Origin of the sequence: Nocardia puris (assembly GCF_003315035.1) — a bacterium.
Lineage (GTDB): Bacteria > Actinomycetota > Actinomycetes > Mycobacteriales > Mycobacteriaceae > Nocardia > Nocardia puris.
The window spans coordinates 154895-616267 of sequence record NZ_QNRE01000001.1; the positions used below are offsets into that span (position 1 = coordinate 154895).

Below are 461373 nucleotides of genomic sequence, written 5' to 3' on the forward strand. Positions count from 1 at the left end.
TCGACGTAGTGCACGTAGGCGCCCTCGTCGACGATGATCAGGGTCCGCTCGAACTGGCCCATGTTCTCGGTGTTGATGCGGAAGTAGGCCTGCAGCGGGATGTCGACGTGCACGCCCGGCGGCACGTAGATGAACGAACCGCCCGACCACACGGCCGTGTTCAGCGCGGAGAACTTGTTGTCACCGGCGGGGATCACCGAGCCGAAGTACTCGCGGAAGATCTCCGGGTGCTCCTTGAGCGCGGTGTCGGTGTCGAGGAAGATGACGCCCTGCTGCTCCAGGTCCTCACGGATCTGGTGATAGACGACTTCGCTCTCGTACTGCGCGGCGACGCCCGAGACCAAGCGCTGCTTCTCCGCCTCCGGGATGCCGAGCTTGTCGTAGGTGTTCTTGATGTCCTCGGGCAGGTCCTCCCAGCTCTCGGCCTGCTTCTCGGTCGAGCGCACGAAGTACTTGATGTTGTCGAAGTCGATGCCCTCGAGGTTGGAGCCCCAGTTCGGCATCGGCTTGCGGTCGAAGATCCGCAGCGCCTTGAGCCGGATGTCGAGCATCCACTCGGGCTCGCTCTTCTTCGCCGAGATGTCGCGGACGACCGCCTCGGACAATCCGCGCTGGGCACTGGCGCCTGCGACATCCGAATCGGCCCAGCCGTAACCGTAATTGCCCAGCGAGGCGATCGTCTCTTCCTGGGTGAGCGGCTGCACCTGGTCGGTGGTCGTCGTCATTCGGCACTCCTTCCGGAGTCGTTCGTTCGGTCCGCCGCGGGCTGTGCGGCGGGGAGAGATGAAGTTGTCGACCGGTCGCCCGCGGCGATCGGCAGGGTCAGCAGCGGCACGTGCGTGGTGCACGCGCAGTCGCCGTTGGCGATGGTGGCCAGTCGTTGCACGTGGGTGCCGAGCAGTTCGCGGAACGCCTCCAGCTCGGCCTGGCACAGTTGCGGGAACTCCTCGGCCACGTGCGAGACCGGGCAGTGGTGCTGGCAGATCTGCACGCCCGCGCCCACCTTGCGGGTGGTCGCGGCGAAACCGGCGTCGGTGAAGGCGTCGGCGATCTCGTCGGCCTTGGCGGCCGTGCGCTCCGGCGTGTGCTCGGTCACCGGCTCGATCCCGGCCACGATAGTGCGTGCCCGTTTGCGCGCGAACTCAGTGATGGCCTGCTGGCCGCCGATCTCGCCGAGCTGGCGGATCGCCGCCCCGGCCAGATCGTCGTAGGCGTGGCCCAGCGTTCCGCGGCCGGCGGCGGTGAGCTGATACTGCTTGGCGGGCCTGCCACGGCCCTTCTGCTGCCACGGCGCCGAGCGGCCCGCCCTGGCCTGACCGGAGTCGATGAGCGCGTCGAGATGCCTGCGTACACCGGCCGGGGCCAGTCCGAGTTTGGTGCCGATGGCGGTCGCGGTGATCGGGCCTTCCTCCAGCAGCAGCTGGACGATGGCGGCCCGGGTGTGGCCCTCGGTCCCCGCCGCGGGCGCAGCCGAGGACGCGGCACCGGCCCGTCGGCCGGTCCTCTCGTCGCTCTTCCGCAAACCCACTGTTTTCACAACACCAGTGTGTCGGAATTCGTTCCCGAAATCTAATAAGGGTGCCCTGACTTGCGGCGATACCGAGCCCGGCCGGATGCCGTTCCGGACGGGCATGCGCGCCCTCAACGGGTGCCGCGGGTTCGCGAGGCCGTCGGCCGCGGTGCGTCTCACGGCGGCATCACGGCGACCGAAATCCTTGCGAACCTGCCCTGACATGTGGTTATGCGCTAGAAACCGCCTGCGGCGGTGCGGCCGTCCGCCGTTCGCCGGAATTTCTCCGGCGCGAGCCACTCACCCCGGTGCGACTTTCGCCACAGGCGGGCACGGGCACCGGGTGTTCCGCGCGGGCGGTCCTGCGGGACCGGTACCGATCACGCGCCCACTAGGCTTCCTGCCGTGGCGGTTGTAGACAGTGCGCGGCTCGTGGAGGTGCGGCGCAAGGCGAGGAGATTCGGGCGCCGGGCGCTGGGGCTCGACGCGCCCGCCGCCGATCATTCGGTCGCCGTCCTGCACCGCGACGAGTCGGAGGTCCCCGCACTGGACCAGCGGGAGTTGCAGCAGTTCAACCGCATCCGGCTGCTGGGCGCCACCGGCGCGGTGCTGATGGTGATCAGCGCGCTGGGGGTCGGCGCGCAGCCGGTGTTGCAGAACCCGGTCTCCGGGATGCGGATCGTGGCGATCTTCGGGCGGGCCCACACCGGCTCGCTGGCGGTGTGCATGGTCGGCACGGCGCTGGTGGTACTGGCCTGGCTGCTGCTCGGGCGGTTCGCCGTCGGCGGGCTGGGCGGTTCGCCGCGCCACCGCATCACCCGGTCGCAGATGGACCGCACCCTGCTGCTGTGGATCCTGCCGCTGTGCGTGGCGCCGCCCATGTTCAGCAACGACGTCTACTCCTACCTCGCGCAGAGCGAGATCGCCGCGCGCGGCATCGACCCGTACTCCGAGGGGCCGAGCCAGGCCCTCGGCAACGACAACGTCCTCACCCGCAACGTGCCCAACATCTGGCGCGAGACCCCCGCCCCGTACGGTCCACTGTTCCTGTGGGTCGGCCGCTGGATCGCCGAATTGACCGGCGACAACATCATTTTCGGCGTCTGGATGCACCGCCTGCTGGCCCTGGCCGGCGTCGCGCTCATCGTGTGGGCGCTGCCGCGGCTCTCGGTGCGCTGCGGTGTGGCGCCGGTGAGCGCGCTGTGGCTGGGCGCGGCCAACCCGCTGGTGCTGTTCCACCTGGTCGGCGGCGTGCACAACGACGCGCTGATGCTCGGCCTGATGCTCGCGGGCCTCGAGCTGTGCCTGCGCGCCGTGCACGACACCCGCCCGTTCGACGGCCGCGCCTACGCGCTGCTCATCGCCGGGGCGGTGGTCATCACCTTGTCCTCGTCGGTGAAGGTCACCTCGATGGTGGCCATGGGCTTCGTGTGGATGGCGCTGGTCCGCAGAGCCGGCGGCGGCTTGCGGGCGATCATCGTGTGGGCGGCGTTCCTGGGGGCGATAGCGCTGGGCACCACCGCGCTGATCAGTTCGCTGAGCGGGCTCGGCTTCGGCTGGATGTTCACCCTCAGCGTCGCCAGCGTGGTGCGCAGCTGGATGTCGCTGCCCACCGCGATCGGCGTCGTCACCGGATTCGGCGGCGTCCTGCTGGGCCTGGGCGACCACACCACCGCGATGCTCAGCATCACCCGGCCCATCGCCATGGTGGCGGCCGCGTTCGTCACGGTGCGCATGCTCGTCGCCACCGGCACCGGGCGCCTGCACCCCGTCGGCGCGCTGGGCGTCTCGCTGGGCGCGATCGTGCTGCTGTTCCCCGTGGTGCAGCCCTGGTATCTGCTGTGGGCGATCGTGCCGCTGGCCGCGTGGGCGACCCGGCCGATCTTCCGCGTGCCAGCGGTGGCGATGTCGGCGTTCGTGAGCCTGTTGCAGATGCCGCGCGGCGGTGAGTTCGAGGTGTTCCAGATCGTCGGGTCCGCGATCGCGACCGTCATCGTGTGTGTGCTGTTCATCGTCCTCACCCGCAATGCGCTCCCGTGGCGGGCGCAGCCGGGGGTGTCGGCTTCGTCACAACAGCCCACGTCCTACGGTGTTTCCTCGTGAACGCAGCCTCCGGACCCGCCGTTAGCGTCGACGGCGTCGTCAAGCGGTACGGCGAGACCACCGCCGTCGAGGGCCTGTCCTTCGAGATCGAACGCGCGCAGGTCCTGGCGCTGCTCGGCCCCAACGGCGCGGGCAAGACCACCACCGTCGAGATGTGCGAGGGCTTCGTCCGACCCGACGCGGGCCGCGTGCGGGTGCTCGGCCTGGACCCGGTCGCCGATTCGGACCGGCTGCGTCCCCGCATCGGCGTCATGCTCCAGGGCGGCGGCGCCTACCCCGGCGCACGGGCCGGCGAGATGCTGGACCTGGTCGCCGCCTACTCGGCCGACCCGCTCGACCCCGACTGGCTGCTGCGCACCCTGGGCCTCCAGGACACCCGGCGCACCCCCTACCGGCGGCTGTCGGGCGGTCAGCAGCAGCGGCTGGCGCTGGCGTGCGCGCTGGTGGGGCGGCCCGAGATCGTCTTCCTGGACGAGCCGACCGCCGGGCTCGACGCCCAGGCCCGGATCATGGTGTGGGAGCTGATCGACGCGCTGCGCCGCGACGGCGTGACCGTGCTGCTCACCACGCACATGATGGACGAGGCCGAACAACTGGCCGATCAGCTCGTCATCATCGACCACGGCCGCGTGGTCGCCTCCGGCACGCCCGCCGAGGTCACCGCGCACGGCGCCGCGGGCCAGCTGCGCTTCTCCGCGCCGCCCAAGCTGGACCTGGACCTGCTGAGAACGGCGCTGCCGGAAGGATTCTCGCCGCGCGAGACGAGTCCCGGCTCGTATCTGATCGAGGGCGAGATCGACCCGCAGGTCCTGGCCACCGTGACCGCGTGGTGCGCGCGGGTGAACGTGCTGGCCACCGACATCCGGATCGACCAGCGCCGCCTCGAGGACGTCTTCCTGGAACTGACCGGACGGGACCTGCGCGGATGATGACCCAGCCTGAACGCACCACCAACCGCTTCGCGCCGGGCACCTTCGCACCCGATCCGCGGCCGGCCGGCTTCCCGGCGATGCTGGCCGCGCAGACCCGGCTCGAGCTGATCCTGTTGCTGCGCAACGGCGAACAGCTGCTGCTCACCATGTTCATCCCGATCACGCTGCTGGTCGGGCTCACGCTGCTGCCGTTCGGCGACCTGGGCACCGAACGGGTCGCGACCATCGTGCCCGCCGTGATGATGGTGGCGGTGATGTCGACCGCGTTCACCGGCCAGGCCATCGCCGTCGGCTTCGACCGCCGCTACGGCGCGCTCAAACGCCTGGGTGCGACGCCGCTGCCGCGCTGGGGCATCATCGCGGGCAAGAGCGCCGCGGTGTTGATAGTCGTTGTGCTGCAAGCGGTTCTGCTCGGCGCGATCGGGGTGGCGCTGGGCTGGCGGCCGGGGCTGGGCGGGCTGGCGCTGGGCGCACTCGTGATCGCGCTGGGCACCGCGACGTTCGCCGCCATGGGCCTGCTACTGGGCGGCACGCTCAAGGCCGAGATCGTGCTCGCGCTGGCCAATGTCCTGTGGTTCGTCATGCTCGGCATCGCGAGCGTGGTGTTCGCCTCCGACGACCTGCCCGCGGCCGTGGAGATCGCGGCGCGACTGGTGCCCTCGGGGGCGCTGGCGGTAACGCTGGAGGAGGCGCTGCACGGCGTCGTCGACTGGTTCGGGATCGCGGTGCTGGCGATCTGGGGTGCGGTGACGGGGTTGCTCGCCGCGCGCTGGTTCCGCTTCGAGTGACCGCGCCGACGGCGTGAACGACGTCACGTAGTAGACCGCCTGCGGGCGGCTCGGGGGCGCTCGCTACCATCGTCGGGTGCTGTATCGCGCCTTTCTGCGGCTGGTCGACAAGCTCCCGCTCCCCTCGCTGCGGGCGCAGCGACTGATCGCGCTCGCGGTCCTGCTGACCCAGGCGGGCATCTCCGTCACCGGCGCCATAGTCCGCGTGACGGCGTCGGGCCTGGGCTGCCCCACCTGGCCCCAGTGTTTCCCCGGCAGCTTCACCCCCGTCGGCGTGTCCGAGGTGGCGGTGCTGCACCAGGCCGTCGAGTTCGGCAACCGCCTGCTCACCTTCGTGGTGACGCTGTTCGCGGGTCTCATCGTGCTGGCGGTCACCAGGGCGCGGCGGCGGCGCGAGGTGCTGACCTACGCGTGGCTGATGCCGGCCGGCACCGTGGTGCAGGCGATCATCGGCGGCATCACCGTGCTCACCGGGCTGCTGTGGTGGACGGTCGCGATCCACCTGCTCGCCTCGATGGTGATGGTGTGGCTGGCCGCGGTGCTCTACACGCGGATCGGCGAACCCGACGACGGCGTGGAAGTCGTGCAGGCGCCCGCTCCCCTGCGCTGGCTGACGGCGCTGAGCGGGGTGGCGCTGGCGGGCGTGCTGATCGCGGGCACGCTGGTGACGGCGGCAGGCCCGCACGCCGGCGACAAGAGCATCGACCGGCCGGTGGCGCGGCTCGAGGTCGAGATCGTCACGCTGGTGCACCTGCACTCGCAGCTGCTCGTCGGCTATCTGGCGCTGCTCGTGGGCCTGGCGTTCGGCCTCTACGCGGTCGGCATCACGCGCGTGATCAAGCACCGGCTGTTCCTGGTCCTCGGGCTCGTGGTCTCCCAGTCGCTGGTCGGCGTCGTGCAGTACTTCACCGACGTGCCCGCCGCGCTGGTCGCCGTCCATGTGGGTGGCGCGGCCGCCTGCACCGCCGCCACGGCGGCCCTGTGGGCCGTGCTGCGCACCCGCGAGCCGGTCCCGGCCGTCGCGCCGGAACCGGCCGCCACCCGCGCCGCATCCTGATCCGGGCCTCACCGCGCGACCGGGTGGTAGCGCAGGTTTCACCTCCGCCGGTGCTGATGACGCGGCCCGGGTTCCCGGCACCGCGTGGCAAGATCGGATTCGTCGTGACTCCGAATCGGCCCGTTGCCCTGGTGACGGGAAGTTCGCGCGGTCTGGGTAGTGCGATCGCGCGGCGGCTCGCCGCCGACGGTGCGGCCGTGGTGGTCAACGGGTTTCGCGACGACGAGCGGGCGGAAGCGGTCGCCGCGTCCGTTCACACGGAAGGCGTTGTGGCCGAGGCGATCACCGCCGATGTCACCGATGAACGGCAGGTCGCCGATCTGATCGCCGCGGTCACCCGCACCCTGGGACCGTTGGACGTGCTGGTGCTCAACGCGACCGGTCCGCAACCGGAGGCACCGCTCACCGAGGTCGGGTGGGCGGATCACCTCGCCCGGCTCGACTTCTTCGTCAAGAGCCCGGTCCTGCTCGGGCGCGCGGTGATCCCGGGATGCGCGAGCGCCGGTTCGGGCGCATCGTGCACAACGATTCCGAGGTCGCCGACCGCCCGCCGCCCGGCCGCTCCGCCTACGGCGCGGCGAAGAACGCCCAGATCGGGCTCACCCGCGCCTGGGCCCGGGAACTCGCGCCCTTCGGCATCACCGTGAATACCGTTGCCCCCGGCTTCATTCCGGTCGAACGCCACGACGGGGTGCCCGAAGCCACCCGCGAGAGCTACCGGAGCACGGTGCCCGCGGGCCATCTCGGCGCCCCCGCCGACGTGGCCCACGCCGTCAGCTTCTTCGCCTCGCCACGCTCCGGCTTCCTCACCGGCCAGCGCCTGCTCGTCGACGGCGGCCGCGCCCGGCACGTCTGAGCGCGCCCCTCGATCACACCACCGACGGTCGATCCAGGCTCGACCAGAGCGGATCACCTTGGGCGACGAGCAGTTCGGCGATCTCGGCGCGGGCCTGCTCGACACCGCGGTCGCCGTCGACGCAATAGCCGGACTCGGCGACGGTCAGCAACTTCACGTTCACCATGCGGAAGCGGGACAGCGGGCCGTCGACGGTGCGCGGGAAAACGTCGTCCTCCAGGCCGAGCAGCGCGGTGACGTGACCGTTCTCGTCCACGTAACGTCCGCGCGCGGAGTCCGGGAAGTCCAGCCCGCCCAGTCCCATCGACAGGGTGCCGTAGTGGGCGAGGTTGTCGGCGAAGCGGAACCCGTGCTGCGACACCGTCGAGGAGATCGCGGCGACCAGCTGCCCGAGCCACGAGGTCATGACGTCGCCGAAGCTCGCGTCGGCCGGCAGATCGCGGGAGGCCGCGTACACCTCCACCTCCACCCCGTTGGTCGGGTCCGCGTCCGACCACTCTGCGGGGAACGACAGACCCAGGCTGGTCACCACCGTCCCGTGCGCGTTGCGCACCACCCGGTGACTGGGTTGCCGGATGGTCGGCGGCGCGGGTTCGTTCACGCCCATCTGCGCCCACAGCTCCGCCGGGATGAACTTCGATTGATAGCGCGGGGCCGAAATTCCCTGATCGATCCGCCCCCACGCATTCCAGACGTCGTTGTGCAGGTCCCACATCCGGGCCTCGTAGCGCTCGTAGACATCCGTTTCGTCCGTATCGGTCACGGACATGACGTTAGCCGAGCCCTCCGACACCCCGGAAACACCGCTCGGCCAGGGTCGTTGGTCCTCATATCCGGTGCCGCGCGGCAGACGTATCGCCACGGGATCAGCTGCCAGGATGGAGGTGTCGACAACGAAGGGATCGTGATGAGCACTCTCGCCAATCAGCAATCGATCGTCGTCGGGGTGGACGGCAGCGCGGCCGCGCTCGCCGCCGCGCGCTGGGCCGCAGCGATCGCGGCCCGCCGCGCGGTGCGGCTGGAGGTCGTCTCGGTGGTGCCCACCTTCGACTACAGCCTCACGGCGGCCCAGGTCGCCGACGCCGACCTGCTGCCCACCCTGCGCATGCTCGCGAAGAAACATGCCGATGCCGCGGTCACCGCCGTGCGCGCCGACCAGCCCGACCTCGAGATCACCCAGGCCAACCCGGAGGGCGTGCCCGCCGACGAACTCGTGGCCGCGGGCGAGGGCGCCCGGCTGGTGGTGGTCGCCGCGAACACCGATTCCCGGCTCACCACGCTGCTGCTCGGCTCCACCGCGCTGCGTGTGGCGAACCAGTCCGCGTGCCCGGTCGCGGTGTGGCGCGGCGATTTCGGCACACCGCTGCCGGACACCAGGCCGGTGCTGGTCGGTGTGGACGGCAGCCCCGACAGCAACGCCGCCATCGGTGAGGCGTTCGAACTGGCCGCGCTGCTCGGGGCCGGTGTGCTCGCCGTGCACGCGTGGGCCTACCAGGATCTGTCGCAGTGGTCGCCGCGGCCGGAGAGCTGGGACGCCCTCGCCGAACAGGAGCACACCCTGCTCGGGGAGCGGCTCGCGGGCTGGTGCGACAAGTTCCCCGACGTGGAGGTGACCAGGCTGGTGGTGCGCGACTCGCCCACCAAGGCGCTGCTCCAGCAGGCCGGCGAGGCCCAGGCCGTGGTGACGGGCAGCCACGGGCACAACCGCGTCACCGGCTTGCTGCTCGGCTCGACCAGTCAGAACCTGCTGCACCACGCGCCGTGCCCGGTGCTGGTCACCAGGGCGTGAACGTCACTTCTCGTTGCGCGCCTTGGGGAATCGCTTCTGGCGGGCCACCCAGCCCGCCATCTTCGCCCAGTGGCCACGCTCCGGGGTGACGATCGAGGTGAGTTCGCGGTCCCACTCGTCGGCCTCGGCGAGGCCCTCGATGGTCTCCACCAGGTGCTTCGCGGTGGGCATATCGGCGACGACGCGGTCACCGAGGACGCCGTCGGCGCCGACGAGGGTGACCCGCACGCCGATGCGGCCGATCTGCTGGAGCACGGCGGTGGCGGAACCGCCGTGCTCGGCGACGAATCCCTTCACCGAGTCCACCAGGGCGCCGGACAGTTTCTCGGGGGCCGGGGCGGCGGCGGTATCAACGCTCATGCTCCCGGAGTTTACCGGCCGGTAGGTCCGAGTCCACCCCCGGCGGGTGTAGAACTGGATGTCATGCGCGCCATACAGGTTGCCGAACACGGCGGTCCCGAGGTCCTGCGATACACCGAGGTGCCGGAGCCGCAGATCGGCCCGGATCAGCTGCTGGTGGACACCCAGGCGGTCGGTGTGAACTTCATCGACACCTACATCCGCACGGGCACCTATCCGCATCCGGTGCCGTACGTGCCCGGTGCGGAGGGCAGCGGTGTGGTCGCGGCGGTCGGCTCTGACGTCACCGGGTTCGCCGTGGGCGACCGGGTGGCCTGGGCCGCCGCGCCGGGCAGCTATGCCGACCGGGTCGCGGTGCCCGCCGCGGTCGCGATCCCGGTGCCCGACGGCGTGGACCCGCCGGTCGCCGCCTCGGCGCTGCTGCAAGGGATGACCGCGCACTACCTGATCGAGTCGATCTACAAGCCCGAGCCGGGCGAGACGGTGCTGGTGCACGCGGGCGCGGGTGGCGTGGGCCTGATCCTCACGCAGCTCGCGACCGCGCGCGGCGTGCGGGTGATCACGACGGTGTCCTCCGACGAGAAGGCGGCGCTCTCGCGCGAGGCCGGGGCCGCCGAAGTGCTGCGCTACACCGACGATCTCGCCGACCAGGTGCGCGAGCTCACCGACGGCGTGGGCGTCGCGGCGGTCTACGACGGCGTCGGCAAGGCGACGTTCGACGCCAGCCTCGCCGCGCTGCGCATCCGGGGCACGCTCGCCCTGTTCGGCGCGGCCAGCGGCCCGGTCCCCCCGGTCGACCCGCAGCGCCTCAACGCCGGCGGCTCGCTGTTCCTGACCCGCCCCACATTGGCCCACTACACCCGTGACCGCGAGGAACTGCTCTGGCGCGCGGGCGACATCCTCGCCGCCCTCGCCGACGGCACCCTCACCCTTCGCATCGGCGCCACCTATCCCCTCGCCGAGGCCGAACAGGCGCACCGCGACCTGGAGGCCCGCAAGACCACCGGCTCGATCGTCCTGATCCCCTGAACGATCCCGCGCCGAAGGGCCGACGCACCGCGAGTGCGTCGGCCTTCGTGTTCGGGGGGTTTCGGCGGGAAGGTCAGCCGAAGAAGCTGCCGATCGTGTCCCAGCCCAGCACCGAATCCACGGCCAGGCCGCAGAACACCACCGCCAGGTAGTTGTTCGACTGGAGGAACAGCCGCAGCGGCTTCACCGACTCGCCCCGGCGCACACCGGAGTAGAGCTGGTGGGCCATGAGCAGGAACCAGGCGCCGGCCACCAGCGCCACCGCGGCGTAGATCACGCCGGTCGCGGGCACCAGGGCCAGCGTGGTGAGCACGGTGAGCCAGGTGTAGACGACGATCTGCTTGGTGACCGTCTCCTCGGTGGCGACCACCGGCAGCATGGGCACGCCCGCCGCGCGGTAGTCCTCCTTGTAGCGCATGGCCAGCGCCCAGGTGTGCGGCGGCGTCCAGAAGAAGATGACGCCGAACAGCGCCAGCGCGGGCCAGCCGATGGTGCCCGTCACCGCCGACCAGCCGACCAGCGCGGGCATGCAACCGGCCGCGCCGCCCCACACCACGTTCTGCGAGGTGCGCCGCTTGAGGCCGAGCGTGTAGACGAAGACGTAGAACAGGATGGTCGCGACCACCAGCGCGCCGCTGAGCAGGTTCGCCTGCCACCACAGCCACGCGAACGACGCGATGCCGAGCACGACGCCGAACACGAACGCGTTGCGCGTGGGCACCGCCTCGCGCGCCAGCGGCCGCTTGGCGGTGCGCTTCATCACCTTGTCGATATCGGCGTCGGCGACGCAGTTGAGGGTGTTGGCGCTGGCCGCGCCCATCCAGCCGCCGAACAGCGTGGCCAGGATGAGGCCGATGTCGATGTGGCCGCGGTCGGCCAGCAGCATCGTCGGGATGGTCGCCACCAGCAGCAGTTCGATGACGCGCGGCTTGGTCAGCGCGATGTAGGCGAGCACCCGCCGCATCAGTCTGGACGGCAGGCCGGCACCGGTGAACCGGTCGGCGAGCACCGTCGCGGAGGAGCCGTGCGCGCCATTGCCACCCGGCTGTTGCCCAATCCGCACTGTCTCTCCTCGCACGCTGTGCTCCGCATCCGGCAATGGAACGAGCAGCGCGCTCGTTTCCCGCTGTCACGGATACACAGCCTGTGCGGCGCGGCTACTACTACAGAGGATGGTAGACCCTCGCCGGCAGCGCTCCGACGCTCACCCCGGCCCCGACGGGCCCACCGCCCGGTCGGCAGGAGGTCACGATCGGTTCACCGCGCGGTCCGCGCCGGGTTGCGAAACGCGACACTACGCGCCGGTACGACGGGTTCCCGACATGCCGCTCAGGGGGCACATCTAGGGTGGTTGGGTACACCCGGTCGGCCCCGCGGCCGCCGCGCGTTCACGCCGCCCACCCACCCGCCGTCGACGAGACCAATGTCAGGAGAACCTCGGTCGTGTCAGTGACAGACGACATCCGCGCCCTCACTCAGCCGAACCACCCGGACGACTGGACGGATCTGGACACCAAGGCCGTCGACACCGTCCGTGTCCTCGCCGCCGACGCGGTGCAGAACGCCGGGAACGGTCACCCCGGCACCGCCATGAGCCTGGCCCCGCTGGCCTACACCCTCTACCAGCGGGTGCTGCGCCACGACCCGAGCGACCCGAGCTGGGTCGGCCGCGACCGCTTCGTGCTCTCGTGCGGGCATTCCAGCCTCACCCAGTACATCCAGCTGTACCTGGCCGGTTTCGGCCTGGAGCTCGACGATCTGGTCAACCTGCGCAAGTGGGGTTCGCGCACCCCCGGCCACCCGGAGTTCCGCCACACCGACGGCGTCGAGATCACCACCGGCCCGCTGGGCCAGGGCCTGGCCTCCGCGGTCGGCATGGCGATGGCGGCCCGCCGCGAGCGCGGCCTGTTCGACCCCGACGCCGCGCCGGGCACCTCGCCGTTCGACCACTTCGTCTACGTCGTCGCCTCCGACGGTGACCTGGAGGAGGGCGTCACCTCCGAGGCGTCCTCGCTCGCGGGCACCCAGCAGCTGGGCAACCTCGTGGTGATCTACGACGACAACAAGATCTCCATCGAGGACGACACCACCATCGCCTTCACCGAGGACGTGGCCCAGCGCTACGAGGCCTACGGCTGGCACGTGCAGACCGTGCTCGGCGGCGAGGACGTGGTCGCCATCGAGAACGCGATCGCCGCGGCCAAGGCGGAGACCGCCAAGCCCTCGATCATCGTGCTGCGCACCGTGATCGGCTACCCGGCGCCGAACAAGATGAACACCGGCGCCTCGCACGGCGCCGCCCTGGGCGCCGACGAGGTGGCCGCGACCAAGAAGATCCTGGGCTTCGACCCCGAGAAGACCTTCCAGGTGGACGAAGAGGTCATCGCCCACACCCGCAAGGCCGTCGAGCGCGGCCAGGCCGCGAAGGCCGCGTGGCAGAAGGAGTTCGACTCCTGGGCCGCCGCCAACCCGGAGCGCAAGGCGCTGTTCGACCGGCTGGCCAACCGCGATCTGCCCGAGGGCTGGACCGAGCAGCTGCCGATCCACGCGCCCGACCCCAAGGGCATGGCCACCCGCAAGGCGTCGGGCAAGGTGCTCGCCGCGCTGGCCGACGTGCTGCCCGAGCTGTGGGGCGGTTCGGCCGACCTCGCCGAATCCAATAACACCACCATGCCGGGCCAGCCCAGCTTCGGCCCCGAGTCGATCTCGACCGGCATGTGGAAGGCGAACCCGTACGGGCGCACCCTGCACTTCGGTGTGCGCGAGCACGCGATGGGCGCGATCCTCAACGGCATCGCGCTGCACGGGCCGACCCGCCCGTACGGCGGCACCTTCCTGGTGTTCAGCGACTACATGCGCCCGGCCGTGCGCCTGGCCGCGCTCATGCGGGTGCCCGCGATCTACGTGTGGACCCACGACTCCATCGGCCTGGGCGAGGACGGCCCCACCCACCAGCCGATCGAGCACCTGGCCGCGCTGCGCGCCATCCCGGGCCTGAACGTGGTGCGCCCCGGCGACGCCAACGAGACCACCTACGCCTGGCGCACCATCCTGGAGCGCGACTCCAGCGAGCACACCTCGCACTTCTCGGTGTCGGAGCCGCCGCACCAGGACGGCCCGTCGGCGCTGGCGCTGACCCGTCAGGACCTGCCGATCCTGGAGGGCACCAGCTACGAGGGCGTGGCCAAGGGCGGCTACATCCTGGCCGAATCGTCCACCGCCACCCCGCAGGTGATCCTCATCGCCACCGGCTCCGAGCTCCACCTCGCGGTGGCCGCGCGCACTACGCTGGAAGCGCAGGGCATCGGCACCCGCGTGGTCTCGATGCCGTGTGTGGAGTGGTTCGACGCGCAGGACAAGGCTTACCGGGACCAGGTGCTCCCACCGGCGGTCCGGGCGCGCGTCTCGGTCGAGGCCGGTATCGCCATGCCGTGGCACCGGTTCACCGGCGACGCGGGCGAGACCGTCTCCATCGAGCACTTCGGCGCCTCGGCCGATCACAAGACCCTGTTCCGCGAGTTCGGCTTCACCGAAGAGGCGGTCGTCGCGGCGGCGCGGCGCTCGCTGGACAACGTGAAGGGATAAGCGCATGGCACAGAACGAGAACCTCGCGGCCCTGTCCGCCGCCGGTGTATCGGTGTGGCTGGACGATCTGTCGCGCGACCGGATCAACTCGGGCAACCTGGCCGAGCTGATCGCCACGCGCAGCGTCGTCGGCGTCACCACCAACCCCACCATCTTCCAGGGTGCGCTCAGCCAGGGTCACGCCTACGACGCGCAGGTGAAAGACCTTGCGGCACAAGGGGCCGACGCCGACGCGGCGATCCGCACCATCACCACCGACGACGTGCGCTCCGCCTGCGACGTGCTGGCCGGGGTGTACGAGGCCAGCCGCGGCGTGGACGGCCGGGTCTCCATCGAGGTCGACCCCCGCTTCGCGTTCGACGCGGACAAGACCGTCGCGCAGGCCATCGACCTGTGGAAGACGGTGGACCGGCCCAACCTGTTCATCAAGATCCCGGCCACCGAGGCGGGCCTGCCCGCCATCACCTCGGTGATCGGGGAGGGCATCAGCGTGAACGTCACGCTGATCTTCTCGGTGGCCCGCTACCGCTCGGTCATGGGCGCCTACCTGGACGGCCTGCGCAGGGCCAAGGCGGGCGGCCACGACCTGGCCAAGATCCATTCCGTCGCCTCGTTCTTCGTGTCCCGCGTGGACACCGAGATCGACAAGCGGCTCGAGGCCATCGGCACCGAGGCGGCGCTCGCGCTGCGCGGTAAGGCGGGCGTGGCCAACGCGCGCCTGGCCTACGCCGAGTACCAGGACGTCTTCGACGGCGGCGCGCACACCTCGACCTATCAGCATCTGGCCGCGATGGGCGGCAACCGGCAGCGCCCGCTGTGGGCGTCGACGGGCGTGAAGAACCCGGACTACTCCGACACCCTCTACGTCACCGAGCTGGTCGCCCCGAACACAGTCAACACGCTGCCGGAGAAGACGCTCGAGGCCGTCGCCGACCACGGCGAGATCCGCGGCGACACCATCAGCGGCACCGCCGACGAGGCGCGGCAGGTGTTCGACGCGCTGGCCGAGGTCGGCATCGACCTGGACGATGTGTTCGCGCTGCTCGAGCGCGAAGGCGTGGAGAAGTTCGAGAAGTCCTGGGAGGAACTGCTGACGGCCACCACCGCCGAACTCGGCGCCGCGTCCGGGGGCAACTGACCCCATGGCAGGCACAGCCACTCGCCCGTCGACCGGATGGCAGAACCCACTGCGCGACGAGCGGGACAAGCGGGTACCGCGGATCGCGGGCCCGTGCAGCCTGGTGATCTTCGGCGTCACCGGCGACCTGTCCCGCAAGAAACTGATGCCCGCCATCTACGACCTGGCGAACCGGGGGCTGCTGCCCCCCGGTTTCGCCCTGGTCGGCTTCGCCCGGCGTGACTACGCCGACGAGGACTTCGCGCAAGTCGTGCTCGACGCGGTGAAGTCCCACGCCCGCACGCCCTTCCGCCAGGAGGTCTGGGACCACCTGGCGGAGGGGATCCGGTTCGTGCAGGGCACCTTCGACGACGACGCGGCCTTCGCGACCCTCGCCGACACCTTGGCCCGGCTCGACGCCGAACGCGGCACGGGCGGCAATCACGCCTTCTACCTGTCGATTCCGCCGGACATGTTCCCGGTGGTGCTGGACCAGCTCTCCGAGCACAAGCTCGCCGAGCCCTCCACCACCGACGCGGCGGGCCGCAAACCGTGGCGGCGGGTGGTGATCGAGAAGCCGTTCGGGCACGACCTGGACAGCGCGGTGGAGCTGAACGCGCTGGTCAACCGGGTGTTCCCGGAGGAGACGGTGTTCCGCATCGACCACTATCTCGGCAAGGAGACGGTGCAGAACGTGCTGGCGCTGCGGTTCGCCAACCAGCTGTTCGACCCGATCTGGAACGCCAACTACGTCGACCACGTGCAGATCACCATGGCCGAGGACATCGGCCTGGGCGGGCGCGCCGGCTACTACGACGGCATCGGCGCGGCGCGCGACGTCATCCAGAACCACCTGTTGCAGCTGCTCGCGCTCACCGCCATGGAGGAGCCGATCAGCTTCGAGCCCAAGCAATTGCAGACCGAGAAGATCAAGGTGCTCTCCGCCACCAAACTGGTGGAGCCGCTGGACGAGACCACCGCGCGCGGCCAGTACGCCGAGGGCTGGCAGGGCGGCGAGCACGTGGTGGGCCTGCTCGACGAAGAGGGTTTCGACCCGAACTCGCGCACCGAGACCTACGCGGCCATCACCCTCGAGGTCGACACCCGCCGCTGGGCCGGGGTGCCGTTCTACCTGCGCACCGGAAAACGCCTGGGGCGCCGGGTGACCGAGATCGCGGTGGTGTTCAAGCGCGCGCCGCACCTGCCCTTCGACCAGACCATGACCGAGGAACTCGGCCAGAACGCGCTGGTGATCCGGGTGCAGCCCGACGAGGGCATCACCATGCGGTTCGGCTCCAAGGTGCCCGGATCGGGCATGGAGGTCCGCGACGTCAACATGGACTTCAGCTACGGCGAGGCGTTCACCGAATCCTCCCCCGAGGCCTACGAGCGCCTGATCCTGGACGTGCTGCTGGGCGTGCCCTCGCTGTTCCCGGTGAACGCCGAGGTCGAATTGTCCTGGCGCATCCTGGATCCCGTGCTCGAGCACTGGGCGGCCGACGGCAGGCCCGAACCGTACGAGGCGGGCACCTGGGGCCCGGACTCGGCCGACGAGATGCTGGCCCGCACCGGCCGGGAATGGCGGCGACCGTGATCATCGACCTGCCCGACACCACGACCGGCGCGGTGACCAAGCGCCTCATCCAGCTGCGCGAGACCAACGGCGTCATCACCATGGGCCGGGTGCTCACCCTGGTGGTGTGCACGCTGGACAGCTCCGAGGCCGAGGACGCCATCGATGCGGCCAACGACGCCAGTCGCGAACACCCTTGCCGCGTGGTGGTTCTCGCGCGCGGCGACCGGGACGCCGAGACCAAATTGGACGCGCAGATCCGCGTCGGCGGCGACGCGGGCGCGGCCGAGGTGATCGTGCTGCGGTTGCAGGGACAGCTGGTGAATCACGAGAGCAGCGTGGTGATCCCGTTCCTGCTGCCCGACACGCCCGTGGTGGCGTGGTGGCCGCGGGGCGCGCCGGAGTTCCCGTCCCGGGATTCGGTGGGCAAGCTGGCCACCCGGCGCATCACCGACGCCACCTTCGCCCGCGATCCGCAGGCCACCATCAAGAACCGCCTGAACTCCTACGCTCCCGGCGATACCGATCTGGCGTGGAGCCGGATCACGTACTGGCGGGCGCTGCTGGCGGCCTCGCTCGACGAGCCGCCGTTCGAGCCGGTCGACTCGGTCACGGTGTCGGGCCTGCGCGAGGAGCCGGCGCTGGACATCCTGGCGGGCTGGTTGGCGGCGCGGCTGAACTGCCCGGTGCACCGGCGCACGGGACCGCTGCGGGTGGAGGTGCACCGGCCCACGGTGTCCATCGCCATCGAGCGGCCGCAGACCGGGCGCACCGCCACGCTCACCAGGACCGGCGATCCCGATCAGCGGATCGCGTTGGCGCGCAGGGAGACCCGCGACTGCCTGGCCGAGGAACTGCGCAGGCTCGACGCCGACGACATCTACGTCGAGGCCCTCGCCGGAATCGAGAAGGTGACCTATGAGTGAGACCCCCGCTCAGCAGTACGCCGATCAGGATCGGCGCATCGACAGCGGTTTCCCCGCGAACACCGTCGAAGTGCATCCGGGCAACGCCGAGTTGATCGCCGCGGCGGCGGCGCGTTTCGTGCAGGTGGTGGTCGCCGCGCAGGCCGCGCGCGGATCGGCGTCGGTGGTGCTCACCGGCGGCGGGTCCGGTGTCGCGCTGCTGGAGAAGGTGCGCCAGGCGCCCGGCGACATCGACTGGGCGAAGCTCGATCTCTTCTGGGGCGACGAGCGTTTCGTCCCGGCGGGCGACGCGGAGCGCAACGAATTGCAGGCCAGGCAGGCGCTGCTGGATCACGTGCCGGTCGATCACGCGCGCGTCCACCCGGTCGCCACGTCCGACGGCGAGTACCCCGATCCGGTCGAGGCGGCCGCCGAGTACTCCACCGCCGTGCACGCGTATCTGGCCGAGCACGGGGCGTTCGATCTGCATCTGCTCGGCATGGGCGGTGAGGGACACGTGAATTCGCTGTTCCCGCACACCGACGCGGTGCGCGAGGAGCACGAACTCGTTGTCGCGGTGACGGATTCGCCGAAGCCGCCACCGGTGCGGGTCACCCTCACGCTGCCGGCGGTGCGCCGCTCCCGCCACGTGGTGCTCGTGGTGGGCGGCGCGGCCAAGGCGGAGGCGGTCGCCGCCGCGCTCGGCGGCGCGGACCCGGTCGACATTCCGGCCGCCGGGGCGCGCGGCAGCGAGTCCACGACGTGGCTGCTGGATCAGGACGCCGCGGCGGGTCTGAGCTGAGGCCCGGCCGCGTGCGCAGCCGTGCGGCGTCCGGGGCCGGCACGTGAGCGCCGACGCGGGCCGGACGCTCGACGAGCTCTTCCGAGCCGAGATCACCGAACTCCCCACCGCGCCCGCCGCGAACTCCGAGCTCGACGCGGCGCAGTTGTGGGAGCTGTTCGAAGCCCAGGCCACCAGTAGGCATCTCGACTTCGCCGCGCGCGCACTGGGTGTCGCGCGGCGCGGGTACTACAGCATCGGGTCGTCGGGGCACGAGGGCAACGCCGCGGTGTCGGCGGCGCTGCGGGTCACCGATCCCGCTCTGCTGCACTATCGTTCGGGCGCGTTCTTCGTGCACCGGGCGCGGCGGGTGCCGGGTCTCGACCCGATCCGGGACGTGCTGCTCGGGGTGGTGGCCGCGGCGGTCGACCCCATCTCCGGCGGCAGGCACAAGGTGTTCGGCAGCAAAGCCGCGCACGTGATCCCGCAGACCTCGACCATCGCCTCGCATCTGCCGCGCGCGGTGGGGCTGGCGTTCGGGATCGAGCGCGCGGCGCGGCTGGGCCGGGCGACGGAGTGGCCTGCCGACGCGGTGGTGCTGTGCACGTTCGGCGACGCGTCGGCCAACCACTCCACCGCTACCGGGGCCATCAACACCGCGATTCATACGGCACACCAAGGGATTCCGGTGCCGATCCTGTTCGTGTGCGAGGACAACGGGATCGGCATCAGCGTGCCCACTCCCCCGGACTGGATCGAGCACGCCTACGGCGCGCGGCCCGGCCTGACCTACTTCACCGCCGACGGATGCGATCCGCTCGACGCGCTCGCCACCGCCCGCCGGGCCGCCGACTGGGTGCGCGAACACCGCGCACCCGCATTCCTGCGGCTGCGCACGGTGCGTCTGCTCGGGCACGCGGGGTCCGACGTGGAGTCCGCCTATCGCCGCGCCGCCGATATCGCCGCCGATCTGCGCCGCGATCCCGTGCTGGCGACCGGGCGCCTGCTGGTCACCTCGGGGATCACGAAACCGTCCGAGGTGCTGGCCCGCTACGACGACATCGCCCACCGCGTGGCGACGATGGCCGAATTGGTCTGGCGCGAGCCGAAACTCACCACGGCGGCCGCGGTGACGGCACCGCTCGCGCCGCTGCGGCCCGACGCCGTCCGCGCCGACGTCATCACCTCGGCGGTCCTCCCGGCATCGCGTTCGGGGGCGGATCATTCGCGCTTCGGCGGCTCCGAGCCCGACGTCACGAACGGGAGCGTAGCGGAGCGGTCCGGCACGCAGCTCGATTCCACATTCGCAATCACCACGCCCACAACCCGTTCCGAACCACTCACGCTCGCCCAGGCCGTCAACCGCACCCTCGCCGACCTACTCGCCCGCGACTCGGATGTGCTGGTCTTCGGCGAGGACGTCGGGCGCAAGGGTGGCGTCTACGGCGTCACCAAGGGGTTGCAGAAACAGTTCGGCGCGCGGCGGGTATTCGACACGCTGCTGGACGAGCAGAGCGTGCTCGGCACCGCCCTCGGTACGGCGCTGGCGGGTTTCGTGCCGATCCCGGAGATCCAGTACCTCGCCTACCTGCACAACGCCGCGGACCAAGTGCGCGGCGAGGCGGCGACTTTGCAGTTCTTCTCGCACGGCCGCTACCGCAATCCGATGGTGGTGCGCATCGCCGGGCTGGCGTATCAGAAGGGGTTCGGCGGGCACTTCCACAACGACAATTCCCTTGCGGCGCTGCGGGATATCCCGGGCGTGATCCTCGCGGTGCCGTCGCGCGCCGACGACGCCGACGCCCTGTTGCGCACGTGTGTGTCCGCCGCGCGGGTCGACGGGCGGGTGTGCGTGTTCATCGAGCCGATCGCGCTGTACCACACCAAGGACCTGTATCCCGGCGACGGCGCGTGGCTCGCGCCGCCCGCCGCCGAGCATGTTCCGGTGGGTCGCGCCCGCGTCCACGGGGACGGCGCCGATCTGACCATCGTCACCTTCGGCAACGGCGTCCCGATGAGCCTGCGCGCGACGCACACGCTCGCCGCACGCGGTGCGCACGCGCGTGTTCTCGACCTGCGCTGGCTCGCGCCGCTGCCCGTCGAGGATCTGCTCACCCACGCCCGCACCACCGGGCGGGTGCTGGTTGCCGACGAGACGCGACGCTCCGGCGGGGTGTCCGAGTCCGTTTGCGCCGCGCTGCTGGACGGCGGGTTCACCGGCCGCGTCGCGCGGGTCACCAGCGCCGACAGCTTCGTCCCGCTCGGCCCCGCCGCCGACGCCGTGCTGCTGGACGAGGCCGGGATCGTCGCCGCCGCAGCGGAACTACTCGCGGATCGGCACTGATCCGCGAGTTACGGAATCGAGGCGGGGATCGTCGGCGCCACAGCCGAACTACACGTGGATCGCGACCGATCCGCGAGTTCCGGATTCGGCGCGCGGTTACGGGAAATACCCTGGAGCAGACGACGAAGTCCGCGGCGAAAGGGTAGGGCCATGACGATGTCCATCCTCGGTGAGGTGCGACCCGAGCACGATCCCGGCGCCGGCGACGACCGCGTCCTGCTGCACTACCTGCGCTCGTACCGCCAGCCCGTCCTCGAGGTCTGGTCGGCGTGCACCGCGCCCGCCCAGCTCGAACGCTGGCTGGGCAAGGTGTCCGGCGGTGGCGGCAACTTCACCATCGAACTGCTGGACGGCCCCATCCCCGGCCCGGTCGCGGTGCGCGTGGACCACTGCGCGGCCCCGCACGAACTGGTGATCCACATCGACGGCTGCATCCTCGAACTCCATCTCGGCCGCGTCGGCGTGCTCACCAACCTCGAACTCACCCGCCGCCACCTCTGCCACGCCGACGCCCCCGCCGTCGGCCCCCGCTGGCAGTACCTCCTCGACCGCCTCACCGCCTACCTCGACTACAAACCCCTCCCCACCTGGTCGGACTACCCACCCCTCACCGAGGAGTACCGCTAGCGCAGGAAGCGGTACCAGTCGCCGTCGAAGTGGGTGAACCGGTAGGCGACACTGTCGCCGGGGGACGGCACGGGCGGTTCGTGCTCGAAGTGCGCGAACCCGGCGGTGCCGATCAGCGAACTGCTGTTGTGGAACAGGCATCCGCCGGAATACCGGTCCACCCGCGTGATGGTGTACACCCCGAACCGGGACTGATCGTTCGTCGGCACACATTCGGCGGCCGCCGAGTTCATGGCGCCCTCGGACAGCCACCAGCCGAGACGCTCGGGCCCGCCCGACCACAGCAGCGACCACGACGCGAGCACCACCGCCGGCGCCACGAGGCTCAGCAGATTGCCGCGCCTGCGCAGAAACATCCCGCTCAACGTGCAGAACAACCACGACAGCCCCGCCAGCACCAGACCACCACCGGCGAGGAGCGTGTACGTCGCGTCACCGTCGACCAGTTGCCGCCAGATCGCCAACCCGCAGCAGAGCACCGCGACGGACCCCGTCGTCAGCGCCCACACCATCCACCACGCCGGCATCCCGCCGGCCCGCTCTTCACCCCCATCACGCATCACGCCACCGTACCGGCCGGGAATCAGGTGTCGTCGGTGGCCGGAAGGGCGACGGCGTACACCGCCTCGGCGAGTGCTGTCACTTGGGTGGCCATGCCCGGCTTGCGCAGGTGCGGGGTGCGAGCGAGGTCGTCGACCAGTGCGATCACGACCTCGGTCAGCAGGGTCGCCGCCAAAGGCGAGAGCTCCGGGCGGTGTTCGGCGAGGACGGCGGCCCATTCGGCGACCAGCTCGTTGCGCACGCGGCGGGCGGTGTCGGCGGCCGGGTCGCCCAGGTACAGGCGTTCGGTCACGGCGATGCCCGCCAGGTCCGGGAACCGGATGGCGAAGGACACGTAGTACTCGGTCATCCGCGCCAGGGCGTCGGCGGGGCGCGTGGCGGCACCCTTGGCGGTGAACAAGCCCAGCGTCATCCACTCGTTCACCCGGTTGATCAGGGCGCCGAGCACCAGTTCCTTGCTCGGAAAGTAGTGGTACACACTGGGTCCCAGAATGCCGGCCGCCTCGCCGATGTCCTCCACCGACACCGCCGGGTACCCGCGTTCGGCGAACAGCCGCGCCGAGTGCTCGAGGATCTGCTCGCGCCGGGAGGTGAGAGGCACGACCGCGGGGGCCGCCCCGGCCGGTTCGGGCGGATCCAGCAATGCGATCGCCTCGGCCGCCGCCAGCAGAATCCGGTCGGACTCCGGTCGCGGCAATGTCCGCGTGTGGTGACCGGTGCTGGCCACCACCGACAGCACCGCCCACGCGAGCAGTTCGACCGTGGGCGAACCGGCGCCGTCGGGCCCGCCGCGATAGTCCGCGATGAGATCGGCGATGCGGCGCGCGATCGCGGTGAGCCGGGTGCGGACGACCGCGCGTTCCTCCGGCCGCAGGTGCCGGGCCTCCCGTTGCCAGAGCACCGCGTGGGACCGGCCGTCGAGGGTGACCTCGACCAGCGCCGCGATCGCCGAGCGGAACCGCGCGCGCGGTGTGGACTGCGCCGCCGCCTCGTCCAGCGCGACGTTGTAGGGGTCCTGGGACGCCAGCGCCACCGCGTACAGCAGCTCGTTCTTGTTGCGGTAGTGCCGGTACAGGGCTCGGGCGGTCACCCCGACCGACCGGGCGATGTCCTCCATCCGCACCGCGGCGAACCCCCGCGCCGCGAACATGTCCGCCGCTTCCTTCGCCACGGACAGCCTGCGGTCGCGCGGCCTGCGCCCTGATGCGGCGTCGCCGGCGGTCGCGGTCATCGATCTCCGGCGGCGGTCACCGCGGAGAGTTGTTCGCGCAGCACGTGTTTGAGCACCTTTCCAGCCGCCGACAGCGGCAGTTCGTCGGCGAAACTGACCGATCGCGGCACCTTGTACCCGGCGATCATCTGCTTGGTGAACGCGCGGATGTCCTCGACGCCGGGCCGCGTCCCCGCGCGCGGCACCACCACCGCGTGCACGCGTTCGCCGTACCGGTCGTCGGGCACGCCGACCACCGCGCACGCGGCCACGTCAGGGTGACCGGTCACCGCGTTCTCCACTTCGATGGAATACACGTTCTCCCCTCCCGTGATGATCATGTCCTTGATCCGGTCGACCAGGAAAAGATAGCCGTCCGCGTCGAGATAGCCGCCGTCGCCGGTGTGCATCCAGCCGCCGCGCAGCGCCTCGGCGGTGGTGTCGGGCAGGTTCCAGTAGCCCCGCATCACGCCGTCCCCGCGAACCACCACCTCGCCGACGACGCCGGCACCGACCGGACGCTCCTCGCGGTCGACCACGCGCAGCTCGCAGTGCACGGCGGGCCGCCCGACCGACCGCAGCCGATCCGATCCGGGCCGGTGGTCGGCCGGGGTGAGCATGGTCGCCACCGGGGAGAGTTCGGTCATGCCGTAGGTCTGCACGCACTCGAGGCTCGGCACCTTCGCGAGCACACGCTCGAGCACGGTCGTCGGGATCGGCGCGGCCCCGTAGACGAGGCGCCGCAGACTGCTCAGATCGGTGTCGTCGCAGTCCGGGTGCTCGAACACCATGCGCACCATGGTGGCCACCAGCAGCAGGTCGGTGACTCCGTGCGCGGCCACGGCCCGCAGCACCTCGCCCGGCTCGAACCTGGGGATCACCACCTGGGTGTTGCCGAGCGTCGTGTGCGCGACCCACCCCGCCAGGTCACCGAGGTGGAACATGGGCGCGGCGTGCAGCATCGACCCGCCGGGGGTGGCGAACCCGCAGGTGGCCATGGCGCCGAGCGCGGAGGTCATCAGGTTGTCGTGGCTGAGCATCACGCCCTTGGCGCGGCCGGTGGTGCCCCCGGTGTAGAACAGGGCGGCGAGACTGTCTCCGCCACGCCTGCTGTCCTCGACCGGATCTGCGCCCGCGATCAATTCCTCGACCGGCAGCATGCCCTCGGGCGCGGGTCCGTCGCCGCACCAGACGAGCTCGGCCAGGCCCGGACACCGCGCGCGGACCGCAGCGGCCGTCTCGGCGAATTCGTCTCCGACACAGAGGATCTTGGTGTCGCAGTCGTTCAGCGACGCGGCGATCTCCGGCACGCTCCACCGGATGTTGACGGTGTTGAGCACGCCGTCGGCCCAGCAGGTGGCGAGCAGATAGTCGAGGTAGCGGTCGGAATTGAGGGAGAGCATGCCGACCCGGTCGTCGGCGCGCAGGCCGAGCGCGCGCAATCCGCCGGCGAAACGGCGCACGCGCTCGGCCTGTTCGGCGAACGTGCGGGTGCGGTCGCCGTAGACGGAGGCGACGCGGTCGGGGTGGGCGGCCAGTGCCCGGTGCAGTCCCTGCGTGAGATACATGACGCTGTCCTGGTTCTCGTGGCGGTTCGCGGTCAGGTGGTCAGCAGGACGCACGCCGCCACGCCGGGTGCGCCGTAGACCTGGGTGTAGCCGACCCGCGGCGTGCCGGGCACCTGCCGCGCCCCGGCCTGTCCGCGCAACTGCACGCAGATCTCGTGGATCTGGCGCAGCCCGGACGCGCCGATGGGTTCGCCGTTGCAGAGCAGCCCGCCGTCGGTGTTGATCGCGAGGCGGCCGTCGAGGGCGGTGGCGCCGGACCGGACGAGCCGCTCCTGTTCGCCGTCGGCGCAGAATCCGTTCTCCGCCATATGCATCAGCTCGGCGCCCGCCTCGGAATCCTGGAGCTGAGCCACCCGCACTTCGTCGGGCCCGATGCCCGCCATGTCGAAGCAGGCGGCCGCGGCGGCGACCGTCGGGGCGGGGGCACGCTCGGCGGGCAGCGAGGTCGAGAAGACCTCGAACGAGCTGAACTGCCTGGTGCGCACCGAGATTCCGCGGATGTAGACCGGAGTGTCGGTGTAGCGGTGGGCGTGCTCGGCCGGGCACACCACCAGCGCGGCCGCACCCTCGCTGGGCGCGCAGAACATGTACTTGGTGAGCGGGTGGTTCAGCATGGGCGCGGCGGCGATCTGTTCGGCGGTGAACGGCTCCCGGCGCCACGCGGTCGGGGTCCGCGCACCGTTGCGGTAGCTCTTGGCCGCGATCTCGGCGAGCAGGAACGGATCGATGCCGTGGTCGTGCAGGTAGCGGTTGATCTTCATGGCGAAGAACTGGGTGGTGAGCATGAGACCCGTGTCGCCGTACCAGGATTCGAGCCCGAACAGGGCGGGGTTCACGTCGAAGGCGCCGCGCGCGTGTTTGTCGAATCCGACGACCAGTCCCAGGCCGCCCTGCCCGGCGGCGACGGCGTTGCAGGCCATCGCCACCGCGCTGCCCGCCGTGGCGCATCCGTTGGACACGTTCACGAACGGCAGGCCGGTCAATCCCATCCACCGCACCAGGGAGTCGGCCGTCGTGCCCTCGCCCGCGGCGGTGTTGGCGCCGTAGGACCCGCCGAAAGCGAAATCTATGTCACGCCACTCGACTCCCGCGTCGCGCAGTGCGGCACGCGCCGCCAGCGCGCCCATCGCCACCGCGGACACCCCCGGATGCCTGCCGAACGGATACAGCCCGATGCCGACGATCGCGGTGTCCATGCGGTCACCCCCCGTCCTCGGCCAGGGGGCGGAAACAGTGGATCGACCGCGCGCCGCCCGCACTCTCGAACGCGCACAACCGCACCCGCATCGGCATTCCGATCGCCAGCGACTCCGGGTCCGCGCAGTCGATCCGGCCTTCGACCAACCCCTGACCCGCGAACTCGACGTATCCCACGGCGTAGGGGATGAATTCGCCCACCCCCGCGTACGGCGGTGATTTCGGCGGGAAGTTCTGGATCGTGAAAGTCCACAGCGTGCCGGTCTCGCGATACTCCGTCTCGAGCAGATCGCCGCGACCGCAGCGCGGGCAGGTCGACTGAACGGGGAAGGTCGTGACATCGCAAGGCGCGCAACGGCTGCCGAGCAGGCGCGGCGCGTCCGGCTCGCCGGTGAACAGGTGCGCGGCGAGGGGAGCGAGAACGTCCGGCATCAGCCCTCCGCGCCGATGAGTGCGTAGGCGAGCACGAGGGTTTCGTCGCCGTCGTTGAACCACCCGTGCGGTGTGCCGTTCTGCACCAGGCAATCCCCCGGGGCGACGGCGACTTCCACGCCGGGGCCGCGCATCGTGCCGTGCCCGCTGAGCACGACGACGTAGTCGACGGTCCGGGTGGTGTGCTCGCCCGCCCGTTCGGTGGAGAAGGTCTCGGCCGCGCCGGGCAGCGCCGCCTCCATCTCCGCGGCGGCCGCCGCCAGGTCGGCACCGGGCGGCGGAATGTAGTCGATTCCCGGTGGGATACACAGGAATCCGAACCGAACCCCGGGCGGGGCGGGATAGAACGGGGCCTTGCGGTCACCGTCGGACGCGGCGGCGACCGGCAGCGCGGGCTTGTCCGTCTCCCAGACGCGGTAGATCTCCACGCCGGGCAGCAGGGTCGCGGTCACCGGTTCGACGGGGCCGTCGTCGAGCACGACGGTGTCTCCGTTCGCGGCGGTACCGAGGACGATCCGGCGATTCTTCATGGGGGTGAACCTCTTTCGACAGGGTGCGGTCAGTGCGGGAAGGCGGCGGCGAACGCTTCGAGTTCGCGCGGGATGTCCGGCCCGGCCGGCTGGTAGACGATCTCGGTGGTGCCCGCCTCGGCGAGTTCGGCCAGCCGGTCCCGCCAGCGGGCCGGGTCGAGGGCGACGCCGGTGGCCGCCATCAGCTCGGCGGTGACGAACGGCCGGTCCCGGTCGTTCACCGAGTGCAGGTGCCCCTCGTGCAGGGCGAGGTGGCGTTCGCGTTCGGGGACGTCGCGATACGCGGTCTCGGCCCACTCGCGTGCGCCCGGGATCAGGTCGAACATGCCGAATTCGCTGGCCACGTGCAGCAATACGCTCGCGCCGTGTCCGGCGGCCGCGATCGCGCGCTCGGAGCCCGGGTCCTCGCCGTCGTCGAGGACGGTGCCGAACACGACCTGGGAGCTCCACGCGAAGCCGGGGATCGGTTTGGTCACGGCGAGCACACCGTCGGCGTGCTTGCGCGCCACCTCGATCCCTTTCGGCCCCTCGGCGGCCACCACCCACGGCACAGTGACGGGGCGGGCCGGGGCGAACGGCGCCTCGTGCAGCATCCGCATCGGCGCGCCCTCCCACTCGACCTGCTCACCGGCCAGCAGGGCTTTGACGGCTTCGATGTAGCCGGCGACATCGCGCCAGCGCGACGGTCGCTGCCCCATGCTGACCCGGCCGGTGAATCCGGTCCCGACGCCGACCGCGACGCGATCGGCGCCGGCGAGGGACACCAGTTCGGCGATCGCCGCGGCGGTCACCATCGGGTGTCGTAGCGAGGGGACGAGCACGCCGGGCCCCAGTCCGATGCGCTCGGTGCGCTCGGCGGCGCGGCACAGCTGGACCCAGACGTCGGCGTAGAGGGCGGGCGAATCGTAGAACCAGGCGCGCGCGTAGCCGAGTCGTTCGGCCACCCGCGCGTGTTCGTGGCTGGCCAGCGAACTGGTCAGCGAACACGACAGGGTGAGTGTCATCGGGGATCTCCCAAGGCGCGGTCTGCGGACTCGCCGAGCAGCGAAGTCCATGAAGACTAGATATGTCGTAGGTCATACCGTAGCACCGACTCCCCGCGGTGGGCAATGGTTGCTAGGTCGACTTGAAGAGCCGAATCCGCAGGGATCACCGCACTTACTGGCGCATGAGCTGGAAAGCGGGGCTGGACAACTAGCGTCCCAGGGGTGAAAGTCAATGATGACTAGAATGACTACAACCGCGCTTCGGAGAGCGTCGACCACACCCGACAGGCTGGAGGTTCACCATGCAGCACCGTTCGCCCTGGGTGGACGACGAAGTCGCCGCGCTCGCGGAGATGGCCCGGCGTTTCATCACCCGCGAGGCGCTGCCGCATCGGCAGCGCTGGCTCGACCAGGGCCACGTCGACCGCGAATTCTGGCAGCGCGCGGGCGCGGCCGGGCTGCTGTGCGCGTCGATTCCGGAGGAGTACGGCGGTGGCGGCGGCACCCTCGCCCACGACCTGGCGGTGTTCCGCGCGCCCCTGCAACTGACCGAAACGGGATTCGGCATCGGCAACGCGGTGCACAGCGGCGTCGTGGCGCACTACCTGCTGGCCTACGGCAACGAGGAACAGAAACGACGCTGGTTGCCGGGTATGGCGGCCGGCACCGCGATCGGCGCGATCGCGATGACCGAACCGGACGGCGGCTCGGATCTCCAGCGGCTGCGCACCCGCGCGGTCCGCGACGGCGACCACTTCCTCGTGGACGGCGCGAAGACGTTCATCAGCAACGGAACCCAGGCCGACCTGGTGATCGTGCTGGCCAAGACCCGGCAGGGCGCGGGCGCGAAGGGCATCTCGCTGCTGCTGGTCGAGACCGGGAGCACCGCGGGATTCCGGGTCGGCCGCCGCCTCGACAAGATCGGCTTGCACGCCCAGGACACGGCGGAGCTGTTCTTCGACGCGATGCGGGTGCCCGCCGCGAATCTGCTCGGCGAACCCGATCGCGGCTTCGGCTACGTCATGACCCAGCTCGCCAGGGAACGGCTGCTGCTCGCCGACAGCGCGCTCGCGGTGGCCGAGGAGGCGCTCACCCTCACCGTCCGCTACACCAAGGAACGCCACATCTTCGGCGCGCCGCTGTTCGCGATGCAGAACACCCGCTTCGAGCTGGCGCGCTGCGCGACGCTCACCCGCACCACCCGTGCCTTCGTCGACGCCTGCGTCATGGACTGGTTGCGCGGCGAGCTCGACACCGCCTCGGCGTCGATGGCGAAGGCGCACGCCACCGAAGTGCAGGGTGAGGTCCTGGACCGCTGCCTGCAACTGTTCGGCGGCTACGGGTTCACGCTCGAGTATCCGATCGCGCGGATGTACGCCGACGCCCGCGCCCAGCGGATCTACGGCGGCGCCAACGAGGTGATGAAGGAACTGATCGCGCGGTCGCTGTAGCCCGCCGTCAGGCGGTCCGGTCGGCGACCGGGACGAGGTCGGCGAGGTGGGTGCGGAGGAGGTGGTTCACCTCGTCGGTGCGTTCCAGTTGGACGAGGTGGCCCGCGTCGGCGATCTTGGTGACCGCGCGCAGGCCGGGGACGTGGGCGCGGAGGGTGCCGAGGGGGTCGCGGCCGCTGAAGCCTTCCATGTCGGGGTCGCGGTCGCCGTAGAGGAAGTAGGTGGGGACGGTGATCTTCGCGTCGGCGAAGTCGGCGGTGAGTTCCCAGTTGCGGTCCAGGTTGCGATACCAGTTCAGGCCGCCGGTGAAGCCGGTGCGTTCGAATTCGGTGGCCAGCGTGTCGAATTCGGACTCCGAGAGCCAGCGCCACGGTAGCGCGGGCGCGTCCGGCAGCACGTCGAGGTAGCCGGTGCCCTCGGCGGGAAACCGCCAGGTATCGAGGTAGTGGTAGTCGGCGCTCAGCGAATGGTAGACCCGGGCGAGGAACTCCCGAGGCCGCGCACCGAGCTCCGCATCCGCCACGCCCGGACGCTGGAAATAGTCGAGGTGCAGGAAGTGGCGCTGCGCCGCCTTCGCCCACAACTGCGACGGCGCGCGGGGCGGGCGCGGCGCGTACGGGTTGTTCAGCACGATCAGGCCCGCGACCCGCTCGGGCGCGCGCAGCGCCAGCTCCCACACCAGGGCCGCGCCGAAATCCAGCCCCACGAACACCGCGCGCGGCTCCCCCAGGTCGTCCAGCAGGCCGAGCAGGTCACCGATGACGGCGGCGTTGGTGAACGCCGACACGTCGTCGGGGCATTCGGTGCGACCATATCCGCGCAGATCGGGGGCCAGCGCGCGGTACCCGGCGGCCGCGACGGCGGCGAGTTGGCGGTGCCACATGAACCAGGTGTGCGGGAACCCGTGGCAGAAAACCACCGGATGCCCCGTGCCCTGCTCCGCCACGTGCAGCCGGATGCCGTTGGTCTCCACGATCCGATGCGTCAGTTCCACCGGTGCCTCCAAATCTAGAACCTGTTCTACATTCACGGTAGTGTCCCGGAGTTGTGAGCGGAATACCTGGGAATCTGCACGGCCGGGTCGCGGTCGTCACCGGCGCGAGCCGCGGCATCGGCAAGGGCATCGCGCTGGAACTGGGCGCGGCGGGCGCCACGGTGTACGTCACCGGCCGGTCCGCCGCCGCCGGACGGCTGCCGGGCACGGTGCACGCGACGGCGGAGGAGATCGACGCGCTGGGCGGCACCGGGGTGCCGTTCGTCTGCGACCACCGCGACGACGACGCGGTCCAACGCCTGTTCGAGCGCGTGCGCGAGGAGCGCGGCCGCCTCGACGTACTGGTGAACAACGTCTACAACTCCCCCGCCGCCGCGCGCTGGCTCGGCAAGCCGTTCTGGGAGGTGCCGCCCTCGGCGTGGGACGAGACCTTCGACGTGGGCGTCCGATCCCATTACGCGGCAGCGTGTTTCGCCGCGCCACTGCTGATCGCCTCGCGCGGGCTGCTGGTGAACATCTCCTCCCCCGGTTCGCAGCGCTATATGCACAACGCCGTCTACGGCGTCGCCAAGACCGCGCTGGACCGGCTCACGGCCGACCTCGCCCACGACCTCACCGGCACCGGCGTCACCGCCGTCTCCCTGTGGCCCGGCATCGTGAACACCGAACTGCTGCAAATGGTTCCGGCCGACGCGCAGGGACGCCGACTGGTCACACTGCCCGGCGAGGGCACCTTCGATCTGGCCGCCGCCGAGTCCCCGCACTTCCCGGGGCGCGCGGTCGCCGCGTTGGCGGCCGACCCGGATCGACTATCCCGCACCGGAAAGGCTTGGCGCGTCGCCGATCTCGCCGACACCTACGGATTCACCGACGTGGACGGGCGAATCCCGCGCTCCGGCTGAGCTATCCGGCGCAGACGGCGTCGACCACGCCGAGGAAATCCCGGACCGGCCGGGGCGGTTCGGGTTTCGCGCGCCAGGCGAGCAGGACGCGCGACGGCGGCGCGTCGGGAATCTCGCGGTAGACGACGCCCGGATGCGGCGCGCGGACGCGGGCGAGTTCGGGCACCACGCCGATGCCGCGCCCGGCGGCGACCAGCTCCAGCCATTCGTCGAAGTTGGTGCAGGTGACGACCTCGCGCACGGGGTCGGACTCGGGCCAGGACGCGGCGTCGGTGGTGCCGGAGACCGTGTTGACCACCAGCGGCCAGTGGGCCAGACCGGCCCACGTGCGGGGTTCGCCGGTCGCCAGCGCGGAAGACGCCGAGACCGCGAGCACCCGGCGTTCGGTCGCGATCACCCGCGAGGCGAACCGGCTCGGCAACCGAATATGCCTGCGGTACACCGCGATATCGATGGTGCGGGCGTCCAGCGCGGCGATCGGGTCCTCCACCCGGCGCGGGCGCAGCCGCCCGCCGCGCGCCTCGTACCGTTCGCGCACCGCCGCGAACCAGGCGTCGGGCAGCAGCCAGGCGAAACCGATCTCCACCGCCGAGCGGCGCAGCAGTTCGGCGCGCACCGCATCGATGTCGGCGACGATGCGCCGGGCGTGCTCGAGCAGCGTGGCCCCTTCGTCGGTGAGGCCGAAGCGGCGCGAAGTGCGTTCGACCAGACGGCATTCCACGAGCCGTTCGAGCTGCTGGACGGTCCTGGTGAGCGCGGGCTGGCTCATGTGCAGGCGAGCGGCGGCCCTCGTGTAGTTCGCCTCCTCGCACAGCACGAGGAACGCGCGCAGATGCCGCAGCTCGATATCCATGCATTCAGCGTATACATGGTGCGCAAGAGGCATTTCCTGGAGGGGGTGGCCGGGCTGCCCAGCCGCCCCCTCCGGGCAGCCGTTACCGCGCGAATGCGCTCACTTCCGTGGGAACGGACTGTTGATCGTGGTGAAATACTGGGCGGCTGCCATGATCGCGACGGGCGCGGTGACCAGAATCTGCCCCGCGACGGTGCCCAGAGCGCCTACGGCGAGAACGCCCCCCAGGCAGCCGACAGCAGCCGCGGGAATGAACGGCCCGAACAGGCCGACGATAGTGGCCGAGGCGACGGTAGCGCCGACGATGCCGCCGAGCACGCATCCCACGGCGGCGCCCCCGAGCCCGCCGACGAGTGTGCCGACCGCCGCCCCCATGGAGATGGTGGACGTCAGGCGACTCCACGCGGCCTGCTCACGTTCGTATTCCGACTTCCACGGCGCCTGGTCCTCGTACGGCAGAGCCACCGGGTGGTACCGCGCGTGCGCCACGCCGAACTCCGGCGTCAGGGTCGCGGTCCGCCCGCTGATGTCCGCGGCGATCGGAAATACGAAGTCGTCTACGCGGAAGGACAATTCGGCGCCCGCCAGCACAGTCCCGTCGTCCGCGAGGACTTTGAACGTGCCGTCCTCGACGATCAGCGAGCCTGCATCGGTGGTGATCACGGTCGCACCCTCCGCGGCCGACGCGGTGAACGCGACGCCCTCGGGCTCCGGCGCGGCGCCCGCCGCGCCCGCTCCCACGCCGAGCGCTGTGACCAGCAGTGCGCAGGTCGCGGCCAGACTTCTTCTCATTTCGGTACTCCTCATCCCTACCGGCCGGTGCGGATCCACCGGCCTCGGCGAGAAGACCGTCGCGAAGATCTCCGCGGTCGGCGCGTCGGCACGGCCTTTGTCTGTCGCACGATCGACAACGCCTATCGCCACGCCGCGATTACCCGTCGCTCCCCGAAACTCGACTCGACGAACAAGCGAGGAGGACGCGGATGGCGCGGCTGCGGATCGACGCGGTGTCGAAGCGATACGGCGAGGCCGAGGTGGTGTCGGGGGTGTCGCTCGACGTCGCCGACGGCGAGTTCCTGGTGCTGCTGGGCCCGAGCGGCTGCGGCAAATCGACACTGCTGCGGCTGGTCGCCGGACTGGAGACGCCCACCTCGGGCCGAGTTCTCCTGGACGACAACGACATCACCGAGACCGCGCCGCAGCGCCGCGACCTCGCCATGGTGTTCCAGAGCTACGCCCTCTACCCGCACCTGACGGTCGAACGCAATATCGCCTTCCCGTTGCGCGCCCGGCGCCACTCCCGCGCGGAGATCGCCGACCGCGTCGCCCGTGCGGCCGATGCGCTCGACCTCACCCCGCTGCTGCGCCGCAGGCCCGCGCAGCTGTCAGGCGGCCAGCGGCAGCGCGTGGCGCTGGCGCGCGCCATGGTGCGCGAACCCGGCGCGTTCCTCATGGACGAGCCGCTGTCGAACCTGGACGCGAAGCTGCGGGGCGCGACGCGCGCCGGTCTCATCGACCTGCACGACCGCCTCGGCGCGACCTTCCTCTACGTCACGCACGACCAGGTGGAGGCCATGACGATGGCGAACCGCATCGCCCTGCTCGACGCCGGGCGCCTCGCCCAGATCGGTTCGCCCACCGAGCTGTACGACCGTCCGCGATCCACTTTCGTGGCCGGTTTCCTCGGCGCGCCACCGATGAACCTGCTGGCCGCCACTGTCGTGGAACGCGACGGTGAACTGCGCGCTGTCGCGGACGGATTCGACGCCGCCCTCGGCATCACGGGCGCGCAGCGGGCGAGAACCGTCACCGTGGGCGTGCGCCCCGAGCGGCTGCGCCTGGTCGCGGCGGGCGCGTTGCGCGGACGGGTGACGCTGGTGGAGAACCTCGGCAGCGAGGAACTGCTGCACGTGGATCTCGGCGGCGGACGCCGGATCTGCGCACGCGCACCGCGTCCCGCGGGCCCGCGCGCGGGCGACCTCGTCCAGCTCGACGCCGAGCCCGCCGACCTGCACCTGTTCGATCCCGGATCCGGGCTGCGCCTGGAGTGGATCGACACCGAATCCCCGGCCCTGTCCGTGGCCTGAACCTTCACTGCCCCAAGTTTTTCCGACACCGAGGAGATACCTTCCCGTGAAACGTCCAGCCTCCCTCGCGGGCCTGGCCCTGGCGACCGCGCTGCTGGTGGGCGCCTGCGGCGGATTCGGCGCCACCGCGGGCGAATCCGCCGACGCGACGGCCCCGATCCCCGAACTCGCACCGGACCAGCAGGTTTCGATCGTCTTCGAGTCCTACAACTACGGCATGGCCGGCGCGTGGACCGACACCTTCGACGCCCTGATCGACGAATTCCACGCCGCGCACCCGAATATCACGGTGACGCCGCGGAAACCGCAGGGCAACAGCCCCAATCCGGCCACCGACACCATCTCCAGCATCCAGAGCCAGATCGTCGCGGGCGCACCGCCCGACGTCGCGCAGCTCGGGTTCAGCGATCTCGACTTCACCGTGAACCAGTTGCGCGCCAAGCCCTTGGACACGCTGTTCGGCACCGAGGCCGTGCAGCGCAACTTCGACGGCGCACGCCACCCCTACGCCGACACCGCCCGCACGCTGGCGGATTGGGACGGCAAGACCTACGGTGTGCCGTTCGTGTTCTCGACGCCGGTGCTGTACTACAACGCCACGCTGTTCGCCGAGGCCGGCCTCGATCCGTCCCGCCCGCCCGCGACCTGGCAGGAGGTGGCCGACGCGGCCGCAGCGATCGCCGCGGGCACCGGCAAGGACGGCGTCTACATCGACTGCCTCACCAAGGCGGCCAAGGATTGGTGCTTCCAGTCGCTGGTGCGCTCCAACGGCGGACGCGTGATCTCCGAGGACCGCACCACCCTCACCTACGCCGACGACGCCGCCGTCGAAGTCGCCGCCATGGCACAGGATCTCGTGCGTTCCGGCGCGATGCCCGCGCTCAACCAGAAGCAGGGCTACGAGGCGTTCGGGCGCGGTGAGATCGGCATGATCCTCGAAACCAGCGCCGTCCAGGGTCAATTCGTCACCGGGGCGAAGGACCGCTGGGATCTGCGGTCCGCGCCGATGCCGAGCTTCGGCGGCAAGCCGACGGTGCCCACCAATTCCGGTGCGTCGCTGTATGTCCTGGCGGAGGACGCGGCCAAGCAACGCGCGGCGTGGGAACTGATCACGTTCCTCACCAGTGAGCGGGCGTACGTGCGGATCTCGCAGGGCATCGGGTACCTGCCGCTGCGCACCGGGTTGCTCGACGACCCCGAGGGACTGCGGGACTGGGCGGCGCGCAACCCGCTGCTGGCCCCGAATGTCGCGCAGCTGGCGACCATGGAGCCGTGGATCTCCATGCCGGGCAACAACTATCTCCAGATCCGGGACGGCATGATGGAGGCCGTCGAAGCGGTCGTCTTCCAGGGCGCCGATCCGAAGTCCACGCTGACCGCCGCCCAGGTGCGGGGCGCGACACTGCTGCCGGCCGCATGAACGCCGTCACGGTCGTCCAGCTCACCGACACGCACCTGCGCCGCGAGGGCGAACTGGTGCACGGCGCGGTCGACACCCACGCCACCCTGCGGCGCGTCCTGCACCGCCTGGTGGCCGCCCGCAGACCCGTGGACGCGCTGGTGCTCTCGGGCGATCTGGCCGACGACGGCGCACCCGAGGCGTATCGGCGGCTGCGCGCGCTGATCGAGCCCGCCGCCGCCGAACTCGGCGCGAAGGTCCTCTACGCCATGGGAAATCACGACGAGCGGGTCGCGTTCGCGGCGGAACTGCTGGACCGCGAAACCCACACCGACTCCCCGATCGACAGCGTGGCGGAGGTCCGCGGCCTGCGGATCATCGTGCTGGACAGCACGATTCCCGGCCTGCACCACGGGCGGTTGCTCCCCGGACAGCTCGCGCGGCTCGCCGCCGAACTGCGCGTCCCGGCACCGCGCGGCACGCTGCTGGTGCTGCACCACCCGCCGATCCCCTCGCCGATCACCGGGCCCGACCTGCTGCGCCTGCGCGATCCCGAGGGCCTCGGCGGGGTGCTCGCGGGCTCGGATGTGCGGCTGATCGTGTGCGGGCACAACCACGCCACCGCCACCGGAGCGCTGGCCGGTGTTCCCGTGTGGGTCGGTCCGGCGCTGTCCTACGGCATCGACACCTTCGCGCCCGCCGGACGGCACCGGGGTTTCGCGGCGAGCGGTTTCAGCCGCATCGACGTGACGGAAGAGGCCGCGGTGGTGACGGCGGTCGACGCCACGCCCGCCCGCGCCGTCTACGACCGCGACGAGCGCGTCGTTCTCGACCAACTCGCCGCGCTCGGTTCCGGGCGGGAGTGAGCCGGTGTTCGTCCTCGAAGCACCACCGGCGCAGCCGGATTCACCGAGCGCCACACCGGCGTCGCGGCCTCGGCTGCGGCGCGCGGGCCGGGCGGCCGTGCCCTACCTCTACCTGCTGCCCGCGCTCGCCTTCCTGGTGGTGTGGACCTACCGGCCGCTGGTGCAGGCGGTCGAGCTGTCGATGTATTCGTGGAACCTGCTGCCCACCTCACCCGCCGAACCCGTCGGCACGGCGAATTACCGTCGGCTGCTGGAGCTTCCGTCGTTCCGCGACTCGCTGGTTCGCACGGCCGTCCTGATCGGCGGGCTGCTGCCGTTCACCGTGCTGCTCCCCCTCGCGCTCGCGCTGCTCGGGCGGCGCGTCGGTGCCCGCGCCCGAACCGTCTATCAGGCGCTGATCTTCACGCCGTTCCTCGTCGCGCCGGTCGCCGCGGCGGCCGTGTGGCGGTGGCTGCTGCATCCCGGCGGCGGCGCTGTCGACCGGCTGCTGGGCTCCGGGCGCAACTGGGTGTACGACGCCACCACCGCGCACCCGGTCATCATCGCGATCACCGGGTGGCAACTGCTGGGCTTCGCCACGCTCGTCGTCGCGGCCGGATTGGCCGGGATCAACCCGGATTACGACGAGGCCGCCCGCGTCGACGGGGCGAGTTCCGGACAGATCCGGCGCTGGATCACGCTGCCGCTGCTCACCCCCACGCTGCTGTTCCTGGTGCTCACCACCGTGCTGCTCACCCCGACGCTCACCTTCCCGCTCATCGATGCGATGACCCAGGGCGGCCCCGCGCAGGCGACCACGAACGTCTACTACCTGTTGTGGGACTATGCCTTCCACAGCTTCGACGCCGGGCTCGGCGCGGCGGCGGGTGTTCTGCTCTTCGGCGGATTCGCCGTGATCGCCGGGGTGCTCGTCCGGCTCTCGGAAAAGGTGTCGTTCCATGACGATTGAGCGAATCGGCGCGTTCGCGGCGCGGTTCGGCAGCCACCTGGTCCTCGGGATCATCGCGCTGATCTGCGTGTTTCCCGTGTACTGGTTGTTCGCGACGGCGTTGCGGCGGCCCGAAGACGTGATGTCGCTGTCGCCGGTGCCCTGGCCGCTCTCGGTGGCGAACTTCGCCGACGCGGCTCGGAAGGTCGATCTGGCACAGCTTTTCGTGAACACCACCGTCGTGGCGTCGGTCTCGGCGGCGGCGCAACTGCTGGTCGCGCTGCTCGCGGCCTACGCGTTCGCCGTCTACACCTTCCCGCTGCGGCGGGTGCTGTTCCTGGCGTTCGTGGGCGCGTGGCTGGTGCCGTTCCAGGTGACGATGCTGCCGAACTACGTGCTGCTCAACCAGTTCGGGCTCATCGACACCTTGCTGGGCGTGATCCTGCCGACGGTGTGCTCCGCACTGGCGGTGCTGCTGTTGCGCCAGCACATGGCCGCGTTCCCCCGCGAGCTGATCGACGCCGCGCGCCTCGACGGCCGCTCGTCGTGGTCGATCCTGTGGACCGTGGTGGTGCCCAACCTGCGGCCCGCGCTCGCGGCACTGAGCATCCTGCTGTTCGTGAACGCGTGGAACGAGTACTTCTGGCCCGCCGTGGTGCTGCGCCGGTCCAACGGCGTGCTGCAACTCGGCTTGCGCAGCTTCATGGGCACCGAGGGCGACGACTGGGGGCCGATGATGGCGGTGGCCGGGCTGGCGTGCCTGCCGGTGCTACTGCTGTATCTGGTGCTCCAGCGCCAGATCGTCCACGCGTTCGTGCGCTCGGGGTTGAAGTGACGGCGCCGCGTCGACGCGGGTGGCGGTGATCGCGTCGAGGAACAGCTCGACCGCCGGATTGTGCTCCTCGGCGCGCCACACGGCGAACAGGTCCAGCGTCGGCACGGGGTCGAGCAGTTTGACCGCCACCGCCCCGCTGTCGGGCGCGCCCATATTCATCGACCGGGCGCGGGGCAGGGAGGCGAAGCCGACGAACGGGCGCACCGACACCATGTGCGCGGTCGCGCCGGGATCGTCGGCGGTCTGGGCGACGTCGAGGCCGATGCGGTTGTCGGCGGCCGCGCGGAAGATCGAGTCGTACATGGCCGGGCACTGGTCGCGGGCGAACAGCACGCACCGCTGCTCGGCCAGTTCGGCGAACCGCACCCCGGTGCGCCCGGCCCAGCGATGCGTCCGGCCCACCACCGCGACCAGCGGGATGCGGCGCAGCAGCGGGCGGTAGCGGAACGCGGCGGTGCTGGGGTGCCCGTAGACCAGGGCGAGGTCGAGGGTGCCGTCGGCGAGTGCCGCCAGCTGCGGACCGGTCCGCTTCTCCCACAGCGACACGGTGATGTGCGGATGCTCGCGCGCCAGGTGGGCGAGCACGTCCGGGAGCACGTGCTTGCTCGCGGGCAGGTTGTAGCCGACGCTCAGGCTGCCGGAGTGCCCCGCCGCCGCGAGCTTCGTGACGGCCGCGGCGCGGTCGAGCTGGGCGACGATGGCGCGGGCCTGGCCCTCGAACTCCCGCCCGGCGGCGGTGAGCCGCACCTCGTGGGAGTTGCGGACCACCAGCTGGACGCCGAGAGACCGCTCCAGTTTCTGCAACTGGGCGCTCAGGCTGGGCTGGGTGAGGTGCAGGCGCCCGGCGGCGCGGCCGAAATGCAACTCCTCGGCCAGGGCGAGAAACGAAACGAGATGCCGCAGCTCCATGCCGACTCCTTCCCGTGCCCGTCACCGTAGCGGTGTCGAGTAACCGGGAATGAATCGCGAGCGAACATCGGCGACAGCCCGGGTGGCCGGGCCGTGGCCGCTCAGGAGAACTTGATCTCGAGTCCGATGCCGAGGATGGCGATCAGCCAGATGACGCCGACGAAGATGGTGACGCGGTCCAGGTTCTTCTCCGCCACGGTGGAGCCGGACAGGCTCGACTGCACACCGCCACCGAACAGGCTGGACAGACCTCCGCCCTTGGCGCGGTGCAGCAGCACCAGCAGCACCAGCAGCACGCTGGTGATGATCAGGAGGATATCCAGGAACATCCGCATGCGGGCAAGTCTATGGGGTGGGTCGCGCATCCGGCGAAACGGGGGCGCACGCCCTGGGCGAACAGGCGTTCACAGCCGCTGCACGGCGACCAGGTGGGTGATCCGGTCCTCCCCCGCCGAGAACTCCACGACCGCGCGTTCGCGCAGCTGATCCTGGGCTGTGAGCCGCACCTGATGTTGCTGCATGTGCTCGGCCCAGGAGCGCACCACGAACGCCTCCACGTAGCGGTCGACCACGCCCACGTCACGGTAGAGCCGCCATTCCATCGCGCCGGTGCGCTGGCGGGAGCGGCCGACGAACACCATCGCGGCCAGGAACTCCTCCACCCGGTCGGCCGGGACATCGTAGTCGCGCAGCACGAGGACGGGACCGTCGTCGGGCGCGGGTTCCTCGACCAACTGCGGTTCCGGCCAGAACGCGGAGGGCGTGAGGTCGAGGATCTCGGCGTCGTCGCGGATCGGCAACCACACGCTGCTCAGCGCGCTCGCCGCCAGCAGCGCCGCCGCGATGAGCAGCGCACCGACCGCGCCGATCGCGCCCGCGACCAGGCCCCACACCAGCGACCCGATGGCCTGGCCGCCCATGAACACCAGCATGTACACCGACAGGCCGCGCGCCCGCACCCACGCGGGCAACAGCAATTGCATGGTCGCGTTCATGGTCGACATGGCCAGCAGCCAGGCCAGGCCGGCGCCGAGCAGCAGGATCAGCACCACCGCCGCGTTCGGCACCAGTGCCGCGCCCGCCGATCCCAGCCCGAACAGCACCGCCGCCACGGTGAGCCGCTGGGTGGGGGTGAGCAGGGTGCGGATGCGGGTCAGGCTCACCGCGCCCAGCACCGCGCCGAGGCCCAGCGCGCCGAGCAGCAGGCCGTAACCGGAGGCGGACATGTCGAGCGAATCGCGGGCGATCACCGGCAGCAACGCCCACAGCGCGCTCGCGGGGGCGATGAACAGAATCGAGCGGAGCAGGACGCGCCGGATCGCCGGTGCCGCGCGGATGAACCGGGTGCCCGCTTGCAGGGCGGCCAGCGGGCGTTCCGACGGCAGGGTGCTGCCGTTCACGGGGCGCCGCCAGAACGCCAGAACCGCGACGATCCCGCCGAAGGACAGCGCGTTCAGCGCGAAGACCAGCGTCGGCCCGGACAGCGAGACCAGCACGCCCGCCACCGCCGGACCCACTGCGCGCCCGATATTGATGTTCATGCTGCCCAGCGCCGCCGCCGACGGGATCTGTTCGCGCGGAACGAGTTCCGGCTGGACCGCCTGCCACGCGGGCGCGGTGAGCGCCTGCCCGCAGCCGAGCAAGAACAGCAGGGTCAGCAGCACGGCGGGCGTCGTGTTGCCGAGCGCGGTCGAAACCGCCAGCACCGCCGCTATCACCGCCATGGTCGCCTGCGCGCCGAGCAGCAGCCGCCGCCGGTCCACCAGATCCGCCAGCACACCCGACGGGATCGACAGCAACATCACCGGCAACGTGATCGCCGTCTGCACCAGCGACACCAGCGTCGCCGCGTTCGGCTCGTCCACCAGCAACCACTGCGCACCCACCGTCTGCATCCACGTCCCGAGATTCGAGACGAGCTGCGCCACCCACAGCGCCCGATAGATCGGCGACCGCAAGGGGGCCCACGTGGACAGCGGAGTCGTCGCGTCGGCGGTGGTCATTCGGTCGAGCATAGTTCGACCCGCGCTCTAGTCGCGCCCAGCAACGAACCGGTTTCCCGCACTGCGGGGAAGCCGCAGGATTCGCGTGGCCGTCATCCGAGATAGCCGATCCGTCGATCCGCTCTCCGCGCCACGCCGCCACGACGGGCGACGACGACCGATTCTTCTTCGTATGCGGCGACTCCGAATTCCCCCGTACTTCACCGTTTCGGCACGGTCGCGAGCCGAACCTCTCCGCGCTCGATGAAAGGGCGGGGGCCGGTTCCGACCGCATCAGGGGAACCGACAACGGACGCCCGATCATCGTCGGACACGCAACCAACGACCGAGCCGCTGGGCGACCGGCGAGCGAGGTGATTCCGCGTGGCGAGCACGTCCACAGCCGTCGTGCTGGGGCCGATGCGTGCAGGTGCTATCCGACCGACCCTAGCGGTGGGGAGTGAGTGCGGCTGGGCCTTGCTCGGGCCGGATCGTGTTTCCGCTGTATGGTTCGGGGTCTCGGCAGTCGGGGAGGTTGATTCATGGTGCGGCCCGGTGGGGTGTTCGCCGGATTCCAGGTGGAGCGGGTGCTCGGCCAGGGCGGGATGGGCGTGGTGTATCTGGCGCGGCATCCGCGACTGCCGCGTCTCGTAGCGTTGAAGGTGCTCGCGGCGGGGATGGGGGCGGATTCGGAGGAACGCGCGCGGTTCGAGCGGGAAGGCGAGGTGGTCGCGCGGCTCGATCACCCGAACATCGTCGCCGTGTACGACCGGGGCGTCGAGGACGATCGGCTGTGGATCGCGATGCGGTACGTGGACGGTGTCGACCTGTCGCAGATCCCGCCGCTCAGCCTCACCCCGCAGCAGTCGGTCCTCGTCGTCACCGAGACGGCGCGGGCGCTGGACTACGCGCACGCCGTGGGCGTCCTGCACCGCGACGTGAAACCGGGCAACATCCTGATGGCGCGCCCCGAACCGGGCCACGGGGAACGAATCCTGCTCACCGACTTCGGGATCGCCCGCCTGCGCGACGACACCAAAAACCTCACCCGCACCGGAACCTTCCACGCCACGCTCACCTACGCCTCGCCGGAACAGCTTTCGGCGCTGCCGCTGGACGCCAAGTCCGACCAGTACTCGCTCGCCTGCACGCTCTACACCCTCCTCACCGGCGCGCCGCCGTTCGACGCCGACAGCGCGACAGCCGTCATCGCCGGGCACCTGCACCACCAGCCCCCGCCGCTGAGTAGTCGTCGCCCCGACCTACCGCCCGCGCTGGACGCCGTGCTGGCCCGGGCGCTGGCGAAAGAGCCCGGGGACCGCTTCACCACCTGCGCGGAGTTCGCCGACGCGGCCAGGGACGCGCTCGCCGGTGCGCCCCAGGTGGGGCACGCGCCGCCCACCGCGCTGGGCTACTTTCCGGCGGGTGCGGCGTCCGGGTTCGGCGGACCGGTGTCGGGATCCGCTGCGGCAGGCTCGGAAAGCGTTCCGGCGCAAGACACCCCGCTGTCGCTCGGGAAAGGTCCCGGTGCGGAATCGACTTCGACGCCGCCGGAGTTCCAGCGGTCCGGACCCGACTGGGGTTTCTCGGGCGCCCCGCCGACCGTGTCCGGCGGGCGAGCCGCCGATTCCGGTGCGCCCCATTACGACTCCCATGACTCGCACCCCGAATCCGCGGACTCACGACCCGAATCCGCTGGCGCGCACCCCGGACGCCTCGGCTCCCAACCCGGACTCCCCAGCGCACAACCGGACTCCCCCGGCAGGCACCCACGACTCCCCGGCTCGCAACCCGGATTCCCGGGCCCGCAGAGCGGATTCCCTGGCGCGCCCGGCGCCGACTGGAACGCCTACGGGCAACCCGTCAGCCCTCCGAATTCCTCACCTGCCAAAAGGAATTCGACCGTCACCGCCCTCACCGTGGGCGCGGCGGCGATCGTACTGATCGCCGTCGTCGCGGCGGTCGCCTATACCGTATCCCGTTCGTCGGATCCGGGCACCCCGGCCGCCGGAACCACCAGCACGCCCACGACCGCGAACGCCAACCCCGTCTCCGGTGACGAACCCCGCCCCGGAACACCGAAATCCGGTGCGGTGGAATGCTCTTACCCCGCCTCGAACAGTCCCGCCGCGAAACCGGTGCGCCCACCCGAAAGCCGGTACACGGCGGGTCCGACGGTCACGGCGGACCTGAACACCTCGCAAGGCCCGCTGCGACTCACTCTGGCCTCCGCCCAATCCCCGTGCACGGTAAACAATTTCGTCAGCTTGGTCGAACAGGGCTACTACGACGACACCTCCTGCCACCGCATCACCACCAACGAGAATCTGCGCGTGCTGCAATGCGGCGACCCCAGTGGCATCGGAACCGGCGGCCCCGGTTACAGCTTCGACGACGAGTACCCTATCGACGAGTACGCGGGCGACACGTCCGCCATGGTCACCTACGCGCGCGGCACGGTCGCGATGGCCAACGCCGGGCCCGGCACCAACGGCAGCCAGTTCTTCCTCGTCTGGGGCGATTCGGCGCTGCCCCCGAGCTACACCATCTTCGGCACCCTGTCCGACGAGAGCCTGTCCACCCTGGACAAGATCGCGGCGGTGGGCACCGACGGCACCAACGGACCCGACGACGGGCGTCCGGTCACACCGGTGATCATCGAACAGGCGACCGTCAGCTGAACGGGCGCGGGCCGATCAGCTTCCGGCCGATTCGAAACCTCCTGACTACGAGTGGTTCTCGACCCAGGTCGGCGCGTCGAGGGCGAGTACGCGCACCCAGCTCGGCTCGCACCCACCTCGGCGCGGGTCACACCGGTTCGGCGGGGCGAGGACCGCTCGACCGGGTCGACCGCCGGCGCTGCGTAATCCGCAGCCTCTCGGCGGCCGAGGACCATCCCACCGCGCGGCCGAGGGCGCCCGCCGCGAACATCACCGCGCCCGCGATCTTGCCGAACCAGCTCTCGTTGGCGACGAAGTGCGCGACCGTCAGCGCCGCGAACAGGAAGGTGCCGAACCGGTAGGCGCCGGGCGTGCGACTGCCCTTGCCGCGACCGGCGGCGCGAATCCTTTCACGGTGCCGCACGGCGGCCAGCCGCTCTTCGCGAGTGGGATCGCCAGCACCCGAAAGGCCTTGCCGCTCGGCTTACGTGTATCGAGAACGCCAGCGTTCGTCCTGACACCCAGCACGCCACGAGCGAACTCACCCAACTCGACGCAGTCCGCGCCGCACTCGGATGGCACGTGCGGGCGACGTCAACGCATCATCGTCCCCTCATACGTAGTCGCGCAGAGCGGGGTCGGCGGCGATGCGGGCGGCGATGTCCGGGCTCGGCGCATACCGCCGGGAGTCGACGATCCATTCGCGCCGAAGCTCGGGGATGACGATCTGGTGGCCGTCGTGATCGTGGGTCGGTGCGCCCGACCAGTCCATCGGGGCGTCGGCCGCGTCGAAGGCCGGGCCGTCGGTGCGGCCGTCCTGCGCCAGCAACGCCATCGTGACGCCGAGGTAGTCGTTCCACTCCGCGTACGACGTCGTGAGGGTGAGCGCGCGAGGTACGGAGAGGCGAACCAGGCACACGCCGCGCGCCCATTCATGGTCGCCGAGCAGTAGCTCGGCTGTCATGCGCACCGGCCCCCGCCGCCAGGCCCGGCCCGGCCAGCACCACACCGGCGGTGCGCCGTGGCAGGCGATGCTCCGGCGCTCCATCTCCGCGACCATCGCCCGATAGGCGGGCCGCCAATTCACCGTCACGCGATCCCAAGACGCGCGGTAGATCCCGTTCTCCGCCACAGCCGCAACAACTTTCGGAGATTGCAGCGTCCACAGTCGCACTGCCCCACCCTTCGACCCGCACGGCTGCTCGCCGCACTCCACGCGTCAACCTCTCACGACTACGCGCCCCACGCCACCTAATATCGCCGCGCCCGGATCGCCACCGGTCGATCAACCCGCTCTCAGCCGAGTCCGCGAGCGACTCAGCGGCATCGCCCAGGCCAGACGGCGCCGACCCGAATCGAACTCGGTAGGGATGCCGCCCGCGCCGTGCGCCGGCTGACGGACAAGTGCTCAGATCGCCGACGGAACACCATACCCAGCAACGGCATCCCATCGATCGACCACGCCAACCGCCGAACCAAGGCACACGACCCGCAACCACCGGGCACACCGAACCCCCGCACGACGAACCCATCACACGCCCGGACCTGCGCGTTCGTCAGCTCCGGCGCCGCGCGTCGGTAGCATCGCCGGTATGCCACGTTCACTCGTCCGATTCGCCCCGCTGTTGCTGCTCGTGTTCGGCGCCGCCGCCTGCTCGGGTGGTGGGGACGACACGGGTGAACCCGCCGCCACCACGCCCCCGCACGACCGCACCTTCCTGTCCACCGAGGTGGAGGGTGCGCCGATTCCCGGTGGCGGACCGCTGACGTTGACGTTCGGCACCGACCGGATCAGCGCCAATGCCGGATGCAACACCGCGTCGGGCACGGTGACGTTCGAGGGCGATGTGATGCGGGTCGGTCAGCTGGCCAGCACCCTGATGGGCTGTACCGGCGATACGGCGGGCGCCGACCAGTGGGTGGACACCCTCCTGAGTGCGAACCCCACCTGGCGGCTCGACGGCGACACGCTCACGCTGACCAGCGCCGACCAGACCGTCACCCTGCTCGACAAGAAGGTCGCCGACCCCGACCGACCCATCCAGGGCACCACCTGGGTCGTCACGGGCCTCAGCACCCCCGACGCGCACATCCGCTCCCAGGCGCTCGACGACGCGAAACCCACGCTCACCATCGCCGAGGACGGCGGCCTCACCGGCACGGCGGGCTGCAACCGCGTCATGGGCACGGCCACCGTGGAGCCCGGCCCCGACTCGACCGTGATCACCTTCCGCGCGGGCACCACCAAGATGATGTGCGCACCGGAGGTCATGGAGGTCGAAACCGCCGTGCTGCGAGCCCTCGACGGCCGCACCACCGCCACCGTCGACGCGAACCAGCTCACCCTCCGCAACGACAACGGTCACGGGCTGACACTCACCGCGCAGTAACCGAACCCCCGAACGCAAAAGCCCGCCGGGATCGAAACCCCGGCGGGCCCAGCGACTTCCGCGAGACCTACAGCATCGGTCCGCCCGCGGCGATCGCGGACAGGGTGGCGAACTCGTCACCCTTGAGCGACGCACCACCGACGAGCGCGCCGTCGACATCGGCCTGTCCGACCAGTTCGCCGACGTTCTTGGCGTTCACCGAACCGCCGTAGAGCACCCGCACGGTCTGGGCGACCTCCGGGGAGGCCAGTTCGCCCAGCTCGGCGCGGATCGCGCCGCACACCTCCTGCGCGTCGGCCGGGGTGGCGACCTTGCCGGTGCCGATGGCCCACACAGGCTCGTAGGCGATGACGACCTTCGAGATCTCCTCGGCCGTCAGGCCTTTCAGCGAACCGCGCAGCTGCTCGAGGTTGTACTCGACGTGCGTGCCGGCCTCGCGGACGTTGAGCCCTTCGCCGATGCACACGATCGGGGTGATCCCGTGCCCGAGCGCCTGCTTGGCCTTGGCCAGCACGGTGGCGTCGTCCTCGCCGTGGTACTGCCGCCGCTCGGAGTGGCCGACCACCACGAAAGCGCAGCCCAGCTTGGCGAGCATGGCGCCGCTGATCTCACCGGTGTAGGCGCCCGCGTCGTGGGTGGACACGTCCTGCGCACCGTAGGTGAGCAGGAGCTTGTCGCCCTCGATGAGGGTCTGCACGCTGCGGATGTCGGTGAACGGCGGGATGACCGCCACGTCCACCTTCTCGAAGTACTTCTCCGGCAGCGCGAACGCGATCTTCTGCACCAGGGCGATGGCCTCGAGGTGGTTGAGGTTCATCTTCCAGTTGCCCGCGATGAGCGGTTTGCGTGCCATGGTTCAGTCCTCCAACACCGCGATACCGGGCAGTTCCTTGCCCTCCAGGTACTCCAGCGACGCGCCGCCGCCGGTGGAGATGTGCGAGAAACCGTCCTCGGGCAGCCCGAGCGCGCGCACGGCCGCGGCCGAGTCGCCGCCGCCGACCACGGTGAACGCCCCCTTGCCGGTGGCGGTCACGATGGCCTCGGCCACCCCGCGGGTGCCCGAGGCGAACTTCTCGAACTCGAACACGCCCATCGGGCCGTTCCAGAACACCGTCTTCGCCTCGGTGAGCAGCGCCGTGAACCGGTCCACGGACTCCGGACCGATGTCCAGGCCCAGCCAGCCCTCGGGAATCTCGTTGGCGGGCACCACCTTCGACTCGGCATCGGCCGCGAACTTGTCGGCGACGACGATGTCGTAGGGCAGGTGAATGACGTCGGCATAGCGCTCGAGCAGACCCTTGCAGGTCTCGATCATCTCGTCCTGGAGCAGCGAGGCGCCCACGGACAGGCCCTGCGCGGCGAGGAAGGTGAAGCACATGCCGCCGCCGATCACCAGGGTGTCGACCTTGGGGGCCAGCGCCTCGATGACGGCCAGCTTGTCGGACACCTTCGACCCGCCGAGCACCACCGCGTACGGCCGCTCGGACGTCTCGGTCAGCTTGGCCAGCACGTCGACCTCGGCGGCGACCAGCGTGCCCGCGTAGTGCGGCAGCAGCTTCGCCACGTCGTACACCGACGCCTGCTTGCGGTGCACCACACCGAAGCCGTCGGAGACGAACGCGCCGTCCTCGCCCACCAGCTCCACCAGGGCGGCGGCCAGCTTGCCGCGCTCGGCGTCGTCCTTGCTGGTCTCGCGCGCGTCGAAACGCACGTTCTCCAGCAGCAGCACATCGCCGTCGGTGAGGCCCTCCGAGCGCGAGAGCGCGTCGTAGCCCACCACGTCACCGGCCAGCTGCACGTTGCGGCCGAGCAGTTCGGCCAGCTTCGCCGCCACCGGCGCGAGGGAGAACTTCGGGTCCGGCTCGCCCTTGGGGCGGCCCAGGTGCGCGGTGACGACCACCTTCGCGCCGGCTTCCACCAGCGCGTTGATGGTCGGCACGGACGCGATGATGCGCCCCGGGTCGGTGATCTCGCCGTTGTCGTCGAGGGGGACGTTCAGGTCGGAGCGCACCAGCACGCCCCGGCCCTCGACTCCGTCGTCCAGCAGATCCTGGAGTGTCTTGACGGTCATGCGGCTCAGAGGGACTTGCCGACGATGCCGATGAGGTCGGCGAGGCGGTTGGAGTAGCCCCACTCGTTGTCGTACCAGGACACGACCTTCACCTGGTTGTCGATGACCTTGGTCAGCGGCGCGTCGTAGATCGAGGAGTGCGGGTCGGTGACGATGTCGCTGGAGACGATCGGGTCGACGTTGTACTTCAGGATGCCCTGCAGCGGGCCCTCGGCGGCGGCCTTGAACGCGGCGTTGATCTCGTCGATCGAGGCGGACTTGGCCAGCGTGGCGGTGAGGTCGGTGACCGAGCCCGTGGGGACCGGCACGCGCAGCGCGTAGCCGTCCAGCTTGCCCTGCAGTTCGGGCAGCACCAGGCCGATGGCCTTGGCGGCGCCGGTGCCGGTGGGCACGATGTTCAGGGCGGCGGCGCGGGCGCGGCGCAGATCCTTGTGCGGCGCGTCCTGCAGGTTCTGGTCCTGGGTGTACGCGTGGATGGTGGTCATCAGGCCGCGCTCGATGCCGAACTCGTCGTTGAGCACCTTGGCCAGCGGGCCGAGGCAGTTCGTGGTGCACGAGGCGTTGGAGATGATGTTCTGGCTGCCGTCGTACTTGTCGTCGTTGACGCCGACCACGATGGTGATGTCCTCGCCGGAGGCCGGCGCGGAGATGATGACCTTCTTGGCGCCCGCGGCCAGGTGGCCCTTGGCCTTGGCGGCGTCGGTGAAGATGCCGGTGGACTCGACGACGACGTCCACGCCCAGGTCGCCCCACGGCAGGGCCGCCGGGCCCTCCTTGATGGCCAGCGCCTTGATCCGCTGGTCGCCGACCACGATGGTGTCACCGTCCACGGACACGTCCTGGGGCAGCCGGCCCAGGATCGAGTCGTACTTCAGCAGCGTCGCCAGGGTGTTGATGTCGGTGAGGTCGTTGACCGCGACGATCTCGATGTCGGTGGTGCCCAGCGCCTTCTGCGCCTCCACCGCCCGGAAGAAGTTACGTCCGATACGACCGAAGCCGTTGATGCCTACCCGGACAGTCACGTTATCGCTCCTCAGCTTTCAAGCGGATTCATTCCGATGCCTTCTTCACACTAATGCTTCGCCGCTACCTCACCGACACGTACCTCTGGATAGTGCGGACGCCGCGCCCACCGCGACCGGCCCGCGCGGTCCACCGCCGCCCACCTGGGCAACCGTCCGTGGGCAGGCCCGCGACGGCCCCGGCGAAATCCCAGCGCGAACCGACCGGCCCGGCGCCAATGGCGATTGACGGAATCCGGGCGAACCGCCCTTCACGAACGGTGGCCTGCCGCAAAATCATTGGCGAGCGATGGCCGCGCGGGCCACACTCGACCGGTGCCCGACTTCGCCGCCTACGACACCCGCCACTACCGCACGGTCGACGTGGTCACCGGTTACGACAGCTGGTCGGACACCTACGAGGACTCGGTGCCGGACGCGATGGACCTCGCGGTGCTCGACCGTCTCCTGCCGCCGGACCCGCTCGCACCACCCCACCCGGCCGCGGCCCGCCGCGTGGCCGACCTGGGCTGCGGAACCGGACGTACCGCCGCGTGGTTGCGCGCGCGGGGCGTGACCGGCGAGATCGACGGCGTCGACCTGAGCCCCGGCATGCTGGCGCGGGCGAGCGAACGGGGCGCGCACACCACGCTCACCGAAGGCGATGTGCGCGACACCGGCCTGCCCACCGGGGTCTACGACCTGGTGGTCTCCTCGCTCATCGACGAGCACCTGCCCGATCTGGGACCGTTCTACGCCGAGGCCCGCAGGCTGGTCCGGCCGGGCGGGACGTTCCTGCTGGCGTCCTATCACCCGCACTTCGCGATGGCCTCGGGCATGCCGACGCACTACACCGACGACTCGGGCGAATCCGTCGCGATCACCACCCACGTGCATCCGGTCGGCGACCAGATCCGCGCGGGACTGGCCAACGGCTGGACCCTCACCGACATGGTCGAAAGCCTCGTCGACGACCACTGGATCACGGCCAAACCGAAGTGGGAACGCTTCCGCGGCCACCCCGTCTCCGCCGCTTACGTCTGGCGCGCAGCGTGATTCGGCCCCGCCGCGCGAGCGCGACGGGGCCGGGGACGCTCAGGCGTCGTCGAGGAGTTCGGCGGTGACGGCGGATTCGGTGTCGGGGACACCGAGTTCCTTGGCGCGCCGGTCGGCCATCGAGAGCAGGCGCCGGATGCGGCCCGCCACAGCGTCTTTCGTCATCGGCGGTTCGGCCAGCTGGCCGAGTTCCTCCAGAGAGGCCTGGCGGTGCTGCACGCGCAGCTTGCCCGCCGCGGCCAAATGATCGGGCACCTCGTCGGCCAGGATCTCGAGGGCGCGCTCCACACGGGCGGCCGCGGCCACCGCGGCGCGCGCCGAACGGCGCAGGTTGGCGTCGTCGAAGTTGGCGAGCCGGTTGGCGGTGGCGCGCACCTCGCGCCGCATCCGGCGCTCCTCCCAGGTCAGGCGCGTGTCCTGCGCGCCCATCCGGGTGAGCAGCGCGCCGATGGCCTCGCCGTCGCGCACCACCACGCGGTCGGTGCCGCGCACCTCGCGCGCCTTGGCGGTGATGCCGAGCCGCCGCGCCGCGCCGACCAGCGCCAGCGCCGCCTCGGGGCCGGGGCAGCTCACTTCGAGCGCCGAGGACCGGCCCGGTTCGGTGAGCGAGCCGTGCGCGAGAAACGCTCCGCGCCAAGCGGCTTCGGCGTCGGCGATGCTGCCGCCGACCACCTGGGCCGGCAGTCCGCGCACCGGGCGGCCGCGCACGTCGAGCAGTCCGGTCTGGCGCGCCAGCGCCTCGCCCTCCTTCGACACCCGCACGACATACCGGGAGGTCTTGCGCAATCCGCCCGCGCCGAGCACGTGCACATCGGAGCCGTATCCGTAGAGCTCGAAGATCTCGCGGCGCAGCCTGCGGGCGATGGATCCCATGTCCACCTCGGCCTCGACGATCACCCGCCCCCCGACGATGTGCAGGCCGCCCGCGAAACGCAGCAGAGCCGACAGCTCCGCCTTGCGGGAACTCACCTGCGACACCGTGAGCCTGCTCAGCTCGTCCTTCACTTCGGATGTCATCGCCACGAGACGCGCTCCTTTCCACCCAACCCGGACCGCACATCCGCGCCCATGTGCCGTCCCTCGACTCGAAGCCCTGCCATGTGCGCCCGAGGCTGCCGGATCAGCTGATCCAGTGCGGCGGCGAGCTTTCCGGGGTGATGCCGGTCCGTCCCCGCTTCGGCGACATCGGAGAAGGTTACCCGTGCCCGCAACTGTTCGGCAGCCCTGGCCACATGTTCGCGCTCCCGGCCTTCCGGCACCGACCCCGAATCGACGAGAACCTCGTCGACGACGAATTCCGGTGCGTGCTGGGACAATACATGCAGATGGCGTTCCGCGGAGAACCCGGCCGTCTCGCCGGGCTCGGCCGCGAGGTTGAGCACCAGGATCTTCCTGGCCCTGGTGTACACCAGGGCGTCGCGCAGCTCGGGCACGAGGACGTGCGGAATCACGCTGGTGAACCACGATCCCGGACCGAGCACCACCACGTCGGCATGCTCGATGGCGGAGGTGGCCTCGGGGCTGGCGGGCGGATCGGAGGGGATCAGCCGCACCCGGCGCACCTTGCCCGGCGTGGTGGCCACCGCCACCTGCCCGCGGATGCACCGGCTCACCCGGGGATCGGCCTCCAAGCCGGACACGTCGGCCTCGATATCGAGCGCGATGGGCGACATCGGCAACACCCGTCCGGTGGTCCGCAACATTCTGGCGACCTCGTCCAGCGCCGCGACCGGGTCGCCGAGGACCTCGGTCAGCCCGGCGAGGATCAGATTCCCGACCGAATGCCCCGCCAGCGCGCCGGTGCCGCCGAAGCGGTGCTGCACCGTGCGCGCCCACACGCCCTCGGGATCGGCCGAGAGCGCCGCCAGCGCCATGCGCAGATCGCCCGGCGGGGGCACCCCCAGTTCCGCGCGCAGCCTGCCCGAGGAGCCGCCGTCGTCGGCGACGGTCACCACCGCGCAGATCTTCCTGGTCAGCCGCCGCACCGCGGTCAGCGTCGCGTACAGGCCGTGCCCACCACCCAGAGCGACGATGGCGGGATTCGATTCCCACCCCGTCATTCGCGCCCCAGGTCCCGGTGGACGACGCGCACGACGTCGGCGGAGCCGTCGGACTCCGCCCCGATGAGTTCGCCGATCGCCTCGGCGATCGCCACGCTGCGGTGCTTGCCCCCCGTGCAGCCCACTGCCACCGTCATGTATCGCTTCCCCTCTTGGCGGTAACCGTTCGTCGTCAGATCGACCAGGTGGCGGCACGTGTGCAGGTAGTCGTCGGCGCCGGGGCGCGACAGCACGTACTCGCTGACCACGGCCTCCTGCCCCGTGTGTTCCCGCAATTCCGGTATCCAATGTGGATTGGGTAGAAAACGCACATCCAACACCATGTCGGCGTCCAGTGGAACCCCGTACTTGAAGCCGAACGACTGCACGGTCAGTTGCAGGGCGGCCGGCGCGCCCACACCGTAGGCCTCCTCCAGCTTGCGGTGCAGCTGGTGGATGGACAGTTCGGTCGTGTCGATCACCAGGTCGGCGGCCGCCTTCACCGCGCCCAGCGCCACCCGTTCGGCGGCGATGCCCGCCGACAGCGTGCCGTCGGCGCTCTCGCTCTGCAAGGGGTGGCGGCGGCGCGCGAAGCCGAACCGGCGGATCAGCACGTCGTCGGACGCCTCGAGGAACAACACGCGGGTGCGCACGCCGAGGTCGCGCAGTTGCTCGGTGACCACCGACAGGTCACCGGTGAAGAACCGGCTGCGCACGTCCATCACCAGAGCGAGCCTGCGGATCGGCGGCTGCGCCGAGGCGCCCAGCTCCACCAGCCGCCCGATCAGCTCGGGCGGCAAATTGTCGGCGACATACCAGCCGAGGTCCTCCAGCACGCGCGCGGCGGTGCCGCGGCCCGCCCCGGAGAGCCCGGTCACGATGACGACCTCGACCTGCTGCCGCAGCAGGCCGCCCGCATTGTTGTTCGTATCGACGCGTGTCATGTCCTACCGGAGTCCGTGTCCAGTTACCTCTCGATCATCCCGCACCGGCCTCGGTGCCGGGCGCAGACACTCAACGTACGCGAATCCGGCGCGCCGGGTGCGCGCCCGCGCGGGCGCTACTCCTCCCGCAGGGCCGCGAGCACCGCTTTCGCGGTGGCCACGCCGATGCCGGGGACCTCGGTGATCTCCTCCACGGTGGCCTGTTTGAGTTTGGCGACCGACCCGAAATGAGTGACCAGCGCCGTCCGGCGCGCCGCGCCCAGCCCGCGCACCGAATCCAGCGCCGAGGCCGTCATCCGGCGCGACCGCTTGCTGCGGTGGAAGGTGATGGCGAAGCGGTGCGCCTCGTCGCGCACCCGTTGCAGCAGGAACAGGGCCTCGCTGTTGCGGGGCATGATCACCGGATCGGATTCGCCCGGCACCCACACCTCCTCGAGGCGTTTGGCCAGGCCGATCACCGCCACGTCGGTGATGCCGAGTTCGTCCAGCACCTCCGCGGCGGCCGCGACCTGCGGCGCGCCGCCGTCCACCACGTACAGGTTCGGCGGGTAGGCGAACTTGCGCGGACGGCCGGTGCGCGGATCGATCCCGGGACGCGAACCCAGGTCCTCGTCCTCCGCGTCGACCAGCGGCTCCCCCGCGGGCACCGGGCCGCCGAGTTCGGCCGACTCCACCTCGTCGCGTTCGCGCCGCAGCCGGGCGAACCGGCGCCGGGTGACCTCGGCAATGCTGCCCACGTCGTCGGAGCGGCCCTCCCCCGCGGCCTCCTTGATGGCGTAGTGCCGGTACTCGGACTTGCGCGGCAGTCCGTCTTCGAACACCACCAGCGAGGCCACCACGTCGGTGCCCTGCACGTGGCTGATGTCGACGCATTCGATGCGCAGCGGCGCCGAATCCAGATCGAGCGCGTCCTGGATGTCCTGCAGCGCCGCCGAGCGCGAGGTGAGATCGCCCGCGCGCTTGAGCTTGTGCTGGGCCAGCGCCTCGAGCGCGTTGCGCTGCACGGTCTCTGCGAGGGCCTTCTTGTCCCCGCGCTGGGGCACCCGCAGCCGCACCGCCGAGCCGCGCAGCGTGCTCAGCCACTCCTGGATCTGCTCGTGGTCGGCGGGCAGTTCGGGGACGAGCACTTCGCGCGGCACCACCCCGGCGGGCTGCTCCTCGGGACTCTGATCGGCGTAGGCGGCCTGTTCGCCGTAGAACTGAGTGAGGAACTGCTCCACCAGCGCGCGCATCTCGCCGCCGGATTCGACGGTGTCGATCGCGTCGCCGGATTTGTCGACCACCCAGCCGCGCTGGCCGCGCACCCGTCCGTCGCGGACGTGGAAGATCTGCACGGCCACCTCCAACGGGTCGGTGGCGAAGGCGATCACGTCGGCGTCGGTGCCGGTGCCCAGCACCACGGCCTGCTTCTCCAGCGCGCGGCGCAACGCCTGCACGTCGTCGCGCAGGCGGGCGGCGGTCTCGAAGTCGAGGTCCTCGGCGGCCGCGTGCATGCGGCGTTCCAGTTCGCGGACCATGCGGTCGGTGCGGCCCGCGAGAAAATCGCAGAAGTCCTCGACGATGCGGCGGTGTTCGTCGGCGCTGACCCGCCCGACGCAGGGCGCGGAGCACTTGTCGATGTAGCCGAGCAGGCAGGGGCGCCCGATCTGGTTGTGCCGCTTGAAGACTCCCGCCGAACAGGTGCGGGCGGGGAACACGCGCAGCAGCAGGTCCAGGGTCTCGCGGATGGCCCAGGCGTGCGCGTACGGGCCGAAGTAGCGCACCCCCTTGCGCCGTGCGCCCCGGTACACGAACAGGCGCGGATACTCCTCGTTCAGCGTGACCGCGAGCACCGGGTAGGACTTGTCGTCCCGGTAGCGGACGTTGAAGCGCGGATCGAACTCCTTGATCCAGTTGTATTCCAGTTGCAGCGCCTCCACCTCGGTGGAGACGACGGTCCACTCGACGCTCGCCGCCGTGGTGACCATCTGCTTGGTGCGCGGATGCAGCGACGCCACATCGGCGAAGTACGAATTGAGGCGGCTGCGCAGGCTCTTGGCCTTGCCGACGTAGATGACCCGGCCGTGTGCGTCCCGGAACTTGTAGACCCCTGGTTCGACGGGGATCGTGCCCGGCGCGGGCCGGTACGTCGCTGGATCTGCCACCCGATCAGCCTAACGACGGCGTCCGACAAGCTCGCCGGTCAGGCGGGGTTCACCTGGGCACGGCCAGCCCGTGCGCGCGCAGGGCGTCGATCAGGGCGTCCGGGCGTTCCTCGGTGGGCAGCGGCGCGACCTGCGCGAACCGCGCGCCGATGGTCAGCGCGCCGCCGTCGGCCTCGGCGCTGTCGCCGATCATCAGGGCCGCGCCGGGCGCGACGCCCAGCTTGTCGAGGGCGGCGTGGAAGATCTTCGCGTCGGGTTTGATGGCGCCCACCTCGTAGGAGAGGGCGACCGCGTCGATCAGCCGGTCCCAGCCGCGCGCGGCGAGGGCGGGCCGCAGGTCGAACGCGATATTGCTCACGATGCCGACCGGAATGCCCTGCGCGGCAAGGAACTCCAGCACGGCGCCGGTGTCGGGGTAGGGCGTCCAGGCGAGCGGGTCGATGAGCCTGCCGTAGAGTCGCACGGCCTGTTCCTCGCTGGGCACACCCGAGTGCCGCAGCACCTCGAGGTAGGCGTGGCGGTGCAGCGCCGGGTCGAGATCCCGGTTGTCCCAGGCGTGCTGGCCCTGCGCGTCGAAGGTCATGAACTGCTCGACGGGCGCCGTCATGCGGCGCAGGATCTCCGCCTTGGCCTCCACGCCGAACGCCGCGCCGTCGGCGCCGACCAGCTCGTCACCCCAGGACTCGTCCTCCTCCAGCCGGAATATCGTGCCGGAGAAGTCGAACAACACCGCTTCGATCTGCACGCGGCCCAGCCTACCGATCCCCGCCACCGGGTTCGCCGACAGCGAACACGACCTCGCTCCACGTGCGCCCGGCATCGTGCGTGGCGAGCAGGGCGCGATGCCGCCGGCCCGACCGGTCGTACCCGTTCGACAGGGAGACGGTCGTGCGGAGCACGAATCCGTCGATCGGCGTGAGGAATCCGGGCTCCGCGGTGTAGGACAGGACCGACTGTCCCTCGGGCCGGCGCACACTCGAGTCCGTCCAGGTCCACGCACCGTCGCCGGAGTGGACCAGCTGCCCATCCAGATCACCGACGGTCTCAGACGGCGTCGTCGCGACGATGTGGGGCGGACGAGCCCGCGCCGCGTCGTGCACGGCGGTGAACCCGGTGCCGCCGTCGTCGGAGACGAACTGCCGGTGCCGGGTGACCACCGTCTCGCCGGGTGCGCGTCCGGGCGCCTCCGTCACGCAGGCCACGAAGACGCGAGTGTCCGACGCCGCCGCGATCGCCGACGGGTACTCCCCGGGGCCCGTGCACGGCGTTCGCCACGGGACCAGCCGATCGCCGACGAGCATCGCGCCGGTGGCTGTCGCGGTGGTGTCGGCGTCCTCGCGCGACGGCGTTCCCGGGGCGCGCCGGCGATCCACGACCGCGATCCACGCCGTATCACCGTGCGAGTCCATCACGATCCGGCGCCGCGATTCGACGATGTTCTCGCTGTCCACGGCGAAGGTCGCCCGGACGGGCCAGGCTCCCGCCGAATCGGGCTCGTCGTAGACGGCGAGATCGCCCTCGGGACCGGTCGCGACCAGACGGACGGCATCCCCGCCGATGATCAGGCGCTCGCAAGGACGCTCCCCTCCCGGCGCGGCACGCTCCGTCCACGTCACCCCGCCGTCCCGCGTCGTCCAGAGTTCCCGGCCGTCGGAACACATCCACCCGACCGCGGGGCTCACGTAGCGCAGTGCCGAGGCGTTCTCCGGCACCGTGACAGACTGCGCGACCACCCACGTCCGCCCACCGTCCTCGGTCTGCAGGACCCGCGCACACGCACCCTCCGCGGGGCACGGGTCGAGCAGGCCCAGTGCCCACCCCCGCTCGGGTGCCACGAAAGTGACCGAGAGCGGAGCGAATTCGACCGGGTCAGAGGGGCGCGGCTCGTCGACCACGATGACGATCATCCAGAACAGCGCGCCCACCGCGACAACCACGGCGGGCAGTTGCCACGTCGTATCCCTCAACCAGCCCACGTGCCCCCCGATCGATCCAGCGCGAACCGTACCGCTCAGGGTAGCGGAGGCCGGAATCCGCGTGCCAGGTGCGAACGGCTGGACAATCAGCAGAAGCCGTTGCGCGCCCGACGATTTCCACCGGGGTGCCGTGCCGGCTCGACCCGGGGTCCCGGCGACAGCGGGGCAGGTGACGAGAAAGCCCGGTGGGTGTCGTCCGTGCGGGTTACAGTCCTGGGATGACGCGCGCGCGACACTTCTGGAGCGGAGCCGCGGCCACGCTGCTCACGGTCGGCTTGCTGACCGGCTGCTCCGGCACCGACGACGACACCGCTTCCGCCGACTGTGCGAGCCCGCCCAACGGGACACCGATCACGGCCGCGCCCACCACCGAACCCGGTGCGGCCACCACCCAGAACCTGTCCACCAACCCGGAGATCGCCTCCGGCTACCGCGACGGCATGACCGCGGTGCGCACCGAGACCTACGCCGTCTCCACCGCGAACCCGATCGCCACCGAAGCGGCCTGCGAGGTGCTGCGCGACGGCGGCACGGCCGCGGACGCGTTGATCACCGCGCAGGCGGTGCTCGGCCTGGTGGAGCCGCAGGCCTCGGGCATCGGCGGCGGCGCGTTCCTGCTCTACTACGACGCGACCGCCAAGACCATCGAGGCCTACGACGGCCGCGAGACCGCGCCGGCCGCCGCCACCGAGAACTACCTGCGCTGGATCAGCGACACCGACCGCGCCGAACCGCAACCCGACGCGCGGGCCAGCGGCCGCTCCATCGGCGTGCCCGGCGTGGTGCGCATGCTGGAACTCGCGCATCAGGAGCACGGCAAGACCGGGTGGCGGGAACTGTTCGATCCCGCCGTCGCGCTGGCCGACGAAGGCTTCGCCATCAGCCCGCGCCTGGCGGGCCAGATCGCCGACTCCGCCGCCCAGCTCGCGGGCGACGAGGCCGCCAAGGCGTACTTCCTGGAGCCCGACGGGTCCCCGAAGCGCGAAGGCACGGTGCTGACCAACCCCGCCATGGCCAAGACGCTCGGCGCGATCGCGTCCGACGGCGCCGACGCCTTCTACACCGGCGCGATCGCGGAGAACATCGTCGCGGCCGCCACCGCCGGGACCGGCGGGCGCACCCCGAGCCTGATCACCGCCGACGATCTGGCCGGCTACCAGCCGAAGAAGCGCACCGCACTGTGCACGGTGTACCGCGAGAACGAGATCTGCGGGATGCCGGGCCCGTCGTCGGGCGGCAGCACCGTCGCGGCCACGCTGGGCATCCTCGCCAACTTCGACCTCGCCGCGCTGGCCCCCACCGACGTGGACCGCAACGGCGGTAAGCCGCGCCCGGAGGCGGTGCACCTGATCTCCGAGGCGCAGCGCCTCGCCTACGCCGACCGCGACAAGTACATGGCGGACCCGGATTTCGTGCCGCCGCCGGGTGATTCGCCGCAGACGCTGGTGAATCCTGAGTACCTGGCGATGCGCTCGGCGCTGATCGACCCGGCCCGCAGCATGGGCACCGCGCAGCCCGGCGAGTTCGGTCCCGCGCCGGTCGGCGTCGGCCCGCAGCCGCCCGAGCACGGCACCAGCCACATCTCGGTGGTCGACAGCTACGGCAACGCCGCGGCGATGACCACCACGGTGGAGTCGGCATTCGGGTCGTTCCACATGGTCGACGGCTTCCTGCTGAACAACCAGCTCACCGATTTCGCCGCCGACCCGCTCGGCACCGACGGCGCGCCCGTCGCGAACCGGCTGGAACCGGGCAAGCGGCCCCGCAGCTCGATGGCGCCGACCCTGGTGTTCGACCGCACCCCCGACGGCGCGCGCGGCGACCTCACGCTGGTCACCGGATCGCCCGGCGGGTCGGTGATCATCCAGTTCGTCGTGAAAACCCTGATCGGCGTGCTGGATTGGGGCCTGGACCCGCAGCAGGCGGTGTCGGCGGTCTCGTTCGGCGCGGCCAATACGCCGACCACGGGCGTGGGCGGTGAGCATCCGGCGATCGACGCCGCGAACAGCGGCGACAACGACCCGCTGGTCCAGCGGTTGCGCGAACTCGGCCACCAGGTTTCGGTCGCGCCGCAGTCCAGCGGGTTGAGCGCGCTGGAACGCGACGGCACCGGCTGGATCGGCGGCGCGGACCCCCGCCGTGAAGGGGCGGTACTCGGCGATACGAAGTAGGTCCTCGGCGTCGCCGCCGATGTTCGGCGCGAGTGGGTCGAGGATGTCCCTCAGGCGGTCCGGCGCATCGGATACAGCACCGGACCGCCGGGGATCGCCAGGTCCGCGTCACGCCGGAAGCCGAGGCGTTCGTAGAACGGCACGTTGGCGAAGTCGGTGGCGACCAGGAACGCGAGATCGGCCTCGGCGAGCCGGGGTTCGAGCAGCTGTCGCGCGTAGCCCTGGCCGCGCACGTCGGGCCGAGTGCCGATCACCGCGAGATACAGGTGATCCGCCGACGGCCGGGTCGCGTCCACCCGATGCGAGGCCGACAGTGCGCGGGGCAGCGCCGTGCCGAGGGCGCGGATCAACGAGTAGGGCCGCGCGATCGGTGCGGAAGTCACCCCTTCGGGTTCCCACAGGGCCACGGCCGCGATGTCGCCCGACGGATCGCGCGCCACATCCACCAGCCCGTGCCGCTCGCGCGACGCTATGCGCGAGGCCCAGAACCCGGGTAGGGCCTTGCGCCGCCGCGCCGGATCGGGCCAGAAATAACTGATGAACGGGTCGTCGGCGAAGGCGGCGGCGAGGACGTGCGAGGCCTGGGTCACACGGCGACGCTAGCGGCCGCGAGTCGCGCCGGGAAGCTTACGATCCCCGCTGATTCGTATCCGTCGCGCCGGTGTACTTCGCGCCCAGTTCACGGAGCCGGTCCATGGCGCGGGCAGCGTGTTCCTTGTCGTTCGAGCGGATCGCGAGCATGGGGACGTAGTCGTCGTTCGTCAGTTCCAGCCGGGCCCAGGACTTCCGGTCCGGGAACGCCACACCGACGATGTTCCGCCACGCGAATTCGTTGTCGCCCAGGATGTTCCGCACCGACACGCCGCGTGGACCCACCCGTACGCGAGGGCGGGTGAGCATGAGCACGCCACCCGCGAGCAGCAGGCCGATGCCCACCATCGCGAACTGGTCCACGAAGCGGAAGTTCACGCCCGTCGAGCCGCTGCGCAGCCAGATGCCGCCGATGGCGAACACGATCACCAGCACCACCGCGACGATGCTCGCGGTGATCCGCGCGCGGCGCGGCCGCACCTCGAAGTCCCACTCCTCGGCGACCTCGGGTGTCTCGGCGCGGCGCCAGATGCGAACGACCGGCATGGCTTACGCGGACTGCCGCAGCGCGCGCAGGGTGAGCGCGGCGTCGAGCGCGGCCGCGGCCGCCTGCTCGCCCTTGTCCTCGGCCGAACCGGGCAGCCCGGCGCGGTCGCGCGCCTGTTCCTCGGTGTTGGTGGTGAGCACGCCGTTGGTGACCGGCGTGGCGGCGTCCAGCGACACCCGCGTCAGACCGGCCGTCACCGCGTCGCAGACGTATTCGAAATGCGGTGTGCCACCGCGGATCACCACACCCAGCGCGACCACCGCGTCATGGGTGCGCGCCAATTCCTGCGCCACGACCGGCAATTCCATCGCGCCGGCGCAGCGCACCACCGTGACCTCGCGCACCCCGGCCTCCTTCGCGACGCGCTCGGCGTTGGCCACCAGCGTGTCGCAGATCTCGGTGTGCCACCGCGAGGCGACGATCCCGAGTTTCAGGTCCTTGGCATCCGCCAGCGCGAAACTGGGTACGCCGGTGCCGCTCATCGCATTCCGTCCTTTCGCGGGAGGTGGCTCACTGCGCGGTCTCGCCGAGGTCGAGGTCGTCCAGCCCGATCAGGTCGTGGCCCATCCGGTCCCGCTTGGTGCGCAGGTAGCGCAGGTTCTCGGCGTTGGCGCGCAACGGCATCGGCACCCGGTCGGTGATGCGCAGACCGTAGCCGTCGAGGCCGACGCGCTTGGCCGGGTTGTTCGTCAGCAACCGCATGGAGCGCACGCCGAGGTCCACGAGAATCTGCGCGCCGGTGCCGTAGTCGCGCGCGTCGGCGGGCAGGCCCAGCTCGAGGTTCGCGTCGACGGTGTCGTGCCCGGAGTCCTGCAACTGGTAGGCCTGCAACTTGTGCATGAGGCCGATACCGCGCCCCTCGTGCCCGCGCATGTACAGCACGATGCCGCGGCCTTCCTGGTCCACCATCTCCAGCGCCGCGTCCAGCTGCGGGCCGCAGTCGCAGCGCAGCGAGCCGAAGACGTCGCCGGTGAGACATTCGGAGTGCACGCGCACCAGCACGTCCTCGCCGTCGGTGATGTCGCCGCGCACCAGCGCGACGTGCTCCACCTCGTCGTAGATGCTCTGGTAGCCGACGGCGGTGAAATCGCCGTGCGCGGTGGGGATGCGCGCCTCGGCGACCCGCACCACCTGCTTCTCGTGCTTGCGCCGCCAGGCGATCATGTCGGCGATGGAGATCAGCGCCAGCTCGTGCTCGTCGGCGAAGACCCGCAGCTCCTCGGTGCGGGCCATGTGGCCCTCGTCCTTCTGGCTGACGATCTCGCAGATCACGCCCGCCGGACGCAGCCCGGCCATGCGCGACAGGTCCACCGCGGCCTCGGTGTGGCCGGGCCGGCGCAGCACGCCGCCGTCTTTCGCGCGCAGCGGCACCACGTGCCCGGGGCGGGTCAGGTCGTCGGCCTTGGCGTCGGGGTCGGCGAGCAGCCGCATGGTGGTGGCGCGGTCGGCGGCGGAGATGCCGGTGGTGATGCCCTCGCGCGCATCCACCGAGACGGTGTAGGCGGTGCCGTGCTTGTCCTGGTTGGTCGCGAACATCGGCGGCAGGCCGAGGCGGTCGCAGTCGTCGCCGGTGAGCGGCACGCAGATGTAGCCGGAGGTGTAGCGGATCATGAACGCGACCAGCTCGGGGGTGGCCTTCTCCGCCGCGAAGATGAGGTCGCCCTCGTTCTCGCGGTCCTCGTCGTCGACGACCACGACCGCCTTACCGGCGGCGATGTCGGCGACGGCGCGCTCGATGCTGTCGAACCTCGTCACTCTGCTGTGCTCCATCTCGAATTAGGTGCCTCACTACAGTAAGGCCTGGCCCGTGCGCTCTCGGCGGCGCACCCGCGCGAGGGTCAGCCGCGCTGCTGGAGGCGTTCGACGTACTTGGCGATCACGTCGACCTCGAGGTTCACGGTGGTGCCCACGCCCGCCGCGCCGAGATTGGTCAGCGAGAGCGTGGTGGGGATGAGCGAGACCTCGAACCAGTCGCGGGTGCCGTCGGCTGCGGGTTCGTCGGCGCGGCCGAGGCCGGAGACGGTGAGCGAGATGCCGTCGACGGTGATCGAGCCCTTCTCCACCACGTAGCGGGCGATCGCGTCGGGCAGCGAGATCCGCACGACCTCCCAGTTCTCCGAGGGGGTGCGCGCCAGCACGGTGCCGGTGCCGTCGACGTGGCCCTGCACCAGATGCCCGCCGAGGCGGCTGTTGAGCGCGGCGGCGCGCTCCAGGTTCACCCGGTCGCCGGAGCCGAGCCCGCCGATGCTGGAGCGGTCCAGAGTCTCCTGCATCACGTCGACGGTGAAGGAGTCGCCGTCCACGACCTCGACGACGGTGAGGCAGACGCCGTTGACGGCGATCGAATCGCCGTGGCCCGCATCGGAGGTCACGAGCTTGCCCCGGATCGTGAGGCGGGCGGCGTCGGCCAACTGCTCGGTGGCGACGATCTCGCCCAACTCCTCGACGATGCCAGTGAACATGCGTGACTCCCTGTCGCGTGTACGTACGGTTGACCGAACAGCCGGGACCCCGGCCGCTATTCCCGGTGCCCGGAGCCGCCCTCAGCCTAATGGGCGGGCGGCGACGGCGGTTGTCCAGCGTCGGCGCGTGGCGAGCGGCGGTCCGGTCGTTGGTGCGGTGTCGTCGCGCGGCCGGTGTGAGCCGCCACGGCCCGGTCGAGTCGGCGGCTCACGGGGGCCGGTCGCCCAGAATTCGGAATCCGTGCCCGCGACCCACCGGGAAATCCGACCGCTCGGCTCTTTCCGGCACCGCTTCAGGACGTTCGGGCCGATCGGGTGGAAAATTCCGTCCGGTCTTTCTGTAATTTCGCTGTTCCCGGCCCGCAGGAACCGGTTCAGCCGGATTTCCGGTCGCCGGCCTCGGAAATTCACCGGTCCGGCGTAGTGTCGAGCGCGCCGGGCCGACAGACCCTGATACCCAGCGGAAACACGCTTACACCACCTTCTTGCGCAAGAGTCGAAATGGACGCAATATTGTTATGTAGCCGATTCCTGGCGTTCAACTTCCGACACCGATGACCGCCTTTTCGAGATCACCACGCCGACCGAAGAATTCCATCACTCGAGGAAGCAGGACCGACATCGTGGGTCCACACGAGTTCGACACAGTTGGGGGTGCCGCGTGACCACTCTGCTCGATTCCACGCTGGAGGTGCGCTGCGTGCAGTACCGGCGCGAGTTCCACATGCCCGCGTCGATCGATCCCACGTCACGCCGCATCCTCCTGCACATCGGCACCCACTACGGTGCCATCACGATGCCCGCCGATCTCGGCGAGCGCGTCCGGCAGAAGCTCGCGCAGGCCCGCATCGCCGCACCCGTCGTGCACCACCCGCGCGCCCGGCGCTGGACCTTCATCACCGGCCCGTGCCGGCCCGACACCCTCACCACCGCGGTCTCGGCCGAACTGTTCCGGCTCTACGCCACCGTCGCGTGCACCGGCAGCCAGGTGGTGCTCCCCTCCCCCGACGACGAGCGCACCGGCTACCGCACCTGGATCGAACCGCCGCAGAACGCGACGGCCCTCCCGCCGCTCGGCACGGTCGTCGAGGCCACGCGGGCGATCGGATCGCCGAAAGCGCGCCTGCTGTAAGAGGATTCGCGCCTCCTGACGGGTCGGCCAACGAGCGCCGACCCGTTCCGGCGTGCGCGATTCAAACCCGGACGGCGGCCGCTCGCCTGCGCAGCGCTTCGACGGTCGCGCCCGGGTCGGCGGTGTTGTAGACGGCCGAACCCGCGACGAAGCAGTCGATCCCGGCCTCGGCGGCCTGCTCGATGGTGTCGGCGTTGATCCCGCCGTCGATCTCCACCACCAGGCGCAGCTCGCCCGAGTCCACCAGCCTGCGGACGACGCGCGCCTTCTCCAGCACCTGCGGGATGAACGACTGTCCACCGAAACCCGGCTCGACGCTCATCACCAGCAGGGTGTCGAAATCGCGCAGGATCTCCAGATAGGGCTCGATCGGGGTGTTGGGCTTCACCGAGAGCCCCGCCTTCGCGCCGGCCGCGCGGATGTCGCGAGCCACCGCCACCGGATCGTCGGTGGCCTCGGCGTGGAAGGTCACGTTGTAGGCGCCCGCCTCCGCGTACGGCGGCGCCCAGCGACCCGGATCCTCGATCATCAGGTGGCAATCCAGCGGGATGTCGGTGGCCTTCAGCAGGCTCTCCACCACCGGCAGGCCGAGGGTCAGGTTGGGCACGAAATGGGCGTCCATCACATCGACGTGCAACCAGTCCGAGCCCTCCACACGGCGGGCCTCGGCGGCCAGATTCGCGAAGTCGGCGGACAGGATGGACGGGGCGATCATCGGCTGGGCCGGGCGGGTGAACGTCACAACGCGGGAGTGTACCGAGCCCGGCGCGCGCCCCGCCGGGGGCAATCGGTGATTGTCCACGTCCGTCAATGGGTAGCCTGTGCAGAGTGATCAACATTTCGGCGGAACAGGGGCTCTTCAGCACCCCGGTGGAGATTCGGGTGGCCGCGTCGGTCACACAGCTGCCCATTGTGCGCGGGCTCGCCGAAACCCTGGTGCTACTCAGCGATTTCACCCTGGACGAGGTGGCCGACATCCGGTTGGCCGTCGACGAGGTCTGCTCGACGCTCATCGCGCTCGCCGCGCCCGGCACCAGCCTGGACTGCAAGTTCACCATCGGCGAGACCGAATTGGTGGTGCGGGTCACCGGCATCGCGGCGGCCGAGGGACTCCCCGATCAGCGCAGTTTCGGCTGGCACGTGCTGCGCACCCTGACCGACACGGTGGAGGCCACGCAGGACGCCTTCGACGCCGCGGCATCCGGATATCCGACAGCGGTCGAGTTCCGTCGGGTCCGGGGGAAGGCGTAGTGGCGGACGAGGACGCCGTGTTCGACCCCCGGCGCGCGAAGGCACCCGCCGACGCCACCGAGCACGCCGTCACCGTGGCGGAGGAGGACGCCGAACTCGTCGCCGAAGCGCGCAAATCCTCCGGATACGACGATGTCGGCGCGCTGTTCGAGAAACTCTCCGCCCGTGAGCCCGGCACCCCCGAGCACGCGGCGGTGCGCGACGAGCTGATCAGCCGCTGCATCCCGCTGGCCGACCACATCGCCCGCAAGTTCAGCGGCCGCGGCGAACCGTTCGACGATCTGACGCAGGTGGCGCGCGTCGGCTTGGTACACGCGGTGGACCGGTTCGACGTGAGCCGCGGCTCCAACTTCCTGTCCTTCGCGGTGCCGACCATCATGGGTGAGGTCCGCCGCTACTTCCGCGACAACACCTGGGCGATGCGCGTGCCGCGCCGCGTCAAGGAAACGCACCTGCGCATCGGTTCGGCCATCGACACGCTCTCCCAGACCCTCGGCCGCTCCCCCACGGCCAAGGAGATCGCCGCCGAACTCGACGTCGATCCCGACGAGGTGACCCAGGCCGTCATCGCGGGCAACGCCTACCAGCCGAGTTCCATCGACGCGGCCGCGCTGGGCCGCGACACCGACGCGTCGCTGCTGGACACCCTCGGCGAGGAGGAGTCGCAGTTCGACCGGGTGGAGGAATACGTGGCGATCCGTCCGCTGCTGGCGGGGCTGCCCGAGCGCGAGCGGCGGATTCTCACCATGCGGTTCTTCGAATCCATGACCCAGACGCAGATCGCCCAGCAGATGGGGATCTCGCAGATGCACGTGTCCCGGATTCTCGCCAAAACCCTTGCGCGGCTGCGGGAACTGTCCAGTAGGGACTAGACCGCCCGCTCCCGTTGCTTGCGGATCTTCGCGGGTGCGGCGAGCCACCAGGCCGCGTCGATCAGTTCGCGCAGCTGGTCGGGCGCGACCCGGTCCAGGTCGATGAGGATGTACGGGTAGCCGTCGTAGTGGGGTGTGGTGTAGAACGCGGGATCCCCCGAGGAGAGCAGCGCCTCCTTCTCGGCCATCTCGCACTGCAACACCAGCCCGCCCTCGGCCTCCGACCGCAACCGCGCGAACCCCTTCCCGCCCACTTTCAGCGCGGGGCTGCGCCACCAGGTCGACTCCTCGACCGCGGGAAGTTCGGTCGCCATCCCCACCACGTCCTGCCACGTCAAGGTCATGGATTCAGTCTGAGCGCTCGGCCGCGGCCGCGCTTGGACGAATGGAACGACACGCCTCCCGGGCCGGAGCCGTCCGGTCTTCTCGCTATCGCGTGGCGGGGCACTCCGTCGGCAGCGTCCACTCCGAAAGGGCCGCCGAGAGCACCTCGGCGAGCGCCACCGGTTGCTCACGGGCCACGAGGTGGCCGGCATCCTCGATCGTGGTCACCGCGGCGTGCGGCACCGCGCGCAGGAATCGGGCGGTATCCCCGTCCGTGAGCGGTGAGGCACCGCCCGCGCGGATGAGCAGGACGGGCAGGTCCAGCTCCACGGCGGTCGCCCGCAGTCGCGGCAGCTGTGCGAAGATATCGTCGACGATCTCGCGGTATCGGCCGTATCCCCTTGCCTCGCTGAGGAATTCGCGGACCCGGTCGGGGTCGGCATCGGGGACCACATCCACCAGTGCGAGGCCCGCCACCCGGGCTCGCACGGCCGGGTCTCGGAGCGCGGCAATCGTGGCGAGACCGCCCAGCGAAGCGCCGACGAGCACGCAGCCCGCCGGCTCGGCCGCCACCATGGCGGCGACATCGCCGGCACACGGCGCGAGCGCACGTGCCGCACCGCCGCTGTCGCCGTGACCGCGCTGATCGTAAGCGACACAACGGAATCCGGCCGCAGTAAGCACATCGATCACCGGCCGCCAGACCGAACGGCGCTCGCCACCCGCGTGGAGCAGCAGAACCGTGGGGCCCGCGCCGGCTTCCTCGCCCCGGAGCATCGCGCCGGGGCGGTCGAGACACCGGTCGCCCATGGGTGACACCGCCTCTCCTACCTTGACCAATCAAAGCAAAGGGTAGTGCTGATACTTTGAGTGGTCAAGGTAGAGTGCGCCGCGTGACCACTTCGCGAGTGCGGCGCACGCCGGAAGACGCACGGCGTCTCATTCTCGACACCGCCGAACGACTGCTGATCGAGGGCGGCGTGGCCGCCGTCCAGGTCCGGGCCGTCGCGGCCCGAGCCGGTATGACCGACGCGGGGGTGAACCATCACTTCGGCGGTCGCGACCGCCTCCTCGAAGCCTTGCTGCGCCACGGCGGCCGCAAGCTCCGCGCCGGCGTGGCCGCGGTACTGGACTCCTGGCTCGGCCGAGCGACCGACCTCGGCGAACTGGTCGAGACGCTGGCCGCCTTCTACCGGCAGGGCTACGGCGAGTTGGCCGTCGCGCTGCACGCCGCCGGATGGCGCGACGAGGGCGCGGGGATGCTCGACCCGATCGTGGCGGCGATCCACGCGCGCCGCGCCGACCCCGGGGCGACCGTCGAGGACACGCGGCTGGCGGTCGCCGCCCTGCACCAGGCCATCGCCACCGATCCTGTCTACGGCTCGGTGTTCCGCCGCAGCGCGGGGCTCTCCGACGAGACCACATCCGACGCCCAAATCGACTGGTGGACAAACTATCTCAGCAGTGCGCTCGGATTGAAATAGCAGGCTTCATCGAGCCCCTGGTGCTCAGTCCCACCAGAGGCGCCAGACCGGCTGGAGGAGGCGGTGGGCGAGGGCGTCGAGGGTGTCGTGGTCCTGGTAGACGCTGTCGGAGCAGTAGGCGAAGGCTTCCAGGGCGGCGGTGAGGGCCTCGTCGCGGGTGGTGATCGCGCGGCCGGTGCGCAACCACATGGTGCCGAGCTCGAGGGCGACGAGTTCGGTGTCCCAGTGGAACGTCCAGCGGCGCAGGACGGCGGCGTGCGCGCCCGCGTCGATGTCGTGATTGCAGGCGCCGTCCCAGGCCAGGCGGCCGGGCACGTCCCAGGGGTAGCGGACCGGGACGAGGGCGAGCTGGTCGAGCTCGTCGCCGACGATGCTCCACACGTCGGACCAGTCGAATCCGAGGTGGCGGTCGGGGGTCAGGTCGTCCGCGGAGAAGGTGACGCGGTCGTCGCGCGGGATCGGGTCGTCATCGTCTTCCTCGGCCTCGGCGTGCCGGGCGTCGAGTTCGGCGGCGAGCCAGCGCTGCGCGTCCACGTCGGCGAGCGCGGGTGGGCCGGCGAGCGCGCAGGTACTCCAGGTGTAGGAATTGGTCAGGACCGGCCACAATCCGGTGCTCGCGTACCGCTGCCGGAACGTCGTCCACAGGTCGGCGGCCCGATATCCGGGCTCGACCGGCGTGACCCACACCCGCGTACCATCCAGATCCAGATCCAGATCCGGCTGCGGCGCGAAACGCACCGTGCCGGCGGCACTTTCGACATCGGCGACGAGGACCGCCGGGTCCTCCCCCACCCAAGGCTCCACCGGCTCCCACGCCCCGATCCGGTCGGGCGCGATGGCCGGAACCTCGAATTCCACTCCCACGGTTGGTATTCCCTCGTTCGGTCCGTCGATGACGCACGGAGCGTACCGGTGCGGTCCGACAGGGAGGTGTCCGTTGCGGCGCCGCCGACCCGACGCGGCACGTCTACCCCTCGACCGGTTTGCGCAAGGCCGCCATGAACATGGCGTCGGTGCCGTGGCGGTGCGGCCACAGTTGGGCGCCGGGGCCGTCGCCGATATCGGTGACGCCCGGTAGGAGGGGGTGGGTGTCGAGTTCGACGGCGCCGGTGCGGCGGACGTGGTCGGCGACGACGGCGACGGTCTCGGCCAGGTGCGGGGAGCACGTGGAGTAGACGACGACACCGCCCGGACGCACCAGATCCCATGCGGCAGCAAGCAATTCGCGTTGCAGGGCGACGAGCTCACGGACGTCGGCGGGAGTGCGGCGCCAGCGCGATTCGGGGCGGCGGCGCAGCGCGCCGAGTCCGGTGCACGGCGCGTCGACCAGCACGCGGTCGTAGCCGGGGGTGAGCCCGCTCGTGCGGCCGTCGACCACGTGCACCTCGACCGGCAGGTCGCGGGTGGCCTTGCGGACCAGTTCGGCGCGGTGCTCGGCCGGTTCCACCGCGTCCACGTGGAAGCGGTCGATGGCGGCGAGCGCGCCGAGCAGCGCGGCCTTGCCGCCGGGGCCCGCGCACAGATCGAGCCAGCGGCCGCCGTCGGGGCCGACGAGTTCGGCGCGGCTGAGGCTCAGCGCGACCAGCTGACTGCCCTCGTCCTGCACGGCCGCCATGCCCTCGCGCACGGGCTCGAGCTTGCCGGGATCGCCGCCCTCCAGGTACACCGCGTAGGGCGACCAGCGCCCTTCTTCGCCGCCGGTGACCAGGGCCAGTTCTTCGGCGGTGATTTCGCCGGGCCGCGCGACCAGGTGCACGATCGGGCGTTCGTCGTCGGCGGCGAGCAGGTCGCGCAGTTCGCCCGCGTGCGCGCCGAGCGCGTCGGCGAAGGCCTGGGCGATCCAGGTGGGGTGCGCGTACTCGAACGCGAGCCGACCCACCGGATCGGCAGGCGCCAGCGCCTCGACCCACTCCTCGGCGGTGCGCTCGCCCGCCCGGCGCAGCACGGCGTTCACGAATCCCGAACGGCCCTGGCCGAATTCGGCCCTGGCGAGTTCGACGGAGGTGTCCACGGCCGCGTGCGCGCCGATCCGGGTGCGCAGCAGCTGGTAGACGCCCAGGCGCAGGATGTCGAGCAGCGGGCCGTCGATCTCGGCGACCGGCCTGCCCGCGCATTCGGCGATCACCGCGTCCAGCAGCCCCTGGGTGCGGCACGCGCCGTAGGTGAGTTCCGTGGCGAGCGCGGCGTCGCGTCCGTCGATGCGGCGCTCGCGCAGAAGTGCGGGCAGCACGAGGTTGGCGTACGCGTCGCGCTCGCGGACGGCGCGCAGGACTTCGAGCGCCGCCTCACGCGGCGGATCGACTCGGCCGGCACCGCGCCGACCGGAACCCCGATCACCTTCAGCCGCACCACGTTTCGGACCGGATGAACGATCGTTTCCTCGGGCGGACTTCCCGCCGCGGAACGACTCGGCGTCACCGGAGCGGCGATCCGCGGACTCCGCCCCGCTCCGACCGCGTGCCGAACCAGTGCGTGTGGACTCACCGCGATCACTCCGCGCACTGGAGCCTCCACCGAACTTCCCCCCGCGAGAATCGGTTCCACTCCTCGACCGGCCACCTTCCCGCCGACCGGGCCGGCCGTCTCCGAATCCCCCACTCGGGGAACGGGAGTCGCCCGATCGGCGCGAATCCGACTCCCAGCCGGACCGTCCCGCGTCACGCCCACCGGACCGTGCCGCACCACGTCCGCTCGACCGTGCGTCGTCCCGACCGCCGGATCGTCCCTCGTCACGACCGCCGAACCGCTCGTCACCACGCGCGCCCGGCTGATCGCCACGGCCACCGGACTGCTCCGCGTTACGGCCGCCCGCGCGCCACGTTTCGCGGCTACCCCCGCTGCCGCCCCCACCCGGCCGCTCGTCACCACGACCGCCTGACCACCCGGCATCACGCCCACCAGGCCGTTCGCCGCCACGTCCGCCGGCCTGTCCCGCGCCACGCCCACCGGACCAGGCGTCATCGCGTCCACTCGAACGCCCGGCATCGCGCCCACCGAACCGCGCCTCACCACGCCCACTCGACCACCCGGCCGACCGTGCGTCCCCTTGTCCACCGGTTCGCTGCGCACCACGCCCACCGAACCGCCCCGCATCGGAGTCGCGACTCCCGCGCGACCCCCACCGCTCACCCTGCGGCTTCTTCCGTTGTGCCCCAGCATCTTCCCCGCCGGATTTCCCACCCGGCTTGCCCCGATCCTTCCGCGATTCGCTCTCGCGAGCGGCCCGCTTGGCCCATCCGCCGTCGACGTCCCGCTCGCTCATACCCGCACCTCACCAACCATTCGGCGTCCGCGCGCCCCTCGGCGCACCGTCGACGCAACGCTCACAACCCCCACCGCACTTCGCCGCGACGCACCCGGTCGCGACCAGGAACGCCGGACGGAGCGTCCGGCGCCACGACAGCATCCCGCACTCATCCGACCACCGCGCCCGGCGCGAGCCGGGCGCCGCGGGCCCAATCGAGCGCGGCCATCATCCGCTTCCCCTGCGGCTGCACCTGATTCAGGCGCACCGCGGTGGTCGCGGTACCGACGTACACGCCGGTCTTGCGCACCTCGATGGCGCGTTCGGGCAGCGATTCCTCGACCATCTCCACCGGCCCGATCTTGAGGCGGGTGCCGTCGACCTCGGTCCACGCGCCGGGCGCGGGGGTGACGGCGCGCACGCGCCTGCTGATGGCGAGCGCGGGCTGATCCCAGCGGATGTGCGCGTCCTCGGCGGTCACCTTGTGCGCGTAGGAGACACCGTCGGTGGGCTGCGGAACCGCTTGCAGCACACCGTCTTCGATGCCGTCCATGGTCGACGCCAGCAGGCGCGCACCGGTTTCGGCGAGCCGCGCCAGCAGTTCACCCGCGGTGTCGGCGACCGATATCCGCTCGGTGACCACCCCGAACACCGGCCCGGTATCGAGCCCTTCCTCGATGAGAAACGTGGACGCGCCCGTGATCTCGTCCCCCGCGTCGATCGCCGCCTGCACCGGCGCCGCACCGCGCCAGGCGGGCAGCAGCGAGAAGTGCAGGTTGACCCACCCGTGGCGCGGCACGTCGAGCGCCGCGCGCGGCAGCAGCGCGCCGTAGGCGACGACAGGACAGCAGTCCGGCGCGAAATCGGCCAGCTGCGCGAGGAATTCGGGTTCGGACGGTTTGCGCGGCGTGAGCACCGGGATGCCGTGCTCGTCGGCGAGCAGTGCCACCGGCGACCGGCTCACCTTGCGCCCGCGCCCCGCGACGGCGTCGGGACGGGTGACGACCGCGACCACCTCGTGGCGCGCCGACTCGATCAGCGCGCGCAGCGACGGCACGGCCGGTTCGGGCGTACCCGCGAAGGCGAGGCGCATCAGCGGCTCCGCCCGAACGGCCCCGGCTGGCCCGAGCCGCGCGATTCGCGCACCGTGATGCCCGCGGTGAACCAGTCCGAGGTGCGGATGGTGCGCATCGCCTCCTTGCGCGACGCCGGGTCGAGCCGGTCGATGAACAGCACCCCGTCGAGGTGGTCGGTCTCGTGCTGCACGCAGCGCGCGAGCAGCCCTTCGGCCGCGAATTCCACGGGCGCGCCGTGCATGTCGACGCCCGAGGCGCGCACCCGCAGCGCCCGGCGCGTGTCGTAGTGCACGCCGGGGATGGACAGGCACCCCTCGGTCCCGACCTGTTCCTCGTCGCCCACCACGGTGTAGACCGGGTTCACCAGGTGCCCGGCCGCGTCACCGGTGTCGTAGACGAACACCCGCAACCCCACACCGATCTGCGGGGCGGCCATCCCGACCCCGCCGTCGTCGTGCATGGTGTCGACGAGGTCGGCGACCAGCTGGCGCAGCTCACGATCGAATTCGGTGACCTCCGCGGCGCGGGCGCGCAGAATCGGATCGCCGAACAGGCGAACTGGCTGAATGGTCACGGCGGCTCCCCGGGGGCGAACGGAATCACGGTCGACTCATTCTAGTGAGCGACCCCGGTCACCCCCGCACCGCGCGCGACCCCTCAGGAATTGCCCGCGATGATCACCTGCGGAATACCGGTCCCGAGCGGCACCGCCGCGCACACCGGCGCGGGCGCGTGCTCGGGATCGAGCACCTGCCGCAGCAGTTGCTGCACGAACGGGTCGTACACCATGTGGAAGTGGCCGGTCAGGTTTCCGGGGCACAGGTCCTGCACGGTGAGGTTCTCCGCGCCCGGCCCGCGCAACGGAATATTGGCGAACGGCTGGATCATCTCGTCCACCCGACTGCCGATCGTCACGTAGCGCACGCCGGGCACGGTGTCGCCGCCCGCGTTGAGCTCGGTCATGATCGGCGACCCCTGCGCCTGCTGCACCGCCGCGAGCGAGGTGACGCGGGCGAAGACCTCGAGCGCGCCCGGGATCGCCTGCGCGACGGGCACCAGCCCGTACATGACCCCGCCGTAGCTGGGCGAGGCCAGGCCGACCCAGGTGCCCACCTTCGGGGCGCCGCCCATCTTGTTGACGTAGAGCCGGGTCACGTTCGCGCCCTGCGAGAATCCGACGAGGTCCACCTGTTCTGCGCCGGTCTCGGCCAGCACTCGATCGACGAACCAGCCGATCTGGCGGGCGCTGTCGCGCAGGTCCTCGGTGCCGTAGGTGTCGGCGCCGGGCGCGCCGCCGTAGTTGAGCGCGAAGACGCAGAACCCGGCCGCCGCGAGTTGCGGGCCGATCGCCGACCAGTCGGAGTAGGCGGTCGAATCGGTGCCGTGCGCGAGCACGACGGGCCGGGGGTGCGCCGCGCTCGGGCGGCAGCCGAAATCGTTGGTGCCCACCGGGGCCGCGTCGCGGTGGGTCTTCAGATACTGTGCGGCGGCGAGATGGTCGGGCTGCGGCGGCGCCGTGTGGGTCGGCACGGCGGGCGGACGGATCGGCTCCGCTTCGGCGACCTCTGCGGGCTCCGCGCCGGCGGGACCCCCACCGCCGGCGAGCGAACCGACCACGACTCCCGCGACCAGCGCGAATGCCGCGACGAGCCGCAGCATTCGTGAAATTCCCCAACCCCACGCACCAGATGGCTGTTCCATCTCACAATCATGGCCTGAGATGGCTCAAATGCGCACTCCCCCGGAGGGTTTCGTGATGGTTACTTTTGGGTGGCGGAGTCGTCCTCGGCGAGGATCCGGTACAGCGCGCGCCGCGCGTCGGTGAGCACCTCGGCCGCCTTGGCCGCCTGCTCGGGGGTGCCGACCGCGGCCACCTGGGCGACGGCGCCCATCAGCTGGCCGGCCAGTTCGCGCAGGTCGATGGCCTGCGTGCCGACGTCCTCCTTGACCTGGGCCCACGGGTCACCGAGTTCTTCGCGGTGTTCCTCGACGTAGGCGGTGCCCGTGTCGGTGAGCTTCGCCGTCTTGCGGCCGGCGACCTTCTCGATGAGCACCAGTCCCTCGTCCTCGAGCTGCGCGAGCGCCGGGTAGATCGAGCCGGGGCTGGGGCGCCAGATGTCGTCGCTGCGCTCGCGGATCTGCTGGATGAGTTCGTAGCCGTGCATCGGGCGTTCGGTGAGTAGCAGCAGGACGGCGGCGCGCACGTCACCGCGCCTGCCGCGGCCGCCGCGGCCACGGCCGCGGCCGAAGGGCGGTCCGCCGAATCCCGGACCGAAACCGGGGCCGAACCCCGGCCCGAACTCCGGGCCGAATCCGTGCCGCCCGCCGCGGCGGTGTTCCTGGCCCCGCACGGGACCGTGCTCGGGGTCGAAACCACCCCAGCGGCCGCCGCGCCGCGCGAACTCGCGATGCCTGTGTTCCTTGTTCTCCATGATGAGCCTCCTCGGGCTTGGATGTTCTTAGTTGTTATCGACGATATATCGACAATGCATCCAACGCAAGCAGTCCTCGTCACATTCCCGCCCCGGAAACACGAAGGGCGCATCCGCGCATCGTTCGATGCCCGGACGCGCCCGCTGCCGGTTCGCTACATCGCCTCGATCCACCCGACCAGTCGGCGCCCCTCCGCGACCATCAGTTCCGGATCGCGAAAAGTGTTGGTGAGCATGGCGATTCCCTGATAGGCCGCGATGAGCGCGACCGCGAGTTCGCGCGCGTCGGCGCGGCCGGGCACGGCGAACTGCCGCTGCGCCCAGTCGATCAGCACCCCCATCACCTCGGCCGCGCGGCCGTCGAGGGGGTCGTCGCGCTTGTGCAGTTCGGCGGTGAGCGAACCGAACGGGCAGCCGTGGCGGGCCGCCATCTCGCGCTCCCCCACCCAGCCCTCGACGAGCGCGATCAACCGTTCGCGGGGCGTCGGCAGCGCGTCGAGCGAGGCGAGGAGTTCGCCCAGCCCGCGCGCGTGCACGCCGATCGCGGCCTCGATCAGCTGATCCTTGGTCTTGAACTAGTAGTAGACGTTGCCGACGGGCACGTCGGCCACCTTGGCGATGTCGGCGATCGAGGTCTTCTCCACGCCCCGCTCGTAGAAACGCGGACCGCGGCGTCGGCGAGCCGTTCCCACTCGGCGCTGGCCGCCGCTCTCGGCGAACCGATCCGCTTCGTGGAGCAGACGCGCGCGGAGGCGAAAGCGCAGTTGCTCGCGGTCATGCCGGAACCCGTCGCCGAGACCACCCTCGACATCCTCGGGGCGCCGACCGAGGACGAACGCCGGGTCAGCCCGGACATCGCGAACGTCCTCGGACGGGCCGCGCGGCCCTTCGAGGAGTGGGCGCACGCGCACATCGCCGCCTTCGGCTGAGGGCCGGCCGGTGCTGTGCTGGCATGCCATGACCCGATATCGGTACCCGCGCAATGGGATTCGTCCGGATTCGAACCACCGAGTGCGGTACCGAAGCAGCCTCGTCGGTAGCGCCGGCGTTCCGGATTCCCCCGCCGCCGACGTGAACTGGGCGACCGTCGGCAGCGAGCCGCTATCGGGTGGGAAGTCGAGCACCCGCTGGGGCAGGAAGGCTGTCGGACGTCGGGCGATGTCGGCCTGGTGCAGCAGGCCAGTGGTCCGCCCATGCCCGGCTGGCTGCGCAAGCACAGCGAGCCGATCGGTCGTCGCCGGCTGTCGGCCCGCTCGCATCCGCGGCGGCTGCGGCGGTCGCGCCCGCTGCGGCTGCCGTGGCGCGGGTCGTTTCCCGCTCAGCCGATGTCGACCGGGTCGATCTGGACGCGGAGGGGGGCGTCGGTGCGGTGGGTGCTGCGCACGGCTTGCGCGGCGGTGAGGGAGCGGGCGAGGGCTAGGCCGTCGCGGCGGGGGACGCGCAGGATCATGCGTTCGACCTCGGCGGGTGAATCGCCGGCGAACGGTTTGCGGGCGCCCGGGGGAAGTGGGACCGGGCCGAGCACTTGGGCGGTATCGGGAAGCTTTGCGGCGGCCAGCAATTCGGTGATCGCGTCGGAGGCCCCGTCGACGGCGGCCATGCGGACCGCGGGCGGGAAGCCGACTTCGGCGCGCGCCTCCACTTCGGCGCGGGCGTGGCCGATCGGATCCCAGCGGACCAGCGCCTGCACCGTCGGCAAGGACGGTTCGGCCATCACGATGACGCGGCCGTGCGCGCGGACCAGGGCGGCGGCGGCCATCCAGCGGCGCAGCGCGTCCTCGCTCGCGCGCAGGTCGGCGCGGCCGAGCAGCGCCCACCCGTCCAGCAGCAGCGCCACGCCGTAGCCGCCGCGCACGATCGGTTCCGCCCCGACGGTCGCCACCACCACCTGCGGGCCGGGCTCCACCGAATCGAGGACCCCTCCCCCACCGGACCCGCGGATCGGCACGCCGGGAAACGCGCGGCCCAGTTCCTCGGCGGTGCGCGCCGCGCCGATCACGACGGCGCGCAGCGCGCGGGACCCGCACGTCGCGCACCGGAACGCGGGTTCGGTGATGCCGCACCACCGGCAGCTCGGGCTGTGCGCCTCGTTGTCGCCGGGGCGTTCGACGGGTAGTGCCAGCGGCCCGTTGCAGCGGCGGCAGCGCGCGGGCGTGCGGCATTTCGCGCAGGCCAGCGCTGGGACGTAACCGCGACGCGGCACCTGAACCAGCACGGACGCGCCCTCTTTCAGCGCCGCACGAGCCGCTTCGAAGGCGACGCCCGGGATGCGCACCGCCCGCGCGACCGGATCGCGCGCCAGCGCGTGGTCGCTGTCGCCGGGCGCGCTGATGCGGGGGGCCGCCGCGCGCAGCACCGCACGGTCGGCGACGAGGTCGTGCGCCCAGCCCGAGTCGACCACCGCCTGGATCTCGGCGGTGCGGGCGAATCCGGCCGCCACGAACGCGGCGCCGGTCTCGTGGGCGCGCAGCATGGCGACCTCCCGCGCGTGCGGGTAGGGGGCGCGGGGTTCGGCGTAGGTGTCGTCGCCGTCGTCCCAGAGGACGAGCAGGCCCAGATCGTGGGCGGGCGCGAACACCGCGCTGCGGGTGCCGACCACCACCCGCGCCGTCCCCCGCAGCACCGCGAGCCAGCGCCGGTACCGGGCGGCGGGCCCCAACCCGGCGGCCAGACCGACGGCCGAATCCCCCACCAGCCGAGTGCATTCCGCCAGCACGCGGTCGAGATCGCGCTGATCGGGCACCATCAGGATCGCGCTGCGCCCGGCCGCGACCACCGTCGCCGCCAGCTCCGCCAACCGCCGCGCCCAATCCTCCCCGGGCAATGCCTGCCACGCCGCCCGCACCCCCTTCCCCTGCCGCAAGGCCGAGAGGAACGCACTCCCGTGCACGTATCGCTCCCAGGGCGCCGGATCGAATGGGAGATCGGTCTCACCCGAGGACCCGGCCTCCCCTCCCGAGCTGGAATCGCCTGCGCCCTCGTCGTTTACGTCATCGGCCGAGCCGGACGCCGACCGGCGCGGCTCGCTCGCTTCGGCCTCGCTTCCCCCGGACTCGGTCTCGTCCCCGGCGGCCTGATCACTCCGACGCGACGCGTCCACCTGGCCGTCACTCGCACCGCGGCCGATGCCTCCGTCCGCAGATTCGGGGTCGCCCACCGCCACTGCCTGGTCCCGACCGGTCGAACTCGGGGAACCGGCCGGGGCCGTTCGGCTGCCAGAGGGCGGCGTACCGGTCTCCGCCTCGATCGCGCCTCCACTGGACTCACCCCCGCCGGGCGTCGCGGACTCGAACTCCGGCACCTGGCCACCAGATGCGTCGAACGACCCGCCACCGGTCACATCCACGCCGAGGGGCTCGACCCGTTCGACACGGTTGTCCGCGAGAACCGCTGGATCACCATCCCCAGCAGCGGAATCGGAACCCCCTGCCGCCGTGGATGTTTCACCACCCTTCTTCCCCCCGTTCTCCGTCCGCGCGTGACGGGGTGGGATCGCCAGGCGAAGAACATCAGCGCGGGTGCCCGCGTACCGGGCGGCCACGGCCGTGACGAGATCCAGCACCTCGGGGGTGAGCACCCGTTCGGCCGACACCACCCGATCCAGTTCGGCCAGTTTCCCGCTGTGGTCGCTGCGTTCGAGCCGCGCCAGCAGGTACCCGTCGACCAACCGCCCCGAGAACCGCACGCGCACGCGCACACCGGGCTGGGCGATCTCGTCCAACGCCGGGGGCACGAGGTAGTCGAAGTCGCGGTCGAGGTGGGCCGGCGTCAACAAGGGGAGCACCCGGGCTACCGGGCGCTCCCCTGTCGTCGTCTCGCTAGAGGCCACGGACCCATCTTCCGTGGCGGTGGCGGGAGTATCCGCCCCGGGTCGGCTCACTCCCGCCCCGGCCGGACTACAGTCCGGCGGCCGCGCGCAACTTCTCGGCGCGGTCGGTGCGCTCCCACGGCAGGTCGATGTCGGTGCGGCCGAAGTGGCCGTACGCGGCGGTCGGCGCGTAGATGGGACGCAACAGGTCCAGGTCGCGGATGATCGCGCCGGGACGCAGGTCGAACACCTCGGTGATGGCCGAGGAGATGCGGGCCGGGTCCACCTTCTCGGTGCCGAAGGTCTCCACGAACAGGCCGACCGGGGCCGCCTTGCCGATGGCGTAGGCGACCTGCACCTCGACGCGGTCCGACAGGCCGGCCGCGACCACGTTCTTGGCGACCCAGCGCATGGCGTAGGCGGCGGAGCGGTCCACCTTCGACGGGTCCTTGCCGGAGAAGGCGCCGCCGCCGTGGCGGGCCATGCCGCCGTAGGTGTCGACGATGATCTTGCGGCCGGTGAGGCCCGCGTCGCCCATCGGGCCGCCGAGCACGAACTTGCCGGTGGGGTTGACCAGCAGGCGGATGTCGGAGGTGTCCAGCGTGGGCAGGTTCAGCTCGCCGACCACGGCCTCCACGACCTTCTCGCGGATGTCGGGGGCCAGCAGGTTGTCCAGGTCGATATCGGCGGCGTGCTGGGTGGAGACGACCACCGTGTCCAGCCGCACCGGGCGGTCGCCCTCGTATTCGATGGTGACCTGGGTCTTGCCGTCCGGGCGCAGGTAGGGCAGCACGCCGGTCTTGCGCACCTCGGTGAGGCGGCGCGAGAGGCGGTGCGCCAGCGCGATCGGCAGCGGCATGAGCTCGGGGGTGTCGGTGGTGGCGTAGCCGAACATCAGGCCCTGGTCGCCCGCGCCCTGCTTGGCGATCTCGTCGTCCTCGCCGCCGACGCGCGCCTCGTGCGAGGTGTCCACGCCCTGGGCGATATCGGGCGACTGGGCGCCGATCGCGATGTTCACACCGCAGGAGTTGCCGTCGAAACCCTTTGCGGACGAGTCGTATCCGATCTCGAGCACCTTCTCGCGGACGATGCGCGGGATGTCGGCGTAGGCGGAGGTGGTCACCTCACCGGCGACGTGCACCTGTCCGGTGGTGACCAGGGTCTCCACCGCGACCCGGCTGCGCGGGTCCTCCGTCAGCAACGCGTCGAGGATGGAATCGCTGATGGCGTCACAGATCTTGTCCGGATGACCCTCGGTCACGGACTCACTGGTGAATAGGCGGCTGCCAGTCGTGCGCACAGTTGTTCCCTCTCCCTCAACGGGTTTCTCGTATCGGATGGCCACAGCGACAGTAACGCCATGTCGCGGTCGCGCAACCCTTCATCTCAGACTATTCCAAACGCTGGACGCGGCGCGGCCGCTGCTCCCCGCCGCCCAGCCTATCCCGGCGGATGGCCGCGGTGGCGCGGTTCGGCGCATCGTGTCGGACGCGCCGATGATCCGGCGTCGCAACGCAATTCACCGGGCGGGCACGCTACCGGTCGCGCAGCAGCGGGCCGAGCGCGTCGAGCACCCGGCTGGCCAGCAGGGCCTTCGACCCGTGGTCGAGGGCCTGTTCGGTGCCGTCGGCGCCGAGCAGCCAGCCGTCGTTGGTGTCCACCTCGAACGCCTTGCCCTCGCCGACCGCGTTCACGACCAGCAGATCGCAGCCCTTGCGGGCCAGTTTGGCGCGGGCGTGGGTGAGCACGTCGCCGTGCTCGTCCCCGGTCTCGGCGGCGAAACCGACGATCGCGGTGCCGGTGAGCTGCCCGTCGCGTCGCGCCTGCACCAACCCGGCCAGGATGTCGGGGTTCTTGGTGAGCGCGATGGAGTCGGGCTCACCGGCGCCCTTCTTGATCTTGGTGGCGGCCATGGTGGAGGGCCGGAAATCGGCGACGGCCGCGGCCATGATCACCGCGTCGGCGCCGACGGCGTGCTTCTCGACGGCGGTCTCGAGCTGTTCGGCGGTGGTGATGTGCACCAGGTCGACGGCGGCGGGCGCGGCCATCTCGATGGTGTTGCCCGCGATCAGCGTGACCTGCGCGCCGCGCTGGGCGGCGACCCTGGCCAGCGCGTACCCCTGCTTGCCGGAGCTGCGATTGCCGAGGAAGCGCACCGGATCCAGCGGTTCCCGCGTGCCGCCCGCCGTGATCACCAGGCGGCGGCCCTCGAGATCGCGCGGGATGGCGTCGGCGCGTTCGAGCAGCAGCGAGGCCAGACCGAAGATCTCCTCGGGCTCGGGCAGCCGGCCGGGGCCGGTGTCGGTGCCGGTGAGGCGGCCGTGCGCGGGTTCCATGACGGTCGCGCCGTGCGCGCGCAGCGTCTCGACGTTCGCGACGGTGGCGGGGTGCTCCCACATCTCGGTGTGCATCGCGGGCGCGAACAGTACGGGACATCGCGCCGTCAGCAGGGTGGCGGTGAGCAGGTCGTCGGCGCGGCCCTGCGCGGCGCGGGCCATCAGGTCGGCGGTGGCCGGGGCGATGACCACCAGATCGGCTTCCTGCCCCAGCCGCACGTGCGGCACCTCCGGCACATCGGTGAAGACGTCGGTGTGCACGGGATTGCCGGACAGCGCCTCGAAGGTGGCCTTGCCGACGAACTCCAGCGCCGAGGCCGTCGGGATGACCCGGACGTGGTGCCCGGTCTCGGTGAAACGCCGCACGAGAGCGCAGGCCTTGTAGGCGGCGATCCCGCCGCCCACGCCGACGACGATGCGAGTGGTCACTGCGCCTCCGTGTGGGGCTGGTCCCCGCGCACGGGGGGAGTTCTGGGGTGCGGCTTCACGCGACGGGCACGCCGTGCGGCGTTATTCGCCTTCGGAGTGCTCGAGCAGATCGGAGTGGATCTCGCGCATGGCCACCGACAGCGGCTTCTCCTGCAGACCCGGCTCGACCAGCGGGCCGACGTACTCGAGGATGCCGTCGCCGAGCTGGTTGTAGTAGTCGTTGATCTGGCGCGCCCGCTTGGCCGCGTAGATGACCAGCGCGTACTTGGACGACGTGCGCTCGAGCAGCTCGTCGATCGGCGGGTTGGTGAGGCCGATCGGGGTGTCGTACGCGGGCGCGGTCTGGGTGTCGCTCACTGGTGAGGCTCCTGCGGGTTGTCGTGGAAGGATCGGCGGATCGGGGCCGCCGCGGCGCGAGCGGAGCCCCGGCCTGCGGGCCGGGCCTCCACGATACGGCGGCTACCTCGAATTTGTGCTAACGAACAACGATACCAACTGCTCGCAGGCGCTGGTCACCTCGTCGTTCACGATGACGATGTCGAACTCGTCACAGGCCGCCAATTCGACCCGCGCGGTCGCGAGCCTGCGCTCGATGACCTCGGGGGATTCGGTGCCGCGGGACCGGAGCCGGGTGACCAGCTCATCCCAGCTGGGCGGGGCCAGGAAGACCAGGAGGGCCTCCGGGATGGCCCGGCGCACGGACCGCGCGCCCTCGAGGTCGACCTCGACCAGCACGGGCTTGCCCGCGGCCATCGCCGCACGCACCGGTGCGGCGGGGGTGCCCGAACGCTGCAGGCCGCCGTGGATGTCGGCCCATTCGAGCAGTTCGTCCGCCGCGATCATGGCGTCGAACTGCTCACGGGTGACGAACCGGTAGTCGCGGCCGTCGACCTCGCCGGGCCGGGGGGCCCTGGTGGTCGCCGACACGCTGAAGACCAGTTCCGGCAGGCGTTCCCGCACACATCGAACGACCGTGGACTTGCCCACGGCCGAGGGGCCGACCAGTACTACCAGCCGACCCTTCCGCGTGTGTTCGACCACCCTCGTCGTCAGGCGTCGAAGTCGAACCGGGCCAGCAGCGCCTTGCGCTGCCGATCGCCGAGTCCGCGCAGGCGGCGGGTGGGGGCGATCTCCAGCTCGCTCATGATCTCGGCCGCCTTGACCTTGCCGACCTTGGGCAGGGCCTCCAGCAGCGCCGAAACCTTCATCTTGCCGAGGATCTCATCGGTCTCGGCATCGGCGAGGACGCTCTTCAGGTCGGTGCCGCCACGCTTCAAGCGCTCCTTGAGCTCCGCCCGAGCGCGGCGAGCGGCAGCCGCCTTCTCCAAAGCAGCGGCGCGCTGCTCGTCAGTCAGCTGGGGAAGGGCCACGGTTCCTCCGTCTCATCGTTCATTGCATCAATCACCGCCGGTAAACCCGGTGGTCTCAGCGACCGTACCCACGACGCCCGCCGATTGCGAACCCACCCCCCAGGTCAGCGCATGATTCGCCGATGCCGTAAGGGCGGGCGCGCCCGGATGCGCGGCGCGCGGCGCCCCTGCCGGTGATGGTACCGCCGAATTCGGTAAACGCGCTGCTACCAGCGGGTTTTCCGGCCGAATCGGCGTTAGCCGGATAGTTGCGGTGGCGGCTCGCGATCGCCTGGCAACCCCGCGAGCGTCCGACCAGGAACTTTCTGGAAATTTCCCGCGTGTCGCGGCATCTGCCCGCGTGTCGGATCGAACATCTGTGCCCGTTCCCCGGCACGACGACGAGCCCCCGGCGCGGGTGCGCCGGGGGCTGGCGGTGTGGTCGGCACGCGCGCGTCGTCGGGCGCGCGGAGCCGCTGTACGCCCGTCTGCGGGCGCGCGCACCCGAACCCATGTTCGGATGCGTCGGTCGCGCGCACGGGCGGCAGGACCGCGTCCACCGGTGGCTTCGGGCACCGCCACGGCGGGCGAACCTCGAGCGGTCGCGTGCAGAGGGACGATCGCGAATCGTTTCAGTGACGCAGGAAGGCGAAATCCTCCTGGAGTGCGCTCACCTTGGCGCGCAGCGCGGAGACCGACGGCCCCTCGGCCAGCACCTCGCGCGAGACGTTCGGCACGGCCGCGTGGTACGCGGACTCGGGCAGCAGCGCGCGCACCGACGCCGGTCCCCCGCCCTGCGCGCCGACGCCGGGCAGCAGGATCGGCCCGTTCAGCGCGGCGAGGTCGGGGCCCTCGGTGAGGGTGGCGCCGATCACCACACCCACCGACCCGAGGTGCGCGCCCACGTTGTGCGCCGCGGCCTCGTCCACCATCGCCTGCGCGACGGTGCGCCCGTCGGCGGTCGCGGCCCGCTGCACCTGCGCCCCTTCGGGATTCGAGGTGGCCGCGAGCACGAACACGCCGCGGTGGTTGGCGTGCGCCAGCTCCAGAGCCGGTGCGAGCGAACCGAATCCGAGGTACGGCGACACCGTCACCGCGTCCGAGCCCAGCGGGCCGTCACCGAGCCAGCTGTGCGCGTACGCGTCCATCGTGGAGCCGATGTCGCCGCGTTTGGCGTCGGCCAGCACCAGCGTGCCCGAGGCGCGCAGCACCTCGATGGTGCGCTCCAGCACCGCGATTCCGGCCGACCCGTAGGTCTCGAAGAACGCGACCTGCGGCTTCACCAGCGCCACGGTGCCGTCGAAGGCCTCCACGCAGATCTCGGCGAACTGCTCGACGCCCTCGGCGTCGCGCGGCAGGCCCCACGCCTCCAGCAGGCCCGGATGCGGATCGATGCCCACGCACACCGGCCCGAAATGGTGCATCGCGTGCCGCAGCCGCGCCCCGAACGTCTTCATCCGCGGAGGGAGGAGTGCAGTTCCTGCAAAGAGCGCACGCCGATGCCGCCGTTGATGCTGGCCTCGATGCCCTGCACGGCCGCGGCCGCGCCCTGCACCGTGGTGATGCACGGGATGTTCACACCCACCGCGGCGGTGCGGATCTCGTAGCCGTCCACGCGCGGGCCCGAATTGCCGTACGGGGTGTTGAACACCATGTCGACCTCGCCGTCGCGGATCTGCTCCACGATGGTGGGCTCGTCGGCGGGACCGTCCTCGGAGTGCTTGCGCACCCGCTCGCACGGAATGCCGTTGCGGCGCAACATCTCCGCGGTGCCCTCGGTGGCCAGGATGCGGAAGCCCAGGTCGTGCAGGCGCTTGACCGGGAACACCATGGCGCGCTTGTCGCGGTTGGCGATCGAGACGAACACGGTGCCCTCGGTGGGCAGCGAACCGTAGGCCGCGGACTGGCTCTTGGCGAACGCGGTGCCGAAATCGGCGTCGATGCCCATCACCTCGCCGGTGGACTTCATCTCCGGCGAGAGCAGCGAATCCACACCGCTGCCGTCGGCGCGACGGAACCGGTGGAAGGGCAGCACGGCCTCTTTCACCGCGACCGGCGCGTCCAGCGGCACGTGCCCGCCGTCGCCCTCGGCCGGGAGCATGCCCTCCTTGCGCAGCTCGGCGATGGTGGCGCCCAGCATGACCCGCGCGCAGGCCTTCGCCAGCGGCACCGCCGTGGCCTTGGACACGAACGGAACCGTCCGGCTCGCACGGGGATTGGCCTCGAGCACGTAGAGCACGTCGTCCTTGAGCGCGTACTGCACGTTGAGCAGGCCCTTGACGCCGATGCCCTTGGCCAGCGCGATGGTGGAGCGCCGCACGGCCTCGATATCGCTGCGGCCCAGCGTGATCGGGGGCAGCGCGCAGGCCGAGTCGCCGGAGTGGATACCGGCCTCCTCGATGTGTTCCATCACGCCGCCGAGGTAGACCTCTTCGCCGTCGCACAGCGCGTCGACGTCGATCTCGATCGCGTCCTCCAGGAACCGGTCCACCAGCACCGGGTGCTCGGGGTTGAGTTCGGTGGCGCGGGAGATGTAGCCCTCCAGGGACTTCTCGTCGTAGACGATCTCCATGCCGCGCCCGCCGAGCACGTAGGACGGGCGCACCAGCACCGGGTAGCCGATGCCCGCCGCGATCTTCTTGGCCTGCTCGACGGTGGTGGCGGTGCCGTACTTCGGCGCGGGCAGCCCCGCGGCCACCAGCACATCGCCGAATTCGCCGCGGTCCTCGGCCAGGTCGATGGCGGCGGCGCTGGTGCCGACGACGGGCACGCCCGCGTCGGTGAGCCGCTTGGCCAGGCCCAGCGGCGTCTGCCCGCCCAGCTGCACGATGACGCCCGCGACGGTGCCCGACTCGGTTTCGGCGTGATACACCTCGAGCACGTCCTCGAAGGTGAGCGGCTCGAAGTAGAGGCGGTCGGCGGTGTCGTAGTCGGTGGAGACGGTTTCCGGGTTGCAGTTGACCATCACCGTCTCGTACCCGGCCTGCGACAGCGTCTGCGCCGCGTGCACGCACGAGTAGTCGAACTCGATGCCCTGGCCGATGCGGTTCGGGCCGGAGCCGAGGATGATCACCTTCGCGCGCTCGCGCTGCGGCGCCACCTCCGACTCGGCGGCCGGGTCCAGCTCGTAGGCCGAGTAGTGGTAGGGCGTCTTGGCCTCGAATTCGGCGGCGCAGGTGTCGACGGTCTTGAACACCGGGCGGATGCCGAGCCGGTGGCGCAGCGCGCGCACCCCCGACTCGCCGGCCAGCTCGGGCCGCAGCGCGGCGAGCTGACGGTCGGACAGGCCGTAGTGCTTGGCGCGGCGCAGCAGCGGCTCGTCCAGCACGGGCGCGTCCAAGATCTCCCGGCGCAGCTCGACCAGTCCGGCGACCTCGGCCACGAACCACGGATCGACGCCGGAGGCCTCGGCCACCTCCTCGATGCTCGCGCCGAAGCGCAGCGCCCGTTCCACCTGGTAGATGCGTCCCTCGGTGGGGGTGCGCAGGTCCTCGAGGATGCGCTCGATCGCGCCGCGCACATCACCGTCGACCGGCGCCCAGGGCCCGTCCTCGGTGGTCCAGAAACCGGTCGACTTGGTCTCCAGCGAACGCAGCACCTTGCCGAGGGCCTCGGAGAAGTTGCGGCCCAGCGACATCGCCTCGCCCACCGACTTCATGGTGGTGGTCAGCGTGGGGTCGGCGCCGGGGAACTTCTCGAACGCGAAGCGCGGAGCCTTGACCACGACGTAGTCGAGCGTCGGCTCGAAACAGGCCGGCGTCTCCTTGGTGATGTCGTTGACGATCTCGTCGAGGGTGTAGCCGATGGCCAGCTTGGCCGCGATCTTGGCGATCGGGAAACCGGTGGCCTTCGACGCCAGCGCCGAGGACCGCGACACGCGCGGGTTCATCTCGATGACGATCAGGCGACCGTCGCGCGGGTTCACCGCGAACTGGATATTGCAGCCGCCGGTGTCGACGCCGACCTCGCGCAGGATCGCGATGCCCAGATCGCGCAGCTTCTGGTACTCGCGGTCGGTGAGCGTCATGGCGGGCGCGACCGTCATGGAGTCGCCGGTGTGCACGCCCATCGGGTCCACGTTCTCGATCGAGCAGACCACCACGACGTTGTCGCGGCCGTCGCGCATGAGCTCGAGCTCGTATTCCTTCCAGCCGAGGATCGACTCCTCGATGAGGACGTTCGCGGTGGGCGAGGCGGCCAGGCCGCCGCCGGCGATGCGATCGAGATCCTCGTCGTTGTAGGCCATGCCGGAGCCGAGGCCGCCCATCGTGAACGACGGCCGCACGACCACGGGGAAGCCGAGCTCGGCGACCGTGTCGCGGACCTCGTCCATGGTGAAGCAGACCCGCGAGCGGGCGCTCTCGCCGCCGACCTTGGCGACGATGTCCTTGAACTTCTGCCGGTCCTCACCGCGCTGGATGGCATCGAAGTCGGCGCCGATCAGCTCCACGTCGTACTTCTCCAGCACGCCGCGCTCGTGCAGGGCGACCGCGGTGTTCAGCGCGGTCTGCCCGCCGAGGGTGGCCAGGATGGCGTCGGGACGTTCCTTGGCGATGACCTTCTCGACGAACTCCGGGGTGATCGGCTCCACGTAGGTGGAGTCGGCGAACTCGGGGTCGGTCATGATGGTCGCCGGGTTCGAGTTGACCAGCGACACGCGCAGGCCCTCGGACCGCAGCACCCGGCACGCCTGGGTGCCGGAATAGTCGAATTCGCACGCCTGGCCGATGACGATCGGGCCCGAGCCGATCACCAGGATGTGCTTCAGATCCTCGCGGCGAGGCATCAGGCTCCTTCCATGAGACCGGCGAAACGGTCGAACAGGTACGCGGCGTCGTGGGGTCCGGCGGCGGCCTCCGGGTGGTACTGGACGGAGAACGCGCGGCCGTTCACCAGGCGCACGCCCTCGACGGTGCCGTCGTTGGCGCAGACGTGGCTCACCTCGGCCTTGCCGAAGGGGGTGTCGAACTGCTCCCCCGCCTCACCCTCCAGGGCGAAACCGTGGTTCTGGGCGGTGATCGCGACGCGCCCGGTCTCGTGTTCGACGACCGGGATGTTGATGCCGCGGTGGCCGAACTTCATCTTGTAGGTGGAGCGCCCGAACGCCCGGCCCAGGATCTGGTTGCCGAAGCAGATGCCGAACAGCGGCAGCCCCTTCTCCAGCACGCCCTGGGTGAGCGCGACCGCGCCGTTCTGGGTGGCCGGGTCGCCGGGGCCGTTGGAGAGGAACACGCCGTCGGGGTTCAGCTCCAGAACCTGGTCCAGGGTGACGGTGGAGGGCACCACGTGCACCCGCATGCCGCGCTCGGCGAACATGCGCGGGGTGTTGGTCTTGATGCCGAGATCCACCGCGACCACGGTGAACCGGTGCTCGCCCGTGGGCTCGATGGTGTAGAGCGAATCGGTGCTCACCTGTTCGGCCAGGTCGGCGCCCAGCATCGAGGGCTGACCGGTGACCCGGGCCAGCAACTCCTCGGCGTCGGCCAGTGCCGCACCGGAGAAGATGCCCGCCTTCATGGACCCGCGGGTGCGCAGGTGGCGCACCAGCGCGCGGGTGTCCACGCCCGCGATGCCGACGATGTGCTGGCGCTCCAGCGCGTCGGGCAGGGTGGTGGTGGCGCGCCAGTTGGAGGCGCGGCGCGCGGGGTCGCGCACCACGTAGCCGGCGACCCAGATCTTGGCCGACTCGTCGTCCTCGTCGTTCCAGCCGGTGTTGCCGATCTGCGGCGCCGCCGCCACCACGATCTGGCGGTGGTAGCTGGGATCGGTCAGGGTCTCCTGATACCCGGTCATCGCGGTGCAGAACACCGCCTCACCGAGCGTTTCGCCGACGGCGCCGTACGCCGTGCCGCGGAACACCCGGCCGTCTTCGAGCACCAGCGCAGCCGCCTCGCTCATTTCGTTTCATCTCCCGTCATCGTCCTGGCCCACGCCGGGTACACCGTCTTGTCGTCACCTCGGAAACCGGTATCGATCTCGGTTCCGGTCGGCAGCTTCCAGCGAATTACCAGCACACCATCTTCCGTCATCACCTTGCCCGCGTGGCCCCGTTCGGTCCGCACGGCCGTGATCGATTCCTGCGGAATCCAGATCACCGTGGCGCCGCTGCGCTCGAGCAGGATGCCCCGCTCGAACCGCGTGAGTTCCGCCGTGGCCCGGAAGCCGAGGTCGCCGACCGCGATCCGGTCCTGCCAGCTCGGGGCGATCGTGCTCCCGAGATACAGCCCGGTCGTCGGCTCGAGCACCTGGGCGCCCAGCTCGGCGGGCACCGCGGGCAGTTCCCCGATCCGCTCGGCCTGCCGCGCCGCGCGGTTGCGCCAGCCCCGGTACATCAGCCAGACACCCAGCGCGAACAGCGCGAGCGCCCCGATCACCCACAGCGTTCTTTCCACTTACGGACCTCCTGTGTCCTGCGGGACCCGCACCAGGGGCAGCCGAGCGGTGCACCCGCTCAACTACACCTCGGCACGCGTGCCCACCGCCCTGCCCTCGCGGGCGGTCACCCGGCCCCGCAACACCGTCGCGGTCACCTTGGCCGGGAACGTCATGGCCTCGAACGGGGTGTTGTTCGAGATGCTGGCCAGCTCCGTGGCGCGCACCGTCCAGGTGGCGTCCGGGTCGACCAGCGTGAGGTTGGCGGGCTCGCCCACCTCGAGCGGGCGCCCGTGATCGTCGAGGCCGACGATCCGCGCGGGGTTCTCGCTCATCACCTTCGCCACGCCGCGCCAGTCCAGCAGGCCGGGGCGCACCATGGTCTCCACCACGATCGACAGCGCCGTCTCCAGGCCCAGCATGCCGGGGCGCGCGGCGGAGAACTCGCAGCACTTGTCCTGTTCGGCGTGCGGGGCGTGGTCGGTGGCGACGCAGTCGATGACACCCTCGGCCAGCGCCCGCCGCAACGCCTGCGCGTCGGAGGCCTCGCGCAGCGGCGGGTTGACCTTGTTGACCGCGTCGTAGGTCTCCAGGCGCGAGTCATCGAGCAGCAGGTGGTGCGGCGTGACCTCGGCCGTGATCGAGATGCCTTGGGACTTGGCCCATTTCACCAATTCCACGGTGCCCGCGGTGGAGGCGTGGCAGATGTGCACGCGGGCGTTGGCGTCGCGGGCCAGCAGCGCGTCGCGGGCCACGATCGACTCCTCGGCCGCGCGCGGCCACCCCGCCAAGCCCAGGCGGGCCGCGTTCGGACCCTCGTGCGCGACAGCGCCTTTGGTGAGTCGCGGCTCCTCCGCGTGCTGCGCGATGAGCACGCCGAGGGAGTTGGCGTACTCCAGCGCGCGGCGCATGATCAGCGGGTCGTAGACGCAATGCCCGTCGTCGGAGAACATCCGCACCGCCCCGGCGCCCGCGGCCATGGTGCCCATCTCGGCGAGCTGCTTGCCCTCGAGCCCCACCGTGACCGCGCCGACCGGGAACACGTCCACCAGGCCGACTTCCTGCCCGCGCCGCCACACGTGGTCGGTGACGACCACCGAATCGGCGACGGGGTTGGTGTTGGCCATCGCGAACACGGCGGTGTATCCGCCGAGAGCGGCCGCGGCGGAACCGGTTTCGATGGTCTCGGTGTCCTCGCGGCCCGGCTCGCGCAGGTGGGTGTGCAGGTCCACGAAGCCCGGCAGCAGGATCTGGCCGTTCGCCTCGATGATCTCCGCGTCCACGATCCCCAGGTCGGTGCCGATCTGGCGGATCTCCCCGTCGGTGACGAACACGTCGACCGGTTCACCCTCGCCGTAGATCAAGGCCCCCTTGATCAACAGCCCACTCATGCCGTCGCCGCCTTTCGGTTCGTGTTCGTTGTCATGCGACCGCCTCCTGCGTGCCGACCAGCAGCCGGAACAGCACCGCCATGCGCAGGTGCACGCCGTTGGTGACCTGTTGCAGGATCGCGGCCTTCGGCGAATCCGCCACGGAGTAGGCGATCTCCATCCCGCGTAGCATCGGGCCGGGGTGCAGGACCACCGCGTGCTCGTCGAGCAGCGCGAGCCTGCGCTCGGACAGTCCGTAGTTCACCGCGTACTCACGCGCCGACGGGAAGAACCCGCCGTTCATCCGCTCGGCCTGCACGCGCAGCATCAGCACCGCGTCGGCGCCGGGCAGTTCGGCGTCCAGCGAGTGCGCGATGCGGGCGGGCCAGCTGTCCACGCCGATCGGCAGCAGCGTGCGCGGTGCGACGAGCACCACTTCCGCGCCGAGCGTGTTCAGCAGGAAGACGTTCGAGCGCGCCACCCGGCTGTGCAGGATGTCGCCGACGATCACCACACGCTTGCCCTCGATGTCGCCGAGGCGCTGGCGCAGGGTCAAGGCGTCCAGCAGCGCCTGCGTGGGGTGCTGGTGGGTGCCGTCGCCCGCGTTGATCACGGCCGGGCCGGGGCGGCCCGACTCGCGCGCCCACCCGTCCATCCAGCGGGCGATCTGGTGCGCCGCGCCCGAGGCCGGGTGCCGCACGATCAGCGCGTCGGCGCCGGCGGCGTGCAGGGTCAGCGCGGTGTCGCGCAGCGATTCGCCCTTGGAGACCGACGAACTGCTCGCGCTGACGTTGATCACGTCGGCGCTCATCCACTTGCCCGCGACCTCGAAGGACACCCGGGTGCGGGTGGAGTTCTCGTAGAACACGGTCATCACGGTGCGGCCGCGCAGGGTCGGCAGCTTGTGCACCTCGCGCCCGAGCAGCGCCTGCTCGAAGCGCTCGGCTTCGTCCAGCAGACCGGTCGCGGCGGCGCGGTCCAGATCGGTGACGCTCAGCAGATGCCTCACGCGCGCGCCTCCCGCCTCGGGCGGGTCACCGGAGCCCGGCCCATCTACGCCTCCTCCTGGTGCAGGTACACGCCGTCGCGGCCGTCGTGTTCGGTGAGCAGTACGGAAATGTCCTCCGAGCGCGAGGTGGGCACGTTCTTGCCCACGTAGTCGGCGCGGATGGGGAGTTCGCGGTGGCCGCGGTCGATGAGCACCGCCAGCTGCACGGCGCGCGGGCGGCCCAGATCGCGCAGGCCGTCCAGCGCGGAGCGCACGGTGCGACCGGAGAACAGCACGTCGTCGACGAGCACCACCAGCGCGTCCTCGATCCCGCCGTCGGGCACCGAGGTGCGTTCCAGCGGGCGGTGCGGCCTGCTGCGCAGATCGTCGCGATAGAGCGTGATGTCGAGGGAGCCGAGCGCCGGGCGGACGCCGGAGAACTCCTCGATCTTGTCGGTGAGCCGCGCCGCCAGGGTGGTGCCCCGGGTGGGGATCCCGATCAGCACCACGCGGGGCGCGCCGGCTTCACCCGCGTCCAGGGCGGTCTTCTCGATGATCTGGTGCGCGATGCGCGCGATGGTGCGTCCGACATCGGAAGCCGACAACAGCTCCCGCCCCGCCGACACCCATTCGGGTGTGTGCCGCTGAGAATGCGTCTTCTCGGCAGCGCCGGACTCGGCGGCCCGATCTCCGGGCACAGCCATGCCGACCTCCTTCCCCGCCTCACGGGACGGTCCGTTAAAGGATGTCTTACGGGTAGCAGCGTAACAGCGCCGCGCGGGGCGTTCTCACCAGGTCTCGGGGCTGTGAGCTGGGGCACCGTGGGGGTGTGAAGGGGGCCACGGGGGTGGGAGTGTGAGGTGGAGCGGCGGGGGGCGAACCCGTCTCAGGGAGCGTCGGAACTCTCGAGCAGCTGGGTGAGTGCGTCGTGGCGGCGGGTCAGTTCCTCGATCTCGGCGCGGATGTCGCGAATCTCGTTGCGCAACAGGTCATCCACCTCCGCGCACAGCTCCACGCCCGGGTCGTCGCCGTGGATGCAGGGCAGCAGCTTGCGGATGGTGTCGGAGTTGAGGCCGGAGTCGAGCAGCCGCCGGATCCGGACCACCACGGTCGCCGCGTCCGGCGAGTAGGTGCGGTAGCCGTTGGCCTTGCGCGTGACGTCCAGCAGACCCTGCTCCTCGTAGTACCGCAGCGCGCGCGGCGACACCCCTGTGCGCCGGGAAAGCTCTCCGATCAGCATTTTTCGTTCCTTCCGATGCGCGGGCTTGACCTTCACGCCGACGTCAAGGTTTACGTTGGCCGCCATGAGCACAACGACCGCGCCCACCACCACCTTCCCCACTCTGCTCGACGGGCAGCCCGCCCGCGAACCGATCGACGCCCTCGCGTTCGCCGGCTTCGCCCACTTCACCGCCATGCAGGTGCGCGGCGGCCGCGTGCGCGGGCTGGACCTGCACCTGGAGCGCCTGGTCACAGCGTCGCGGCGGCTCTTCGGCGCGAGCCCGTCACCGGAGCGGTTCCGCGACGATCTGCGCGCCGCGTTGCACGACGCGCCCGCCGACCTGTCGCTGACCCTCACCGTCTTCGATGCCGACGGCGAGTTCACCAACGAGCCCGGCGAACGCACCCTGCGCACCCTGATCAGAACCGCATCCCCTGCGACTGGCCCGGCCGGCCCGCTGGCATTGGACATCGTCGGGCACGAGCGGTTCCTGCCCGAGATCAAGCACGTCGGCGAGGGCGCGAAGACCTACTACATGCGCCGGGCGCGCGCCGCGGGCTTCGACGACGCGGCCTTCATGGATCGGCAGGGGCGGCTGAGCGAAGCGTCCATCTGGAACCTCGCCTTCTGGGACGGGGAGCAGGTCGTGTGGCCCGAGGCCGAGATCCTCACCGGCACGACGATGGGCATCGTGCGGCGCAGGCTCGACGGGATTCCACAGCGCACCGAGCCCGTGCGGCCCGCCGATCTCGGGCGCTTCCGCGGTGCGGTGGTGATGAATTCGTGGACGCCGGGGATCGCGGTGCCCCGGATCGGGGACGTGGAGTTCGACGCGTCCGAGGAGCTGGTGCGTGTCGCGCACGCCGCGTTCGAGCGGGAGCCGTGGGTGGTGCCGTGATCGGCGGAGCGCTGGCGGCGGGATGTCCGATCCCCTGGGGTTCCGGTGGCCGCAGTGCCCTCATCGGCTCGCGGTCCGGTCGTTGGACGCCCCGATCACGTCCGGCAAGTCGCGTTCGGCACGTCGGCGATCACGTTTCGCACGGCGACGGCTCCGGTTGGTATGGAGGCGGGTCGGGTTCGAGACAGCGGCGATGGTCCCGGCCACACCGATCGGCCGTCAGCTCTTCGTCAGGTCCTCGGCGAACATCACGAGTATGCCGCTGGGACCGCGGAGGTACGTGAGCTTGTAGACGTCCTCGTAGGTCGCCACGCCGCGCAGCGGATGGCAGCCGTGCCGCGCGGCGATCGCGAGGGCCTCGTCGATGTCGTCGACCGAGAACGCGACGCGGTGCATGCCGATCTCGTTGGGGCGCACGGGTTCCGGCTCGATCGCGTCGGGATGGATGTACTCGAACAACTCCAGCCGCCCCTGGCCGTCGGGCGTCTGGAGTATCGCGATGTGCGCGTGGTTGCCGTCGAGGCCGACCGCGGTGTCGGCCCACTCACCGCTGACCGTGGCGCGGGCGGCGACCGTGAGGCCGAGGTCGGTGAAGAACGCGATCGTCGCGTCGAGATCGCGGACGGTGATGCCGACGTTCTCGAACTTGATGGGCATGCGCCTCACGCTACCCATCGGACGGTCGATGAGCCGGGAATCCGAGAGATCAATCCTTTTGGACATCCGGGAACTATCTCGTCGGCCACTTCCCTACCGGGTAGGTATGTTCGGCGGGCGGTGGCGGCGTGACTCGATCGCGCTGGTGCGAAGTGCGTGCCGTATAGGCCGGCGGTCCGGGACGGGCCGACGTGGGCGCGGCGAGCGGCCCGGCCGACGGATCGGGACCGGCCGGCGCGAGCGGCTGGGCTCGACGACGGACGGTCCACACGATCGCGGCGATGACGAACGGCACCATCGCCACGCAGTAGACGAGCGTCGACACCGTGACCGACATGCTCGCGCCGGTGAGGTCGTCCAACCCGAACGACACCACCAGATTCCCACCGCCGTGCACGATCGTCGCCGGCCACACCGACCGGCTCTGCCCCCAGACGAACCCGATCAGGAACTCCAGCAGCACCGACAGCGGAATCCACAGCAACATCCCGACGAACGCGTCCCAGAACTCCACGCCCGCACCGAAATACCCGACCCACGGCAGCGGCCAGTGCCACACGCCCCAGATGAATCCGGTCGCGAACGTGGTCGCCACCGGACGGCCAGGAAGCAGGCGATCGCGCAGATACGCCGTCCACCCGAACTCCTCACCCCAGAAGATCGGCATCGCCACGATCGGGATCACCGGGATGAGCAGCAGGAACAGCGCGTGATCCGCCCACACTGTCGCGGCGGGATCCCAGTAGCCCGCCGCCCATGCCAGCAACAGGCAGACCCCGAGCATCCCCGGCGGCAATGCCAGCGCCACCAGGTAGGTCCGCCAACTCTGCCGGAGCCTCGGCGCCATCCCGGCGTCGGCGAATCCTTCCCGAGTTATCCACGCGCGCACCACGATCGCCGCGAGCGCGGGCCCGAACGCGGCGGTCGCCAACTGGGTGGCGGGATCGTCCATACTGCCGCCCACCACCCCGACCCCGATCCACGCCGCCCACGCGGGCACGAACGCCAGGACCAGAAACCACCAGATGCCGCGCACACGTGACGAACGCTGCGGGAGAACGGATTCCGAATGCATGTTCCCTAGTCCACCAGCGCGGGTGGCGCCGGACGACCGAGCGAACACCCGTTTCGAGGGTGGTGCTGGCACCACCTCGCTGGACCGCGCCGGGCGCACATCGCGAACGATGCGCTCAGCGTCCACCGCGCGTTCGGCCCACTCGGCCGCTCACAACCCGGCAAGCCGCCGTACAAGCGATTGAGCCCGTGGTGGCGGCGCGATCACAGATCACGCTACGCGAGTTCGACCTCGTCGAAACTCACGGTCAGGCTGTGGTGCCGAGCCCGCAACACCCCGCCCTCGCGGTGCGCGACGCCTTCGGCGAAATCCACGCGCATCCTGCCGCGACCGCTGTCGACTTCCCGCACCACACCACACACCCCCAGGAACGGCCCCTCCGGGAAATGGACAACATCGCCAGGCCAATACTCGGTGAATCCCACGCCGCTACAGTAATCCAGATCACCACGGCGCCGCCGTAAGCGAGACCCGCGCGCCCGCTCTCGTCAGCCGGTGGCGACCTTCCACAAGTAACCATCCGGATCACTGAAATATCCGGAGTACCCCCAGTCCTGCGCAACCGCCGCCCGAACCTCCGATCCACCCGCCGCGATCGCCTTCCCCATGACCTCATCCACTTCCTCGGTGGTCTCGGTCAGATAGTGCAGCGACACACCCCCGAAACCCCGCCCCCTCCCCCGGCACCCCAGCGTCCTCAGCCGCTGCTTCCCACTCGGTCAACGCCAATTCCGAACCCGTCCCGAGTTTGCACCGGACGAAACCCGGAAAGCCTTGGGTCACTTCAGCTCCCAGCGCTGAATAGAACTTTCTCGCGCGATCCACATCCGCGACACCGAGCATGATCACACTCACCTGAATCGCCATATCGCTGCCCTCGCTTCGTGGTTGATCGATTCGTTCGCGACTCCGGATTCGCGCCGGTCTCGATTTTTCCCGCACGGCCATCAACCATGCTTCTCGATTCCTGACCGATCGCGCCCCCGACGCACGCAGACGAGACAGCCGCATATCGACCCAGGGCGTCGACCTGCCTCATCTATCGCTGCCCGGTGTTCGCGTCGCACCGCATGCCCACGCAGCCGCGCATCACTCGACGGCCGACTGAGCCCGTCCCAGGAGTGGTCGAAAAAGTGGTTACCAGCCGGTAGACTGCCTGGTCAGGAAGTGTGCTCCCCACGCACGTGGGGATGATCCGCTCGCGCGGTCGGCCCACGTGACCTGGAGGATGTGCTCCCCACGCACGTGGGGATGATCCGTGTTGACCGCGTCGGAGAAGTCGAGCGAGGGTGTGCTCCCCACGCACGTGGGGATGATCCCTGGTCCCAGCCCATCCGTTCGATCGCGCACCGTGCTCCCCACGCACGTGGGGATGATCCGTCGCGGATGAAGTGACCGACGACGACCGCGTGGTGCTCCCCACGCACGTGGGGATGATCCGGACCGGGTCGACCTCGCTGGGGTTGCTGGTGTGCTCCCCACGCACGTGGGGATGATCCGTCAGGTGCGACGGTCACGGTGAGCCTGACGACGTGCTCCCCACGCACGTGGGGATGATCCTCGAGCATCGTTGATCAATCCTCGGGCGGGCTCGTGCTCCCCACGCACGTGGGGATGGTCCGTGCCTAGTCGATGAACGCCGCAGCCGCGGCACACCCAGACCGCAGCATCCGCGGCCGACACCGCCGTAGCGGATGACCACCTGTTGAGTGGGCGCACGATCATGGCGAATACGGCTTGTCCGCATCAGGTTTCAAACCTGCACAAGTTAATTTCGCTGGGCTCGCCCGTCGAAACTGCCGGATGAATCGAATGACACGAGCTCGAACACGACCGAACCATCCACAATCCGATCATCGAAGTCACCGCAACGAAGCCTGGCTCAGCACACGGCGGGCCAATTCCGCTGCGGTTCCCGTAGTCGTATCGACGACCGCGTCATAGGGGTATCCATGATCGTGCACTATGTCGAAATACCCACGCGCCAAACCGATTTCAGTGCGACGACGGGCCAACTCTCGTTGCTCGGCGACAGCGAGGGGACAGTTGACGCAGACCAAGTGAACGCCCAGACCGGCCAGCGCCTCCATCCACATCGGCATAAGATCCGGCGTCAACAGCATCTCGTCGATCACCAGATGATCACCGCCGCGCGCGAACGCGGCGGCCGCCGCACAACCGGACCGCAGCATCCGCCTTCCCACATCGCCATAACGGATGACGACCCGTGGCCGACCATCCTCGTCGCGGCTGGTGCGGTCGTACCAGAATCCGTCGCGACTGAGCGGACCGTCCCGTCCACCACCCCAAGTCGGCGGCACCAACCCGAACAGCGTGTCGATCCCCCAGTAGACGAACGGGACTTCGCTTTCGTCCTGAATCGCACGGGCCAATGTCGTCTTGCCGGCGCTGGACGTCCCGTTGAGGAAGATCACCTGGGGAGGAAGCTCCGCACTGCGCACCCCCGCCACGGTATCCAGTCACGAGCAAGTCCGGCATCAGAAGCTGCCGACGAGAGACGTTAGCGAACATACGTTCGAACTCGAGGTACGCTGGTCGGCGTGACGGCATGGTTGCAGGGATCGCTGCTCGACCAATTCGATGAGCCGAGCCTCGGCTCGCTCGACGACATCCGCCGGACGCACCTCGGCGACGGCGCCTGGGTCGACCTCCGCCCGGCTTGGCTCGCGGGCGCGGACACCCTGTTCGATCGCCTCGCGCGCGACGTTCCGTGGCAGGCCGAGCGACGCCCGATGTATGACCGTGTAGTCGACGTCCCACGTCTCCTCCGCTTCTACGACGAGCACACTCCCCTACCGGACCCAGTCCTCACCGAAGCCCGCGACACCCTGTCCCGTTATTACGCAACAGAACTCGGCGAACCGTTCACCACCGCAGGCCTCTGCTACTACCGCGACGGCCGCGACAGCGTCGCCTGGCACGGCGACACCTTCGGCCGCGGCGCCACCCACGACACCATGGTCGCCATCCTCTCCGTCGGCGCACCCCGCACCCTCGCCCTCCGCCCCCGAGGCGGCGGCCCCAGCCTCCGCTTCCCCGTCGGCCACGGCGACCTCCTCGTCATGGGCGGCTCCTGTCAACGCACCTGGGAACACGCGGTACCGAAGACGCGTCGGGCGACTGGGCCACGGATCAGCGTTCAGTTCCGGCCGCGAAACGTCAGGTGAAGCCTCCAGGGCCCGTACAGTTGACGTATGGCGCTCGGCTACGACCGGGCACACTCCGCTATCGGACATCACAACGCGAGCCGGAGTGGTCGAAAAACTGGTTACCCGCCGGTAGAGTGCCTGGTCAGGAAGTGTGCTCCCCACGCACGTGGGGATGGTCCCTCGCCAAGCTGCGTCGGGGGCTCGGTAAACAGGTGCTCCCCACGCACGTGGGGATGATCCGGCGTGAGTGTGCACCAGCCATCGCGCCGCCTCGCGCTCCCCACGCATGTGGGGATGGCCCGGGCTATCCGATCGGCACCGGCTGGTCGGATCAGTGCTCCCTACGCACGTAGGGAGGATCCCAACTTCCCGCGTCCAAGCAGGTCTCAACGAACCCACCGCATCGACGCGGTTCGTTCTACGCCGATTTCGGACGAGCGCATGGACTCTCGGGAGCGAGCAGACGAACATGCAGCACTGTGCTCGTGCCAGTGCTCGGATGCCGATAGGTTGATCAACATGACGCACGCGCTGACTGTCATGCCGCTGCACACCATCACCCAGGTGTTCGGCGAGGATGGCCTGCGCGAGAGGTTCCTTCTCGAAATCGAGGACCTGCCGGATCGTGACCGCCTCACTGACGCTCTGGCCCTCGCCACCGAGCTACACCGCAACGACGGCTACGGCGACGAGCCATACATCAACCACCTCTTGCGCGTCGCGATCCGCATCGCCTCGCACTACGAGGTGCGCGACCCGGACATCGTGATCGCCGGCCTCCTGCACGACTCCGTCGAGGACCACCCCACTGAACTCGCAGGCACCTGCCAGGGCTCACCTACCGAGACCGCGCTCGCCGAACTCGGCGAACGATTCGGCCCCAGAGTGGCCGAACTCGTTGCCGCCGTGACGAACCCAGCTCCGCTACCAGCGGTCGACCGCCATGCCCAGTACCGCCGTCATGTCGCCGCCGAACTCGAAAACTCCCCGTGGGCCCGCATTGTGAAGTTGTCAGACTTCACCGACAACGGCGTCGGCATCCTCTACGCCGAAGCCCCCACCATGACCAAACTCGCCGCCAAGTACCGCCCTCTCATGGCGGTGTACCGCGACCTGGTGAAGCGCCCCGACACCCCACTCTCCGACGCCGTCAAACAACACCTCCTCACCCAACTCGACAGCGCCGCTCGGCGTTTCGACGCCATCCTCGCGAACGATTGATCCGACGCGGATACAGTCCGACGTTCGAACACCGCCATCGCCAACGCCGAGAAGCAAGGAATGTCACCGATCGGTCAGCTCCCGGCTCCACTGACCATCACAGCACACAGTACTGACCGAATTCGGTTACCGGCCGGTAGAGTGCCTGGTCAGGAAGTGTGCTCCCCACGTACGTGGGGATGGTCCCCCGACCCCACGGCGGCGCAGGTTGGCGGCGATGTGCTCCCCACGCACGGGGATGGTCCCGATGCCGCCGACGCCGCGAACGGGCCGAGATCGTGCTCCCCACACAAACGAGGCATCCCTCGTCGACCTCGCCGCCACTCCGAGCAGTTGGGCATTCAGGCGGCAACCAGGTTCGGTTCGCGCGCGGGGGTTTCACAAGTGTGCGGGCGCTGCCCGGAGTGCGGAGGTCGCGCGAAGATCGGGTTTCCGGCCAGCGGCGGGCAGTGTATCGGGCTGCCGACGTCTGACGTTCGGTGACCGCTGTCATATCGCGCCTCCCGAAGTGCGCCATGACCTCGCTGCTTACCTCTGCGTTGGTTACTCCAAGGCGAAGTAGGTACTTGTCGGCGAACCGGCGTCAGCGGAAGGTTTGTGTCGATGCGCGAGACCGTGAATCTCGTGGGTGCCGATGATGATTGGAACTTCGATGTCTAACCAGAAGCCGCCGGTGACCGTGCTCGGTGCCGGGTCGATGGGGTCCGCGATCGTGGGTGCGCTGCTTGCGGCAGGGCATCCGACGACGGTGTGGAACCGCAGTCCGGAACGGGTGGTGCCGCTGGTGAGGATAGGTGCGCGACAGGAGATGTCGGTCGCCGATGCGGTGGCGGCGAGCCCGGTGACAATCGGGATTCTGACGACGTTCCGGGCAACTCGCGAAAGCCTGGAGGGGGCGGATCTGAACGGGCGCGAAGTTATCACCCTGAACAGCGGAACACCCTTCGAGGCAAGGGAATTCGCACAGTGGACGACCCAGCGGGGTGCACGCTTTCTCGGTGGGGCGATCAAGAATGTGCCCTCGGCCATGGGGAGCCCGGACACGCTGTTGTACTTCGGTGGTGAGCGAGCGGTCTTCGACAAGCACGCCGAAACGCTGCGGGTGCTGGGTGGGGATCTCGTCCACTTGGGCGATGATCCAGATTTGGCCGCGCTGTACGAATCCGCCGTCGGCGCAACGCTTCTGCCCACGCTCCTCGGGTTCCTCGAGGGCGCTGCCGTGCTCCGTGCGCGCGGGATCGATGCCGCCTCGATGGTGCCGTACTCGACGAAGTGGTTGCAGATGATCGAATCGCTGCTTCCGGTTTTGGCCGGGGAGATCGATGATCGCGATTACACGCGGCTCGGTTCGTCGGTCGCGCTGTTCGAGACCGCCGCCGGAGACGACGCGCAGTTGGCGAAGGAGTCCGGGGTCGACTTGTCATGGCACGCTCCGATGCACGACCTGCTGCGTCGAGCAGTCGCGGAAGGGCTTGGGGAGCAGAGCATTACGGCGCTGATCGAGTTACTGGCCACTTCTCTGGATCGAGAGTCGACTGCACAACTCACCAGTCAGTGAAGTCCGAGATGTCCGCCCGGTGCGGCAGAATGCGCGCTATTGCCGGCGGGGATCCGCGACGTCGAAACCTGTCTGCGTCAGTGCGGCGGATCGACCGGTCGAGCATTCAGCGGTCAGGCGATTAGTCACGGAGGTCGTCCATGTGCGTATCAGTTGCTCGGCCGGGCGAACAGTCAGGATCCCGCAGGCGATCTCGGCTGCCGGTTCGCTAGGACAGGGGCAAGAAGTCGCGCGGACTATCGCCCCACCGTCGCCGTTCACCTACCTCGGCGCTGTCGCACGGCACGCCTCCTCCTCGCCGCACTCAGTGGTCGAAAATCTGGTTACCGACCGGTAGAATGCCTGGTCAGGAAGTGTGCTCCCCACGCACGTGGGGATGGCCCCCCTGGTGTGCCGATCTCGCACGCGAAGTCCGCGTGCTCCCCACGCACGTGGGGATGGTCCGCGCAGGTCGCGAACATCCGCGGCCAACTGTCCGTGCTCCCCACGCACGTGGGGATGGTCCGAGCCTGTGCCCGCCGGTCATCTCCAGTGGACAGTGCTCCCCACGCACGTGGGGATGGTCCGCGGTCACTTGCTCGGCGGTATCACAATCGACCGTGCTCCCCACGCACGTGGGGATGGTCCGGCTTGTCACCACCCGCGACTACGCCGAGGTGCGTGCTCCCCACGCACGTGGGGATGGTCCGCTGACACCGAACTCTCCTGTGATCATTCGTGTGTGCTCCCCACGCACGTGGGGATGGTCCGTTCGCGAACTGGCGCAGCGTCATCGACGTGAAGTGCTCCCCACGCACGTGGGGATGGTCCGTGGACAATGCGGCCGATACTGGGCTGGGGCATGTGCTCCCCACGCACGTGGGGATGGTCCCGCGAGGACGGGTTCCCCTACCGCAAGCACGCCGTGCTCCCCACGCACGTGGGGATGGTCCCATGACGCACCCTGTCGTGTCGGTGGCGGCGGGGTGCTCCCCACGCACGTGGGGATGGTCCGCGGTCCAAGGCCACGAAATGGCCGGGGTGATCGTGCTCCCCGCGCACGTGGGGATGGTGTCCTTCCCGGAGCAGGCCGGGCACGAGGTGGGTCGACCCCCGAATCGTGGGATGACCGTGGTTACAGATGATCAGGCCCAGCCGTCGAGACACTCCCACCGGTGAGAGATGTCAGGCTTGTTGCAGCACAAAGAAATACGGCTCCGCCAGACCTCTCAGGTCCATGACTCCCAGCAGTGTCGCCCCGTCCACCCTGCGGAAATGGTCGATGATCGGCAAGTGATCGTAAACCATTGCGGCACTGACAATTCCCCGGTACTCGATGTTCCGGAGACGCGCCGTCGGCCTGTCGGTGCGCAGCGCTGGGCGCAGGACAGGGAGGAGTTTTCGACCGGCTTGGACGGCGGGTAGCGGAATACGCCCTGCCAGGCTCAGAGGTACGCGTCGGGGATCGACCGGAAACAGGTTGCCCGCGTCGTCGGCGAAGACAAGCGGGTGCACGAAATCGGCGCTGTCGAAACGCTTTCCATACCAGCCACTCGCGGTCAGCACGCCGTCGAGGGGGTGGCCGGTGGCGAGTTCCGATCCCTTCCAGAGACCAGTGACGATGTCCTCGACCCGCACTCCCGGCAAACTGTCGAACAACGCGCTCGCCTCGTCGATGGTGGAGCCGGCACGCAGACTCTCCAGTCGCGCGGTCGCGGGTGAACCTTCGGTGGACATCCCAACCTCCTCGTCACGATGATGCGAGAATCAACCTAATTCTCTCTCACTGAATCCGATCGGGAGTTTTGGCCACCGTCACGGCCGTTCCGGTGGGGCCCCAACAGTCGTACAACAAAGTTCGGCCAACCGCGTGGAGGACCACGCCCGCATCGCAGGACCACGACCGGGCTCGGACCCGTACAGCGACGGTGCGCAATCGCTCGGCGAGCACAGCATCGGCAGGCGAGGTCACCCTCAACGGCCGCGTCCTGCCCATCGGCGGCGTCAGGAAGAAGCTTCTCGCCGCCCAGCGCGCCGGACTGCACTTCGGCCGACCGGGCCGCCGGGAAGTTCGAGTGGCACCACTCACACCCCCCTTGACCTCAACAGCACTCGAGGTTCCAAGATCATTCCGTGCTCGCGGCGAAAACCGGGAGCACCGCTAGATCCGGGGATCACCCCGGGCGCGCTCCCGCCGGTTCCCCGTACACCCACCGGCGGGAGCGCTCACGCCGAGACGGTGATCTCCCACTCGTAGACGGTGAGTTCCGAAGCGCCGGTGGTGTGCAGCGGATCGGCGAAGGCGAGGGCGCGCGCGGACTCCAGATCCTCGGCCAGCACCACGTAGGCGCCGCCGGTGCCGTCGGTGAACCGTCCGCTCTCCACCAGCCGCCCCTGCGCGAGCAACTCGTCGAGGTACCGCTTGTGCGGTTCGACCACGGACGAATCGAAGCGCGGCGTGCGCATCGCCATCACGAGGTACTTGGTCACGCCTCGGGCTCCGGACGCGGGGCGCGAGTGGCGGCCGCGGCGGCGCGCACCTGCGGCGCGACCTGCACGACCTGGCCGAGCACGCCGTTCACGAACGACGGCGAATCGTCGGTCGACAGTTCCTTGGCCAGTTCCACGGCCTCGTCCACCGCGACGACGGGCGGAACATCGTTGGCGTGGAACAACTCCCACACCGCGATGCGCAGGATGGCGCGGTCCACGGCGGGCAGGCGCTCGAGCGTCCAGTCCTGGAGGTAGGACTCGATGGTGCCGTCCACGCGGTCCAGGTCGTCGGCGACGCCTTCGACCAGCGTGCGGGTGTAGGCGTGCACGGGCGCGACGGACTGGTCCTTGGTGGACAGCTCGACGCGTTCGTCGATCAGGTCGCCGGCGTCGACATCGCGTGCCTCGGCCTCGAACAGCAGGTCCACGGCGCGGCGGCGCGCCTTGTGCCGGGCGCCCAGCTTCTTGTACGCGGATTTCTTGTCTGCGGGCTGTTCCGCCACGGTCACATCATCCCCGTCGTTGGAGTTCCGGTGCGGCGGACGGGTCGGCCCACCCGCCGCGAGCGACCGGCGATCAGGCGTTGACCCGGCCGAGGTAGCTGCCGTCGCGCGAGTCGATGCGCAGCTTGTCGCCGGTGTTGATGAACAGCGGCACCTGGACCTCGGCGCCGGTCTCCAGGGTGGCGGGCTTGGTGCCACCGGTGGAGCGGTCGCCCTGCAGGCCGATATCGGTGTGGGTGACCTCGAGCTCGACCGAGACGGGGAGCTCGACGTAGAGGGGCTCGCCCTCATGGGTGGCGACCTGCACGGTCATGTTCTCCAGCAGGAAGCGAGCGCCCGCGCCGATGGTGCCCTCGGAGATGGAGAGCTGGTCGAAGGTCTCGCCGTCCATGAAGACGTAGTCGGTGCCGTCGTGGTACAGGTAGGTCATGTCGCGGCGGTCGACGTTCGCGGTCTCGACCTTGACACCGGCGTTGAAGGTCTTGTCTACGACCTTGCCGGACACGACGTTCTTCAGCTTGGTCCGCACGAACGCGGGGCCCTTACCCGGCTTCACGTGCTGGAATTCGACGATCTGCTGGAGCTGACCGTCGATCTTCAGCACGAGGCCGTTCTTGAAGTCGCTGGTGTCCGCCACTGTCTTCGGATCTCCTGTCTCAGGTAACCGGCGTCATTCGACGACGGTCAGGTCTTTGCCGGTGTGGGTGAGCAGCTCGGGACCCCCTTCGCGCACCACGAGCGTGTCCTCGATCCGGACGCCGCCGCGGCCGGGGAAGTACACACCTGGTTCGACGGTCACCGCCACGCCGGGTAGCAGTGTACCGGTTCCGTTTTTCGCGACTCCCGGCGCTTCGTGGATGCGCAGCCCGACGCCGTGGCCGAGGCTGTGCACGAACAGGCTCCCGTGCCCGGCGGCCTCGATCACCGCGCGGGCCGCAGCGTCCACGTCGCCCGTCTTCGCGCCCGGCCGCAGCGCCTTGCATCCGGCCCGCTGCGACTCCTGGACCAGCGCGTATACCTCGCGCTGCCACTCTCTGGGCGGGCCGAGTACGAATGTGCGCGTCATATCGGAGTGGTAGCCGCCCACCACCGCGCCGAAATCGAGCTTCACGAAATCTCCGGCGGCGAGCACGGCGCCGGTCGGACGGTGGTGCGGGATCGCGGAATTGGCGCCGGTGGCGACGATGGTCTCGAAGGAGACCGCCTCCGAACCGTGCTCGAACATCGCCCATTCGAGATCCCGGGCGACTTCGCGTTCGGTGCGGCCGGGTCGCAGCGCGCCGCGTTCGAGGAGCGCGGCCAGGCCGGCGTCGCCCGCCTTGCAGGCCCGGCGCAGCTGCTCGACCTCGTAAGCGTCCTTGACCATGCGCAACTGCTCCACCAGGCCGGGCGCCGCGACCAGTTCGAGCCCGGTGCGCTGCTCGGCGTAGAGGCGGTGCTCGACGACGGTCACCACGTGACTCTCGTAGCCGAGCCGGCCGAACTGCCACTCCCCCGCCAGCGCCACGATGCGCAGCGCGGTGGCGCGTGCGATCTCGGACCGCAGATCGGGGACCTGTTCGGCGACCTGACTGCGGTAGCGGCCGTCGGTGCCGATGACCGTGCGGTCCTCGGCGTTGCGCGAGTCCCACGCGTGCACGAGCAGCACGGCGTTGGAACCGGTGAAACCGGTCAGGTACCGGATATTGACCAGGTCGGTGACCAGCAGTCCGTCGATCTCGTTCTCCACGAGCAAACTCCGCAGGGCGCCGCGCCGGCCCGCGTAGTCGGGTGCCACCTCAACAGCAGACATGGGTCAAAGCTACCGCCGAGCGGGCCGCCCTCTACCTGTGATCCCAATTTGGGAGTACACTCCGATTTCACATTTCACTCCCATTTGATAGGAGACTGTCATGTCGGTCCTGCTCCACCGGCTCGGACGCTGGTGTTTCCGGCGCAGAGGCCTCACGGTGTTCGGCTGGCTGGCCGTGATCGCGCTAGCCGGCGTGGCGGCGGCCACCCTCTCCGGCCCGACCTCGGATTCGTTCACCGTGCCCGGCACGGAGGCGCAGGAAGCCGTCGATCTGGCCGCCGAGCGATTCCCCGAACTGTCGGCGGGCGGGGCGACCGCGACGGTGGTGCTGGCGGCGCCCGAGGGCGCGCGACTGACCGAGAGCGAACATCGCGCGACCGTCGAGCGGGTGCGCGAACGCCTGGCGTCCGAACCGTCGATCGTGGACGTGGGCGACCCGTTCACCTCGGCGGTGACGCCCGATGAGCGCATGGGTCTGGTGACCGTCTCCTATCGGGACGGCCCGACCGAACTGACCGATGGCGACCGCAAGGCGCTGACCGACGCGCTCACCCTGGCGCGCGACGCGGGACTCACCGCGGAAGTGGGCGGCCCGGCGGTGGCGGCGCCCGAGGAGGGCGTGGGCGAGGTCCTGGGCATCGTGGTCGCGGCGGTGGTGCTGCTGATCACGCTCGGCTCGCTGGTGGCGGCCGGTATGCCGCTCGTGGTGGCGGGCGGCGCGCTCGCCGTCGCACTGTCCGGTATCGCCGCGGCCAGCGGATTCACCGAAATGGCGGGCGATTCCAGCATGCTGGCGCTGATGCTCGGCACCGCCGTGGCGATCGACTACTCGCTGTTCATCATCCTGCGCTACCGCCAGCTCGCGGCCGATGGCTACGCGCCGGAGGAAGCCGCGGGCCAGGCGATGGGGCGGGCGGGCACGGCGGTGTTCTTCGCCGGCATGACCGTGGTGGTCGCGCTGGCGGGACTCACGGTGGTCGGCATCCCGGCGCTCACCCAGGTGGGGTTGGCGGCGGCCTTCGCCGTGGCGATGGCGGTGCCCGCCGCGTTGACCCTGCTCCCCGCGCTGCTCGGATTCGCCGGCGCGCGGGTGCTGCGCGGTGTTAATCGCCGGACGGTGACCAGGGCGCCCGGTCGGCGGTGGGCGGAATGGATTCTCTCCCATCGCATTCCGGTGCTGGTGGGCGGCGCGCTGGTGCTGCTGCTCGCGGCGCTGCCCGCCCTGGACCTGCGCCTCGGCTTCCCCGACGACGGGACCGCGCCGGCCGACACCACCCAGCGCCGCGCCTACGACCTGATCTCCGACAGCTTCGGCCCCGGCCACAACGGACCGCTGACCATCCTGGTGGACGCACCCGGCGGTGACGCGGAAGCCGCCGCCGCGCGTGCCACCGAACTGATCCACGCGGCCGGTCCCGTCGCGGGCGTCGCGCCGCCCGTGCTGGACGCGTCGGGACGCACCGCGCTGCTCGGCGTGATCCCGGAGACCGGTCCGACGACCACCGACACCGAGGCGTTGATCCACGACATCCGCGCCGCCGCCGCGAGCCTGCCCGGGATGAAGGTGCTGGTGACGGGCCAGACCGCCCTCGACATCGACGCCTCGGACAAGCTGGGAGCGGCGATGATCCCGTATCTCGCAGTGGTCGGCGGGTTGGCGTTCGTGCTGCTGGTGCTCGTGTTCCGGTCGCTGCTGGTGCCGCTGGTCGCCGCAGTGGGCTTCCTGCTCAGTGTCGCGGCCACGTTCGGCGTGGTGGTCGCGGTGTTCCAGTGGGGGTGGTTCGGTGCGGTGCTTGGGCTGGAATCGTCCGGGATCATCGTCAATCTGTTGCCGGTGGTGCTGATCGGCCTGGTGTTCGGGCTGGCGATGGACTACCAGGTGTTCCTGGTGACGCGGATGCGCGAGGAGCACCAGCGCGGCGCGAGCACCGACGCCGCGGTGGTCGAGGGTTTCGCGGTCAGCGCGCGGGTGGTGACCGCGGCGGCGCTGATCATGATCAGCGTGTTCGCCGGATTCCTGCTCTCGCCGACGCCGATGGTGCAGTCGGTCGGTTTCGCGCTGGCCGCGGCGGTGTTCTTCGACGCGTTCATCGTGCGGATGACGCTGGTGCCCGCGGCGATGTCGCTGCTGGGGAAGGCCGGCTGGTGGCTGCCGGGCTGGTTGGACCGGATCCTGCCGGAGGTCGATGTGGAAGGCAGCAAGCTCGACGACCGCGCCGAGGTGGCCGCGGGCGGTGCGGCAGAATCGGAGATGTCGCCGATCAGGAGCTGACGGGAAGGGGCGCAACGTGACTTCGGCCGCGCAACGGCAGCAGGCTTCGTCCGGGGGCCTGCGCCAGCTGAAGAAGGCCAGGACGACGGCCGCCATCCAGCGCCACGCGATGCGCCTCTTCCACGAGAACGGGTACGGCGCCACCACCGTCGAAGCGGTCGCGGCCGCGGCGGAGGTGGCGCCGAGCACCGTCTACCGGTACTTCCCGACCAAAGAGGACCTGGTCGTCAACGACGAGTACGACTACGTCTTCGTCGAGCGGTTCCGGGAGCGGCCCGCCGACGAGCCCGTGATCGACGCCTTGCTGGCGGCGATGCGCGAGGTGGTCGCGCTGGTGCCGCCGGAGGACCTGACGCTGGGCGTGCAGCGCACCCGGTTGATGCTCACCGAGCCCGCGCTGCGCGGCGCGATGCTGACCAGCCTGTTGACCATCGAGGACGTGCTGGCCGGGTGCGTGGCCGAGCGCACCGGGCGCACCGCCGACGACGCCGACGTGCGGTGGTTCACCAGCGTGCTGATCGGGATCGTGCTGTTGACCATGCGGCGGTGCATCGAGGAGTCGGATGTGAGTGCGGCGGTGGGGATGGTCGAGTATTCGCTGAATCAGTTGAAGGTGGGGATGCCGTTCTGAGTTCGTGCGGGTCGCCGCACGTCCCGGTGATCCCGCGGTTCGACGATGACATCGCCCGGACAGGAAGTACGAGGCCGTGGGCAGCGGTCGCTCGGCGCGCACCTGGTCTCAGCACGAGCTGCGGCCGCAACCAGGATCGGTTGAGGACCGCCTGATCTGCGGCGCCGCGGCCGGATCGGTGTTGAGGCCCGTCGCCCGAGGCCTCTCCCTCGCAGCAGCCCCGAACGCGAAGAGGCGCCGACGCCCCGGCCAACGACCCGAATCGCAACGCCCGAGCTGTCGGCACCGACCAGATCAATGGCCGGCTGACCGATGAGGGGTAGCGGTAGCGCCTCCACCTGGATCGGCCAGGCTGCGATCCATCGCGGTCGGGCGGATTGGATCAATGCTTCCGACCGCCGCACCTCCGCTGTAACGGCCGGCCAACGGCCCGCATACGAACTCGACACTTGGTCGTGAGGTCATCGGCGGTTTTCCACAGGGGCGGAGTTCTCCACATTCTCGTCGCACGGACCCCGGAGCGGGGCGTCGATCGCGAGGCTGGAGTCATGACCGTCCCAGCCTTCGTTCTGCTCGCCGTGTGGTGCGCCGCGCTCTCCGTCATCGATATCCGGGAGCAGCGGCTCCCCAATCTCCTCACCGGGTGCGGCGCGGTGGCGATCTTCGGATACGCCCTGCTCACAACGGAATTCATCGCCGCGACGATCGGCGCCGTCGTCTTGGTACTCCCCTACCTGGTGCTGCACCTTCTCGCACCGGCCGCTTTGGGGGCGGGTGATGTGAAGCTGGCCGCTGGGCTCGGAGCGGCCGGCGCGCTGGACGGCGCCCAGACCTGGGTGTGGGCGGCGCTCGGCGCGCCGATCCTCACGGGCGCGCTCGGATTGATCTGCGTCGCGGCACGGAGATTCGGCCGTGATGCGTGGCGCGTGACCGTGCCACATGGGCCGTCGATGTGTGCTGCGACGCTGGTGGCGATGGTGGTGCCGGACGGGTGAACGCGAGTGGCCGCGATGCACGCACGAGCCGTCCACGTGTGCTCGTGGCCTCAGAAGCTGGGCCGGGGTGCGGCGAGTGAGGTCCGCTGGAGAGCCGGTGGGCAGCGAGACGCGAACGTGTCGAGGGCCGGCACGTCACCGGAGGCGACTCGGCCCAGCAGCCTGCTCTGTTCCGGCGCGTAGCCCATGGTCTCGACCTGCCGCCGCACGGGCAGCGGGTTGTGCGGAGTGGGTGTCGCCCGAGAACTGACAGTGGGCGGGGGCACACGCTGTGTCTGGGCGGTGGCTCTAGCGATTGTCGGGATGGCTCGGGTGGGTTCTGCGCGGGAGAGACCTGATGCGGGGCGAGGGTCGGCAATCGGTTGGGGCAACTGATTAGTGCGCGACGGATGCGCCGGGCTCCGCAACCGGTAGGCGACCGGTGGGGTGGGGTGTGCCGGGGTGGGTTCGGGGGTGGCGACGTGCCGGTGATCACTGGCGACCGGATGCTGAGGTCGAGGCCTCGACATGGAAGGATAGGAATCGTGCTGCGCTGGATAACTGCCGGAGAATCCCATGGTCCCGCCCTCGTCGCGATCCTCGAGGGGATGGTCGCGGGTGTCGAAGTGACGTCCGAGGACATCTCCGCCCAGCTCGCGCGCCGCCGGCTCGGCTACGGGCGCGGTGCGCGGATGAAGTTCGAGGCCGACAAGGTCACGATGATCGGCGGCGTCCGCCACGGTCGCACCATGGGCGGGCCGGTCGCCATCGAGGTGGCCAACTCCGAGTGGCCCAAGTGGACGACGGTCATGTCCGCCGACCCGGTCGACGAGGCCGAACTGGCCGATCTCGCGCGCAACGCGCCGCTCACCCGCCCCCGCCCCGGCCACGCCGACTACTCCGGCATGCTCAAGTACGGGTTCGACGACGCCCGCAACGTGCTCGAGCGCGCCAGCGCCCGCGAGACCGCCGCGCGCGTGGCGGCGGGCACCGTGGCGCGCAACTTCCTGCGCCAGGCGTTCGGTGTGGAGGTCGTCTCGCACGTGGTCTCCATCGGCACCGCCGCCAACACCACCGGGCACATCCCCACCGCCGCCGATCTGGCCGCTATCGACGCCAGCCCCGTGCGCGCGTTCGACGCCGAGGCCGAGGCCGCGATGATCGCCGAGATCGAGGCCGCCAAGAAGGACGGCGACACCCTCGGCGGCGTCGTCGAGGTCGTGGTCGACGGCCTGCCGGTCGGGCTCGGCTCGTTCATCAGCGGCGCCGACCGCCTCGACTCGCGCCTCGCGGGTGCGCTCATGGGCATCCAGGCCATCAAGGGCGTCGAGGTGGGCGACGGTTTCGAGACCGCGCGACGCCGCGGCAGCCAGGCGCACGACGAGATGCGCCCCGGCCCCGACGGCGTGCTGCGCTCCACCAACCGCGCGGGCGGCCTCGAGGGCGGCATGACCAACGGCGAGCCGCTGCGCGTGCGTGCCGCGATGAAGCCGATCTCCACGGTGCCGCGCGCGCTGTCCACCGTCGACATGAGCACCGGCGAGGAGGCCGTGGCCATCCACCAGCGCTCCGACGTGTGCGCGGTGCCCGCCGCGGGCGTCGTCGCCGAGGCCATGGTGGCGCTGGTGGTGGCCCAAGCCGCGCTGGAGAAGTTCGGCGGTGATTCGCTGGACGAGACGATCGGCAATATCACCGGTTACGTCAAGCGGATCGGCGTCCGCCCGCACGTCCCGGCGGACAGTCGGCCGCAATGATCGTGCAGACCGATCCGCGCGCCCCGCGCGTGGTGCTGGTCGGACCGCCGGGAGCGGGGAAGTCGACGATCGGCCGCAAGCTCGCCAAGGAGCTCGGCGTCGACCTGTACGACACGGACGCGGGTATCGAACGCGAGACCGGGCGCACCATCCCGGAGATCTTCGCCGCCGACGGCGAACCGGAGTTCCGCCGCATCGAGGAGCGGGTGGTGCGGCGCGCCATCCTCGCCGAACGCGGCGTCGTCTCGCTCGGCGGCGGCGCCGTGCTCTCGGAGAACACGCGGGCGTTGCTGCGCGGACGCACGGTCGTGTACTTGGAGATCAGCGTGGGCGAAGGGCTGCGCCGCACCGGCTCCAGCAACCAGCGCCCGCTGCTGACCGGCGACGACCCCGGCGCCAAATACCGGGAACTCATGCGCAAACGGCGGCCGCTGTACCGCGAGGTCGCGTCGGTGCGGGTGCGCACCGACGGACGTAGTCCGGGCCGGGTCGTCAAGATGATCCTCGACAAGCTCGGCGTCGAACCCGTCGCGCCCGAACCCACGGCACAGCCCGCCCCGGAGTCGACGCCGAACCCGCAGGGCAGCAGCCGATCTCGCGCGCGCCGCCGCGCCCGAGCCCGCGCCGCCGCCCGCCGCGCCGCCGCGGCCAACGGGGAAATCGTCACGCCCCCCGAACAACCCGCACCCGCCCCGGCCTCGACGACTGCGGGGACGCGCCGCCGCCGGTCCCGACGCAGGCGCTCGTCGAGCGCCACCGTGAGCGCCGGCCTTCCGGAATCCGCTACGCCCCCTTCGGATTCCGCAGTCGATCGGCAGAAGTCCACCACGTCGGCCGAGGCCCACGGCTCGCCACAAGTCGCACACACCGAGCACCCGACCGCTACCCCCGCACCGGAATCCGGCGAACGGTCGGCTGTGTCCCCTTCGTCCACCGGCCCATCCAAGCGGCGGGGCCGCCGACGTGCGGCCCGGAGTGTCGGCGCACCCACTTCGACGCAAACAAGCAGCGCCGCAACAGAATCCGCCGGACAGAGCGCGACGTCAGCGGCTGAGCCAGTGGACATCTCGATCGCCAACGGCACCCTCGAGCCGGACACAGCACACGCGCAACACTCTCGACTTGCGAATGTCGCCCCCTCCGGGAACAGGCACAGCCCGGCCGATGAACCCCGCACCTCACCGCCACGGACCACCGGTGCACCAGCCGGATCTCACCCGGACGCCCGAGCCGTATCGGCCGAAGTACCGCGCGACACCGCGGACCTGCCCGCTGCTCCCGGCGGCCTGCCCGCACCGATCGGTAGCGCACGCGCCGAAACGCACCCGGACGCGGCACCCTCGGCTGGCGTCCCGCGCGGCACCGCAGACCAGTCCGGCAACCTGCCGACACGGATCGGTGACGCGCAGAACGGAACTCCCCCGGGGGCCACATCGGCCCAACCGGGCGGCCCCGCTGACACGCTGAACGGTTCCGCGCCTGGCGCACAAGAACATTCGGGCGCCGCACCCGAATCCACCACGGGGGAATCCGGAAAGGCCGTCGGGTGGGCGACGGCGGAACAGGTCGCCGGCCGCAGCCGGCGCAGGCGCGCACGCCGACCGCGGGGGCGCGCACTCGAGCAGACGGCACGAACAGAATCGGAGCAGCAGTGACAGAGCCGACGCGTATCCAGGTCCGCACCGCCGACCCGTATCCGGTGATCATCGGGCGCGGGTTGCTCGGCGAACTCGTCGAGTCGGTCACCGGCGCGACCACCGGTGTGCGTACCGTCGCGATCTTCCATCAGCCGCCGCTGGCCGAGACCGCCGAGGTGGTGCGCAAAGCGCTCGCCGACACCGGCATCGACGCGCATCGAGTCGAGATCCCCGACGCCGAGGCGGGCAAGGACCTCGCGGTCGCCGGCTTCTGCTGGGAGGTGCTCGGCCGTATCGGCCTGACCCGCAACGACGTCGTGGTGAGCCTCGGCGGCGGTGCGGCGACCGACCTCGCCGGGTTCGTCGCCGCGACCTGGATGCGCGGCGTGCGGATCGTGCACGTGCCGACCACGCTGCTGGCCATGGTGGACGCCGCCGTCGGCGGCAAGACCGGCATCAACACCGAGGCGGGCAAGAACCTCGTCGGTTCCTTCCACGAGCCCACCGCCGTGCTGGTGGACCTGGCGACGCTGGAGACGGTGCCGCGCAACGAGATCGTCGCGGGCATGGCCGAGATCATCAAGGCCGGTTTCATCGCCGACCCGGTGATCCTCGACCTGGTGGAACGCGACCCGGAGGCCGCGCTCGACCCGACGGGCGAGGTGCTGCCGGAACTCATCCGCCGCGCCATCCAGGTGAAGGCCGACGTGGTCGCCGCCGACCTCAAAGAGTCGAGCCTGCGCGAGATCCTCAACTACGGCCACACCCTGGGCCACGCCATCGAGCGCCGCGAGCGCTACCGGTGGCGCCACGGCGCGGCGGTCTCCGTCGGCCTGGTGTTCGCCGCCGAGCTGGGCCGCCTCGCGGGCCGGCTCGACGACGAGACCGCCGACCGGCATCGCGCGATCCTGTCCAGCATCGGCCTGCCGGTGGGCTACGACGCCGACGCGCTGCCACAGCTGCTCGACGCCATGCAGACCGACAAGAAGACCCGCTCCGGCGTGCTCCGCTTCGTCGTGCTCGACGGACTCGCCAAGCCCGGCCGCCTCGAGGGCCCCGACCCCAGCCTCCTCGCCGCCGCCTACTCGGCCATCGCCCGCGAGGAGAACCAGGGCGGCGGCGCGATCTTGCTCTGAGCTCTGGGCCGGGTGGCCACGGGACGCCCGGCCTCGGTCTCGCGGCGGACGGCTTCCTTCCGGGCGCGTCGACTGCTGCCCGCTCCGCATCGGACCGCCGGACATGCCGACGGCGGCGACCCATCCGCACCGACGCGTCCTCGCCCAGGACCGTCGCGGCCGAGTCGACCGCGACCCTACGTCGAGATACGTACGGAAGTCGCGCGTCTCGGCGGACGCGCGGCACCCACCTGCGGAAATACCGTCGTTCCCATGAGACGGCAATGGTTTTCGCTCGGGGTACCGGGCCTGTACGTGTGGATCGCGATGGTGGCGTTCGGCGGGATCGCAGTGGAGACGATCGTCATCTACCCCAACGTCTTTCACGATGTGCCCGCTTCGCTCGCCGAGGCTTCGGCGTTCTTCGAGATCACCGGTCCCGCCGACTTCTTCCCGCCGATGGGGGCGGCGACGGTGCTGGCGGCCGTGGTGAGCACCGTGCTGGTGTGGCGGACGCCGGCGCGGTGGTGGGTCGCGGGCAGTCTCGGGACGCTGGTGCTCGGGGAGTTCCTGTTCTCGGTGCTGTACTTCTGGCCGCGCAACGAGATCATGTTCGATGAAGGGGCGGCGGTCCATTCGACGGAGACGCTGCGCCGGACCGCGACCGAATTCGAGACCGGGCACTGGGGGCGGCTGGCGATGAGCGCGGTGACGGCGACGCTCGCATTCCTCGGGTTTCTGCGGCTGTACCGGGACCGGGTGGGTGTGCGATGAATCCCGCACGGAGGCTCGGAGTTTCGCCGGCGGTGGTCGGCATCCTGGCATCGCTCGGGGTGCCGCGCGTGATCGCGCACGATCTCGACCTGGTCGGTCCGGCGGTCAACGCCGTGCTCGTGTTCGCGCCGATCGCGGTGTGGATCGGATACGTGCTGTGGCGGCGCGTGCCCAACCCGTTCCTCACCCTGCTCGCGGTCGGCGTCGTCTACGGCACACTGCTCGCGCTCACGCACCAGATCCTGTGGGACGCCGCATTCGAGGATCCGCCCAGGCTCGGCGGGAATCTCGAAGGGCGGCTTTCCCCGGGCGCGGAAGAGGTTGCGCTGCGGGTATTTTCCGTCGGGAGCAGCCTGGTCACCGGGTTACTGCTCGGTGCGATCACCGGGGCGTTCGCGTGGGGACTCGCCCGCGTCACCCGCGGCAGCACGGCGACCGAGCAGGGACGTGGCAGTGTCGAGTAGCGGGTCCGCAGGTCACCGGGTGACGCCGAACTCGGCGCAGCACCGCCCCACCGCGCCCTCCGACCGCGACGCGCTCGCCCCGGCCATAGACGCGGACATGACCACGTTCAAGGTCGACTTCGTGCACTTCGTGGCACCGTGGTCGTGGTGGAACCTCACGCTCGCGGCGCTGTCGGCGTGTCGCCCCCTCTCCCTGTCTACGAGTCCGGCGAGCATCACAACCGACACGCGGCAGATGTCTTCGTGGTGCAGCGCATCGGGGTGCGGCGATCGTTCGGCGTCGACGCCGGACAACGTGCGCCGAACCTCGGCAGCGACGCCGCGTCAACACATCCCGCACCCGCACTCTCCGAACGGGCGTGTGGCAGAGCCGGAGTGTGCGACAAGCCGACGACGCGGGCTGCCCGCCGAGTGAACAGCCCGCCGACTCATCCGGCTGTCGGCGGAAGTTCCGAGGGTGGGGCCGACGGATGCCAGGGCACAGCGCAGCCCCTCGGGCGCCAGAACACGGCCGCAGCCCGACCGAAGCGCCGGTCGTGGTATTCGAACGCTGCCAGAATCAGCACATCCGACGATGCGCCCGAGGATGCGACCGGCACGCGCCTACGCCCCGAGAGCGCGACCGCCACACCCACGGCGACCACGTGTCCCGGGGAACACAGCGAACCGGGCACCACGCAGACCTTCCCGAATCGGAGGGACCGACCGTGAGCGACACCGAACCCATGCGGCGCAATCAAGCCGTCGACCTCGCCCTGGCGATGACCACGCTTGTGGTGGTGGGCACCGCGATCACCGCGAATGTCGGTGCGGGCGAGGTGAATCCGACCGCCTACCTGTTCGGGGCGCTGTTCGGCGGGCTGATGCTGGTGCGGCGGCGGTGGCCGGTGGGGACGCTGCTGGTGTCGGGGGTGGCGCTGCTGGGCTACTACATGCTCGACTACCCGCCGATCGGGCTGGCCCTGCCGGTCGCTGCCGCCTTGTTCTCGGCGGCCGAGCGCGGGCGGCTGTCGTGGGCCATCGGCACCGCGCTCGCGCTGCTGGGTATCTCGACGGCGGTCCGCGTCGGGCAGGGCGACAATCTGGGGTTCGTGCTCGGGTTGGAGTTGCCGACTTCGGCCGGGCTGATGGCCGCCATGATCGCGCTCGGCGACAGCGTGCGCGCGCGCCGGGGTTGGCGCGCCGAGAGCGCGGCGCGGGAGCGGGCCGTCACCGCCGAACACGAACTCGAGCTGGCCGGGCGGCTCGAACAGGAGCGCCTGCGGGTGGCGCGGGATCTGCACGATCTGCTCGCGCACACGGTCTCGGTGATCGCGCTGCACACCGACGTGGCGCGGGAATCCCTCCGAGAAGATCCCGCGACGGCGGAACGCTCCCTCACCGCCGCCCGCACCGCCTGCCGGGACGCCGGGCGCGAACTGCGCGCCACCGTCGACGCCCTGCGCGCCTCCGGCGCCACCGCCCCGCCCGCACCGGACCTGCGCCGCCTCGCGGAGTTGGTCGCCCCCGCCGAAACGGCGGGCCGCACCGTGACGATCGAACGTTCCCCGTCGACCACCGAACTGCCCGCGATCGTCGACCTCACCGCCTACCGGGTGATTCAGGAGTCGCTGAGCAACATTCTCCGGCATTCGGACGCGGGCACGGTGCACCTCGAAATCGACCGGGACGACACCGATCTCGTCGTGCGAGTGACCGACGACGGCACCGTTTCCCCGGGTTCCGCCGACCAACCTCACGCCACCGACCGCAACACCTCCCCGAATCCCGGCGCCGGATGGGGGATCATCGGCATGCGTGAACGGGTGACGTTGCTGGGCGGAACCTTGGACGCGGGACACCGGCGAGAGGGAGGGTTCCGAGTGGAGGCGCGAATTCCCCTGCGGGGCAGGCGATGATCCGTGTGGTGCTGGTCGACGATCAGCCGCTGGTCCGGGAGGGGCTGCGCGCGTTGCTCCAGCGCGCCGAGGACATCGAGGTGGTCGGCGACGCGGGCGGTGGGGCGGCCGCCGTCGCGCTCGTCGGCCGCCTGCGACCCGATGTGGTGCTGATGGATATCCGGATGCCGGGCGGCGACGGGATCGAGGCGACGAAACGCATTGTCGCGCACGAGGATCTGCGACACGTGCAGGTGGTGGTGCTCACCACCTTCGACACCGACGACAACGTCCTGGCGGCGATGCGCGCGGGCGCGGCGGGATTTCTGCTCAAGGACACCGATCCCGACGACCTGCGCGCCGCCGTGCGGATCGTCGCGGGCGGTGACGCGCTGCTCTCCCCCGCCGTGACCCGCCGGGTGATGCGCGCGGCCGCCACCGCACCGAACCCCCGCTCCGCGCACCTCCTCGACCGGCTGACCGGCCGCGAACGCGAAGTCCTCGCCGAAGTCGGCGCCGGGCACTCCAACGCCGAGATAGCGGCCACCCTGTCGATCAGCCCGGCCACCGCCCGCACCCACGTCGGCCGCCTGCTGACGAAACTCGACGCCCGCGACCGCGCCCAACTCGTGCGCCTCGCCTACGAAACCGGATTGATCACTCCGGGCGGCCGATAATCCGCCGAGTCGCTGATCACGCGGCCGACCGAGGAGGCAACACGCGTACTCCGGCACCTGGGAACCGAATCCCTACGCCGCGACCGGCTCCGACACCTTCTTCCCCGCGTTCCGCCCCGCGAGGTAGCGCCCCAGCGCGATACCCAGCAGCCCGCCGAGAAAGACCAGCAGGACGATGAACGAGGCGCCGGCGGTGAGTTCGAACAGCGGTCCGTTGTCGCCGAGGTCGAAGCGCGGGAGGAAGTCGAGGAGCCAGGCGGCGGCGCCGCTGCCGACGCCCGCGGCGACGGCGACCTGCAACCACAGGACGGTGAGGTCGGAGCCGCGTTCCGGGTCGGCGTGGGCCTCGCGGTCGCGGCGACCGTCCAGCACACCCCAGCTCACGATGGCGGCCAGGAGGACGAGCAGGCACAGCGCCCGCCACCACACGCCCTGCGTCGGCCAGTACACCATCGTGAAGCCGAGCAGGGTGCGCAGTGCGACGACCAGCGCACCGAGCAGCACGGCCCGCACTACCCAAGCGTTCATGGCTCACACCTTAACCCGCTGGTCCGCGGAACAGAACTAGAACCGGTATCAGAAATTGGGCAGAGTTCCCGACGCACTCACGCGTCCAGCGCGGCGGCCATCTCCGCCCGCGGCGCCGGACGGCCGGTGAACTGCTCGACCTGCCCGTACGCCTGGTTCAGCAGCATCTGCAGCCCGCTCACCACCGTGTGCCCGGCCCGCCCCACGGCTTCGGCGAGCGGGGTCGGCCACGGGTTGTAGATCGCGTCCAGCACGACGGGTGCGGCCGCGACCGCCTCCGCGACAAGAGCCGCCGCGTCGGACGGAATCGTGCTCACCACCGCATCCGCCCGCGCGCACACCTCGCGCACGGCGTCGGCGTCGAACCCCGACACCGTCGCCTCGAGGCCGAGTCGCTGCGCCAGTTCCAGCGCGCTGCGCGCCCGTCCGGCGTCGCGCGCGACCACCGTCACCGCGCTGGCCCCGAGCTCGGCGAAGGCCAACAGGGCGGGCCGGGCGGTACCGCCCGCACCGAGCACCACCGCCTCCTCGACGCGGTCCACTCCCCCGCCGCTCAGCGCGCCGAGCACGCCGTCCACGTCGGTGCAGTCGGCCCGCCACCCGGTCTCGGTGCGCACCAACGTGTTCGCCGAGCCCACCAGCACGGCGCGGTCGGTTCGCTCGTCCGCGTAGGCGAGCGCCGCCTCCTTGCCGGGCATGGTGACCGACAGGCCGACCCATTCGGGCCCCAAACCGTCGACCAGACCGGGCAATTCGTCGGCGGCGCATTCGATGCGCTCGTAGATCCAGTCCAGCCCGAGCGCGCGGTAGGCCGCCAGGTGCAGTTGCGGTGAGCGGGAGTGCGCGATGGGCTTGCCGAGCACCGCCGCCCTGCGGACCGCGCTCACCTCACCGCCCACTGTTGAGAATCCCGCTCTCCATGGCCTTTTCGATATTGCGCAGGTGCTGGGAGTAGGAGTCGGTGAACAGGGTGGTGCCCTTCATGTCGATCGTCACGAAGTACAACCAGTTGCCCGGTTCCGGATTCTCCATCGCCTTCAGCGCCGCGATCGACGGCGAGGCGATGGGGTTGGCGGGCAGGCCGGGCATGGCGTAGGTGTTCCACGGCGTGCGCTTGGCGCGGTCGGCGTCGGTGGTGGCGACCTCGGTGGTGTCGAGGGCGTAGTTGACCGTCGAATCGAACTGCAACGGCTGCTCCACCTCGAGGCGGTTCACGATCACCCGCGCCACCTTCGGCATGTCCTGCGGCAGCGCTTCACGTTCCACCAGGGAGGCCGCGATCAGCGTCTCGTACGGGGTGAGCCCGTTATTGGCGCCGGAGGTCAGCAGACCGGTCTCCTCGTAGCGTGCGGCGCTCGTGGTGATCAGCTGCCGCAGGATCTCCTGCGCGCTGCCACTCGGATCGAAATCCAAGGTGCCCGCGGCGATCAGGCCATCGAGCTGGCGCACCCGGTCGGGGGCGGCGCGCACCTCCTCCTGCGCCCAGGACGGCACGCCCAGCGCCGCCAGGTCGGTGCCCGCGCCCGCCGCGGAGAGTTCCTCGTAGGTGACGCACTTCTTCGCGCCCTCGGCGCCGACGCAACTGGCGGCGGCGATCTTCGTGTAGATGCCCTCCGTGGGCGCGCCGGTGTTCACGTCGTGCTGGTCGTGGAGTTGACGCCCCTCGGAGATGACGACGTTGCCGACCCGCGAACCGGGTGTCAGCAGCGCGGCGACCGCGTCCTCGGCCGGGCTCTGGCTGGGAATCTGATAGAAGCCGGGCTGCACCGCGTTCATGCCCGAATTGCGCACCGCCGCCTCGTAGAACGCGCCGGTGCTGGCCACCACGTCCTTGTCGCGCATCTCCTGCGCGATCTGGGTGGCGGTGTCACCGGGGTGCACCTGCACCACGACCGGAGGCCCGGCCGGGCCCGCGTAGTCGGCGGGCGGCTCGAACTGCGTGGTGAGCTTCTTGACCGCGAAGGCCACGGCGGCGACCAGCACGATCGCCAGCACGCCGCCGACGATCAGCATGGTGCGCCGCTTGCGCTTGCGTTCGGCGGCCTTGCGCGAGGCGACCCGCGACCGCTTGCCCTTGCCGCGCGGCGGGCGCTGCCCCCCACCGCGCCCCTTCGCGGCCGCTTTGGCCTGACCGCGGGCGGGCCGCTGCGCGCGCGGCGGCGACGCGGGCTCGGACGGCTCCTCGTCGTAGTCGTCGGCGGCGGCGTACATCGGCGGGCCGTCGTAGAGCGGCTCGTCGTCGGTGTAGCGCGGGATGACGGTGGTGTCGTCGTCGTAGTCGTCCCACTCGTCGTCCTGGCCCGGCGCGCGGCCATCCCTGCCCCACGCGCTGTCGTCGCGGCGGTAGCGCCGATCGGCCTCCCGCTGTCGGTAACGTTCCTCGGCCCGCGCCCATCGGTCGGTCATGCATCGCCCCCGGACGACGCGTCGCGCGCCGCTTCCGCTGACTTCAACACAGCACTCCGTTCGTCCAACCATCCTTGCAGGATCGACACGGCCGCCGCCTGATCGATCACCTGCCGCCGGCCACGCGCGCGAACTCCGCTGTCCCGCAATGCACGTGCAGCAGACACCGTAGTCAAACGTTCGTCGGAAAGGCGGATCGGCACCGGGGCGATTTGCGCTTGCAAACGTTCAGCGAACGCGATGGCGGCCTCGGCAGAACTGCCCTTTTCCCCGCGTAACGTGCGTGGCAGGCCGACGACGACCTCCACGGCTTCGTACTCCCGCACAATCTCGGCAATTCTGGCGATGTCGGTGGCGGGGCCCTTTCGGGCCGCGCGCGCCACCGTTTCGACCGGCGTGGCGAGGATGCCGTCGGGGTCGCTGGTGGCGACGCCGATGCGGACGCTACCGACGTCGATGCCCAGGCGCCTGCCCCGTCCGGGGTCGGCCGCCGGATCGGGACGGTCCGCGGTGTGCGGCCGTCCCGTCACGGGCGAACTCTCCGAGTCGCGCATCACCCGGCGATTTCGGCCACCCGCGCGCGGACCGCGGCCAGACCGGCCGCGATACCCGAGGGATCGCTGCCGGCGCCCTGCGCCATCTCGGGCTTGCCGCCGCCGCGGCCGGAGATGCTCGGGCCGAAGCTGCCGACCAGGTCACCGGCCTTGAAGCCGAGCTCCTGGGCGCCCTTGTTCACTGTGACGACGAACGGCACCTTGCCGTCGGCGTTGCCGAGCAGCACCACCACGGCGGGTTCGCTGCCGAAACGGCCGCGGATGTCGGTGGCCAGCGTGCGCAGATCACCCGCCGACACGCCCTCGGGCGCGGCGGCCGCGACCAGCAGCACCCCGCCGACCCGTTCGGCCTGCTCGACGAACGTGCCCGCCGAGGAGAGCACGGCGGCGATCTTGGTGCGCTCGAGTTCCTTCTCGGCCACCTTCAGCCGCTCCACCAGCTGCTCGACGCGCGCGGGCACCTCCTCCGAGGGCACCTTCAGCGACGACGCGACACCGGCCAGCAGCGCGCGCTCCTTCGCCAGGTACTTGTAGGAGTCCAGGCCGACGAACGCCTCGACGCGCCGGATACCCGACCCCACCGACGACTCGCCGAGCACGGTGATGGGGCCGATCTGCGAGGAGTGCTGCACGTGCGTGCCACCGCACAGCTCCATCGAGAACGGGCCCCCGATCTCGACCACGCGCACCTCGTCGCCATAGTTCTCGCCGAACAGCGCCAGGGCGCCCATCTGCTTGGCCTTCGGCAGATCGGTGACGAACGTGTTGACCGGGAAGTCGGCGCCCACCGCGTCGTTGGACACGGCCTCGATATCGGCCTTCTGCTGCTCGCTGAGCTGGCCCTGCCAGTTGAAGTCGAAGCGCAGGTAGCCGGGCTTGTTCAGCGAACCCGCCTGCACGGCGTTGGGGCCGAGCACCTGCCGCAGCGCGGCGTGCACCATGTGCGTGCCGGAGTGGCCCTGGGTGGCGCCGCGCCGCCAGGCCGGATCGGCCTGGGCGAGCACCACGTCGCCCTCGGTGATCTGGCCCTGTTCGACGGTGGTCTTGTGCACCCACAGCTTCTTGGCGATCTTCTGCACGTCGTTGACGCGCAGCTTCACACCCGACGCGGTGATGGACCCGCGGTCGGCGATCTGGCCGCCCGACTCGGCGTAGAGGGGGCTGCGGTCGAGGATCACCTCGACGTCCTGGCCCGCGGTGGCGGCCGGGACGCGCACGCCGTCGGCGATGAGGGCGAGCACGTGCGCCTCGGAGGTGAGCTCGTCGAAGCCGGTGAACTCGGTGGCGCCGCGGTCGACCAGCTCCTTGTAGATGCTCAGGTCGGCGTGGGCGTGCTTGCGGGCGGCCGCGTCCTCCTTGGCGCGCTGGCGCTGTTCGGCCATCAGCGAGCGGAAGCCGTCCTCGTCCACCGACAGGCCCGCCTCGGCGGCCATCTCCAGGGTGAGGTCGATCGGGAAGCCGTAGGTGTCGTGCAGGGTGAACGCGTCCGACCCGGCGATCGTCTTGCCGCCCTTGGCCTTCACGGCCGCGGCGGTGTTGTCGAACAGGGTGGAGCCGGTGTTCAGCGTCTTGAGGAAGGCCGTCTCCTCGCCCACCGCGACGGTCTCGATGCGGCGGAAATCGGTGGCCAGCTCCGGATAGGAGGGCGCCATCAGGTCGCTGACGACCTTGATCAGCTCGGCCATCACCGGCTTCTCGGCGCCGAGCAGGCGGGCCGAGCGCACGATGCGGCGCAGCAGGCGGCGCAGCACGTACCCGCGGCCGTCGTTGCCGGGGTTGACGCCGTCGGAGATGAGCATGGCGGCGGTGCGGGCGTGGTCGGCGATCACGCGGAAGCGCACGTCGTCGGCGTGCTCGACGCCGTAGGAGCGGCCGGTGAGCTCCTCGGCCTTGTCGATGATCGGGCGCATGAGATCGGTCTCGTAGACGTTGTCCACGCCTTGGAGCAGCAGCGCGACGCGCTCCACGCCCATGCCGGTGTCGATGTTCTTCTTCGGCAGCGACCCGACCGGCGGGTGGCCCTGCTTGGGGCTCAGCTCGCCGCGGATGTCCTGCATGAAGACGAGATTCCAGATCTCGAGGTAGCGGTCCTCGTCGGCGACGGGCCCGCCCTCCTTGCCGTATTCGGGGCCGCGGTCGTAGTAGATCTCCGAGCACGGGCCGCCGGGACCGGGCACGCCCATGTCCCAGTAGTTGTCCTTGCCGTCGCGGAACTGGATGCGCTCCTTGGGAATTCCCGCGACGCGGTGCCAGATCTCGGCCGCCTCGGGATCGGATTCGTAAGCGGTGACCCAGATCCGCTCCGGATCGAACCCGTAGCCGCCGTCCTCCTGCGACTTGGTGATCAGCTCCCACGCGAAGGTGATGGCGCCTTCCTTGAAGTAGTCGCCGAAGGAGAAGTTGCCCGCCATCTGGAAGAAGGTGTTGTGCCGGGTGGTGACGCCGACCTCTTCGATGTCACCGGTGCGCACGCACTTCTGCACGCTGGTCGCGCGCGGGTACGGCGGCGCCTCCTGCCCCAGGAAGTACGGCTTGAACTGGACCATGCCCGCGTTGACGAACAGCAGGTTGGGGTCGGCCAGGATCAGCGAGGCGCTGGGCACCTCGGTGTGTCCGGCACGGACGAAATGGTCCAGGAAACGCCGTCGAATCTCGTGGGTCTGCACAGGTATCCAGCCTACCGGTGCGGCGCACCCGGTTTTTCATCGCCCGCCCCGACGCGTCACTTCCCGCGCACGATGCGCCGCAGCCGGTCCACGCGTGGCCCGACCTCGCGTTCGTAGCCGTGGTCGGTGGGCCGGTAGTAATCCGCGCCGACCAGTTCGTCGGGCGGGTACTGCTGGGCCAGCACGCCGTCGGGATCGTCGTGCGGGTACTTGTAGCCCTGCGCGTTGCCGAGTTTCGCCGCGCCGGCGTAGTGACCGTCGCGCAGGTGCGCGGGCACCGCGCCCGCCTTGCCCGCCGAGATGTCGGCCATGGCCGCGCCGAGCGCGGCCGGGACCGCGCCCGATTTGGGGGCGGTGGCCAGGTGGATGGTGGCGTGAGTGAGGGTGAGCTGCGCCTCCGGCATGCCGATGAGCTGCACGGTGTGGGCGGCCGCGACGGCGGTCTGCAACGCCATCGGATCGGCCAAGCCGATGTCCTCGCTGGCCGAGATGACGAGCCTGCGGGCGATGAATCGCGGATCCTCCCCCGCGCTCAGCATGCGGGCCAGGTAGTGCAGGGCGGCGTCGACATCGGAGCCGCGGATCGACTTGATGAACGCGCTCACCACGTCGTAGTGCTGGTCGCCCGCGCGGTCGTAGCGCACGGCGGCGCGGTCCACGCTCGCCTCGACCAGCGCGAGGTCGACGGTGCCGTCCAGGGAGGACTCGGCCGAGGCCTCCAGCGCGGTGAGGGCGCGGCGCGCGTCGCCGCCCGCGATGCGGACGAGGTGCGCCATCGCCTCCTCCGTGACGGTGCAGGCGCCGTCGTAACCGCGCGGGTCGGTGAGCGCGCGGCCGAGCACCTCGCGGATGTCGTCGTCGGTCAGCGATTGCAGTTGCAGCACCAGCGAGCGCGACAGCAGCGGCGAGACCACCGAGAACGACGGGTTCTCCGTGGTGGCGCCGACGAGCAGCACGATGCGGTTCTCCACGGCGGCCAGCAGCGCGTCCTGCTGGGTCTTGGAGAAGCGGTGCACCTCGTCGATGAACAGGACCGTGCGTTCACCGTGCGTGAGGCGCCTGCGGGCCAGGTCGATGACCGCGCGCACCTCTTTGACGCCCGCCGAGAGCGCCGAGAGCGCCTCGAAGCGGCGGCCGGTGGCGCGCGAGATGAGCGAGGCGAGGGTGGTCTTGCCGGTGCCGGGCGGCCCGTACAGCAGCACCGAGGCGGCGCCCGAGCCCTCGATCAGCCGTCGCAGCGGGGAACCGGGCCCGAGCAGGTGGCGCTGGCCGACGACCTCGTCCAGCGAGGCGGGACGCATGCGCACGGCAAGCGGCGCGGCGTCGCCGGGGCCGCGGAAATCGACGCTCGCGCTCGACGGTTCCGGGTCGGCCCCGGCGACCTCGAACAGTCCGTCGGTCATCGGCGGGCCTCGCCGCGCCGCACCGAACCCTCGCCCGGAGGGGTGCGCTCACCACAGGGATTCATCGTTTCCGACCGTACCGCGCCCGTCCGACAAGCCCGCGCGGGTCACGGATCGGGTACGAGTGCCGCGTCGATTTGCCAGCCCCGCGCGGTGGTGCTGAGATCATCTCCCGTGGCTGCAAACGAGGTCGTTTCAGATGCCGTCCGCGCCGAATCGATCGGCAGGCGCGCCCTGTTGAAGGGCGGCGCCGCGGCGGCGACGGCGACCGCGCTGCTCACGGCGGGCGCGCCCGCGCGGGCCTCGGGTCCGGTGTTCCGGCACGGGGTGGCCTCGGGTGATCCGCTGCCGACCGGCATCGTGCTCTGGACGCGCGTGACCGTATCCGACGAGGCCGCACCCGGCTCCGGGCTCGGCGCACCCGCGGCGGTCCACTGGGAGATCGCGGCCGACGCGGAGTTCGAGGATGTCGCGGCGTCGGGCACGGTGACCACGTCGGCCGACTCGGATCACACCGTCAAGATCGACGTCACCGGGTTGCATCCCGGCCGCGAGTACCGGTATCGGTTCACCGCGTTCGGCCAGGATTCGCCGGTCGGGCGCACCCGCACCGCGCCCGCGCCCGGCGACTCCCCCGACCGCCTGCGCTTCGGCGTGGTGTCCTGCTCCAACTGGGAGGCCGGGTATTTCGGTGCCTACCGGCATCTCGCGGCGCGCGGGGATCTGGACGCGGTCATCCACCTGGGCGACTACATCTACGAGTACGGGCGCGGCGAGTACGGCGGGCGCACCGGCACCGTCCGGCCGCACGATCCGCCGCACGAGATCGTCAGCCTGGCCGACTACCGCATCCGGCACGCCCAGTACAAGACCGATCCCGATCTGGCGGCCCTGCACGCGCTGGTGCCGTTCATCTGCACCTGGGACGATCACGAATCCGCCGACAACTCCTGGTCGGGTGGGTCGAAGTACCACGACCCGGCGGCGCGAGGCAGCTGGGCGGATCGCCGCGCCGCCTCGGCCCGCGCCTACCTGGAGTGGATGCCGGTGCGCGCGGCGGGTTCGGGCGCCGACGTGCGGATCTACCGGCGGCTGCGGTTCGGCACGCTCGCGGAACTGTCCATGCTGGATCTGCGCAGCTACCGCGACGAGGAGGTCGCGCCGGGCGCGCACTGGCGCGAGATCGACGATCCGGACCGCACGCTGACAGGCAAGGCGCAGATGGAGTGGCTGACCGCCGGCCTGGAGTCCGCGCCGGTGCGATGGAAGCTGGTGGGCAATTCGGTGATGATCGCGCCGCTGGTGTTCCCGCCGCTCGAGCCGGCGACCACCGCCGCGCTCACCGGGGTGCTCGGCGTACCGCAGGCGGGCGCGCCCGCCAACGCCGACCAGTGGGACGGGTACACCGCCGACCGGCAGCGCCTGTTCCGCGCGATCACCGACGGGCAGGTCGGCGACGTGGTGTTCCTGACCGGCGACATCCACTCCTCATGGGCGGCGGACCTGCCGGTCAACCCCGCGAACTACCCGGGCGGACCCACCGTGGGCGCGGAGTTCGTGGTCCCCTCGATCACCTCGGCCAGCATCGGCGAACTTCTGAAGGCCCCGCCCCGCACGGCCGCGGTGCCCGTCGAGGAGTCCATCAAGGCGTTCAACCACCACTTGCGCTACGTGGAGGTGGAGTCCCACGGCTACGGCGTGCTCGAGGTGACCGAGGCCGAGACCCGCATGGACTGGTTCTACGTGCTCGACGTGGAGGACCCGAACACCGGTGTGCGCCACGGTGCGGCGTTCGCGGTGCGCAGCGGCGGACGCCTGGAACCCCGCCCACCCGCCTGATCCGGGGCTCGACGATCGCGTCGGCGGACCGTGCGGGCGCGGCTTCTAGGTCCGCGATGGCGAGCGTGGATGCGCGGACGCATCTCACGCGCCCGGGTCTCGTCCTCCAGTTCGGCGCGGTATCGACCCACACCGACTGCCTGCTCGCCCGCCGTCGCCGGCCCGGCGACGGCGGGCACGGCGCGACTACTCCGCCCAGCGCTCCTCGAGCAGCGCCGACACCTGTTCGGCGAAATCGCCGATGGCGTCGTCGCCGGTGCAGCGGGCGTCCTCGCCGAGGGCGGCCCAGCGGTTGATGAGGGCGGCCGAGCGCGGGACCGAGAGGCCGTGTTCGCGGGCGGCGGCGATGCGGGCGTGGTCGGCGGGCAGGAACCAGTAGGTCGACAGCCAGACCCAGATGAGCCGCGCCTCGAGGATGCGTTCGGCGAGCACGTCGTCGTCGGCCAGCGCCGGGAACACCCCGACCACCTCGGAGCGCCACGCCTCCACCATCTGCTTGGCGCGCTCGCGCGAGAGCTCCATATCGCACAGGCAGCCCGGGAACGAGACCAGCGCGTAGGCGATGTCGAGGGTGGCGTCGCGGAAACCGCCCCACTCGTAGTCGAGGAAGCGGGCGCCCTCCTCGTTGAGGATGACATTGTCGGGGCACAGATCCGACGGGCTGAAGGCGCGGAAGCGGCCCGAGGCGAACAGCCGGTTGCCGCGCACGATGCGCTCGGCGATCTCACCGGGCACCTCGATGCCCAGCTCGCGCCGCAACAGGCCCGGCACCTCGGCGATGGCGGTCTCGGCCTGCTGGGCGATGCCGTCGACCCGGTGCACCACCTCCACCCGGCGCAGCAGGGCGACGAAATCGGCCTCGCGACCCACGGTGGCGGCGTGCATGCGGCCCATCGCCTGCGCGAACGCCATCAGCGCGTGGCGGGTGGCGGGTTCCGCGCCGGAGCTCAGCACGTCGGTCATCCGGGTGTTCTCGCCGAGGTCGGAGAGGATCAGCAGGCGCTCGGGCAGGCTGTAGGCGATGAGGTACGCACCGGGCCGCTGCTCGCGGCTGAGCGCGGTGGTGAACTGGTAGGAGACCGCCTCGCGCAGGAACGCCGAGTCGATGCTGGCGACGCCCGGCGCCGGGCCGGCCTCGCGGCGGTCCTTGTCGGCCCCGCGGACCTGCTTCACGATCAGGGTGCGCGGTAGCGAGAAGGCGTTCTCCGCGACACGGACACGCAGGACTGTCGTCCTACCACTACCGCTGAGTTCCATCGGATCGCTCAGCTTCACCGGAGCACCCATTCGCTTTGTGAGCAACTGTTGTGCTGCGGACACGACTTCGGCGGCGCGTTCGGCCAATAGTGCGGTCATCGCCTCTCAAGCTACTCGCATCTGGTCACTTCTAGCGAGCGGTTGCACAACCTTTCCGCTTCGCTCGGCGTGTCTCGTCCCGTGGTGGCGGACGGCGCCCGGCTCGCTTGACACCATTGCACCCGTCCGGTTTTCTCATCGTGAACTGCTGTGCGCCACTTCGCAAACCAGTCGCGTCGAAAGGTCTTCACACTGTGACCGACACACCGTCTCCCACGCCGAAAGACCCCTCCGGCGGCGCACCGCAGCAGGGCGGTGGGGAGCCATTTGCAGCCCCGCCCGGGCAGCACCAGTACCCGGGGCCCGGCGGGCAGCAATCGCCCCAGCAACAGCCCCCCGCGTCGGGTCCGCAGAGCGGTGATCCGTACCCGGCGCCCGCCCCTTACCCCGGCCCCGAGCCGCAGCCCGGCGGCCACGGCAGGCACGAGATGCCCGGCGGCGCGGGGTACCCGCAATTCGAGGGTCCCGGTGCGGCGCAGTACGGCAACGAGCCCGTCGAGCCACCGCCGCCGCTCGGACAGCAGCAGCCGGTGTACGGACCGCCCGGTACGGGTCCCGGTGCGCCACAGGGCCAGCCGGTGTACGGCTACCAGGCGGCGGCCGTGCCCGACCATCTCGACGTGGGCAACGCGATCAGCTGGGGACTGGAAAAGTTCCGTACGAATGTTGGTTCGTGGCTAGGAGTTACGGCGACAGGCGTCGTGATCTACCTGGTCTTCTTGGCGATCGTGCAGATCTTCGAACCGAATTCGCTGCTGCCGCTGCTGTTGCTGTTCCTGCTGGTGATGACCGGGGTGTGGTTGCTGCAAGCGGCCATGGTGCGCGGCGCGCTGTACCAAACCGACGGTGTGCGACCGCATTTCGGCTCGTTCTTCCGTATCCCCAACGCGGGCAACGTGCTGCTGACGGCGCTGCTGGCCGCGTTCGGCACCTGGCTCGGGCTGGCCCTGTGCGTGCTGCCGGGTCTCGCGGTCGGCGTGCTGTGCATGTTCGCGCTGCACTTCGTCGTCGATCAGGACATGGGCCCGATCGACGCGATCCGCTCCAGCGCGACGCTGGTGATCAACAATGTCGTGCCCACCCTGCTGCTCGCACTCTCGGTCGCGATCCTGACCTTCTTCGGCCTGCTGCTCTGCGGGATCGGCTTGCTGGTGGCGGGCCCGGTGTCCGTGCTGGCCGTCTCCTACGGCTACCGCGTCCTGACGGGCCGCCCGGTCGCCCCCTGACCGGTCCGGTCCTACACGGGTTCCGGTCCGGTGCGCGCACCGGACCGGAACCGTGCGATCAGTCGGCCTTCTTCGCCTCGTCCGGCTTGACGTCCAGTCCGGCTTCCTTGCGCTGCTGCGCGGTGATCGGGGCCGGGGCGTCGGTGAGCGGGTCGGCGCCGCCGCCGGTCTTCGGGAACGCGATGACCTCGCGGATCGAGTCCAGCCCGGCCAGCAGCGCGGTGACGCGGTCCCAGCCGAAGGCGATGCCGCCGTGCGGGGGCGCGCCGTAGGCGAACGCGTCGAGCAGGAAGCCGAACTTCTCCTGCGCCTCCTCGTGGCTGATGCCCATCACCTTGAACACCCGCTCCTGCACGTCGCGGCGGTGGATACGGATCGAGCCGCCGCCGATCTCGTTGCCGTTGCACACGATGTCGTAGGCGTAGGCCAGCGCCGAGCCCGGGTCGGTGTCGAAGGTGTCCAGCGATTCCGGCTTGGGCGAGGTGAACGCGTGGTGCACCGCCGTCCACGCCGAATGCCCCAGCGCCACATCGCCGCTGGCGGTGGCGTCATCGGCGGGCTCGAACAGCGGCGCGTCCACGATCCACACGAACGACCAGGCGTTCTCGTCGATCAGGCCGACCTTGCGGGCGATCTCGCCGCGCGCCGCGCCCAGCAGCGCGCGCTGCGCCTTGGCCGGGCCCGCCGCGAAGAACACGCAGTCGCCGGGCACCGCGCCCACGTGCTTGGCCAGGCCCTCACGCTCGGCGTCGCTGAGGTTCTTGGCGACCGGACCGCCGAGCGTGCCGTCCTCGCCGATCAGCACGTAGGCCAGGCCCTTCGCGCCGCGCTGCTTGGCCCACTCCTGCCAGGCGTCGAGCTGGCGGCGGGGCTGGCTCGCGCCGCCCGGCATCACGACCGCGCCCACGTACGGCGCCTGGAACACGCGGAACGGCGTGTCCTCGAAGTACTCGGTGCACTCGGTGATCTCGACGCCGAACCGCAGGTCGGGCTTGTCGGAGCCGAAGCGGCGCATGGCCTCGGCGTAGGTCATGTGCGGGATCGGGGTGGGGATGTCGTGGCCGATGAGCTTCCACAGCGCGACCAGGATCTCCTCGGCCAGCAGGATCACGTCCTCCTGGCGCACGAAGCTCATCTCGATGTCGAGCTGGGTGAACTCGGGCTGGCGGTCGGCGCGGAAGTCCTCGTCGCGGTAGCAGCGCGCGATCTGGTAGTACCGCTCGATACCGCCGACCATGAGCAGCTGCTTGAACAGCTGCGGACTCTGCGGCAGCGCGTAGAAGCTGCCCGGCTGCAGGCGGGCGGGCACCAGGAAGTCGCGCGCGCCCTCGGGGGTGGAGCGGGTCAGCGTGGGGGTCTCGACCTCGACGAACTCGTGGCGGGCCAGCACCTCGCGGGCGGCGGCGTTGACCTTGGACCGCAGGCGGATGGCGTGACCGGGCACGTCGCGGCGCAGGTCCAGGTACCGGTACTTGAGGCGGGCTTCCTCGCCGGGCTGCTCGTCGAGCTGGAACGGCAGCGGCGCGCTCTCGTTCAGCACCTCGAGCGAGGTGACGTTCACCTCGATCTGCCCGGTCGGCAGCTCGGGGTTCTCGTTGCCGTCGGGCCGCTGCTCCACCACGCCGGTGACGAGCACGCAGTACTCCGCGCGCAGGCGGTGCGCCTGTTCGGCGGCCGCGCCCTCGCGGAACACCACCTGCGCCACCCCGGACGCGTCGCGCAGATCGATGAAGATCACGCCACCGTGGTCGCGCCTCCGGGCCACCCATCCGGAGAGGGTGACGGTCTGACCGGCGTGCTCGCTTCGCAGCGAACCAGCCAAGTGGGTGCGCAGCACGGGATTCCTTTCGACGACGCTTCACACCGGGGAGGGTGTGCGACCAGGTGCGGCAACCATCGTAGTTAGACACGTTCGGCAAGTGGAAACCGATATCCGTCCCGCCGTGTCAAGCTGTAGCCGACAGTTAGCGAGGCGCCGCGACGCCGGTCAATGGGAGCACCATGACGTTCAACGAGGGGATGCAGATCGATCCGAACCGGGCCTCGTCCGGTGGCGGGCCGGGGATGGGCGGCAAGCTGGCGCTCGGCGGCGGCGCGACGGGCCTGATCGTGCTGGTCCTGACGCTGCTGCTGGGCGGCGATCCGGGTTCGGTGCTGGGGCAGTTCACCGGCGCGCAGAGCACCGAGCAGTCCCAGCCCGGCACCCAGGGCACGCCCGAACACTGCAAGACGGGCGCCGACGCCAACCGGTACGTCGACTGCCGGGTCGTCCTCACCGCGCAGAGCCTCGACGCGGTGTGGGCCACGGAACTGCCGAAGCAGACCGGTGAGCGCTACATCCAGCCCAAGGTGCGGTTGTTCTCGGGCGCGGTCGCCACCGGGTGCGGGCAGGCGTCCAGCGCCGTGGGCCCGTTCTACTGCCCCGCCGACCAGACCGCCTACTTCGACGCGAGCTTCTTCCAGGAGCTGGTAGACCGGTTCGGCGCCAGCGCGGGCCCGCTGGCGCAGGAGTACGTGGTGGCGCACGAGGTCGGCCACCATCTGCAGAACCAGCTCGGCGATCTCGGTCGCTCGCAACGGGATCCGCGCGGACCCGAGTCGGGCGCGGTGCGCACCGAACTCCAGGCCGACTGCTACGCCGGGATCTGGGCGTACTACGCCGACAAGATGCCCGCGCCCGGCTCGGATCAGCCGTTCCTGAAGAAGTTGTCCGACAACGACATTCGCGACGCGCTGTCGGCGGCGGCCGCGGTGGGCGACGACCGCATCCAGCGCGCCGCGCAGGGCCGGGTGAACCCGGAGGCGTGGACCCACGGCAGCTCCGAGCAGCGGCAGAAGTGGTTCCTGGCCGGCTACCGGACGGGTCAGGTGAGCGCGTGCGACACCTTCTCCGCCCAGGACCTCGACAACCCGCCCGCCCTGCGCTGACACCACCCGCGCGGCCGCCCTCGACGGGCGGCCGCGCGCTGTCGTGTCCGCCCGTCGTGGCGTAATGTGCTGGCCGGGTGGGCGTTCGGCCACCGCTCTCGAGTAAGGAAGCTGCCATGCGAAGAACTGCGTCGGCTCTGCTGGTCGTGGCGTTCGCGCTGGTGACGGGTTCGGGTCTGACCGCGGCCGAACCCCCGCGCACCACGCCCGAGGACAAGGGACTCGCGCTGGTCACGCTGACGACGCTGCCCGACGGCTGGGACGGCCGCACCGATCTGCGCCCCCAGCTCGAGGTCTTCGGCGATGCCAGCGCCCACCGTTACCCGGATGCCGTTGCGCCCGAACGCGATCCGGACACTCCGGCGAAGCAGGTGCGCGGGTCGGTCCCGAAAGAAGCGCTCGACGAGGCGATCACCGAGATCCGCGCGCTCGCCGAGGTGGACCTCGGCATCCCGACCTCGGCCGACAACAACTCGGGCTCCCAGATCATCGACGTCATGCCCGAGAATCCCGGCGAGGACGTTCACCTGATCCTGTACTCGCCCGGCAACGACGAGGGCCTCACCGACGACCACAAGGCCGCCCGCGAGCGCTTCGCCGACGTCTACCGCGAACTCATCGACGCGTTCAAGGCGGAGTAGGGGCGCCGCCGTCGGGCGACGAACCCTGGCACTGCGGGTGGCGTGAGCCGCCTTTTTGAGGCCGAGTAGGGGCACCGTCGGCGGCGGCCCCCTGTCGACACGGGTGGCGTGAGCCTCCGTCACGGCGCTGGTGCAGGAGCGCGGCTCCGAAATGACAGGTCGCAACCGGTTCCGCTGGCGACGACCGGATCCGCCCTCCCGCAGCGAGGGACAGCCAAAGGGTCCCCCCGGGCGAGAATCCTGCGATGCCAACCGGTTTCGCGACACATCCGAGAAACGACGGTGCCCGTCACCCCGAAGGGCGACGGGCACCGAGTGCGTTTCCCCCGCTAGAACTGGTCCTGCTCGTAATCGGAGCTGAGCAGTTCGTCGGTGTGGGTGGCGCCGATGACGTCGGGGGTCGACTCGCCGAGCGGGCCCGTGAGATCGTCGTTGCCCGTGCGGCTCTGGTAGGGCTGCACGTTGCGGCCGTGCTCGTCGTCGTCGTTCTGCCGACCCGCGCCTGCCGCGCCGGGGCCGCCCATGAACGAGCTACCAGCGCCCGCCGGCGTGGTGGACCCGCCGAGACCGGGAATGGTCGCGCCGGGCAGGCCCATCGGGCGCGCCGACGGGATCGCCACACCGGGCAGACCGGTGACCGGGCGCGCGCCCGAACCGGGGCCGGGGCCGCCGGGGCCGGGACCCGGACGGCCGGGCGTACCGATCAGACCGGGCGAACCCGGGCCCGGGGAGCCGGGGGTGTTGAGCGAGGACGGCAGCGTCGACGTGGACGGCGAGCCGGTGTTGAGTCCGCTCGGGTTGGTGCTCGCGGCCTGCGTCGCGGTCTCCTGCGCCTGCGCGAGCAGCGGCTCGCCGATGTTCTGCACGGCGGCCTGGGCGACCTCCTGCGGCGCGGGCAGCCCGCTCTGGCCCAGCAGCTGCGACACCACGCCGTTGAGTTCGGCGGTCTTGCCCGCCAGATCCCCGCGGGTGGTGTTCACGATCGTCACGGCCTGGCCGAGGTGTTCGGTCGCCGTCGCGATGATCGCGGCCTGGCCGGGCGGGGTGAGGATCACCGGCGCCATGGCGGTGGCCTGCGCGGCGAACGAGCCAGCGACGGTCAGCAACTGCGCGTTGCCCTGCTGCACCACCGCAGCCGCGCGCTGGGTGAGCTCGGAGATGTCGAAGCCGCGCTGGCTGGTCTCCTGTCCCTGCGCCTGCGCCTCCTGGCCCGCGATCTGCGCCTGGCGCGAGGCCTGGCCCTCCCACAGCTGCTCGACGGTGGCGAGGCTGCCCTTGCCGACCTGCATGGCCATCTCGATGACCTGCGAGGACTGGTTGAGGATCGCGGTCGGGTCCAATGCGCCGAGCACGCCGGTGCCGAAGCTCTGCAGCAGTTCCAGGATCGGCTGGAACAGCAGGTCGACGCCGGGCAGCGCCGGCACCTGCAGCCCGCTCATCAGCGCGCCGATCGGATCGGCGGGCAGTTCGGGCAGCGTCGGCAGCGGCGAGGATTCGCCCGCGGTGGGGCTCGCGGTGGCCGAATCACCGCCGCCACCCCCACCCAGCAGGCCGCTGGCCGGGGCGATGAGGTTCTGCGCGGCGTCCTGCGCCTGTTCGGCCGCGTGGCTGATGGCGTTGTTCGCGCCGGCCAGCAGATTGTCGACGTCGGCGGAAACGCCGCCGAGGATGTCCTGCGGGTCGGGAGCGGAACCGCCGCCCAACCCGCCGAGGCCGCCCAGGCCCGCGGGCGTGGTGGCCAGGCCCGGCGAATCCTCGCCGACCTTGCGCGACAGCAGGAATTCGGGCGCCTCGACCGGCGGGATGTCCTCGGGCAGCTGGGTCAGCGGCACGTCGACGATCGCCTGATCGGTCGGGATGGCGGTGCTCTGCGGCGCGGCGGGGGCGTGCGAGGCCGCGGTCGCGTGGTCGAGCGATTCGGCGCCGGGCTCGGACGGCGGCGCGATGAGTCCGGTGGGCGAACTGTCCAGTGGTTTCATCACGCCCCTCAGATCTGCGTCGCCTGGACGTTCAGCGCGCCCGCGTTGTCACCGTCGGTGGTCTCGTACAGCGAGGCGGCGTTGAACGCCTTGTAGGACAGGTCGGAGTACTTCGCGGACAGGTCGTGGATGTCCCTGGCCTGGAGTACCTGCGCGGCGGCGAAGCTCAGCAGGTAGTCGGCGCCGATCAGGCCGAAGACCGGCGTGAGCGCCGAAACGCTGCCGACCAGGTCCATATTGGCGGCGCCCGAGATCTGCGCGGCGATCCCGGCGTTCTGTGCGGCGAACTCCCGTACGCCATCGGTCTGTACTGAGACTTCGGTCATCACATGCCCCCCATTCGTCGTGTGCGTGTACGTCTTGTCGAAACGTCAGAAACGACTGTGCCGTCGGGCAGTTGGGACCGCCCGAGGAGGCGACGTCGCCCCGGTGTGGTCAATATAGCCGACCCTTCGGACAGTTTTCGAGCCGATCCGCGGGCTCCGACAGAACTAGAACTTGTTGCAAATTAGAACAAGTTCTATATTCTTGCGCCATGAAGGTCGCAGTGACCGGCGCCGCCGGCTACCTCGGTACCAATCTGCTCCGCCGGCTCGCGGACCTCGGACACGAGGTCACCGCGATCGACCGCGCCGTCCCCGGGCACATCGTCCACCCGAACGTCACCTGGGTCACCGGCGACGTGCTGGACGCGGCATCGATGCGGTCGGTGCTCGACGGCGCGGAGATCGTCTACCACCTGGTGGCGGTGATCACCCTGGCCGAACAGAACGATCTGGCGTGGCGCGTCAACACCGAGGGCGTGCGCGTCGTCGCCGAGGCCGCGCTCGAGGTCGGCGCGCGCCGCCTGGTGCACGCCAGCTCCATCCACGCGTTCGATCAGTACAGCTGTGGCGGGCGCATCGACGAGACCTCGGCGCGCTCCACCGATCCCGGGCTGCCCGTCTACGACCGGTCCAAGTGGGCCGGCGAGATCGCGCTGCGCTCGGTGATCGACAAGGGCCTGGACGCGGTGCTGTGCAATCCCACCGGCGTGTTCGGCCCGGTCGATCGCAGCACGCCGCTGTCGCGGATCAACCGCACGCTGCGCGACGCCGCCCACGGCAGGCTGCCCGCGATGATCGGCGGCGGCTTCGACCTGGTCGACGTGCGCGATGTGGCGGGCGGACTGCTGCTGGCCGCCGAGAAGGGCCGCACCGGCGAGAACTACCTGCTCGGCGGGCAGATGATCGCAATGGTCGATCTGTGCCGCCGCACCGCCGCGTACGGCGGCAAGAAGGGGCCCCGCTTCACCATCCCGCCGAAGCTGGTCGGCGGGCTGATCCCGGTGCTCGCGCCGATCGGCAAGATGCTCGACACCGACATCCTGTCCAAGGCCGCGCTGGGCGCGCTGGTCTCGGCGCCGCTGGTCGACCACGGCAAGGCCGAACGCGAACTCGGCTACCGGCCGCGCCCGATCGACGAGACACTGCGCGACCTGGTCGCCTTCTACGCCGACCCGGAGGGTTTCGCGGCCGCCGCCGCTTGACAGTCATTAGAACGCATGTTCGACTGACGGGGTGCGCTGGCAGAACCAGACCCTGGACGCCGACGACGGCGCCCTGCCCGGCCTGACGCGGGCGGGGCTCGTCCGGACCGTCCGCACCCCGGAGTTCGAGGGCATCACGTTCCACGAGGTGCTCTGCAAGAGCGCGCTGAACAAGATCCCCGCCGAGTCGTCGCTGCCGTTCAAATGGACGGTGAACCCGATGCGCGGCTGTTCACACGCCTGCCGCTACTGCTTCGCGCGGCCCACGCACGAGTACCTGGACCTGGACGCGGGCCGCGATTTCGACGCCCAGCTGGTGATCAAGACGAACGTGGCGGCGGTGCTGCGCCGCGAGCTGGCCCGCCGCTCGTGGCGGCGCGAGCCCGTCGCGCTGGGCACCAACACCGACCCGTACCAGCGGGCCGAGGGCCGATACCGGTTGATGCCGGGCATCATTCGCGCGCTCACCGACGCGGGCACGCCGTTCTCCGTGCTCACCAAGGGCACGCTGCTGCGGCGCGATCTGCCGCTGCTCACCCTCGCCGCCCGCGAGGTGCCGGTGCACCTGGCCGTCTCGATCGCCATCCTGGACCCGGCGCTGCACGAGGGGCTCGAATCCGGCACGCCGTCGCCCCGCGCGCGGCTGGACCTGGTGCGCGCGCTCACCGACGCGGGGTTCGACGTGCATGTGATGGTCGCGCCCGTGATCCCCTACCTCACCGACGGCCGCGCCCACCTGGACGCGCTGCTGGCCGCGATCGCCGGGGCCGGCGGCGCCTCGGTGACGATCCTGCCGATGCACCTGCGCGGCAGCACGCGCGGCTGGTTTCTCGGCTGGCTGGCCGAACACCACCCGGCGCTGCTGCGCCGGTATCGGGGGCTCTACGGCCGCGGCGCCTACGTCTCACCGGAGTATTCGGCGTGGCTGCGCGAGCGGGTGGCTCCGCTGCTGGTCCGGCACGGCCTCGCGCGCGAGAGCGACGCGCCCCGGCCCATGGCCGCGCCCGCACCGGCTCCCGCGCCCGACACGCAGCTGGCCTTGTTCGGCTGACCGTCCCGCCGAATGCTAGTAGGTTGGCGGGAGGCACCCTTCTTCGACGAGGAAGTCGAGCAGGCAGATGGTTGCGCATCGCGAGGATTCCGCGGCGGCCCCACTGGACAAGGTCGTCATCCGATTCGCCGGCGACTCCGGCGACGGCATGCAGCTGACCGGCGACCGCTTCACCCACGAGGCGGCCGCGTTCGGCAACGACCTGGCCACCCAGCCGAACTTCCCCGCCGAGATCCGCGCGCCGCAGGGCACGCTGCCCGGTGTGTCGTCGTTCCAGATCCAGATCGCCGACTACGACATCCTCACCGCGGGCGATCAGCCCGATGTGCTGGTCGCGATGAATCCGGCCGCGCTGAAGGCGAACATCGACGACCTGCCGCGCGGCGCGACCGTCATCGCGAACACCGACGAGTTCACCAAGCGCGCCCTGGCCAAGGTCGGCTATACCGCCGACCCGCTCGAGGACGGCTCGCTCACCGATTTCGTGGTGCACCGCGTGCCGATGACCACGCTGACGCTCACCGCCGCCGAACCGTCCGGCATCGGCAAGAAGGACGGCAGGCGCGCGAAGAACATGTTCGCGCTCGGCCTGCTGTCGTGGATGTACGGGCGGCCGCTCGGCGGCACCGAGCGCTTCCTACGGGAGAAGTTCGCGGCGTTCCCGGAGCTCGCGGAGGCGAACATCCTCGCGTTCCGCGCGGGCTGGAACTACGGCGAGACCACCGAAACCTTCGCCACCACCTACGAAATCGCGCCCGCCGCGCTGCCGCCGGGCACCTATCGCCAGATCACCGGCAACACCGCGCTCGCTTACGGTCTGGTGACGGCGGGACAGCTGTCGGGCCTGCCGGTCTTCCTGGGCACCTATCCGATCACCCCGGCGTCGGACATCTTGCACGAGCTGAGCAAGCACAAGCGGTTCGGCGTCACCACTTTTCAGGCCGAGGACGAGATCGCGGGCATCGGCGCGGCGCTCGGGGCGTCGCTGGGCGGTTCGCTCGGCGTCACCAGCACGTCGGGGCCGGGGCTGGCGCTGAAGAGCGAGACCATCGGCCTGGCCGTCATGACCGAGCTGCCGCTGCTGGTCATCGACGTCCAGCGCGGCGGGCCCTCCACCGGGTTGCCGACCAAGACCGAACAGGCCGATCTCCTGCAAGCGCTCTACGGCCGCAACGGGGAATCGCCCGTGCCGGTGCTCGCGCCGCGCTCCCCCGCCGACTGCTTCGCCACCGCCGTCGAGGCGGCCCGCATCGCGCTCACCTATCGCACGCCGGTCCTGCTGCTCTCCGACGGCGCGATCGCGAACGGTTCGGAGCCGTGGGCGATTCCGGATGTGCGCGACTTGCCGCCCATCGACCCGGGATTCGAGCCCGACGCCGAGGACGCGTCCGAATTCCTGCCCTACGCGCGGGATCCCGAAACGCTGGCGCGACCGCTCGCCGTGCCGGGCACGCGGGGCCGCGCGCACCGCATCGGCGGGCTGGAGAAGTCCGACGGCACCGGCGACATCTCCTACGATCCGGCCAATCACGAACTCATGGTGCGGTTGCGGCGGGCCAAGATCGACGGCATCGCCGTCCCCGACCTGGTGGTGGACGATCCCGACGGGCGCGCCGAACTGCTGCTCATCGGCTGGGGCAGCTCGTACGGGCCGATCGGCGAGGCCTGCCGCCGCGCGCGCCGCCGGGGCGTGCCGGTGGCGCAGGCGCATCTGCGGCATCTCAATCCGCTGCCGCCGAATCTCGGTGCGGCACTGGGCCGTTACCGCACGATCGTGGCGCCGGAGATGAACGGCGGGCAGCTCGCCTTGCTGTTGCGCGCGCGCTACCTCGCCGACGTGCGGCCCTGGACCAAGGTCGCGGGCACCGCGTTCTCCGCGCAGGAGCTCGTCGGCGTCATCGATGCCGCGCTGGACGGTTCGCTCGAGGAGCTGGAGCGCGCCAAGACCGAGGCCGCGCGGGCGTCGGCCACCTACCTCCACCACGGCGCACAGACCGGGGGCCGCTGATGACCATCATCGAAACATCGCTCGTGGGAACGGATCTGGGGATCACCGGCACGTCGGGCGTCCCGGCTGCGGACGCGCCGCAGAAGGCCGCCGACTTCGCCTCCGATCAGGAGGTGCGCTGGTGCCCCGGCTGCGGCGACTACGTGATCCTGGCGACGGTGCGCGGCTTCCTCGCCGAACTCGGGCTGCGCCGGGAGAACCTGATGTTCGTGTCCGGGATCGGCTGCTCCAGCCGTTTCCCGTACTACCTGGACGCCTACGGCATCCACTCCATCCACGGCCGCGCGCCCGCCCTCGCCACCGGCCTGGCCGTGACGCGCCCGGACCTGTCGGTGTGGGTGGTGACCGGCGACGGTGACGCGCTGTCCATCGGCGGCAACCACCTCGTGCACGCGTTGCGCCGCAACGTGAACATGACGATCCTGCTGTTCAACAACCGCATCTACGGGCTCACCAAGGGCCAGTACTCCCCCACCTCCGAAGAGGGCAAGATCACCAAGTCCACCCCCATGGGCTCGGTGGACCACCCGTTCAACACACTGTCGATCGCGCTGGGCGCGGAGGCCACGTTCGCCGCGCGCGCCCTGGACTCCGATCGCGCCGGGCTCACCGAGGTACTGCGGGCCGCGGCCCAGCACCGCGGCACCTCGTTCGTGGAGATCCTGCAGGACTGCCCGATCTTCAACGACAGCTCGTTCGATCCGCTGCGCCGCGAGCACGCCGCCGACCACCTCATTCCGCTGCGCCAGGGCGAGCCGATCGTCTTCGGCGCGGACGGCGAATTCGCCGTTGTGCGTAGCGGTTTCGGCCTCGACGTGGTCGCGACGGCGGAGGTCGACCCGGCCGAGATCGTCGTGCACGACGCCTACGCCGACGACCCCGGCTACGCGTACGCGCTCTCGCGCCTGTCGGACCAGAACCTGACGCACGTGGTGACCGGCGTGTTCCGCAGCGTCGCGCGGCCGACCTACGACGACAGCGTCCGCGCCCAGGCCGCCACGGCACGCGAACGCAACCCCGTCACACCCGAATCGCTGCAAGAGCTGCTGACCGGCCCGGAGACCTGGACCGTCGACCGAGCACGGTGACGTAACCCGCCACCACTCTCGACGCCCTCTTCTCGAAGCGGACGAATTCACCTCACCCGCAACGGCATTCGTCCGACCCCGCCGAACCGGCCGCGCTCGCCGAACGGTCCCCCACACATCCCACGTGCACTTTCGCCCGAGTTAATGTACAAACGTACATGTACATATGTACGGAAGGAGGGCTGCCATGGCCAACCCCGCGCGACGCAAACGCGATCCCGAGGGCCGGCGCGCCCTCCTCATCGCGACGGCCGCCGAGCTGATCGTCGAGGTCGGCGCCGACGCGCTCACCCACCGGCTCGTCGCGGCGCGCGCCGGCGTCCCGCTCGGCTCCACCACCCAGTACTTCGCCACCCTCGACGACCTACGCCAGGCCGCGTTGCACCACCTGGCCACCGATATCGACGGCGGTCTCGCACGGTTCCGCGACGCGCTCGCCGCCGAGGGCGACCCGCTCGCCGCCGTCGCCGAGGCCGTGCACGCCGCGGTGCGCGACTCCAAGGTCCTCGCCGCCGACGTCGCCGTCACCACCGCCGCCATGACCGATCCGGAGCTGCGCGCGCTGTCGCTGCGCTGGTTCGACGAGCTGGTGGCCCTGCTGACCCCGCGCATCGGCGCCCGCCGGGCGGTGGCCGTGGCCGTCTACATGGACGGCGCCACCTGGCACGCCGTGCTGCACGAGGAGCCGCTGACGCTCGCCGACATCACCGACACCCTCGCCGCGCTCTTCGCCGGCGCCACCCCCGACGAGGAGCCGCGCCCGTGAATACCTCCGCCACCGCGGCCCCCGCCGGTTCGGCCACCCGCCGCTGGGCCGCCGTCGCCGTCCTGTCCGCCAGCCTGCTGGTCATCACGATGGACATGACGATCCTCAATATCGCCATCCCGGACATGGCCGCCGACCTGCGGCCCGCCTCCGATCAGCTGCTGTGGATCGTGGACAGCTATTCGCTGGTGCTGGCCGGCCTGCTGGTGACGATGAGTTCGATCGGCGACCGCTGGGGCCGCAAACGCCTGCTGCTGACCGGGTACGCGGTCTTCGGCGGCGCGTCGGTGCTGGTGCTGTTCGCGCACTCGCCCGAGGCGGTGATCGCGGTGCGGGCGCTGCTCGGCGTGGGCGGCGCGATGATCATGCCCACCACGCTGTCGATGATCCGCACCGTGTTCACCGATCCCGCCGAACGCGCGACCGCGCTGGGGATCTGGGCGGCGGTGTCGGGCGTCGGCGCGGCGGTGGGCCCGATCGTGGGCGGCCTGCTGCTCGAATTCTTCTCGTGGCGAGCGGCGTTCCTGGTGAACGCGCCGCTGATGGCGATCGCGTTCGTCGCGGGCGCGCTGATCCTGCCCGAGGCGCGCCACCCGAACCCGGGCCGCTGGGACCTGGTGGGCGCGGGGCTCTCGCTGGCGGGCATGGTCGGGTTGGTGTGGTCGTTCAAGCATTTCGCCAAGCAGGAGACGCTCGCCGACGCCGACGGCTGGATCGTGCTGCTGACCGCGCTCGCCCTGCTCACGCTGTTCGTGCTGCGCTGCCTGCGCCGCCCCGATCCGCTGCTGGACGTGCGATTGTTCTCGAGCAGGCCGTTCACGGCGGCCGTGGTGGCGGCGCTCGGCGCGACGTTCGCGCTCGGCGCGGCGCTGCTGCTGCTCGCGCAGTGGATGCAGCTGGTGGAGGGCGCGTCCCCGATCCGCACGGGCGTGCTGCTACTGCCCGTCGCGGTGGCGGCGACGGTGGCCTCGGTGCTCGCGCCGCTGCTGGCGCGCGCGATCGGCGCGCGCAGCGTGCTGGCCGGGGGCTTGGCGGTCGCGGGCGTGGGCATGCTGGCGCTGTTCGTCCCGTCGAGCCCGGTCTACGGCCACGTGCTGGTCGCGCTGTGCCTGGTGGGCGCGGGCATGGGGTCGCTCGCGATCGGCTCGGCGATGATCATGTCGGGCAGCCCGCAGGAGAAGGCGGGCAGCGCCGCCGCCATCGAGGAGACGGCCTACGACCTGGGCAGCGTGCTCGGCGTCGCCACCCTCGGCAGCGCGGCGGCGGTGCTCTACCGTTCGCGCCTGGACGCCGACCACCTGCTCGACAGCCTCGACCCCGCACTGGCCGATGCCGCCCGCGAGTCGCTGGGGTCCGCGATCGCCGTCGCCGACCAGCTCGGCCTGCCGCTGCTGGCGAGCGAAGCCTCGGCGGCGTTCACCGAATCCATGCAGGTGACCAGCCTGATCGGTGGACTCGTGATGCTCGCGGCGGCCGCCGTCGTGTTCGTCACCACCCCGAAGGGCACCGACATCACCAGGCAGTCGCACTGACCTCGACTACGCGGGGCCGGCGAAACCGAGATCGGTGACCGCCTTGCGCTCCGCTTCGAGTTCCATGACGGTCGCGAACAACCGCGCCCTGGCGTCGTCGTCGAACGTCAGGTCCGAGACGATCGAATACTCTCCGCCGGCGCACACCACCGGGAACGAGCAGATCAGCCCCTTCGGGATGTCGTAGGAACCGTCCGACGGCACCGCCATCGAGGTCCAGTCGCCGGGCGCCGTGCCCAGCGCCCAGTCGTGGACGTGGTCGATCGCCGCGCTGGCCGCGCTCGCGGCCGACGACGCGCCGCGCGCCTCGATGATGGCGGTGCCGCGTTGCTGCACGGTCGGGATGAACACCTCCCGGATCCACGCCTCGTCCACCAGTTCGGTCGCGGGGCGCCCGCCGACCGTGGCGTGCGCGATAGCGGGCAGCTGGGTGGCGGAGTGGTTGCCCCACACCGCGACTCGCGCGATCTCTGCCGCGGGCGCGCCCGTCTTCTTGGCCAGCTGCGCGATCGCGCGGTTGTGGTCCAGACGCGTCATGGCGGTGAAGCGTTCGGCGGGGATGTCGGGCGCGTTGCTCATGGCGATGTAGGCGTTGGTGTTGGCCGGGTTGCCCACCACCAGCACCTTCACATCGTCGGCCGCCGCGGCGTTGAGCGCGCGGCCCTGCTCGGTGAAGATGGGCCCGTTGGCGGCCAGCAGATCCGAGCGCTCCATGCCCGCCGTGCGGGGGCGCGCGCCGACCAGCAACGCCACGTTGGCGCCCTCGAAGCCGACGCGCGGATCGTCGGCGATATCAATGGATTCCAGCAGCGGGAACGCGCCGTCCTCCAGTTCCATCGCGACGCCCTCCAGCGCGGCGCACGCGGCCGGGATCTCGAGCAGCCGCAGCCGCACCGGGGTGTCGGGGCCGAGCAGCGCGCCGGAGGCGATGCGGAACAGCAGGCCGTAGGCGATCTGGCCTGCCCCACCGGTCACGGCGACAGTTACGGGGTGATTGCGAGCGACGGTGCTCAACACGAACTCCTCGGCGTCTCGTCGGATGTTCCGTCCCCGAGCCTAATAACCCGCACCGCACGCGGAACCCGGTGGTGAGCAACGCCTCAGCACGCGGTTTTCAGCCGAGTTCGGCGACCTCGCGATCGGTGAGCACCACCGGCGACACGTAGTCCTTGGCCCGCACCAGGCGCACCGCGCGATAGAGCGGACGCTCCTCGAGCCCGGCGTCGCGGGCCTCGGCACGCAACTGCGACACCAGCATCGAGGACACGGCGACCGCCGCGGCCAGCTCGCTGGTGGCCAGCGCGTCGGCCAGTTTGCGCAGGCCCAGCAGGTGCAGTTCCCGGCCGCTGCCCGCGTCGGTGTACATGGCCAGCGGGATCAGCTGGCGCTCCGGCCCGGCCGTCAGCCGCAGCGCCACCCGGCTCAGGCGCGCCGGATAGACCAGCAGCTCCACGCCGTTCGCGCGCGACACCTCGAGGTGGCGTTCGCCGAACAGCCGCCGCACGTGCAGGGTGGTCCCGGTCATCCAGATCCGGCGGCGCCGCAGCGCGACGGTGTACAGCGCCGTCGGCGCGCCCACCACCACGCCGATGGCCACCGCGAGCGGCCAGCTCACCAGCAGCGCGGCCAGCAGGCCCGCGCCCACGCCGATGCCCACCGAGGCCAGCGACAACCTGCGCAGCATCGGCGCGTACATCTCCGGGGCCACCAGATCCAGCCCGACCGGCTCCGGCTGAACGGGTTTCGCGTCCACAGTCCACCTCTCCCGCGAGCCACCGCACCCGTGGCGCGCAGCCACGGTACCCCGCGCCGCGCGCCCGCGGGGGCGGGTCGCCGCCGCGCTACCCGGCGGCCAGCGCCTCGCGCAGCACACCGACCACCTCGTCCAGCGGCACCTGCCGCTGCTCGCCGGTGGACATGTCCTTCACGCCGACGCTGTTCTCGGCCAGATCGCGATCGCCGAGCACCAGCGTGTACCGGGCGCCGGAACGGTCGGCCGCCTTCATCGCGCCCTTCATCCCGCGCCCGCCGTAGGCCAGATCCACGCGCACACCCGCCGCGCGCAACTGCGCCGCGACCACCACCAGGCGCTGCTTGGCGGCATCGCCCAGCGGCGCGCCGAACACGTCGCAGCGCGCCGGATCGCCCGCGGGCTTGCCCTCCTCGCGCAGCGCGAGCACGGTGCGGTCCACGCCGATGCCGAACCCGATGCCCGAGAGCGGCTGCCCGCCGAGTTCGGCCATCAGGCCGTCGTAGCGGCCGCCGCCGCCGATACCGGACTGCGCGCCCAGCCCGTCGTGCACGAATTCGAAGGTGGTCTTGGTGTAGTAGTCCAGGCCGCGCACCATGCGCGGGTTCACCGTGTACGGCACGCCCAGCGCGTCGAGGTGGCCGAGCACCTGCTCGAAGTGCGCCTTCGCCGACTCCGAGAGGTGGTCGATCATGAGCGGCGCGTTCGCGGTGAGCTCGCGCACCTCTGGCCGCTTGTCGTCGAGCACGCGCAGCGGGTTGATCGCCGCGCGGCGCTTGGTCTCCTCGTCCAGCGGGAGCCCGAACAGGAAGTCCTGCAACAGTTCCCGGTACTGCGGGCGGCAGGTGTCATCGCCCAGCGAGGTGATGTCGAGCCGGAACCCGGTGAGCCCGAGCGCGCGGAAACCGGCGTCGGCGATGGCGATGACCTCGGCGTCGAGCGCGGGGTCGTCCACGCCGATGGCCTCCACGCCCACCTGCTGGAGCTGGCGGTAGCGCCCCGCCTGCGGGTTCTCGTAGCGGAAGAAGGGGCCCGCGTAGCAGAGCTTGATCGGCAGCTGGCCGCTCTTGTCCAGGCCGTGCTGGATGACCGCGCGCATCACGCCCGCCGTGCCCTCCGGGCGCAGCGTGAAGCTCTCGCCGTTGCGGTCGGCGAAGGTCCACATCTCCTTGCTGACCACGTCGGTCGATTCGCCGACGCCGCGGGCGAACAGGGCGGTCTGCTCGAAGACCGGCAGCTCGATGTGCCCGTAGCCGGCCAGCCGGGCCGCGTGCACCAGCCCGTCGCGCACGGCGACGAACTCCGACGAGGCGGGGGGCAGGTAGTCCGGTACACCCTTCGGGGCGGTGAAGCTGCTGGTCTTGGTCACGATGGTCCAGTTTCCACCACCGTGGGCCACCAAGTCCAACCGGTTCCGTAGCGTGCGGGGCTCGCCGCACCCCGGAGCGGTCTCAGGAAGGGATGGCACACTCTTACCTCGGATGCAAGCCGATACGGGAGGAACGTGGGAGTGCCGACCAACGAACAGCGACGAGCTACGGCCAAGCGCAAGCTGGAACGTCAGCTGGAGAACCGCGCCGCGCGAGCGCGCAAGCGCAAGCAGATGACCATCGCCGGATCGGTGCTCGGCGTCGTCGTCGTGGTCGCGGCGGTCACGGGTGTCTACTTCCTCACCAAGGGCGAGGACGGCGAGAACAACGCCGCCGAGCCGACCCCGGAGGCCTCGCTGTCGGCGGCGCCGCCGCCCGCGGCCCAGCCCAAGCCGGAGCTGGTGAACTGCGCCTACAACGACGGCGCGCCCGCCGCGAAGCCGGTGCAGAAGCCCGCCAGGACCGAGGGCATCCCCACCACCGGCGGCGACGCGACGGTGAGCGTGAGCGTGGAGACCAGCCAGGGCCCGATCGGCCTGACCCTGAACAACGCCGAATCCCCCTGCACCGTCAACAGTTTCGTGAGCCTGGCGAGCCAGGGCTTCTTCGACGGCGTGGCCTGCCACCGCATGACGGCCGACGAGTACCTGAAGGTGCTCCAGTGCGGCGATCCGACCGGCCAGGGCAACGGCGGTCCGGGGTACACCTTCGCCGACGAGTACCCCACCGATCAGTACGCGCCGAACGCCCCCGAATTGCAGCAGCCGATCAGCTACGCGCGCGGCACGCTGGCCATGGCCAACGCGGGCCCGGCCACCAACGGCAGCCAGTTCTTCCTCGTGTACGGAGACTCGCAGTTGCCGCCGAACTACACCATCTTCGGCACCGTCGACGAGAACTCGCTGTCCACGTTGGACAAGATCGCCGAGATCGGCCAGGACAACGCCAACGGCCCCGGCGACGGCGCACCGAACCAGCCGGTCGTGCTGGAATCGGTACGGCTGGACTGAGTTCGCGCACCCCGCGCCGTCGGGCCCGGCACCGGATTCGGTGCCGGGCCCGACCCGTTCCCGGCGACGGGCGCGATCCCCGCCGTTCCTCCGGTAAGGGTGCCCTCATGCCGGAGATCCTCCGGCGCGTCCGAGCGCGTGTCGGAAATGCGCGTTATATGCTGGTTGCGGCACGCCCGGCCGGTCGTGCCAGGCGTTTCTCGGGTAATCTCGATACACGGAGTTTCCGTGCCGAAGCCGTCCCCGCACGAGGGCGATCCCCGACCGGATGGGAACGCGCGACACGGGTGCTCCGGGTGTCCGCGTTTGCAGGCGGGGCGCCACCGGCGGATCACCGTTCGCCCGGCGGCGTCCGTGACGAAGCACCACAATCATCCATAGTGATCACTGCAGCATCGGGGAGCAGCCATGTCCGAGGAACTGGACGACATCGGTCAGCAGACCGCGGCCATCATGAAGACCATGTTGCAGCTGGCGACCCTGGTCGCGCTGCGCACCCGGGAACGTGGTCAGAAGGAAGCCGAGGCCCGGGCCAAGATCACCGAGGCCCGCCTGAAGGAAGCCCGCGAACTCCAGATCCGCGAGGCCCGCGACAACAAGTCGAAGGACCCGCGCAACCTCGAGCTCGCGCGCCTGGTCGAGAGGGCCGTCCCCACGGTGGAGAAGGCGGCGCCGGGGGTCGAGAAGATCGCGCCGGGCGTCCAGAAAAGCGGTGGCAGCAAGGGTGTTTCGCTGTACAAGGACCGCTACCTCTCGCAGGCCGATACGGCCCACACCGCCATGGCCACCACCGCGACAACCGCCGCCACGGCCGCGAGCCAGCCGCTGATGCGCTACGACTCGACCGAGCGCCGCATGGCCATCGCCGCGCATCTCGCCCGCATCGGCGTCGCCCCCGAACTCGCCGCGGTCCGCATGCTCGTGGAGGTCGGGCAGGGCCAGGCGCTCGAGGACGCGGTGCGCGCCAAGCCCGACGCGCAACGCGCCGTCGGCACCCGCGCCAGGGAGATCGAGGCGCGCGGACTGGAACGCGTACGGCAGTAAGCGTTCTCACGCAACAGCGTTCCCACGGAACTGCGAAAGGTGCCCGCTGCCTCGGCAGCGGGCACTTTCACGTGCGCCTACTGGCGGAAGTTGCCCGCAGTCGGATCGGTCCACATCCCGTCGGTGGGCGTCTTCAACGGCAGCGGACTCAGCATGTCCTTGTGCCCGTTGCGCACACTGCAGTATTTGAACGGGCCGCGCGGATCGAACAGCTTGGCCATGTGCGGGTCGGCGTGGTCGAGGAACCACACGCTCAATCCGGTGCTGCCGTCCCGACGCAGGTGTTCCCACGCCCGCCAGACCGCGTCCAGCCGCGCCGCCGCCTCGGCGTGCTGCCACCATTCGGGGCACCACACGGTGTCGCTGATATCGGTGACCTGACGGCGGTAGACCAGGCTCAAGTAGTTCTCGACGAACTCGACAACGCTGGTGTAGATGGTCGGCGGCTCCGCAGCCGCGGGCGGTTCCTGGCCGGCGGGCGGCTGCTGTTCCTCACTCATGACCGCACCTCACGATCCTCGCACACGGCACTCGACGCTGATTGCCTCACAGTGGCCGAACCTCCTCGACTTGACCGTATTCCTGGGGCGGCTCGGCCTTGGTCAGCGACGGCGAGCCGAACAGGTCCGTGATCTCGGTCTTGCGTTGCGGATCGTGCTGCGCGATCGACTTCTTCACGTCCGCAGAGTACTCGCCCTCCCACCACGGAACGGTGCGCAACAGCACCGCGGGTTGCCCGGAGGTGAACACGATCGCCCGGCCGCGCGGCAGCGTGGTGAGCGCGTTGACGCTGAACGTCTTCGACGACGACAGTGACCGCGAATAGCTCTTGCCGCCTTTGGATTCCGACACCGACTGGGAGATCGCATCGTATTCGCCGATGGCTTCGGACCGGTCGCGCAGGAAGTTCATATCGTCCACGCCGGGACCCAGCACCTTGATATTGGCGGCCGACCACAGCGCCGACATGCCCGCCTCGCCCCAGCAGCGCGCGCCCTGGGCCCAGGACTGCAACACCGTCATCACGACGATGCCGCGCGAGCCGAAGTGGCTGTACTGCTTGGGCAGATCCTTCCAGCGCACCACGTTGGCGGCCTCGTCCAGCACCGCGAGCAGCGGGATCGGCAGCCGCCCGCCGCGCGAGCGGGACGCCTTGCGCATGGCGACGTCGATGACGGCCTCGGTCAGCGCGCTCACCAGCGGGGCGGCCGAGCCGCGGCCCTCCAGCGAGAGGCAGTACAGGGTGCCGTTGCGTTCGATGAACTCGAGTTCGTCGAACTGCCTGCGCGTTTGACCGGTCGCCGGATCGGAGCCCGGCAGGATCCAGTTGTGCACGTTCGACAGTTGCAGGCAGCGCACCATCTTCTTGGCGGTGCCGAAGATGCCGCTGCGGGTGCGCGGGTCGGCGTTGTACTGCATCGCCAGACCCGAGGCGATGAAGTCGTGGCGGACGCCGCGCAACAGCTCGATCGGTTCGGTGTCGACCGGATTGGTCACCCAGCCCCAGACCTGCGTGATGGGTCGCTGGGCCACCGCCGCGGCGAGGAACAGCGCGGCGAGCAGGTCCTCGGCTTCCGGATCGAAGAAGTTGTCGTCGGATTTGCCGCTCTCGCCGCCATTGTCGGCGTCGGCGAAGTGACCGGCCAGGCGCTGGGCCCGCATCTCGCACCCCTCGCGCCCGGCGTCCACCCAGGCCAGCGGATTCCAGTACCAGCTGGGACTCTCGTCGGCGACGCCCTGCGGGTCGAACACGAAGGTGGGGCTGCCCTTGGACTCACGCACGTCGCGCGTCGCGTCCACCACGTCGCGCTTGTTCGAGGTGGCCAGCACCGGCCCGATGGCCGACAGGATCGCCGGGATCACCCGCGAGGTGGACTTGCCCTGGCGCGGACCCCAGATGTCGAGGTGCAGATCCTCGTACGAGCCGTAGAGCATCACGCCGTCGGCGACGCCGATGCCCAGCGGCACGCCCGGCGCGTCGTCGTAGCCGAGCCGCATGCCCAACTGCTCGGCCTTCTCGCGCACCCCGGCCTCGGTGAGGCCGTAGATCGCGCCGCCCGAGCCCATGTACTGGGCCTTCTCGTCCACCGGCAGCGCGCCCTTGCCCTGTCGTTTGCGCAACTGCCTGCGCACCAGGATGATCGCCACCACGGTCAGCAGCACCAGCAGCACGATGACCGTGGACGCGGTCGGCCAGGTGAAGCGCCCGCGCGCCAGGCCCGCGACGATCTCGATCGGGTTGATCGGGAAGTCCTGCGGCGTCGCCGACATCCGGTTGCCGAGTTGCAGTGCGATCCACAGGGTTCCGAGCACACCGAAACCGGCGTAGACGGCGTAGAGGCCGAGATCGGGTCCCGGGTCGGCGGGATCCGTGACCTTTTTCTTCTTCGCCATGTCTGCCTCCTCGAATGGCCTTGCGGGGTAATGCCTGTCGTCAGCGGAACGCGTCGAGCCGCCAGCCCTCGGGCGTCTGCACCACCGTGGCGATCACGGTGGCGGGCGGCAGCTGTTCGCGGCGCCCGTCGGCGCGCACCACGGTCTGCTCGATGCCGATCTTGTACTGCCGCACCGCGGGATCGGCGCCCTCGGGCGGCCGCTCCCCCGACGCGAACGTGAACGCCTCCACGGTGACGCCCGCCTGCGCCCACTCCGCCCACTGCAGTGAGGGTCTCGGCGCCTCGGCACCGGTGGGCTCGGTGTCCAGCATTCGTATCATGCTGGGGCCCAGCCACTTCCGCGCGCGGTCCACGGAGTCTCCCGGTTCCTCGGTGGCGGGGTACCAGGTGAAGATCTCCTGCAGCGCCGCGACGGCGACACCGTCGGGGGTCACCGGGTCGGGCGCGGGCACCTCCTCGAGCAACCGCGTGGTCGACGTGGCGGCACCCGGCGCACCGGACTCCGGATCGCCGTCGTCGCTGCCGCAGGCCGCACCCACCATCGCCACGCTCAGCACCAGCATCACCACCAGTTTCGCGCGCGCGTTCACCCTGTCCACCCAGGCTAACCGGCGGGACCCGTACCGCGCCCGCCCATTCGGCTCCCGAGTTCCGGCGTGTTCGCGCGCGACACCCTCACGACCGCATCCGCCGGCACACCCCCGGCCGATGCCGCGACCGGAAGCGAGATCGCGCGCCACCCCGGGCGGGCGCGCGCCCGCACCGGATCGGCGACCCGCCGCAACGGCTCGCGCGTCGCGGCCCGGCCCTGCGGTTCCCGCACGTCTCCCGTTCACAGCACCCTCCGCACCCGCGCGTCACCCGGAACCGCCACCTCGCGCACACCGCCACCGGCACCGGCGCCCGCCGCCGGCACGGACTGGATCATCCGCCCGTCCCCGGCGTATACGCCCACCTGGGCGGGCCCGCGCGGTCCGAACGAGTGGAAGACCAGATCGCCCGGTTCGGCGCGGCTCATCGACACCTCGCGGCCCGCTTCCCACTGCTGTTCGGCGGTGCGCGGCAACGTCACCGCACCGCCCGAGGCCGCGAACACCGCGGCCGCCGTGAGTCCCGGTCCGTCCAGGCCGCCGTCGCTGGGCCCCTGCGGGCCGCCGCCGCCCCACACGTACGGGGTGCCGAGCCAGTCGTGCGCGGCTTCCACCACTTGTTCGCCCGGCGAACCCTCGCCCGGACTGAACCGCCCGGTGGAGCCGGGCGCACGGTACTGCGCCTCCATCGCCAGGATGTTCGCCACGTACGGCCTCGTCTCCGACCAGTGCGCCGCGTACTGGTTGGGCATGCCGCCCGAGGCCAGTACCGCGCCCTCGCCGGCGTTGTAGGCGGCCAGCGTGAGCGAGGTCAGATCGCCCTGCACCCGGCCCTCGGCCTGCCACTGCTTGATCTTGCCCGCGATGGCGCACATGTAGCGGCCCTGGCCGATGATCGCGTCGCCGTCGTCCCACACGCTGGCCACGCCGTTGCCGTCGGCGTCGATGACATACGGGCGCCCGTCGTCCGGGTTGGTGCTCGTAGCGGTGCCGGGGAGGAACTGCGCCAGGCCCTGCGCGCCCGCGGGCGAGGTGAGACCGCGCCGGAAACCCGACTCCTGACGTCCCTGCGCCGCCAGCAGCGAGGGCGTGATCTCCGGGCACAGCGACCCCGCCCGGCGGTACCAGATCTCCAGTTCCGGCGGCACCTTGCCCGCCGCCAGCGCGCCGCCCGCGGTGCCGAACCCGAGCTGGCAGCGCGGGTCGGCCGAATACCACTGCGCGCCACCGAGATCCGGTGTCGGCGCGCCGTCCAGCCACGGCATCGGGTCGATCTGGCGGCCGCCGGTGAAGCGCCCGCCCGGCACGATCTCGAAATGCAGGTGCGGGCCGGTGGATTCGCCCGCCGAACCGACCAGGCCGATCTGCTGGCCCGCACGCACCGTGTCGCCGACGCGCACCAGCACGCCGTGATCCCACATGTGCCCGTAGACCGCCGAATAGCCGCGCCCGTTGGTGTCGATCGAGTCGACCACGATCCAGTTGCCGAAGCCCGAGGCCGGTCCGGCCGCCACCACGCGGCCGTCGGACACCGAGAAGATCGGCGTGCCGTCGGCCGCGGCCATATCGACGCCGCGGTGCCCGCCGCCGCGCGAACCGAACACGTCGGAGACGGTGTAGGTGCCCGCCGCCATCGGCATCGTGCGCCGGATCGGACCGACACCCGCCGCCAGCGACGGCGTCGCGGTCGCGGTCGGATTCGCCTGCGCGTCCGTGGATTCCGCCGCCACGCGCTGATCCCCCGGCGCGACACCGCCCAGCGGGGGCAGGTCGGTGCCCGACGGGCCGAGGACGGACTGGCCCTCGCACGGGTCCTCCACGGCGGGCAGCACGACGACAAGTACGAGTGCCATGAGCCCGACGACCACGCTCATGACGCCCCAGAGGATCCCCTTGGCGCTCACGGTGCCCTCACCTCGACGGGAGCGGTCACGTGCGCCGTTGCGCTTCGTTCAAGGTGTCGGCGAGGGTGCGGTTCATCTCGGCCGCCGCGGCCAATTGCTGTTGCAGCAGCGCCACTTTGCGGCGCAGCGCGACGGCGTCCATCCGCTCCAGGCCGGGGCCCTCCGCCGCGCGCACCCAGTTGCGGACCGAATTGGTGTGCACGCCGATCTGATCGGCCACCACCCGGCACGCCTCGGATTCGCTGCTCAGCGTGCCGGTGAGCGCGAGGACCTGCTCCACGGCGGCCTTGCGCACCTCCGGCGAGACCCTGCGATACGAACGATGCGGCATCATGCGGCACCCCTTCCACCGAACGCCACCGCCCGTTGCGACGCCCGGATCCTCTCGCCGAGTGCCGCAGCCCGATGCGGCGCCCGGTTCCACACGCCGGACGCCCGTTGGGGCGCTCGGCTTTTCGCTCCCGTCCGACAGCGCTGTGCAGCTTCGCCTACCGGACGGTATCTCATGCCGCACTTCCGTTCGGGGATTCGCCGCCGGTGCCGCCGGATCGGCCGGTACCGCCGGTGAATTCGCTGAACCGCTGGTTGGTGTCGTGGATACCGCTCTCCTTCTCCGAGAGCGTGAACTCCATGTGGAACGGAATGCCGGGCCTGCGGTCCTCACCGATCTTCAGCAGGAACTTGCCGGTGCCCGGCGGCGAGGGCCGCTGCTGTCCCGGTTTGAGCGCCTCACCCGTAAGTGCCTGCGGCGCCGACCATCCCGTCACCATCTCCTCCTCGGCGGAGGTGAACGGGACGGTGCTGTCGAGTCGTTTGACCTCCTCGGCGGGCAGCGCGCCGAAGATCTTGGCGCGCGCGCGTTCCAGGAAGCCGAGCGCCTTGGCGATGGCGGCCTCCGAACCGAGCGACTGGAGATCCTTGATGGTGTGGCTGATCATGATCAGCGCCGTGGCCAGGCCGCGCTGCAGACGGGTGAGTTCGTCGACGCGGTCGACCATGAAGTCGCCGAGCCCGAGCACCTGCCACAGCTCGTCCATCACCACCTGGAAGTAGCGCTGCGGGCCCAGATTCGCGTCGGCCAGCACGTGCGCGGCCTCCACGGAGGCGAAACCGTCGGCCCAGCAGGCCAGCATGACGGCGGCCTTGAGCTTCTTGTCGCCGGTCGGGATGTGCGAGACGTCGATGCACACCGCGACGGCGTCGGTGTCGATCGGCACGGAGGTCTGCCCGTTGAACACCGCGCCGAACGGGCCCTGGGTGAGCGCGCGCAGCGAGCGGCGCAGTTCCTTGATCGCGATCTGGTATTCGCCGGGATCGTCGGCGCCCGCGTCCAATTGGAGTTCCTCGCCGCCCGCGACGATCACCTCGAGCAGGTTCTCCATGATCGGCGGCCGGTCGGGGGTGTAGCCGCTGCCCTCCTGGTAGAGGATGCGCAGCGCGGTGGCGATGAGGGTCTCCTCGTAGTCGCGCACGCGCGCGCCGCGCACCAGCTCCACCAGGCCCGCGATGAGCGTGACCTGGCGGGCGCGCAGATCCTGCAGCACCTGCAGGCGCAGCGCGGGGAACTCGTCCAGGAGCGGCACCACCGAGCCGAGTACGCCCGCCGCCAGCGGGTTGAGTTTGCCGTGACCGTAGCCGAGGTCGATGACCTGGCCGCCGACCAGTTCCACCATCCGGCGGTAGTCGGGTTTCACGTCGGCCAGGATCAGCGGCGTGATGCCCTGCGCGATGCCGCCCAGCACGATCCGGCGCACCAGCGAGGACTTGCCGAAACCGTTGAGCCCCAGCACGAAAAGGCTCGGCGCGGTGATGAAGCTGCCGCGCATGAACCAGTTCATGGGGTCGAAGCAGACCGGCGCGCCGGTGTGCAGGTGCGAGCCGAGCGGTGTGCCGATCAGCGGCGCGCCCGCGCCCACCGACCACGGCCACAATCCGGCGACCTGCGCCGTGGTGGCGCGGTATTCGACGGGGCGGCCCACCACGTTCATCCGTCCGCCGCCCGGCCCGGCGTAGCCGCGGGCGGTGAGTTGCGCTGTGCTGCGGTCGAATCCGTCCTCGACGGTGAGCTCGGCGCGCGCGGCGTAGTTGCGGCGGCGGATATCGTCGGTGCGCACCCGGAAGGCGGCCCACGCGGCGCGCAGGCCGGAGCCCTCGCGCGCGGTCTCCTCGAGCCGCGCCCGCGTGACATCGTCGAGCAGCGGCGGCCCGGACTGTTTCTTCTTCTCCGCCCTGGCTTTCGCGCGCTGCGCCGCCTTGTCGGACACGCCCATCGCGCGGTCGGCGGCATCGTCGGCGCGCGGGCGGGCGGGCCGCTTGCCGCGCCGGGCCGGCTCCTCGCGGGGCGGCCTGCCGCGCCCGGCGCTCGCCCTGGCGCGCTCGGCGGCGGCGCGTTCGGCCCTGGCGCGGTCGCCGAGCGAACGCTCCCCGTGCGGGCGTTCGACATACCCGCGCTCGCCGTGCGGACGTTCGGCACGGGCCCCGTCGGGGCGGGGACGCGGCCTGCGTTCCCCGTCCCGTGGCGCGCGGCGTTCGTCGACGCCGATGCGCTCGTCGCCGCTCATACGCGGCGCGCCCCGACCCGAGCGGCGTTGCGGCGCTTCGTCGTAGCCCGCGTGGTAGCCCTCCGGCTCCCGGCGTGCCCGGCGTGCCGCCTCGTCGCGCTCCCGTACCGGAGGCTCGTGGTCCCGTGCCATGAATCGCTCACCCCGCCAATGCCTTCGGAATGGTCGCGTGTTCCGGCAGGATCACCCCGCACCCGAGCGAGGCCGCGAAGGCCGCCGCCTGGTACCGGTAGCACCGCCGGATCTTGAGTCGCGCCTGGGTGGACAGGTCGCGCGTGATGGCCTCGATGCGCGGCAGGTCACCGCGCATCGGCTCGGTGATCGTGACCAGCGCGCCGAAGCGGGTCACGCCGTGGCCCCTGGCCTGCTCTTCGCGGGCCTGCTGGGTGGCGCCGACGCGCAGCGTGGCGGCGGCCGAGACCACGCCGCGCTCGCTCTGCTGGGCCACCAGCGCGTTCTTGAAGTCGTCGTCGACGATCTCGGCGGCGTCGGCGGCCGAATGCGGACGGTAGACGATGGCGATGCGCTTGCGCGGCACCTCCGGATTCGGCGCGAGCAACCGCTGCAGCACCCGTTCGTCCACCGCGCCCTCGGGAGCGGCGTCCATCTCCCAGGTCACCGAGCGGCCGCCGTCGTGCACGAAGTGATCCCACTTCTCATCGTGCGAGATCGGGCCCGCGTCGGCCCAATCCAGGCCGTGCCCTTCGGGTTCGGAGGCGGCGACCTCGAGATCGGCCTGCGAGGCCGGATCGTAGCTGCGCCGGATGAAGGAGATCACCTCGTCGGCCGACATGGGCTGGGCGCGCACGCCCGCCTCGGCCAGCGCCGCGCAGATGCCCGGCAGGCGGCGGCCGATCTCGACGGCCTCCTCGGCGGGGTTCTTGCGCCGCTCGGCGGTGGTGGCCTTGAACGTGATCGCCACGCGCGGCAGCAGCTGCACCCGCTCCTGCGGCAGTTCGGTGGCCAGCTCGTACATCACCTGCTGAGCCAGGTCCGGCGCGTCGGGCCGGGTGATCGCGGAAACCTCGGTGAGCAAACGGTTTCCGGTCTCGGGCACGGTGTCGATCACCGGCACCACGGCGACGATGTCGCTGGTCTGGCCCATCGAGGCGAGGAAGGTGCCCCACGCCGAGACCCAGCGGTCGATCACCGGCTGGTCCACCGCCTCGTGGCCCTGCGGCCAGGCGCGCAGCACCACCGTGTACTGCGCGAACTGCGGCAGGTGAATCATGCCGAAGCTGTAGCCGCCCGCGTCGATGCCCTCGTAGAGCTTCGAGGGCGCCAGCAGGCCCGGCAGCCGGGTCACTCCGCCCGGGATGCGGGAGAAGCGGCCGCCCCGGTACACGTGCTCGCCGCGATTACGCGAGCGCATCCAGTTGAACATCATCAATCCCGTCTCGTAGCCCGAACGGCCCCCGGTGCGCCACACCAGGGGCACCATGATCAACGCGCCGGTGCCGCCGACGATCAGACCCCATTTGAAGCCGCCGAACATCGCGCAGAGCAGCGCCGTGATCACGACGACGAAGCCGATGACGGTCTCCTCCCAGCGCAGGCCGAAAAGGCCCGCGCTGCGCGGCTTCTGCCACAGACCGTAGGAACGGCGCTCGTAGGTGTCGGTCGTCATCGCGGAATGGTGCTCCTCCCGAGGTCGGGCGAACGGTTCGCCCAGCGGTCGCCCGCCACGTCACCCATGGACTGGTCGGCGTTGCGCAGCGGTGTCGTCGCGGCCTGGGCCGCGCCCGCCCGGCCCGCCGCGCGCGAGGCACCGGACGGTACCCCGGCCGCGGCCTGTTGCGGCGTCTGACCCGCCGCTCCCCCGCCGCCACCGCCGCCGCGCGGAGGCGGCGCCGGGCGCGGTGAGCCACCGCGGCCCGCGCCACCCGGCGGGCGCGGGCCCGAACCGCTGCCGCTCACATAGCCGGCCTGGCCGGGGCCCGCGGCCGCCTTCACGCCGACGGCCTTGGTGCCCATCGCGCCGAGCGCCAGCGCGCCGACCACGGCGCCGCCGGTCCAGGCCAGACCCGAACCGCCAGAACCGACGGTCGCGACGGCCGGGGTCACCAGGCGCATCAGGGCGGGCAGCACGAACGCCACGCTGCACAGCAGCACGATCGCGACCAACATGCGCTGGGCCTCCTCGCCGTCGGGCAGCCCCGTGGTGGAGGTGAGTCCGTCGACGTGGCCCGCGGTGGTGAACGCGATCATGTACACGATCGCCGCCACCGGTTTGAACAGCATGAACGCGATGATCCAGCCGATCAGCTTCTGATACGACTGTTTACCGACGTTCATCCCCGACGCGGCCGCCGCCAGGGGCAGCGCGCCCGCCGCGATGATCAGCAGGCCTTGGCGCACGATGGCGAACACGATCTGGGCGAGCGCGCCGAGCAGGCCGACGATCGCGATGATCAGCACCAGGCCGGGCGAGAAGGCTTGGAGCTTACTGGTTTTCACCATCAGCTCGGCCATGTTCTTGGCGTTGCCGTCGGTGGAGTCGTTGATGATCCACTCGGCGAACCGGTCCGAGGCCACCGTGCCCGCCACGATCACCGCGCCCAGCATCCAGGAACTGAACACCACCCTGGCGAACATGCGGAACGATTCGGCCGCCTCGCTCACCGCCGCTCCGCGTCTGGCCTCGGCCAGTCTCGCGCCGGTGAGGATCACCGAGGCGATCAGCAGCAGGATCTGCAATTGATAGGTGTAGTCCTGGATCTTGGTGAACAGCGAACCGCCGTCGCTGGCCGCCTCGTTGGGCACGTTCATCCAGAACGTGAGCGCCAGGATGATGGCCTCGCCGAGACCGTTCATCAGCGAGTCGACCACCTTGCCGAAGGTGGAGTCCCACGCGGCGTCCTTCACCGTGGTGGCCGCGTCGCCCGGATGCGAGGCGGCGTTGCCCGCCTTGCACACCGCGGAGGCGGCGTCACCCAGCGAGATGCCGGGCAGGCCGACGTCGTCGAGGGTGTCGTGGATCTCGTTGCAGGTCTCGTCGAAGCCGTAGGTCTGACCGTAGGCGACGGTCGGCGTCGCGATCATCACCGTGCAGATGACCGCGAAGATCGTCAGGAGCTTCTTCACCATGCTGTCCACCCCTCGCTTGGTCGCAGGGACTCGATCCGGACTGGCAACTGGCACCCGGGCCTTTCTCACGAGCTGGACGGTGGGGTGTTGCTGAGGTTGCTGGGTTTCCTCGGTTTGCGTCGCGCTCACCATCGCGTCCACCCCTCGAGCGATTCGATCAGTTCGGTCTGAGCGCCGTTGCTCGTCGCGGGTTTGAGCCGCCAGTCGCCCGCGTCCCACACCATCACCAGGCGCAGGGCGGCCCACAGCTGTCTGCCGTCGACCACCGGCCCGCGCGAGGCGAACCGGACGATGGCGAGATCGTCGGCGTAGTTCTCCACCTTGAACGCGTCGGGGGCGACGAAGTATCTGGTCACCTTCTCCGGCTGCTGCTCGGGCAGGCGGTCCTCCTCCAGCGCGCGATCGTAGGCGGCGATCTGCTGCGCGGAGACGCGCACCTGGCGCACGTACAGGTCGCGGTCGGCCGGGCGGGCGTTGAGGCGGTAGGTGATCTGGGCGGCGGCCAGCGCCGCGCCCTGCGGGGTGTGCGCGTACCCGACCGCCAAGCCGTCCTCGATGCGGCTCGGGCCGTCGGAGGTCGAGAACGGCACCGACGCGCCGTAGACCCGTTGCCAGCCGCGCGGTTCGGTGGTCCCCACGGGCGCGCCGGTGAGCCAGTCGGGATCGCCGGAGTGGCGCTGCAGCGACGGATCCTGCGGAAGCGGTTGTCCCGCAGGGTTGTTCGGGACGTCGACGCGCCTGCCGAAGATGTCGACCTCGGGGGTGGCGAAGCCCTCGCCCGTGGTGGCGGTGAGTTCGGCGTCGCCGGTGTCGGGTGTCGCCTCGTCGCGGTTGAGGTACACCACCGCGCCCACGATGACGATGAGCGCGAGCAGCGCGGCGGAGGCGACCCCGCCGAAGGAGACGCGGTCGCGCGCGTACGACCCCTTCTCGCTCACTGCGGCGCCTCCAAAGTCACGATGTCGGTGGGTAGTTCGTCGATGGCGTCGACCGGCCGTGCGGTCGACTCCGATTCGGGCAGTCGTAATCTCCAGTCCTCGGCGTACCACTCCACGACGGTGTGGTTCACGGCGCGGGAGCCATCGGAGTATTCGGTGTAGACGTCCACCGCGGATCGCTGCTCGGTGTATTCGGTGATCCGGTAGCCGAGCAAACGCGGGGCGTACTCCGGATCGGCGGGTCCGGTGATGGACAGCTGCACCCGCGCCACCGACCACTCGTCGCGCGCTGTGCTCGGAATCACTTCCGCCGCAACCACCTTCGGCCACTGGCTGTCGCTGGCGACGGACAGGCGCACCGTGTGGGTGATGGCGGCGACCGCCGCGCCGGGCGGGGTGCGGTCGAATCCCGTTGCCGCACCGCCGTCCTCGGTCTTCGGCCCCTGGTCGGTGTGCGGCAGCGCGACGCCCTGGAAGCTCTGCCAGCGCACGCCGCTCGGCGGTTCGGACAGGTCGGGGCCCGCGGCCTCGTCACCGCCGCCGCAGCCCACGGCCGCGGCCAGCAGCACCGCGCCGACCACACCCGCGGCCGGTCGGCGGGCACCGCGCCGTCCGCGCGCCGGAATGGGGCGTGCCGACGGGTGGGTGTGTACCCGCGCCGTGGCGCTCATGAGCGGCTGTGCCACCACGTCGGTGAGCGACCGCACCCCGGCACCCGTGCGCGGCTGGGCCGCTGCCGGATTCCTGCGCGCCGACGCAGCCGTGTCCGCGTGCGACAGCGCCGTCGTGCCGAGGCACGCCGACGCCGACGTAAGTGAGAACGGCTGCGCCACTGTGCGGTTCATCGAGCCGCTCCCCTCCGGTCCCGGCCGGCTCACGTCGGAAGGAACGCCAACGCGATCCCCGAGGCGGTGCTGGCGACCGTCGCGCCGATGAGGCTCATCAGCACACCGTGCGAGGCGTCGTTGGCCGCCAGGTCGGTGCGGAACGCGATCCACAGGCGGCCCGCGGACAGGATCATCCACGCCAGGCACACCAGCAGCACGAACCACAGCAGCCAGTTGAGCAGCTGCATGATGGGTTCGAGTACCTCGGAGGGCATCTGCTTGTAGGCGGACAGTTCCAGGGACGGTCGCGGCGTCGGCATGGCGCTCCCTCTAGGTGCCGATGACGGCGTTCATGATGGTGCCCGCGCTGGTGGCGACCACGCCGCCGATCATCGCGCCCGCCACCATCTTCGGCGATTCCAGGCCGCCGCCGGTCCACTTCTCCCACGCGAACCGGCCGCCGGCGTAGATGATGCCGCAGACGCCCGACAGCAGCACGAACCAGGTGAGGTAGCGCACCAGCTGCAGGATCTTGTCGGATCCGGGGGGCGCCTCCGGCGTCGGGTTGCCCACCTGGGCCAGCACGGCGCCGTACGCGTCCTGCGCGGCTAGCAGATACATGCTCATCGGATGCCTTTCTCGAGATGTGTTCCGGCGACGCGAACGATCACAGGTGCGCCTCCTGCTCGTCGTCGAAATCCGCTGCGCCGTCGAGCTTCTCACGAACGGTCGCGACGATGTCGGCGCCCAGTTCGCGGACCTCGGGCGGCACCTCGGTGAGCGGGTCGACGCGGCGTTTGCGCTCGGGGACCGGATCGCCCGGCGTCCACACCGGCAGCTGTTCCGGCTCGACCAGCGTCCATTCCTCGTACCAGGGCACCTGCCACAGCGGACCCGCCAGCGAGCCGACCACCTCGCGGTAGCGGCGGATCTCGGCGGGCATCTTGCCGGGCCGGGCGGCCACGGTGATCAGGCCGAGCACTTCCGAGGGGCCGCCGAAGCCGAAGTGGTGCTGGCGCAACAGGTCGTGCGCGCGGGTGAGCCCGGCGATGGTCTCCCGGGCGACGAGGACGACGAAGGGCGATTCGCGCTCGAAGACGCCGGGCCAGCGGCGGCTCGAATCCGCCGCGGGCGCAAGCACATGCGCGAGCGTAGTGGCTCCGGAACCGCCGTGCACACCCAGCAGCCACAGCAGCGGCGCGCGGCCGATGCCGGGCACCGGACGGTCCCACACCGGGGCACGGCGCGACTCCGGCGGGGCGACGACGCCCGCCGGGCGCGGGGCGAGTTTGCGGCGAATCCTCATGGCGGCCGTCATGATGCCACTCCGGCGAGCAGTCGCCCATAAGCCCTGCGTGTCTCGGGCGCGAGCGCGGTGTGCCGGACGAGTTCACCGCGCGCCAGGTGCGGGTCGTAGGGCACCTCGGCGATATCGCGGACCCAGCCCGACAGGTGTTCGCGCAAATGGTCGGCAACCCGGGAATCGCCGCCCGGCTGCTGGTGCGAGACGACGATGGTGGCATCGCCGACGATGCCGTTGCCCTGCCCCTCGCTCGACTCGCCGAACTGGTCGTCGAGCCACTCCAGCGTGACGCGCAGCCGGTTCGCCGCGTCGGGGCGCGACGGGATCGCGAGGATGAGCGCGACATCGGCGTCGTCGAGCAGCGGGCGCAACTGGCGGCCCGCGATCGGGCTGCCGCCGTCGTATACGGCGGTGAAGCCCGCGACCTCCACGGCGCGCGCGACCGTGAGGTAGGTGGCGCGCCTGCGCAGCGGCGTCTCGTCGCGCCACAGCAGGCCGATGCCCGAGGTGGCGCGCGACAGGCATTCCTTGAGCGGCGCCGGTTCGTCGTCGCCGCGCCCGTACAGCCAGGATTGCAGGCTGATCGGGTGCAGGTGCTCGTCGGCGCCGCGCAGCGCCAGATCGCTGCCCGCGGCCGTCGCGTCCACCGCCACGGTCGGCGTGCCCGCCGCGCCCAGTTCCCCCGCGATGCCCAGCGCCGTGGTGGTGGTGCCCGCGCCGCCGCAGCCGCCCACCACCAGGATCGGGCGCTGCCCTGGATCGCCGTCCCCGCCGTCCCCGCCGTCGTCGCCGCGCTTGCCGCGCCGCAGTCGTACCACCGGAGCCTTGGCGCGCGCCTGGCGTCCCGGCGGGGCGCCCTCGGCGGCCTCGTCGAGCCAGCGGCTCCAGTCCTCTCCCATCGTTCTCAGCTCTCTTTCATCCGGCCGTGATGCCCGTGATCAGGGTGCGGCCGCCGATCACCGCGGTGGTGACCGTCTGCTTGTTGTACGTGGCCGGCGCGCCGCCCGGCCGGTACTCGGTGACCTCCACCGAGTACGTGTGCTCGCCCACCGTCGCGATGCGCACGCAGTGCGTGGTGCCCGCGGGGACGCTGTCGATGCCGCGCTGGATGAGCGGCGCGGGCGAGATGGGCGCGTCCGGCGCGACCACCGCCCTGGCCCGCTCGCCGGAACGCTCGACGTAGTAGGCGTACTGGAAGGCCAGGATGGCGTCGGGGCCGGAGTGGGTGCCGCCGGATTCGGCGCTGCGCACGATCCGGTCCCTCCGCTCCGCCTGGCAGCCGGAGGTGATGCCCGCCTGCGCGCTGCCCGCGGTGAACTGCATCGGCGGCGTCATGGGCGCGGTGGCCGCCCGCTGGCCCGAGGACTGCACCAGGTACAGCGCGCCCGCGGCGGCCAGGGCCAGCAGCACGATCGCGACGATCAGCACGACCACCACGCGCCCGCGCCGCGAGGCGGGATGCTCACGCAGCGACCGGGGCTGCGGCTCGCGCTCGCGCAGGGGTTCGTCGTCGTAGTCGTCGTCCTCCGGCCACGGGAAGTGCACGACCGCGCCGTCGCGCGGGGTGTAGTCGTCGTCGGGGCCGGGCGCGCGGTCGGCGACCCAGTCCGACCAGCCGCCGGTGAACTCGCTGCGCCGGGTGGGCAGATCCGCGGGGATCTCGTTGCGGGCGCGGGCTTCCTCGGGGTCGACCTCGGTCTCGCGAATGTAGTGCGGATACCGTGCCGGGCCCTCGTCCTCGGGGTCGTCCAGGCGCGCCTGATCCTGCTGCGGTGCGGTCGGCGCGCCCGTGTCGGGCTCGAGGGCGTCGTACCATCGCGACAGGTTTTTGTACGACTTCAACATTCCCCCATTCCCGCAGAGAGCACGTGATATCGCATCGTCGGACCTCTCGGCGATCAGTTCGTGGAGAACGGGTAGGCGTTGGCGTCGGTGCCGGGTCGCTCGGTGGGCGGAATCGAGGTCACGCCCCCGGATGAGGCGCCATCGGCTCCTGTCCCGAACGGAAATTGTCCCGTACCGGACGAATTCGGCGTAGCCGACGCGCCGGAACCGCCCCCTGAGAATCCGGTGGGCGGCGCGGGGAGCCGCCCCTGCGGTGCGGCGCCGCCGCCGAAGCGGTCGGCCAGGTCGCGGGCCAGTGCCGCGAACCAATCGGCCACGAAGCGGGTCGGCGCGTCTCCGTTGGCGGCCACCGCCGCGGTGCTGTACGCGCCGTGGCGCTGCACCGTGTCCCAGTACCGCACCCAGGTGGTGAGGTCCAGGAGTTCGCGATTGTCGGTGATGTTCTGTACCACGGCCTGGTACGCCTGGTTCACCAGGCGGGACACCGTGGTGGGGGGCACGAGCTGCGTCGTGGCGTCGATGAGCCGCGCGCCGAGCAGGAACAGTCCCGCGGCCGGGTTGGTCAGGCCCGCGGTGGCCAGCTCCGAGATGGCCGCCGGGTTGAGGACCGAGCGCACCACCGTGGTGACCGCGTTGAGCCCGATCACCCCGACTTTGAGCACGGCGCGGAAGGCGGCGTTCAGGTCCAGCGGGGTGCGCGGATCGGAGGCCTCGGCGAGGCGCTGCGAGATCGACTTCTGCGGCGAGAGCGACAGATTCGCGATCGTGGAGCCCTGCACGTCGTTGTTCACGACGGCGCTCGCGGTCTTGATCGAGGTGTACGCCAGCGCCTGCGCGATGGAGGTGAGCGAGGCGATCGGATCGCCGCCGCTGACCTTCGCCTGGCCCGCGACGCCGGCCACGGCCTTGAGGATGGGCGCGCCTTCCGGTGCGTCGCACGCGAGATCGCCCGCGGCGCAGAAGCTCGCGACGCGGCCGGTGAGCGCGGCGAAGTTGGGCGCGACATCGCGGTCGGGGGCGATGCCGCCGCCGCTGACCGGCGTCTGCGGCAGCGCCGCGATGGTGGCGACGCGCTCGCCCGCCGTGCCCGGCGCGGGATCGGGGGTGTGCTTTCCGGGCGAACCGGGGAACAGGGGCGCTCCGGGGTTGCGGGTGGGATCGGCGAACAAGGCGACGGCCGCGACCTTCTCGGCGGGCAGCACGCCGCGGCCCTGGCCGATCTCCTGCGCGAACAGGGACGCCACGTGCGCGCCCTGCGAGTAGCCGACGATCGCGAACCGGGTGTCGGCGCAGCGGGCGGCGACGTCGCGCGCCATGTCCCGCAGCCTGGTCAACCCGCCTTGCACGGACTCCGCGTAGGGCACCGGGGCGCCGCCGGTGAAGCCGCCGAATCCGGATTCGTAGGGCACGTACGCGCGCGCCACCAGGCTCGGGTCGGCGGCCCTGGCCAGCAGCGGCATGAAGACGGTGGAGAGCATGCCGGTGTCGGTGGTGGGCGCCGCGTCGGGCGAGGATTCCCCCGTGCCCTGAATACCCAAGGCGTACAGGGCGGGACAGCCGGCGACCGGCAGGGTCGGGCTCGCGGAATCCGGCGGATCGGCGTACGCGGAACCGGCCGTCGCGGTGGCGACGGCGACGGTGGTCGCTGCCACCAGTCCCGCGAGTCGTACCGAATGATCAGTCATAGCGATCCGCAATCAGTTCCCGTTGCCGCGACTACCCTCAACGCCATGAAACGCAATAGACCGTAACAGATTCCGGCTATTACTGTCGCACCTGCGAAAACTTTCCGCGAAAGGTGGCAGCCTACCCGATATATCCGGGCGTGACCCGGAACTCGACCCGGCAAGTTTCCGATCGGCGCACGCGAGAGTGCCACGGGGAGACCGAAATTCGCCAAATATTTGCCAGAGTGGCCGGAGTGTGGTCGGCAAACCTGCGGCCCGCCGGCGACTCGACCGGTGGGCACCCGACCCGGAAGCACCTTGCGATGGTAGACCCGATCGCACACGGATGAGACCGCTATCCCACGATGTGGACGTACTGACATGGTCCCGGACAACTGACCGCACGATAGGAAGTCAGCCGCGTCAGGCGACGCTGTCCGGGTTCGTCACACCAGGCCGCGAGACACCCCGAATCGACGGTGGCACAACACCATCGGGGCCCGCGATGCCGAGACGCGCACGGCGGGAACGTGACCGGCGCGCTCACCCCGCGAGCCGCACCGGGCGGGCATTGCGCGCCCGGATCAGGTAGCCGACGTCACGCGGTAGACGTCGTACACGCCCTCCACGTTGCGCACCACGTTCAGCAGGTGCCCGAGGTGCTTCGGATCGCCCATCTCGAAGGTGAATTTGCTGATCGCCACGCGGTCGCCGTGCGTGGTGACCGACGCGGACAGGATGTTCACCTTCTCGTCGGCCAGCACCTTGGTCACGTCGGACAGCAACCTGGTGCGGTCCAGCGCCTCGATCTGGATGGCCACCAGGAACACCGACGAGGGTGAGGGCGCCCACTCCACGTCGATGATCCGCTCGGCCTGTTCCTGCAACGACCCGGCGTTGGTGCAGTCGGTGCGGTGCACGCTCACCGCGCCGCCGCGGGTCACGAAGCCCAGGATCTCGTCGCCCGGCACCGGGGTGCAGCACTTGGCCAGCTTGGCCACCGTGCCCGGCGCGCCGGGAATGAGCACGCCCGCGTCGCCCGTGACGCGCTGACGGCTCGGCGTGGTGGACGGCGTGGACCGCTCGGCGAGCTCGTTCTCCACGTCGCCGATGCCGCCGAGCTGGGCCATGAGCCGCTGCACCACGTGGTGCGCGGAGACCTGGTGCTCGCCGACGGCGGTGTAGAGCGTGGAGATGTCGGAGTAGTGCAGTTCGTGCGCGACCGCCGTCATCGCGTCCACGCTCATCAGGCGTTGCAGCGGCAGCCCGACGCGGCGGACCTCCTTGGAGATCTGCTCCTTGCCGCTCTCGAGCGCCTCCTCGCGGCGCTCCTTGGCGAACCACTGCCGGATCTTGGCCTTGGCGCGCGGGGAGACGACGAAGTTCTGCCAGTCGCGGCTGGGGCCCGCGTTCTGCGCCTTGGAGGTGAAAACCTCGACCACTTCACCGTTTTCGAGCTGGCGCTCCAGCGCGACCAACCGGCCGTTCACGCGCGCGCCGATGCAGCGGTGGCCCACCTCGGTGTGCACGGCGTAGGCGAAGTCGACCGGCGTGGACTTCTGCGGCAGCGTGATCACATCGCCCTTCGGCGTGAACACGAAGATCTCCGGCGACTTCAGGTCGAAGCGCAGCGACTCCAGGAACTCGGCCGGATCGGCGGCCTCCCGCTGCCAGTCGAGCAGCTGGCGCATCCAGGCCATGTCGTCGACCTCGGCGGAGTCGCCGGAGTGCCTGCCCTTGGTCTCCTTGTAGCGCCAGTGCGCGGCGATGCCGAACTCCGCCGTCCGGTGCATATCCTGGGTGCGGATCTGCACTTCCAGCGGCTTGCCGTCGGGCCCGACGACGGTGGTGTGCAGCGACTGGTAGACGCCGTAGCGCGGCTGGGCGATGTAGTCCTTGAACCGGCCCGCCATCGGCTGCCACAGCGAGTGCACCACGCCGACCGCGGCGTAGCAGTCGCGCACCTCGTCGCACAGGATGCGGATGCCGACCAGGTCGTGGATGTCGTCGAAGTCCTTACCTTTGACGATCATCTTCTGGTAGATCGACCAGTAGTGCTTCGGGCGGCCCTCGACGATCGCGTTGATGCGGGACGCGGCCAGCGTGTTGACGATCTCGGCGCGCACCTTGGCCAGGTAGGTGTCGCGCGAGGGCGCGCGGTCGGCCACCAGGCGCACGATCTCGTCGTACTTCTTGGGGTGCAGGATCGCGAACGCGAGGTCCTCGAGCTCCCATTTGACCGTGGCCATGCCGAGGCGGTGGGCCAGCGGGGCGATGACCTCGAGGGTTTCCTTGGCCTTCTTGGCCTGCTTCTCCGGCGGCAGGAAGCGCATGGTGCGCATGTTGTGCAGGCGGTCGGCCACCTTGATCACCAGCACGCGCGGATCGCGGGCCATCGCGATGATCATCTTGCGGATGGTCTCGGCCTCGGCGGCGGCGCCCAGGTTGACCTTGTCCAGCTTGGTGACGCCGTCGACCAGGTGGGCGACCTCTTCGCCGAAGTCGGCGGTGAGCTGCTCCACGGAGTAGCCGGTGTCCTCGACGGTGTCGTGCAGCAGGGCGGCCACCAGCGTGGTGGTGTCCATACCGAGTTCGGCGAGGATGTTCGCGACGGCCAGCGGGTGGGTGATGTAGGGGTCGCCCGACTTGCGGAACTGGTGGGCGTGGCGCTCGTCGGCCACGTCGAAGGCCCGCTGGAGCAGGTTCAGGTTGGCCTTCGGGTACAGCTCACGGTGCACGGTGGCCAGCGGCTCGAGCACCGGCTTGACCGCCGCGATGCCGCGCTGACCGGTCATCCGGCGGGCCAGGCGGGCGCGCACGCGGCGCGAGGCCGAGGTGGGCACGGCCGCCGTGGCGCCGGGCTGGCGCTGCGGCATGGTGTTCGGCGTCACCTTGGGCGCGGGCGAACTCACCGAGGTGGGCGCCGTGCCGTTCGCCTTCGAGGCGGTACCCGCCGATTGCTCGACATTCGCCTCGACCGAGTGCTGAGTCATGCCACCACCTCTCCACGCCGCGATCGGAACACCCTAACCGACCGCTGCAACCGCCCAGACCACAACTTTAGTCCCCCGGGCGACACGCCGTCCGACGCGCGGAAGAAGCGGGCCGAACCGTGCCCGTCCCGTGGCCGGCGCGGGAGTGCGCAGCGGCCTCGACGATGCGGATGCCGGACGCCCTCACCTCGGCGGGGATATCGGGGCCGGGTCCGAGAACCGCTCCCTGAGGCGAGCGCACAGGCGCTCGAGCGCATCCGTATCGAAGGGCGGGGCGTCGGCCCACAAGTCCGGCGAGTGCCACGGCACGTCGTCCGGGGTGTCGTGGTCCCGGGCGAAAACGTGCTGGTGGAAGTGCTCCCAGGTGATGCCGGTGATCTTGGAGAACACGTACCGGGGCGCGAGTTCGCGGCGCAGGACGCGCGCGGCGCGCGCCGCCGCCTGCCCGATCGCGGCGCCCTCGGCATCGGTCAGATCGGGGAAGCCGCCGGTGGTGTGCCGACGGGGTTCCACGAACAGATAGCCGGGCAGCCGGCCCTCCGACAGCGGACGGTGCGTGACGACCACGAGGTCGTCCTCGAACAGCACCGGCCCCACCAGTGGACCCTCACCCCGATGCTTGGCGCAGATATCGCATGGTCTCCCCACCGCTCGAGAATAGAGCGGCGCGCCCCGTCGGACCCACCCATTCACTTCGGACGAGTCGAACGCGCCGGACGGGCCTCGCCTCGGGCGCGGACCACGTCGAGACCGGACAGCGAGGTCGGTCGCTCAGGGGCACAGCCGAAGAGGTGACGCGAGCACTCGGCGGCAGGTGTGTGCCTACTCTCCCGGCTCGAACGCCCAGACGGCGGCGGGACGGCCGGTGGCCCGGGTACGGCGGCGCTCTTCGGTGCGGTGCAGGCCGGGCACGGCGGCGAGGGTGCGGTTCAGGTTGGCGGGGTCGGGGCGCGTGCCGAGCAGCGAGGCGGCCAGGTCGACGGCGCGGGTGGCGGGGAATTCGGGTCCGAGCAGGGCGCGGGTGAAGGCCACGTCCTTCCACAGCAGCCGGGCCAGCAAGCCGCGGGCGACCTCGAGGATGCGGTTGTGGTCGAACGCCAGCGCGGGCACCTCGTCGAACGGCACCCAGTCGGCGGGACCCTCGTGCGGGGCGACGACCGCCCACATCGCGAGGGAGAGGGTGGGGCCGCGGGGATCGCGGTTGGGTTCGTCGAAGGTGATCAGCTGACCGACCGCGCCGATCGCCGCCTCCGGCACCCCGAGTTTCGTGTGCACGGCGCGGCGAGCGGCCACCGCCAGCCGCTCGCCGCGCCCGAGCAGCACGCCGGGCAGGGCGAGTTCGCCGGTGAAGGGTTCGTGGGCGCGGGGCGCGACGCCGAGGGTGACGCCGGCGTCGTCCGCCCAGAACCGCAGCGCCACCACGTCGACCGAGACAACGGATTGATCCACGACCGCCCATCCTCCTCAGGCGGCGGCCTCCGCGCGAGCCGGGGTGCGATCCGCGCGGTCGGGACCGCCGGCGGTGAGCACCACCGGCGCGCCGAGCGTGCGCTCGAACCACGAGATCCGGTCGGCCGGTAGTTCGGTGAGCACCGGCTCGGCGGTGGACAGCAGCTCGGTCAGCCGGCGCTGATGGTCGAGATCCTGCCACCGGCTGAGCGGCAGGTCCGTCACCACACCGCCGTCGGTCAGGTAACCGCTTGCCGCCCAGCCTGTTCCGGCGGCGTCGAGGTGGTTGACGGCCAACCCGTCGATCCCGCCGCACGCCGCGACGGCGTAGCGCAACAGGATCGGGTCCAGGTGCCCGAGCCGGAACCCGCCCTGGTAGCGCCCGAACGTGTTGTGCGGCTCGGGAATATCCAGCGCGGCGTCCTCGGTGGGCAGCGGGCCCGCGCCGTGGCGGGTCTGGTAGGTCCTGGTCACGCCGAGCGTGTACGCGGTGGCGCCGATCTCGGCCAGCATCGCCCGCGCGTGGCGCGGCTCGACCGTCGACCAGGTGGTGTGCGGGTGGAATCCTCGCCACTCGTCCAGCAGGGCGCCCTGCGCGCCCTCGAACACCAACCGCCCGCGCCGCGCGAGCACCGCCAACTCCCCCTCGCCCACGATCCGCACCGCCGCGGCGAACTCGCGATACATGTCGACCAGGTCGTCGATCGGCTCGTACCGGTGCTCACTCGGCGCGATCAGCGCACCGTAATGCGCCGCCAGCGAACGCAATTTCGCCCGCAGCACTCTCGGATTCCGGCAGTCGCCCACGGTGGGCGCGTCCAATTCCAAGGCGTACGAGGCGGTTTCCCCGATTCCCCGTCCGCACGACCCGTGCCTGCGGTCCCCGCGCGCGTCCTCGCGCGCCCGGTTGGCCGCGATGTGGATCGGTGTGGTGAGCAACGCCCGCTCGTCGATTCGTATCAGCGACAACGGATCACGCACGCCACGTGCGGCCAAGCGCTCCGCCTCCGAGGCCAGCGCGATCGGTTCCACCAGCATGTGCCGCGACAGCAGGGTCGGCACGCCCGCGAAGGTCCCCGACCCGAACTGTGAAAACGTATGGTGCCGACCGCCGGTCACGACGTTGTGCGCGGCCTGCGCACCTCCGTTGAAGCGGACGACGGCGGACACCCCGCGTTCCGTGCGCCGCGCGCACAGCCAGTCCACCGTCGCCCCCTTCCCCGCGTCACCGAAACCCAGATCGACCACGATGATGTGCGGTTCGCTCATCGCTCAGCTCGATCCCCTGGGCAGGGCCCGGCGCGGGCCGAGCGCCTTGCGCACCGAGGTCATCTCGGCGACCGAGCCGACGTCGCGCAGGTCGGCCAGCCCACCGTCGAGGTCCACGCGCCCCTCCCCCAGCCCGATGGTGAGCGCGATGAGCTCGCACACGGCCGCCGGATCGTCCAGCTTCAGGAAGTTCTGGCCGAGCAGCGCGGTCCAGTGCCGCTCGATTTCCGGATCGTCGTAGTAGCTGGACTGCTTCGGCAGGATGTAGTGCACGTGCCAGCGCTGCTGGAGTTCCCGGTAGATCGACTCCACCCGCACGTCCTGGCGCACGTGATCGCCGATGATGCCGCGGATGTGGCGCGAGGCCAGACGGGGCTTGTTCAGCTCGTCGCCGATGAGGAACAGGTAGCCGCGCTTCCCGCGCTGCTCCCACGCGTCGGTGACGACATGGGTGGCCATGAAATACGCCGCCAGCTCGTAGCTTTCGGACTTCTGCCCGCCACCGCCGCCCTCCAGCAGGATGTTGCGCAGCTGCTCGTCCATCCGGTTGTCCGATTCGAACTGCCCGACCTGCAACGGCACCCGGTCGGTGTCGGCGTCGCCGACCGCGCCGAACAGGATCTGCGGATCGTCGGCGTACTTCTTGCGCTGCAACAGCCCGTGCAGTTTGCCGAGCTTGTCCTGCATGACGATCGGCACCTGCCGCATCGAGCCGGTCACATCGAACAGCACCGCGATCGGCAGCGACGCCCCGTGCTCGGCGGAGTCGCGGCATTCGCGCGTGACGCCGAGCGGATCCAGGTCCGGATGCGCCGTCCAGCTCGCGTACGGCTGCGCCCGCATATCGGCCGTGTAGCCGAAGTCGTCGATCCCCCGGCTGGCCCGGTAGGTCTTGCCCGCCCGGTACGCCGAATCGTCCCAATGTCCGTATCCCATATCGGATCTCCTCCCGTGATGTGTTTTAGTTTAAATGACCAAAATTGTTTTGGTCAAGTAGTCCACAACAAGTGCGACGGGCGGACCGGCCGCACCGCGCGAGTCAGGGTTGGACGGCACGTCGCCTGGTGCACGCCACGGCGACGCCGTTAGTTCATCCGGCGATTGGACGATCTCGGAACGGGAAACCGGACTCGCCGGACGCGCGGTGCCGCGTCCCCCGGGACGCGACCGTGAAAGCGCGCGTCACGGGGGAAGCCGACACGGTCGTCGGCTACCAGGCTGCGGCACCGGGGCAGGGTGTGCCGCGACGCAGGCAGGGAGTGGTAGCACCGATGGGGAGACGAGAGAAGCCGATCGATGCCGGATCGGGTCCGGTCGCCGCGTTCGCGAGCGATCTACGCAAACTCCGCGCGGCCGCGGGCAATCCGTCCTATCGGCAACTGGCGAGTGCGGCCCTGTACTCCCCGTCGGTCCTGTCGGACGCGGCGGGCGGCCATCGGCTGCCGACCTTGCCCGTCACGCTGGCCTTCGCGCGGGCGTGCGGCGGCGATCCCGACGAGTGGGAGCAGCGCTGGCGCGTGGCGCGCGGCGACGGCGCGCCCACCGAACCGCTGCCCGTACTGCCGGGCGAGGAGGCCGGCGAGTCCGGCAGGCCGCGGCCCGCGCAACTGCCGATCGGCCCGCACGACTTCGTCGGGCGCACGGCCGAATTCGAGAGCGCGCTCTCGGCGACGGCGGGCATGGCCGACTCCCGCGTCCCGGTCGTGGTGCGCGGCCCGATCGGCATCGGCAAGACCGCGTTCGCGCTGCGGTTCGCGCACCGGCTCACCAGCGACTTCCCGGACGGGCAGCTGTTCGCGGACCTGTCCGCCCGGCGCGGCGAGATGGCCGAGCCGATGGAGGTGATGGCCGGATTCCTGCACGCGCTGGGCGTGCCGCCCGATCAGGTGCCCGGCGACGATATGCACCGGATCGGCCTGTACCGGTCCATGCTGGCCGAGCGGCGCGTGGTGGTGCTGCTGGACAACGTGCGCGACGAACCGCAGGTGCGTCCACTGCTGGCGCGCTCGCTCAACAGCCAGATCGTGATCACCAGCCGGGCCCGTCTGCTCGGCCTCGACGGTGTGCGCCGGATCGCGTTGGGCCCCTTGCCCGCCGGGGCGTCGGAGGATCTGCTGCGCCTGCTCATCGGCGAGGACCGGGTGCGGGCCGAATCGGCCGCCGCCGGGCGGATCGCCCGGTTCTGCGAGCATCTGCCGCTGGCGCTCACCATCGCCGGACGCAAGATCGCCGCGCAGCCGGGGCGCAGGCTGTCCGAGATCGCGGCGCGCCTGGGCGAGGGTGTGAACGTGGCCGACTGGTTGCGCATCGGCGACGTGGGCCTGGCCGACGCGGTGCTGCCCGCCTACCTCGCGCGCCCGCCGCTGGCCAAGCACGTGCTGCACATGCTGGCCGGCGGCGCCGGCGAGGTCACCCCGGCCACGCTCGCGCGGACGCTGCACCTGTCGATCGAGTCGGCGGAGTACGCGATGGACAGCCTCATCGACGGCGGCCTGCTGCACGTGCTGACCGAACCGGAGCGGTACGTGATGCCGCCGCTGCTGGGCCGGTTGCTCGCGCAGGAGGCCGACCGCTTCGCGTTGCGGCGCGGCCCCGACGACGAGTCCGATCCGCTGCGCGCCGCCATCGGCTTCGACGACCGCGGTTATCGCCGGTGAGCCCGAAGATGTTGTCCGGCTTTGACGTTCGATTGTCCGCACCCGGCGCCGACGGGGCGCCGGAGGCGGCGCGCGGGGTTAGGTTCGTCGCGTTCGACCAGTTACGTGCACAGATCCGGGATTCGACTCAGGAGGAGCCGACGTGGCGCAGGACAACCAGCAGGACCGGGCCGAGGCATTGCGGGCGTGGCACGCGGAGGGCACCTTCGTGCTGCCCAACGCCTGGGACCCGATCAGCGCGGCGGTGATCGCGCAGGCCGGGGCGGTCGCGATCGCCACCACCAGCGCGGCCGTGTCGTGGGCGCTGGGCCGCACCGACGGCCAGCGGCTGAGCAGGGACGAGGCGGCGGGCCAGGTGGCCAGGATCGCCGCGGCGGTGGACGTGCCCGTCACGGCCGATATCGAGGGCGGTTACGGACCGACTCCCCAGGACGTGGCCGCCACGGTCTCGGCCGTGATCGCGGCGGGCGCGGTGGGGATCAACCTCGAGGATTCCACCGCCCCCGGCGGGCCGCTGTTCGAGCCCGGCGACCAGGCCGCGCGCCTGCGCGCCGCGCGCGACGCCGCTGCGGCCGCGGGGCTGCCCGCGCTGGTGATCAACGCGCGCACCGACGTCTACCTGTTCGGCATCGGCGAGCCCGCGGGCCGCTTCGACGACGTGCTGGCCAGGGCCGCCGCCTACGCCGAGGCGGGCGCGGACAGCCTGTTCGTGCCGGGCCTGCTCGACCTGGACACCCTCGCCGATCTGGTGGGCAAATCGCCGCTGCCGGTGAACGTGATGGTCGGCCCCGGCGCGCCCGCCGTGCCCGAGCTGGCGGCGATCGGGGTGCGCCGGGTCAGCCTCGGCCCGGCACTCGCGCAGGCCGCCTACGGCCAGGCCGCGGCCGCCGCGCGGGAACTGCTCGGCGCGGGCACCTACACGGCGCTGGACGGCGCGCTCGATTTCGGCGCCGTCGAAGCGCTGCTGCGCTGAGACCGAAGGATTCCCGCGATGAACGCCACGAAAACCGACGAGCGCGACGGGGTGCTCGCCATCCTGCGACAGACGCCGCGCCCGGTGCTGTTCCTGCTGGCGGGCGTGCTGATCAACCAGCTCGGCGCCTTCGTCCAGACCTTCCTGGTCCTCTACCTGATCCACCGCGACTTCTCCGTCGGGCAGGCGGGTCTCACGCTCACCGCCTACAGCGCGGGCGCCATCTTCGGCACCATGCTCGGCGGCGAGCTGGCCCACCGGCTGGGTCCGCGCGCGACGATCATCACGGCCATGACCGGGTCGGGACTGCTGCTCACGGCGATCCCGTTCCTGGCCACGCCGGGCCTGTTCGCGCCCCTGCTGGTCGCGGTGGCCGCGACCGGTCTGGTGACGCAGGCCTACCGCCCCGCGGCCGCGCTGATGCTCGGCGATCTGATGCCCGAAGAGCACCGGGTCATGGGCTTCTCCATGATGCGGATCGCGCTCAACGCCGGTGCGGCGCTGGCCCCGCTGCTGGCGGCGGGCATCATCCTCATCGACTGGAACCTGCTGCTGTGGCTGGACGCCGCCACCGCCTTCGCCTACGCCGCGCTGGTGCTGCTGCTGGTGCCGAACGTCACCGCCGTGCGCGATACCGACGACGAGCCCGAGACCACGGGCGCGGGCTACGGGGTGATCCTGCGCGACCGCCGCTACCTGTTCTTCCTGGCCTCGTGCCTGCTCGGTTCGGTGATCTACGTGCAGTACATCGTCGCGCTGCCGCTGAACCTGTCGGCCGAGGGCTTCTCCACCGGCCTGTACAGCGCCGTGCTGGTCACCGCGTCGGTGGTGCTGATCCTGTGCGAGCTGAAGATCACCGCCTACGTCAAGCACCTGAGGGCGCCGCTGGTGGCGGCCGTGGGCACCGCGATCATGGGGCTCGGTGTCGCGGGCTACGCCTTCGCCGGGTTCGGCGCAGCGCCCGTGCTGCTGGCCACGGTGGTGTTCGTGTTCGGTGTGATGGTGAACGGGCCCACCATGTTCGCGCATCCGTCGTCGTTCCCCGCCGCCGTGCGCGCCCGCTACATCGGCACACACCAGGCCACGTTCGGACTCGGCATGGCGCTGGGCCCGACGCTGGGCGTGCTGGCGTGGGAGTGGCTCGGCACCGGGATCTGGCCGCTGCTGGGCGGGCTCGGGCTGGCCGCCGCCTGGTTCGCCTACGCGGGGATGCGCGAGAACGACAGCGCCACTTGATCATCCGGCACGCTCGACCCGTCCGCCCGGCACGCGCACCGTGCCGGGCGGACGGCGTTCGCGTGTCACTCCCCCACACCCACTCCCCGAGGACGATCATGACCCTGCTTTCGCGCCTGCCCGAAGACCGCCGCGCCCACGTGGAGGCCCGGCTGCACAGCAACCTCATCGCCTGGCTCACCACCGTGCGCCCCGACGGGAGCCCGGCCAGCGTGCCGGTGTGGTTCCTGGCCCGCGAGGACGGCACCTTCCTGCTCTACAGCCAGCCCGGCAAGCGGAAACTGCGCAATATCGAGGCGAATCCGCGCGTGAGCCTCGCGCTCGACGTCACCGATATCGGCCGCGACATCGTGCGGGTCGAGGGCACCGCCGCCCGCGCCGAGGGCGTGCCGCCCGCCCACGAGGAGCCGCGCTACGCCGCCAAGTACGCCGAGCGGATCGGCGCCATGTTCGGCACACCGGAGGCGTTCGGCACCCTGTTCACCGAGGCGGTGATCATCACGCCGCACCGCCTGCACGTCAGCGGCGGCGTCACTTCGCTCGACTGACGGCACGCGAAAGGCGGTGACATCCCTTGGACGCCAACGCCTTCCGGCCCGGGTCATCTCACGCCAGGCGCACCGCGAACAGGTCCAGTTGCAGCAACTGCGAGACGGCCACATCGGTGATCCGGGTGGACCACCCGGACTGCACCTTCTGGAACCACAGCGGGATCGCCGGCATATCGGCCAGGATCAGGCGCTCGGCCTGCTGATACCGCGCCCAGCCTTCCCGTTCGGTGGGTGCGGCGTCGGCGGCCGCCAGCAGCGCGTCGACCTCCGGATTCGAGTAGCCGGTACCGTTCACGCCCGCGCCGGTGCGGAACACCGGGTTCAGGAAGTTCTCGATGGACGGGTAGTCCGCCACCCAGCCGGACCGGAACACCGTGGTCATCGTCCGCTCGTTGATGCGCGCCCGGAACTCGCCGAAGGTGGGCACGGGCGCGTAGCGGCACTCCCGGCCCAGCGCGGCCGTGATGGTCTCGCAGGTCGCGTCGATCCAGACCTGGTTGGCCGAGTCGTCGTTGGAGCTCAGCTCGATCGGACCTCGGAATCCCGTGGCCTCGAACAGTTCCCGCGCCCGCGCGGGATCGTGGACGCACAGGTCACCGCACTGGTTAGCGACATGGCCGGGCACCTTGGCGGGCACCAGCCCGTCGGCCAGGATCTTGTCACCGTCGAAGGCCTTGTCCACCACGTACTTCCGGTCGATCGCCATCGAGATCGCCTGTCGCAGGCGCGGATCGGCGTAGCGGGAGTCATAGACCGGGAACGACAGCGACTGCACACCCAGGTAGGTGTGGGACAGGTTGCGCCCCGGCAGTTCCGCCTTGTACCGGCCGCCCGCCAGCGCGTCGGCGGGAACGAAGTCGAGGTAGTCCAGCGCGCCGGCCACCACGTCGGCGTAGGCGTCCTCGAGCGCCGCGTAGAACCGGAACTCGACGCCCTCCACCTGCGGCTTGCGCGCGCCGCCGTACTCGTCGTACCGGTGCACGACGATGTTCGCGCCTGGCTCGTGCGACGCGAAACGGAAGGGGCCGTTGCCGATCGGGTGGCGCGCGGACCCGTCCGGATCGGCGAAGAACGACGCGGGCAGCGGGAAGTACGCCGCGTACCCCAATTGGGTGGGGAACGCCGACAGCGGTGCCGACAGCGTCACCTCGAACGTGCGGTCGTCGACCACGCGCAGGCCGGACATCTCGGTCGCGGCACCCGCGTGCACCTCGGAGTAGCCGGCGATGTTCGACAGGTACGGCCCACCCTGCAAGGCATTGGGGCCGTAGGCCGTGTGGTTCCACGCATCCACGAAACTCGTTGCGGTGACGGGGCTTCCGTCGTGGAAGGTCCAGCCCGGTCGCAGGGTGATCGTGTAGACGCGCGAGTCGGCGGTGGTGATCGACTCGGCGACGGCGTTGCGCGGTTCGGCCGTGTCGGTGTCGTATTCGACCAACCCGGTGAACAGGGCGCCCACGATCTTCACGGTGTCGCGATCGGTCGCGTCGCCCGGGACGAGCGGGCGCTGCGGTTCGGTGCCGTTGTAGCTGATGATGCCGCGGTCGCCGGTCTCCTGCTCCTCGGAACAGGCGACGGTGAGCAGCGCGAGAGACGAGAGCGCCAGCGCGCCCGCCACGACGCGCCGCGCGAGTGACCGGATCCGTACCGGCGGCCCGCCGGTGGCGTGGTGTGTGCTCATCTGGCCAGCTCAGCAGAGCGCGGCGTTGACCGGTGGGGTCGCAGGGCAAGAACCGTCAATCGGCGGACGAGCCGCCGGAGCGGGCGTCGCGGGCCGGGCTGTCGGCCGGTTGTCGTGCGGACGGGCCGATCGCTGTCGGACAACCACCGCACGGCATTGACTGGGCCGGAGCAAGAGCTTCCCATCGAGACTCAGGTGGAATTGTGACCGATCACGAAGTCGACGTCCTGGCCATCGGCGCCGGTCCGGCCAATCTGGCGCTGGCCGTCGCGCTCGAGGAGTCCACTGCGCCGCACCTGGCGCAGCGGACCCTGCTGCTCGAACAGCACCCCGACGTGAAGTGGCAGCGCAACCTGCTGCTCCCCTGGGCGCGCAGCCAGGTGTCGTTCCTGAAAGACCTTGTCACCCTGCGTAACCCGCGCAGCCGGTTCTCCTTCCTGAACTTCCTGCACGAGCGCCGCCGCCTGGACGAGTTCGTCAACCTGTCGACCTTCAACCCCTACCGGTGGGAGCTGTCGGAGTACCAGCAGTGGGTGGCGCAGTCGCTGGAGCGGGTGCGCGTGCGCTACAACGCGCGCTGTGTGGCCCTCGCGCCGCGGCGCACCGGCGACGGCCGCGTCATCGGCTGGACCGTCACCCTCGCCGACGGCGACACCGTCACCTGCCGCGACCTGGTGGTGGGCACCGGGCGCGACCCGCATGTCCCCGAGGTGTTCCGCGGCCTGCCGGCCGACCGGGTGGCGCACAGCGCCGAATACACCTCGCGCGTCGCGGAATTGCCCACCGACCGGCCGAGCAGGCCCGTCGTGATCGGCGGCGCGCAGAGCGCGGCGGAGATGTTCATGGCGCTGCACTCCGACCTGCCGCACAGCACGCCCGCGCTGCTCATGCGCTCCATCGGCCTGCAGAACTACCAGACCAGCAAGTTCGTCAACGAGCTGTTCTTTCCCTCGTTCGTGGACGACTTCTACCACTCCGACGCCGAGGTGCGCGCCCGCATCCTCGACGAGGTCCACCTCACCAACTACGCGGGCCTGGCCCCGCCGTTCCTGGACGAGATCTACGCGATGCTCTACCAGCAGCGCATGCTGGGGCGGCGGCGCTCGACCGTGCGCGCCATGACCGAGGTGACCGGCGCGCGGATGGACGGCGGCGAGGTGGTGCTCGAGCTGCGCGACCGCCGCACCGGCAAGATCGAGCCGTTGCGCTGCGACCACGTCTTCCTCGGCACCGGCTACGAGCAGCGGATGCCCGCCCTGGTCGGCGCGTTGCTGACCGACCTGGGCATCACCGAGCCCGCGGTGAGCCGCCGCTACCGCCTGGATCTCGGCGAATCCGCCTGGGGCGCGGTGTATCTGCAGGGCGTCAACGAGGCGACGCACGGCATCTCCGACACCCTCATCAGCGTGCTCGCGCACCGCTCGCAGGACATCGTCGACGATATGCTCGACCGCCGCCACGTCACCGCGGGCGCCTTCCCGGAAAGCCGGACGGCATGATCGAGATCCGCAGCCTGGACCGGGCCGGGCTCACCGAAGCGTACGGCGTCGCCTCCGAGCGGCTGCTGCCGTGGCCCGCGCTCAACGCGCCGTTCGAAGGCGCGTGGTGCGTGCTGGGGCCGGGGCAGGTCTCGGCCGCGCACGCCCATCACGAGTACGAACTGTTCATCGCCCTGACCGGGCGCGCCGAACTGGACGTCGACGGCGAGCGGCGCGCGTTCGTCGCGGGCGATGTGGCGCACCTGATTCCCGGTACCACCCACCACGTCCGCAATGTCGGCGACACCGATTTCGAGTGGTACGCGGTGTGGTGGGACACCGACATGTCGTCGGCGTTCCTGCGCAGGCACGCGGCGGACCCGAAAGGCGTTGCCGCCGAGAATGATGCGGTGTCGCCGTGACCGGGCCGACCATCGTCCTCTCGCCCGCGCCGACGGCGAACGGCGACCTGCACCTCGGCCACATCGCCGGCCCGTTCCTGGCCGCCGACGTCTACACCCGCTACGCGCGCGCCGCCGGCCGCGAGGTGCTGTTCGGCACCGGCGTCCAGGACACCTCCACCTACGTCACCACCACCGCCCACCGACTCGGGTTGTCCCCGCAAGCGCTGGTGGAACGCTCCGCGAAGGAGGTGGAGTCCACGCTCACCGCGCTCGGCATCACCGTCGACGCGTTCACCGGGTGGGAGCGCCGCTTCACCTCCTACGTCGCCAGGATCGTCACCGACCTGCGGGACAAGGGCGCACTCCGCTTGCGGCCCATGCCCTTTCCCTACGCTCCCGGCACCGGCGAGTATCTGGTGGACGGGCACGTGGCCGGCACCTGCCCGGTCTGCCTGGCCGACACCGGCGGCGGTCTGTGCGAGAGCTGCGGTCACGCGGTGACGGCGGGGGAACTGCTGGACCCGCGCTCGACACGAAACCCCGAGGAGCGCTTGGAGATCCGCGAAGTCGAAGTGCTCGTGCTCCCGCTGGAGGAGTACCGGGAGCGGCTGCGCGCCCACTTCGCCGACGCCGCCGGACTGCTTCGCCCCCACGCCGCGCAGGTGGTCGCCGAACTGCTGTCCCGCCCACTGCTGGATTTTCCCGTCACCTACCCGATCTCGTGGGGCATCCCCGCGCCGGGCCTGCCCGGCCAGGTGGTGAACCCCAACGCCGAACCGGTGGCGTGGACGACGTATTGCGCCCTGCTCGCGGCCGAGAACCGCGGCCTGGAACCGGATTCCGAGGACTCGCTGTGGCGGCCGGAGGCCGGCGCCACCGTCGTCTACTTCCTCGGTATCGACAATATCCACCCGTTCGGCATCTCGGGGCTGGCGATGCTGCTCGCGCTCGGCGACTACGCGCTGCCGAAACTGTTCCTCACCAACGAGTTCTACGAACTGCGGCACGAGAAGTTCTCCACCAGCCGCGGGCACCTGGTGTGGGGGCGCGATCTGGCCGCCCGGGTGCCGCGCGACCTGATCCGCTTCCACCTGGCCGCCAACAGCCCCGAGTTCCAGCGCACCAGCTTCAGCCACGACGAACTGGTGGCACTGACCAGGACCCGCCTGGTCGAGCCGTGGAACCGAGTGGCCGCCAAGGCCGACGCGTGGGTATGGCGCGGCGAACTGCCCGTCTCCCCGCGCGGGCGCGACGACGCGCGGCGGATGGTCGCGCGGTTCCGCGCCGCCTACGAACTGCCGGGATTCAGCCTGAACCGGGCCGCCGAGACCCTCACCCAGCAGGTGGCGCGGCTGGATCGCACCCCGGCGACCGACGGCGGCGACTACTGCCACCAGGTCGACGTGCTGGTGCGCTGCGCCGCGCCGATCCTGGTGGACCTGGCCGCGGCCGCGCTGGCCGGTTCGGACATGCTGCCGGGCAGCGCGCTCGACGACGTGGTCGCGCGCCGCGCGATCGAACCCGTCCGCATGCCCCGCCTGCCGCAGGTGAGGGCCTGAGATGACCGCCGTCGTGATCGCGGGCGCCGGGGTGACCGGCCTGATCACGGCCGTGCGGTGCGCGCGGGCCGGGCACCGGGTCACGGTGGTGGACCGCGGACCCATCCCCAACCCGGCGTCGGGCTCGTTCGACCACCACCGCGCCGTGCGCGCGCTGGCGCCCGGCGATCCCGGGGCCACCCGCACGGCCGCCGCCCTGCACCGCCGTTGGCTGCGGCTGCAAGCGCTGCTCGGCGGGCAGTTCTACCGCCGGATCGGGGTGGTCACCGGCTACCCCGCCGACGCGGTCGAAGCCGCCACCGACGCCGCCGCCCAGGCCGGGCTCACCGTCCGGGTGCTCGCACCACAGGCGTTGCCGCACATCATCTTTCCACACGGGCACCACGCGTTGCTGGAGCTCGACGCCGGTGTGCTGCTCGCCGAACGCGTGCTGCACGCCGCAGCGGCCTGGTTGCGCGCGCAGCCCGCCGTCACGCTGCTGCCGTGGCGGCGGGTGGTCGAGGTCGACGCCGGTGCCGCGCGACTGCGGCTCGACGACGGCAGCCGCCTCACCGGCGATCTCGTGTTGCTCGCCACCGGCGCGTGGACGTCCGAACTGGTCGACAGCCCGGCCGTGCTGCACCGCCAGACCACCGTCTACCTGCGCCCGCCCGCGGCGCTGGCCGGCTGGTGGCACACCGCGCCCAGCGCCGGGCGCGTCGGCGCCGACGGGACGGGCTGGTTGATGCCGCCGGGCGCGGGCACGCTGCTCAAGCTCAGCTCGTCGGGGTTGTGCCGCACCGTCACCTCGCTCACCGAACCCGGTGAAACCCCCGACACCGCAAGGGCATACGTGGCACAGATCCTCACCGACGCCCACCGCTACCGGATCGCCGCCATCAAACACTGCCACTACACCGTCGGCGCCACCGCGCTCACACAACCGGGCCCCGCGGTGTGGGCCCGCGCCGCCACCGGCGGCGACGGTTTCCGCACCGCGCCACTGGTCGCCGACCACCTAGTCGAACTCGCGGCCGGTCGTCCGGCCGCCTGACGCGCGAAGGAATTCCCATGACCTCCAACGACATCCTGCTCGTCATCGGCAGCGGGCTGCGGCTCTACCGCGAGTACCTGGTGCGCTCGGTCACCGCCCGCGCCCGCGCCGCCGGCCTGGACCTGGTGCTGCTCAACAACCTCGAACCCACCTGGCAGGACGCGTATTTCGACGAGATCGTCGTGGCGAACGTCTTCGATCACGACATCCTCGCCGCGCGGGCACGCGAGATCGCCGCCCGCAGGCGCGTGGCCGGTGTGCTGTGCTGGGACGAACCGCTCGTGCAGCCCGCCGCCGACCTGGCCGAGGAATTCGGCGTGCCCGGCCTCTCCGCGACCGGTGTGCGCGGCTGCCGCGACAAGAACCGCACCCGCGCCGTGCTCACCGACGCCGGTCTGGTGCAGCCGCTCTTCGAACTCACCACCACGCCGGAGCAGGCCGGGGCCGCCGCCGAGCGCATCGGCTACCCGGTCGTGGTGAAACCCCAGGCGCTCGGGGCGAGCATGGGCGTGGTGCTGGCCCGTGACCACGCCGAACTCGATACCGCGTTCACCACCGCCACCGGCGCGAGCACCATCGGCGACGCCCCGTTCCGCGGCACCGCGATCGTTGAGGAATACGCCGTCGGCCCGGAGATCAGCGTGGACGCCGCCGTGTACAAGGGCGAGTACCTGCCGATGTTCCTGGCGCGCAAGCGAACCGGGCTCGAACCGTACTTCGAGGAGCTGGGCCACCTCGTGGACGGGGCCGACCCGTTGCTCGCGGACGAGACCCTGCTGACCACCCTCGCCGCCGCGCACCGCGCCCTCGGCGTCGAGAACGGCATCACCCACACCGAAGTGCGGCTCACCGCGCGCGGACCGCTCATCATCGAGGTCAACGGCAGGCTGGGCGGCGACCTCATCCCGTTCCTGGGCAAGATCGCCACCGGCATCGACCCCGGCGAGGTGCTGGTGGACGTCGCCACCGGTCACCGGCCCGCCACCACACCCACCCGGCGCGCCGCCGCGGGCATCCGGTTCGGCTACCCGGAACACGACCTCACCGTGCGGTCGGTCACCGTGCCCGAGCACGCGCCGGGACTCGTCACGGCGGCCGCGATGGTGGAGCCGGGCGCCGAATTACGTTTGCCCCCTGGCGGTTACATCGCGCGGCACTCGTTCGTGGTGTGCGAGGCCGCCGATGCGCCGCGCTGCGCCGACCTGCTCCGGTCCGCCGCCGACGCCGTCGAGGTGACCGGCGACCCGCTGGAACCGCTCGCCGCGGGCACGACCTTCACCCTGCCCGCCGGACTGCTGGACGCCGACAAATGATCAACTACGACGGGCGGCGCTTCCGCAACCCCGACAGCGACGACGGCGTCGTCGCCCGCTACCACCAGCGCGGCGACCTGGTGTGGGCCTCGTTCGCCGGCGGCAAGGTACGCCGCGGCGCGCTCAACGGCCTCTGCGACGAGGACGGCGTGCTGCACCTGGCCTACACGATGGTGCTGCACGGCGGCGACATCATCTCGGGCTTCACGCGGTCCGAACCCGAACGAACCCCTGACGGACTGATCCGGCTGCGCGAGGAGTGGGAACGGTACGGCGCGGGCGGTAGCAGCGGGGTCTCGTATCTGGAGGAGATCCGGTGAACCGGTTGCTGCGTGAATTCGGGGCGTGGGAGTGGAATGCGCCCACCGAGCGCCGCCGGCTGGGCACGGAAGACGCTGCGGCGCATGATGCCTCACGGATGTCGGCGGCCGATCGGCGTTGGGCCACGATCGGCCGTGGCACAACGGAATTGAGGGCGTTCGACGGCGTGCGGCGCACCTGTCCCGGGGAGGATCGGTGAACACACGCTTCGAGACCCTGGCCGCCCTCGACGCCGGAATCGTGCGCTATCCCCGCGATTTCGGTTTCGCTGCGGCCGGGACGCCGTTCAACAAGCGGTACGCCGACATCACCCCGGCCGCCGTGCTCTCGGTGCGCGACACCACCGACGTGGCGCGCGCGATCACGTGGGCGCGGGAGGAGGGCGTGCCGCTTGTCGCGCGCGGCGGCGGGCACAGCTACGCGGGCCATTCCGTCGGCCCGGGGTTGGTGCTGGATCTGCGCGGACTCTCCGACATTCGGGTCGACGCCGAACGCGGGCTGATCACCGTCGGCGGCGGCACACCCAACGGACTCGTCTATGAGGCGCTGGAGCGGCACGAACTCGCTGTGCCGCTGGGCAATTCGGATCAGGTCGGCATCGGCGGGCTCACCCTCGGCGGCGGTGTCGCGGCGGTCTCGCGGGCGTTCGGCCTCACCGCCGACGCGCTCGTGTCCACCGAGATCGTGCTCGCCGACGGCAGTACCCGCGTGTGTTCGGCCACCGAGAACGCCGACCTGTTCTGGGCGTGCCGGGGTGGGGGTGGCGGGAACCTGGGCGTCAACACATCGTTCACGTTCCAGGCGCGCGACACCGTGCCCAGCTCCACCTGCCTGCTGCTGTGGGAGTGGCCCCACGCCAGGCACGCGCTCACCGTGATGCAGGAGATCATGGCGGGCGCGCCCGACGAATTCGCCGCGCGCATCGGCGCGAGCCGGGCCGGTGACGCGCCGGGCGCCGTCTCGGTGATCGGCCAATATCTCGGCCCCGCCGGCGAACTGCGCGAAATCCTCGCACCGGCGTTCGCCGCGGCCACCCCGTTCCGGGCCGACATCGAGGACCGGACCTATTGGGAGGCAAAGGACTACCTGCACCACGAGACCTCCGGCGACCCGTTCGCGGTGCGCACCCGTTGCACGCCGAAGCCCCTCGCCGAATCCGGCGTCGACGCGGTGATCGACGCGATCGACCGCTGGCCCGGCAGCGGCAACCCCGACGGCGCGGGCGTCGCCCTGTTCACCTGGGGCGGGGCGATCAACCGGATTCCCGTGGGCGACAGCGCCTTCCCACACCGCGACACGCTGTTCCTGGTGTCCATGGACACCTCGTGGAGCACGACCGATACCGCGCGCACCATGTGGTGCAACCTCGAATGGCTCGACACCCTCTACGAGGAGATGGGCGACTACGCCACCGGCGCCGCCTACGTGAACTTCACCGACCCCGCGCTCACCGACCTCTCGGCCTACTACGGGCCCAATCACGACCGCCTGGCGCGGATCAAGCACCGGTACGACCCGGACGGCTTCTTCCGCTTCCCGCAGGCCATCACCCCTCTCAGCAAGGAGAACGTCCGATGACCGTCGTCGCCGAGCCCCACACCGATTCCGGTGAGATCCTCGCCCGCGCACAGGAACTCGCACCGCTGCTGCGCGAGCGCGCCGAGGAGATCGAGCGCGCCCGCAGGCTGCCCGCCGATATCGTGGACCTGCTGCGCGACGCGGGCGTCTTCCGCATGGGATTCGCCCGCGAGTGGGGCGGGCCGGAACTGACCTCCGTCGAGCAGACCGAGGTGGTGGAGGCGCTCTCCTACGGTGACGCCTCTGTCGGCTGGTGCGCCATGATCGGCTCCGACACCGGCCTCTACGCGCGATTCCTCGAGGAGAGCGTCGCCAAGGAGATGTTCGGCAGTCTCGACATGGTCACGGCCGGGCTGCTGTTCCCGACCGGCCGGGCCGAGCGCACCGCGGGCGGGTTCCGGCTCAGCGGGCGGTGGCAGTTCGGCAGCGGGATCACCCACGCCGACTGGGTCGTGTCGGGCGCGTTCCTGTACCGCGACGGCGATGCCGAGCGCGACGCCACCGGCGCACCCGATTCGCGGCTGTTCATGGTGCCCCGCGCGCAGGTCGAGATCATCGACACCTGGCACACCACCGGGCTCGCGGGCAGCGGCAGTTGCGACTACCGCATCGCCGACGTGTTCGTCCCCGAGGAGCACACACTCGAATTCTCCAGCGTCCGACACGGTTTCGGTGCGCTCGGCCAGCCCGAGGTGCACATGCGCACCATGCCGGGCGTCCCACTGGGCGTGATGCGGGCCGCGCTGGACTTCGCCCGCGCCGAATCCGCCGCCAAATCCGACGATTACCGCACGCAGGTGACGATCGGAGAATGCGAGGCGGACTTCCACGCCGCCCGCGCCGGCGTGTACACCGCGATGCACCGTCAGTGGGAAATCCTCAGCGCCGGAGGCACTCTCGACGACCTCTCCCCCGACGAACGCGCCGCTCTGCCCCTCTCGCGCCTGCACGCCTTCCGCACGGCCCGCCGCGTCGTCTCCCGCCTCTACGACCTGCGCCAGACCGCCGCCATCTATCGCCCCTCCCCGCTGGACCGCTGGTTGCGCGACACCACCACCATGTGCCAGCACATCGTCGCCCAGGACCGCATCCTCCAGTCCGCCGGCGCGTATCTGCTCGGCGGCACGCCGTCGTTCAAGCTGAGCTTGGGGCTGGTCTGATCCGCTGCCGGGTCCGTACCGTCCGCCTAGACTGCGCGGTATGGACCCGCTGGCGCGGACTCGGAAGATCTGCCTGGCGCTCCCGGAGGCGAGTGAACGACTGAGCCACGGGACGCCGACATTTTTCGTGCGCGCGAAGACTGTCTTCACGATGTACACCGAGGACGCGTACGACGAACCTGGGCCGGCGCTATGGGTGCCCGCCCCGGACGGGGTGCAGGGCGAGTTGATCGACGCAGAACCTGACCGCTTCTTCCGACCGCCCTACGTGGGGCATCGCGGGTGGATCGGGGTGCGGCTCGATGTGGAGCCGGATTGGGGGGAGATCGGGGAGATCATCCGGGACGGGTACCGGAAAGTGGCGCCGAAGAGGCTGAGTGCGTTACTCACAGACTGAGTTGAACAGTCCGGTTCGCGGACATCGGGACTGCCGGAAACCGTAGCCATTGGCTGGGGAATCGGTCGGCGTGCAGAACCGCCGATCGACTCATCTCCGCACGCGCGGGGAGTGCAGCCGCGGTCCGATACCTGGGCGTGTTCGGGGGCTCCTCCCCACATGCGCGGGGAGCATACGGTTGCACGACTGGCTGGCGGCGGAGCGCCGGGGCTCATCCCCGCGTGCGCGGGAAGCATACTTCTTGACCTGGGCGTTCCCGATCATAATGCCCGATTCTCATTCACTTTGCCCACCCGACTCATCCACACTCGCCCCCTCCATTCCAGCCTCGACCACCCCCTCCTCCGTCAGCTCCAACCGGCGGGTGACGCCGATGTCGTCCAGGAAGCGCGGGTCGTGGCTGACGACGATCAGCGCACCCTCGAATCCCGCGAGCGCTTCGGCCAGGTGGCGGAGGCCGGACATGTCCAGATTGTTCGTCGGCTCATCGAGCAGGAGGAGCCGGGGCGCCGGATCGGCCAGCAAGACCGTGGCCACTGCGGCACGCAGACGTTCTCCACCGGAAAGCGCCGCCGCGGGAACGTCGGCGTCCGACCCGCGAAAGAGGAAGCGCGCCAATCGAGTCCGGATTTCGTGGGGAGTCGCGTGCGGAGCGCGGTCGGCGACGTTCTCGAAAACGGTCCGGTCCTCATCGAACACGTCGAGCCGCTGGGGCAGCAACGCGAACGGCACCTTCGGCGGGGCGTCCGCGATCTGCCGAAGCAGCGTGGACTTGCCGACACCGTTGCGCCCGGTCAGCGCGATCCGTTCCGGACCCGAAACCCGCAGCGTCACAGTGGGTCCGCACCGCAGCCGGACGTCCTCCACCTCGAGCACGTCCTGCCCCGGATACAACCGGGTGTCGGGCAGGTCGATGCGAATCACCTTGTCGTCGCGCACCAGTTCCTCGGCCCGATCGAGCTTCTCCTTCGCCTCCTCCAGCTTCTCGATGTGCGTGCCGCGCAGCTTGCCCGCCGACTCCTGGGCGGCCCGCTTCCGCGCTCCCGCCAGGATTTTCGGCATGTTGTCGGCCTGCTTCTTCCCGTAGCGCTGCCTGCGATCCAGTTTGATCCGCGTCTCGACCAACTCCTGCGACTGCTTGCGCACATCCCCGCGCGCCTCGCGCACCGCCGCCCGCGCCGCCTCCTGTTCGGCCGCCACGATCCGCTCGTATTCGCTGTAAGGCCCGCCGAAGAATCGCAGCTCCCCTTGCCGCAGTTCGGCGATCACGTCCATCCGCTCGAGCAGTTCCCGATCGTGACCGACGGTCAATACCGTTCCGGAGAACTGCTCGACCACATCGTAAAGCCGTTCCCGCGCAACATGATCCAGATTGTTCGTCGGCTCGTCGAGCAACAAGACCTGCGGCTCGGCCAGCAGCTGCGCCACCAACCCGAGCAACACCGTCTCTCCGCCCGACAACGTATCCAGTCGCCGATCCAACCCTTCGGCCGAATCTGCCACATACTTCAGCCCGAGCCGCCCGAGCAACGCAAGCGCACGCTCCTCCACATCCCAAGCGGCACCGACGGTTTCGAAGTCCTCCTCGCTCCCCTCGCCCGCCTCTATCCGATGCAGCGCCGCTCGCACTTCGGCGATCCCGAGCACCTCATCCACCCGCAGCCCGTCCCCGAGCCCCAGATCCTGCCGCAGATACCCGAGCCGCCCCGCCACGGTCACCGACCCCCGAGCAGGCCGCAGTTCCCCCGCGATCAACCGCAATAACGTCGACTTCCCGGCCCCATTGGCCCCCACCAACCCGACATGCCCTTCGGGCACCACAGCCCCGAGCCCATCGAACACGACAGACCCATCCGGCCAGGAAAAAGAAAGATCAGAAAAAGACAGTGCACCCATGCGCCACTCCTGAGGTTGCGAAGAAGAACCACGGCCCGCACCCCGCGAACCGCCGAAACCGCTACCTCAAGAAATCAACGCGCACTCCCACCGCCGACAACAAAGACGGCACCCAGGATAAGCACACCCCACCACCCCGCGCCACCCCTATTTCCGACATCACACCCCGACCAGCCTGCCGGCCCCTTCCGGACCGACCTATGCGCTGTCGCCAGACCTCGCTCGTACCCCGAGCCCGGCGTTCGGTGGCGCCTCTCCCGAACTCGGCAACGTCCAGAGATCGTCGCTCAGCGCACCTGGTCACCAGCCCACGAACGGTCCCCGCACTCTGTCCAGACCCAGCGGTCCGGCAGCAGAAGCGCACCATGGGCGATCAGCGTCCGCGATCAAGTCGGCTGATTCGCGACAACCGGCCGTCACAACTCGCCGACGTCGTCCAGCGCTCGAAGTGCCTGGGAAACTTCGGCTTCGTGGAATCCGGTGCGATAACGCGTCTCCAACGCACCCAGAGCATCGAACACCCCTCGCATCAGCTCCGGCCACACCTGCGCGACCGACTCGGGCACGAATCTCACGATCTCGTCTTCCGAAGCAGACCCCCCTTCGGCAACGGGTCGACCTGGCTGGGAAGGATCGTCGATCTCCTCACCGGTAACCACGATCCTGACCCTGGTCGGTGCTGCCGCCTGCGACGGTATCGAGCGAGCGAGCTTCTTCAGAAACTCGCCGTTCTCCGGAGTCCAACCCAACTCGACCATCGGCTCGCGGGGCACATTCGCCAGTTCGAAAGTCAGCCGCCGAACAATCTGGAAATCGTCGGCACCGATGACATGTTCCCGATCATGACCGTCCTTCGACAGCGACATTCGCCAAGCCCTTCCCGCCATCCACGACATTCTCACAGGTCGTCGAAGTATTCTCGACCTTCCTTGGGAGTGAAAACGGTTCCACCATCTCCGTCTTCGATGACAACACTACCTTTCTCCGGGTCCCAATACGCAACTCGCCCTCGGGGAAGGTGCTTCACCTCGGTCTTGATCTCGCCGTCCAGCACCCTGCGAACGTACTCGGGGAGTTCAGCTGCTCCGACACCGGGAACATAGTGTGATCCGTCTCCTTGCTGAGCGCGGCCATTTGCGTGCTCCGCAATCTTCTTCGCGATCTCTTTGGTTATCGGATCGTCGCCACCCAGCACCGGTATCGTGGTAGGGCTGTTGTCATCGATGAATACTTTCATGGCGATGAGAGCGGCGAGATTTGCGAGGGAAGAAGTGAGGTCAGGAACTTTTCCGAAAGCATCGATGACGCCGACGGTAACGGTCGCGGCAAGCGTGAGCTTGAGTATCTCGAACAGGCGTTTGGTCGTATATAGGCCGCGAATGGTCGCTATAGTATCGCTGACCGCTATCGCCACGCCGCCGCCTGCTGCGACCACGCTTCCGCCGAAGCTGAATATTGCCCCGACAATCGCGCCGGTCACAAGCAGCCCGACCGCCCAGGCAAATGCGTTCATCGCCGATTTGATAGCGTCGCCAACCTCGACTGTCGAACTGTGGTACTCGGCGACTGGAGATGCGATATTGCTGGACGCAGAGGCCAACAAATCAGCACCGGACTTCAATGTGCCGAAATGTTCCTGGATTTTCGCGCGATTCTCGGGGGCGTCCATGTCGTCGAACAAGGCGGAGATCGCGCTGATCTTGGCAGGCGCACCGGTTATGGTCTCGTGGTTGGCAAATTTCTTCCAGACATCGGCAGCCTTGGACAGCTTGTCGACGTCGCCGTTGGGAAGTTTCTCGAAGTTGTCCAAGACCTTCGCGGTGAGCTCACTGAAGAACTCCTCTGCGCCGCCGTTGTGCTTCACCCCGTCCCCATTATCGTGCACGACGGTTGGGATAGTTACCTTGTACTCAGAAACCTGATTCAGAACAGGGCGCTGAGGGCGGGCATTATCCGCGATTGCGTATTTGTAACCATTCGCATAAAGAACGTTCCCGAAGTTTGTCAGGGCATCGGCCAGATGTGTGCAGGTCTGCAACGTGTCACGCGCGTAGCGATCGTACGCTTCACCCCATTGTTTACATCCGGGAGCATTCCCAGCCATACCCGCACACTCGCCTTTGACGGAATCGTGCACGGGCTTGTCCGCGCGACGCAACTCGATCGCAAGATCATGGCATCGCTTGCCCGCGTCAAAGTAGGTCTGCCAATTGACACGCACCGCTCATGCCCCTCGGAGCATCTTCAGATTCGCTTCGACCGCGCTGACATATCCTGCGTGGGCCTTACGGGCCGCTTCGCTGATATCGCGGACCCCCTCCGCGAATTCCCTTGCGCCCAGCGCCCATTCCCGATGTGCGTCGGAATATGCTTGGGCCGCTACGCCTTCCCAGCCGGTGCCCGCCAACGTCGCGACCTTGTCATCGATCGTGTCGAGGTGCTCCGCGATGACACTGGCAAGCGCGGACAAGCGCGCCACGACCTCATCCAGGTGATCCAAATCGACCTGAAACTCTTCCGCACTCATGGCAGGTCCAAGCTCGACGTGCTCGCGTTGTACAGCACGGCAGCGTTGCTGCCATCGAGGTTTACGTAGGTCGACGCCGTGACCCCGAGCTTTTCGGCCATCCCCGCCAGAGCGGTCATGATCTGAACGCCGCCATCGCGTATGTCATTCCAGCCGTCGGCGAACTCATCGGCCAGGTTTCCCTTCCAGGTGCCGTTCACCAGCGTCTCGACATCCTTGGCCGCGGAGTCCAGAGCTGTTCGCAGTGCTGTCGACAACTCGTACACTTGCTCGCCGACCTCACGAACCTTCTCGGGTACCACCGAGAGGTTCTGCGCCGACGGCATCCCCCCGTTGCTCATGATCGGCAGCCTAATCGTAGTTCGGGCGCCCTGTCGAGGTGGCGGACTTCCCACCCGGTCGGTCGTTCCACCCGACTCCTGAGCTTCGCATGTACGGCCCTACGGCAGCGGAACCGTCGAGGGCAGGTTGATGTAGCTCGGGTTGTCCGGGTCCAACGCCAAATACTGGGGTTTCAACTCGGTGTTGTTCAACATCGGCCGGAACGGGACGCCTTTCGGGGAGTTCGCCGCGTAGATGTCCAGGCGGAGCCGGTGGCCCGGCTTCAGCACCGCTTGGGTGGGGATGACGGCGATGTCGAGAGGGGTTGGGGTGCCGGGGGTTACGGGGAGCATGCTGTCGAGGGTGATGGGGTTGTAGGGGGCGGTGTAGTCGCCGGAGGGGGAACGGGTGCTCTGGGATTCGTCGACGGCGCGCATGGAGGTGGTGAGCTGGCCGGTGGTGAGGACGGTGGAGGTGCCGTCGGGGGAGACGTCGTTGACGGTGACGGTCCAGTAGCCGTCCGTGGCGTCGTGAATCGTGTTGAGGTGCACCGAGATCGGGCCGGACACCACGGTGGGGGTGGTGACGGGGGCGGTGGTGAAGGTGAGTGCGTTGGTCTCCGCGATGCGGGAGTCCTTGGCGCACATGTCGAGGAACGCGGTGAGCCCCGCCGACCCCTGCGCGGTGTCGCGGGAGCAGATGGTGGTGAGACCCGGTGCGACGGTGAGGTTTTCGGCGTCGGAGGGCCGGTGCTGCACCAGGGAGCCGTCGTGCAGACTGTCGGAGGTGCTGCCGCTCGGGTCGGCGGAGAGGTACACGCGGCGGTGCACGGCGTCGGACCGGGGGAACTCGGGCAGCGTCACCCAGTCACCACCCTGCTCCCACACCACGATCGGCCCGTAGTCGTCGACACCGTTCTCGATGTCCTTGAGCCACTTGTCGAACCACGCGCGCTGCAACACGTCGAGCCGGGGTGGCGCGCCGGGTGAGCCGGTGCCCGCGCCGGGGTTGGCGTGGTAGGTGTTGCCGATGACGAGCTTCTTCTGCGTCTCGGGCAGGGGCATGGCGTCGTAGAGCTTGGTGGCGCTGTTGGCGAAGATGTCGTGCCAGCCGCCGTACACGAAGGTGGGCACGCTCACCTGCTGCGGGCTGCCCAGAATCCCTCGGCGGAACGGGCTTCCCTCGTCCAGCGCGTCGGCGAGAGCGGGCGGCACGTCCTCGAGCGACGGCGTGAGCAACGCCTGGGCGAGCAGGTCGAAGTTGGTGTTCGGGTCGCGCAGCCGCTCGTCGAACCACTTCCAGTCGAACGTGCCGTTCAGCATGGAGGCCACGTCGGGAATCAGCTTCATCTGATTCACATTGCTCAACCACAGCGGCAGGAAGGTGGTGCCGATGCCGCCGCCGGGCGCCACCACGTCGCGCATCAGGTCGCTGCCGGGCTCGACCGGGAAGATCGCTTTCAGCGGCGCGGGCGCGTTCTCGGCGGCGCGCAGCTGGTTGATGCCCGCGTAGGAGCCGCCGCTCATGGCGATCTCGCCGTTGGACCACGGTTGCGCGGCCGCCCAGTCGATCACCTCTCGGGTGTCGAGTTGTTCGCGGGCGCCGAGGGTGTCCCAGCCGCCCTGGGAGAATCCGGTGCCGCGCACGTCGACCACCACGAGGTTGTAGCCGCCGCGGAGGAGTTTGCGGTCGATGCCGAGCACGGTCTGCACGGTGCCGCCGTCGAGCGCGTGCAGCAGGTCCTCGAAACCGCTGAACTCGGTGCCGGACAGGTTGATCCGGCCCACCAGGTCCATCACGGTCGGCTGCAACCCGGGCACCGCCAGCGCCGAATCCACCAGGTTGGTCAGCAGTTTCGTGTACGGGGTGAGGTTGACGATGGTCGGCAGCGGCTCGGTGGCGGGCCCCTGACCGGTGTGCGAGGGGCGGTAGACGTTGGCCTTGAGGACGACGCCGTCGCTCATCGTGATCGGCACGTCCCAGGTGATGTCGACATCCGAGTACGGCTGCGGCCCGTCGTGCAGGGCGGTCCACTGCTGCGCCAGCGCGGTGAGATCGGGCGTCTCCGGACGCGGCGGCGTCGACGTCCACCACGCGGCCACGATGGTCACGGCGACCACCAGCGCCACCACCGCCGAACGAACGACCACCCCCGACAGCGCCCTCGACCGGATCGTCCTCGACACCCCTGTCCTCTCCGTCGCCGATCACCGATCACATGACTGTGACCGAGACCATAGCAATCGGCTACCGGGGAATCGGGGAGGTACGGACCGGTCGGCACGTCGCGCCGGTGCGTAGCCAGGAGCACGCCTCAGCACCGCCACGACACCGGACGCGCCGGACAACACGCGAACGCCGGGCTGCGGACGGACGCACCGAGCAGTGCGGGATGCCGCAGGTGCGTCCCCTACACCTTCACGATCGACGTGAGCGGATAATCCCCCTGGCGGGACCGCCCGTCCAGGAACCCGAGCTCCAGCACCACGGCCGCCGCCACCACCTCGGCGCCCACCGACGCGAACAGCTCGGCCGCCGCCGACAGGGTGCCGCCGGTGGCGAGCACGTCGTCGAGCAACAGCACCCGGCGCCCCGACAGCTCCACGCTGTCGCCGGGGATTTCCAGTGCGGCCGAACCGTATTCGAGGCGGTACTCGCGGGTGTGCACGGGCGGCGGCAGCTTGCCCGCCTTGCGGACGGCGAGCACGCCGGTGCCCAGCGTGGCGGCGACGCCCGCGCCGAGCAGGAAGCCGCGCGCGTCGACGCCGGCGACGAGGTCGGCGTCGGGGGCACAGGCGGCCAGGCAGTCGATGACCGCGCGGAAACCCTCGGGATCGGCGAACACCGGGGTGAGGTCGGCGAAGCGGACGCCGGGTTCGGGGAAGTCGTCCCGCCACCGGGTGAGGCGTTCGACCTGTCCGGCCGCCTTGGCGGTCCGCTCGGCGACTATCTCGTCGGATTCGACCGCCGCGTGCTTACTCATCGACACCTCTCCATGGTCACGCACCCACCAACACCTGTCACCGCCGCAACACCCAGCGGTCCATGTTCCAGCCGGTGCCACCCTGGGTGGGACCGGCCACACCGTTGTGCAGACCGGCGCCGAAGGCGATGGTGCGCGGGGTGGCGAACAACGGAATGCTCGGCATCTCCGCCCACAGCAGGTTCTCGGCCTCGGTCCGCAGGCCCAGCTGCGCGGCCGAGTTGTCGTCGGCCGCAAGCTGATCGGTGATCGCATCGTAACGGCCGTTCCCGAATCGCCCGAAATCGAGGCCGTTGACCGGGCGCAACGCGCTGGTCGCGAACACCCCGGTCATCGAACCGGCGGGGCCGGGAGCCGAGGCGGTGCCGGCGAGCACGGCGTCGACGGAACCCTCGGTGAGGGCGGTGGGGCGGAAGTCGGGCGCGCCCGCGTCCACGACGGTGATGCCGGCCGCGCGGCAGGCCTCGGTGATCTTGGCGACAGTTTTCGCGCGCCGGTCGTCGGGGGTGAGGTAGCCGATCCGGACGGTCGGATTCGGGGTGCCCGCGGCGGCCAGCGCGGCCGTCGCGCCCGGCACGTCGCTGCCGCGGTAGCGCTCGGCGGCACCGATGGTGGCGCCGTAGAACAGCGAATCCTGCTGGGTGATCAGGGAATTCAGCGGCCCCTCGCCGAGGCCGGTGCCCGGCAGGTCGGCCGCCTTGCCCAGTTCGTCGTAGAGCGCCTGGCGCGGCACGCACAGCGCGAACGCGCGGCGCGCCTCCGCCGAGGCGAACACTCCCCCGGTCGAGAGCACCAGTTGCTCGGCGCCGCGCCCCGGCACGTTGGCGACGGTGAACCCGTCCAGATTCAGTTCGGGCACCGAGTTCATGCCGATGTCGACCACGCCGACGGCGTTGTCCGACACCTTCTGCTTCAGATCCGAGGTCTTGTCGAAGACCACGATCCGCCCGGTCTCGGCGGCATTCCCCCACCAGCGCTCGTTCGCGACGAGTACGAGACCTTCTTCGGCGCTGAAGGATTCGACGCGATAGGGCCCCGAGGAGGGGAACCGGGTGAGGTCGATGTCGCCGGATCCGAAGTTCCACCCGGTGTTCCAGAAATCGGCGAGCCGCGCGATGGCATCGGGTTCGGCGTTCTGCACCGCCGACACCGCGTTCGGCACGTCGGCCACGCGCGCGGCGACGTGCGCGGGCATCAACTCACCGGCCGCGAACAGGGTGCGCCACGGCTGATACCAGCGGCCCGGCCGGAACACGACGGTGGCGTCCTTGGACCCCGGCTGGCAGTCGACCCGCTCGATGTCGGCGTAGCCCGCGGTGCTGGCGGAGTCGAATTGCGGTGTGCCGTCGGGCCGTTGGAACCGGCCGCTGCGCGCCGCCCAGGTCAGCACCAGATCGTCGCAGGACGTGGGCACGCCGTCGGAGTACACACCGTCGGGGTTGAGCCGGTACTGGATGGTCTGGGACTCGCCCGGCACTTCCTTGGCGGTGCCGACATCGGTGTCGGCGACCGGCTGCCCCTCGGGTCCGGTGTAGAAGAACCCGGTGAGCACGCGCGAGAAGAGCGCGGCCGACCCGCTGCTCGCGCCGACGGCCGTACCGCCGTTGTAGCTGGTGACGACCGCGTCGACGGCGTAGCCGATGGAGGGCACCTGGCTCTGCCCCGAACACCCGGCCACCGCACCGGCGGCCAGGGCGCCCACGGCGACCGCTCCGATCAGACGCACCGCAGCACCGCGTGGCTGTCGCATGGAACGCACTCCTGACGTCGGGGGGTCAGTGCCGCCTCTTGTGCCGCTTTCCGGACGGACGGGCGCCGGCGCGGGGACCGGTCGCCTCGCGCGGCCTGCGCACGGGCGTCTCGGGCCGTTCGCGACCGGTGGCCGCGACCGCGCGCCGCTCGGCTTCCGCGCCCGCCCTGGTCTTCGCCGCACCGGACCGCTTGGCCTGCACCTTCTTGGTGTGGGCCGCGATCGGGCCCCACCGCTCCTTGATCGACACCAGCAGCGGGGTGCCGAGGAAGATCGAGGAGAAGGTGCCGACCATCAGGCCCACCAGCTGCACCAGCGCCAAGTCCTTGAGGGTGCCGACGCCGAGCATCCACACCGCGATCACCATCAGGCCCACGATCGGCAGCACACCGATGACGGTGGTGTTGATCGAGCGCATGAAGGTCTGGTTGACGGCGAGGTTGGCCTGTTCGGCGTAGGTGCGCCGGTTCAGGTGCTCGATGCCGCGCGTGTTCTCCTCCACCTTGTCGAACACGATGACCGAGTCGTACAGCGAGAAGCCGAGGATGGTCAGGATGCCGATCACGGTGGCCGGGGTGACCTCGAAGCCGACGAGCGAGTACACGCCCGCCGTGACCACGACGTCGAAGAACAGCGACGCCATCGCGGCGATGGCCATGTCCCGCTCGAAGCGGACGGCGATGTACAGCGCGGCGAGGACCAGGAACACCACCAGCGCGATCAACGCCTTGCGGGTCACCTGATCGCCCCACGTCTCGCTGACATCGGAAGTGCTGATCGCGGCCACGCTGGGGTTGCCGTCGCGGTCCAGCGGCTGGAAAGCCTCGAACAGCGCGGCGTTGAGCCGCTCGACCTGCGACTGATCCAGTGCCTCGGAACGGATCAGCATCGTGGCGGTGGAACCGCTGCCCACCGACTGCACGGTGACCGGGTCGGTGCCCAGCGCGTCGTGGTAGACCGTCTCGACCTGCTCGGTGGTCGCGGTACCGGCCGGGAACTGGATGCGCGATCCGCCCTCGAAGTCGATGCCGAAGCTGAACCCGCGGAACACGATGCTGCCCAACGAGATCAAGACCATGACGGCGCACACGGTATACCAGAAGCGGCGGCGGCCGATGACGTCGATCGCACCGGTGCCCGTGTAGAGACGGTTGAAGAAACCGTGCTCCGGCGCACGGCCAGGTCCCGACGGCGACTGGGCGTCTTCGACCATCGACGGAGTGGTCTGGCTGTTGCTCATCGCGTCCTCACGCTCTCGGAGACCGATCCCTGGGCGGCGCGGCGCTCACGCGCGACTTCCTGGATCGCGCCCAGACCGTTCATCGACGGCCGCGCCCAGAACTCGCGGCGCGAGGCCAGCAGCACCAGCGGCCAGGTCACCAGGAACACCACGACGACGTCGAGGATGGTGGTCAGGCCGAGGGTGAACGCGAAGCCCTTCACCTGGCCGACCGCGAGCACGTACAGCACGGCGGCGGCCAGGAAGCTGACCGCGTTACCGGTCAGGATGGTGCGCCGGGCGCGCTGCCAGCCCCGCGGCACCGCCGAGCGGAAGCTGCGGCCCTCGCGCATCTCGTCCTTGATTCGTTCGAAGAACACCACGAACGAGTCGGCCGTCATACCGATACCGATGATCAGGCCCGCGATGCCCGCGAGATCGAGGGTGAAGCCGATCCAACGGCCGAGCAGAACCATCAACCCGTACACCCCGAGGCCGGACAACAGCAGGGACAGGCCGGTGAGGAAGCCCAGCATGCGGTAGTAGACCAAGCAGTACAGCAGGGTGATCGCGAGACCGACCGCACCGGCGATCAGGCCCGCGCGCAGCGAGGACAGGCCCAGTGTCGCCGACACCGTCTCCGCCTCGGAGGTCTGGAACGACAGCGGAAGCGAACCGTACTTCAGCGTGTTCGCCAGCTCCCGCGCCGAGGAGGCGCTGAACGAGCCGGAGATCTGGGTGGTGCCGCCGAGCTGCGGGCCCTGCTGCACCTGCGGCGCGCTCACCACCTGCGAATCCAGCGTGAACGCCACGCGGCGCTGCACGTATTCGCCGGTCAGATCGGCCCAGGCGTCGCTGCCGGTGGACTTGAACTCCAGGTCGACCACCCAGCGCGACTGCTGGGTGTCCAGGTTGGAGGTCGCGTTGGCGATCTCCTGGCCGTCGATGCGGCTCTTGTCGAGCAGGAACACCTCGGTGCCGTCCTGCGAGCAGGTCACCAGCGGCAGGTTCGGGTCGTCGTTGCCCGCGAGCGGGTCGGGCTTGGTGCAGTCCAGCGCCGCCATCGCGGCCAGCTGCGTCGCCTGATCGGTGCTCTGCCTGCTGGCGCGGGCCTCGGCGATCTCGCGCTGGGTCTGCTCCTGCGGCGTGAGCGACGGTTCCGCGGGCTCGTCGGTGGGCGCCTGCGCGGGGAACACCCGCTGCTGCGGTTCCGACGGCTGCTCGGCGGGCGCCGGGGCCGGTTCGGGCGCGGGTGTGGTGGCGCCGGGCGTGGTCTGCTGCGCGGGCGGGGTCTGCTGGGCGCCCGCGATCGGCGGGGAGGCCTGCAACACCGGGCGGATGTAGAGCTTGGCGGTGGTGGCGAGCGCGCGGGCCTGCTGGCCGTCGTCGCCCGGCACGGTGATGACGATGTTCTCGCCCTCGATGGCCACCTCGGAGCCGGAGACGCCGAGACCGTTGACGCGGTTCTCGATGATCTCCTGCGCCTTCTTCAGGCTGTCCTGGCTGGGGCTGCTGCCGTCGGGCGTGCGCGCGGTCAGCGTGACCCGCGTACCGCCCTGCAAGTCGATGCCGAGCTTGGGTGTCGGGTCCTTGTCACCGGTGAAGAACACCAACGCATAGATCACGGCAAGCAGCGCGGCGTAGACGCCGAGCAACCTGAGCGGATGCGCCGATCCCTGAGAAGGTGGCACAGTACGTATCTCCTAGGCGGGAAGTCGAGGATGGATCCAGGCGCACACGGCGGACCGCCGCCGGAGGCAGGTGCGTCCGGCGCGCGGTCGGGGGCGCCGCGGCGGTCAGTCCTTGGTCAGCCGGGTCTCGGTCTGCTCGGGCGTCTCCTCGGCCGGGTCGGCCGGGGTGTCGTCCACGGTCTCGTCCGCGATCTCGTCGGCGGGCTCGCGGACCTCGCGGATCGCCAGGCGCAGCCACGTGGTGACCACGTCCTCGGCGATCTCCAGGTCGACGGTGTCCTCGTCGAGCTCTACCACGGTGCCCCACAGACCGGACGTGGTGACCACCTGGTCGCCGATCTTCAGGCTGTCCTGCATCGTCGCCGTCTTCTCGGCTTCACGCTTCTGGCGGCGCAGGCCGAGCAGGATCGGGATGAACAGGGCAACGAGTATCAGCAGAAACAGAAAATCCATCGTCGGAGTCAGTCCCTGTCTTGTGGGTGGGATGGACAAGTACCCACACAGTCTGCCAGTTGCCGCCCGAGCCGCCACACCCGCACACCCTCGACGAGCGGCGGGGGTGTCCACCGGCAGGTCGGAGGAGGGTTTCGCCGAACGCGAAATGCCCCGCGACCGGTGATCGCGAGGCATTTCCCGAGCTGGGCTCGGTCAGGCTGTAGCGGATTCGCCTGACCCGCTCAGGCGGTAGCCGATCGGCCTGATCGGGGGCCCTGCGTGGTGACGCTGCGCTACCTCCTCCGGGCCTGACCCGCTCAGGCGGGCACCGACCCGTAGGCGTAGTCGTCGAGCGGGAAGCTCACCGCGTGGCGATGGGTGCTGACCGTGCTGTTCGGGCGCAGCAGCGCGGCCTCGCCGTGCTGGTTGAAGTAGTAGCTGCGCGAACTCGCGCAGTCGCCGCCGTAGAACACCGACGAGCCGAGCTTGTCGGTGACGGTGTCGAGGAAGCGCTCGTTGGCCGCCTCGGTGACCTCGAAGGTGGTCTCCCCGCGCCGGAACAGCTCGCCGAGCAGCCGGGCCATGTGCTTCATCTGCGCCTCGATGGTGGTGAAGTACGACAGGCCGCTGTAGGAGTACGGGCTGTTGAGGCTCAGGAAGTTGGGGAACTTCGGCACGGTGATGCCCTCGTAGGCCTGGAAACGGTTGTCGCGCCAGAACTTTCCGAGGTTCACCCCGTCGCGCCCGATGATCTCGATGGCGGGGAAGTTCACGTCCCACAGGTTGAAGCCGGTGGCCAGGATCAGGGTGTCGATCTCGGTCTTGTGCCCGTCGGCGGTGACGATGCCGTCGGGCGTGACGTGATCGATGGAGTTGGTCTCCAGACGCACGTGCGGCCGGTTGAACGTCTTGAAGTACTCGTTGGAGAAGGTGGGCCGTTTGCAGCCGAAGTCGTAGTGCGGGGTGAGCTGTTCGCGGGTCTTCTTGTCGCGCACCTGGGCGCGCAGGTGCGCCTTCGCCAGCAGCGCCGCCGCCTTGTTCAGCGGCTTGGCCTGGTCGTAGTGCAGCACGCCGACCACCATCAGGGCTTCCAGCATCGACGTGTTGACCAGCCGGGCGGCCTTCTGCGTGACGGGCACCTTGGCGAAGAGGCGCTGCACCGGCGCGGGGATCGGCGCGTCCACTTTGGGCACCACCCAGATGGGCGTGCGCTGAAAGACGGTCAGCGCGGCCGCCTTCTTCGCGACCTCGGGCACCAGCTGCACGGCGGTGGCGCCGGTGCCGATGATGGCGGCGCGCCGGCCGGTGAGGTCGAAGTCCTCGTCCCACGCCGTGGTGTGGATGATCTTGCCCTCGAAGGTGTCGATCCCGGGGAACGGCGGGGTGTAGGGCTGGGAGAGGAAGCCCGTGGCCGTGAGCAGGAACCGGCCGGTGAGCGTTTCCCCGCCCTCGATCGAGACGACCCAGTGCTGGTGTTCTTCGTCCCAGCGCGCGCCGTCCACCACGGTGTCGAAGCGCATGCGGCGGCGCAGGCCGTACTTGTCGGCGACGTGCGCCGCGTACTTCTTGAGCTCCGCACCCGGCGCGAACAGCCGCGTCCAGTACGGGTTGGGCTCGAAGGAGTACGAGTAGGTGACCGACGCGATGTCGACCGCCAGCCCCGGGTAGTGGTTGACGTGCCAGGTGCCGCCGAGATCGCTCTCGCGCTCCAGGATCACGTAATTGCTCAGGCCGAGGCGATCGAGCTCGATGCCCGCCCCCATACCACCGAAACCCGCACCGACCACGATCGCGTCGTACCGAGGCGCCACGTCGAACCTCCCAGATGTGAATGACTTATCACAGAATGACACATCATTCCGTTTGTGACGACAGTATCATCACAGGGGTGACGCAGCCATCGCCGACCCGGGCGCAACGACGCAGAGCCGAACTGCGGCAGGAGATCATCGATACGGCGTTCGTATGCTTCGCCGAACGCGGCTATCACGCCACCGGCATCGCCGACATCGCGGGCGCGCTGGGCATCGGCCACGGCACCTTCTACCGGTACTTCGCCAACAAGCGCGACATCATCGACCACGTCATCGATGACCTCTCCGCGCGCATCATCGACGCGCTGGGCACCCGCAACGCCCCCGACGCGGCCACCTCGCTGGACGACTACCGCGCCCAGCTCGAGCGCATCGGCACCGAGCTGAGCCGGATCCTCATCGAGGACCGGCGGGTGCCGCAGCTACTCATGTTCCACGCCACCGGCATCGACGACGAACTCACCGCCCGCCTCTACGGGCTGCTCGACACCGCCGACGCGCTCACCGCGGGCTACCTCGAGCACGGCGTCGAGGCCGGGTACCTGCGCGCCGATCTCGATACCGTCAACACCGCGCGCGCGGTGACCGGGATGCTCATCGCGGCGATCCTGCACGGGATGCGCGATCCCGATCCGGCCGCCGTGGAGGGCCTGGAGACCGCCATCCGCCGCCTGCTCATCGACGGCGTGCGCAAAGACTGAACCCGCCGTCGCGCGGGCCGCCCGGCCGCTACAGTGTGGGACACAGATCACACCTGTTCGCATGGGGGCGCACGTTGTTCTCGAAAGACCGGACCACGCGGCGCAGCGGCGCAGCGGCCGATCACCCGTCCGGAGGGCCTGACACAATGTCGCGCGTGATGACCCCCGACGACGTGAGTCGCGTCCATTTCCCCATGCCCCAGCTGGGGCATCGCGGCTATCACGCCGAGGAGGTCGACGCCTTCCTGGAACTGGTCGCCGCCACCCTGGGCGGCCAGGGCGCGCTGACCGCCGACGACGTGCGTCACGTCGCGTTCGACCCGCCCCGGTTCGGCGGGCGCGGCTACCAGGCCGACCAGGTGGACGAGTTCCTGGACCGGGTGCGCGTCGAACTCGAATACCGTCAGCGCGGCACCCGCCCCGCGCCGTGGGGCGGCAACGGCGCCACCGCGGCCCTGCTCACCCCCGACGACGTGCACCGGATGCGCTTCACGCAGTCGGCCGTGGGGCGGCGCGGCTATCACGAGGAAGAGGTCGACGCGTTCCTCGACCTGGTCGCCGCCACCCTCGCGCACGGCGGGCCGGGCAGCCTCACCGTGGACGATGTGCGCGCCGTCCGGTTCACCGACGCCCGCCTCGGCACCCGCGGCTACCAGCGCGACGAGGTGGACGCGTTCCTGGATCTGGTGGTCACGGCGCTGGAGCGAAGCGACCACCACTGACCGCTCTACCCCTGGATGCTGTGCAGTTCGGCCTGGTGCTTGTCGTCGGGGAAGACGAAGCGGCGCAGCGCCCAGAAGCGGAACGCCATGGCCAGCAGCACGCCGAGGATCTGGCCGGTGATGAAGTTCGAGACGGCCTGGGTGACCGGCCCGACGTGCGGCACCCGCAGATCCAGCACGTACAGCGAGATGGCCTGCGGGATCATGGTGACGCCGATGGCGAGCGCGCTGACCGCGAAGAACAGGGCCGCCTCGTGGTGGCGCTGGTGGCCGCCCCTGGTGCGGAACGACCACTCGCGGTTGAGGATGTAGGAGGCGATGGTCGCGATGAGCACGCCCAGCAGGCGCGCGGTGAGCGGCTTGTCGCCCAGGACCGTCAGTTTGGTCGCGTACACGACGCCGGTGTCGATGAACCACGTGATGGCGCCGACCGTGGCGAACTTCAGCAGCTCGCGGTGCTCGATCGCCTTGCTGCGGTACGGCTCCGGGATATGGTCGAGCACTTGTTGGACCACGGTCATGACCCGACTCTAACCGGCGCCGCCGAGCGGCGTCCGCCGACGGCGATCATGAACGGGGTTCAGTCGAACAGGTCCAGCGTCGGTTGCGGTTCGCGGCCGCGCACCTCGATCGACCCGAAGACCAGGTCGGGCGGCGGTACCAGGCCGAGGTGCTCCCAGGCCGCGGCGGTGGCGACCCGCCCGCGCGGCGTGCGCGCGACCAGTCCGGCGCGGACCAGGAACGGCTCGCACACCTCCTCCACCGTGGCGGCTTCCTCGCCGACGGCGACGGCCAGCGTGGAGACGCCGACCGGGCCGCCGTGGAAGCTGCGCACCAGCGCGCCCAGCACAGCGCGGTCCAGCCGGTCCAGGCCGAGGACGTCCACGTCGTACACCTCGAGCGCGGAGCGGGCGATCGGCTTGGTGACGAGTCCGTCGGCGCGCACCTCGGCGTAGTCGCGCACGCGGCGCAGCAGCCGGTTGGCGATGCGGGGCGTGCCGCGGGAGCGGCCCGCGATCTCGGCGGCGGCGTCGTCCTCGATGTGCACGCCGAGGATCTGGGCCGAGCGGGTGAGGATGAGCCGCAGTTCCTCGGGATCGTAGAAATCCATGTGCCCGGTGAAGCCGAAGCGGTCGCGCAGCGGGCCGGTGAGCGCGCCGGAGCGGGTGGTGGCGCCGACCAGCGTGAACGGCGCGATATCGAGCGGGATCGAGGTGGCGCCGGGACCTTTGCCGACCACCACGTCGACGCGGAAGTCTTCCATCGCGAGGTACAGCATCTCCTCGGCGGGGCGGGCCATGCGGTGGATCTCGTCGATGAACAGCACGTCGCCCTCGACCAGATTGCTGAGCATCGCGGCCAGATCACCCGCGCGTTCCAGCGCCGGACCCGAGGTGATGCGCAGGGCGGTGCCGAGTTCGGCGGCGATGATCATCGCCATGCTGGTCTTGCCGAGACCGGGCGGGCCCGACAGCAGCACGTGATCGGGTGTGCCGCCGCGCTGGCGGGCGCCGCGCAGCACGAGGGTGAGCTGTTCGCGCACGCGCGGCTGGCCGATGAAGTCGTCCAGCGACTTCGGGCGCAGGCTGGCCTCGATCTCGCCGTCGGAGCGCAGGTAGCTCGCGGTGACGGCGGATTCGTCCTCGTCGTGCTCCATCGCGTCCTACCGGTTCTTGCCGAGGGTGGACAGGGCGGCGCGCAGCGCGGTGGCGGTGTCGGCGGCGGGCTGTTCGGCCAGGACGGCGTCCACCGACGGCTCGGCCTGTTTGGCGGGAAAGCCCAGTCCGACGAGCGCCTCCACGACCTGGTCGCGCACGGGCGTGAGCACGGGCGCCTGCGCGCTGCCGGGCGGACCCGCCTGCACCGGAACGAGATCCACCTTGTCGCGCAACTCCACCACCATGCGCTCGGCGCCGCGCTTGCCGATGCCGGGAACCCTCGTCAGCGCGGCGACATTGCTCTCGGCGAGCGCCTTGCGCAGGGCTTCGGGTTCGAGCACGGCGAGCACCGCCATGGCCAGCCGGGGGCCGACGCCGGAGACGGTTTGCAGCAGGCCGAACAGGTCGCGGGCCTCGGTGTCGGCGAAACCGTAGAGGGTCATGGAGTCCTCGCGCACGATCATCGCCGTGTAGAGGCGCACCTCCGCGCCTCGGGTGAGTGTGGCCAGCGTGGCGGGGGTGGCGTTGAGCCGGTAGCCGACGCCGGCGGCCTCCACCACCGCGTGGTCGAGCGCGATCTCCAGCACCTCGCCGCGTACCGACGCGATCACCCGCGCACCGCCTTCCGTTGTTCGGCCAGTCGTTCGGTGTAGCGCCGCCGCGCCTCGGCGGCCTTCGCCTCGGCGGCGGCCATCCGCGCCAGCAGCGGCGCCCGCCAACAATGACAGATGGCCAGGGCCAGCGCATCCGCCGCGTCGGCGGGTTTCGGCGCGACCTTCAGGCCGAGCAGCCGGGTGACCATCGCGGTCACCTGCGCCTTGTCGGCGCTGCCGTTGCCGGTGACGGCGGCCTTCACCTCGCTCGGGGTGTGGAAGGCCACCGGGATGCCGCGGCGCGCGGCGGCCAGCGCGATGACGCCGCCCGCCTGCGCGGTGCCCATGGCGGTGCGCACGTTGTGCTGAGCGAACACCCGCTCGATCGCGACGGCCGACGGGCGGTGGGTGTCCATCCACTCCTCGGCGGCGTCGGCGACACGCAGCAGCCGGTGTGCGAGGTCCAGATCGGGCGGGGTGCGCACCACGTCGACGGCGATCGCGGTGACGGTGCGCCCCTGTCCGCCCTCCACGAGGCTGAGGCCGCACCGGGTGAGCCCGGGGTCGACGCCCATCACCCGCACGAAAACCCCTCTCGCAGACACGAACAACTGTTCGAGAGTTTAGCGGAGGGTGCGGTGCGCGGTCACCAGCGACACGGCCGCTACGCCCGGACCGCCGCGTCGAAGGCGTGGTAGGCGCGGGCGTCGAAGAGCACGAACCGCACAGTGTCGACGGCCGAGCCCGCCGCGCGGACGGTTTCGATCGCGATGCGCGCGCCGTCGTCGATGGGCCAGCGGTAGATGCCCGTGGAGATGGCGGGGAACGCGACGGTGAGCGCGCCGAGTTCGTCTGCCACGCGCAGGGATTCGCGATAGCACGAGGCGAGCAGGTCCGAGCGGTCCTCCCGCTCCGACCAGACGGGTCCGACGGTGTGGATCACCCAGCGCGCGGGCAGTTCCCCGGCGGTGGTCGCGACGGCCTGACCGGTCGGCAGCCCGCGACCGTAGTGGGAGGCCCGCAGATCGCGGCATTCGGCCAGGATGCGCGGGCCGCCCACACGGTGGATCGCGCCGTCCACTCCCCCACCGCCGAGCAGCGACGAGTTCGCGGCGTTGACGATCGCGTCGACCGCCTGCCGCGTGATGTCACCCCGGACGAGTTCCACGGTGGTCATGCCCCGGATTCTGCCCCGCCCGATCGTCGGCCGCCAGCACCTTCCGACCGGACCACGAGCCCTCGACCCTCGACAATGCGTAACCAATTGGTTACGCTTTACTCGTGGACGAGGTAGCCGCCGCCATCGCGGATCCGATTCGCCGCGCGATCCTGGAGATGCTGCGGGACGGGCGGCTCACCGCGGGCGAGATCGCGGGACGGTTCGACGTCAGCCGGCCCGCGATCAGCAGGCATCTGCGCGTGCTGCGCGAAAGCGGGCTCGTCCGTGACGAACTCAGCGGCAGGCGGCGTTACTACGAGCTCGACGCCGCGCCGCTCGGCGAACTCGCCGGCTGGATCGCGCGCTTCGGCGTGGCGGGCGTTTGGGAGCAGCGATTGGACGCGCTGGCCACCGAGGTGCACCGCACCAAGCGCGACCGCGTGCGCGGCACCCCGCGCGCGGATGACCAGCCTCGCGCGGGCAGCGCGCAATCCGCCGACAGCCCGGCGAATCCGACCGCCCCCGGTGTCCAGGGAACTCGGGCGAAACCGGCAGGCCCGAAGCACGACTCCGGCCGACCGGCCACCCCCAGGAAAAACACCGCATAACCACGCCCAGACGACTCGCGTCGCGAAACTGACTTCCCCCGAAAGGATTTCGCATGACACCCACCCCCACCGGCCGCCTGATCCCCACCGAACAAGGCCACGATCTCGTCCTCACCAGGACCTATCGCGCCCCGATCGAGGACGTGTGGGCGAGCGTCACCGAATCCGAGCGCACCGCGCGCTGGTACGGCTCCTGGGAGGGCGAGGCGGGGCCGGGCCGCGAGGTCGCGGTGCGCCTGCTGTTCGAAGAAGGGCAGCCGACCGTCACCATGACGATCGACGCGTGCGCACCGCCGCGCCACCTGGCCCTCTCCAGCGCCGACGAGTCCGGCAACTGGCGGCTGGAACTCACGCTCACCGAGCACGGCGACCGGACCGAGCTGAGGTTCGTGCATCACTTGGACGCCGACACCGCGAAACAGGCGGGCGAGGTGGGCCCCGGCTGGGAGTACTACCTCGACGCACTCACCGCCGCGCGGGAAGGCGGGACACTGCCCGTGTTCGAGGACTACTACCCGGCCCAGTCCGAGCACTTCCGAGCCCAGCTCGACGCCTGACCGGAAGACGCCGCGAGCCCCGGCCCTGTGCGGACCGGGGCTCGCGAGCGGAAACGCTCAGTCCTCGAGCTGGGCGAGGACGTCGTCGGGGATGTCGACGTTGGTGTAGACGTTCTGCACGTCGTCGCTGTCCTCGAGTGCGTCGATCAGCTTGATCACCTTGCGCGCGCCGTCCACGTCCACCGCGACCGACACCGACGGCTGGAAGCCGGACTCGGCCGAGTCGTAGTCGATGCCCGCGGCCTGCAACGCCGACCGCACGGCGACCAGATCACCGGGCTCGCTGATGATCTCGAACGACTCGCCCAGGTCGTTGACCTCTTCGGCGCCCGCGTCCAGCACCGCGAGCAGCACGTCGTCCTCGGACAGGCCGTTCTTGTCCAGGGTGACTACGCCCTTGCGGGTGAACAGGTAGGCCACCGAACCCGGATCGGCCATGTTGCCGCCGTTGCGGGTCATCGCGACGCGCACCTCGCCCGCGGCGCGGTTGCGGTTGTCGGTGAGGCACTCGATCAGCACGGCGACACCGTTGGGGCCGTAGCCCTCGTACATGATGGTCTGCCAGTCGGCGCCGCCCGCTTCCTCACCGCCGCCGCGCTTGCGCGCGCGCTCGATATTGTCATTGGGCACCGACGACTTCTTGGCCTTCTGGATGGCGTCGTACAGCGTCGGGTTGCCATCCGGATCACCGCCACCCGTGCGGGCCGCCACCTCGATGTTCTTGATCAGCTTCGCGAAGAGCTTGCCCCGCTTGGCATCGATCGCGGCCTTCTTGTGCTTGGTGGTGGCCCATTTGGAGTGGCCGCTCATTCCCTACTTCCTTCGAGGTCGGTGGCTGAAGAATTCCACCAGCCTAGTGGACGCCCCGGGCCGGCCCGCGTCGCCTCACAGCGAAACCACGTACGCCTCCGGGAAGAAGGCGTCCCGGATGTACTTCGGGGAGGCGTAGGCGAAGCCCTCGTCGCCCCAGGCGGTGCCCCAGCTGTTGCGGATGACGAAGTGCCCGCTGGCCAGGTAGCCGACGATCGCGACGGCGTGCCCGCCGCGCGCGGTGCCGTGCGCGAACTCCTCCAGGAAGCCGCCCGCCGCGGTCGCGCCGTCCCAGGTGTCGTCCACGAGGAAGCCGGCCAGGATGGGTTTGCCGTCGGCGAGCACGGCGCGCCAGTGCGAGAGGTTGACGCCCACATTGAAGTAGGAGGCGATACGCTTGCCCGCCGCGTGCGCCCAGAAGGTGTTCTCCTGCCCCCGGTACATCTTGGTGGCGATATGGAACGGCAGCAAGCTCTCCTCGACCACGCCATAGCGCTTGCACACCTCCACGGCGGCCTTCAATTCGGTGCCCGCGCCCTCGATGAACGTCTCCGGGCGCTGCGAGAAGCCGTCGGTCTCCTTCGATGCCATCCACACGAACCGCGGCGAGATGCGCGTCCTGGGGCACCCGGCCCGCGGTGACCAGGTGGTAGCGCAGCAGTCCGTCGCCGGTGGCCCAGCCGACGCAGGAGCCGGTGTCCTCCTGGTCGCCGATGGTCCACCAGTCGCGGCGCAGGTCGACGCTGTCGGGCAGCGCCGCGACGGCGCCGAGCGCGCCGACGGTCAGGGCGTCGGCGAACGTCCAGTCCCGGGCGGTGTCACGGGAGGGGACCAGATTGCAGATCCGCGCCTCGGCGGGCACGGGTTCGTCCGCACGGGGTGCGGTGATGACGTCGGTCATGATGGGGTTCCTTCACGTCCGGGTCGGTCGGGATCGCCCGGATGAGAAGTGATGATGCGCCGCCGCCACGCCCCGGACGCGAGTACTCGCGTACCCGTTCCGCCGCCGGGATCGCGGGCGAACGCGCAGGTGGGGCGCGGGACTACGCGCCGCGCACGATATCGACGAACAGGCCGTGCACCCGCAGGTCGCCGGTGACCTCGGGGTGGAACGCGGTGGCCACCACCGCGCCCTGCCGCACCGCCACGATGCGCCCGGCGAACGGCCCGGACGGCACGGTGGCCAGCACCTGCACGTCGTCGCCCGCGCGCTCCACCCAGGGGGCGCGGATGAAGACGGCGCGCACCGGCCCGCCCTCGACGCCGTCGAAGTCCAGATCGACCTCGAAGGAGTCGACCTGGCGGCCGAACGCGTTGCGGCGCACCGTCATATCGATGCCCGACAGGTGCTCGGCGTCGGGCCGGGTGTCGAGCACCTCGGAGGCGAGCAGGATCATGCCCGCGCACGAACCGTAGGCGGGCATGCCCGCGCGCAGGCGGGCGCGCAGCGGTTCGAGCAGGTCGAACGCGACCAGCAGATTGCTGATGGCGGTGGACTCCCCGCCGGGGATGACCAGTCCGTCGACGGCGGCCAGCTCCTCGGGGCGGCGCACCAGCACCGGCTCGGCACCGCAGTGCGCCAGCGCCGCGACGTGTTCACGCACGTCGCCCTGCAGTGCCAGCACACCGATGGTGGGGCGCGACGCGGGCCGCGCGTCGGCGGCGGGGGTGGCGACCGGGGATGCGTTCACCCCGACGAGCTTACGAGTCCCGGCGGTGTGGGCCCGCTCACGCTTCGCTCACTGGCGGGGCGTGCGGATGAGCCCTTCCTGCACGACGGCCGCGACGAGGTCGCCCGCCCGGTTGAAGATGCGGCCGCCGGTGAGCGCGCGCCCGAAGCCCGCGGCCGGGGAGGACTGGTCGTAGAGCAGCCAGTCGTCGGCGCGGAACGGGCGCAGGAACCACATGGCGTGGTCGAGCGAGGCGTCCTGGGTGGGTTCACCGGGGTGGATGACCTTGGACGAGCCGAGCAGCGTCATATCGCTCATGTACGCGAGCGTGCAGACGTGGAACAGCGGATCGTCGGGCAGCGGGTGGCGGTACCGGAACCACACCTGCTGCTGGGCGACCGAACCGTCGCGCCGCGCCACCGACTCCTGCGGCACGATGCGGATGTCCCAGTGCTCCCATTCGCGCATGGCCCACAGCCGCTCGGGGCTCAGCGAGGTCTGCGCGTCGGGCAGGTCGTCCGGCGCGGGCACCTCGGGCATCACGTCCTGGTGGACCGGCCCGTCGTCGCCGACGTGGAACGAGGCCGACATCATGAAGATCGCCGCGCCGTCCTGCACGCCGGTGACGCGGCGGGTGCAGAAGGACCGGCCGTCGCGGATGCGCTCGACCAGGTAGACGGTGCGCTCCTGCGGATTGCCCGGCCGCAGGAAGTAGCCGTGCAGTGAATGCACCTGGAAACGCGGCTCCACCGTGCGCACCGCCGACACCAGGGCCTGACCGGCGACCTGACCGCCGAAGGTGCGCGCGAGCTGGGTCTTCGGGGACGCGCCCCGGAAGATGTCCCGCTCCAGGCGCTCGATCTCCAATGCCTCTTCGATTGTCGCCATGCGCTGAGGTTAACCCGCGGCATCCGATTCGCCCCGTTCGCCCACCTGTTGCCCCGGCGTAGGGGTCTGTTCCGCGATCGGAGACGCGGTGGGGCGGTCTGCTGTGATGGAGGCGTGCCGCATTTCGCACCCATCACCCCGCGCGGGCTCGCCGACCTGCTGATCGTCCGCCTCCACGACTTGCCGGGGCGGCGCGTTGTCGCGATCGACGGGGCCGACGCCGCCCGACCCGCCGACTTCGCGCACGAGGCCGCGCGGGCCGTGCGCGACACCGGCCGCACCGCCGAGGTGGTCTCGACACACGACTACGTGCGCCCGGCCTCGCTGCGCATGGAGTACGGGCGCGAGGACGAATTCTCCTACCGCACAGCATGGTTCGACTACGACGCGCTGCGCCGCGAAGTGCTCGACGCGCTGCGCGCGCACGGCCGCTGGCTGCCCGCCCTCTGGGACGAGTCCACCGACCGCTCCGCCCGCGTCGCCGTGCGCACCGCCCCCACCGACACGGTCCTCTTCCTCGCGGGCCCGATGCTCCTGGGCCGCTCCCTCCCCTTCGACTTGACCGTCCACCTCGACCTCGGCCCGGCGGCGCTGCGGCGCAACACCCCGGACAGCGAACAGTGGACCATCCCCGCGCTGGGCGCGCACGCGGACGAAAACCCGGAGGTACCAGACTATTTCGTGCGCTGGGACCACCCGGACCGGGCGGCGCTGCGACGTGAGTGAGGCCGGGTTTCGGCCGTGCGGCGCTCTCAGGAGGTGTGTGGGCCCGCGGTCGCGTCGGCGACCAGGTCGCGTAGTTCGACGAGCGCGCTGATCAATTGGTCGATGCCGGGGCGCTTCACCGGGAAGTGGCCCGCGCCTTCGAGTTCGATGAAGCGGGTTGGGGCGGTGATGCGGTCGAAGAACGCGCGGCTGACGGCGGTCGAGGTCCAGCGGTCGGCGCCGGGGTGGGTGAGCCGGACCGGGCAGGCTCCGTGGAGCCGGAGGATTGCACCCAGGGCGTCGAAGCCCAGGTCCACGGAGTTGTTCTCGACCCACCGCCCGGCAGCAGCGTGGAAGACTGCGTCGAGACGATGATCCGGCTGTGGACCGCGGCGCTTCGCGAAAGCTCCACCGGGGCAACCGACTCCGACGAGTCCTCGACGAATGGTACGGACCCACCTCCGACCTGACCGTGGATGCCGCTGCGACTCTTCGGGGATGGGCACGAGGTGAGCGAGCGGCGATCTCGGCGCGACAACCGGGTGCCGCCCGAGGCATCCGGCTCCACCCTCCATCCCACGCCCGGCAGAGCGCGCCGACCTCACCGCTCGAATATTGCCGCCACCTCGTCGGCGGGCCATTGCCCCGTCCTCCTCCGATCCCACGGCGTAACCGTCATGACTCGCTTCCCCTGTCCTGTGCGATCTATGCGGCGATCTCGCGCGGATCGATGCGATCGGTGCGCCCCGCCCCGCACTCCGAGTGCACGAGTTCGGTGACCATATTCGGCGTGAATTCCTTGTGTCCCAGCACTTCCCGCAGTCCGATAACCAATTCGACAGTGCTGTAGTCGAAGAGGGACAGTTCCCGGCCGAGCAGCAGCTTGATGTGATGCTCGAAGTAGAACCGCTCCCCCAGCGCGAATCCCGCGGCGTCGGTGCGCGGCACACCGGCCGCCCACGGTGTCGCCTCGATCTTCACCCGCGTCACGCCGAAACCGGCCGCCACCACGCCTTCCGCGAAATCTCGCACCGAATCACGCACGGCCACAAGGGAACCCGAGCGCCGAAGGGTGAACATCGGCTGCACGGGCACCCGACCTCCGGCCAAGGCGATGTGGACGAACTTCGCACCGTGCGCCGCCGCGTGCCGCTCCAGCGCGTCGGCCGGGTCGTCGACGCGCACGGTAACATGCGCCTCGAAATCACCGTGAAAATGGGGAAGCTCCGCTGTCACCCGACCATGCTCGCAGGCGGTGCGGGCGGTGTCGTCCGAATATCCCCCGAACGGCACGGAACCCGGCCACGCACGACCGGGTTCGTTGGAGCGCTTGGTTATTCGGCTCGCATCAGGCGGTGCAGGCCACCGACTGCTGACCGAACGCGGTGAGCATCTGGCAAGCCCAGTCCTTCTGGACCTTCCACTTGCCGTCCTCGGCGACGAAGGGGACATCCACGATGTTCTCCTGGCCGTTGAGGACGACCTTCGCCTTCGCGTTGACCACATTTCCGTACGCCGTGACGTCGGTGACCTCGATGGTGGCGCCGGTGTCGGTGTATGCCTGCGCCAAGCGACCCGGCAGTTCCGGATCCGCCTCGACGCCCTGCACCATGTCGAGCTTCTCCTCGTTGGGCACGGCCGGGTCGAGCGCGCGCTGCAACTGCGCGTTCAGATCCGCCACCGACGGCACCGCCGGCGTGTTCTCCGCCTGCGTGGTGGTGGCCTGGGCGGTCGCCGACGTGGTCGTGGTGGTGGGTGTGTCGTCGCCCCCGTCGTCGCTGCCGCACGCGGCCAGGCTCAGCGCCGCCACGGCCGCCAGGCCTGCGATCGCGATCTTTCCGGTCCTGCGAAACATCAACTGTCGTCCTTTGCGTTCGAATCGGGTCGCGTCGCCCCGGCTGCGTCATCGCGCCGTGTCGCGCCCGCGCGGGGCCAGCGGACGTCATCGGCACCGCGCCCGACGCTATCCGGCGGCTCTGTGGAAACTCTGAGACCGCCGTGTGACCGGCCCAAGAGTCGAACCCGGACACGCGAACGCCCGGCCGCGGAAACCTCCGTGACCGGGCGTCGAAACCTGTTCACCAACCGCGCTCGGCGAGCCGGTGCGGCTGCGCGATCTCCTCCACGTTGATGCCCACCATGGCCTCGCCCAGCCCGCGCGACACCTTCGCCAGCACGTCGGGGTCGTCGTGGAAGGTGGTGGCCTTCACGATCGCGGCCGCGCGCTGTTCCGGGTTGCCCGACTTGAAGATGCCGGAGCCCACGAACACGCCCTCAGCGCCGAGCTGCATCATCATCGCCGCGTCGGCGGGGGTGGCGATACCGCCGGCGGTGAACAACACCACGGGCAGCTTGCCGGTCTCGGCGACCTCGCGGACCAGCTCGTAGGGGGCCTGCAGTTCCTTGGCCGCCACGTACAGCTCGTCGGCGGGCAGCGCGGCCAGCTTGCGGATCTCCTGGCGGATCTGGCGCATGTGGGTGGTCGCGTTGGACACGTCACCGGTGCCGGCCTCGCCCTTGGAGCGGATCATGGCCGCGCCTTCGGTGATGCGGCGAAGCGCCTCGCCCAGGTTGGTCGCGCCACAGACGAAGGGAACGGTGAAGTTCCACTTGTCGATGTGGTTGGTGTAGTCGGCGGGGGTGAGCACCTCGGACTCGTCGATGTAGTCGACGCCGAGGCTCTGCAGGATCTGCGCCTCCACGAAGTGACCGATGCGGGCCTTGGCCATCACCGGGATGGACACGGCGTTGATGATGCCGTCGATCATGTCCGGATCGCTCATCCGGGACACGCCGCCCTGGGCGCGGATGTCGGCGGGGACCCGCTCGAGCGCCATGACCGCGACCGCGCCGGCGTCCTCGGCGATCTTGGCCTGCTCCGGGGTGACGACGTCCATGATCACCCCGCCCTTGAGCATTTCGGCCATGCCGCGCTTGACGCGGGCGGTGCCGACGGTGGTGGTGGGCTCGGGCGTGGTCACGGCAAACTCCTGTGTCATGGGCGCCTATCGGGTCGCGCGGATCGAGGAACGAGCCAATTCTAGGCCCGCCCGAAATGCCACTTGATAGCCAGTTGGAGACCACTGGACTGGTCCCCCGGCGCACCCGCTCGGTCCACCGCTCCCGTTCGCCGCATCCGCCGCCGTCGACGGCGGATCACCGGAATCAGACCGGATCGATCACCAGCAGCTGCGCCCAATACTCGGCGGCGGCCGGACCCAGGATCGGCAACAGGAAATCGAACAGCAGGTACGACATGAACTACATCCCTCCACACCAGCGAAACGGACCGCTCCACGTCGACGGGGAGCAGCGGCTCCGGTACCACCGCGCCGCCCGCAGCTGGGCTACCCGCGGCGGCGCGATCCAGTCCCGAAGCTATCACGAAGTGAAGCGGATCACAGGGCGGCGCGGAGCGCTCAGCGGATGGAGCGGACCTCGGGATCGTCGTTGCCCGACGCGACGGCGGCGGCCTCGGGCAGGAGTTCGTCCAGGTGGTACGGGTAGACGGTCTCGCCGGTGGCGTCGATGGCCCGGATCTCCTCGGGCGTGCACCAGCGGTGCCCGGTGATGCACCGGCGCTCGACGTGGGTGAGGTTGCCCGGCTCCGGATCGAACTGGCGCACGCGCAGCGCGAAGAACAGCTCCTCGGCGCGGATCAGTTCGCCGTCGAACGGGAAGACGGCGACCCGCCGCCAGATCGGGCCGCGCAGGCTCACCGGATCGGCGCGGTGCCCGGTCTCCTCCCACAGCTCCCGCACGGCGGCCGCGCGCAGGCTCTCCCCCGGCTCCACGCCGCCGCCGATGGTGAACCAGAACGACACGTCGGGCGTCTTGGGGTCGTGGCCGCGCATCAGCAGCACGCGGTCCTGCTCGTCGAGGAGCACGACGCGCGCCGACGTGCGGATCGTGTCGACCTCGAGCCCGGTGGACGCGGCGGGGGTGGCGCGTTCGGTGATCTCGAAGTAGGTGGGCAGCGGCGCGGTGCCGCCCAGGTGCAGCCAGCGCACCGGGCGCCGGGTGCGCAGGGCGAGCGTGTCGCGGACGGCGTCGTTGTGGAATCGGCGGGCGATCAGGACCCTGGCCTCGGCATCGGCCAGTTCGGCCACCAGCTGGGGCCGCAACTGCGCGATATCGACCCCCGACAGCGCGGCGGACAGCTGGTTCTCGACGGTCTCGCGTTCGGCCCGGTCGGCGCGTTCGGCCCGGTCGGCCAGCCCGGACAGGTGCTTGGCCTGTTCGGCCAGCGCCGGATCCGACACCGGCCCGGCGATCGCCATGGCCACCGAGCGCGCGACCACCGCGCGCCGGGCCAGCGCCGATTCCAGCGCGTGCCAGGACTGGTCGGAGCGCACGTGCAGCCGGTCGAGCCGGTTGGCCGTGGAGTAGGCCCACAGGCCGATCGCCACGACGACGGCCGCGATCAGCGCGAGAACGAGGACCGTGGTGGCGGAGAAGGTGATCATCCGGCGGCCCGGACCCTCGTGTCGCCGACGGTGACCGTCTCGTAGACGCGCAGGATCTGTTCGGCCACCACGGGCCAATCGTATTCGCCGACCACCTGATTCGCGGTGCGGACAAGGCGCTCGCGCCGGGCGGTGTCGGTGAGCACCCCGTCGATCGCGGTGGCCAGCGCGGGCGCGTCGCCCACCGGGACCAGTACACCCGCCGCGCCGTCGCGCAGCACGCGGCGGAAGGCGTCGAGCTCGCTGGCCACCACGGCGGTGCCCGCCGCCATCGCCTCGATCAGGATGATGCCGAAGCTCTCGCCGCCCAGGTTGGGCGCGACGTACACATCGGCGCTGCGCATGGCCGAGGCCTTCTCCTCGTCGGAGACCTGCCCGAGGAAGCGCAGGTGGCGCGCGTGCGGACCGGCCTCGCGGCGCAGGCGCTCCTCGTCACCGCGCCCGACGATGAGGATCTCCAGCTCCGGGTGGCGGCGCACCAGCTCGGGCAGTGCGCCGAGCAGCACCTCCATGCCTTTGCGCGGCTCGTCGTAGCGGCCGAGGAACAGCACCGTGCCGCCCGCGCGCGGGTAGCCCTCCAGCATGGGGGCACGGGCGAACGCCGCCACGTCGACGCCGTTGGGGATCTCCACCGCGTCGGAGCCCAGCGCCTCCACCTGCCAGCGGCGGGCCAGCTCCGACACCGCGATCCGACCGCTGATCTTCTCGTGGTACGGCCGCAGCACGCCCTGAAAAGTACTGAGCACCAAGGACTTCGTGGTGGAGGTGTGGAAGGTGGCCACGATCGGCCCCTCGGCGATCTTCAGCGCCAGCATGGACAGGCTCGGCGCGTTGGGCTCGTGGATGTGCAGCACGTCGAAGTCGTTGCCGTCGATCCAGCGCCGGATGCGGGTGTAGGCCATGGGGCCGAAGGAGAGTCGCGCGACCGAGCCGTTGTACGGAATGGCGACCGCGCGCCCCGCCGACACCACGAACTCCGGCAGCGGCGTCTCCTCCGAGGCCGGCGCGAGCACGCTGACCTTGTGGCCGCGCTCGATGAGGACCCGGGCCAGCTCCACGACGTGCGCCTGCACGCCGCCGGGGACGTCGAAGGAGTACGGGCACACCATCCCGATCTTCACGACGCCTCGTCTCCCGCCGTGTGGCGCCCGAGTTCGGCCTGCGCGGCCGCGATCCTGGCCAGCCGCTCGGGCGACAGATCGCCCTCCCAGAGCGGTTGCAGCATGTGCCAGTCAGCCGGATGTTCGGCGATGTTGGCCGCGAACCGGTCGGCCAGCGCCTGCGTCGCGGCGGCGACGCCACCCGAGACGTCCACCGGCGCTTCGGTTTTCAGCCCCCACGCCTCCGTGCCGTCGTCGGTGACCCGGTACCAGGCGTGCACCGGCAATAACGCGGCGCCCGTCTCGATGGCCAGTTTCGCCGCACCGGCCGGCATCCAGGTGCGCTCGCCGAAGAAGGTGACCGGCACGCCCTTGCCGGTGAGGTCGCGCTCGCCCATCAGGCAGACGATCTTGTTCTGGCGCAGCCGCTCGGCGAGCACCGCGAAAGGCGGCTGCTCACCGCCGGTCAGCGGGAACACCTCGAAGCCGAGGCTCTCCCGGTAGGCGACGAACCGCTCGAACAGCGACTCCGGCTTCAGGCGTTCCGCCACGGTGGTGAGCCCGCCGTAGTTCTGCACCAGCCACAACCCGGCCATATCCCAGTTCCCGGAGTGCGGGAGCACGAAGACCACGCCGCGGCCGCGTTCCAGCGCCGCGTCCAGATGCTCGAGCCCGCCGACCGGGTGCAGCGGGGAGGAACCCAGCGCCGCGTGGTCCATGGTGGGCAGCCGGAACGCCTCGCGCCAGTACCGCGCGTAGGAGCGCAGGCTCGCGCGCATCAAGTCGTCGGGGACCTCGGCGGGCGCGACGCCGAGGACGCGGGCGAGGTTGCGCCGCAACTGATCCGGGCCGCCGTCGCGCGCCGCGCGTTCACCGCCCCAGTCGAAGAGTTTGCGCGCGGCACGCTCCGGGAGCGCGCGCACCAGGCGCCAACCCGCCGCGTATCCGGCGTCGCTCAGCCGTTCTCCGAAACTCACCGTGCCCCCTGTGCCACAACTCCGACAGTACGTCCGCTATGACCGATTCGCCCGGCGCGAGCGCTCACCGCGCCTCCTGCGCTGCGGCGGGCGGGATCACGTCGCGCGCGCCCGGCGAATTCCGCACGGCCAGCACCCGCTGGAACACGGTGATGATGCTCAGCACCGCGAGAATCCACATCGCGACGTGCACGGCGTAGGTCAGCCACTCGATGTCCCAGTGGCCGCCGATGCCGGTGAAACCCGCGCCGACCAGCACGATGATCAACCGGTCGGGACGCTCGATGAGGCCGCCGTCGGCCGAGAGCCCGCTCGCCTCGGCGCGCGCCTTGGCGTAGGAGATGACCTGCGAGGTCACCAGCACCACCAGCGTCGCCGCGAACAGCCACCTGTTGTTCTCGTGGTAGACCGCCCACCAGGCCAGGCCGCCGAAGATCGCGCCGTCGGCGACCCGGTCACAGGTGGCGTCCAGCACCGCACCGTATCTGGTGCCACCGCCGCGCGCCCGCGCCATCGCGCCGTCGAGCATGTCGAACATGACGAACAGCCAGATCACCATGGTGCCCCAGAACAGGTGACCCGTCGGGAACAGCGTGACCGCGGCCGCGATCGACGCGGCGGTCCCGATCAGGGTGACCGCGTCGGGGGTCAGTCCGGTGCTCACCAGCGCCTTGCCCAGCGGGGCGGTCGCCTTGGCGAACGTGTCGCGGCCGAAGAAGCTGAGCACGGCTAGTCCGTTTCCTTCCACGCGGCGGCCAGCAGCGCCCTGGTCTCCCGGAGCAGCTGCGGCATCACCTTCACGCCGCCCACCACGGTGATGAAGTTCGCGTCGCCGCCCCAGCGCGGCACGATGTGCTGGTGCAGGTGGTCGGCCAGCGACCCGCCCGCGACGCCGCCCAGGTTGAGGCCCACGTTGAAGCCGTGCGGGCGGGACACGCTCTTCATCACCCGGATGGCACGCTGGGTGAACGCCATCAGCTCGGCGGCCTCGGCGTCGGTGAGGTCCTCCAGGTCGGCGACCCGGCGATAGGGCACCACCATCATGTGACCGGGGTTGTACGGGTACAGGTTCAGCACCGCGTACACCAGATCGCCGCGCGCGACGATCAGGCCGTCCTCGTCCGACATCTTCGGGATGTCGGTGAACGGGTGCCCGGTCGCGTCCTTGGGGCGCGAGCCGGCGGCCTCGGTGATGTAGGACATCCGGTACGGAGTCCAGAGTCGTTGCAGCCGATCGGGTTCGCCCGTGCCGATGTCCACGATGTTCCCCTCCGTGTCATCCACGGCGTCCGGGATACTCATGCGCCCGCCGCCGAGACGATCTCGAAACCCTCCGCCGTCGGCGAGGCGTTCTCCCGGCGCGCGATCCAGTCGGCCACGGTGGCGACCGCGTCGTCGACCGGGACGCCGTTGACCTGGGTGCCGTCGCGGAACCGGAAGCTCACCGCGCCCGCGTTCACGTCCCGCTCGCCGGCCAGCAGCATGAACGGGACCTTCTGCGCGGTGTTATTGAAGATCTTCTTCTGCATCCGGTCGTCGCTGCGGTCCACGTGGGCGCGCACGCCGCGCTCGTGCAGCAGCTCGATCACCTTGTCCAGGTGCGGGGCGAAGGCCTCGGCGACCGGGATGCCCACCACCTGCACCGGGGACAACCAGGCCGGGAAGGCGCCCGCGTAGTGCTCGGTGAGCACGCCGAAGAACCGTTCGATCGAGCCGAACAGCGCGCGGTGGATCATCACCGGACGCTGCTTGGTGCCGTCGGAGGCGGTGTACTCCAGATCGAACCGCTCCGGCAGGTTGAAGTCGAGCTGGATGGTCGACATCTGCCAGGTGCGGCCCAGCGCGTCCTTGGCCTGCACCGAGATCTTGGGGCCGTAGAACGCCGCGCCGCCCGGATCGGGCACCAGTTCCAGACCGGAGGCCGCGGCCACCTTCGACAGGGTCTCGGTGGCTTCCTCCCAGATCTCGTCGGAGCCGACGAACTTCTCCGGGTCCTTGGTGGACAGCTCCAGGTAGAAGTCGTCGAGGCCGTAGTCCTTCAGCAGGTCGAGCACGAACCGCAGGGTGTCGGTGAGCTCGGCGTGCATCTGCTCCTTGGTGCAGTAGATGTGCGCGTCGTCCTGGGTCATGCCGCGCACCCTGGTCAGGCCGTGCACCACGCCGGACTTCTCGTACCGGTACACCGACCCGAACTCGAACAGCCGCAGCGGCAGTTCGCGGTAGGACCGGCCGCGCGCGCGGAAGATCAGGTTGTGCATCGGGCAGTTCATCGGCTTGACGTAGTAGTCCTGGCCGGGCTTGCGGACGGTGCCGTCCTCGTTCAGCTCCGCGTCCAGGTGCATGGCCGGGAACATGCCGTCGCGGTACCAGTCCAGGTGGCCCGACACCTCGAACAGGTGGCCCTTGGTGATGTGCGGGGTGTTGACGAACTCGTAGCCCGCCGCCACGTGCCGCCTGCGCGAGTACTCCTCGAGCTCCTTGCGGATGATGCCGCCCTTGGGGTGGAACACCGGCAGGCCCGAGCCGAGCTCGTCGGGGAAGCTGAACAGGTCCAGCTCCAGGCCCAGCTTGCGGTGGTCGCGGCGCTCGGCCTCGGCGAGCAGGTGCAGGTACTCGTCCATGGCCTCCTGGGATTCCCAGGCGGTGCCGTAGACGCGCTGCAGGTCCTCGCGGTTCTGGTCGCCCCGCCAGTAGGCGGCCGAGCTGCGGGTGAGCTTGAAGGCGGGGATGAACTTGGTGGTGGGGATGTGCGGGCCCCGGCACAGGTCGCCCCAGATCCGTTCGCCGCTGCGGGGGTCCAGGTTGTCGTAGATGGTCAGCTCTTTGCCGCCGACCTCCATCACCTCGGGGTCGTCGATGCCGGACTTGTCGCTGATCAGCTCGAGCTTGAACGGCTCGCCCGCCAGTTCCGCGCGGGCCTCCTCGACCTCGACCACCCGGCGCGAGAAGCGTTGCGCGCCTTTGATGATCTTCTTCATCCGGGTCTCCAGCTTGGCCAGATCCTCGGGGGTGAAGGGCCGGTCGACGCGGAAGTCGTAGTAGAAGCCGTCCTTGATGGGCGGGCCGATGCCGAGCTTGGCCTCGGGAAACTCCTGCTGCACCGCCTGGGCCAGCACGTGCGCGGCCGAGTGCCGGATGACGCTGCGGCCGTCCTCGGTGTCGGCGGCGACGGGCTCGACCTCGACATCGGTGTCGGGCACCCAGGACAGATCACGCAGCGCGCCCTCGGCGTCGCGCACCACGACGACGGTCTGCGGGCCCTTGGTGGGCAGTCCGGCCTCGCGCACCGCGGCGCCCGCCGTCGTCCCGGCCTGCACCCGGACGAGGGCGGCGGGGGTGCTGGCGGCGGTGGTGGTCACGGCGGCGCTCTCCTTGACGTGTTCTGGGTGCGGGCGGGTTCCCGCGCGTCGGCGCCGGGGCGGTCGTTCGCTCCGGGCGTTCTCATGCTAGCCAGCCAGCATCCTCGCACCTGCCCCCAGGCCACCACGAATCCACAACGCACGCACCTGTGCACGACTTCGCGCGATGGGGCCTCGGGCACCCTTCGTCGCCCACCGCACGGGCATCGCCATCGCCATGGGCGGCCCCCGACTGACTTCCGGGCCTCGTTTCCCCCACCACGCGGGCGGCGACGTTGCGTCTCGCGATCCGCCCTCGGCGTGCCGCGACTTCCAACCACAGGGTGGCGACCTCGGCGGGCAGCGGTGTCAGGCGCGGGAGCCGGGTTTTCGAGTACCCGCGCGATCCGCCGCGGACGGCACGCGCGCGGGGAATCGTGCCGGAGTATCCGCGGCACTCCATCGAACGGTCCACCGCTGTGACGGGCGGCACCTGGCGACCCCAGCCCTCCACGACCCGCGAGCCAGGCGCGCCGCCCCGTTCACCCCCGCGCGGCGCGCTCGAGCAAGGCCGTGCGTTCGGCGGCGGGACGCTTCGGGCAGCTGGTGCACATCTGGCAGCCGTCGACCTCGTAGACCAGACAGCACGACGTCCGGCGCAGGAAGGTCCGGCCGCCCACCTCGACGAAGCGCGGCACCGGCAATCGCCCGCCGACCTGTTCGGCCAGCCGGGCGCCCGCACTTCCGTCCCCCGCGTCGAGGGCGCGGTTACCCATGGCGTCGGCGGCCACGGCCCACAGCGAGGGCACTCCGGCCCCCGACACGGCCGCCACGACGGGGATGACGGCGGCCAAGGTCTCGCGCAGGACGGCCGCGGCGCGCGCGGGATCCGGCGCGTCGACCGGCGGGATGCGCACCCGCTCCACGCCGCCGTCGGGCCGCACCTCGCAGTCGAGCCGGTCCAGCGCGGGTTCGGGCGGCAGCTGCCCGGTGGCGTAGGCCCTGGCCAGTGGCTCCACCAGTGCGGACGCGACCATGCACCACCACAGGGTGCCCGCCACGCGCGGGACGGCGGTGCCCCAGGCCTCCCCCATCTCGGTGATCCTGGCGCTCAGCCACGTAGGCTCGGTGAGCATGCCGCCGGGGACGGTGTTCACCACGTCAGGGGACTGCGCAACCATTCCGCTTCGACTCCGATCCAGCCGCCGACCATTCCGAATGTTCCGAGGACCCACAGCGTCGCGAGGACGAGCAATACAGTAGCTATCGCTCCGAGGGCCCGCAGGAACAGTCCCTGGGAGACATACCAGTTCATGAGCTGCCAGTAGCGCTCCCGCACCGCGGCCAGCGCCTTCTTCGCCCAGCCGAATTCGGTGGCGAGGATGCCGAGTCCGGCGAACACGATGGCCCAGCCCGGCCCCGGATACGGGATCGCGACGATGCCCACGGCCAGCACCGCGACGCCGACCACGCCCACACCGATGCGGTACGCGCGGTTCAGCGTAGGGCGCGCCGCGACACGCGCGCGAAAGCCACGCCATCCGCTCGGCGTTTCGGGGCTGTCCTTCTCCAACTCCACGCTCACATTCGCCAGGGTACGAGCTGTCCGGCCGTCCGACCGGTCCCGGTGACGAAGAACCCGCGGCGACCGGCAGGTCACCGCGGGTTCCCCGGCATCGTGCGGATCAGACCAGTTCGGGCACCGGACGGTCGGTGGCGCCCTCGATGTGGGCCAGGCCGTCCACCGTCACCTCGACCACGCGTGCGCCCGCGATGTCGAAGAACAGCCCCGACACCCGCACCCCGCGTTCGGCGACCGCGCGCCGCACCACCGGATGCCGGTGCAGCGTCTCCAGCTGCACGGCGACGTTCACCATGCTCAGCTGGTCGACCTCGCCGAAGCCCGCCGCGCGGGCCGCCATCACGACCGGGTGCCCGTGCCGGAAGCGCCGCAGGCTCGGCTTCGCGTGCGCGAGCCACGGGCCGATGGACGGGCCGGTCGCGGTGCCGGTGTGCAGCGCGTGCATGGCCCCGCAGGAGGAATGCCCGCACACCACCACCGAGCGCACGTTCAGTTCCTCGAGCGCGAACACCAGGGCCGCCTCCACCGACGCGTCACCGGATTCGGGCACCAGGTTGCCCACGTTGCGCACGGTGAACAGGTCGCCGGGCCCGCTGTTGGTGATGACGTTCGGCACGATCCGCGAGTCCGAGCAGGTCAGGAAGAACGAGTGCGGGTCCTGCCGGTCGGCCAGGCCGCCCAGGTGCGGGCGCACCACGTGCGCGTGACTGCGGTGGAACGCGGCCACGCCCTCGGCCACCGGATCGGCCTTGCGGTCGTCGCGCTGCCACGGGCCCAGGATCTCGTCCCACACCGCCCGCCCGAACCCGCGCGCGGGCGGGCCGGAGAGCGCATCGGCCATGCGCACGGTGCCGATCTCGACGAATTCGACGCTGCCGCCGCCGTGTTCCTGCTGGCGCACCCACTCCTCGATGGCCTCGAAGGCGGCGTGGTCGAGGAAGTCGACGGTCATCTCCACGGTCACATCGGTGCCCGGCGGCACCTTCGCCAGTTCCGCCGAGAGGCGCGGCAGCGCCAGGAAGGTGCAGGAACCGTCGATGGTCACCAGCCAGCGCTGCGACTGCGGGATCTGGCGGGCGTCGATCGCGACCCGCACCACCCGCCACAGCAGCAGCGCGAAGGCGAGCAGCAGGCCGATGAGCACGCCCTCGAGCAGGTTCAGGAACACCACGCCGAGCACGGTCACCGCGTAGACGAGCAAGTCGCCGGTGCGCCGGGCGAGCTTGATGTGGGCCAGCTTCACCAGCTGGATGCCGATCACGATGAGCAGACCGGCCAGCGCGGCCGTCGGGATCTGCTGCACCACCGAGACCAGCGCCACCGAGAACAGCAGGATCCACACGCCGTGCAGCACCGCGGAGGCGCGGCTGCGCGCACCCGCCGCCACGTTCGCCGAGCTGCGCACGATCACACCGGTGACCGGCAGGCCGCCGAGCATGCCCGACACCACGTTGGCCGATCCCTGACCGACCAGCTCACGATCGAAGTTGGTGCGCTTGCCCGAGTGCATCTTGTCGACCGCGACGGCCGAGAGCAGGCTCTCGACGCTGGCGATCAGCGCGATGGTGAGCACCATGAGCGCCACCGCGCCCCAGCCGCCGTCGGGGATCTGCGGCAGGCCGATGGCGTCGAACAGCGAGCCGTTGAGCACGATCCGCTCGACGTGGGTGGGCAGCACCAGCGAGAGCAGCGTGCCCGCCAGCACCGCCACCAGCGGTCCCGGCACCACCCTGATCTTCTCGGGTGCGTAGCGCCACCCGAGCATGATCGCGATGACCACCGTGCCCACCACGGCGTCGCCGGCGTCCAGTGACGCCAGCCGGCCGGGCAACGCGCTGATATTGCTCCACGCCGAGCTCTCCGACGAGCCGCCGAGCAGCACGTGGATCTGTTGCAGCGCGATGGTGATGCCGATGCCCGCGAGCATGGCGTGCACCACGACGGGCGCCACGGCCAGCGCGGCGCGCGCGATCCGGCTGAGCCCGAACAGGATCTGTAACAACCCGGCCGCGACGACGATGAAACACGTGACGCGCCAACCGAATTGGTTGATGGATTCGGCGACGACGACGGTCAGGCCCGCGGCGGGGCCGCTGACCTGGAGCACGGAGCCGCCGAGGACACCGGCGACGATGCCGCCGACGACGGCGGCGATGAGTCCGGCCGCGACGGGCGCGCCGGAGGCGAGCGCGATGCCGAGCGAGAGCGGCAGCGCGACGAGGAAGACCACGATCGACGCGGGAACATCATGGCGCACAACGGATGCCAGCCATTCGGACAGGGCCCGTGCGCGCGGCGTGGTCGGGGGTGGGGCGAGATCACTCTCGACAGCCATGGCTTCTCCTTCGCCGACTCGGCGCGCACGGCGCCGACGTCGGTTGACGATCAACTTTGTCCAACAGGGCAAAAGACCGCGAACCGGCATCTCGCGGTGAAGCTGTCCCGACACAGCGACGGGTCGAGAAGGTAAAGCTGGAACGAGGCTATTAGTAAAGGCTTAGCAAAGCCTGAGAGGGAAGAGCTTCGTGGCGGCTCACATATCTCCCCGCCGGTGTGTTGTCCGGCACACCAGGGTCGAATCGTGCAGCGGGAGCGCCCGTTCCACGTCCGTCGCGCACGCCGGTCAGGCGGGCGGCACACGGCCGTCCACCCCGTCGCGCGCCGTCGCGGGAACGAGGATTCTCAGGTTCGCGCGAGGCCCTCGCGCCTGCCGGATCCCGGTCGGATCGTCCGGGCCGACCGCGCCGTAACCGCGCGTCCTGGCGACTCTGCGCACCGGACGGCCGCGCGTACGGCCTGACGAACCGCCCGCGGACGGGCTCGCGACACGGGGGCGAGCACCGCGCGAAGCGGCGGCATGATCGATCGAAAATACAAGGGCCGCAGTGACCTCCGCGTCGGTGCGGGGTGTGCGGGACGACCGCGACGTCCGTGGTGCGGGATCGGTGTCGGTGGACATATCTCTCCTTCGCCGGCGCGGCGTGCGGCCGTTCCGGTTCATCGGTCAACATGTACTGGCATCGAAAGCGAGCGGCGGGCGAAGCGTGGTGGAGCACAAGATGTTTCACGCGAGCGGCGGCCCCTCCGGCACCGGGGCCATTGTCAATAGTAAAGACTTCGCAAAGCGCACGGAAAGCTTTCCGGGCGGAAACATCGAACCGCTATCAAAACGTGATACGCGTCACAAGTACGGCACGGTCTGGCCGGGTCACCGCGAAGGGACTCAGGGCCCTCCGAAACGGGTAGAAGTCCCCTGTTTGCGCACCCCGGGGGGCCGAAGACTGGGGACATGATCGACAGCGAGACCTCTCATCCCCGCCACCGCGCTCCCCGCGCGGCGGGTCTCGCGCTGTCCGCTCGCCGCGCCGACCGGGTCGCCGCTCTCCAGTTCGTCGCGAATCCCGGCGCCGTTTCGCGGGACCCGGGATGAACGCCGTGGCCGCCCCGGATCGCCGCGCCGCCGGCACGGACCTGTCCGTGCTGGCGGTCCCGGCCCGCATCCTCGGCGCCGTCCTGTTGGCCCTCGCCGCGGCCGCCTCGTTCGCGCTGGCCGGGTGGGCCGCCGATTTCGGCGGGCTGGTCTACGTGACGTTCGCGATGTACGTCGGAGCCTCCGCGTGGCTCCTGCGCTGGGGAATCACGCTGGGGCGCAACGGCACCCGGCGCCCGTCCACATCCCGTCGCCGCCGCGGCGACTGAACCCTCCGGAGGCCGCCATGTCCCGCTCCTCGGATCCGCACCACCTCGCCACCGCCGCCGTCGTGGTCGGCGTCGACGGCTCCCTCTCCTCCGATCGCGCCGTGCGCTGGGCCGCGAGCACCGCAGCGGGCCGCAATCGTGCGCTGCGCCTCGTGCACGGGTACGACCTCACCGCGGTGACGGCGATCTACGGCGCCTACGACGCGATGGTTCCCGGTGTCGCCGACGCGTTGCGCGAGCGCGCCGAACGCGTGGTGGCCGCCGCACGAGAGGTCGCGCTCGCGGCCGCGCCGGACTGCGAGGTGCGCACCGAGGTCTCGCCGGAGCACCCCTCGAAACTGCTCATCGACGCCTCGGCGACCGCGCACCTGGTGGTGATGGGCGCGGGTTCGGGCGGGCCGCTCTCCCCCATCGGCTCCACCGTGTACGCGGTCGGCGCGCACGGGCACGGCTCGATCGTGGTGGTGCGCGGCGACGACCACCCTGCCGACCGGCCCGTGGTGGTGGGCGTCGACGGCAGCCGGGTCGGTGAGCCCGCCGTGGCCGCCGCCTTCGCCGAAGCCGCGTTCCGCGACGCGCCGCTGATCGTGGTGCACGCCGTCAACGACATCACCGTCGACGCCTTCCGAGTGTTCACCGGCGTCCTCCCCGACGGCGGGGTCGAAGCGGCCGCCGCGGAGATGCTGTCCGAGCGCCTCGCGGGCTGGCAGGCGAAGTACCCGGAAGTCCACGTCGAATTCGACATCCACCCCGCCGGCTCCCGCAAACACCTGCTGCGCCACTCCGAGACCGCCCAACTCGTCGTGGTCGGCAGCCGGGGGCGCGGCGGTTTTCTCGGCCTGCTCCTCGGTTCGACGAGCAACGCCCTCCTCCACCGGGCGGCGTGCCCGGTGCTCGTCGCGCATCCGGACTAGCGGACGCAACCGGGCCGCCCACCCGGACCAGCGCAGGCGGCTGGACGCGGACGATTCGGGCGGCGGCACGTGAGCGACGACCAAGCCCCTGATACCGATCGCCGCCTACACCAGTCCGGCTGGACTACCGCGCTGCCACCCCGCCGAGGAACTGCCGGAGTGAGAGGCGGCAGACCCGGCGAACCCCGAGGCGCGCACGACGATTCAGAAGTGTCTCGGCCGCGCACACGCCCGAGGAAGCACGGCGGCGCCCGCGCGGGGGCGATCGCCCGCATCACCCGCATCTCCTGTCGATCGCCCGTGCCGACGGCCGGCGCGGCCCTACGACTTCCAGGACAAAGACGTTGCTCCGAACGACTGCCGCCTCGGAACCGGTGGCGATCCCGCTTCTGTGCATATCCGCTGCGCGGGGTGGCCAATCGACCGGCCGAGACCTCGCAGAGCAACGAAAAATCCCCCCGACCTGGCATTTCAGTCGAGGGGATTGCTGTGGTCCCAGCTGGGATCGAACCAGCGACCTTCCGCGTGTGAGGCGGACGCTCTCCCGCTGAGCTATGAGACCGGGACTGCGGTCCGGAGGGTGTTCCCTCCGAACGAGATGGAACATTAGCACGCACCACCGGTCGGTCACCAAATCGCCACCTGGACAGGGTTGATCGGGGGTGCGGGAGGGGTCGGGCGCGCGTGAATCGGTGACACATGAGCCCCAGTGGTCGATCCGCGCACCGCGCACCACACCAGACCCCCGCGCCCCTGACGCAACTCGGCCGTTTCCAACCGTTCTACCAGCGGATTTGTACCTTTCACCGAGCGTCGGCTAATGTTCTGTCTCGCACCACGGAGGCCGGAACGAAAGCCCCCGAGATGCGAATGCGGATGTAGCGCAGCTGGTAGCGCATCACCTTGCCAAGGTGAGGGTCGCGGGTTCGAATCCCGTCATCCGCTCGAGAGGTAGGGCCAGGCAGTGAAAACAGCCGTCCCCCTTTGCGCGGTGGAGTGGCCGAGTGGTGAGGCAACGGCCTGCAAAGCCGTGCACACGGGTTCGATTCCCGTCTCCACCTCGCGCGATTAGCTCAGCGGGAGAGCGCTTCCCTGACACGGAAGAGGTCACTGGTTCAATCCCAGTATCGCGCACCACCGTAGTACCAGGTCAGCCCCGGTTTTCACCGGGGCTTTACTTGTGTTCGTGCCACTTACGCGCGCTTCCGCGTCACCTCCGACCCACCCGGCCCGCGCTGCGGGCCCACTCGTGCTGGTTCGAGGCGTGACCGACACTCCTCGAACAAGCGGTGCGGCGACCGCCGACCCGGACCGACGTCCGGAGAGTTCCCTTGCGGGACAATTCAACTCCGCGCCCGGACACGGACAGAATCGCCTCACATCGAAATATCACCCAGGCGAACCCCGGTCGCGGCCGTGCCGGGGAGTCCAGGCGCCGCGAACCCGAGCTCACTCGAACCGTTTCAACCACAACCGCTCGTCGAATCCCCCGCGCCGCGCGTGTTTGTGGGCGGCGGCGCGGACGAGGTCGTCGAGGGCGAAGCCGTTCAGGCCGGCGACGGTGAGCAGGACCTCGAGGACGTCGGCGGCTTCCTCGAGGCGGTCGGCGGGGTCCTGGGCGGCGCGGAGTTCGGCCGCTTCCTCGAGGAGTTTGTCGTGCAGGGCGATCTCGTAGGCGGCCGTGCTCAGGACGTGCACGTTGGGGGTGCCGCCTTCCGCGCGGATGATCTCGGGAATCCGGTCCCGCACCAGCTTGCCCATCGCTCCCCTTTTCGACGTCGATGCCGTCACCCAGTTGTACTCCCCGGCCGCCGCACCGTCGTCCGGGGAGTGCGCCGGGCTCAGCGCGCCAGCTGCAGCGCCAGGGTCGCCGCGGCGGGAATCAGGTAGAGCAGCGGGAAGACCGACGTCCCGTAGGAGTGGGCGCGGATCGCGGTGGCCGACGCGCCGAGGAAGTAGACGATGAGGCAGACGGCGGCCGCGACGCCGATCGGGGGCAGCGCGAAACCTTCACCGGGACGACGACGCGGGCGGCCGGGGTGTGACAGCCCGGATCTGTCGGTGCGCGCGGTTAGGCTGCGCTGCGTGGGTGACGAGGCGTCCGGGGACGGTGTGGCGGAGGTGTCGTTCGCCGACGACATCGCCGGCGAGGTGACGTTCGATCTGGAGGAGATCGACGAGGTGATCGGCGGCCTGGTCGCGCGGCACGCCGACCGGCAGAAGCGCGACGCGGAGATCGTCGCGCGCAGGCTCGGCGTCGACGGCGAACCCCCGGAGTCGTTCGCGCGCATCGGCGAGCGCTTCGATCTGGCGCGAGACCGGGTGCGCCAGTTGCACACCCGCGCCACCGGGCAGATCCTGCGGGAGGCGGCGTTCACCGGGCACCCGATCGCCGAGGTCTTCGCGCGCCGCTACCCGCTCGACGCGCGCGACTCCCAGCTCGTGCGCACCCTCCTGCGCGACACCTACGCCACCGGCACCGATCCCGCCGCCGCCGAACTCTCGTACCTGAAGATCCGGCTGGCGGGCCACCCGCCCGAGGACGCCAAACGCGTCTCGGGGTACGTCATGCAGCGAATCATGGCGTGGCGGATGAAGACCAACCGCCGCCTGGCCAAACTGCGCGACACCGAACCCGCCGCGGCGGGCGATCTGACCGCTCTGCTCGCGGGCGCCGACTGGCCCACCGGCTCTCCCGCCCCGCTGCCCACCACCTCGACGGCCGACAGCGACGAAGGCGGCCGGTTCTACTTCGACAAGGCGGGCCGCGACATCGGCTTCGATTCCGCGCTGGAGGCGGGCCTGCTGCGCACCGTGAACACCGCGACCGTGGTCGAGGGTTTCCGCGAGCGCCCGCTCGCCGTGCCGTACGAGATCGACGGCGACGCGCGCGTCCACCACCCGACGCTGGCCGCCAACCTCGGCGACGGCCGGGTCGTCCTCATCGACGTGCAACCGCTCGGGCACATCGCCTTCCACGTCAACCGCGTCAAATCCGCGGCCGCGCGGGCCGCCGCGCACGCGCGGGGCTGGGGGTGGCTCGTGTGGACCGGCAGCACGCTGGGCGTCCCGGATCTCCTCGCCCGCCCGGTGGCCGACGCGGTCGCCGACGCGATCCCTCCGGGCACGACGTCGTGGACCGCGCTCACGGCACTGCGCGGCGAGACCGGCTTCGACCTCCTCGACCTGGCCGCCCTCACCCTGCGTCACGAATGGCGCTGGGACCGCTCCCCTTTCCGCCTCACCACCTGAGCAGGCGGCTCAGAGCAGCACGAACGCCGAGGTGAGGAACGTGATGATCACCAGCATCGCGAAGCAGGTGATCAGCTGCCAATGCCCGACGGTCTGTTGCAGGGTCCGGATGGTGGCGCGCAGGGTGGCGTCCACCCGGTAGTGCTCGGTGAGTTTGCGCTGCATCTCCGCCAGCGCCGCCGCCTGGTCGTCGGCGTCGTGGGCGGCGCGGTCCAGCCGCGCGGCGAGCTTGACGACCTGTTTCTCCGTGTCGCGCACCGATTTCCGCGACAGCGCCAGCGCGGTGCGCTGATCGCGCAGTTCCTCGCGCTGGCGGGCGATGACCGTCGCCTGCGTCTTGGTGTGGCGCTCCCAATCCGTCACGGTGGCCCATCCTCCGGTCTTCTCGTCCCGATATCCCCACGCGATCTCGCCCGACACCCAGCCGCGCAGGAACTCCCGCAGCTCGATCGGCTCGCGGCTGGGGGCCACGAGATCGCTGTACTCGGTGTCGACCACCCCGCTCACCGCGACGTAGTCGCACGCGGGCGGCGCGTAGTCGGAGATGCCGAGCGCGGGCAGGTGCGAGACCCAGTAGCCGGGCTGACACAGCCACAGCACGCCGTCACATCCCGCGTCGCGCAGCAGCGACGTGTGTTCCAGCGCCAAGGTGCGATCGAGCGCGCCGCCGCGCACTTCGATGGCATAGGTCTTGCCGTCGCGGCGCCACAGGATGTCGACGCGCACGCCGTTGACGCGCTGATCCACCTCGGCCTCGTCGGCGCCGAAGGCGACCAGCCGGGAGCAGATCCAGTACTTGAGACGCTGGATATCCCATTGCGCCGCCGCGCATCCCGGGCAGCGGCAGCTGTAGCGGGACCGGCCCGCCGCGATGGCGCGGGTGCCGTCGACCTCGCCGAGTCCCAATTCCGCGAGCATCGTCCGGCGTCCGCAAGCCTGCTCCGCGCGCTGTTTCGTCCTCACGCGATCACTCCCCTGCCCGAACACCACCGGTCTCGCGACCAAACTCCACCTACCAGAGTGCTCCCGAACCCTAGTTCCCCGCCAGTCCCCTTTACCCCGCACTCGGGTGAGCCGTGGCCGTACCGAGACCCATCGGAGGCTGACGTGTGATGTGTCGCAAAGGATTTCGCTGTTCGGCGCGCCGGAGCGGCGATCGGACCTTAACCGAATTGATAGTTACCGCCAATCCCGCCCACCGGCGCGGCGCGTCACCCGGCCCGCGCGCCGCCCCGGTGCTCGCCCCGCAACGGCCGGGGGCGGCGGATAGAATCGCCGGGCCGCGCGCAGTTTCGGCATCGACGGGGAAGAAGGTAGAGCACGCATGGAGCACGGCCAGCAGGGCGCCGAATCGGTGGGCGCGATCTTGTCCGGCATCGCGGAGCTCCTGCGCGACGTGAGCGGCAGGCTCGACGCCGTCGCGGCCCAGGTGGCCGACGACAACGGTATCGAGACGCGCTTGAAGAAGCTGGAGGCGTGGGCCTTCCGCACCGAACAGGACGTGTCCGCGCTCGGCGCGCGCCTCGAGGGCGCGGACCCGGCGGCCGAGACCGCGCGCCACCACCTGCCGCGGGCCGAGTCCGTGTCGAGGTTGGTCGAGGGGGCCCGTTTCGAGGTGCCCGAGACCGCGGGAGAGATCGCCGGTGATTCCGGAGTGCCGGGTTCACGCGCCGGGCGGACGCGTGCGCGGGCTGAGGGCTCGCGCACGGTGGCGGTTGGGGATTCGGGCGCCGGGCACGCCGACGGACGCCGGGGGGATCCAACCGGGGACACGCTCTCCGGGCACACCCAAGGGCGCCTTGGGGATTCCGCCGGGAGTTCCTTCCCCGGGCGCACCCGGGGGCGCCGCGCGGATTCGGCCGAGGGTGCACCGGTCGGCGCGGAAGGACACCGGGCCGAGTCCACTGACGGCTCGGTGGGGCCGGTTGACAGCCTCCCTGCCGAGTCCACGGAGCGTTCACGCGCCGAGCAAGCCTCGGGTGGTGGCTCCGCAACGTCGAACGCGTCGCGCGTCGAGCAGGTCGGCACGCCGAACGCGCCGGGGCGCGAACACTCGCCCGGCCGGTGGCACGACTCCGGCCGCGAGACCACACCGGCACGGCCGAACGACGCCAACGCCTTCCAGCCGTTCGACATCGCCTCGGGCCAAGGCCTCGATGCCGTGGCGAGCGGGCAGGCCGACACCGGGTCGGCCCGGCGGCTCGACAGCGCGCAGGCCCAGTTCGAGAACGCGTCCGGCGTGCGGTCCGAGGCCGCAGATAACCGGCAGCTCGACAGTGCGTCCGCGCGGCACACGACCGCCGGGCACGAGAACATCTCCGGTCGGCCCCTCGACACGTCGCCGCAGCACGAAAGCTCCGGGCGGCGGGATTCCGCGACCGGACGGCAACTCGACACCGGAGCGGCCCTCGCCTCCGGCCCGCGACACGAGACGAACACCGGTCTCCGGCCCTCTGATTCACCCGCCCGACCCGAGACCACGCCCGCCGAACCCCACGACGCCGCCCCGCAACAGCGGGCCGCCCCCACCCAGTGGCGCGAGTTCACGCCCGCGCAGAACCCGCAACGGGACCAGCGGCCGGACGCCGCGCACCGGCACGAGTTCGCGCCGGCGCAGCAGGAGACCACGCCCGTCCAGCGGCACGGCGACGCCACCGAGTTCACGCACCCGGACGCTCCCCCTCCCGACGCCGCCCGCGTCGACAGCCCCGGCCTCACGCGTTCCGCACCACCGCTCGCGGACGGAGCGCGGACCGCCGCCGAACACGCCGGTACGTCCGACGCGGCGCGCCCCACCCGCGCCGAGCGCCTGCGCCCGTCGACTCCCGCCGACGCCGCGCCGGCCGCGACGTCGAGACTCACCGACGACATGATCCATTCGTCCGCTCCCGCCGAGCCACAGAGCACCGACAGTTTCGAGTCCGGCGCCGTCGCGGCCCGCGTGGAGTCGTCGCCCACCCCGCCCGCGCCCGCCCTGCCGCGGCGTGAGCCCACCGCCATCCCGCCCGCCCTGCACGACTGGATGGAACCGACCATCTCGCGTCCGCCGCTCACCACCGCCCCGGAGTCGAACGGGCACAATCAGGTTCCGCCGAATCCGGACCCGCCGTTCGCGAACACCTACGGCTACGAGTCGGTGTTCGAGCCCGTCCCGCCCTCGGGCAACGGTCACCACGACACCCCGATCTCGCGGCCCGACGCCAACCTCACCGCCCCGCGCCCCGACCGCGACGACCCCGCCGCGAGCCAGCACCGCGCGCCCACCGAGGACAACTCGCACGTCGACAAACTCCAAGCCATGCTCGACGAACTCAAGCGCAACCCGGCCGGCCCCTTCGGCCGCCCCCTGAACTCCCCCTCCGGCGAGCCCGCCTGAGCTCACGAAGCCCCGGCAGCGGTCCGGTGCCGCCGTCGACGCGGAACACCGGGACCGAAGCCGCCGCCACGACGGGCTCGTGGAGCACGCCGATCACATTCGGCCGGCAAGTACCTATCGGCACAGCGAGCTCCGGGCACGATCCAGCCGTAACCGCACAGAGGCGGCCACCTCCCGCGACGTGCCTGTCGCCGGGTGAGCAGTTTCCCTCGCCACAGCCGGCGCGCGGCGCGTGTGGCTGGAGGGGAGTGAGCCTGTCTCCGGAACCGAGGCCGACGCGATCACTCCCCGCTACAACCGACGGTCCACGCCCGCACCGGTGACCGGATGCGGAAGCATGCCCGCCCGGCCTCAGCGGCACACGGGACCGCCCCCGGTACGGGGCCGACGGTACACGCGCGTTGATCTCCCGGCGCAGCGCTGTCCGGCGGCTACCGTGCACCCGCAACGTCCACACGCACGTGGGACGCGTGTACGCACCGAGCTGACGGTCACCACCGTTGCGTCTACCCGCGTTTGCGCTTCTCCCCCTCCGGCGCCAGCAACGACCGCACGACTTCGCGCAACCACCGGTGGCCGCTGTCGGCGGTGTTGCGCGGGTGCCATGCCATGCCGATCGAGACCTCGGGCAGTGGTAGCGGAATATCGAAGGTGCGCAGGCCGAGTGCGCGCAGGGCGCCCGCGGCCAGGCGGGCGGGGGCGGGGCAGATCAGGTCGCCCGGACGGACGGCGAGCAGGGCGGTGGTGAGGTCGGGGACCGTGGCGACCACGCGGCGGGTGCGGCCGTGCAGGGCGAGCCGGTCGTCGATGGGCCCGCGGGCGCGGCCGAGGCGCGAGACCGCCACGTGGGCGGCGGAGGCATAGGCGGCGACGGTGACGCGGCCGGTGATCAACGGATGCCGTGGCGCCGCGACCCCGATGAGCCGGTCGCCGAACACCCGCTGCGTCGCGATCTCGGGGTCGCCCGGTTCGAGCACGCCCACCGCGAGATCGGCGCGGCCGTCGCGCAAGGCCGCCACGCCGTCGACGTCGTCGGACAGAAAACGCAGCGTCACCCCTGGTGCCTGCTTGCGCACGGTCGCGAGTAGCGAGCCCGCCAATCCGGCGCGCACGGCGTCGTCGGCCGCCACGGCGAATCCGCGCCGCAGTCCGGCCGGGTCGGCCTCGGCACGCTCCGCCAGCAACGCCCGCCCGCGCTCGACCACCGCGCGCACCTCGTAGCGGATCTCGAGGGCGCGGGGCGTCGGCACCAGATTGCGGCCCGCGCGCACGAGCAGCGGATCGTCCAGCGCCCGCCGCAACCGCGCCAGCGTCCTGCTCATCGCGGGCGCCGACGTGCCCAGCCGTTCGGCGGCGCCGGTGACGCTGCCGGTCTCGAGCAGCGCATCCAGCGCCACCAGCAGATTCAGGTCGAGGGCGTCCACCCGCGGATTATCACAGATGGAATCGGAGCCCCCGAGCATTGCGCATGCGGCAATCCGCGAGGGCGGCCCGACCGGAACCTGCCCGCGCACCCCCCGCTGCGTGTGCCCCTCACCGGCACGGCACCGATCTCCCCGCCACCGTGTGCCACGCTGTCCCGCCACCATGCACCACGCTGTCCCCGCCACCGTGTGCCACGCTGTCGACGCGTTCCGGCCAGCCGCTGCGCACTGCACCGCTCCACGGGCGATGCGCTACGACGGACGCAGGCCGAATCGGCTTACGCCCCAATCCTCTGGCCTGCAACGGATGCGGTCATGAGCACGGAACCGGGCGGGTGAGCCGAACCCACCGACGGCTCACATCGTCCCCGGCTGGGGCGCACTGGCAGGAATCACCGGGCGGCACGCAGGCCGAGCCTGGCGGGAGGAATCCTCAGCCCCCTCACGCCTGCGACGGATGTGGGTCGCGAACCGGGGCGGGGGCGGGCGGGGTGGGCTCCACCGACGGCTTGGACCGTTCCAGCGTCCCCCGGTACGCGGCGGGGCGCACGGGCCGGAACCACTGGGCGGCGCGGGCCGAGCGCGGCAGTCGGAGGTTCAGGTCCGCCAGCATCTCGTCCAGGTTGCGCAGTGCGAACGGGGTGATGGTGGTGCCGTGGGCGTGGTGGCCGTCGGTGCCCGCCGACATCCACGCCAGCCGCCGGTCGATCTCCTCGCCCATCTGCTCGCGGGTGGGCACGGCGAGGCGGCCTGCGAGCAGCGCGGCGATCCAGTGCGCGCCCACCTCGGAGCTCAGGGTGCTCACCACCGACGAGTTGTAGCCCGCGAAGCTGATATTGGGGACCTCGACGGGCAGGATGTGCCGGTAGAGGCGGAAGTTGCCGTCCTCGTCGGTGAGCTGCCGCTGGATGTACGGGGTGAGGAACGGCACGCGCCGCTGGAATCCGGTGGCGCAGACGATGAGGTCGGCGGGTAGCTCCGCACCGTCGGACAGCCACGCGACCGGGCCCTGCGCGCCGGCGGACAGTTCGTCGACGGTGGTGTCGCGCAGCACGGTGATGCGCCCGTCGCGGACCTGCTCGTAGAACCCGTCGGTGACCACGCCGACGCTGCTCTGCGCGATCTCCTCGAACCGGCCCTCCGGCACCAGGTTCAGCTCCCGCAGGCCGAGCCGCTTGGTGACCATCTCCTGGAGCACGTCGAAATCGGTGTCGCGGAAGCTGCGGCCACCGCCGTGCAGGAACCGTTCCAGGCCGCGCGGTTCCAGGTGCTGGAAATGCGCCTGGCCCAGGCGACTCAGCAGCAGGCGTTCGAAGCTGAGCCCGCGCGCCAGCTTGCGCGGGATCTTCCACAGCAACCGGCGGGCGACCACCGTGGTGGACGCGGCGACGTGGCTGACGGCCTCGGCGATATCGCACGCGGACTGGCCGTAGCCGATCACCAGCACCGTTTTGCCGCGCGCCGCCTCCACATCGTGGAACTGCGAGGAGTGCACCACCTGACCGCCGAGGGTGTGGAACGCGTCGACGCCGCGGATGTCCGGCATGGCCGGTTCGCTGTAGACGCCGTTGGCGACCACCAGGTGATCACAGGAGGTGCGGTGGATGCCGTTCTCGTCGCGGACCTCGAGCAACCATCCGCTGTCCACCGGGTCGGCCGCCACCACCTCGGTGCCGAGCCGCACCTGCTCGCGCAGTCCGAAGTGCTGGACGTATCCCTCCAGGTAGGCCTGCATCTGGGCACCGTCGGGCACCGCGGGGTAGTCCTCGGGCATGGGGAAGTCCGAGAAGTGATAGGTGTGCTTGGAGTTCTGCGCGCGCAGCCCCGGATAGCGCCGCGTCGCACTCCACACACCACCCACGTCGGGCGCCCGTTCGAACACCTCGACCGGAAAACCCTCCCGGCCCAACACCTTCGCGCAGGCGAGGCCCGCAATGCCCGCACCTACGATCGCGATGCGGCTACCGCTCGTCATGGGCACCGAGAGTACCCGCCCGCGCGGCCGCGCAAAGCTCGCGGGCGCAATCCCGGACGAATGACCGCCTCAGCGCAGTGCCGGCTCGGGCGCGAGTTCGACCGGCAGGTCCCGTACCCCGCGGAACAGGATGCTCTCCCGCCACGCGATGTCCTCCGGATCGACGGCCAGCCGCAGGTCGGGATAGCGCGCCAGCAGGCCGGTCAGCGCGACGCGGCTCTCCAGCCGGGCCAGGCCCGCGCCGAGGCAGTAGTGGATGCCGTGGCCGAACGCCAGGTGCCCGCTCGCGCCGCGGCCGGGATCGAATTCGCCGGGCGCGCTGAAGTGTTTGTCATCACGGTTGGCCGACCCGAGCGCGACGAGGACCAGTTCCCCCGGCGGGATCTCGGTGCCGCCGAGCGCCACCGGCGCGGTGGTGTAGCGCAAGGTGGCCATGTTCACCGGGCCGTCGTAGCGCAGCACCTCCTCGAGCAGCGCGGGCACGCCGCCCGGATCCTCGCGTAGCGCGCGGTAGCGCGCGGGCTCGCCGAGCAGGGTCAGCACCGCGTTGCCGATCAGGTTGACCGTGGTCTCGTGCCCCGCGATCAGGATGAGGAACGCCATGGAGATGATCTCGTCGTCGGTGAGCCGGTCGTCGCGATCGCTCGCGGCGATGAGGTCCGACAGCAGATCGTTCCCGCCGGCCCCGGCGCGGCGGCGCGCCAGTTCGGCGTCGAAGTAGTCGACGATGGCGTCGGTCGCCTCCTGCATCCGGACCGGGTCGGAGAGGGTGACGTCGGAGACGATCGCCGACCACTCCTTGAAGCGGGCGCGGTCGGCGAACGGGACGCCGAGCATCTCGCAGATCACCATGAGCGGCAACGGGAGGGCGAACTCCTCCATCAGATCGACCCGCCCGTACGCGTCGGCCGAGGCGGCGAGCCCGTCGAGGAGTTCGTCGGTGATCGCCGAGACGCGCGGGGCGAGCGCGTCCATCTTGGCGGGCGCGAAGGCGGGCGTGACCAGTTTGCGCAGGCGCGCGTGGCGCGGCGGGTCGGTGTTGAGCAGGTGGTAGCCCAGTCTGCTGTTCACCGTGCCGACGCCGCTGTTGCCCGCCGAGCCCCGCCGGGCGGCCAGTCCGCTCTCGGTGTGCGGGTCCTTGCGGACGGTGGGGTCGCGCAACACCTCGCGCGCCGCGTCGTAGTCCACGACGAGCCAGGCGCGCACGCCGGTGCGGAAGGTGACCTGGTGGACGGGCCCCTGCGCTCGCAACTTCTCGTAGAAGACGTAGGGCGTGCGGAAGAACTCGGGCGGTAACTGTCTCATGCTGAACCTCTCCCCGTTCGGCGAGTCATGTTGCGCCCCTTCGATGGTGGCACGGACCACGGTCCACGTCACGAAACGGCGGAAACCCGCGTGAGCGCGACCCGCGCACTCGAGCCCCGGCGACCTCTCCGCGAATTCCGTGAACCGCACACCGGCCGCGATCGGATGCGGTAGCGTATCGGATACAAATTTGTATCGAACAGCGGACGACGCCGGTCCGCACGATCGAAGGATCAGCCATGAGTAGTGCCGACTCCCCCGCCGCCGATGTCATCGTGGTCGGCGCGGGCCTGGCCGGATTGGTCGCCACCTACGAGCTGACCCGCGCGGGCCGCCGGGTGCTCGTGCTGGATCAGGAGAACCGCAACAATCTCGGCGGCCAGGCGTTCTGGTCGCTGGGCGGGCTGTTCTTCGTGGACAGCCCCGAACAGCGCCGCCTCGGCATCAAGGACTCCTACGAGCTGGCCCTGCAGGACTGGCTCGGCTCGGCCGGCTTCGACCGCGACGACGAGGACCACTGGGCGCGGCAGTGGGCCGAGGCGTACGTGCGCTTCGCCGCCACCGAGAAGCGCGACTACCTGCACGCGCTCGGGCTGCGGGTGACGCCGCTGGTCGGCTGGGCCGAGCGCGGCGGTGCGCTGGCCGACGGGCACGGCAACTCGGTGCCGCGCTTCCACCTCACCTGGGGGACCGGCCCCGAGGTGGTCCGCGTATTCGCCGAACCGGTGCTCGAGGCCGAGCGAAAAGGTCTGGTGACCTTCGCGTTCCGCCACCGCGTGGACGAGCTCATCGTCGAGGACGACGCGGTGGTGGGCGTGCGCGGCGGCGTGCTCGAGAACACCGATCTGGCGCGCGGCAAGGCATCCTCGCGCACGGTGGTGGGCGACTTCGAGTTCCGCGCGCCCGCGGTGGTGGTGACCTCCGGCGGCATCGGCCACAACCACGAGCTGATCCGGCGCAACTGGCCGGTCGAGCGCCTCGGCCCCTGCCCCGAGACGCTGATCTCGGGCGTGCCCGCGCACGTCGACGGGCGCATGCTCGGCATCTCCGAGGCCGCCGGCGGCGCGATTGTCAACCGGGATCGCATGTGGCACTACACCGAGGGCATCAACAACTGGGACCCGATCTGGCCCGACCACGCCATCCGCATCATCCCCGGCCCGTCCTCGCTGTGGTTCGACGCGAACGGAAAGCGGCTGCCCGCACCGTGTTTCCCCGGCTTCGACACCAACACGACGATGAAGGCGATCCTGGCCACCGGCTACGACTACTCGTGGTTCGTGCTGACCCAGTCGATCATCGAGAAGGAGTTCGCGCTCTCGGGCTCCGAGCAGAACCCCGACATCACCGGCAAGGACCTCAAGCTGCTGCTCAAGAGCCGGGTCGCCAAGGGCGCGCCCGGCCCGGTGGAGGCGTTCAAACAGCACGGTGTGGACTTCGTCGTCGCCGACACCCTCGCCGAACTCGTCGACGGCATGAACGCGATCGCGCGCGGCCCGAAACTGGACCCGGCCGAGCTGGAACGCCAGATCGTGGCGCGCGACCGCGACATCGACAACAAGTACTCCAAGGACGCGCAGTTGATGGCGATCACCAACGCGCGCCAGTACTTCGGCGACAAGGCCGGCCGCGTCGCCAAGCCGCACCGCATCCTCGATCCGGCCGCGGGCCCGCTGATCGCGGTGCGCCTGAACATCCTCACCCGCAAGACGCTGGGCGGTCTCCAGACCAACCTGGACTCGCAGGTGATCCGTCCCGACGGCACGCCGCTGCCCGGCCTGTACGCGGCGGGCGAGGTGGCCGGTTTCGGCGGCGGCGGTGTGCACGGCTACAACGCGCTGGAGGGCACCTTCCTGGGCGGCTGCATCTTCTCCGGTCGCGCCGCCGGGCGCGCGCTGGCGCGAAAGCCGGCGAAGGGGGCCTGAGGTGCCCGCCGCCGAGGCGCCAGGCGCCGCACCCGCACCCCGCGTCACCAAGCGGCGCGGGCAGACCAGGCAGCGCCTGCTGGACGCGGCGTTCGACACGTTCGCCGAGGAGGGTTTCGGGCATTCGACGGTCGAGATGATCTGTGAGCGCGCCGGATACACGCGCGGCGCGTTCTACTCGAACTTCACCTCGCTCGAGGAGCTCTTCCTGGCCATGTGGCACCAGCGCTCGGCGCGGATGATCGAGGACATGGCCGCCGCGCTGGCGGCCATGCCCACCGACATGGCCGATATGACGGGGATCGCCGACGCGCTGCTGGATGTGACGCCGTTCGACGCCAAGTGGTACGGCATCACCGCCGAGTTCACCGCGCACGCCCTGCGCAATCCGGATCTGCGCGCCGTGATGGTGGCCCGCGAACAGGCCATCGCGGACGCGATCATGCCGCTGCTGGAAACCCAGATCCGCCGGGCGGGCCGCGTCGTGCGCGACCCGGCCGCGCTGGGGCAGGCGTTGATCGCGGTGCACGACGGCACCCTGGTGCAGTGCCTGATGGAACCGGAGAATCCCGTGGTGCGCCGGCGCCGGACCGACCTGTTCCTCACGGTCGTCCTGGCTTACACCGACGAGCCGGCCCGCCGCTGACGGCTCAGCGGCGGGCACGGGTGAGGCTGCCACCCTCCTCGTCGGCGTGCAGGCCGGCGTGACGGTTCAGCGGCGGGCACGGGCGAGGCGGTCGATCGTGTCGAGCATGCGGTCGATCTCCTCGCAGGTGTTGTAGAACGCGAACGAGGGCCGGACGGTGGCTTCGACGCCGAACCGGCGCAGGATCGGCTGCGCGCAGTGGTGTCCGGCGCGCACCGCGATGCCCCGCTCGTTCAACGCCTTTCCGACATCGAGCGGTTCATAGCCGTCGAGCACGAAGGAGAGCACACTCGCCTTGTCGGCCGCCGTCCCGATCAACCGCACGCCCGGGATCGCGGCCAGGCGCGGGGTGGCGTAGGCGAGCAGATCGTGTTCGTAGCGGGCGATGTTCTCGATGCCGAGACGTTCGACGTACTCGATGGCGGCGCCGAGGCCGACGGCGTCGGCGATATTGCCGGTGCCCGCCTCGAATCGACCGGGCGGCGGCTGGAACAGCGAACGTTCCAGCGTCACATCGCTGATCATGTTGCCTCCGCCCTGCCACGGCGGCATATCTTGCAGCACTTCGGATTTCCCGTAGACCACGCCGATCCCGGTGGGGCCGAACAGTTTGTGGCCGGAGAAGACGAAGAAATCGGGGTCCATAGCCTGCAGGTCGACGCGGGTGTGCGGTACCGACTGCGCGCCGTCCACAATCGCGATCGCCCCGGCCCGGTGCGCCAGCTCCACGATCTCGCGCACCGGTGTGACGGTGCCGAGCGCGTTCGAAACATGGGTCACCGACACGAGTTTCGTGCGGTCGGACAGCAGCGCCGTGTACTCGTCGAGGCGCACCTGCCCGCTGTCGTCCACGGGGATCACGCGCAGGCGTGCGCCCGTCTCGGCGGCGAGCATCTGCCAGGGCACGATATTGGCGTGGTGTTCCAGATGCGAGATGACGATCTCGTCACCCTCCCGCACGTTGGCACGGCCCCACGTTTGCGCGATCAGGTTGAGGCCCTCGGTCGCGCCGCGCACGAACACGATCTCCTCCGACGAACCCGCGTCGAGAAACCGCGCGACGGTGTCGCGGGCCTGTTCGTAGGCGTCGGTGGAGCGCGCCGCCAATTCGTGTGCGGCGCGGTGGATATTGGAGTTCTCGTGCTCGTAGAAGTGGGTGAGCCGGTCGATCACGGCGCGCGGTTTCTGCGTGGTCGCGGCGTTGTCGAACCACACCAGCGGGTAGCCGTTCACCTGCTCGCGCAGGATGGGGAAATCGGCGCGCACGGCGTCCACGTCGAACGGGGGGTGCGGATCGGGGGCGAAATCGGTCGCGCGGGTGTCCGCGAACGAGGGCGCGCTCGATGACCGATCGAGGAAATAGAACGCGGGTGCCGCGGAGGTGGGGACGGCGGGCGCGGCGTCCAGCGTGCGGGGCGCGGGCAGAATCGCCTCCCACGGCGGGAGATACCCGGATGCGTCCCCGAACGGGATAGCCGGAGGTTGCGCGCCCCCTGCCGAGGGCGCCGAACTCGACTGCGCCGCCACGCGACTCGGGTTCGTCGCCGAATTCGCGCTCGGCACAGCGTGATCCGCGCCGTTGGCGGGGCGACCGGGGACATGCGGGTCCGAGGTGCGACCACCGGGCGGTGCGGAGGCAGCGTTCGGCGAGACTCCGGACGTACCGGGCGGGACGACAGCCGAATGATCGAAGCCGGGGTCGGCGGCGGGCGGCCGCGCGGCCCGGTCGAATCCGGCGGGAGAGACGCCGGTCGGCGACAACCTGCCGTATCCCGGGACCCCGGACCCGGACGGTGCCCACGAATTCGTGCCCGGCACAGCGTGATCCGCGCCGTCGGCCGGGCGGCCGGGGACCGTGGGCTCCGGGGTGCGCCCACCGGGGGGTGCGGCAGGCGACCCGGACGCGGCGGGCCGGCCGCCGGCGTGCGCGGGCGGCGCCTGGGTCGTGTGCGATGACCAGCCGCCGGGGGTCGTCAACCCGGCGAGATCACCGGAAGGCGTCCACGCCCCAGAGGGCACGGCACCATTCGCGACCGCTCCCGGAATCCCGGCAACCTGTCCCGTGGGGGGACCGCTCACGCCGAGAGCGCCCGGCGTGAGCGCACCTGCCGACGCCGACGGCAGGGCCGAGAAGAACTGGGCCGCCAGGGCGTTCAGTGCGGCCGGGTCCGGCAGGTCCGCCGCGCGGGCGGCCGCCGGATCGGGCTCACTTCCGGTACTCGGGCGCGTAGTCATGGAACTTGTCCACCTCGGCGTCCTCGAGCACGGCCACCGCGTCGTCGACCAGGATCACCAGCGAGCAGTACAGCGACACCAGGTAGGACGCGATGGCGCTGCGGTCGATGCCCATGAACTGCACCGACAGTCCGAGGCCCTGCTCCCCGGTGAGGCCCGGCTGGTACAGGCCGATCACGCCCTGCCGGGACTGCCCGCTGCGGACCAGCACGAACTTGGTCTTGCCGTCCACCAGCGGAACCTTGTCCGACGGGATGATCGGGATGCCGCGCCAGGTGAGGAACTGCGACCCGAACATGCTCACCGTCGGCGGCGGCACACCGCGCCGGGTGCATTCCCGGCCGAACGCCGCGACGCCCTCGGGGTGGGTCAGGAAGAAGCCGGGCTCCTTCCACACCTTCGCGATCAGGTTGTCCAGATCGTCGGGGGTGGGCGGGCCCGCGAGGGTCGGAATGCGTTGTTTGTCGGCGGCATTGGAGATCAGCCCGTAGTCGGGACTGTTGATCAGCTCGCCCTCTTGGTGTTCCTTGATCGCCTCGATGGTGAGCCGCAACTGCTGGGCAATCTGATCGTGCGGGCTCGAGTACAGATCCGAGACGCGGGTGTGCACGTCCAGGATGGTGTGCACGGCTTTGAGCCGGTACTCGCGAGGTTCACGCTCGTAGTCGATGAACGTCTCGGGCAGGGGCGACTCGTCGAAATTGTCGCACTGGATGTCCACCGTCTGCTCGTGGGTGACGCGGTTGCGCCGGTAGATACCGGCCTCCACGGGCACCCAGTCGAGCAGATGCACCAACCACCGGGGGCTGACGGACTCCATCTGCGGGACGGATTTCGTCGCGTTCGCCAGTGTCCGCGCGGCGTCGTCGCCGAGGGCAACCGGTCCGGGCACAGCTCTGGTCATCGAAACCACCTAGGGGTTGGCAAATCCACCGTTACCAGTGCGCACATGCTAACCCCGCGTGCCCGCGTTCTCGCGCCAACTCGGGGGAATCGTGTTGCGGCCGCGACCCGATCGCGGACGCTCTCGCGGGCACCCGATGCCACCCCCTCGCACCCCACGGCGCACTCCCCCGTCACGAACGCGTTGACCTGCTACGACGCGTGCACCACCCGCGGCACCGGATGGCACTCGACGGGGCGGCGAGCACCCGTGGTGATAGCACGGCAGCGCGCGCGTGACCGAGTAGGCGCCGGCCCCTCAGCGCAGCGCGGCGTCGAGTGCCTCGGCCAGCGACTCGTAGCCGTTCGGGACGATCGGCTCGCCGTCCACGAAGAAGGTCGGGGTGCCGCGCACGCCGAGGGCGAGACCGTCCTCGAAGTCGGCGCGGACCCGCTCGCCCACGCGCGGGTCGGCGTAGTCGGCGTCGAAAGCCGCCATGTCCAAGCCCAATTCGCGCGCGAAGCCGCGGAACACCTCGTCCAGCGGCACGCGGCGCTCGCCCCAGCCCGCCTGGGTTCGGAACATCTGCTGGTACATCTGCTCGAACCGCCCCTGCCGCGCGGCCGCCTCGACGGCGCGGGCGGCGCGTTCGGCGTTGAAGTGCGAGGGGACCGGGAAGTACCGCACCACGAAGGTGACGCGGTCGCGGTACTCCTCGCGCAGCCGCTCCACCACGGGATACATGGCGGCGCACGCCTCGCACTCGAAATCGAGGAACTCCACCAAGGTCACGCGGGCGCCCTCGGGGGCGTCGAGCCGGTGGCTGTCGGGTCGCACCACCGCGGCCGGGCCGGGTGCGGCCGAGGTGGGCGCGTCGCGTTGTTCGCGAGCCACGAGGACGATCCCGGTCACCACGACGGCGCACACGGCGGCGAGGGTGATCGCGAGGCGGAGGCGCCGCGCGCGCGGCGGTGCGGTGGTCATGGGGACGCTCCCGATCCGGTCGGCGCACTCCCGGAGGAGTGCGCTATCTACGTATTGAAACCGTACTACATTCGATCGGACTCCGGCCCGAAAGGAGCGTCCCGCACCGGCGAATCGGCCCGAACCCGAGAACTATCGAATATGGCAACGGCTTTCATTGCCACGCTCCACGATCGCCCGAGACCGAATATCCTTGACCGACTACGCCCTCACACCGTAGTCATGCACACTCAGGGCGCGGTCGCCACCGCCTCCTCGCTGAACGCCCCGCGCCACCGGCGCGCCGGATGCGAATCCGGCAGGAAGTCCGAGCCCGTCAGCTTCTTGCGTCGTGTTCCACCCGGTCGGGCAGGTTGAAATTGCGCGCGGAGTTGCGCAGCGCGCTGGTGACCACGTTCCACCCGATCCGCCCGCGCGAGAGGTGATCCAGCGTGCAGATCTTGCGCGCGAACGAGAACGGGTGGTCCTGCAGCACCGAACTGGGATCACGATGCCCAGGTGCTCGGTCACCGACGCCAGCGCCGAAACCAGCGCGGAGGGATCGTGATTCGGGATCTGCAACCCCTCGGTGACGTGGGTGTCCCACCCGCCGTCGAAATCGTCGTAGAGCCCTACCACGTCGGCGAAGAACACCGAGTCGAACCCGCCCCGCTCCAGGATGCGGGCCAGCTCCAGCCACGGTTCGAGGGTGTGGAATTCGGTCTGCCTGGCGTCCTCGCGCCGCCACGTCCCGTAGGAGACGTGGGTGGCGGTGTTCATGGTGAAAGCGTTGAGCAGCAGCCGCGGTCGGCTCATGGTTGTGGTCCTCTCGGTCGGAACTCGCGCCGCACGTCATGCCGCCGAACTGACGCGCACCGGGGCGAGCCGAAACGCTCCCGCAAGGTGGTCTCGGCGTACTCGTGCCGGAACAGGTTGCGGCGGCGCAGGATCGGGACCACCTCGTCGACGAAGATCTCCAGACCGGAGGCGAATCCGTCGGGCACGAGGTTGAAACCGTCGGCGGCGCCCGCGTGGAACCAGTCCTCGATGGTGTCGGCCACCTCCTCGGGCGAGCCGACGATGCGGCGGTGCCCACCCGAGCCGAACTCGAACAGCGCGTCCCGCAGGGTGAATCCGGGGCCGCGCTCCCGGATGCCGCGCACCAGCGATTCGCGGAAGCCGAGGGAGGCGGCGAAGACGTCGGGGTCGGCCGGGTCGGCGAGCGCCGGTTCCGGGAAGGGCTCGTCGAGCGGGTAGCCGCCCACAGCGCGATCACCGCGTCCACGAACTCGTGCGCGCGCCGGTACCGAGTGGCGCGATCCGGGAGCGAGGTGAGGCCGAAGTTGCCGCCCGCGGCGGCGTTGTAGGTGGTGACGGCGTTCCACGCGGCGCGCCCACCGCTGAGGTGGTCCAGCGTGAGGAAGCGCTCGGCCGGCTCCACGGGGTCGTTGAACGTGGTCGAGAGCGTGCCGATCACCCCGATGTGCTCGGTCGCGGCGGCGACGGTGGCCAGGATGGTGGAGGGCTCCAGCGCGCGCCCGCCCGGTCTGACCAGCGAGTCCTCGCGGATCGCGGGGTTGTCGGCGAGGAAGAACGCGTCGAGGGTGCCGCGTTCGGCGATCCGGCCGATCTCGGGAATTGTTTTCCTCTGGGGGATCGGATCGAAATCCTTAAGAAAATCTTCACGGCGCGGGGCGATACGTCCGCGGCACGCCGACCCACCTCCGGTAGATGGAAATGATGTTCATTATGATCGCCGGCATGACCACCACGAACCAGCGGACGGTCCGCCCAGGGGTCGGGACCTCCACCCGCAACCCCGCCGCCGCGGAGGCCGTGTTCCTCGACGTGACCCGTCGGCTGCTCGCGCCGCTGCGGATCTCGGACGGCGACATCGCGGTCGACGTGGGCCCCGGAGCCGGGTCCGCGACGGTGGCGATGGCGGCGGCGGTCGGCCCGCGCGGCCGGGTGTACGCGGTGGATCTGGACCCGGCCATGCTCGACGCCACGATGGCGGCGGCGCGGGAGGCCGGTGTCGCCGAGCGGGTGCTCCCGGTCGCGCACGACCTCGAGGAGGGCGCGCCGCCGCTGCCCGAGCCCGTCGACGCGATCTGGTCGTCGGCGTGCCTGCACCACACCCTGGACTGGGAGGCGTCGGTACGGGCGCTGGCGTCGGCGCTGCGGCCGGGCGGCACCCTCTGCGTGGCCGAGGGCGGACTGCCCACCCGCTGCCTGCCGTGGGACGCGGGCGTCGGCCTGCCCGGACTGGAGATCCGCCTGGACGAGGCGCACAACCGCTGGTCCACCCAGTGGTTCGCGGGACGGACGGGCGCGCGACGCCAGCGCCGGGGCTGGACCGAGGTACTGCGCGCGGCCGGGTTGGTCGAGGTCACCAGCGTCACCGAACTGCTCGACCTCCCGGCACCGGTGTCCGACCAGGTGCGCACCGTCGTGATCGAGGAACTCGCGGCCCGCGTCGCCCGCGCGACACCGTTCCTCGACGAGAACGACCGCGCGACTTGGGAACTCCTGCTCGACCCCACCGGCGCCCACTGGCTCGGCCACCGCGCCGACCTCGGCCTGCTCACCGCCCGCACCGCCTACCTGGGACGCACGCCCCGCTGAGGTGGCCAGGTCTGGCTCAACTCGTCATCCCTTCACAACGACCCACCACCGCGAGGAGCCGGTCGATCTCCTCGGGGGTGTTGTAGACATGCACGCTGACCCGCACGGCCGCGTCCCCGGCGGCGCGCCCGGCCTGGCAGTGATTGTCGGCGCGCACCATGATCCCTTCGTCGGCAAGCACGAAACCCAGGTCGTCGGAGCGCACCCGGGCGTGCTGGAAGGTCACGATGCTCTCCCGGCGCTGCGCCGCCGAATCCGCGGTGAGGCTGTGCTGACAACCCAGCACCCGCACACCCGCCAATCGGCTGAGCCCGTCGGTGAGCCGCACGCACAGCGCGGCGTTCCACTCCCGCACGCGCTCCAGCCCGGCGCCCTCCAGCCAGTCGAAAGCCGCTGCCACACTGATGATTCCGGCCGTGTTGGGCGTGCCTTCCCAACCGCGCAAGGCGAAACGTGGCCCGCGCCGGTTGCGCGCCCACACCGCCCCGACGCCGGGCAGCGCCATCATCTTGTGCCCGGAGAACACCACGAAATCGACGTCCAGTTCGGCCACCGACACCGGCCCGTGCCCGACGCTCTGCGCGGCGTCCAGGCAGATCGGCACGTCCGGGCCCACCGCCTCGCGCACCCGGTGCACGTTCATGTCCGCGCCGAACACGTGGTGCACGTGGGTGACCGCGACGAACCGCGTGCGCGGCGTCACCACCGCGGGCAGGGCGCGGTGGTCGTAGTCGCCCGACGCCGGGTCCACCGGCATCGGCACCACCGTCACCCGCACCCCGCGCCGCGCCAGCTCGTCTCGCAGGTCCAGCCAGGGGCGCAGGTTGGCCTCGTGGTCGCCGAACGGGACGATGATCTCGTCGCCGTCGGCGAGCAGATACGCGAGCCAGTCCTGCGCGACGGCGCGCAACCCGTGACTGGTTCCGCCGACGAACTCCACCGACGAGTCGGTGCCGTTGTCGCCCAGGGCCTTCCGCACGCGCTCGCGCGCCGCCTCAACCCGGGCGGCGGTCCCGGTCGCCCACGGGTAGGAACCGCGACCCACGTTGGCATTGGTCGTGGTGAGGTATTCGGTGACGGCCTCGAGTACCGCCGCGGGTTTCTGCGCGGTGGCGGCGCTGTCCAGGTAGGCCAGGCCCGGATCACGGTGCAGGATGGGGAATTCCGCGCGCAACCGCGCCTGCCATGGCGCGAGCCGGTCCAGCACGGAGGTATCGGTCGAGGTCGACATGGCTCAGTCCCGCACCAGCGGCGCGCCGGCGTCGCGCCAGGCCACCACACCGCCGCGCAGGCTGCGCACGTCGCGGTGCCCCATCCTGCTCAGCAGCGCCGCGTAGCGCGCGGACTTCTCGCCGACCGGGCACACCAGCAGCACCGGCTTGCCCGCCCCGAACGGCAGCCCGCCGCGGATCAGCTCGTCGAACAGCTCGTCCACGATATTGATCGAATGTTCGATGTGCAGCGCCGAATACGCGAACGCGCCGCGCAGGTCCACCACCAGCGGCCGCTCCGCCGCGAGCCAGAGCCGCGCGTCGGCCACGTCCATCGACACGACCGCCGCGACCTCGGCGCCGGTCACCGTGTCCACCGAATCGGGGCGGGGCGGCTGCTCGAGCAGTTCCGGCCGCAGCCTGCGGACGTAGCTCATGTAGCTCTCCACGCGGTCGCACACGATGAACACGGCGGTGCGGCGTTCGGTGAGCGTGGCGTCGATCTCGGCGAGGTGGCGCACCGCGCCGAAGTACGCGGCGCCCGAGGTGGGTCCGCCGAGGATGCCGCACCGGCGGTTGAGCGTGAGCATCCCGTCGATGGCCTGCTGCGCGGTAACGGCCTCGATCGTGTCGTAGTTCTCCGGATCGAACAGGCCGACCTCGTTGACCTCGTCGATATTGCGGATGCCGGGAATGAAATCCGACTTGTCCGCGACCAGGCCGACCACCGACACCGCTGGATTGTGTTCGCGCAACACGGTCGCGACGCCGGTGGACGAACCCGCGGTGCCGACGCACGCGAGGAAGATGTCCGGGCCCTGGCCGTCGAGATCCTTGATGATCTCCGGCGCCGTACTCGACCGGTGCGCTTCGGGATTGCGCGGATTGAAGTACTGGTCGGTGTGCAGGTGGCCGCCGCCGTCCTCGGTGAGCTTCCGGTACATGCGGGTCAGCGGATCCTCGGTGTCGGTGGGGTCGAGGCATTCGGTCTGGCCGGGCAGTTCCTCGATCTCCGCGCCGAGCAGCAGGAGCAGATCCTTGATCTCGGGCACCTTCATGCGGTTGGTGACGCTCTTGAACGGCAGCCCGTGCATGGCCGCGATCACCGCCAGCGCCTTGGCGGTGTTGCCGCTGGAGAGCTCCACGATCGAATCACCGCGCTCCACCGCACCGGCCAGTCCGTCGCGCGCCATGTTCCAGGCCGGGCGGTCCTTCACCGAACCGAACGGGTTGAGCATCTCCAGCTTCGCGTACAGGTCGATGTGGTGCAGCCCGTGCACGGCCGGATCGATCCGGACCAGCGGCGTATCCCCGATGACGTCGAGGATGCTGTCGTACTTCATGCGCGATCACCTTTCACGGGCCAATACTGTTCATCGAGACACCATTTCCACACGCCCGCGTCGCGGTAGACCGCGACCTTGGGGGCGATGGGCTGCATCAGCGCGTGGTCCGCCGCGAAATCCATGAAGTAGCCCGCCGTGTTGACGAACGCCAGCACGTCGCCGGGGACGGGCAGCCGCGGCAGCGTCACCTTCCGGCGGGTGATCAAATCGTCTTCGAGACACAGGTTTCCGGAGAAGTAGACCTCCGAGGGCTCGGCGTCGGGCGGGCGCGTGCCGAGCAGGACCGGATCCATCAGCACGGCATGGTCCTCGGTGCTGATGTCGCGGGAGTTGGCGGCCAGCCGCACCAGGACGTCACCGTCGTGGGTGGTGCGCACCTCCGCCACCCGGGCCAGGGTGAGACCGCACTGGTCCACCAGCGCCCGGCCGGGTTCGACGTGCAGGTCGTAGAGGTTCTCCAGCAGCAGGGTGGCCAGCGGCCTGCCCAGCGAGGGCGCCGTGCGAGTCAGCAGTTCCCCCAGGTACTTCGGGCCCGCGAGGGGCCGGTGGGCGGGATAGACGCCGAGCGCCCCGCGCAGCGTGCCCGCCTCGGCGCGCAGACCGTAACCGTGGTTGTGCCACGTCATGGCCGGGCGCCGGCCGAGTACCGAGTGCGTGAGTTCGGTTGTGTAGCGCTCCCATTCGCCGCGGTCGGCCAGGTAGTTCACGCCGAAGCCGCCGCCGATATCAATCGCCGTGGGCGCGAATCCGCGCGTGAGAGCCTCGCGCATGGCGAGTAGGCACCCCTCCAGCGCGAGCACCTTCTCGTCCAAGCCGTTGGTGTCCAGGTGATAGGCGACGCCCAGTAACGTCAGAGCGTCGCGGTGGCCGTCGAGAAGGTCCAGCACGCCGGGCAATTCGCGCTGATGCACGCCGAATCGGCTGGGCCTGCTCAGCACCTTCACCCCGGGCGAGTCGAAAGCGGCCAGCCGCATCATCACTCGCACCGGCGCCAACCCGTGCCGCTCGACGAGCTCCGCGAGTGCCACCAGCTCCTCGCGCGAGTCGGCGTTCACGATCGCGCCGACCCGCGCCGCGAGCCACAGGAAATCGATGTCCTTCGGCCCGGTCGCCATGATCCGGTCCCCGGCGAAACCGCAGGACAGCGCGTGCTGCAACTCGCCGAGCGAGGCCACGTCGACGCCGGTGTCACCCGCGGCGAGCTGGCGCAGCAGCGCGCTCGACCGATTCGCCTTGTGCGCGAAATACACACCGCCGCTGAGATGATGCGCGCGGTACACCGCCCGGAACGCCGCCGCGTTCTCGGTCATCTGTTGCGGTACCACGATGTTCACCGGCGATCCCAACGCCTCGACCAGTCCGGACACCAGGTCCGGCGCGTCGAGCACCTCCCGCAGCAGCCCACTCACGAGCGGCCTCAGGAACAAACCCTTCTCCAACATTTCCCCGTTCAGCGTCCCGTCAACCGCGCGCCCGCCGCGTCCCTGCCGTGCGACGGCCGGTGCCGCCGTGCGCCGGGACATCCGGGCCCGGCACTTCCCGCAGCTTAATGACAATGGTTATCATAAAAGTACTGATGGTGGCGTACCCCTCCCTCTCGGCGCAACCCCGCCGCCCGGTACCCGCCGCGCCTCCGACGGATTCGAGCGGGTCGGCGATACAGAACCGGCGGGTCTTCCAATTCGACCAAACGATGCGGGGATTCGTAACCCGATCGACCGGAGTCCGCGCGCGCCGCGGCGGGGCGCGCGGCTGTTATGTCCGGAACCAAGCCCGCCCACGCCGGTTTGGCGATGTGCCCAAACCTCGGGCAACCCGTCCCGGCGCGGCGGCGGCCGGTCGTAGCCTGACCCCACTTTTCCCTGATCGTGAGGTGGTGGTGCGGTGGGCATTCGCGGGCGGCGAGGTGTGGCGCGGGGCGCGGTGGCGGTCACCGCGGTGCTGTGCTGTGCGTACGGCCAGGCCCCGGCTGATCCCGGTGTGCCGGGGGACGCGCCGCTTCGGGCGATGGCGGCCGCGAAACCCGCGGCGAACGGCTCGCGTCTGGAGACGGCCACGGCCGGGCCGGGACGCGTGCTCGAGTTGAGGGTCCACTCGGCGGCCATGGGCCGTGCCGTGCCGATCATCGTGCTGCCCGCCGCCGACAGCACGAGGCCCGCGCCCACGCTGTATCTGCTCAACGGCGTCGACGGCGGGTCGGACACCGAGATCTGGGGTGAGGGCAGCAATTGGCTCACCAAGACCGACGCCGAGACGTTCTTCGCCGACAAGCACGTGAACGTGGTGATGCCCGTCGGGGGCGGCGCGAGTTTCTACACCGATTGGCGCGCCGACGATCCGCGCTTGGGGCGGCACCGGTGGACCACCTTCCTCACCGAGGAGCTGCCACCCGTCATCGACACCGCGTTCACCACCACCGGCGCCAACGCCGTGGCCGGGTTGTCGATGGCCGCGGCCGCGGTGTTCCAACTGGCGATCGAAGCGCCGCACCGGTTCCGGGCCGTGGCCTCCTACAGCGGGTGCGTGCGCACCAGCGATCCGAGCGGGCAGGCGCTGGTGGACGCGATCGTCGTGGGGCGGCAAGGCAATCCGCTCAATATGTGGGGACCGCCCACCGACGCGCTGTGGGCCGCCAACGATCCCTACCTGCGCGCCGCCGAACTGCGCGGCACCGCGATCTACGTCGCCACCGGCAACGGCAGGCCCGGCCCGCTCGACACGCTCGACGGACCGGACATCGAGCGCAATCCGGTGAAGCTCGCCGATCAGCTCGTGATCGGCGGCGTGCTCGACGCGGTCGCCAACCTGTGCACCGCCCAACTGCGGGACCGGCTGCGCGAGTTGGACATTCCCGCCACCTTCGACTTCCGCCCCAGCGGCACGCACTCCTGGGGTTACTGGGAGCGGGACCTACACAATTCCTGGCCGATGCTGGAGGCGGCACTGGCGGAGTGAAGGGCTCCATGCCGAGCGGGTGATGTCGGCGGTCGCTCAGGGAAATCCGCGAGTTCGGTGACTTCGACCGGCGACGGAGGCGGGCGGCTTCGCCGACACGCAAGCGGACTCGGGTGGCGCTTCGTCCGGTATCCGCAGCCGGTTCTACTGCGCCGCTAGCGCTCCGTGCCGTCCACGAGAACCAGTGTGCGCATCTCGGGCCAACCTTGCGACCACGACACTGCCGGATCGCGGCAAAGCCACACGGTCACATCGCGATTCACGCCCGGGAAGCCGAGGGGTTCGTCGATACCGGCCAGAGGCGTGGTTTCGGTGAAGTCGAGGGGCAGGGCGGTTCCGGGGTCGTCCACGCCCACGTAGAGCACGGTGGTCGCGGTGTCCGGGGGTGGGCCGAAGAATCCGTATCCGCGGTTCGGGCTGTAGACGGCGGGCAGTCCGTAGGCGGGGCCGAAGTGGTCGAGTGCGGCTGCCTGCCAATAGTTTTGCGTGACGATCACGGTCTCACCGTTCGCGGGCGCTCGGCGATGGGCCTCCGCAACGCCCGCGACCAGGCTCTCCCACCCGCTGGGGCCGAAGAACTTGCTGCGCGCGTCGATCTGGGAGTACCGGTCGGTGGGTTGCCGCAGCTGGGATTCCGGCAGCGGCAGCGCGACGACCAACCCCACGCAGATCGCGGTCGCCACCGCGACGAGCGAGCTACCGGCGACCAGCGCTCGCCGGTCCCATTTCCGCTGCGCCACATACACCGCGCCCGCCGCGAACAATCCCGGAAACGCACCGGCCACGAAATACGGGCGCAAACCGCCGAGCACCACGCCGAGCAATCCGAGGGCGATCATCGGAATCAGGAATCGGTAGGGGCGGAACCGTTCCGAGACCAGCCCCGCCCAGATTCCGGCGAGCAGCAGCAATCCCAGCGCGCCGGTGACCTGAATCATCGTCCACGGCATCGCGACCAGCGAGGCGGTGGCCATTTGCTCGTCCCGGACTATCCCGCCCATCGCCAATTGCGGCCAGCCGTTCTTGTGCTGCCACCACAGAATCGGCACGGCCGAGAGCGCGAAGACGACCGACGCCGCCCACCATGCGGGCCGGCGCAGCATTTCTCGCGGGCCGAAGAGCAGCACCCCCACCGCCAACCCCGCCCACACGATCGGGATCAACCACTTCACCTGGAAATCGAGGGCCGCGACCAGTCCGGCCGCCAGCAGCAACCGGTCGTCGCGCACCCGCACCCAGCGGATCAGCAGCCAGGCCACCAGCGCGGTCAGCGTGATGTCCAGGGCGAAGGTGCTCAGCATGGCCGACTGCATGACCGCCATCGGCGTGGTCGCGTAGGCCAGCGCCGCCAGCGTCTGCGGCCACCGCCCGCCCCCGAACTCCCGCGCCAGCACGGCGCTGAGGACGATGGCGACCACCGTGCAGACCACGGCGGGCAGCCGCAGCGCCACCGTCGACCCCGGCGCGAGGTGGTCGGCCAAAGCCGCCAGCAACGGCACGACGGGCCCCTGATCGGCGTAACTCACGTCCGGCCGCTGCCCCGCCGCGACGAAATACAGTTCGTCGCCACCGATCCGATAGCGATCGAGCCGCAGCAGGAACAACAATCCCGCGGCGCCCGCGACGATCGACACCTCGCGCCACGCGAAAGCCGGCCGCGAATCCTTCTCGGCGACACTGTCTTCCAACGCCTCGGATCGAGATGTCATCCATTCCTCACAACCGTCGCGCCCTCGCGAATCAGACATCGGCGACGCGGCGAACCGGATTCGCCGAACAATCGAACAGTACAATCGAAATCCGCGAGGAATACGCCCCGCGGCCGAGGACTACGCCGCGTCACAAACAATTCCTCGGCATTCTTGTGACGGCGGCGTCGCGGTGACCGCACCGGCGCGAGCACGCGCCGGGCAACACCGTTGCCCCGCATACTCGGGGCTTGCCGATTCCGCACCGGTCGCCTTTTCTTGACGCGATCGTCGGCGGTGAAACTCCCTGGGGGAGAAATGAATCGAATTCTCGGTGCGGTGTGCGCGGCGCTGCTGGCGCTGGCGGTGCCGGCGGGTGCGGCCTCCGCCCGGCCCGGTGACGGCGGCTACGCGCCGACGATGCTGGTGCTGGACGCGTCGGGCTCGATGCTCGCCGCCGACCCCGGCGGCGGGACCAAGATCGACGCCGCGAAACGGGCCGTGCGTCAGTTCGTCGAGGCGGCCCCCGAGACGGCGGAGGTGGGGCTCTCGGTGTATGGGACCGGCACCGGGTCCTCGGAGGCCGAGCGCGAGGCCGGATGCCGCGACGTCACCACACCGCATCCCGTCGGCAGGCTCGACCGCGCGGGGCTGAACCGAGCGGTGGACGGCGTCGTTCCCCGTGGCTATACACCCATCAGCACCGCCTTGCGGCACGCGGCCGACGGGCTGCCGTCCGACGGGCCCCGCTCGATCGTGCTCGTCTCCGACGGCATCGACACCTGCGCGCCCCCGGACCCGTGCGACGTGGCGCGCGACCTCCGGACCGACGGCGCGTCGATCATCGTGCACGCCATCGGATTCGACGTCGACGACGCCGCGCGCCACCAGTTGATCTGCCTGGCGCACGCCACCGGCGGCAGTTACACCGACGCCGGAACCGGGGCGGCGCTGGAACAGATCCTGCCGCGGGTCACCGAGACGGCGTTGCGCACCTACGAACCGGTCGGCGTGCCGACCCGCGGAACGCCGGACGTCCGGGACGCGCCCGCACTCGGCACCGGCCAGTACCTGGCGAACCTGATTCGCGGGGAACGCCAGTTCTGGACGGTCGACGTGCCGGAAGGCGGTATCGCCTACCTCACGGGCACCGCGGCGTTCGGGCAGCGCGACGAGCGGGAGCCGGGGGCGAACACACTGCTGGTGCGGATCCACGGCGTCGACGGCACGGAATGCCGCACCGAGCGCAACACCGATGTCGCGTCGACCGGACGGGTCGTCACCGCAGCGCTGGTGTATCGGGTCGGCGCGGACGATCCCGACGTCTGCCAGGGTGGGGGGCGCTACGCCGTCTCGGTCGACTGGGAATCCGGCGGCTCCGGCGCCGCGCGGGTGCCGCTGGAACTGCTGGTCCGCGTCGAAGCGCCCGCCACCGACGCCGGACCGCCCGCGCGAGCGGAGCCGGTCGGCCACGTCGAGCAGTCCGGGCCCGCCCGGCCGGTGGTGGGCGGCGGATCGTTCACCGTCGCCGCCGAACTGGACGGCTCCGGCGTGTACACCGATGCCGTGCGTCCGGGCGAATACGTCTTCTACCGGGTCGATCTGGGATGGGGACAGGGGCTGTCGTACCGGGTGGAGTTCGGGGCGTGCACCCGTCCCGGCGACCGCTTCCACACCAATATCGGCACGGAGCTGTACTCACCGCTGCGTGCCCAGATCGACAGTGCGACAACCGGTCACGACGGGAACCAGGCGCGCGCGCTGCCCGGTGACGGCAAGGCGCTCGCCACCGTGCCCGTGACCTACCTCAACCGCGAACACCAGCGGCCGTCGGTACGCGTCCAGGCCCTGCCGGGCCCGCACTACCTCATGGTCCGGGTCAACAGCGACGCGGGCGACTGCGGCGCCCTCCCCGTCCGGATCGACCTCGCCGTCACCGACACCGGCGGCGCGCCGCCCACCTACGAATCCGGCCACGCCGGAACGGATTCCGATACCGCGGGCCCCACCGCGCGCCCCCGGCCCTCGGCCACGGACAACACGGGCAGGTTCCCCGAGATCGTCCTGCTGGGCGCGGGCGCCGGACTAGTGGTCGTGCTCGCCGTCGCGGCGGGATTCGCGCTGCGCCGCCGGAAACGGTGACACCTCACCAGAGATCAGTGCACGCCCGCCAATTGCAGGGTGACCACGCCGACGACGATCAGGGTCAGGCCGAATACCTTGGCCGGGCTGAGTGATTCGCCGAGAAAGAGCACGCCGATGGCGGCGACGGCGGCCAACCCGACCGCCGACCACGCCGCGTAGACCACACCGACCTCCAGCCCGCGCTGCAACAGCAGCGCGAGCAGACCGAAGGCGGTGAGATAGCCCGCACCGACCAGCAGGGTGGGCCACAGCTTGCTGAACCCGTCGGACAGCTTCAGCGACACCGTCGCGGTGACCTCGGCGACCACGGCGGCCAGGAAGATCAGCAGGGTCATGCGCCACCGCCGGGGCGGCGGGCGATGGTGTAGGACGCCTGATTGAGCCCGGTCCGCATACTCGCCACCGAGGTCGCCGCGAACAGGCGTTCGGCGCGGGCGCGCGGCAGCCCGATCTCGGCGACGATCGCGTCCCAATGGGTTTCGATATTGTGCAGCCAGGTGCGGTCGGTCGCGATGAAGTGCTCGGTGAGATCGCGGTAGCTCTCGATGCGCAGCCCGGCGCGGGTCAGGCTGCGGCGCAACGCCGGAACGGTCGGGATGTGGACCTCGGGAAAGACGTAGGCGGTGAGGAACCCCGAGATGTTCTCGAGCAGTTTGCCGCGCCGGGTGGTGGTGACGTCCTGGCTGAACACGCGCCCGCCCGGCGCCAGCAGATCGTGCAACCGCCGCGAGAAGCCGCGCAGCGCACGGGCATTCAGGTGCAGCGACACCTCGATGCTGGAGATCGCGTCGAACGGCCCGTCGCGCACATCGCGGAAATCGCACTGCCGGAACTCGACCCGATCCGCCACGCCCGCGCGTTCGGCGAGTTCGGTGGCGTAGGAGACCTGTTCGGCGGCCAGCGTGACGCCCAGGACGCGCGCGCCGTGGTGCTGGGCGGCGTGCACGGCGAGCGCGCCCCAGCCCGAGCCGATGTCGAGCAACCGCGACCCCGGCCGCAACCGCAGCTCCCGGCAGATCAACTCCAGCTTGTCCCGCTGGGCGGCGTCGAGGTCGCCGGGCTGCTCCGGATCGGGCCACAGCGCCGTGGAGTAGACCATGGATTCACCGATCACCAGGCGATAGAACTCGTTGCTCATCTCGTAGTGGTCGGCCCCGCCGCGCCAGGGCGCCTCGGACTCCGGACGGGGTGGTGGCGTGCCGAGGGCCCGGCGACGGGCGGCCCAGCCCAGCAGGCGCAGCGCGGCGATCCCCCGGGTGAGGGTGGGCACCACGCGACCGGTGAGCAGGTCCCACAGCGCCGCGTCGCCGGCCTCGATGACGGCCACCATGAAGTCGTCGGCCGCGCCCTCGATCCCGAGATCGCCGTCGATGTAGGCGCGGGCCACGCCCAGATCGTCCGGCCGCCACAGCATGCGGCGCAGCGCGTGCGGATTGTGCAGCGTGATCAGCGGGCCGCCCTCCCCCGCTTCGCTGCCGTCCCAGGCGCGCAACCGGGCGGGGAACGGCTTGCCCGCCAGTCGCCCGGCGGCCCGGTGCAGATAGCGGGCGGTCTCGGAACGGGTGGCGAGTACAGATGTATCGGTCATGTCTCCCTCGGGGTGGTCCAGTCGCCGGCCAGGTCGGACAGGGTGGTGGCGGTCGCGACGGCGTCGGCGACCCGGTCGGCGGCGGTGGTCAGCTGGTCTTCGGTGTGTTCGCTGGTGAGGAAGAAGCGCAGCCGTTCCTCCCCGGCGGCCACGGCGGGCGCGGCAACCGGGCCCGCGTAGATGCCGCCTTGCAGCAGCAGCGCGGAGGCGAATCCGACCTGGGCGTCGCCGGGGACGAGCACCGGGCAGATCGGCGTACCTTCGGACATGCCGAGATCGAGCCCGCGCGCCCGCACCGCCACCGTGAACAGGCGCGTGTTGTCCCATAGCCGTTGCAGCCGTTCCGGTTCGGCGTCCAAGACGTCGAGCGCGGCGAGCGCCGCGGCCGCCGCCGCGGGTGCGGGGCCGCCGGTGAGCTGGGCGACACCGGGCGCCATCTCACGCAGGGCGTCGATGAGATCGGCGTCGCCCGCGACGAATCCGCCGGTGCTGCCCAACGCCTTGGACAGGGTGCCCATCCAGATGTCCACCGCGTCGCCGGGCAGCCCGAAATGCTCGCGCACGCCGTGCCCGCGCGCGCCGAGCACCCCGAGCGAATGGGCCTCGTCGACCATCACCGCGCAGTCGTATTCCCGTGCCACCGCGGCGATCTCACCGACGCGGCCGATGTCGCCGTCCATGCTGTAGTGGCCCTCGATCACGACCAGGGCCCGGTCGAATCGTGCGCGCGACATCCGCAGCACCGAGCGCAGCGAGCCGGGATCGTTGTGGCGGAACGTGATCCGCCGCGCGCCGGCCCACCGCGTGCCCGACACCACGCTGGCGTGGACGAGCGCGTCGCACACCGCCACATCGCGCTCGCCGAGCAGGAACCCGATCACGCCGGCGTTGGTGAGGTAGCCGCTGGTGGTGATCATCGCGCCGCCCACGTCGTAGAGCCGCGCCAGCCGCTGTTCCAGCCGCTGGTACAGGTCGATCTCGCCGGAGATGATCCGGCTGGCCGAGGCCGACGCGCCGTATCGCTCGACGGCGTCCCGCGCGGCGCGCACGACACGCGGATCATGGGCCAGGCCGAGGTAGTTGTAGCTGGAGAAATTCGTCAGCGTCCCGGCCGCGGTCTCGATCACCGGGCCGTTGGGTCCCGTGCGCGGCAGGAACAGCGGGTTGCCCATCTCGGTCAGCTCGGCCATCGACCGCACCGCCGCGCGGCGCGCCGTCGCGGTGACCACCTCGGGGTGATCGGCGAACTGCCGTCCGGGGCCGCGCCGGGGCGGGGGCGGCGGCGCGGGCGGGGGTGGTGGTGCCGCGGCCGCCGGACCGCCCCCGCCGACCCCGTCGAGCAGCCGCCGCGCGATCTCTCGGGCATCACCGCTCACGACTGCGTCCCCTGTCCGGCCACGATGGCCTCGGCGATGCGCGCGCCCGCTTGCCGCAGGTCGAAACTGCGACCCAATTGCAGCGAGATGAGCTGTACGCCGAGGGCTTTACTGGCCCGCGCGCCGAACTCCACGCCCATCAGGGAGTCCAGGCCGAGTTCGGTGACCGGGACGGTGAGGTCGATGGAGTCCGCGGACACGCCCATCACCTCGGCCAATTGCTCGGCGAGCATATTCGCCACCACCTCACCGCGTTTGGCCTCGTCGAGTTCCGCCAGCGCGGCACGCAACCGCTCGCCGGCGGAGTTCTCCTCGGCGGCCGCCGCGACCTGGCCGGCGGTGCGCGAGAGGTGCCGCAGGTGGGCGACCGCGCTGTCCAGGCGCGACCAGTCGATCGGGATGATCGCCGCCTGCGTGACGCCCAGCCGCAACGCCTGCTCCAGGTAGGCGGGTCCGTCGTCCATATCGATGGGATCGAATCCCGCGGCGCGCAAGTACTTCTCGACGGCCTCGTCGGCGGCCATCCCGCCGCCGGTGCCCGCCATGTGGCCCCAGCCGATGCAGGTCACGCGGTGGCCCCGGCGGTGCAGCGCCTCCGCGAACGCCTGGATCGCGGCGTTCGCGGCGTTGTAGTTGTACTGGCCGAAGATGCCGAACATCGACCCGCCGGAGGAGTAGAGCACGAACTGATCGAGCGAGATCCCCGCGCCGGTGACGGCGGCGTGCAGGGCGCGGGCACCCTCGACCTTCGGCCGGTACACGCGCTCCAGCGCGTCGAGGTCCAAGTCGGCGACGCGCCGGTCGGCCACCGCACCGGCCGTGTGGAACACCCCGCGCAACGGATGCCGCTCGGAATGGTTGCGGCGCACCATCTCCGCGACCGCGCCGGCGTCGGTGACGTCGACCAGTTCCTCGGTGACCTCGATGCCCAGCGCCCGCCACGCCGCCAGCTGCCTGCGCGCGATCTCGGTGGTGGCGCCGCCGCGCCCGGCCAGGACCAGGTGCCGGGCGCCCTTGTCGGCGAGCCAGCGGCCGGTGGCCAGCCCGAAACCGCCGAAGCCGCCGGTGATCAGGTAGCGCGCGTCGGCGTGGATCCGCACCTCGTGCCAGGCCGGGCGCACCGGGGGCGCGTCGTCGGTGAGGCCCACCGCGACCCGGCCTCTGCGTTCGGAACGCAGCACCTCGTCGAACGCGCGCGCCACCTCGCCGGCCGGGAATACGTCGAACGGCAGGGGCCGGTACTCGCGCGCCCCGATCTTCTCGTAGACCCCGCGCACCAGGGCGATCACCTCCCCGGGCCGGTGCGCCATCATCCGGTCGAGGTCGATGGAGAAGTAGGTGACGTTCTTGTCGAACGCCGCCATATCGAGGGTGCCGCCGAGGTAGATGTCGGCCTTGCCGATCTCCACGATGCGCCCGAACTCGGCCGCGGCCTTGAAATTGCGGCGCAGGGCCTCGCCGGGCGCGGTGCTCAGGATGACGTCCGCGCCGCGACCGCCGGTGAGCCCGAGCACGTCGTCGGCGAAATTCAGCGAGCGCGAGGCCAGCGTGTGGTCGGCGCCCTGGTCGCGGGCGTAGGCGCGGCGTTCGACGGTGCTCGCGGTGCCGATCACCGTCGCGCCCGCCGCTTTCGCGACCTGGATCGCGGCCGATCCCACCCCGCCCGCCGCGCCGTGCACGAGCACCGTCTCCCCGGGCCGGACGCGCGCCAGGGTCAGCAGCGCGTACTCGGCGGTGGCGAAAGCGGTGGTGCTGGTGCAGGTTCCGGGCTCGAGGGACAGATCCGCCACGCCCACGGGCGCGCTGATCGGTGTCGCTTCGGGGACGCCGGTCGGTACGGAACCGTTGCGGTCGGCGGTCTCCCGATTCCGAGCGTCGCCGGACGCGGCGCGGGACCCTACGGGCGCGGGCGTCGCGGTGGTCCAGGGCACCGCGAGGATCAGGTCGGCGGGCGAGAGGTGGTAGCGGGTGAGCATGCCCCGCGCCGCCGTGCCGACCAGATCGCCCTCGCGCAGTCCGGTCACCCCCGGGCCCACACGCGTGATGACGCCGACGCCCTCCATACCGGGGCTGGTCCCGAAATAGGTGGGGCTCAACTCTCTTTCGCCGAGCAGCCCGATGACCTTGAGCGGGTCCTTGTAGTTCAGGCCGACCGCCTGCATCCGCAATTCGACCTCCCCGGGACCCGGCGCGGGCCGGGCGCAGCGCCGCCACCCGAGTTGCGAGAGGATCCGCGAGGGCGGCACCTCCAGGGCGAAGTTGGCCTCCGGATCGGTGAGCGGTTCGGCCCGGTCCATCGCGGCCAGCCGCTGCGGCAGCGTCCGCGTCACGACGGGCGACCACCGTAAACCGTTGCGCAGCATGATCTCGTCGGCGTTGTCGTGGGAGAAGGCGCCCGGCACAGTGAGTTCGGCGGTCAGCTCGGCGAGAGTGGTGTCGGGATCGGTGTCGATCAGCCGCCAGCGCAGCCTGGACTGCTCGCTCAGCAGGACGCGGCGCGCCCCAGCCAGGGCGGCGTGACCCGAGTCGGGTTCGGCGTCATCGTCCGGGTGGGCGAACGCGCGCTCGGTGACCACGGTGACGTAGACGCTGCCGTCGCCCAGGCCGGGCATCGTCGCCTCACGCGCGGCCAGGTCGGCGTCGAGGAAGGTCTCGATCGTCACGGCGATCCGTTTCAGCGTCCACAGCGCCGCGACGTCGTCGCCGGCGCCCGCCACCACGCACACGTGCAGGCGCGGCCTGCCCGCCGCGGCGGCGGTCCGAAGACGTTCCCCGAGAACGGCTTCCAGGTCGTCGCTCGCCTCGGCCCCGAACGTGAACGCGTGCGGCAGCGCGCCCGCGAGGCGGCCCGCGCGCGGATGCGGCGTGCTCCCGAGCGCCACCACCAGCGTCGCACTGTCGTCGGGGGCGGGCAGCTGGGCTGGGTCCAGGGGGTCGCGCAGGTCCCAGACCTCCTCGTAGAACAGATCCGTCAGACCGTCCAGCGCGGTGCGGCCCGGTGTGATCGAGCCGAACCGGACACCCTCCAGGTGCAGGCACAGCGCCCCCTCGGCATCGACCACGCCGATGTCGGCGGCGAGCGGGTCGGTGGCGTGCCTGCGGGCGACCACCCGCACCTGCCCCGACACGGGCCCGAAACGGCGCACCGTGGCGACTCCCACCGGGACCACGGTGCCCTGCAACCGGCCCACCGCCGAACCGACCAGCAGCGCCACGGTCTGGAACGCCGCGTCGGTGACGCACGGGTGGGCGAGATAGCCAGCGCCGGAATCTGTTTCGGCGTCGACGGTCGCGACCGCCACCTCCGGGGACACGTGCAGCGTGCGCACCCGCCGGAACGCCGGGCCGTACTCCAGCCCGCGCCCGGCGAGGCCGGTGTAGAACTCGGCGGGATCGACCTCGATCAGCCCGTCGGCGGCGGGCACCTCGACGGCGAACGACTCGAACGCGCCCTCCACGAGGCGACCGGTGGCGTGGACGGTCCACACCGTGCCCGCGGCGGAGCGGGAACGGATCGTGAACCGCCGCGTCGACTCCTCCACCTGGGTGCGCAGCACCGGGGCTTCGGCGGGGTCGGCGACCAGGGGCGCGACGAACCGGACGTCCTCGGCGGCGACCGACGCCGCCGACGTCCGGGTGGCCGCCGCGGCCAGCGCCGCCTCCAGATAGGCCGCACCGGGCAGCAAGCGCGCACCGCCGACGACGTGATCGGGCAGCCAGGGTAGCGTTTCGGCGCTCAGGCGCAGCTCCCACTCGGAGCCGCCGTCGAGATCCGGGTCACCGAGCATGCGGTACCCGTCGGGCGTGCCGTGCTTCATCTGGGTGAGCAGCGGGAGTTCGTCGCGCAGCGCCTGCTGCTGCCACGGATAGCGCGGGAGCGGGAGATGCGGTGCGGGAGAGGGGAACAGCGCGCCGATGTCGAGCGCGCCCGCCGCGTACAGACCGGCCAGGGTCCGGCGCAGGCTCTCCGCGTCCGGCTGGGTGCGATCCAAGGTCGCCACGGTCGTCCCGGACTCCCCCGCCGTCAGCAGGATCTCGCGGACGTTGGCCGAAAGCACCGGGTGCGGGCCCACTTCCAGGAACACCCGGTGCCCGCCGCGCACGAGCGCGTCGATCGCGTCGGCGAAGCGGACCGGCTGCCGCACGTTCGCGCACCAGTATTCGGCGTCCCAGCCGCCCTCGGTCACCTGCCCGCCGGTGACGGTCGAGTACAGCGGGATCGCCGGTTCCCGCGGCGTGAGAGACGCCAGCGCGGTGCGCAGCTCGTCGAGGATGCCGTCCATGACCCGGCTGTGATACGGCACCTCGACGCGCAGCATGCGCGCGAATATGCCTTGTTCCGAGAGGGATTCGGCCAGCGCCTGCAATTGCCCGGTATCGCCGGAGAGAGTTGCGGCCGACGGGCTGTTGATCGCGGCGACGTCGATGCGAGCGTCGGGGTCGAGCAGTTCACGCACCCGGTCGGCCGGCAGGCCCACCGCGAGCATCCCGCCCGATCCGGCGGTGCTCGCCTGCAACCGGGCGCGATGGTGGGCGACCAGCAACGCCTCGCGCAGCGACAGCATGCCCGTCACGTACGCCGCCGCCACCTCGCCCACGCTGTGCCCCACCACGGCCTCGGGGCGCACCCCGAGTTCGGCGAGTTCGCGCACCAGCGCCACCTGCACGAGGAAGTTGGCGGGCTGGGCGACCTCCGTCGCCGTCACGCGCGACTCGTCCTCGGGCCGGCGCAGTTCCGCCAGAATCGACCACCCGGCGATGCCACGGAAGACCTCGTCGATGCGGGCGGCCTCGGCGGCGAACGCCCCGCCCGCCGCCAGCAGATCCCGCGCCATCGCCCACCACTGCGGGCCCATCCCGGAGAAGACGAAGACCAGACCGGCCGAGCGCGCGGGAATCGGGCGCACCGCGCCCTCCCCGGACGCGAACTCCCGCAGCGCGTCCGGCAGTCCGGCCGGGTCCGCGAAAGGCAGCGCGGCACGCAAGCGGTGGTGCGCGCGACGGGTCCAGGCCGCTTCGGCGAGCCGGGCCGGGTCGGTGCCCGCGGCGATCAGACCGGCGTAGCCGGCGGCCAATGCGCGCACGGCGGGCTCGCTGCGCGCCGAGAGCGGCAGCACTCCGAAATGCTTCGGCTCCCAATGGAATTCGTGCTCATCGCGACGCGGCGGCTCGCCGATGACGGCGTGTGCGTTGGTGCCGCCGTAGCCGAACCCGTTGATCGCCAGCACCATCCGCTCGACCTCGGGCCCGACCGGCTCCGCCTCGAGCTGCACCGCCAGGCGTAGATCGTCGAAGGGGATGTCGGGGTTGGGTTCGTCGAACCAGCCCTGCGGCGGCAGCGTTCGATGATGCACCGCCAGTGCGGATTTGATGATGCTCGCGATACCCGAAGCCGCCTCGGTGTGCCCGAGGGTGGCTTTCACCGAACCGACGCCGAGCGGCGTCTCGCGCCCCGCCACCGCGCCGTAGACGCGGCCGATGGCACGCAACTCCAGCGGATCACCCACCGGGGTGCCGGTGCCGTGCGCCTCCACATAGGACACCTGGTGCGCGGCGATGCCCGAGCGCGCCAGCACGGTGCGCGCCAGATCCTCCTGGGAATCGCTGTTGGGCACCGTGATCGCGGTGGTGCGGCCGTCCTGATTGGTGCCGGTCGCCTCCACGACGGCGTAGATCCGGTCGCCGTCGCGCAGCGCGTCGTCGAGCCTGCGCAGCACCACCATGCCCGCGCCCTCGCCGCGCCCGTACCCGTCGGCGGCGGCCGCGAAGGATTTGCTGCGCCCATCGGCGGCGAGGAATCCGCCCTTGCACATCATGACGAACGTCTCGGGTTGCAGCATCATCGTCACACCGCCCGCCAGCGCCATCCGGCAGTCGCCGTCGGCGATGCCCCGGCACGCCAGATGAAAGGCCACCAGCGACGACGAGCAAGCCGTGTCCACGGTGAGCGCGGGCCCGATCAGGTTGAGCGCGTACGCGATCCGGTTGGACAGCATGGTGTAGGAGGCGCTGGCGGCGGTATGCATGTCGACGTGGGCCAGCGCGGGACCGGCCACGGCGGTGATGGTGTGGTCGGCGGTGAACGCGCCCACGTACACGCCCACCTGTTCGCCCGACACACGACCCGCGACCCCGGCGTCGTCCAGCGCCTCCCAGGCCACTTCGAGGATCTGGCGCTGCTGCGGGTCCAGTCCGGTGGCCTCGCGCGGCGACATGCCGAAGAAGTCCGGATCGAACAGCCACGGATCGGCGGTGAGGAACGCGCCGCGCCGGGTGTACATCCGTCCGGCGGCCCGTTTGTCGGAATCGTAGTAGCGCCGCCAATCCCACCGCTGCGGCGGAATGTCGACCACCCCGTCCTTCTTGCCCACCACGAATTCCCAGAACGATTCCGGAGAATCGATCCCGCCGGCGTACCGGCACCCGATGCCGACAATTGCGATCTTCGACACGTGACTGCTCCTCCACGACACCGGCGCGCGCGACAACCCGCCGCCGGTCGGATGAAGATCCGCGGGCGGGCGCGCCCACGGACAAAGAAACGAGTTGTGAAACTCCTTGCGGAACAACGGCTTTCCTGCGTCAGGGAAAGGTTCTCGCCGTTCGCTCCCGAGCCCCAGGCTAGTCCGGCGCGACGCGGTACGCAGCGGTACTGTTCTCCCGACAACCAGCAAGATCAACAATTGTGAACGATTCCGAAAACCGGCGCGGAAGCGCTGCGAGTGCCCACAAAATCAGGGGCACTTGCACGGGGAAAGTGTTGGTAGACAACACAGTTTCACAATTCGCGCGGGCCGCTTACCGTGATCCCATGAACGATCTGCGCGGGCGGCACGCCTTGATCACCGGCGGCTCCAGCGGAATTGGGCTGGCCGTCGCGGAACGCCTCGGGCACGAGGGCGTGGCGCTCTCGTTGATCGCCCGCGACACGGCACGGCTCGAAGGCGCGGCGGACCGCTTGCGCGCCAACGGCATCCGGGTGCGCACAGCTTCGGCCGACGTGTCCGACGCGGACGCGGTGCGGGCGGCCATCGCCGAACTCACCACCGACGCACCCGTCGACATCGCCGTCTGCTCGGCCGGCGCGGTGATACCCGGGCGTTTCCTGGAACTCGCCGACGAGGACTTCCGCCGGATGATGGAGGTGGACTACTTCGGCGTGCTGCACGTGCTGCGCACGCTCGCCCCCGGCATGGTGGCCCGGGGGCGCGGCTCGCTGGTCGCGGTGGCGTCGGCCGCCGCGCTCGTCGGCGTGTACGGCTATTCCGCCTACGGCCCGGCCAAATTCGCAGTGCGCGGCCTCTGCGAGGCGCTGCGCCTCGAGCTGCGCCCGCACGGCGTGCACGTCGCCTGCGTCTACCCCGCCGACGTCGACACACCGATGCTGACCGAGGAGAAGGCGACCCGCCCGGCCGAGACCACCGCCCTCAACGGCGCCATTCCCGCCATCCCGCCCGCCCGCGTGGCCGACGCCGTCCTGGCCGCCGTGCTGGAACGCCGCTTCGAGGTGTACCCCGATCTGCGCACCGCCGCCCTCGCCCGCTTCGCCCCGCTGTTCGCACCGGTCATCCGGAACTCCTTCGACCGCGCCATCCGCCGGGTCCGGCCGACCGAGCCACCCACGCCCTGACCCGGCAGCGCCCCGCGAGCAGGCACTTTTCGCATATCTGGCAAAGAGCCTTGCCAACATTCGAATTCTGGAAGAGAATCTTGCCAGAACTGATGGCAGGTGGACGCCGCCGCGCGGCGCCCGCGCTCAAAGGAGAGCTCCCATGGATTCGGTGGATACGGCCGTCCCCACCCGGCACCCGGCGGCACCGCGGCCGGTCGCGGGCCCCGCCCTGGCCCCGCTCGCGCGTGCCCTCGGGCTGCGCGAGCCGACCCCCGACCAGTTCCGCGAGCTCGGCGAGGCGCTGACCCTCGGCGACCGGCCGATGGACGAGCTGGTCGACTGGATGTACCGCGAGGGCATGGCGACCACCCGCCCGCTGTTCGAGCGCGCGCTGCGCGAGGGGATCGCGGCGGTGCCGGACGCGCCCGCGCCGCTGCGCGAGTTCTTGGACCACATCGAGACGCCGCCGGACTGGGTGGACTGGGACAAGATCCGCCACGCCGAACTCGTGTTCGGGGTCGGCGGCCGCGACGGCCTCTACGTCGCCCGCGACATGTCGTTCCTCGGCGGGTACCTGGCCTCGGGCTTCAACAAGACCCTGCTGCGCACCGGGGCGCTGGAGAAGGGTCCCGCGAAACGGTTCGCCGAGACGACGCAGTGGGCGATGGACGTCAGCGCCCCGGGCGGGATGCTGGCGCAGGGCGTGGGATATCGGTCCACGCTGCACGTGCGGATGATCCACTCGATGGTGCGCCGCCACATCACCGCCATGCCGGACTGGCGGGGCGAGGAGTGGGGACTGCCGATCAACCAGACCGATATGGCCGCCACTCTGGTGGGCGCCCTCATCGCGCCGATGATCGGCGCCATGGGCCTCGGGCGCCTACCGACCCGGCGCGACCTGGACGCCGTCGCGCACTTCACCCGCTACGTCGGCTGGGTGATGGGTGTGGAAGAACGCTTCCTGCCCAACGGTTTTCGCGACAGCGTCCGCATCCTGTACCACACGATGACGGCCATCACGAACCCCGACGAGACCTCACGCCAGCTGGCGATGCCGATGCTCGACGAACCGCTGGGCTGGCACTACCCCCACCTCACCGAGCTGCGCAGGCGCGTCGCCCGGTCCCAGCACCTGTCGATCGCCACCATGTTCCTGGGCCCCGCCGCGATGAAACAGCTCGGCCTGCCCGCCTACACCCCGCCGTGGTATCCGCTGCTGCGGATACCGCCGAACGCGGTGCGGTCGGTCTGGATGCGGGTGGTGCCCGGCGAGTTCGCCCGTGCCGCGGCGCGCGGCCGGGCCGAACAACTGGCCTTCATCCAGACCTTGACCGGCGCGGAAGGCGCGGTGATCGGCGACTCGGCCCAGCACATCGGACACGCCGCGTAACCGGGTGGGCGGTCACACCGTAGCGGCAACTGTGTCCGGAAAGACCGACGCCACAGCGGGATTCACCAACGCCCCGTCGAGGCCAGTGTGCCACGGCGGGGTCGGCCACAGAGGGTGTGACCAAGCAGTCTCGGGAACCGCTGGCGCGGTACGGATCCCGGCATCGGCACGCACGCGCCGCAGGACCGGCGCCGCCGCGACGAGGATGAGCGCCGGGATGGCGAAGGCGTACCCGAGGCTCGGCCCCGACGCCACCATCCCGAGGCTGACCGCGCCGCCGTAGTTGAACGAATTCACCCGGGCGGCCGCGGTGTACGCGGCGTACATCCGGCCCAGCAGCGGCACACCTTCGCGCCGCTGCGCGAGCACGCCCTGCATGTTCGCCGCCGCGTCCACCGCGCCGAGCCCGACGCCGTAGACCGCGAAACCCGCCGCGAACACGGCCAGGTCACCGGCGGTGAGCACGCCCAGCAGCGCGACCGCCTCCACCACCAGACCCGCGCACAGCGCTTTGCGGCTGCCCCGGCGCACCGCTACCGCGTCGGCCAGCATCGACCCCAGCGCCGCGGTCAGGCAGGCGCCGAGCACGATCAGCGAGAGCGTCATCTCGTCCACGCCCAGCCGCGACTTGAACTCCGGCAGCGACGTCACCGCCACCGCGTAGCCCATGCCCTGCACGCCGTACGCGGCGGCGACAGCGGCGATCTCGCCGCGCACCCGCCTCATCACGCACCCGCGTCCAGCAGCGCCGCGAACGCGTCATCGGCGATGTCGAGGGTGCGGTCGATATCGGTCTCGGTGAGCGCCGCGTTGACGAAATGGTTGTGGTGCGAGACCAGGAACGCGCCGCGGCGGACGCATTCGGCGATCCACCGCTGGTGCAGCGTCGGCGAATCGTCGTCCGCGAGACGCAGATAGAACAGCGCCGGTTCGCCCGAGGTGACCAGCGTGTACCCGCTGGCCGCGGCGACCTCGACCAGACCGCTGGTCAGCCGGGTGCCGAGTTCGCGGAATCGCGCGGGACCGTCGATCCGCCGCAGCTTGGTCAGCGTCGTGATCCCCGCCGCGAACGGCACGGCGCTCATCCAGTAGCTGCCCGTGTAGAACACGCTGCTCACCACGTCGCGCAGACTGTCGTGCCCGCACAGCGCGGAGACGTTGTAGCAGTTGGCGATCAGCGCCGCGATCTCGCCGCGATGCTCGGTGAACACCGCGCGCAGGGCCTCGAAGTCGTTCCACGGCACCTCGATATTGCCCGCGACGTCCTGGTCCAGCACACCCGGCACGCCCGGCTTCTGCGTCCAGGGCGCCACACCGTGGTAGTACCCCTCGAAGAATACGATCCGGCGCCGGCCGGTCGCCGCCCGCGCCGTCATCACCGCCAGCGTGGTGACGTCGCCGCCGGTCTTGGCGAAGTACGCCCAGTCGGCGCTGGCCACCGTGTCGACCAGCAGTTCGGCGAACTCCACCATGATCGGCGCGGGAGTCGTGACGACATCGGCGAGGGCCTCCTGGGCGCGGGCGGCGGCCCGCACCTCGGGGTCACCGTAGCCGAGCACGTTGGGCCCGTAACCGCACAGGTAGTCGATGAACTCGTTGCCGTCGACATCCAAGAAACGGGTGCCCTCGGCACGAGACGCGAACTGCGGGAACGCCGTTCGAGGAATGTGGCAGCCGCCCAGCGGGCCGAGGTGGCTGTAAACACCGCCCGGGATGACTTGCTGTGCGCGGCCGAACAATTCGTCGCCGCGGGTGTAGGTGTATGGCGTGGCGGGGGCGTCGATCGAGGTCATGCTATAGATCCACGCGCACACCGCCACCCCCGAGGAGAAGGCCGAACTCTGGCCGCGAATCACCGAGGCCTACCAGGGATACGCGAACTACCAGCGCAGGACCACCCGCGACATCCCGGTCGTGATCTGCGAATTCCAGGATTGAGCGACGCACGCCGAACCGGTCACCGGGGACGATCCCGCCGGAGTTCGGACTTGCCGTAGCGGATTTCCCGAACGGCCGCCCACCGAAGGAGTACCCCGAGTGCCATCGTCGCGCACGCACGACAACTCGCCGATCGTGCTGATCGCCCCCGCCATGGCGATCGGCTCACGCTTCTACAAGCCGCTGGTCACGGCGTTCACCGAGCGCGGGTGGAGCGCCCGGGCCCTCCCCTGCGCGGTTTCGAGCTCGGGGAACCCCGCGTCCCGCGAACACGACTGGACCTACCGCGACGAGATCGACGTCATCGCCGATGCAGTGACCAAGGCCCGCGCCGAGGTGCCCGAAATCTCCGCCACCGCGACGACCGACTGACCCGGCCGAACGCCGGCGATTCCCGATGCGCGCGAAGCTTTCCCGCGAGCACCGCCCACCAGCCGAGAGCCGGCACCGGATACGACTCCCTGCAACACCTTTCGCGATGCCCACCCGCCTGTGGGGCGCGCGATCCGCACCCGGACGCAGCACCGAAGGATCACTCGTTCGCCGCGTTCGCCCTCCGAGCGGTCCTCGAGGGGACCATTCAGATACACATTGACATTCAGATACCACCTCGTATCCTGAATTCGTGAACTCGACCCCCGTCCGCCCGCCCAGGCTCACCCGCGAGGAAAGTCAGCGGGAGACCCGCAGGCGTCTCGTCGCGTCGGCGATCGAACTTTTCGCGCGGCAGGGCGTCGCCGCGACGTCCCTGCACGCCGTCGCCGAGCACGCGGGGTTCAGCAGGGGCGCGGTGCACGGCAACTACGCGGGCAAGGACGACCTCGCCGCGGCCGTCGCCGAGACGGTGGTGAGTGAACTCGCGCCGACGCTTTCGCGGATCCTGGCCGAGCGCGCGCCCAGCGGCGAACGGCTCGCCACTTACATTCGCACCTATCTGGAGTACTGCGCGCGGAACCCGGACGCCGCCGGAGCTCTGCTCGCGGTGGTCGAGTACTTCGGGCGCCGGGATCGGGGGTATTACCGCGACCGCGCGACGGACTCGCTCGACGAGCTGGTCACCCTGTTCGAGGAAGGCGGGCAGAGCGGTGAGATGCGCGTTTTCGACACGCGCACCATGGCTTTCGCGGTGCGCACCGTCCTGGACAGTGCCGCGATGCGATTGAGCGCCGGCCAGGTCGACGCCGAGCGGCTGACCACCGAGATCGTGGCGCTGTTCGCGGCCGCCACCCGCCGGGACGGGGCGTCGGCATGAATCGCACGTACCGCGTCACGGTCTGCGGCCGTTTCGCGAATCTCGATGCCGCCCAACGTGATCGGTTGCGCGCCGAGCAGGACGCGCACGACATGTTCGCCGCGCGGTTCACCCCGGAGGGCACGTTCCTGTATTCGCCGGAGTTGATCGGCTACCAGTTCCGCTACCTGCTCCAGGTCGCGGACGAGAGCCCGGAGGACGCCGAAGTCATCGCCCGCCTGCGCGCCGAGGAGCTCGCCGGCGCGGGGATGCGCGAACGCGGCTTGGACGGCCGGATCGTCGACATCACCGTCACGTGCGTCGAGGACATGCAGAGCCGAGCGAGGATGCGGCGATGACACTGTAGCCCCGCGGATCTGGACTCGCGCCGTCGGCCGACTGGCCGTGACCTCTCGGCGCCGAACACGCCAGGAACCTGTCGACTCCGAGCCGACCGTGATCACGTCCCCGGGTGACCGATGAGTTTCCGGCGCGGGCGAGGTCTGCACCGATGTCAGTATCACCACAGAACCCGCACAACCGAAAGCGAGAACCCCCATGACGCAATACTTCCTCACCGTCCCGCACGACACCGCCGAAGAGCCGACGATGGAGTCGATGCAGGAGTTCGATCCGGCCGAAATGGAGGCCTTGATGGCCGCCGTCGAGCGCTTCAACACCGACCTGAACGAGGCGGGCGCCTTCGTCACCGCCGGCGGCTTGCACCCGCCGTCGACCGCGATCACCGTCGACGCCACCGGCGACGAGCCCAAGCACGTCCCCGGCCCGTTCGTGGAGGCGACCGAATACGTCGGCGGCTTCTGGATCATCGAGGCGCCCACCCAGGAGAAGGCGCTGGCCTGGGCCGAGCAGGCCTCCGCCGCGCTCGGCTCCCGCATCGAGGTCCGCGCCCTGCAGGAACAGCCCGAATAGAGGCGGGCCTCGCCGCCTGGCTCGGGTTCGCCACCGCGGTGTGCGTGGTCTTCGTGGTTCTCGGCGTCTGAATCTCCGGGATGCACCGCGTCTTTCACGCAGTCGATCTCGGTGCCGCGCGGCGCTCGTCAGGCGGCGAAGACGGCGCGGACAACGGCCTCGTCGCCGTCGATCTCGGCCAGCCCGAAGGCGAGGACATCGCTCACGGTGAGCGCGCCGGCGGCGAGGCCGAGGATGTAGGCGGGGTCGGCGCGCAGGGTGGCATCGAGGGTGCCGCCGTCGTGCGGGCCGACCTCGAAACCGGAAGGCGCAGCGCGGAGTTGGTACGGCGGGCCGCCGATGTCGAGACCGACATCTGGGGCGACGCCGACATCGCCTTCCGCCCCCAGGAACGCGAACGCCTGGAATCCACCTTCCCCCACCACAAGACGGTCATCATCGAGGGCGCCGGCACGTATCCGGAATCCGACGCGCCCGAGGAATTCGTTGCCGCCCTTCAAGATTGGGCGGAGCTACCGGACACGGGTGCAGTCGATCGGTAGCGCGCCGATGGGCGGCCCTCAGAACGCAGCGCCCGGCCGCAGCCGCTCATCCCCGCCTGTGGCCACCTCTGATCGACGGATATCTCGTAGTTCGTGCGGTCGAAGGCTTCCAGCCCACCGATCGTCCGCCGACCGGCCAGCAGCGCCGCACGACCGCGGCGAGCTGGGCGACCCGGCAACCCCGGATTTCCACGCTGCCCCCTCGGCGAAGCCGTAGTGTCACCACCTGTGACCGGACAACCGATGTGGGTATCGAGCGTCACCCTCGCCGCTCCCAGCCCGAGTGAACTGGCCAGCTTCTACGAACGATTGCTGGGCTGGACCATCAGCACGCTGGAGGACCCGCGGCCCGGCGACCCTCCCGAGGCGGGGTGGGCCCAGCTACGAGCCCCGGCGTGCCCGGCCTGATGACCCTCGATATCGAGTACGAACGCCGGTACGTCCGTCCGACCTGGCCGAGTCAGGCTGGCCGACAACACATTACCGCCCACCTCGACCTACCCGTCGACGATCTCGATGCCGCCCAACGGCACGCCCTCGAGGCGGGCGCCACCCTCGCCGACCACCAACCCCAACCGGACGTGCGGGTGATGATCGACCCCGCCGGACACCTGTTCTGCCTCTTCCAGAACTGAACGACCGCACGGATCAGCTCATCGGAACGGCGGGGCCGACGCGCCGACCGAGCGAATCCTGCGCGTGGTTCCGCAAGCGGCCGAGTACCCCGTCGCGGTCACGACGCGAGCAGTCGGCGCCGCTCGGCCGTAAGCAAGTCGAACGCCTCGCGCACCTGCCGCACATACGCCTCGCCGGGATGTCGGACCAAAGTGGGCAGAACAATGCCGTCCGCTTCGGCGGCGAGGACGACTTCGAACGCGGCGACGTGGGCGCAGAACTGTCGCAGTGGTTCCGGCAGTTCGGATTCCAGCAAGAGGTCGGCGTGTTCGAGGATGAGGTCTCGCATGGCTCGATTCGCGGGCATCAGGACGAGGTCACGCCATCGGCGCCACTCGGGATCGGCGGCGTCGAACCGGCGCTCCACCCGTGGTGGCAGATGAGACTCCCGCAGCGCCTCCCAGGTCTGTTCGTTCGTTTCCATCAGCGCGCGCAGCGGTCCGTACAGGTCGGCGAGTTGGCTGCTGACACGCAGCAGTCGCGCCTGCCGCCGCTCCTGGCGTATCGCGCCGCGCTGAGTCAGCGCGTACGTCAGCACCGCGACGACAATGCTGGCGCCGGCGGCGATCACCGCGGTCACCATGACGATGTCCCGTGGCGGGTGGCACGCGGCAGTCCGGCGATCAGGTCACCGTGCCGCAACCGGGCAGATGTGGGCATGACGCCAGGCTAATCGCGCGCGAGCGCTCGTGGATCGTGCGCCCGCGCAGTCTTTTCCGGTGTTTTTCAGCGGTTTCCAACTGCTGTGGTCCGGCGCGGTCCGAGTGTGGCTTCCTGGGCTGGCAAACAGGAAGGAGACAGGCGATGGCCGAGGTTTGCCCGCAATGTTCCAAGAAGACCGGAATGGATGTCGGTGAGAAGGACCGCCAGGGCTGGCAGAAGTATCAGTGCCAGCTGTGCAAGTACGAGTGGAAGGCGCCGGCGCGGTAGCGTGACGCCGGGCGCCGGTTCAGTCGCCGGCGCTCGGCAACGCGGCCAGCCGCGCGCGTATCTCGTCCTGCCTGTCCCGGTCCCGCAAGGTGGTGTACCCGCTCAGCGCACGATTCCAGTGCATCCGGGCCGCGGGCCAGTTGGCTTGCGCCGCCGCGATCTCACCGAGGCCGACACAGCCGCGGGCCTCTTCGAGCAGACTGCCCGACCGTGATGCGAGTTCGGCCGCGCGCGAGAACATCTCGCTCGCCTGCCGCAGTGCGTCGAGCCCCTGGTAAGCACGCCCCAGTACGTTGTAGGCGATCGCCTCGTCGAGATGTAATCCGTGGGCGCGGAAAACCTCGAGCGCCTCCTGGACCATCGGCACCGCCAGCGCCCACCGGCCCATCGCTATCTCCATGGTGGCGGTGTCGCGGAGAAGGATGGCCACGTTCCTCGGTCGTCCGTTCGCGCTCAGGAACGCGAGCGCGTCACCGCTCTTGCGCCGCGCTTCCGTCAACTCCCCCCGCAGGAACTGAGCCCAGGCGTCGTGCGCCAGCGCGACGTTCTCGCCGTAGGCGTCGCCGATCGTCCTGAACAGTGTCCCGGCTCGCTGGTAGCGCGCCGACGCGGCCTCGACGTCGCCGCTCATCACTTGGGCGAGTCCCAGATTGTTGGTGGTCACCGCCTCGGCGTAGGCGTTTCCCGCGCGTTCCGCCGCGGCCAAGGCGAGTTCGTGGGTCCGGGTCCACAGATCGATGTCGTGGGTGATGAACGCGAATCCCCGCACGGCGAACGCCAATTGCCAGCACTGTTCGTCACGACCACGCTCGAACGCCGTCCGCGCGGCGGCCAGCAGATGGCCGCGGTCGGCGGTCAATTGCGCCATGGCGTGGCGGTATTCGCGCATCGCGTGCCCGGTGTCGCGCGCCGCCGGGGACATTCCGGCGCGGTGCCGGTCGGGCGTGAGCAGACGATCCGCCGCGTCGGCGGTCGACAGGTAGTGATCCACCATCCGGTCGTGGATCCGATCGCATTCTTCCCTGGTGAGCGTCGTTTCGGCTCGCCGGCGTGCGAAAGACTGGACGAGGTCGTGGAATTCGTAGCGCCCGGCCCTCGGAGCCACGAGAAGATTGACCTCGATCAAGTGCCGAATCGCGCGGCGGACCACGCCGTGGTCGCTGTCACACAGGGCGGCCGCCGCCGCGATATCGAAGTCGGGGCCGCGCACGAGTCCGAGTGTCGTGAAGGTCCGCGCGTGCTCGGGTGCCAATCGCACCACCGAGCGTTCGAACAACGCTTCGAGATCGCGGTCTCCGTCGTGGAACATCTCGATGCCACCGGCATCGTCGTCGCTCGGCCACGGTTCGGTGCGCACGAACGCGGCGGCGATCCTGATGGCGACCGGCAGGCCCTGGCACCTGTGCGTCATTGCCTCGAGTTGCCGCTCGGACGGGCGGCGGTCTGCCCCCAGATCCGCGGTGAGCGCACGCACCAACGCCGCCGAATCACCCGGCGACAGTGGCGCTATGTGTATCCGCTCGGCGTCATCGAGACCGTTGAGGTTGCTCCGGCTGGTGACCAGCGCCCGGCTCTCGCCGTCGGTCGGCAGCAACGGCCGGATGTGGGCGGCGTCGAGCACGTTGTCCAGCACCATGAGCAGGCGTTGGCCGCGCAGCAAGTCGCGCAGCGCGGCGAAACGCTCGTCCGGCTGCGCGGGCACGGACTCGGGTGGCGCGTTCAGCTGGCGCAAGAGCTTGTCCGCGGCCTCGCCGGCCGGCATGACGGCGGTGTCGGCGTAGCCGCGCAGGTCGAGAAACAGGCACCCGTCGGGGAACGCCTTCTCCAGGCTGCGAGCGGCCCGCACCGCCAGGGCCGTCTTACCGACACCTCCAGCGCCCGACAGCACGCAGACAGCACTCGCGCCGGTGACCGGTGCCGTCAGCAGGGTGATGATCCGCTTCAGCTCCGCGTCGCGGCCGAGTAATTGCCGTGTATCCCTGGGTAATTCGGCGGCATATGAGCTACGGCGCGGGTCCGCGGAACCACGCTCCCGCCGGGTCCGCCGGGCGATCTCCACGTCGTCACGCAAGGTCGTCAAACGCCCCACCGCGGGCCCGTCGAGATGCAGTTCGAAGAGCATCGACTCCAGCGCCGCCGGGGGCGGCAGCGTCGTGCCGTTGAGATAGGCGTACACGCTACCCAGCGAAATATTCAGCCGCCTGGCCAGTTTCGCCCGGCTGACGGCTCCGTGCTGCTTCTCAGCGTGCAGCAAGGCCTGGTTCAGCGCGGTGACGAAGTGCTCCAGAGCGGAATCGGGATCGACGACCTTTCGCCGCGAGCCGGCCATCATCACCTCCGTGGTCCGGCACGAGCACCCGTGCAGTGTATTCAAGCGCTTTCCAGATGTCCAGGAATGTCTCCTTTCGACCGTGATGCCCTGGACAGCGCCGCGGGCTGAGCCGCGGCCGGAGTTCAGGAGCTCACGATGGAAGCATTGCTCGTCCTCCTCGGTATCGCGTTCGCCGCCGTACTGGTGATCGCGTTCTTCTTCACCGTCGGTGCGAGGAAACAGATCGACACCTATGCGAAGGCGCCGTACAACCACGTAATCGATGTGGTACGGGACCATTTCGGGTCCGTGTGGTGGCGCGCGGTCGACGGACCCGGGGATTTGAACTTTCAGGCCCGAGGATTCGGCTTGGCCTCGGTCGGCAACGACAAGCCCGTCCTCTCGGTCACGGTGACCCAGATGGACAACGGAAACGTCAGCGTGGCCGTGTGGATGTCGTCCTGGTCCCAGCGGATGGGAATCGCGGGATGCTGCGACCGGGTATATCTCAAGCGACGCAAGTTGATTCAGAAAATCGACGCGCTCTGAGCACGACAGGCGGGACATTCTCATGGATCACAAGCCCCTACCCGACGACACGCAGCGCGACTGGACATCGATCGCGCACGAGTATCTCGACAGCGGCGACGGATTTCAGGCGCACATGGCTGCCTCCGAGGCGACGCATCGGCACCCCGGCGACGCGGAGGCATGGCATATCCGCGCCCAAGCCTCACTCGAATTGGACAACGGCAGCGATGCGTTGTTCGAGATCACCGAAGCCCTCCGGCTGAACGCCGACGATCCTCGCTTCCACGGTGTGCTCGGCGATGTGCATTGCGGCGCGCGCGATTGGGTGCGGGCTCGCGAAGCGTACGAACGCGCGCGGGCTCTCGATCCGGGCAACCCGCTCTATGCCATCGGCGTCGCGAACACCTACGTGGACAAGGACGTGGAGCTGGCGATTCCCCTCTACGAGAACGCCGTTCGGGACTATCCGGATGTGGCCTACTTCAAGGAGGGCCTGGCCGCCGCGCTCGCCGACTCCATCACCGATCAATGGAGCGAGTTCGCCGACGGTAGCCGGAGTATCACCAACGAAGCGCAACTCGCGTTCTCGCGGGAGACGCTGGCGCGGATCTCGACGCTCGACCTGCGCGGCGAGGAACTCGCCGAGGTGCGCGAGCACGTCGGCGAGATACAGCGGCTGGTGGACCGTGCGGCCCAGGTGAAGTGGTACGGCTCCGACCACGTCGTGGCTTATCTGGCCGCCACCGGCGTGTCCGTGCTGACATTCCTCATCGCCCTCGGCTCGGGCAACGGCGGGCTCGCGCTGGTCGCCCTGGTGGCCGTCGCTGCGATCGTGACCGGTTACGTGATCCGCCATCGCATGCCGGATTGGAAATGGACTCAGCGCACGGTCTCCCAGAGCGTCCGGCGCACGGGCCGGCAAGTTTCCCGCGGTTAGCCGGCTCGAGAGGCTCATCCCGGGAGTGGAACGCGAGGACGCAGGACTCAATTCGAGAGCTTCGGCACGCTGTCTATCGACTTGCGCCGCAGTGGATTTCGATCCCACTGTGCCGATCCGGCCCACTGGACAGTGTCAGGTTTCAAACGAGCGAACAGGACGTAAGCTGTGCGCCACACGGCAACAATCCGGCACGGAGGACAGGCATGACGGGTGTCGGAGAACGAATTTCGTATCGTTCCGGCGACGAGCCACGCGTATTCGTCTCGTATTCGCACGACTCGAAGCAGCACAAGGAACTCGTCCGCCGGTTCGCGACCTTTCTGCGGACCGAAATCGGCGCCGATGTCCACTTGGATTGCTGGTACGACGCGGAGCGGCGCGATTGGTCGCTGTGGGCGATCGACCAGCTGTCGCGGGCGGACTTCGTGCTCGTCATCGCCTCACCCGACTACAAAAGGCGGGCCGAGGGATCCGAGCAACCGGACCGCGGCCGCGGCGCGCAGTTCGAGAGCGCGATGATCCGCAACGCGATCACACAGAACTTGGTCGGCGAGACGCGCCGAATTCTCCCGGTAGTGCTGCCCGGACGGTCGATCGACGAGATCCCCGTGTTCCTACTGCCGTACTCCGCGACCCACTTCGTGATCGACGAATTCACGCGTGACGGAGTGGCGGATCTACTCGCTGCCTTCACCGGCCGGGGCGAGCACCCCATGCCCGATCGCGGGCAGTGGATCGGCTCGCCATACACCGGCCCGGCGCCCACGTCGGTTTCCACACCGACGGCGCCGATCTCGGTGCCGGTGCGCAGGAAGGCCCGGCTGCTGACGACCGTACTGGAACCGGTGCGGCGCGGACCCGACCTGAGATTCGGCAGCGCGGACCTCGACGCCGAGCACTACGGGAACAGCATCGTCCATCGCTGTCCCGTCTTCTGTGGTGACCCGAGGAGCCCCATCGAATACAACCTCGGCCGCAGATATCGCGAATTCGAGGCTGTGGTCGGCATTCTCGATGATGCCGTGGATGTGAACCAGACCGGGCATTTCCAGGTCTTCTTGGACAACGAGCCCCGGCAACAGGTTCGGGCGACCTACGGCGAGCCGATCCGGATCCACTACGACGTCTCGCGCGTCCTTCGCCTCCGACTGGTCGCCTACCGGCCGGACACCATCGGCCCGCCGATGCTCGCGGGTGTCGCCGCCGCCATCGGCAAGTCACGGCGACTACCGGAACTCGCGTGGGGGGATCCGACCCTCTTCGAATAGCCCGACCGCTCCCCTGATCGACCGCGATTGCCCAGGGGCATAACGCGATATCTCTTGCGGAATGCCGAAACGGCGACGGCGAGGTCGATCCCGCTCGACACTATACAACGTAAGGCTACGACCATGAACGACAACCTCCAGCCGAGGATCGGGACCGCCGAACGCGAGCGCGCGTCCACGCTTCTCGAACAACACCTCTCCGCGGGCCGGATCGGTATCGGCGAATTCGACGAGCGGTCGGCGCGCATTCACGCCGCCACGACGCAGGCGCAGATCGACGCGGTGCTGGCGGACCTGCCCGCCACGCCGAGCAGCCCACGCCGATGGAAGCGGTACGCGGCGCCGGCCGCGTTCGGCGGCGCGCTGGTGGTCCTGGCCGCCGCGATCGCGATCGTCACACTGCGCGAACCACAGGCCCAAGAGGCTCCGACGATCGTCGTCACGACGATCGTGGCGCCGCCCCCGAGCACATCGACCACGACCGGAAGCGGTTCGCCGACAACGACACCCACGACAGCGACGAGCGGCTCGGCCACGACGCCCGATTCCGCGAGCGTCGTCGGGACGCAATACCTCGCCGACTTCCGAAGACTCGACGACAGCAACTATTACCGATTCAATACCGGTGCCGCGGCCGTCTCCGGTACGACCTACACCCGTTCGGTCATGATCAATCCGCGTGTCCGGATTCCCGGGTACGTCGAGTACGACCTCGCCCGGAAGTACACCCGCTTGGAGGGCATCCTCGGTGTCCGCGACGACGCGACTCCGAGCGGACTGTCCATGCAGTTCGAGATCTACGCGGACGGCGTCCTGATCGCCGGGCACTCCATCGAGATCGGCCAGACCATCCCGATCGACCTCGATATCACCAACGCCCTGCGGCTGCGCCTGCAAGTCACCAACGTCGATCGCGAAGGCAACGCGTACGCCGTGTTCGGCGACCTTCGCGCCACGCCGAAATGAACCCAGGTCCGACGAAACGGCCGATCGCGAGCGGGACATCGACTTCTCCGAGTGGGTGGGTGCGCCGGTGCCGTCGACAACGACGCGATCCGCGCACTGGCGGAGAATCCGGCGATACGCACCGTGTTCGGCAAGCCGCCGGCGTTGGGTGATCCGGGTGGTTTCACGGTGTGGCGCACCGGGACTCCGGTGCTGGTCCTGGCTGCGGTGTGGGTGTCGCCGGCCGCGACGCGCGTCAGTCGTGGCGTGGCGGACGCGGGGCGATCGGAGCTGCTGCTCGCGGCCGGGTTCGCGCGGTGGATTCGGTGCGGGGCCTGCTTCGTGCGCTCCTGCTGGTGGCCGGGCTGCTGGGTGCGATGGTCGTTCTGGTCGTCACCGGCACCGCCGTGACAAGCGCGGTCGTGCACGAGACCGGGATATTCGGTGTCGCAGCGGTAGTCGCAGCGGTGGGGCTGCTCGGCGCGCCACTGTTGCCGACGCGGTCGGCGGCGGCTACGGCGACCGCGGCGCTGGTGGTGGGCGGTCTGCTGTCGAAGGTGACCGCCGAGGGCGTGCCCGCTCCGGCGTGGCTGAGAATCCCCCTTCGCCGACCTCGCGGAGATCACCGGAATGGAGTCGGCGACCGGGCTGGCCTCGGTGATGTTCCGGCTGCTGGCGGAGGCGAGTGGGCTCTACGACGTGGGGAGGACCGCCGCGCTCGCCGCCGAGGAGACCGAGCGCCGGTGGACTCCGCTGTTCGCGCTGCTACTGTCACGAACGCGCATCCTCGCGATCGAGGTCCAGGTCACCACCGTGGGCGTCGTCGTGGCGGCCGGTGTCGGGTTCGCGATGCGGGTTGGTGTGGTGATCGGCGGGGCGCCGCTGTGTTTCGCGGACGCCCTGGGCGGTGCGCTCGAGGCCGCCCGGTGGCCTGGCCAGCGCTCGGCGCCGCCGTCCTCGCATTCGGCCGGGTGCCCTGCGCCGTGGCTCCCGTCGGTGCGATCCCGGTCGCGAGCGATTGCTCGTCGGCGTGATCGTGCGCGGCAGAACCGCACCCTGCCAGGTGCGCGAACATCTCACCGTTCGCGCACCTGGCGGGCGTACCCGGCCGGGCCCCGCACCGGGTCGGTCTCACCACGCGGACCGGGGTCACGGCCGGACTGGTGGCCGGCGGGGTGCTCGGATTCGCGCGCCGGGACCTGACCCCACCTGCACCGGCTGGTTCGGTCCTAGTTCCGGGAGGGCTCCCGGTCCTTTCTGCTGGAGGGCTCGTAGCTCTCCCAGAACGTCGCGCCGACGATGTTCAACGCCTTCGGATCGAAGACCGGATCGAGCCCGGACTTCTTCTGGCGCTCGTAATCGCGCAGCGCCTTGTAGGCGGGCTGCTGAAGGATGAGGATGCCGATGATGTTGAGCCAGGCCATCAATCCGACCCCGATGTCACCGAGCGTCCACGCTTCCGACGCGGTCGAGACCGCACCGACCACGACCGAGACCAGGATCAACGTCTGCAGCAGGATCGTGGTGTTCGACCCGATCGTGCCCCGGATGAGCGGGACCGGAGCGGGCCCGTACTTGCCGACGAGGAACCGCAGGTTGGTCTCGGCCATGTAGTAGTAGGCGATGATCGTGGTCAGGCAGAAGAACGCCAGCGACACCGCGATGAACGTCGACCCCGCACCGCTCCACAACGTGTCGAAACCGACCTGGACGAACGTCGGCCCGACCACCGCGTCCGAGGGCAGCGCACCACCCTCGGCGATCACCGCTCCCGACGCCGACTCACCCTCGTACACCCGGTACGCGCCGGTGGACAGGATCAGGAACCCGGTCGCCGAACAGATGAACAGGGTGTCGATGTAGACCGCGAACGCCTGCACGAAGCCCTGCTTGACCGGGTGGGAGACCTCGGCGGCCGCCGCCGCGTGCGGCCCGGTGCCCTGCCCTGCCTCGTTGGAGTAGACGCCGCGTTTGACACCCCACATGACTGCCGCACCGATGATCGCGCCGAACGCCGCGTCCGCGCCGAAGGCGCTCGACAGCACGGTGCCGATGATCGAGGGCAGCTCCGACGCGTTCGCCAGGACGATCACCAGTGCGCCCGCGATGTAGAAGACCGCCATGACCGGCACGACGACCGAGGCGAACGCCGCGATCCGCTTCACGCCACCGATGATCACGAAAGCCAGCACGATCACCGTGCCCACCGCCACGGTCCACTCGGACACACCCCACGCGTTGTTCATCGCCGAGGCCATCGAATTCGACTGCACGCTGGGCAACAGCACGCCGCACGCCAGCACGGTGACCGCGGCGAACACGATCCCGTAGACCTTGAACAGTGGGGCGGCCTTCGTGTGCGCCATCGCCCGGCTCAAGTAGTAGGCGGGCCCACCCCGATACTCACCGGTCAACCGATCACGCGTCTTGTAGATCTGCCCCAGCGTGCACTCCACGAACGACGTCGAGGCACCGAGAAACGCCACGGCCCACATCCAGAACATCGCCCCCGGCCCGCCGAACGCGATCGCCGTCGCCACACCGGCGATATTGCCGGTGCCCACCCGTCCCGACAGCGACATCGTCAACGCCTGGAACGACGACACACCCGACGGGGACTTCTCCCCCCGAATCATCAACCGCACCATCTCGGGTACTTGGCGCACCTGGAGGAATCTCGACCGGATCGAGAAATAGACGCCCGCGGCCAAACACAGATAGACCAGGGCGTCGCTCCAGATGTAGCCGTTTATCGTGTCCAGAAACTCGGTCACCGCGCACTCCCTCGAACAGCCGACATCGGCGGTCATACTCGCACGAACGTGTTACCGAGGGATCACATTTGCAATCCTCGGCCACCTCACCGGGCACCCGCCGTCAATTCGGCCCCACCTTGCCGTCAGGGGTGCGCCCATGTCCGCGTGACACCAGCTGTGACTCGCCCGCCGTGACCGGATGCGCCGAACCCACCGCATCGCCGACGTCGCAGGCGCCGATCCCGCGGCGATGTGCCGGTGACCGAACTTGTGGCGCTCGTCTTCCGAACCCGGTCGCGGGGCGCTTTCACCGCCGGTCGTGTGCTCTTATGGACACATGAGCAACTTGCCAGTCATCGTCGACCGGGCGGGGTTGTGGGATGCCGAGGCCCTCAGTGATGTGGCGGCCGCGACGTTTCCGTTGGCCTGCCCGCCGGATGCGACGGCCGACGATATCGAGGTCTTCATCACCGAGGTGCTGTCCGGGGAGCGGTTCGGGGAGTATTTGAGCGATCCGACGCGGACGGTCTTGAAGGCGGTCGCGGGTGGGGAGATCGTGGGGTACGCGATGCTGCAGGAGGGGGAATCGCCCGAGCCCGAGGTGGCGCGGGCGGTGGATCTGCGGCCGGTGCTCGAGGTCAGCAAGATGTATGTACTGCCGGGGCATCACGGGACGGGGGTGTCGACGGCGCTGATGAAGGCCGCGCTGGAGCAGGCGAAGGCTGGGAACTACGCGGGGATGTGGCTCGGGGTGAACCAGGAGAACAAGCGCGCGCAGCGGTTCTACGCCAAGCACGGGTTCGAGACCGTCGGCACGCGCACGTTCACGGTGGGCAACCGGATCCACCACGATTTCGTGATGCGGCTGGTGTTCTAGCGCGCGAAATCGGCCAGGGCGGCGCCGAATTCGGGGTTGGAGACGGCGGTCATGTGATCGCCCGCCACGGTCACGAGGCGTCCGTCGGGCAGGGCGGCGGCCAGGCGGTCGGGTTCGGCGGCCAGCGGGTCGTCCACGCCGGCCAGGACCAGCGTGGGCACGGTGACGTCGTCCAGGGTGCTGATGGGGGCGGCGTCCAGGCCGGTGACCACGGCGTCGATGGCGTCGAGGTCGGCGCGCACGGCGTCGGCCAGCAGGCGGAACGCGCGGGCCGCGGGCGGTGCGTCCGTGCCGTCGCCGGTCATCGCGACGCGCAGTTCGTCGAGCTGGACCACGCGCCGGTCGACGCCGCCGCAGTCGATCACGCCGGATCCGATGCCGCCGACCGCCAGCCGCCCCACCCGCTTGTCCTCGGCGGCCACCAGCAGCGAGATGATCCCGCCCATCGAGTAGCCCACCTGGGTGACGTCGGCGAGGTCGAGTTCGTCGTAGAGGGCGCGCACGTCCTCGGCCATCGCCGACCACGAATACCGTTGCGCGTCATGGGGCTTCTCGGAACGGCCGTGGCCGCGCGCGTCGAGCGAGACGATCCGGCAGCCGGTCTCGCGCAGCGCGTTCACCACGCCCATCGCCATCCAGTTGGCGTTGGTGTCGGCGACGAAACCGTGCTGCAGCACCACGGTGCGGCCATCGCCCTCCCACTCACGGTAATGGAGTGTCAGACCGTCCCATGTCTCGAATGTCGCCATGCCGGGATGGTAGCCGCGCGGGCGGGTCAGGCGAGCATCTTCGCGCGCAGCGCGCTCACTTCCGCATCGGTGAGACCCAGTCCGTCACGCACGTAAGCGTCGAAATCGCCGTAGACGCGCTCCACTTCGTCGAACGCGGCGTCCAGCCACTCCTGACGCACTCCGTTGAGCGAATCCTCCGGCGTCGCACTGCGATACACGTTCGACAGCAGGTAGTCCTCGGTCACCGTCGCGCGGTCCACACCGAGCACGGTGAGCAGCACCGCCGACGCCCAGCCGGTGCGGTCCTTGCCCGCGGTGCAGTGGTAGAGCACGGCGCCGTCGGTGGTGAGGATGTCGCGCAGCACCGAGGCGAAGGCGGCGTTCGCGCCGGGCAGCGTGACGAACGCCCGGTACAGATCGTCCCCGCCGGTGAGGGTGGTGACCAGCACCTGCGGCGGCGCCTGGCCGATCACGTCGTCCCAATTGTCTTGCGCGCCCGCCGGAATACGGTCCGGGGCGATGGCCCGTTCGAAGACGGTGCGCAGATCGTCGACCACCCGCACGTCGCGCGCGGCGAGCACACCGAGGTCGGCGTCGGTCGCCTTGTCCAGCTGGCCCGTGCGGAACACCAGACCCGTGCGCACCCACCGGCCGTCGACGGTGCGGTAGCCGCCGGCGTCGCGCGCGTTCTGCACACCGGTCAGTCCCAGCGACCGGTCGGCGGCGACGGCGGCGGGCGGTGCGGCGGTCGCGACGGTGAGCGCGGGACCGAACGCGACGGTCAGACCGCACAGCGCGACGAGCGGTGCGCGCAGAGCACGGGAACGGAGCACGGGCATCCTTCGGTCGGGGCCGCCTGGGCGGCACGGGTTCGGTCCAAGGGCCTTTCGACTACTGCCTGTCGAGCGGCCCCGTCGACAGGCAGCCGATTCCGCCTGGATTCTGCCGGGCCGCGCCGAATCCGGAGCAACCGGGAGGCAACCACCGCGCGACATGCCGTGGTCCGGCGGGAAACGAATCAGGCGGTGGCGGCCTCGAACCGGGAGAGCGCCAGCAGCCGGGAGATCGCGCGCAGGTACTTCTTGCGGTAGCCGCCGTCGAGCATCTCCTGCGAGAAGATCTCGTCGAGCTTGGCGCCCGACACCGTGACGGGCACGCTCGCGTCGTAGAGGCGGTCGGCCAGCACCACGATGCGCAGCGCGACGGCCTGATCGGTCACCGGGTGCACGCCCGCGATGAACACCGCCGACAAGCCCGCGATCAGCGCGCCGTACTTCGACGGGTGCAGCGTGCTCAGGTGCTTCAGCAGCGTGTCGAAATCGTCCAGCGTGGAACCGGGTGTGGCGGCGGCCTTTTCGGCCAGCGCCTCGGGCGAGGTGGGCTCCGGGGCGGGCGGCAGGTCGCGGTGGCGGTAGTCGGGGCCGTCCACGCGGACCGCCTCGAAGATCGCGCCCAGCTTCTTGATCTCGCGCATGAAGTCCTGCGCGGCGAAACGGCCCTCCCCGAGCTGGCCGGGCAGCGTATTGGAGGTGGCGGCGATCGACACGCCGCGCGCCGACAGTTCGGTCAGCAGCCGCGACACGAGCATCGTGTCGCCCGGATCGTCGAGTTCGAATTCGTCGATGCACAACACGCTGTTGGCGGACAGGCGCTCGACCGCGTTATTGAAGCCGAGCGCACCGACCAGGTTGGTCAATTCGCCGAAGGTGCCGAACGATTTCGGGGCGGGCGCGCTGTGGAAGATGGAGGCCAGCAGGTGGGTCTTGCCGACGCCGAACCCGCCGTCCAGATACAGGCCCGCGCCGCTGACCTGCTTCTTCTTACCGAACAGGCCCTTCTTGGCCGACGCCTTGTGGATCTTGGCGACCTGGCCGGAGAACGCCTCGGCCTTGCTCACCGCGGCGGCCTGGCTGGGCTCGGCGGGATCGGGGATGTAGGACCCGAAACTCACCTCGTCGAACATGGGCGGGGGCACCATCTGGGCGACGAGCTGGTCCGCCGGAACCTCCGGATGGCGATCGACAAGGCGTTCTTGCATGTGCGAAGCCTAATGACGTGGTGTGATCTGATTTCATGCAGCGTATCCCCAATGCGATCCAGCTCACAGACCTGAGCTCCGAGGAGCTGGCCGAGTTGTACGCGTACCCGGCCGAGCCCGACGCGCCCTGGGTGCGAGCGAATTTCGTCACCAGCATCGACGGAGCCGCGACCAGCGAGGACGTCACCGCGGGCCTGGGCACCCCGGCCGACAAGACGGTGTTCATGCTCCTGCGCGATCTGGCCGATGTGGTGCTGGTCGGCGCGGGTACGGTGCGCGCCGAGAACTACGGCGGCGCCCGCACCGACGCCGCCCGGCGCCGCGCGCTGCACGAGCGCGGGTTCGGCGGGCACCCCGACGGCACGCCGCCGCCGATCGCGGTGGTCACGGCGAGCGCGGCGCTGGACCCGGGGTGCCGGTTGTTCACCGACGCCGCCGTGCCGCCGCTGATCCTCACCACCGCCACCGCGCCCGCCGATCGCAAACGCGCACTGGCCGAGGCGGGCGGCGAGGTGATCGAGGCGGGTGGTGTCGCGGTGACGCCGAAGGGGTTGCTGGGGGTGCTGGCCGAGCGCGGTCTCCCGCGCGTGCTGTGCGAGGGCGGGCCGCATCTGTTCGGCGAACTGCTGGAAGCCGACGTGGTCGACGAGTTGTGCGTGACCACCGCGCCGCTGCTCGTCGGGGGCACGGCCCGGCGAATCTCGCTGTCGGCGCACGAGTTCCGCCGCCCGCTGCACCGCGCGCACGTGCTGCTCGACACCGACGGCACGGTACTGACCCGATGGGCCCGTCGATGAAACACGCGCGCGAACCTGGCAGGCTGTAGCGCATGCGTTGGACTCGCGCCGCCGTGCTCACCGCGGCTCTCTCGATCCTGGTCGCCGGCTGCGGCGCGGGCCCCTCCGACCGTCCCGGTGTGGCGGTGGAGCATCCCGCCGTGGGCGGAGGCGGCGAGACCACCGACGCCACACCGCCCCCGCCGCCCCGCGCGACCGCGCCGAAATCCGATCTGAGCTGGCGCGACTGCACCGAGTCGACGCTGCGCCTGCTCGGGCTCGGCCCCGCGCCCGCCGGGCTGGTGCTCGAATGCGCCGAGTACTCCACGCCGATCGACTCGGCGGGCACCGTGCTCGGCAACTTCCGCAACGGCGCCATGCGGGCGAAGCTGGCGCAGACGCCCGCCGACGCGCCGCCGCTGGTGCTCACCTCGGGCTCGGACCGCTCCTCGACCGCCACACTGGCAGGTCTCGCCGTCGGCCCCGCGGGCGTGGGCGTGCTGGCGAACCGCCCCGTCGTGGCGGTGGACCGGCGCGGAATCGGCACGTCGCAGCCGATCGACTGCCTGCCGCCGGAACTGCGCGATCCGCTGGCCGATAACGCCCAGTTCGGGCCGGGCGCGGGCGATCCGGTGCAGGCGATGGCCGCGCTGAGCCGGGACTCCACCATCGCCTGCCGCGACTTCCTGCAGCCCTACGAGAACACTTTCGACGCCTCCCACGCCGCCGACGACATCGAACAGCTGCGCAGGCAGTGGGAGGTCGAGCACATCGACCTGCTGGGCACCGGCAACGGCGCGCACGTGGCGCTGAACTACGTGCGCAAATTCGGCGACCACGTGTCGCGGCTGGTGCTCGACTCCCCCGAGGCGGTCGGCACCGACGCCGTCACCGCCGAGGAGCAGCGCCTGCAGGGCGCGGAGGCGGCGCTCACCGCGTTCGCGCAGCGCTGCGTGGGCGTCGGATGTTCGCTCGGGCCCGATCCGCGCGGCGCGGTGGCCGATCTGGTGCGCCGGGCCGGTGCGGGCGAGCTGGGCGATATCTCGGCCAACGCCCTGCTCACCGCGATCACCGGCTTCCTGGGCAGCCCGCGCTCGGATCAGGCCGATCGTGTCGGCGAACTGGCCGACTCGCTCTCGGCGGCCGGACGGGGCGACCGCGCCGCGCTCGACGCGCTGATCCTGCGCGAATCGGCGGCCACCGCCAGCGACGGCCAGTTCGTGAACCGCTGCACCGACACCCAGCAGCCGCCCACCGCCGCCAAGGCGACCGAGCTGATGCGCGACTGGGGCGAGAAGTTCCCGGTGTTCGGGCGTTCGGCGGCGCTGGCGCTGCTGGACTGCTCGGCGTGGCCGGTGTCAGCGACGGCACCGCTGCCGCAGCGGATCGCGGTCCCGGTGCTGGTGCTGGGCGGGGTCGCCGACCCGGTCGTGGGAGCGGACGGCGCCTCCTCGGTCACGGGTGCGCTGGGTGTCGCGGGCGCGCGGCACGCCACGGCGCGCTGGCAGGGCTGGGGCCATCCGGTGGTCAACCATTCGGGATGCGCCCAGCGGTTGCTGCAGGACTACCTGGCCGAGGCCCGGCTGCCCCAGGACGGCAGCGCCTGCCCGGCCTGATCACTCGAGCCGCTTCCGGTCAGGCGATGATCTCGGCGCGGCCCGGCCGGCCGGTCCGATAGCGGTCGCGCATCGTCGCCTCCGGCACGCCGAGACATATCCCGGCAACCTATTCGCCGCCCGGCCGGTGTACCGTGCCCCAGTGTTACTTCGACAGCTCGAGCCCCGGACTGCTCGCACCACCGCCGAGGTGATCAAGTTCGCACTCTGGCCGCTCGCGGTCATGACGGTGCTGAATCGGGTCTTCATCAAGGCTGTCAACGGGTTCGTCACCGATGACTACAAGCCGGTCTACAACGCGTCGCTGGCCTTCCTCAACCGCCAGCCCGTGTACACCGCCAACTTCGACTCGGTCGATCCGCACTACCTGTACCCACCGGGCGGCACACTGCTGATCGCGCCGATCGCGCTGATCGATCCGGAGAAGTCCCGGTGGCTGTTCATCCTGCTCAACGCGGTCGCCATCCTGCTGGCCTGGTACCTACTGTTGAAGCTGTTCCACTACACGGTGCGCTCGGTCGCCGCACCCGCGCTGCTGCTGGCCATGTTCATGTCCGAGACGGTCATCAACACACTGGTCTTCACCAATGTCAACGGCTGCATCCTGCTGGCGGAACTGATCTTCCTGCACCTGCTGCTACGACGCAGAGACCTCTGGGCGGGGGCGATACTGGGTTTGAGCATCACGGTGAAACCCACGCTGGCGCCGCTGGTGCTGGTGGCGGCGGCGCGCGGACAGTGGAAGGTGTTCATCACCGCGATCGGCGTACCGGTCGCGCTGAACGTCATCGCGTGGCCACTGCATGTGGACGCCGGCGATTTCCTCGCCAGAACCCTGCCGTATCTGCTGGAGACCAGGGACTATTTCAACAGCTCCGTCCCGGGCAACGCCGCCTACTACGGTCTGCCCGATCCGCTGATGTGGGGCATCCGCCTCGGCATGTGCGCTCTGGTCGCGATCTCGCTGTGGTTGCTGTACCGGTACTACCGCGAGGACGAACTGTTCTTCGTCACCACGTCCTCCGGCGTGCTGCTGCTCGCGGAGTTCCTGCTGGCCGGACTGGGCCAGATGTACTACTCGATGCTGTTGTTCCCCTTCCTGATGTCGGTGGTGCTGCGCAATTCGGTGCTGCGGAACTGGCCGGCCTGGCTGGCGATCTTCGGGTTCCTGTCCTACGACAAGTGGTTGTCGGACCGTTGGCAGAGTCTCGGCCGCAACCTCGAGTACCTTCGCATCACATTCGGCTGGGGCCTGCTGATCATCGTCGTGTTCTGCGTGCTGGCCGACCGGTATCTGGCCGCGCGCCGCGAGGGCAGGCTGCCGGTTCTCGATCCGGCGTGGATGCGCGACGCCCCCGATCCGCGCGGGCCGCAACAGCCGCCTGTCACGGTCACCCAGCCCGAATCCGCGCAGGTCAGGAATGGCACGAAGCTCGAAGAGGAGAAACGTATTAGCGTGGAGCAATGAGTTCCGACGCCGACACGTCCCTACCCGCGCCCCGGATCCAGCTCACGCCGCAGCAATGGCGCGCCAAGCTGGATCCGGCCGAGTACGCGGTGCTGCGCGAGGCCGCGACCGAACGTCCCTTCACCGGGGAGTACACCGACACCAAGACCGAAGGCGTGTACAGCTGTCGCGCCTGCGGCGCCGAGTTGTTCCGCAGCACCGAGAAGTTCGACTCGCACTGCGGCTGGCCGTCGTTCTTCGATCCGGCCGACTCCGACGCCGTGATCCTGCGGTCCGACGATTCGCTGGGTATGCACCGTGTCGAGGTGCTGTGCGCGAACTGCCACAGCCACCTCGGCCACGTCTTCGAGGGCGAGGGATATCCCACGCCCACCGACAAGCGTTATTGCATCAACTCCGTCGCACTGCGGCTGCACCCCTCGGACAGCGCAGCCGAGTAGCCGACCGAACGCTGAGCGAAGAGTAAGGGTTGCGCGATACGCAACGCATGCCCCGAAAACCCGGGGCATGCGGGTGTGCGCAGGTCGGGGCGGTGATCAGGCCGCCTCGAGGCTCAGGGCAGCGCGGCGATGAGCTTGTCGATCTCCACCCGTGGACCGGTGAAGAACGGGATCTCCTCGCGCACGTGCAGCCGTGCCTCGGTGGCGCGCAGATCCCGCATCAGATCCACGATGCGGTGCAGTTCGGGCGCCTCGAAGGCCAGGATCCACTCGTAATCGCCCAGCGCGAACGAGCTGACCGTGTTGGCGCGCACGTCGGGGTAGCCGCGGGCGGCCTTGCCGTGGTCGGCCAGCATCTTGCGGCGTTCCTCGTCGGGCAGCAGGTACCACTCGTAGGAGCGCACGAACGGGTAGACGCAGATGTAGTTGCCCGCGTCCTCCCCCGCCAGGAACGCGGGGATGTGGCTCTTGTTGAACTCGGCGGGCCGGTGCAGCGCCACAGTGCTCCACACCGGGGCGCTGGCGCGGCCCAGTTCGGTGGTGCGGCGGAAGTCGGCGTAGGCGGCCTGCAGATCCTCGACGCGCTCGGCGTGGGTCCAGATCATGAAGTCGGCGTCGGCGCGCATTCCCGCGACGTCGTAGATCCCGCGCACCACGACGTCGCGGTCGGCCAGCCCGTCGAAGAACGCGCGGGCCTCCTTCACGGCGGCCGCGCGGTCGTCGCCGAGCACGCCCGGCTGCACCTGGAACACCGAGAACATCAGGTACCGGATCGTGGAATTGAGTGCTTGGTAATCGAGTCGCGCCATGAATCCCATCGTGCCACTGGGGCGCGGTCGGCCGGTCGATCGGGGCTGTTGGCCGGCGGGTCCGCGTCCAGCCGCCGATTGTCGGTGACGCCTGCCACCATGCACGGCACGACTACGCCGAGGGCAGCCTCGTGCTCGCGATCGACGGCACGATTGTCACGGGCTACTCACCCTTGGACTGTCCCCACCGCCGACACGGCGCCGAGCCCGACCGGCTCAACGGGTTCATGCGGGAGCTCGGCATGACGCTGGACATGCGGGACGACGAGGGCGACTGGGACGACAGTGATCGGGACACCGACTACTCCGCTGCCCTGCCGAGAGCTTTCGCCTCGGCCGCGAAGCTCACCGGAGTGCGGTTCGTCCCGGGAATCCTCGATCGTGCGATGCTCGTCGGACCCGTCGCGTACCGGTGATCGTCCAGTAGCCGCAGCCGGAATGCGCTGCCCCGGCGTCCTGTTCGTGCCAAAGGTCGAGGGTGGCGTCGGGAGGTTGAGCGCAGAGATCGGTGAGGCGGTCGCGCAGCGGATGGGCGTCGGCGTGCGCGGCTACGCGGCGCGCAATCGCATGCCAGGTGCCGGGATGCTGCCGGTCGAGTACGCCGCGATACGGCCGGGGTGGCCGCCCTCACCGCGCGCTCGTGCGCAGCCACGTGGTGAGCGCGTCGAAGTCGGCGTCCGTGAGTCCGTAGCGCGGGTCCACGCGGTGGAGCAGGGCGGGGGCGGGGTGGTGGGTGGTCACCCAGGCGCGGTCGGCGTCGGTGATCTCGTCGTCGAGCCAGACGAAGGGTCGGCCCGCGGCGTGGTCGACCAGGGGACGGGTCTTCCGGTGCCGGAGTTCGTCGTCGTCCTGGTCCGGCCAGTCCACGAACGGCAAGCGCGGCAAGCCGATTCGCGGTGCGACCTCGTCGTTGGCCTCGTCCCGCCAGGTCGTCGCCCACACCGGCTCGCAGTCCAAGGCGATCAGCCGGGCGCCGAGGGCCGGATTCAGCCGGGCCAGTAAGGGATTCGCCGAGGCGGGTGGCTCCGGAGGGAAGGACGGGTACCCACCCGGCAGGTCGCGGGTCGTCGCGCCGAACGGGATGAGGGGTCCGTCCACGTCGAGGTAGAGCAGCGGGCGGTGGGTCAGTCGGGGCATCGGTGCACGGTACGCTGGCGGCGACGCGGAGGAGGGGATGGTGATGGGGCTGTCGACGTGGGAGGTGGCGTTCAATCGCCGGGTTATGCATCCGCTGATGAGTGCGGCGCTGCGGGCGGGGGTGGCGCCGCCGACGTTCGCGCTGGTGGAGACCGTCGGCAGGCGGACGGGGCAGCGGCGGCAGGTTCCGGTGGCGAATGGGTTGCGAGGCAACACGTTCTGGCTGATCGCCGGGCGGGCGGACAACGCCTATGTGCACAACATCCGCGCGAACCCGCGAGTCCGGATCAAGGCGCGGCCCAGCCGCGTCCGCGACGGCGCGCGGGCGCGCTGGCGGACGGGGACCGCGCACCTGCTGCCCGACGACGACGCGCGCGCCCGGCACGCGGAACTCGGTCGGGGACGCCCGCTCTACCGGTTGGACGGCCTCGCCCTGCGACGACTCGCCACGGACGGGCGCATGCTCACCATCCGCATCGACCTCGACGACCGAGTTCGGTAGAGGTGGCCCGTCCGTCACGGTAACTTGTTGTGCCCGGTGGTTCGGCTCAGGCCAAGGCGGCGGCCACGCGCTCCGCGGCGGCGTCTCCGGAGGCGACGCAGGCGGGGACGCCGACGCCGTGGAGGTAGGCGCCGGCCAGCGCGAGGCCGTCGAGATCGGCTGTGGCGGTTTCGAGTTCGGCGATGCGGTCGAGGTGGCCTGGGGCGTACTGGGCCAGGGCGCCTGGCCAGCGTCGGACTGTGGCGGCCAGCGGGGTGAGAGCGATGCCGGTGACCGTCGACAGGTCCTCGGTGGCGGCCGTGACGAGCTCGTCGTCGGACCAGGACAGTGGCTTGTCGTCGCCGAATTTGCCGAAGGAGGCGCGCACGAGGGCGGTGTCGCGGTCGGCCAGGTGCGGCCACTTGCGGCTGGAGAGGGTGAATGCCTTGGCGCGCAACGGCTCTCCGGTGGCGACGAGGATGCCGGAGTGCTGCGGCAGCGGGGTGTCGTGCGGCAGGGACAGGGCGACCACCACGGAGGAGGACAGTTCGATGCCCGCCGCGGCGGTGGCGGCGGCGGGAGCCAGGTGGCGCAGCAGCCGTGCCGTGGCGGGGGCGGGCGTCGCGAGCACCACGCCGTCGACGGCGCCGATCGGGTCCACCACCCACCCGCGCGTCGACTTGGCCAGCCGCGTGACGGCCGTGCCGGTGACCACGCGCGCCTTCGACGCGTCCAGCAGGGCGTCGAGCAGTACGCGGTACCCGTCGCGCAGGCCGCCGAACACCGGGGCGTCCGACGGCGGCGGCAGGGCGGCCGCGACGGCGGCGGTGAGGCAGGTCGCGCCCGCGTCGAGGGCGGCGGCCAAGGTGGGCAGGGCGGCGCGCACACCGATGGAGCGAGAACTGCCCGCGTACACGCCGCCGAGCAGCGGGTCGACGCTGCGCTCCACGACCTGCGTGCCGAAACGGTCGGCCACCAGGCTGTGCACGTCGAGGTCGGCGTCGCGGTACCAGGCCAGCGGGCGGGTCGATTCGGTGGCGATCCGCTCCAGGGTGTCGCTGTCGACGAGGCCGCGCAGGGATTCGGCGTCGGAGGGGATGCCCATCAGCGTACGCGGCGGCAGCGGATGCGCCGACCCGTCCGCCCAGATCAGGGGCCGCAGCCCCGCGGGGGTGACGAGTTGATCCTCGATGCCGAGTTCCCGCAGCAGTGCGGGCACCTCGGGCCTGCGTCCGACGAACGCCTCGGCCCCGAGATCCATTGTCTCCCCGCCGACTTCACCGGTGTGCAGGATGCCACCCGCGCGCTCCCCCCGCTCGAGCACCACCAGATCCGCATCGGCCCCGAGCCGCGACCGCAACCGGTACGCCGCGACCAGCCCACTGATCCCGCCCCCGACAATCGCGATCCTCATGCCCCGACCGTAGCCCGCCCGTTGCGCACGGCGACCGCCCGACCCACCGGATGTTCGCTGGATCACGCCGAGCCTTCGCAGTGCGCCCCGGTGCCGTCCCCACGCAGCGCGTGCAGATCACCGGCGCGTGAGTCGGACCACGAGCGCGGCGCGGCCGACGAGCACGAACGCAGCGCACGGCAATCCGGATACTCGCCGTTCGGCCATGCCTACCGGACGCGAGCCCGAGAGAAGCCGCTGCGAGGACACACCCCGATCCGCAGCGCGTTCGGGTGCCGAGCCGCCTGCCGCCCGGATCCCGACGCCTCGGCCTGACCTCGTCAGCCCCGACGCAGCCTGGATCCAACCGCCCCGATCCCGACCGTCGCGCCCGATCTGGCAGTCCGACGGCACCCTGGGCCCCGACTCCCGCCCGAGCCCCCTTCCACTCAGAGTTCGTGGACGAGTTCCACCAGCGCGGTCAGCACACCCGGATCGGTATCGGGCAGCACCCCGTGCCCGAGGTTGAAGATGTGCCCGCTCGCACCGAGCACGATCGCCTCATCGGCCTCGGCGGCGATGCGCCGCGCTTCGGCCTCGACCGCCGCGGACCCGGCGAAGAGCACGGCGGGATCGAGGTTGCCCTGCAACGCTTTTCCGGGTCCCACGCGGCGCACGGCGTCGGTGAGCGGCACGCGCCAGTCGACGCCGACCACGTCGGCGCCCGCCTCCCCCATCGCGCCCAGCAACTCGCCGGTGCCGACGCCGAAGTGGATGCGCGGCACACCCGCGTCGGCGACCTCGGCGAAGACCCGCTCGGAGTGCGGCAGCACGAACCGGCGGTAGTCGGCCAGCGAGAGCGCGCCGGCCCAGGAGTCGAACAGCTGGACCGCGTCCACGCCCGCCGCGAGCTGGGACTGGAGGAACACGATCGTGATGTCGGTGAGCACGCCGAGCAACTCGTGCCAGGTGGCGGGGTCGGCGTACATCATCGCCTTGGTGCGCTCGTGGTTCTTGCTGGGCCCGCCCTCCACCAGGTAGGACGCGAGCGTGAAGGGCGCGCCGGCGAACCCGATCAGCGGGGTCTGCCCGAGCGCGTCGGTGAGCAGCCGCACGCCCTCGGTGACCGCGCCGACCTCTTCGGGGCGCAGGCGCGGGAGCTTGCGCACATCGTCGAGTGTGCGCACCGGCGACGCCACGACGGGACCCACACCGGGCACGATGTCGAGGTCCACACCGGCCGCCTTGAGCGGAACGACGATGTCGGAGAACAGGATCGCCGCGTCCACGCCGTGCCTGCGGATCGGCTGCATGGTGATCTCGCACACCAGCTCCGGATCGAAGCAGGACTCCAGCATGCCGATGCCCGCGCGCAGTTCCCGGTACTCGGGCAGCGAGCGGCCGGCCTGGCGCATGAACCACACGGGACGCCTGCTCGGGGTCGCGCCGGTGGCGGCGGCCAGGAACGGGGCGTCGGTCAACCGGCGGCGGGTGTAGGTGCTCATCACCGCTATCGTAGGCGGGCCCGCGACCGCTCCGGCACGGGCGGCGGGCATCTCCGGCGGCGCGCCTCCGCCCGCCGGGAGCGCCCAGGGTCTACCGTCGCATTTGTGACACCGCTCGACTTCCGCGACGGCGCCGCACCGACCGAAGGACCCCCGGGCGAGCCACCTCGCTTCCGCGCCGCGGTCGAGGCGATGGGCACCGCGACAGTGCATCCCCGGATCGAGCTCGCGCCCATCCGGCCCCCACAGCGCCTCGCCCCGTACTCCTACGCCATCGGCGCGGAAGTCAAACATCCCGAAACCCCTGTGGTGCCGGTCGATTCCGAGGGCGACGCGTTCGGGCGGTTGATCCTGCTGCACGATCCCGACGGCGACGACGCGTGGCACGGCGTGTTCCGGCTGGTCGCCTACGTGCAGGCCGATATCGATGCCTCGCTGGCCAACGACCCACTGCTGCCCGAGGTGGCGTGGAGCTGGCTGGTGGATTCGCTGGAGTCGCGCGCCGAGCCGTACACGGCGCTCGGCGGCACCGTCACCGCGACGAGTTCGGTCCGCTACGGCGATATCGCGGGCCCGCCGCGCGCCCACCAGCTCGAGCTGCGCGCCTCCTGGACCGCGCTCACCACCGAGATGCGCCCGCACGTGGAGGCGTTCTGCGAGGTGCTCGCCTATTCGGCGGGGCTGCCCCCGGCCGGGGTGACACATCTGCGCCCAGACCCCTACACAAGCAACGACGCGTAACCCTCCGGTGTCACCCGCTCACCCGAGACTCGCTCCGCGTAGCGATGCCCGATGACGTCTCCGCTGGTTACTTCGGCCGCTCCTGTCACACCGATCTCCGGGAGCCACCATGCCGACCCAGCCGACCGCGCCGACACGCGGCCGACCGGTGCCGTTCTTCCTCGCCGCGTTCCCCCTCACCTGGGCCGCCTGGATACCGGCGGCGCTTCTGGCCCGTGACGCGCAGTCGTCCGGCGCGGCTACGCGCTGCCCGGGCTCCAGCGCGTGCTCGCGCCGTGGGCGGCGAACCTGGTGCTCGGGCTCGCCTGGTCGGTGTGGCATCTGCCGCTGTAGTGGAATCCGGAAGTCGCCCGATGCGATTCGAACTTCGCGCTGTATATCGTGTCGACGACGGCCTGTCCGTCGTCCTGGGGTGGCTCTACAACGCCGCCGGCGCGAACACGATGGTCGCCGTGGTCGCGCACACGGTGTCGAACGTCTGCTACGGGTTTGTCGCCGCCGCCATCGAACCTCGGCTGCAATGGGTCGATACGGTGGTGATGGCGTGCGCGGGGCTGGCGATCTTGGTGCTCACCCGGGGACGTATCGGAGTCGCGCCGGGCGTTCCCGGGAGCCTTTCCGCGCACCCGGAGTCGCATACCAGCAACGTACGTACCTGACCACAACGTAAAGTTCAGGTCTATGCCGGAAGCAGACCAGCCCGACGAGGGGCGCAGCGCGGGAGAGAACCCAGCGGAACCACTGCTCGCGCCCGCCGACGGGGTGCCACCGGTGCTCGACACCGCCGAGCAGGTCGCGGCCGCCGCCCGCGCCCTCGCCGCGGGGCACGGCCCGCTCGCCGTCGACGCCGAGCGCGCGTCCGGTTTCCGCTACTCGGCGCGCGCCTACCTGATCCAGCTGCGCCGCGCGGGCGCGGGCACCTTCCTGATCGACCCGATCCCGGTGACCGACGCGCTCACCCCGCTGGCCGAGGCGATCAACGAACTCGAGTGGGTGCTGCATTCGGCCGACCAGGACCTGCCGGGGCTGGCGGAGCTGGGCTTGCGCCCGGCGCGGCTGTTCGACACCGAGCTGGGCGGTCGGTTGGCCGGCTACGAGCGCGTCGGGCTCGCCGCGATGGTGGAGCGACTACTCGGCCGGGCGCTGCGCAAGGGGCACGGCGCGGCGGATTGGTCCACCCGGCCGCTGCCCGCTGACTGGCTCAACTACGCCGCGCTGGACGTGGAACTGCTGCTGGAACTGCGCGACTCGGTCGCCGCCGATCTGGACGAGCAGGGCAAAAACGACTGGGCCGCACAGGAATTCGAGCACGTGCGGACCAACGAGCCGCCCGCGCCGAAGGCGGACCGCTGGCGGCGCACCTCCGGCATCCACACGCTGCGCAAGACCAGACAGCTGGCGGTGGTGCGCGAGCTGTGGACCACCCGCGACGCGCTGGCCCGCTCCCGCGATGTGGCGCCCGCCCGGATCCTGCCCGACAGCGCGATCGTCGCCGCCGCCTCCGCCGACCCGCGCACCATCGCGCAACTGCGCGCCCTCCCGGTGTTCGGCGGGCCGCGCCAGCGCCGCTACTCCCGGGAATGGCTGGGCGCCGTGGACCGCGCCCGCACCCTGCCCGACAGCGAACTCCCGCCGCTCACACAGCCTTTCGACGGGCCGCCGCCGGTGAACCGCTGGGAGCGCCGCGATCCGGCCGCCGCCGCCCGCCTCACCCGCGCCCGCACCGCCATGGGCGAATTGTCCACGCGCCACAGCATTCCCGTGGAGAACCTGCTCTCCCCCGACCTCGTGCGCCGCCTGTGCTGGGACGGCCTGCCCGATTACCAGCGCGCCGACGCGGCCGAATTGTCCTCGGCGATAGAGGATTTCCTGAAGTCGGGCGGCGCGCGGCCGTGGCAGCGCGAACTCGCCGTCCCCGTGCTCGCGGCGGCGCTGACCGCCGAGAAGTAGGCGCCGCCGCGTCGCCCCTTCGCAGGAGGGCCCGCGCCGCGCCAGCGTGAAAGCTTCTTCGCGGGAAGAGATTTCGGGGAGCTGGCGCAGCCACCAGGTGGCGCCGGCCCGTTCGTAGGCGGCACGTTCGCCGTCGCGTTCCGGCGGCACAGCGAGGGTGACCTCGAAACCGTCGAGGGTGCCGCGCTGCTCGGCGATGGCGCGCGGGTCGGCCAGTTCCCCGAACGGGGGCAGATACACCCCTTGCCGCAGCACCATGCGGGCCTGACTCGTGAGCGGTCGGATGCGGTGCGCGCCTTCGCGCCGGGTTGTGCGACGGTCACCTCGGGCGGCCGGAGCCACACCAGGTAGACGGTGTCGCCCCGGCGCACCACCCGCAGACACCCCAGCCGCCGATGCTTCCCTACGGCCAGCACCGCACCTCGGTCGAACGGGTGGGAACCCCCGGATCAGCGGGCGTCGAGCCAGCCGCGGATGCGGCGCGCGACATCGGCCGGGGTGAGCCCCAGCTCCTCGTGCACCTCGCCGCGCGAGGCGTGGTCCAGGAACGCCTGCGGAACACCGAGATCGCGGGTCGGCACGTCGAGTCCGGCGGCGCGCAGCCGCGCCGAGACGGTGGAGCCGATGCCGCCGTGCAGGCCGCCGTCCTCCAGCGTCACCACCAGGCGGTAGTTCTCGGCCAGCTTCACGATGGTGTCGGAGACCGGCAGCACCCAGCGCGGGTCGAGGACGGCGACCTTCACGCCCTCGGGCTCGAGCAGTTCGGCGACGCGCAGTGCGCACGAGGCGAACGAGCCCACGGCCACCACCAGCACGTCGCCGCGCTGGGCCTGCGCCGAACCGCCGTCGCCCTCCGGCAGCCGCAGCACGTCCACGCCGTCCAGGCGCTCCACGGCGGCGATGTCGTCGCCGACGCTGCCCTTCGGGAACCGCACGGCGGTGGGGCCGTCGCTGATGGCCAGCGCCTCGGCGAGCTCCTCGCGCAGCGTGGCCGCGTCACGCGGGGCCGCCACCCGGATGCCGGGGATGATGCCCAGCACCGACAGATCCCACATGCCGTTGTGGCTGGCGCCGTCGGTGCCCGTGATGCCCGCGCGGTCCAGCACCACCGTGACCGGCTGCTTCAGCAGCGCGACGTCCATGAGCAGCTGGTCGAACGCGCGGTTGAGGAAGGTCGAGTAGATGGCGACCACCGGGTGCAGCCCGCCGAGCGCCAGGCCGGCCGCCGACGCCATCGCGTGCTGTTCGGCGATGCCGACGTCGAACATGCGGTCCGGGAACCGCTCGCCGAACGCGGCCAGCCCGGTGGGACCCGGCATGGCGGCGGTGATGGCGACGATGTCGTCGCGGCGCTCGGCGTGCGCGATGAGTTCCTGGGAGAACACCGACGTCCAGCCGACCGCCTTGGGACCGCCGACGGGTTCGCCGGTGAGCGGGTCGATCGGGTCGCAGGCGTGCATCTGGTCCGCGACGTGGTTCTCGGCGGGCGCGTACCCGCGGCCCTTCTGCGTCACCGCGTGCACCACGACCGGGCCGCCGAAGTCCTTGGCCCGCCGCAGCGCCGATTCCATCGCGGCGGCGTCGTGCCCGTCGACCGGGCCCACGTACTTGAGCCCGAGATCGCCGAACAGCTCCTGCGGGCTCACCGCGTCCTTGATGCCCGCCTTGACCGCGTGCACCATCGAATACGCCGACTCCCCGACCCGGGGAATGCTCTTGAGCAGGCGTTTGCCCGCGTCCAGCGCGTGTTCGTAGACGGGCTGGGTGCGCAGCGCGGTGAGCCGCTCGGCGAGCCCGCCGATGGTGGGCGCGTAGGAGCGGCCGTTGTCGTTGACCACGATCACCACGGAGCGGTCGGGGGCGCCCGCGATATTGTTCAGCGCCTCCCAGCACATGCCGCCGGTGAGCGCGCCGTCGCCGACCACCGCGACCACGTGCCGGTCCCGCTGACCGGTGAGCGCGAACGCCTTGGCCAGGCCGTCGGCGTAGGACAGCGCGGCCGAGGCGTGCGAGGACTCGACCCAGTCGTGGACGCTCTCGGCGCGGCTCGGGTAGCCGGACAGTCCGCCGCGCTTGCGCAGGCCGTCGAACTGGTCCTTGCGACCGGTGAGGATCTTGTGCACGTAGGCCTGGTGGCCGGTGTCGAAGATGAGCGGGTCGGCCGGCGAGTCGAACACCCGGTGCAGCGCGATGGTCAGCTCCACCACACCGAGGTTGGGGCCGAGGTGACCGCCCGTCGCGGCGACCTTCGTCACCAGGAACTCACGGATCTCCTCCGCCAGCTCCCGCACCTCGGCCACGGTCAGCCGGCGCAGGTCTTCGGGCGTGTCGACCCGGGAAAGGACTCCCACCTGAACTCGCTCCCTCCGGATAGCGCTTCTGATCCGGTCAGTCTACGGAGGTGCGACGGATGCCCTTGCCCGACAACCGCCCGCACCCGACACCTCCGCCACGGGCTGTGAGACCGGACATACGCGGACACCTTCCGGTGTCCGGCTGTTATCCCAACCGTACCCGCCCGGTCAGGGCACTGCCGACGAAGGACGGCATCGCACCCGTCACGTTGACGGAACGGGGTTGCGGCGTTCCAGCCGCGGTGCGCGCCCGCCCTTTACAGTTGTCCTGTGGCCGCCCCCATCGCCGAGGTTCCGCGCGCGGTCGATCCCGGTGTGGTCGCCGGGATCGTCGAGGACGTGTACGCCCTGTGCCGGGCCGACACCTCCGGCGCGCCCGCCGACTACATCCCGGAACTGGCCGCGGTGCCCCCGGATTCGTTCGGATTGTGCCTGGCCACCGCCGACGGCCGGGTCTACGGCACCGGTGATGTGGACCTGCCGTTCACCATCCAGTCCATCTCCAAACCGTTCACCTACGCGCTGGCCCTGGCCGATCGCGGGCTCGCGGCGGTGGCGGAACGCATCGATGTGGAGCCCTCCGGGGAGCCCTTCAACGAGATCAGCCTCGACCCCGTCACCGAGCGCCCGCGCAATCCGATGATCAACGCGGGCGCGATCACCGCCGCCTCCCTGGTGGACGGCCGCGACGCCGCCGACAAGTTCGAGCGGGTGCGGCGCACGTATTCGCGGTTCGCGGGCCGCGAGCTGACGCTGAACGAAGCGGTGTACGCCTCCGAGGCGCGCACCGGCTATCGCAACCGCGCGATCGGCTACATGCTGCGCTCCTTCGGCATCCTCGACGCCGACCCCGACGACGCGGTGGACCGTTACTTCCGGCAGTGCTCGGTCGACATCACCTGCCGCGATCTGGCGATCATGGCGGCGACGCTGGCCAACAACGGCGTCAACCCGCTCACCAAGGAGCGCGCGCTGTCCACGGCGCTCACCGAACAGGTGCTGAGCGTGATGACCACGTGCGGCATGTACAACGCGGCGGGCGACTGGGTGTCCACCGTCGGGCTGCCCGCCAAGAGCGGGGTGGGCGGCGGCATCCTCGCGGTGCTGCCGGGCCAGATCGGCATCGCCGTGTACTCCCCGCGCCTGGACGAGCACGGCAACAGCGTGCGCGGCGTGGCCGCCTGCCGCGAGCTCTCGCGACGGCTGGAACTGCACTTCCTGCACGTCACGCGGGCGGCGCGCGCCGCCATTCGCGCGGACTACACGGTGGCGGAGGTGCCGTCGCGGCGGCGGCGCAGCCCCGAGGAGATCGCCGTGCTGGACGCGCACGGGTCGCGCGCGCGGGTGTACGAACTGCACGGCGACCTGCTGTTCGCCGGTGCGGAACGGGCCGTGCGGGTGATCGAACCGCAGGCCGGGGAGTTGGACGCGCTGGTGATCGATCTGCGCCGAGTCGGCGACGTGAGCGCGATCGCGGTGACGATGCTCGACGGGTTGCAGCGCGAACTCGCGGCGGCCGGATGCCGGGTGGCGCTGGTCGATCCCGACGCCAAGCTCGGGCACCTGGTGTCGAGCCTGGACCCGCGTGACCCGCGCGGGCGGGTGTTCGTGGACCGCGACACCGCGACGGAGTGGTGCGAGGACATCGTGCTGGAGCGGCACTGTCCGGCCGGCCAGCAGGCGTGCGTGTCCATCACCGTCGCCGAACATCCCCTGCTGGCCGCGTTGAGCGCCGACGACCGCGCCCGTCTCGCGGCCGATTTCGAGACCCGCACCATCGCACGCGGCGAAGTGATCGCGCGGCGGGGCAGCGAACGATCCGGGCTGTACCTGATCCTCGAGGGGCGCGTGCGGATCACCTTCGAGGGCGGCGACGGCCGCACCCACCGCCTGGTGACGCTGTCGGCGGGGATGTCCTTCGGCGAGATCCCCATGCTGGTCGGCGGGCCCTTCGTCAACGAGGTCCGCGCCGATTCCCGCGTCCGCGTCGCCGTCCTCCCGCCACCGCGCTTCGACGCCCTCACCGAGAAGGCTCCCCACCTCAAGCTCGCGCTGCTGGAACGCCTCGCCGCCGGTGCCTACGCGCAGATGGACGCGGCGGTACGCGCCATCGCCGTGCGGGGCGGGGACTACTAGAAACTAATTCTGCTGGCGGACAAGGGATTACCCCGATGAGTGTCCGCACGGTCAATCGGCGAGCATCCGCTCGACCACTCGGAAAGCAGCCCCAGCAGGTCCGGATCGCGAAGCCCGGGGTGAAGGTCGTGAGCACACTCGCGCCCGTACGCGTCATCGCGCGCTCGATTTTCTTCACTTCGTAACCGTCGCCGGCCGGCGCTGCATTCCGACCGCGCCGCCCAGCAACACTCCGTAGAGCGAGTCTCATGTCTCCCGGAGACGTGACCCACTGGTCTGCGCACCAGTGTCACGAACAGCGTTGCCCACGCAGTCCGGGGAGCGGCTGCGCCGGTCGCATTCGGAACGGACATCACGAGAGATGCTCAGTGTCATCCGCCGCCATGAGCGCCGAGTGCGCGAAATACCTCTTGTACTGCACGAAGGCCGAGCCGCGACCCGTCTTCTTGTGCACGATCGGCGTATCTCCGGGCCGAGTCAGCGTTTCCGATGCACGTTTCTCCGACAACAAAAACACCTGGAATTGCTCACCACCCTTCCAGCCGTGGCGCAGTCCTCATCGCCACTGCACCGAGTGGGTACGACCACCTCTTCAACAGCCGGAAAATACGGCTCGATCTTCTTGTCGCAGTAGAATCCTATATAGCGGACGGGCGCGAAGGACCGCTCACTCGGACACACGTATGCCGCGACTCGCTCGTACATTGCGATAGCTTCATCTGCACGCGCGCCGACAATGACAACATCGCGCGGTGGCTGCACCGGCCGCCGCCGCGATACGTACGACACCGTCTCGATCGCCTGTATCCAAGGCCGGGCACCGGAAAGACCTTGCGGCACAGGCGTATTGCCGAACACGCTGGTCAAGGGTACCGGAGGAGCCCACGCCCGATCTCGGGCGGCGGCACGACGCAGCCGACACGAGCTGAGGAGTCCGACAACGCCTCACCAAGTTGGACGCGGCGCGTCGATCGAGAACGCACGACCGTGGCACGTGAGCAAGCGAACGACGAGGGGACGATCATCGTCGGGTAGCCGTTGAAGGATGGGACCGATCGAATCCGAGACAAGAGGTGACGTAATGGGCAAGAAGGTCGACGGGGTGGTGACGACGTTCGGGGCGGGGAGCGTGCGGGAGAAGCCGGATCTGATGCGGGTGACGTTGTCGGTGGAGTCGCGGGCCAGCACGGTGGCGATCGCCTACGGGCGGGCCGGGGAGCGGGTGGCGGCGGTGACGGCGTCGTTGCGCGGGAACGGCGTGGGGGACACCGACATCGCGACCGGTGGGTTGTCGGTGCGCAGCGAGACGGTGTGGACGGAGGGGCAGGGGAATCGGGTGACGGGGTACGTGGCGACGTCGGATCTGGTGATCGCATTGCGCGATCTGGCGGGCGATCCGGGGCCCGCCGACATCCTCGCGCGGGCCGTGGAAGCCGGCGGTGACGATGTGCGGCTGGGCGGGCTCACCCTCACCTTCGCCGATCAGGCCGACCTGCTCGCCCGCGCCCGCGACGCGGCCTGGGACGACGCGCTCGGCCGCGCGCGCCGCTACGCCGAACGCGCCGGACGCACCCTCGGCGAGGTGCTGGAGATCACCGAGAACACCGCCGCCGCACCGTCTTTCGCGCCGAAGATGCGCGCCATGGCCGCGCCGATCGCCGAATACGGCGGCTCGGTGCAGGTGGAACTCGGCGAATCGGAGGTGAACGCCACCCTGCGCGCCACTTGGCGCCTGGAGTGATCTGCGACCGCTGCCGCGAAACAGGGTGAGAAGAGTTCGGCGCACCACTGGAACGGAATGCTTCATTCCGCTACAGTGGTGTCAACGCCGAACGAAGGAGCACATCATGACGCAGCACACCTGGCCCCTGCTGGACGCCGCGCACGACGCCCTGCGCACCACCGTCGCCGGGGTACGCGCGGACCAGTGGGCCGCGCCCACACCCTGCTCGGAGTGGAATGTCACGCAGGTCGTGCAGCATTCCGCGGGCGATCAGCTCGGATTCGCCGCCTTCCTCACCGGCGGGCCGGGCCCCGAGGAGGATCCCTTCGCCCCGTCGGGCACGCTGTCCGGCGACCCGGTCGCCCTCGTCGAGAAGGCGGTGAGTGCCGCCGCCGACGCGTTCGGCACCGTTTCCCCCGACGCCACCGAAATTCCCGTCCCGGTCCCGCCGAACTCCATGCCGCCCGCGCTGGGCGTCGCCGCCTGCGCGCTCGACGCCGCCGTGCACGCCTGGGACATCGCCCTGGCCACCGGCCAGCCCTCGCCCCTCACCCCGGAGATGTCGCGCGAATTGCTCGACGCGGCACGCCAGTTCGTCGAGCCGCTGCGCGCCTACGGCGTCTACGCCCCGGCCGACGAGGTGGCCCCGAACGAGGACCCCACCACCGCCCTGCTGCGCTACCTCGGCCGCAACCCGGCCTGGAGCGCCTGAGCGTCTCGGCGATCGCCGCCGCGACGTGGGTCGCGAGCGTTCGCCGCCATGGCCGTCACCAGGCAGCTCTGGCGACGCGCCCGGTCATAGCGCACCCGCGAATTCCCGGCGGCCACGGCCGATCGTGGCGGGGGCAGGATGTTCGGCCGGCCACGGCCGATACCAAGATCCGGTGAAGCCCGCCCCGCTCAGCGTTCGAGCAGGGCCAGGCACTCGACGTGGTGGGTGGAGGGAAAGGCGTCGAAGGCGCGTAGGGCGGACAGGCGGTACCCGGCCTCGATGTAGAGGGCGAGGTCGCGGGCGAAAGAGGCCGGGTCGCAACCGATGTGGACGATGCGATCGGGGGCGGCCGCCGTGAGGGCGGTGATCACGTCGCGGCCCGCGCCCGCCCGGGGCGGGTCGAGGACGACGGCGTCCGGCGTGACGGTGTGGGCGCCGATCCAGCGTTCGACACGGTCGGCGCGCAGGTCCACCCAGGGAAGGTCGCGCAGGGCGGCGTGACCGTCGGCGACGGCGGGGCGGGCCGATTCGACGGCCAGCACCGCGCCCGTCCGGCCGACCGCTTCGGCCAAGCGCGCCGCGAAAACGCCCGCGCCGCTGTAGAGATCCCAGGCGCGCGCGCCCGGTGACAGTCCGGCCCAGTCGGCGACCACGTCCGAATAGCACTGGGCGGCAAGACGATGCGCCTGCCAGAAGCCTGTCGAGGAGACCTCCCAGCGGCGGCCCGCCACGTACTCGACGGCACGGCCGGTGCCTTCGATCACGTACTCGACGCGATCGGCGTGCGCGGCGGCCCGGCGCGCCATCGCCTGGCGGCGGCTCGGCACCCCTTCTCCCCCACCGGGTTCCGGCACCGAGCCGCCGCTCGCCGATCCGCTGTCGAAGGGCGCGGCAAGCGGCTCATCGCCGCGACGCTCGCCTCCGGGACGGTCCCGCCGACCGGGTCCCGCCGGGAATCCCTCCGCCCTGCCCGGACGCGAGCCACCGGCGCGCCCGGAGCCAGAATCCCCGGCCCCACGCCCGCTGGACCCGGGACGCTCACCATCGGCCCCGCCGCGCCCACGACCGCCGTGCCCCGCACTCCCACGATCAGCACTACCGCGCCCACGACGGTCCTCCGCCGCACGCCCAGCCCTACCGCCCCCACGACCTGAACGACCGCCCCGCCCACCGGTTTCGGCGGGCGCGACCTCCACCACATGGCGCACGCCGTCCCCGTCGACCGTCACCACCAGGTCCGCGCCCGGTGTCCACAGCCGGTCGGCCAGCCCGTCCATCGCGCGCGGAACAGGTTGCGGGCAGCGCAGATCCGGGATCACCGACGCGCTCCGATACCGGTGCATCCCGGCCCGGCCCTCGGCGTCGACGGGCAGCCGGACCCGGGTGCGCCAGCCCGTCGACGCGTCGGCGGGGTATCCGGCCACCGGCTCCACCACGACCTCGCGCTCGATACGCGTCACCCGCCGCAGCTGTTCCTCGACCACCGCCGCCTTCAGCGCCCGCTGCGCCGCCGGGGTGGCGTGCGCGAAATCGCAGCACCCCGCTCCTCCGGGCCCCGACACCGGACACGTCGAGGGCACCCGGTCGACCGACGCTTCCAGGATCTCCACGGCGTCGGCGCGGCAGAACGATCCGCCGCGATCCTCGGTCACCAGCGCCCGCACCAGTTCGCCGGGCAGTCCGTGCCGCACGAACACCACCCGGCCCTCGTGCCTGCCGACGCAGAACCCGCCGTGCCCCGGCGGGCCGAGGCGAATCTCGAAAGTTCTTCCGTACCAAGAAGTTCCGCTCACAGCGTCACCTCACTGCCGAGCCCGCTCACAGCCGCGCCGCGACAACCGTCCCCGCTCACTGCCGGTCCTCGTACCCGCGCCGGAACGCACCGGGCGCGTTCATCACACCGGCCTGCTTCGCCCGCGCCGACGAACTCAACTGCCACGGCACGCTCGTCACCATCACGCCCGGCTCGAACAGCAACCGCCCCTTCAAGCGCAGCGCGCTCTGGTTGTGCAGCACCTGTTCCCACCAGTGCCCCACCACGTACTCGGGGATGAACACGGTCACCACATCGCGCGGCGCGTCGCGGCGCACCCGCTTGACGTAGTCCAGTACCGGCTTGGTGACCTCCCGATACGGCGATTCGATCACCTTGAGCGGCACCGTGATATCGCTGCGCTCCCACTCCCGCACCAGCGCCCTGGTGTCGGCGTCGTCCACGTTCACCGTGATCGCCTCGAGCGTGTCGGGGCGGGTGGCGCGGGCGTAGGCGAGGGCGCGACGGGTGGGCAGGTGCAGTTTGGAGACCAGCACGATCGAATGGGTGCGGCTGGGCAGCACACCGTCCCACTCGTACTCGTCGAGCTCCCTGGCCACCGAATCGTAGTGGCGGCGAATCATCTTCATCACCACGAAGATCGACACCATCGTCAGGATGGCGATCCACGCGCCCGCGAAGAACTTGGTCACCAGCACGATCACCAGCACCGCGCCGGTGGCGGTCAGGCCGACGGCGTTGATCACCCGCGAGCGCTTCATCCTGGCCCGCTGCGCCGGATCGGTCTCGGTGCGCAGCGCGCGCGTCCAGTGCCGCAGCATGCCGGTCTGGCTGAGCACGAACGAGACGAACACCCCGACGATGTAGAGCTGGATGAGCTGGGTCACTTCGGCGCCGAACACCACCACGAACGCGATCGCCGCGCCGGACAGGAACAGGATGCCGTTGCTGAACGCCAACCGGTCGCCGCGCGTGTGCAGCTGACGTGGCAGATAGCGGTCCTGCGCCAGCACCGAACCCAGCACCGGGAAGCCGTTGAACGCGGTGTTGGCGGCCAGCACGAGGATCAGCGCCGTGACGATCGTGATGAAGAAGAACCCGGCCGGGAAGCCCTGGAACACCGTCTCCGCGAGCTGCGCGATGAGTGTCTTCTGGTGGTAGTCCTGCGGCGCCCCGATCAGGTGGTCGGTGTCGTGCGCGTAGACGATGCCGACCTTCTGGGCCAGCACGATGATGCCCATCAGCAGCGTGATGGAGATCGCGCCGAGCATCAGCAGCGTGGTCGCGGCGTTGCGCGACTTGGGTTTCCGGAAGGCGGGCACCCCGTTGCTGATCGCCTCCACACCGGTCAGCGCCGCGCAGCCCGAGGAGAACGCCCGCGCCACCAGGAACGCGAGCGCGATGCCGTAGAGGTAGCTGTCCTCGGCCTCCAGCTGGAACCCGGCCGACTCCGCCGTGAGCTCCTCCCCCAGCACCATCGTGCGGAACAGGCCCCAGCCCAGCATCGCGAACATGCCGATCATGAACGCGTAGGTCGGCACCGCGAACGCGGCGCCCGATTCGCGGATGCCGCGCAAGTTGATCGCGGTGAGCAACGCGATGGCCACCACCGCGAACAACACCTTGTGCGTGTTGACGAACGGGATCGCCGAGCCGATGTTGGACGCGGCCGCCGAGATCGACACCGCCACAGTCAGGACGTAGTCGACCAGGAGCGCGCTGCCGACGGTGAGCCCGGCGGTGGGTCCCAGGTTCTTGGTCGCGACCTCGTAATCACCGCCGCCCGACGGGTAGGCGTGGACGTTCTGCCGGTAGCTGGCCACCACGACCGCCATGACGAAGGCGACCGCGACGCCCACCCACGGCGCGTACAGGTAGGCCGAGACGCCGCCCACCGACAGCATGAGGAAGATCTCCTCCGGCGCGTAGGCGACCGAGGACAGCGCGTCGGAGGCGAACACCGGCAGCGCGATTCGCTTCGGCAGCAGGGTGTGGCCGAGCGAATCGCTACGGAACGGCCGGCCGAGCAGCAACCGCTTGGCTGCCGTCGTCATCTTGGACACTGGAGCGAGCATAGATCCCTCGTGGCCCGATCGCGCCGGGGGTTGGACCGGTGGCGTGCCACATTCGGGTTTGCCCTCGCGGCCGACGGGGAAAATGGGCCATGGGCGCGTGTGGCGAGTACGGTTGCGCCCACAGGCCGCGGCGCGTCCGCCACGGTGTCCAAGAGCGAGGTTGCACGGTGTACGTAGTGGTCATGGGGTGCGGGCGGGTCGGCTCGTCACTGGCGCGCGCCCTGGTCCGGGTCGGTCACGAGGTGACCGTCATCGACCGGGACGAGGGCGCGTTTCTGCGTCTGGGCGCGGACTTCCCCGGCGAGCGGGTGCTGGGCGTCGGCTTCGACCGGGATGTGCTGACCCGCGCGGGAATCGAGCGCGCCGACGCGTTCGCCGCCGTCTCCTCCGGCGACAACTCCAACATCATCTCCGCGCGCGTGGCGCGCGAGACCTTCGGCGTGGAGCGGGTGGTCGCCCGCATCTACGACGCCAAGCGCGCCGCCGTCTACGAGCGGCTCGGCATCCCCACCATCGCCACCGTGCCGTGGACCACCGACCGCTTCCTGCGCACCCTCATCGGCGACACCAGCACCACCACCTGGCGCGACCCCACCGGCACCATGGCCGTCGCGCAGCTGGCGCTGCACGAGGACTGGTACGGGCGCACCGTGCGCGATCTGGAACAGGCCGTTTCGGTGCGCGTCGCGTTCATCCTGCGGTTCGGGCAGGGCGTGGTGCCCGACAGCAAGACCATCGTCCAGGCCGACGATGTCGTCTACGTGGCGACGAGTTCGGGCAGCGTGGGCGAGGCCGTCGCGCTGGCCGCCAAACCGCCGGCCCCCGAGGACTGAGGGACACGTCATGAATGTCGCCATCGCCGGGGCGGGCGCGGTCGGCCGCTCCATCGCCAGGGAACTGCTGCGCGGCGGGCACCGCGTGATGCTGCTCGAACGCCAGCTCGCCCACATCGACCCCGAATCGGTCCCCGGCGCGCAGTGGGTGCACGCGGACGCGTGCGAGCTCGCGCTGCTCGAGGAGGCGGGTCTGGAGTCGTTCGAGGTGGTCATCGCCGCCACCGGCGACGACAAGGCCAACCTGGTGCACAGCCTGCTGGCCAAGACCGAGTTCGGCGTGCGCCGCGTGGTCGCCCGGGTCAACGACCCGCGCAACGAATGGCTCTTCGACGCCTCCTGGGGCGTGGACGTGGCGGTGTCCACGCCCCGCCTGCTGGCCTCGCTGGTCGAGGAAGCCGTGTCGGTCGGTGACCTGGTGCGGCTCATGACCCTGCGGCAGGGACAGGCCAATCTGGTGGAGATCACGCTGCCCGCCGACACGGCCCTGGCGGGCAAGCCGGTCCGCACGCTCACTCTGCCGCGCGACGCCGCCCTGGTGACGATCCTGCGCGGCGGCCGGGTGATCGTGCCGCAGCCCGACGACCCGTTCGAGGGCGAGGACGAGCTGCTGTTCGTGACCTCCGTGGAGGCCGAAGAGGATCTGCGCCTGGCGCTCGCGCCCCACGACATCCAGCCATAACTCCCCGATACGGCTCGGCTGTCGCGACGGGGCGTTCAGGCCGCGGGCTGCAACTGCGCGCGCAGCTTGTTGAGCGCGCGATGCTGCATCACCCGCACCACGCCGGGGCTGGTGCCGATCGCCTCCGCGGTCTGCGCGGCCGACCAGCCGAGCACGATCCGCATCACCAGCACCTCGCGGTGCGCCGGGGTGAGCACCTTCATCAGTTCCCTGGTGGCGGCGCGCCGCTCCAGCGCCAGCGCCCACTCCTCCGGGCCCGCCGCGGTGGACGCCATATCGGGCACCTCGGAGACGGGGTAGGTGGGGTGCTGCTGGGACCGGCGGAACGCGTCGGCCACCTTGTTCGCGGCGATGCCGTAGACGAAGGCGAGGAACGATTTGCCCTGGTCGCGGTAGCGCGGGATCGAGTTGACGGTGGCGAGCAGGATCTCCTGCACCACATCGTCGGCGGTGACCTGCAGGTGCGCGGTGTTGCCCATGCGCGCGCCGCAGTAGCGGCGCACCAGCGGGTGCACCAACCGCACGATCTCGGAGATCGCGCGCTTGTCGCCGGCGGCGGCGGGGCCGATCAGCTGCTCGAGTTCGGCGGCGACCCGCCTGCTCTCCGACAGGGCGGGGCTGGAATGGGCGTGGGTGCGAGAAGTCGCGGTCTTGTGCTCGGTAGCCACTCTCCGAGTCCTTTCGGCGAACGTTGCGTTTTTGGTGTCGACAACGATCGTCCGTCGAACGGGACCCGGCGACCAGACACCCAAGGGTGGGTAGTGGTCCACCTCCGCGGTGGACCGGGCCCCACCTTTCCCGGGGTCAGGACTTGGATTTGGCGGGCAGGTGCCCGGCGCGGCGCACCGCCCAGATGGTGACCGCGAACGCGACCGCGGTGAGCGGCCAGCCCATGCCGATGCGTGCCACGGCCAGCCAGCCGGTGCGGTCGGTCTCGTAGAGCTCGGACTGCACCAGGTAGCGCGAGGCGAACACCAGCACCCAGGCCACGGTCGCGATGTCGTAGAGCCGGATCGCGCGGCGATCGGTGCGCCACGAGGAGCCGTGCCCGTTGAGCGCGCCCCAGATCACGCCCACCAGCGGCCAGCGCACCAGGATCGAGAGCAGGAACACACCGCCGTAGACGAGGCTGGTGTAGATGCCGAACAGGAAGAAGCCCTTGGCCTCCCCCATCCGGTAGGCGATGAACGCGCAGATGCCGACGCCGATGAACCCGGAGATGGCGGGCTGGACCGGTTCGCGCCGCACCAGGCGCAGGATCAGGATCGCGGCGGCGACGCCGAGCGCGGCCCAGATCGCCGCGGTCAGGTCGAACAGGGTGTTGACGGGGACGAACACGACCACCGGGACGGTCGAGTAGATCAGGCCGCTGAAGCCGCCCATCTGCTCGAGCAGGGTCTGTTCGGCCTTCGCCTCGCGGGCATCGGGCCCGGGATGGTCGTCGTCGGGCCGGGGCCCGGAGCCGTGGTCGGGTGGTAGCCCGGTGCCGTCGTCGGGCCGTAGCCCGTCGGCGTCGGCGCTCGGCCGTGCGGTATCGGTCGGCGTTCCGAGGTCGGCGCCGTTATCGTGGCTCGATGGCATGCGTGTCAGCTGTTCCCGCGCAATTCGTAGTAGGGGTTGAACATCACCTTGCGGCCGTCCCGATCACCGATCCGGCCGCGGACCAGGATGCGCCGCCCCGGCTCGATGCCGGGGATGCGCCGACGGCCGATCCACACCAGGGTGATGGCATCGGTGCCGTCGAAGAATTCCGCCTGAACACTGGCGCCCGCCGATTTCGAACAGGCCTCGACACTGCGCAGACGGCCCAGCATCGTGGCCTCGTCACCGCGGCGGCATTCCGACACCGGGCGAGCGCCCGACGCCTCCGCGGTCTCGGCGAGCTCCTCGGCATCGAGCTGGTCGATGTCCTCGGTCAGCCTGCGGCCCAGACGTCGAAAATACCCTGAGGCTGCGGATGGCATGGCACGCTCTCCTGCTAGATGGCCTTACACCGCCACTGTAGATGTCGGCGACGGGCCCCGCTACGCTCGGCCCGGTGATCGAGTACCCAGATCGGGCGGGCCGCACACGGCCGGTCGCGACCCAGGTCGTCGCCCTGCCCGGCACCGGCTCCGACGCGCATTTCGCGGGGCGCGCGTTCGGGCCCGCGGCGGCGGCGCGCGGGCTGACGCTGCGGGCGGTCGACCCCGATCCGCGGGCGGTCGTCGCCAGTTGCCGGGCGGCCCTGGACGACGCGGCGCGGCACGGTCCGCTGGTGGTGGCCGGAATCTCATTGGGCGCCGCGATAGCAGTGGAATGGGCTGCGTCACACCCGGATTCGGTGGCGGGCGTGGTCGCGGCGCTGCCCGCGTGGACCGGGCCCGACACCGCCGACTGCCCCGCCGCGTTGAGCGCGGCGGTGACCGCCGAGCAGTTGCGCGCCGACGGACTCGAGGCGGTCGAGGCGCGGATGCGCGCGAGCAGCCCGGCCTGGCTCGCGGACGCGCTGACCCGGTCGTGGCGCTCCCAGTGGCCGCATCTGCCCGACGCGCTGGAGGAGGCCGCCGGATACAAGTGGCCCGGCACCGATCTGCTCGCCGCCGTGGCCACCCCGGTCGCCGTCGTGACGGCGGTCGACGACCCCGTGCATCCGTTCGACGTCGCGCGCGAGTGGGCGGCGGCGCTCCCGCACGCGCGGCTGCACCGCATCACCCTCGACGAACTCGGCGCGGACCCGGCGATCCTGGGACACACCGGATTCCCCGACTTCGACTGAGCCCACTGCGAGCCCGCCATTCACGAACACCGAATCCGCGCCACGGCTGCTCGGGCAACCGTTGGGCGGATTCCGGCTAGTTCAATCCCAACTGCTGCATGGCCGAGCCCTCGACACCGCGGCGCGGTCCCTCGGGCAGGGGCTGCGGCCGCACCGGCTGGGGCGCGGCCTGCGCTTGCGCCTGCGCGGCGGCCGCGGCCTGGGCGGCCACCTGCTGCTGTTGCTGCTGCTGGACCTGCGCCTGATGCGCGGCGGCCAGCTGCTCGGCGAGCTGCTGGGGCAGCACCACCGGCAGCGGATCGCGCACGGGCAGCGGATCGGTGCCGCGCCGGATCACGGTCTCGCCGAGGATGGCGCGCGCCGCGGTGACCAGCGGGGTGCCGTCGTCGGCGGCGCCGCGCGGGCCCGCCGCGACCAGGCGCACCATCCAGCGGTAGCCGTCGACACCGATGAAGCGCAGATCGGCGCCCTCGGTGATGGCCAGCAGCTCGCGGCCCCACGGACCGGTCTCGATGGCCACCCGCGCGCCGTCCTTGCGCAGCGACTCGGCCAGATCGGCGGCCACCAGCCGCCACTGGCCGGGCGATTTGGGGGCGGCGTAGGCGGCCACCGTGAGCCTGCCGTGCTCGGTGGCCAGGTGCACCGCCTGCGGGGTGCCGTCGGGGGTCATCTCGACCTGCAACTGCCCGCCCGGCGGCACCGGCAGGATCACCGACCCCAGATCCAGCCGCTGGTCGGCGACCGCCTCCAGCAGTTCGGCCACGTCCTCGTAGTCGTAAGGGCCGGTCGGCGGCGCCTCGGCGTCCACCTCGGCCGCGGGGGCGTAGGCGGGCTCTTCGTCGTAGTCCGCCTCGTCCTCGTCGTAGTCGTACTCGTCGCCGTATTCGTCGAACCGGTCGTCGTCGAATTCGTCGGACTGCTTCTTCTTTTTCCCGAACATTCCTCGCCTCACGCCTCCCCGCCGGTCGCCCGGCCCGCCTCGGTCCCCGCGCCCAGACTGGCGTGCCCGCCGCTGGACCCGTAACCACCCGCACCCCGTGTCGTCTCGTCGAGCCGGTCGACCTCCACGAAGTCGACCAGTTCCACCCGCTGCACCAGCAGCTGCGCGATCCGGTCGCCACGGCGCAGTTCGATGCGCGTGCGCGGATCATGATTGATGAGGCACACCTTGATCTCGCCCCGGTAGCCCGCGTCCACGGTGCCCGGGGTGTTCACCACCGAGAGACCGGTCTTGGCGGCCAGGCCCGACCGGGGATGGATCAGCCCCACCGTGCCGACCGGCAGCGCCACGGCCACACCGGTGCCGACGAGCACGCGCTCGCCCGGCTCCAGGATGACGTCCTCGGTGGTGCACAGGTCCACGCCCGCGTCGCCCGCGTGGGCGCGCGTCGGCACGGGAATGCCGGGATCCAGCCGCAGCAGGGGTATCGGTGAAAGTGCGCTCACAGTGCACGAGAGTACGCGTACCTGGCGTCGGGCTTCGCGGTCGGCTGGCCTACTGTGGAAACGTGTCGGACCAGCCCAACCCCGCCGTGACGGACAACGAGAAACCGGGTCGTGACCGCCCGGGCGCGCCCGCGCGGCCGCGGTATCGCGAACGCCTGTGGGTGCCGCTGTGGTGGTGGCCGATCGGCTTCGGCATCGCGGGCCTGCTGGCCGCCGAGATCCACATGGGCGCGCCGGGGCTGCGCGCCTGGTTGCCGTACGCGCTGCTGTTCCCGATCCCGGTGTGGGTGCTGCTGTGGTTCAGCCGCCACCGCGTGGAGGTCACCGACGACGGCGCGGGCACGCCGGAACTGCGCGCCGACCGCGCGCATCTGCCCGTGAATTTCGTCGCTCGCGCGACGGTGGTTCCCCCCTCCGCGAAGAGTGCGGCCCTCGGCCGCCAATTGGACCCGGCCGCCTATGTCCAACATCGGCCCTGGGTCGGCCCCATGGTGTTGCTCGTTCTCGATGATCCGGACGATCCGACGCCGTACTGGCTGGTCAGTACCCGTCATCCGGAAAAGGTCCTGGCCGCGCTCGGGCTGCCGAGCGCGGGCTGAGTTGTGTCATCGGGCCGGACCGGCTGGTCCGGCCGTGTGCGCGCGGTCGCGCGGGCTCAGGCGGCGCAGTCCATGCAGATGAGCTGCCCGCCCGCCTCGCTGGCCAGTCGGCTGCGATGGTGCACGAGGAAACAGCTCGAGCAGGTGAATTCGTCGGCCTGCTTGGGAATCACCCGGACCGACAGCACCTCCTCGGACAGGTCGGCGCCGGGAAGCTCGAACGACTCCGCGGTATCGGATTCGTCGACATCCACGACGGCGGACTGCGCCTCGTTACGACGAGCCTTCAGCTCCTCCAGCGAGTCCTCCGACACATCGTCGGTTTCGGTGCGCCTCGGTGCGTCATAGTCGGTTGCCATGTCGTCTTCCCCTCGTCCTTACTCCGTATATCCCGGACCGGCTGTTGTCGCTCCGATTCCGCGCCGGAATCGGGGTGACCGCACCGCCCCGCCGGTGGTGCACATCACACGTGCACCGTTCACCTATCGGGTGGGATCGCCGTGATCCACTCCCGACAGCGCTCGGTAAACGCAGGACATGCCCTTCTTGTTCCCGCGACCGACCACCGTATTCGCCGCCGGCGATTCGATCTGGGCCGCCAGACAATAGCGGACGGCGCGCGAAAAGTCGCAATCAAAACACAGATGAGTCGAAAACGACGGGGAATCGACACCGAGCGATCAACTCACCGAGACCTTCCGCACCGGCTCGCGCGGACTTTCGTAGAGTGTGGCTCGTGGTTTCCCTGATCACCGAAGGCAGTGCGACGGACCCCCAGGGCCGTCCGTACCCACGCCGCCGCCCCCAGCCCTGGCTCGTCATGATGGCCGTCATGGCGGTGATCTGTGCCATCGTCTGGGTGCGCGCGCTGACGACGGAGGACGCGGATACCACTGCGATGGCGTGCAATTCGCCGAGCCCCGCCGCCGAGCCGGGCGCCGCGCCCGCGCCTGCGCTGGGCCAGCGCGTCGGTTCGGGTCGGCTCGAGGACGTGCAGCCCGCGCGCCTGACCGACAGCCGGGTGCGCGTGCTCAACGCCAACAATCAGCGCGGCCAGGCCGCGCACGTCGCCGCGCAGCTCGGCGATCTCGGTTTCGCGAGTGCGCCCGACACCCAGATCGGCAACGATCCGATATACGTCAACGGCGATCTCGAGTGCACCGGCCAGATCCGTTTCGGCGTGAACGGGCGCCCGGCCGCGGCGGCCGTGCAGCTGGTGGTGCCGTGCGCCGAGCTGATCGAGGATCAGCGCGAGGACGACGTGGTGGAACTGGTGCTGGGCTCGCTGTTCCGCGACATCCAGCCCAGCAACGACGCCGAAGAGGTGCTGCGCGCCCTCAAGAACGCCCCCGCCGGCGAGAACGCCGCGATCGACGTGGACCTGCTCGAGGCCGCGCGCACCGCCCGCTGCTAGCCGCTCAGCGGTCCGGGATCGGGTCGGTCGCGCCCACCGCGGCGAGCAGCGCCCCGAGTTCGGCCGCGATGCCGGGCGCGGCCGCCACGACCAGCTCCCCCCGCTCGCCCGTGGAGGTCGCGGGCGGCAGGGTGAGCAGCGCGCCCGCCTCCGCGGCGATCAGCGCACCCGCACCCCAGTCCCACGCGTTGAGCCCGTGCTCGAAATAGGCGTCGACACGCCCGGCGGCCACGTGGCAGAAATCGAGCGCGGCGGCGCCGAAGCGGCGGATATCGCGCACCCGGGGCAACACTTCGGCGATCAGCGCGGCCTGGCGGGTGCGGCGGTGCGCGCCGTAGCCGAACCCCGTCGCCACCAGTGACATGGCCACCTCGTCGGCCGCGGAACAGCGCAGCGTGTCGACCACCCCGTCGGCGGTGACCGAGGTCGCGCCGAGCCCCAGGCCCGCGCTGTAGGTGACGGCGCGCGCCACGTCCACCACCGCGCCCGCCACCGGCCTGCCGCCGCGCAGGGCCGCGACCGACACCGCGTAGCCGGGAATGCCGTACAGGAAGTTCACCGTGCCGTCGATCGGGTCGACCACCCAGTGCACGGCGTCGTCGCCGGTGAGGCTGCCGCCGCCTTCCTCGCCGACGATCGGATCGCCGGGACGATGCTCGGCGAGCAGGTCGCGGATGAGTTGCTCGCTCTCGGTGTCCACCACGGTCACCGGGTCGGTGGCGTGGGCCTTGCTGCGCACCGCGCCGTCGGCCCGCTCCCCCGCCGGGCCGAACACCTCGGGGCGGCGGGCGCGGACGTGCTCGGCGGCGCGTTCGGCGAGGTCGATCGCGACGCGGCGCAACTCGGCGGCGTCGGCGGGGGTCTCGGGGGCGGCTTCGGCTACGGGAGTCCTGGATTCGGGCACGACTCCATCGCATCACAGATCGGCGGGCGCGCGCAGCGGCCGGGGCGCCGCGCGGCGCGGGTGCGACGGCGATCACGGCCGTGCGCGCACGCCGGGACGGACCCGACTACTCTTGTCGTGCACGACACAGCGCCGTCGTCGGGCACCCTTTCGCACGCCCGGAGCCGCGGCGCGCGGGTTCCGGTGCGACGGGTGCTGCTTTCCACATCGGCCAGCTATGGGAACGAGGGGTTAGCCATGTCCGCTCGGGGGCACGCGTTCGGTATCGATATCGGTGGCAGCGGGGTGAAGGGCGCCGCGGTGGATCTGGCCACCGGCGAGCTGCTCCACGAGCGGATCAAGATCGCCACACCGCGCCCGTCCACCCCGCAGGCGGTCGCCGAGGCGGTCGCGAAACTGGTCGCCGAGGCGGAGTGGTCCGGCCCGGTCGGGCTGACCGTGCCCGCCGTGGTGCTGGGCGGGGTGGTGCGCACCGCCGCCAATATCGACAAGGGTTGGATCGGCACCGACGCCCGCGCGCTGTTCTCCGGCGCGCTGGGCGGGCGGGAGGTCACCGTCCTCAACGACGCCGACGCGGCCGGTCTGGCCGAGGACCGCTATGGCGCGGCAAAGGATTTCGACGGGCTGGTGCTGCTGCTGACCTTCGGCACCGGCATCGGGTCGGCGCTGATCCACAACGGCACGCTGGTGCCCAACAGCGAACTCGGCCACCTCGAGGTGGGCGGCATGGAGACCGAGCACCGCGCCGCGGCCTCGATCAAGGATCGCGACGGGCTCAGCTATCCGCAGTGGGCCGCGGCGGTCTCCACGGTGCTCATCGGCCTGGAGAACCTGTTCTGGCCGAAGGTGATCGTGGCGGGCGGCGGCATCAGCCGCGACGCCGACCAGTGGATTCCATTGCTCGGCAACCGAACTCCGGTGGTGCCCGCGCACCTGCGGAACACGGCGGGCATCGTGGGCGCGGCCATGGCCATCGACTCCGGCCTCGCGCCGTGAATCGTTTGCCGCGCGGATGCCGGGGTACTGCCCTCCGTATGCGCGCCGGGGCGACCGGCCGCGCCGCAACTGGGCATCGTGCCGTGAGTACCCTGGTTGGATCGTTACAATGGAACACGCCCGGCGGCACGCCGGAGACACCCGACCGGCGCTGCGCCGGTGAAACCCGACAGACCGCTCCGCCGGAACACCACTCTGGCGTGACGCCGCACGAGACCGTCACGAAAGGGCGTACGTGGTAGCCACGACCCGTCAGACCGCCGAATCGGCCGATGCCGACCCCACAGATGTAACCGCAGCACGGCCGGTCCGCAAGGCTGCCGCGAAGAAGGCTCCGGCCAAGAAGGCCGCCGCCAAGAAGGCGCCCGCGAAGAAGGCCGCGGCGAAGAAGGCGCCCGCCAAGAAGGCCGCCACCAAGAAGGCAGGCCCCGACGGCGAGCCCGGTGCCGACGAGGCCATCGAGGACGAGGCCATCGATCTGGAGGATCTCGACGACCTCGAGGTCGACGAGGGCGATCTCGCCGAGGACGCGGAACTGGTCGAGGAGACCACCGAGACCGAGGAGGCCGAAGCCGAGGGCACCGAGGAGCCCACGGCCGCCGACAAGGCCTCCGGCGACTTCGTCTGGGACGAGGAGGAGTCCGAGGCGCTGCGCCAGGCCCGCAAGGACGCCGAGCTCACCGCCTCGGCCGACTCGGTCCGCGCCTACCTCAAGCAGATCGGCAAGGTCGCGCTGCTCAACGCCGAGGAGGAGGTCGAGCTCGCCAAGCGCATCGAGGCCGGCCTGTACGCGGCGGAGAAGATGCGCGAGTTCGCCGAGGCGGGCGAGAAGCTGCCGGTGGCGACCCGCCGCGACTTCAACTGGATCATCCGCGACGGCAACCGCGCCAAGAACCACCTGCTCGAGGCGAACCTGCGCCTGGTGGTGTCGCTGGCCAAGCGCTACACCGGCCGCGGCATGGCGTTCCTGGACCTGATCCAGGAGGGCAACCTGGGCCTGATCCGCGCGGTGGAGAAGTTCGACTACACCAAGGGCTACAAGTTCTCCACGTACGCCACCTGGTGGATCCGGCAGGCCATCACCCGCGCCATGGCCGACCAGGCCCGCACCATCCGCATCCCGGTGCACATGGTGGAGGTCATCAACAAGCTCGGCCGCATCCAGCGCGAGCTGCTCCAGGACCTGGGCCGCGAGCCCACGCCGGAGGAGCTGGCCAAGGAAATGGACATCACGCCGGAGAAGGTCCTCGAGATCCAGCAGTACGCCCGCGAGCCGATCTCGCTGGACCAGACCATCGGCGACGAGGGCGACAGCCAGCTCGGCGATTTCATCGAGGATTCCGAGGCCGTGGTCGCGGTCGACGCGGTGAGCTTCACGCTGCTGCAGGATCAGCTGCAGTCGGTGCTGGAGACGCTGTCCGAGCGCGAGGCGGGCGTGGTGCGGCTGCGCTTCGGCCTCACCGACGGCCAGCCGCGCACCCTGGACGAGATCGGTCAGGTGTACGGGGTCACCCGTGAGCGCATCCGCCAGATCGAGTCCAAGACCATGAGCAAGCTGCGCCACCCCAGCCGCTCGCAGGTGCTGCGCGACTACCTCGACTAGAACCGAGGCTTCCGGGCCCGTATCCCCTTGCGGCGCTTGCCATTACCGGCAGCGCGAGGGGACATGGGCCCGGTGTCGTTTCCGGCGCGGGCCGAGTGTCGTTCGTCGGGCCGCGTACAGCCGCGCGGCGATGCCGTTGTGAAGTGATCCAGAACACTCCCGCCCGAACGGATTTCGCCCCCGGGACGAACGCGCCTGTCGTACAGTCTGAATCGCAAGTTTTTCACCTCGCCGGGCGGTCTCGGCCCGGTCCCTGGGGTTGCACGTTGCTCGACATCCACCACTTCAGCTACGGGTGGCTGACGCCGCTGCTGGCCTACCTCATGTCCTTCACCGGTTCGCTGCTCGGATTGCAGTGCGCCGCCCGCGCCCGCACCGGCTCGAACCGCGTGGGCTGGCTGCTCCTGGCCGCGCTCGCGCTCGGCGGCACCGGCATCTGGGTCATGCACTTCATCGGCATGCTGGGTTTCTCCATCGCCGGGGTGGAGATCCGCTACGACGTGCCGCTCACGCTGGTGAGCGCCGTCACCGCGATCGTGGTGGTCGGCATCGGCCTGTTCGTCGTGGTGAGGCCGCGCCCGACGGTCACGGCGCTGCTGAGCGGCGGCACGGTGACCGGTCTGGGCGTCGCGACGATGCACTACACCGGCATGGTCGCGCTGCGCTCGCACGCCACGATCGGCTATTCGGCGCCCCTGGTGGCGCTGTCCGTGGCGATCGCGGTGGTGGCGGCCACGGCGGCGCTGTGGTTCACGGTGCGCGTCCAGCGTTTCCTCGCCACGGTCGGCGCCGCGCTCATCATGGCGGCGGCGGTGTGCGGTATGCACTACACCGGTATGGCGTCCATGCATGCCGAACACGGCGGCGGGCACGACGAGCCGGTGGGCGGGGCCGGCGCGATGGAACTGCTGGCGCCGTTGATCGTCGGCATCAGCATCGTCACCATGCTGGTCCTCATCGCGGTGAGCCTCACCGCCATCGAACGCGACGATCCCCCACCGCCCCGCCCTCGTCCCTACCGTCCCGCCGCCGACGACATCGCGAATCTGCCGCTCCCCGAACGGGAACCGGCCTCGGTGGGCGCGGTCGTGGTGCCGCTGCGCAGCACGCCCTACTGGCCGACCACCGACGACGTGTCACGCCGCTGACGGTCGGCCCCTCCCGATGCGCGGACCGGACGCGGTCATGGCGCAGAGGTGGACATGCGCTGCCGTTGGCTCTCGCGCCGCCGACCATGAGCTTGCGCCGGTGACGAATTCGGCCGGACCCGTCAGTGCGGGCGTCGGCTGGGCCGGCTCGTTCGTCACACACCAGGCGAGGTCGTCGGGACCGGCCGGTGAGCGCGTTCCCTCTCGTGTGCCCCGCCCGGAGCCCGACCGGACCGGGCGGCGAAGGCCCCACCGCACGTTCCGGGCGTCGGGCCGAGACCAGGCGAATTACCCTGGACCGCCTCGGTTTCACTCACCGATCGGCGCAGCCGACCCGCCATCGAGCTCCGTGCGGGAGGTGTCCTTGAGGTCGACGCCCGAGCGGCCGAGGGTGCGGGCGCCGGTGATCAGGCTCGCGAGGACCTTCGCGGCCTCGGTGTAGCCGAGGCCTTCGGGCGGGTGGATATTGGAGACGCAGTTGCGGTCGGCGTCGGTGCGGCCGGGGCGCGGCAGGTGGGTGAGGTACAGGCCCAGGCTGTCGGCGACGGAGAGGCCGGGGCGCTCGCCGATGAGCACCACGACCGTGGTGACGCCCAGGGCCGCGCCGACATGGTCGCCCAGCGCCACCCTCGCCTGGGTCGCGATCACCGGCGGTGCGAGGGTGAGATGCCCGGCGAGTTCGGCGGCCAGCGCGGCCAGGGTCGCGGGGCCGTGGTCTGCCAGGGCGCGGGGCGAAAGACCGTCCGCCAGAACGAATCCCACATCGGCGCCGCTGTGCGGAACCGCGCGCAGATCGTCCGGCAGGCGCCCGAGGTCCGGGCGGCGCAGGTACTCCGCCCGCTCACCCGCGCGGCTGCGCACGTGCACCGGCTCCCCCAGGCCGACCTCGGCGACGCGGGCGGCGAGGTCGGGCACGTCCAAGGGCAGGTGCACCGCGTCGCGCGCGGCGGCGTGCGCGGCACGGAACTCGAGCACACGGCGCGTGGGCAACGCGTCGCCCGTGCGGCCGAGCCCGATCCGCGCCTGGGTCGTGCGCCGCAGCTCGCGCCAGAATTCCTGGGCGGCAACGTCTTCCACGGCGCTCGCGCCGATCACCCTTATCCCGTCGCTCATCTCGTCGTCTCCCTGCCTCCGATGCGCGTTCGACGCCACGTCGGCCTCTCCGATCCGGCACTCCACTCGCTCACCCAACCGCCTCCTTGCACCACACCGTCGGGCAACACGCGCGACCGCGGCGGTCGAGTATCGGATTGCGAAGGTTCATGACTGCACCACCGCACCGTCCGGCACCACCCGCGCCCCTCCGAGACGCGGCGCGAGCGCCACTCGCCCCGGATATCTACCGAGCTTGATTCGCCTGCCCAAAAACGCATTCCGCCTCTCATCCCGCCAAGGCGCGCAGCGGTGAGGCCAGGGGCGGCACGGCGCGCAGGCGCCCGGACGGGTCGAGCATGCCGAGACCCGCGAGCCACGACTCGAATTCGGGGGCGGGCCGCAGGCCGAGCACCTGACGGGCGTAGAGGGCGTCGTGGAAGCTCAGGCTCTGGTAGCCGAGCATCACGTCGTCGGCGCCCGGCACCGCGATGACGAACGCGCAACCCGCCGCGCCCAGCAACGTCAGCAGGGTGTCCATGTCGTCGGAGTCGGCCTCGGCGTGGTTGGTGTAGCAGACGTCGACGCCCATGGGCAGGCCGAGCAGCTTCCCGCAGAAGTGGTCCTCGAGGCCCGCGCGGATGATCTGCTTACCGTCGTAGAGGTATTCGGGGCCGATGAACCCGACGACCGTGTTGACCAACAGCGGGTCCAGCGCCCGCGCCACCGCGTAGGCGCGCGCCTCCAGGGTCTGCTGGTCGACGGGGCGGCCGCCGGTACCTCGGTGCGCGTCCGCCGAGAGCGCCGACCCTTGCCCGGTCTCCAGGTACATCACGTTGTCGCCCACCGTGCCGCGCCCGAGCGAGCGCCCGGCCTCGTTCGCCTCGCGCAACAGCGAAAGGTCCACGCCGAAGGCGGAATTCGCGCCCTCCGTGCCCGCGACGGACTGGAACACCAGGTCCACCGGCGCGCCCGCCTCGATCAGCCCCAGCGTGGTCGTCACGTGCGCGAGCACACAGGACTGGGCCGGGATGTCGAACCGGGTGCGCACCTCGTCCAGCAGGTGCAGCAGATCCGCGGTGGCCCTGGGGGAATCGGTGGCCGGGTTGATGCCGATCACCGCGTCGCCACAGCCGAGCAGCAGTCCGTCCAGCACCGCCGCCGCGATCCCGCGCGGATCGTCGGTGGGGTGGTTGGGCTGCAACCTCGTCGCCAACCGGCCAGGGAGGCCGATCGTCGTGCGGAACGCGGCGGTCACCTCGGCGGCCTTCGCCACCGCGATGAGATCCTGGTTGCGCATCAGTTTGCTCACGGCCGCCACCATTTCCGGCGTCAACCCCGGCGCGACGGCGCGCAATGTCGCGGCGGGGGCCGCGCCACCGTCCCCCGCCGCGACGGCCAGCAACCAGTCTCGCAACCCCCCGACGGTGAGATGCGAGATCGGTTGGAAGGCAACGCGATCGTGGGTGTCGATGATGAGCCGGGTGACCTCGTCGGTCTCGTACGGCACCACCGGATCGCGCAGGAACGCGGTCAGCGGCACCTCCGCCAGCGCCCACTGCGCGGCGGCGCGTTCGGCGTCGGTGGCGGCGGCGCAGCCCGCCAGCTGGTCGCCGCTGCGCAACGGCGTCGCCTTGGCGAGCAGATCGACCAGGCCGTCGAACGAATAGCTGACGCCCCGCAACCGCTGGGTGTAGCGGGTCATTCCAGCTCCTCCTCGGCCTTCGCGAGGAGGGCGAACTCCTCGTCGGGCGAGGCGGCCACCAGCCGGTGCCTGCTGTACACCGCGAAGTACAGCAGGAACGCGCAGAACGCGGCGAACGTCCAGCCCGCCGCGACCGGGTCGACCAGGAAGGTCGCCACCACCGCGACGCAGGCGATCACCAGCGCGAATCCCGTGGTGGCGATGCCGCCCGGCGTGCGGTAAGGCCGGTGCATACCGGGCTCGCGCACACGAAGCACGATGTGGCTCACCATCATCAGCACGTAGCTCACCGCCGCGCCGAATACGGCCATGTTCAGCAGCATCGCGCCCTGCCCGGTGAGCGACAGCCCGAAACCGATCACGCCGGGCACGATCAGCGCGAGCACCGGCGCCTTGCGCGAGTTGGTCACCGACAGGCTGGTCGGCAGGTAGCCGGCCCGCGAGAGCGCGAACGTCTGGCGCGAGTACGCGTAGACGATGGAGAAGAAGCTCGCGATCAGCCCGGCCAGGCCGATGTAGTTCACCACCCGCGCCGCGCCATCGTCGCCCAGCGCCTCCACCAGCGGGTTACCGGATGTCGAGATGGCTTCCGCGCCAAGGGCTCCCGTGGCCAGGAACAGCACCACCACACCCGTGCCCATCAGCACGAGCATGCTGATGAGAATGCCCTTGGGCACGTTCTTCTCCGGATCGCGCGCTTCCTCGGCGGCCAGCGGCACACCTTCGACGGCGAGGAAGAACCAGATCGCGAACGGCACCGCCGCCCAGATGCCCATCACGCCGAACGGCAGGAACTCCGAACTGCCGACCGCCTCGGGGTCGGCGGGGATATCGGTGAGATTCGCGAGATCGAAACGGCCCCAGGCGGACACGGCGAAGATCAGCAGGCCGACCAGCGCGATGGCCGTGATCACGAACATCGCCTTGAGCGCCTCCCCCGCCCCGCTCAGGTGGATGCCGATGAACAGCGCGTAGACCGCGAGATACACCCACCAGCCGTCGGTGATGCCGAACAGATTCAGCGATTCCACGTAGGCGCCGATGAACGTGGCGATGGCGGCCGGCGCGATCGCGTATTCGAGCAGAACGGCGGTGCCGGTGGCGAATCCGCCCCAGGGGCCCAGGGCGCGGCGCGCGAAGGTGTAGCCGCCGCCCGCGGCGGGCAGCGCCGCCGAGAGCTCCGCCATGCCGAGCACCATCGCCAGGTACATCGCGGCGATGACGACGGTCGCGATGAGCAACCCGCCGAACCCGCCCTCCCCGATGCCGAAGTTCCAGCCGGAATAGTCGCCGGAGATCACGTAACTCACGCCGAGCCCGGCGAGCAGCACCCAGCCCGCGGACCCGGAACGCAGGGTCCGCTTCGCCAAATAGTCGTCGGGGACGTCGTCCCCGGTGGTCTTCGCCGCGTCGATCGCCATGGTTCGCGCACTCCTCGGGCCGTGTACTGGTCGGTGGCCCGATTGTTGAGAGCGAATATTGCCCGGGTGTGAATCGAGGTTACGAGTGCACTGCGGCCTCGCGGCGCGTCGCGAACGCCACACGCCGGAACGAGGCGGCAGACTGCCGGTGTGGCCGTTCCCTGGCTTCAGACCGTCGATCTCGGCGCCGAACTGCGGGCCGCGGGCGACTGGCTGCGCCGCCCCGGCCTGGTGCGCCGGTTACCCGGCGCGCTCCGGGCGCACCTGGCCGCCGCCCCGGCCAGCGTGGCCTACGCGTTCACGCTGTTCGTCACCTGGTGGACGCTGCGCGGGGTGGGCGAGTCCGTCGAGCACCGGCTGATCCTGTCGGCGTCGACGAATCTGCGCAATATGCAACGGGACCCGGTGCAGGTGCTGGTGGCGTCGGCGTTCTGGATCGAGGGCGGGTTCCCGTGGCTCGTCATCGCCGAGTTCCTGGTGGTGATGGCCGCCGCCGAACGGTGGCTGGGCACCGGGCGCTGGATCGCGCTGTTCGCGACCGGGCACATCGGCGCCTCGCTGCTGGTGGTCACCGCCATCGACCGCGCCCTCGACCGCGACCTCATCCCCGTGCGCGTCGCCACGGCCGCCGACGTCGGCACGAGCTACGGGTTCACGGCGGTGCTCGCCGCGCTCGCGTTCCGCTTTCGCGGGTGGGTCCGGGTGGTGTGGGTGGTCGTCGTCCTCGGCGCGCTGGTGGTGGCTATCGTGATCGAGCCCACCTTCACCGACTACGGGCACTTCTGCGCGGCGCTCATCGGACTGCTGGTGGGCACGGCGGCCACGCTGTTCTGGCGACGGATCGAGCGCCACCGCGCCGTGCGGTCCTAGCCCTTCCGCACGCGCTGGGCCCGGTCGACCACCGGTTCCACCACCCGCGCCGCCACCGGCCCGAGCACCGCCATCAACAACACGTACGCCGACGCCAGCGCCGCGAGTTCGACGGTGACCGCGCCCGCCGCCACCGCCAATCCCGCGATGACGATGGAGAATTCACCGCGCGCCACCAGCGCCGCGCCCGCCCGGGCCCGGCCCTTCGGGCCGATGCCCTGGACACCGGCCGCCCACCACCCGGTGGCGATCTTGGTGGCGGCGGTGAGCACCGCCAGCGCCACCGCCCAGCCCAGCACCGGCGGGATCGCCGACGGGTCGATGCTCAGGCCGAACGCGACGAAGAAGATGGCGGCGAACAGATCGCGCAGCGGCTCCAGCAGTTTCGCGGCCTGGTGCGCCGTGGGCCCCGAGATCGCGATGCCGAGCAGAAACGCGCCCACCGCCGCCGACACGTTCAGCGTGGCCGCCAGACCCGACACCAGCAGCGCCGCGCCGATCAGCTTCAGCAGGAACGCCTCGTTGTCGGAGCTGGACAGCACCGCCGACACATAGTGGCCGTAGCGCAGCGCCACCAGCAGCACCACCGTGACGGTGATCAGCGCGATCGCGAGCGTCTCCAGACCCGCCAGGAATCCCACCCCGGCCAGCACCGTGGTGAGGATCGGCAGGTAGACGGCCATGGCCAGGTCCTCGAACACGAGGATCGACAGCACCACCGGCGTCTCCCGGTTGCCCAGCCGCCCCAGGTCGGTGAGCACCTTGGCGGCGATCCCGGACGACGAGATGTAGGTGACGCCGGCCAGCACCACCGCACCGACCGGACCCCAGCCCAGCAACAGCGCCACCGCCGCGCCCGGCGTCGCGTTGACGACCAGGTCCATCAGGCCCGCGGGCCACGAGCGGCGCAGCCCGGTGACCAGCTCGGCGGCGGTGTATTCGAGGCCGAGCAGCAGGAGCAGCAGCACCACGCCGATCTCGCCGGCCAGATGGCCGAAGTCGATGGCCTCGTCCAGCGGCACCACGCCGCCCACGCCGAAGGCCAGCCCGCCCAGCAGATACAGCGGGATCGGTGACATGCCGAAGCGGCCCGCGACGCGTCCCAGGATGCCGAGCACGAAGAACACCGCCCCGAGCTGGATGAGCCCGAGCGCGGTGGTACTCACCGGCTCACCCGCGCGCGAGGAGCTTCACGGCGGCGTCGAGTCCGTCCGGCGTGCCGACCACCACGAGCAGGTCGTCGGCGGCGAAGGTGAAATCGGGGCCCGGCGAGGCGTGCAGCTGGCCCGCCCGCATGACCGCGACGATCGAGGCCTTGGTGCGGGTGCGCATGGCGGTCTCGCCGAGGGTGCGGCCCGCGTACGGGGAGTCGTCGCCGACCGGCAGCTGACGGGTGGTGATGCCCGGCAGGTCGCGGTGGTCGGCGCGCAACTCGGCGACCAGCTGCGGGGCACCGAGCAGATTGGCCAGCACCGCGGCCTCGTCGCTGGTGAGGGCGACCTGGGCGGCGCAGGCGTCGGGGTCGCCGACCTTCGAGACGATCAGATCGATGCCGCCGTCCCGATGGTCGACGACGCCGATCCGGCGACCGGAGCGCACCTGGAAATCCTTGCGTACTCCGATACCGGGCAGAGCGGTGACGTCGACGTTCACTCCGCCAGGGTAGCGCCGCGCGCGACGCTAGGTGGCGGCCAACCCGCCGATGGCCCCGCGCACCAGCACGATGCCCGCGATGGCCAGCGCCCAGCCCGTCGCGCTGTCGGCGTGCCGGGAGACGAACGCGTCGACCCGGCGCAGCAGCGGCTCGATCTTGCTGTGCAGCAACGACCTTGCCGCCATCAGCGCCAGCGCGGGCAGCACCATCACGACGCAGTACCCGGCGAGCAGGCCCACCGACCCCGCCGCAGACACGTCGCTGGTGGCCAGCAGGCCGATGGCGGCCAGGTAGGGCAGCATCGAGAACGCCTCCAGCGTGCCCGCGCTCACCGCCAGGATCGCCAGGCCCGCGCCGGTGTTCTGCCTGCGCAGCGCCTTGTCCCGCCAGGCGGCGATGCGGTCCGGCGCGCCGCGGGCGCGGCGCTTCTTGGAGTCGAACCGCCACGAGACGGCGAACAGCGCGACGCCGAGCACCAGCTGCGGCACCAGCACCACCGGGCTGCGCGCCAGCTCGCCGAACCGGTCGAGCCCGGCGCCGACGACGGTGGAGAGCACCACGCCGAGGGCGAAGTAGAACGTCGCGATCGCGGCGAGGTAGATCAGCAGGCGGCGCGCGGGCGGCCGGTCCGGGGCGAGCAGCAGCCAGAGCGGGACGATGAGCGTGCCGATGCTGGTGGAGTCGACCAGCGCGAGTCCGATCAGAGCCAGGAGCAGTGTCACGCTCCGAGCCTGGCGCGGGGGCCGTGCCGGGGGCGTCGGCCGTCGGATCGATCGCGCGTCATCACTTCGGCCGACCCGGGTGTCGCGGCGCGTGTGCTGTGATGGTGCGGTGAGGCAGTGGCAGGCGTTGTCGGCGACCGCGCAGGACGCGTTGATCAGCGCGTTCATCTTCGCGCTCGGCGCGGGCCTGTACCTGTCCGGGCTGTACCCGATGGGCAACGCGAGCGCCCAGCCGCCGCTGGCCGTGCGGTTCGGCGTCCTCATGCTGCTGTGCGCGCTGAGCCTGTTCCGCAGGCGGAGGCCGCTGGTGTCGCTGCTCGGCGGACTCGTCCCGCTCGGGGTGGACTTCGCGCTCGGCCCGACCGTGCCGGTGTGGATCATCTACTCCGACTTCATCTACGCGGCTGTGCTGTACGGCAGCGCGGTGGTGTCGCGACGGGTGACGATCGCGGCGGGCACGCTCTCGGTGATCGTCACGATCGGAGTCCTCGCCGGCACCGGGGACTGGCGCGTGTTCGTGCTCTCGGCGGCCGCGGCCGCGGCCTTCGTGGGCACGCCGATCTGGTGGGCGCTGTCGGTGCGCACACACAAAGAGGTCGCCGCCGCCGAACGATCCCGCGCGCAGGCCCTGGGCCTGGTGGCCGAACTGGACCGGCGCGCCGCCATCGCCGACGAGCGCAAGACCATGGCGCGCGACCTGCACGACGTGATCGCCGGGCACCTGTCGGCCATCGCGCTGCAATCCGAGGCCGCGCTCGGCGTGCTGAACGCGCGCCCCGCCGACCCCGCGATGGCGGGCATCCTCGGCTCCATCCGCGCCAACAGCGTGAGCGCGCTGCAGGAGATGCGGACCATGATCGGCCTGCTGCGCCGCGACGACGGCGCCGAGGACGACGCCGTCGCGCCCCGCACGCTCGCGCAGCTGCCGATCCTGGTGGACGCGGCGCGGTCGGCGGGGATCGCGGTGCGCGTGGCCGACGCGCTGCCGGACGAACCGCTGCCCAGCGCCGTAGACCAGGCCGCCTACCGGATCATCCAGGAGGCGCTGACCAACGCGATGAAGCACGCGCCGGGGCAGCGTGTGGAGATCGGCGTGCGCGCCGGCGGCGACACCCTCGCGGTGACGGTCCGCAATCCCACGACCACCGCGGCCCGGCCGTCGGCCGACCCCGACTCCGCGCACCGGGGGCTGATCAACATGCGCGAGCGCGCCGCCGCCCTGGGCGGCCGTTTCACCGCGGGCCCCGTCGACGGCGACTGGTCCGTGCACGCCGAACTGCCGCTGGCGGCGGCGCCGACTCGCAACGCGGAGGTGTCATGATCCGGGTACTCATCGCCGACGACCACGGCGCCATCCGGGCGGGTCTGCGGATGATCCTCGACACCGCCGAGGGCATCGAGGTGGTGGGCGAGGCCGCCGACGGCGATATCGCGGTGGCGCAGGCCAAGGCGCTGCGGCCCGACGTGGTGCTCATGGACGTCCGTATGCCGGGCGTGGACGGGATCGAGGCCACCGAGCGGATCACCGCCGACAGCCTGGCGCGGGTGCTCATCCTCACCACGTTCGACCTCGACGAGTACGTGTTCCGCACGCTGCGGGCGGGCGCGTCCGGCTTCGTCCTCAAATCGACGTCCGGTCAGGCGCTGGTGGAGGCGGTGCGCGCGGTCGCCTCGGGCGACGGCGTGCTCGCCCCGGAGGTGACCCGCGCGGTGATCTCCGCCTTCGCCGCCACCCCACCCGAGGCCGCCACCACCGAACCGGACGGCCTGGCCGACCTCACCGAGCGCGAACGCGAAGTCCTGGACTGCCTCGGCGAGGGCCTGTCCAACGCCCAGATCGCCGCCCGCCTGTTCATCGGCGAGACCACCGTGAAGACCCACGTCTCCCGCGTCCTCACGAAACTCGGTGTGCGATCCCGGGTCCAGGCCGCCATCGTCGCCCGCCAATCCCGGGCGCACTGACTCAGTCCGGCAGCGGAGCGAAGGTGCCGTCGGGGCCGGGAAGGTAGTCGCTGACCGCCGTGACGGCGGCGACCGGGAGCGGGCCGTAGAGGTGGGGGAAACGCATGGAGGCCGGGTCGGTGGGGACGCCGGGTTCCCAGCGGACGGGGTCGGTGAGGGCGCCGGGGTCGATGTGCAGGAGCAGCAGATCGCGGCGGCCCGCGAAGAGGCGGTTGGCGGGCAGGTGGACCTGGGCGGGGGCGGACAGGTGGATGAAGCCTTCCGTGGTCAGGGAATCCGGGCGGTGTTCGCCGAGCCGCTGGGCGGTCCGCCACTGCTCCGGGTCACAGAGGTGGACCAGTCGACGGCTGTCGGGGGTCACGGGCACATCCCACTCCTGTCTCGCCGGTGCGCGTCGATCGAGCACGCCCCGACGATCCTATGGGGCGCAGCTTCGGCACGCGGGTGACGTTCGGAGTGGGGCTCGCGTCCACGCCGGGGTGGCGTCGGCGAGTTGTGCACGCGCTGAATGGCGGCCTTCCTGGCACGCCTGATCGAACAGCGCAACCGCCGGCTTCACCGCGTCCTGGGATCGCGCGAGCCTCCGCGACCACGGAGCACGGATTATGCTGTCTCCTATAATTCTCGCGCGGCAAGGCGACGCGGTGCCGGGTGGAGGTCGGCGTGACGGAACGGAAGTCGACGCGGGAGCGCATGGTGACCGCCGCGGTCGAGGTCCTGCGCGAACGCGGCGCGGGCGGCGTGACCATCGACGCCGTCCTCGCCCGCAGCGGCGCTCCGCGCGGCTCGGTGTATCACCACTTCCCCGGCGGGCGAGCGCAACTGCTGACCGAGGCCCTCCGCTTCGCCGGCGACGCCATCGGCACGATCATCGACTCGGCCTCCGCGCGCGGATATCGCGGCGCGCTGGCCGATTTCACCGACCTGTGGCGCACCATCCTGCGCGACAGCGACTTCACGGCGGGCTGCCCGGTGGTGGCGGTAGCGGTCGGCCCCGCCGACGACGACCCGGAGTTGTTCGCCCACGCGGAGGCCCTCTTCGCGCGGTGGCACGCGGCGCTGACCGGCGCGTTCGACGCCGAGGGGCTGGCACCCGCGGTGTCGGCGCGGCTGGCCACGATGTCGCTGGCCGCGATCGAGGGCGCGACGGTGCTGTGCCGGGCCCAGCGCAGCACCGCACCGCTCGACCAGGTCGCCGAGCAGCTCGAGCTGCTGGTCTAGTCCCAGCTCTTCCTCACCAAGACACGCTGACCGGGCGATCAGCCCGCCGAACCGCAGGCCGCCTCGATCGCCGCCAGGGTGGCCCGCATGTTCTGCTCCCACTCCGCCAGCCGGTTGGCGACGATGCGCGCCTCCTTGTCCGGCATGCTCGCGATCGCGACGCTCAGCCCCGACGAGCCGGGCCCCATCCGCGCCCACTGCCGCACGATCACACCGTCGCGGGCCGGGTCGATCTCGAAGCCCCAGGTGGCGCCGACCCCGTCGGGACCGTGCACGTCGTAGACCCAGCGGCGTTCCGGTTCGACCTCCACGACCTCGCACTCGGTCTGCCACGCGCCCAGCGCCTCGTGCCGGTTGCTGCCCCGGAACCGCGCCCCCGGCGCCACCCGATCGGCCGGGGCGATCCACTCCACCGACTCCACCTCCGTGGAGTGCCGGGCGGGAAAGGTGATGTCGGTGACCAGCTTCCATGCCTGCTCGGGGGTGCAGGCGACGCGCCGGGTCACTTCGATCGTCGGACAGTCGCGGTAGCGCACGGGTTTCCTTTCTTACGGAACGATCGCTCGTCAGCGGGCGAGTTCGAGCAGGGTGGTGACGGTCGCGAGCTGGGCGTCGAAACCGCCCTCCGATTTGGCCAGCACGGTGGTGATCCCCGCTTCGCGGTAGCGGTCGAGCCGCTGCGCGACGTGCGCGCGGGTGCCGACCAGGTTGGTCAGCGCGCCCAGCTCGAGCGGCACCGCCGCGCGAGCCTCCTCGCGCCGCCCGGACTGCCACAACTCGGCGACCCGCGCGATCTGTGCGCCGAAGCCGAGGCGGGTGAAGGCCGCGTTGTAGAAGTTCTCACCGGCCGAGGAGCCCATGGCGCCGATGGTGAACGCGTAGCCGTCGGCGTGGCGGCGGCGGGCGGCCGCGGCGGCGGCCTCGTCGTCGTGGATCTCCACCGCGACCGGGGCCACGAGATCCAGATCCGCCAGCGTCCGGCCGCGCGACTCGGCCCCCGCGCGCAGCGGCGCGAAGAACACCTCGGCGGATTCCGGGATGAACGCGTTGCCCAGCCAGCCGTCGGCCACGGCGCCGGTGAGTTCCAGGTTGGCCGGCCCCATCGCCGCGACGTAGACCGGGACGTGGCCCGGCGCCGTGAGCGGGCTCAGCGCGCGGCCGCGACTGTCGGGCAGCGGCAGTTCGTACACCTGCCCCTCGTAGCGCAACGGCCCACCCCGCGCGACGGCGCGCACGATCTCGATGGTCTCCCTGGTGGTCTGGACCGGGCGCCGGAACCGCACCCCGTGCCACCCCTCCATCACCCGGGGACCCGACACCCCGATCCCGAGGCGGAACCGCTCCCCCGAGAGCACCTGCAAGCTCAGCGCCGAGGTGGCCAGCAGCGCCGGGCTCCGCGAGCCGAGCTGAACGACGAAGGTGCCCAACCCGATTCGCTCGGTGCGCGCGGCCAGGAAGGCGAGCGCGGTCAGCGCGTCGTACCCCCAGACCTCCGGCACCCAGACCGACGACACCCCCAGCCGCTCGAGTTCCCCGACGAACTCCAGGGCGCCGGGCAACCGCGGCTCCACCACCACACCGATCTCCATGCCGTACGCCCGTCTCCTCACCGCTGCGGATTATGCATGATGACATAGAGTATAGTGGCGCAGGTCACCGCGCCTGACAAGCCCCTGGGACGAACCGCCGCGCGGCCGGACCGAGCACTCGCGGGCCACCGTGCGGCACGTCGACTCCACTTCTCGCGATCGCCACGCATCCCGCCGGGCTCGCCACGAAACCACGACTACGGCAGCGGGACGCGGCGTGCGGTGGTTTGCCGGAAATTGCGCGCCCTGTGCCAGGTCACAACTCCAAACCGGCGGTTGAGTGTCGTACGTCACGGGTAATCTCCTTCCAGACCAACTGGATAGGCGTGTTCGTGGGGTGATCGACGGTGTGCGGTCCGCGCGAGCTGGGATGTTCGCCTTCAGCGAAACACCAGGTCGTGTTAGAGAAAACACACAGAATCACTTGCGGGAACAATGCCCCCGTCCCGAACGTCTGACAGAGTAGTCATACCACTGCTGGGAAGTAGCGGTAGCGAGCTCGTGGTGAGTGACCACGGGCCCCACACCAGGTGAACGGACTGTAGTGCCGGGAGCCAGGACGGAGGAGTCATGCCAGGAACCCTGACAAGCACCCCACTGACCGCGGTCGATCGTTGCGACCGCTGCGGGGCGGCCGCACGGGTGCGCGCCACCCTGCCCGCAGGTGGAGAGTTGCTCTTCTGCCAGCATCACGCGAACGAGCACATGGATCGGTTGCGCGAGCTCGAGGCCGTCATCGACACGGAATCGGCGCCCGCCCTCTGACCCGCCGTTCACGTCCCGACACAACAGCATCGAACAACTGAACATCCCCGGCAGCGGGCGACGGACACGTCGCCCGCTGCCGCTGTGTTGCAGTCAGTCCTTCGCGGCGTCGCCGTCGAGTCCGGCCAGGATGCCGTCCAGCATCCGGCCCAGCCCGAACTCGAACGCGCCGTCCGGATCGGCGGGCGCGCGATAGTGCTCCCCCACCGCCGCGCCGACCCGGCCGGCCAGCGGGAAACGGTCGGCGGGCATGATCTCGGTCAGCTCCGGCCCGTAGCGCTCCCACCACCGCTCGTCGCTGAGCTCGGCCGTCTCGCGCGCGGCCGCCACCGCCATCCTCGCGTTCCCGGAGGCGAATTCGGTCAGCACCGCCACCACCCGGTCCATCGCCAGATCCGTCAGGCCGATCCCCTCGAGCGCGGCCAGCTGATTCTCGTAGCGGCGCATCCGGCCGGGCCCCAACACCATGCGCCACGGGGAGACGTCGAGCAACCACGGGTGGGCGAGCAGTTCGGCACGCACCTGGCGCGCGATCCCCGCCATCCGTTCCCGCGCCGGCAGCTCCGCCGGAATCGGCGCGTCCTCGTCGGCGACGGCGTCGACCATGAGCGCCGTCAGCGCCCGCTTGCTCGGCACGTAGGTGTAGAGGCTCATGGGACGCAGGCCCAGTTCGGCCGCGACCGCGCGGATGGACACCTTCTCGTAGCCGTCACGATCGGCCAGTCGCACCGCCGCGGCCACCACCGCGTCCACGCTCACGGTCTGCTTCGGCCCGCGCCCGCCCGCGCGCGGGGGCAGCACCTCGCGCCACAGCAGAGTGAGCAATTGCCTGGCCTCGGCGGCGTCATCGTGCGGCACGCAACACTCCTCGAAAGACGGCCTGGGAATAAAACATCGTATGGTGTACGTTGTCCCAGCATTCCGTACACCATACGACAATCATGGGGGTTCGCCCTGCGCACCACACAGGCCACCTACCTGCCCGACCGCCACCTCTTCGCCCTGTGGACCTGGTCCGGCCGCGCACCGGGCCCGGCACCGGACGGATTCGGCGATCGCGAGACCCTCGCGCTGGCCGTCCCCACCCCGGATCGGAGCGGGATCGAAGTCGTCGACGTCGCGTGCGCGGTGGTCACTCCCGACGAACTGGCCGCTGCCGAAGCCGGCTCCCCGCCGGCCGATTCCCTGCTCCGCTGGCAGGAAGTCTTGCGTGGCGACACTCCGGACGGATTGCCACCCGCCGCGCACGCCGTTCCCGACGCCGTGGGCACGTCGATCGTGTCGAGCGAGCGGGCGCTGCGGGTGGTGCGCGAAACCACCCGTCTGGCAGGCGATCTCGCGCCGGTGGTGCGTGCGGATCTGCGTCCGTACCAGGTGCGCGGCGTGGGCTGGCTGCACGAGACGATCGACGCGTACGGCGGCGCGGTCCTGGCCGACGAGATGGGCCTCGGAAAAACCGTGCAGGCCATCGGGTTCCTGACCGGCCGCGCCGAGGACGGGCCGCAGCTGGTGGTGTGCCCGACCTCGCTCGTCGGCAACTGGGTGCACGAGATCGCGCGATTCGCGCCGGGGCCGCGCGCCCTCGCGTGGCGGGGCGGGGAGTTGAAGGCGGGCGCCGGGGACATCGTCGTCACCGGCTACCCCACCCTCCGGATCCACGGCGCGGCGCTGACCGAAACACACTGGGCAACAGCTGTTTTCGACGAGGCGCAGGCGCTGAAGAATCCGCGCACGCAGGTCTCCCGCGCGGCGCGGTCGCTGCCCGCCGCCGCGAAGATCGCGCTGACGGGCACGCCGGTCGAGAACCACCTCGAGGAGCTGTGGGCGCTGCTCAACCTCGTCGCCCCGCGCCTGTTCGCGCACCGCGCCCAGTTCCGCCGCCGGTTCGTGCGGCCCATCGGCGAGGGCTCGACCACGGCGGCGGCCCGCCTGCGCGACGCGCTCGAGCCGATCGTGCTGGCGCGCAAGAAGAGTCAGGTCGCCTCCGCCCTGCCCGCCAAGATCCACACCGATCTGCTCTGCGACCTCACCGCCGAGCAGGAACGGCTCTACGACCGGCTGCTCGACCGCGCCGTGGACGACGGGTTCGGCGCCGGGTTCGCGCGGCGCGGCAAGGTGCTCGCCGCGCTCACCGCGCTCAAACAGGTCTGCAACCACCCCGGCCTGATCACCGGCGAGCTCACCGAACTCGCCGGACGCTCCGGCAAACTCGACCAGTGCGCCGACATCGTCGCCACCAATCTCGAAACGCGTTCTCCCACACTGGTGTTCACGCAGTACCGGCAGACCGGTGAGCTGCTGGTGCGGCATTTCGCCGAGCAGTTCGGCATCGACGCGCCGTTCTTCCACGGCGGCCTCGACGGCGCCGCGCGCAACGCGATAGTGCGCGAGTTCCAGTCCGAGGGCGGGCCGCCGGTGCTGGTCCTGAGCCTGCGCGCGGCGGGCACCGGGCTCACCCTCACCCGCGCCGCCGACGTGATCCACTTCGACCGCTGGTGGAATCCCGCCGTGGAGGCGCAGGCCTCCGACCGGGCGCACCGCATCGGCCAGACCCGCACCGTCACCATCACCACGCTCACCAGCGCCACCACCGTGGAGGAACACATCGCCGGCATGCACGACCGCAAATCCGCGCTGACCGACCTGTCCGACGAGTCGGGCATCGCGGCACTGGCGAACCTCGACGACGACCAGCTCGTCGAGATCCTGCGACGCAAGCGGGAGAACTGATGGCGGACAACGAATTCGGCTACACCGCGTGGGGCCGGGACTGGGTGCGCCTGGCCGAACCGCTGCGCCAGACCCGGCCCGATCCGATGCTGCCCCGCGCCCGCAGCATCGCCCGCAACCAGGGCGTGTCGGCCACCGTCGAGGGCCGGGTGGTGCGCGCGCACATCCATCGCGGCGGACAGGCGTCGGTGACCCACGTGGAGGTCGCACCGCTGTCGCGGCAGACGGTGGACGCCATCGCCGCCGTGATCCCGGACGCGACGATCGTCACCGACGAGGCGCACCGCGCGCTGGCCGGCGCCGGCGTGCACCCGGCCCCGGTCCTGGCCGCGACCGACTGCTCCTGTCCGGCGCGCAACCCCCGCTGCGTCCACCTGCTGGCGGTGCTCTACGACGTGGCCCGCCGCGTGGACGAGCACCCGCGCCTGGCGCTGGAGCTCCAGGGCTATTTCGAAGCGGCCCACCCGGATTCGGACACCGCCCCGGAATCACCCCGCTGGACCCCGCTCCACACCCTCGACCCGGAGCACTTCTTCGACGCCGGGTGAGGATCCGCGCGGCGCGGGTCCTGCCATAGTGTGCGGATGGATGTCCTCACGACGGTGGGCGTGGCCGCGCTCGCGGTGTGCGTGGTCGGGGGCGTCTACGGCATCGGTGGCGACTCTGCTCAGCCCGATCCTGGCCGGTCGTGGCGTGGCGCTGGCGGTGCTCGCCCCCGCCGCGCTCACCGCCACCTTCGTCACCTCGATCGTCGGTGCGCTCACCTACGCCGTGCTCGCGATCACCACCGCGGGCCCCGATATCGCCCCGGAGTGGCTCCTCGGATTCGCCTGCGGGCTGGGCGGATTGTGCGGCGGCCACCTGGGCGCGCACCTGCAACCGCGCGTGCCCGACACCGCCCTGCGCACCGCGCTCGGTGCGCTGGCCGTGCTGACCGCAGTGTTCTACGCGGTCCAGGTGCTGGGCTGAGCGGTCAGTCCGGCCGGCGGGCGCGGAAGCGGAAACTGCTTGCGCCCGTTGCGATCTCGATATCGGTGAATCCCGCGCGGGCGAGGCGGCCGGTCGCGGTGTCCGGGGGACGGGCACGCAGGTGTCGCCGAGGTGGATGAGGCGGAAGCCGAAGCCGTCGAGGCCATCGCTGCCCGCGAACACCCCGCCGGGGCGCAGCACCCGCAGCGCCTCGGCGAACAGGGCGTCCTGACGCTCGGGGGACGGCACGTGGTGCAGCATCGTGAAGGACACCACGGAGTCGAATCCCCCGTCGGGCAGCGGCATTTCGGCGCCGTCGTCCTCGACCACCCGCACCTCGCCGGGGTGTGTGGTCCGCCGCCGGGCCGCCAGCTCGGGATCGATCTCGACGCCGGTGAGCGCGCCGGTGCGCTCGCGCAGCGCGCGGATGTTCGCGCCATAACCGGGGCCGATCTCGAGGGTGGACGCGCCGAGGTCCAGCCCGTCCAGCGCCCACGGCACCAGCCGCGTCGTGCTGACCCGCTCCTACATCGCCGACCGGCAGCACCACCGGTGCAGGAAGTTCATCGCCATCCCTCGACGGTAGGAATCCCCGCGCCCGTCCGCGAGCGGCTACCGTGACGAACCGTGTCGCAGAACGGACATCCCGCGCTGGTGAGCGCACCACCGGGACCGACGGCCATGGTGTTCGGCGCGGCGCGCCTGCCCGCCGGACACTGGTTCGACACGCACGCCCACCCGCAGCACCAAACCGCCTGGGCCGCACGGGGAGTACTCGCCGTCGAGACGGCCCGCGGGCACTGGGTGCTGCCGCCGACCCGCGCGCTGTGTATCCCGGGCGGGCACCCGCACCGCACCGGCACCGCCGACGGCGCGACCCTGAGCGGCATCTTCGTCGAACCCGAGCGCTGCCCGGTCACGCTCACCGCGCCGACCATGCTGCGGGTGGGCCGGCTGCTCGGCGAATTGTTCGGCCACCTCACCGGCACGGTCGACCCCGCCGCGCGCGCCCGCGCCGAGGCGGTGGTCTTCGATCTGCTCGAGCCGGTGGACGTGATCCCGATCGGCGCGCACCGGCCCACCGATCCCCGCGCGCTGGCGGTGGCCGACGCGCTCACCGCCGACCCGTCCGATCAGCGCACCCTCGCCGAGTTCGGCGGCGAGGTGGCGGCCGGCTCCCGCACCCTGGCCCGCCTGTTCGCCGCCGAGACCGGGCTCGGGTTCGCCCAGTGGCGCACCCAGACCCGGCTGGCGGCCTCGCTGCCGCTGCTCGCGGCGGGCCTGCCGGTGGCGCGGATCGCGGGGCGGGTCGGCTACGCCACGCCCAGCGCGTACGTCGCGGCGTTCCGGCGGGCCGTGGGTGTGCCGCCCGGCCGGTACTTCGGCGGATGAGCCACCGCGTCGCAGGCGGGTCGTGCGCGAGAACACCGCGCGGCGTGCATGGTGCGCTGAGCGGACGCCGGCGACCAGCGGCGAGGTCCCTGCCCTGCTCGGCGCCGGGCGGCGAGCCCGCGATGGCCGCCGTGCGGCTCAGGCGTTGGTGCCGCCGTCCACGGTGAGGATGGCGCCGGTGAGATTGCGCCCCGACGGGCCGGCGAGGAACGCGACGGTGCCCGCGATGTCCTCGGCCGCGCCGAACCGGCCGAGCGCGGAGAGCGCGACCTGATCGGCGGCGTCCTCGGCGTCGGCGGGGTTCATATCGGTGTCCGTCGAGCCCGGCTGCACCAGGTTGACGGTGATGTCGCGCGGACCCAGTTCGCGCGCAAGGGCTTTGGTGAAACCGTTGAGCGCCGACTTGCTGAGGTTGTAGAGGGTGAGCCCGGCGAAGGGCGCGCGTTCGGTGAGATTGCTGCCGATGCTGATGATGCGCCCGCCGCCGTTCATCCGCCCCACCGCCGCCTGCGCGCCGACGAACGCGGCGCGGGCGTGCACGTGCAGCGCCCGGTCGACCTCCTCGACGGAGAACTCCTCGAAGGGCTTGGCCGCGAAGATGCCCGCGTTGTTCACCAGGATGTCGAAGCGTCCCAGTTCGTCGGCGGCGTAGTGCACGGCGGCGGCGACCTCGGCCGCGTCCCCGCTGTCGGCGCGGATGGCCAAGGCGTGCCCGCCCCCGGCTTCGATGCCGCTCACGACCTCCTCGGCGAGCGCACCGCCGTTGCGGTAGGACAGCGCGACGGTGGCGCCGTCGGCGGCGAGGCGGCGGGCGATGGCCGCGCCGATCCCCCTGCTACCGCCCGTCACCAGTGCCACCTTGCCCGCGAGATCCGTCATCGGAGAACTCCAATTCTGTGTCGATTGATACATAAATAGCCAAGCGCACGGCACCGTATCTGTCAACGGGTATATTTAATGATCGGTACAGAAAGGGGTGCGCGATGGCGGAACGGGGACGGCCGCGGGCGTTCGACCGGTCCGTGGCGCTGCGCCGGGCCATGGAGGTGTTCTGGGAGCACGGGTACGAAGGCACGTCGATGAGCGATCTCACGGCCGCGATGGGCATCAACTCCCCCAGCCTGTACGCGGCGTTCGGTTCCAAGGAGGAGCTGTTCCGCGCGGCGGTCGACGTCTACGGCGACGCCGAGGGCGGGTACACCGACCGCGCCCTGCGCGAGGAACCCACTGCCCGCGCGGCCGTCGAGGCGATGCTGCGCGACAACGCCGTCGCGTACACCGAGGCGGGAAAACCGCGCGGCTGCATGGTGGTTCTCGCCGGCGCCACCTACACCACCCGCAGCACCGGCGTGCGCGACTTCCTCGTCGAGAAGCGCCGCGAGACCACCGCGGAGATCCGCGCGCGCCTCGATCGCGGTGTGGCCGAAGGGGATCTGGCCGCGCACGTCGACACCGCAGCGCTGGCCACGTTCTACACGACCGTGCTGTACGGGCTGTCGATCCAGGCGCGCGACGGCGCGGGGCTCGACGAACTCACCGGATCCATCGACGTCGCGATGGCGGCCTGGCCGTCCTGAGGCTCACCGACGGCGCAGCGCCGCGATCCGCTCGTGGAGCTGCTCGGCGGTGGCCAGCGCGGTCGGCGGGCCTCCGCATTCCCGGCGCAGTTCACCGTGGATCACGCCGTGCGGTTTCCCGGTGCGATGGTGGTGCATGGCGACCAGGCTGTTCAGCTCGCGGCGCAGTTCACCGAGGCGGTCGGCGGTGGCCACCCGCTCGGCGGCGGTCGCGACCTGCGGGCCGGCCTCCTGCACCTTCACCTCGCCCCGGTCGGCGACCTGGCGGGCCTGGCGGTCGCGCAGCAGCGCGCGCATCTGCTCGGCGTCGAGCAGGCCGGGGATGCCGAGGTAGTCGGCCTCCTCGTCGCTGCCCGCCACAGTCGCGGTACCGAACGAGGAACCGTCGTAGATCACCTGGTCGAGTTCGGCGTCCGCGGCCAGCGCCACGAACTTCTTCTCCTCCTCGCCCGGCTCGTCCTTCTGGCGGTTCGCGTCGATGAGCAGCTCGTCGTCGAGGGTGTTCTTCTCCCGGTGCGGTTTGCCGATCACGTGGTCGCGCTGCAACTCCAGCTGCGCGGCCAGATCCAGCAACACCGGCACCGAGGGCAGGAACACGCTCGCCGTCTCCCCCGGCCTGCGGGCGCGCACGAAACGGCCGATGGCCTGGGCGAAGTACAGCGGCGTCGACGCGCTCGTCGCGTACACGCCCACCGCGAGGCGCGGCACGTCGACACCTTCGGACACCATGCGCACCGCCACCATCCACGGCTGGGTGCTCGCGCTGAACTCGCCGATGCGCTGCGAGGAGCTGGGATCGTCGGAGAGCACCAGCGCCGGCTTCTCCCCCGAAATGTGTTCCAGCAGTTCGGCGTACTCGCGGGCGCGTTCCTGATCGGTCGCGATCACCAGGCCACCCGCGTCGGGCATGCCGGAGGTGCGCTTCTGGCGCAGGCGAATGTCGGCGGCGCGCAACACCTTCGAGATCCAGTCGCCCGCCGGGTCCAGGGCCGTGCGCCAGGCGCGGGCCGTCTGCTCGGCGTTCAGCGGCTCGCCGAGGCGGGCCGTGTGCTCCTCGCCCGCGCTGTCGCGCCAGTGCGCGTCACCGGAGTAGGCCAGGAAGACGACGGGGCGCACGACGCCGTCGGCCAGCGCGTCGGCGTAGCCGTAGGTGTGGTCGGCGCGCGAGCGCGGGAAGCCCGACTCGTCGGGTTCGTAGGTGACGAACGGGATCTGGCTGTCGTCGGAGCGGAACGGGGTACCGGTGAGCGCCAGGCGCCGCGTCGCGCTGCCGAACGCGTCCTCGGTGGCCTCACCCCAGCTCTTCGCGTCGCCCGCGTGGTGGATCTCGTCGAGGATCACCAGCGTCCTGCGGTTCTCCGTGCGCACCCGGTGCCGCGAGGGATGCGAGGCGACCTGCGCGTAGGTGACCACCACGCCGTGGTAGTCGCCGGAGGTGCCACCGGTCGCGTTGGAGAACCGGGAATCGAGCTGGATGCCCACGCGGGCCGCCGCGCCCGCCCACTGGTGCTTGAGGTGCTCGGTCGGCGCGACCACGGTGACCTGGTCGACGGTGCGGTCGGCCAGCAGTTCCGCGGCGACGCGCAGCGCGAAGGTGGTCTTACCGGCACCGGGCGTCGCCACCGCGAGGAAGTCGCGCGGCTTCGTGGCCAGGTACTTCGTCAATGCGCGGCGCTGCCAGGCGCGCAGCGAACCCCCGCCGGCGGGCGTGTGCGAATTGCCCGGAGTCGCCCCATCTCCCGCCGCAGCGCCATCCGAACCCGTCACGAAGAAGACAGTAGCGGCCCGTGACGGCGTGTCGCCAAACCGACGCGGCGGGCTTGATCCGCGTCACAGCGATCGGGGGTTCGCGCACGATGTTCACCCGTCGCCCGCCGACACGTCGCGGGGACGCCGCTGTGCGCGGCGGCCCGGTGCGCGATGCTGTAGGCACATGTCCGATGTCAGCGCGCTACCCGAGGGCGCCGCGTGGGACGGCGAGGAGCCGGTCCACAGCGGCGGCGGTGGCGTGCCGCCACGCGGTCCGGCCGCCGCGGCGCGCCGGGTGCGCCACGGGCTGCGCCAGGCCCGCAGGCTCGTGGTGCGGGTGGCGGTGAAGGCCTGGCACGACTCGATCTTCGCCAAATCGGCGGCGGCCGCGTTCTGGCAGACGCTCTCGCTGGCGCCGCTGCTGCTCGGCGTGCTCGGCAGCCTCGGGTACGTGGGCGGCTGGTTCGGGCCCGACACCGTCGAGATCGTGAATTCCAAGATCATCACGTTCAGCCGGGAATTGTTCAGTCCCGCCGTGGTGAACGATCTGATCGAGCCCACCGTCGCCGATGTGCTGGGCCGCGGGCGCGGTGCGGTGGTGTCGGTGGGCTTCGTGCTCTCGCTGTGGGCGGGTTCCTCGGCGATGGCCACGTTCGTGGACGCCATCGTGGAGGCGCACGACCAGAAGGATGCCAGGCACCCGGTGTGGCAGCGCATCTTCGCGCTGCTGCTCTACGTGCAGTTCCTGGTGGCGGCGGTGCTGATCCTGCCGCTGGTGGCGCTGGGGCCCACCCTGATCGGGCGAGTACTGCCGGATTCGTGGCGCGAGCCGGGGCTGCGGCTGGTGGACAGCTTCTACTATCCGGGCGTCGGCCTGCTGCTCATCGTCGGGTTGACCACCCTCTACAAGCTCGCGCTGCACCGCACGCTGCCCTGGCACCGGCTCTTCGGCGGGGCGCTGGTGGCCGGCGTGTTCTTCATGGCGGCCAGTGAGGGGCTGCGGCGCTACCTGTCCTGGATCACCGAGACCGGCGTCAGCTACGGCGCGCTGGCCACCCCGATCGCGTTCCTGCTGTTCACGTTCTCGCTCGGCTTCGCGGTGATCCTCGGCGCCGAGTTCAACGCCGCAGTCCAGGAGTTCTGGCCCGCCCGCGCCACCCGCATCGAGCAGATGAAGGAGTGGTGGACCAACCAGGTGCGCGGGGACGACGAGGAGGCGACGGTGTCGCTGGTGAAGGAGCCGGTGGCGAAGGACGATCCGCCGGCCGAGTCCGTCGAGAAGCGTGCCGAGGACGACGGAACGCTGGCCCAGGTGCCCGACGCCCTCCGCGGAACCTAGAGCACTGCGCACAACTTAGAGCACTGCGCACAACTTAGAGCACTGCGCACAACTTAGAGCACTGCGCACAACTTAGAGCACTGCGCACAACTTAGAGCACTGCGCACAACCTGGAGCACCGCACACCGAGCACGACAACGCGCCGCACCGCGCGAGGTGCGGCGCGACGACGTTCGAGTCAGTCGCCCTTGCGGAGGGTCTCGTAGACCTTCTTGCAGTCCGGGCAGACCGGGGAGCCGGGCTTCGGGGACCGGGTGACGGGGAAGACCTCGCCGCACAGGGCGACGACCATGGTGCCCATGACGGCACTCTCCGCGATCCGGTCCTTCTTCACGTAGTGGAAGAACTTCGGGGTGTCGTCGCCCGTCGTCTCGTCGGTCGTCGTATCCGGGCGAACCAGGGTGTCGGTACTCACGGATTCCATGATGCCGCATGCGGCGGCCGGCCCGCTCGCGGGCGAGGAGAACCGACCTCGGGGTGTGCAGGGCGGGCGCGGAGTGGAAGACTCGAGGTATGCAGCAGGACGGCGATACCCCGAACGCCGGCGACAGCGACCACGGGCCGGATGTCACGGTGCCCACCTCCACCAAGCGATCGCGGGGGTACTTCCCCGGCGCCGACCGAGAACATCCGGTGCTCATCACCGAGGCCGCCCCGTCGCTGGAGGATCAGCACCGGGCGCGGGTGCGCCGCTACACGATCATCATGGCGTTCCGCATACCCGCACTGGTGCTGGCCGGTGCCGCCTACGGGATCTGGGCCAATCCGTGGATCTCGCTGCTCATCATCGGCGCCTCGGTGCCGCTGCCGTGGATCGCGGTGCTCATCGCCAACGACCGGCCGCCGCGCAGCAAGGACGAGCCGAGCCGCTGGGACCGCCCGCGCCGCGCGATCGAGTCCACGCCGCACAACGCGATCGACGGCTGAGGCTCACCCGGCGCGCCGCCGCACCAGGATCGACATCAGGGCGGCCAGTCCGCACAGCGCGCCCGCCACGTACCAGGCGAGGTCGTAGCTGCCCTGCGCGTCGCGGATGACGCCCGCGCCGGTCGCCGCCAACGCCGACCCGATCTGATGCGAGGCGAACACCCACCCGAACGCCACCGGCCCGTCGTCGCCGAACAGTTCCCGGCACAGCGCCACCGTCGGCGGCACGGTCGCGATCCAGTCCAGGCCGTAGAAGACGACGAACACCCACATGCTGGGCTCGGTGTGCGGCGCGAACAGCGAGGGCAGGATCATCAGCGACAGCCCGCGCAGGCTGTAGTAGGCCAGCAGCAGGTAGCGGGGGTCGACGCGATCGGTGAGCCAGCCCGAGGCGATGGTGCCCGCCACGTCGAACACCCCGACCAGCGCGAGCAGGCCCGCCGCCGTGGTCGGGGGCATTCCGTGGTCGTGCGCCGCGCTCACGAAATGCGTGCCGACCAGCCCGTTGGTCGAGGCCCCGCACACCGCGAAACCGCCTGCCAGCAGCCAGAATCCGCGGGTGCGCGCGATGCGGCCCAGCACGGTCAGCGCCCGCGACGCACCGGCCGCGGGCACGCGCACTTGCGCGTCCGCGCCGGGCTGCGCGCCGTACGCCGCGACGCCCACATCGCTCGGGTACTCGCGGATGAACAGCAGCACCAGCGGCACCACCGCCAGCGCGGTACCCGCCACCACCAGCGCGGGCAACCGCCAGCCGTGGTCCTGGGCCAGCGCGGCGATCAACGGCAGGAAGATCAGCTGGCCCGTCGCGCCCGCCGCGGTGAGCACGCCGGTGACCAGGCCGCGATGGCGGACGAACCAGCGTCCGGTGATGGTCGCCACGAACGGCATCGACATCGACCCCACGCCGACGCCGACGAGCAGTCCCCAAGTCGCCACCAGCTGCCACGCCTGCGTCATGAAGACGGTGAGGCCGCTGCCCGCGGCCACCAGCACCAGCGCGCACACCACCACCCGGCGGATGCCGAACCGGTCCATCAGCGCCGCCGCGAACGGCGAGATCAGCCCGTAGAGCAGCAGATTCAGCGAGACGGCCAGTCCGATGGTGCCGTGCGACCAGCCGAACTCCTCGTGCAGCGGGCCGAGCAGCACGCTCGGCACCGAGCGAAACGCGGCCGCGCCCAGCAGGGCGACGAAGCCGACGCCGGCCACGATCCAGGCGGGGTGCGGGCGGCCGGAACCGGTGGCCGCCGGTGAGGTACGCAGTTCGGTCACCCGCCGAGCTTGCCGGAGGTTACCCCCGCGAACTAGTGGCAGAAACGTCACAGAACCTCGAGATCACGCCACGTCGCCTCGACACGTCTCGCACCGGGCCCTACTGTGTGTGCCGCACCGCGTGGCGCCCACCACACCGGCCCGCGCCGAACCACACAGGAGAACACCGTGATTCGCTGGGCATGGGCCTTCCTGGACCGTCCCGCACAACGTTTCGACGACTGCGCCGCGTTCTGGTCGACGATCACGGGCACCGCCCTCTCGCCCCGTCGCGGCCCGAACGACGAATTCCTCACGCTGCTCCCCGATCCCGCGCTGTTCGCCGCGGCCGGCGTGAAGATGCAGTCGGTCGCCGGACTGGGCGGCGTACACCTGGACTTCGACGTCGACGACATCGCCACCGCCGTGCGCGCGGCCCTGGACCTGGACGCCGACCTGGTCGCCAACCACCCCGACTACGCGGTGCTGCGCTCGCCGGGCGGGCAGATCTTCTGCTTCACGCCGTCGGGGCGCGCCCAAGGCGCCCCCGCGCCCGCCTTCCGCGCGCCCGACGGCACCCTCACCCGCCTCGACCAGGTCTGTCTGGATATCGGAGACTCCGCGCACGCCACCGAGACCCAGTTCTGGAGCGAACTCACCGGCTGGGAGTACACGACGGGCCGCCTGCCCGAATTCGCCCGCCTGCGGTCGGCCGACCAGCTGCCGATCCAGCTCCTGTTGCAGCGCCTCGGCGAGGACCGTCCCACCACCGCCCACATCGACCTGTCCTCCTCGGACATCGACGCCACCGCCGCCTGGCACGAATCCCTCGGCGCCACCGTCGTGCGCCGCCACGAGCACTGGATCGTCCTCACCGACCCGGCCGACCTGGAGTACTGCGTGACGAGCCGCGACCCGGAAGGGGTGTAGGGGGCGTCCCGACGGTATCGAGTCCGCTCCCCTCCGGAAACCGGAGCGGAGCCAACCGGATCCGACTCGCAGGAGCGACCGCATCCCAGCGCCCGCCACGCCCACCGCTGCGACCGCACCCGGGACGCGGCCCGACCGGGCGGTGCAATCCACCAACCAACCGTTGTCTCGGCATGCGTGGCGTCTCCCCCACCACCGGATGCCCCGGGAGCGGCCACGGATTCGACTCTGGTCAGCGGACCACTGCCAGCATCCAGTCGTCACTGCGGTGATCGCCCCGTGCGAAGGGCACTCCTCTCGGCAGGCGATCGGGGCGCGACACCGGGCGCGCGGATATGGGGCCGGTCGCCGGCGGTGGCAGAGTACGGGGGTGCCTGCGAATCAGACGACCACCGGCTCCCTGCTCACCGCGCTGTGCCCGGATCTGCGGGCGACGCTGACCCGGATCGGGTACGACGCCGACACCCTGCTCACCGCGCTGGGCGAGGACGTGCACGCGGCGCTGGGCCGGTCCGAGCCGGTGCCGGTGCGCCGGGCCGCCCGTGCGCTCGGTGAGCTGGGCACGCTGATCCGCCTGCTGCTGCTCGGCGACGCGCTGCCGGAGCGGGAGGTGAGCGCGGCGCTCGCGCCCGTCGATGTGGAGCGCGCGCTCGCGGCCGGCCTGCTCACCCGCGACGGCGACGAGATCCGCGCCGCGCTGGACCTGCGCCCCCTCGACGCGGGCGCGGGCAACCGCTGGATCCTGTCCGATCTGGACGACTCCATGCGCAGGCGCACGCTGACCGAGGATCACGTGCTCGGCGTCGGCCACGCCTCGCTGTCGCTGCTGCGCGCCACCCCGACCCGTCCGGTCGGCACCGTGCTCGATCTCGGCACGGGCTGCGGCGTGCAGGCGGTGCACGCGGCGCCCTACGCCCGCTCGGTCACGGCGACCGATGTGAACCCGCGCGCGCTGTGGCTGGCCGAGGCCACCGCCGCGCTCAACGACCTCGACATCGAACTGCTGGAAGGCTCGTGGTTCGAGCCGGTCGCGGGCAGGCGTTTCGATCAGGTGGTCGCCAATCCGCCGTTCGTCGTGGGTCCGGCGCGCATCGAGCACACCTATCGCGACTCCGGACTGGCGCTCGACGGCGCAAGCGAACTGGTCATCTCCCGGGCGCCCGATCTACTCGCCCCCGGCGGCACCGCCGCCATGCTCTCGGCCTGGGTCCACGTCGACGGCGAGGACTGGCGCCACCGGGTCTCCTCCTGGCTGCCCGCGCACGGGGTGGACGCCTGGGTGGTGCAGCGCGACGTCGCCGATCCCGCCCTGTACGTGGGCACCTGGCTGCGCGACGCGGGGCTGGACCCGCGCGATCCCGCCGCGCAGGAGCGGGCCGAACGTTGGTTGGACGCGTTCGCCGCCGCCGGCGTCGAGGGCATCGGATTCGGCTTCGTCTACCTGCGCGCGATCGACGGCCCCACCGAACTGCTCGCCGAGGACCTCACCCACGGGTTCGACGACCCGCTCGGCGCGGAAGCGAGCGCCTACTTCGAGCGGTCGGCCTGGTTGCGCGCCGCGGCGGCCGACGAAGGGCTCGCCTGGTCCACCCGATTCGCCGTGGATCCCGCCACCGCCCTCGAGCGGGTGTTCCTGCCCGGCCCCGAGGGCTGGGACGAACGCGTCGCGCGCCTGCACCGCGGCGACGGACCGCGCTGGCAGCACGAGGTGGACGGGACGACGATCTCCCTGGTCGCGGGAATGCGCTCCGACGGGCTCCCGTTATACGAGCTGGTCGAACTGCTGGCACTCGCCCACGGATACGAGGACGTCACCCCGGAACTCGCGGCCGACGCGCTCGCGGTCGTGGCGGGCCTGGTGCGGCACGGTCTGATCCGTCCGGTTCCGTCCGCCGGGTGAGGCGGAGCGCGCCGGTCGGGTCCGAGACGACCCCCGCGAGTTCCCCGGCGCGCTGTTCTCAGGAACTTCTCAGACGCAGGTGCCGAAAGCCGCAGTTCAGCGCGGTTTATCGGCGCCTGTGCGGGGAACTTTCTCCGTGTCGGGTCCGTTGTTCGGAGTGAGACACCACCGACAGGAGGCAAGTCATGACAAGCCCCGCCACCACTCGTGTGCGCACCAGCGATTCGGACCTCGACGCCCAGAGCCCCGCCGCCGACCTGGTACGCGTGTACCTGAACGGGATCGGCCGCACCGCGCTGCTCACGGCCGCCGACGAGGTCGAGCTGGCCAAGCGCATCGAGGCGGGCCTCTACGCCCAGCACCTGCTGGAGACGGGCAAGCGGCTCTCCGCGAGCCGCAAGAAGGATCTCGCGATCATCGTGCGCGAGGGCCAGGCCGCCCGTGCCCACCTGCTGGAAGCCAACTTGCGCCTCGTGGTGTCACTGGCCAAACGCTACACCGGCCGCGGCATGCCGCTGCTGGACCTCATCCAGGAGGGCAACCTGGGCCTCATCCGCGCGATGGAGAAGTTCGACTACGCCAAGGGCTTCAAGTTCTCCACCTACGCCACCTGGTGGATCCGCCAGGCCATCACCCGCGGTATGGCCGACCAGAGCCGCACCATCCGCCTGCCCGTCCACCTGGTGGAGCAGGTCAACAAGCTGGCCAGGATCAAGCGGGAACTGCATCAGCAGCTGGGCCGCGAGGCGACCGACCAGGAACTGGCCAACGAGTCCGGCATCCCGGTGGAGAAGATCTCCGATCTGCTCGACCACAGCCGCGACCCGGTGAGCCTGGACATGCCGGTCGGCAACGACGAAGAGGCCCCGCTCGGCGATTTCATCGAGGATTCCGAGGCCACCTCCGCCGAGTCCGCGGTGATCGCGGGCCTGCTGCACCACGACGTGCGCAGCGTGCTCGCCACCCTCGACGAGCGCGAGCAGCAGGTGATCCGCCTGCGGTTCGGCCTCGACGACGGCCAGCCCCGCACCCTCGACCAGATCGGCAAGCTGTTCGGGCTGTCCCGCGAGCGGGTGCGCCAGATCGAGCGCGAGGTCATGTCCAAGCTGCGCAAGGGTGAGCGGGCCGACCGCCTGCGGGCCTACGCCAGCTGATCCACCCGCCGGGCGCCGCTTTCCCGCGGCTCGGGCCCCCAGCTCGGTGACCGTTCCGGTCACCGTCAGCGCCGACCGGTGTCCGCGCGTCCCGCCCCCCTCCGGGTTCGCGCGAGCCGGTCGGCGAACTCTTGTCGGCGTCGCGTCACGGCGCGGACTCGACTTCGATGTCGTATTTGACCGTGTCGTTCTCGATCGAGGTGACCGTCACGGTCAGGTCGAAGGTCTTGCCCTCCGCGGTGAAGGCGCACCGCATCGTCGTGCCCGCGGTGCCCTCCAGATCGCCGGGGCAGTCCACCTCCGGCTCCTGCCCCAGTTCCTCCCCGAGCGACTGCCGCACCGACCGCTCCAGCTCATCCTCCCGCACCACCGGCGACCCGGCCCCGAACGGCAACGCACAGGCGGCGGCCGAGCACACCAGCGCGGCCAACCCCGCGACCCCCGCACCTTTCATCCCGAGCCTCTCTGATCGAATCTCGATCGTCCCAGATCAAGCCGGGTTCCATCCCCGAATCGGCTCGGGCTTCCGTTCACCCCGGCCGCCGCCAGGTCCGCCACGAGTACCATCCCGAATCGGCTCGAGGCATCCGCTCACCCCGGCCGCCGCCAGGTCCGCGGTGAGTTCCATCCCCGAATCCTCCGGGCCCGTCAGCCCACCCCGACCGCCGTCACGAGTTCCCCGCTCATCCGCCCGGGGCGTTCGTCCACCCCGGCCACCGACAGGCTCGCCGTGAGTTCCGTTCCCGATAGCCTCTGGGGGCGTCAGGCCAGGCGGCGGGGGCCGGTGTCGAAGCGGCTGGGTTCGGGGCCGACGCGGCCGCGGGCGTGGAGGATGGCGGCGGAGGTGGGCGAAGCCAGGACGGGGTCGCAGGAGAGTTCCCGCATTTCCGGGAGGTCGTCGAAGAGGGCCGAAATGCGTTGGGCGAGTTCGGCGAGGGCGGCCTTGTCCACGCGTGGGCTGGCCGGTGTGCCCGACAGCAGGGGCGCGGCGCGCGGTGCGTCGATCAGCGCGGCCGCCTCGTCGGCCGAGAGCGGCAGCGCGCGGTAGGCGCGGTCGCCGAGCAATTCGATGATCATGCCCGACAGGCCGAACTCGATCACCGAACCGAACGACGGATCGTCCTGCACCCGCACGATGCAGCCCACGCCCTTGGGCGCCATCTTCTGGATGTGCAGCACCGGGTCCCCGCAGACCTCCACCAGGTCGGCGTAGGCCTGCCGCACCGCCTCGGGCCGCCACAGGTCCAGGCGCACACCCGACAGGTCGGGGCGGCGCCGCCACATCTCCCCCGTCGCCTTCGCCGCCACCGGATAGCCGAGTTCCTCTGCCGCCGCGACTGCCTCCTCGGCGTCGCGCACCTCCCGGAAGTCGACCACCCGGATCCCGTAGCACGCCAGCAGTTCCGCCACCTCGAGGTCGGTGAGCCACCGCCCACCGGACTCCGCCATCCACCGCGACACCAGTTCCCGCGCGCGCTCGGCGTCGATCCCCTCGGGTCGCACCACCGCCGAACCCGGGCGGGTGCGCCATTCGGCGTACCGGCGCACCCGCGCGAGGGCGCGGGCCGCCCGCTCCGGATCGGGGTAGGACGGGATGGACCCGCGCACCGCCATCCCGCCCGGCCCGCGCACCGTGAGCAGATTCGGCAGGCCCTGCTCGGCCACGAATGTCGCGAGGATGGGCTTCTCCGCCTCGGGCACCGCGCTCGCCGCCTCCCGGATGGCGTCGGCGAACGCGCCCATCGGCACGGGCACCGGCGGCGCGAAAACCACGATGACCGAATCGGTTTCGGGTGAGCGCAACGCCTCCACCACCGCGTCCAGGTACGCACCGGGTGTGGCCTGCGGCCCCAGGTCCACCGGCTCGCCCACCGTGAGTCCCTCACCGCGCGCGGCGTCGGCCGCCAGCCAGCTCAGCGCCGTGCTGTTGCTGATCACCGTGAGACGGGGCCCGCCCGGCAGCGGCTGATACCCCAGCAGTGCCGCGCAGTCGAACAGCTCCGAGATCGAGTCCACCTGCACGATGCCGGCCTGCGCGAACAGGTCTCGCACGATCGAGCGGTCCATATCGCCGGACGCCCCGCCGCGCGCCACCTGACGCCCGCTGCTCACCGCGACGATCGGCTTGCCGCGCGCCACCCGCCGCGCGATGCGGGAGAACTTGCGCGGATTACCGAAACTCTCCAGATACAGCAGGATCACGTCGGTGTCGGGCGCGGTGTCCCAGTACTGGAGCAGGTCGTTGCCGGACACGTCGGCGCGGTTGCCCGCCGACACGAACGTCGACAGCCCCAGGTTGCGTGCCGCGGCCTCGGCGAGGATCGCCGCGCCCAAAGGGCCGGACTGACAGAAGAATCCGATGCGCCCGCGCGCGGGCAGCACCGGGGCCAAGGTCGCGTTGAGCGAGACCGCCGGATCCGTATTGGCGATGCCGAGGGCGCTCGGCCCCACCACCCGCATCCCGTGCATCCGCGCGGCCGCGACCAGGGCGCGCTCGGCCGACATCCCCTCGGTGCCCGTCTCCCCGAAGCCCGCGGTGAGCACCACCAGTCCCTTGACGCCCTTGGCCATACAGTCGTCGAGCACCGAGTCGATCGCCTCGGCGGGCACCGCGACCACGGCCACGTCCACCTCGTCGGGGATCTCGCGGACCGTCGCGTACGCGCGCACGCCGCGCACCGCCTGACGCGTCGGGTTCACCGGGAACACCGGTCCCTGGAACACCCCGGAGAGCAGGTTCGCCAGCACCGCGCCGCCGACCCGCCCGACCGCGGGTGTCGCCCCGATCACTGCCACCGACCGCGGTGCGAGCAGGTTGCCGACGCTGCGCGCCTCGGAGGCGCGCTCGCGCGAATCCCGCACGGACACCAGCGCTTCGGTGGGGTCGATGGCGAACTCCAGGTGCAGCACCGACCCGTCGCGGCTGCGCTCCACCTGGTAGCCGGCCTCGCGGAACACGGTGACCATCACAGTGTTCTCCGCGAGCACCTCCGCCACGAAGGTCTCGATCTTGTTCTCCGCCGCCGCACCGGCCAGATGCTCGAGCAGGATGGAGCCCAGCCCGCGGCCCTGGTGTTCGTCGGCCACCACGAACGCGACCTCGGCGGCGCGCGGACCGGTGCGATCGAGCAGTTCGTAGCGGCCGACCGCGATGATCGACTCCCCCAGCTCCACCACCAGCCCGACGCGGTCGTGGTAGTCGAGGTGGGTCGTGCGGTACAGCTCCTTGGGCGAAATCCGCGGGTACGGACCGAAATACCGCAGATACCGGGTGCGCTCGGACAGCGCCCGGTGGAATTCCTGGATGCGCTCGGCGTCCTCGGGCGTGACCGGGCGCAGGCGCACCACGCCCCCGTCGGAGGCGAGCACGTCGGCGAACCAGTGCTCCGGCGGCGGGGGCGGCACGGCCGGGGTCGACGGCGAGTCCGGGACGAGGGGCTGGTCAGTCACGAGGGTCCTCCGGATCGAGACCGAGCGCGCCGAAAGCCGCCCGGCGGGTGGCCGATACGGCCGTGTCGATGGACCGCTGGAGGCGGTCGAATCTGGCGTCCCCGGTTTCGACGGCGCCCCCGGGACCGTCCCAGGGGCGGAACTCGATGTTCCCTCCGTCGCCCATGGTGCGCGGCGGGGTGATCGACGGCGCGGCCGCCCCGATCATCTCCAGCCAGTCCGCGGGAATCGCGGTGCCGGTGGGGATCTCGCGGTCCAGCGCGGCCGCGAGCAGGTGGGTCCACGCCCGCGGCACCACGCGCACCAGTCCGTAGCCGCCGCCACCCACGGCCAGCCAGCGGCCCTCGGCGTACTTGTCGGCCAGGTCGCGCATCGCCAGGAACGCCGCGCGCTGCCCGTCCACGGTGAGCGCGAGATCGGCCAGCGGGTCCTCCCGGTGGGTGTCCACCCCGCACTGGCTCACCACGATCTGCGGGCGGAACGCCGCCACCGCGCTCGGCACCACCGCGTGGAATCCGCGCAACCACTGCGCGTCGGGGGTGCCCGGCAGCACGGGCAGGTTGATCGCCGTGCCCTCCGCCGCGCCGAGACCGGTCTCCTCCGGCCAGCCGGTGTTGGGCCACAGCGTCGCCGGGTGCTGGTGGATGGACACGGTGAGCACCCGCGGGTCGGTGTAGAACACCCGCTGCACCCCGTCGCCGTGGTGCACGTCCACGTCGATATAGGCGATCCGGTCGAAGCCGTGGTCGAGCAGCCACGAGATGGCGACCGCCACGTCGTTGTACACACAGAAGCCGGCCGCCGAGTCGGGCATGGCGTGATGCATACCACCCCCGATGCTCACGGCCCGGCGGGTGCGGCCCTCGGCGATCTCGCGCGCGGCGGCCAGGGTGCCGCCGACGATCACCGACGCCGCCTCGTGCATCCGCGGGAACACCGGGTTGTCGGCGGACCCGAGGCCGTACGGTGGCGCCACCGGTTCGCCAGGGGGCTGGACAGCGTGCCGCACGGCCTCGATGTAGTCGGCGGTGTGGACGCGCAGCAGGTCGGGCAGGCCCGCCTCCGCCGGCTCCAAGCGCTCGACACCGTCGAACAATCCGAGACTTTCCGCCAACGCCATGGTGAACTTCAGGCGCGCCGGTTTCATCGGGTGCTCCGGAGTCCAGGAGTAGTCGACATAGCGATCGCTCCAGACGACGGTGCTCCCGCTCCGGCGCGCCCCGGGTTCCCGGGAGGACGCCGAGGGTGCAGTGGCCATGCTCGCAACGGTACGCGGGAAGCTACCGGCCCCGTCGGACGTTCGCATGCAGTAGAAAGAGAACAAGTGCGAACGCGGCGACAGCCCGTGCGCCGACAGGGGTTCCGGCGTCGGGACGCGTACCGGTCCGGCACACGGCCCAACGAGCTTGCGTGGGTAGAATTCGTGCCGACGAAGGGGTAACAGGTGAAGGATCTGGTCGACACCACGGAGATGTATCTCCGTACCATCTACGACCTCGAGGAGGAGGGCGTGGTGCCCCTGCGCGCCCGGATCGCCGAGCGCCTCGAGCAGAGCGGCCCGACGGTGAGCCAGACCGTCGCGCGCATGGAACGCGACGGCCTGCTGCTGGTCGCGGGCGACCGTCACCTCGAGCTCACCGAGAAGGGGCGCAGCATGGCCGTCGCCGTGATGCGCAAGCATCGGCTGGCCGAGCGCCTGCTGGTCGACATCATCGGCCTGGACTGGCAGAACGTGCACGCCGAGGCGTGTCGCTGGGAACACGTGATGAGCGAGGACGTGGAGCGGCGTCTGGTCGAGGTGCTCAATCACCCCACCACCTCGCCGTACGGCAACCCGATCCCCGGACTGGACGAACTGGGTGTCGAGGCACCCGTCGCGATCGAGGAGCAGTTGGTTCGGCTCTCGGAGCTGCCGCACGGGCAGGTGCACGCGGTCGTGGTGCGCCGCCTCGCCGAGCACATCCAGACCGACCCCGAGGTCATCGGTCAGCTGCGGGAAGCGGGCGTGGTGCCGGACGCCCGCGTCACCGTGGAGACCAAGCCCGGTTCGGTGATCATCACCGTTCCCGGTCACGACGGCTTCGAACTGTCCGACGAGATGGCGCACGCCGTCCAGGTCAGGCTGGTCTGATCCGTGAGACTTCTGGTCACGGGCGGCGCCGGCTACGTCGGCGGCGTCTGCGCGCAGGTCCTGCTCGAAGACGGCCACGAGGTGGTCGTCGTCGACGATCTCTCCACCGGTAACGCCGAGGGCGTGCCCGCGGGCGCCCGGTTCGTGCCGGGCGATGTGGCCGAGGCGGCGCCCGCCCTGCTGCGCGCCGAATCCTTCGACGGCGTCCTGCATTTCGCGGCGCAGTCGCTGGTCGGCGAATCGGTGCAGCAGCCGGAGAAGTACTGGCACGGCAACGTGGTGAAGACCCTCGAACTGCTCGAGGCGATGCGCCTGACGAACACGCCGCGCCTGGTGTTCTCCTCCACCGCCGCCGTGTACGGCGAGCCCGAACGGGTGCCGATCACCGAGGACGCGCCCACCGCGCCCACCAACCCCTACGGCGCCTCCAAACTCGCCATCGATCACGCGATCACCTCCTACGCGATCGCGCACGGGTTGGCGGCCACGAGCCTGCGCTACTTCAACGTGGCGGGCGCCTACGGCGGCCTCGGCGAGAACCGCGTGGTGGAAACGCATCTCATCCCCCTCGTGCTCCAGGTCGCGCTCGGGCACCGCAAGGCCATCTCGGTGTTCGGCACCGACTGGCCCACCCCCGACGGCACCGCGGTGCGCGACTACATCCACATCCGCGATCTCGCCGACGCGCACCTGCTGGCGTTGCGCGCCTCGGAACCGGGCGTGCACCGGATCTACAACCTCGGCAGCGGCGCGGGATTCTCGGTGCGCGAGGTGATCTCGGCGTGCGAGCGGGTCACCGGCCTGCCGATCGCCGCACAGGACGCGCCGCGCAGGCCGGGCGATCCGGCCACCCTCATCGCCTCCAGCGAACGGGTGATCGCCGAGCTCGGCTGGGCACCGCGCCACACCGATCTGGACGTGATCGTCGCCGACGCGTGGGAGTTCTTGCGCTCCCTCGGTTCTCGCGCGCACAGCGCCCCCTGACGCCGCCCTCACGTCCGTACCGGTCCCAGATCGATGCCCAGCAGGGCGGCGGTATCGTGACCGGTGCGGGCGAGGCGGCGCAGCTGTTCCGGGCGCATGCCCGCCCGTAGCGCCGTGTCCAGCAGCATCGCGATCGTATGGTCCGGGTCCGCGTCGAGCGCGGACTCCAGCGCGATACCGGCGAGCGGGCCGTCCCCGCGCAGATACGCGCTGTAGCCGAGCAACGCGCCCGCCTCGGCGCGGTCGCGACCCGGCGCGGCCCGCACCAGCGTGACCCATAGGCGCTCGGCGTCGGCGGCGTGGTCGCCCGCGGCGAGCGCGAACATCGCGTCGCGGACCGTGCGATCACGCAGGGCGGCAAGCACTTCCGCGATCTCGCGCGCGGCCGGAATGGTGCCGGAGCCCGCGCACGCCACCTGCCACAGCACGTATTCCAGTGCCCGCCTGCGGTATCCGGTGACGTCGTCGTGGCGCACGGCCGCCGCGAGCCGGTCGCGCGCCCGGCCCAGCGCGTCGCCGAGCGCGGCCGACACCTCCGCCACCCGCGCGGCGTCCGGCCGGACGATCGCGGTGAGTTCGGTGCGCGAGCGCAGGATCGGCCGCCCGTCCAGGACGTGGGCCAGTGCGACGGTGGACGCCGTCGGATCGGGGAGCTCCCCCTGCGACACCGGGCCGCGCACGCTCCACCACGCCCCGCCCTCCTCGATCGCGGTGGCGGCCCAGGCGCCGCGGACGCGGATGCCGTCGCCACCCAGGTGCAGCATCAGATCGGCGATCACCACGTGCCCCGAGTGGGCCCCGGGTGGCGGCGGGTCCATGCGGTCGTCGACGATCACCGCCAGCGTCTCCCTGGCGCCCTCGGCTGCGCAGATGCGCCGCACGCAGTCCGCGAACGCGGCCGCCGAACCGCGCCGCCCACCCGGCGGGTCCAGGTCGAAGCGCACCACGGCGGCGATCCCGGAGCTCGCGCCCGGCGCGACCGGCGGGCCGAGCACGGCGACGAGCAGGGACCGGTGCGGGTAGAAGCCGACCATGGCGGGGAGCGCGGCGATCAGCTCGCCGGGATCGTCCACCCGCACCGGGCGCCGGGTGTAGCCGCCCCGGTACATCGGCGAGGGTTCCGCGCATTCCGGGATGTACCCGCCGCGGGCCTCACCCGGATCGCCCCGCAGGTATCGGGCGGGCCGGTCGAGGCCGATTCCCTGCGGGCGCGGGCAGATTCGCGCGGGGCGGGCACCCGGCGGGCGGTGGCGCACGCCCGGCGGGCGGACGGCGATGTCCGGGGCGGCCGGTTCGGCGCGCGCACGGTCGGTGGCTGCGGTGCGTGCCGCGGCGCCCGTGCCGCGGGCCGGATTCGCTGGAGTGGTCATGCCGCCATGCTCCGCGCCCGGCGCACCGCCGCCGGGGCGCCGACCTGGGCCGATGACAGGCCTGGGGAAAACACGGCGGCTGTGCACAACCCGGCCCGTGCCGGGCTCGCAGCGCAACCGGGCCGGCCACTCGGCTCCCGCCGCCGGCGGCCCGACTGCGCTCGGGTACCCGGCAACGACAGACACGCACGGCGCAAGTTTTCGGAGCCGAGCCGGACTGCTCCGTGACCGGCGATCACGACACGCGAGACCCTAGGCCGCGCGCACCTTCCCCACCGCCGTGGTGAACAACTCGTCGAGTGCCGCCGTATCGGGGGTTTCGTCGCCGAATGTCATGTACGTCACGGTGATTCGCACATCGCCGATCTGGCCGGCGAGCGTCCGCATGGACTGGGTGAGCCCGGCGCCGCCCACATCGGGTGCGACCGTGCGCCGCAGGGCGAGCGTGTCGTCGGCGTCCACCGGCGGGGACGGGTCGAGCGTCGTGGTCACCGTCGCGGTCGCGCCAGCCCGGCCCACGCGCAGTTCCCCGCACCGGCGCACCTGTTCGCGCAGAGCGGACAGCGGATCATCGGTGCGGGTGAGTTCGACCGTCAGGGTCGCGCGGGTCCGCTCGGCGGTCCCCACCGCGATCACCGTGTCGTCCGGCCCGTACCGCTGTTCGGGCGGCGCGCACGTCTCGGGCCGCACCGAGGAACCGCGCGCGACGCCGTTCAGATCCCCCGCGGCCTGCGCGGCCGCCTCGGGCGGCAGCACCACCGCGGGATACCCGGCGGGAAACCGCGCCGGATCGGGCAGCAACGCGCTCAGCTGGGCGTCGACCCGCCGCACCGGCTGCTCCACGGCCACGGGCTCGCCGGTGACGGTCTGCCCGCAGCCGGCCAGCAGGGCGGCGCACGCGGCGAGCGCCAGCGCGACGACCACGTACCTCGGCCCCGACGAAACCGGCACAGTCACACGCCCACTGTGCCAAACTCACGGTGCCCGGCCGCGATGCCACGCCGACGCCGACCCGGGGAGTGCGCGGGGCGCAACGCGTTCGGGAATGCGCGGTGCCGCGCGACTGTTGGCATCACGTACGGGTCGGTGTCCGCACCATGTTCGGTGCGCCGCGCCGCCATGGGGGACAATGGACGTGGGTCCCCCGCCGCGCTGCCCGCGACCGGCCGCGACGGCGGACCGCGCAGGAAGGAGTACGCGATGGACTACGAGTCGCGAATGTACGAACTGGAGTTCCCCGCTCCGCAGCTGTCGTCCGCCGACGGCTCGGGCCCGGTCCTGGTCCACGGGCTGGAGGGGTTCACCGACGCGGGCCACGCCGTGCGCCTGGCCACCACGCACCTGCGCGAGAGCCTGGAGAGCGAACTGGTCGCCTCGTTCGACGTGGACGAGCTGCTGGACTACCGCTCGCGCCGCCCGCTGATGACGTTCAAGACCGACCACTTCGCCGACTACGCGGAGCCGGAGCTGAACCTGTGGGCGCTGCGCGACACCGCGGGCACCCCGTTCCTGCTGCTGGCGGGTCTGGAACCGGACCTGCGCTGGGAGAAGTTCACCACCGCGGTGCGGCTGCTGGCCGAACAGCTCGGTGTACGGCGCAGTATCGGGCTCAGCGCCATTCCGATGGCCATCCCGCACACCCGTCCGCTCGGTATCACCGCGCACTCCTCCGACCGCGACCTGATCGGCGATCACCAGCGCTGGCCGGGCGAATTGCAGGTGCCGGGCAGCGCGTCCTCGCTGCTGGAGTTCCGGATGGCCCAGCACGGGCACGAATCGGTCGGGTTCTCGGTGCACGTGCCGCACTACCTGGCCCAGACCGCCTACCCCGAGGCGGCGCAGACGCTGCTGGAGAACGTCGCCGACAACGCCGGGCTCACGCTGCCACTGGCGGCGCTGGGCGAGGCCGCGGCCCGGGTCCGCGAACAGGTCAACGAGCACATCGCGGGAAACCCCGAGGTGGAGACCGTGGTGCACGCGCTGGAACGCCAGTACGACAGCTTCGTCACCTCCCAGGAGCGCCAGTCCAGCCTGCTGGCCGGCGACGGCGAGCTGCCCAGCGGCGACGAACTGGGCGCGGAGTTCGAGCGGTTCCTGGCCGAACAGGGCGGCTACGAGGGCGGCGACAACACCTGAGACTCCGCGGGCGGCGGCGCCGTCACGGACGGGTGACCACCGGACCGGGACGCGCGCGGACCGTCCCCTAAGCTGGTCGGAGTGGATCTGACCGAGCTGCTCGACATTCCGGGTACCGACGCCGACGCGCTGTACGAGACGTTCGGCATGTGGGCCGCCGAGCAGGGCACGCCGTTGTATCCGGCGCAGGACGAGGCGCTGCTGGAGCTGGCCTCGGGATCCCACGTCATCCTGGCCACCCCCACCGGCTCGGGCAAATCCCTGGTCGCCGTCGGCGCGCACCTGTTCGCGCTCGCCCGGGGGCAGCGCACCTACTACACCGCGCCCATCAAGGCGCTGGTGAGCGAGAAGTTCTTCGCGCTGTGCGAGGTGTTCGGCGCCGACAAGGTCGGCATGGTCACCGGCGACGCCGCCGTGAACGCCGACGCCCCGATCATCTGCGCGACCGCCGAGATCCTGGCCAACCTGGCGCTGCGCGAGGGCCCCGGCGCCGACGTGGGCCAGGTCGTGATGGACGAGTTCCACTTCTACGCCGACCCCGACCGCGGCTGGGCCTGGCAAGTGCCGCTGCTGGAGCTGCCGCGCGCCCAGTTCCTGCTGATGTCGGCCACGCTCGGCGAGGTCGATTTCTTCGCCCGCGATCTGGAGCGCCGCACCGGCCGCCCCACCGCCGTCGTCTCGGGCTCGGAAAGGCCGGTGCCGCTGCACTTCTCGTATGTGCGCACACCCATCACCGAGACGCTCGAGGAACTGGTCACCACCCATCAGGCCCCGGTGTACGTCGTGCACTTCACCCAGGCCGCCGCGCTGGAACGGGCGCAGGCGCTGACCAGCGTGAACTTCTCCACCCGCGCCGAGAAGGACGCGATCGCCGCGGCACTCGGCGATTTCCGGTTCGCGGCGGGCTTCGGCAAGACGCTCTCGCGGCTCATCCGCCACGGCATCGGCGTGCACCACGCGGGCATGCTGCCGAAGTACCGCCGGCTGGTGGAGAAGCTGGCCCAGGACGGTCTGCTGAAGGTGGTGTGCGGCACCGACACCCTCGGCGTCGGCATCAACGTGCCGATCCGCACCGTGCTGCTGACCGGCCTGACCAAGTTCGACGGCGTGCGCACCCGCAGGCTCAAGGCGCGCGAGTTCCACCAGATCGCCGGGCGCGCCGGGCGTGCGGGCTTCGACACCATGGGCACGGTGGTGGTGCAGGCCCCCGAGCATGAGGTGGAGAACGCCCGCCTGCTGGCCAAGGCGGGCGACGACCCGAAGAAACAGCGAAAAGTGCAGCGCCGCAAGCCCCCCGAGGGATTCGTGTCCTGGAGCGAGGAGACCTTCGACCGGCTGGTCGCGGCCCAGCCGGAGCCGATGGTGTCGCGGTTCGCGGTGACCAACGCCATGCTGCTCAACGTGATCGCCCGGCCCGGCAACTGTTTCCAGGCGATGCGGCACCTGCTCGAGGACAACCACGAACCGCGCCCGGCGCAGCGCAGGCACATCCTGCGCGCGATCCGCCTGTACCGCGCGCTGCGCGACGCGGGCGTGGTGCAGCAGTTGCCGGAACCCGACGCCAAGGGCCGCTACGCCCGCCTCACCGTCGATCTGCAACGCGATTTCGCGCTCGACCAACCGCTCTCGCCGTTCGCGCTGGCCGCGTTCGAACTCCTCGACCGCGACTCCCTCACGTATACCCTCGATGTGGTGTCACTCATCGAATCGACTCTGGAGGACCCGCGCCAGCTGCTGATGGCCCAGCAGCACAAGGCCCGCGGCGAGGCCGTCGCCGAGATGAAGGCCGACGGCATCGAGTACGAGGAGCGCATGGAGCTGCTCGAGGAGGTCACCTGGCCCAAGCCGCTGGCCGAGCTGATCGAACCGGCCTACGAGACCTACCGCGCCGGGCACCCGTGGGTGTCGGAGTTCGCGCCGTCGCCGAAGTCGGTGGTGCGCGACATGGTGGAGCGCTCGATGACCTTCGCCGAGCTGATCTCCCACTACGAGCTGGCCCGCTCGGAGGGCGTGGTGCTGCGCTATCTGGCCGACGCCTACCGCGCGCTGCGCCGCACCGTGCCCGACGCCGCGCGCACCGAGGAGCTCGACGACCTCACCGAATGGCTGGGTGAGCTGGTGCGCCAAGTGGATTCGAGCCTGCTCGACGAATGGGAGCAGCTCACCGGCCCCGGCGCGGAGGCCGACGCCGAGCAGGTCGCGTTCGGCGCGGAGGCGGTGCGCCCGATCTCGGCGAACGAGCGCGCCTTCCGGGTGATGGTGCGCAACGCCATGTTCCGCCGGGTGGATCTGGCCGCGCTGCGCCGCTGGGACGAGCTGGCCGCGCTGGGCCCCGGTCCGGACTGGGAGGCCGCGCTGGCGCCGTACTTCGCGGAGTACGAGAGCATCGGAACCGGGCCCGACGCGCGCGGCCCGCAGATGTTCCAGGTGGAAACTCGTCCCGGCTTCTGGCACGTGCGCCAGACCCTCGACGATCCGGCCGGTGAACACGGCTGGGCGATCGAGGCGGTGGTCGATCTGGCCGAGTCCGACGCGGCGGGCGAAGTGGTGTTCGACGAGGTCACGGTGTCCGAAGGGTAGGCCCTCACCCCGCGCCGTCCCCCCTGTCCACACCGGAAGAATTCCAGGTTTCGACGGATTCGTTCCCGGGTAGGGGCCGCTGATACTCTCTCCGCTGCCGCCCACGCGAAAGATCAACCATGCCCGAATCCCCGTACCTCGTCATCCACCCGGACCGCGTCCGGGAGAACTTCCGCGCGCTCGACGCCGCCGTGCGTGCCCGCGGCGCGCGCTCGCGCCTCCGCTACGCGGTGAAGGCGAGTCCGGTGCCCGAGCTGATCACGCTGCTCGACGCCGAGGGCGCGGAGTTCGACGTGGCCAGCATCGGGGAGATCGACCTGTGCCTGGGCCTGGGCGTCGCCGCGAGCAAGCTCTGCTATGGCAACCCGATCAAGAAGGCGGCCGATATCGCCCGCGCCCACGCCGCCGGGGTGCGCCGCTTCGCCTTCGACACCGAGGACGATCTCGAGCGCATCGCCGAACTGGCGCCGGGCGCGGAGGTGGAGTGCCGGTTCCTGGCCTCGGCGCCGCAGTCGCGCACCCCGTTCGGCGCGAAGTTCGGCTGCACCCCCGCCGAGGCGCTGCGCCTGCTGGTGCGGGCGCGTGATCTCGGTCTCGCGGTGGCGGGTCCGTACTTCCACGTGGGGTCCCAGCAGCTCGATCCCGAGGCCTGGCGGATCGGCATCCGGCAGGCGGGGGCGATCGCGGACGCGTTGGCGGACAAAGATATTCGCGTCACCTCGGTGAACATCGGTGGTGGCCTGCCCATTTCGTACGCCGACGCCGCGCCCGCGCTGAGCGAGATCGCCGCCGTGGTGAACGCCGCGGCGGCCGAATTCCTGCCCGAGACAGCGGATCTGGTGATAGAGCCGGGCCGCGCGCTGGTCGGGAACGCGGGCACCATCCACGCCGAGGTCGTCGGCGTGCGTCACGCGCCGGACGGACGGCGCTGGGTGTATCTCGACATCGGCCGCTACAACGGCATGGCCGAGACCGAGAACGAGTACATCGCCTACCGCTTCGTCACCGACCGTGACGGAGACCCCGTCGACGAGGCGGTGATCGCCGGTCCGACCTGCGACGGCGACGATGTACTGTATCAACGCACACGGGTCCTTCTGCCGACCACGTTGCGAGCCGGTGATCGCCTCCAGATCCTCGACACCGGCGCCTATACCGCGAGCTATTCGTCGGTGTCCTTCAATGGTTTTCCGCCCTTGACCGTTCATGTCTCGGGCGCTGAGCGAGAGTGAGTTTGCCTATGACGGCGGAATTCACCGGCTGGCACGTGCTGGCCGAGTTCGGTGGTGTCGACGCAGCCCTGTGCGACGATCTCGAACGACTCGAATCGGCGTTGCGTGAGTCTCTGATCGCGGCGGGCGTCACCATCTGCGATGTCGTGCACAAGAAGTTCGCACCGCAGGGGGTGACCGTCCTCGCGCTGTTGTCGGAGTCCCACGCCTCGATTCACACCTATCCGGAGTCCGGCGACATCTTCGTCGACGTGTTCACCTGCGGCAGCATCGGCGCGGGCGCCACGAAGGCCGTCGAACATCTGCGGGACGCGTTGTCGCCGAAGGATGTCCAGATGAAGGTCGTGCGCCGCGGACACGGCGCGCAGCGGATCGAGGAGCCGGTCGGCGACGGCCTGACCCGCCTCTGGGATCTCCACGAGGTGATCGTGGACACCCGTACGCCGTTCCAGCACATGGTGATCGCGCGCACCGAGCAGGGCGTCAGCCTGTTCTCCGACGACGACCGCCAGTCCACCGAGTATTCCCAGCTGACCTACCACGAGGCGATGATGGTGCCCGCCTTCGTGCTGGCCGAGAAGCTCGACAACGTCCTCATCATCGGTTCCGGCGAGGGCGTGGCCAGCCAGATGTCGGTGGCGGCGGGCGCGACGCACGTCGATCACGTCGACATCGATCAGCTCGAGGTGGAGCTGTGCGCGCGCCACCTCCCCTACGGCTACACCCCCGACGAGCTCGAGGCCGCCGTGCGCGGCGAGGGCCCGATCACGGTGCACTACGCCGACGGCTGGGACTTCCTGGCCACCGCGCGCCGGACCGGCGCCCGCTACGACGTGATCGTCATCGATCTGCCCGACGAGCGGGTGGAGGACGCCCAGCACAACCGCCTCTACGAGTCGGAGTTCCTGTCCCGATGTCGGGCTCTGCTCGCTCCCGGCGGCGTGCTGAGCGCGCAGGCGGGGTGCGCGACGATGTGGCGCAACGAGACCCTGAAGCGCTCCTGGCAGCGCTTCCACGACCAGTTCGGCACGGTCGTGCACTACGGCAGCGACGAGCACGAATGGTCGTTCCTGTTCGGGCTGGTGGACGAGATCGACGATCCGGTGCCCGGCATGGTGGACCGTTTGACCAGGCTCCCCTACCGGCCGGAGACCGTCGACGGCCGCGCCCTGATCCGCGGCGCCATCGAACCACACGCCCTGCGCGTTCACGCCTGACCCACCGAAAAACCCCGGCCCCGAAGGGATTTCCCACCGGAGCCGGGGTTTTCGCGCCTGCATCCCCTGGTTCGCTCAGGGTGGCGCGAGTTGGCCGTGTGTGTAGCGGGCGAGGAAGTCAGCCAGCAGCTCGGCGTCGAATTCCTCGGCGCGCCAGTCGTGTTCGTCGACCTCGGCGGTCCACACGTAGGTCAGCACGATGCCGGAGACCCCTTCGGGCTCCACCGGCAGCAGTTCGTATTCGTCGTCCTCGAACGCGTCGAGCACCGCCCACTCACGCTCGCTCAACCCGGTCACCAGCTTCCCCACGGCCGTCGCACCGGGCGCGGGCACCAGGCCCGGGTACACCCGACCGGGCAGGGCTGCCACCCGCCAGTCCGGCACCCGCGCGGGCGCCAGATCCGGGCAGCGCCCGATCAACCGCATCAGCACTTCGGGGAATTGCAGTGTGCCATAAGCGAAAAGGGCGAGCCCGGGCTCGGCGACACGGCTCAGCCGCCCGGCAGTCGAATCGTGCAACGCACTCTCCTCCCTTTTGCCGACCAACTCTAACGTCACTCACCAACCCCCGCCTGCCAGAACCACAGGTATGCCATCGGCACTAGATGCCGAGCAAAGGCCGACGACGTCGGCCGGTGAACGCGCACTTCACCCGATCACGGATAAGGCACTTGGCCCCACACCCGCCCGAACCAAAGCCCCGTGGTCATGACCGAGTTCACTCAGCCGACGCTTGTCATCCCGCCGCCCACCGACAGCGCCTCAGCCGCAGCGGGCAAGGGGTGGCTCACCGAGCGACTCCCGGAACACACCCGGAGTCCGACCGAGCCACAACCCACACCTGTGGCATTGGCACCAAATGCCGAGCAATACGCCGAAGGCGTTGGCTTACCCCGAAAGCCGCTCGAACGCCTTCGTGTCATGCGACGAGAACACCGTGACCTCGCCCCCGTGCTCGCGGTTGAGCTCGCTCAACCGCCGCTTGTTGTCCCGGAACACCTGACTGAGCAATGACTGCGCCTCCAGCACCGTGAAGATCAACGGCGTGTGCGGGCGCACCGGATCGACTTCGCTGCCCACGTAATACGAATCCCCCGCGTGCAGCAACCACCCCTGCCCGGTGTCGACGGCGACGCCGACGTGCCCGGCGGTGTGGCCGTACAGCGGCACCACCAGGATCTCGGGCGGCAGGCCGGGGAGCTCGCGCACGGCGCGGAAGCCGAACCACTCGTCCCCGCCGTTCGCCTCGTTGATCTCCCACTTCGGGCCGTGCGCCCACTGGGCGGGCCGGTACCGCGGATTCCGCGACTTCTCGGCCGCCCGCAGTTCCGGACCGTGCACGTGCACGCGGGCGTCGGGGAAGTCGGACAGTCCGCCCGCGTGATCCAGGTCGAGGTGGGTGAGCACGATGTCGCGCACGTCCGCCGGGTCCAGGCCGAGCGCCCGGACGCGGTGCACGGCGGTCTCGTGCTCGGCCAGTGCCGCGCCGAGGGCGAACCGCGCGGGCCCGACCATCCGGCCCGGATCGCGCACGCACGCCGTGCCGTAGCCGGTGTCCACCAGGACCAGTCCGGTCTCGGTCTCGATCAGCAGGCAGTGGTCGACCATGCCCAGCGCCATCGAGCCGCAGTTGAGATGATGAATCCGCACGTCAGCAGCGTCCCAGACACCGCCCGCCCGGTCAACGCCTCACAGCGGCCGCTGCGCGCGGATGATGGCGGCCAGGTACTCGTAGTCCTCGCGCCGGGCGCTGGACGCGCGGAAGGCCAGGCCGATGGTGCGGCCCGGCGCCGGGTCGGCGAAGCGCGCCGTTTCCAGTGTGCCCCTTGCCGTTTCGGCGGGCACGGCCATCTCGGGGATGAGCGTGACACCGAGCCCGCCCGCCACGCACTGCACCACCGTGGCCAGCGAGGCGGCGCGCGTATCGCCGACGGCGCCGGGGTGCACGTCGGCCGAGCGGCACAGCTCCAGCGCCTGATCGCGCAGGCAGTGCCCTTCGTCGAGCAGCAACAGCGGGAGCGACCCGAGCACCGAGGGCGCGATGTCGCGGCGGCCGGCCAACTCGTGCCCGCGCGGGGTGACCAGCACGAATTCCTCGGTGTAGAGCGGGATCTCGACGAGGCCGGGCGCGTCGGCGGGCAACGCCAGCAGCGCCACGTCGAGCACGCCGGTGCGCAACCCTTCGAGCAGCCGCGCGGTCTGATCCTCCACCACCTGCGGCACCAGGGCCGGCAGGCGCTTGCGCAGCTCGGGCAGCAGGCCCGGCAGCACATACGGCGCGACCGTGGGGATGATGCCCAGCCGCAGCGCGCCGCCCAGCCCGTCGCCGGTGGCCGTGGCGACGAAGCGGTCGGCCGCCTCCAGCGTCGCCATCGCCTGCGGCAGCAGCCGCATGCCCGCCGCCGTGACCAGGACGCGGCGGGTGCTGCGCTCGATCAGCTGCAGCCCCAGGCCGTTTTCCAATGCGGCCAGCGCTTGCGATAACGTGGGCTGGCTCACAGAGAGCCGGGCGGCCGCGGTGCCGAAGTGCCGGTATTCCGCGATCGCCACGAACGCACGCAGCTGCGAGAGTGTCGGCTGATAAGTCTGATCAGTCACGCCTATCAGTGTAGTGCGACTGATCACCTTTACCTTTCACCGTTCTTTCGGCAAGATCACTGACGAACGCTTTCGCACGTCAAACCCACGAAATCACGAGGAGAGACAGCATGGCCCTGCTGACCATCGGCGACCAGTTCCCGGCATACAACCTCAAGGCCGTCATCGGCGGAGATTTGTCGAAGGTCGACGCTCAGCAGCCCGACGACTACTTCACCCAGATCACCAGCGACGACCACGCGGGCAAGTGGCGCATCGTCTTCTTCTGGCCGAAGGACTTCACCTTCGTGTGCCCCACCGAGATCGCCGCCTTCGGCAAGCTGAACGACGAGTTCGCCGACCGCGACGCGCAGGTGCTGGGCGCCTCGGTGGACAACGAGTTCGTGCACTTCCAGTGGCGGGCCCAGCACGAGGACCTCAAGACCCTCCCCTTCCCGATCCTGTCGGACCTCAAGCGTGAGCTGGCCGCCGCGACCGGTGTGCTCAACGCCGACGGCGTCGCCGACCGCGCCACCTTCATCGTCGACCCGAACAACGAGATCCAGTTCGTCTCGGTGACCGCCGGTTCGGTCGGCCGCAACGTCGACGAGGTGCTGCGCGTGCTCGACGCCCTGCAGTCCGACGAGCTGTGCGCCTGCAACTGGAAGAAGGGCGACCCGACCATCAACGCCGGCGAGCTGCTCGCCGCCAGCGTCTGAGCCGGAATCCCCGCTCCCCCTATCGAATCCGCGCCCCGCGCCATGCGGGGAGCACCTTCCCACACCGGCCCGCCGGGGCCCAGATCGACAAGAGGAACCATACGAAATGAGCATTGAGAACCTGAAGAACTCCCTCCCCGAGTACGCGAAGGACCTCAAGCTCAACCTGTCCTCCCTGGCACGCACCACCGTGCTGAACGAGCAGCAGCTGTGGGGCACCCTGCTGGCGTCGGCGGCCGCGACCCGGTCGGCGACGACGCTGCGCGAGATCGCCGAGGAGGCCGCCGACATCCTGTCGGCCGAGGCGTACAACGCCGCGCTCGGCGCCGCCTCGATCATGGGCATGAACAATGTGTTCTACCGGGGCAAGGCGTTCCTCGGCGGCCGCTACGACGACCTGCGGGCCGGTCTGCGGATGCAGATCATCGGCTCCCCCGGCGTCGACAAGGCCGATTTCGAGCTGTGGTCGTTCGCGGTCTCCTCGATCAACGGCTGCGCCCACTGCCTGGAAGCGCACGAGCACACGCTGCGCGAGGCGGGCGTGGACCGCGAGGTGATCTTCGAATCGCTGCGGGCCGCCGCCATCGTGGCCGGTGTGGGCCAGGCCGTGCAGTCCACCGAGGCGCTCGCGGGCGCCGCGGTCTGAGACGCGTTCCGCTGCGGAGGCCCCGACCCGGACAGGTCGGGGCCTCCGTCGTGTGGTGAACATTGTGTTCGCCCATGGGTTGCCAGCGGGTGCAGCCGGTAGGCTCGCGGCCATGGGCACACAGGATGAACCGGAGGCCATGAGCACACGGATCGAGGTGTTGCGCGTATTCACCGACGCGACCGGACGTCTCGGCAACCATCTGGGTATCGCCCGCGCGGACGATGTCGGCGCCGCCGACCGGCAGGCCTTGGCCGCGCGCGCCGGGTACAGCGAGACCGTGGTGGTCGAGGACCCGGTCGACGAGATCGCCCGGATACGGATCTTCACCCCGGCCGTCGAACTCCCCTTCGCCGGTCACCCCTCGGTGGGCACCGCCTGGTGGTTCGCCGAGCAGGGCACCCCGGTGCGGGTGCTGGAGATGCCGGCGGGTCCGGTGCCCGTGGAGCTGGCCGAGGGCCTGACCTGGATCAAGGCGCGGGCCGCGTGGGCGCCCGCCTTCGAACTCCACCAGCTCGCCGACGCCGAGGAACTGGCCGCGCTGCGCCCCGACGATTTTCCCGGCGGCCCGCACTACCTGTGGACCTGGACCGACGAGCATCGCGGCGCGATCCGCTCGCGCATGTTCGCGCCCACGCTGGGCATCGAGGAGGACCAGGCGACCGGCGCGGCGGCGGTGGCGCTCACCGCGCAGTTGCGGCGCAGCCTGATCATCACGCAGGGCGCGGGCTCGCAGCTGTTCACCGAATGGGATTCCGACGGCTGGGTGCGCCTGGGTGGCCGGGTGGTAGCCGACTCGGTGGTCGACATCTGAGAATCGTCAGCCGGCGACGGCGGCGATGAGCATGTAGGCGGCGCCGAGGTCCATCACCACGTGCGGGATCGACGCCACCCGGCTCCCGCCGATCGGATGCGGCAGCCGGTGCCCACCCCGGGCCAGCAGCACCGCGAGCGCGTCGGCGGCGAACAGCGCGGCCAGCGCCAGCGCGGGGAGCATCGGTGGGCCGGTGTGCCCGGACGCGCCGTGCCCGCCCATGGCGAACAGCATCGCCCCGGCCGCCACCGCGTGGTAGCCGATAGCGAACGCCCCCGCCGCGGCCTCCGGCACACCCGCGCGCCACTGCGCGAGGCGGTGCACCACGGAGGCGGCGAACACCACCGTCATGGCGACGAGCACCCCGCGCAGCGCGTGCGGCGACGCGCCGGTGGGGAACACCAGCATCGCCAGCATCACCAAGCACATCACCAGGTGCGCGGCGTCGGATTCCCGGTGCGCGACAGCGGGATCCGGGCCGCTCGCGACGGCCGGGCGGACGGTCGCGAACCGCGCCACCACGATGACCGAGGCCACCAGGAACGCCACCACCACCGTCCACCGCACCGCGGCGTATTCCTGCACGAATTCGGCCACACCCCACCACCTTTCGTCGCCGCGATCGTGGGACTGCTCAGTTCATGCTCGCACCCGGCGCTTGCGGGAGGTGGCGTTTCCGGCGCCGTGCCGCTCCAGCGCGGTGCGCGCGAAGCGGCCGGGCGAGACACCGCGCCACTGTTTGAACGCGTTCGAAAAGCTCGGCGCGCCCGCGTATCCCATGCGGTAGGCGACGTCCTCGACGGTGAGCCCGGTCGCGAGCAGCTCTTCGGCGAGCCCGCCGTAGGTCTCCACGCACAGCGTGCGGTAGGAGGTGCCCTCCTCGGCGAGCCTGCGGCGCATGGTGCGCAGGCTCATGTGCAGCGCGGCCGCCACGTCCTCCTGGGCGACGCGCCCGCCGAGCCGGTGCAGCAGCACCTCCCGCACCGCACCCGCCACGCCGGTCTCGAGCCCGCGCCGCCGCAGCAGGCGCGCGCACTGCTCCTCGTAGAACCGGGCGGTGAGCGGGCTCGCCTGCGGCAGCGGGTCTTCGAAGCCCGCGGTGTCGAACACCACCAGGTGCGGGCCGGGGCCGTCGGTGCACGGAATGCCGTAGTCGTCCAGCAGCGGTTGCAGGCGTGGGCGCAGGTCCCAGGCCACCTCGCCGCGGACCACCGGCGCGGGCTGCTGGCAGACGGCGGCCCAGTTGCGCAGCAGCACCGCCACATCGCGCTCGAGCAGGAAGCCGCGCAGCGGGGGCGCGATGTCGCGGTCGTCGGCGTAGAGCAGCAGGTGGCCGTCGCGCCGCACGTGCCAGGTGCGGGCGAACGTGGTGGTCATGCGGATGTAGCGCAGCAGCAGATCCACCGCCGAGCCCACGGTCGAACTGCTCAGCAGGGCGAGTCCGAGCGCGCCGTAACTGGTGACGTGCGTGCGCATTCCGGCCTCGATGCCCAGGCCGGGCCGGTCGCCGAAGCGGTCGACGACATTGCCGACGAGCGCCAGCTCCTGCGCGGCGGTGACCTCGCCGCCCGGCGTGCCGAGCAGCGCCGGCTCGATCCCGGTGCCGCGCAGGCACTCTCCCGGCCCGAGGCCGTACTCGCCCGCGAGCTCGACCAAGACCGCCGACAGGGTCACCGAACGCCGCCACTCCCAGGAGGACACGGTTCCATGGTGGACGCCGCTGGCCGGAATCCGCATGCGTTTGGCCGGACATCGCAAGGACAGCCGCGCGTCCCCGGCGTCCGCCCCGGAGTCGGCGAACTTCGCGCATCGCGCGCCGGGACTGGCCGATATACGAAAAGTCGTGACCCGACATCGCATGGCTCCGCCGTCAGCGCGGCCTTACCGTCGAAGGCGAACGGAGGCGAGCGAGAACATATGTCGAAGAAGACACTTGTTGGCAAACGTGTGGCGATCATCGGTGGGGCGAGCGGAATCGGCCGCGAAACCGCCTTGGCCTTCCTGGCCGCCGGGTCCTGGGTGGTGATCGGGGACCCGGATCACGGACGGGCGCGCGCCGTGGCCGATCAGTTCGGACGATTGCACGGGGGCGTGATCCACGGCCTGACGCTGGACACCGCTCGCGCGGAGGCGTTCCCCGACTTTCTCGACGCGGCCGCGCGCAAACTCGGCGGGCTCGACGCGGTGGTGAACGCCGCCGACGCGCCACCGGCCGAGGAGTTCCTGGTCGAGTCCGACGCCGATACCGACCGCCAGATCGACGTGAACCTGCGCGCGGTCATCGCCGGAACCCGCGCGGCCGCACGGGCATTCCTCGACCAGGGCAGCGGCCACATCGTCAATATCGGCTCGGCGGCAGGCGTGACGGGCGCGCTCGGCACGGCCGTCTACTGCGCCACCAAGCACGCCGTCACCGGGCTCGGCGCCGCCCTCCAGGACGGGTTGGCCGAACGCGGCGTGCTCGTCAGCACGGTGGCACCCGGCTACGCGCCGGGCCCGGAACCGGTGGCCGACGCCATCGTGGCGTGCGTCGAACAACGCCGGGGCGGCCTGGTGGACGTCGGCCAGCCCGGCTGGTTCGCGACCGCGCGCCCCGCTCCCATCCACCTGCGCCGCCGCGTGCGCCGCCTGTTCGGTGCGGCGTAAGGCGCGTATCGCCTTCCTAGCCGCGCGCAGATCGCCGTTCGGCAATGCAGACGGCACGCCGATGCCGCGGTAGCCCGCCCGACGACGCGGCTCCGAGAACAGAGGAGAAGGCGACCGCGGCCGCGAAAACGGGTCGGAGCTAGGGCTGTTCGCGCAGGACGCGGACGAGGACCTTGCCGGTCGGGTTGCGGGGCAACGCCTCGGCGAACCGCACGTCGCGGGGCACTTTGAAGCGGGCCAGGTGGCTGCGGACGTGGTCGCGCACGTCGTCGGCGGTGAGCGAGTGGCCGGGGCGGACGACCACCACGGCGCGCAGGCGCTGGCCGTGGCGCTCGTCGTCCACCCCGAACGCGCAGACCTCCTCGATCGCCGGGTGGGCGGCGAGCAGTTCCTCCACCTCGCCCGGGAAGACGTTCTCGCCACCGGAGACGATCATGTCGTCCTCGCGGCCTTCGACGAAAAGCCTGCCCGCGCTGTCGAAATGGCCGAGGTCGCCGGTGGCGATCAGACGGCCGAGGCGGGTCTTGTCGCCGCCGCCGGTGTAGCCGTCGAACCGGAAGTCGTTGCCCACGAAGATGCGTCCGGTGCGGCCACGCGGCAGCTCCCGGTCGTGGTCGTCGAAGATCTTCACGGTGGCGCTCGGCACCGGCCTGCCGACGCAGCCCGGCTCGACGGCCAGATCGGCGGGAGTGGCGATGGTCGCGTAGGCGACCTCGGTGGAGCCGTACAGATTGTGCACCACGGGCCCGAACGCCTCGGTGACCCGCACGCACAGTTCCGCGCCGAGCTGTGAACCCGCGACGACGATGATGCGCAACCGCGAGAAGTCCAGTCCCGCACGCGCTTGCGGTCCGAGGTCCACGATGCGCCGCAGCATCGCGGGCACCGCCACCAGCGCCGTCGCGCGATGGGTGTGCAGGCTCCGCAGCACCTCGGCCGGGTCGAACCGGCGTCGCACCACCAGCGTCGACCCGAAGCCCAGCGCCATGATGGCGTGCGCGAAGCCGAGCGTGTGGAACAGCGGCGCCGGGCATTCGGTGACTTCGCGGGCGCGGAACGGGATGCGGCTCAGGATCGCGCCGAGCGGGGCGAGGGAGAGCGGTTCACGCCGGGCGGCGCCCTTGGGCGTGCCGGTGGTACCGCTGGTGAGCAGCACGATCTTCGCGGTGGTGGCCGGGCGGCGCGGCGGGGTGCGCGCACCGGCCGCGATGAGGTTGTCGAGGGAGTCGACGGCGGGCGCGTCGGTCCAGGCGCGGAAGCGGCCGCGCCGGGTGCGCAGGTCGCCGAGGATGCCGGTGTACTCGTCGTCGTGGACCAGCAGGTCGGCGCCTTCGCGTTCGGCCACCTCGCGCAGTTGCGGTCCGGCGAAATCGGTGTTGAGCAGGATGACGCGCGCACCGCATTTGGCGGCGGCGAACAGGGCGTAGTGGAAGCCGCGGTGGTTGCGGGCCAGGATCGCGACGCCTTCGCCGTCGCGCAGGCCGCGCGCTCGCCAGGCATTGGCCAGGGCGCTGCTGCGCTCGTCGAGTTCGCGGAAGGTGACCGCGCCCCGCTCGTCGATCAGCGCCGCGCGGTCGCGGTAGCGCAGCGCGGCGAAAGTGACCAGTCCGCCGAGCGTGCCGAAGCGCGCCACGGCGGCGCCCATGTGCACCAACCGATCCGGCCGTTCCGGCGTGACCAGCCCGGCGCGCACCGCGAGGCTCGCGTAGTAGGTCTCGTCGGCGATCCGCCGCGCCGCGCCGGTCGCGATCGCGCTCACCCGCTTCATGTCACACCACCACCCGGAAGTCAGCTATCCCACAGTAGGTGCCGCGCCTCGCGCCGTCGAGAATCCCGGGTCAAGATTGGTTCATGTCCCAGCAGCCGCGCATCGGCGTCGACGACCTCACCGGCCCCGACATCCTCGCGTTGCTCACGGCGCACCTGGCCGAGATGCGCGCGCACTCCCCCGCCGACAGCATGCACGCGCTCGACCCCGGCGCCCTGCGCGCGCCCGGCGTCACCGTGTGGAGCATGCGCGACGCCACCGTCCTCCTCGGGTGCGGCGCGCTGAAGGAACTCGACGCCGAGCACGGAGAGATCAAATCCATGCGCACCGCACCGGGACACACCGGCCGCGGTGTGGGGGCTGCGCTGCTCGCTCACATAATCAACGTCGCACAAGACCGTGGCTATCGGCGGCTGAGCCTGGAGACCGGCGCGGCACCGTATTACGCACCCGCCCAACGCCTTTACGAGCGGCACGGATTCGTGCGCTGCCCACCGTTCGGGGAGTACATCGAGGACACGCACAGCATGTTCTTCACCCTGGCCCTGTAGGCAGCTGACCTTGCCTTTGCGCACTGGAACGCGAAACGGCCTCCGTCGCATCGGTGCACGGGCACAGTGACCATGGAGGCGCTCGGACCCGTCGCGGGTCACACTGGCGAGCGAAACCCTCTCCACCACAGCGGTTCCGGGGCCGGCCTCCGCCGCCACCGCGACCACTCACCGCATCCGGAAGACCGGACCGCGCGGCCGGAACGGCAGGGTCGCGCCCGCCGGGATGAGGAAGGCGTGTTCGCGGCGGATACGCAGGACGTCGCAGGCGCCGTCGGTGATGACCAGGATCGGGCCGTCGGGCGGGAAGTCGTCGGCGCGTTCGAGCAGGCGGATGCCCGGTTGCAGCACGGTGCCGCCGCGCCCGCGCACCCGCACGCCGCGCGCGATCTCTTCGACCGGCAGGTAGCCGGCGTCGTGGGCGGCGGCGTCGCAGTAGACGACCCGGGCGCGCGACACGTCCCGTGCCAGCGCGTAGGAAGCGATGGCGCCCAACCCTTTACCGAGCAGCTTCACATCCATCGACCCGGACGTGTCGAGGACGACGCCGAACGTGGGCATCCGCACCTGATCCTCCGGGCGCACCCAGGCCGGGCGCGGGATGTCGGGCGTGGATGCCTGGCGCCGGGAGGCGCGGGCGTAGCTGCGGCGGCGTTCGACGGCCGGGACGTACTCGTCGAACCAGCGCGCGAGTTGCGCGTCCCACGGCAGCGGCGGCTGGTCCAGCGCCCGGATCGCCTGTTCCAGCCCGGCGGGGACGTCGCCGCGCCCACTGTTGAGGTGGTAGGCCAGCCCGGTGACGAGCGCGTTGCGGTAGTACTCGTCGAGGTCCACGTAGCGTCCGGCGCTGCCGGGATGCGCCGGCGGCTCGCCGAGCACGTCGCCCAGACCGCGTCCGCGCAGGGTGCGCAGTTTGCGCTGGCGCCGCAGGTCGGTGGCGAGCCGGTCGTAGATCTCCTCGGCGGAACACCCTTTCAGCTCGGGGTCGTAGAGCAGGCCCTCGGGCATCTCCCCCACCGCCATCTCGACCAGCCAGCCGTTCACCACGTAGTCGCAGGCCACGTTGAACAGGTAGTGGTCGCGCCAGCCCGCGCGCTCGCCGTGGCGCAGCGCGGCGTGCAGCATCTCGTGCGCGAGGACGAAACGCCACTCGTCGGTCGTCAGCCCGGCCAGCGGGTTGACGTAGATCTCGGCCGCTTCGGCGTTCACGGCGGCGATCGAGATGTCCCAGCCGCGTGCGAGATCCGCGTCGGCCACCACCGTCATCCCCGCGGCCAGCGCGCCGAGCAGCGGATACGAGGACACGAACCAGCCCAGCGCCAGGTCCCACGGCTGCTTGTTCCGCAGTCCGTCGACGGTGTGCACACCACCGGCGAGGGCGAGCGCGTCGCGGGCGGCCGCGGCCAGACCGGTGGCGAACGCGCCCTGGTGGTCGGCGCGGGCCGCTGCCCCGGCGCCACTGATGAAGAAATCGGGGGTCTCCGGCCGCTCGTAGGCTGCGGGAACCGCGGTGTCGCCCCACCGCAGCGCCGTCGCGTGTTCGTCCGAGATCGGGGGCGCGGCCGGGAAGTCGAGCGGGCGGGCGCCGATCTTCATGGTGGCCAGGTACTGATCGACCACCGCGCAACAGGCGGCGCGATAGGCCGGATGTGGCTCCCACAGATCGCGCCTTCGCGCCGAGCCGTCGGGCTCGGGGCCGAGATTGCGTCGGTCGGCGATGCGCGGATCGAGGTGCCCGAACCCCGCGTGCAGCAGGCAGTGCGCGAACGCCCACGCCCATTCCGCCGCGGTGGCACGACGTTTCGGGTGGAAGCCGACGGCGCCGCCGGAGATCTGCGCCCATACCTCGCGCGGCGTGTGCTCATCGAGCGCGTAGAAGTGGCCCGCCAGGTATCCCAGCGCGCGGTGTCCGCGCGCGATCTGCCAGCCGTCCTCCACGGCCTTGCGCCACGGGTCGACGGATTCCTTGCGCTTGCGTCGCGAACCCGCCATCTCAGCGCCGCGCGGCCAGTCGGGGCAGATCGCGCGAGACCTCCACGAGGAACCACGCGGGCAGCACCGGCGCGCCGTCCTCGTCGGAGGCGATCACCAATTGCGCGCACTCGACCGAGATCTCGGCGAGCTCGACCAGCATCGCCTTGGCGCGCAACACGAATCGGCTCACCGTGGGCGAAACCTGGGCGCGCGCACCGGGCAACTCCTTGATCAGCCGGGCGCGGAAGGTCTCGGAGAGGAAGTAGAGCAGATCGCGGTCGGCGGGCTCGCGCGGCCAATCCGCCTCGCCCTTCAGCACGGCGTCGAGGTCGTAGGCGTGCCGGATGGTCTTCACGAACGCGCGGAACGCCGAGGCGTGCCCCGCGGTGAGGGTGCCCGCCGCCAGCACTTCCAGGGTTTCCGCGCCGACGTCCTCGCCGCAGGAGTGCAGGGCGTCGGAGAGCATGTGCCAGCCGCGCGGGGTGGAGAACGGCGCCTCGGTCTTCGGCGTCGGCGACCACAGGTGGTCGGGGCGCTGGGTCAGGTAGCGCACGATCCACGGGTGGATGTCGTGGTGCGCGGCCCATTTCAGCCAGTCGTCCACATCGGCGCGCAGGTGGAGGTGCACCATGCGGTTGACCAGCGCCGAGGCCATCGGGCGTGCGAGCGCGTTGTCGGTGGCGCGGTTGCCCGCGCCGATGACGACCGAGCCCGCGGGCAGTTCATAGGTGCCGATGCGACGGTCCAGGATCAGCGAGTAGAACGACTTCTGCACCTCCGGGGAGGCGGCGTTCAGCTCGTCCAGGAACAGGCAGTACGGCTCCGGGCGGGCGATGATCTCGGGCGGCGCGAACCGGCTGCGGTCGCCGACGATCTGCGGCACCCCGATCAGATCCTCGGGCGCCAGCTGGGTGCCGAGCAGCGTCACGCACTCCAGTCCGAGCGATTCGGCGAACGTGCGCACCAGCGAGCTCTTGCCGATACCCGGTGCGCCCCACAGGAATACCGGCCGGACGACGGCGACGTGCAGCAACAGCTCCGGCAGCTGATCCGGAGTGACCGTGACGGCCGCCTCCATACCTTTCCCTCCCCGCGACGACGAATGCGAACAGGAAAAGGTAGCGCCGGGCGGGCACGCCCGGCCAGTGAATTTCGGGTGCGGTCAGCCGAGCGCGCGCGTGAATGCGGCGACGAGTTCGTCCACCTGCTCGTCGGTGATCACGAACGACGGCGAGATCTGCAAGGCGCCCTGCCCGGCGGCACGGCTCGAAACCCCTTGGGCCCGCAGGTCTTTCACGAATCCGAGCGCTTCGGACGGATCGGCCAGCTGCACGGCCGCCACCGCGCCGAACCCGCTGCGCACCTCCGACACGCGCGGGTGCGCGGCCAGCGGGGCGAGCTTCTCGTGCAGCGTGCCCTCCAGCCGGGCGGAGGCGGCGAGCAGGTTCTCGCGCTCGAGGATGTCGAGGTTCGCCATGGCCGCGGCGGCGGCCGCCGCGTGCCCGCCGTAGGTGTAGCCGTGCCGCCACCACACCCCGCCGGCGAAGAACGGCTCGGCCAGGTGCGGCGCGGCGAAGACCGCGCCCATCGGCAGGTAGCCGCTGGTGAGGCCCTTCGCGGTGGTCATGATGTCGGGCTGGAGGTCGAAGCGGGAGGAGGCGAACCAGCTGCCGCCGATGCGGCCGAACCCGGTCACCACCTCGTCGACGACGAACAGGATGTCGTGCTCGCGGCACAGCTCGCGCACCTCGGCGAGATAGCCCTGCGGCGGCGGGTACACCCCGCCCGCACCGATGACCGGTTCGCAGAAGAACGCGGCGACGCGGTCGGCGCCCACCTCCTCGATCAGGCTCAGCAGGCCCTTCGGGTCGTCCCAGGCGACGGTGCGCGCATCGGGCACGAACTCGCCGTACCCCTCGCGGTTCACCGGGATACCGGCGAGCGCCGTGCCGCCGATGTGCATGCCGTGATAGGCGCGTTCGCGGCCCACCACCAGCGTCTTCTCCGGTTTGCCCCGCACGTGCCAGTAGCGGCGGGCCAGCTTGGCGGCGGTGTCGATCGCGTCCGAACCGCCCGAGGTGAACAGGATCTTGCTGCCGGGCACCGGCGCGATCGCCGCGAGCCGCTCGGCCAGCTCCCGCGTGACGGGCGCGGCGAGATCGCCGAAGTTGGAATAGTGCGCGAGCGTGCGCATCTGGGCGGCGGCCGCCTCCGCGATCTCCGCGCGACCGTGCCCCACGTTGGCGAACCACAGCCCGGCGGTGGCGTCGAGGTAGCGGGTGCCCGCCTCGTCGTAGATGTAGGCGCCCTCCCCGCGCGCCACCACGAACGCGCCGTCCCGCTCGACGGCACCCATATCGGCGAACCCATGCCACAACGCACTCATGTCCACCACCTTTACCGCACCGCGCCGCCGCCCGCCCGGCCGGGGCCTATGGGGCCGGACTCCGTTCCCGCCACCGCCGGGCGAGATTCCCCACCGCCGCCACCGCCACGGCCAGCAGCGCGAACACCCCGGTCAGTACGATCAGCCCGATGGTGAGCGACACATAACCTTGTTCGCGAGGATCGATGAACGGGTACGGGTACCAGTCCACGATCGGGCCGCGAATGAGGGTGTAGGCGCCGTAGACGACGGGATAGATCAGCCAGCCACCGATCAGTTTGCCGGTGATCGCCAGGGCGGCGGGGGCCGCGAGCCAGTCGAGCACCAGCACGATCGGGAGCACGCGGTGCAGGATGTCGTTGATCCACTTGTCGGTGAGCATCACGTCGATATCGGCCAGCAGCACCGCGTACACGACGCCGGTGATCATCAGGTAGAGCGTGGCCGCGCCGCGGATCACCTGCCAGCGTTGCGCGAGCGGATCGCGCAGGCCGCCGATCAACAGCACCACGACGCCCACGACGTTGGACTGGATGGTGAAGTAGCTGAAGTAGTTCGCCGTCGAGAAGGTCTCGACGTCCAGGTTGCGCACCGGAATCCACACCAGCGCCACGACACCGAGTACACCGAAGGCAACCCGGAGCCCCCTGATCCACCACGCCGTGCCCGAGCCCGCGTTCATGGGGCGATCCTCGCACACGCGGGGCCGATCGCCCCGCCGAATCACCGGCACCGGCACACGGGTGGCAATCTCCGCGCGGGCGGGTGTCGCCGCCGTCACGACGGGCGGTCGGGCCCGGCCCGGTAGGCTGGACGGCGCGATGACCAGGACAGCTGACACCGGAGCGCGCGAGCTCCGCACCCGCCTGGCGAATCTCTCCCTCCGCGACGAGCACCGGCTGCGCCGTCGGCTGGACCGGGCCCGCGGCGCGGAATTGGAGCAGATCGCCGCCGAGATCGACGCCGCCGAACTGCGGGTCGAAGCACGCCGCGCGGCGGTGCCGCGCATTCGCTACCCCGAGCAGCTGCCCGTCACCACGCGCCGCGCCGATATCGCGAAGGCCATCGCCGAGCACCAGGTGGTGATCGTCGCGGGCGAGACGGGGTCGGGCAAGACCACCCAGATCCCGAAGATCTGCCTGGAACTGGGCCGCGGCATCCGCGGCGCCATCGGCCACACCCAGCCGCGCAGGCTGGCTGCGCGCACGGTCGCCGAACGCATCGCCGAGGAGCTGGGCACCGAACTGGGCGACGTGGTGGGCTACACGGTGCGCTTCACCGACCACGCCTCCGAGCGCACCCTGGTCAAACTCATGACCGACGGCATCCTGCTCGCCGAGATCCAGCGCGACCGGCTGCTGCGCCGCTACGACACGATCATCATCGACGAGGCGCACGAGCGCAGCCTCAATATCGACTTCCTGCTCGGCTACCTGAAACAGCTGCTGCCGCGCAGGCCCGACCTGAAGGTGATCATCACCTCGGCGACCATCGACCCGGAGCTGTTCGCCCGGCACTTCGCCGACGAGAAGGGCACGCCCGCACCGATTGTCGAGGTCTCCGGGCGGTCCTATCCGGTCGAGATCCGGTACCGGCCGCTCTCGCTGGAGCTGCCCGCGGCCGACGAGGACGACGAGGACACCCGGGTGGTGGACCGCGACCCGACCGACGCCATCGGCGACGCGGTGCGCGAACTGTTCGCCGAGGGCGACGGCGACGTGCTGGTCTTCCTCTCGGGGGAACGCGAGATCCGCGACACCGCCGACGCCCTGCGCGATCTGAAGCTGCCGCGCACCGAGATCCTGCCGCTCTACGCCCGGCTCTCGGCGGCCGAACAGCACCGGGTGTTCGCCCCGCACACCGGCCGGCGCGTGGTGCTGGCCACCAACGTGGCCGAGACCTCACTCACCGTGCCGGGCATCCGCTATGTCGTGGATCCGGGCACCGCCCGCATCTCGCGCTATTCGATGCGCACGAAGGTGCAGCGGCTGCCGATCGAACCGGTCTCGCAGGCCTCGGCGCGGCAGCGCTCCGGCCGCTGCGGCCGCGTCGCCGACGGCATCGCGATCCGCCTCTACGCCGAGGACGATTTCGAGTCGCGGCCCGCGTTCACCGAACCGGAGATCCTGCGCACCAACCTCGCCGCCGTCATCCTCCAGATGACCGCGCTCGGGCTCGGCGATATCGAGAGCTTCCCGTTCGTGGAGGCCCCCGACGGTCGCGCCATCCGCGACGGCATCGCCCTGCTCGAGGAGCTGGGCGCGCTGGCGCGCGGCGAAGCCGAGCTCACGCTCACGCCGGTGGGCCGCGATATGGCGCAGCTGCCCGTCGATCCGCGCATGGCGCGGATGCTGGTGCAGGCGCATCGCGACGGCTGCCTGGCCGACGTGCTGGTGATCGTGGCGGCGCTGTCCATCCAGGATGTGCGCGAGCGCCCGGCCGAGCATCAGCAGGCCGCGGATGAGAAGCACGCCAGGTTCACCGTGGAGGGCTCGGACTTCCTGGCCTACCTACGGCTGTGGGACTACCTGACCGAACAGCGGAAGTCGCTGTCGTCCAATCAGTTCCGGCGCATGTGCCGCGACGAGTTCCTGCACTACCTGCGGATCAGGGAGTGGCAGGATCTGCACGGGCAGCTGCGGACCATCACCAAGGGACTGGGCTGGTCGGCCGAAAGCAGCCGGACGGCGAGGGATTCCGGTCGCCGATCGGATTCCGAAACCACCTCGGCGGCAACAGAATCTGTGCCTGCGGCGGCCGGCTCCGGCCGTGCGGCGCGAGGCGCCGGGCGCGGCAAACCCGCCGTGTCCGACGGTCTCCCCTGGGACTCGACGGCGATCCACCAATCCCTCCTGGCGGGCATGCTGTCCCATATCGGTGTGCGCGAGGCCGAATCGCGGGAGTTCCTCGGCGCGCGCAACGCCAAGTTCATGATCTTCCCCGGCTCGTCGCTGGCGAAGAAGCCGCCGCGGTGGGTGATGGCGGCGGAGTTGGTCGAGACCTCCCGGCTGTGGGGGCGGATGGCGGCCAAGGTGGAACCGGAGTGGGCCGAACGGCTCGCGGGCGATCTGGTGAAACGCACCTACTCCGAACCGCATTGGTCCAGCAAACGCGGCGCCGCCCGCGCCTACGAGCGGGTCACGCTCTACGGGGTGCCGCTGGTGACGGGGCGTCCGGTGGACTACGGGCGCATCGATCCCGAACTGTCGCGCGAACTGTTCCTGCGGCACGCGCTGGTGCAGGGCGAATGGCAGACCCGCCACGAGTTCTTCCATCGCAACCGCGCGCTGCTCGAGGACGTCGCCGATCTCGAACACCGGGCGCGCCGCCGCGACATCCTCGTCGACGACGAGGTGCTGTTCGAGTTCTACGACAAGCGCGTCCCCGCCGACGTGGTGTCGGCGCGGCATTTCGACACCTGGTGGCGCACGGCGCGACGCAAAGATCCCGCGCTGCTGGACTTCACGAAATCCACGGTGGTGAACGAGAAGGCCGCCGCGCTGGACCCGACCGCGTTCCCCGACGCCTGGCGCCAGGGCGAACTCAGCTTCCCGCTGACCTACCAGTTCGAGCCCGGTCAGGAGGACGACGGCGTCACCGTCCGCATCCCGGTGGAGCAGCTCGCGCACGTGCGGGCCGTCGGCTTCGACTGGCTGGTGCCCGGTATGCGGGAGGAGCTGGCCGCCGCGCTCATCAAGACGTTGCCGAAGACCTTGCGGCGCACCGTGGTTCCCGCGCCCGACTTCGCCGCCGCCGCGCTGGCCGCGCTCACCCCGCGCGCCGAGCCGCTGCGCACCGGGCTCGCGCGGGAACTGACACGCCTGGGGTCGGTGACCATCGCGCCGAAGGATCTGGACCCCGCGGCGCTGCCCGATCACCTGCGCATGACGTTCGCGGCCGTGGATCGCGGCGGGCGGGTGCTCGCCAAGGGCAAGGACCTGGCCGCACTGAAAACCAAGCTCGCCGAACAGGTTTCGAAGTCGGTCGCGCGGGCCGCAGCGGGTGCGGAACGCCCGGCCGCGACGGTGTGGACGTCCGAGTCGCTGGGCACGCTCGAGCCCACCGTGCGCCGGCAGGTGGCGGGGCAGACCGTGACCGGCTACCCGGCGCTGGTGCCCGAGAAGGAGGGTGTCGCGGTGCGGGTGCTCAGCTCCCCCGCCGCCCAGGCCGCCGCCATGCGCGCGGGCACCCGCGCCCTGGTGCTGGCCGCGATCCCGACCTCCACGCGCACCGTCACCTCGGGGCTGTCGGCCACGGATCGCCTTGCGCTGAGCCAGAATCCGTACGGTTCGCTGGACGCGCTGATCGAGGACTGCCGCGCCGCGGCCGCCGACGAGCTGATCGCCGCGGCGGGCGGGCCGGTGCGCGATCCGGGCGCCTTCGACGCGCTCGTCGCCGCCGTCCGGCCGAAGCTGGCGACGGAGGTGGCGCGGATCGTGCGGCGGGTGGTGCCGGTGCTCGCGGCGGCGCACGCGGTGTCCTCGGCGCTGACCGGTGTCGCCGAACGCGATATCGCCGACGACGTCCGCCACCAGCTCGCCGACCTGGTGTTCGCCGGTTTCGTCACCGAATGGGGCGGGGAGCGGCTGCGGGAACTCCCCCGCTACCTCCGGGCCGCGCTGGCGCGGCTGGAATCGCTGCCGGGTTCGGCCGTGCGCGACCGTCAGGGCATGGCCGAGATCGACCGCGTGCTCGACGCCTACGACCGCCTGGTCGCGAGCCTGCCCGAGGGGCGTAAACACGCCCCCGACGTCACCGCGATCTGGTGGATGATCGAGGAACTCCGCGTGAGCCTGTTCGCCCAGAAGCTCGGCACCCCGTACCCGGTGTCGGCCAAACGGATCGAGAAGGCGATCGCCTCGATACGCCGCTGAGGGACGACCGGGCCACGTCGCCGAAACAGCGCCCGGTCGAACCCGCGACGGCGTTGCGCCTTACTCCCCCACCTCTTCTCCGGCCCGCCCGAATGGCAGACCTCGGCCGGGGCACGTGGGACCGCCCTGGCCGACCGGTCGAAACACGCTCGGGCGGTCCGACCTCGGACCGCGCTCTCAGTCGGCGGTGACGGCCGCCGCCGCGCGGGCGGCGCGCATGTCGCGGATCTCGTGTTCGAAGTCCTCGGCGGAGGTGAAGGAACGGTAGACCGAGGCGAAGCGCAGGTAGGCGACCTCGTCCAGATCGCGCAGCGGGCCCAGGATGGCCAGGCCGACCTCGTGGCTGGGGACCTCCGGGGAACCCTTGGCGCGCACCGCGTCCTCGACCTGCTGGGCGAGCAGGTTCAGGGCGTCGTCGTCGACCTCGCGGCCCTGGCAGGCGCGCCGCACACCGCGGATCACCTTCTCGCGGCTGAACGGTTCGGTGACGCCGCTGCGCTTGACCACCGACAGGATCGCGGTCTCCACCGTGGTGAAGCGCCGCCCGCAGTTCGGGCACGAGCGGCGGCGGCGGATGGCCGCGCCCTCCTCGGCCTCGCGCGAATCGACCACCCGCGAGTCAGGGTGTCGGCAGTACGGGCAATGCATCCGAGATCCTTCGTCGATGTACCCGGCGCAGGTATACCCCTGGCGACCTCCGGTATACCTTCATAGTCCTTCGAGGATACCCGTGCCGGAACCGGGCGTTCCGGGCGGCGCTGCCGATCACCCGACCAGTTGCCAGTGCGCGGTGAGATCGGCGAGCAGATCGGGCAGCCGGGGCAGCAACCGGCCGCGCGCCAGCTTGTCGGCGAACGGCTCGCCCAGCACGGTGGCGGCGAGCGCGGCGTTCGACTCCAGATCGATGTGGCGGGGCACCAGGTCGCCGGTGATGTAGGTCCAGCGGGTGTCGCGGTCGGCCCAGTTGAAATCGGGCAGCGGCATGCGCAGCGCGAGGCTGCGGCCGCCCACTTCGGCGCGCACCGTCACGGGCGCGAACACCCCTGGCGCCCGCACGCCGGGCACAGCGGGTTTGCCCGCGACGGTGCTGACATAGGTGAGCACCCGGCCCATCACGCCGCGCCCGCCGGAGGTCTCGTCCCACTGGTCGGCGATGACGTGGTTCTGCTCGCGGTCGGTCATGCGGATCAGGGCGTCGATGTAGCCCTCGCGAGTGCCGGATTCGATCGACCGCCAGGCCGCGTGGATGTCGGCGTCGATGAGGCCGGCGGCGAGCATTTCGTCGATCCCGGCCAGGCCGCGGGCGACGTAAGCCTCGTGCATGGGGACCAGGTCGGTGAAGATGTGGCGCTGCATGATCATCAGCCGGGTCTGGTACCAGGTGATGTCGGCGACGGTGAGACGCGATCCCTCGGTGGCCAGCAGCCGGATGTCGGCGGGCACGGCGCCCGCCAATTCCGGTGGTGTGCCGCGCAACAGGTCGGCGACGGCGTTGCCGAGCTGGTGGATGCCGGGCAGGTCGAGGACGCCGCCCACGTCGCTCATGTCGAAGAAGCCGGAGGCGAACGAACCACCCGCGATGCCGGCCAGACCGGCCCACCAGAACTCGGGATGCGCGGTGGCCAAGCGCAAGTAGTTGACGTAGACCTGGTTGAACGTGGGCGCGTTGGCGGCGACGCCGCGGTTCGGGTCCCAGCCGGTCAGGTCGATGGCGGCGTTGCCGGTGGCCACCACGAGCCAATACTGGTGCAGCAGTGTGGCGTAGCGGCGCGGGGCGATCCCGTCGGCACGTGCCCGATCCAGCGCGGCGCGCAGGGTGGGTTCGTCCAGCGGGAGATCCGGATGCAAGCCGCCGCCGCGCTCGCCCTCGCCGTTGAGGGAGGGCAGGTCGAGATATCCGTGGTAGGCGGGCGTCGCGTGCGCGGCGGGTAGGGCGGCGACTCCGAGCAGGAGGCAGAAGAGCAGGGCGGTGAGTGCGCGCGACGCGCGACGCGCGGGGTGCTGCGACATGGCTGGGGATCCCGACTCGATCGAGGCAAAGATGTTGCCTGGGTCACGTTTTCAGCACAGTAGCAACGTGTTCCAGTTCTCGATCGATATTTTCGGCCGCCGAATCGGCCGGATCGGCCACGGCCCGGCGGGACCCCGTCGCGGCGTCAGCGCGCGGGGACGGCGCCACCCCACGTGGGCTGTTCGACCTGAACAGGCGCGGGGGCGGGCGCGGTGCCCTCGATCGAGCCCGCGCGCCAGTGGGCCAGGCCGATGAGGGCGATGACGAACATCGCGGTGATCAGGGCGGCGAGAGCGAGGGTGGCGAAGCCGACCTGCGCCTCCTCGGCGCTGCGCACCGGGTGCGCGCCGCGGGTGTACCGCAGGGCGGGGGTGCGCACCGGCCCGCGCCGGTAGACACGCGCGTCGACGCCGGGGCCACCCGCGCGGGGGCCGCGCTCGGCGACCTCCCGCCGCACGACGCCGCGCTGGGCGGTGCGCCGGGCGCGGAGCTGGTCGAGCGGCGCGGGCGCATCGGCGGCGGTGCGGGTTTCGCGGATCGCTGTGTTCATCGGACAAACCTCCGTATGGATGCTGTGGGGATGGCTCGAAGGAGTCGCGTTCGATCACTTGTTCGAAGAACTGATGTTCGAATTTCTACCACGAGCCACCGACAATGTCAGCGGGAAACGCCCGACATGCGTCGAACAGATGTTTGATCCGGGGCCGGGACCGGACTAGATTCGAAGGGCGATGACTACCACAGGAAGGGCGGACCCGGTGAGCCATACAGACGACGCGGACGACGAGGGCGGCACCGGCGCGGACCCCGCTCTCAACGGCACCGATCTCACCGCGCGTCAGCGCAAGGTCCTCGAGGTCATCCGCACCTCGGTGAGCGAGCGCGGCTACCCCCCGAGCATCCGGGAGATCGGCGACGCGGTCGGCCTCACCTCCACCTCCTCGGTGGCCCACCAGCTGCGCGCGCTCGAGCGCAAGGGCTACCTGCGGCGCGACCCGAATCGTCCGCGCGCCGTGGACGTGCGCGGCCTCGACGAGGCCGTGCGCGCGGTGACCAGCCTGCCGGGCGCCGCCGCCCTGGACGACGCCGACGCGGCGGTGGCCGATTCCGGCCGTCCGGAGCCGACGTTCGTCCCGGTGCTCGGCCGGATCGCTGCCGGTGGGCCGATTCTCGCCGAACAGGCCGTGGAGGACGTGTTCCCGCTGCCGCGCGAGCTGGTCGGCGAGGGCTCGCTGTTCCTGCTGAAGGTGGTCGGTCAGTCGATGGTCGACGCGGCCATCTGCGACGGCGACTGGGTGGTGGTGCGCCAGCAGAACGTCGCCGACAACGGCGATATCGTCGCGGCGATGATCGACGGCGAGGCCACCGTCAAGACCTTCAAGCGCACCGGCAAGGACGTCTGGCTGATGCCGCACAACCCGCTGTTCGAGCCGATCCCCGGCAACGACGCCCGCGTGCTGGGCAAGGTCGTCACCGTCATCCGCAAGATCTAGCGCGGCTCAGGCACGGACGCCCGCCCGGGAGCGGAAATCCCTGGGCGGGCACCCGTTCCAGCGCCGGAAGGCGCGGATGAACGACGCGGATTCCGCGTAGCCGAGCCTGCTGGCGACCTGCTCGGTGGTCATCCGGGTGTGCCCGAGCAGCTGTTCGGACAGCGCCTGGCGCACCTCGTCCACCAGCACCCGGAACGTGGTGCCCTCCATGCTGAGCTTGCGCGAGAGGGTGCGCGGACTCATGTACAGCGCGGCGGCCACCTCGGTGAGATCGGGGATCACGCCGGGATCGCGGATCAGCACCTCGCGCACCTCGGCGGCCACGCCGGTCAGAATGCTGCGGTCGTCCAACAGATCCCGGCACAGGCGCGCCGCGGAGTCGCGCGCGCCCTTGGTGGGGCGGGGCAACCGCCGGTCCAGCGACGCGGCGGCGAACACCAGCGCGTCCTCGGCCGCGCGGAAGTGCGGCTCCACCCCGAACACGGCGCGATGACGCCGGGTGTGCGCGGGCATGCCGTGCCGGAACGTCACCCGCCGCACCGGCAACCCCGCGGCGAACAATCGCGCACCGATCCCCTGGATCTCCGCGAAGGCGCGCTCGGCGAGAAACGGGCGCAGATCGCCGGGCACCGACAGGTCGTCGAACACCAGCGCCGCCTCCCGCTCGTCCTCCCGGAAGGTCAAGCGCCCCAGACCGGAGCCAGGGTCGGCATAGCGCACCGCGAGGTCGATCACCTGCCGCAGCGTGCTGCTGGACAGCGCGGCCAGCCCCCACGGCCCGCCGACCCGCACCGCGCACCGGCGGCCCGCTTCCAGCCCGAGGCCGGGTTCGCCGCCGAAACGCCGCACCAGCACGCGCACCGCGCCCAGCTCCCAGTCCGCGCTCGGCGGCCCCGGCGCCGCCGCCACGCCACGCTCCCGCGCCAACATCAGCACACCCGACCCGCTGCCGGGTAGATCCCACTCGAACACGCGCCCGCGGTCCCCCGTCGACTCGTACCACACCCGCCGTACGGCGGGTTTCCGGGAAAATACCAACTCCGAGCCGATCCGGTGTCCAGTTCGCGCGGTACTGTTCAGTACTCACAACGGGCGTAGGTTACTCGACGGTAACTGGAAGTGGTGCGACATCGCGGACGACGACGTTGTCACCGAAACACACAGCGCTACAACAGATATCGCGCGTCACGCCGGTGACCGCCGGTGACGCCGGATCATGGGCGGCCCGAGCGAGGCTGTGCCATTCCACTGAGGCGGTGTCGCCGGCGCTTGCCTGCCTCCCACGGTCGACCTACGGACGAGACCGTGGCGGGCGCGCCGCAATACGCGCTGTATCGCGACCGCGGGTTCTCCCCGTACCCCACGCGGACGCGAGGGATGCTGCGCCGCTGGACCGGAGCGGGCTCGGGGGACGCTCCGCCACCGGACCGGGCGGGCTCGGAGCACGCTCCGCCACCGGACCAGGGCGCGCACGGGGGGACGCTCCGCCACCGGATCGGGTCAGACCCCGTACTCCGTGACGAACGGCGTATCGACCCCGATCTCACCGGCTTTCGCCGCGCTGCCCGGCGATCCGAGCGGCGCCTCGCGCCCCGGCAGCGGTTCGGCGAAGAACCGCGCGTTCTCGTCGACGAACTCGCGCTGGTCGGCCGGGATGTCGGCGTCGAGGTAGATCGCCTCCACCGGGCACACCGGTTCGCAGGCGCCGCAGTCCACGCATTCGGCGGGGTGGATGTAGGCCATCCGCCCGCCGGTGTAGATGCAGTCCACCGGGCATTCCTCCACGCACGCGCGGTCCATCACGTCCACGCACGCGGCGCCGATGACGAAGGTCATGACGCGCTCCTCTCCGTCGAGCCGGCGGCGGTCTCGCCGAGCGCGGCCAGGATTTCGTATCGCCTGCGGGCGAATTCGGGTTCGAACCGCGCGCCGGGCGCCCGGGGACTGTCGATCGCGACGATGCGCCGTATCCGCGCCGGGCGCGGCGAGAGCAGCACGATCCGGTCGGCGAGCAGCAGCGCCTCGTCCACGTCGTGGGTGACGAACAGGACGGTGGTGCGGTGGTGCTGCCACACCGAGATCAGCAGCCGTTGCATCTCGGCCCTGGTCTGGGCGTCCAGCGCGCCGAACGGCTCGTCCATGAGCAGCACCCGCGGCCGCGCGGCCAGGGTGCGGGCCAGCTGCACCCGCTGGCGCATCCCGCCCGAGAGCGCGCCGGGCAGGTGGTCCCCGTAGCCGGCCAGGCCCACCTGGTCGAGCAGGTCCAGCGCCTCCGCGCGCCGCCGGCCGCGCGGCACGCCGCGCAACTTCAGCGCGAACTCCACGTTGCGGCGGGCGGTGCGCCACGGCAGCAGCGCGTCCTCCTGGAACACCATGGCGCAGCCGCCGGCGTCCGCCCCGACGGTCGCGCCGTCGACGGAGACCGTGCCGCCGACCGGCGGCAGCAGCCCGGCCATCGCGCGCAGGACCGTGGACTTGCCGCAGCCCGACGGCCCGAGCAGCACCACGATCTCCCCCGGCGCCACCGTCAGGTCCACTTCGGCGGCGAGGCTGTCCCCGTAGGCGATGCGCAGCCCCGCCAACCGCACCGACGCCCCCGCGCTCACCGGACGGCCCTCGGCAGCCATCGGTTCACCCGGCGGCCGAGCAGTTCCACCCCGAACGCGGTGGCCCAGCCGAGCAGGCCGATGGTCAGCATGCCGACCACCACACTCGCGTAGTCGAGCAGACCGTAGGACTGCCAGGTGAAGTAGCCGATGCCGAACTGCCCGGAGATCATCTCCGCGCTGATCACGCAGATCCACGCGACACCCATCGCCACCGACAGTCCGGAGAAGATGCCGGGCAGCGCGCCGGGCAGCGCGATCCGGAACAGGATCTCGTGCCGTCGCGCGCCCAGCGTGCGGGCCGCCTCCTCCCACACCTTCGGCAGCGCGTGCATGGCGTGGATGGTGCTGACGGTCACCGGGAAGAACGCGGCGAAGAACGTGATGAACACGATGCCCTGCTCCCCGGTCGGGAACAGCAGGATGGCCAGCGGCACCAGGGCGATCGCGGGGATCGGCCGGAAGACCTCGACCACCGGCCGCACCAGCGCGCTGACCGTGCGCGAGCGCCCGATCGCCATGCCGATCAGCACACCGGTCACGGTGGCCAGGCCGAATCCGATCAGGATACGGCGGGTGCTGGCGAGGATGTCGCCGTAGTAGGAGGCGGTGCCGAGTTGGGTACGGAAGGACTCGAACACCGCACCGGGCGTGGGGATCTTGTCGAAGCGCAGCCACAGCACCACCTGGTTGGTGGTGAGCAGGTACCACAGCAGCACCAGGCCCGCCAATGGAACGGCGGTCAGCAGCGCCGACCGAGCACGACGCGTGATCGCCTTGCCCGGCAATGGAATACGGAGTGGTTTGCCACCGGCGACTCCGGCGTCGGGTGGTGCGGTGGTGAGGGGTTCCGCGGAGAGGGTCATGTGAACTCCTGTCGGGTGAAAGTCGGTGCGCCGCTAGCGCGCTCGCAGCGCGTCCGCGTACTCGAGGACGGTGCTGCCGGGTCTGCTGTCCGCGTAGGCGCGGGCGTCGGCGGCCACGGCGAAGGGCCGCAGCCGTTCCTCCGGCGCGGCGGCGGGGTCGTGCACCCAGGTGGCGGCCGTGGCGAAGATCCGCAGGCCGGTGCCCGCGTCGGGGACGTAGGCGGCGCGCAGGTCACCGCCCCGTTCGGCGACGAGGCGCAGCAGGCAGGCGGGCGTCCTGGTGACGGTGGTGCCGTCCTGTCCCGCGAACCACACCTCCGAAGCGGTGGCCGGATCGTCGGCCACACCGCCGCACACCGGGTCGGTTCCGGCGAGCGGGCTCGGCGCGGCCGTGCTGTCGCGGGCGAGGTCGTAGTCGGCGCCGTAGAGGGCGCGCAGGTGGCTGTCATCGACGAACCGGCCGAGGTCGAGATCGGCCAGCGCGCCCAAACTCTGGAGGAACGGGAGCAGGGATCCGAGGGCTTCCACCAAAGGCTGTTTGATGGTCGGATCGAAGCTCACCAGGCCGTTGGGACCGTTGTAGAGGTAGACCACTTCGGCGGGGATGCCGGTGATCTCGGCGACGCGCTGCGCCGCTTCGAGGGGGTTGGCGTTGAGGTAGTCGGTGGTCTCGCGCTGCGCCGCGAGGAACGCCTGCACCACCGCGGGATGCTGTTCGCCGAATCGCTTGCCCGCCACGACGCCGTGGAAGGTCGGGATCTCGGCGCTGCCGCCGTCGTAGAGCAGGCGCGCCTTGCCGTCGAACACCAGGGTCTGCGGCCACGGCACGAACTGCGCCAGCGCCGCCACCTGCGCGCCCTGCAACGCGGACGCGCCGACCGGCGGGTCCTGGCCGAGCAGCTTCACGTCCTCGAGGGTGAGCCCGGCGGCCGAGAGTCCGGTCGCGAGCATGCCGTGCGCGGCCGACCCGACGCTGGTGGACACCACCTCGCCGCGCAGATCGGCCAACGTGGACGCGGGCGAATCCCGAGGCACCACAACCTGATTCAGCGAACCGCGCAGGTTGTAGCCGGTGACCGCGATCAGCGCCGAGGCGACGTCGGCGTGATCGCGGGTCTTGGAGCCGTTCACCAGCAGCGGCGCGTCGCCCATGGAGCCGATGTCGACCTGGCCGGCCAGCATCTGCGCGGTGAGCGGCGGCCCGGAGGCGAAGTCCTTCCACTCCACCCGGTAGGTGACGCCGGTGGCCGCGCCCAGTTCGGCCAGTTTCGCCTCGAAGGTGCCGCGATCGCGCAGCAGGGTGCCCGCCGTGACGGTGTTGATCGTCTTGGACTGGTACCCGACATTGACGGTGATCGCGCCGTCGTCACCGCCGGACCCGCAGCCGGCGAGCAACGTCGCGGCGAGCACGGGGCCGAGCAGCAGCGCGGCGGCGCGGATACGTGTGTTCCTCATCGTGATGCCCTCCACCCGCCATCAGCGCAGCAGGTAGGGGATGTTCACGGTGACCGCGTCGACCGGGCAGCGCGCCGCGCACGGACCGCAGTACCAGCACTCGTCGACGTGCATGTACGCCTTGCCGGTGTCGGGGTGGATCGCGAGCGAGTCGAGCGGGCACATGTCGACGCACAGCGTGCAGCCGTCGATGCATTTGGCGTCGTCGACCGTGACCGGCACGTCGACACGGGTGTTCACCTGGGCCATCAGAGGTCCTTTCCGGAGTTGGCTATCCCTATGCGGGCGAAGGCGCGGACGTCGGCGTCCGGGTCCTCCAGGGCGGTGCGAAGGGCTTCGGTGACCTCCGGGTATTCGGCGATCCGCTCGGCCAGTCCGCGCACGGCGGCCTTGCGGACATCGAGGTTGTCGTCGGTGATCGCCGCGACGAGCAGCGGCGCGGCCAGGTCGGGGTCGGCCACCGCCAGTGCGGCGGCCGCGCCCTGGCGGACTTCCCAGGCGGGATCGGTCATCGCGGACGCGGCGAGGGCCGACGCCTCGCCGTCGCAACCGGTCGCGGCCAGGGCGGTGAACGCGGCGGCGCGCACCAGCGGGTCGTCGTCGCGGGCGAGCCCGGTCAGCGTGGCCGCGCCGCGCGGATCGCCCACGGCGGCAACGCCTTTGGCAACGGCGATCCGCACCAGCGGCGCGGGATCGACGGCCGCGGTGTCCAATTCGGCCAGGGCGTCGACGGAGGTGAGCCCACCGACGACGACGCGGCGCACCTCCGCGTTCGGATCGGCCAGGCGCCCGGCCAGTTCGGCGGCGTCGGTGCGCCGGTGCCGCCAGAGCGCTTCGATCGCCGCCGCGCGCACGGCCGGTTCCGGCGCGCCGGCCGCGGCGCGCAGCACCGCGTCGAATTCCGTTCCGGGAACCAGCACTTCGAGCAGTTCGGTGAGCAGGCCGATCGCGGCGTGCCGCACCGACACGTCGGGATCGGCCAGTCCCGCCGCGATGAGCGGCGACGCCGCCGCCCACTCCTCGGTGGTCTCGCTCAGCACCGAGAGCGCGGTGCGCCGGACCTCCGGATCGGGATCGCGCAGGAACGGCGCGAGTTCGGTGAGTTCGGGACACTCTTCGGCGAGGTCCATCAGCGCGAGCAGCCGGGCGCTCATCGTCCGCTCCACGCGCCGACGAGATCCGGCGCCGCGACGTCGGGGACGCCGTCGGGGCGGGTGAAGCCGGGTACCGGGACGATGTAGGGCGCGACCGGACGCGTCACGAACTCCATGGCGCCCGAGTCGCCGCGCCTCAGGTTCAGGTGGCAGAACCATTCGGCGTCATCGGCATTCGGCCAGTCGGCGCGCTGATGGTAGAGGCCCCACCGGCTTTCGGTGCGCCGCAGCGACGCCCGCGCCGCCATCTCCGCGCAGTCGCGGATGAACGTGACCTCCGCGCAGCGCATCAGCTCGTGCGGGGTGCGCCCGCCCATGGCGGCGATATCGGTGTGCATCCGTTCGAAGGCCTCCACGCCGAGGGTGAGGTAGCGCTGGGTCTTCGGCGGTTGCAGGTAGTCGTTGACGAAGCGGCGCAGCTTGTATTCGACCTGTTGCTGGGGCGGGCCGTCCGGGTTGCCGAGCGGGCGGTAGATCAGCGCGTGCGCGGCCTCGATCTGATCCTCGGGGAGGGCGGGACGGGCGGCGGACTTCGCGTAGCCGGTGGCGCTCTCCCCCGCGATGTCGCCGTAGACGAACGCGCCGATCATGTAGTTGTGCGGGACCAGCGCCATGTCGCCCGCCGCGTAGAGGCCGGGGACGGTGGTGGCCGCGTGCTCGTCCACCCAGACGCCCGAGGCGGAATGCCCACTGCACAAACCGATTTCGGAGATGTGCATCTCGATGTCGCGGGTCCGGTAGTCGGTGCCGCGCCCGGCGTGGAAGGTGCCGCGGGTGGGGCGTTCGGTGGTGTGCAGGATGCCTTCGATCTGGGTGATGGTGGCGTCCGGCAGGTGGCTCAGCTTGAGGTAGATGGGGCCGCGCGCGCTGTCGAGTTCGCGTTTGACCTCGGCCATCATCTGGCCCGACCAGTAGTCGCAGTCGACGAACCGGTTGCCTTCGGCGTTGACCTGGTAGCCGCCGAAGGGGTTGGCGACGTAGGCGCAGGCCGGGCCGTTGTAATCCTTGATGAGCGGGTTGATCTGGAAGCATTCGATGCCGGAGAGCTCGGCGCCGGCGTGGTAGGCCATGGCGTAGCCGTCGCCGGCGTTGGTGGGGTTCTCGTAGGTGCCGTACAGGTAGCCGCTGGCGGGCAGGCCCAGGCGGCCGCAGGCGCCGGTCGCCAGGATCACCGCGCCCGCCGAGATCGTCACGAATTCCCCGGTGCGCGTGTCGAATCCGACCGCGCCCACCGCCTTTCCCCCCACCGTGAGGACCCGCACCGGCATGACCCGGTTGCTGATGGTGACCTTGGCCCGCACGTCGCGGGCGCGCAAAGTGCGGTACAGCACCTTCTTGACGTCGCGACCCTCCGGCATGGGCAGTACGTAGCTGCCGGAGCGGTGCACTTTACGCACCGCGTACTCGCCGTGCTCGTCCTTCTCGAATTTGACGCCGTAGCCCTCGAGCCGCTGCACCATCTCGAAACCGCGGGTCGCGGTCTGATACACGGTGCGCTGGTTGACGATTCCGTCGTTGGCGACGGTGATGTCGGCGACGTAGTCCTCGGGGCTGGCCTTGCCGGGCACCACCGCGTTATTGACGCCGTCCATGCCCATGGCCAGCGCGCCGGAGTGCCGCACGTGCGCCTTCTCCAGCAGCAGCACGTCGGCGCCGTGGCGGGCGGCGGTGAGCGCGGCCATGGTGCCCGCGGTGCCGCCGCCCACGACCAGCACATCGCAGGCCAGTTCCCGGCGGGTGGCGGCGGGTGGAATGTCGGTCGACATCCGGATCAGCCCCTTTCGTTCGGTTCGGGCGCACCGCGATTCGGCGCGACCGGGATGCGGTGCAGCCGCCCCGACAGCGAGAACCGGTCGCCGCGATAGCGCACGTACTCGAGGTCGATGGGGCGGCCGGTGTCGGTGTAGGTGAGTCGTTCCAGGAACAGCAGCGGCGAGCCGGGCCGCACCGCGAGCAGGCCCGCGACCGTCGGATCGGCGGCGACCGCCTCGATGGACACCGCCGCCGAACCCAGCGGCAGGCCCAATTCGGCTTCCAGCAAACGGAATACGTCGCAACCGGTGAGGTCCATGTCCAGCAGCGGGGCGCCCACGTCGGCGGTGAGGTAGCTCGCGTCGAGGGAAAGCGGTTCCCCGTCGAGGTGACGGACTCGTTCCAGCGCGACGACCGGCGTGGCGGGCTCGAGTTCGAGGCGTTCGGCCACCATCGGGGTCGCGGGCACCACCTCGGCGAGCAGCACGGTGTTGACCACCCGGTCGCCGCCGGTCTCGAAGGTCTCCGCGAGCCCGCGCAGGCGGTCCAGGCTCTGCACCGCTTTGTCGACGACCACGAAGGTGCCCGCGCCGGGCACGCGGTCGACCAGTCCCTCGTCGCGCAGCAGGGTGAGCGCGTCGCGCACGATATTGCGGCTGGTGGCGAAGTCGGCGGCGAACTGCGCCTCCGAGGGCAGCGGCCGGTTGCCGTAGACGCCGCTGCGGATGCGCGCCCGCAGGATGTCCCTGATCCGCCGCGCAGGCGCCGAGCGCCTGCTCCCCCCGGCGGTGCTCCCCGGGAGCCGCGAATACGTTCTGCCTGTCATGCGGCAAATGCTGGGAAGAGATGGTTACGCGCGGCGTTTCCGGCAATTACCGCGCGGTTACGCCAGTTGTCTGCCGCCGAACCGGTGCCCCTACCTGCGCGAATGCGCGGGCATCCGGCAATACCACCACTTGCGCGCGAGGTCGGCGAAGTGCGAGCGGACCACTCCGGGCGCTGCGGCGGGCAGGCGCCGACAGCTCCCGGTACCCATGGCGAGCCCACGCGCTGGGCAATCTCGGCGTTCCGTGACCGGCACACCCCCACGCGAGCAGCAGCACTCGGATACCACGCCGAACACTCCTGCCCACGAACCCCGTCGCCGGTCGGGCGGCACACCAAACGCGCCGCTGTCACCCGAGCCCGGTCTCGGCACCTCGCGCGCGGACATCCACGCCGTGACCGCCCGCACCGGTGCCGGGGCGCCAGACCGCGCGGGACTGACCGACCGGCACCGGGAAGCCCGCGAACAGTCCTACTGCGCGGGCAGATCCCCCGCGGCGATATCCGCCAGCGCCCGCGCCGGGCCGGACGGCGGCGCGCCCCGCCGCCAGACCGCGCGGAACTGGCGGGTGAGCACCGGGCCGCCGGCGAGCGGAACCTCCACCAGCGCGCCCGAAGCCAAGTCCGGTGCGGCGATGAGGCGGCTGAGGACGGCCGGGGCCAGGGCGGTGCGGGCGGCGGCGACGATGGTGGCCGCCGAGCCGAGTTCGGCGGCGGGACGGGCGGGTTCGGCCCGCTCGGCCAGCGCCTCCCAGACCGCGTCGCGGGTGCCCGAGCCTGGTTCGCGCCACAGCAGCGGCGTCGCCGCCAGCTCGTCGACGGTGAGCGGGTCGCGGCGGGTCGCCCACGCGTGCGCCGGTGCCACCACGACCACCAGTTCGTCGGCGCCGAGCACGCAGCTGCCGAGATCGGGCGGCGGATGCGGTCCTTCCACGAAGCCGAGGTCGGCGCCACCGCCGCGCACCATGTCCATCACCTGGCGGCTGTTGGCCACCTCCAGCGCCACCGACACCTCGGGGTGGGTGTCCCGCAGTGTCTGCAACCACTGCGGAATGCGATGGTCGGCAATGGTTTTCGACGCGGCCACGCGCAGGCGCGGCACCGCTCGCGCGCGCAGTTCGGCGACCGCGTCACCGAAGGAGCGGGCGGCCTCGAGCACGTCGCGAGCGCGGTCCACCACGGCGCGCCCCGCGTCGGTGAGCGCCGAGCCGGTCGGCCCGCGGTCGAGCAGGCGCAGGTGCAGGCGGCGCTCCAGCGCGCTGATCCGCATGCTCGCGGCGGGCTGGCTGATGCCGTGGCGGCGGGCGGCCGCCCCGAGGCTGCCGAGTTCGGCGACCGAGACGAGCAGGTCGAGAACCTCCAGATCGGGTGTTCCCGGTGGCAGCGTCATGGGACCGATTATGCGGAGTCCCCCGACCGCGACCGCGCGGCATGCCCATAAGCCACACTGATGAGCCTCTGCCGAATCGGCCTCTACTCGGCGCGGCGCGCGCCGGTGAAGGTGTGAGGCATGTGCTGTTCACCCCGATTCCTGCCCGGACTTGCGCTCGTCGCCGCGCTCGCCACCGTCGCCGTGCTGATCGGCTCGGCACTGCCGGTGCTGGGCGCGCCGGTGGTGGCGTTGGCGATCGGCGCGGCGGTCGGCGTCGCGCGGCGGCGGGCGGTGGACGAGGACGGCGTGTTCGGGCCGGGACTGGAATGGACCAGGCAGCGGGTGCTGGGCGCGGCCATCGTGCTGCTCGGTCTGGGACTGCCGTTCGGCGCGGTGCTGAGCGTGGGCAGGCAGACCGCCGTGGTGCTGGCGGGCACCGTGGTGGTGGGCGCCGTCGCCGCCCTGCTGGTGGGCCGGATGCTGGCGATGGACCGGCAGTCGGCCACCCTCATCGCGGTGGGCACGACCATTTGCGGCGCGTCGGCGATCGCGGCCGCGACGGCGGTGCTGCGCCCCGACCGGGAGCGGGTTGCCTACGCGCTGGGCACCATCTTCGTGTTCAATGTCGTTGCGGTGCTGGTGTTTCCGCCGGTGGGCCGAATGCTCGGCATGTCGCAGGAGGCGTTCGGCCTGTGGGCGGGCACGGCGATCAACGACACGTCGTCGGTGCTGGCCGCGGGCACGATCTTCGGCGCGGCGGCGGCCCAGTTCGCGGTGATCGTGAAGCTGGTGCGCAGCCTGTTGATCGTGCCGATGTGCGTGGGACTGCATCTGGGCTCGCGCGGGGCCAGCGGCGCGCAACGCGCGGCGTGGCGGACGATTCCGCTGTTCGTGGTGCTGTTCGTGGCGGCCTCGGTGATCGCCGGGCTCGGGGTGGTGCCCGAGAGCTGGGCGGAGCCGCTGTCGCGGACGAGCACGTGGTTGATCGCGGCGGTGCTGGCCGCCATCGGGACCTCGCTGTCGTGGCGGCGGATCCGTTCGGCGGGCGTGCGACCGCTGGTGTTCGGCGGGGCGCTCGGCCTGGTGCTGGCCCTGTCGTGCCTGGCGTTGCAGCGGGCGACCGGCTGGTGGTGAGGGCCCGGGTGGGGCACACCCGGGCCCTCCGGGGTCACGGAACCAACAGCCGTGCCAGGAAGTCGTTCACGGCCGCTATCAGCGCATTCACGAACTGCGGGATCATCGCTCCTCCTCCCAATGTGTGACCCGCCGGTCGCCCCGCTCACCGCCGAGCGAACGACGGACTGTGTCGAAGTATTCGTAGTCACCGCCGCCGGGGATGGGCATCGGAGGCACAATGGCCTGGTGACCGGGAGGGTGTGGTACGCCGCGTACGGCTCGAACATGCACCGGCAGCGGCTGCGCTGCTACCTGGCCGGCGGACGGCCCAGCGGCGGCGCGATCACCCTGCCCGGCTGCCGCGACACCGCCGAGCCACGCGAGTCGCGCCCGGTCACGCTGCCCGGCCTGCTGTACTTCGCCACCGAATCCCTGACCTGGACCGGCGGCCGCGCCTTCTACACGCCGAACGCGGCGGGCGAGACCGCCGCGCACGCGTATCTGATCACCGCCCAGCAGTTCTCGGACATCGTCGCGCAGGAGATGTACCGGCCACCCGGCGAAGACCTCGAGCTCGCCGAGGTTCTCGCCGACGGCCACCACGCCCTCGGGCCGGCCGCTACGAAACCCTGGTGCACGCGGGCGATCTCGACGGTCACCCGATCCTCACCTGCACCGCGCCGTGGCGGCACACCGACCTGCCGGGCAATCCGCCGGCCGCCGCGTACCTGCGCCACCTCGCGGCGGGACTGGCCGAATCCCACGGCTGGCCGCTCCCCCGCATCGCCGAATACCTGGCCACCCGGCCGGGCGCGGCGCCGCGCTGGACTCCGAACGCGGTGCTCGACCTGTTGCGCGCGGACATCTGACGGCCCCGCGCACCGCGAATCTTCGTCTCCGGGAGACAACGCAAACGCCCTCCCCACGCTGCTCGCCGCTCTACCCTCGAGGCGTGAGTCCCGACGACGAGGTCGATGTGAGCGGCTACGTCGCCGTCCTGGCCGCCCGCATGAACGAGCGGGTGACCGAGGTCAGCGGCGTCATCAGCGACGAGCTCACCGACCAGATCTCCGAGCTGCGCGTCGACGCGCGCACCCTCGAACTCCTCGGCGCCAGCGTCGAGGGCAATGTCGACACCATCCTGCACGCGCTGCGCCACGGCATCGCCGTCGAGCGCATCACCGCGCCCGCGGCCGCGCTCGAATACGCGCGCCGCCTGGCCCAGCACGGTGTGCCGGTGAACGCGCTGGTCCGGGCATACCGGCTGGGGCAGCGCCGGTTGACCGAGCTGGTGTTCGCCGAGTTACGCAGTATCGACATGCCGCCCGGCACCGGGATCGTGGCGATCGAGACCATCACCCGGGTGCTGTTCGCCTACATCGACTGGATCAGCCAGCAGGTGGTCGCGGTGTACGAGGAGGAGCGCGACCGCTGGCTGGAGAACCGCAACAGCGTGCGCGCGCTGCGGGTGCGGGAACTGCTCGCCGAACGCGCGCCCGTCGACGTGGACGCCGAGACCGAGACCATCCGCTACCCGCTGCGCTGGCATCACCTCGCGCTGGTGCTGTGGTATCCCGACGGGCAAGCCGTACCGGGCGACGACGAGCAGCTCACCCGGTTGCAGCGGTTCGCCCGGGAGCTGGCCGACGCGGTGGGCACCGACGCCGCGCCGCTGTTCGCCGCCACCGACACCGCGAGCGGCTGGGCCTGGCTGCCGTTCCGTGCCGCACCCGACGGCCCTGTCACCGCCGTCCGCCGGTTCTTCGCCCGGCAGGCGGGCGCGCCGCACGCCGCGATCGGGCGGCCGGGCGCGGGGATCGACGGCTTCCGCCGCTCGCACCGGCAGGCCCAGCGGGCGCGGGCGGTCGCCGTGGCCGGTGCGGGCCGCCACCGGGTGGTGGCCGCCGACGATCCGGGATTGCCGCTGGTCGCGCTGCTCGGTGACGATCCCGCCGACCTGCGCGAATGGGTGGGCGACGTGCTCGGCGGCCTGGCCACCGACAGCCCCGACGACGCCCGGTTGCGCGAGACGCTGCGGATCTTCCTGCGCACCGGCGCCAGCTACAAGGCGGCGGCGCTCGAGCTGGACCTGCACTTCAACTCGGTGAAGTACCGCGTGCGCAAGGCGGTCGACCGGCGCGGGCGCCCGATCGGCGCGGACCGCCTCGACGTGGAGGTGGCGCTGCTGGCCTGCCACTGGCTCGGGTCGGCCGTGCTGCGGCGCTGAGTTCTGCCGAGCCCCGGGGTTCTGGCGAGCCGGGGTTCCGCCGAGCTCCGCCGATTGTCTCCGGGAGACAAAGCCGCGCGAGTAGTTCGTCGTCGCACGATGGTGTGGTCCAGGTCACTGATTCCTACCTTTAGGGAGTCATCAGCCGGACCACCACACCAGGACCGCCCATGCCTCTCGCCGATCTCCCCGGCACGCGCCGACGCCAGAACCCCGGCGCGCCTTGCCTTTCCGACGACGACGTCACTCTCACCGCCGCGCAGTTCGACGAGCGGGTGCGCCGCGCCGCCGCCGCGCTGCGGTCGCACGGCGTGGGGCCGGGCGACGTGGTCGCCGTCATGTTGCCGAACACGGTGACGTTGGTCGTCACCCTGTTCGCCGCCTGGTACACGGGTGCGGCGCTCACGCCCGTCAATCCGGCGCTGACAAACGCCGAGGTCGATTACCAGCTCACCGACGCGCATGCCAAGGTGCTCGTCACCGACAGCACCTACGCGTCGGGCGACACGATCGTGGTCTCCCCCGCCGAACTGCTCCACCCCGAACCGGTGGCGACCGAACCGGTCCGCGTCGGCGACGCCGAGCCCGCGCTGCTGATCTACACCAGCGGCACCACCGGCCGCCCGAAGGGCGTGGTGCTCGACCACGCGAACCTGAATGCCATGTGCGCCATGATGATCGACGCGCTGGGACTGTCGGCCGCCGATCACAGCCTGCTGGTGCTGCCGCTGTTCCACGTCAACGGGATCGTGGTGAGCACGCTCTCGCCGCTACTGGCGGGCGGGCGCACCACCATCGCCGGGCGCTTCAGCCCGAAGACGTTCTTCGACCGGCTCGTCACCAGCGGCGCCACCTACTTCTCGGCGGTGCCGACCATCTACACGATGCTCGCCGACCTGCCGCCGCAGGTCCGTCCCGACACTTCGCGGGTGCGGTTCGGCATCTGCGGCGCGGCTCCGGCCAGCGTCGAACTGATCGAGAAGTTCGAATCCCGTTACGGCATCACGATTGTCGAGGGTTACGGCCTGTCCGAGGGCACCTGCGCGAGCACGCTCAACCCGGTGGCCGGGCTGCGCAAACCCGGCACCGTGGGCCGCCCGCTGCCGGGCCAGCGCGTGCGGATCGCCGACGAGACGGGCGCGCCGGTACCCGACGGCGAGGCGGGCGAAGTACTCATCCAGGGCCCGAATGTCATGCGCGGCTATCTGAATCGTCCCGCCGAGACGGCGAAGACGCTGGCCGGCGGCTGGCTGCACACCGGCGACATCGGCTACCTCGACGCCGACGGCTACCTGGTGCTGGTGGACCGCGCCAAGGACATGATCATCCGCGGCGGCGAGAACATCTACCCGAAGGAGATCGAGAACGTCGTCTACCAGCTGCCCGAGGTCGCCGAGGCGGCCGTGGTCGGCAGGCCCAGCGCGCTGTACGGCGAAGAACCGGTGCTGTTCGTCGCGCTGAACTCCGGCGCGGACCTGCCGCCCGAGCGGATCCTCGCCCACGTCGGCGCCCGGATGTCGAAATACAAACTGCCCGTGGACGTCACCGTGCTCGACGAGCTGCCCAAGAACGCGGTCGGCAAGCTCGACAAGCCCTCGCTGCGCCGCGCCCTCGTCACCGCCGACGCCGTCTGACATCGCACCCTCCGAAACGAATCAGGGGTTACTCCAATGGGATTCACCACACCAGACCTGCCGGCGGTGGAGCCGGAATCGTTCCTGCGCAGACCGCTCATGGAGCGCATGCGCATCCTCGCGCTCGACTGGGCCGACAACGGCTTCGGGTCGCCGCGCATGGTGCACCTCGTCTACATCGCGAAGCTCGTCGTGTTCTTCGCGATCGGCGGCATCACGGTGGCGACGCTCACCTCGGGGCTGCCCGCGTTCTGGCACGTCGCCGACTGGTGGAACCAGCCCATCGTCTACCAGAAGGTCATCCTGTGGACGGTGCTGCTGGAGGCGATCGGCGTGGCCGGGTCCTGGGGGCCGCTGGCGGGCAAGGTCAAGCCGATGACCGGCGGCATCCGCTTCTGGGCGCGGCCGGGGACCATCCGGCTGCGGCCGTGGCGGTGGGTGCCGGGCACGAACGGCGACCGGCGCACCTGGGTCGACGTGACGCTGTACCTGGCGCTGCTGGCCAGCCTCGTGGTCGCGCTGGTTTCGCCTGGCGTGCCCAGTGATTCGCTCGCGAGCGTGGCGCCCTCGATCACCTCGGGCCTGGTGGCTCCGGCGCTGTTGATCGCGCCCATCGCGCTGCTGATACTGGTGGGCCTGCGGGACAAGACGATCTTCCTGGCCGCGCGCGGCGAGCAGTATCTGCCCGCGCTGGTGTTCTTCGCGGCGCTGCCGTTCGTGGACATGATCGTGGCGCTGAAGATGCTGATCGTGGTGGTGTGGGTCGGCGCGGGCTTCTCCAAGCTGAGCAGGCACTTCTCGAATGTGGTTCCGCCCATGGTGTCCAACAGCCCGTCGATTCCCTTCAAGTTCGTGAAGCGGGCGCACTACCGGGACTTCCCGAAGGACATGCGTCCCTCGCGGCTGGCCGATGTGATGGCACACGGCGGCGGCACGTTCGTCGAGATCGTGGCTCCGCTGACCCTGCTGTTCTCCACGAACAAGTGGCTCACCTTGGCGGCCGTGCTCGTGATGGTGACCTTCCACCTGTTCATCATTTCGACGTTCCCCCTGGCGGTTCCGCTGGAATGGAACGTGGTGTTCGCCTACGCGACCGTCTTCCTGTTCCTCGGATTCCCGAACTGGAACGGTTTCTCGCTGGCCGACATGTCCTCGCCGTGGCTGCTGATCGGCCTCGCGGTGGCACTGCTGTTCTTCCCGGTGCTGGGCAATCTGCGTCCCGACAAGGTGTCGTTCCTGCCCTCGATGCGGCAGTACGCGGGCAACTGGGCGTCGGCGGTGTGGGCGTTCGCGCCGGGCGCGGAGGACAAGCTCAACCGCGTCACCCGCTCGTCGGGCAACCAGATCGACCAGTTCATCGCCTTCGGCTACGAACCGCCGTGGGCCGAGATCACCCTGCAGAAGACGGTCGCGTGGCGCAGCATGCACAGCCAGGCGCGCGGCCTGTTCTCGCTGCTCATCGCCCGCCTGCCCGATGTGGATACGCGCACCGTGCGCGAGGCCGAGTTCCTGTGCAACTCGATCCTGGGCTTCAACTTCGGCGACGGGCACCTGCACGACGAGGACATGATCCGCGCGGTGCAGAGCGAGGCGCGCTTCGCACCGGGCGAGTGCGTGATCGCGTGGGTGGAGTCCGAGGCGTTCGGCAGCGGCATCCAGCGCTACAAGCTGATCGACGCAGCGCACGGCGTCATCGAGACCGGCACCTGGCGGGTGGCCGACGCTGTCGCCGAGCAGCCGTGGCTGCCGAACGGGCCGATCCCGCTGCACGTCACCTGGTCGCTGGCGGCGGCGCGGGCCGAGCGCCCCGCCGAGCAGGGTCGCGAGGCGCTGGCGTGAGCACGGCGACGGTGGTGGGCGCGGGCCCCAACGGGCTCGCGGCCGCCGTCGCCCTCGCCACCGAGGGCGTCACGGTGACCGTGCTGGAGGCGGCCGACGAGATCGGCGGGGGGACAAGGAGTTCCGAAGCCATCGTGCCGGGGCTGTTACACGACCACTGTTCGGCGATCCATCCGATGGCCGTGGGGTCGCCGTTCCTGAACGGGCTCGGACTGGACCGGTACGGGTTGACCTGGCGGCTGCCCGAGATCGACTGCGTCCACCCGCTCGACGACGGATCGGCGGGCGTGCTGCATCGCTCGGTCGAGCGGACCGCCGCCGGGCTCGGCCGTGACGGCGCGCGGTGGCGGTGGGCGTTCGAGGGACCGGTCGCCCGGTACGACGCGCTGGCCGAGGACATCATGCGGCCGCTGCTGCGGGTGCCCCGGCACCCGATCACGTTGGCGCGCTTCGGCGCACCGACCGTGCTGCCCGGTTCGGCGTTCGCGCGGTACTTCCGGACGCCGCAGGCGCGCGCACTGTTCACCGGGGTGGCGGCGCACGCGTTCCGGCCGCTGCACTACCCGCTCACCTCGGCGATCGGGTTGGGCATCCTCACGGCGGGCCACCGTTACGGGTGGGCGGTGGCCGAGGGTGGGTCGCGGGCCATCACCGGCGCGCTGGCCGCGTTGCTCGCCGATCTGGGAGGCAAGATCGAGACCGGGGTGCGCGTGGAATCCGCCGCGCAGCTGGCGGATTCGGATGTCACGCTGTTCGATCTGGATCCGGCGTCGGTCGCCCGCATTCTCGGCGACCGGCTTCCCACCCGAATCGCCAAGGCGTTCCGGCGATTCCGGCGCGGGCCGGGGGCGTTCAAGGTCGATTTCGCGGTGGAAGGTGGTGTGCCGTGGACCAACCCCGACGCGCACCGGGCCGGCACCGTCCATCTCGCGGGCACCCACGCCGAACTGGCCGCCACCGAACGCGACATCCACGCGGGCCGGATGCCGGAGCGTCCGTTCGTCCTGGTCGGCCAGCAGTACCTAGCCGACCCGTCGCGATCGGTGGGCGATGTCCACCCGGTGTGGAGTTACGCGCATGTGCCGCACGGCTACCCGGGCGACGCCACCGCCGCGATCATCGCCCAGATCGAGCGCTTCGCCCCCGGCTTCCGCGACCGGATCATCGGCCTCGAAGTCCGGTCCACCACCGAAATACCCGCCCGCAACGCCAATTTCGCGGGCGGCGACATCATGACCGGCGCCAAGGATCTCCGCCAACTGCTCTTCGGCCCCCGAATCACCCTGTCCCCCTACACCCTCGGCCTACCGGGCATGTACCTCTGCTCCGCCGCCACCCCACCGGGCCCCGGAGCACACGGCATGTGCGGCGCCAACGCGGCGACGCTCGCGCTGGAATACTTGGCGCGCTCAGGACGCGGTTGACGCCGCCGACCGGAAGGCGGTGCGGTGGCGGGACGCGGCTCGACGCCTGCCACGAGGTGACGATCGAGGTGGCACACTCCCTCGCGTCAGGCGGCTGCCGGCCATACAGGACGGCCGATTCAGGCCGCGCCCTTCTGCCAGGACGGTCCCGCGTCAGGGGCGTCGGTGCGGAGGACGGAGGCTTGGATGAGGCCGTAGGGGCGGTCGGCGGCGTGGAAGACCTCGTTGGGGTTGGGGAGGCCGAAGGGGGCGAGGTCGTAGGCGAAGTGGTGGTTGTTCGGGGCGGAGAGGCGGATTTCGGCGATGGGTGGATGAGCTTCGAGGACCGCCTTGCCCATCTCGAACAAGGTCTGCTGCAAGGCTTTCGAGTCGACGTCGGCGAAGCGGTCGATCAAGAGGGCGCGGACGTCCGCGTAGGTGGTGTCCCAAGCGATATCGGTTGCCGTGTAACGCCACTCGACGGTGACCGTGGTGGCGAGGACGCGGTCGGCCGCGGGGCGCAGGGTGGTGTACTCGTCCACCAGGAAGCCCTCGAAGGCGGAGCCGGTGGACTTGAGCAGGGTGAGGTCTTTCAGACCCGCGATCACCCAGGCCTCATCGGCAGTGGCTGTGACGGCGGCGGTGCGCACCTCCTGCCCCCGGCGGATCCAGGTGTGGTCGTGCTCGCGCCCCGCGACGGTCGCGCGCTGCCACAGGTACTCCTCGATATCGATCCGGGCGCAGTCGACGGCGGCGAAACGGCTGGCGAAATGGCGGGCCAGATCGAGGCCGTAGTCCTCGATCGCACCGAGGCGGTCTTTGGCGAAGGCGTAGGCGGTGTTCTTCTGACTGTCGGTCGGCAGCACCGCGGACTGGTCGCCCTCGAGGTGGGCGGCCGCGAAATCGCCACGCAGCGTGGTCGATACGTTCACGTCGCGGATCTCGTGACGGGCGTTCTCGCGGTGGATGCGCACGACGCGGTTCTCGGCTTTGCCGTACTGGTTCGGCCCGAGGACGATCGCGCCCGATAGTGCGGTCATGTGGGTTCTCCTTCGTCTTCGGTCCCGGGCGAACCGGGACGATCGGCTGGAATCCCGGTCAGCGAGAAGGGCCGTCGTGCCACCGCGGACCGGGCAACTCGATGAACGATGCTGGGCTGTCGGACCTCTCGGGTCGCGGCACGGCCGATCGGCGGACGGGTCGCCGGTGGCCGAGAGACGGTGCGGTGAATGATGCTGGGCCGACCGAGTACGATCGCCGGGGAGGGGATGGCTGGGATTCGGACCGGCAACGAACACTCACCCCAGGGCGACGAGCTCCCGGACCAGCTCGGCTTCGTCCACCCGGGTGCTGCGCCCGTCGCGCACCACAACCTCCCCACCCACCAGCACCGTGTCGACGATCCGGCTGCTGCCGGTGGTGAGAATCGACGCTCCGGGATCGCGCACGGGCAGCGTCGCGAAGTCCCGCTCGAACCGGAGCAACGTCAGGTCGGCGACGTCCCCGACCGTAACCCCGCCCGAGCGCGCGGGCAGTCCGAGCGCGGAATTCGCGCCGCCCGAGGCGATGTCGAGCATGTCCGCGAACCCGAGCAGATCGGCCCGCCCGCGCACGGCGCGCTGCACGTAGGCGCCCGCGCGCAGCGATTCCAGCATGTCCTGGGTGTCGTTGCTGGCCGCGCCGTCCACGCCCAGCCCCACCGCGACGCCCGCGTCGAGCAAATCGGGCACGGCCGCCACGCCGCTGCCCAAGCGCATATTGCTCACCGGGTTGTACGACACCGCGACACCGCGTTCGGCGAGTGTGCGCCGTCCGGACTCGTCCAGCGCGACGCAGTGCACGGCGAGCACCCGATCCCACAGGAACCCGTGCGCGTCGAGGTAGTCGACCGCACCGAGCCCGGCGTGCTCGCGGCACATCAGGTCGTCGGTAGGCGTCTCGAGCAGGTGGATCGAGACGGGCAGCCCGCGCTCGCGCGCGAACTCACCGATCGCGCCCATCCCCTCCGGCGTCACCGATCGCGGATTGGGCACCGCGAGCCCGACCTGAATGACGCTGCCCTCGGTGTCTTTCAACAGTTGTTCGGTATGCGCGAGCACGTCGTCCAGCGGTTGCATGAGCCGCGGTTCGAACCCCCACCGCCGGCTGGCGTCCGCGCGGTCGGCGATCCCGCGCCCGAGCACGGCGCGAATCCCCGTATCGCGCAATCCTCGGACGACGGCGTCGTGCACCTCCGCCGAGGGATGCGGCCACATGTGCTCCATCAGCGTCGTGGTCCCGCTGCGCAACGCCTCCAGCGCCGCCGCCACCGTCGCCGTGTAGGCCCGCTCCGGGGTGATCGCGACGGCTTCCGCGCCGACCGCGAGCAACCACTCCAACAGCGGTGTCCCCTCGGCGATTCCGCGTTGCAGCGACTGCTGGAGGTGGGTGTGGGTGTTGACGAAGCCGGGGATCAGGTAGCCCCCGCGCCCGTCGACGCCGCCCGCGCCCGCCGTGCCCGCGGGCGCGATCGCCGTCACCAGCCCGTCCTCGATCAGCACATCACGGTCCGGCAGCCAGCCGCCGCCCGTGTAGACGGTCACGCCGGTGACGGTCGTGGTCATCGCATCCTCCGTAGAGCTCCGGAATCAGTGGTCAGCAGCCGGGATTGAACGGCAGCGTGGTGTGCACGGCGGCGGCGTCCCCGCACAGCCGCCGCAGCGCACCCAGCAGTCCGCGCAGCGCGGCGCTCATCGCGCCGGCCGGGCGAAGTTGGCGTTCACCCGCTGGTACAGGTAGTCCTCCGCGGTGATCGGCGGGTACTTGCCCGCCGGCCCGGAGATCACCACATCCCGGTTGGCCTGCGCGAAGAACGCGAGACTGTAGCGCGCGCCGCGGTATTCGCCGGGGCCGGGCGTCTTCACGCGATGGAAGTTGGAGGGCAGTCGGTCGTCGCTCCAGCGGGTGAGCATGTCACCGATATTGCAGGTGATCACCTCGTCGGCCGGTTCGATCGGCGTCCACTCCTGGGTCTCCATCTCCGCGCCGGGACACACTTGCAGACCGCCCTGCCCGGCACGCTGGAAAAGCAGTGTGAGGCAGTCGAAGTCGGTGTGCGCCCCGGCCCGCCAGGTGTCCGGGCCGAACTCCGCGTCCTCGGGCAGCGCGAAATAGTGCAGCAGTCGAAGCGTGCTCTGGTAGGCGGGTGTGGACGGGTCGTGCGCCGCGGCGAAGAAGTCCCGCTCGAAGCCGAGCTTGTCGGCGAAGCAGGAGAGCACCCGCATGGCCAGCTCCCAGCACGACGCCTCGAAACCCAGCACGGTGTCGCGGAATCCGGGCAGCTCGTCCTCGGTGGGCCACAGGTCGTCCATGTGCGGGCGGGTGACCTGGAAGGACTCCTTCTGGTCCGGCGTCCCGATGGAGGGCCGCACCTGCGTCATGGACTCCCAGCCGGAGTTGAAGCCCTTCTTCAGCGGGTACTTGCCCTTCACCTCGGCGGGCAGCGCGAAGTACGCCTCGGCCGCGGCGAACGCGGCCCGCACCCGCGCCAGGTCGATGCCGTGGTCGACGACCTGGAAGAACCCGATGTCGGTGGCGGCCGACCACAGCTCCTCGGTGATCGCCGCGCGCCGGGAGTCGAAGTCCGCCAGGCTGATCCGGCGGATCTCGCGGTCGGTGGTCTCGATCCCGAGCGCGCCCATCCTGGACTCGCGCTGCAATTCGGTGAGCGTCATGGGGAATCTCCTCGTGGTGGGGTCAGCGGATGCCGATGGACGGGTCGGTGAACCGTGGATCGAACAGTTGCGCGCCGGTCAGATCGGCGGGCAGATTCGCACCGCCCGCGTTGAGGATGGGGAGCAGCTGGTCGACGGTGCGCTGGGTGCGGGCGGGGTCGTAGGTGCCGAACGTGCCGCTCGCCCCGTTGGCGAGAAGCCCTTGCGCGGCAAGCAGTTCCGCGCCCGCCGCGGCCTGGCCCGCGCTGTAGGGCTTGTAGGCGAGGTCGGCGGCGATGATGTCGACGATGGTCTCGTTGGCCCGCTCCGGCGCGCCTACGTAGTCCACGCCGGACTGCTGGATGATCGGCACCAGCCGCTCCAGGCAGGGCGTCAGCGCGTCCAGCTTGTCGGGGCGCACCACCACGTTGGAGGCGTAGATGTCGAAGCCCGCGTCCTTGACCAGCGCGTACTTCACCGGCTTGTTCCAGGCGGGGGTGTCGTTCTCGTAGGAGTAGGGCTCGGAGTTCGCGAAACCCTGCTGGGCGATGGAGGGGTCCCCGACGAAACGGGCGGGGGCGCCGTCGTAGGTGGTGTCGAGCTGGCCGGCCTCGAGCAGGCCACTCGCGACCAGCCACTGCGGGAAGATCTGCTCCTTCGACACCACCACCGTCGCGCCGGACTTGCCGATATCGGCGATGGTCTGCCACTCCGGGTGGGTGGCCGGGTCCCACAGGAGGATCGCGGGGCTGTACTCGAGCAGCGGCGTCAGGCCGATCACCCGCTGGCTGCCCGCCGCCGCCACGAGCTGGTCGCCGTGCACGATGCCGAGGTCGATCTCCTCGTCGACGTAGAGCTGCGAGGACACCGACTGGAACCCGATCGCGGGGCCGCCCGCGCGCAGCGTGAGGTCGACGCCGGTGTCCTTGCCGCCCGCGACCAGCGGCCCGGTGACCGAGCGGGCGTCGGTGTCGACGGTGTAGCCGGGGCCGAGCATCTGGAACAGCGCGCCCATATCCGATTGCGGCTGCCATTGCAGCTGGATGTCGACGGTCGCGGGACACACGTCGGCGAGCGCCCGCGCGCCGGTGGCCGGCTCCAGCGCGACGGCGGCCGTGTCGGTGGCGTCGCCGCCGCACGCGGCCAGGGTGAGGGTGGCGAGGACCGCGGTGGCCAGGGCGGCCGGGGTGCGGAATCGGGATGGTGTCACTGGTCTCCTCGACGGGAAAGCGGCGGGGCAACGCCGGTCGAACGGGGTACCGCGGGGGCGGTGGTGGTCGCCGATCGGGTCGTCCGACGAACGACGACCACTATCGAACGCCGGTGATTACATGCAATGTCGGATTTGTTTCCACTCCGTGAACTCTCCCGATGACGCTGATATGTCCAGGTAAATACGCAGAAAGTCATCCCGGCGTAACACGGGGCAATTGCCACGTCATACATGTAATCCACCATTGGTCACGTTCGAGCATGTGGATCTGCATGCACACACCGACCCGGAGGCCAGGCATGGGGCTCGCGAACACGATGCGCGATTCGGACGCGCGGACACTGACCAAAGGCGTCGAGCTGTCCTTCGATTCCGTCACCAAGCGGTTCCCCACCGGAACCGTCGCCCTCGAGGGCATCGACCTGCGGGTGCGGCGCGGCGACTTCGTCGCCGTCGTCGGTCCCTCGGGCTGCGGCAAATCGACGCTGCTGCGCATGGCGGCCGGTCTGGAACGCCCGACCTCCGGGTCCGCGGCGGTCGCCACCGAATCGGTCGGCTTCATCTTCCAGGAGCCCACCCTGCTGCCGTGGCGCAGCGTGCGCCGCAACGTGGAGCTGTCCATCGAACTGCGCGGCGCCGACCGCGCCACCCGCCGGGCCCGCGCCGACGCCGCGCTGGCCGCCGTCGGCCTCACCGATTTCGCCGGGCAGCTGCCCAAGACGCTGTCGGGCGGGATGAAGATGCGCGCCTCGCTGGCCCGCGCGCTCACCCTCGCGCCGGAGGTGCTGCTGCTGGACGAACCGTTCGGCGCGCTCGACGAGATGACCCGCCTGGACATGCAGGGCGAACTCCAGAAGCTCTACAGCGACAAGGGATTCACCGCCATGTTCATCACGCACTCGGTGTCGGAGGCGGTGTTCCTCGCCAACCGGGTGGTGGTGATGACGCCCCGGCCGGGCCGGATCGCCGACGTGATCGACATCGACTTCCCGTACCCGCGCGACCCCGGCCTGCGCTACGAGCCCGCCTTCACCGACCACGTCTCCCGGATCTCAGCGTCCCTGCACGGAGGAACCCGATGACCGACACCGCCGTCCCCTTGGTGTCCCGCACCGAAATGCCCGCCACCGCGACGAAAGCCAGAGAACCGGCCGACCACTCGGCCACGCTGGGCCGCCTCGCCGGACGCACCGCGAGCGCGATCGGCCTGCCGCTCGCGTCGTTCGCCGTGGGGATCGCCGCCTGGTACGCCGTCACCTACCTCGTGCTCGCGCCGGAGCGCCGCTTCCTGCTGCCCGCCCCGCACCGCGTGCTCACCGAATCGCTGCTCGACCCCGCCCACGTGGGGCCGATGCTGGAGGCGCTCGCGGTGACCGCGCGCGTGGCCGCGATCGGATTCGCCGTGGCGGCGGTGGCGGGCGTCGCGATCGGCACCCTCATGAGCCGCGCCCGGTGGGTGGAGCGGGCGATCTACCCGTACGCCGTCGCCCTCCAGGTGATTCCGATCCTCGCCCTGGTGCCGCTGATCGGATTGTGGTTCGGCTACGGCACCTTCGCGCGCACGCTGGTGTGCGTGATCATCGCGCTGTTCCCGATCATCACCAACACGCTGTTCGGCCTGCAATCCGTGGAGCGCAGCCAGCACGAGCTGTTCACGCTGGCGCGCGCGTCGAAGTGGGACCGGCTGGTGAAACTCGAACTGCCCGCGGCACTTCCGTCCATCCTCACCGGTCTGCGGATCTCCGGCGGACTGGTCGTGGTGGGCGCGATCATCGGCGACATGTTCTTCGCGAAGGGCCAGCCCGGCATCGGCACCCTGCTCGACGTCTACCGCAGCCGGTTGCAGTCCGAAGACCTGTTCGCCGCCATCATCCTCGCCGCGCTGCTCGGCGTCACCGTGTTCGTCGTGTTCAGCGCCGTCTCGCGGGCGCTCGTCGGCAAGTGGCACACCTCGGGCGAGCACCGATGAATCACTCAGGGAGAGAACATATGTCCGACACGTTCGAAGTACCGGCCATCGATATCACGCCCTACCGCGTCGAATCGTCCGCCGAGGCGCGCGCCGAGCTCGCCGCGCGTCTGGACCGCGCCTGCCGGGAGGTGGGCTTCGTCCAGATCGTCGGGCACGGCATTCCCGACGAGGTCACCGGCGCCCTGGCCGACGCGCTCGACGCGTTCTTCGCACTGCCGCTCGACACGAAGAAGGAGTACCGGCGCCCCGTCACCGAGAATCGCGGCTACTCGCCGCCGAAGACCGAGTCGCTGAGCATGAGTCTGGGCATCGCGTCGGCGTCGATGATGAACGACTTCTACGAATCGCTCACCGTCGGCACCGAGGCCGCGGCCTACCCGGGCCTGACCCTGCCCGCCGTGAGCTACGCGCCCAACACCTGGCCGGGCGTGCTGCCCGAATTCCGGCCCGCGATCGAGGAGTACTTCCGGCACGCGCAGGAGCTGTCGCGAATCCTGTTGCGCGCGTTCACCGATGCGCTGCATCTGCCCGAAGGCTATTTCGACGCGCTCACCGATCACTCGATCGAAGTGCTGAAGATGAACAACTACGCGCTACCGGAATCCGAGATCCAGCTCGCCGGTGAGCTGACAGGCATGGGCGCGCACACCGACTTCGGCATCCTCACCATCCTCTGGGCCGACCGCGTACCGGGGTTGCAGGTGCTCGACGGGGACGGCGTGTGGCACGACGTGCAACCCGCCGAGGGCGCACTGCTGGTGAACCTGGGCGACGCCATGGCGCGCTGGACCAACGACCGGTGGCTGTCCACGGTGCACCGCGTGGACCCGCCCATCGTGGACGGCCGCATCCGGCGGCGGCGCTCGGCGGCGTTCTTCTTCGACGGCAACCACGACGCGGTGATCGAGACGCTGCCCGGCTGCCTCGGCCCCGGCGAGACCGGCTATCCGCCGATCACCATCGCCGAGAACATCGCCGCCAAGCTGGCGGGGATGAAGTCCGGCGTCGCGCCGGCCGGTCTGCGCGAAGCCGAGCGCGTGCTGGCGGCCCGCGACCGGTGATCCCGCGCGCGCCACGACGAGCCCGCCACGCCCCGCGTTACCGTGGGGCGTGGCCAGGACCAGCGGAGAACAACAGATGACGACGACCGAGCGCGCCCTGCTCGCCGAATCGGTCCACGCCACCCTGCGCGAACAGATCTTCGCGGGCGACCTGCCGCCCGGTACGCCGCTGAGCGTGCCCGCGCTGGCGGCGAAGCTGAACGTCAGCCGCACGCCGGTGCGGGAGGCGGTGCAGCAGCTCATCAACGAGGGCATCGCCGTCTATACCCGCAACGCGGGCGCCAAGGTCGACACCGTGGACGACGACACCATCCGGTCGGTGTTCCAGGTCCGCGAAGTCCTCGACGGGCTCGCCGCCTACCACGCCACGCTGCGGGCCACGCACCGCAACGTGGCGGAACTGTCGGCGATGCTCGACGAACAGCGCGATCTGCTGGACTCGCCCGCCGACCAGCGCCGCGACGCCCGGCTCGACCTCGAATTCCACACCGCCATCCGCGATATCGCCGACAACAAGCCGTTGAGCGAGGCCCTGTTCCGGCTGGACGGACAGGCGCACCTGTACCGCTCCGACATGTGGACCTCACCCGACAATCGCCGCATCGCCGTGGTCGAGCACGACCGCATCGTCGCGGCGATCCGCTCCGGCGACGCCGAGGGCGCGCGCTCGGCCGCCTGCGCGCACGTGGCCGGCCTGCTGGTGCGCACCCGGCGCAAGTGACGCCGGATTCGTACCTCGTGGGGGCGGTGCGCCGACCGTAGGTCGACTCCCCTGTCGACGCTGCGGAACCGCGTGAAGTTCACCCTGGCGGGCGAGGTGCTGGAGGCGGCGAACCCGCTGCTGCCGGGCCGCCCGCACGAGGAGTTGGTGCGCCACGTCGCGCAGGGCGCGTGCGAGAGTTGTGCGCGGGCACCGGCTACGCATCCCGGCTGCCGGCGCGGCGGCGGCCCGGCGCGCACGCGGTCGGCGTGGACATCTCCCCCGAGATGATCGCGGTCGGCCTGCGCAAGCTGTCGTCGGCGGGTATCACCACCGTCGATCTGGTGCGCGGCGATGTCGCCGCGCTCCCCTACCCGGACAACTCCTTCGACGTGGTGATGGCGGCGTTCGGCCTGCACGAGGTCCCGACGGAGGTGCGCCGCGCGGCGATCCGCGAGTCCGCCCGCGTGCTCACCCCCGGCGGTCGCTTCGTCGCCGTCGATCTCGACCGCCCCGCCCTGACCGGTCTCGCCGTGGACGCCTACCTCCTCGTCATGGAACCCGGGCACGCCCGCGAGGTCTGCGGCGACGGACTGGTGAACCTGCTGCGCGCCAACGGATTCCGCATCGACCACCACGATCCGGCCACGGCCGCGCGCCCCACCCGGACCGTCGTCGCCTGCCTGCTCCCGACCGGCTGAATCCGCGCCTGTCGCGGGACGACACCGACGCGTTCACCCCCGCGCCCGGGACTGCGGCACCCGCCATAAGTGAATCTTGCGACTTTCGTTGAAACCGGCCCATTGCCCGGCTTCGGCTGATACCTTACCGTGCTATGTGAATATCTATTAGATTCATTCCGGCAGCACCAAGGAGACACCGATGTCACGCCGAGCGCTCATCGCCGGTGTGGGGATGATTCCCTTCACCACCCCCAGCCGTACCGAGACCTACGACGTGATGGGCGAGAAGGCGACCAGGGCTGCGCTCGCCGACGCCGGGGTCGACTACTCGCTCATCCAGCAGGCCTACGCCGGGTGGGTGTACGGCGATTCCACCTCCGGCCAGGCCGCGCTGTACCGGGTCGGCCCCGCGGGCATCCCGGTGCTCAACGTGAACAACAATTGTTCGACCGGGTCGTCGGCGCTGTACCTGGCGCGCCAGGCCGTGGCCTCGGGCGCGGCCGAGTGCGTGCTCGCCCTCGGTTTCGAGCAGATGCAGCGCGGCGCGCTGGCCATGTCGTTCACCGACCGCCCGACGCCGTTCGACTCGTTCTCCGAGATCGTCCACGACATCCAGGGCACCAGCGAGGCGCCGTTCGCGGCGCAGTTGTTCGGGGGCGCGGGCCGCGAGTACGCGCACAAGTACGGTACCGCGCCGGAGACCTTCGCCGCGATCTCGGTGAAATCGCGAAAACACGCCGAACACAACCCTTACGCGGTGTTCCGCGACGAGCTCACCGTCGAGGAAGTGCTCGCCTCCCCGCACATCTACGGCCCGCTCACCCGCCTGCAGTGCTGCCCGCCCACCTGCGGCGCGGCAGCCGCCGTGGTCTGCAGCGAGGACTTCGCCCGCACGCACGGATTGCGCGCCGATGTCGCGATCGCGGCGCAGGCGATGACAACCGACACCGCCTCGACGTTCGAATCCCGGTCGATGGCCGCGATCGTCGGCTACGACATGGCGCGCGAGGCCGCCCGGCAGGTGTACGAGGCCAGCGGTGTCGGCCCCGAGGACATCAAGGTCGCCGAACTGCACGACTGCTTCACCGCCAACGAACTGCTCACCTACGAGGCACTGGGCTTCACGCCCGAGGGCACGGCCGAGAAGTTCATCCTCGACGGCGACAACACCTATGGCGGGCGGGTCGTGACCAACCCGTCGGGCGGGCTGCTGTCGAAGGGACATCCGCTGGGCGCCACCGGACTCGCGCAGTGCGCCGAACTGGTGTGGCAACTGCGGGGCGAGGCCGACGCACGCCAGGTGGACGGCTGCATCGTCGCGCTCCAGCACAATATCGGCCTCGGCGGTGCCACGGTCGTCACGCTCTACGAAAAGGTGGGCCGATGATCGGTACCGGACTCGCTCCCTCGACGCTGTACATCGACGCGGGCCGGCTCCGCTTGTTCGCCAAGGCGATCGGCGAGCCGAACCCCACCGACGTGGTGCCGCCGACGTTCTTGTTCGCGATCGAACTCGAACAGCCCGACCCGTTCGCCTGGCTCGCCGAGCTCGGCGTGGACCTGCGCAAGGTCCTGCACGGGGAGCAGTCGTTCGTCTACCACTCCCCCGCGCGCGCCGGCGACACGCTCACCGCGACGCCGCGTATCACCGACACGTACCAGAAGAAGGGCGGCGCGTTGACGTTCATCGTGAAGGAGACGGCAGTGACCCGCGCCGACGGCTCGGCCGTCGCCGACCTGAAAACCGTTGTGGTGGTGCGCAAATGACCGTCACCGTCGGCACCGAACTGCCCCCGCTGAAACTGCCCCCGATCTCGCGGACCACGCTGGCGCTGTTCGCCGGCGCCTCGGGCGATCACAACCCGATGCACATCGACATCGATGTCGCGCGCTCGGCCGGGCTCGACGACGTGTTCGCGCACGGCATGCTGTCGATGGCCTACCTCGGCAGGCTGCTCACCTCGTGGGTTCGGCAGGAGGGCATCCGGTCGTTCCAAGTGCGCTTCGCGGCCATCACACCGGTACACGCCGAACCGATCTGCACGGGCACGGTGACCGCCGTCGACGGCGATATCGCCACGGTCGACCTCGCGGTCACCCTGCCCGACGGCACCGTCACCCTGACCGGTGACGCCCGCATCTCCCTTCAGGAAGGACTCGTACACCATGGGTAATCTCGACGGCAGGATCGCGATCGTCTCCGGCTCCGGCCGCGGCATCGGACGCGAGATCGCACTCAAACTGGCCGCCGAAGGCGCGCGCGTGGTCGTCAACGACCTCGACGCCGAACCGGCGAAGGAGACGGTCGCCGCCATCGAGGCCGCGGGCGGCACCGCCACCACCTGCGTCGGCAGCGTCACCGAATCCGGGTTCGGCGAGCGGTTCGTGCAGACCGCGGTCGACACCTACGGCGGCCTCGACATCATCGTCAATAACGCCGGCTACACCTGGGACAGCGTCATCCAGAAGATGACCGACGAGCAGTGGGACGCGATCCTCGACGTGCACCTCAAAGCGCCGTTCCAGATCCTGCGCGCCGCGCAGCCGGTGATCAGCGACCTGGTGAAGAAGGCGCGGCAGGCCGGCGAGCCCGTCCCCTGCCGCAAGGTCGTCAACATCTCCTCGCTCGCGGGCACCGGCGGCAACGCCGGGCAGGCCAACTACTCCGCGGCCAAGGCGGGCCTCACGGGCCTCACCAAGACGATCGCCAAGGAGTGGGGCCGCTACAACGTCACCGCCAACACGGTCGCGTTCGGCCTGATCAAGACCCGGCTCACCGAGGCGCCCGCCGACACCGGCGGCACCATCGACGTGGCGGGCAAGCAGATCAAGGTCGGCGTCAACCCCGACCTGCTCGCGGCCATGGAGCGGATGATCCCGCTCGGGCGCGGCGGCGCGCCCGCCGAAGCCGCGGGCGCGGTGTACCTGCTGTGCACGCCGGAGTCCGACTACGTCAGCGGGCAGACGCTGGTTTGCGGCGGAGGGTTCGATTTCTGATGTACCTCACGCAGTCGCTGCACCGCGCGCTCCAGCAGCGCCCCGACGCCCTCGCGACGATCTACGGGGAGCGCACCCGCACCGTCGCCGAATCGGCCGACCGCGTCGCGCGATTCGCGGGTGCCCTGCGCGGGCTCGGTGTCGGCAAGGGTGACCGCGTCGGCATTCTGGCGCTCAATTCCGATCGGTATCACGAGTACTACATCGCGGTGCCGTGGCTCGGGGCGGTCGTCAACCCGGTCAACATCCGGTGGAGTCCCGCCGAGATCGTCTACTCGCTGCGGGATTCGGGCACGACGACGCTGCTCGTGGACGACATGTTCGCCCAGGCCCTGCCCGCGATCCTGGCGGAGTACCCGCTCGAACACGTTGTGTTCATCGGCGACGGGGAACGGCCCGACGGCACCCTCGACTACGAGACGCTGGTGGCCGAGTCCGATCCGGCGCCCGACACCCGAACCGGCGGCGCCGAGCTGCTCGGCCTCTTCTACACCGGCGGCACCACCGGCTTCCCCAAAGGCGTGATGCTCAGCCACGACAACGTCGTCACCTCCGCGCTGGGCGCACTCGCCACGACCGACCTGGCGACCCGCCACGGCCGCCTGCTGCACGCCGCGCCGATGTTCCACCTCGCCGACTACGCGGCGTGGAACATCGGCAATGTCCTGGGCGCGACGCACGTGATCGTGCCGGTGTTCACCCCGCCCGGCGTGCTGAAAGCCATGGCCGAACACCGGGTCACGGATTCGCTGCTGGTCCCGACCATGATCCAGATGCTCGTCGACGACCCCGGCGCGGCCGAGCACGACCTGTCCGGCCTGCGCCGCGTGCTCTACGGCGCCTCACCGATCTCCGAGGCGCTGCTCGAGCGGGCGGCGAAGGCCTTCCCCTCGGCGGAGTTCACCCAGGCCTACGGCATGACCGAGCTCTCCCCGATCGCCACGCTGCTCACCGCCGAGGACCACCGGCGGCCCGAGTTGCGGCGCGCCGCCGGGCGGGCCGTCGCACACGCCGAGGTGCGCGTGGTCGATCCCGACGGGAACGAGGTGCCACGCGGCACCGTGGGCGAGATCGTCGTCAAAGGCGACAACGTGATGCTCGGGTACTGGAACAAACCCGAGGAGACCGCCGCCGCGGTGGTCGACGGGTGGATGCACACCGGCGACGGCGGCTACATGGACGAGGCGGGCTACGTGTTCGTCGTGGACCGGCTCAAGGACATGATCGTGACCGGCGGCGAGAACGTCTACAGCGCCGAGGTGGAGAACGCGCTGGCCAAGCATCCCGCCGTCGCCCAGTGCGCGGTGATCGGCATCCCCGACGCCGACTGGGGTGAGCGGGTGCACGCGGTGGTCGTCCTCGCGCCCGGCCGGACGGCCACGGCCGAGGAACTCGGTACCCACTGCAAGTCCCTCATCGCGAACTACAAGATCCCGCGCAGCGTCGAGTTCGCCGACGCGTTGCCCCTGTCGGGCGCCGGTAAGATCCTCAAACGCGAGCTGCGCAAGCCGCATTGGGAACAGGCCGGCCGCGACGTGTCATGAGACGGAGAAGGGGGTGCGGGTGAGCGGGAGTCCGGCCACGCGTGACGCCCGCCCCGCACGCGGCACACGCCCGGCGAACCGCCGGGCGCTCATCCTCGACGCGGCCACCGAGCTGTTCGCCCGCGACGGGTACGCCAACGTCGCGATGAGCGATATCGCCGAGGCGGTCGCCGTCGGCCCCTCCGCGCTCTACCGGCACTTCCGCGGTAAGCGGCAGCTGCTCGAAGCGGTGATCACCGACTCGCTCGACGCCGCCGACCGGCTGCTGGACGAGACCGAGTCCGGCGCCCGTCCGCTCGCCTCGGACCTGGCCGCGGCCGCGATCGCGCAACGCCACGTCGGTGTGCTGTGGCGGCGTGAGGCCCGGCAGCTCCCCCCGGACACCCGCACCGCGCTGCACCACCGCATGCGCGGGTTCCGCCGCCGGGTGGCCGACCAGATCGCCGCGCAGCGTCCCGACCTCGGTGCCGAGGCTACCGTTCTGCTCGCGACGTGCGCGGTGGCCGTCGCGACCAGCGTCTCGTTCCACAACGTGACCCTGCCCGAACCCGAATTCTCCACGCTGCTCGGCACATTGATCGAGACCGTCGTCCACGCCCCCGTGCCCGCGCTCCGGACGGGGACATCGGGTGCCGCGCCGGAGGCGCCGCTGCGCCCCGGCACGCGGCGTGAGCAACTGCTGGCCGCCGCGATCGACCTGTTCGCCCGCGACGGCTACGCCCACGTCGGTATGGAGGACATCGGTACGGTCGTCGGCATCGCCGGGCCCAGCGTCTACCACCACTTCGCCCGCAAAGAGGACGTGCTGGCCGCCGCACTCACCCGTGGCGCCGAATGGCTGCGCATCGACATGAATCGCGCCCTCGCGGCCGCGCGCGACGACACCGACGCGGTGCGGGCGCTGATCGCGAGCTATCTCGCCTTCGCGTTCGACAACCCCGGCCTGGTGCAGGTCCTGCTCACCGAGGTGATCCACCTCCCCGAGCCGCACCGTCAGCAGATTCGCGCCGTCCAGCTGGACTACGTCTTCGACTGGGTCCGCACCGTCCGAGCCGTCCACCCGGAGTGGTCGGCGCCCGCGGCCCGCCTCCGGGTGCAGGCCGTCCTCGGGATGCTCAACGACATCGCCCAGACCCGACTGCCCGTGCGCTACACCACCGTTCGGCAGGCTTCCGCACTGGTCGCGGAAGAACTCCTGGCGCTCGGCGCGACCGTGGGTACCCTGTCGCAGGCGTGACGCCGCGAGCCCCGTCCGAACGCAGGGGACGGGGCGGCGGCCCCCTCCCCTGCGCGAAACAGCCCGGTGTCAGGCGAGTTTCAGCCCGCGCCCGATGATCTCCTTCATGATCTCGGTGGTGCCGCCGTAGATGGTCTGGATGCGGGCGTCCATGTAGGCCTTGGCGATCGGGTATTCCTTCATGTAGCCGTAGCCGCCGTGCAGCTGCAGGCAGCGGTTGATGAGGTCGAGCTGCTCCTCGGTGCTCCACCACTTCGCCATGGCCGCGTCCTCGACGCTGAGCTTGCCCGCGTTCAGCTCCTCGATGAAGCGATCCACCATGATCCGCACGGCGGTGGTCTTGGTGGCCAGTTCGGCGAGCACGAAGCGGGTGTTCTGCAGCGCGCCGATCGGCTTGCCGAAGGCCTTGCGGTCGCGCACGTACTGGCAAGTCATGTCGAGGCAGGCCTCCATCGCGGCGGCGGCCATGACGGCGATGGACAGGCGCTCCTGCGGCAGGTTGTGCATGAGGTGGATGAAGCCCATGCCCTCGGTGCCGAGCAGGTTGGCGGCGGGCACGCGCACGTCGGTGAAGCTGAGCTCGGCGGTGTCCTGGGCTTTGAGGCCGATCTTGTCGAGGTTGCGGCCGCGCTCGAAGCCGGGCATGCCGCGCTCGACCACCAGCAGGCTGAAGCCCATGGCGCCCTTCTCCGGATCGGTCTGGGCGACGACGATCACGATGTCGGCGTTGATGCCGTTGGTGATGAAGGTCTTGGCGCCGTTGAGGATCCACTCGTCGCCGTCGCGCACCGCACGCGCCTTGATGCCCTGCAGGTCCGAGCCGGTGCCCGGTTCGGTCATGGCGATGGCGGTGATGAGCTCCCCGGAACAGAAGCCGGGCAGCCAGCGCCGCTTCTGCTCCTCGTCGGCCAGCTCCAGCAGGTAGGGCGCGACCACGTCGTTGTGCAGGGCGAAGCCCAGGCCCGAGTACTGCCCCTTCACGCACTCCTCGGTGATGATCGCGTTGTAGCGGAAGTCCTGCACCCCACCACCGCCGAACTCCTCCGGCACGGCCATGCCGAGGAAGCCCTGCTTGCCCGCCTCGAGCCACACGTCGCGATCGACGATGCCCTGCTCTTCCCACTTCGCGTGGTGGGGCGCGACGTGCTGATCGAGAAACTTGCGGAACGACTCCCGGAACAGATCGTGCTCGGGCTCGAAAAGTGTGCGCTCCACAACCAACCTCCTGGTGACACCCGGCCGGTCCACACCGACCCGTCGTTACCGCACACGGTACCCGAAACATGAATGACTGTTAACTTCACGCCCGGAGAACGCGCGGTTTCACCAGGAAAAGCGGAGTAGACGGAGTCCGATCCAGCGCCACTCCCGGCAAACCTGACCACCCGGCGGAGAGCGCGCGAACCCATAGCCGACGACGATCACGCGGGCAGGCCCAGCGATGGTGCTGCGCTGCCGCCCGGCCGCTCGGTCGCCGCCCGTGCCGTCGACCAGGCGGAGAGTGGGGCCGCGGGACCGAGGTGCCGACCGGGCGGTGGAGGTCGAGCCCATCACGGCGGAGTGCGCAGAGAGCTGTGGGGCGCGCTCGCCGACGGTCCCGCAGCCGGGTGAGGTAGGAGGTGGTCCGATCGGATCAGAACGGGAGCAACCCGCGGAGGCGGCCGGTGAGGGTGCGGCCGGAGTCGCGGTCGCGTTCGGCGAGCAGGAATTTCAGTTCCTCTTCGAGGGCCTTGCGCACGACGTCGCGCAGTTCGGTGGCGGCGGCGTCGAGATCGCCCGCGCCGCGCCACGGCGCCGGATCGATGGGCACGCCGGCGGAGAAGTAGAAGCGCTCCGGGCGCGGCAGGAAGGTGGGGCCCACGCCGCGCAGCAGGGGCGGGGTGAGGTCGGGCTTGAGGCCGAGGGCCTGCACGGTCCAGCGCAGCGGCCGCAGGACGGGGTGGTCACCGTCGAAGACGATGTCGAACGCGTCGTCCACGCCGATCATGGCGACCGGCACGATCGGCACGCCCGCCTCCAGCGCCATCCGCGCGAAACCGGTGCGCCCCTCCCACTTGAGCAGGTACTTCTCGTTCTTGCGGCGCACCGCCTCGCGCCCGCCGCCGGGGAACACCAGCACCGCCTCGCCGCGCCCGAGCAGCGCCATGCAGTTGTCGCGGGTGCCGCGCACCGCGCCGTAGTGGTGCAGGAAGTGCCGCACGCCGGGCACCGCGATGAGCACGTGCTCGGCCAACCCCCGGATGACGCGGCCGCGCTCGCGCAGCACGGCGGGCATCAGCAGGGGCGCGTCGATGGCGCCCATGAGGTTGTGGTTGCCGACCAGCAGGACCGGGCCGTCGGCGGGGATGTTCTCCAGGCCGAGGAATCGCGGACTGGTCCAGGCGCGCAGTGGGGCGAGCAGCGCCTCGAGGACGCGCAGGTCGGTCTCGCCGAGGCGCACGTCGAGCGGTGCGCCGTCGGACAGCTGGGCCACGGCGGGCGAGGATTCAGGCATGTGTCGTCCCCATCGGATGTCGATAATCCCGGCACATCGTCGTACGGAATGAAAGTCCCCTGCACCACGGACGGTCGCGGCGTCGCGAACCAGACTACCGGATCACGGTGGAACAGGTTGCAGGATGGTCGCTCGGCGAGGTGGGATCGGTCACACCGCATGGCGCCGCAACGACCACCGAGGCCGAATTGCCGTGCGAATCCCCTTGTCCGCCAGGGTGATTCCGGGAGTGACACCCGGCACGAACGAACCGCCCCGCACATCACCACCACGGGCGCGTACGGAGCGGTCGGTTCTACTTCTCGGCGGCCACCGGCACGCCGCCGTCGGCGAACTCCGACAGCGCCGCGGCCAGCGCGCGCGGCACCAGGGCGCGCACCCGGGTGCCGGTCTCCTCGTGCTCGGTGGACAGCAGCCTGCCGTCGGCGTGGATGCGCGCGAGCAGGTCACCCCGCGTGTAGGGCAGCAGCACGCCGACCTCCACGTCGAGCCCGCCCAGCACGGTGGCCAGACGGGTGCGCAGCTCCTCGATGCCCGCGCCGGTGCGCGCGGAGACGAACTCCGCGTCGGGCAGCACCCCGCGCAGCCGGGTGAGCTCCGTCGGGTCGGCGGCGTCGATCTTGTTCACCACCAGCAACTCCGGCGGCGCGGCCGACCCGGCCTCCTTGATCACGTCGGTGATCACCTCGCGCACGGCCTTGATCTGGTCGGCCGGCATCGGGTCGGAGCCGTCCACCACGTGCAGCAGCAGGTCCGCGCCGGTCACCTCCTCCAGCGTGGAGCGGAACGCCTCGACCAGCTGGGTGGGCAGGTGCCGCACGAAGCCGACGGTGTCGGTGAACACCACCTCGCGCCCGTCGTCCAGCTCGGCGCGGCGGGTGGTGGGGTCCAGGGTGGCGAACAGCGCGTCCTGCACCAGGATGCCCGCGCCGGTGAGCGCGTTCATCAGGCTGGACTTGCCCGCGTTGGTGTAGCCGACGATGGCGACCTGCGGAATGCCCGACGAGGTGCGCCGCGCCCGCTTGGTCTCGCGCGCGGTCTTCATCTCGCGGATCTCGCGCCGCAGCTTGGCCATCCGCTCGCGGATGCGGCGGCGGTCGGTCTCGATCTTGGTCTCACCGGGACCGCGCAGGCCCACACCTCCGTTGCTGCCCGCCCGGCCGCCGGCCTGGCGGGACATGGACTCACCCCAGCCGCGCAGCCGCGGCAGCATGTATTCCATCTGGGCCAGCGCGACCTGCGCCTTGCCCTCGCTGGAGGTGGCGTGCTGGGCGAAGATGTCCAGGATCAGCGCGGTCCGGTCGATCACCTTGACCTTGACGACCTTCTCCAGCGCGGTCAGCTGGGCCGGGGTCAGCTCGCCGTCGCAGATGACGGTGTCGGCGCCGGTCTCGAGCACCACCGAGCGCAACTCGTCGGCCTTGCCGGAGCCGATGTAGGTCGCGGGGTCGGGCCGGTCGCGACGCTGGATCAGCGCGTCGAGCACCTGCGAGCCCGCGGTCTCGGCGAGCGCGGCCAGCTCGGCCATGCTCGCGTCGGCCTGCGCCGCCGAACCCGAGGTCCACACCCCGACCAGCACGACCCGTTCCAGGCGCAGCTGCCGATACTCGACCTCGGTGATGTCGGTGAGCTCGGTGGACAGTCCTGCCACGCGCCGCAGCGAACCGCGGTCCTCGAGCTGGAGTTCACCGACGGTGGGCTCGGCGCTCCACCCGTTGCGCCGCATGCGGGCGGCATGTTCGGCCACCACGTCACCCTCGCGCGATTCCTCGGCCGGGTCCAGATCGTCGGCCTCGGTCATATCGAATGTCTCTGAATTCCTCATACGCCTTCCATGCTGCCAGGTCCGGCGACCCGGCGCATTCGGTTATCCGCCCGGCGAACGGTCACAGACCGTCCCACCACGGGCCCGCGAGCCTGCCGGTCGCGACGAGTTCGGACGGCCCGCGCAGCGTCGCGGACCCGTTCGCCACCGTGACGGTCACCGCTCCCCCGGGCACCCGCACCGTCACCTCGCCGGTATCGGTGGCGATCGCGAAACCCTCCGCGGCCAGCGCCGCCGCCGCGGCCGCGACGGTTCCCGTTCCGCAGGAACGGGTTTCGCCGACACCGCGTTCGTAGACGCGCATGTCGACGGCGCCGTCGCCGCCGAGCGGGGTGAGGATCTCGATGTTCACCCCCTGCGGGAACAGGTCGGGGTCGTAGCCCGGCGGGACGGTCAGATCCAGTTTGGCCAGCGCCTCGGCCGACAGTCCCCGCTCCACGCAGGCCAGGTGCGGATTGCCGACATCGATGCCGAGACCGGGCACCGCCCAGCCCGCGATCGACGCGGTGGATTCGCCGAGTTCGCGCACCACCCCCATGCCCACCGTCACCTCACCGCGCACCGGATCGGCCGCGTGCACGGTCACCGGGCGCGCCCCGGCGCGGCTGCCCACCACGTGCTCGCCGCGCGGCTCGCGACCGGTCGCGGCCAGGTAGTGCGCGAAGACGCGCACGCCGTTGCCGCACATCTCGGCGATCGAGCCGTCGGCGTTGCGGTAGTCCATGAACCAGTCGTCCCCGCTCACGCCCTCGGGCAGCGCGGGGAGCACGCCCGCCGCGAGCAGCGCGCCCGCGCGGGCCACCCGCAGCACGCCGTCGGCGCCGAGCCCGCGCTGCCGGTCGCAGAGCGCGGCGACGCGCTCGGGGGTGAGGTCGAGGCGGACATCCTCGTCGGGCAGCACCACGAAATCGTTCTGGGTGCCGTGGCCCTTGCTGAACTCGATGTCCGTCACGCGTGTGATCTCCTCATGTCGTCATCTGGCGAACGTCCGGCGCTGCCGGGAAATTTCGTAGAGCCCCACCGCGCCCGCCGACGGCGCGCCCAGCGAGCTGGCGGTGCCGCCCATCGGGATGGACAGCACCTCGTCACAGGCATCCTGCCAGGCCGCGCTCATCCCGGAGGTCTCGTTGCCCACCACCAGGATCACCGCGTCGGTGAGGTCGCGGTCGTAGAGCGGGCCGGCGCCGTGCTCGTCGGTGCCCAGCACGGCGGTGGGGATGCCGCGCGCCACCTGCCGGTCGCGCAATGCCAGCACCTGCGCGGGCCCGGCCGCCCGGTACACCGGCACCGCGAACAGCGAGCCCGTGGAGGCGCGCACCGCCTGCGGGTCGTACTGGTCGGCGCCGTGCCCGGTGACGATCACCGCGTCGGCGCCGAACGCGTCGGCCGAGCGGATCAGCGTCCCGAGGTTGCCCGGCGAGTTGGGGCGGTCGAACACCACGATCACGGGCGCGTCCTCGCCCGGCTCACCGGGCGCGAACTCGTCCAGATCCGGGTGCCGCGTCTCGGCGACAGCCACCAATTCCGGTGTGCCGCTCGCCTTCTCGCCCAGATCGGCCATGAGCTCGGGCACCAGCCCGACGCTCGGCACATCGGTGTCGTCGAGCAGGTCGCGCGCCCACGACGAGAGTTCAGGCCCGCCGAGCCGGTAGATCAGCGTCTCCAGCGGCCAGCCGCTGGCCACCGCCTGGGTGATCGGGCGCACGCCCTGCACCAGGAACCGGCCGTCGCGGTGCCGTTTGGTGCGGTTGTTCAGGTAGGCCTGCCACACCTGCACGGAAGCGTTGCGGGTGCTGACGCGTCGGGTCACTGCGGGGTCCGTTCTGTGTCGTGTCGCGCGGTCGCGACGGCGGCCAGCGCCGCGTCGAGCAGCCCCGGATCGGCGCCGTCCAGCCAGCGGACCCGAGGGTCGCGGCGGAACCAGGAGCGCTGCCTGCGCACGTAGCGCCGGGTGCCGATGAGGGTGCGTTCGCGGGCGTGGTCCAGATCGTATTCGCCGTCCAGGTGGGCGAGCACCTGCGCATAGCCGATGGCGCGGCGGGCGGTGACGCCGTCGCGCAGGCCCCGGTCGAGCAGGCCGATCACCTCGTCCACGAGTCCGGTCTCGAACATGAGCGCGGTGCGGCGCTCGATGCGCTCGTCCAAGGCGGCGGTGTCCCGGTCGACGCCGAGAATGACGGTGCCCCAGCGCGGTTCGCCGATCACCGGGGCGGAGGCCGCGAACGGCCGCCCGGTCAGCTCGACCACCTCCAGCGCGCGCACCATGCGCCGGCCGTCGGTGGGCAGGATGGTGCGCGCCGCGACCGGGTCTGCGGCGCGCAGGGCGGCGTGCACCGCCGCGACGCCTTCGGTCTCGAGCACCCGTTCCCAGCGGGCGCGGACCTCGGGATCGGTGGCGGGGAACGCCCACTCGTCCAGCAGCGCCTGCACGTACATCATCGAACCGCCGACCACGATCGGAACGCGGCCGCGGGCCAGGATGTCCTCGACGTCGGCGGCGGCCGCCCCCTGGTAGGTGGCGACGCTGGCGGTCTCGGTCACGTCGAGCACGTCGAGCTGGTGGTGCGGGATGCCGCGCCGCTGCGCGGGCGGCAGCTTCGCGGTGCCGATGTCCATGCCCCGGTACAGCTGCATGGCGTCGATATTGACGATCTCGCCGCCGAGGCGTTCGGCCAGGTCGAGGCCCAGATCGGACTTCCCCGTCGCGGTGGGGCCGACCACGGCGATCGGGAGGGTCATCGCGCCTCCCGGGTGGGCCGCCAGAGGCTCACGTGGTAGCCGACGCCGAAAGGTGCTGCGCGATACAGGGTTTCGACGGATGGGTCGGCGGGGTCGGTGGCGAACAGTCCGCCGAGCGCCTGGTAGGCGGGGCGGCCCGCGAGGACCAGTTCCGCGCACCGCCCGGGGTCGAGCGCGTGCAGGCCCGCCCGGTCGCCCGCGCTCAGCGCACGGTCCAGCTCGTCCTGGTGCGCCTCGGCGCGTTCGTCGAAATAGCCGGGCGAGTTCTTCGCCAGGGTCGCGGCGCCGTCGGCCACGACCAGCACGCCGTGCGGTTCGGGGTCGGCGTCCAGTTCCGCGCGCAAAATCGCGCCCACGTCGGCGCAGCCCTCGGCCGCGGTGGCGGCCGCGACGATGCGCGCGTCGGCACGCGCCTCGGGCGCGACCTGCTCGCGCAACCATCCGGCGATCAGCGCGGCAAGCGGCAGCAGCGGGTCGGGCGGACCGGCCGCGCCGCCCAGGGAAACGCGCACGTCCGCACCGAAACCACGGAACGTGCCGCTCGCCTCCGGTCCGAGCGAGGCCGCTTCGGGCCCGGCGCCGAGCACCGTCCACCGCGCGGCCACGGCCGCCAGCCGCTGCCCCGCCGCCAGCACGGCGGCGCGCAGCGACACCAGCGGGTCGTCGGCGTCCGCCCCGGTCGCGGCCACCGGGCGGCCGGACAGTTCCGGGACCAGGACCGGCGGCGACGGAACCAGGGCGGCGATACTCAACACGCGGTAAACGGTAGCGGTTCGCCCGCGCGGCCCGCCGCACGGCGGTGCCCGCTCACCCACGCCCCCGGCTTCTCGTGTCTGTGGGGTCAATCGCCGCCGAGATTGATAGTGTCGAGGGACGACAACCCAGGTCATGACGGGTTGACAGCTCCCGGGGTTCGCGCCCTCGGGGGTGAGGGGACCTATGGTCCACAGGGCTCGGACCGGGTTGCACGGGATGAGCCAGGGTGTAACCAGGCAGCCGTGACGCGCGGCAGGGACGGAGAGCAATGACCGACAGCAACGGAACCGCGAAGGCCACCCCCGGCACCGCGCCGCGCCCCTCCGGTGCACCCAAGCCGGGCGCCGGGACGGCCCATCCCAAGCCGCACGCCGTCCCGGGTCACGATCATCCGCACCCCGTGGTGGTCCCCACCGTCACCGATCCGAGCAAATGGGGCCGCGTCGACGAGGACGGCACCGCCTGGGTGAAGACCGCCGACGGCGAGCGCGTCATCGGGTCCTGGCAGGCCGGCGATGCCGCCGAGGGCCTGGCCCACTTCGGCCGCCGCTTCGACGATCTGGCCACCGAGGTCGCGCTGCTCGAAGCCCGCCTCGCCGCAGGCGCCGACGCGCGCAAGACCAAGGCCGCCGCCCTGGCGCTGGCCGAGTCGCTGCCCACCGCCGCCGTCATCGGCGATATCGAGAGCCTCGCCAAACGGCTCGAGGCCATCACCGAGCACTCCGAGGAAGCGGCCGCACACGCCAAGGAGGAGAAGGAGCGCGCCCGCCACGAGCACACTGAGCGCAAGGAAGCGCTGTGCGCCGAGGCGGAGAAGATCGCCGTGGAGTCCACCCAGTGGAAGGCCGCGGGCGACCGGCTGCGCGAGATCCTCGACGAGTGGAAGACCATCCGCGGCGTCGACCGCAAGGTGGACGACGCGCTGTGGAAGCGCTACTCCAAGGCGCGCGAATCGTTCAACCGCCGCCGCGGCGCGCACTTCGCCGAACTCGACCGCGAACGCGCCGCCGCCAAGGCGCGCAAGGAAGAGCTGTGCGTGCGCGCCGAGGAACTGTCCGGTTCCACCGACTGGGTCGGCACCGCGGCCGTGTTCCGCGATCTGCTCACCGAGTGGAAGGCGGCGGGCCGGGCGCCCCGCGAGGCCGACGAGGCGCTGTGGCGGCGGTTCAAGAGCGCCCAGGACGTGTTCTTCGCCGCGCGCAACGCCGCGGTCTCCGAACGCGATGCGGAGTTCGAGACGAACGCCACCGCCAAGGAGGAACTGCTGCGCGCCTACGGCCACATCGACCCGGCCAACGGCCTGGACGCCGCCCGCGCCGCGCTGCGCGAACTCCAGGACAAGTGGGACGCGATCGGCAAGGTGCCGCGCGAGCGCATGCAGGAGCTCGAGGGCAAGCTGCGCGCCATCGAGAAGCGGGTCCGCGAGGCGGTGGACGCCCAGTGGCGGCGCACCGATCCGGAGGCGGTGGCCCGCGCCGCCCAGTTCCGCGAGAAGGTCGCCCACTTCGAGGAGCAGGCCGCCAAGGCGCAGGCCGCGGGCAAGCAGCGCGACGCCGAGAAGGCGCTCGAGCAGGCCAAGCAGTGGCGGGAATGGGCCGAGGCCGCCGAGGGCGCCGTCAGCAACCGCTGAGTTCACGAATCACCCTGCGCACCAAGCACTTTCGCGTGGTCATTCAGGGTTGCGGCATGCGTGGGGCTCGGGGTGGTCGCCGGGGACGCTGCCGTGAGTGTGGATGATCCTCACGCCGATCGCGCTGCCCCGCGCCCACTCGCCCAACAGTCCCCCGGACTCACTCGCCCAGCAGGCGGCGGCGCTCCTCGTTCTCGGCGGCCGCGGCGGCGTTGCGGCGCTGTTCTTCGGCGGCCAGGTGCATGGCGGTGCGGCTCCAGACGACGCGGACCCAGTGGAAGGTCAGGGTCATCACGGCGAGCACGCCCAGGATCAGGCCGATGCCGGGACCCGCCCCGACGTAGTTGTCCAGGCCGGGGGTCTGACGGTGCCAGATGGCCAGCACGCCGAACACGATCGCGACGGCCGAGCCCGCGACGGCGATCCAGGCCAGCACCCAGCGCCGGGTCATCAGCGCCAGGAGCGAGAAGCCGATGCCGAACACGGCGATGAACGCGACGAACAGGCGCGAGGGCAGCCCGATGTGCTCGATCGTGCTCGCCTCGGTGTTCAGCAGCACGTCGAAACCGCGCGCGGTGCCCGCGTGCGGCAGCGCCAGCGAGAGCAGCAGCGCGAACACCGCGACCGCCACCACCATGGCCCGCGCACCCGGGTCGATCTCCCCCGCGAGGCGCCGCTCGACACTGTCGAGGTCGTCGCGGAACTGTTCGAATTCCCTGCTCTCCACCGAGCTCACGGCGCTCTCGTCTCCTTCGGGCGGCTGGACCGGACGGCTGTTCGCCTCCACTGTGCCATCCCCGTCGCCCGCCGCGTCCGCCGACCCACTACGCGCGGTAGTACCGGAGTCGTCGCCGGGGCGGCGCTCGTCGTCCGGATCGGTCCCGCGCGCCGCGCTCATGTCCCGCAGCCGGTCGCGCAGCCCGCGGCCACCGGCTCGGGGGCGGGCGCGCCGATCCTCGGCAGCCCCAGCCCGACGCCGATCGGTTCGGTCTTCGGGGTCTGGCCGCGCTCGTGGGCGTCACCCGCGCGGGTGCGCCGGTGCGCTTTGATCGCCGAGTCCGCGATCAGGTGATGCGGTGCGGCGCCGGTGATGTCGACGGTGACGAGATCGCCGGGACGAATCGGCTCGGCGGTGCCGCCCGGCCGGAAGTGCACCAGCCTGCCGTCGCGGGCGCGCCCGCTCATCCGGGCGGTGGCGGCGTTCTTCTTGCCCGCGCCGTCGGCCACCAGCAGCTCCACCTCGGTGCCCACCAGCGCGCGGTTGGCCGCCAGCGACACGTCCTCCTGCAGCGCGATGAGCCGGTCGTAGCGCTCCTGCACGACCTGCTTGGGCAGCTGGCCGGGCATGTCGGCGGCGGGCGTGCCGGGCCGCTTCGAGTACTGGAAGGTATAGGCGCTGGTGAACCGTGCCTGGCGCACCACGTCGAGGGTCTCGAGGAAGTCCTCCTCGGTCTCGCCGGGGAAGCCCACGATGATGTCGGTGGTGATGGCCGCGTGCGGCATCGCCGCCCGGACCTTCTCGATGATGCCCAGGTAGCGGGCCTTGCGGTAGGAGCGGCGCATCGCCTTGAGCACCCGGTCCGACCCGGACTGCAACGGCATGTGCAGCTGCGGGCAGATGTTCGGCGTCTCGGCCATCGCCTCGATCACGTCGTCGGTGAACTCGGCGGGGTGCGGGGAGGTGAAGCGCACCCGCTCCAGCCCCTCGATGCGCCCGCACGCGCGCAACAGCTTCGCGAAGGCGCCGCGGTCGCGGTCCTCGGTGGGGTCGGCGAAGTTCACGCCGTAGGAGTTCACGTTCTGCCCCAGCAGGGTGACCTCCACGACGCCCTGATCGACCAGCGCCTGCACCTCGGCGAGCACGTCGCCGGGGCGGCGGTCGACCTCCTTGCCGCGCAGCGACGGCACGATGCAGAACGTGCAGGTGTTATTGCAGCCCACCGAGATCGACACCCAGCCCGCGTAGGCGGACTCGCGCCGGGCGGGCAGCGTGGACGGGAACGCCTCGAGCGATTCCAGGATCTCGACCTGGGCTTCCTCGTTGTGGCGCGCGCGCTCCAGCAGCACGGGCAGCGAGCCGATGTTGTGCGTGCCGAACACCACGTCCACCCACGGCGCCTTGCGCACGACGGTCTCGCGGTCCTTCTGCGCCAGGCAGCCGCCGACGGCGATCTGCATGCCCGGCCTGCCCGCCTTCACCGGCGCGAGGTGACCGAGGGTGCCGTACAGCTTGTTGTCGGCGTTCTCGCGCACCGCACACGTGTTGAAGACGACGAGGTCGGCCGTCGCCCCCGGCGCGGCCTTGACATAGCCGGCGTCCTCCAGCAATCCCGACAGGCGTTCGGAATCGTGCACGTTCATCTGGCAGCCGAAGGTCCGGACCTCGTAACTGCGCACTGGTGTCGCGAGCTGTCCGATCGAATCCACCCGTCCAGGGTACGCAGCCCCGAAAATCGAATCTCGCGGGCATCCGCGCACGTGACGACCCGGTAGCCTGCCGAGCCGCGAGATTACAGCAGTGTGACGATTCGGCGTGCCGTGACGGCGTGTCGCGGAAAGCGCGGCAAATCCGGCTTTTCCCTTTAAGGTCATGGACCATGACCGACGCCGCCTCCGCGCCCGAACCGACCGGGGACGCCACGAGCCTGGACAAGGGCACCACCGCTGACACCGCGCCACCGATGATCTCGATGCGCAAGGTGAACAAGCACTTCGGCGATCTGCACGTGTTGCGTGAGATCGACCTCGAGGTCCCCAAAGGACAGGTCGTGATCGTCCTCGGACCCTCCGGCTCCGGGAAATCGACCCTGTGCCGCACCATCAACCGCCTCGAGCCCATCGACACCGGCGATATCGCCATCGACGGCGTGCCGCTGCCCGCCGAGGGCCGGTCGCTGGCCGCCCTGCGCGCCGATGTCGGCATGGTGTTCCAGTCCTTCAACCTGTTCGCGCACAAGACGATTCTGGAAAACGTGATGCTCGCGCCGCTGAAGGTGCGCAAGCAGAAGAAGGACGCGGCCCGCGCCCGCGCGATGGAACTGCTCGAGCGCGTCGGCATCGCCAACCAGGCCGAGAAGTACCCCGCGCAGCTCTCCGGCGGCCAGCAGCAGCGCGTCGCCATCGCGCGCGCCCTGGCCATGAACCCCAAGGTGATGCTGTTCGACGAGCCCACCTCGGCGCTGGACCCGGAGATGGTCAACGAGGTGCTCGACGTGATGGTCTCGCTGGCCAAGGAGGGGATGACCATGCTCGTGGTCACCCACGAGATGGGCTTCGCCCGCCGCGCGGGCAACCGGGTGCTGTTCATGGCCGACGGACAGGTGGTCGAGGATGCCGACCCCGAGACCTTCTTCACCGCACCGGAATCCGAGCGCGCCAAGGATTTCCTGGGCAAGATTCTCAGCCACTAGTCCAGCTGTTCACACCCATGAGAGGGAGAAGTAATCCATGAGGATCAACCGTGCGCTCCGGATCGGTGTCGGAGCACTCGCCGTATCCCTGGCCGCCGCGCTCACCGCGGGCTGTGGCGGCGGCGAGAAGAAGTCGGCCCTGGAGAACGCCGCCGACGGCAAGCTCACCATCGGCATCAAGTTCGACCAGCCCGGCGTCGGCATCCGCAACCGGGACGGCTCCTACAGCGGTTTCGACGTCGAGGTCGCCAAGTACGTCGCGGGCAAGCTGGGCGTGCAGCCCGAGGGCATCACCTTCAAGGAGGCCCCGACCCCGCAGCGCGAGACCCTGATCGAGAACGGCCAGGTCGACTTCATCGTCGCGACCTACTCGATCACCGACGCGCGCAAGGAGAAGGTCGACTTCGCCGGCCCCTACTACATCGCGGGCCAGTCGCTGCTGGTGAAGGCCGACAACACCGAGGTCACGGGTTCGGAGTCGATCGCGGGCAAGACGGTGTGCTCGGTGACGGGTTCCACCCCGGCGCAGAACATCCAGAAGAACTTCCCCGACACCCAGTTGCAGACCTACGACACGTACTCGCTGTGCCTCGAGGGCGTGAACAGCGGTGCGCTGGCGGCGGTCACCACCGACGACATCATCCTGGCCGGCTACGCCTCGCAGTCGCCCGGCACCTACAAGGTCGTCGGTGAGCCGTTCACCACCGAGAACTACGGCATCGGCCTGAAGAAGGGCGACGACGAACTGCGCGGCAAGATCAACGACGCCATCGAGGCGATGTTCGCCGACGGCAGCTGGGACCGGGCGTTCCAGGAGACAGTGGGCCAGGCGGCCAGCTACCCCACCCCGCCCACGCCGACGGTCGACCGGTACTGATCTCACCACCCTCGTGCGGGTGGTCCCGGCGGATCCCGGGACCACCCGCCTCGATCGCAGGCCGCCCGCGCCGCGATCCGTCCTGATCGGAGGCACGCACCCACCGTGTTCGATTTGATCTCCAAGTACGACACCGAGCTCCTGGACGCCTTCTGGACGACCATCCAGCTCGCCGTGCTGTCCGCGATCGGCGCCCTCGTGCTCGGCACGATCGTCGCGGGCATGCGCGTTTCGCCGGTACCGGTCGCCCGCTGGGTCGGCGCGGCGTACGTCAACATCTTCCGTAACACCCCGCTCACGCTGATCCTGCTGTTCTGTTCGGTCGGCCTCTACACCCAGTTGCAGATCAAGCTGGCCGCCGACGGCCCGGATTCGCTGGCGAACAACAACTTCCGGTGGGCCGTGATCGGCCTGTCCATCTACACCGGCGCGTTCGTCTGCGAGTCGCTGCGCGCCGGCATCAACACCGTCGCGATGGGACAGTCGGAGGCGGGCCGCTCGCTCGGCCTCACCTTCACCCAGAACCTGCGCTTCATCGTGCTGCCGCAGGCTTTCCGGTCGGTGATCGCCCCGCTGGGCAGCGTGCTGATCGCGCTCACCAAGAACACCACCGTCGCCGCGGCCATCAGCGTCGCCGAGGCGTCGTTCCTCATGAAGAACATGCTCGAGACCGAGGCGGCGCTGCTGCTCATCGGCGCGATCTTCGCGACCGGCTTCGTGATACTCACGCTGCCGATGGGTCTGCTGTTCGGGTACTTCGCCAAGCGATACGAGGTGGCGCGATGAAGGCACAGGCCTCTGTTCTCTTCGACGCCCCCGGGCCGAAGGCGCGGCTGCGCAATCACTTCTTCTCGCTGCTGGTGCTGATCGCGGTCGTGGCCGCGGGCTGGTTCGTCTACCGCGGCTTCGACGAGCAGGGCCAGTTCGCGGCCGACAAGTGGACGCCGTTCCTGGACGGCGACGTGTGGAGCACGTACCTGATCCCCGGTCTGCGCGGCACCATCGTGGCGGCGCTGCTGTCCATCGTGCTGGCGCTGGTGCTCGGCACCGTGTTCGGCATCGCGCGCCTGTCCGACCACCGGGCGGTGCGCTGGGTGGCGGGCACGATCGTCGAGGTCGCCCGCGCCATCCCGGTGCTGATCCTGATGATCTTCCTCTACGCCGTGTACGGGTTCTACGACGTGTTCGACTCGGAGTACCTGGCGCTGGGCGCGGTCGTCACCGCGCTCACCATCTACAACGGCGCGGTGATCGCCGAGATCGTGCGCGCGGGCATTCTCTCGCTGCCCAGGGGGCAGACCGAGGCGGCGGTGGCGCTGGGCATGCGCAAATCGCAGCTGATGCGCCTGGTGCTGCTGCCGCAGGCGGTGACGGCCATGCTGCCCGCGCTCATCTCGCAGATGGTGGTGGCGCTCAAGGACTCCGCGCTGGGCTACATCATCACCTACGAGGAGATCGTCCGGAACGGCATGTCGCTCGGCGCGCTCGAGGGCAACATCATCCCGTCGCTGATCGTGGTGGCGATCATCATGATCCTGCTCAACAGCGCGCTCAGCTGGACGGCGACGAAGGTGGAGCAGCGCCTGCGGATCCGCAAGCGCACCAAGGGCGGTGCGGTGCTCGCCGCGGACTCGGTCATCACCGACGCCGCGCCGGGCGTGGACGTCACCAAGAAACCCTGATCCACGCGACGACGAGGCGGCCCGCGAATCTCGCGGGCCGCCTTCGTTTTTCGTGAGGAGCGACGACCGATCCCGGCTCGTCGGCGATCGGTGCGGGTGACCGATCGCGACGTCACCCGTTGTAGCGGTAGAACCCCTCACCCGTGGCGATGCCGAGCTTGCCCTTGTCGATGTAGTTCGCCTTGAGCCAGGCGGCGAGCTGCTCGCCGTCGGCCTCGCCGCTGTTGGCCAGGATGTTGTACGGGGTGGTGAGGCCGATGATGTCGAGGATCTGGAACGGGCCCATGGGCGCGCCGGTCGCGATGCGCCAGGTCTTGTCGACGGCCTCCGGGTCGGCGTAGCCGCCCGCGGCCAGCGCGATGCCCGAGTTCAGGAACGGCACCAGCAGCGAGTTCAGCACGTAACCCGCCTTCTCCTTGTGCAATTCGATCGGCACCATGCCGATGTTCTCCGCGAACGCGACCACCGCGGCGAACACGGCCGGGTCGGTGTCGGCGGTGCCCATCACCTCGGCGGTGTTGAACTTCCACACCCGATTGGCGAAGTGCAGGGCGAGGAACTTGTCGGGACGGCCGGTGGCGTCCTCGATATCGCTGGGCAGCAGCGTGGAGGAGTTGGTCGCGAAAATGGTGCGCTCGGGCGCCAATTCGGCCAGTTTGCGGTAGGTGTCCTGTTTGATGGTCAGCACCTCGGGCACCGCCTCGATCACCAGGTCCGCGTCTTTGACGGCGTCGGCCAGGTCGGCGGTCAGCGTAATGCTCTCGGCGGTCCGCCCGGCCTTGCCGCCGCCCGCGCCCTCGACCTCGGCCTCGTAGGTGGTGACGAGCGTCGCGAAGCGGTCGCGCGCGGCGTCGAGCGCTTCGTCGTCGATGTCGTAGGCGGTGACATCGAAGCCGTGGAACGCGGTCTGGAAGGCGATCTGCGAACCGAGCACCCCGGTTCCCAGAACGGTCACCTTGCGAATATCGATGGTCATGCCGGTACTCCTCCCTTCACCCTGTCTCGGTAACACCTCAGCGAACATCGTACGGGGCCGGGCCGCGCGACCGGTGCGCTTCGCGCCCGCCCGCGGCACCGGCGTGCCCTCGATTCCGGGCTCGGCGTTCGCGCGGGTTTCATACCGCCGCCGCCGTGCGTTTGCCGGAAATCACATTTCGCCGGTACGAATCCGCGACGCCGTCGCATGAATACATCGAACACTTTCGAAACGGCGGAGAAATATTCCCGCCCGAGAAGTCACGGAATACCGGTTTCGGCGGAACCGCGACCATTGGCGGCGATACGATGGAACCATGCCGAAAGAATGCGCATCCCGTGATCAGGTCGCCGGTTTGGCGGCGCGACTGGCTCAACTGCTGGATGCGCATTCCCGCGCGGTCGCCGAGCAACTGGGCATCACCACCTCCCAGGTCGTCGCGCTGCGCGAACTCGACGGCCCGATGACGTTGCGCGAACTCGCGACGCGGATGGCCTGCGAAGCGTCCAACGCCACCTACGTGGCCGACCGGATGGAGGCGCAGTCGCTGATCCGCCGTGAACCGCACCCGCGGGATCGGCGCTCCAAGCAGGTCGTGCTCACCGAGAGCGGCGAGCGCTGTCGCGCCAACGTGCTGGCCGCCCTGTCCGCGCGGTCCCCCTTGGACGCCCTGGATGCCGGTGAGCAGGAACAGCTTTCGCGCTTGCTGAGCAAGGCGGTGGATTCGTGCGCCGAGGAGCGCCTGGCCGCCGCTACGGGTCGCTGACCAGCGCGCCGGCGTAGCGGCCCCGGTAGTACAGCAGCGGGCCGGGGTCGGCGTCCGCCACGCCGACGCGCAGCACCCGGCCGATCACCACCTCGTGGTCCCCGCCGTCGGCGACCGAGGTGATCTCGGCGTCCACCCAGGCCAGGCTGCCCGCCAGCACCGGATTGCCGGAACCGGGCGCCGGAAACCATTCCACCGCATCGAATTTCCGCTCGGCCTTCGAGCCGAAGACCCCGCTGACCGGGCGCTGATCGCCGGCGAGCACGCTCACGGCGAACGAGCGGGTGCGCGCGATCACCGCCCAGGCCCGCGAGGTGCGCGCCGGACAGAACAGCACCTGCGGCGGCGACAAAGACAGCGCGGTGAACGACTGGCAGGCGAAGCCGTGCGGTTCACCGTCCTCGACGGTGCAGATGACGGCGATGCCGGTGGCGAACCGGCCCAGGGTGTCGCGAAAGGCGTGCTGATCGACGATCGTTCGGGTCATGGTGGTCCGCTCAGGTCGTGAGAACGATTTTCCCGGCGACGTGGCCGGTCTCGCCGAGCCGGTGCCCGTCGGCGGCGCGGTCCAGCGGGAAGGTCGCCGCGAGGTGCGGCGTGAGGACGCCGTCGGCGAGCAGTTCCTCCAGGGTGCACATGCTGTAGTGGTCGGCCTCGACCAGCATCAGCTTGTGCCGTAGTCCGGGACGCGCGGGCAGCCGCTCGGTCCGGTTCAGCGCCAGCGACACGATGGTGCCGCGCCCGTCGCGCAGGGTCCGCGCGGACCGGTCCGGGTAGTCGCCGCCCACGCAGTCGATGACGACGTCGATGTCGTGCGCCTCGTCCTCGAACGGGGTTGTGGTGTAGTCGATCACCTGGCACGCGCCGCACTCGCTGACGAAGTCGTGGTGGCCGCGGCTGGCCGTCGCGACCACGTGCGCCCCGTGCCCCGCCGCCAGCTGGGTGGCCAGGTGACCCACGCCCCCGGCCCCGGCGTGCACCAGCACCCGGTCGCCCGGACGCAGGTGCGCGGTGTCGATCAGCGCCTGCACGGCGGTGACGCCGGCCAGCGACACGGCGGCCGCGTGCGTGTGGGGCACGTCCCTCGGCTTGGGCACCAGCGCCCGCGCGGGGGCGACCACGTATTCGGCGGCCGCGCCATACCCGCCGGGGTAGGGCAGCATGCCGAACACGTCGTCGCCGACGTCGTGGAGAGTGACGCCGAGCCCGACGCATTCCACCGTGCCGGACACGTCCCAGCCCAGCACGCGCGGCGGCGCGCCCGCGGGGATCGCGCCGAGGAACCCCTCCGCGCGCCGGTGCACCCAGTCGGTGGGGTTCAGGCTGGTCGCCGCGACGCGCACCAGCACCTCCCCCGGGCCCGGCCGCGGCACCGGCACGGTGACGAGCTCGAGCACGTCCGGATCACCGAGCCGGTGCTGCCCGACCGCGGTCATGGTGGGCGCGCGCCCGTCCGCCACCATCGCGGCCGGACGACTGTCGTTGCCGATCATTCGTTCCCTCCCTGGATGATCCGGCACCGCGGCCGGTCCCCCGCTCAGTAGCGCAACGCGTAGCTGATCCGCCGGTAGAGGCTCTTCTCGCGCTGCGCCTCGTGGAAGCGGGCATCGGCCTTGAGATCGTCGAGGTCGGTCGCCACCCGGTGGCGCGCCTGCTCGATCGCCTCCTCCACCGGCACCGCGATCGGCAGATCGAACAGCTCGATGATGGTGGTCACCCGCTCGGCGATGGTGCCGCCCACCACCCGGTAGGGAATCTCGAGATCCTCGAGCGCGGCGATGAGCAGATCGTCGGAGAGCCGCCGGAACGGCTCCGACACCGGGCGGTGCCCGTCGGGTTCCATGTCGAACTCGACCGGCAGGTGCACGTACGCGTCGTAGATCCGCTTGGCGCGCGCCCGGGTGATATCGCCGAGGGTGTCGGTGTAGCGCTGGTAGAACCGCTTGACCGGGAAGCCCACGGCCTTCTTGATCCACTGGAACCACCAGGTCGCCCCGGGGTTGATGCCCACGCGCATGCGCGCCTCGAAGTACACCCACTCGTGGAACACGCCGCCGTCGGAGATGAACGGCCCCGGCCCGGATTCGTTGTGCACGCGCTCCTCGAAGCGGCGCAGCCCCAGTTTCACCAGCTCCATGGCGTTCAGTTCCATCACCGTCTTGCCCGGCACCAGGTCCACGAGCAACTGGCGCGAGGTCTTGGCGTGCGTGCGCGGCAGCCCCGTGGCGATAGACAGCGCCTCGGTGGTGGTGGATTTGCCGGAGGAGAAGGTGCCGGAGATCGCGAGCTTGAGCCGGGGGTTGTCGCGGAAACTCGGCAGCGCCATGGTGGGCGCGACGCGCTCCTTCAGCGGCGTCGCCGGGCCTCGTTTGGCGGTGATCTCGGCGAATGTGGTCATGTCAGAACCCCTTTCGGGTGGGTGGAGCCGACGATCCCGGTGAGCTGGTCGAGCCGCTCGTCGACGGTGTCGCCGGTGAGCACGTGCACCGGCAGGCGCGATCGGGCGCCGATTTCGGTGATCATGGCGTCGGTGTGCGCGCGGAACAGCTCGTCGATGGGCGGGTCCTCATCCGGCTGCGGCCACCGGGTAGGCAGATGGACGAGCAGGGTGTAGGTGGCGTCGAGGTAGCGCTCGACGTGGGGGTAGGGCGCCCAGAACAGCGAGAGCGTGCGCGTCAGATCGTCGGCCGGGACCTGGGCGCGGTCGGCGCGCCGGCGGGTGCCCGGATAGGAGCCGTAGCGCAGACGCAGTGCGCCGTAGACGAATTCGTGCAGCACGCCGCCGTCGGAGACGAAGCTGTCGTGGCGTTCGGCCGCCCGGCGCGCCGCGTACCGCTCCACCGTCAGCCCGAACAGCTGCGCGGGCGTCCAGTCGTGCACGTTCTCGCCGGGGTCGGCCGGGTCGAGGCGCATCGGCCCGTCCGCCTGCACGGCCGGTATCCCGAGCGCGGCGGCGGCCGCGGTGGCCAGGGTCGTCTTGCCCGCGCCGTAGGCGCCGAGCAGCGCGATCCGGATGCCCATCAGCGCACCGGAACCGGCACGGGCGCCTCGGCGGCGGCCGCCCGGTCGGCCTGCCACCGCTTGCTCCACGCGATCGAATCCAGCCCGCGCGCCGTCGATCCGGTGAACACCGGCGCGACCTCGGTGGCCAGCAGTTCGTAGCTGCGCTTGGTGGCCTCCCAGGACGCCCAGTTCATCGAGTACGCCAGGAAGGTGCCGAATCCGCCGGTGCGGTCCTGGAGTTCGGCGATCGCGGCCACCGCGTCCTCGACCGACCCGACGATCGCCCGCTTCTCGGCGACGGCGGTGCTGATGTCCTCGCGCGGCGACGCCCCCGGGGTGACGGGTGCGCCGACGGCCTCGCCCCAGTAGTTGTGCATCCACCGGCCGAAGCCGTATTCCGCGGCGGCGTAGGCCTCTTCCCTGGTCTCGGCGATGTGGATGGGGACGGCGATCCGCCAGTCGGCGCGGTCCACGGTCGTGCCGTGGGCGGCCGCCGACTCCTCCGCGATCCGCCACTGCCCCGCCAGATCCGCACCCGGCCAGCCGGGCGGCGGCGCGCCGAACGAGAGCAGGCTCAGGCCGAATTCGGCGGCCACCTGCGGTCCGAACGGCGACCCGACGCTCGACACGGCGAACCCGATGCCGCCCTTGGTGTACGGGGGCAGTTGCATGCGCGCGTCGACCAGGTCGTACCAGTCGGTGTGCTCGGTGAGGCGCCGGTCGCCGTTGACGAGTTCGATGATCGTCGGCAGCGCCGCCTTGGTGCGCGGTTTGAGCTCCTCGGCCGGGACGCCGAGCATGTAGGCGTCGTTCGGGGTGGCGCCGGGGCCGAGGCCGAGGATGTAGCGGCCGCGGGTGAGGTGGTCGAGCAGCAGCGCCCTGGTGGCGATGTGGAAGGGGTGGTGGAACGGCACGGTCACCACGCCGTTGGCCAGCACGATGCGGCTGGTGCGCACGGCGGCGGCCGCGATCATCGTCTCCGGCGCGCCGATCAGCGGCCAGCCCAGCGAATGGTGCTCGCCGAACCAGCATTCGTCGAAGCCGAGCCGGTCGGCGAATTCCACCAGTTCCAGATCCCGGTGGATATTGACGTGCGGGTCGGTTTTCGGATCGTGCAACGGCGAAAGAAATATCCCGAATGATGTATCCATTATTCCTCCGTCGGCCGGTTGAATCGGCGCCTACGAGTGCGTATCGGCACGGAAATCGAATCCGTCGACCCAGATTCGCATATCCGCCGCGCCATGTCCTGTGCGCAATGAGAGTATGTGTGCGGCCAACAGGCTCAGGAATATTCGCCGCCGGATTCGGAATGCAACGGGTAATACGCGACGAACTTCATTCCCATGCGCTCGGTGAAGCACAGGGTGGTCCAGTGCATGAGCGTGGGGCCGCGGTCGGTGTTGAGATGGATGTCGCCGCAGGAATCCTCGGCGATATTGTGGCGCTGCCACAGCTTGCGGAAGCGCGGATTGCGGTCGGAGAGTCCCTGCACCAGCGAGCAGATCCGCTCGTCGCACGGATAGCTGGAGATGTGCGTGCGGAAGCGCGCCACCCATTCCTCCTGGGCGCGCGGGACATCGGTGAACGCCCCGCTCACGGCGGGGTCCTCGAACACCGACGCCAGCAGGTTGACCCCCGGTGCGAGCGCGAGGATCTCGCGCGCGGCCTCGTTGACGACGAGCACGTTCCAGGTGTAGTCGACCACATAGGCGGGCCCGGCGGCCCAGCTGTCCGGATACGGCTGGAGCAGTCCGACCGGCACCAGGTTGTCGGGCCGGGCCACCTTGGAATCCAGGCCGGCGAGCCTGCGCAGATAGAGACGTTCGTTCAACGTCATCTGGAGCACCTCGGCGAGCCGGTCCAGCACCGAGGCCGAAACGTTCTCGGCGCGGCCCTGTTCGATCCAGGTGTACCAGGACAATCCGACGCCGGCCATGAACGCGACCTCCTCCCGGCGCAGGCCGGGCGTGCGTCGCTTGCCGCCCGGCGCGACCGGAATCCCGACGTCCTCGGGCCGGATGGCCGCGCGTTTCCTGGCCAGGAAATTCCCCAGCTCGCGCAGCGGAGTGTTGTCGCCGTCGACCATCCGGATGTTCGTGGCAGCGGACATGCTCGTCTCCCTCCCTGATACTGTCCCGCGACCGGTGGGACCGGCCGCCGGCATCCCGCACTGCCCCGTCGCAGCGACGCCGTCTGGATCGAAAAGGTCAGGTGATGACGTGCGGCCGCCGCTCGTCGCGTTCCGCGCTCCGGGCGACCCGGCCCGGGGCGAGGAGTCCGTCGATCAGGTCGTGGTGGGCGACGGCGTGCCGGAAGTCGACGGCCGTGCCGTGCTCCGACGGCGTGCCGGTCAGCGCCTCGTACCACGCTTCGTACTGCTCGGCGACCACCGCCGCCGGACCGCTCAGACCGCTCCCGACCCCGCGGTAGTCGGTCCCCGCGACGGGTTCGAGCTCCGCGAGGTCGCCGTCGCCCTTGGCGCCGCGCAGTGTGACCGCGCCGAACTGGAGATGTCCGGTGGCGCCGGTCAATTGCAGGGCGCCCGCGGTGCCGCGGATCTCCCACAGGAACGTCGTACCGGGCCCGAGCCCGCCCTGGTAGTGGGCCGTGAACACAGCGCCGTCCGCGGTGGTGGCCACCAGGCCGAGCTGGTCGGGCGTGGTCTTGCGGACGGTCTCGCCGGTGTCGAGGACCCGCACCACCGGTTGCCCGACGGCGGTGACGACACCGGCCGGGTGCAGTGGGCCGAGCACGTCGATCACCGCGTCGAGGGTGTGGCCGAACGGGATGGCCGCCATCCCGGCGCCGGAGGCCGCGTCCACGGTGTAGGCGGTCGCGGACTGCGTCGCCGCACCCCACCCGCCCGCGTCACCGATCAGCCTGGCGGACAGCACATCTCCGATATAGCCGCCCTCGAGCAGTCGCTTGATCAGGCGCACCTGCGGCACGTGCCTGGCCTGCAATCCGACGGCCGTCGGCGCGCCGTGCCGTTCGGCGAGCCCGGCCAGCTCGGCCGCGATCCGCGCGTCGGGCGCGAGCGGCCATTCGCTGAAGGTGGGTTTGCCGAACGGCAGCACCTGCCGCAGGATCTCCTCGTGGCGCGGCACCCGCACCGCGACCACGATCGCGTCCACCCGCTCGTCGGCGGCCAGCGCGGCGGGATCGGCCGCGGCCACCGGGAGCCCGTATTTCTCGGCGGCCGCCGCCGTCGAGGCGGGCGTGCTGCCCGCGACGCCGGTCAGGGTGAAGTGCGGGCTGGCGTCGAGCGCGGCCACGTGCGCCCGCGAGGCCCACCCGCTCGACGCGCTGAGCCCGACGATGCCCACCCGCAGCGGGGCGGCGGCGCTCATCGGCGCTCCCCCTCGGCCGCCAGACCGGCCACGCGCGCGCCGTCGGCGCCGGTCGCCTCCGGCACCGGGCCTGGTTCCGGTGCGTCCGGCTGCGGACGCGCAATGCGCAGCGCCAGACCGAGAATCGAGGCGGCCGCGATGAGGAACGCCGCGACGAACGCGGCCGCGCGGGCCCCGTCCACGACGGCCGCGTCGCCCACCGCGTCGGCACCCGCCGCGCCCGCCACCGCCACCAGCACGGCCAGGCCGACCGCGCCGCCGATCTGCTGTCCGCTCGAGGCGACGCCGGAGGCCAGTCCCTGTTCCTCGTCGGGCAGCCCGGACGTCGCGGCGGCGTACATGCCGGTGAAGATCACGCCCTGCGCCAGGCTGAAGATCGCGATGCCGACCGCGAGCCGGGCGAACGACCCGTCGGTCCGCAACAGCACCGCGAACAGCAGGATCCCGGCCCCGGCCGCGAGCATGGCGGCGGGCAGCATAGCGCGCAGCCCGATGGTGGAGGCCAGCCGCGCCCCGATCATGGTGCCGGCCAGCACGCAGGCGCACGGCAGGATGAACGCGAGCCCGGTCTCGAACGCGCTGTAGCCGTAGACGTTCTGCAACACGGTGGTCAGGAAGTACGGGATGGCGCCGAGGGTCGCCATGAAGCTGAACGCGATACCCGCGCCCAGCACCAGATTTCGATAGCGGAACGCGCGCAGCGGAATCAGCGGTTCGGCGGTGCGGGATTCGATCCGGACGAACACCAGCACCAGCGCCAGCGCGGCGAGCAGGCTCACGACGGTGAGCGGTGCGGTCCAGCCCGATTCCGGCCCCTGTACCAGGCCGAGCACCAGCAGCGTCGACGCGCCGGTGATGGCGATCGCGCCGGGAATGTCGAACGAGCGCAACGACACCGGCGGGTTCGCGTCACGCGAGATGGACGCCGCGGCCAGCACCGCGGCGAGCGCGACGATCGGCAGGTTCACGAAGAACACCGCGCGCCAGCCGAGCCATTCGGTCAGCACGCCGCCGAGCAGCGAGCCGAGCACCATGCCGCTCGAGCCGGACGCGCCCCAGATGCCCAGCGCGCGGTTGCGTTCGGGACCTTCCTTGAACGCGGTGGTGATCAGCGACAGCGTCGCGGGCGCGAGCACCGCGCCGCCCAGACCCTGCACGGCGCGGGCGGCCAGCAGCAGGCCGGGGCTCTGGGCGAAACCACCCAGCGTCGAGCCCGCCGCGTAGAGCGTGAGACCGATGTAGAACATGCGCCTGCGGCCGATCAGGTCGGCGCAGCGGCCGCCGAGCAGCAGGAAGCCGCCGAACGCGACCGTGTAGGCGCTGACGGTCCACTGCAGGTGGTTCGGGCCGAACCCCATGCTCGACGAGATCTCCGGCAGCGCGACGAAGACGATGTTGTAGTCCAGGCCGATCGTCAGCTGGGCGATGGCCAGGGCGGCGAGGGCCAGCACCGGGTTGGACGCGCGCGCCTCGGTGGTGGGGAGAGCCATGTCATGCCTCCGTGGGAAGGGGCGAACAAGTGGCAGCCGGACGACCCCGGCTCGGAATATACTTCGAACTCGGATATTACGAGTTCGAGCGATTTGCTTCAACCGCAACGGCGCGCAACACCCGCCAGCCCCGGGCTCGCGCGGCCGTGACCAGGGCTTCGTCGCTCCCGTCGGTCACCGCGACGGGTTCGTCCACGGCCGCCAGCATGGGCAGATCGCTCACGTGGTCGCCGTAGCCGACGCGGTGCGCGCCCGCGGGCACGGGCCAGCCGCGCACCACCTCGGCCTTGCGCTCGCCGAGCATGGGCGCGCCGGTCGCGCCGGTGTAGACCCGCTCGCGCACCTCCATGGGCGTGCATCGGAAAGCGTTGGCCCCCAATGCTTCCGACAATGCCGTGAGCGGCGCGTCGAAGGACGCGGAGACGAACACCACCTCCGCACCCGCGCGGCGATGGCCCTCGATCTCGTCCAGCACGGCGCGATGGACGAGATCGCCGGCCCGCACCCGCGCGCCGACCCAGTCGCGCGCCGCCTCGAAAACTTCCGGGACCGGGCGACCGGCCCACCACGAATACAGCAGCGGAGCCGTGCGGTGGCGCGGCGCTCCCGCCGCCACCGCCGCGCGCACCGTTGCGACCAGCTCCTCCCCCGCCGCGCGCACCCCGCGCCGCCGCGCGTCGAACAGCAGGAAGTCGATCAGGCTGGAACCCCGCAGCACCGTGCCGTCCACGTCGGCGAACACCATGCGGTGGGGTCCCGTCCGGTCAGTCCACCGCGGCACCGACCGGCCCCTCCCGCCTGCGCCGGTTCACGACCTCGGCCAGCGCCCGAAAACCCTTGGCGTCGAACACGTCTTCCTCGGAGATCACCACGCCGAACTTCTTCGACACCACAACGGCGAGTTCGACCAGCACCAGCGAGTCGAGATCCAGGTCGTCGTAGGTGGTGTCCTCCCCGACCTCCCCCGCGAATTCGGGGAAGTGCTGATCGAGCAGTTCTGCCAGCTCGCGATAGGTCACGTCAGTCATCGGTTTCTCCCAGCACTGTCGTAGCGGATACATCGTCGGGCCACACGAGCGTGGCCGCGCCCCAGGTGAGGCCGCCGCCGAACGCGGTCAGCAGGATCTTGTCGCCGGGGGCGAAACGGCCGCTGGCCGCGGTCAACGCCAGCGGGATCGACGCCGCCGAGGTGTTGCCCACCCGGTCCAGGTGCACCACCAGGCGCGATTCCGGCACATCGAGCACGTGGGCCAGGGAGCGCAGGATGCGGATATTGGCCTGGTGCCCGACGACGTGGGTCACCTCGCCCGCGCGCCAACCCGCCCGCGCCAGCACGGTCCGGCACGACGCGGCCATCGAGTCCACCGCCGCCCGGAACACCTTGCGTCCCTCCATCCGGAAGGCCGGGGCCAGCGCCAGGTGCGGGGCGGACGCGGCCCGGGAACCGCCGCCCGGCACCGTGATCCAGTCCGCCGCGTCGCCGTCGCTGCCGAGATCGAAAGCGCCCCAGCCACTTTCGTCCGGACGTGCGGACCGGCCGATGACGGCGGCCCCCGCGCCGTCGCCGAAGATCACCGAGGTGGTGCGGTCGGCCGGGTCCAGGATGGAGCTGAACGTGTCGGCGCCGATCACCAGAACCGAAGCGGCCGCACCGGATCGGACGAACGAGTCGGCGATCGCGGCCGCGTACAGGAATCCGCTGCACACCGCCTGCACGTCGAACGCCGCCACCGTGCCCAGCCCGAGCCGCCTGGCGACCGCGGGCGCGGTGCCCGGACACGGGTGGTCGGGGGTGGTGGTCGCGACGATCACCGCGTCGACCGCGTCGCGGCCCGCGTGGTCGAGGGCCCGGCGCCCGGCCGCGACGGCCAGATCGCCCGTCGCCTCGCCCGGACCGGCGTGGTAGCGCACCCGCACCCCGGTGCGCTGGGTGATCCACTCGTCGGTGGTGTCGAAGCGCTGTTCCAGGTGCTTATTGGTGAGCCGGGTCGACGGAACGTACCCGCCGATGCCCAGCAGCGATACCGTGTGCCGCACTGTCATCGTGGCCGACCTTTCCGAGGGAGATGTCCGGAAGCGCGTGTGCCACGGAACAACTCAGCGTCATCGACGGGCGGTGCGACACCAGGGTCGCGGCGCGCCACCGCCTGCCCTTCAGGGTGACGACGCGCGCGCCGTGGATCTCGGTGGTGACCCGTTCGCCGGATTCGCGCGGGCGGATCGGCGTCGTGGCCTCGTAGTGGGTGCTGCGCATCCAGAGCGTGTTGCTGTCCGCGCGCGCGAAGCCGTCCATCGCGTAGAGGCCCACCTGGCCCAGTTGGAGCATGTCCACGAAGGCCTCGGCGAAGGTGACGCTGCCGGGGAACCGCGATTCGATCTCCGCGTAGCTCTCGGCCGGGCCCGGCACGGTCCGGTACTCCGCGTCGGCCGACACCGACGAGAAGTCCGGCGCCACCGTGACGCCGGCGAGATCGGTGGCGTGCCCGCGATAGCTGCGCGGTACGTCCGTCGCGCTCTGCGGCGGCACCGTGGACCCGGTGTCGATATCGAGAATCGCGAGCATATTTCCGACCGTCACCGAAATCACGTGGACGCGTCCGGCGGCGGCGTCGGAGGAATTGATCCGGGTCGCGGAAACGGGAATCCGGTCGAGCCCCATTTCTATGGGCACGGTGCCCGCCTTGATGATGCAGCGGCGCACCCAGGCCGAGCCGAGCGGATCGTCGCCCCGCCGCCGCCCGCGCAGGAGTGTGGTCTCCAATAGCGACGATGCGGCCGACACCGCCAGCAGATAAGTATCAATCGTGCTGACGTGAATACTTTGCGGCCCCGAACTCTTCAGTGACCACATCCCCGGATACTCGAGGGAACCGAACCCGACGCAGCGGGCGTTCTCGTCGGGATCGGTGGCGGCGGCACGGGTGAAGCGCACCGTTCCCTGCCGGAATCCGTCACCGAAGTACCGTTGGGCCCGATTGCCGAGAAGCGCGTCGATGGGCTTCGCGTGATCGGCTCGCAGGTGGCAGGTTGTCATGACAATCACCCCGTAGCAGAACCTAGGTCGCGATGAAAAAGACGATAGGGCAACTCTAGGTGTGATATTCGGGTGCTGTCGTGTTCGCAGTGATCGTATTTCCCGTGGCAACAGGATGATCGACTTCGGACCGGCGGATATGCCGTCGCGCCGAATTCCCCTCGGCCCGAGGGAGAATACGCGGAGGGGTTTTCGAGTAATCCACGTCACTGCGCGCGGGCCGGATCACGGGCGAATCACGCGCGATGTTCGCGGGGCCGCGCCGGGGTGAGCCGTGCCGTCGTCAGGGTTCGCCGAGGTCGTCCAGGCCGTGCGGATCAGCCGGTTCGTGGTCGGCGGCGGCGAGTTCGGCTTTGACGACGGTGTAGGCGGTGGATTGGCTGTAGCCGCGCCGGGCCAGCATGCCGACGAGGCGGCGGATCGCCTTGTCGCGGTCCAGGTCCCGGGGCAGGGTGCGGAGTTTGCGACGGACCAGATCGGTGGCGCGGGCCTGTTCGTCGTCGGTGGAGATCGCGGCGAGGGCGGGTGCGGCGTCTTCCTGGGCCACGCCCTTGCGGCGCAGTTCCTGGGCGAGGGCTTGGCGCCCCTTACCGGAGAAGGTGTGCCGGGCGTGCACCCACTGTTCGGCGAAGGCGGCGTCGTCCACCAGGCCGACCTCGGCGAGTCGCGCGACGGCGGATTCGGCGACCTCGACGGTGAACCCCTTGGCCGCCAGGCGATTCAGCAGTTCGGCACGGCTGCGGGCGCGGACGGCGAGCAGGCGCAGACACGCCTCTTTCGCCTGCTCGACCGTCCCGCCGACGGGGGCGCGCTCCGACGTCGACCGGCTCGCGCCCGCCTCCGTCTCCCACGCGTCCCCCTCGGACCCGGCCGCCACCGGGCCCACCCGGCCGCGCGCGGACGCGCCGGACCGGGAGTCGCCGCGGCGGGAGCGTCCTCGCCGCGCGTTCCGGGACGGGGCCCCGGTCGAGTCCGCCCGCTGCGGATCGGGCGAACTCGACCGGGCTCCCAGGAAGTCCGCATCGGCCGAACCACCTTCGACCGACCGGACAGGTCCCGATTCCCGTGCGCCGGAACGGTTCTCCGTGGTATCCACGGGTCCGGCGGACAGGAGTTCGTGCAGTCGGCGCCGCATATCCTGCACCGGATCGGCCTGCCCGGGGGCGGGCCGATCGGCGCGACGGGGACGCCGGCAGGGGGTGGACTCAGAAATCGGCGGGCACCTCGGCCGCGTCGGCGGTCACATCCGCGCCGATTCCGAGCTTCTCCTTGATCTTCTTCTCGATCTCGTCGCGCACATCGGTGTTGTCCAGCAGGAACTTCCGGGCGTTCTCCTTGCCCTGGCCCAGCTGGTCGCCTTCGTAGGTGTACCAGGAGCCGGACTTGCGGATGAAGCCCTGCTCGACACCCATATCGATGAGCGAGCCCTCCTTGGAGATGCCGTGGCCGTACAGGATGTCGAACTCGGCCTGCTTGAACGGCGGCGACACCTTGTTCTTGACGACCTTGACGCGGGTGCGGTTGCCGACCGCGTCGCTGCCGTCCTTGAGGGTTTCGATGCGGCGCACGTCCAGGCGCACGGAGGCGTAGAACTTCAGCGCCTTGCCGCCGGTGGTGGTCTCGGGCGAGCCGAACATCACGCCGATCTTCTCGCGCAGCTGGTTGATGAAAATGGCGGTGGTGCCGGAGTTGTTGAGCGCGCTGGTCATCTTGCGCAGCGCCTGGCTCATCAGGCGGGCCTGCAGGCCGACGTGGCTGTCGCCCATCTCGCCCTCGATCTCGGCGCGCGGCACGAGCGCGGCCACCGAGTCGATGACGATGATGTCGATGGCGCCGGAGCGGACCAGCATGTCGGCGATCTCGAGCGCCTGCTCACCGGTGTCGGGCTGGGAGACGAGCAGCGCGTCGGTGTCGACGCCGAGCTTGCGGGCGTAGTCGGGGTCGAGCGCGTGCTCGGCGTCGATGAACGCCGCGACGCCGCCCGCCGCCTGGGCGTTGGCCACTGCGTGCAGCGCGACGGTGGTCTTACCCGAGGATTCCGGGCCGTAGATCTCGACGACGCGGCCGCGCGGGAGGCCGCCGATGCCCAGCGCCACGTCCAGCGCGATGGACCCGGTCGGGATCACCGAGATGGGCTGGCGGGCCTCCTCGCCGAGCCGCATCACCGCGCCCTTGCCGAAGCTCTTCTCCACCTGGGCCAGTGCCAGTTCGAGCGCTTTGTCGCGGTCGTACGCCTGTGGTGCCATGTCCTTCGATCCCCTTCTCGCCGGGTGAGTCTCTCGATCTGTGGTTGGCGCCCACATTAGAGGGCGGCACCGACAAGTTCCGATGACCACATTAGACGAACAAGTGTTCGAGTCAAGCGACGCGCCCGGCGACACGCGGCGCGGTTCCGGACCCCGCGCGGACGGGACCGCCCCGCCCCTCGAGGACCCACGCACCCGGGTCACGCGGCACCCGCGAGATGCCGGGCGACCTCGCCGACCGGACGACCCGCGCGCCCACGGCACGCCCCGCGAACAGCGCCGCGCGCCCGGCAGCAGCGCGGTCGAACGACACGCGCCCACGACACTCCCGGACGCGGTTGCGATCCGTCGGTCCGGCGGACCACCCCGCACACGTGCACGGCGCGGGCCGCCCCGCCGCCCGGGGACCGGCAGAACTCATCGACAACCGCGGCGGGCGTGCGCCCACCCGGCGTTCACGGATTGACCGGCGACAGCTCGGGCGGCCCCCAGCGCAACGGGCCCGTCGCGACGGCGGCCACACCGGTGACGGTGAAGTCGACCACGCACTGCGCACCCGCCGTGAACAGACCTGTCTCCCAACGGATCTCGGCGGTGCCGGTGAGCTGGAGCGCGCCTCCGGTGGTCCAGTCCGGGATCAGCAGGCCGCATTCCGGGCGCACGGCGAGGTTGCCGAGCGTCATGAACAGGGAGTTGCCGCGATAGTCGGGCCAGCGCAGCTCGGTCGGCGAAAGCACTTGCAGGAAGCCCGGATTGCCGCCGCGATGCGAAGCGTCCGCGTTGCCGTCTTCGTCGGCGCTGGCGATGAAGAAGGTATCCGCGGCCGCGACGGCGGCGCGCTGCGCGGCGTCGAGTTCGGTGCCACGCGCAACCGGGGACGACTCCCCCGGCCGATAGTCCTCGATCTCCCTGCGCGAGATGTACTTCGGGCAGTTCGAGTACACCTGGTCGGTGGTGATCAGCAGGCCCGTCCCGTCGGGGACGGCGTGCCCGTTGACGCGCATCCGCCTGCGCCGCCTCGGCTCCAGCGCGATCATGCCGACCGGCGCGGGGCCCGCGAGCACCTCGGCCAGCGGATCCCCGTCCGCGGGACGCGCGTCCACCGCGAGGGCGTCCTCCCCCGTCGTGCGGACGAAGCCGGACGGCCCCGTGAGCTGACTCGCCCACAGCCGCCCCGCGCCGTCGGCGGCGCCGAGCACCACCATCGGCTGCGCGGCCAGGAACTCCGCCGCGACCGGCGGCACGCCCGTGCGGATCGTGCGGGCCACTTTCACCGCGATGTCGGCCTGCGCCATCCGGCGCTGCACCGCGAGCTCGCCGGCGTGGAACGGCGTCATCACGAATCCCCTTCCGGGCGTGCGGGTCCGGTCGCTCAGAAGAAGCCGCAGGTGGGCGCGGCGCCGCTGGGTGCGGGCGCGGCCTCGGCGCCGCCGGGCGCGTACACCTCGAGCCGGATGCCGTCGGGATCGGCGAAGAAGATGCCGCCCGAGGCCGCGCCTTCCCCGTGTGCGACGACGCCGTCGTAGGCGAAGCGCACCGACAACTCGCGCAGCGTGGCCTCCACGGCGCGCACCTGATCGATGTCGTCGACCTGGAACGACAGGTGGTGCAGTCCCGGTGTCGCCGTGGAGAACTCACCCTCGGACTGCTGCCACAGCGTGAGCAGCAGCTTGCCGTCGGCACCGAGGAAGGCGAAGCGCCGCGTGCCCTCCCCGCCCGCGCCGAGTTCGTCGAAGCCGAGCGCGCGGCGATAGAACGCCACCGACCGATCCAGGTCCGAGACGTTGAGCCCCACGTGCCCGGTCGCGAGCTGGGGTGCGGCCACTGCGGTCATGATTCCTCCGAGGTTATAACCGTTGTATGATTGTTGAACGGTTATAACCGTAGCGCGCGAGCTCCCCGTGCGTCAACCGTTGAAATGGTTTTAGGAGGTTAGAAGAACGGTGGTGGCCGAAACACCCGCCGGCCGCTCGTTACCCTCAGGCATGCTCGATCCGCGTCCGCACGTCGGCGAACCCCTCGCACTGGACCTGTTGAACACGCGCTGGATCGACGAGACCGGCCCGCGCGACCTGCTCACCGACGTGGCGGGCTTGCGCGTCTGGCTCGACGCGGCGGGCTTGCGCGAGCTCCCCGCCGACGTGCGCACGCTCACCGCCGTGCGCACCGCCCGCGACGCCGTGCACGCCACCGTCGTGGACGCCGACCACGCCGGCCTCAACGCCGTGCTCGAGCACGGACGCCTGCGCCGATCGCTCACCGAGAACGGGCCCGCAAGCACGCCCGACGTGCCGCGACAGTGGTGGTTGCCGGCCTGGCTGGCCGCCGAGAACCTGCTCTCGCTACTGGCCGAAGCGCCCGAGCGCATCCGGCAGTGCGCGCACCCGCAGTGCGTGCTGTTCTTCTACGACACCTCGCGCAACGGCACCCGGCGCTGGCATTCCATGACGACCTGCGGCAACCGCACCAAGGCGGCGCGGCACTACGCCAGGAAACCGTGAGTCCCGCTCAGAACACTTCGTCGAGCAGGCGGTAGTAGTCCAGGCGGACCTGGTCCGGATCGGTCAGGCCGTACGCGGCGAAGAACGCGTCCACCTCGGCCGGGCCGAAATCCTCGCGCAGGTCGCGTTCGGCGAGCGCCAGATCGCGGTAGCGGTCGGCGAGACCGAGCGCGCCCACGTCCAGCAGCGTTCCGCCCGCCAGCACGTTGGGCGGGGTGAAATCGCCGTGCGCCACCACCAGGTCCTCGGTGGCCGGGCGCTCGGCGACCAGCCGGGCCAGGATCTCCTCGGGGGTGAGCGCGGCGTTGTCGGCGTCGAAGTCGGCGGGGTCGACCAGTCCCTCCACGACCTGCCTGCGCGCGAGGTTCAGCGTCACGTCGAGCCTGCCGTCGAACGGGCACTCCGACACCGGCAGCGCGTGCAACCGGCGCAGCACCTCGCCCATGGCCGCGCCCGGCGAATCGCCGGGCGCGACGGCCAGACTGGGGGCGCCCGCGTCGGCGAGCACCAGCACGTCCTCGGCGAACACCGCCACCTCCGGCACCGGAATCCCCCGCCCGCGCAACCAGATCAGCCGGTCGTGCTCGGCCACCGCGTGCGGGCCGCGCTTGAGCCAGTACGTGCCGTTCACCCGGACCACGCCACCGCTGAGCCCCTCGTGCTCGTCGGAGTGGGCCGGGTTCTCTCCCAGCAGCTCGGTCACCGCGGCGGGCAGGGGGATCACCAGCTCGGCCAGGTTCTCCAGGGCGGTGCGGGTGGATTCGATGAGTTCGGCGTCGCCTTCGGAGAGACGCAGGCGCAGCGCCTCATTGAGCAGTGCGCGCGCCTCGGCGGCGCGGCCCTGTTCGGCCAGTGCCTTGCCCAGATGCTGGGCGGCGAAGGACAGCGCCTCCTCGTCGCCGGCGTCGCGCGCGGCCTCGACGGCGCGCCGGTACAGGATCTCGGCGGTGGGGGCGGCGCCCCGGTAGCGGTGCACGTCGGCCAGGTTGATCCAGACCGAGATCCGCTGGCGGTCGGTGACGGCCAGTTCCGCGGCCCGGTCCAGGTGGTCCAGCGCCGCGTCGTGCCTGCCGAGCAGCATCAGTTCCAGTCCGGTCTGGCGGAAACTCGCGAAGTCGTGCGGGTTCGCCTTGGCGACCCGGACCGCCAAGCCCTCCGGGTCCACGGGCACCATGCGCAACCGCTCGTCCAGGCGGTACGGACGCCGCTCGGCGACCCGGTCCGCGGTCACCAGCGCGCCTTCGGGACGTCGAACTCGGCGCACAGCGCCCGCCACACGTCGCGGGGATCGACCCCGGATTCGATGGCGTCGGCGCCGGTCCGGCCGAGGCTGGGGATCACATGGTCGGCCAGCAGGGCGTCCCCGCGCGCCACCCCGAACTCGCCGTGCATCAGTTCCTGGAACTCGGTCAACCGCACCGTATTCAAGATACTCGCGTCCGCGCGGGTGCGCCCCGGCGGTTCAGGACGCCCGGACGCTCTCGACCACCCGGTGACAGATCTCGATCGGGTCGGCCACCTCCGCGTTGCTCAGCGCGGCGGCCTCGGCGGCGGCCGTGTAGCGCGGGTGGTCCAGCATCTCCTGCACGGCCGCGCGGACCGACTCGGCGGTCAGCGGGCGCACGACGATCGAACTGCCTTGGCGCGCGGCACGATTGGCGAGTTCCCACTGGTCGCCGCCGCCGGGCACCGTGACCACGGGCACGCCGGCGAGCAGCGATTTCGCCAGCAGTCCGTGGCCGCCGCCGCCCACCACCACCGCCGCGTGGGTGAGCAGCCGGTCCTGGCGGCCGAGCCCGGCCGTCGCCCACGGCGGCAGGTCGGCGGGCGGGGTGTCGATCATCGAGATCGCCACCCGCACGCCCGCGCCGTCCAACCCGGCCAGCACGGTCTCGGTCATCCCCGCGACGCCGGTGTGCGCGGTGGAGGGCGCCACCATCACCAGCGGCTCGTCGCCCGGGGGCAGCGCCAGTTCGTGCTCGGTCGGCTCCCACAGCAGGGGCCCCACCACGTGGGCGTTCTCGGGCCAGTCCGGGCGCGGCACCTCGAGGGCGGGCAGGGTGGCGAGCAGGCGCGCCGCCGGACCCGGGTCCTCGGCGGGCAGGCCCACGCCCTCCCGCGCTCTCGCCCGCTGCCGCAACCCGTTGCGGATGGCGCGCGCCGTCATCGCGCGCAGCGCGCCGTCGCGCATCCGCCCGCGCAGTCCCTCCCCCGGCGCGAGCCCACTCCCGATGGGCGGCAACCCTTTCGACGGCTGGTAGAGCGGGTGCGGGGACAGTTCCACCCAGGGCACGCCCAGGCGTTCGGCGGCCATCCCGCCGCCCGCGGTGAGCACGTCGGAGACGACGAGTTCGGGCAGCATCGCGCTCAGGTCGGGCAGGATCTCGGTGGAGATGTGCGCGGCCCGCTCGTGGATGCGCCGCCCGGCGTCGCCGTCGTCGTCCACCGGGCGCGGCGCGAGACCCTTGAGCCTGCGCACGGCGATGCCCGCGTCCCTGGCCTGGTCGAACCAGCGCGGACCGGTGAACAGCACGGGGTCGTCACCGGCGGCCAGGAACCGCTCGCACAGCGCCAGCGCCGGAAAGGCATGTCCCGGATCGGGACCGGCAACCACGGCTACACGCATCCGCCCAGCCTGCCACATGGCCGCACCTCGGCGGGAAGGCCCGTCCGGACGGGAATACGACCCACCGCCACAAGCGGTTTCGCGTTCCGCGCGCCGCTCACCCGAAGTAATACAGCTCGAAGCCGACCGCCCGCTCGGCCGGGAATCCCTCCTTGGGTCCGGTGGACCGGTCCACGACGGCGCGCACCTGGTCGGCCACGGGTTCGGGGCTCAGCGCTTCCAGGTAGCGGCGATGTTCGGCGAGCGAGGCGTAGGCCGCGCCGATGTGGTCGGTGACGTCCACCGCGTGCGTCACGACCGGGCCCGCCACCGCGGCCCAGCGCGCCGACCAGGGCGCCAGCTCGGCCAGTTCCGGGAAGATCCACTCGTTCCCGGCGTCGGACACCGCGTCCAGCGCGGCCCGCCCGACGGCGCGATGGTCGGCGCTGTTGGCGATGCCCGGCGCCCAGGTGTTGCCGAAATGCCCCAGCACGACCATCTCCGGGCGGTGCCTGCGCAGGGCGGCGGCCAGATCGCGGCGCAGTGCCAGGCTCTCGGTGATCCGGCCGTCCGGATAGCCGAGGAATTCGACCTCGGGCACGCCCACCACCTTCGCCGAGGCGATCTCCTCGGCCTCGCGCAACGGGCCCGCCTCGGCGGGCGGCAAGCCGGCGATCCCCGCCTCGCCGCTGGTGACGAGCAGATAGCGAATGTCCTTGCCCTGACTCGTCCAGCGCGCGACGGCGGCCGCCGGGCCGTACTCGATGTCGTCGGGATGCGCCGCGATCACCAGACCACGCTGCCAGTCCTCCGGAAGCTGCTCCATGGACCCATTCAACACGCCGGCGCGAGGCCTCCGGCCGAGAATGTCCGACCGAGTGTCGCGCGCGCCACCCGGGTGCGGTAGACAGTGGGGCCATGACCAAGCTCACTCGCGCCGCCCTCGTCCTCGGCGTCGCGCTCCTGGCCCTGTTCGCCTCCGGTCCGCTCACCGCCACCCCGGCCAAGGCCGACGCGCTGCCCCGGGTGTTCTTCGATCTGACCGTCGACGGCGCCCCGGCCGGGCGCGTGGTGATCGAGCTGCGTTCCGACGTGGTGCCCGAGACGGCGGAGAACTTCCGGGCGCTGGCCACCGGGGAGCGCGGCTTCGGGTACAAGGGGTCGAAGTTCCACCGGATCAT

423 protein-coding genes, 4 tRNA genes, 8 pseudogenes and 2 CRISPR repeat arrays (2 of these 437 only partly in view) are annotated in these 461373 nt (G+C 70.8%); of the genes and pseudogenes, 177 read left to right on the plus strand and 258 right to left on the minus strand.

Going from position 1 to position 461373, the window contains the following annotated elements; all coding sequences use genetic code 11:
• Both sufB and DFR74_RS00680 read right to left on the minus strand, forming a co-directional pair.
• A protein-coding gene (gene sufB / locus DFR74_RS00675; protein ID WP_067509470.1) for a Fe-S cluster assembly protein SufB crosses the window boundary here: on the minus strand, window positions 1-725 show its 5' portion. 712 nt of this gene lie to the left of the window's left edge; only the first 725 of its 1437 coding nucleotides appear in the window; its start codon is at window positions 723-725; its stop codon lies off the left edge, out of view.
• The gene (locus tag DFR74_RS00680; protein WP_084537692.1) at window positions 722-1633 is read right to left on the minus strand and encodes a helix-turn-helix transcriptional regulator; all 912 of its coding nucleotides are present in this window, start codon (window positions 1631-1633) and stop codon (window positions 722-724) included. The genes sufB and DFR74_RS00680 overlap by 4 nt, the downstream gene beginning before the upstream one ends.
• A 282-nt stretch (window positions 1634-1915) precedes the next feature.
• Between DFR74_RS00680 and mptB the strand changes: the two genes are divergently transcribed.
• The 5 genes and pseudogenes from mptB (at window position 1916) to DFR74_RS00705 (ending at window position 7246) form a co-directional block, all read left to right on the plus strand.
• On the plus strand, window positions 1916-3613 hold the full coding sequence (gene mptB / locus DFR74_RS00685; RefSeq protein WP_067509475.1) for a polyprenol phosphomannose-dependent alpha 1,6 mannosyltransferase MptB: 1698 nt from the start codon (window positions 1916-1918) through the stop codon (window positions 3611-3613).
• Complete coding sequence (locus DFR74_RS00690) at window positions 3610-4542, plus strand: ABC transporter ATP-binding protein (RefSeq protein ID WP_067509477.1); 933 nt, start codon at window positions 3610-3612, stop codon at window positions 4540-4542. The genes mptB and DFR74_RS00690 overlap by 4 nt, the downstream gene beginning before the upstream one ends.
• Window positions 4539-5333 (plus strand): ABC transporter permease, encoded by a 795-nt coding sequence (locus tag DFR74_RS00695; protein ID WP_067509479.1) that lies wholly within the window; start codon window positions 4539-4541, stop codon window positions 5331-5333. The genes DFR74_RS00690 and DFR74_RS00695 overlap by 4 nt, the downstream gene beginning before the upstream one ends.
• Before the next feature lie 76 nt (window positions 5334-5409).
• Window positions 5410-6390: a COX15/CtaA family protein gene (locus DFR74_RS00700; RefSeq protein ID WP_067509482.1), complete on the plus strand. Its 981-nt coding sequence runs from the start codon at window positions 5410-5412 to the stop codon at window positions 6388-6390.
• Window positions 6391-6446: 56 nt separating this feature from the next.
• A pseudogene (locus tag DFR74_RS00705) lies at window positions 6447-7246 on the plus strand (SDR family NAD(P)-dependent oxidoreductase).
• Between the two features lie 13 nt (window positions 7247-7259).
• Here the strand turns inward: DFR74_RS00705 and DFR74_RS00710 are convergent.
• On the minus strand, window positions 7260-8009 hold the full coding sequence (locus DFR74_RS00710; RefSeq protein ID WP_147265716.1) for a hypothetical protein: 750 nt from the start codon (window positions 8007-8009) through the stop codon (window positions 7260-7262).
• Window positions 8010-8153: 144 nt separating this feature from the next.
• On the opposite strand from DFR74_RS00710, the gene DFR74_RS00715 reads away from it, so the two are divergent.
• Window positions 8154-9035, plus strand: a complete 882-nt coding sequence (locus DFR74_RS00715) for a universal stress protein (protein WP_067509486.1) — start codon at window positions 8154-8156, stop codon at window positions 9033-9035.
• 3 nt (window positions 9036-9038) lie between these two features.
• Here DFR74_RS00715 and DFR74_RS00720 read toward each other — a convergent pair whose 3' ends face one another.
• Window positions 9039-9395 (minus strand): hypothetical protein, encoded by a 357-nt coding sequence (locus DFR74_RS00720; RefSeq protein WP_067509488.1) that lies wholly within the window; start codon window positions 9393-9395, stop codon window positions 9039-9041.
• A gap of 63 nt (window positions 9396-9458) precedes the next feature.
• Between DFR74_RS00720 and DFR74_RS00725 the strand changes: the two genes are divergently transcribed.
• Window positions 9459-10424 (plus strand): quinone oxidoreductase family protein, encoded by a 966-nt coding sequence (locus tag DFR74_RS00725; protein WP_067509490.1) that lies wholly within the window; start codon window positions 9459-9461, stop codon window positions 10422-10424.
• Between the two features lie 73 nt (window positions 10425-10497).
• Here the strand turns inward: DFR74_RS00725 and DFR74_RS00730 are convergent, their stop codons facing one another.
• Window positions 10498-11487: a heme o synthase gene (locus DFR74_RS00730; protein WP_067509492.1), complete on the minus strand. Its 990-nt coding sequence runs from the start codon at window positions 11485-11487 to the stop codon at window positions 10498-10500.
• A gap of 380 nt (window positions 11488-11867) precedes the next feature.
• Here DFR74_RS00730 and tkt point away from each other — a divergent pair, with 380 nt between their 5' ends.
• The 7 genes from tkt (at window position 11868) to DFR74_RS00765 (ending at window position 21356) form a co-directional block, all read left to right on the plus strand.
• Entirely contained in the window at window positions 11868-14009 is a 2142-nt protein-coding gene (gene tkt, locus DFR74_RS00735) for a transketolase (RefSeq protein ID WP_067509494.1), read from the plus strand.
• Between the two features lie 4 nt (window positions 14010-14013).
• Window positions 14014-15147, plus strand: a complete 1134-nt coding sequence (gene tal, locus DFR74_RS00740) for a transaldolase (RefSeq protein ID WP_067509496.1) — start codon at window positions 14014-14016, stop codon at window positions 15145-15147.
• Window positions 15148-15151: 4 nt separating this feature from the next.
• Window positions 15152-16720: a glucose-6-phosphate dehydrogenase gene (gene zwf / locus DFR74_RS00745; protein WP_067509498.1), complete on the plus strand. Its 1569-nt coding sequence runs from the start codon at window positions 15152-15154 to the stop codon at window positions 16718-16720.
• Window positions 16717-17625, plus strand: coding sequence for a glucose-6-phosphate dehydrogenase assembly protein OpcA (gene opcA, locus DFR74_RS00750; RefSeq protein WP_195124544.1), 909 nt, complete (start codon window positions 16717-16719; stop codon window positions 17623-17625). Before zwf ends, opcA begins: the two co-directional genes overlap by 4 nt.
• Window positions 17618-18406: a 6-phosphogluconolactonase gene (gene pgl, locus DFR74_RS00755; RefSeq protein WP_084537686.1), complete on the plus strand. Its 789-nt coding sequence runs from the start codon at window positions 17618-17620 to the stop codon at window positions 18404-18406. Before opcA ends, pgl begins: the two co-directional genes overlap by 8 nt.
• Before the next feature lie 43 nt (window positions 18407-18449).
• Window positions 18450-20729, plus strand: coding sequence for a thiamine pyrophosphate-dependent enzyme (locus DFR74_RS00760; RefSeq protein ID WP_067509502.1), 2280 nt, complete (start codon window positions 18450-18452; stop codon window positions 20727-20729).
• Window positions 20730-20879: 150 nt separating this feature from the next.
• The gene (locus DFR74_RS00765) at window positions 20880-21356 is read left to right on the plus strand and encodes an SRPBCC family protein (protein WP_067509505.1); all 477 of its coding nucleotides are present in this window, start codon (window positions 20880-20882) and stop codon (window positions 21354-21356) included.
• On the opposite strand, the gene DFR74_RS00770 is transcribed toward DFR74_RS00765, so the two are convergent.
• Genes DFR74_RS00770 through DFR74_RS00800 form a run of 7 tightly spaced genes read right to left on the minus strand, consistent with a single transcriptional unit; the run spans window position 21353 to window position 27858 of the window.
• Window positions 21353-21916: a hypothetical protein gene (locus DFR74_RS00770; RefSeq protein WP_113974902.1), complete on the minus strand. Its 564-nt coding sequence runs from the start codon at window positions 21914-21916 to the stop codon at window positions 21353-21355. The two genes, DFR74_RS00765 and DFR74_RS00770, sit on opposite strands and share 4 nt — an antisense overlap.
• 23 nt (window positions 21917-21939) lie before the next feature.
• Window positions 21940-23148, minus strand: a complete 1209-nt coding sequence (locus DFR74_RS00775; RefSeq protein ID WP_067509509.1) for a TetR/AcrR family transcriptional regulator — start codon at window positions 23146-23148, stop codon at window positions 21940-21942.
• The gene (locus DFR74_RS00780) at window positions 23145-24749 is read right to left on the minus strand and encodes a long-chain-fatty-acid--CoA ligase (RefSeq protein WP_267898887.1); all 1605 of its coding nucleotides are present in this window, start codon (window positions 24747-24749) and stop codon (window positions 23145-23147) included. The genes DFR74_RS00775 and DFR74_RS00780 overlap by 4 nt, the downstream gene beginning before the upstream one ends.
• Entirely contained in the window at window positions 24728-25891 is a 1164-nt protein-coding gene (locus DFR74_RS00785) for a thiolase family protein (RefSeq protein WP_067509512.1), read from the minus strand. Before DFR74_RS00785 ends, DFR74_RS00780 begins: the two co-directional genes overlap by 22 nt.
• A gap of 4 nt (window positions 25892-25895) precedes the next feature.
• Complete coding sequence (locus DFR74_RS00790) at window positions 25896-26324, minus strand: Zn-ribbon domain-containing OB-fold protein (protein WP_067509514.1); 429 nt, start codon at window positions 26322-26324, stop codon at window positions 25896-25898.
• Window positions 26324-26854 carry a cupin domain-containing protein gene (locus tag DFR74_RS00795; RefSeq protein WP_067509516.1) on the minus strand — a complete coding sequence of 177 codons (531 nt, stop codon included), beginning with the start codon at window positions 26852-26854 and terminating at the stop codon, window positions 26324-26326. Before DFR74_RS00795 ends, DFR74_RS00790 begins: the two co-directional genes overlap by 1 nt.
• A gap of 29 nt (window positions 26855-26883) precedes the next feature.
• Complete coding sequence (locus tag DFR74_RS00800; protein WP_067509518.1) at window positions 26884-27858, minus strand: LLM class flavin-dependent oxidoreductase; 975 nt, start codon at window positions 27856-27858, stop codon at window positions 26884-26886.
• A 284-nt stretch (window positions 27859-28142) separates the two neighbouring features.
• Between DFR74_RS00800 and DFR74_RS00805 the strand changes: the two genes are divergently transcribed.
• The gene (locus DFR74_RS00805; protein ID WP_067509520.1) at window positions 28143-29291 is read left to right on the plus strand and encodes an acyl-CoA dehydrogenase family protein; all 1149 of its coding nucleotides are present in this window, start codon (window positions 28143-28145) and stop codon (window positions 29289-29291) included.
• Between the two features lie 7 nt (window positions 29292-29298).
• On the opposite strand, the gene DFR74_RS00810 is transcribed toward DFR74_RS00805, so the two are convergent.
• The gene (locus DFR74_RS00810; RefSeq protein ID WP_067509522.1) at window positions 29299-30285 is read right to left on the minus strand and encodes an alpha/beta fold hydrolase; all 987 of its coding nucleotides are present in this window, start codon (window positions 30283-30285) and stop codon (window positions 29299-29301) included.
• Between the two features lie 53 nt (window positions 30286-30338).
• Here DFR74_RS00810 and DFR74_RS00815 point away from each other — a divergent pair, with 53 nt between their 5' ends.
• Window positions 30339-31187, plus strand: coding sequence for an SDR family NAD(P)-dependent oxidoreductase (locus tag DFR74_RS00815; RefSeq protein WP_067509524.1), 849 nt, complete (start codon window positions 30339-30341; stop codon window positions 31185-31187).
• Window position 31188: 1 nt separating this feature from the next.
• Here the strand turns inward: DFR74_RS00815 and DFR74_RS00820 are convergent, their stop codons facing one another.
• Window positions 31189-32040 (minus strand): LysR family transcriptional regulator, encoded by an 852-nt coding sequence (locus DFR74_RS00820; protein WP_067509526.1) that lies wholly within the window; start codon window positions 32038-32040, stop codon window positions 31189-31191.
• Window positions 32041-32139: 99 nt separating this feature from the next.
• Entirely contained in the window at window positions 32140-32832 is a 693-nt protein-coding gene (locus tag DFR74_RS00825) for a hypothetical protein (RefSeq protein WP_067509528.1), read from the minus strand.
• Between the two features lie 191 nt (window positions 32833-33023).
• On the opposite strand from DFR74_RS00825, the gene DFR74_RS00830 reads away from it, so the two are divergent.
• The 5 genes from DFR74_RS00830 to DFR74_RS00850 are packed head-to-tail and all read left to right on the plus strand — an operon-like array spanning window position 33024 to window position 38155.
• Complete coding sequence (locus DFR74_RS00830; RefSeq protein ID WP_067509530.1) at window positions 33024-34127, plus strand: ABC transporter ATP-binding protein; 1104 nt, start codon at window positions 33024-33026, stop codon at window positions 34125-34127.
• A gap of 46 nt (window positions 34128-34173) precedes the next feature.
• On the plus strand, window positions 34174-35547 hold the full coding sequence (locus tag DFR74_RS00835; RefSeq protein ID WP_067509532.1) for an ABC transporter substrate-binding protein: 1374 nt from the start codon (window positions 34174-34176) through the stop codon (window positions 35545-35547).
• Entirely contained in the window at window positions 35544-36392 is an 849-nt protein-coding gene (locus tag DFR74_RS00840; RefSeq protein ID WP_067509534.1) for a metallophosphoesterase, read from the plus strand. Before DFR74_RS00835 ends, DFR74_RS00840 begins: the two co-directional genes overlap by 4 nt.
• Before the next feature lie 4 nt (window positions 36393-36396).
• Window positions 36397-37341 carry a carbohydrate ABC transporter permease gene (locus DFR74_RS00845; RefSeq protein ID WP_084537688.1) on the plus strand — a complete coding sequence of 315 codons (945 nt, stop codon included), beginning with the start codon at window positions 36397-36399 and terminating at the stop codon, window positions 37339-37341.
• Window positions 37331-38155: a carbohydrate ABC transporter permease gene (locus tag DFR74_RS00850; protein ID WP_067509536.1), complete on the plus strand. Its 825-nt coding sequence runs from the start codon at window positions 37331-37333 to the stop codon at window positions 38153-38155. Before DFR74_RS00845 ends, DFR74_RS00850 begins: the two co-directional genes overlap by 11 nt.
• Here the strand turns inward: DFR74_RS00850 and DFR74_RS00855 are convergent.
• The 3 genes from DFR74_RS00855 to DFR74_RS00865 all read right to left on the minus strand — a co-directional run bounded on the left by DFR74_RS00855 (window position 38090) and on the right by DFR74_RS00865 (window position 41067).
• Window positions 38090-39064 (minus strand): LysR family transcriptional regulator, encoded by a 975-nt coding sequence (locus DFR74_RS00855; protein WP_067509538.1) that lies wholly within the window; start codon window positions 39062-39064, stop codon window positions 38090-38092. The genes DFR74_RS00850 and DFR74_RS00855 overlap by 66 nt on opposite strands.
• 101 nt (window positions 39065-39165) lie before the next feature.
• On the minus strand, window positions 39166-39399 hold the full coding sequence (gene secG, locus DFR74_RS00860) for a preprotein translocase subunit SecG (protein WP_067509540.1): 234 nt from the start codon (window positions 39397-39399) through the stop codon (window positions 39166-39168).
• A gap of 69 nt (window positions 39400-39468) precedes the next feature.
• Window positions 39469-41067, minus strand: coding sequence for an MFS transporter (locus tag DFR74_RS00865; RefSeq protein ID WP_067509567.1), 1599 nt, complete (start codon window positions 41065-41067; stop codon window positions 39469-39471).
• 521 nt (window positions 41068-41588) lie between these two features.
• On the opposite strand from DFR74_RS00865, the gene DFR74_RS35790 reads away from it, so the two are divergent.
• Entirely contained in the window at window positions 41589-43727 is a 2139-nt protein-coding gene (locus DFR74_RS35790) for a protein kinase domain-containing protein (RefSeq protein WP_067509542.1), read from the plus strand.
• Window positions 43728-43854: 127 nt separating this feature from the next.
• Here DFR74_RS35790 and DFR74_RS00875 read toward each other — a convergent pair whose 3' ends face one another.
• Together DFR74_RS00875 and DFR74_RS00880 are read right to left on the minus strand one after the other, a co-directional pair.
• Window positions 43855-44130 carry a hypothetical protein gene (locus tag DFR74_RS00875; protein ID WP_067509544.1) on the minus strand — a complete coding sequence of 92 codons (276 nt, stop codon included), beginning with the start codon at window positions 44128-44130 and terminating at the stop codon, window positions 43855-43857.
• A 189-nt stretch (window positions 44131-44319) separates the two neighbouring features.
• Window positions 44320-44838 (minus strand): hypothetical protein, encoded by a 519-nt coding sequence (locus tag DFR74_RS00880; protein WP_232331757.1) that lies wholly within the window; start codon window positions 44836-44838, stop codon window positions 44320-44322.
• 460 nt (window positions 44839-45298) lie between these two features.
• Here DFR74_RS00880 and DFR74_RS00885 point away from each other — a divergent pair, with 460 nt between their 5' ends.
• Window positions 45299-46096 carry an META domain-containing protein gene (locus DFR74_RS00885; protein ID WP_067509549.1) on the plus strand — a complete coding sequence of 266 codons (798 nt, stop codon included), beginning with the start codon at window positions 45299-45301 and terminating at the stop codon, window positions 46094-46096.
• 67 nt (window positions 46097-46163) lie between these two features.
• On the opposite strand, the gene tpiA is transcribed toward DFR74_RS00885, so the two are convergent.
• Genes tpiA through gap form a run of 3 tightly spaced genes read right to left on the minus strand, consistent with a single transcriptional unit; the run spans window position 46164 to window position 49189 of the window.
• Window positions 46164-46949, minus strand: coding sequence for a triose-phosphate isomerase (gene tpiA, locus DFR74_RS36860; RefSeq protein ID WP_067509551.1), 786 nt, complete (start codon window positions 46947-46949; stop codon window positions 46164-46166).
• 3 nt (window positions 46950-46952) lie between these two features.
• Entirely contained in the window at window positions 46953-48167 is a 1215-nt protein-coding gene (locus tag DFR74_RS36865) for a phosphoglycerate kinase (RefSeq protein WP_067509552.1), read from the minus strand.
• 5 nt (window positions 48168-48172) lie between these two features.
• Window positions 48173-49189, minus strand: coding sequence for a type I glyceraldehyde-3-phosphate dehydrogenase (gene gap / locus DFR74_RS00900; protein ID WP_113974904.1), 1017 nt, complete (start codon window positions 49187-49189; stop codon window positions 48173-48175).
• Between the two features lie 315 nt (window positions 49190-49504).
• Here gap and DFR74_RS00905 point away from each other — a divergent pair, with 315 nt between their 5' ends.
• Window positions 49505-50224 carry a class I SAM-dependent DNA methyltransferase gene (locus DFR74_RS00905; RefSeq protein ID WP_067509569.1) on the plus strand — a complete coding sequence of 240 codons (720 nt, stop codon included), beginning with the start codon at window positions 49505-49507 and terminating at the stop codon, window positions 50222-50224.
• A gap of 39 nt (window positions 50225-50263) precedes the next feature.
• Here DFR74_RS00905 and whiA read toward each other — a convergent pair whose 3' ends face one another.
• The 6 genes from whiA to DFR74_RS00935 all read right to left on the minus strand — a co-directional run bounded on the left by whiA (window position 50264) and on the right by DFR74_RS00935 (window position 57318).
• On the minus strand, window positions 50264-51247 hold the full coding sequence (gene whiA / locus DFR74_RS00910) for a DNA-binding protein WhiA (protein WP_067509571.1): 984 nt from the start codon (window positions 51245-51247) through the stop codon (window positions 50264-50266).
• Window positions 51238-52284: a gluconeogenesis factor YvcK family protein gene (locus DFR74_RS00915; protein ID WP_067509573.1), complete on the minus strand. Its 1047-nt coding sequence runs from the start codon at window positions 52282-52284 to the stop codon at window positions 51238-51240. The genes whiA and DFR74_RS00915 overlap by 10 nt, the downstream gene beginning before the upstream one ends.
• The gene (rapZ, locus tag DFR74_RS00920) at window positions 52281-53207 is read right to left on the minus strand and encodes an RNase adapter RapZ (RefSeq protein ID WP_067509576.1); all 927 of its coding nucleotides are present in this window, start codon (window positions 53205-53207) and stop codon (window positions 52281-52283) included. Before rapZ ends, DFR74_RS00915 begins: the two co-directional genes overlap by 4 nt.
• Window positions 53208-53323: 116 nt before the next feature.
• Window positions 53324-55351, minus strand: coding sequence for an excinuclease ABC subunit UvrC (gene uvrC, locus DFR74_RS00925; protein WP_067509578.1), 2028 nt, complete (start codon window positions 55349-55351; stop codon window positions 53324-53326).
• 49 nt (window positions 55352-55400) lie between these two features.
• The gene (locus DFR74_RS00930) at window positions 55401-56096 is read right to left on the minus strand and encodes an HAD family hydrolase (RefSeq protein WP_067509677.1); all 696 of its coding nucleotides are present in this window, start codon (window positions 56094-56096) and stop codon (window positions 55401-55403) included.
• A 10-nt stretch (window positions 56097-56106) separates the two neighbouring features.
• Window positions 56107-57318: a WD40/YVTN/BNR-like repeat-containing protein gene (locus DFR74_RS00935; RefSeq protein ID WP_147265717.1), complete on the minus strand. Its 1212-nt coding sequence runs from the start codon at window positions 57316-57318 to the stop codon at window positions 56107-56109.
• Between the two features lie 227 nt (window positions 57319-57545).
• Here DFR74_RS00935 and DFR74_RS00940 point away from each other — a divergent pair, with 227 nt between their 5' ends.
• The gene (locus DFR74_RS00940; RefSeq protein ID WP_067509581.1) at window positions 57546-59498 is read left to right on the plus strand and encodes a gamma-glutamyltransferase family protein; all 1953 of its coding nucleotides are present in this window, start codon (window positions 57546-57548) and stop codon (window positions 59496-59498) included.
• Between the two features lie 50 nt (window positions 59499-59548).
• On the opposite strand, the gene DFR74_RS00945 is transcribed toward DFR74_RS00940, so the two are convergent.
• The 5 genes from DFR74_RS00945 to DFR74_RS00965 all read right to left on the minus strand — a co-directional run bounded on the left by DFR74_RS00945 (window position 59549) and on the right by DFR74_RS00965 (window position 63098).
• Window positions 59549-60088, minus strand: a complete 540-nt coding sequence (locus DFR74_RS00945) for a GNAT family N-acetyltransferase (protein WP_067509583.1) — start codon at window positions 60086-60088, stop codon at window positions 59549-59551.
• Window positions 60089-60125: 37 nt separating this feature from the next.
• The gene (locus tag DFR74_RS00950; RefSeq protein ID WP_067509585.1) at window positions 60126-60635 is read right to left on the minus strand and encodes a PH domain-containing protein; all 510 of its coding nucleotides are present in this window, start codon (window positions 60633-60635) and stop codon (window positions 60126-60128) included.
• Between the two features lie 3 nt (window positions 60636-60638).
• On the minus strand, window positions 60639-61118 hold the full coding sequence (gene ribH, locus DFR74_RS00955; protein ID WP_067509587.1) for a 6,7-dimethyl-8-ribityllumazine synthase: 480 nt from the start codon (window positions 61116-61118) through the stop codon (window positions 60639-60641).
• 28 nt (window positions 61119-61146) lie between these two features.
• Window positions 61147-62391 carry a bifunctional 3,4-dihydroxy-2-butanone-4-phosphate synthase/GTP cyclohydrolase II gene (locus tag DFR74_RS00960; protein WP_067509589.1) on the minus strand — a complete coding sequence of 415 codons (1245 nt, stop codon included), beginning with the start codon at window positions 62389-62391 and terminating at the stop codon, window positions 61147-61149.
• An 83-nt stretch (window positions 62392-62474) separates the two neighbouring features.
• Window positions 62475-63098 carry a riboflavin synthase gene (locus DFR74_RS00965; RefSeq protein ID WP_067509591.1) on the minus strand — a complete coding sequence of 208 codons (624 nt, stop codon included), beginning with the start codon at window positions 63096-63098 and terminating at the stop codon, window positions 62475-62477.
• A gap of 661 nt (window positions 63099-63759) precedes the next feature.
• On the opposite strand from DFR74_RS00965, the gene DFR74_RS00970 reads away from it, so the two are divergent.
• Window positions 63760-64230, plus strand: coding sequence for a hypothetical protein (locus DFR74_RS00970; RefSeq protein WP_067509593.1), 471 nt, complete (start codon window positions 63760-63762; stop codon window positions 64228-64230).
• 61 nt (window positions 64231-64291) lie between these two features.
• On the opposite strand, the gene rpe is transcribed toward DFR74_RS00970, so the two are convergent.
• Complete coding sequence (gene rpe, locus DFR74_RS00975) at window positions 64292-64945, minus strand: ribulose-phosphate 3-epimerase (RefSeq protein WP_067509679.1); 654 nt, start codon at window positions 64943-64945, stop codon at window positions 64292-64294.
• A gap of 113 nt (window positions 64946-65058) precedes the next feature.
• On the opposite strand from rpe, the gene DFR74_RS00980 reads away from it, so the two are divergent.
• Window positions 65059-65481 (plus strand): ATP-binding protein, encoded by a 423-nt coding sequence (locus DFR74_RS00980; protein ID WP_067509595.1) that lies wholly within the window; start codon window positions 65059-65061, stop codon window positions 65479-65481.
• Entirely contained in the window at window positions 65481-66353 is an 873-nt protein-coding gene (locus tag DFR74_RS00985) for an RNA polymerase sigma factor SigF (RefSeq protein WP_084537698.1), read from the plus strand. The genes DFR74_RS00980 and DFR74_RS00985 overlap by 1 nt, the downstream gene beginning before the upstream one ends.
• On the opposite strand, the gene DFR74_RS00990 is transcribed toward DFR74_RS00985, so the two are convergent.
• Window positions 66350-66697 carry an MmcQ/YjbR family DNA-binding protein gene (locus tag DFR74_RS00990; RefSeq protein ID WP_067509597.1) on the minus strand — a complete coding sequence of 116 codons (348 nt, stop codon included), beginning with the start codon at window positions 66695-66697 and terminating at the stop codon, window positions 66350-66352. The two genes, DFR74_RS00985 and DFR74_RS00990, sit on opposite strands and share 4 nt — an antisense overlap.
• 85 nt (window positions 66698-66782) lie before the next feature.
• On the minus strand, window positions 66783-67487 hold the full coding sequence (locus tag DFR74_RS00995) for an alpha/beta fold hydrolase (RefSeq protein WP_067509599.1): 705 nt from the start codon (window positions 67485-67487) through the stop codon (window positions 66783-66785).
• A gap of 83 nt (window positions 67488-67570) precedes the next feature.
• Between DFR74_RS00995 and DFR74_RS01000 the strand changes: the two genes are divergently transcribed.
• A complete protein-coding gene (locus DFR74_RS01000; protein ID WP_198161748.1) occupies window positions 67571-68161 on the plus strand; it encodes a TetR/AcrR family transcriptional regulator in 591 nt (196 codons plus the stop codon).
• Between the two features lie 24 nt (window positions 68162-68185).
• Here the strand turns inward: DFR74_RS01000 and DFR74_RS01005 are convergent, their stop codons facing one another.
• From DFR74_RS01005 to DFR74_RS36870, 8 genes and pseudogenes are all read right to left on the minus strand, one after another.
• A complete protein-coding gene (locus DFR74_RS01005; protein ID WP_147265718.1) occupies window positions 68186-69025 on the minus strand; it encodes a DUF4253 domain-containing protein in 840 nt (279 codons plus the stop codon).
• 103 nt (window positions 69026-69128) lie between these two features.
• Window positions 69129-70553, minus strand: a pseudogene (locus tag DFR74_RS01010) (RsmB/NOP family class I SAM-dependent RNA methyltransferase); the annotation flags it as partial.
• Between the two features lie 1021 nt (window positions 70554-71574).
• Entirely contained in the window at window positions 71575-72498 is a 924-nt protein-coding gene (gene fmt, locus DFR74_RS01015; protein WP_067509605.1) for a methionyl-tRNA formyltransferase, read from the minus strand.
• Complete coding sequence (def, locus tag DFR74_RS01020) at window positions 72498-73055, minus strand: peptide deformylase (protein WP_067509607.1); 558 nt, start codon at window positions 73053-73055, stop codon at window positions 72498-72500. The genes fmt and def overlap by 1 nt, the downstream gene beginning before the upstream one ends.
• An 83-nt stretch (window positions 73056-73138) precedes the next feature.
• Complete coding sequence (locus tag DFR74_RS01025; protein ID WP_067509685.1) at window positions 73139-74137, minus strand: esterase/lipase family protein; 999 nt, start codon at window positions 74135-74137, stop codon at window positions 73139-73141.
• Window positions 74138-74241: 104 nt separating this feature from the next.
• Window positions 74242-74913 carry a PadR family transcriptional regulator gene (locus DFR74_RS01030; protein ID WP_067509609.1) on the minus strand — a complete coding sequence of 224 codons (672 nt, stop codon included), beginning with the start codon at window positions 74911-74913 and terminating at the stop codon, window positions 74242-74244.
• A 155-nt stretch (window positions 74914-75068) separates the two neighbouring features.
• A complete protein-coding gene (locus tag DFR74_RS01035) occupies window positions 75069-75449 on the minus strand; it encodes a TetR family transcriptional regulator C-terminal domain-containing protein (RefSeq protein ID WP_084537700.1) in 381 nt (126 codons plus the stop codon).
• Between the two features lie 39 nt (window positions 75450-75488).
• Window positions 75489-75605 carry a TetR family transcriptional regulator gene (locus DFR74_RS36870; RefSeq protein ID WP_228788479.1) on the minus strand — a complete coding sequence of 39 codons (117 nt, stop codon included), beginning with the start codon at window positions 75603-75605 and terminating at the stop codon, window positions 75489-75491.
• Between the two features lie 39 nt (window positions 75606-75644).
• Here DFR74_RS36870 and DFR74_RS01040 point away from each other — a divergent pair, with 39 nt between their 5' ends.
• Window positions 75645-75842: a hypothetical protein gene (locus DFR74_RS01040; protein WP_067509611.1), complete on the plus strand. Its 198-nt coding sequence runs from the start codon at window positions 75645-75647 to the stop codon at window positions 75840-75842.
• A gap of 389 nt (window positions 75843-76231) precedes the next feature.
• On the opposite strand, the gene DFR74_RS36875 is transcribed toward DFR74_RS01040, so the two are convergent.
• The 14 genes from DFR74_RS36875 to DFR74_RS01115 all read right to left on the minus strand — a co-directional run bounded on the left by DFR74_RS36875 (window position 76232) and on the right by DFR74_RS01115 (window position 92805).
• Complete coding sequence (locus DFR74_RS36875; RefSeq protein ID WP_232331760.1) at window positions 76232-78742, minus strand: primosomal protein N'; 2511 nt, start codon at window positions 78740-78742, stop codon at window positions 76232-76234.
• A gap of 67 nt (window positions 78743-78809) precedes the next feature.
• Window positions 78810-80021, minus strand: coding sequence for a methionine adenosyltransferase (gene metK, locus DFR74_RS01055; RefSeq protein WP_067509613.1), 1212 nt, complete (start codon window positions 80019-80021; stop codon window positions 78810-78812).
• A 235-nt stretch (window positions 80022-80256) separates the two neighbouring features.
• Window positions 80257-81486 (minus strand): bifunctional phosphopantothenoylcysteine decarboxylase/phosphopantothenate--cysteine ligase CoaBC, encoded by a 1230-nt coding sequence (gene coaBC, locus DFR74_RS01060; protein ID WP_067509616.1) that lies wholly within the window; start codon window positions 81484-81486, stop codon window positions 80257-80259.
• A gap of 81 nt (window positions 81487-81567) precedes the next feature.
• Window positions 81568-81843 carry a DNA-directed RNA polymerase subunit omega gene (gene rpoZ / locus DFR74_RS01065; protein WP_067509618.1) on the minus strand — a complete coding sequence of 92 codons (276 nt, stop codon included), beginning with the start codon at window positions 81841-81843 and terminating at the stop codon, window positions 81568-81570.
• 102 nt (window positions 81844-81945) lie between these two features.
• Window positions 81946-82527, minus strand: coding sequence for a guanylate kinase (gmk, locus tag DFR74_RS01070; RefSeq protein WP_067509620.1), 582 nt, complete (start codon window positions 82525-82527; stop codon window positions 81946-81948).
• An 8-nt stretch (window positions 82528-82535) separates the two neighbouring features.
• A complete protein-coding gene (gene mihF, locus DFR74_RS01075) occupies window positions 82536-82856 on the minus strand; it encodes an integration host factor, actinobacterial type (protein ID WP_011210150.1) in 321 nt (106 codons plus the stop codon).
• Window positions 82857-83467: 611 nt separating this feature from the next.
• Window positions 83468-84292, minus strand: coding sequence for an orotidine-5'-phosphate decarboxylase (pyrF, locus tag DFR74_RS01080; RefSeq protein WP_067509622.1), 825 nt, complete (start codon window positions 84290-84292; stop codon window positions 83468-83470).
• Entirely contained in the window at window positions 84289-87621 is a 3333-nt protein-coding gene (carB, locus tag DFR74_RS01085) for a carbamoyl-phosphate synthase large subunit (protein WP_067509624.1), read from the minus strand. The genes pyrF and carB overlap by 4 nt, the downstream gene beginning before the upstream one ends.
• Complete coding sequence (gene carA, locus DFR74_RS01090) at window positions 87621-88733, minus strand: glutamine-hydrolyzing carbamoyl-phosphate synthase small subunit (protein WP_067509626.1); 1113 nt, start codon at window positions 88731-88733, stop codon at window positions 87621-87623. The genes carB and carA overlap by 1 nt, the downstream gene beginning before the upstream one ends.
• Complete coding sequence (locus DFR74_RS01095) at window positions 88730-89227, minus strand: PH-like domain-containing protein (protein ID WP_067509628.1); 498 nt, start codon at window positions 89225-89227, stop codon at window positions 88730-88732. The genes carA and DFR74_RS01095 overlap by 4 nt, the downstream gene beginning before the upstream one ends.
• Window positions 89228-89290: 63 nt before the next feature.
• A complete protein-coding gene (locus DFR74_RS01100; RefSeq protein WP_067509630.1) occupies window positions 89291-90598 on the minus strand; it encodes a dihydroorotase in 1308 nt (435 codons plus the stop codon).
• Window positions 90599-90629: 31 nt separating this feature from the next.
• A complete protein-coding gene (locus DFR74_RS01105; RefSeq protein WP_067509632.1) occupies window positions 90630-91586 on the minus strand; it encodes an aspartate carbamoyltransferase catalytic subunit in 957 nt (318 codons plus the stop codon).
• 44 nt (window positions 91587-91630) lie between these two features.
• A complete protein-coding gene (gene pyrR, locus DFR74_RS01110) occupies window positions 91631-92269 on the minus strand; it encodes a bifunctional pyr operon transcriptional regulator/uracil phosphoribosyltransferase PyrR (RefSeq protein WP_228788480.1) in 639 nt (212 codons plus the stop codon).
• A 182-nt stretch (window positions 92270-92451) separates the two neighbouring features.
• Window positions 92452-92805, minus strand: a complete 354-nt coding sequence (locus DFR74_RS01115; protein WP_067509634.1) for a MerR family transcriptional regulator — start codon at window positions 92803-92805, stop codon at window positions 92452-92454.
• A gap of 64 nt (window positions 92806-92869) precedes the next feature.
• On the opposite strand from DFR74_RS01115, the gene DFR74_RS01120 reads away from it, so the two are divergent.
• Entirely contained in the window at window positions 92870-93685 is an 816-nt protein-coding gene (locus DFR74_RS01120) for an aminotransferase class IV family protein (protein ID WP_067509637.1), read from the plus strand.
• A gap of 219 nt (window positions 93686-93904) precedes the next feature.
• Here the strand turns inward: DFR74_RS01120 and DFR74_RS01125 are convergent, their stop codons facing one another.
• The 5 genes from DFR74_RS01125 to DFR74_RS01145 all read right to left on the minus strand — a co-directional run bounded on the left by DFR74_RS01125 (window position 93905) and on the right by DFR74_RS01145 (window position 97879).
• Entirely contained in the window at window positions 93905-94342 is a 438-nt protein-coding gene (locus DFR74_RS01125) for a VOC family protein (protein WP_067509639.1), read from the minus strand.
• A gap of 73 nt (window positions 94343-94415) precedes the next feature.
• Window positions 94416-95417: a CPBP family intramembrane glutamic endopeptidase gene (locus tag DFR74_RS01130; protein ID WP_113974905.1), complete on the minus strand. Its 1002-nt coding sequence runs from the start codon at window positions 95415-95417 to the stop codon at window positions 94416-94418.
• A 215-nt stretch (window positions 95418-95632) separates the two neighbouring features.
• Window positions 95633-95842 carry a hypothetical protein gene (locus DFR74_RS01135; RefSeq protein WP_067509643.1) on the minus strand — a complete coding sequence of 70 codons (210 nt, stop codon included), beginning with the start codon at window positions 95840-95842 and terminating at the stop codon, window positions 95633-95635.
• 63 nt (window positions 95843-95905) lie between these two features.
• Entirely contained in the window at window positions 95906-96073 is a 168-nt protein-coding gene (locus DFR74_RS36880) for a VOC family protein (RefSeq protein WP_232331761.1), read from the minus strand.
• Window positions 96074-96586: 513 nt separating this feature from the next.
• A CRISPR array of direct repeats spans window positions 96587-97038; the repeat unit is 28 nt; unit sequence GTGCTCCCCACGCACGTGGGGATGATCC.
• A 241-nt stretch (window positions 97039-97279) separates the two neighbouring features.
• Window positions 97280-97879: a chloramphenicol phosphotransferase CPT family protein gene (locus tag DFR74_RS01145; protein ID WP_067509691.1), complete on the minus strand. Its 600-nt coding sequence runs from the start codon at window positions 97877-97879 to the stop codon at window positions 97280-97282.
• Window positions 97880-97978: 99 nt separating this feature from the next.
• On the opposite strand from DFR74_RS01145, the gene DFR74_RS01150 reads away from it, so the two are divergent.
• From DFR74_RS01150 to DFR74_RS01160, 3 genes are all read left to right on the plus strand, one after another.
• Window positions 97979-98605, plus strand: coding sequence for an alpha-ketoglutarate-dependent dioxygenase AlkB (locus DFR74_RS01150; protein ID WP_067509645.1), 627 nt, complete (start codon window positions 97979-97981; stop codon window positions 98603-98605).
• 225 nt (window positions 98606-98830) lie between these two features.
• Window positions 98831-99808 (plus strand): HD domain-containing protein, encoded by a 978-nt coding sequence (locus tag DFR74_RS01155; RefSeq protein ID WP_233444429.1) that lies wholly within the window; start codon window positions 98831-98833, stop codon window positions 99806-99808.
• Window positions 99809-100460: 652 nt separating this feature from the next.
• Window positions 100461-101366, plus strand: coding sequence for an NAD(P)-dependent oxidoreductase (locus DFR74_RS01160; RefSeq protein WP_067509692.1), 906 nt, complete (start codon window positions 100461-100463; stop codon window positions 101364-101366).
• Window positions 101367-101721: 355 nt separating this feature from the next.
• A CRISPR array of direct repeats spans window positions 101722-102421; the repeat unit is 29 nt; unit sequence GTGCTCCCCACGCACGTGGGGATGGTCCG.
• Window positions 102422-102530: 109 nt separating this feature from the next.
• Here DFR74_RS01160 and DFR74_RS01165 read toward each other — a convergent pair.
• Window positions 102531-103082: a DUF4334 domain-containing protein gene (locus DFR74_RS01165; protein ID WP_067509649.1), complete on the minus strand. Its 552-nt coding sequence runs from the start codon at window positions 103080-103082 to the stop codon at window positions 102531-102533.
• A gap of 92 nt (window positions 103083-103174) precedes the next feature.
• Here DFR74_RS01165 and DFR74_RS37545 point away from each other — a divergent pair.
• Window positions 103175-103387, plus strand: a pseudogene (locus DFR74_RS37545) (S16 family serine protease); the annotation flags it as partial.
• 184 nt (window positions 103388-103571) lie between these two features.
• Here DFR74_RS37545 and DFR74_RS01175 read toward each other — a convergent pair.
• The 4 genes from DFR74_RS01175 to DFR74_RS01190 all read right to left on the minus strand — a co-directional run bounded on the left by DFR74_RS01175 (window position 103572) and on the right by DFR74_RS01190 (window position 106133).
• On the minus strand, window positions 103572-103835 hold the full coding sequence (locus DFR74_RS01175; protein ID WP_113974906.1) for a YciI family protein: 264 nt from the start codon (window positions 103833-103835) through the stop codon (window positions 103572-103574).
• Window positions 103832-104341, minus strand: a complete 510-nt coding sequence (nusB, locus tag DFR74_RS01180; RefSeq protein ID WP_067509693.1) for a transcription antitermination factor NusB — start codon at window positions 104339-104341, stop codon at window positions 103832-103834. Before nusB ends, DFR74_RS01175 begins: the two co-directional genes overlap by 4 nt.
• A 73-nt stretch (window positions 104342-104414) precedes the next feature.
• On the minus strand, window positions 104415-104978 hold the full coding sequence (gene efp / locus DFR74_RS01185; RefSeq protein ID WP_067509651.1) for an elongation factor P: 564 nt from the start codon (window positions 104976-104978) through the stop codon (window positions 104415-104417).
• Window positions 104979-105011: 33 nt separating this feature from the next.
• A complete protein-coding gene (locus tag DFR74_RS01190; RefSeq protein WP_067509653.1) occupies window positions 105012-106133 on the minus strand; it encodes a M24 family metallopeptidase in 1122 nt (373 codons plus the stop codon).
• Window positions 106134-106233: 100 nt separating this feature from the next.
• Between DFR74_RS01190 and DFR74_RS01195 the strand changes: the two genes are divergently transcribed.
• From DFR74_RS01195 to DFR74_RS01230, 8 genes and pseudogenes are all read left to right on the plus strand, one after another.
• Window positions 106234-108405 carry an MMPL family transporter gene (locus DFR74_RS01195; RefSeq protein WP_067509655.1) on the plus strand — a complete coding sequence of 724 codons (2172 nt, stop codon included), beginning with the start codon at window positions 106234-106236 and terminating at the stop codon, window positions 108403-108405.
• Between the two features lie 16 nt (window positions 108406-108421).
• A complete protein-coding gene (locus DFR74_RS01200) occupies window positions 108422-109036 on the plus strand; it encodes an acyl-CoA-like ligand-binding transcription factor (protein WP_067509657.1) in 615 nt (204 codons plus the stop codon).
• A 548-nt stretch (window positions 109037-109584) separates the two neighbouring features.
• Complete coding sequence (locus DFR74_RS01205; RefSeq protein WP_067509659.1) at window positions 109585-110031, plus strand: prepilin peptidase; 447 nt, start codon at window positions 109585-109587, stop codon at window positions 110029-110031.
• A 524-nt stretch (window positions 110032-110555) separates the two neighbouring features.
• Window positions 110556-111764 carry a chorismate synthase gene (aroC, locus tag DFR74_RS01210; protein ID WP_067509660.1) on the plus strand — a complete coding sequence of 403 codons (1209 nt, stop codon included), beginning with the start codon at window positions 110556-110558 and terminating at the stop codon, window positions 111762-111764.
• A pseudogene (locus DFR74_RS01215) lies at window positions 111761-112279 on the plus strand (shikimate kinase); the annotation flags it as partial. The gene aroC and the pseudogene DFR74_RS01215, both read left to right, overlap by 4 nt.
• Before the next feature lie 1136 nt (window positions 112280-113415).
• Window positions 113416-114537: a 3-dehydroquinate synthase gene (aroB, locus tag DFR74_RS01220; protein WP_067509662.1), complete on the plus strand. Its 1122-nt coding sequence runs from the start codon at window positions 113416-113418 to the stop codon at window positions 114535-114537.
• Window positions 114538-114789: 252 nt separating this feature from the next.
• Window positions 114790-115290, plus strand: a complete 501-nt coding sequence (locus DFR74_RS01225; protein ID WP_067509664.1) for a DUF1772 domain-containing protein — start codon at window positions 114790-114792, stop codon at window positions 115288-115290.
• On the plus strand, window positions 115287-115754 hold the full coding sequence (locus DFR74_RS01230) for a hypothetical protein (RefSeq protein ID WP_195124483.1): 468 nt from the start codon (window positions 115287-115289) through the stop codon (window positions 115752-115754). The genes DFR74_RS01225 and DFR74_RS01230 overlap by 4 nt, the downstream gene beginning before the upstream one ends.
• Before the next feature lie 12 nt (window positions 115755-115766).
• On the opposite strand, the gene DFR74_RS01235 is transcribed toward DFR74_RS01230, so the two are convergent.
• Window positions 115767-116048 (minus strand): hypothetical protein, encoded by a 282-nt coding sequence (locus tag DFR74_RS01235; RefSeq protein WP_067509669.1) that lies wholly within the window; start codon window positions 116046-116048, stop codon window positions 115767-115769.
• Between the two features lie 413 nt (window positions 116049-116461).
• Between DFR74_RS01235 and DFR74_RS01240 the strand changes: the two genes are divergently transcribed.
• Together DFR74_RS01240 and DFR74_RS01245 are read left to right on the plus strand one after the other, a co-directional pair.
• On the plus strand, window positions 116462-117652 hold the full coding sequence (locus tag DFR74_RS01240) for a sensor histidine kinase (RefSeq protein WP_084537706.1): 1191 nt from the start codon (window positions 116462-116464) through the stop codon (window positions 117650-117652).
• The gene (locus tag DFR74_RS01245; RefSeq protein WP_067509671.1) at window positions 117649-118308 is read left to right on the plus strand and encodes a response regulator; all 660 of its coding nucleotides are present in this window, start codon (window positions 117649-117651) and stop codon (window positions 118306-118308) included. Before DFR74_RS01240 ends, DFR74_RS01245 begins: the two co-directional genes overlap by 4 nt.
• A 72-nt stretch (window positions 118309-118380) precedes the next feature.
• Here the strand turns inward: DFR74_RS01245 and DFR74_RS01250 are convergent, their stop codons facing one another.
• From DFR74_RS01250 to DFR74_RS01275, 6 genes are all read right to left on the minus strand, one after another.
• Window positions 118381-118836 carry a B-4DMT family transporter gene (locus tag DFR74_RS01250; protein WP_067509673.1) on the minus strand — a complete coding sequence of 152 codons (456 nt, stop codon included), beginning with the start codon at window positions 118834-118836 and terminating at the stop codon, window positions 118381-118383.
• A 77-nt stretch (window positions 118837-118913) separates the two neighbouring features.
• Window positions 118914-119735, minus strand: a complete 822-nt coding sequence (locus tag DFR74_RS01255) for a shikimate dehydrogenase (protein WP_067509674.1) — start codon at window positions 119733-119735, stop codon at window positions 118914-118916.
• Window positions 119725-121242: an endolytic transglycosylase MltG gene (locus DFR74_RS01260; RefSeq protein WP_113974907.1), complete on the minus strand. Its 1518-nt coding sequence runs from the start codon at window positions 121240-121242 to the stop codon at window positions 119725-119727. Before DFR74_RS01260 ends, DFR74_RS01255 begins: the two co-directional genes overlap by 11 nt.
• A complete protein-coding gene (gene ruvX / locus DFR74_RS01265; protein WP_067513889.1) occupies window positions 121239-121796 on the minus strand; it encodes a Holliday junction resolvase RuvX in 558 nt (185 codons plus the stop codon). Before ruvX ends, DFR74_RS01260 begins: the two co-directional genes overlap by 4 nt.
• Complete coding sequence (gene alaS / locus DFR74_RS01270) at window positions 121796-124462, minus strand: alanine--tRNA ligase (protein ID WP_067513890.1); 2667 nt, start codon at window positions 124460-124462, stop codon at window positions 121796-121798. Before alaS ends, ruvX begins: the two co-directional genes overlap by 1 nt.
• A gap of 56 nt (window positions 124463-124518) precedes the next feature.
• Entirely contained in the window at window positions 124519-125865 is a 1347-nt protein-coding gene (locus DFR74_RS01275; RefSeq protein WP_067513891.1) for a replication-associated recombination protein A, read from the minus strand.
• Between the two features lie 174 nt (window positions 125866-126039).
• On the opposite strand from DFR74_RS01275, the gene DFR74_RS01280 reads away from it, so the two are divergent.
• Window positions 126040-127704, plus strand: a complete 1665-nt coding sequence (locus DFR74_RS01280) for an alkaline phosphatase D family protein (RefSeq protein WP_067513911.1) — start codon at window positions 126040-126042, stop codon at window positions 127702-127704.
• Between the two features lie 186 nt (window positions 127705-127890).
• Here DFR74_RS01280 and DFR74_RS01285 read toward each other — a convergent pair whose 3' ends face one another.
• Window positions 127891-129060: a phosphotransferase family protein gene (locus DFR74_RS01285; protein WP_067513892.1), complete on the minus strand. Its 1170-nt coding sequence runs from the start codon at window positions 129058-129060 to the stop codon at window positions 127891-127893.
• 194 nt (window positions 129061-129254) lie between these two features.
• Here DFR74_RS01285 and DFR74_RS01290 point away from each other — a divergent pair, with 194 nt between their 5' ends.
• Window positions 129255-130286, plus strand: coding sequence for a DUF2189 domain-containing protein (locus DFR74_RS01290; RefSeq protein ID WP_067513893.1), 1032 nt, complete (start codon window positions 129255-129257; stop codon window positions 130284-130286).
• A 58-nt stretch (window positions 130287-130344) separates the two neighbouring features.
• Here the strand turns inward: DFR74_RS01290 and aspS are convergent, their stop codons facing one another.
• Entirely contained in the window at window positions 130345-132123 is a 1779-nt protein-coding gene (gene aspS / locus DFR74_RS01295; RefSeq protein ID WP_067513894.1) for an aspartate--tRNA ligase, read from the minus strand.
• A gap of 164 nt (window positions 132124-132287) precedes the next feature.
• Between aspS and ypfJ the strand changes: the two genes are divergently transcribed.
• Window positions 132288-133214 (plus strand): KPN_02809 family neutral zinc metallopeptidase, encoded by a 927-nt coding sequence (gene ypfJ, locus DFR74_RS01300; RefSeq protein ID WP_067513895.1) that lies wholly within the window; start codon window positions 132288-132290, stop codon window positions 133212-133214.
• A 116-nt stretch (window positions 133215-133330) separates the two neighbouring features.
• On the plus strand, window positions 133331-133855 hold the full coding sequence (locus DFR74_RS01305) for a hypothetical protein (protein ID WP_067513896.1): 525 nt from the start codon (window positions 133331-133333) through the stop codon (window positions 133853-133855).
• Between the two features lie 329 nt (window positions 133856-134184).
• On the opposite strand, the gene DFR74_RS37550 is transcribed toward DFR74_RS01305, so the two are convergent.
• Window positions 134185-135834, minus strand: a complete 1650-nt coding sequence (locus DFR74_RS37550) for a hypothetical protein (protein ID WP_067513897.1) — start codon at window positions 135832-135834, stop codon at window positions 134185-134187.
• Between the two features lie 8 nt (window positions 135835-135842).
• Window positions 135843-136160 (minus strand): ESX-1 secretion-associated protein, encoded by a 318-nt coding sequence (locus tag DFR74_RS01315; RefSeq protein WP_067513912.1) that lies wholly within the window; start codon window positions 136158-136160, stop codon window positions 135843-135845.
• Window positions 136161-136369: 209 nt separating this feature from the next.
• Between DFR74_RS01315 and DFR74_RS01320 the strand changes: the two genes are divergently transcribed.
• The 6 genes from DFR74_RS01320 to DFR74_RS01345 all read left to right on the plus strand — a co-directional run bounded on the left by DFR74_RS01320 (window position 136370) and on the right by DFR74_RS01345 (window position 143807).
• Window positions 136370-137362: an NAD-dependent epimerase/dehydratase family protein gene (locus tag DFR74_RS01320; RefSeq protein ID WP_067513898.1), complete on the plus strand. Its 993-nt coding sequence runs from the start codon at window positions 136370-136372 to the stop codon at window positions 137360-137362.
• Between the two features lie 31 nt (window positions 137363-137393).
• Window positions 137394-138413 (plus strand): Rv2578c family radical SAM protein, encoded by a 1020-nt coding sequence (locus DFR74_RS01325; protein WP_067513899.1) that lies wholly within the window; start codon window positions 137394-137396, stop codon window positions 138411-138413.
• A 67-nt stretch (window positions 138414-138480) separates the two neighbouring features.
• A complete protein-coding gene (locus tag DFR74_RS01330) occupies window positions 138481-140421 on the plus strand; it encodes a 2-oxoacid:acceptor oxidoreductase subunit alpha (RefSeq protein ID WP_067513900.1) in 1941 nt (646 codons plus the stop codon).
• Complete coding sequence (locus tag DFR74_RS01335; RefSeq protein WP_067513901.1) at window positions 140421-141509, plus strand: 2-oxoacid:ferredoxin oxidoreductase subunit beta; 1089 nt, start codon at window positions 140421-140423, stop codon at window positions 141507-141509. Before DFR74_RS01330 ends, DFR74_RS01335 begins: the two co-directional genes overlap by 1 nt.
• Window positions 141510-141696: 187 nt before the next feature.
• The gene (locus DFR74_RS36890; RefSeq protein ID WP_067513902.1) at window positions 141697-142275 is read left to right on the plus strand and encodes a TetR/AcrR family transcriptional regulator; all 579 of its coding nucleotides are present in this window, start codon (window positions 141697-141699) and stop codon (window positions 142273-142275) included.
• Window positions 142272-143807, plus strand: coding sequence for an MFS transporter (locus DFR74_RS01345; protein WP_067513903.1), 1536 nt, complete (start codon window positions 142272-142274; stop codon window positions 143805-143807). Before DFR74_RS36890 ends, DFR74_RS01345 begins: the two co-directional genes overlap by 4 nt.
• Window positions 143808-143813: 6 nt before the next feature.
• On the opposite strand, the gene DFR74_RS01350 is transcribed toward DFR74_RS01345, so the two are convergent.
• The 3 genes from DFR74_RS01350 to hisS all read right to left on the minus strand — a co-directional run bounded on the left by DFR74_RS01350 (window position 143814) and on the right by hisS (window position 146926).
• Window positions 143814-144821: a malate dehydrogenase gene (locus tag DFR74_RS01350; protein WP_067513913.1), complete on the minus strand. Its 1008-nt coding sequence runs from the start codon at window positions 144819-144821 to the stop codon at window positions 143814-143816.
• Between the two features lie 100 nt (window positions 144822-144921).
• Window positions 144922-145560, minus strand: a complete 639-nt coding sequence (locus DFR74_RS01355) for a hypothetical protein (protein WP_084538160.1) — start codon at window positions 145558-145560, stop codon at window positions 144922-144924.
• An 88-nt stretch (window positions 145561-145648) separates the two neighbouring features.
• Window positions 145649-146926 carry a histidine--tRNA ligase gene (hisS, locus tag DFR74_RS01360; protein ID WP_067513915.1) on the minus strand — a complete coding sequence of 426 codons (1278 nt, stop codon included), beginning with the start codon at window positions 146924-146926 and terminating at the stop codon, window positions 145649-145651.
• Between the two features lie 141 nt (window positions 146927-147067).
• Here hisS and DFR74_RS01365 point away from each other — a divergent pair, with 141 nt between their 5' ends.
• Window positions 147068-147937: a peptidylprolyl isomerase gene (locus DFR74_RS01365; RefSeq protein ID WP_067513904.1), complete on the plus strand. Its 870-nt coding sequence runs from the start codon at window positions 147068-147070 to the stop codon at window positions 147935-147937.
• A 408-nt stretch (window positions 147938-148345) separates the two neighbouring features.
• Window positions 148346-148981, plus strand: a complete 636-nt coding sequence (locus DFR74_RS01370; protein WP_067513905.1) for a hypothetical protein — start codon at window positions 148346-148348, stop codon at window positions 148979-148981.
• 77 nt (window positions 148982-149058) lie between these two features.
• Here the strand turns inward: DFR74_RS01370 and DFR74_RS01375 are convergent, their stop codons facing one another.
• The 21 genes from DFR74_RS01375 to DFR74_RS01475 form a co-directional block, all read right to left on the minus strand.
• Window positions 149059-149481: a DUF4913 domain-containing protein gene (locus DFR74_RS01375; RefSeq protein ID WP_067513906.1), complete on the minus strand. Its 423-nt coding sequence runs from the start codon at window positions 149479-149481 to the stop codon at window positions 149059-149061.
• Window positions 149482-149527: 46 nt separating this feature from the next.
• Complete coding sequence (locus DFR74_RS01380; RefSeq protein WP_067513907.1) at window positions 149528-151375, minus strand: type IV secretory system conjugative DNA transfer family protein; 1848 nt, start codon at window positions 151373-151375, stop codon at window positions 149528-149530.
• Between the two features lie 40 nt (window positions 151376-151415).
• Window positions 151416-151967, minus strand: a complete 552-nt coding sequence (locus DFR74_RS01385; RefSeq protein WP_232331912.1) for a hypothetical protein — start codon at window positions 151965-151967, stop codon at window positions 151416-151418.
• A 242-nt stretch (window positions 151968-152209) separates the two neighbouring features.
• Entirely contained in the window at window positions 152210-153841 is a 1632-nt protein-coding gene (locus tag DFR74_RS01390) for a peptidoglycan DD-metalloendopeptidase family protein (protein WP_411719590.1), read from the minus strand.
• A 55-nt stretch (window positions 153842-153896) separates the two neighbouring features.
• Window positions 153897-154205, minus strand: a complete 309-nt coding sequence (locus tag DFR74_RS01395; RefSeq protein WP_067513909.1) for a transposase — start codon at window positions 154203-154205, stop codon at window positions 153897-153899.
• 169 nt (window positions 154206-154374) lie between these two features.
• On the minus strand, window positions 154375-156564 hold the full coding sequence (locus tag DFR74_RS01400) for a hypothetical protein (protein WP_113974908.1): 2190 nt from the start codon (window positions 156562-156564) through the stop codon (window positions 154375-154377).
• 7 nt (window positions 156565-156571) lie between these two features.
• Complete coding sequence (locus DFR74_RS01405; protein WP_067504003.1) at window positions 156572-158059, minus strand: SCO6880 family protein; 1488 nt, start codon at window positions 158057-158059, stop codon at window positions 156572-156574.
• A complete protein-coding gene (locus tag DFR74_RS01410; protein WP_113974960.1) occupies window positions 158056-159519 on the minus strand; it encodes a hypothetical protein in 1464 nt (487 codons plus the stop codon). Before DFR74_RS01410 ends, DFR74_RS01405 begins: the two co-directional genes overlap by 4 nt.
• A 125-nt stretch (window positions 159520-159644) precedes the next feature.
• Complete coding sequence (locus tag DFR74_RS01415) at window positions 159645-160457, minus strand: hypothetical protein (RefSeq protein WP_067504006.1); 813 nt, start codon at window positions 160455-160457, stop codon at window positions 159645-159647.
• Window positions 160454-161302: a hypothetical protein gene (locus DFR74_RS01420; RefSeq protein ID WP_228790889.1), complete on the minus strand. Its 849-nt coding sequence runs from the start codon at window positions 161300-161302 to the stop codon at window positions 160454-160456. Before DFR74_RS01420 ends, DFR74_RS01415 begins: the two co-directional genes overlap by 4 nt.
• A gap of 29 nt (window positions 161303-161331) precedes the next feature.
• Complete coding sequence (locus DFR74_RS01425) at window positions 161332-161604, minus strand: hypothetical protein (protein ID WP_067504009.1); 273 nt, start codon at window positions 161602-161604, stop codon at window positions 161332-161334.
• Window positions 161605-161614: 10 nt separating this feature from the next.
• Entirely contained in the window at window positions 161615-161911 is a 297-nt protein-coding gene (locus DFR74_RS01430) for a hypothetical protein (protein WP_067504011.1), read from the minus strand.
• Window positions 161912-161951: 40 nt separating this feature from the next.
• Window positions 161952-162602, minus strand: a complete 651-nt coding sequence (locus DFR74_RS01435) for a hypothetical protein (RefSeq protein ID WP_067504013.1) — start codon at window positions 162600-162602, stop codon at window positions 161952-161954.
• Window positions 162599-163486, minus strand: coding sequence for a MinD/ParA family ATP-binding protein (locus DFR74_RS01440; protein ID WP_067504015.1), 888 nt, complete (start codon window positions 163484-163486; stop codon window positions 162599-162601). The genes DFR74_RS01435 and DFR74_RS01440 overlap by 4 nt, the downstream gene beginning before the upstream one ends.
• 16 nt (window positions 163487-163502) lie before the next feature.
• Window positions 163503-164432: a hypothetical protein gene (locus DFR74_RS01445; protein ID WP_067504018.1), complete on the minus strand. Its 930-nt coding sequence runs from the start codon at window positions 164430-164432 to the stop codon at window positions 163503-163505.
• 53 nt (window positions 164433-164485) lie between these two features.
• On the minus strand, window positions 164486-166117 hold the full coding sequence (locus DFR74_RS01450; protein WP_067504021.1) for a cutinase family protein: 1632 nt from the start codon (window positions 166115-166117) through the stop codon (window positions 164486-164488).
• Between the two features lie 566 nt (window positions 166118-166683).
• Entirely contained in the window at window positions 166684-168975 is a 2292-nt protein-coding gene (locus DFR74_RS01455; RefSeq protein WP_228791165.1) for a RelA/SpoT family protein, read from the minus strand.
• A 300-nt stretch (window positions 168976-169275) separates the two neighbouring features.
• A complete protein-coding gene (locus DFR74_RS01460; RefSeq protein WP_113974909.1) occupies window positions 169276-169740 on the minus strand; it encodes a histidine triad (HIT) protein in 465 nt (154 codons plus the stop codon).
• 174 nt (window positions 169741-169914) lie between these two features.
• Window positions 169915-170541, minus strand: a complete 627-nt coding sequence (locus DFR74_RS01465) for an NUDIX hydrolase (protein ID WP_067504033.1) — start codon at window positions 170539-170541, stop codon at window positions 169915-169917.
• A 15-nt stretch (window positions 170542-170556) separates the two neighbouring features.
• Window positions 170557-171810: an adenylosuccinate synthetase gene (locus tag DFR74_RS01470; protein WP_067504036.1), complete on the minus strand. Its 1254-nt coding sequence runs from the start codon at window positions 171808-171810 to the stop codon at window positions 170557-170559.
• A gap of 3 nt (window positions 171811-171813) precedes the next feature.
• On the minus strand, window positions 171814-172746 hold the full coding sequence (locus DFR74_RS01475) for a hypothetical protein (RefSeq protein ID WP_067504038.1): 933 nt from the start codon (window positions 172744-172746) through the stop codon (window positions 171814-171816).
• A 335-nt stretch (window positions 172747-173081) separates the two neighbouring features.
• Here DFR74_RS01475 and DFR74_RS01480 point away from each other — a divergent pair, with 335 nt between their 5' ends.
• The 4 genes from DFR74_RS01480 (at window position 173082) to DFR74_RS01495 (ending at window position 177224) form a co-directional block, all read left to right on the plus strand.
• Entirely contained in the window at window positions 173082-174467 is a 1386-nt protein-coding gene (locus tag DFR74_RS01480) for a helix-turn-helix domain-containing protein (RefSeq protein WP_067504040.1), read from the plus strand.
• 142 nt (window positions 174468-174609) lie between these two features.
• Window positions 174610-175440: an isocitrate lyase/PEP mutase family protein gene (locus DFR74_RS01485; protein ID WP_067504043.1), complete on the plus strand. Its 831-nt coding sequence runs from the start codon at window positions 174610-174612 to the stop codon at window positions 175438-175440.
• Between the two features lie 18 nt (window positions 175441-175458).
• Entirely contained in the window at window positions 175459-176676 is a 1218-nt protein-coding gene (locus tag DFR74_RS01490) for an MFS transporter (RefSeq protein WP_067504044.1), read from the plus strand.
• 98 nt (window positions 176677-176774) lie between these two features.
• Window positions 176775-177224 carry a TIGR03667 family PPOX class F420-dependent oxidoreductase gene (locus DFR74_RS01495; protein ID WP_067504047.1) on the plus strand — a complete coding sequence of 150 codons (450 nt, stop codon included), beginning with the start codon at window positions 176775-176777 and terminating at the stop codon, window positions 177222-177224.
• A gap of 58 nt (window positions 177225-177282) precedes the next feature.
• Here the strand turns inward: DFR74_RS01495 and DFR74_RS01500 are convergent, their stop codons facing one another.
• A complete protein-coding gene (locus tag DFR74_RS01500; protein WP_084537348.1) occupies window positions 177283-178908 on the minus strand; it encodes a peptide ABC transporter substrate-binding protein in 1626 nt (541 codons plus the stop codon).
• Between the two features lie 203 nt (window positions 178909-179111).
• Between DFR74_RS01500 and DFR74_RS01505 the strand changes: the two genes are divergently transcribed.
• The 10 genes from DFR74_RS01505 to DFR74_RS01545 are packed head-to-tail and all read left to right on the plus strand — an operon-like array spanning window position 179112 to window position 188151.
• Entirely contained in the window at window positions 179112-180407 is a 1296-nt protein-coding gene (locus DFR74_RS01505) for a lysine N(6)-hydroxylase/L-ornithine N(5)-oxygenase family protein (protein ID WP_067504050.1), read from the plus strand.
• Entirely contained in the window at window positions 180404-180808 is a 405-nt protein-coding gene (locus DFR74_RS01510; RefSeq protein WP_198161667.1) for a cupin domain-containing protein, read from the plus strand. The genes DFR74_RS01505 and DFR74_RS01510 overlap by 4 nt, the downstream gene beginning before the upstream one ends.
• Window positions 180805-182349, plus strand: a complete 1545-nt coding sequence (locus DFR74_RS01515) for a class I tRNA ligase family protein (protein ID WP_084537349.1) — start codon at window positions 180805-180807, stop codon at window positions 182347-182349. The genes DFR74_RS01510 and DFR74_RS01515 overlap by 4 nt, the downstream gene beginning before the upstream one ends.
• A 1-nt stretch (window position 182350) precedes the next feature.
• The gene (locus DFR74_RS01520; RefSeq protein ID WP_067504053.1) at window positions 182351-183382 is read left to right on the plus strand and encodes an NAD(P)/FAD-dependent oxidoreductase; all 1032 of its coding nucleotides are present in this window, start codon (window positions 182351-182353) and stop codon (window positions 183380-183382) included.
• A 17-nt stretch (window positions 183383-183399) separates the two neighbouring features.
• Window positions 183400-184695, plus strand: a complete 1296-nt coding sequence (locus DFR74_RS01525) for an ATP-grasp domain-containing protein (protein WP_067504056.1) — start codon at window positions 183400-183402, stop codon at window positions 184693-184695.
• The gene (locus DFR74_RS01530) at window positions 184692-185015 is read left to right on the plus strand and encodes a hypothetical protein (RefSeq protein ID WP_067504059.1); all 324 of its coding nucleotides are present in this window, start codon (window positions 184692-184694) and stop codon (window positions 185013-185015) included. The genes DFR74_RS01525 and DFR74_RS01530 overlap by 4 nt, the downstream gene beginning before the upstream one ends.
• Complete coding sequence (locus DFR74_RS35270) at window positions 185012-185215, plus strand: hypothetical protein (protein ID WP_147265719.1); 204 nt, start codon at window positions 185012-185014, stop codon at window positions 185213-185215. Before DFR74_RS01530 ends, DFR74_RS35270 begins: the two co-directional genes overlap by 4 nt.
• The gene (locus tag DFR74_RS01535) at window positions 185212-186594 is read left to right on the plus strand and encodes an FAD-binding oxidoreductase (RefSeq protein WP_198161668.1); all 1383 of its coding nucleotides are present in this window, start codon (window positions 185212-185214) and stop codon (window positions 186592-186594) included. The genes DFR74_RS35270 and DFR74_RS01535 overlap by 4 nt, the downstream gene beginning before the upstream one ends.
• Window positions 186591-187754, plus strand: a complete 1164-nt coding sequence (locus DFR74_RS01540; RefSeq protein WP_067504061.1) for an acyl-CoA dehydrogenase family protein — start codon at window positions 186591-186593, stop codon at window positions 187752-187754. The genes DFR74_RS01535 and DFR74_RS01540 overlap by 4 nt, the downstream gene beginning before the upstream one ends.
• A 40-nt stretch (window positions 187755-187794) precedes the next feature.
• The gene (locus tag DFR74_RS01545; protein ID WP_113974910.1) at window positions 187795-188151 is read left to right on the plus strand and encodes an MmcQ/YjbR family DNA-binding protein; all 357 of its coding nucleotides are present in this window, start codon (window positions 187795-187797) and stop codon (window positions 188149-188151) included.
• A gap of 276 nt (window positions 188152-188427) precedes the next feature.
• On the opposite strand, the gene DFR74_RS01550 is transcribed toward DFR74_RS01545, so the two are convergent.
• From DFR74_RS01550 to DFR74_RS01605, 12 genes are all read right to left on the minus strand, one after another.
• Entirely contained in the window at window positions 188428-190047 is a 1620-nt protein-coding gene (locus DFR74_RS01550; protein WP_067504080.1) for an ABC-F family ATP-binding cassette domain-containing protein, read from the minus strand.
• Window positions 190048-190463: 416 nt separating this feature from the next.
• Complete coding sequence (locus tag DFR74_RS01555) at window positions 190464-190913, minus strand: hypothetical protein (RefSeq protein ID WP_147265720.1); 450 nt, start codon at window positions 190911-190913, stop codon at window positions 190464-190466.
• A 32-nt stretch (window positions 190914-190945) separates the two neighbouring features.
• A complete protein-coding gene (locus tag DFR74_RS01560; protein ID WP_147265721.1) occupies window positions 190946-192268 on the minus strand; it encodes a hypothetical protein in 1323 nt (440 codons plus the stop codon).
• 3 nt (window positions 192269-192271) lie between these two features.
• Entirely contained in the window at window positions 192272-192574 is a 303-nt protein-coding gene (locus DFR74_RS01565; RefSeq protein ID WP_067504086.1) for a WXG100 family type VII secretion target, read from the minus strand.
• Entirely contained in the window at window positions 192571-192915 is a 345-nt protein-coding gene (locus tag DFR74_RS01570) for a type VII secretion target (RefSeq protein ID WP_067504091.1), read from the minus strand. Before DFR74_RS01570 ends, DFR74_RS01565 begins: the two co-directional genes overlap by 4 nt.
• A gap of 99 nt (window positions 192916-193014) precedes the next feature.
• Entirely contained in the window at window positions 193015-195081 is a 2067-nt protein-coding gene (locus DFR74_RS01575) for a CocE/NonD family hydrolase (protein ID WP_232331636.1), read from the minus strand.
• A gap of 224 nt (window positions 195082-195305) precedes the next feature.
• Window positions 195306-195878 (minus strand): adenine phosphoribosyltransferase, encoded by a 573-nt coding sequence (locus DFR74_RS01580; protein ID WP_067504095.1) that lies wholly within the window; start codon window positions 195876-195878, stop codon window positions 195306-195308.
• A gap of 37 nt (window positions 195879-195915) precedes the next feature.
• Entirely contained in the window at window positions 195916-197628 is a 1713-nt protein-coding gene (locus DFR74_RS01585; protein ID WP_067504097.1) for an ABC transporter substrate-binding protein, read from the minus strand.
• Between the two features lie 25 nt (window positions 197629-197653).
• Entirely contained in the window at window positions 197654-198868 is a 1215-nt protein-coding gene (gene secF, locus DFR74_RS01590) for a protein translocase subunit SecF (RefSeq protein ID WP_067504100.1), read from the minus strand.
• Window positions 198865-200538, minus strand: a complete 1674-nt coding sequence (gene secD / locus DFR74_RS01595; protein ID WP_067504102.1) for a protein translocase subunit SecD — start codon at window positions 200536-200538, stop codon at window positions 198865-198867. Before secD ends, secF begins: the two co-directional genes overlap by 4 nt.
• 105 nt (window positions 200539-200643) lie before the next feature.
• Window positions 200644-200991: a preprotein translocase subunit YajC gene (yajC, locus tag DFR74_RS01600; RefSeq protein ID WP_067504103.1), complete on the minus strand. Its 348-nt coding sequence runs from the start codon at window positions 200989-200991 to the stop codon at window positions 200644-200646.
• A gap of 299 nt (window positions 200992-201290) precedes the next feature.
• Window positions 201291-202784, minus strand: coding sequence for a flavin-containing monooxygenase (locus DFR74_RS01605; RefSeq protein ID WP_067504108.1), 1494 nt, complete (start codon window positions 202782-202784; stop codon window positions 201291-201293).
• A gap of 35 nt (window positions 202785-202819) precedes the next feature.
• Here DFR74_RS01605 and DFR74_RS01610 point away from each other — a divergent pair, with 35 nt between their 5' ends.
• Together DFR74_RS01610 and DFR74_RS37735 are read left to right on the plus strand one after the other, a co-directional pair.
• Complete coding sequence (locus DFR74_RS01610; RefSeq protein WP_084537351.1) at window positions 202820-203488, plus strand: TetR/AcrR family transcriptional regulator; 669 nt, start codon at window positions 202820-202822, stop codon at window positions 203486-203488.
• A 158-nt stretch (window positions 203489-203646) separates the two neighbouring features.
• Complete coding sequence (locus DFR74_RS37735) at window positions 203647-204210, plus strand: DivIVA domain-containing protein (RefSeq protein WP_067504308.1); 564 nt, start codon at window positions 203647-203649, stop codon at window positions 204208-204210.
• 5 nt (window positions 204211-204215) lie between these two features.
• Here DFR74_RS37735 and DFR74_RS01620 read toward each other — a convergent pair whose 3' ends face one another.
• The 5 genes from DFR74_RS01620 to DFR74_RS01640 form a co-directional block, all read right to left on the minus strand.
• Entirely contained in the window at window positions 204216-204731 is a 516-nt protein-coding gene (locus tag DFR74_RS01620; protein ID WP_067504114.1) for a GtrA family protein, read from the minus strand.
• Between the two features lie 59 nt (window positions 204732-204790).
• Window positions 204791-205867: a Holliday junction branch migration DNA helicase RuvB gene (gene ruvB / locus DFR74_RS01625; RefSeq protein WP_067504117.1), complete on the minus strand. Its 1077-nt coding sequence runs from the start codon at window positions 205865-205867 to the stop codon at window positions 204791-204793.
• A gap of 6 nt (window positions 205868-205873) precedes the next feature.
• Complete coding sequence (gene ruvA / locus DFR74_RS01630) at window positions 205874-206479, minus strand: Holliday junction branch migration protein RuvA (protein WP_067504120.1); 606 nt, start codon at window positions 206477-206479, stop codon at window positions 205874-205876.
• Complete coding sequence (ruvC, locus tag DFR74_RS01635) at window positions 206476-207045, minus strand: crossover junction endodeoxyribonuclease RuvC (RefSeq protein ID WP_067504123.1); 570 nt, start codon at window positions 207043-207045, stop codon at window positions 206476-206478. The genes ruvA and ruvC overlap by 4 nt, the downstream gene beginning before the upstream one ends.
• An 80-nt stretch (window positions 207046-207125) precedes the next feature.
• The gene (locus DFR74_RS01640; protein WP_067504126.1) at window positions 207126-207638 is read right to left on the minus strand and encodes an O-acetyl-ADP-ribose deacetylase; all 513 of its coding nucleotides are present in this window, start codon (window positions 207636-207638) and stop codon (window positions 207126-207128) included.
• Window positions 207639-207742: 104 nt separating this feature from the next.
• On the opposite strand from DFR74_RS01640, the gene DFR74_RS01645 reads away from it, so the two are divergent.
• Window positions 207743-208228: a metalloregulator ArsR/SmtB family transcription factor gene (locus tag DFR74_RS01645; RefSeq protein WP_084537352.1), complete on the plus strand. Its 486-nt coding sequence runs from the start codon at window positions 207743-207745 to the stop codon at window positions 208226-208228.
• A gap of 53 nt (window positions 208229-208281) precedes the next feature.
• Entirely contained in the window at window positions 208282-208785 is a 504-nt protein-coding gene (locus DFR74_RS01650; protein ID WP_067504129.1) for an SRPBCC family protein, read from the plus strand.
• 57 nt (window positions 208786-208842) lie between these two features.
• Here the strand turns inward: DFR74_RS01650 and DFR74_RS01655 are convergent, their stop codons facing one another.
• The 4 genes from DFR74_RS01655 to DFR74_RS01670 all read right to left on the minus strand — a co-directional run bounded on the left by DFR74_RS01655 (window position 208843) and on the right by DFR74_RS01670 (window position 212153).
• Window positions 208843-209595, minus strand: coding sequence for a YebC/PmpR family DNA-binding transcriptional regulator (locus DFR74_RS01655; protein ID WP_067504132.1), 753 nt, complete (start codon window positions 209593-209595; stop codon window positions 208843-208845).
• A 75-nt stretch (window positions 209596-209670) separates the two neighbouring features.
• Window positions 209671-210186 (minus strand): C1 family peptidase, encoded by a 516-nt coding sequence (locus DFR74_RS36550; protein ID WP_067504135.1) that lies wholly within the window; start codon window positions 210184-210186, stop codon window positions 209671-209673.
• A 452-nt stretch (window positions 210187-210638) separates the two neighbouring features.
• A complete protein-coding gene (gene pdxT, locus DFR74_RS01665; protein WP_067504153.1) occupies window positions 210639-211286 on the minus strand; it encodes a pyridoxal 5'-phosphate synthase glutaminase subunit PdxT in 648 nt (215 codons plus the stop codon).
• A gap of 48 nt (window positions 211287-211334) precedes the next feature.
• Window positions 211335-212153 carry an acyl-CoA thioesterase gene (locus tag DFR74_RS01670; RefSeq protein ID WP_067504156.1) on the minus strand — a complete coding sequence of 273 codons (819 nt, stop codon included), beginning with the start codon at window positions 212151-212153 and terminating at the stop codon, window positions 211335-211337.
• 114 nt (window positions 212154-212267) lie between these two features.
• Between DFR74_RS01670 and DFR74_RS01675 the strand changes: the two genes are divergently transcribed.
• Window positions 212268-212879 carry a nucleoside/nucleotide kinase family protein gene (locus DFR74_RS01675; RefSeq protein WP_067504159.1) on the plus strand — a complete coding sequence of 204 codons (612 nt, stop codon included), beginning with the start codon at window positions 212268-212270 and terminating at the stop codon, window positions 212877-212879.
• Window positions 212880-212905: 26 nt separating this feature from the next.
• Here DFR74_RS01675 and DFR74_RS01680 read toward each other — a convergent pair whose 3' ends face one another.
• The 13 genes from DFR74_RS01680 to DFR74_RS01740 all read right to left on the minus strand — a co-directional run bounded on the left by DFR74_RS01680 (window position 212906) and on the right by DFR74_RS01740 (window position 226656).
• On the minus strand, window positions 212906-213175 hold the full coding sequence (locus DFR74_RS01680) for an alpha/beta fold hydrolase (RefSeq protein WP_067504162.1): 270 nt from the start codon (window positions 213173-213175) through the stop codon (window positions 212906-212908).
• Between the two features lie 388 nt (window positions 213176-213563).
• Window positions 213564-214094, minus strand: a complete 531-nt coding sequence (locus DFR74_RS01685; RefSeq protein WP_147265722.1) for a hypothetical protein — start codon at window positions 214092-214094, stop codon at window positions 213564-213566.
• Window positions 214095-214206: 112 nt separating this feature from the next.
• A complete protein-coding gene (locus DFR74_RS01690; RefSeq protein WP_067504167.1) occupies window positions 214207-214713 on the minus strand; it encodes a hypothetical protein in 507 nt (168 codons plus the stop codon).
• A 223-nt stretch (window positions 214714-214936) separates the two neighbouring features.
• Window positions 214937-215857, minus strand: coding sequence for a pyridoxal 5'-phosphate synthase lyase subunit PdxS (pdxS, locus tag DFR74_RS01695; protein WP_067504169.1), 921 nt, complete (start codon window positions 215855-215857; stop codon window positions 214937-214939).
• Between the two features lie 420 nt (window positions 215858-216277).
• Window positions 216278-217321, minus strand: a complete 1044-nt coding sequence (locus DFR74_RS01700) for an NUDIX hydrolase (protein WP_067504311.1) — start codon at window positions 217319-217321, stop codon at window positions 216278-216280.
• A complete protein-coding gene (locus tag DFR74_RS01705; protein WP_067504171.1) occupies window positions 217321-218445 on the minus strand; it encodes a glycosyltransferase family 4 protein in 1125 nt (374 codons plus the stop codon). The genes DFR74_RS01700 and DFR74_RS01705 overlap by 1 nt, the downstream gene beginning before the upstream one ends.
• A complete protein-coding gene (locus tag DFR74_RS01710; protein ID WP_067504174.1) occupies window positions 218442-219401 on the minus strand; it encodes a phosphatidylinositol mannoside acyltransferase in 960 nt (319 codons plus the stop codon). Before DFR74_RS01710 ends, DFR74_RS01705 begins: the two co-directional genes overlap by 4 nt.
• A gap of 64 nt (window positions 219402-219465) precedes the next feature.
• Window positions 219466-220128 carry a phosphatidylinositol phosphate synthase gene (gene pgsA / locus DFR74_RS01715; RefSeq protein WP_067504176.1) on the minus strand — a complete coding sequence of 221 codons (663 nt, stop codon included), beginning with the start codon at window positions 220126-220128 and terminating at the stop codon, window positions 219466-219468.
• Window positions 220129-220130: 2 nt separating this feature from the next.
• Window positions 220131-220703 (minus strand): ATP adenylyltransferase, encoded by a 573-nt coding sequence (locus DFR74_RS01720; protein WP_067504178.1) that lies wholly within the window; start codon window positions 220701-220703, stop codon window positions 220131-220133.
• Complete coding sequence (gene thrS / locus DFR74_RS01725) at window positions 220700-222760, minus strand: threonine--tRNA ligase (protein WP_067504182.1); 2061 nt, start codon at window positions 222758-222760, stop codon at window positions 220700-220702. The genes DFR74_RS01720 and thrS overlap by 4 nt, the downstream gene beginning before the upstream one ends.
• A gap of 521 nt (window positions 222761-223281) precedes the next feature.
• Window positions 223282-223896 (minus strand): (2Fe-2S)-binding protein, encoded by a 615-nt coding sequence (locus tag DFR74_RS01730; protein WP_170160686.1) that lies wholly within the window; start codon window positions 223894-223896, stop codon window positions 223282-223284.
• Window positions 223893-224324 (minus strand): TIGR02611 family protein, encoded by a 432-nt coding sequence (locus DFR74_RS01735; protein WP_067504187.1) that lies wholly within the window; start codon window positions 224322-224324, stop codon window positions 223893-223895. The genes DFR74_RS01730 and DFR74_RS01735 overlap by 4 nt, the downstream gene beginning before the upstream one ends.
• Before the next feature lie 100 nt (window positions 224325-224424).
• Window positions 224425-226656: a SulP family inorganic anion transporter gene (locus DFR74_RS01740; RefSeq protein WP_067504190.1), complete on the minus strand. Its 2232-nt coding sequence runs from the start codon at window positions 226654-226656 to the stop codon at window positions 224425-224427.
• Between the two features lie 954 nt (window positions 226657-227610).
• Between DFR74_RS01740 and DFR74_RS35795 the strand changes: the two genes are divergently transcribed.
• The 3 genes from DFR74_RS35795 to DFR74_RS01750 are packed head-to-tail and all read left to right on the plus strand — an operon-like array spanning window position 227611 to window position 228934.
• Window positions 227611-227751, plus strand: a complete 141-nt coding sequence (locus DFR74_RS35795; RefSeq protein WP_157115796.1) for a hypothetical protein — start codon at window positions 227611-227613, stop codon at window positions 227749-227751.
• Window positions 227748-228020, plus strand: coding sequence for a hypothetical protein (locus DFR74_RS01745; RefSeq protein ID WP_067504192.1), 273 nt, complete (start codon window positions 227748-227750; stop codon window positions 228018-228020). Before DFR74_RS35795 ends, DFR74_RS01745 begins: the two co-directional genes overlap by 4 nt.
• 17 nt (window positions 228021-228037) lie before the next feature.
• Window positions 228038-228934: a universal stress protein gene (locus tag DFR74_RS01750; protein WP_067504195.1), complete on the plus strand. Its 897-nt coding sequence runs from the start codon at window positions 228038-228040 to the stop codon at window positions 228932-228934.
• A gap of 490 nt (window positions 228935-229424) precedes the next feature.
• On the opposite strand, the gene DFR74_RS01755 is transcribed toward DFR74_RS01750, so the two are convergent.
• Window positions 229425-229496 (minus strand) — tRNA-Val (locus DFR74_RS01755).
• Between the two features lie 310 nt (window positions 229497-229806).
• On the opposite strand from DFR74_RS01755, the gene DFR74_RS01760 reads away from it, so the two are divergent.
• From DFR74_RS01760 to DFR74_RS01770, 3 genes are all read left to right on the plus strand, one after another.
• Window positions 229807-229879: transfer RNA gene (locus DFR74_RS01760), tRNA-Gly, on the plus strand.
• Between the two features lie 45 nt (window positions 229880-229924).
• Window positions 229925-229995 (plus strand) — tRNA-Cys (locus tag DFR74_RS01765).
• A 1-nt stretch (window position 229996) separates the two neighbouring features.
• Window positions 229997-230071: transfer RNA gene (locus DFR74_RS01770), tRNA-Val, on the plus strand.
• Window positions 230072-230383: 312 nt separating this feature from the next.
• Here the strand turns inward: DFR74_RS01770 and DFR74_RS01775 are convergent.
• Window positions 230384-230725, minus strand: coding sequence for a nucleoside triphosphate pyrophosphohydrolase (locus DFR74_RS01775; RefSeq protein ID WP_324192090.1), 342 nt, complete (start codon window positions 230723-230725; stop codon window positions 230384-230386).
• A 50-nt stretch (window positions 230726-230775) separates the two neighbouring features.
• The gene (locus DFR74_RS36555) at window positions 230776-231075 is read right to left on the minus strand and encodes a DoxX family protein (protein WP_067504201.1); all 300 of its coding nucleotides are present in this window, start codon (window positions 231073-231075) and stop codon (window positions 230776-230778) included.
• On the opposite strand from DFR74_RS36555, the gene DFR74_RS01785 reads away from it, so the two are divergent.
• Window positions 231056-232186 carry a hypothetical protein gene (locus DFR74_RS01785; protein ID WP_232331638.1) on the plus strand — a complete coding sequence of 377 codons (1131 nt, stop codon included), beginning with the start codon at window positions 231056-231058 and terminating at the stop codon, window positions 232184-232186. The two genes, DFR74_RS36555 and DFR74_RS01785, sit on opposite strands and share 20 nt — an antisense overlap.
• Window positions 232187-232195: 9 nt before the next feature.
• Here DFR74_RS01785 and DFR74_RS01790 read toward each other — a convergent pair whose 3' ends face one another.
• Complete coding sequence (locus DFR74_RS01790; RefSeq protein ID WP_232331640.1) at window positions 232196-233149, minus strand: hypothetical protein; 954 nt, start codon at window positions 233147-233149, stop codon at window positions 232196-232198.
• 361 nt (window positions 233150-233510) lie between these two features.
• On the opposite strand from DFR74_RS01790, the gene DFR74_RS01795 reads away from it, so the two are divergent.
• A complete protein-coding gene (locus DFR74_RS01795) occupies window positions 233511-235562 on the plus strand; it encodes a hypothetical protein (protein ID WP_067504207.1) in 2052 nt (683 codons plus the stop codon).
• A gap of 506 nt (window positions 235563-236068) precedes the next feature.
• Here the strand turns inward: DFR74_RS01795 and DFR74_RS01800 are convergent.
• From DFR74_RS01800 to DFR74_RS01810, 3 genes are all read right to left on the minus strand, one after another.
• Window positions 236069-236986, minus strand: a complete 918-nt coding sequence (locus tag DFR74_RS01800; protein WP_113974911.1) for a LysR family transcriptional regulator — start codon at window positions 236984-236986, stop codon at window positions 236069-236071.
• Window positions 236987-237428: 442 nt separating this feature from the next.
• Window positions 237429-238961 carry a flavin-containing monooxygenase gene (locus DFR74_RS01805; RefSeq protein ID WP_084537355.1) on the minus strand — a complete coding sequence of 511 codons (1533 nt, stop codon included), beginning with the start codon at window positions 238959-238961 and terminating at the stop codon, window positions 237429-237431.
• A gap of 69 nt (window positions 238962-239030) precedes the next feature.
• Window positions 239031-240266: a cytochrome P450 family protein gene (locus DFR74_RS01810; RefSeq protein WP_067504318.1), complete on the minus strand. Its 1236-nt coding sequence runs from the start codon at window positions 240264-240266 to the stop codon at window positions 239031-239033.
• A gap of 239 nt (window positions 240267-240505) precedes the next feature.
• Here DFR74_RS01810 and DFR74_RS01815 point away from each other — a divergent pair, with 239 nt between their 5' ends.
• Entirely contained in the window at window positions 240506-242191 is a 1686-nt protein-coding gene (locus tag DFR74_RS01815; RefSeq protein WP_067504216.1) for an FAD-binding dehydrogenase, read from the plus strand.
• A 1-nt stretch (window position 242192) separates the two neighbouring features.
• Window positions 242193-242837 (plus strand): TetR/AcrR family transcriptional regulator, encoded by a 645-nt coding sequence (locus tag DFR74_RS01820; RefSeq protein ID WP_067504219.1) that lies wholly within the window; start codon window positions 242193-242195, stop codon window positions 242835-242837.
• A 66-nt stretch (window positions 242838-242903) separates the two neighbouring features.
• Here DFR74_RS01820 and DFR74_RS37740 read toward each other — a convergent pair whose 3' ends face one another.
• The 6 genes and pseudogenes from DFR74_RS37740 to DFR74_RS37900 form a co-directional block, all read right to left on the minus strand.
• Window positions 242904-245072: a family 2A encapsulin nanocompartment cargo protein cysteine desulfurase gene (locus DFR74_RS37740; protein ID WP_067504223.1), complete on the minus strand. Its 2169-nt coding sequence runs from the start codon at window positions 245070-245072 to the stop codon at window positions 242904-242906.
• Entirely contained in the window at window positions 245044-245976 is a 933-nt protein-coding gene (locus tag DFR74_RS01830) for a family 2A encapsulin nanocompartment shell protein (RefSeq protein ID WP_067504225.1), read from the minus strand. Before DFR74_RS01830 ends, DFR74_RS37740 begins: the two co-directional genes overlap by 29 nt.
• A gap of 297 nt (window positions 245977-246273) precedes the next feature.
• Window positions 246274-246939, minus strand: a complete 666-nt coding sequence (locus DFR74_RS01835; protein WP_067504228.1) for a DsbA family protein — start codon at window positions 246937-246939, stop codon at window positions 246274-246276.
• Window positions 246940-247140: 201 nt separating this feature from the next.
• The gene (locus DFR74_RS37745) at window positions 247141-247734 is read right to left on the minus strand and encodes an LLM class oxidoreductase (RefSeq protein ID WP_232331641.1); all 594 of its coding nucleotides are present in this window, start codon (window positions 247732-247734) and stop codon (window positions 247141-247143) included.
• Window positions 247731-248183 (minus strand): LLM class oxidoreductase, encoded by a 453-nt coding sequence (locus DFR74_RS37895; protein WP_067504231.1) that lies wholly within the window; start codon window positions 248181-248183, stop codon window positions 247731-247733. The genes DFR74_RS37745 and DFR74_RS37895 overlap by 4 nt, the downstream gene beginning before the upstream one ends.
• A pseudogene (locus DFR74_RS37900) lies at window positions 248126-248548 on the minus strand (LLM class flavin-dependent oxidoreductase); the annotation flags it as partial. The pseudogene DFR74_RS37900 and the gene DFR74_RS37895, both read right to left, overlap by 58 nt.
• A gap of 131 nt (window positions 248549-248679) precedes the next feature.
• On the opposite strand from DFR74_RS37900, the gene DFR74_RS01850 reads away from it, so the two are divergent.
• A complete protein-coding gene (locus tag DFR74_RS01850) occupies window positions 248680-249543 on the plus strand; it encodes a class I SAM-dependent methyltransferase (RefSeq protein ID WP_170160687.1) in 864 nt (287 codons plus the stop codon).
• Between the two features lie 16 nt (window positions 249544-249559).
• Here the strand turns inward: DFR74_RS01850 and DFR74_RS01855 are convergent, their stop codons facing one another.
• The 3 genes from DFR74_RS01855 to DFR74_RS01865 are packed head-to-tail and all read right to left on the minus strand — an operon-like array spanning window position 249560 to window position 253509.
• On the minus strand, window positions 249560-250774 hold the full coding sequence (locus tag DFR74_RS01855) for an aminotransferase class V-fold PLP-dependent enzyme (protein WP_067504236.1): 1215 nt from the start codon (window positions 250772-250774) through the stop codon (window positions 249560-249562).
• Between the two features lie 3 nt (window positions 250775-250777).
• Window positions 250778-252097 (minus strand): pyridoxal-phosphate dependent enzyme, encoded by a 1320-nt coding sequence (locus DFR74_RS01860; protein ID WP_067504239.1) that lies wholly within the window; start codon window positions 252095-252097, stop codon window positions 250778-250780.
• Window positions 252094-253509: a Y4yA family PLP-dependent enzyme gene (locus DFR74_RS01865; protein WP_198161669.1), complete on the minus strand. Its 1416-nt coding sequence runs from the start codon at window positions 253507-253509 to the stop codon at window positions 252094-252096. The genes DFR74_RS01860 and DFR74_RS01865 overlap by 4 nt, the downstream gene beginning before the upstream one ends.
• A gap of 481 nt (window positions 253510-253990) precedes the next feature.
• On the opposite strand from DFR74_RS01865, the gene DFR74_RS01870 reads away from it, so the two are divergent.
• On the plus strand, window positions 253991-255055 hold the full coding sequence (locus DFR74_RS01870; protein ID WP_067504321.1) for an alpha/beta hydrolase: 1065 nt from the start codon (window positions 253991-253993) through the stop codon (window positions 255053-255055).
• A gap of 155 nt (window positions 255056-255210) precedes the next feature.
• On the opposite strand, the gene DFR74_RS01875 is transcribed toward DFR74_RS01870, so the two are convergent.
• The gene (locus DFR74_RS01875) at window positions 255211-256764 is read right to left on the minus strand and encodes an ArnT family glycosyltransferase (protein ID WP_170160688.1); all 1554 of its coding nucleotides are present in this window, start codon (window positions 256762-256764) and stop codon (window positions 255211-255213) included.
• A gap of 297 nt (window positions 256765-257061) precedes the next feature.
• On the opposite strand from DFR74_RS01875, the gene DFR74_RS01880 reads away from it, so the two are divergent.
• Complete coding sequence (locus DFR74_RS01880; protein WP_067504246.1) at window positions 257062-258885, plus strand: vWA domain-containing protein; 1824 nt, start codon at window positions 257062-257064, stop codon at window positions 258883-258885.
• A 14-nt stretch (window positions 258886-258899) separates the two neighbouring features.
• On the opposite strand, the gene DFR74_RS01885 is transcribed toward DFR74_RS01880, so the two are convergent.
• Genes DFR74_RS01885 through DFR74_RS01900 form a run of 4 tightly spaced genes read right to left on the minus strand, consistent with a single transcriptional unit; the run spans window position 258900 to window position 268304 of the window.
• Window positions 258900-259223 (minus strand): DMT family transporter, encoded by a 324-nt coding sequence (locus tag DFR74_RS01885; protein ID WP_067504248.1) that lies wholly within the window; start codon window positions 259221-259223, stop codon window positions 258900-258902.
• A complete protein-coding gene (locus DFR74_RS01890; protein ID WP_084537357.1) occupies window positions 259220-260476 on the minus strand; it encodes an SAM-dependent methyltransferase in 1257 nt (418 codons plus the stop codon). Before DFR74_RS01890 ends, DFR74_RS01885 begins: the two co-directional genes overlap by 4 nt.
• Window positions 260473-261852, minus strand: coding sequence for an aminotransferase class I/II-fold pyridoxal phosphate-dependent enzyme (locus DFR74_RS01895; RefSeq protein WP_067504250.1), 1380 nt, complete (start codon window positions 261850-261852; stop codon window positions 260473-260475). The genes DFR74_RS01890 and DFR74_RS01895 overlap by 4 nt, the downstream gene beginning before the upstream one ends.
• A complete protein-coding gene (locus tag DFR74_RS01900) occupies window positions 261849-268304 on the minus strand; it encodes a type I polyketide synthase (protein WP_067504253.1) in 6456 nt (2151 codons plus the stop codon). Before DFR74_RS01900 ends, DFR74_RS01895 begins: the two co-directional genes overlap by 4 nt.
• A gap of 359 nt (window positions 268305-268663) precedes the next feature.
• On the opposite strand from DFR74_RS01900, the gene DFR74_RS01905 reads away from it, so the two are divergent.
• On the plus strand, window positions 268664-269482 hold the full coding sequence (locus tag DFR74_RS01905) for an SDR family oxidoreductase (RefSeq protein WP_067504256.1): 819 nt from the start codon (window positions 268664-268666) through the stop codon (window positions 269480-269482).
• Window positions 269483-269624: 142 nt separating this feature from the next.
• Window positions 269625-270857, plus strand: a complete 1233-nt coding sequence (locus DFR74_RS01910; RefSeq protein WP_228790876.1) for an oxygenase MpaB family protein — start codon at window positions 269625-269627, stop codon at window positions 270855-270857.
• Window positions 270858-270869: 12 nt separating this feature from the next.
• Here the strand turns inward: DFR74_RS01910 and DFR74_RS01915 are convergent, their stop codons facing one another.
• Together DFR74_RS01915 and DFR74_RS01920 are read right to left on the minus strand one after the other, a co-directional pair.
• Window positions 270870-271583, minus strand: a complete 714-nt coding sequence (locus DFR74_RS01915) for an MFS transporter (protein ID WP_113974912.1) — start codon at window positions 271581-271583, stop codon at window positions 270870-270872.
• Window positions 271583-272650 (minus strand): aminotransferase class III-fold pyridoxal phosphate-dependent enzyme, encoded by a 1068-nt coding sequence (locus tag DFR74_RS01920; RefSeq protein WP_067504328.1) that lies wholly within the window; start codon window positions 272648-272650, stop codon window positions 271583-271585. Before DFR74_RS01920 ends, DFR74_RS01915 begins: the two co-directional genes overlap by 1 nt.
• A 7-nt stretch (window positions 272651-272657) precedes the next feature.
• Between DFR74_RS01920 and DFR74_RS01925 the strand changes: the two genes are divergently transcribed.
• The 8 genes from DFR74_RS01925 (at window position 272658) to DFR74_RS36565 (ending at window position 276136) form a co-directional block, all read left to right on the plus strand.
• Complete coding sequence (locus DFR74_RS01925) at window positions 272658-272795, plus strand: nitroreductase/quinone reductase family protein (RefSeq protein WP_084537360.1); 138 nt, start codon at window positions 272658-272660, stop codon at window positions 272793-272795.
• A gap of 99 nt (window positions 272796-272894) precedes the next feature.
• Complete coding sequence (locus tag DFR74_RS01930) at window positions 272895-273167, plus strand: hypothetical protein (RefSeq protein WP_067504260.1); 273 nt, start codon at window positions 272895-272897, stop codon at window positions 273165-273167.
• A gap of 253 nt (window positions 273168-273420) precedes the next feature.
• Window positions 273421-274047, plus strand: coding sequence for a TetR/AcrR family transcriptional regulator (locus DFR74_RS01935; protein WP_067504261.1), 627 nt, complete (start codon window positions 273421-273423; stop codon window positions 274045-274047).
• The gene (locus tag DFR74_RS01940) at window positions 274044-274385 is read left to right on the plus strand and encodes a DUF6204 family protein (RefSeq protein ID WP_067504263.1); all 342 of its coding nucleotides are present in this window, start codon (window positions 274044-274046) and stop codon (window positions 274383-274385) included. Before DFR74_RS01935 ends, DFR74_RS01940 begins: the two co-directional genes overlap by 4 nt.
• 199 nt (window positions 274386-274584) lie before the next feature.
• Window positions 274585-274959, plus strand: a complete 375-nt coding sequence (locus DFR74_RS01945; protein WP_067504266.1) for a YciI family protein — start codon at window positions 274585-274587, stop codon at window positions 274957-274959.
• Window positions 274960-275039: 80 nt separating this feature from the next.
• Window positions 275040-275501 carry an alpha/beta fold hydrolase gene (locus DFR74_RS36915; RefSeq protein WP_067504271.1) on the plus strand — a complete coding sequence of 154 codons (462 nt, stop codon included), beginning with the start codon at window positions 275040-275042 and terminating at the stop codon, window positions 275499-275501.
• Window positions 275502-275729: 228 nt separating this feature from the next.
• A complete protein-coding gene (locus tag DFR74_RS36560) occupies window positions 275730-275909 on the plus strand; it encodes a VOC family protein (RefSeq protein WP_198161670.1) in 180 nt (59 codons plus the stop codon).
• Window positions 275897-276136, plus strand: a complete 240-nt coding sequence (locus DFR74_RS36565) for a VOC family protein (RefSeq protein ID WP_232331643.1) — start codon at window positions 275897-275899, stop codon at window positions 276134-276136. Before DFR74_RS36560 ends, DFR74_RS36565 begins: the two co-directional genes overlap by 13 nt.
• Window positions 276137-276234: 98 nt before the next feature.
• On the opposite strand, the gene DFR74_RS01965 is transcribed toward DFR74_RS36565, so the two are convergent.
• Together DFR74_RS01965 and DFR74_RS01970 are read right to left on the minus strand one after the other, a co-directional pair.
• On the minus strand, window positions 276235-276759 hold the full coding sequence (locus DFR74_RS01965) for a hypothetical protein (RefSeq protein WP_067504274.1): 525 nt from the start codon (window positions 276757-276759) through the stop codon (window positions 276235-276237).
• Window positions 276760-277125: 366 nt separating this feature from the next.
• Window positions 277126-279984, minus strand: coding sequence for a tetratricopeptide repeat protein (locus DFR74_RS01970; protein WP_157115797.1), 2859 nt, complete (start codon window positions 279982-279984; stop codon window positions 277126-277128).
• 4 nt (window positions 279985-279988) lie between these two features.
• On the opposite strand from DFR74_RS01970, the gene DFR74_RS01980 reads away from it, so the two are divergent.
• The 4 genes from DFR74_RS01980 to DFR74_RS02000 all read left to right on the plus strand — a co-directional run bounded on the left by DFR74_RS01980 (window position 279989) and on the right by DFR74_RS02000 (window position 284304).
• On the plus strand, window positions 279989-280885 hold the full coding sequence (locus DFR74_RS01980; RefSeq protein WP_067504281.1) for a tetratricopeptide repeat protein: 897 nt from the start codon (window positions 279989-279991) through the stop codon (window positions 280883-280885).
• Window positions 280822-282156, plus strand: coding sequence for an SEFIR domain-containing protein (locus DFR74_RS01985; protein ID WP_228790873.1), 1335 nt, complete (start codon window positions 280822-280824; stop codon window positions 282154-282156). The genes DFR74_RS01980 and DFR74_RS01985 overlap by 64 nt, the downstream gene beginning before the upstream one ends.
• A 54-nt stretch (window positions 282157-282210) precedes the next feature.
• Window positions 282211-283122: a DUF1707 domain-containing protein gene (locus DFR74_RS01990; RefSeq protein ID WP_147265723.1), complete on the plus strand. Its 912-nt coding sequence runs from the start codon at window positions 282211-282213 to the stop codon at window positions 283120-283122.
• A gap of 609 nt (window positions 283123-283731) precedes the next feature.
• Window positions 283732-284304 carry a hypothetical protein gene (locus DFR74_RS02000; RefSeq protein ID WP_067504294.1) on the plus strand — a complete coding sequence of 191 codons (573 nt, stop codon included), beginning with the start codon at window positions 283732-283734 and terminating at the stop codon, window positions 284302-284304.
• Window positions 284305-284330: 26 nt separating this feature from the next.
• Here DFR74_RS02000 and DFR74_RS02005 read toward each other — a convergent pair whose 3' ends face one another.
• Window positions 284331-285875, minus strand: coding sequence for an alanine/glycine:cation symporter family protein (locus DFR74_RS02005; protein WP_067504340.1), 1545 nt, complete (start codon window positions 285873-285875; stop codon window positions 284331-284333).
• Window positions 285876-286203: 328 nt separating this feature from the next.
• On the opposite strand from DFR74_RS02005, the gene DFR74_RS02010 reads away from it, so the two are divergent.
• A complete protein-coding gene (locus DFR74_RS02010) occupies window positions 286204-286734 on the plus strand; it encodes a GNAT family N-acetyltransferase (RefSeq protein WP_067504343.1) in 531 nt (176 codons plus the stop codon).
• Here the strand turns inward: DFR74_RS02010 and DFR74_RS02015 are convergent.
• The 3 genes from DFR74_RS02015 to zapE all read right to left on the minus strand — a co-directional run bounded on the left by DFR74_RS02015 (window position 286731) and on the right by zapE (window position 289503).
• Window positions 286731-287483: an alpha/beta fold hydrolase gene (locus DFR74_RS02015; RefSeq protein WP_067504297.1), complete on the minus strand. Its 753-nt coding sequence runs from the start codon at window positions 287481-287483 to the stop codon at window positions 286731-286733. The genes DFR74_RS02010 and DFR74_RS02015 overlap by 4 nt on opposite strands.
• A 26-nt stretch (window positions 287484-287509) precedes the next feature.
• Window positions 287510-288298, minus strand: coding sequence for a tyrosine-protein phosphatase (locus DFR74_RS02020; protein ID WP_232331644.1), 789 nt, complete (start codon window positions 288296-288298; stop codon window positions 287510-287512).
• Between the two features lie 185 nt (window positions 288299-288483).
• Complete coding sequence (gene zapE, locus DFR74_RS02025) at window positions 288484-289503, minus strand: cell division protein ZapE (protein WP_067504303.1); 1020 nt, start codon at window positions 289501-289503, stop codon at window positions 288484-288486.
• 35 nt (window positions 289504-289538) lie between these two features.
• On the opposite strand from zapE, the gene DFR74_RS02030 reads away from it, so the two are divergent.
• The 4 genes from DFR74_RS02030 (at window position 289539) to msrB (ending at window position 293803) form a co-directional block, all read left to right on the plus strand.
• Window positions 289539-290300, plus strand: a complete 762-nt coding sequence (locus tag DFR74_RS02030; protein WP_113974914.1) for a pyrimidine reductase family protein — start codon at window positions 289539-289541, stop codon at window positions 290298-290300.
• A gap of 32 nt (window positions 290301-290332) precedes the next feature.
• Window positions 290333-291895 (plus strand): alpha/beta hydrolase, encoded by a 1563-nt coding sequence (locus tag DFR74_RS02035; protein ID WP_067504353.1) that lies wholly within the window; start codon window positions 290333-290335, stop codon window positions 291893-291895.
• Between the two features lie 127 nt (window positions 291896-292022).
• Window positions 292023-293363: a glycosyltransferase family 87 protein gene (locus DFR74_RS02040; RefSeq protein WP_067504357.1), complete on the plus strand. Its 1341-nt coding sequence runs from the start codon at window positions 292023-292025 to the stop codon at window positions 293361-293363.
• Window positions 293360-293803, plus strand: coding sequence for a peptide-methionine (R)-S-oxide reductase MsrB (gene msrB / locus DFR74_RS02045; protein ID WP_067504361.1), 444 nt, complete (start codon window positions 293360-293362; stop codon window positions 293801-293803). The genes DFR74_RS02040 and msrB overlap by 4 nt, the downstream gene beginning before the upstream one ends.
• Window positions 293804-293916: 113 nt before the next feature.
• On the opposite strand, the gene hemQ is transcribed toward msrB, so the two are convergent.
• Entirely contained in the window at window positions 293917-294612 is a 696-nt protein-coding gene (gene hemQ, locus DFR74_RS02050; RefSeq protein ID WP_067504556.1) for a hydrogen peroxide-dependent heme synthase, read from the minus strand.
• A gap of 77 nt (window positions 294613-294689) precedes the next feature.
• Here hemQ and DFR74_RS02055 point away from each other — a divergent pair, with 77 nt between their 5' ends.
• Window positions 294690-295028, plus strand: coding sequence for a DUF6461 domain-containing protein (locus DFR74_RS02055; protein ID WP_267898894.1), 339 nt, complete (start codon window positions 294690-294692; stop codon window positions 295026-295028).
• A gap of 211 nt (window positions 295029-295239) precedes the next feature.
• Here DFR74_RS02055 and DFR74_RS02060 read toward each other — a convergent pair whose 3' ends face one another.
• Window positions 295240-295749: an HAD domain-containing protein gene (locus DFR74_RS02060; RefSeq protein ID WP_067504367.1), complete on the minus strand. Its 510-nt coding sequence runs from the start codon at window positions 295747-295749 to the stop codon at window positions 295240-295242.
• Between the two features lie 43 nt (window positions 295750-295792).
• On the opposite strand from DFR74_RS02060, the gene DFR74_RS02065 reads away from it, so the two are divergent.
• On the plus strand, window positions 295793-296251 hold the full coding sequence (locus DFR74_RS02065; protein ID WP_084537372.1) for a nitroreductase/quinone reductase family protein: 459 nt from the start codon (window positions 295793-295795) through the stop codon (window positions 296249-296251).
• A gap of 46 nt (window positions 296252-296297) precedes the next feature.
• On the opposite strand, the gene DFR74_RS02070 is transcribed toward DFR74_RS02065, so the two are convergent.
• The gene (locus DFR74_RS02070; protein WP_067504373.1) at window positions 296298-297644 is read right to left on the minus strand and encodes a protoporphyrinogen oxidase; all 1347 of its coding nucleotides are present in this window, start codon (window positions 297642-297644) and stop codon (window positions 296298-296300) included.
• 428 nt (window positions 297645-298072) lie between these two features.
• Complete coding sequence (gene hemE, locus DFR74_RS02075) at window positions 298073-299128, minus strand: uroporphyrinogen decarboxylase (protein WP_113974915.1); 1056 nt, start codon at window positions 299126-299128, stop codon at window positions 298073-298075.
• Window positions 299129-299233: 105 nt separating this feature from the next.
• On the opposite strand from hemE, the gene DFR74_RS02080 reads away from it, so the two are divergent.
• The 3 genes from DFR74_RS02080 (at window position 299234) to DFR74_RS02090 (ending at window position 301819) form a co-directional block, all read left to right on the plus strand.
• Entirely contained in the window at window positions 299234-299869 is a 636-nt protein-coding gene (locus DFR74_RS02080) for a DUF3000 domain-containing protein (RefSeq protein ID WP_084537361.1), read from the plus strand.
• Window positions 299870-300222: 353 nt separating this feature from the next.
• The gene (locus tag DFR74_RS02085; RefSeq protein WP_067504379.1) at window positions 300223-300528 is read left to right on the plus strand and encodes a hypothetical protein; all 306 of its coding nucleotides are present in this window, start codon (window positions 300223-300225) and stop codon (window positions 300526-300528) included.
• Between the two features lie 22 nt (window positions 300529-300550).
• Window positions 300551-301819: a ribonuclease D gene (locus DFR74_RS02090; protein WP_067504382.1), complete on the plus strand. Its 1269-nt coding sequence runs from the start codon at window positions 300551-300553 to the stop codon at window positions 301817-301819.
• A 449-nt stretch (window positions 301820-302268) separates the two neighbouring features.
• On the opposite strand, the gene dxs is transcribed toward DFR74_RS02090, so the two are convergent.
• On the minus strand, window positions 302269-304170 hold the full coding sequence (gene dxs, locus DFR74_RS02095; RefSeq protein ID WP_067504385.1) for a 1-deoxy-D-xylulose-5-phosphate synthase: 1902 nt from the start codon (window positions 304168-304170) through the stop codon (window positions 302269-302271).
• Between the two features lie 273 nt (window positions 304171-304443).
• Between dxs and glsA the strand changes: the two genes are divergently transcribed.
• From glsA to DFR74_RS02110, 3 genes are all read left to right on the plus strand, one after another.
• A complete protein-coding gene (gene glsA, locus DFR74_RS02100; protein ID WP_411719586.1) occupies window positions 304444-306309 on the plus strand; it encodes a glutaminase A in 1866 nt (621 codons plus the stop codon).
• Window positions 306310-307390: 1081 nt separating this feature from the next.
• On the plus strand, window positions 307391-308050 hold the full coding sequence (locus DFR74_RS02105; RefSeq protein WP_067504388.1) for an SIMPL domain-containing protein: 660 nt from the start codon (window positions 307391-307393) through the stop codon (window positions 308048-308050).
• Between the two features lie 106 nt (window positions 308051-308156).
• Window positions 308157-308744, plus strand: a complete 588-nt coding sequence (locus tag DFR74_RS02110) for a TIGR03086 family metal-binding protein (protein WP_067504392.1) — start codon at window positions 308157-308159, stop codon at window positions 308742-308744.
• 188 nt (window positions 308745-308932) lie between these two features.
• On the opposite strand, the gene DFR74_RS36920 is transcribed toward DFR74_RS02110, so the two are convergent.
• Both DFR74_RS36920 and DFR74_RS02125 read right to left on the minus strand, forming a co-directional pair.
• Window positions 308933-310537 carry a class I SAM-dependent RNA methyltransferase gene (locus DFR74_RS36920; protein ID WP_084537362.1) on the minus strand — a complete coding sequence of 535 codons (1605 nt, stop codon included), beginning with the start codon at window positions 310535-310537 and terminating at the stop codon, window positions 308933-308935.
• Between the two features lie 55 nt (window positions 310538-310592).
• Complete coding sequence (locus DFR74_RS02125; RefSeq protein ID WP_067504395.1) at window positions 310593-312581, minus strand: APC family permease; 1989 nt, start codon at window positions 312579-312581, stop codon at window positions 310593-310595.
• A 179-nt stretch (window positions 312582-312760) separates the two neighbouring features.
• Here DFR74_RS02125 and DFR74_RS02130 point away from each other — a divergent pair, with 179 nt between their 5' ends.
• Together DFR74_RS02130 and DFR74_RS02135 are read left to right on the plus strand one after the other, a co-directional pair.
• Window positions 312761-313426, plus strand: coding sequence for a potassium channel family protein (locus DFR74_RS02130; protein WP_067504398.1), 666 nt, complete (start codon window positions 312761-312763; stop codon window positions 313424-313426).
• A gap of 10 nt (window positions 313427-313436) precedes the next feature.
• A complete protein-coding gene (locus tag DFR74_RS02135; protein WP_067504401.1) occupies window positions 313437-314108 on the plus strand; it encodes a potassium channel family protein in 672 nt (223 codons plus the stop codon).
• A gap of 35 nt (window positions 314109-314143) precedes the next feature.
• Here the strand turns inward: DFR74_RS02135 and DFR74_RS02140 are convergent, their stop codons facing one another.
• The 3 genes from DFR74_RS02140 to DFR74_RS02150 all read right to left on the minus strand — a co-directional run bounded on the left by DFR74_RS02140 (window position 314144) and on the right by DFR74_RS02150 (window position 316072).
• Entirely contained in the window at window positions 314144-314776 is a 633-nt protein-coding gene (locus DFR74_RS02140) for a sigma-70 family RNA polymerase sigma factor (RefSeq protein ID WP_084537363.1), read from the minus strand.
• Between the two features lie 136 nt (window positions 314777-314912).
• Entirely contained in the window at window positions 314913-315491 is a 579-nt protein-coding gene (locus DFR74_RS02145) for a DUF3159 domain-containing protein (protein ID WP_067504569.1), read from the minus strand.
• A 203-nt stretch (window positions 315492-315694) separates the two neighbouring features.
• Window positions 315695-316072 carry an OB-fold nucleic acid binding domain-containing protein gene (locus DFR74_RS02150; RefSeq protein ID WP_067504403.1) on the minus strand — a complete coding sequence of 126 codons (378 nt, stop codon included), beginning with the start codon at window positions 316070-316072 and terminating at the stop codon, window positions 315695-315697.
• 74 nt (window positions 316073-316146) lie between these two features.
• On the opposite strand from DFR74_RS02150, the gene DFR74_RS02155 reads away from it, so the two are divergent.
• Window positions 316147-316866, plus strand: a complete 720-nt coding sequence (locus DFR74_RS02155; RefSeq protein ID WP_232331646.1) for an alpha/beta hydrolase — start codon at window positions 316147-316149, stop codon at window positions 316864-316866.
• 76 nt (window positions 316867-316942) lie between these two features.
• Here DFR74_RS02155 and DFR74_RS02160 read toward each other — a convergent pair whose 3' ends face one another.
• Window positions 316943-317806: a DUF3710 domain-containing protein gene (locus DFR74_RS02160; protein ID WP_067504405.1), complete on the minus strand. Its 864-nt coding sequence runs from the start codon at window positions 317804-317806 to the stop codon at window positions 316943-316945.
• An 8-nt stretch (window positions 317807-317814) separates the two neighbouring features.
• Window positions 317815-318312, minus strand: a complete 498-nt coding sequence (gene dut / locus DFR74_RS02165) for a dUTP diphosphatase (protein ID WP_067504407.1) — start codon at window positions 318310-318312, stop codon at window positions 317815-317817.
• A gap of 86 nt (window positions 318313-318398) precedes the next feature.
• Here dut and DFR74_RS02170 point away from each other — a divergent pair, with 86 nt between their 5' ends.
• Window positions 318399-318911: a DUF3093 domain-containing protein gene (locus DFR74_RS02170; RefSeq protein ID WP_067504575.1), complete on the plus strand. Its 513-nt coding sequence runs from the start codon at window positions 318399-318401 to the stop codon at window positions 318909-318911.
• Between the two features lie 56 nt (window positions 318912-318967).
• On the opposite strand, the gene DFR74_RS02175 is transcribed toward DFR74_RS02170, so the two are convergent.
• Window positions 318968-319270: a DUF4193 domain-containing protein gene (locus tag DFR74_RS02175; protein ID WP_067504411.1), complete on the minus strand. Its 303-nt coding sequence runs from the start codon at window positions 319268-319270 to the stop codon at window positions 318968-318970.
• Between the two features lie 377 nt (window positions 319271-319647).
• On the opposite strand from DFR74_RS02175, the gene cei reads away from it, so the two are divergent.
• Entirely contained in the window at window positions 319648-320325 is a 678-nt protein-coding gene (cei, locus tag DFR74_RS02180; protein WP_067504578.1) for an envelope integrity protein Cei, read from the plus strand.
• Window positions 320326-320329: 4 nt separating this feature from the next.
• Here cei and DFR74_RS02185 read toward each other — a convergent pair whose 3' ends face one another.
• On the minus strand, window positions 320330-321229 hold the full coding sequence (locus DFR74_RS02185; RefSeq protein ID WP_067504415.1) for an inositol monophosphatase family protein: 900 nt from the start codon (window positions 321227-321229) through the stop codon (window positions 320330-320332).
• 237 nt (window positions 321230-321466) lie between these two features.
• Here DFR74_RS02185 and ppgK point away from each other — a divergent pair, with 237 nt between their 5' ends.
• The 3 genes from ppgK to DFR74_RS02200 all read left to right on the plus strand — a co-directional run bounded on the left by ppgK (window position 321467) and on the right by DFR74_RS02200 (window position 324976).
• On the plus strand, window positions 321467-322225 hold the full coding sequence (gene ppgK, locus DFR74_RS02190) for a polyphosphate--glucose phosphotransferase (RefSeq protein ID WP_067504418.1): 759 nt from the start codon (window positions 321467-321469) through the stop codon (window positions 322223-322225).
• Between the two features lie 235 nt (window positions 322226-322460).
• Window positions 322461-323828 (plus strand): RNA polymerase sigma factor, encoded by a 1368-nt coding sequence (locus tag DFR74_RS02195; RefSeq protein ID WP_067504421.1) that lies wholly within the window; start codon window positions 322461-322463, stop codon window positions 323826-323828.
• A 266-nt stretch (window positions 323829-324094) separates the two neighbouring features.
• Window positions 324095-324976, plus strand: a complete 882-nt coding sequence (locus DFR74_RS02200) for an MHYT domain-containing protein (protein ID WP_067504424.1) — start codon at window positions 324095-324097, stop codon at window positions 324974-324976.
• 309 nt (window positions 324977-325285) lie between these two features.
• On the opposite strand, the gene eutC is transcribed toward DFR74_RS02200, so the two are convergent.
• The 3 genes from eutC to eat all read right to left on the minus strand — a co-directional run bounded on the left by eutC (window position 325286) and on the right by eat (window position 329194).
• Window positions 325286-326089 carry an ethanolamine ammonia-lyase subunit EutC gene (gene eutC, locus DFR74_RS02205; RefSeq protein WP_067504426.1) on the minus strand — a complete coding sequence of 268 codons (804 nt, stop codon included), beginning with the start codon at window positions 326087-326089 and terminating at the stop codon, window positions 325286-325288.
• 268 nt (window positions 326090-326357) lie between these two features.
• Window positions 326358-327773 carry an ethanolamine ammonia-lyase subunit EutB gene (locus DFR74_RS02210; RefSeq protein WP_067504430.1) on the minus strand — a complete coding sequence of 472 codons (1416 nt, stop codon included), beginning with the start codon at window positions 327771-327773 and terminating at the stop codon, window positions 326358-326360.
• Window positions 327770-329194 carry an ethanolamine permease gene (gene eat / locus DFR74_RS02215; RefSeq protein ID WP_067504433.1) on the minus strand — a complete coding sequence of 475 codons (1425 nt, stop codon included), beginning with the start codon at window positions 329192-329194 and terminating at the stop codon, window positions 327770-327772. Before eat ends, DFR74_RS02210 begins: the two co-directional genes overlap by 4 nt.
• A 150-nt stretch (window positions 329195-329344) precedes the next feature.
• On the opposite strand from eat, the gene DFR74_RS02220 reads away from it, so the two are divergent.
• On the plus strand, window positions 329345-330064 hold the full coding sequence (locus DFR74_RS02220) for a rhomboid-like protein (RefSeq protein ID WP_067504435.1): 720 nt from the start codon (window positions 329345-329347) through the stop codon (window positions 330062-330064).
• Here the strand turns inward: DFR74_RS02220 and DFR74_RS02225 are convergent.
• The 3 genes from DFR74_RS02225 to DFR74_RS02235 are packed head-to-tail and all read right to left on the minus strand — an operon-like array spanning window position 330061 to window position 332440.
• Entirely contained in the window at window positions 330061-331230 is a 1170-nt protein-coding gene (locus tag DFR74_RS02225) for a cation:proton antiporter (RefSeq protein WP_067504437.1), read from the minus strand. The genes DFR74_RS02220 and DFR74_RS02225 overlap by 4 nt on opposite strands.
• Before the next feature lie 4 nt (window positions 331231-331234).
• Entirely contained in the window at window positions 331235-331717 is a 483-nt protein-coding gene (locus tag DFR74_RS02230) for a cation:proton antiporter regulatory subunit (RefSeq protein WP_067504439.1), read from the minus strand.
• A 27-nt stretch (window positions 331718-331744) separates the two neighbouring features.
• Complete coding sequence (locus DFR74_RS02235; protein ID WP_232331648.1) at window positions 331745-332440, minus strand: GAP family protein; 696 nt, start codon at window positions 332438-332440, stop codon at window positions 331745-331747.
• A 109-nt stretch (window positions 332441-332549) separates the two neighbouring features.
• On the opposite strand from DFR74_RS02235, the gene DFR74_RS02240 reads away from it, so the two are divergent.
• Both DFR74_RS02240 and DFR74_RS02245 read left to right on the plus strand, forming a co-directional pair.
• Window positions 332550-333761, plus strand: coding sequence for a sensor histidine kinase (locus DFR74_RS02240; protein WP_067504441.1), 1212 nt, complete (start codon window positions 332550-332552; stop codon window positions 333759-333761).
• A complete protein-coding gene (locus DFR74_RS02245) occupies window positions 333758-334402 on the plus strand; it encodes a response regulator (RefSeq protein WP_067504444.1) in 645 nt (214 codons plus the stop codon). Before DFR74_RS02240 ends, DFR74_RS02245 begins: the two co-directional genes overlap by 4 nt.
• A gap of 1 nt (window position 334403) precedes the next feature.
• Here DFR74_RS02245 and DFR74_RS02250 read toward each other — a convergent pair whose 3' ends face one another.
• Window positions 334404-334769: a DUF952 domain-containing protein gene (locus DFR74_RS02250; protein WP_407675066.1), complete on the minus strand. Its 366-nt coding sequence runs from the start codon at window positions 334767-334769 to the stop codon at window positions 334404-334406.
• A 326-nt stretch (window positions 334770-335095) separates the two neighbouring features.
• Between DFR74_RS02250 and DFR74_RS02255 the strand changes: the two genes are divergently transcribed.
• The gene (locus DFR74_RS02255) at window positions 335096-335623 is read left to right on the plus strand and encodes a TetR/AcrR family transcriptional regulator (RefSeq protein WP_067504584.1); all 528 of its coding nucleotides are present in this window, start codon (window positions 335096-335098) and stop codon (window positions 335621-335623) included.
• A 38-nt stretch (window positions 335624-335661) separates the two neighbouring features.
• Here DFR74_RS02255 and DFR74_RS02260 read toward each other — a convergent pair whose 3' ends face one another.
• The gene (locus DFR74_RS02260) at window positions 335662-336159 is read right to left on the minus strand and encodes an SRPBCC family protein (RefSeq protein WP_067504448.1); all 498 of its coding nucleotides are present in this window, start codon (window positions 336157-336159) and stop codon (window positions 335662-335664) included.
• Window positions 336160-336189: 30 nt separating this feature from the next.
• Window positions 336190-337233, minus strand: coding sequence for an LLM class flavin-dependent oxidoreductase (locus DFR74_RS02265; protein ID WP_232331650.1), 1044 nt, complete (start codon window positions 337231-337233; stop codon window positions 336190-336192).
• 549 nt (window positions 337234-337782) lie between these two features.
• On the opposite strand from DFR74_RS02265, the gene DFR74_RS02270 reads away from it, so the two are divergent.
• A complete protein-coding gene (locus tag DFR74_RS02270) occupies window positions 337783-337977 on the plus strand; it encodes a DUF7455 domain-containing protein (protein ID WP_033087939.1) in 195 nt (64 codons plus the stop codon).
• 93 nt (window positions 337978-338070) lie between these two features.
• Here DFR74_RS02270 and DFR74_RS02275 read toward each other — a convergent pair whose 3' ends face one another.
• Complete coding sequence (locus DFR74_RS02275) at window positions 338071-338835, minus strand: TetR/AcrR family transcriptional regulator (RefSeq protein WP_198161675.1); 765 nt, start codon at window positions 338833-338835, stop codon at window positions 338071-338073.
• 120 nt (window positions 338836-338955) lie between these two features.
• On the opposite strand from DFR74_RS02275, the gene DFR74_RS02280 reads away from it, so the two are divergent.
• The 3 genes from DFR74_RS02280 (at window position 338956) to DFR74_RS02290 (ending at window position 341676) form a co-directional block, all read left to right on the plus strand.
• On the plus strand, window positions 338956-340707 hold the full coding sequence (locus DFR74_RS02280; protein ID WP_067504593.1) for a DEAD/DEAH box helicase: 1752 nt from the start codon (window positions 338956-338958) through the stop codon (window positions 340705-340707).
• Window positions 340707-341255 (plus strand): SWIM zinc finger family protein, encoded by a 549-nt coding sequence (locus DFR74_RS02285; RefSeq protein ID WP_067504453.1) that lies wholly within the window; start codon window positions 340707-340709, stop codon window positions 341253-341255. Before DFR74_RS02280 ends, DFR74_RS02285 begins: the two co-directional genes overlap by 1 nt.
• Window positions 341256-341361: 106 nt before the next feature.
• On the plus strand, window positions 341362-341676 hold the full coding sequence (locus tag DFR74_RS02290) for a TSUP family transporter (protein WP_198161676.1): 315 nt from the start codon (window positions 341362-341364) through the stop codon (window positions 341674-341676).
• Window positions 341677-341680: 4 nt separating this feature from the next.
• Here DFR74_RS02290 and DFR74_RS02295 read toward each other — a convergent pair.
• A pseudogene (locus DFR74_RS02295) lies at window positions 341681-342249 on the minus strand (class I SAM-dependent methyltransferase).
• Between the two features lie 54 nt (window positions 342250-342303).
• On the opposite strand from DFR74_RS02295, the gene DFR74_RS02300 reads away from it, so the two are divergent.
• Window positions 342304-343068 (plus strand): AraC family transcriptional regulator, encoded by a 765-nt coding sequence (locus tag DFR74_RS02300; RefSeq protein ID WP_232331652.1) that lies wholly within the window; start codon window positions 342304-342306, stop codon window positions 343066-343068.
• A gap of 138 nt (window positions 343069-343206) precedes the next feature.
• Here the strand turns inward: DFR74_RS02300 and DFR74_RS02305 are convergent, their stop codons facing one another.
• Window positions 343207-343947 (minus strand): SDR family oxidoreductase, encoded by a 741-nt coding sequence (locus DFR74_RS02305; RefSeq protein WP_067504465.1) that lies wholly within the window; start codon window positions 343945-343947, stop codon window positions 343207-343209.
• A gap of 104 nt (window positions 343948-344051) precedes the next feature.
• On the opposite strand from DFR74_RS02305, the gene DFR74_RS02310 reads away from it, so the two are divergent.
• On the plus strand, window positions 344052-344645 hold the full coding sequence (locus DFR74_RS02310) for a TetR/AcrR family transcriptional regulator (RefSeq protein ID WP_067504470.1): 594 nt from the start codon (window positions 344052-344054) through the stop codon (window positions 344643-344645).
• 3 nt (window positions 344646-344648) lie between these two features.
• Here the strand turns inward: DFR74_RS02310 and DFR74_RS02315 are convergent, their stop codons facing one another.
• Window positions 344649-346334: a DEAD/DEAH box helicase gene (locus DFR74_RS02315; RefSeq protein WP_113974962.1), complete on the minus strand. Its 1686-nt coding sequence runs from the start codon at window positions 346332-346334 to the stop codon at window positions 344649-344651.
• Window positions 346335-346578: 244 nt separating this feature from the next.
• On the opposite strand from DFR74_RS02315, the gene DFR74_RS02320 reads away from it, so the two are divergent.
• Window positions 346579-347733, plus strand: coding sequence for a YihY/virulence factor BrkB family protein (locus DFR74_RS02320; RefSeq protein WP_084537365.1), 1155 nt, complete (start codon window positions 346579-346581; stop codon window positions 347731-347733).
• 178 nt (window positions 347734-347911) lie between these two features.
• On the opposite strand, the gene DFR74_RS02325 is transcribed toward DFR74_RS02320, so the two are convergent.
• Window positions 347912-348148, minus strand: a complete 237-nt coding sequence (locus DFR74_RS02325; protein ID WP_067504595.1) for a DUF3039 domain-containing protein — start codon at window positions 348146-348148, stop codon at window positions 347912-347914.
• Window positions 348149-348246: 98 nt separating this feature from the next.
• On the opposite strand from DFR74_RS02325, the gene DFR74_RS02330 reads away from it, so the two are divergent.
• Entirely contained in the window at window positions 348247-348660 is a 414-nt protein-coding gene (locus DFR74_RS02330; RefSeq protein WP_084537367.1) for a DUF3099 domain-containing protein, read from the plus strand.
• A gap of 3 nt (window positions 348661-348663) precedes the next feature.
• On the opposite strand, the gene DFR74_RS02335 is transcribed toward DFR74_RS02330, so the two are convergent.
• Window positions 348664-349935 carry an MFS transporter gene (locus DFR74_RS02335; protein WP_067504476.1) on the minus strand — a complete coding sequence of 424 codons (1272 nt, stop codon included), beginning with the start codon at window positions 349933-349935 and terminating at the stop codon, window positions 348664-348666.
• A gap of 168 nt (window positions 349936-350103) precedes the next feature.
• Between DFR74_RS02335 and DFR74_RS02340 the strand changes: the two genes are divergently transcribed.
• From DFR74_RS02340 to DFR74_RS02350, 3 genes are all read left to right on the plus strand, one after another.
• Entirely contained in the window at window positions 350104-350844 is a 741-nt protein-coding gene (locus DFR74_RS02340) for a VOC family protein (RefSeq protein WP_067504604.1), read from the plus strand.
• 370 nt (window positions 350845-351214) lie between these two features.
• Window positions 351215-352744: a DUF7782 domain-containing protein gene (locus DFR74_RS02345; protein WP_084537368.1), complete on the plus strand. Its 1530-nt coding sequence runs from the start codon at window positions 351215-351217 to the stop codon at window positions 352742-352744.
• 185 nt (window positions 352745-352929) lie between these two features.
• Entirely contained in the window at window positions 352930-353898 is a 969-nt protein-coding gene (locus DFR74_RS02350; RefSeq protein ID WP_067504479.1) for a sigma-70 family RNA polymerase sigma factor, read from the plus strand.
• A gap of 145 nt (window positions 353899-354043) precedes the next feature.
• On the opposite strand, the gene DFR74_RS02355 is transcribed toward DFR74_RS02350, so the two are convergent.
• The 3 genes from DFR74_RS02355 to DFR74_RS02365 all read right to left on the minus strand — a co-directional run bounded on the left by DFR74_RS02355 (window position 354044) and on the right by DFR74_RS02365 (window position 358606).
• The gene (locus DFR74_RS02355) at window positions 354044-354352 is read right to left on the minus strand and encodes a DUF4333 domain-containing protein (RefSeq protein ID WP_067504482.1); all 309 of its coding nucleotides are present in this window, start codon (window positions 354350-354352) and stop codon (window positions 354044-354046) included.
• Between the two features lie 308 nt (window positions 354353-354660).
• Entirely contained in the window at window positions 354661-357348 is a 2688-nt protein-coding gene (locus DFR74_RS02360; protein WP_067504485.1) for a bifunctional acetate--CoA ligase family protein/GNAT family N-acetyltransferase, read from the minus strand.
• The gene (locus tag DFR74_RS02365) at window positions 357341-358606 is read right to left on the minus strand and encodes an acetoin utilization protein AcuC (RefSeq protein ID WP_067504487.1); all 1266 of its coding nucleotides are present in this window, start codon (window positions 358604-358606) and stop codon (window positions 357341-357343) included. Before DFR74_RS02365 ends, DFR74_RS02360 begins: the two co-directional genes overlap by 8 nt.
• A 186-nt stretch (window positions 358607-358792) precedes the next feature.
• Here DFR74_RS02365 and DFR74_RS02370 point away from each other — a divergent pair, with 186 nt between their 5' ends.
• Together DFR74_RS02370 and galE are read left to right on the plus strand one after the other, a co-directional pair.
• Window positions 358793-359479, plus strand: coding sequence for a metal-dependent transcriptional regulator (locus DFR74_RS02370; protein WP_067504490.1), 687 nt, complete (start codon window positions 358793-358795; stop codon window positions 359477-359479).
• A gap of 3 nt (window positions 359480-359482) precedes the next feature.
• On the plus strand, window positions 359483-360463 hold the full coding sequence (galE, locus tag DFR74_RS02375) for a UDP-glucose 4-epimerase GalE (RefSeq protein WP_067504492.1): 981 nt from the start codon (window positions 359483-359485) through the stop codon (window positions 360461-360463).
• A gap of 8 nt (window positions 360464-360471) precedes the next feature.
• Here galE and DFR74_RS02380 read toward each other — a convergent pair whose 3' ends face one another.
• A complete protein-coding gene (locus tag DFR74_RS02380; protein ID WP_228790867.1) occupies window positions 360472-361833 on the minus strand; it encodes a DUF4192 domain-containing protein in 1362 nt (453 codons plus the stop codon).
• A gap of 252 nt (window positions 361834-362085) precedes the next feature.
• Window positions 362086-362790: a DUF5642 family protein gene (locus DFR74_RS02385; RefSeq protein ID WP_232331653.1), complete on the minus strand. Its 705-nt coding sequence runs from the start codon at window positions 362788-362790 to the stop codon at window positions 362086-362088.
• A gap of 243 nt (window positions 362791-363033) precedes the next feature.
• On the opposite strand from DFR74_RS02385, the gene DFR74_RS02390 reads away from it, so the two are divergent.
• From DFR74_RS02390 to speD, 4 genes are all read left to right on the plus strand, one after another.
• Window positions 363034-363969 carry a PAC2 family protein gene (locus DFR74_RS02390; protein WP_067504614.1) on the plus strand — a complete coding sequence of 312 codons (936 nt, stop codon included), beginning with the start codon at window positions 363034-363036 and terminating at the stop codon, window positions 363967-363969.
• A gap of 81 nt (window positions 363970-364050) precedes the next feature.
• Window positions 364051-366549, plus strand: a complete 2499-nt coding sequence (locus tag DFR74_RS02395) for a DEAD/DEAH box helicase (protein WP_067504498.1) — start codon at window positions 364051-364053, stop codon at window positions 366547-366549.
• Between the two features lie 119 nt (window positions 366550-366668).
• Entirely contained in the window at window positions 366669-367781 is a 1113-nt protein-coding gene (locus DFR74_RS02400; protein ID WP_067504501.1) for a type III PLP-dependent enzyme, read from the plus strand.
• 8 nt (window positions 367782-367789) lie between these two features.
• A complete protein-coding gene (speD, locus tag DFR74_RS02405; protein ID WP_067504505.1) occupies window positions 367790-368998 on the plus strand; it encodes an adenosylmethionine decarboxylase in 1209 nt (402 codons plus the stop codon).
• Between the two features lie 75 nt (window positions 368999-369073).
• Here speD and DFR74_RS02410 read toward each other — a convergent pair whose 3' ends face one another.
• The 3 genes from DFR74_RS02410 to DFR74_RS02420 all read right to left on the minus strand — a co-directional run bounded on the left by DFR74_RS02410 (window position 369074) and on the right by DFR74_RS02420 (window position 371596).
• Window positions 369074-369517 (minus strand): gamma-glutamylcyclotransferase family protein, encoded by a 444-nt coding sequence (locus DFR74_RS02410; RefSeq protein WP_198161677.1) that lies wholly within the window; start codon window positions 369515-369517, stop codon window positions 369074-369076.
• A 369-nt stretch (window positions 369518-369886) separates the two neighbouring features.
• Window positions 369887-370648, minus strand: a complete 762-nt coding sequence (locus DFR74_RS02415) for an MBL fold metallo-hydrolase (RefSeq protein ID WP_067504509.1) — start codon at window positions 370646-370648, stop codon at window positions 369887-369889.
• Between the two features lie 39 nt (window positions 370649-370687).
• Window positions 370688-371596 carry a hydrogen peroxide-inducible genes activator gene (locus DFR74_RS02420; RefSeq protein ID WP_067504512.1) on the minus strand — a complete coding sequence of 303 codons (909 nt, stop codon included), beginning with the start codon at window positions 371594-371596 and terminating at the stop codon, window positions 370688-370690.
• 110 nt (window positions 371597-371706) lie between these two features.
• Between DFR74_RS02420 and DFR74_RS02425 the strand changes: the two genes are divergently transcribed.
• The 3 genes from DFR74_RS02425 (at window position 371707) to DFR74_RS02435 (ending at window position 373754) form a co-directional block, all read left to right on the plus strand.
• Entirely contained in the window at window positions 371707-372294 is a 588-nt protein-coding gene (locus DFR74_RS02425; protein WP_067504515.1) for a peroxiredoxin, read from the plus strand.
• A gap of 106 nt (window positions 372295-372400) precedes the next feature.
• Window positions 372401-372940 (plus strand): carboxymuconolactone decarboxylase family protein, encoded by a 540-nt coding sequence (locus tag DFR74_RS02430; protein ID WP_067504517.1) that lies wholly within the window; start codon window positions 372401-372403, stop codon window positions 372938-372940.
• Window positions 372941-373079: 139 nt separating this feature from the next.
• Complete coding sequence (locus DFR74_RS02435) at window positions 373080-373754, plus strand: PhzF family phenazine biosynthesis protein (RefSeq protein WP_067504619.1); 675 nt, start codon at window positions 373080-373082, stop codon at window positions 373752-373754.
• A gap of 6 nt (window positions 373755-373760) precedes the next feature.
• On the opposite strand, the gene DFR74_RS02440 is transcribed toward DFR74_RS02435, so the two are convergent.
• Entirely contained in the window at window positions 373761-374351 is a 591-nt protein-coding gene (locus DFR74_RS02440) for a DUF5134 domain-containing protein (RefSeq protein WP_067504520.1), read from the minus strand.
• A 42-nt stretch (window positions 374352-374393) separates the two neighbouring features.
• A complete protein-coding gene (locus DFR74_RS02445) occupies window positions 374394-375455 on the minus strand; it encodes an AraC family transcriptional regulator (RefSeq protein WP_232331654.1) in 1062 nt (353 codons plus the stop codon).
• Between the two features lie 216 nt (window positions 375456-375671).
• Between DFR74_RS02445 and DFR74_RS02450 the strand changes: the two genes are divergently transcribed.
• Complete coding sequence (locus tag DFR74_RS02450; RefSeq protein ID WP_170160689.1) at window positions 375672-376400, plus strand: SDR family NAD(P)-dependent oxidoreductase; 729 nt, start codon at window positions 375672-375674, stop codon at window positions 376398-376400.
• A 139-nt stretch (window positions 376401-376539) separates the two neighbouring features.
• On the opposite strand, the gene DFR74_RS02455 is transcribed toward DFR74_RS02450, so the two are convergent.
• On the minus strand, window positions 376540-378168 hold the full coding sequence (locus DFR74_RS02455) for an acyl-CoA synthetase (protein WP_067504529.1): 1629 nt from the start codon (window positions 378166-378168) through the stop codon (window positions 376540-376542).
• Between the two features lie 83 nt (window positions 378169-378251).
• On the opposite strand from DFR74_RS02455, the gene DFR74_RS02460 reads away from it, so the two are divergent.
• Complete coding sequence (locus DFR74_RS02460) at window positions 378252-378719, plus strand: GNAT family N-acetyltransferase (protein WP_067504532.1); 468 nt, start codon at window positions 378252-378254, stop codon at window positions 378717-378719.
• Between the two features lie 168 nt (window positions 378720-378887).
• On the opposite strand, the gene DFR74_RS02465 is transcribed toward DFR74_RS02460, so the two are convergent.
• From DFR74_RS02465 to DFR74_RS02480, 4 genes are all read right to left on the minus strand, one after another.
• Entirely contained in the window at window positions 378888-380711 is a 1824-nt protein-coding gene (locus DFR74_RS02465) for a vWA domain-containing protein (RefSeq protein WP_067504535.1), read from the minus strand.
• Window position 380712: 1 nt separating this feature from the next.
• Window positions 380713-381771, minus strand: a complete 1059-nt coding sequence (locus DFR74_RS02470; RefSeq protein WP_067504539.1) for an AAA family ATPase — start codon at window positions 381769-381771, stop codon at window positions 380713-380715.
• Between the two features lie 84 nt (window positions 381772-381855).
• Window positions 381856-383079, minus strand: a complete 1224-nt coding sequence (locus tag DFR74_RS02475) for an aminotransferase family protein (RefSeq protein ID WP_067504622.1) — start codon at window positions 383077-383079, stop codon at window positions 381856-381858.
• A gap of 46 nt (window positions 383080-383125) precedes the next feature.
• Window positions 383126-383761: a Pr6Pr family membrane protein gene (locus tag DFR74_RS02480; RefSeq protein ID WP_067504542.1), complete on the minus strand. Its 636-nt coding sequence runs from the start codon at window positions 383759-383761 to the stop codon at window positions 383126-383128.
• A 139-nt stretch (window positions 383762-383900) separates the two neighbouring features.
• Here DFR74_RS02480 and hrpA point away from each other — a divergent pair, with 139 nt between their 5' ends.
• Window positions 383901-387953, plus strand: coding sequence for an ATP-dependent RNA helicase HrpA (gene hrpA, locus DFR74_RS02485; protein WP_067504546.1), 4053 nt, complete (start codon window positions 383901-383903; stop codon window positions 387951-387953).
• 177 nt (window positions 387954-388130) lie between these two features.
• Here hrpA and nrdR read toward each other — a convergent pair whose 3' ends face one another.
• The 3 genes from nrdR to DFR74_RS02500 form a co-directional block, all read right to left on the minus strand.
• Window positions 388131-388601, minus strand: a complete 471-nt coding sequence (gene nrdR / locus DFR74_RS02490) for a transcriptional regulator NrdR (protein WP_067504548.1) — start codon at window positions 388599-388601, stop codon at window positions 388131-388133.
• 117 nt (window positions 388602-388718) lie between these two features.
• Entirely contained in the window at window positions 388719-389963 is a 1245-nt protein-coding gene (locus tag DFR74_RS02495) for a hypothetical protein (RefSeq protein ID WP_067504551.1), read from the minus strand.
• A 146-nt stretch (window positions 389964-390109) separates the two neighbouring features.
• Window positions 390110-390514, minus strand: coding sequence for a hypothetical protein (locus DFR74_RS02500; protein ID WP_113974917.1), 405 nt, complete (start codon window positions 390512-390514; stop codon window positions 390110-390112).
• Window positions 390515-390695: 181 nt separating this feature from the next.
• On the opposite strand from DFR74_RS02500, the gene lexA reads away from it, so the two are divergent.
• On the plus strand, window positions 390696-391457 hold the full coding sequence (gene lexA / locus DFR74_RS02505) for a transcriptional repressor LexA (protein ID WP_067504625.1): 762 nt from the start codon (window positions 390696-390698) through the stop codon (window positions 391455-391457).
• 6 nt (window positions 391458-391463) lie between these two features.
• Here the strand turns inward: lexA and DFR74_RS02510 are convergent, their stop codons facing one another.
• From DFR74_RS02510 to DFR74_RS02550, 9 genes and pseudogenes are all read right to left on the minus strand, one after another.
• Complete coding sequence (locus DFR74_RS02510) at window positions 391464-392429, minus strand: AraC family transcriptional regulator (protein ID WP_147265724.1); 966 nt, start codon at window positions 392427-392429, stop codon at window positions 391464-391466.
• 528 nt (window positions 392430-392957) lie between these two features.
• Complete coding sequence (fdxA, locus tag DFR74_RS02515; RefSeq protein ID WP_067504628.1) at window positions 392958-393293, minus strand: ferredoxin; 336 nt, start codon at window positions 393291-393293, stop codon at window positions 392958-392960.
• Window positions 393290-394084: an ABC transporter ATP-binding protein gene (locus DFR74_RS02520; RefSeq protein WP_195125576.1), complete on the minus strand. Its 795-nt coding sequence runs from the start codon at window positions 394082-394084 to the stop codon at window positions 393290-393292. The genes fdxA and DFR74_RS02520 overlap by 4 nt, the downstream gene beginning before the upstream one ends.
• On the minus strand, window positions 394060-394929 hold the full coding sequence (locus DFR74_RS02525; RefSeq protein ID WP_084537378.1) for an ABC transporter permease: 870 nt from the start codon (window positions 394927-394929) through the stop codon (window positions 394060-394062). The genes DFR74_RS02520 and DFR74_RS02525 overlap by 25 nt, the downstream gene beginning before the upstream one ends.
• 33 nt (window positions 394930-394962) lie before the next feature.
• Window positions 394963-396384, minus strand: a complete 1422-nt coding sequence (locus DFR74_RS02530; protein ID WP_067504714.1) for an ABC transporter substrate-binding protein — start codon at window positions 396382-396384, stop codon at window positions 394963-394965.
• 21 nt (window positions 396385-396405) lie between these two features.
• Window positions 396406-396633 (minus strand): 4Fe-4S dicluster domain-containing protein, encoded by a 228-nt coding sequence (locus DFR74_RS02535; RefSeq protein WP_067504631.1) that lies wholly within the window; start codon window positions 396631-396633, stop codon window positions 396406-396408.
• Window positions 396633-399304 (minus strand): annotated as a pseudogene (locus DFR74_RS02540) (fumarate reductase/succinate dehydrogenase flavoprotein subunit). Before DFR74_RS02540 ends, DFR74_RS02535 begins: the two are co-directional and overlap by 1 nt.
• A gap of 5 nt (window positions 399305-399309) precedes the next feature.
• Complete coding sequence (locus DFR74_RS02545; protein WP_067504634.1) at window positions 399310-400116, minus strand: GntR family transcriptional regulator; 807 nt, start codon at window positions 400114-400116, stop codon at window positions 399310-399312.
• A gap of 471 nt (window positions 400117-400587) precedes the next feature.
• Window positions 400588-401505, minus strand: coding sequence for a LysR substrate-binding domain-containing protein (locus DFR74_RS02550; RefSeq protein ID WP_067504637.1), 918 nt, complete (start codon window positions 401503-401505; stop codon window positions 400588-400590).
• Between the two features lie 120 nt (window positions 401506-401625).
• On the opposite strand from DFR74_RS02550, the gene DFR74_RS02555 reads away from it, so the two are divergent.
• From DFR74_RS02555 to DFR74_RS02580, 6 genes are all read left to right on the plus strand, one after another.
• Window positions 401626-402621 carry a YeiH family protein gene (locus tag DFR74_RS02555; protein ID WP_067504640.1) on the plus strand — a complete coding sequence of 332 codons (996 nt, stop codon included), beginning with the start codon at window positions 401626-401628 and terminating at the stop codon, window positions 402619-402621.
• A 614-nt stretch (window positions 402622-403235) separates the two neighbouring features.
• Window positions 403236-403472 carry a hypothetical protein gene (locus tag DFR74_RS36925; protein WP_232331657.1) on the plus strand — a complete coding sequence of 79 codons (237 nt, stop codon included), beginning with the start codon at window positions 403236-403238 and terminating at the stop codon, window positions 403470-403472.
• A gap of 140 nt (window positions 403473-403612) precedes the next feature.
• Window positions 403613-404830, plus strand: coding sequence for a PucR family transcriptional regulator (locus DFR74_RS02565; RefSeq protein WP_084537381.1), 1218 nt, complete (start codon window positions 403613-403615; stop codon window positions 404828-404830).
• A gap of 170 nt (window positions 404831-405000) precedes the next feature.
• Window positions 405001-406464: a class I adenylate-forming enzyme family protein gene (locus tag DFR74_RS02570; protein ID WP_067504647.1), complete on the plus strand. Its 1464-nt coding sequence runs from the start codon at window positions 405001-405003 to the stop codon at window positions 406462-406464.
• 36 nt (window positions 406465-406500) lie between these two features.
• Entirely contained in the window at window positions 406501-408303 is a 1803-nt protein-coding gene (locus DFR74_RS02575) for a DUF3556 domain-containing protein (RefSeq protein ID WP_067504649.1), read from the plus strand.
• Complete coding sequence (locus DFR74_RS02580; protein WP_067504652.1) at window positions 408300-409727, plus strand: phytoene desaturase family protein; 1428 nt, start codon at window positions 408300-408302, stop codon at window positions 409725-409727. Before DFR74_RS02575 ends, DFR74_RS02580 begins: the two co-directional genes overlap by 4 nt.
• Before the next feature lie 119 nt (window positions 409728-409846).
• On the opposite strand, the gene pucL is transcribed toward DFR74_RS02580, so the two are convergent.
• The 4 genes from pucL to DFR74_RS02600 all read right to left on the minus strand — a co-directional run bounded on the left by pucL (window position 409847) and on the right by DFR74_RS02600 (window position 414608).
• Window positions 409847-410746, minus strand: a complete 900-nt coding sequence (gene pucL / locus DFR74_RS02585; protein WP_067504655.1) for a factor-independent urate hydroxylase — start codon at window positions 410744-410746, stop codon at window positions 409847-409849.
• A 258-nt stretch (window positions 410747-411004) separates the two neighbouring features.
• Window positions 411005-412309: an amidohydrolase family protein gene (locus DFR74_RS02590; RefSeq protein WP_067504659.1), complete on the minus strand. Its 1305-nt coding sequence runs from the start codon at window positions 412307-412309 to the stop codon at window positions 411005-411007.
• Between the two features lie 126 nt (window positions 412310-412435).
• The gene (locus tag DFR74_RS02595; protein WP_067504662.1) at window positions 412436-413419 is read right to left on the minus strand and encodes an isopenicillin N synthase family dioxygenase; all 984 of its coding nucleotides are present in this window, start codon (window positions 413417-413419) and stop codon (window positions 412436-412438) included.
• A 22-nt stretch (window positions 413420-413441) separates the two neighbouring features.
• Window positions 413442-414608, minus strand: a complete 1167-nt coding sequence (locus DFR74_RS02600; RefSeq protein WP_067504665.1) for a nitrate ABC transporter substrate-binding protein — start codon at window positions 414606-414608, stop codon at window positions 413442-413444.
• 302 nt (window positions 414609-414910) lie between these two features.
• Between DFR74_RS02600 and DFR74_RS02605 the strand changes: the two genes are divergently transcribed.
• From DFR74_RS02605 to DFR74_RS02655, 11 genes and pseudogenes are all read left to right on the plus strand, one after another.
• Window positions 414911-415693: an ABC transporter ATP-binding protein gene (locus DFR74_RS02605; protein WP_067504668.1), complete on the plus strand. Its 783-nt coding sequence runs from the start codon at window positions 414911-414913 to the stop codon at window positions 415691-415693.
• Window positions 415690-416580, plus strand: a complete 891-nt coding sequence (locus DFR74_RS02610) for an ABC transporter permease (protein ID WP_067504671.1) — start codon at window positions 415690-415692, stop codon at window positions 416578-416580. Before DFR74_RS02605 ends, DFR74_RS02610 begins: the two co-directional genes overlap by 4 nt.
• A 20-nt stretch (window positions 416581-416600) precedes the next feature.
• Complete coding sequence (locus tag DFR74_RS02615) at window positions 416601-417644, plus strand: isopenicillin N synthase family dioxygenase (RefSeq protein ID WP_067504674.1); 1044 nt, start codon at window positions 416601-416603, stop codon at window positions 417642-417644.
• Window positions 417645-417720: 76 nt separating this feature from the next.
• Window positions 417721-418365, plus strand: a complete 645-nt coding sequence (locus DFR74_RS02620; RefSeq protein ID WP_067504677.1) for a GntR family transcriptional regulator — start codon at window positions 417721-417723, stop codon at window positions 418363-418365.
• A gap of 164 nt (window positions 418366-418529) precedes the next feature.
• Window positions 418530-419045 (plus strand): annotated as a pseudogene (locus DFR74_RS02625) (methyltransferase domain-containing protein); the annotation flags it as partial.
• A 181-nt stretch (window positions 419046-419226) separates the two neighbouring features.
• A complete protein-coding gene (locus tag DFR74_RS02630) occupies window positions 419227-420414 on the plus strand; it encodes a lipid-transfer protein (protein WP_067504679.1) in 1188 nt (395 codons plus the stop codon).
• Window positions 420411-420794: a MaoC family dehydratase N-terminal domain-containing protein gene (locus DFR74_RS02635; protein ID WP_067504682.1), complete on the plus strand. Its 384-nt coding sequence runs from the start codon at window positions 420411-420413 to the stop codon at window positions 420792-420794. The genes DFR74_RS02630 and DFR74_RS02635 overlap by 4 nt, the downstream gene beginning before the upstream one ends.
• Entirely contained in the window at window positions 420791-421201 is a 411-nt protein-coding gene (locus DFR74_RS02640; RefSeq protein ID WP_067504685.1) for a MaoC/PaaZ C-terminal domain-containing protein, read from the plus strand. Before DFR74_RS02635 ends, DFR74_RS02640 begins: the two co-directional genes overlap by 4 nt.
• Window positions 421194-422024: an SDR family NAD(P)-dependent oxidoreductase gene (locus DFR74_RS02645; protein ID WP_067504688.1), complete on the plus strand. Its 831-nt coding sequence runs from the start codon at window positions 421194-421196 to the stop codon at window positions 422022-422024. The genes DFR74_RS02640 and DFR74_RS02645 overlap by 8 nt, the downstream gene beginning before the upstream one ends.
• Window positions 422024-423568, plus strand: a complete 1545-nt coding sequence (locus DFR74_RS02650) for an acyl-CoA synthetase (protein ID WP_067504691.1) — start codon at window positions 422024-422026, stop codon at window positions 423566-423568. The genes DFR74_RS02645 and DFR74_RS02650 overlap by 1 nt, the downstream gene beginning before the upstream one ends.
• Window positions 423569-423587: 19 nt before the next feature.
• Window positions 423588-424805, plus strand: a complete 1218-nt coding sequence (locus DFR74_RS02655) for a TetR/AcrR family transcriptional regulator (RefSeq protein ID WP_067504694.1) — start codon at window positions 423588-423590, stop codon at window positions 424803-424805.
• A gap of 69 nt (window positions 424806-424874) precedes the next feature.
• Here the strand turns inward: DFR74_RS02655 and DFR74_RS02660 are convergent, their stop codons facing one another.
• The 7 genes from DFR74_RS02660 to DFR74_RS02690 form a co-directional block, all read right to left on the minus strand.
• Complete coding sequence (locus DFR74_RS02660) at window positions 424875-426020, minus strand: acyl-CoA dehydrogenase family protein (protein ID WP_067504698.1); 1146 nt, start codon at window positions 426018-426020, stop codon at window positions 424875-424877.
• A 418-nt stretch (window positions 426021-426438) separates the two neighbouring features.
• Window positions 426439-427299 carry a lysophospholipid acyltransferase family protein gene (locus tag DFR74_RS02665; RefSeq protein ID WP_084537380.1) on the minus strand — a complete coding sequence of 287 codons (861 nt, stop codon included), beginning with the start codon at window positions 427297-427299 and terminating at the stop codon, window positions 426439-426441.
• Between the two features lie 295 nt (window positions 427300-427594).
• The gene (gene hflX, locus DFR74_RS02670; RefSeq protein WP_067504720.1) at window positions 427595-429025 is read right to left on the minus strand and encodes a GTPase HflX; all 1431 of its coding nucleotides are present in this window, start codon (window positions 429023-429025) and stop codon (window positions 427595-427597) included.
• Window positions 429026-429185: 160 nt separating this feature from the next.
• Window positions 429186-430067: a diaminopimelate epimerase gene (gene dapF, locus DFR74_RS02675; protein ID WP_113974963.1), complete on the minus strand. Its 882-nt coding sequence runs from the start codon at window positions 430065-430067 to the stop codon at window positions 429186-429188.
• 30 nt (window positions 430068-430097) lie between these two features.
• Window positions 430098-430934: a TrmH family RNA methyltransferase gene (locus DFR74_RS02680; protein WP_067504723.1), complete on the minus strand. Its 837-nt coding sequence runs from the start codon at window positions 430932-430934 to the stop codon at window positions 430098-430100.
• Complete coding sequence (miaA, locus tag DFR74_RS02685) at window positions 430931-431863, minus strand: tRNA (adenosine(37)-N6)-dimethylallyltransferase MiaA (protein WP_084537382.1); 933 nt, start codon at window positions 431861-431863, stop codon at window positions 430931-430933. Before miaA ends, DFR74_RS02680 begins: the two co-directional genes overlap by 4 nt.
• Window positions 431860-432618 (minus strand): class III extradiol ring-cleavage dioxygenase family protein, encoded by a 759-nt coding sequence (locus tag DFR74_RS02690; RefSeq protein ID WP_113974918.1) that lies wholly within the window; start codon window positions 432616-432618, stop codon window positions 431860-431862. The genes miaA and DFR74_RS02690 overlap by 4 nt, the downstream gene beginning before the upstream one ends.
• 269 nt (window positions 432619-432887) lie before the next feature.
• Here DFR74_RS02690 and DFR74_RS02695 point away from each other — a divergent pair, with 269 nt between their 5' ends.
• A complete protein-coding gene (locus tag DFR74_RS02695; protein ID WP_067504733.1) occupies window positions 432888-434249 on the plus strand; it encodes a DUF349 domain-containing protein in 1362 nt (453 codons plus the stop codon).
• A 160-nt stretch (window positions 434250-434409) separates the two neighbouring features.
• Here the strand turns inward: DFR74_RS02695 and DFR74_RS02700 are convergent, their stop codons facing one another.
• Entirely contained in the window at window positions 434410-435147 is a 738-nt protein-coding gene (locus DFR74_RS02700; protein WP_232331658.1) for an Rv2732c family membrane protein, read from the minus strand.
• On the minus strand, window positions 435144-436676 hold the full coding sequence (gene miaB, locus DFR74_RS02705) for a tRNA (N6-isopentenyl adenosine(37)-C2)-methylthiotransferase MiaB (RefSeq protein WP_067504735.1): 1533 nt from the start codon (window positions 436674-436676) through the stop codon (window positions 435144-435146). Before miaB ends, DFR74_RS02700 begins: the two co-directional genes overlap by 4 nt.
• A gap of 254 nt (window positions 436677-436930) precedes the next feature.
• Here miaB and DFR74_RS02710 point away from each other — a divergent pair, with 254 nt between their 5' ends.
• The 4 genes from DFR74_RS02710 to DFR74_RS02725 all read left to right on the plus strand — a co-directional run bounded on the left by DFR74_RS02710 (window position 436931) and on the right by DFR74_RS02725 (window position 440218).
• Window positions 436931-437659 (plus strand): amino acid ABC transporter ATP-binding protein, encoded by a 729-nt coding sequence (locus DFR74_RS02710; RefSeq protein WP_067504770.1) that lies wholly within the window; start codon window positions 436931-436933, stop codon window positions 437657-437659.
• 37 nt (window positions 437660-437696) lie between these two features.
• Complete coding sequence (locus DFR74_RS02715; RefSeq protein ID WP_067504738.1) at window positions 437697-438536, plus strand: glutamate ABC transporter substrate-binding protein; 840 nt, start codon at window positions 437697-437699, stop codon at window positions 438534-438536.
• 105 nt (window positions 438537-438641) lie between these two features.
• Window positions 438642-439322 (plus strand): amino acid ABC transporter permease, encoded by a 681-nt coding sequence (locus tag DFR74_RS02720; RefSeq protein WP_067504741.1) that lies wholly within the window; start codon window positions 438642-438644, stop codon window positions 439320-439322.
• Window positions 439319-440218: an amino acid ABC transporter permease gene (locus DFR74_RS02725; RefSeq protein WP_067504744.1), complete on the plus strand. Its 900-nt coding sequence runs from the start codon at window positions 439319-439321 to the stop codon at window positions 440216-440218. Before DFR74_RS02720 ends, DFR74_RS02725 begins: the two co-directional genes overlap by 4 nt.
• Window positions 440219-440330: 112 nt before the next feature.
• Here DFR74_RS02725 and DFR74_RS02730 read toward each other — a convergent pair whose 3' ends face one another.
• Window positions 440331-441194, minus strand: coding sequence for a 3-hydroxyacyl-CoA dehydrogenase (locus DFR74_RS02730; RefSeq protein WP_067504747.1), 864 nt, complete (start codon window positions 441192-441194; stop codon window positions 440331-440333).
• Between the two features lie 316 nt (window positions 441195-441510).
• On the opposite strand from DFR74_RS02730, the gene DFR74_RS02735 reads away from it, so the two are divergent.
• Entirely contained in the window at window positions 441511-441960 is a 450-nt protein-coding gene (locus tag DFR74_RS02735; protein ID WP_067504750.1) for a MarR family winged helix-turn-helix transcriptional regulator, read from the plus strand.
• On the opposite strand, the gene DFR74_RS02740 is transcribed toward DFR74_RS02735, so the two are convergent.
• The 16 genes from DFR74_RS02740 to DFR74_RS02815 all read right to left on the minus strand — a co-directional run bounded on the left by DFR74_RS02740 (window position 441947) and on the right by DFR74_RS02815 (window position 456920).
• Window positions 441947-442447, minus strand: coding sequence for a flavin reductase family protein (locus DFR74_RS02740; RefSeq protein ID WP_067504753.1), 501 nt, complete (start codon window positions 442445-442447; stop codon window positions 441947-441949). The genes DFR74_RS02735 and DFR74_RS02740 overlap by 14 nt on opposite strands.
• Window positions 442448-442457: 10 nt before the next feature.
• Complete coding sequence (locus DFR74_RS02745) at window positions 442458-443453, minus strand: NADP-dependent oxidoreductase (protein ID WP_228790854.1); 996 nt, start codon at window positions 443451-443453, stop codon at window positions 442458-442460.
• Window positions 443454-443497: 44 nt separating this feature from the next.
• Window positions 443498-444358 carry an AAA family ATPase gene (locus tag DFR74_RS02750; protein WP_228790851.1) on the minus strand — a complete coding sequence of 287 codons (861 nt, stop codon included), beginning with the start codon at window positions 444356-444358 and terminating at the stop codon, window positions 443498-443500.
• The gene (locus tag DFR74_RS02755; protein ID WP_147265725.1) at window positions 444355-444981 is read right to left on the minus strand and encodes an AAA family ATPase; all 627 of its coding nucleotides are present in this window, start codon (window positions 444979-444981) and stop codon (window positions 444355-444357) included. Before DFR74_RS02755 ends, DFR74_RS02750 begins: the two co-directional genes overlap by 4 nt.
• Entirely contained in the window at window positions 444981-446114 is a 1134-nt protein-coding gene (locus tag DFR74_RS02760) for an LLM class flavin-dependent oxidoreductase (protein WP_067504760.1), read from the minus strand. Before DFR74_RS02760 ends, DFR74_RS02755 begins: the two co-directional genes overlap by 1 nt.
• 134 nt (window positions 446115-446248) lie before the next feature.
• Window positions 446249-447076 (minus strand): helix-turn-helix transcriptional regulator, encoded by an 828-nt coding sequence (locus DFR74_RS02765; protein WP_067504762.1) that lies wholly within the window; start codon window positions 447074-447076, stop codon window positions 446249-446251.
• Between the two features lie 97 nt (window positions 447077-447173).
• The gene (locus DFR74_RS02770) at window positions 447174-448316 is read right to left on the minus strand and encodes a Gfo/Idh/MocA family protein (RefSeq protein ID WP_113974919.1); all 1143 of its coding nucleotides are present in this window, start codon (window positions 448314-448316) and stop codon (window positions 447174-447176) included.
• Entirely contained in the window at window positions 448313-449806 is a 1494-nt protein-coding gene (locus DFR74_RS02775; protein WP_113974920.1) for an MFS transporter, read from the minus strand. Before DFR74_RS02775 ends, DFR74_RS02770 begins: the two co-directional genes overlap by 4 nt.
• A gap of 76 nt (window positions 449807-449882) precedes the next feature.
• Complete coding sequence (locus tag DFR74_RS02780) at window positions 449883-450587, minus strand: HAD-IB family phosphatase (protein ID WP_170160690.1); 705 nt, start codon at window positions 450585-450587, stop codon at window positions 449883-449885.
• Window positions 450571-450834, minus strand: coding sequence for a phosphopantetheine-binding protein (locus DFR74_RS02785; RefSeq protein WP_067514801.1), 264 nt, complete (start codon window positions 450832-450834; stop codon window positions 450571-450573). The genes DFR74_RS02780 and DFR74_RS02785 overlap by 17 nt, the downstream gene beginning before the upstream one ends.
• Window positions 450827-451849: a beta-ketoacyl-ACP synthase III gene (locus DFR74_RS02790; RefSeq protein ID WP_067514803.1), complete on the minus strand. Its 1023-nt coding sequence runs from the start codon at window positions 451847-451849 to the stop codon at window positions 450827-450829. Before DFR74_RS02790 ends, DFR74_RS02785 begins: the two co-directional genes overlap by 8 nt.
• Window positions 451779-452951: an AvrD family protein gene (locus DFR74_RS02795; protein WP_147265726.1), complete on the minus strand. Its 1173-nt coding sequence runs from the start codon at window positions 452949-452951 to the stop codon at window positions 451779-451781. The genes DFR74_RS02790 and DFR74_RS02795 overlap by 71 nt, the downstream gene beginning before the upstream one ends.
• A gap of 172 nt (window positions 452952-453123) precedes the next feature.
• Window positions 453124-453717: a recombination regulator RecX gene (gene recX / locus DFR74_RS02800; protein WP_232331961.1), complete on the minus strand. Its 594-nt coding sequence runs from the start codon at window positions 453715-453717 to the stop codon at window positions 453124-453126.
• Window positions 453718-454045: 328 nt separating this feature from the next.
• Window positions 454046-455086, minus strand: a complete 1041-nt coding sequence (gene recA, locus DFR74_RS02805; protein ID WP_067514807.1) for a recombinase RecA — start codon at window positions 455084-455086, stop codon at window positions 454046-454048.
• Between the two features lie 455 nt (window positions 455087-455541).
• Window positions 455542-456423, minus strand: coding sequence for a pyridoxamine 5'-phosphate oxidase family protein (locus DFR74_RS02810; protein WP_067514390.1), 882 nt, complete (start codon window positions 456421-456423; stop codon window positions 455542-455544).
• A gap of 35 nt (window positions 456424-456458) precedes the next feature.
• Window positions 456459-456920, minus strand: coding sequence for a VOC family protein (locus DFR74_RS02815; protein ID WP_067514388.1), 462 nt, complete (start codon window positions 456918-456920; stop codon window positions 456459-456461).
• Window positions 456921-457071: 151 nt separating this feature from the next.
• On the opposite strand from DFR74_RS02815, the gene DFR74_RS02820 reads away from it, so the two are divergent.
• Window positions 457072-457587, plus strand: a complete 516-nt coding sequence (locus DFR74_RS02820) for a CGNR zinc finger domain-containing protein (RefSeq protein WP_067514386.1) — start codon at window positions 457072-457074, stop codon at window positions 457585-457587.
• A gap of 7 nt (window positions 457588-457594) precedes the next feature.
• Here the strand turns inward: DFR74_RS02820 and DFR74_RS02825 are convergent, their stop codons facing one another.
• The 4 genes from DFR74_RS02825 to DFR74_RS02840 all read right to left on the minus strand — a co-directional run bounded on the left by DFR74_RS02825 (window position 457595) and on the right by DFR74_RS02840 (window position 461018).
• Window positions 457595-458818 (minus strand): phosphotransferase, encoded by a 1224-nt coding sequence (locus tag DFR74_RS02825; RefSeq protein WP_232331935.1) that lies wholly within the window; start codon window positions 458816-458818, stop codon window positions 457595-457597.
• The gene (locus tag DFR74_RS02830) at window positions 458815-459006 is read right to left on the minus strand and encodes a DUF3046 domain-containing protein (protein ID WP_067514385.1); all 192 of its coding nucleotides are present in this window, start codon (window positions 459004-459006) and stop codon (window positions 458815-458817) included. Before DFR74_RS02830 ends, DFR74_RS02825 begins: the two co-directional genes overlap by 4 nt.
• A gap of 43 nt (window positions 459007-459049) precedes the next feature.
• Window positions 459050-460213, minus strand: coding sequence for a glycosyltransferase (locus DFR74_RS02835; RefSeq protein WP_067514384.1), 1164 nt, complete (start codon window positions 460211-460213; stop codon window positions 459050-459052).
• A gap of 97 nt (window positions 460214-460310) precedes the next feature.
• Window positions 460311-461018 (minus strand): PIG-L deacetylase family protein, encoded by a 708-nt coding sequence (locus DFR74_RS02840; RefSeq protein WP_067514383.1) that lies wholly within the window; start codon window positions 461016-461018, stop codon window positions 460311-460313.
• Window positions 461019-461110: 92 nt separating this feature from the next.
• Between DFR74_RS02840 and DFR74_RS02845 the strand changes: the two genes are divergently transcribed.
• A protein-coding gene (locus tag DFR74_RS02845) for a peptidylprolyl isomerase (protein WP_084538224.1) crosses the window boundary here: on the plus strand, window positions 461111-461373 show its start. It continues 325 nt past the right edge of the window; only the first 263 of its 588 coding nucleotides appear in the window; its start codon is at window positions 461111-461113; its stop codon lies off the right edge, out of view.

Bases quoted from the DNA above. Each gene is read 5' to 3' on its own strand.
- DFR74_RS00680 (WP_084537692.1), bottom strand. From the start codon at position 1,633: ATGCCCGTCCGGAACGGCATCCGGCCGGGCTCGGTATCGCCGCAAGTC.
- DFR74_RS00695 (WP_067509479.1), top strand. From the start codon at position 4,539: ATGATGACCCAGCCTGAACGCACCACCAACCGCTTCGCGCCGGGCACC.
- DFR74_RS00715 (WP_067509486.1), top strand. From the start codon at position 8,154: ATGAGCACTCTCGCCAATCAGCAATCGATCGTCGTCGGGGTGGACGGC.
- DFR74_RS00720 (WP_067509488.1), bottom strand. From the start codon at position 9,395: ATGAGCGTTGATACCGCCGCCGCCCCGGCCCCCGAGAAACTGTCCGGC.
- DFR74_RS00725 (WP_067509490.1), top strand. From the start codon at position 9,459: ATGCGCGCCATACAGGTTGCCGAACACGGCGGTCCCGAGGTCCTGCGA.
- tal (WP_067509496.1), top strand. From the start codon at position 14,014: ATGGCACAGAACGAGAACCTCGCGGCCCTGTCCGCCGCCGGTGTATCG.
- zwf (WP_067509498.1), top strand. From the start codon at position 15,152: ATGGCAGGCACAGCCACTCGCCCGTCGACCGGATGGCAGAACCCACTG.
- pgl (WP_084537686.1), top strand. From the start codon at position 17,618: ATGAGTGAGACCCCCGCTCAGCAGTACGCCGATCAGGATCGGCGCATC.
- DFR74_RS00765 (WP_067509505.1), top strand. From the start codon at position 20,880: ATGACGATGTCCATCCTCGGTGAGGTGCGACCCGAGCACGATCCCGGC.
- DFR74_RS00770 (WP_113974902.1), bottom strand. From the start codon at position 21,916: ATGCGTGATGGGGGTGAAGAGCGGGCCGGCGGGATGCCGGCGTGGTGG.
- DFR74_RS00775 (WP_067509509.1), bottom strand. From the start codon at position 23,148: ATGACCGCGACCGCCGGCGACGCCGCATCAGGGCGCAGGCCGCGCGAC.
- DFR74_RS00785 (WP_067509512.1), bottom strand. From the start codon at position 25,891: ATGGACACCGCGATCGTCGGCATCGGGCTGTATCCGTTCGGCAGGCAT.
- DFR74_RS00790 (WP_067509514.1), bottom strand. From the start codon at position 26,324: ATGCCGGACGTTCTCGCTCCCCTCGCCGCGCACCTGTTCACCGGCGAG.
- DFR74_RS00795 (WP_067509516.1), bottom strand. From the start codon at position 26,854: ATGAAGAATCGCCGGATCGTCCTCGGTACCGCCGCGAACGGAGACACC.
- DFR74_RS00800 (WP_067509518.1), bottom strand. From the start codon at position 27,858: ATGACACTCACCCTGTCGTGTTCGCTGACCAGTTCGCTGGCCAGCCAC.
- DFR74_RS00805 (WP_067509520.1), top strand. From the start codon at position 28,143: ATGCAGCACCGTTCGCCCTGGGTGGACGACGAAGTCGCCGCGCTCGCG.
- DFR74_RS00820 (WP_067509526.1), bottom strand. From the start codon at position 32,040: ATGGATATCGAGCTGCGGCATCTGCGCGCGTTCCTCGTGCTGTGCGAG.
- DFR74_RS00825 (WP_067509528.1), bottom strand. From the start codon at position 32,832: ATGAGAAGAAGTCTGGCCGCGACCTGCGCACTGCTGGTCACAGCGCTC.
- DFR74_RS00830 (WP_067509530.1), top strand. From the start codon at position 33,024: ATGGCGCGGCTGCGGATCGACGCGGTGTCGAAGCGATACGGCGAGGCC.
- DFR74_RS00840 (WP_067509534.1), top strand. From the start codon at position 35,544: ATGAACGCCGTCACGGTCGTCCAGCTCACCGACACGCACCTGCGCCGC.
- DFR74_RS00850 (WP_067509536.1), top strand. From the start codon at position 37,331: ATGACGATTGAGCGAATCGGCGCGTTCGCGGCGCGGTTCGGCAGCCAC.
- DFR74_RS00855 (WP_067509538.1), bottom strand. From the start codon at position 39,064: ATGGAGCTGCGGCATCTCGTTTCGTTTCTCGCCCTGGCCGAGGAGTTG.
- secG (WP_067509540.1), bottom strand. From the start codon at position 39,399: ATGCGGATGTTCCTGGATATCCTCCTGATCATCACCAGCGTGCTGCTG.
- DFR74_RS00865 (WP_067509567.1), bottom strand. From the start codon at position 41,067: ATGACCACCGCCGACGCGACGACTCCGCTGTCCACGTGGGCCCCCTTG.
- DFR74_RS35790 (WP_067509542.1), top strand. From the start codon at position 41,589: ATGGTGCGGCCCGGTGGGGTGTTCGCCGGATTCCAGGTGGAGCGGGTG.
- DFR74_RS00885 (WP_067509549.1), top strand. From the start codon at position 45,299: ATGCCACGTTCACTCGTCCGATTCGCCCCGCTGTTGCTGCTCGTGTTC.
- tpiA (WP_067509551.1), bottom strand. From the start codon at position 46,949: ATGGCACGCAAACCGCTCATCGCGGGCAACTGGAAGATGAACCTCAAC.
- DFR74_RS36865 (WP_067509552.1), bottom strand. From the start codon at position 48,167: ATGACCGTCAAGACACTCCAGGATCTGCTGGACGACGGAGTCGAGGGC.
- DFR74_RS00915 (WP_067509573.1), bottom strand. From the start codon at position 52,284: ATGACGGGGTGGGAATCGAATCCCGCCATCGTCGCTCTGGGTGGTGGG.
- rapZ (WP_067509576.1), bottom strand. From the start codon at position 53,207: ATGACACGCGTCGATACGAACAACAATGCGGGCGGCCTGCTGCGGCAG.
- DFR74_RS00940 (WP_067509581.1), top strand. From the start codon at position 57,546: ATGACGCGCGCGCGACACTTCTGGAGCGGAGCCGCGGCCACGCTGCTC.
- DFR74_RS00950 (WP_067509585.1), bottom strand. From the start codon at position 60,635: ATGCCGGTCGTTCGCATCTGGCGCCGCGCCGAGACACCCGAGGTCGCC.
- ribH (WP_067509587.1), bottom strand. From the start codon at position 61,118: ATGAGCGGCACCGGCGTACCCAGTTTCGCGCTGGCGGATGCCAAGGAC.
- DFR74_RS00965 (WP_067509591.1), bottom strand. From the start codon at position 63,098: ATGTTCACTGGCATCGTCGAGGAGTTGGGCGAGATCGTCGCCACCGAG.
- rpe (WP_067509679.1), bottom strand. From the start codon at position 64,945: ATGATCGCCCCGTCCATCCTGTCCGCCGACTTCGCGAATCTGGCCGCC.
- DFR74_RS00990 (WP_067509597.1), bottom strand. From the start codon at position 66,697: ATGACCTTGACGTGGCAGGACGTGGTGGGGATGGCGACCGAACTTCCC.
- DFR74_RS00995 (WP_067509599.1), bottom strand. From the start codon at position 67,487: ATGGGCGACCGGTGTCTCGACCGCCCCGGCGCGATGCTCCGGGGCGAG.
- fmt (WP_067509605.1), bottom strand. From the start codon at position 72,498: ATGCGCCTCGCCTTCGCGGGTACGCCCGAACCGGCCGTGCCGTCGCTG.
- DFR74_RS01030 (WP_067509609.1), bottom strand. From the start codon at position 74,913: ATGGAGAACAAGGAACACAGGCATCGCGAGTTCGCGCGGCGCGGCGGC.
- pyrF (WP_067509622.1), bottom strand. From the start codon at position 84,292: ATGAAGACGTTCGGGGCGCGGCTGCGGCACGCGATGCACCATTTCGGG.
- carB (WP_067509624.1), bottom strand. From the start codon at position 87,621: ATGCCTCGCCGCGAGGATCTGAAGCACATCCTGGTGATCGGCTCGGGC.
- carA (WP_067509626.1), bottom strand. From the start codon at position 88,733: ATGAGCGAGGCGGCTGCGCTGGTGCTCGAAGACGGCCGGGTGTTCCGC.
- DFR74_RS01100 (WP_067509630.1), bottom strand. From the start codon at position 90,598: ATGAGTGGGCTGTTGATCAAGGGGGCCTTGATCTACGGCGAGGGTGAA.
- pyrR (WP_228788480.1), bottom strand. From the start codon at position 92,269: ATGGCTGTGCCCGGAGATCGGGCCGCCGAGTCCGGCGCTGCCGAGAAG.
- DFR74_RS01115 (WP_067509634.1), bottom strand. From the start codon at position 92,805: ATGCTGATCGGAGAGCTTTCCCGGCGCACAGGGGTGTCGCCGCGCGCG.
- DFR74_RS01120 (WP_067509637.1), top strand. From the start codon at position 92,870: ATGAGCACAACGACCGCGCCCACCACCACCTTCCCCACTCTGCTCGAC.
- DFR74_RS01125 (WP_067509639.1), bottom strand. From the start codon at position 94,342: ATGCCCATCAAGTTCGAGAACGTCGGCATCACCGTCCGCGATCTCGAC.
- DFR74_RS01130 (WP_113974905.1), bottom strand. From the start codon at position 95,417: ATGCATTCGGAATCCGTTCTCCCGCAGCGTTCGTCACGTGTGCGCGGC.
- DFR74_RS01160 (WP_067509692.1), top strand. From the start codon at position 100,461: ATGTCTAACCAGAAGCCGCCGGTGACCGTGCTCGGTGCCGGGTCGATG.
- DFR74_RS01165 (WP_067509649.1), bottom strand. From the start codon at position 103,082: ATGTCCACCGAAGGTTCACCCGCGACCGCGCGACTGGAGAGTCTGCGT.
- DFR74_RS01190 (WP_067509653.1), bottom strand. From the start codon at position 106,133: ATGTCTGCTGTTGAGGTGGCACCCGACTACGCGGGCCGGCGCGGCGCC.
- DFR74_RS01195 (WP_067509655.1), top strand. From the start codon at position 106,234: ATGTCGGTCCTGCTCCACCGGCTCGGACGCTGGTGTTTCCGGCGCAGA.
- DFR74_RS01205 (WP_067509659.1), top strand. From the start codon at position 109,585: ATGACCGTCCCAGCCTTCGTTCTGCTCGCCGTGTGGTGCGCCGCGCTC.
- DFR74_RS01225 (WP_067509664.1), top strand. From the start codon at position 114,790: ATGAGACGGCAATGGTTTTCGCTCGGGGTACCGGGCCTGTACGTGTGG.
- DFR74_RS01230 (WP_195124483.1), top strand. From the start codon at position 115,287: ATGAATCCCGCACGGAGGCTCGGAGTTTCGCCGGCGGTGGTCGGCATC.
- DFR74_RS01245 (WP_067509671.1), top strand. From the start codon at position 117,649: ATGATCCGTGTGGTGCTGGTCGACGATCAGCCGCTGGTCCGGGAGGGG.
- DFR74_RS01250 (WP_067509673.1), bottom strand. From the start codon at position 118,836: ATGAACGCTTGGGTAGTGCGGGCCGTGCTGCTCGGTGCGCTGGTCGTC.
- DFR74_RS01260 (WP_113974907.1), bottom strand. From the start codon at position 121,242: ATGACCGACCGATGGGCGCGGGCCGAGGAACGTTACCGACAGCGGGAG.
- ruvX (WP_067513889.1), bottom strand. From the start codon at position 121,796: ATGCGCGACTCGGAGAGTTCGCCCGTGACGGGACGGCCGCACACCGCG.
- DFR74_RS01275 (WP_067513891.1), bottom strand. From the start codon at position 125,865: ATGACCGACGGACTGTTCGAGGTCGCCGGGGCCGACCCGGAACCGTCG.
- DFR74_RS01285 (WP_067513892.1), bottom strand. From the start codon at position 129,060: ATGACCGCACTATTGGCCGAACGCGCCGCCGAAGTCGTGTCCGCAGCA.
- ypfJ (WP_067513895.1), top strand. From the start codon at position 132,288: ATGACGTTCAACGAGGGGATGCAGATCGATCCGAACCGGGCCTCGTCC.
- DFR74_RS01305 (WP_067513896.1), top strand. From the start codon at position 133,331: ATGCGAAGAACTGCGTCGGCTCTGCTGGTCGTGGCGTTCGCGCTGGTG.
- DFR74_RS37550 (WP_067513897.1), bottom strand. From the start codon at position 135,834: ATGAAACCACTGGACAGTTCGCCCACCGGACTCATCGCGCCGCCGTCC.
- DFR74_RS01315 (WP_067513912.1), bottom strand. From the start codon at position 136,160: ATGACCGAAGTCTCAGTACAGACCGATGGCGTACGGGAGTTCGCCGCA.
- DFR74_RS01320 (WP_067513898.1), top strand. From the start codon at position 136,370: ATGAAGGTCGCAGTGACCGGCGCCGCCGGCTACCTCGGTACCAATCTG.
- DFR74_RS01330 (WP_067513900.1), top strand. From the start codon at position 138,481: ATGGTTGCGCATCGCGAGGATTCCGCGGCGGCCCCACTGGACAAGGTC.
- DFR74_RS01335 (WP_067513901.1), top strand. From the start codon at position 140,421: ATGACCATCATCGAAACATCGCTCGTGGGAACGGATCTGGGGATCACC.
- DFR74_RS36890 (WP_067513902.1), top strand. From the start codon at position 141,697: ATGGCCAACCCCGCGCGACGCAAACGCGATCCCGAGGGCCGGCGCGCC.
- DFR74_RS01370 (WP_067513905.1), top strand. From the start codon at position 148,346: ATGTCCGAGGAACTGGACGACATCGGTCAGCAGACCGCGGCCATCATG.
- DFR74_RS01375 (WP_067513906.1), bottom strand. From the start codon at position 149,481: ATGAGTGAGGAACAGCAGCCGCCCGCCGGCCAGGAACCGCCCGCGGCT.
- DFR74_RS01380 (WP_067513907.1), bottom strand. From the start codon at position 151,375: ATGGCGAAGAAGAAAAAGGTCACGGATCCCGCCGACCCGGGACCCGAT.
- DFR74_RS01390 (WP_411719590.1), bottom strand. From the start codon at position 153,841: ATGAGCGTGGTCGTCGGGCTCATGGCACTCGTACTTGTCGTCGTGCTG.
- DFR74_RS01395 (WP_067513909.1), bottom strand. From the start codon at position 154,205: ATGATGCCGCATCGTTCGTATCGCAGGGTCTCGCCGGAGGTGCGCAAG.
- DFR74_RS01400 (WP_113974908.1), bottom strand. From the start codon at position 156,564: ATGGCACGGGACCACGAGCCTCCGGTACGGGAGCGCGACGAGGCGGCA.
- DFR74_RS01405 (WP_067504003.1), bottom strand. From the start codon at position 158,059: ATGACGACCGACACCTACGAGCGCCGTTCCTACGGTCTGTGGCAGAAG.
- DFR74_RS01410 (WP_113974960.1), bottom strand. From the start codon at position 159,519: ATGGTGAAGAAGCTCCTGACGATCTTCGCGGTCATCTGCACGGTGATG.
- DFR74_RS01420 (WP_228790889.1), bottom strand. From the start codon at position 161,302: ATGAACCGCACAGTGGCGCAGCCGTTCTCACTTACGTCGGCGTCGGCG.
- DFR74_RS01425 (WP_067504009.1), bottom strand. From the start codon at position 161,604: ATGCCGACGCCGCGACCGTCCCTGGAACTGTCCGCCTACAAGCAGATG.
- DFR74_RS01430 (WP_067504011.1), bottom strand. From the start codon at position 161,911: ATGAGCATGTATCTGCTAGCCGCGCAGGACGCGTACGGCGCCGTGCTG.
- DFR74_RS01435 (WP_067504013.1), bottom strand. From the start codon at position 162,602: ATGACGGCCGCCATGAGGATTCGCCGCAAACTCGCCCCGCGCCCGGCG.
- DFR74_RS01440 (WP_067504015.1), bottom strand. From the start codon at position 163,486: ATGGGAGAGGACTGGAGCCGCTGGCTCGACGAGGCCGCCGAGGGCGCC.
- DFR74_RS01445 (WP_067504018.1), bottom strand. From the start codon at position 164,432: ATGTTGAAGTCGTACAAAAACCTGTCGCGATGGTACGACGCCCTCGAG.
- DFR74_RS01450 (WP_067504021.1), bottom strand. From the start codon at position 166,117: ATGACTGATCATTCGGTACGACTCGCGGGACTGGTGGCAGCGACCACC.
- DFR74_RS01455 (WP_228791165.1), bottom strand. From the start codon at position 168,975: ATGCCGCAGCGCCAGCCCGGCGCCACGGCGGCCGTGCCCACCTCGGCC.
- DFR74_RS01470 (WP_067504036.1), bottom strand. From the start codon at position 171,810: ATGAGCGAACCGCACATCATCGTGGTCGATCTGGGTTTCGGTGACGCG.
- DFR74_RS01475 (WP_067504038.1), bottom strand. From the start codon at position 172,746: ATGGGATACGGACATTGGGACGATTCGGCGTACCGGGCGGGCAAGACC.
- DFR74_RS01480 (WP_067504040.1), top strand. From the start codon at position 173,082: ATGGGGAGACGAGAGAAGCCGATCGATGCCGGATCGGGTCCGGTCGCC.
- DFR74_RS01490 (WP_067504044.1), top strand. From the start codon at position 175,459: ATGAACGCCACGAAAACCGACGAGCGCGACGGGGTGCTCGCCATCCTG.
- DFR74_RS01495 (WP_067504047.1), top strand. From the start codon at position 176,775: ATGACCCTGCTTTCGCGCCTGCCCGAAGACCGCCGCGCCCACGTGGAG.
- DFR74_RS01500 (WP_084537348.1), bottom strand. From the start codon at position 178,908: ATGAGCACACACCACGCCACCGGCGGGCCGCCGGTACGGATCCGGTCA.
- DFR74_RS01510 (WP_198161667.1), top strand. From the start codon at position 180,404: ATGATCGAGATCCGCAGCCTGGACCGGGCCGGGCTCACCGAAGCGTAC.
- DFR74_RS01520 (WP_067504053.1), top strand. From the start codon at position 182,351: ATGACCGCCGTCGTGATCGCGGGCGCCGGGGTGACCGGCCTGATCACG.
- DFR74_RS01525 (WP_067504056.1), top strand. From the start codon at position 183,400: ATGACCTCCAACGACATCCTGCTCGTCATCGGCAGCGGGCTGCGGCTC.
- DFR74_RS01530 (WP_067504059.1), top strand. From the start codon at position 184,692: ATGATCAACTACGACGGGCGGCGCTTCCGCAACCCCGACAGCGACGAC.
- DFR74_RS01540 (WP_067504061.1), top strand. From the start codon at position 186,591: ATGACCGTCGTCGCCGAGCCCCACACCGATTCCGGTGAGATCCTCGCC.
- DFR74_RS01545 (WP_113974910.1), top strand. From the start codon at position 187,795: ATGGACCCGCTGGCGCGGACTCGGAAGATCTGCCTGGCGCTCCCGGAG.
- DFR74_RS01550 (WP_067504080.1), bottom strand. From the start codon at position 190,047: ATGGGTGCACTGTCTTTTTCTGATCTTTCTTTTTCCTGGCCGGATGGG.
- DFR74_RS01555 (WP_147265720.1), bottom strand. From the start codon at position 190,913: ATGTCGCTGTCGAAGGACGGTCATGATCGGGAACATGTCATCGGTGCC.
- DFR74_RS01565 (WP_067504086.1), bottom strand. From the start codon at position 192,574: ATGAGTGCGGAAGAGTTTCAGGTCGATTTGGATCACCTGGATGAGGTC.
- DFR74_RS01570 (WP_067504091.1), bottom strand. From the start codon at position 192,915: ATGAGCAACGGGGGGATGCCGTCGGCGCAGAACCTCTCGGTGGTACCC.
- DFR74_RS01580 (WP_067504095.1), bottom strand. From the start codon at position 195,878: ATGAGTAAGCACGCGGCGGTCGAATCCGACGAGATAGTCGCCGAGCGG.
- DFR74_RS01585 (WP_067504097.1), bottom strand. From the start codon at position 197,628: ATGCGACAGCCACGCGGTGCTGCGGTGCGTCTGATCGGAGCGGTCGCC.
- secF (WP_067504100.1), bottom strand. From the start codon at position 198,868: ATGAGCAACAGCCAGACCACTCCGTCGATGGTCGAAGACGCCCAGTCG.
- yajC (WP_067504103.1), bottom strand. From the start codon at position 200,991: ATGGATTTTCTGTTTCTGCTGATACTCGTTGCCCTGTTCATCCCGATC.
- DFR74_RS01610 (WP_084537351.1), top strand. From the start codon at position 202,820: ATGACACATCATTCCGTTTGTGACGACAGTATCATCACAGGGGTGACG.
- DFR74_RS37735 (WP_067504308.1), top strand. From the start codon at position 203,647: ATGACCCCCGACGACGTGAGTCGCGTCCATTTCCCCATGCCCCAGCTG.
- DFR74_RS01620 (WP_067504114.1), bottom strand. From the start codon at position 204,731: ATGACCGTGGTCCAACAAGTGCTCGACCATATCCCGGAGCCGTACCGC.
- ruvB (WP_067504117.1), bottom strand. From the start codon at position 205,867: ATGGAGCACGACGAGGACGAATCCGCCGTCACCGCGAGCTACCTGCGC.
- DFR74_RS01640 (WP_067504126.1), bottom strand. From the start codon at position 207,638: ATGACCACCGTGGAACTCGTCCGGGGTGACATCACGCGGCAGGCGGTC.
- DFR74_RS01650 (WP_067504129.1), top strand. From the start codon at position 208,282: ATGACACCCACCCCCACCGGCCGCCTGATCCCCACCGAACAAGGCCAC.
- DFR74_RS01655 (WP_067504132.1), bottom strand. From the start codon at position 209,595: ATGAGCGGCCACTCCAAATGGGCCACCACCAAGCACAAGAAGGCCGCG.
- DFR74_RS36550 (WP_067504135.1), bottom strand. From the start codon at position 210,186: ATGGCATCGAAGGAGACCGACGGCTTCTCGCAGCGCCCGGAGACGTTC.
- DFR74_RS01670 (WP_067504156.1), bottom strand. From the start codon at position 212,153: ATGGCGACAATCGAAGAGGCATTGGAGATCGAGCGCCTGGAGCGGGAC.
- DFR74_RS01690 (WP_067504167.1), bottom strand. From the start codon at position 214,713: ATGTTTCGCAGGACCGGAAAGATCGCGATCGCAGGCCTGGCGGCCGTG.
- pdxS (WP_067504169.1), bottom strand. From the start codon at position 215,857: ATGACACAGGAGTTTGCCGTGACCACGCCCGAGCCCACCACCACCGTC.
- DFR74_RS01720 (WP_067504178.1), bottom strand. From the start codon at position 220,703: ATGAGTATCCCGGACGCCGTGGATGACACGGAGGGGAACATCGTGGAC.
- DFR74_RS01740 (WP_067504190.1), bottom strand. From the start codon at position 226,656: ATGGCTGTCGAGAGTGATCTCGCCCCACCCCCGACCACGCCGCGCGCA.
- DFR74_RS35795 (WP_157115796.1), top strand. From the start codon at position 227,611: ATGATCGACAGCGAGACCTCTCATCCCCGCCACCGCGCTCCCCGCGCG.
- DFR74_RS01745 (WP_067504192.1), top strand. From the start codon at position 227,748: ATGAACGCCGTGGCCGCCCCGGATCGCCGCGCCGCCGGCACGGACCTG.
- DFR74_RS01750 (WP_067504195.1), top strand. From the start codon at position 228,038: ATGTCCCGCTCCTCGGATCCGCACCACCTCGCCACCGCCGCCGTCGTG.
- DFR74_RS36555 (WP_067504201.1), bottom strand. From the start codon at position 231,075: ATGTCGTCGGCGAACGACACCTCCGCCACACCGTCCCCGGACGCCTCG.
- DFR74_RS01795 (WP_067504207.1), top strand. From the start codon at position 233,511: ATGGAGCACGGCCAGCAGGGCGCCGAATCGGTGGGCGCGATCTTGTCC.
- DFR74_RS01805 (WP_084537355.1), bottom strand. From the start codon at position 238,961: ATGACGAGCGGTAGCCGCATCGCGATCGTAGGTGCGGGCATTGCGGGC.
- DFR74_RS01810 (WP_067504318.1), bottom strand. From the start codon at position 240,266: ATGAGACAGTTACCGCCCGAGTTCTTCCGCACGCCCTACGTCTTCTAC.
- DFR74_RS01815 (WP_067504216.1), top strand. From the start codon at position 240,506: ATGAGTAGTGCCGACTCCCCCGCCGCCGATGTCATCGTGGTCGGCGCG.
- DFR74_RS37740 (WP_067504223.1), bottom strand. From the start codon at position 245,072: ATGACTACGCGCCCGAGTACCGGAAGTGAGCCCGATCCGGCGGCCGCC.
- DFR74_RS01830 (WP_067504225.1), bottom strand. From the start codon at position 245,976: ATGACCAGAGCTGTGCCCGGACCGGTTGCCCTCGGCGACGACGCCGCG.
- DFR74_RS01835 (WP_067504228.1), bottom strand. From the start codon at position 246,939: ATGACCACCGCACCGCCGCGCGCGCGGCGCCTCCGCCTCGCGATCACC.
- DFR74_RS37745 (WP_232331641.1), bottom strand. From the start codon at position 247,734: ATGAGCCGACCGCGGCTGCTGCTCAACGCTTTCACCATGAACACCGCC.
- DFR74_RS01850 (WP_170160687.1), top strand. From the start codon at position 248,680: ATGACCACCACGAACCAGCGGACGGTCCGCCCAGGGGTCGGGACCTCC.
- DFR74_RS01855 (WP_067504236.1), bottom strand. From the start codon at position 250,774: ATGTCGACCTCGACCGATACCTCCGTGCTGGACCGGCTCGCGCCATGG.
- DFR74_RS01860 (WP_067504239.1), bottom strand. From the start codon at position 252,097: ATGAAGTACGACAGCATCCTCGACGTCATCGGGGATACGCCGCTGGTC.
- DFR74_RS01875 (WP_170160688.1), bottom strand. From the start codon at position 256,764: ATGACATCTCGATCCGAGGCGTTGGAAGACAGTGTCGCCGAGAAGGAT.
- DFR74_RS01880 (WP_067504246.1), top strand. From the start codon at position 257,062: ATGAATCGAATTCTCGGTGCGGTGTGCGCGGCGCTGCTGGCGCTGGCG.
- DFR74_RS01885 (WP_067504248.1), bottom strand. From the start codon at position 259,223: ATGACCCTGCTGATCTTCCTGGCCGCCGTGGTCGCCGAGGTCACCGCG.
- DFR74_RS01890 (WP_084537357.1), bottom strand. From the start codon at position 260,476: ATGACCGATACATCTGTACTCGCCACCCGTTCCGAGACCGCCCGCTAT.
- DFR74_RS01905 (WP_067504256.1), top strand. From the start codon at position 268,664: ATGAACGATCTGCGCGGGCGGCACGCCTTGATCACCGGCGGCTCCAGC.
- DFR74_RS01910 (WP_228790876.1), top strand. From the start codon at position 269,625: ATGGATTCGGTGGATACGGCCGTCCCCACCCGGCACCCGGCGGCACCG.
- DFR74_RS01915 (WP_113974912.1), bottom strand. From the start codon at position 271,583: ATGAGGCGGGTGCGCGGCGAGATCGCCGCTGTCGCCGCCGCGTACGGC.
- DFR74_RS01920 (WP_067504328.1), bottom strand. From the start codon at position 272,650: ATGACCTCGATCGACGCCCCCGCCACGCCATACACCTACACCCGCGGC.
- DFR74_RS01940 (WP_067504263.1), top strand. From the start codon at position 274,044: ATGAATCGCACGTACCGCGTCACGGTCTGCGGCCGTTTCGCGAATCTC.
- DFR74_RS01945 (WP_067504266.1), top strand. From the start codon at position 274,585: ATGACGCAATACTTCCTCACCGTCCCGCACGACACCGCCGAAGAGCCG.
- DFR74_RS36915 (WP_067504271.1), top strand. From the start codon at position 275,040: ATGCACCGCGTCTTTCACGCAGTCGATCTCGGTGCCGCGCGGCGCTCG.
- DFR74_RS01965 (WP_067504274.1), bottom strand. From the start codon at position 276,759: ATGGTGACCGCGGTGATCGCCGCCGGCGCCAGCATTGTCGTCGCGGTG.
- DFR74_RS01970 (WP_157115797.1), bottom strand. From the start codon at position 279,984: ATGTCCCGCCTGTCGTGCTCAGAGCGCGTCGATTTTCTGAATCAACTT.
- DFR74_RS01980 (WP_067504281.1), top strand. From the start codon at position 279,989: ATGGATCACAAGCCCCTACCCGACGACACGCAGCGCGACTGGACATCG.
- DFR74_RS01985 (WP_228790873.1), top strand. From the start codon at position 280,822: ATGGACTCAGCGCACGGTCTCCCAGAGCGTCCGGCGCACGGGCCGGCA.
- DFR74_RS02000 (WP_067504294.1), top strand. From the start codon at position 283,732: ATGGAGTCGGCGACCGGGCTGGCCTCGGTGATGTTCCGGCTGCTGGCG.
- DFR74_RS02015 (WP_067504297.1), bottom strand. From the start codon at position 287,483: ATGGCGACATTCGAGACATGGGACGGTCTGACACTCCATTACCGTGAG.
- zapE (WP_067504303.1), bottom strand. From the start codon at position 289,503: ATGCAAGAACGCCTTGTCGATCGCCATCCGGAGGTTCCGGCGGACCAG.
- DFR74_RS02030 (WP_113974914.1), top strand. From the start codon at position 289,539: ATGCAGCGTATCCCCAATGCGATCCAGCTCACAGACCTGAGCTCCGAG.
- DFR74_RS02035 (WP_067504353.1), top strand. From the start codon at position 290,333: ATGCGTTGGACTCGCGCCGCCGTGCTCACCGCGGCTCTCTCGATCCTG.
- msrB (WP_067504361.1), top strand. From the start codon at position 293,360: ATGAGTTCCGACGCCGACACGTCCCTACCCGCGCCCCGGATCCAGCTC.
- hemQ (WP_067504556.1), bottom strand. From the start codon at position 294,612: ATGGCGCGACTCGATTACCAAGCACTCAATTCCACGATCCGGTACCTG.
- DFR74_RS02060 (WP_067504367.1), bottom strand. From the start codon at position 295,749: ATGCCCCGACTGACCCACCGCCCGCTGCTCTACCTCGACGTGGACGGA.
- DFR74_RS02065 (WP_084537372.1), top strand. From the start codon at position 295,793: ATGGGGCTGTCGACGTGGGAGGTGGCGTTCAATCGCCGGGTTATGCAT.
- DFR74_RS02070 (WP_067504373.1), bottom strand. From the start codon at position 297,644: ATGAGGATCGCGATTGTCGGGGGCGGGATCAGTGGGCTGGTCGCGGCG.
- hemE (WP_113974915.1), bottom strand. From the start codon at position 299,128: ATGAGCACCTACACCCGCCGCCGGTTGACCGACGCCCCGTTCCTGGCC.
- DFR74_RS02085 (WP_067504379.1), top strand. From the start codon at position 300,223: ATGCGATTCGAACTTCGCGCTGTATATCGTGTCGACGACGGCCTGTCC.
- DFR74_RS02090 (WP_067504382.1), top strand. From the start codon at position 300,551: ATGCCGGAAGCAGACCAGCCCGACGAGGGGCGCAGCGCGGGAGAGAAC.
- DFR74_RS02105 (WP_067504388.1), top strand. From the start codon at position 307,391: ATGGGCAAGAAGGTCGACGGGGTGGTGACGACGTTCGGGGCGGGGAGC.
- DFR74_RS02110 (WP_067504392.1), top strand. From the start codon at position 308,157: ATGACGCAGCACACCTGGCCCCTGCTGGACGCCGCGCACGACGCCCTG.
- DFR74_RS02135 (WP_067504401.1), top strand. From the start codon at position 313,437: ATGAATGTCGCCATCGCCGGGGCGGGCGCGGTCGGCCGCTCCATCGCC.
- DFR74_RS02145 (WP_067504569.1), bottom strand. From the start codon at position 315,491: ATGGGCGGCTTCAGCGGCCTGATCTACTCGACCGTCCCGGTGGTCGTG.
- DFR74_RS02150 (WP_067504403.1), bottom strand. From the start codon at position 316,072: ATGCCATCCGCAGCCTCAGGGTATTTTCGACGTCTGGGCCGCAGGCTG.
- DFR74_RS02160 (WP_067504405.1), bottom strand. From the start codon at position 317,806: ATGTTCGGGAAAAAGAAGAAGCAGTCCGACGAATTCGACGACGACCGG.
- DFR74_RS02175 (WP_067504411.1), bottom strand. From the start codon at position 319,270: ATGGCAACCGACTATGACGCACCGAGGCGCACCGAAACCGACGATGTG.
- ppgK (WP_067504418.1), top strand. From the start codon at position 321,467: ATGTCCGCTCGGGGGCACGCGTTCGGTATCGATATCGGTGGCAGCGGG.
- eutC (WP_067504426.1), bottom strand. From the start codon at position 326,089: ATGAGCGACGGGATAAGGGTGATCGGCGCGAGCGCCGTGGAAGACGTT.
- DFR74_RS02210 (WP_067504430.1), bottom strand. From the start codon at position 327,773: ATGACCCGCTACACCCAGCGGTTGCGGGGCGTCAGCTATTCGTTCGAC.
- eat (WP_067504433.1), bottom strand. From the start codon at position 329,194: ATGGCGATCGACGCGGCGAAGACCACCGGGGACGACGTCCCCGACGAC.
- DFR74_RS02245 (WP_067504444.1), top strand. From the start codon at position 333,758: ATGATCCGGGTACTCATCGCCGACGACCACGGCGCCATCCGGGCGGGT.
- DFR74_RS02255 (WP_067504584.1), top strand. From the start codon at position 335,096: ATGGTGACCGCCGCGGTCGAGGTCCTGCGCGAACGCGGCGCGGGCGGC.
- DFR74_RS02270 (WP_033087939.1), top strand. From the start codon at position 337,783: ATGCCAGGAACCCTGACAAGCACCCCACTGACCGCGGTCGATCGTTGC.
- DFR74_RS02285 (WP_067504453.1), top strand. From the start codon at position 340,707: ATGGCGGACAACGAATTCGGCTACACCGCGTGGGGCCGGGACTGGGTG.
- DFR74_RS02305 (WP_067504465.1), bottom strand. From the start codon at position 343,947: ATGACGGATCTCGCGGGCAAGGTGGCACTGGTGACGGGCGGTAGCAGG.
- DFR74_RS02310 (WP_067504470.1), top strand. From the start codon at position 344,052: ATGGCGGAACGGGGACGGCCGCGGGCGTTCGACCGGTCCGTGGCGCTG.
- DFR74_RS02320 (WP_084537365.1), top strand. From the start codon at position 346,579: ATGTCCGATGTCAGCGCGCTACCCGAGGGCGCCGCGTGGGACGGCGAG.
- DFR74_RS02330 (WP_084537367.1), top strand. From the start codon at position 348,247: ATGCAGCAGGACGGCGATACCCCGAACGCCGGCGACAGCGACCACGGG.
- DFR74_RS02350 (WP_067504479.1), top strand. From the start codon at position 352,930: ATGACAAGCCCCGCCACCACTCGTGTGCGCACCAGCGATTCGGACCTC.
- DFR74_RS02355 (WP_067504482.1), bottom strand. From the start codon at position 354,352: ATGAAAGGTGCGGGGGTCGCGGGGTTGGCCGCGCTGGTGTGCTCGGCC.
- DFR74_RS02365 (WP_067504487.1), bottom strand. From the start codon at position 358,606: ATGGCCACTGCACCCTCGGCGTCCTCCCGGGAACCCGGGGCGCGCCGG.
- DFR74_RS02380 (WP_228790867.1), bottom strand. From the start codon at position 361,833: ATGACCACTCCAGCGAATCCGGCCCGCGGCACGGGCGCCGCGGCACGC.
- DFR74_RS02390 (WP_067504614.1), top strand. From the start codon at position 363,034: ATGGACTACGAGTCGCGAATGTACGAACTGGAGTTCCCCGCTCCGCAG.
- DFR74_RS02400 (WP_067504501.1), top strand. From the start codon at position 366,669: ATGCCCGAATCCCCGTACCTCGTCATCCACCCGGACCGCGTCCGGGAG.
- speD (WP_067504505.1), top strand. From the start codon at position 367,790: ATGACGGCGGAATTCACCGGCTGGCACGTGCTGGCCGAGTTCGGTGGT.
- DFR74_RS02425 (WP_067504515.1), top strand. From the start codon at position 371,707: ATGGCCCTGCTGACCATCGGCGACCAGTTCCCGGCATACAACCTCAAG.
- DFR74_RS02430 (WP_067504517.1), top strand. From the start codon at position 372,401: ATGAGCATTGAGAACCTGAAGAACTCCCTCCCCGAGTACGCGAAGGAC.
- DFR74_RS02435 (WP_067504619.1), top strand. From the start codon at position 373,080: ATGAGCACACGGATCGAGGTGTTGCGCGTATTCACCGACGCGACCGGA.
- DFR74_RS02450 (WP_170160689.1), top strand. From the start codon at position 375,672: ATGTCGAAGAAGACACTTGTTGGCAAACGTGTGGCGATCATCGGTGGG.
- DFR74_RS02455 (WP_067504529.1), bottom strand. From the start codon at position 378,168: ATGAAGCGGGTGAGCGCGATCGCGACCGGCGCGGCGCGGCGGATCGCC.
- DFR74_RS02460 (WP_067504532.1), top strand. From the start codon at position 378,252: ATGTCCCAGCAGCCGCGCATCGGCGTCGACGACCTCACCGGCCCCGAC.
- DFR74_RS02465 (WP_067504535.1), bottom strand. From the start codon at position 380,711: ATGGCGGGTTCGCGACGCAAGCGCAAGGAATCCGTCGACCCGTGGCGC.
- DFR74_RS02470 (WP_067504539.1), bottom strand. From the start codon at position 381,771: ATGGAGGCGGCCGTCACGGTCACTCCGGATCAGCTGCCGGAGCTGTTG.
- DFR74_RS02475 (WP_067504622.1), bottom strand. From the start codon at position 383,079: ATGAGTGCGTTGTGGCATGGGTTCGCCGATATGGGTGCCGTCGAGCGG.
- DFR74_RS02480 (WP_067504542.1), bottom strand. From the start codon at position 383,761: ATGAACGCGGGCTCGGGCACGGCGTGGTGGATCAGGGGGCTCCGGGTT.
- hrpA (WP_067504546.1), top strand. From the start codon at position 383,901: ATGACCAGGACAGCTGACACCGGAGCGCGCGAGCTCCGCACCCGCCTG.
- nrdR (WP_067504548.1), bottom strand. From the start codon at position 388,601: ATGCATTGCCCGTACTGCCGACACCCTGACTCGCGGGTGGTCGATTCG.
- DFR74_RS02495 (WP_067504551.1), bottom strand. From the start codon at position 389,963: ATGTCGCAGCACCCCGCGCGTCGCGCGTCGCGCGCACTCACCGCCCTG.
- DFR74_RS02500 (WP_113974917.1), bottom strand. From the start codon at position 390,514: ATGAACACAGCGATCCGCGAAACCCGCACCGCCGCCGATGCGCCCGCG.
- lexA (WP_067504625.1), top strand. From the start codon at position 390,696: ATGACTACCACAGGAAGGGCGGACCCGGTGAGCCATACAGACGACGCG.
- fdxA (WP_067504628.1), bottom strand. From the start codon at position 393,293: ATGACCTTCGTCATCGGCGCCGCGTGCGTGGACGTGATGGACCGCGCG.
- DFR74_RS02520 (WP_195125576.1), bottom strand. From the start codon at position 394,084: ATGGCTGCCGAGGGCCGTCCGGTGAGCGCGGGGGCGTCGGTGCGGTTG.
- DFR74_RS02525 (WP_084537378.1), bottom strand. From the start codon at position 394,929: ATGACCCTCTCCGCGGAACCCCTCACCACCGCACCACCCGACGCCGGA.
- DFR74_RS02530 (WP_067504714.1), bottom strand. From the start codon at position 396,384: ATGAGGAACACACGTATCCGCGCCGCCGCGCTGCTGCTCGGCCCCGTG.
- DFR74_RS02535 (WP_067504631.1), bottom strand. From the start codon at position 396,633: ATGGCCCAGGTGAACACCCGTGTCGACGTGCCGGTCACGGTCGACGAC.
- DFR74_RS02545 (WP_067504634.1), bottom strand. From the start codon at position 400,116: ATGACAGGCAGAACGTATTCGCGGCTCCCGGGGAGCACCGCCGGGGGG.
- DFR74_RS02550 (WP_067504637.1), bottom strand. From the start codon at position 401,505: ATGACGCTGCCACCGGGAACACCCGATCTGGAGGTTCTCGACCTGCTC.
- DFR74_RS02555 (WP_067504640.1), top strand. From the start codon at position 401,626: ATGTGCTGTTCACCCCGATTCCTGCCCGGACTTGCGCTCGTCGCCGCG.
- DFR74_RS02565 (WP_084537381.1), top strand. From the start codon at position 403,613: ATGAACGAGCGGGTGACCGAGGTCAGCGGCGTCATCAGCGACGAGCTC.
- DFR74_RS02570 (WP_067504647.1), top strand. From the start codon at position 405,001: ATGCCTCTCGCCGATCTCCCCGGCACGCGCCGACGCCAGAACCCCGGC.
- DFR74_RS02575 (WP_067504649.1), top strand. From the start codon at position 406,501: ATGGGATTCACCACACCAGACCTGCCGGCGGTGGAGCCGGAATCGTTC.
- pucL (WP_067504655.1), bottom strand. From the start codon at position 410,746: ATGACCGCACTATCGGGCGCGATCGTCCTCGGGCCGAACCAGTACGGC.
- DFR74_RS02590 (WP_067504659.1), bottom strand. From the start codon at position 412,309: ATGACCACGACCGTCACCGGCGTGACCGTCTACACGGGCGGCGGCTGG.
- DFR74_RS02595 (WP_067504662.1), bottom strand. From the start codon at position 413,419: ATGACGCTCACCGAATTGCAGCGCGAGTCCAGGATGGGCGCGCTCGGG.
- DFR74_RS02605 (WP_067504668.1), top strand. From the start codon at position 414,911: ATGGGGCTCGCGAACACGATGCGCGATTCGGACGCGCGGACACTGACC.
- DFR74_RS02610 (WP_067504671.1), top strand. From the start codon at position 415,690: ATGACCGACACCGCCGTCCCCTTGGTGTCCCGCACCGAAATGCCCGCC.
- DFR74_RS02615 (WP_067504674.1), top strand. From the start codon at position 416,601: ATGTCCGACACGTTCGAAGTACCGGCCATCGATATCACGCCCTACCGC.
- DFR74_RS02620 (WP_067504677.1), top strand. From the start codon at position 417,721: ATGACGACGACCGAGCGCGCCCTGCTCGCCGAATCGGTCCACGCCACC.
- DFR74_RS02630 (WP_067504679.1), top strand. From the start codon at position 419,227: ATGTCACGCCGAGCGCTCATCGCCGGTGTGGGGATGATTCCCTTCACC.
- DFR74_RS02635 (WP_067504682.1), top strand. From the start codon at position 420,411: ATGATCGGTACCGGACTCGCTCCCTCGACGCTGTACATCGACGCGGGC.
- DFR74_RS02640 (WP_067504685.1), top strand. From the start codon at position 420,791: ATGACCGTCACCGTCGGCACCGAACTGCCCCCGCTGAAACTGCCCCCG.
- DFR74_RS02645 (WP_067504688.1), top strand. From the start codon at position 421,194: ATGGGTAATCTCGACGGCAGGATCGCGATCGTCTCCGGCTCCGGCCGC.
- DFR74_RS02650 (WP_067504691.1), top strand. From the start codon at position 422,024: ATGTACCTCACGCAGTCGCTGCACCGCGCGCTCCAGCAGCGCCCCGAC.
- DFR74_RS02665 (WP_084537380.1), bottom strand. From the start codon at position 427,299: ATGCCTGAATCCTCGCCCGCCGTGGCCCAGCTGTCCGACGGCGCACCG.
- hflX (WP_067504720.1), bottom strand. From the start codon at position 429,025: ATGCGGCGCAACGGGTGGAGCGCCGAGCCCACCGTCGGTGAACTCCAG.
- miaA (WP_084537382.1), bottom strand. From the start codon at position 431,863: ATGACCCTCCCGATCGCCGTGGTCGGCCCCACCGCGACGGGGAAGTCC.
- DFR74_RS02695 (WP_067504733.1), top strand. From the start codon at position 432,888: ATGACCGACAGCAACGGAACCGCGAAGGCCACCCCCGGCACCGCGCCG.
- DFR74_RS02700 (WP_232331658.1), bottom strand. From the start codon at position 435,147: ATGAGCGCGGCGCGCGGGACCGATCCGGACGACGAGCGCCGCCCCGGC.
- DFR74_RS02710 (WP_067504770.1), top strand. From the start codon at position 436,931: ATGATCTCGATGCGCAAGGTGAACAAGCACTTCGGCGATCTGCACGTG.
- DFR74_RS02715 (WP_067504738.1), top strand. From the start codon at position 437,697: ATGAGGATCAACCGTGCGCTCCGGATCGGTGTCGGAGCACTCGCCGTA.
- DFR74_RS02725 (WP_067504744.1), top strand. From the start codon at position 439,319: ATGAAGGCACAGGCCTCTGTTCTCTTCGACGCCCCCGGGCCGAAGGCG.
- DFR74_RS02730 (WP_067504747.1), bottom strand. From the start codon at position 441,194: ATGACCATCGATATTCGCAAGGTGACCGTTCTGGGAACCGGGGTGCTC.
- DFR74_RS02735 (WP_067504750.1), top strand. From the start codon at position 441,511: ATGCCGAAAGAATGCGCATCCCGTGATCAGGTCGCCGGTTTGGCGGCG.
- DFR74_RS02740 (WP_067504753.1), bottom strand. From the start codon at position 442,447: ATGACCCGAACGATCGTCGATCAGCACGCCTTTCGCGACACCCTGGGC.
- DFR74_RS02745 (WP_228790854.1), bottom strand. From the start codon at position 443,453: ATGATCGGCAACGACAGTCGTCCGGCCGCGATGGTGGCGGACGGGCGC.
- DFR74_RS02750 (WP_228790851.1), bottom strand. From the start codon at position 444,358: ATGACCACATTCGCCGAGATCACCGCCAAACGAGGCCCGGCGACGCCG.
- DFR74_RS02755 (WP_147265725.1), bottom strand. From the start codon at position 444,981: ATGGGCATCCGGATCGCGCTGCTCGGCGCCTACGGCGCGGGCAAGACG.
- DFR74_RS02760 (WP_067504760.1), bottom strand. From the start codon at position 446,114: ATGGATACATCATTCGGGATATTTCTTTCGCCGTTGCACGATCCGAAA.
- DFR74_RS02765 (WP_067504762.1), bottom strand. From the start codon at position 447,076: ATGTCCGCTGCCACGAACATCCGGATGGTCGACGGCGACAACACTCCG.
- DFR74_RS02770 (WP_113974919.1), bottom strand. From the start codon at position 448,316: ATGAGCGCCGCCGCCCCGCTGCGGGTGGGCATCGTCGGGCTCAGCGCG.
- DFR74_RS02775 (WP_113974920.1), bottom strand. From the start codon at position 449,806: ATGGCTCTCCCCACCACCGAGGCGCGCGCGTCCAACCCGGTGCTGGCC.
- DFR74_RS02785 (WP_067514801.1), bottom strand. From the start codon at position 450,834: ATGACTGACGTGACCTATCGCGAGCTGGCAGAACTGCTCGATCAGCAC.
- DFR74_RS02790 (WP_067514803.1), bottom strand. From the start codon at position 451,849: ATGACAGTGCGGCACACGGTATCGCTGCTGGGCATCGGCGGGTACGTT.
- recA (WP_067514807.1), bottom strand. From the start codon at position 455,086: ATGGCACCACAGGCGTACGACCGCGACAAAGCGCTCGAACTGGCACTG.
- DFR74_RS02810 (WP_067514390.1), bottom strand. From the start codon at position 456,423: ATGACGCCGTTCCACGCCGGCGAGCTCGCGGTGCAGCGCCGGATGGCG.
- DFR74_RS02815 (WP_067514388.1), bottom strand. From the start codon at position 456,920: ATGACCGCAGTGGCCGCACCCCAGCTCGCGACCGGGCACGTGGGGCTC.
- DFR74_RS02820 (WP_067514386.1), top strand. From the start codon at position 457,072: ATGCTCGATCCGCGTCCGCACGTCGGCGAACCCCTCGCACTGGACCTG.
- DFR74_RS02835 (WP_067514384.1), bottom strand. From the start codon at position 460,213: ATGCGTGTAGCCGTGGTTGCCGGTCCCGATCCGGGACATGCCTTTCCG.
- DFR74_RS02840 (WP_067514383.1), bottom strand. From the start codon at position 461,018: ATGGAGCAGCTTCCGGAGGACTGGCAGCGTGGTCTGGTGATCGCGGCG.